Here is a 461,373-nt window from a genome sequence, read left to right as displayed (position 1 = left end):
ACCGTTATGGGGAGGTACTGGAGGATGGAGTACGAATAACAATGCGGGACAATCAAGTGATAACTTTAGTTTTTATTTTACAGTCACGGTAAATAACGATAGTGAACTTGACCTTACCCAGCTCAAAACGAATACCAGAAGATCAAGCAGCGGACCAAACGGCTACCGCTTGTATTATTCCATCAACAATGCTGCTTTTGTACAAGTAGGAACTCAATATGCTACGCCTGCTACCGGAGCACAAGGAAGTGTAACTACAATAGATTTAGAATCTTTACCTGTACTTACTGCTAACCAGACCATTAAATTCAGAATAACTCCATACGGGTCGTCAAACGGAAATTACTTTCTGATCAATGCCGATGCTATCGTTATCGAAGGAATTCTTTCTACTACAAATACACCGTGTACAACACCTGTACCTGTAGCAACAGCTCAGACTTTTTGCAGTCCTGCTGTTGTAGGAGATTTACTGGCAACAGGAAATGACATCAAGTGGTACGCCACAGCCAGCTCTACTACCGTTTTGACCAATACTACAGCTTTGGCTACCGGAACTTACTATGTAACACAGACACAAAACAATTGTGAAAGTCCTAAAAAAGCAGTAGAGATTACTGTAAATCAAACTGCTGTTCCCGGTGGTGGTGCCAGTCAGGCATTTTGTAATCAGGCAACCATCGCAGATATTACGGTAACGGGTACAGATATTAAATGGTATGCCAGCCAGACATCAACCGATATATTAGCATCGACAGCTGCTTTGAGCAACGGAACCACTTATTATGCCACACAAACAGTAAACGGTTGTACAAGTGTTAGAAAAGCTGTAGCCGTTACCATAAATACGACTGCTGCTCCTGCAGCAGTCAATCAGACGTTCTGTAATCAGGCTACTGTTGCCAATCTTACCGCTACAGGGACTGCTTTAAAATGGTATGCAACAGCTACGGCAACGACTGCTTTGACAAGTACAACAGCATTGACGAACACTACTTATTATGTTTCTCAAACCTTGAACGGTTGTGAAAGCCCCCGAACGGCTGTTCAGGTAAACATTAACCAGACAGCACAGCCTGTGGCATATGCTCAAACCTTTTGCGGAACCACTACAGTTGCCACTTTACAGGCAACCGGAAGTTATATCAAATGGTATGCGACGAACAGTTCAACTACGGCTTTGACGAACAATACTGCTGTAACAACAGGTACTTATTATGTGACACAAACCATTAACGGTTGCGAGAGTTCAAAAAAAGCAGTCACAATCACTGTAAATCAGACAGCGCTGCCTACTGCCACAGATCAGGTATTTTGTAATGAAGCTACAATCAATAATCTGACTGCAACAGGTACTGCTGTCAAATGGTATGCATCAGAGACATCTACACAGGTTTTAGCAAGCACAACAACTTTAACAAATAATACTACTTATTACGTAACGCAAACCATCAATTCCTGCGAAAGCGGTAGAAAACCGGTATTGGTTACGATTCATCAGACGGCAATTCCTACAGCTACAGATCAGGTATTCTGTGCTCAGGCAACAATAGCTGATTTATCTGCTACGGGAACAGCATTGAAATGGTATGCGACCAATTCTTCAACGGAAGTATTACCGTCTGATACAGCATTGACAAACGCAACTACCTATTATGTTTCTCAAACACTGAACAATTGTGAGAGTGCTCGTAAAGCTGTGATGGTTACGATCAATACTACACCAATGCCTACAGCTACAGATCAGGTATTTTGCACTCAGGCAACTGTAGCTGATCTTTCTGCAACAGGAAGCACCATCAAATGGTATGCTTCTCTTACGGCAACTGAAGCATTACAATCCAATACAGCATTATCAACAGGAACTTATTACGCCACACAAACAGTTAATTCATGTGAAAGTGAGCGAAAAGCAGTAGCAGTCACTATTCATCAGACACCACAGCCAACTGCATCTTCTCAGAAATTCTGTAGCGGTGCTACCCTACAGGATCTTACAGCAACAGGAACATCCCTAAAGTGGTACGCCTCGGCAACCTCTACTGAAGTATTAGCGTTTGATACTATTTTATCAACCGGGACCTACTATGTTACCCAAACTATAGAAATGTGTGAAAGTACACGAAGAGCAGTAACAGTTACCGTTCATCAAACGCCTGCTCCTACGGCAGCTACTCAGACATTCTGTGCAAATGCAACTTTAAACAGTCTATCCGCTACAGGACAAAATATCAAATGGTATGCTTCCACAACATCGACGGAAGTATTACCCGGCACAACTGTTCTTACTACGGGAACCTATTATGCTACACAAACGCTTAACAATTGTGAAAGTATCCGAAAAGCAGTTGCTGTAGTCATCAAAGATGTGGTTACGCCTTTAGCAACACAGCATATAAACGTATGTAATGCTGCAGTGCTGAGCCAGCTCAACGCAATGGTAAACAGTACCGGAATCATTAAATGGTACGCTTCTTCTACAGCCCAGACTCCTCTTTCAGAGGCTACTGTACTGACTTCAGGTACCTATTATGCGACACGCACTATTGATCAGTGCGAATCTCAAAAAACTGCTTTTCAGATTACTGTATTACCTGCATTGAACAAACCATCAGCTGCTCTGCAAACCTTCTGTGGCAGCGCTACAGTGGCTGACCTTGTAGCACAAGGTGTAAACGGAGCTACCCTTTCATGGTATAGCAGTGCCACAGCTCAGGAAGCATTATCAAATGAAACCGCCCTGACTACCGGCGTGTATTATGTAGCACAAAACCTCAATACTTGTTCTTCTGAAAGACGTGCAGTTACTGTAAAAATTATTAATATGACTGCACCGCAGGTCAATAATTTTCAGTTTTGCGGAAACGCAACGGTAGCAGACTTATATATTATTGCCCCTACAGGTATTACGTACCGATGGTATACAACTGCCACAGCAAGTACAGCTCTGACTCAAAATACCCAATTGAGTACTACTACTTACTATGTAGCAAAAGTAGAAGCAGGTTGTGAATCATTGCGCAAAGCAGTTACTGTCACTATTAACAGTATTCCGGATTCTCCTACAGGGAGTTTATCACAAACGTTTGAGGAAGGTGCTGTTATCGGAGATCTTGTTATGGATCAGCTGAATGTTGTATGGCATATCACGTATAACGATGCTGTAAATGGTTACAATCCTTTGTCTAATGGAATGCCTTTACAGAATAATAAAACGTATTACGCTGTAATCATCGGTACGAACGGATGCCCGAGTTTACCAACTCCGGTAACTGTTCAGGTAACTTTAGGTCTTGACGGTTTTGATAAAGATGCCCTGAAATTTTATCCGAATCCGGTGGAAAACAGCTTAACAATCCGTTATTCAGAAATCTTAACCGGTATAGAAATATATGATATGTCCGGAAGAAGAGTTGGAAAAGAAGTAACTTCTTCAACGGAAATCACAACAGATATGAGCCACCTTTCTGCAGGAGTTTATATGATAAAACTGACTGCTGACTCAAAAGAACAATTGATAAAAGTCATTAAAAAGTAAGTTTTAAATAAAACAAAAAAAGCTGTCGGATGCGACAGCTTTTTTTTATTCTAAGGAATAGAATTAATGCTACTATTATGTTATTTTATATCTGTTCAAAAAAATAGCAAAAGAACTGAAATACACTTTTACTCTAAAAAAGAAGTATCCCAATCCAAAGTACTGTCATACCAAAGATGTCCGTTTTGAACCACTAATGGAGATGCTATATTATTGGTATAAAGAGCACCGGTTCCCAATCCCTGAGGCATATCATTTTCTAAAGTAAACGTCCATTGCGCAATGGCATTTAAACCAATATTGCTTTCAAGAGCAGAAGTTATCCACCAACCTATACCATATTTTTCTGCCAGAGCAATCCATTCTTCGCATCCTTTGATTCCACCTACCAGACTCGGCTTTAAAATGATGTATTGTGGCCGGATTTTGAGCAATAGATTTTCTTTATCATCAAAATGTAAGACGCCAATCAGTTCTTCATCCAAAGCTATCGGAAAAGGCGTATTTTTGCATAGCTCTGCCATACTGTCATACTGTTTTGTTTTGATAGGCTGCTCTATACTATGTAATTTAAATTCAGATAATTGATTTAATTTATATAAAGCATCACTTGAATCAAAACCACCATTTGCATCTACCCTTATTTCCATTACTTCAGGTGTATACCGATTACGGATATAACGGATTAATTCCATTTCTCTGTCAAAATCTATCGCTCCTATTTTGAGTTTAACACAAGAAAAACCATGGGCCAGCTTTTCATCAATCTGCTCTTTCATAAAATCAGGATCACCCATCCAGATTAATCCATTTATAGGAATGGCTTTTTGAGAATCAGTAAATCTGCCGGGAAACAAAATATACGGATTTTTACTTTGCAGGGAAAGAAAAGCCTGCTCTATTCCAAACTGAATTGAAGGATAGGATCTCAATGCTTCCCACAATGCCTCTTTACCTAAATGGATATGATCACACACCCATTGCAATTTGTCTGAATAATCCAATACATCATCATAACTTAATCCGCGCAGAAGGCCACACTCTCCTATTCCTGTTTTTCCATTTTCACGCAATATCAGGAACCAGGTTTCCTTTTCTGTCATCACACCTCTTGAAGTGCCAGAAGGCCTTTTAAACTGAAGTATGTATTTGTTAAATGTTGCTTGTATCATGTGTTTGTTTTTTAACGTACAGATAAAAAAATTGGACAACTGAAATACATCAGCCATCCATTTTTTATCTTCTAATAGTTCGTTTTATATCTCGAGAGCATCACCAATTTCCAACAAGACCAAATCCTTTTTCTTATTGGCAAATTTTTGAATGGCTACTTCTTTTTCTATTTTAATAAATCCGAAAGTGTCAAAATGGTATCCCAACACACGATCTACTTCTAAAAATTCTGCTGCGATCGTTGCATCATCAACATCCATTGTAAAATTATTACCGATTGGAAGAATTGCTAAATCTAAAGGTGCTCTCATCGGTATCAGTTTCATATCGTATGTAAGAGCTGTATCTCCGGCAATATAGACATTCTTTTCATCGGTTTCAATCACAAACCCACCCGGATTGCCGCCATAAGTACCATCGGGAAATGAACTGGAATGAATGGCATTGACATATTTTACTTTTCCGAAATCAAAATTCCACGTTCCTCCATGGTTCATAGGATGTGTTTTATAGCCCTTAGCTTCATAGTAAGAGGCAATTTCAGCATTGGAAACAATTACTGCTTCACTGTTATTTTTTACGATAGTTTCAACATCCAACACATGATCTCCATGAGCATGCGTCAGCAATATATAATCCGCTTTTAAGGATGAAACATCAATATGTGATGCCCGTTCATTAGCTGAAATAAAAGGATCTACAATGATGTTTCTTCCGTTTACCTCAATTCCTAAAGAGGCATGTCCGTAATACGTTATTTTCATATCTTTTTAGTTTAATAGTATTGCAATTGCAAATAACAGGGTTATAAAAAAGGTACTTAAAGATACTCTTTTTAATTCAGGATCTAAATTTCTTGGATCAATAACTGTGTTAACAACTTTCATATTTTTTATTAAAGGCACAAAACCAATCAGATAAATGTATTGGTACCCTTTAAAATTCATCCATAGTGCATAGGTATTTAAAGCAATCACCGCTACCATAATGAGTGAAAAATGGTAAATACGGGCTTTATTGAATCCCATTTTTACAACAAGAGTATTTTTATTCATAACGGTATCGTTGTGAATATCCCGCATATTATTCATGTTGAGTACGGCTGTACTGAGGCATCCGATGGTAACTGCGGGTAAAAACACGCGGAAGTCTAATTGCTGAGCATACAAAAAATAAGACCCTACCGTACTTACCACACCAAAAAACAGAAAAACAAAAATATCTCCGAATCCTCTGTAGCCATACGCACTGCCACCTACTGTATATTTGATCGCTGCCGCAACACAGGCCACACCCAGTATAAAATAGAAAACGGCCATAGCAAACTGTTCTTTTCCAAAGACAGTAAAGATCACCGCTAATGCGCTTATCAGAGAAAGAGTTGCCATAACAATAATAGCTTTTTTCATTTGGCCAGCAGTAATTTCTCCACTTTGTACTGCTCTTTTCGGGCCTACACGGTTTTCATTATCGGTTCCCTTTACAGCATCACCATAATCATTGGCATAGTTAGATAAGACCTGTAAAAATAATGTTGTCAGAAGGCATAAAATAAATATGCTCCAAAAATTCTGTTGCTCGTGATAGCTTTGATACGCACAAGCCGTACCGGCTATAATACCTGAAACAGATAAGGGCAGTGTACGCAATCGCGCTGCTTTAATCCACTTTTTCATAAAAATTATTAATTCCCAAAGGTACTCACTTTATTACATCCACGGCTTATTTTTACTTTCAATTTCATACAACCAGTAATTTACTCTTTCATTTATTTCTTTGTAATCGCTTACTGTAAAATGCAGCGTACCGCCAGCTGTATAAATCGTAAGACTCCCTATATTATTTTTCCGATGCCACTGGTATTGATATGTTCTGATTTGTTGTATTTTATGAATTTCAAGAATAGAATATTCAACATCCCAAAACCCTCTTTTAAATATGATAAATTCTTTATCCGCATACAGAAATGCATTTTTATAGGTAATGATCTGATAGAACAACAAAAAAACGAAAACCGGAGGCAGTATCCACAAATATGTAGGATCATAATATTGATAAATGACAACAAAAGCTACCATAACAGGCAATAAAACAAACCAGATAATGTGCAGGATGCATTTTCTGATATGAGGTGCTATACCGTTGCGCTTTTCAAACATTTTGTTGAAAATCTGTTGTAATACAACTTCTTTTTCAGCGGGAGAAACTCCCGGAATATCAATACCTATCCCCTTTTTCTTATCTCCTTTATCAGAATCTGACTGTAAAATTTTTAACTCCAGAACTTTTAGCAGTTTCTGAAAATAATTCTGTGAAATTTTAACAAACTGTACGCGCGGTGGTCTTACAATGATGTTTTTTGTTTCTAATAATCCATAAGAAATGAGTAAAGAATCATTTTCTAATGAAATCTTATAATTGTAATATTTCAGAATGGTTCTTGTAAGGTTTACCAATATCACTATAACAATACTCATTACAACCCCGATAACTATTAGAAATCCTGTCATATTGGCTGCTGTATAATCCATCACCTCGCTGTATATGGATTGATCATCTTTTTTATAATAGTCATCAATCTTCTCTATAAGCTGAAACAGCAACAGAATGATAAGCAGAAAAGTTTGTATATAATGCCTTGTAAGCCCTATTTTTATAAGACTGCCTAAAGAAATGGCTACTTTTTTATAGGCTTCATCAGCAATGTTTTTTTCGGGAACATCTTCTTCAACAGAGGCTTCATCTGATGCGGTCCTTTTTTGGACCAGGCGTTCTTTAAGCGCCTGAGCAACTTCGGCTGAAACCGCTTTTATCGTAACTTCTGTTTGAGCCGATCCCGCAGTATCAATTTCAGTCTGATACACATTGAGAAGGCGGTGTAACAGTTTCTGATTTAGATTTACCTGTTGTATTTTATCAAGCTTGATGACAGTTTTGTTTTTATTGAGCCAGCCGCTTTCAAGAATAAATTCTTCCGTATCCTCATTGATATAAAATTTAAAGTAACGAAAACGAATATAGTTGTTCAGGATAATAAACAGCAGGATGATGACAAAACCAATTATATAATATCCTATTTTATCTTCCCTGCCGCTCTCTCTGAGTAAAATAACGAATAAAAGAGGAATAAATGCTTTTAGATTTTTCCCCAAAGAATACCCAATCAGCACAATCAAGCCAATTTTTGATTGTCGTTGGGGGACAGAAAGGTTCAGTGTGCTACGCTCCATTAGACGGATCTTTTGACTCTTGATGTATATCCTGAACGGTTTCATCGTTTTCGATCTCCTGGATTTTATTGAGCAGCAGGTCTTTTATGTTTTCTGCCTTTTGCCGTTCAATTCCGGGAATCGCTACCTGTTTATTGGTACTTGACGCTGTAAACATTTCTATGGTTGCCAATCCAAGCATTCTGGATAAAAAACCTTGTTTGAGCACCACATGCTGAAGCCTGTTGTAAGGAATGATTTCATTGATTTCAGACAATATCCCTGAACGGTAAATCACATCATGCGTACGGAAAGCAAAACTTTTTCTCTTAAAAGAAACTATAGAAAATACCGTGTTGAGTATGATGAGAACGATTGTTGCAACCGCAATCAGTATATGGTATTGGTCTATTTCTTCTTTGTCTAAAAAATAAACAGCTATTGCCGCTAAACCAATAAATATAAGATTGGCAAGTACAATATTAAAATAAACAACCTTGATGTATTTTTGCGAAACAGGTGTTAAATTTGTTTGCTGATATTGCGGCAATTGTCCTATATCAATAATCTCATTAGAGAATGAAGTCATATTTTGGGTTTTCTTCAAAAATAATGCATTTGAAAGTATAAACAAAAAATCCCGGAAAAAACCGGGACTTAATTTTTATAATTTATTGTCGATTATATGCTGTACAACTTCAGGATTGATCATGGTAGAAGTGTCTCCAAAATTATCCATCTCGTTGGTAGCAATTGAGCGCAGAATACGGCGCAAAATTTTCCCTGAACGCGTTTTTGGCAAGTCATCTACAAACTGTATTTTATCCAATTTACCGATAGGACCGAAATGGCTCGTAATCAGCTGATTGATTTCTTTACGAACATTCTCTCTATCACGGCTTGTTCCTTCAGCTTTAAGGGTTATGTATCCATATAAAGCATTTCCTTTTATTTCGTGCGGATAACCAACCACTGCACTCTCTGCTACTGCCGGATGCTGATTAATCGCATCCTCGATCGGAGCAGTTCCGAGATTATGCCCGGATACAATGACTACATCATCTGTTCTTCCGGTAATTCTATAGTAGCCGACTTCATCGCGTAACGCACCGTCTCCTGTGAAATAGGTACCCGGAAAATCTGAGAAATACGTTTTTATATACCGCTCATGATCCCCCCATATAGTGCGCGCCATCGATGGCCATGGAAATTTAATACAAAGACTTCCCATTACCTGATTTCCGGTAATTTCCGTGTTTTTTTCGCCCATAAGTACAGCCTGAATCCCCGGAAGAGGTAGTGTCGCATACGTGGGTTTTGCCGGCGTTACATACGCTAAAGGAGATATCATGATGCTTCCTGTTTCGGTCTGCCACCAGGTATCCACAATAGGACATCTCTTTTTACCAATGAAATCGTTAAACCAATGCCATGCTTCTTCATTAATAGGCTCACCGACAGAACCCAAAACTCTTAAGGATGATAAATCATGTTTGGTAACATGTTCATAATCTTCCGTCATAAGGGAACGTATAGCAGTCGGAGCAGTATAAAACTGTGTAACTTTATATTTATCAATTATTGACCAGAATCTTCCGGCATCAGGATAGGTAGGTATTCCTTCAAACAATACTGTTGTAGCTCCGTTTAACAAGGCACCATATAACAGATAAGAATGCCCTGTAATCCAGCCTAAATCAGCTGTACACCAAAAAACATCATCATCATTGTTGTGAAAAACATTGTTAAAGGTATAAGCCGTCTGAACCATATATCCTGCCGTAGTATGAACCATTCCTTTAGGTTTTCCGGTTGAACCCGAAGTATAAAGAATGAATAACGGATCTTCAGAATCCATTATTTCAGCGATATTTGTTTCTTCTGCTTCTTCATAAAGAGGTGCCAGCCAGATATCTCTGCCCTCTTTCATGCTCACTTCCTCACCCGTTCTTTTAACTACTAATACTTTTTCTACAGAAGTTTCTTCTTTTATCGCTTCATCAATGATGGTTTTTAATTGAAGTGTTTTAGCACCCCTGTAACTTCCATCAGCTGTGATGATCATTTTAGCACCGCAATCTTTTACGCGTGCATTGACCGCCGCCGCAGAAAAACCTGCAAAAATTACAGAATGTATGGCTCCGATACGGGCACATGCCAGCATAGCAACTGCCAGTTCAGGTATCATAGGAAGATAGATACATACTCTGTCGCCTTTTTTTACCCCCTGACTTCTCAGCACGTTTGCCATTTTCGCTACACGTGTGTATAATTCATTGTAAGTAATGATCTGTTCTTTTTCTTCAATACTGTTCGGTTCAAAAATAATAGCGGGCTTATCGCCTCTTTTAGAAAGATGTCTGTCGATACAGTTTTTAACAATATTTACCTTACCTCCTAAAAACCATTTAATCTCTCCTTTGATCATTTCAAACTCAAAAACCTTTTCCCATCCCTGATACCAAAGAAAGTTTTCTTCTGCTATTTTCCCCCAGAATTTCCTCGGTTCTCTAACTGATTTTTTATAATGTTTAAAATATTGTTCTAAATCACTAATTTTATAGTAACTCATAAGATTACGGTATTAAGTATATGGTTATTTTATGTCTTTTTTTGAAAAAAACTAATTTACAAAAGAAATCTTACAAAATGTAAAATCGCTTTGATTTTTATATGTTATTTATAAATACCTTTGGTAAAAATTATCACATGATTACAAATAATGATATCTTAAAAAAATTACGCGTAGCCTTACAGTTGCGTGACGATCAGATTGTAGAAATTTTAGAATTGGTTGATTTCAGAGTTTCAAAAGGAGAAATAGGTAATTTCTTCAGAGCAGAAGATCATCCAAAATATATGGAATGCCAGGATCAGATTCTGAGAAATTTTTTGAACGGTCTTGTTATTTATTTAAGAGGAACTAAAGAAAATCCTAAAAATCCTCAGGAGGTTTTAAAAAAGAATAAAGAGCAGATGCACGCCGGTAAGGAAAACAACAGTAAACCAAAACCTGTGATTAAAGCATCAAAAGAAACACCTAAAAAAGAAGAATTTAAACCTAAGAAAAAAACATTTAGTGCTAAACCCAATGTTTTAGGAAATATTAAATTTAATAACGGCAAAAAGAAAAAGGATTAGTTTTCACTAATCCTTTTTTATGTTTTACTGTACTTCAGCCAATAACTCTTTGGCGTGGTTGATAGCAGAATCCGTTATGTTTTTTCCAGACAGCATCTGTGCTATTTCTAAAATGCGCTCTTCTTTTGTCAATTGTTTGATTTCTGAAACCGTTTGTTCCATATCGTTGTCTTTACGAACTTTATAATGCTGGTTTCCTTTGGCTGCTACCTGAGGTAAATGGGTAATGGCAAAAACCTGCATTTTATGCCCCATCTGTTTCATAATATTTCCCATTTTATCAGCCACATCTCCTGATACTCCGGTATCAATTTCATCAAATATAATGGTTGGCAGATGAAGATAGTTAGCCAAAATTGCTTTAATGGCAAGCATAATACGTGACATTTCTCCGCCTGAGGCTGTCTTTTTCATAGAACCAAGCATCATGCCCTTATTGGCAGAAAACAGCAATTCTATTTCATCCATACCGTTTGATAAAAAAGTATCGGATAGTTTAAGATCAAACTGAAAATGGGCATTTGGCATGCCCAAAGGACTGATTATTGCTTTGATTTCTTCCGTCAACGCAGGAATGATCTTTAACCTGCTTTCATGAATCTGTTTTCCAAGGTTTCTTAAGCTTATTTCCGCTTCAGAAATCTGATGCTGCAACGCTGTAATTTCTTCTGAAATGCCTTCTGCCTGAAAAACCTTTGCATTCAGTTCGTTTTGAATGTCCAATAAAGCTTCTACGGTCTGCACCTGATGCTTTTTTTGCAGGTTATAGATGTTCTGCAATTTACTGTTGATCAATTCTAACTGATACGGATCTTTTATAAGTCGTTCATTTGCCAGTTCGGCCTCATGTTTGATATCATTGAGCTCAATTTCTACACTCATCAATCTATCTGTCAGTTCCTGATAGTCTGATGCAATTGGTGCTACTTTCAGCAAACTACTTTTTATTTCTCTCAGCAGATGCAGTACACCGTATTGTTCATCATTGAGAACCGCAATGGCTTTTTCTAAATGTTCGTTTACAAATTCTACATTGTTGAGTTTCTCAAATTCAGATTCGAGCTCTTCCTGTTCACCGGATTTTAGTTCTGCACTAATAAGTTCCTCAAGTAAAAAAGTATTGTAATCCTGTTCCTTCAACAAAGCCGCCTGTTGGTTTTCGAGTGTGTTGAGTTGTTTTTTTGCTTTTTTATAAGCCTGTAGCTGATATTGGTATTCTGAAATTAAGGGTCGTGTTTGTGCAATGGCATCAATGATTTCTATCTGATAAACTTCATTTGTAAGTTCCTGAGTCTGATGCTGAGAATGGATATCGAGCAACTTATCTCCCAAGGCCTGCAAAACATTCAGATTTACCGGACTGTCATTTACAAAAGCTCTTGATTTTCCGGAAGGTAAAATTTCCCTACGCACAATTGTCTGCTCCTCATAATCAATATCATTTGTTTCAAAAAAAGGTTGCAAAGTATAATTGCCAATCTGAAATTGTGCTTCTATAATGCATTTTCCATCTTTATCTCTGAGTACACTCAAATCAGCACGTTTTCCTAATACCAAACCTAAAGCATCGAGTAAAATAGATTTACCAGCCCCGGTTTCACCAGTTATGATTGAAAACTGATCAGAAAAAGCAATAGAAGAATACGCTATAAGCGCGTAATTTTTAATAGATAAGTTTATTAACATACTGTTTTCAGAGTTACATTCTGTTCCATTTACCTCCGTTGAGAGGTGATATTTTTGTCAGAACTTCTACAACACTTTGTTTATTGAACTCAGGTCCGGCAGAAAAAATAGAAACGATTTCATCTGCTTTAGCATCAAAAAACATACGTGTTGGCAGTGCATTTGGTCGGTTTCTATGTACGTTAGAAAGGATATCCAAAGCTGTTTTCACTCCTTTTTTACCCTCTAAAGGATTATCTGCCATAAGATCCATACCGTGTATGTGATATTGATAAATAGCTTCTCTGTATGAAGCATTGGCTCCTGAAAGAATTTCATTTGCAACCGCAAAACGATTGTTTTTATTTCCTTCCTGTTTCCAGCCTTTGGCATTCATCTGTTGTGCCATATTTACAATATTCTGTGCTTTCTGTAAATTTGGAGTCCCTCCGTTTAGGGAGAAGGAATCGGCATCAATACCTACAATAATATTGGCATAAAAAGATAAAACGGCTACAAGATTGGAAGAAATATTATTTTCGCTATAGGTCAGCGCTTCAAATTCTATATATTGAAAATCAAAATCTTCATCTCTGAAATTAAAAACCGGTGACGAATAGTTAGAATTGTAAACAGGTCTTGAAGATTGCACCTGTATGCTTCCCGAAAAATTATTTACATCCAGTGTTTTAATGATAATAAGAATATTACAGTCTATTTTTTCGCTTCTGTTTACATTTTTAGTTGACCATTGCGTATTGTCCATAAATTCTTTTACAGCTGTTTTCAGCGTCTTAAACACCTGTTTATTGGATTGTGAAACCGCATCAGAATTTATTTCTACCGTAGTATTCAGTTCCTGTGCCTGAACAAAAAAACCAAATAGTACAAAGACAATAACAAGCCATCTATATTTCATAATGTTCTTTTATTTTATTTACAATATCCTCAGCTACTGCTTCTTTTGATTTCAACTCTTGCGGAAAGATATTAAAATCTTTATCAATAAAGGTAACCTTATTTGTTGGTTTACCAAAACCTGCTCCTTCATCATTTAAGGAGTTTAAAACAATAAGATCTAAATTCTTTTTCTTGATTTTAGCTTTTGCGTGTTCAATTTCATTCTCTGTTTCCAAAGCAAACCCTACGAGATACTGCTGCTTTTTTCTTTCTCCTAAAGAAGCAAGTATGTCCGGATTTTTCTCTAACTCTATTGTAAACGTACTTTCGTTCTTTTTTATTTTCTGTGCCGCCACAACTTTTGGTTTGTAATCTGCTACTGCTGCTGCAGCTACGACAACATCAACAGAATCAAAATATTGATGACAGACATCATACATCTGCTGGGCAGACTCAACTTTAATATTCTTTATGGTGGTGTTTCTGTTTTTCATATGGGTGGGTCCTGTGACTAAAATCACTTCGGCTCCTTTATCAGCCATTGCTTCTGCAATGTCAAATCCCATTTTTCCAGTAGAATGGTTTCCGATAAAGCGGACAGGATCAATGGATTCATAAGTAGGACCTGCAGTAACCAATACTTTTTTACCTTTTAAAGAAGTTTCTGCAACAATATGATTTTCTAAAAAGCGAAGTATATTTTCAGGTTCCGCCATTCGTCCTTCACCGGACAGACCGGATGCCAATTCACCGGATTCTGCGGGAATCATTATATTTCCATAAGAAGCTAAAAGGGAAAAATTATGCACTGTGGAAGGATGTTTGTACATATCCAAATCCATTGCCGGGGCAAAATATACGGGGCATTTTGCAGAAAGGTACGTTGCCAGTAACAGGTTGTCACAAGCTCCGGTAACCATTTTTGAAAGGGTATTTGCTGTAGCCGGCGCAATAAGCATGATGTCAGCCCAAAGTGCCAGTTCTACATGGTTGTTCCATGAAGCACCATTCTGATCTTCATAAAAAGTAGAATATACAGGACGTTTAGACAAAGTTGATAATGTTAACGGGGTAACAAAATCACGAGAAGCAGGTGTCATGATTACCTGAACCTGAGCACCTGCTTTTATGAATAATCTAACTAATATTGCTGTTTTATATGCAGCAATACCGCCGGAAATGCCCAGCACTATTTTTTTACCGCTTAAAACAGACATCGGTATATTATTTAGAAGGTTCTTTGTAAGTTACTTCACCATCTAACCACTCTTCTACTGCCAAAGCATGAGCTTTTGGTAGTTTTTCATAATATTTAGATACTTCAATTTGTTCTTTATTTTCAAATACCTCATCTAAACTATCATTATACGTAGCGAACTCATCCAATTTATCAATAAGCTCCTTTTTAATTTCGCTATTGATTTGGTTGGCTCTTTTAGCAATGATGGTGATTGCTTTATAAATATTACCAGTAGATGCTTCTATTTCATCTTTATTATACGTAACCGTATTTACCGGTGCATTCGTTTTTTTTAAGTCCATTTAAATAATTAATTTGTAAATTGTTGTAATTCCTTTTCAACACGTGCCAACATCTGATCAGCATCTGCCTTGTATTTTGTATTTTCATTGAATGAAATCAAGCTTTTATATGCTACCTGAGCATTTTTTAAGCGTTCTTCCATTTTGCTGTACACACTGTTTATTGCTAATTTATAAGCAGAATCGAATTTATAAAACAGTGCATCTTCTTTGAAAACGGAGCCCGGATAATCAAGCATAAAGTTATCCAAAGAAATCATTGCCGCATTATAATCACGTGTATATTCCCCTATCTTATTGTACAGTTTTGCATTTTCAAAAGCTTTACGCTCTATTTTCTCCACCAGCTCTTTGCTGTATTTTTTAGCTAAATCAGCTTTTTCTGATTGCGGATAAGCAGCGAGAAATTCCTGAAATTTTGCAATACCATCATGTGTAACCAACTGATCCAATTTATAATCTTCTGATCTCAGATATAAGGTATAAGCTTCTAAATACATCATCTCTTCTCTGAATACACTCGCAGGATATTTTAAGTTAAACTCCTTGATAATAGGTGTTGCCAATTCATAATTCTTTAAAGCCATTTGCGATTTAGCATAGTTGATGTACAGCATCTGTGCTTCAGGAGCAATGCCTATTTTCGGCTTTGCCTGCTCATATAAACGCGTCGCTTTTCGGTACTTCCCCTTTTCATACAAATCATGAGCTGCAGCTATTTTATAAGCCACATCTTCTGATTTCATAGCTTTCTGATACGTAGACTTACAGCCTGTCAATGCAAGCATTAATAATAAAGCACAGGAAATTTTCTTCATAAATCGGTTTTTATACACCATCAAACCATGTTTAACAGCAAATGCAAATTTAATATTTATAATTGACTCTACAATTCTTTTTTTAGACATAAAAAAAGATGTCCAAATAAAAACATCTTTTTTTAATAATCCACTTAATTTTTCGTTAATATTATTACGCCAGATTGGTCTGTATGGAAGGGAAATTTTTAATATCGTTATCAAACAGATACAAGCCTCCTTTATCATCACCGATCAGGTTGATTTTATCTAAAATAGTACGTGCCGTAGCTTCTTCCTCTATCTGTTCTGATACATACCATTGCAAGAAATTATGAGTAGCATAATCTCTTTCTTCCAGAGAAACATGAACCAACTCATTAATACTTGCAGAAACATACACCTCATGTTCAAACAATTGGGTAAATAATGTTTTGAAAGAGGTATGATCTAATTCTGGCTGTATAACCGCCGGTATAATTGCTTCGCCACCGCGCTGATTGATATATTTTACCAGTTTCAGCATATGTACACGCTCTTCATCTGACTGCGCATACATGAAAGTGGCAATTCCTTCAAAACCCTGGTTTTCTGCCCATGAAGCCATAGCCAGATATATTTGCGATGAATCTCCTTCTATTTTTATCTGCTTGTTTAAAGCGGATTCAATTTTTTTTGATAGCATACTGTTTCTTTTTTGATTATTTAGTTTTTAAATTCTTTGACAAACTGAGTAATACGATTTGATAGATCGCTGTTTACAGGAACCAAAGGAAGTCTTAACGTATTTTCCGATAGGTTCAACGCCTTGAAAACCTCTTTGATACCAGCCGGATTTCCCTGTTCAAATATCATATTGATACTATCACTCAACTGGTAGTGTATCTGATAAGCCTCATCTGCTTTTCTTTCTAATCCCAACTGTACCATTTTTGAAAACGCATGAGGAAAACCTTCTCCAATCACAGAAATAACACCATCTCCTCCTGCAAGTACCATAGGTAGCGTAATCATATCGTCTCCGGAAATTACTAAAAAGCCTTCTGGTCTGTCTTTTATCAGTTGCATTGCCTGAACAATGTCTCCGGCCGCTTCTTTAATTCCTATGATAGAATCACAATCATTTGCAAGTCGTATTACGGTAGCCGGCAACATATTGCTTGAAGTTCTGCCCGGAACATTATAAATTATAACCGGTAAAGGCGAATGCGCTGCAATCATTTTGAAGTGCTGATAAATTCCTTCCTGAGTTGGCTTGTTATAATAAGGAGAAACAGACAAAATTGCATCAAACCCCGATAAATCTTCAGTTTGTAGCTGATGTACTATTTCCATTGTATTATTACCACCTACTCCCAATACCAATGGCAATGTATTATTGTTTGCTTTTTTTACGGTACTTTTTACTAATTCTTTTTCTTCTTTGGTGAGAGTGGCTGCTTCAGCAGTGGTTCCCAATACAACCAAGTAATTTATTCCGCCTTCAATATTGAATTTTACAATTCTCTCGAGGGCTTCCACATCTACAGAAAAATCACTTTTAAAAGGAGTTACAAGTGCTACTCCGGTACCGATAAACTTTTGCATTGAATTTTATATTTAAATTTAGTTGAAGGTATTTTAACATCGTGATGCTTTACAATGAATAAAATCGTTGTAATTTTACCACTACACAAAGTTAAATAATTTAAGGAAGATTTAATGATACGATTTTCTAAAAAAAAGACTTCATTTATTAGTTTATTTTTATTCTTAATCTCAATAAATGCATTTTTCGCATGCAGCCCGCATCTGTATCGGAATACAGAAATAAAAGGCAAAAACATCTCTGTCTCCGACACCCTTGCTCCCGACCTTTCTATAGATAAGTTTGTAGCCCCTTATAAAAAACATATCGATGAAGATCTGAGCAAAGTCATTTCTCACAGTCCTATAACTATGGACAAATCAAAAGGAAAATGGGAAACCATCATCGGAAATCTATTTGCAGAAGCTACTGTAGAAATTGTAAATCCTGTGTTTCAGAAAAGATATCAAAAAAATATTGATGGCTGTATGCTTAACCACGGTGGCATCCGCTCTGTAATTTCTGAGGGAGATGTAACTACCCGTGCTGCATTTGAAGTAATGCCTTTTGAAAACGAAGCAGTGGTACTTGAATTAAAAGGCGAACAAATCATAGAATTGGCAAACTATATGCTTGCTAATAAAAAGCCCCATCCGTTAGCAGGTATTTTCATTCATATTGATGCTAAAACGCAACAGCTGAAAAATGTATATATCAACGGCAAAATTGTTTCACCTGAAAAGACATACCTTATTGTTACTAACGATTATCTTGCACAAGGAGGTGACAGTATGGTATTTTTTACCAAAGCTGTACGCACCTATACTATGGATTACAAACTGCGCAATGTGCTTATTGAATATTTTAAAAAACATCCTGAACTCCCGGTTATTACAACCCAACATATAATTGAAGAAGGCAATGAATAGAAGAGATTTTTTACAGAAAACTGCCTCAGGAACTGCCTTTGTTGCCCTTGGAGGTTTATCCTTATCCAGTTTTACAGGAAATGATTTAAAGCGTTTAACCATTCTACATACCAACGACACCCACAGTCATATAGATCCTTTTCCTTCTGATCACGGAAAATATCCAAATCAGGGAGGCGTTGCCAAACGTAAAACTTTGATAGACAAAATCCGAAAGGAGAGTAAAAATGTTCTCTTGCTCGATGCCGGTGATATGTTTCAGGGAACCCCTTATTTTAATTATTTTGGTGGTGAACTGGAAATAAAACTGATGAATATGCTGCAATATGACGCTACTACCATCGGTAATCACGAATTTGATAATGGTGTAGGCGGACTGGCTTCCCAGGTTGTAAATGCTAATTTTGATATTCTGAACGCCAATTACGATTTTAAAAATACGGTAATGGACGGCTTAACAAAACCGTATCGGGTTTTTATCAAAGATGGTATCAGAATTGGTGTTTTTGGTCTTGGCGTAAAACTGGCAGGACTTGTCAATAAAAGAGAATATGGAGAAACTGTTTTTATCAATCCCGTTGAAGTTGCCCAGGATATGAGCCGTATTCTCAAAGAACAGGAAAAATGTGATTTGATCATCTGTCTTTCCCATTTAGGCTATAAATATGACATAGCGAGTGATAATGTGAGCGATTTGATGCTGGCTTCACAAACTAAAAATATTGACTTAATCATCGGAGGACATACCCATACGTTTCTCGACAAACCTACTATTGTAAAAAACAGTGAAGATAAGGATGTAATAATTAATCAGGTAGGCTGCTTTGGTCTTGTACTGGGACAAATAGATTTCTTCTTCGATACATCCAAAAACAGTTCTACACTTACTAAAAATATTATAGTGTAGTTGCTTTTTACGATTATAAAGCTAAAAAATCCACTTTTCAGTGGATTTTTTTATGACAAATAGTCTTAAAGTTAATTTGATACAAACTTTAATCCGACGATAGACGCAATCAATGTAAAAATAAAAAACAACCTCCAAAAATCTACGGGCTCTTTAAAAAACAATATTCCCATCAATACGGTTCCTACAGCACCAATTCCGGTCCAAACTGCATAGGCAGTTCCCAAAGGTAAGGTTTGAGTAGCTTTCATCAATAAAGCCATACTGACAATAAGGCTTATTAAAAATCCCAGAAACCATAAATAGGAAGTTGTTCCTGCAGTTTCTCTGAATTTTCCAAGACAGGTCGTAAATCCGATCTCAAAAAGTCCGGCTATAATCAATAATATCCAATTCATTTTCATTTTTATTTTGTGCAAAGATACTCATAAAACCAAGGTTTATCTGGTAGAAAAATAATCTTTTACAATCATCCTATAATTCATTATCTTTGCGGGTATTTTAAAAATACGTTATTTTTCAAAATTATAATATACACGGAAATGAGACACACCAAAGTAATTGATCTTTTAAATGGATCGAGTCTTTTACAAGAAATTACCGCAAAAGGTTGGGTAAAAACGTTTAGAAACAATCAATTTATTGCATTGAATGACGGTTCTACTATACATAATATACAATGTGTTGTTGATTTTGAAAATTTCCCGGCAGAATTATTAAAGAAAGTTACTACCGGAGCAGCAATAGCGGTAAAAGGTACTTTGATTGAAAGCCAGGGAGCAGGTCAGAAATTCGAAATTCAGGTAAAATCCTTAGAAATATTAGGAGAATCAGATCCTGAAAAATTCCCAATCCAGCCTAAAAAACACTCCTTGGAATTTCTCCGCGAAAATGCACATTTAAGAGTAAGAACGAATGTATTCGGAGCTATTATGCGTGTGAGAAGCGTATTGTCTTATGCGGTACATAAATATTTTCAGGAAAGTGGATTTGTATATGTAAATACGCCTATTATTACCGGATCAGATGCTGAAGGTGCCGGAGAAATGTTTCAGGTAACATCGCTTTCTCTTGATGGTAATGCTCCGAAAAATGAAGATGGCACCATTAACTATAAAGAAGATTTCTTCGGAAAACATACGAATTTGACTGTTTCCGGGCAATTAGAAGCTGAAACGTATGCGATGGCTTTAGGTCAGGTATATACGTTTGGTCCTACTTTCCGTGCAGAAAACTCAAATACATCTCGCCATTTAGCTGAATTCTGGATGATTGAGCCCGAAGTAGCTTTTAATGATCTCGATGCAAATATGGATCTTGCAGAAGATTTTATCAAGTCAATCATTCGTCATGTCATGGAAAAATGTGAAGATGATTTAAAGTTTTTGGAACAACGACTGAAAGACGAAGAAAAAAGCAAACCACAGGCAGAACGCAGTGAAATGAGTTTAATTGAGAAATTACAATTCGTTTTAGAAAACAACTTTAAACGCGTTTCTTATACAGAAGCAATTGATATATTAAAAGCTTCCAAACCAAATAAAAATAAAAAATTCCAATATATCATTGAAGAATGGGGAGCTGATTTACAAAGTGAACATGAGCGTTTTCTTGTAGAGAAACACTTCAAATGCCCTGTTATCTTATTTGATTATCCGGCAAACATAAAAGCGTTCTATATGCGCTTGAATGAAGATGGAAAGACAGTTCGTGCCATGGACATTTTATTCCCGGGTATCGGAGAGATTGTCGGCGGCTCTCAGAGAGAAGAGCGCTACGATGTATTGGTAGAAAAAATGAAAGCGCTGGATATTTCTGAAGAGGAATTGTGGTGGTATCTTGATACCCGCAGATTTGGTTCTGCAGTACACTCCGGTTTTGGTTTAGGTTTTGAAAGAATGGTACTCTTTGTAACGGGTATGACCAACATCCGTGATGTAATACCATTCCCAAGAACACCGCAAAACGCAGAATTTTAATTTACAATTCGTTAATCCTATAATAATAGTTTAACTTATCAACGTTTTTTCATAAATTTGATGAAACAGATATAGGTTAAACTATTTTTTGTACACCAACTTAGCAGCATTATTCAATATATGTTAAAACAAAACTTACAATTAAAGTTATCTCAAAAACTATCGCCTCAGCAAATACAATTGATGAAGCTGATACAATTGCCCACGCTGGCTTTTGAACAACGATTAAAAGAAGAACTGGTAGAGAATCCGGCTCTTGAATCGGGTAAAGAAGACAATGTGGAAGCAGATGAATTTGGGGAGCAGGATGATTTCGATGACTATGACAATGAACGGATTGATACTGATGAAATCAATATTGACGAGTATTTGAGTGATGACGAAACCCCTGACTATAAATTACAAACCAATAACTATAGCGATGATGATGATGATAAATTCAGCCCTATAGTAGCTCAGATAAGCTTCCATCAGGATTTAATCAATCAGCTGAATACTTTTATGCTGAATGATGAAGATCGTGTAATTGCAGAGTTTTTAGTCGGGAGTATAGATGATATGGGATACATCCGACGAAGCATTCAGGATATAGTAGATGATATGGCCTTTACTCAGGGGATTTATACGGATGAAGAAAAGGTTACCGATATCCTTCTGAATATTATCCACGAACTGGAGCCTTCCGGGGTTGGTGCAAGAGATTTACAGGAGTGTCTTTTACTGCAGTTACGTCATAAAACACCAAGTGATGCTGTAGAATTGGCAACGGATATTATTGAGAACCAATTTGATGCTTTTACAAAAAAACATTATGAAAAATTATTACAGAAATATGGTGTAAGTCAGGATCAGCTTAGAAAAGCCATTGACGAGATTGAAAAGTTAAACCCTAAACCGGGTGGCGCTTTTGCAGGAAATTCAAAGGCTGTTGAGCATGTGATTCCTGATTTTACGATAAAAATAAATGATGGTGAGCTTGAATTGTCTTTAAACGGAAGAAATGCACCTGAATTGCACGTATCAAAAGATTATCAGGAAATGCTTGAAACGTATAAGGCATCTGCAGATAAATCAAATGCACAAAAAGATGCAGTACAATTTATCAAGCAAAAACTCGATGGTGCAAAGTGGTTTATCGATGCTATCAAACAACGGCAGGAAACACTATTTGTAACCATGAGTGCAATTATACAATATCAGCAGGAATATTTTCTTGACGGAGATGAAACGAAACTAAAACCAATGATTCTGAAAGATATTGCTGATATGGTGGGCTTAGACATCTCTACTATTTCCAGAGTAGCCAATAGTAAATATGTAGAAACACCATACGGTACAAAACTTATTAAGGAGTTCTTCTCTGAAGCAATGATTAATGATCAGGGAGAAGAAGTCTCTACTATCGAAATTAAAAAAATATTACAGAACATCATTGCTGATGAAGATAAACAAAAACCTTATCCGGATGATCGTCTCGCAGAATTATTAAAAGAAAAAGGGTATCCTATTGCCCGAAGAACTGTTGCAAAATATCGTGAACAACTTGATATACCCGTAGCAAGAATGCGTAAAAAAATATAACCGCCTTTTGAGAAAATTTTTAGGCATATTTTCCTATATATTTCATCCTGTATTTATCCCGCTGATAGCTACAGGATGTTTTTATTATCTGTCTCAAAACTTTTATAATACAACCGAAATTTACGTCACTGTTATACAGGTTGCTATTATGACCTTTCTATTACCAGTCATCCTCTTTTTATTTCTTAAATCGTTTAAGATGCTTACATCTTCTATCATGGTAAAAGATACAGGTGAAAGAAAGGCTCCGGTTTTTTTGAATATTGTATTGATGTATATTCTGGTTTTTCAGATATTATTCCTGAACAGGAGTAACGAACTCAAGCTTTTTCTCACTGCTTACGCAGTTTCGTACAGTATTGTTTTTCTAAGTCTCTTTTTTAAAAAGAAGTATAGTTTACACATGCTTAGTTTCAGTGCCTTTGTTATGTTTATGATGCATACAGCACAGAGTTATTATCTTCCCTTTATATTTCCACTATGCATTTTAATTCTTTTGCTTGGCCTATTAGCATCCTCAAGATTAGCTCTTCAGGCACATACTACCCGTGAAATTCTTATCGGTTGCCTGATAGGAATTATTCCTCAGTTAGTATTCCACACTTTTTCTATATCGTTTTTATAAAATATAAAAGGCAAGACCTACATTAAAATAATTGAGTCCTTTGTTGTTAGGTATGATATTTTGTTTGAAAACAGGTTGAAAGCCATAATACGCATAGAGATTCCATGTATTAAATCCTGCTGAAATATACATACCAATCATTGATTTATTCAGATCAGGATTATTCTTATAAGTAAAATTACCATGTTTTCCTTCATAAATTGATTTGCTGCTCAACAGATAACTATATTTAATTCCGGCATACACTCTCCAGAATTTATGAGATTCCATTGTAGAGTTTCTCCATCGGAATTCTAAAGGAATTTCCAGATACCAAAAATGCTGATTGTTTTTTTCATAATCAGAGTTCACCTCATAAGGAACGATATCCGAATTGATGGTCAGGAGATTATGACGAAGGTTATGATAAGCCAAACCAAGTCCTGGTGCAATAGCAATCCTTCGGGCTTTGTTTAAAGGAATATCTCTTAAGAAACCAAAAGTCACACCTGGAGACAATGAGTTTTGCTTAAATCCGTGTGGTTTATTTTGTAAAATACTATGCGTGATGGTCACGTACATCTGATCTTCTCGATAGTACGGATCGTCAATAGAAATGGTTCTTTCAACTTTTCCGATGGTATCATTCGACTGACTGAAAGCCGCCATACTGCACAAACAAAAAAATACTATTTTCTTCATAATCTTAGAATGCAAACATCAACCCTACTCCTAATAACTGCTTGAACTGTACACGAGGCCCTTCAGTTATCTGAACGCCTCCAACATCTCTTTTATTCTTTATGTCATCATCATATATCAAATACGCTCCCACAGTTGCTTTTATATAATTATTTACTGACATCTCTAATTGAATCTGCCAATCGATATCTATATTTCCAAAGTTATTCAAATAGTCTGTATAAATATTTATTTTATGATCAAGAACTACATTTTTGATTAATTGTTTTCGGTACTGATTGGTAATTAAAAAACCTAATTCATGCCGTGCACGTTTTCCTGCTTTCAACAGGTTTCCGTCCTCGTCAAAAGTTCCTCCGTTAAGTCCAAATTCTCCCAAATTTGCCAATCGGCTGTCAGCAACAACTGTTGCTTTCCATGTAGCAGGTGAAATATATACTTTGAGCCCGTTATCGGGAATTGAGAATTCCGCACCAATACCGGTGAATATATAAGCCGGTGCAAAAGCTCTCGAAATAGGTTTCTCTATATTCGGATAGGAAAAACCATCAGCCATCTGAGTATTCAATGTGAATTTTCCTGTATAATACCAATTCGATTTCACAGAAGTTTTATAACCAAATGTAGAGTTTACAGACAGTACATCATCGGTTTTTCTGACCTCTTGTCCTTCCTGACTGTTCAATCCGTATCGTAGTTTTAATTCACTTACCCATACCAGACGTCCTTTTTCATATTTGCGGTAAAAATCACCTTTCGCTATTCCGGATACCGAATTGAAACCTCCGGCATTCCAGTTTGAAAATGTTCCTTGGTTTACATCAATTCCAATAGCATTTTTTTTAGTCCAGAAACTTTGTTTGGTTTTTTCTGATGATATTTCATCAAAAGGAATCTGATAATTGGCTATGGGCTTGTTATTGTAAATTAATGGTATGTTTTCAGAAACTAAAAAATAGCTGATATCCCGATTTTTATTTCTGCGACTGACTTCAAAAGTAGACAAGGTTACCTTTTGCAGCGTACTGTTAGTGGTTTTTACAAGAATAGAATCCTGTAAAATAATTTTCTGCTCCACTAATACAGGAGGTAAATAAACGGTATCATTTACAATTCTGAGACTGTCCAGTATACTAAATTCTTTTCTATAAAACGTTTCTACATCTGCCGCCCTTTTTCTTATGATGCTGTCATTTTCTTTCACAATTTGAGAAAATGCATTTGCGCTGAAAAAGGCTGGTAAAATGTATAAAATATATTTAATAAATTTCATTATCTGTAAATTGTGAAAAATATTTTTTTAAACTTAATATGTCCAAACCACATTCTTCCATTTGTTCCTGAACCGTTGCATGTTCAATAAATTGGTCTTTTACTCCTATATTTTTAACCCTTATATCTGGGAAATTTTGTGCTGTGTATTGTGCTATTAAACTTCCAAAACCTCCATTTACAGTTCCTTCTTCCACGGTAATAACGTTATCATAATTTACTAAAATTTCCTGTAAAAATGCTTCGTTTAGTGGTTTTATTTGAACAAAATGATAATATGATAACTGATGATTATCTATTAAGTTGAGAGCATCAACAACATTTTTATAAATGGTTCCGGTACTTAGTATTACTGTTCTGGTACCCAGAAAAACCGGCTCAACTTCATTGAAGTTAATTTCCTCAAAGGGCTGTTTCCAGTCTTTTATATAACATCTGCCTCTTGGATATCTTATTGCAACCGGTTTATCATTATGCAACTGAAGCGTATAAAGACTGTTTCTCAGTTCCAGTACATTTTTCGGAGCCAGTATCTGTATATTGGGAATGGCGTTTAAATATGCAATATCATATACCCCTTGATGGGTCGCTCCATCTTCTCCAACGAGTCCTGCACGATCTACACAAAAAATCACCGGCAGATTCTGAAGGGCAATATCATGAACTACCTGATCATATGCGCGTTGTAAAAAAGTGGAATATATAGCACAAAAAACGGTAAAACCTTCTGTCGCCATACCACCTGCCAATGTTACCGCATGCTGTTCTGCTATACCCACATCTATTCCTCTTTCCGGAAATTTTTCCATCAGATAACGCAATGAACTTCCGGTAGGCATGGCAGGCGTAATCCCGATTATTTTTTTGTTTTGCTCTGCCAGTTCTACTAATGTCCATCCGAATACATCCTGAAATTTAGGAAATAAGTTTTCCTGCGGCGGATATAATTCACCGGTATCCTTATCAAATTTGCCCGGTGCATGATACGTAATCTGATTTTCTTCTGCCTGTTTAAGTCCTTTGCCTTTCGTGGTAATAATGTGCAGAAACTGAGGTGTTTTTTTATCTTTAAGTTTTTGGAATTCAGCAATAAGTTTCGGCAAATCATGCCCGTCTACAGGTCCCGTATAATCAAAATTTAATGATTTAATCATGTTATTTGATTTAGGGTTCTTCCCCATCTTCACATTGGTCAGATAGCTTTTTAAAGCGCCTACACTTGGATCTATTCCGATAGCATTATCATTGAGGATGATCAACAGATTGGAATTGGTCACTCCCGCATGATTCAATCCTTCAAAAGCCATTCCTGAAGCAATGGAAGCATCTCCTACTACCGCTATATTTTTACGGTCTGTATCTCCATTTAAACCGGCAGCTATTGCCATACCTAAAACAGCTGAAATGGCTGTAGATGAATGCCCTGTTCCAAACGCATCATAAATACTCTCTGATCTTTTCGGAAAACCGCTGATTCCGTTTTTCTGACGGTTGGTAGTAAACAAATCTTTTCTGCCTGTAAGAATCTTATGTCCGTATGCCTGATGACCCACATCCCAAACCAGTTTATCATGTGGAGTATCAAACACATAATGCAATGCAATTGTAAGCTCTACAACCCCAAGACTTGCTCCTAAGTGTCCTTCTTTTGTAGCAACAGCGTCAATAATAAAATGTCTCATTTCTCTGGCCAGTTGTTCTAACTGAGCCAAAGTCATATTTTTTATATCTGACGGGCTTTGTATTTGCGACAAAATAGTTTGCATATCACTTAAATTAACTGCAAATTTACAATATTTAGTTTTATATCTATTTTTAATATGTACGAGATTTTTTCGGATGAATATTTTATGCAGATAGCACTTAATGAAGCCAGAAATGCTTTTGATCGTGATGAAATCCCTATTGGAGCTGTTGTGGTTGCCAATAATCGTATTCTCGCAAAATCTTACAATCTTACGGAAGCACTGATTGATGTAACTGCTCATGCAGAAATGCAGGCCATTTCAGCCGCTTCTGATGCAATTGGTGGCAAATATCTAAAAAATTGTACGATGTATATTACTGTAGAACCCTGCCAGATGTGTGCAGGAGCTCTGTATTGGAGTCAGATTTCAAGAATTGTATATGGAGCAAGTGATAATAAAAGAGGATTTACTCAAATGGGGGGGAAAATACATCCGAAAACAGAAATTGTATCCGGCGTTTTAGAAAAAGAATGCAGTGATCTGATGAAATTGTTTTTTGAAAATAAAAGATAAAAAAAGACTTCTATGTAATATAGAAGTCTTTTGTTTATACATTTTACAAAATATTAGAATCTGTAACCTACTGAAACCTGAATAACTCCATTCTTTCCATCCGGTTTTACATTTCCTACTTCTTCAGCCACTTTAGTTAAACCAAAATTGTAACGTGCACCAAATAAGATTCCGTTTTCAAGTTGATATTCTGCTCCTACAGCAATTCCTATATCAACCGATTTAAATCCATCTTTTGCATCAAGTGAAACATCTCCCGTTTCTGCTTCTGATTTTGCTAAAAATCCAATTTGTGGACCTAATACAATACCTAAATTTTCAACTGCATAGTATTTTGCTAAAATAGGCACATTTACATAATCTAAAGAGAGCGTATAATCCTGTCCAAGGATTTTACCTTTTTGTCCCTGTGTTGAATACAATACCTCCGGTTGAAGAGAAAACTGATCAGAAAGTGGAATTTCTACAAAACCACCTACATGAAAACCTGTTTTCATTTTTGCATTGTCAACATCAGAACCCGGTAAGTTAGCGAAGTTAACCCCTCCTTTAACACCAAATTGTACATCCTGAGCATTAGCTGCTAATGAAACAGCTAAAATAGCTCCAACTGATAATAAAATTTTTTTCATAATTACTTTCTTTTTATTTGATATTCTATAAAATGATATAGTTTATTTTTTATTAGCAAATTCTATTCCCTTTTTTGTAATCGCTGCACTAATTTTGAAGAACGGTAACCGAAATCGGCTCCGTAAGCATTAATTACCAATCCTTTAATACCTAATTTTGGAGATGATATGGCATAGACTATACTTTCGTCTCCGGGATCAGTCATTCCCTCAAAACGATAGAATTCATCAATATAGAACTCTTGCGGGGATAATTCCAGCGTACCCTGCTCACATAAAAAACAATCTTTTTCTTCATGAACTAAAAAGTCGGTTGTATAGCCCCTTTTTATTAAATCGTTAACTGCTTCGCTTAAAGTATCATACTGATAATTATTATTTTCCATACTACATTGTTTTAATCTAATATTATGATTTGTTGTATTTAAAGATACATTTTTTTTATTAATTTTGGCTTGAATATAAGAGAAATCAACTGTCATGAAAATAAAAAAAACAGCAGTCTTACTTTTTGCAGCAGGACTTATTTTTGCAGGATGTAAACAATCATCTAATAAACAGGAAGAGAATGGTATACCTAATGATACAGTTACACTTCCAAATGAAACAGCTTCTACAGAAAAAGTATCCGGAAGCATGGAAAAAGCTACTTTTCAAATTGAGGGTATGAGTTGTGCCGTAGGTTGTGCCAGTGTTATTCAGGGAAAACTTGCAAAATTGGATGGTGTTAAATCAGCAACAGTAGATTTTGAATCTAAAACAGCTACTGTTGAGTTTGATAATGCCAAGCAAACTACTACAACCATCCAGACTACGGTAGAAAAAATTGCCAATGGTGCGTATAAGGTAGAAAATATGTCTTCTTCTAAAGAAACGGCAATGCTTTATCAGGAACCGAAAAAAGAAGAGAAAAAAGCCTGTTGTTCAAAAGGAGCTAAATCTTGTTCTTCTAAAGAAAAAACAACCGAAGGAAAAGAAAAAGAAAAAGCTTCAAAGGATAAAGAAAAGAAAGCAACTAAAAATGCTTAAAACTAAAAAAGGTTGCTCGGCAACCTTTTTTTTATTATTTTAATCCTCTCTTGATCAGAAGAGGTTCTATTTTAGGATCAGCTCCTCTAAAGTTTTTGTATAAAACCTGTGGATCTTCTGTACCTCCTTTTTGTAAAATATTCATTCTGAAGGACTGTGCAACTTCAGGATTGAATAGTGAAGTAGATTTAAAAGCTTCAAAAGCATCTGAATCTAAAACTTCTGACCAGATATAACTGTAGTACCCTGCCGAGTAACCACCTGAAAAAATATGGCTGAAGTAAGTACTTCTGTATCTCGGGATAATGGCATCAATCATTCCTACATTTTTCATCGTATTTACTTCAAAACTATTGATGTCTTCTGTTATCGGCTTTTCAATAGTATGATATTTCATGTCTAAAAGTGAAGCTGCCAAATATTCTGTAGTAGCAAATCCCTGATCAAAAGTTCCCGCTTTCTTCATTTTTTGAATTAAGGCATCCGGAATTACTTCTCCTGTCTGGTAATGTTTGGCAAATAATTTTAATACTTCTGGTTCTGCTGCCCAGTTTTCCATAATCTGAGAAGGTAATTCCACAAAATCCCGGGGAACATTGGTTCCTGCCAGACTCTGATAATGTACATTGGACAGTAATCCATGCAAGGCATGCCCAAACTCATGAAAATACGTAGATACCTCATCAAAAGTTAATAATGCAGGTGCATTGGCAGTTGGCTTGCTAAAATTGCACACAATGGAAATTACAGGCGATTTACGTTTATTATTCTCAAAGCTTTGCTCCCGGTAAGATGTCATCCATGCTCCTCCTCTTTTAGAAGCTCTCGGATACATATCCATATACAAAATTCCTAAATGGGTACCATCTTTTTCCAAAACTTCCCAAACTGTTACATCTTCATGATACTTCGGAACATCTTTCAGCTCTTTATATTGAAGACCATATAAACGCGCCGTAACATCAAAAATTCCATCTCTGACTTTGTCAATACTAAAATAAGGCTTAAGCTCCTGTTCGTCTAAGTTATAACGCTCTTTTCGAATTTTTTCAGCATAAAAACGCCAATCAGCCGGCGTTACATCTTCATCGATACCATCGCGCTTCATCATATCATAGATATCAGCAGCTTCAGCTTTTGCTTTTGCCAATGCTGGAATCCAGAGTTGATTCAAAAGCTTGTTTACCGTTTCGGGATTTTTGGCCATACTTTCTTCCAATACATAAGCCGCATGGTTTTTATATCCGAGAAGTTGTGCTTTTTGCATTCTCAAATTCGCAAGACGGGCAACAATTTCTTTATTGTCTTTGTCATTATTATTATTACCTCTGAGTTGGTAAGCATTCCATAAAGTCTGCCGTAAGTTTCTGTTTTCAGCATATTGTAAAAATGGCATGACTGATGAATTGCTTAAAGTGAAAATCCATTTTCCATCTTTATTTTTTGCTTTGGCTTCATTGGCTGCTGTTTCTATTAATTCTTGCGGTAATCCTGCAAGATCAGCCTTGTTGTCCACAACAAGTTCATAAGAGTTCGTTTCGCTTAACAGATTATCTCCATATTTTAAAGATAATACAGAAAGCTCACTATTGAGTTTTCGCAGCTTTTCTTTATTTTCTGCAGAAAGGTTGGCTCCACTGCGAACAAAACTTTTGTACGTTTTTTCCAAGAGTTCTTTTTGTTCGGGAGACAGTTGTATTTTTTCTGCATTGGCAATCAGATGGTCGTTGTACACTTTTTTTACTTTGGCAAAAAGCTTTTCATTCAATTTAATATTATCTGAATGTTCTGATAACTTTGGTGCCAGATCCTGAGCCAGTTTCTGTAAACTATCATTTGTATCTGCACTTGTGAGGTTATAAAACACCGTAGTAACTCTGTTTAAAAGTTTTCCCGATTTTTCTATTGCTTCAATAGTATTTTCAAAAGTTGGTGCCTGTTTAGATGCAACAATAGCTTCAATTTCTGATTGATGTTCTTTAATTCCTTCTAAAATTGCCGGTTCAAAATGTTTCGTTTGAATCAGTTCAAATGGAGGCAGCTCATAAGGTGTATTCCATTCTGCAATTAAAGGATTATCTTCTCCTGATATCATCGCTTTATTTTGTTTTTTTTCACAAGATACAGCAAAACCTACAACGGCAGTTAATAAAATAGCAGTTCTTTTTCTCATAATTTGTTATGTTTCCCTGTAAAAATACAAAAATGAAATGAATATTTATAATCGCAAAAAAGGCTGTCTTAGTAAAGACAGCCTTTTTATTTTATTTTAAACTATTTTAGAGAATAAGCATGGCATCTCCATAAGAGTAAAATTTGTATTTTTCTTTTACCGCTTCTTCATACGCTTTTTCCATGAGATCATGACCACAAAAAGCGGAGATCATCATCAACAAAGTTGATTTTGGCATATGAAAATTTGTAATCATAGCATCTGCGATACTAAAATCATACGGTGGGAAAATGAATTTGTTGGTCCAGCCGATAAACGGATTCAAGGTTTTATTGGAAGATACTGAACTCTCCATTGCACGCATAGTAGTAGTTCCTACACAACAAACTTTTTTGCGGTTTGCCTTTGCCTTATTCACAATATCACATGCTTCCTGAGTAATGATAAGTTCTTCTGAATCCATCTTATGTTTGGACAAATCTTCTACCTCAACCGGATTAAAAGTCCCTAACCCAATGTGAAGCGTTACTTTTGCAAAATCGACACCTTTGATTTCTAAACGCTTCAATAAGTGTTTTGAGAAATGCAGTCCGGCAGTAGGTGCTGCTACAGCTCCTTCTTCGGTTGCATATATGGTCTGATAACGTTCTTCATCTTCAGGAGTTACTTCTCTGCTGATGTACTTAGGGATAGGGGTTTCACCAAGTTCTGTCAATTTATTTCTGAATTCTTCATAAGAACCGTCATAAAGAAAACGCAAGGTTCTACCACGAGAAGTGGTATTGTCAATAACTTCTGCCACTAATGAATCATCTTCTCCGAAATATAATTTATTTCCAATACGGATTTTACGGGCAGGATCTACCAATACATCCCATAAACGTTGCTCTGCATTTAATTCTCTTAATAAGAAAACTTCAATCCGGGCTCCGGTTTTTTCTTTATTTCCGTAAAGACGAGCAGGAAAAACTTTTGTATTGTTTAATACCATTACATCGCCTTCTTCAAAATATTCAATAACATCTTTAAATAATCGGTGTTCAATTTCTCCAGTTTTACGATGTACCACCATAAGGCGTGCTTCATCTCTGTTTTCTGCAGGAAACTCAGCTAATAGCTCAGCTGGTAAATCAAAATTGAAATTAGATAATTTCATACTATGTACCTCTTTTTTAGTTAAATCAAAGCGAATAAAAAGCTTTGAGCCTGCAAATATACGACCTCAAAACAGGCGTTGTCAAGTAAAAGCCCATTTATTTTACAAAACCTTTATAATTCCTGCATTTTAAAACCTATCTTTTTTAAATCTTTCCAAAAATCAGGATATGATTTAGAGACTACTTCTGCTTCCTGAATATCTAACGTTGTTTTTAAAGCCAAAGGGGCAAAAGCCATCGCCATACGATGATCCTGGTATGTTTTGATTAATACCGGTTTTGTATCCCGGTTGATATTTATTTTTGATGTGAGCTGTAAAGAGTTTTCTGTTATACAAACAGTACCTCCCCATTTTTCTATTTCATTTTTTAATGCTTGTAAACGATCTGTTTCCTTGATTCTCAGCGTATGGAGTCCTGTAAGATTACACAATATATTGAGACCAAGACATGTAACTGCTATGGTTTGAGCAATATCCGGAGCATTTGTTAAATCAGCTTCTAAATACTCTTTTGCCGGAGAAGCCACTTTTTCCAATCGGATGCTTTTACCTTTGAAATGTGTGGTAACGCCAAAATTTTCATAGATTCTGATAATACAGGCATCACCCTGAAGGCTTTCTTTTTCAAAGTCTCTAAGTTCTAAGAATGTTCCTACAGGAGATAGAGCAATTATAGCATAATAGTAGGAAGCAGAAGACCAGTCACTTTCTATCGATAATGTAGTATCTGCTAATTCAGAAGCAGGATAAACGGTTATCACATCATCTGTCCAGTCTGTTTTTACTCCTATTCTATTAAGCATCTGTAACGTCATTTTTATGTAAGGTACAGAAGTGACTTTTCCTATGAGTTGTAACCGGAGTCCGTTTTCTAACCTGAAAGCTATCAGTAATAGAGCGGATATATACTGACTGCTTACTGTTGCCTGGATGGAAATTCTATTTTGAATTAATTTTTTTCCTATGATTTTTAACGGAGGATAGCCCTGTTTTTCCAGATAATGGATCTCCGCTCCCAATTGTTTTAATGCCTCTACTAAAATTCCGATGGGACGCTCATGCATACGATCAGAACCTTTTATTATTACGGAACAATCGGGCTGAATCGCAAAATAGGCTGTTAAAAAGCGCATTGCTGTTCCGGCATGCCCTATATCAATCACTTCTTTTTTTTCTGATATAGCCTGGAGCATGAGATATGAATCATCTGAATCAGACCCATTTTCTATTTGTATCGAATGCTGTAATGCTTTTAGTAACAAAGCACGATTTGTTTCTGATTTTGAACCTGATATTTTTATGATTCTGCTTTCAGGTTTTTCTATTTTATGTAAGCGAATGTTCATTTATAAAAAAGAATGGATAGCGTATTTATACAACAAACCAAAGATGATTCCGAATCCGAAACTCAGAAAGGTACCGATCAGTATGTATTCTGTCAAAGCGACATCTTTGGAGCGTCTTAAGTCCCCGAATCTGAATATTGATTTAGCTGCCAACAAAAAGCCTATTCCTGACCAGAAGTTCATCACTACAAATAAAAAGATAAACAGTCTTTCGAGAATTCCGATGTACTTTCCGGCATAGTTGGTATTCACATTGCCTTCTATATGATTCTGTTTTGTCCATTTAGACAATAATAGTTTTTGTACAATTGCCGTCACATATGTAACTAATAATAAAGAGACAAGCAACGCTAAGTTCTGTGGTTCGTATAGGATATCTATTCCTTGTTTTAAGGAGAACGGATAAAAATAGTTTACAGCACAAAAAAGCGTAATTAAATGTAAGAACTGATCCAGAAAAAAACATTCTTTTACATATTTTGGTTTTTCAAAATAGAGTTTCATCAGGTCAATCAGATAATGAAAAAGGGCTATGAATAGAATTGTAATAAAATAGGTGCTGTCAAACCGGGTTAAAATACATAAGAGCAAAAAATGAATTCCTATGTGATAATAAAGGTATTTGGAGCGGATTTTATACTTCTTTTTATCCTTTACCCAAGCAGTTGGCTGTAAAAGAAAATCTCCGATCAAATGTGCTAATAGCAATTGTAAAAAAAAGGTCATCATATCTTTTCTATTTTATCTTTATAAAAAGCCATTACATTTTTTATTTCATCATATCCGCTTCTTTTTAAAGCGGCATTAATAGTACTTTGGCTCTTCGATAATTTTTCACCTAACTGATATTGATTTAATCCCGGTTGCTCAAGGGCTGTAGCAACAATTGCCGCAGAAGCAGGTGTCCAGTCATTGGTAAATTTTGTGACAAGCTGAAAAATCAGGTTAAATGTTTCGTCAAAATCTACATTATGCGATTTTATGGCCAAAGTATTTTTTTTAAGTTCATCAAAGCATACTCCGGAGTTTACAAATGCCGATCCGTTTGATGTAGTGACCTTATCTGAAAAATAAGTGACATCACCAATACCAATTGCCATACGCACGTCTAAACCTTTTATTGTTTTGACATGGGCTTTTAATTGAAAACCAGCATGTAAAGCTATGGAAGCTTCTGTGAGTAACTGAAAACTGTCTCCTCTGAAAATTTCCCATTCTTTATTTTTTTTGCCTATTTCTGACAACGATGTTTTTAAGATCTCTAACCACTCTGCTGTATCTGATTCTTGCGAATTGATAATATCACCTGTAATAACCGCTTTCATTTTTTTTAGGAAAGATACAAAAAAATCGCTTATATAAGCGATAATCGAAAAAATCGCCTAAAAAGACGATAATCAAAAAAATCGCCTGAAAAGACGATTTTAAACTACTTTAATTTTTCATTACTATGATGGCGGTTGTGATCACGTTTGGTCTTCATTTCCATTTTTTTATCAAATGCTGCCTGTAAGTCAATTCCGGTTTGATTGGCCAAACAAAGAACTACAAAAACAACATCAGCAAGTTCTTCCCCTAAATCTTTGTCTTTATCACTTTCTTTTTCAGATTGTTCTCCGTATCGACGGGCAATGATTCTTGCTACCTCACCTACTTCTTCTGTAAGTTGTGCCATATTGGTCAATTCGTTAAAATAACGGACTCCATGTTCTTTTATCCAGCTATCAACAGCAGCCTGTGCATCTTGTATATTCATCTATTTTTAAATATAAACTGTATTATTTTATTTTTATATCTTTTTTGAGTTTTTTCCAGTATTACTTCTGAATATAATCTTTTTTATAACAAAATCGAAAATCAACATGGCTAATAAAAAGAACAGATATTTTCCTATTGCATTTACCAAAGAAAACTGCTCCCCATTACTCATCTGTTCAAAATCATCTGAAAAAACAAAGGTAATCAGTGCATATATAAGGGTATACAATCCTATTTTTACAAAAAAATCCTTCATCATTCTTTATTTTTTGTATCTATAATGATAGTTACCGGACCATCATTTAAAAGCTGCACTTTCATATCGGCTCCAAAACTTCCGGTTTGTATAAGTTTACCCAAATCATACTGTAACTGTTTAATCAATTTTTCATACACCGGAATAGCCATATCGGGTTTTGAAGCTTTGATGTAAGAAGGTCTGTTTCCCTTTTTAACCGCAGCATGTAAAGTAAACTGGCTCACCAGAATAATATCTCCTCCCGCTTCCTTGACGGATACATTCATAATACCTTGTTCATCATTAAAAATACGTAAATTAATGATTTTTGAAGACAACCATTTAATATCTTCTTCCGAATCTGCATCTTCAATACCCACCAGAATAAGAAGTCCGGTTTTAATATCCGCTACTTTTTGATGTTCAATCGTAACCGAAGCTTCCGAAACTCTTTGAATAACTGCTTTCAATTATATCTTTTTTAATATTATTTTTTCTGTATTTTTTAAAATTACAGAATCGAAAAAAGTTTTTACCTGTGCATAATTTGTATTAGAAATTAAAGAATTTCGTTTTTCTAATTTATAAATTATACCCAACATATTATTTTCTTTTTGTACTATTTTATATTCAAAATTTAAACCTATCATTTCATCACTAATAATGGTCTTATTTTCTGGTATTTTTTCAACTATATAACCTTCGGGAATTTCCATATTAATCAATATATTTTGTGAACTCGGATAAATAAAATCAATTGGAAAGTCTCGTGTAGGCGATTTGAATTCATGTTCTGTTTCTGTAAAAAAGAGCATTGGATCGACGAATAATTTTTCACCAATAACATCAATACTATTTGAATCTGTAAAAGAATAGGAATACGTTAACGGTTTGTTTAAATCATTAAACCGTTGAATAAACAAATTATCTACTTTTAAACCTGCATAATTTGCACTTAGTCTTTTTTGGAAATCATCATTTGTAATCTTACCGTAGATTTCTCTTTTAACATAAGCATTGTACAAGTAATAATCTTCTTTTATTTTACCCACTACCTTATTCTCATCATTAATTGTTGCATTAATTTCAATTTTTAGGGGAGAAATAAAAGATGGATATAAATCCACTGTTTGAATCTTTTGATTTAAAAGATAAGCTCCCTTCCAGTTCAATGTATTTACAGGCAAAATATTCGGTGTCAGATTTTTATTTGTTGCATCTAACAAATATAGATTTCCTTCTATTTCTACTCCCGCAATTACATAGTTATACGATTGTAGTGTATTGTAGAGTTTAATACCATTTGATCGAGTGCTCAATAATATCGGATTTGCTTTAAAACCAGCTTTTTCAAACATGGCAATAAGAATTAAATTGATGTCAGCGGCACTACCTTCATTATTTTTATAAGCAGTACTTAAAGATGAAGTAGCATAAAAGGAATTTTTTTTGTTCCAGTTCATTTTATTTTTAACAAAATTGTAAATAAGCTCCATTTTAAGAATCTGATTGCCTTCAAAATCTTTTAATAATCCATTTAGGTCCGCATCAAAATAGTTTGTCTTTTTTAATTCTGTACCAAATGAATCAGACTTATAAATATGTTTTACCAAATCTTCATCTGTCATAGAAAATGATTTAACATTACCATTCCCATAATTAATGGAAACGAGAGAATGTTCTATAGTTGAGATATAATTTTCTATATTATTTACATAGTTTTCTTTTTTTATGGAAGGAATATCTGACAAAGAATACGTAATTTCATTTTCCATCAAGTTTACCAAAGCTGAATTAGATCCCTGCTTATACAATACATTTGCAAACCCCTTAGATTTATACATAGCATCACCGTTTTTCAGGTCAATTTGGATATCCTTTATATTCGTTTTTATTTTTGGTTGTAAAGAACCTCTAAAATAAGGCATGTAAGCAAAAAATTGAGGAACTAAAGTAGTTAACTCTGAATAATCTGTGGGAATATAGGTCTGGAAATTCCAATCAGGAAGCGTCATTAACAAAGGTGAATCTACTGTATAATCAAGTTCAATAATAGAGCCTTCACTTACATTTGGAAATGCTATTTTTTTTATAGACCAGTACTCATTGACTTTTTCTACAAATTCGCCATCACTTTTTAATTTAGTCTTAACAATCTTACCATCAACTAAATTATAAGTATTCGCTTCATTGATTTTAATAATCTCTCTTGTATTATTATTCTGTGAATAAAAGGAAATTGTTTTATTAGCCCAATCTAAACCTTCTTTTTTATATATTTTAAGTTTAAGTTTAACATTGTGTTTTATTTTATGATCTGATCCTGTGTAATAAAGTTCAGAATGACCTATTGAAAATAGTATAGCTGCCGGAGCATCCGATTCTTTGGAATGTTGAGTTTCCTTTAATTGTTCAACAGTTACTTTACCTATTTTTCTTTCCTGAGAATAGAATAAAAAGGTAAATAAAAACAAAAGAAGTGTAAGTAATGTTTTTTTCATGATTATAAGTTAGAGGTAAGTAAAATTTTTTGATTAATAACAGAAAAATACTGATTGAAAAAACTTCTTAAATCCGTTTGTTCTTCTTTAGTATATTGACCGGATTTCAATTCAAATGTATAATTCGCTTTTATCTGATTTGCTTCAATTAAAAAATCCGCTGCTATTTTTCCGAACTTATTATCTATAAGCAATTTTCGAGGCAAACTTTCAACTTTATAGCCTTCAGGTATATTTAATATAACTTCATTGATATCTACAAATCCTCTTTGGATGATAATATCCATCTTACGATTAGAGTCTCCGAGCGTAGAATACGTTTTTATTAAAGGATTTAAAGTAATCATCAAATAGGTATCTGCTTTTTTAGCAAATCCTGAAGAAGAAAATGCTAATTTTTCATCCATAGCATTTTCATTTTCTTGGAGTTGCAAAAACTGTTCTGAAAATGATAAATCGATAAGTTGACTAAATTCTTCTCTGTAATATTTTTGTTTATCAGTATCATCCAATTTACTGACTGACAGAATATCATCAAGTTTGCTTCCCAAATAACTTCGGTTTATTTTCGCCTTTAGGTTTCCTTTATTATCTATTGACGCTGCTACTGAGTTAAGATATTGATTGTCTTTGTCCTGATATTTTTTTGTTTTTATAATCTGCCCCTTATTCTCATCAATAATAAGTGCATATCTATTATCTGTAAAATTTGCTATATAACCAAAGGGATTGGTCTGGCTGGTGCATTCTAACCAAATGTAGTCATCTTTATAAGGAACAGCTAAAATAGCATGATTACCTTCCAAAGCAGTAAAATCAGGATCAATATCTCTTTGGGAGCTACCTCCATAAATGACAGTATAATAGGACTCAATGTTTATTGCTTTTAACAAAGCACGGGTATAATTCGTCAATGCTTTACAATCTCCATAACCTAACCGGTCTACATCTTTTGCTAACATTGGCTTCCATCCGCCAATACCTAATTGTACGCTTATATATCTGGTTTTATTTTGCACAAATTTGTATACAATTTTTATTTTATCCAAATCGCTGGAGAAATCTTTGGTCAAACTTTCTATTCTTGATACTGTTTCGGAGGAGAGTGACTCAGTCCCTTTCAAAAGATCATTATACATCCATGCACTAAATTCCTGCCATGAATTTGCTTTGCCGTCGTAACCCTCTAAATGAAAAACAGGCAACGAAAATCTCACATTCGGTAAGACTTGATATAAACTCGGGGACAAATATTCACGTTCAATTGCCTCAATATTACTTACTTCATATACCTTACTTCCGTTACTACTTTTATCATTAATACTGAAAACATTTGACTTTGTATTTTTCACTTTTAAATCGATTGATTCAGGATAATCCAATTGATATGTTGAATGAACAATGCTCTGATTGTAATTCTTCAATGGAAAATAATTAGGTACAAAAGCTGTATTGGTTGTTTCTATTACAGATTCAAAGTTTACAATAAAAGGAAAGTTACTATAATTTATGTCTAAAAATAAAATTCTGTCATCTGAAACCTCAAATCCCTGAGAAGTAGATTGTTCTTTAAAATCTTTCTTTTTATATTTTTTAATACTTTTTCCGGATATATCTAATAACTCTGCTTGGACATCTTTTACTTTAGTTGATTTTGAAAAGTAAACATAAGCATTTATATCTTCTATTCCCTTCTTATTCATAATCATAATACTCTTTTTCTGTGAAATATGCATATTTCTTACTGAAGAAATCTTGACATTTACATGTTCATCAAGTATAACAGAATTTACTTTTTTTAATAATTCCGGATTGATATCTTTATTTTGAGAAAATACCGCAAGCGGAAAAACCATTAAAAATAATAGTACTTTTAAATTCATAGTGTATTTTTGTTTTATAATTTACGGACTCTATCTATACATCCTGATTTTTACCATCAGCATACATATCTGTACGATAGTTTTCATCATCTCCTTCTAAAATCTGAAGATAACTTTTGTATCGTGACCAAAAAATTTCGTCATTATCCAATGCTTCTTTTACAGCACATTGAGGTTCTTCTTTGTGTAAGCAGTTATTGAACTTGCATTGGTCTTTTAAAGCGAAAAATTCAGGAAAATAGTCTCCTACTTCCTGTTTTTCCATTTCTACCATACCAAATCCGCGAATACCCGGTGTATCAATAATCCGGGCTCCAAAGCTTAAATCATACATTTCTGCAAAAGTTGTGGTATGTTGCCCTTGTTGATGCTGATCAGAAATCTCTTTTGTTTTTATGTTTAAATCAGGTTGTAATGCATTTACCAATGTTGATTTCCCTACTCCTGAATGACCGGTAAACATAGAGACTTTATCTCTCATCAAATCTTTTAATACTTCAAGCCCTTTGCGCTCTACAGCAGAAATACGGATACACTTATAGCCTACTTCGGTGTATATATGCTGCAGATAAAGTTGTTCATCTAATGTTGCTTCATCAAAAGTATCTACTTTATTAAATACCAGAACAGCTTCTATTCCGTAAGCTTCAGCCGTAGCCAGCAAACGATCGATAAAACTCGTCGTCGTCACAGGATTGTTAATGGTAACCAAAATAAAGAGCAGATCTATATTAGAAGCGATGATATGAACCTGTTTAGAAAGATTTACAGATTTTCTTACAATATAGTTTTTGCGCTCATGAATCGTATGAATCAACCCTGTGGTGGTATCTGCAGAAAGTTCTAACTCAAAATCGACTACATCTCCTACAGCAATCGGGTTGGTACTTTTAATTCCCTTGATACGAAACTTACCTTTAATTCTGCATTCATAGAAAGTTCCGTCAGTTGCCTTAACGGTATACCAGCTGCCGGTAGATTTATAAACGATTCCTGTCATATTTGATGCTAAAACTTATTTTTTATTTATAATTTTATCTTGTCTGTCAATACTTTCCTGATGAATGGCTTTGTACAAAGACGTTACAAAATCTTCTCCCAACTTGAATTGACTGCCTTCTGTTTTCATTTTATTCAATACTTCGCGCCATCTTTCTATTTGAAGGACCAAAGCATTTTGCTCTCTTTTAATATGCCCTATTTCATCGACAATAAGCATACGTTCCCCTAATATTTTCAGCATTGAAGTGTCGAGCTTATCAATACGTTCCCTATAGGTTTGCAATTTAATATTAAATTCATGATCCGTTTGGTTTACATCCCGAATTTGTAACCGTCCCATAATATCCAACAATTGTTCAGGCGTTACCTGCTGTGCCGCATCACTCCATGCTTCATCAGGATGAGTATGAGTTTCTATCATAAGCCCGTCAAAATGCAAATCTAATGCCTGTTGTGCTACTTCCTCAACTTTATTCCGGTTTCCGGTTATATGAGAAGGATCACATATCAAAGGTATATGTGGAAATTTTTCTTTGATATCTATTGCAATCTGCCATTCAGGCACATTTCGGTAATTGGTTTTTTCATAGGTTGAAAAGCCTCTGTGCACCAATCCCAATTTTTTAATCCCGGCATTTTGTAAACGCTCTACACCTCCTATCCATAAACTCAAATCAGGATTGACAGGATTTTTAATAAGAACAACTTTGTGGGTATTCTGAAGTGCATCAGCTATTTCCTGAACTGCAAAAGGATTAACCGTAGTACGTGCTCCAATCCATAATACATCTATATCATACTCTAAAGCCAGGCGCACATGTTCTGCGGTAGCTACCTCAATTGCCAGCAACATTCCTGTTTCTTTTTTGACCTGTTGCAACCATTTCAAACCGATGGCTCCTACTCCTTCAAAACCTCCCGGTCTTGTTCTTGGTTTCCAGATACCGGCTCTGAAAACAGATACGTTGCCTTTTATCGCATGAGCAATCTCCAATACCTGTTCCGGAGTTTCTGCACTGCATGGACCTGCAATCACAAACGGTTGTTCAGCGTTCAGATCTGTAAGCCAATTATTGAACGAGACTTTATTATTCATAGTACAAATTTACATCTTATTATTAAAAAACATACAGGCTTTTATTATTCTTACAGAATCGTTCTCCAAAACTTTAAAATAAATGATTTTATACCTACATTTGTTGAAAACCAAGCAGTATAAGTATGTCAATATACGTTAATAATATTTCTAAATTTTACGGAACTCAAAAAGCTTTAGATGCTATTTCTTTTACAGTAAATAAAGGGGAAATTGTGGGGTTTTTAGGTCCTAACGGTGCCGGAAAATCTACACTTATGAAGATTCTGACTACCTATATAAATGCTGATGAAGGAATTGCTAAAATAAATGAATTTGATGTTTCTAAAGAACTGAAAAAAGTTCAGAAATGTGTAGGCTATCTCCCGGAACACAATCCTTTGTATCTTGATTTATATGTCAGAGAATATTTAGCATTTAATACTGATGTGTATAAAGTTTCTTATTCAAGAATTGAGGAAGTGATACAACTGACAGGATTAACGCCTGAAGCCGGAAAAAAAATAGGAGAACTTTCTAAAGGGTATCGTCAGCGCGTTGGTTTGGCAACGGCATTGTTACACGACCCTGAAGTGTTGATTTTGGACGAGCCAACAACGGGATTAGATCCTAATCAATTGGTAGAAATCCGGGAATTAATTAAAAATATCGGTAAAAATAAAACGGTTTTTTTATCTACTCACATCATGCAGGAAGTAGAGGCTATCTGTGATCGCGTTATCATCATCAACAAAGGAAGAATCGTTGAAGACAAGAAACTGCAAAATGTATTTACTGCTGAAAACGAACAAATAATTGAAGTCGAATTTGATTATAAAGTGGAAGAAGAATTTATTAAAAGAATTCCGCATATAAAATCTTATACCAATACCCATGACAATCAATGGGAGCTTGTTTTTTTAGCCGATAAAGACATGCGTCCTGCTATTTTTGATTTTGCACAGGAAATGGGTTTAAAGACTCTGGCACTGAATACAAAGAACAAGAATCTGGAAACGTTGTTCAGGGAAAAAACGCAATAAAAGACTGTTGTCTTTAAAGTTATCGATAATATGAAATTACTTTTAATAGAAGATAATGAAGAACTCCTAAAAAGTATTTCCGATTACCTGACACATGAGAAAAACATTTGTGAAGTAGCGGGAACTTTTGATTCTGCAAGAGAAAAACTGGCACTCTATACTTACGACTGTATCATTCTTGATTTAATGCTTCCTGATGGAAACGGATTGAATCTACTCAAACTGATACGCAAAGAAGGTATCGAAAGTAGTGTTATCATTATTTCAGCTAAAGACTCACTGGACTTCAAACTGGCCGGATTAGACGAAGGAGCTGATGACTATATCATCAAACCCTTTCACCTGCCCGAACTTTATTCCAGGATCAAAGCTGTCATGAGAAGAAAGAACCACAATACCTCTTCTCTTTTGGAATTCAGAGAAATCACGGTTGATTTGCTTTCTATGGAGGTGACAGTTAATACAACCAAACTGAATCTTACAAAAAAAGAAACCTATCTTATTATTTATTTTATTAATAATGAAAACCGTGTAGTTACCAGACAGGCAATAGCTTCTCACCTTTGGGGTGATTATACAGACAATCTCGATAACTTTGATTTTGTGTACCAACACGTAAAAAATCTGAGAAAAAAAATTACGGATGCGGGAGGAGAAGATTATATCAGCACTGTATATGGATTAGGCTATAAATTTAATTCTTAAATGCGGCTCATTAATAAATATACCATAAGCTATGTACTTACTTCCTTTTTAGTATTAAGCATTGGTTTTACGATTATTTATGTAGCGGTAAAAAGAAGTCCGATACAGTCCACCATCGGAAAACTCCGAAACCTGAATACCTATGTTACATCAGAACTGCAAAAAGGTCAATCTATTGAAGACTTAAAAACATTCAATTATGTTTCTATATATAAACTGGGAACAGATTCCCTAAAAATTGATGAAATTATTTCGGAGCAACATCAGTGGAACGATCAGTTGCGTGATTCCATAAATCTGATTAAAGTAACTTCCTTTCCTTATATCAATCATCAATTATACAAAATTGAAAGCAGAGCTTCTCTTATTGAAGCAGATAATGAATACCTTACCGGTATTTTTATGGTATTTGCCTGGACCTTTATTTTTCTTCTCTCTCTGGTGGTACTCATCAGTCAGTTGATCTCTTCCCGTATCTTAGCCCCTTTTTACAGAACCCTAAGCGCCATTACTTCATTTAATATTGAAGATAAAGAACGTTTTAAACTCGAAAAAACCACTACCTACGAATTTAACCGACTCAACGCCTTTCTGGAAAAAATGGTAAAAAAATCTAAGAGCGATTATTTATCACTCAAAGAACTTACAGAAAATACCTCTCACGAATTGCAGACGCCCATTGCTGTTATTAAAGCAAAAATTGAATTATTAATGCAGACCGATCTCAATGAATACCAATTGTCAGAGCTATCAGTAATGTACAACGAGTTGAACCGTGTATCCCGTCTGCATCATGCTTTAAATCTGTTAACCAAACTTGAGCATTTTGAAATTACGGAGACACCATTGAATCTTTCTGAAGTAATCGAAAACAGTCTGTATTCCATACACGATCTGATTGAAATGCGGGAAATTAGACTATACACCGCAATAGAACCACATGTCTATATCAACTTTGATAAAAACCTCGCAGAAATTCTTTTTTCCAATCTCATCAATAACGCACTTAAGCATAATCAGGCTGACGGCAGTATTGAAGTTTCTTTAAATAGTGAAAAACTTGTCATCAAGAATACGGGTAAAAAACCTCCTTTTGCACCTCATCTGCTGTTCAAACGTTTTAAAAAAGATAATCAAAACACTTCTTCTATCGGAATAGGACTCGCAATTGTTAAAAAGATTGCAGATTTATATTCTTATAAAGTCAATTATGAATATATAGAAGGCAAACATATACTAACATTACAATTTTAAGACAAAAAACATCCTTTTGTTTAAAATATCAAAGAAAACACAAATTCTCTTCAAAATTTCTTCAAAATTAAATTGTTTGTTTGTAGTGTGAGTAATTAATCACTAATGCTCCGTTAACAACAATTCTACTTTAAAATGAAAAATCATATAATAAGAGATATTTGTTTCTGTTGGTTTGCATTATTCGCAACGCCTGTTTTTTCGCAGTCAGATTCACTAAAAAAAAACAGTGATGATATTGGCAGCCTGAAAATCAATTTTGATCCAAGCGGTCAAAAGTACATGCAAATCGGTATCTGGAATCAAACCTGGCTCCGATACATAGACAACAATCCCGGAACTCTGGTAAACGGAGAACCGGAACGCGGTACTTACGATGCCGGAATCCGTAGAATGCGGATATCTACATTAGCACAACTCTCTCCTAAGTTTCTTATGTTTTACCAAATCGGTTTTAATAATCAGACTTTTATTTCCGGCGGAGGATCGGGTACCGGAGCACAGGGAAACGGAAAGAAGGCTACTGTTTTTTTTCATGATGCCTATGGTGAATATACGCTGATACCGGAATTGGATACCGAAACAAAAAAGAAAAATAATTTCAGTCTGTATCTGGGTGCCGGATTGCACAGTTGGAACGGGGTCAGCAGGTTAACAAATGCCAGTTCCAGTAAAATGCTCACTGCTGATCTGCCGGTTTACAATTTTCCTACTATCGAAATTTCTGATCAGATGTCCCGTCAGTTTGGTGTATTTGTTCATGGTTCGTATAAAAAATTTACGTACCGCATGAATGTTAACAAGCCTTTTGCGACAAATAATGAACCTAAAATCGGAAATACAGCTGTTGATAATAATAAAGGTGATGTCTCTTTTGCCGGTTATTATTCGTATCAGTTTTTTGAAACAGAATCTCAAAAAACGCCTTTTCTTGCCGGAACATATCTGGGTTCAAAAAAAATATTGAATATTGGTGCCGGATTTTACTCTACTAAAAACGGAACAAAGACTCAGCCATCTGAAGGAGTTTATGAGAACCATGATATCCGCGTACTCGGTATAGATATTTTCAGTGAGCTTCCCCTTACTGATGACACTTATCTTTCTATTTACAGTGTGTATTATAATTATCAGTTCGGACCAAATTACTTGCGTACCACCGCATTGCTCAATCCCGGAACTGCTGATCCCGCGTATACCGGACAGACCGCACTGGAAGGAGCAGGAAACGGAAGAGTGCTGTTGGGAACTGGTTCTATCTGGCATACACAGTTTGCCTATATGCTGCCAAGATTCAGCAAGTCGGTACAAATTCAGCCCTATGTAACGTATGCGAGAAAAAGCATGGAAGCCTTGAATGAGACCGGCAATTACTATGATTTTGGAACAAACTTTTATTTTGTAGGTCACAATGCAAAAGTATCATTACAATATTCCAGCAGACCTCTTTACGATACAGAGACAAAAACCGTATTTAAACACGCAGGCGAAGTATTGATTGCCATGCAGTTCTTTTTATAATTAAACAACCTAAATAATCTATTATGAGTACTACCACAGTTTCAGGAAATGAAATGACCATGGCCCGAAGAATAAAGGCTATTATCAGCGGATCGGTCGGAAATTTAGTTGAATGGTATGACTGGTATGCCTATTCAGCATTTGCCATCTATTTTGCTCCGGTATTTTTTCCTTCAAGTAATAAAACCGCTCAATTATTAAATACAGCCGGGATATTTGCTGTAGGTTTTTTAATGCGCCCTATAGGGGGATGGATTTTCGGAAGTATAGCCGATAAAGCAGGAAGAAAATTTTCCATGACGTTATCCGTTTTACTGATGTCACTCGGATCCCTTTTGATCGCTTTGACACCTTCATTTGACACGATTGGTGTATTGGCTCCTATTTTACTGCTTATTGCACGATTGCTTCAGGGATTGAGTGTAGGTGGTGAGTACGGAACTTCAGCTACTTATTTAAGTGAAATGGCAACCTCTGACAAGAGAGGTTTTTATTCGAGTTTTCAATACGTTACATTAATCGGTGGTCAGTTGATTGCTTTGGGAATACAGTTGATTCTGCAACACTTGTTTTTATCAGATGAACAGATGCATGAGTGGGGATGGCGAATTCCGTTTTTCATAGGTGCTATTTTATCTTTAGTTGCTCTTTATCTTCGGTCGCATATGGAAGAAACAGAGGCTTTTAAACAATCCAAAAATGAGGTCGTAACAGAAGAGAAAAAACAAAAAAGTGAAGGTTCTATACGGGAATTACTAAAGCATCCGAAATCGTTAGCTATCGTAGTGGGTCTTACTTTAGGAGGTACGGTTGCTTTTTATACTTACAGCACCTATATGCAGAAGTTTTTATACAATACAGCAGGTTTCAGCAAAAATGAATCTACACTTATTACCTTTCTTTCTTTAGCTATTTTTGCAGGATTACAACCGATATTTGGTATATTGTCAGATAAAATCGGAAGAAAACCGCTGTTATTGGGTTTTGGTATTTTAGGAACATTAGCGACTGTACCCTTGTTGACAAGTCTGCAAAATGTATCTCCGGCAAACGGTATCTGGCAGGCATTTCTTATCATTATGATTGCGCTGATTATTGTTAGCGGTTATACATCTATTAACGCAGTTGTAAAGGCAGAGCTTTTTCCAACAGAAATCAGAGCTTTAGGAGTCGGATTTCCCTACTCTATTACAGTAGCTGTCTTTGGGGGTACAGCTGAGTATGTAGCGCTGTGGTTTAAGGAAATCGGTCACGAAGATTATTTTTACTGGTACGTAACAGCCTGTATTTTTGCCTCTTTACTCGTGTATTTCTTTATGAAAGATACCCGAAAAAACTCTACTTTTAATTCTTAATTTTTGGGAAAAAGATAAAAAAAATGCTAATCGTTTGATTAGCATTTTTTATCTCCAATTTATATTAGCTTTCCATATAAGCTTCAATCGGTGCACATGAGCAAACGAGATTTCTATCTCCAAACGCATCATCTACACGTCGTACTGAAGGCCAGAATTTATTTTCAGCAATATATTCTAAAGGATAAGCCGCCTGTTGACGGGAATAAGGTTGTTCCCAGTTTTCTGCCGTTAACATTGCCAATGTATGTGGTGCATTTTTCAATACATTGTTGGTATCCTCTGCTGTAACGCTTTCAATTTCTTTTCTGATTGAAATAAGGGCATCACAAAAGCGATCAATCTCTGCCACATCTTCAGATTCTGTAGGCTCAATCATCAAAGTTCCTGCTACCGGGAACGATACCGTTGGTGCATGGAAACCATAATCCATTAAACGCTTAGCTATATCCGTAACTTCAATTCCGTTTTGTTTGAACATACGACAGTCAACAATCATTTCGTGTGCTGCTCTGCCACATTCACCTGTATAAAGGATGGTAAAATGTTGCTCTAAACGTGCTTTCATATAGTTAGCATTCAAAATTGCCGTCTGTGTTGATTTCTTCAAACCTTCAGCTCCCAACATGGAAATGTATCCGTAAGAAATCAAACATACTAAAGCGGATCCGTATGGAGCGGCAGAAATTGCTGTAATAGCATTCTCTCCTCCTACTTTAACAACAGGATTAGTAGGTAAAAACTCTACCAGATGTTTTGCAACACAGATAGGTCCAACACCAGGTCCACCACCACCGTGTGGAATCGCAAATGTTTTATGTAAATTTAAGTGACAAACGTCTGCTCCAATCTTAGCCGGATTAGTTAATCCAACCTGAGCATTCATATTCGCACCATCCATATATACCTGCCCCCCATTTTCGTGGATAAGACTTGTAATTTCAATAATAGATGATTCGTACACACCATGTGTAGAAGGATAAGTAATCATCACACATGATAAATTATCTTTGTGTAAAAGTGCTTTCGCTCTTAAATCTTCCACATCAATGTTTCCTTCTTCAGTCGTTTTTGTTACCACTACTTTCATTCCTGCCATAGCAGCTGAAGCTGGATTTGTACCATGCGCAGAAGCTGGAATCAAAGCGATATTACGATGTCCTTCTCCTCTTGATTCATGGTAAGCTCTGATGACCATCAATCCGGCATATTCACCCTGAGCACCTGAATTAGGCTGTAATGTAGTTCCTGCAAAACCGGTAATTACATTTAATTGTGCTTCCAGTTTTTTCAACATTGTTAAGTATCCTTCTGTCTGCGATGCAGGAGCAAAAGGGTGTATATTGTTCCATGATGGTAAACTAAGGGGCAACATTTCTGCTGCTGCATTTAGTTTCATAGTACATGAACCTAAAGAAATCATGGAATGATTTAAAGCTAAATCTTTGCGCTCTAATTTCTTGATATAACGCATTAATTGAGACTCTGAGTGATATGTATTGAATACTTCATGTTGTAAAAACGGTGAAGTTCTTTCTAATTTTACAGGGATCAAAGCTTCTTGTGACAATTCCGTTACGGCTTCAAAAGGCTTTCCAGTTACTTCAGCAAAAATACTGATTACTGTATTTACATCTTTTAATGAAATCGTTTCATTGACAGATATTGATACGGTGTTGTTATCAGGATAGTAGAAATTCACTTGATTTCTCTCAGCGATTTCTTTTACTTTTGCCGCATCTGCTTTTATCAGAATAGTATCAAAATAGGCATCGTTTAATTGCTCAAAACCTAATTTCGTCAATTCATTTTCTATTGTTACCGCTTTTGAATGCACATCAGTTGCGATAAAACGAAGTCCCTGAGGACCGTGATATACTGCATACATACCAGCCATAACAGCCAGTAACACTTGTGCCGTACAAATATTTGAAGTCGCTTTTTCACGTTTGATGTGTTGCTCACGGGTTTGCAATGCCATTCGCAAAGCACGGTTACCATTCGCATCCTGAGATACTCCTATGATACGTCCAGGCATGGATCTTTTGTATTCTTCTTTAGTAGTGAAGAATCCTGCATGCGGACCTCCATATCCCAGAGGAATACCAAAACGCTGTGTAGTTCCTACAACAACATCAGCCCCCATTTCTCCCGGAGATTTTAAGCGTACCAAAGATAAAATATCTGCAGCCACAGCTACTTTGATATCTTTTGTTTTGGCTGTATTGATGAAATCAGAATAATCATATACCTGACCGTATTTACCCGGATATTGCAAGATGGCTCCGAAGAAATCTTCAGAAAAATCAAACTGTTCGTGATTTCCTACCACCAACTCAATACCAATTGGAGTAGAACGTGTTTGTAATACAGATAATGTCTGAGGTAAAATTTCTTCCGAAACGAAGAATTTATTAGCATTATTTTTCTTTTGGTCTCTTGTTCTTACATCAAATAGAAGAGCCATAGCTTCTGCTGCTGCTGTACTTTCATCTAATAGAGAAGCATTGGCAATTTCCATTCCGCTCAATTCAATAACGGTTGTTTGGAAATTCAATAATGCTTCCAATCTTCCTTGTGCAATTTCTGCCTGATAAGGTGTGTAAGCTGTGTACCAACCCGGATTTTCAAAAATATTTCTTTGAATAGCCGCCGGAACAATTGCTTCATTATATCCTAAACCAATCATGGATTTGAATACTTTATTTTTAGCACCCAAAGCTACAATATGCGACATATAGTCGTACTCCGTCATAGCAGGATCCAGCTCTAAATCTTTTTCTAAACGAATTTTATCAGGAAAAGTTTCAAATAATAATTGTTCAATATCTTTAACACCGATAGTGTTAAGCATATGCTGCATATCAGATGGTCTTGGACCGATATGTCTCAAAGCAAAAGCATTTGTTTTCATCTACGTAAAAAAAATAAAAAAAATTTAGTTGTGTTTTAATTTTTAAACAACAAAAATAAAGATAAATTCTTTTATTTTGCTTATAATAAGTATCAATTTTAATAAAGCAGAGAGAAATCAAGAATCAATTTTAGAGATATGTCAGCGCGTCCTTTATACGTTAAAGTTTTTGATCTTTATTTGAATTCCAGTATTCACGTAGGCATTGCTACCTCAGCTTTGGTACAGATGACGTACTATTTTGCAGCCATTCCTTCCGATCTGACTGTATTGTTGTTTATTTTTTCCGGAACCGTTTTCAGTTATAACGTTATAAAATATGCTCCTTATATTTCAAAAAAAGGGCTACCTACTCTGAGCTTAAAGATTATTTCTATTCTTACAGTATTCGCTGCTCTATCTGCTTCATATACTTTTGTTTTTCTTAATACAGCAGCAAAAACAGGTATTGCAGTTATCGGACTACTCTGTCTTTTTTATCTGATTCCGATTGCAAAAAACAAAAGCAACCTGAGAAATCTGGCAGGTATAAAAATTTATATTGTGTCTTTCTGTTGGGCAGCGGTTACATTAATTATTCCATTACTCAATGCCGATATTGCCATCAGTAATGATATTTTTTATAAGTTTCTACAACGTTTTATCCTGACACTGATATTGATTTTAATCTTTGAGATTAATGATTTGAAATATGATGATATCCGTTTAAGAACAGTGCCTCAAACCATCGGCGTACCCAAAACCAAATCGCTGATCTATTTCTTACTTCTTGCTTTCTACGGGCTTGAATTTCTTAAAATTGGTTATTATGAATACCAATGGTTTATCAATCTTATTTTAATAAGCATTACCGGAGTTTTCACCTTTTTTGCGAATGCACAACAATCAAAATATTATACGCTTTTTTGGGTAGAGAGTTTACCTATTGTATGGTATCTGCTGGTTTTATTATTGGGAAATAAATAATAACAAGCTTTTATTTTTTGAGGATGACAATACTCCTTAAAAAATGACATTAATTTTCGATGATCTTTATGGAGTATTTAGTTTCCGGAGGGATGAGTATTGCATCATACTTTTGAATGTAACTATTGATATTTTTACTCAAAGTAATATTATACCGGATACTTAATGTTTTCAATTTATTTAAATCTATGACACTCCATTGGTTTGAATCAACACAACCCAATAGTTCTTTACTTTCCTCATCCGCTACATCTTCTGTTTTTCCGGTTATTGGATTTTGAATGTATCTTGGAAATGTGATTATTGAAAATGATTTTGCACGATTGATGTTTGCCAACTCATAAATCATATTTCCTATTTCAGTATCACCGCTGAAACTTGTTCCTCTTGCTGTATGCACAGCACCCAACTTTACAATTACCTTGACTGTATCTTCTTTTGCTTTTTCAGAGTGATAGTATTCAGCGAAATTTTTTTTCATATTTTCAACTCTCCTATGCCAATACCCTAAGGTCAATTGATGGTTTATTTCCAAAGACAATTTGAATTGTTTTATTATAAAATTGTTCATTTCATTATCTGTAAGATCCAAAAAAACATTCATCTCCTTTGAATGCAACAAATTGTTCATCAGAGCAGGATTAAAATTATTTTCCCCTTTTTTATATTCAGACGCAACATACGAATACAGACTCTGGTATAGCTGTTTGGAGATTTTATTCTTATCCGAATTTTCATAGAGCATATCAATAATAGAAAGATAAGAACCATAGTTTTCAAAATCAATTCCCCATATCGCTATATCATATTTCATTAATTTTTCAAGCGTTTTTTCTTCTTCTATCGTACTAAAAAAACCAAATGGAGTCATATTTATTTGAGGCATATATTTTTCATAATATGATTTTAAAGAAACAGATTGCAACTTTAATTCCATAAGTTTCCGAGAGGCTACAGGTCCAATTTCAGCAGCATAATGGTTATATCCATTTTCTTTTAAATAAGGAATTAATCTCTCTGCAAATAGCTCTATGGCATGGATTTCATGTTGTTCACCAAGGAGTAAAAACTGCGATTCTACTATTTTCTTTTTTATAAATAAAGCGCCCTCTCCGTTAAAATTGCCTGAGGAATCCAAATAAAAATAAGAAGTCGATTCTTTGATTATCTCTTTATTAGTCTGAGCAAACAAAGTAACATTAATCAAAAGAAAACTAAACAAAACATACTTTTTCATCTGCCAATTATTAAAAAATCATAACCAACTTAATTACAAATAAATACGATCAAATTTATAGAAAAAATTTTATCCCATAGACATGTTTTTTTAAATAAAAAAATATTATTTATCCTATGTTAAATAAATTCTACTGTTTCCAAAAGAAATTTGCAGATCTAAATTATTAACAATATTATGAATTGGATTATTTTAATTATTGCCGGCTTATTTGAGGTTTTATTTACTTCATGTCTGGGAAAGGCCAAAGAAACAACCGGAACTGAAAGTTATATGTGGTATGGAGGTTTTGCTGTTGCCTGTATCATAAGTATGACATTGCTGATCAAAGCTACACAGTCATTGCCTTTAGGAACAGCTTATGCTGTATGGACGGGTATCGGAGCTGTCGGTACCGTTTTGGTAGGCATCTTTTTCTTTAAAGATCCGGCAAATTTTTGGAGGCTCTTCTTTATTACTACTTTAATCGGATCTATTATAGGATTAAAAGCAGTTTCACATTAATAACGTTAATTATTAACAGTTAAGAGTGCTTTAGGTTAAAATTACTCAAAACACTCTTTGTTTCATTTTGTAGCCATAACTTTGTATTTCTTTTGCAATTATCTTAAACTCATTGCAGCCATAATTTTATGACTACAAAACAAAAATATACCATCCTTTTAGTATTAGGAGGGCTTTCTGCTTTAGGACCATTTAGTATTGACATGTATTTACCTGCTTTTAAAGCTATTGCCCAAAGCCTGAAAACCGACTTATCTCATGTAGGATTTACACTGACCGGTTATTTTATCGGTATCAGCTTCGGACAACTATTTTATGGCCCTGTAACCGATAGATTCGGAAGAAAAAAACCTCTTATTTTCGGACTTTCCTTATATATTCTTGCAAGTATAGGGTGTGCACTTTCACCTACTATCGAATGGCTGATTGCTATGAGAGTATTACTTGCATTGGGAGGTTGTGTAGGAATGGTAGTCGGACGCGCTATTGTCAGAGACTTATTTCCCGTAAGTGAAATAGCAAAAATTTTTTCTATTCTGATGCTCATCGTAGGAATTGCCCCTATCATTGCTCCTACTATCGGCAGCTGGGTATTAACCGTTTCTGAATGGCGTACTATCTTTTATATTATGACCTCACTGGGAATGATATTACTGTTTTCAGTATTATTCTTTTTACCTGAAAGCCAGCCCAGAGAAGCATCTCATTCTCTGAGCATACCTACTATAATGAAAAACTATAAAGAAGTACTGTCTGATAAAACGTTTATTTTCTATGCCTTGATTGGAAGTCTTGCCATGTCAGGTATGTTTGCCTATATCAGCGGTTCCCCTTTTGTGTTTATGGAATATTTTGGTATTTCACAAAAAACATACGGTTTGATTTTTGGATTTAATGCTTTCGGATATATCTTAGGAAGTCAGGTAAACCGAGTAATGTTGAATAAATTTTCATCTAAAAAAATAGTTGTTTTTTCAGCCGTCGCACTGTGTACTATTGGTGTCAGTGGTATTGTTCTGCAAAATACTCAGTTGCTTACAGTAGAAATACTCGTTGCTCATTTGGTATGTTTTCTCTTTTGTCTGGGGCATCTGGTACCCAATGCAACTGCATTGGCTTTGACGCCATTTACAAAAAATGCAGGAAGTGCTTCTGCCCTTATTGGTTTTATACAAATGGTATTTGGTGCTTCTATGTCAAGTCTTGTGAGCTTTTTAGCTGATGACAGCTTATTTCCTATGATGATATGCCTTTTTATATGTGGAAGTGGGGTGTTTATGCTCATCGGTTTTGTACAGGTCAAAAACAGAAAAAAAAGATCTGGAGTTATCATAAACAAATAATACAGTTTGGATCTATATCCGAGGAATTAAACAGAATTTACTACATTTGATAGTTCAATTAAAATTTAGCATATGTTACAATTTTCAAAAATAATAAATTACGATTTTTCTTTTGTTTTTCTTATCAGCCCAACATCAGTTTTGGAAGGTAATTTTCCCGATTTTGTAAAAAAACAATATACGGATTTTCAAACATCTGAGACAAAAGAAGATTATCTAAAGATAGGAAAACAGTACTTTTTCTTTGTAAAAGAACAGTCTGATTTAGAAAAAATGCGTGTTTCGGGTTTTAATATCCGTCAGAAACTGGATAGAAAAGAAACAACCCTTACCATTCTTGGAAACGGAGAATCTGCACTGGCAGTTGCTGAAGGTCTGGCTTTGTCTAATTACCAGTTTTTAAAATATTTTAAAGATGCCGAAGATAAAAGAAATCATCTTGAACATATTTATTTAAACGGAAATATGGATACTGCCCGTATCAGTGAGCTTAATAATATCATCAAAGCGGTTTGCTGGGCAAGAGATATGGTAAATGAGCCTACTTCATTTTTAACAGCAGAACAGTTATCTAAAGAAATTGTAGCCATCGGAGAAGCTTCTGATTTTAAAGTAGAAATACTTGAGAAAGATGAAATAGAACAATTAAAAATGGGTGGTTTATTAGCTGTAAATAAAGGTTCTGTACAACCGCCGACATTTACAATTCTCGAATATAAACCTGAAAACCCTGTTAACAGCAAACCTGTTGTTTTAGTAGGTAAAGGAGTGGTATATGACACAGGAGGTCTTTCATTGAAACCAACTGCGGGTTCTATGGATTCTATGAAATCGGATATGGGTGGCGCTGCCTGTATGGCAGGTACTATATATGCTGCTGCATTGAACAAGCTGAATGTACATCTTATTGGATTGATTCCGGCAACTGACAACAGACCCGGTGGAGATGCGTATGCACCAGGCGATATCATTACGATGTTTGACGGTACTACTGTAGAAGTGCTCAATACTGACGCTGAAGGAAGACTTATTTTAGGAGATGCTATTGCGTATAGTAATCAATATGAACCGGAACTGATAATTGATGCCGCAACTCTTACCGGAGCAGCATTGGTAGCAGCTGGGACACGAGCAGCCTGCATGATGAGTAATGCATCTGATGCTGTAAATAATTCTTTATTGAATGCAGGTAATCATGTATACGAACGTATGGTACACCTACCTTTGTGGGACGATTATAAAGAGCAGATCAAATCTTCAGTTGCTGATTTAAAGAATATTGGTGGCCGATATGCAGGTACCATCACAGCAGGGAAATTTTTAGAGCATTTTGCACAATATCCTTTTGTGCATTTAGATATTGCAGGACCAGCTTTTACTGAAAGTCCTGAAAATTACAAAGGATTGGGCGGTACAGGAACTGGTATCCGTGCACTCTCCCATTTTCTTGCACATTATAATAAATAAATTCTTGTTTTTGAAAGATTATATAAAAAAAGAAGCTTTAAAGCTTCTTTTTTTATTGTTTGGTTAATACATAATGTTCTTTCAGAGCACCATCAATTTCATTTCCTTCCTGATCTAATTGTATCAGTTTATTCTCCCCTACTTTTAATTTAACATCAGTATCTTTACCTTTAAGATGTACTACCGAACCATCGTGCCACATAATAGTCCCCTTATCTTCAAAAGTTGTTCTTTCAGTACCTGCTTTTGCTCCCATATAGGTTGCTTTATGCGTAAATGTTTCATCCTTATTAAGAGTAATCACCGTTTCTATTCCTTCACAATCAGCACATGGAAGCGTTCCTTTATAAGTTCCAGCCCAGTCCAGTGAATTTTCGGAAGTATGAGAATGTCCGTCATGATTCATGGTAGTGGTGTCTTTGTTAACACCATCCATACCATCGGTTGTTGTTTCTTTCTTTTTACAGGATACTAAAGCGATTCCTACAAAGGCGATTGCTAATAAACTTTTTTTCATATTCATATCTTTTTAATTTTGTGTTCTAAACTGCTATTATTACTATTATAACGTAAAGTATATTACTTAAAGATACTATTTTTTCTGTAGAAAAATCAAAAAACAGTATCTTTAATAAAAAAAGAATGAATTCGTTTTATCCCCTGCTGCATAAGCAACGTACTTTCTTTAACGCAAACCATACACTTGTTTTAGAGAATAGAAAGCAACTTCTTACGGCTTTAAAAACAAATATCGAAAAGAAGGAAGCAAAGATACTCTCTGCATTGCAGCAAGACTTTAAAAAGTCTCCCTTTGAAGGATTTGTTACAGAAATTTCGATTTTGTATCTTGAAATTGATCATCATCTGAAAAATCTGAACAGATGGAGCCGTCCGAAAAGGGTACGTTCTTCTTTACTTAATTTTCCTTCTTCAGAATATATTTATAAACAGCCTTACGGATCCGTACTGATTATCGCACCCTGGAATTATCCTTTTTTATTAGCGATCAGACCTTTGATAGCTGCCATAGCAGCAGGAAATACGGTAGTGCTAAAACCCTCTGAACTCACTCCTTATACTGCATTAATTCTGGAAGAACTTATAAGGGAAACATTTCAAAGTGAATGGGTAACAACTGTTCTTGGTGATGCAGATGTGACAACGAAGCTACTCGAAAATAAATTCGATAAAATTTTTTTTACCGGCAGCACGCAGGTAGGTAAAATAATTTATCAGTCGGCAGCAAAACACCTGACCCCGGTTGTATTGGAACTTGGAGGAAAAAGCCCCTGTGTGATTACAGAATCTGCAAATCTGGAATTGGCGGCTAAGAGAATTGTCTTCGGTAAATTTGTAAATGCCGGACAAACCTGTATCGCACCCGATTTTATATGGATTGCAAAAAAAAGTAAACCAAAATTTATCGCGTTGCTACAACAATATATTCTTGATTTCTATGGTTCGGATATTCAAAACAATACAGATTATCCGAGAATCATCAATGCAAAAAATTTCAACCGCTTGATTCGTTATCTGCAACCCGAACAGATCATTTTTGGAGGTGTACACGATGTAAAGGAACTTTATATAGCACCTACAATACTTGACAATGTAAACTGGCAGGATCCTGTGATGCAGGAAGAAATTTTCGGACCTGTTTTACCAATAGTTACGTATGATGACTTGGAAGAAGTGATATTATACAATCAGCAAAATGCGAAACCTCTTGCTTTCTACATGTTTTCAGGCGAAATTGAAAAAGCAAAAAAGTTTATGGACAAATTACAATTTGGAGGCGGTTGTATCAACGATGTCCTTTCTCATATCATCAATCTCAGAGTTCCTTTCGGAGGTTTTGGAGAAAGTGGTATGGGTAATTATAATGGCAAATTTTCTTTTGATGCCTTTAGTCATTCTAAAACGATAGTCCATAGAAAAAACTGGCTGGATTTAAAGATGAAATATCCTCCCTACCAAAATAAATTGACATTTATAAAAAAAATACTTTCATTGTTAAAATGATGCATTAATTTTGCAGAAAATTTATCTCCCATGGAATTATACTATACCTTTTCAGTTTTAATTGTACTTGCCTCATTATTTGCTTATCTCAATTTACGGTTTTTAAAATTACCCGCTACGATCGGTATTATGATCATAGCTGTGTTGGTTTCTTTAGGAATCCGTCTGGTAGGAGATCAGTTTTTTCCTCAGACTACTAAAGAGTTTTTTGAACTTATACAGCAATTTGATTTCAATGAAATCCTCATGGGCGCTATGCTTAACTTTCTGCTTTTTGCGGGTGCTCTCCATGTGAATATTGCCGATCTCAAAGATCAGAAAAGCTCAATAGCCACGTATGCTACCATAAGTGTAGTACTCTCAGCCTTTATCATTGCAGGTCTGTTATTTTATGTAGCTCCTTTGTTTGGTATTGAAATACCTTTTATCTTCTGTCTGTTGTTCGGAACGCTCATTTCACCTACCGATCCTATTGTGGTATTGGGAATTCTTAAACAGGCAAAAGTACCGAAGCACATTGAAACCAAGATTACAGGGGAGTCTTTATTTAATGACGGAGTAGCTGTAGTCATGTTTGCCGTAGTTTTAAAAATGGCTACTGATGCCAGCTTTGAAGTGACCTTTGCCTCTGTTTCGAGCCTGTTTTTAATTGAAGCCGGCGGAGGTGTTATATTAGGAACTTTACTCGGTTTTACAGCCTCTAACGTTATGAAAAAAATAGATGATTATAAAGTCTCTGTTCTGATTACTTTATCCATTGTAATGGGTGGTTTCCTCGTAGCCAAACAACTGCATGTGTCTTCTCCTTTAGCAATGGTAATCGCAGGTCTTATTATCGGAAATTATGGAAAAACACATTCAATGAATGAGACAACCAGAGATTATTTAGGTAAATTCTGGGAGCTGATTGATGAGATTATGAATGCCATCTTATTCCTGTTTATCGGTTTTGAGCTCTTGTTGTTGCCTGATCTGGAAGAACAGCTGGTTTTAGGATTCGTAGCCATCTTCATTGTTTTGTTTTCGCGAATGATGTCGATACTAATACCACTGAAATCAATTTTGCGCAGAAATACTTATACACGAGGTTCTTTAATAACCATGGTTTGGGGCGGTATCAGAGGAGGTGTTTCTATAGCATTGGTTTTATCAATGCCTAATGGCGAATATAAAGATACGCTACTGGAGATTACTTATATTGTTGTTTTATTTTCAATTGTAGTACAGGGGCTCACCGTTGGTAAAGTAGCTAAAAAAGTTTTAAAAGAAGAATAAAAAAGAGGCATAAGCCTCTTTTTTATTTATATAATGATTCTCCGTTTAAATCGGTAGTCAGCACTTCTGACATATAATCAAAAAAAGGACGCATTGCTGTAAAAACAGCTACTGCTTTTTCTGTAAAATCAGGAGCAAGTACTTCTTTGTCTGTAAATGATTTAGAAACCAGAAATTGCTTCTTTCGGATCAGATCAATTGCCGGATGATTTTTATCAAAACCTTTAGGAGCGCTTATCAATTCGTCACCTGTGAGGTTTCCAAATGTATCTTTAAAGGTCTTATCTTCAATAATCGCACGCAATTCACGGTCGTCAAGTTCGATTTCTTTGCGAATCCGGAATAAATCTTCTTTATTGGGTTCCCAGAAACCTCCTCCGGCAAAACTCTTTCCGGGTTCGATATGCAAATAGTAGCCGCCCCTTAAAAAGGGTTTGGTACGTGCCATAAACATAGAAAAATGATTTTTATAAGGTGTTTTATCTTTTGAGAATCGAACATCCCTATAAATTCTGTATATTTTCATGGCTTCCAGATGATCGCGTTTTGCATACTCATCATATATTTTGGTAAAATATATTTTAGCCTCTGCAGCCGCTTTATCATATCTATTTTTGTTTTCAGAAAACCATTCGCGATTATTATTTTTTTCGATTTGCTTTAAAAAATCAAAGATACTTTTGTCCATATTATTTGAAATTTTGCATAAGAATATTTGTAGCATTTCTGCCGATGTTTTCAGCTATTTTATTGGTTGGCAGATCATCTGTACCGCCATTGAAAGGGTCTTCAATTTCTTCAGCAATAAGCTCAAGACTCAACAATACATAAAACACGACCATAGCCAAAGGTACAATATAATATCCGGTTGTAAAAACATATCCGATGGGTAGTGTTATTACATATACAAAGATAAACTTCTTAATAAACAGTGCATAAGCAAACGGAATGGGAGTATTTTTAATCCGTTCACAGGTTCCTGCAACATCAATCAAACCATTTAAAAGCTGATCAATAGTCCATTTATCCTCTGGCATAATTACGCCATCTTTAGATAGTTTCTGAGTCATCTTCCGCATCTTTCCGGCAATGGATGATGGCGGGTGCTGTGATTTGAGATAATCATCAAATTCAGGATGCTCACTTTCATCCAGCATGTATTTTGTAGATTCGTTCGTAAGATGGGTATGCAGAATACGGGCATACATCTTTAATTTATTAGCGTAGAAACTTCGATTGGCTTTATCATCTTCCGGCAATACACTGTCGAGTTTAATAGCAATATTCCGTACATCGTTAATGAGTTTTCCCCATGCTTTCCGGCCTTCCCACCAGCGATCATAAGCTGTATTAGTTCTAAAAACCAATAGAAGAGATAACACAAAACCAATTACCCCGTGCAGCATGGCAATATTTTTCAAACCTGAATTCTGAGGAAGTTCCAAATAGTCGATTTCAATATACGCCACCAACCATGAAAGCAAGCCCATTAACAAAATTGTAGGCCATAATTTTTGAATCGTATCGGATTTGTGTATTTTAAAAATAAATACCAGCCAGCCTTTTGTATCGTATATCTTCATTTTATCTTTTACCTAATTCTATTACTTCTAATTGTTGAATCTTTCCTTTATCAATTTCAAACCGCAGCATTGTGCGTATTTGATGAAAACCATATATACCTGCTGCTCCAGGATTCATATGTAGACAATTCAACGCTTTATCAAACTGAACTTTTAATATATGGGAATGACCACAGATAAATAACTGGGGTGGATTTTCTTTTAGTTCTTCCCGGATAGCTATGTTATATTTTCCGGGATAACCGCCAATATGGGTAATCCAAACATCCATTCCCTCGCACATAAAGCGGTTATTGAGTGGAAACTCTAAACGGGCTTCATGATCATCAATATTACCATAGACGGCACGTAAGGGTTTGAGCTTTTTTAAAGTATCGGTCACTTTCAAATCACCGATATCACCGGCATGCCAAACTTCATCTGCCTGATGTACATAATTGAGAATACGATCATCTATATGACTGTGCGTATCCGAAAGTAAAAGAATTTTTTTCACTATTCTTCTGTATAAAATAAAATAAGTTGCTCTATTGCATGGCTGCAAACTGTACAAAAATCTTTTGCACCGTTGGTTTTCATACGGCATACCTGACCCGGTATGTAAATTCCGTTTCCTTTTAATCCTTCATAGACACCTAAAGGTCTGTTTTTTTCTGTATAAGTAGTGGGAATTGGAGTGTCTTTTTTCAAAAAACGTTTCCACTTTGTCTCAAAATTAGCCAGACTGGTAATATTTTGTTCCCAGGGTTCAAAATTGTTTTTTGTAGTTTGCTGTAAGTGATCAGACGGGTAAAAATATTCATCTGCCAATCCTGCAAAACTATGTCCGAATTCATGTACTGTAACCCTGGCAAACTTTTTAATTTGTGCAGACATAACAGCATAACTGTTGTAAATACCTCCCCCACCATATACTTCGGAATTTGCCAGTACTACAATATGATGATAAGGTATTCCTTCGAGTACATTATGCATCTCTCTTACGTGTTGAATGGTAAGATATCGATCCATATCAAACGTATCAAAGCTGGCTTGTAAAGCTGTATTTTTCCATTCCTGTTTGCGCGGAGTTGTGATGCCACTGTCTATTGAAACCGGCATCACGGCAATAACCTGAAATCGTTCCTGATATTTTTTGAAAGCCGAATGTTTGAAGAGCTGTCTGACAAATGCATTGGCTTTTCTTTTAAACGTTTTCATTTCTTTCTTCGAATATCCTTCTGCAACAACGGCAATTTTTATAGGATTAGGATGTGAACTCTTATGTATTATTATGGTCTCTATTTCATTTTTCTTTGGCTCTTTTTGAATATTAGTGTCTTTAGGATCAACAGTATGATTGAGTAAAACATGCGCAGTATTGGCTTTATCAAAGAAGACTATCTTTATGTTCACTTTTTGTTTGGGAAAAGGAACCAGAAATACATTTTCAAACTTCTTCTGTGTCTTTTTAGCCACCTCAAGAGTAGTCCATTCCTGAAATAAGGTGCTGTAACTTTCTACATAAATGAGCCGATTTGTAGCTGCATCATACATCTGTATCTGGCCGTTTCCCTGCAGCAATACTTGTTCAGGATTTACCTTCCTTCCGTTCCATTCCGGAATCATTTTCATAGCCTCCAAAGCAGCTGTTTGATGGATATGATCTCCTTCGAAAGTATAATCTAAACGAAGTGTTTTATTTTCAAAATAATCAGCAAACGATTGAGAAAAAGCACCAAGACTACCAATAAATGCTACTAAAATGAATAGGAATCTCATTATTTCAAGTTTAATTACAAAAATAGAAAACAAAAACCAATGTTTTTTAACCTGAAGGTATTTATATTTATAAAAATGCTCTCGTGAAATTGCCGTATATTTGCATTGATTTTAGAAAATTCAAATTGAGATATTTTATAGAATTTGCTTATAAAGGTACCCATTATCACGGTTGGCAATCGCAACCCAATGCTATTTCTGTACAGGAAGTACTTACAAAAGCATTGAATCTCTTGCTGCATGATACGTTTGAGATTGTTGGTGCCGGAAGAACAGATGCCGGAGTTCATGCTGCTCAGATGTATGCCCATTTTGACACTGAGACATCATTTGATGATACACTGCTTGTCAAAAAACTAAATTCCTTTCTGCCGGAAGACATTGCTGTTTTTTCTGTCAAAAGAATGCATGATGAAGCGCATGCACGCTTTGATGCCTCTGCCCGAACCTATGAGTATCTTATACACACTCAAAAAGATGTGTTTAGCAAAGATCTGAGCTGGTATCATTTTAGGGATCTCGACATTGCTAAAATGAATCAGGCAGCTAAAATTTTATTGGAATATGAAGATTTTGAATGCTTTTCAAAAGTCCACACCGATGTTTTTACTTTTAACTGTTCGATTACTGAAGCCTACTGGACTCAGGAGGGTAATAAAATAATGTTTACCATCTCTGCCAACCGTTTTTTGAGAAATATGGTAAGAGCAATTGTAGGTACTCTGATTAATATCGGCACAGGAAAAATTGAAGTAGACGAATTAAGAAATATTATTGAAAGTAAAAACCGCAGCAAGGCTGGATTTTCAGTCCCGGCACACGGCTTATATTTAACTAAAGTCAAGTATCCGTATATAAATGAGTAAACTTAAAACAAGTACATTAAAAAAAGTAATGCATTATGCACAACCCTACAAAACCAAAATGTATTGGGTGGTGATCAGTGTGATTACTTTATCGGTTTTTGCTGCCGTTCGCCCCTATATGCTCAAAGAAGTTGTAGACAAATACATTGAGACTAAAGACAATCAGGGTTTGCTGTTTTATATACTGTTGATGTTTCTTGTATTGGTTTTAGAGGTCGGTTCGCAGTTTTCCTTTACTTATATCGCCAATTGGCTGGGACAAAATATTATTAAAGACATACGGGAAGAATTGTTTGACAAAATGACCCGTTTCAAATTGAAATATTTCGATAATGAACCCGTAGGAAAGCTGATTACGCGAAATGTCTCCGATATCGAATCTATCGCCAGCATTTTTAGTCAGGGATTGTTTATGATCATTGGTGATGTACTTAAAATGGTTGTTGTTTTGGGCATTATGGCCTATATGAACTGGAAACTTACGATTATTGTGTTGGCTGCTATGCCCATACTGCTATATGCTACGCGTGTTTTTCAAAAACACATGAAAGTGGCCTTTGAAGAAGTACGCGCCCAGATTGCCAACCTCAATACTTTTGTACAGGAACGCATTACAGGTATTAAGATTCTACAACTGTTCACAAGAGAAGAATTGGAATATAAAAAATTTGAAGAAATCAATAAAAAGCATAATGATGCGTGGCAGAAAAATATTCTCTATAACTCTATTTTCTTTCCAATAGCTGATATTGTATCTTCAGTTACGTTGGGTTGCGTTATTATCTATGGAGGTTTTAGCATCATTGGCGGAGATAATATTACCACGACAGGAGACTTATTTGCTTATACCATGATGATCTCTATGCTTTTTAACCCTTTGCGTCAGATTGCGGATAAATTCAATGTTATGCAAATGGGTATTGTAGCTGCTGACAGGGTTTTCGAAATTATGGATCGGAATGATCTTATACAGGAAAACGGTCAGATAACCGCTCCAAAATTTGAAGGCAATATTTCACTGCAGAATGTACATTTTAGCTATATTGACGGGGTTGAAGTTTTGAAAGGGATTGATTTAGAAGTAAAATCAGGGCAGACCGTCGCTATTGTAGGCTCTTCAGGTGCCGGAAAATCTACTATCATTAATCTTTTGAGTCGATTTTATGAAATATCGGAAGGTACTATTACCATTGACGGCACCAATATTAATGATTTTACTTTAGAAAGTCTGCGCAAACAAATAGCTGTAGTTTTGCAGGATGTTTTCTTATTCAGCGATACCATTCTTAACAATATTACACTTAATGACCCTGAATTGACAAAAGAACAGGTAATTGAAGCCGCTAAAAAAATTGGTATTAACTCCTTTATAGAAAGCCTCCCTAACGGATATGATTATAATGTAAAAGAGCGTGGTATTATGCTTTCTTCTGGTCAACGGCAGTTAATTGCTTTCCTACGTGCGTATATGAGCAATCCGAGTATTCTTATTTTAGACGAGGCAACTTCTTCAGTGGATACCTACTCGGAAGAACTTATTCAGCAGGCAACTGAAATTCTTACAAAAGACAGAACTTCTATTGTTATTGCCCATCGTCTGGCTACGATAGTAAATGCTGATGTTATCATTGTAATGGATAAAGGTAAAATTGTAGAAAAAGGTTCGCACCAAGAGTTGTTGACCATTGAAAACGGATATTATAAAAATCTGTATGATTCTCAATATGCCGTAGAATAATGAATAAAAATAATTTTACAGCAATTAAAAATAAAAAAAACAAGTTTTAATTATCAATCTTTCAGCAAACAAAATAATTGCTTATTTTAGTCGACTGAAAATATTATCAGAAAAATAGATATATGAAATTCGATATTATAGTATTAGGTAGTGGTCCCGGAGGTTATGTAACAGCTATTCGTGCGTCACAATTAGGCTTTAAAGTTGCCGTTATAGAAAAAGAAAATTTAGGTGGGATTTGCTTAAACTGGGGATGTATTCCTACAAAAGCCTTACTAAAATCTGCTCAGGTTTTTGATTATCTGAAGCATGCATCGGATTACGGACTAACCATAAACGGAGAAGTAGATAAGGATTTTAATGCCGTAATTTCACGTTCAAGAGGCGTAGCAGAAGGTATGAGCAAAGGGGTTCAATTTCTGATGAAAAAAAATAAAATCGAAGTTATCGACGGTTTTGGAAAAATTAAACCAGGTAAAAAGATTGATGTTACAGACAAAGATGGTAAAGTAACTGAATATAGCGCAGATCACATTATTATTGCTACCGGAGCACGTTCACGTGAATTGCCAAACTTACCTCAAGATGGTAAAAAAGTAATCGGATACCGCCAGGCAATGACATTACCGGTACAACCTAAAAAAATGATTGTCGTTGGTTCCGGTGCGATTGGAGTTGAGTTTGCTCATTTTTATAATTCAATGGGAACTGAAGTTACTATCGTTGAATTCATGCCGAATATAGTACCTGTAGAAGATGAAGACATCTCAAAACAGTTCGAACGCTCTTTGAAAAAAGCAGGAATTAAGATCATGACTAATTCTTCAGTTGAAAAAGTTGATACTACCGGAGACGGTGTAAAAGCAACTGTAAAAACAGCTAAAGGAGAAGAAGTACTTGAAGCAGACATCGTACTTTCTGCTGTTGGAATTAAATCTAACATCGAAAATATCGGATTGGAAGAAGTAGGAATTGCTACTGATAAAGATAAGATTTTAGTAAATGATTTTTACCAAACCAATATTCCGGGTTATTATGCAATAGGTGATGTTTCTCCTGGTCAGGCATTAGCTCACGTAGCTTCTGCAGAAGGAATATTATGTGTTGAAAAATTGGCAGGATTACATGTTGAACCTTTAGATTATGGAAATATTCCAGGATGTACTTATGCAACTCCTGAAATCGCATCTGTAGGATTAACAGAGAAAAAAGCAAAAGAGGCAGGTTATGAAATTAAAGTTGGTAAATTTCCTTTTTCTGCTTCAGGAAAAGCGAAAGCAGCCGGTACTCCTGATGGTTTTGTAAAAGTAATTTTTGATGCAAAATATGGCGAATGGCTGGGTTGTCATATGATTGGCGCAGGTGTTACGGATATGATTGCAGAAGCAGTAGTTGCCCGTAAACTCGAAACGACTGGTCATGAGATTCTTAAAGCAGTGCATCCACACCCTACTATGAGTGAGGCTGTAATGGAAGCTGTAGCTGATGCTTATGGTGAAGTAATCCACTTATAACAAGAAAAATATAAAAGAATAAGGCAGAACAATAAGTTCTGCCTTTTTTATTATAGGTAAATAAAAAAGTCCACTTAAAGCGGACTTTTTAAACAACAAATAAAATTCATAGAGAATTAATTAAAATTAACTTTTCTTTTCTTTCAAAAAAATATTAATCTTACTCAACAAATATATTGCAATTTAATTTTTTTTGTTCTAAAGTCAGAACATTTTTTTCTCAATTTAGCGAAAATGGGTTTTTCGGGGGTGAAACCCTACTTTTGTTTAGTGAATGCTATTTCTATGGGTAAAATCAAAGTGATTACGGTTCCCTTTTCAGATGACTCCGCTGTATAATAAGTGCCCTTTTCATTGTGAAGAAGATTAAGACGTTCTTTAACCATAGCAATTCCTTTTGATTCATGGTAATTTTCTTTTTTCTGGTTTACATATCCAATACCATTATCTTTAATACGAATGACAAGTTTTGAGAAAAGCATTTCCACTGAAATTTCGATAACGGGTTGTGTAATTTGTCTGGTAAATGCATGCTTTATACAGTTTTCAACAATAGGCTGCATAATCATAGGGGGTACCATCAAATCGTTTTCATTAAAGTCAAGATTCTTCTTTATATGCAGAGAAACCGGATAATCCAGACGCATATTTTCTACATCTATATACAGTTTAATGAAATCCAGATCTTCTTTAAGCGTAATGAATTGAAGGGTAGAAAAATTCAGTGTCTCTCGTGTTAATTTCGAGAATTTGCTCAAGAAATATAAAGCGTTATCTACATCATTATCAATAATATAATTTTGAAGAGAATTGAGCACATTAAAAATAAAATGCGGATTCATCTGACTTCTCAATGCTTCGAGTTTCGTGTTTGTAATACGTCTTTCTAACTGTATCGTTTTCAGCTTCTGTGCATTATTATACTCTTGCAGTTCCTGTTCTTTTCTATGTTTCTTTTTTAGTACAGAAATTCTATAACGAAGCAATAAAAAGACCAGCAAAGAAGAAAATACAAATACCGCGAATAAGAATTTCCATGTCTTATAAAAAGGCGGATTGATGATAATGGTTAAGGGCTGTACAATTTCTATATATCCTGTATCCAGATTATTTACTTCAATCTCTACCTGATATTCATCCGGCTCAATATAACTTAGTTTTATAGAAGGATCTGTAAAATAAGGACTCCACTCTTCATTTGGTTTTAAACGATAGCGGAAACTTAGTTTCTCAGGATATTCTACTTTACCGATTAAAAATCCTAAATCGATTGAGTTTTCCTGATAGGAAAGCTGTAATGTTTTTTCTTTAAATACTCCCCAGCAAAAATCTTTTGTATAAGGTTTTCCCTGGATAGTGATGCCAGAAATCCTGAGGTTATCGCTGAAATGATTTTGTGTTGCTACATCTGTCAAATCTATCGCAAAAAAACCTTCTGTAGTACCTACAATTATATAGTTGCTTTCGAGGTAATAAGAAGTAATTATACTGTTAAAAAATCCCTGATCCTTATCGATCAAACGGGTAGTTTTGTCATTAAAAATATTCAGTCCGTAATTGGTTCCTACTAATACTTTACCCTGATAATATGCCAATAGATCTATGGAATTTCCTTTAATCTTTTCAGAAAATCTGCTTTTTACCACTTTATATACTTCTCCTTTTTTTTCTATAAAAAAGAGTTTATTAAATTCAGTTGCTACCAAAAATCGGTTTTCGTCTATATATACAATTTTTTTAAGTCGCTGTTCTGTAAAAGCTGTATGCTTATAAAAGGAATAAAATACTCCGTTTTCATATTTAAATAAACCGTCTGTAGCAGAAGCAAAAAGAACTGTATTTTCATTCTGGACAATATTTACAACATTTTTTGGAACATCTGAATTCCTTTTACATGAAAAATTTTTATAGGTGAGTGTTTCAATATCAGTAAAAATCTGTATACCACCATCAGAAGTTGTTGCAATAAACTGCCCTTGAAACAGGGTAAACTGATTGGTGAGAATCGGGTAGTAATTTTCTAAAAGTCCGCTGTTATCCAATTGAAACACACCGATATTTGAACTGATCCACAGCTGATTGTTAACCAGCATAGATTTATAAAACAAGATATTTTTTGCCTGAATATCCGTGTCAATCTTCTGAAAGCATGTATTAGATTTTAATAAAGGCAGCCATTTTCTGTATTTTTTTTGTTGAAAGCGTTTAAAATCTTCCAGTTTCAGATCACCAAAATCATCATTATACCCCATAACAGATAATCCTTCTGAATGCATGATGTACATACGTCCTTTTACATGGTGGAAATCAATAATATTTCGTTTTTTATAAGGATAATATTCTGCTTTGTTGTTTAAATATACCTGATACAAACCGTTGTTCTGTGAGCCAATCATAAGAACTTTATTTGTCTCATCAAACTCAAGAGCAAAAACCTTAAAGTCAGCCATATCAAAATGGCTGGTTTTATCCGTAATTTTTTTTCCTTCAATAACTTTTATGCCGCCATCATTTTGTGAAACTGCATTTGAAGCCGCATAGATAATATGATCTTTCTTGGTCTTATAAAAGTCCCATACCTGTTTCGAAGGCAAAGAATATAAGGGCAATTGTTTATTCAGAAAAGATATTGTTTTATATACTTCAATATTGTTTTCTCTGGAAACATAAATAGTATCATTAGTGATAAATGTTCTGTAAATATCTTTTAAATTATTTACTTCAATAATTCTGTCATTGATAAATGAATATACTCCGTTTCTCTTAGTAGTAAAATAAAGGTTGCCTTTATGAGTGAAAAAATCCGTAATGACTAAATCTTCTTCCGAAGAATGGTCCACCCTGAAATTTTGAATTTTAAATGTTTTGGTATGAATACGTGAAAAGCCTTTTTTTGAACCGGCATATATATATTCACCAAAAGAAAACAAAGCGGTTGTGTAATTGGATAATAAACCGTCTTTTTTAGTATAGCGTACGGCTTTTGTACCGTCATAAAATAATATTCCCTGACCATAACTGGCAAACCATATATTCTTAGCAGAATCGCTCGTAATATCTAATACGTTACTGAATTCGAGATCAACAGCTGGTTGAAATAAGGTTATTTTACCAAAATATTTAGTAGAAATCCCGGATTTGGTACCTATCCACAGGATTCCTCTTGTATCCCGAAAGAGAGATCGGACTTCATTAGAAGGAAGTCCGTCTAAAGCAGTATAATTTTTAGTTAGGTATTTTTTCTCAAACGTTTCCTGAGAAAATCCATATATACTGAGTAAAAAAACACACAGAAATTTAAGAAGAAATTTCACTTATAATTTTTTTATGTCCGGTATCTGCAACGGGAATTTTATTTTCTCCTGTTTGAGGATGAACCAACAATTTTAAAACGGATAATTTCTTATCATAAGAGCTTACATAATTCATATTGACAAGATAGGATCTATGTACGCGAAAAAAAATATCATCATTGATTATTTTTTCAATCTCTTTTAAGGGTTTACTGACAGTGAAATTTTTATTCATGGTATAAAACTCGCAATAACTGTCACTGGCACGGCAATAAATAATATCTGAAATTTTCACAATATTGACCTCATGTTGACCCGAAAAAAATAGCAGATCATTTTTTTTGGCTATTTCAGAACGCTCGTTAGCATCTTCTACCAAAACTTCATTTCCTTTTACAGCATTATCCGTCAGAACTGTAGCCTGTTTTTGCAGCATTTTGTTTTCAAACCGATCTATAATTACTCTAAGATCGTCCTGATCAATAGGTTTCATCAGATAGCCGAGACAGCCATACGTATTTACAGCTTCCATAATAAAGTTTTGATGCGCAGTAGTAAACACTACCTCAAAGTTTACACTATTAAACTTTTTGAACAGCTCAAATCCATTTTCATCGGGCATGTCTATATCAAGAAAAACAATATCAGGTCTGCATTCGTTTATGAGCACTACCCCATTTTGTACAGAATCCGTAATTACAATTTTTTGAAAATGATCCGGAAAAACCCTTAAAATGATTTTATTCAGAAATTCTCTTGCATGACGCTCATCATCAATAATAACTGCGGTTAACTTTTGGTTTATTTTCATGCCGTTTTATTTTAGAACGGTACGTCATTATCATCTTGAAATGAACTACCGAAAATAGCATCTCCGGATGGGAGATTTCGGGTAATGTTTTGGTCTTCTACATTCATTCGGGATGGTAACTCATCAAAAGACATAAATCCGTCTTCAAGATTATCAAACTTACCAAACTTACCTAAGAATTTAAGGCGGATATTATCCAATCCACCATTTCTGTGCTTGGCAATGATGAACTCTGCCTGTCCTTCAGTAGGTCCTGCTTCTTCATCATCCCACTGATCAATTTTATAATATTCAGGGCGATAAATAAACGATACAATATCCGCATCCTGCTCAATAGCTCCTGATTCACGTAAATCAGATAAAAGCGGACGTTTAGACGTTCCACGCGTTTCAACGGCACGGGACAACTGTGAAAGCGCAATAACAGGTACTTCAAGCTCTTTTGCCAATGCCTTTAGGTTACGTGAAATTGTCGAGATTTCCTGCTCCCGGTTACCGCCTCCTTTTCCGCTTCCCCCTGCTGTCATCAACTGTAAGTAGTCAATAATAATCAGCTGGATGTTGTACTGTGATTTTAAACGACGGGCTTTTGCACGTAAGTCAAAAATAGAGAGCGACGGGGTATCATCAATAAATAATGGAGCCTTTTCAAGATCTTTTACTTTCACATTGAGCTGTTCCCATTCATGCTGTTCTAATTTTCCTGTTCGTAGTTTTTCTGAGCTCAAAGCTGTTTCAGATGAAATCAAACGGGTTATTAGCTGTACTGACGACATCTCTAAAGAAAACAAAGCAACTCCCTGATTTGCATCAATTGCAATATTTCTGGCCATAGAAAGGACAAAAGCGGTTTTACCCATACCAGGACGTGCAGCAATAATAATCAAATCTGATGGTTGCCATCCTGATGTAAGAGTATCCAGTTTATGAAATCCGGTAGGCAATCCTGATAATCCTTCTTTACTTCCAATATCCTGAATCCGTTTTTTTGCCTGAGCAACTAAAGACTGAGCGGTTTCAGAACTCTTTTTAATGTTTCCCTGAGTTACTTCATATAGTTTTGACTCTGCTTTATCCAACAGATCAAAAACATCTGTTGTTTCATCATACGAGTCTTCAATAATTTCATTTGATATTTTTATCAGGCTTCGCTGTATGAATTTCTGTAGAATAATGCGTGAGTGAAACTCAATGTGGGCTGAAGAAGAAATCTTCTGCGTAAGGCTGATCAGATAAAAATCACCTCCAACAAGATCCAGTTTTCCGTTTTTTCTTAACTGTGTAGAAACTGTTAATAAGTCAATTGGTTGATTTCCAACAAATAATTGATCAATAGCCTCAAATATATGACGGTGTGCTTCCTTATAAAAAGCATCCGGAGACAATATGTCAATTACCTCATCAATTCCCTTTTTATCAATCATCATTGCACCCAACACCGCTTCTTCCAGGTCTACAGCTTGTGGAGGGAGTTTTCCTTTCTCTAACGAAATAATGTTATTTACGTTATTTTTATTTGAAGTTAATGTTACGTGTTGCTTTTCCATATTGCGAATTTACTCCATTTTTATGAAGTTGGGCTGTTAAGTTATGCACTAATTTTTGTTAATAAAACTTGCCTTATTGTTAATAAGTAGTGAAAATGAACGCATTATAGAAACCGATCGGTTCCATAAAAAAATCCGCTTGAAAAGCGGATTTAAGTTTTCTGAAGTTTAACAGAATTATTCTTTAAACTCACCCATTGAGGTATATTTTTCAATACGTTCTTCTATGAGTTTGTCAATATCTTTTTTACTTAATTCGCTATATGCTTTAACAATAGTTTTGCGAACCGATTCAAACGTTTTTTCACGATCATAATGTGCTCCGCCTAATGGTTCCTGAATAATATCGTCTATGAGTTTATTTTTCTTCATATCGATAGAAGTTAGTTTTAAAGCTTCTGCTGCTGTTTCTTTATATTCCCAACTTCTCCATAAGATAGAAGAACAGGATTCAGGTGAAATTACAGAATACCAGGTATTTTCTAACATAAATACACGGTCCCCCACTCCTATTCCCAAAGCACCTCCAGAAGCACCTTCTCCAACAATTACAGTGATAATCGGCACCTGTAGGTTAAACATTTCAAGAATATTACGGGCAATTGCCTCACCTTGTCCTCTTTCTTCAGCTTCAAGTCCAGGATAAGCACCTGGAGTATCAACAAGCGTAACCACCGGAATTCCGAATTTTTCTGCCATGCGCATCAAACGTAAAGCTTTTCTGTATCCTTCCGGGTTGGCCATACCAAAATTTCTGTACTGGCGCGTTTTGGTATTAAATCCTTTTTGCTGACCAATAAACATAAACGACTGATCTCCGATTTTCCCCAATCCACCTACCATTGCTTTGTCGTCTTTTACTCCTCTGTCACCAAAAAGCTCTAAAAATGTATCTCCGCATAGTGCTTTGATGTAATCCATGGTGTACGGACGGTTTGGATGACGTGATAATTGCACGCGCTGCCATGCCGTTAAATTTCCGTATATGTCTTTTTTAGTTTGTTCAAGCTTTTTTTCGATATTCTTACAAGTATCAGACACATCGACATCAGATTCCTGTCCGATTAGCGAACATTTATCTAACTGTTCTGTCAACTCTTTGATTGGAAGTTCAAAATCTAAATATTCCATTTTTGTATCGTTTAATTTTATTTGCAGGGTACAAATATAAAGGTTTCATTAAATAATCTGTACTTTTTTGCGATTTTTAAAATATGCATTCAGTAAAACAGTGGATAATATTATCATAGCACCTAAGTAAAATGCAGGTGTCATCTTTTCCTGATCTTTAAAAATAATTACTGCGAGAATGATGCCGTATATCGGCTCAAGATTGATGCTCAGCATGACGGTATAGGGAGAAAGATATCGCATGATGTTTATAGTAGCGATAAATGGATAGGCCGTACAAACAGATCCTAACAAGAGAAGCCATAGCCAGTCATACCCTTGAAAACTGAAATTCTGCTCAGAAAAACCTCCGATAAAAAACATACACCCTGTCAGAAAAACCAATCCCCCCAATAATTCATAAAAACTAAGTGGTAGTGAATCGTATTTTTTAGCCAATTTTCCGTTGATAATGGAAAAAGAAGCGGATAAAGCAGCTGATGTAAGCGCTACAATAATACCTTCTACGTATTGGGTTTCAAAGCTAAAAATCAGTAATAACCCCGTAACTACCATACAACCCAAAAATACTTCATACCAGATCACTTTTCTTTTATAAAAAATAGGCTCCAAAATCGATGTAAAAAAAGCTCCGGTAGAAATACATGCCAGAGTTATGGATATATTGGATATTTTAATAGCATAAAAAAAAGTGAACCAATGTATGGCAATCACAAACCCACACACCATAAATAAGGCTATGGTTTTAACAGAGTATTTTAGAGATCTGCCCGTTATCTTTAGAAAAAGCAGTACACATGTAACAGCAATAAGTATCCGTGTCCATACCAGTGGCAATGCGCTCAGAGAAATTAATTCTCCCAAAATAGCCGTAAATCCCCAGATTAAAACAATAAAATGGAGATGTAGTTGATTTTTAAAATTATCTTTTGGCATTATTCAATAAATAAACGGCTAAAATTCCGAAAGCGACATTGGGTATCCATACTGCCAGCAACGGATTCATACTCGAAGCTTCTGCAAGTGTTCCGAAAATTTTATCAAAAAAGATATAGATAAACGCAAGTGCAATCCCCAATGCAAGATTGATTCCCATTCCTCCTCTTCGTTTCATAGAAGATACTGCAACAGCGATAATGGTGAGGATAAATGCCGATACCGGAATACTGTATTTACGGTATTTAACAACCAGGTACGCATTGATATTTGAAGATCCCCGAAGGGTTTCCTTTTCAATAAATTTATTTAATTCTTTCAACGACATGGTCTCTGCCGCGTATATAGTAGGCGTCAAATCATCAATTTCAAAATCAAAATCAATTACTTTCCGATCTGCCTTTTCTATCTTATCATCCAGAGCTCCGACGGTACGTTTCTCATAGTTCATCAAAGTATAATCTTTCGTGTCTTCATTATAAATGATACGCGTAGCTTTAATTTTGTATTGTAAAACCGTTTTATCAAACTTTTCCAGAGTAAAATTAAACCCTGTTTTGTCATTATAATTGAAATTGCTTACATAAATGTATTCGTTTTCACTAATCTGTTTATATACATTTTGTGTTGCCCGTATCTCGGTTCTTTTTAAATATTTATACCGAAAATCATTATATCCGAGACTGGCTTTTGGCACTACAAAAACTCCCATTATTAAAGCAAAAATCGAGATAATAGTAGCACCAACTATATACGGCCGCAAAAAACGAAAATACGAAATACCTGAACTTAATATTGCAACGATTTCTGTATTGTTTGCCAGCTTGGATGTAAACCAGATGACAGAAATAAACAGAAATATCGGAAACAGCATATTGGCAAAATAGATGGTAAAATCCAGATAATAGTTTAGTACATGTTTTAGTGCAATGTTATTTTCTAAGATTTTATTAATCTTCTCAGAAATATCAATCACAATACCAATAGGTATAAACAGTAAGATCATTACTGTAAAAGTGCCCAAATAGCGCTTTAATATGTACCAATCAATGATTTTCATCCGGAATTATAAACGTGTTGCCATTTGTTTAACCATTTTTTCTTTCCATGCATAAAATGTTCCGGCTAAAATCTGTGTTCTTGCTTCTCTTACAAGCCACATATAAAAACCTAAATTATGTATGGTTGCAATTTGTTTACCCAAATATTCATCTGCAACAAATAAATGGCGTAAATAGGCTTTGGAATAATCCAAATCTACCCATGTATGTCCCATTTCGTCAATAGGTGAGAAATCATCTTCCCATTTTTTATTCTTGATATTAATGGTACCGTTCGCAGTAAACAGCATTCCGTTACGTGCGTTTCTTGTAGGCATTACACAATCAAACATATCAATTCCAAGAGCAATATTTTCTAAAATGTTTATAGGTGTTCCTACTCCCATTAAATATCTCGGTTTATCTTCCGGTAAAATTGCCGTTACTACTTCTGTCATTGCATACATTTCCTCTGCAGGTTCTCCTACAGACAAACCTCCGATGGCATTACCTGCCGCACCTACACCGGCAATGTATTCAGCCGATTGTGCTCTGAGGTCTTTGTATGTTGACCCCTGAACAATAGGAAACAAAGTTTGCTCAAAACCATATTTAGCAGGCACTTTTTCCAGATGGCTAACACATCTGTCTAACCAGCGGTGGGTCATGTGCATGGAACGTTTTGCATAACGGTAATCACAAGGATAAGGAGTACATTCATCAAATGCCATGATAATATCGGCTCCGATAGTACGCTGGATTTCCATTACATTTTCAGGAGAAAAGAAATGGTAGGATCCATCAATATGTGATTTAAATTTCACGCCTTCTTCCTTAATCTTACGACGTCCTGAAAGCGAATATACCTGAAAACCTCCTGAATCGGTAAGAATATTTCTATCCCAATTCATAAATTTATGCAGACCTCCGGCCTTTTCAAGGATTTCTGTTTTAGGTCTTAAATATAAATGGTAGGTATTTCCAAGAATAATATCAGGATTGATATCATCTTTTAATTCTCTTTGATGAACTCCTTTTACCGATGCCACTGTTCCCACCGGCATAAAAATAGGAGTTTCAATAATTCCGTGATCTGTAGTAATAGATCCGGCACGCGCTTTTGATAAGGGATCTTTCTTTAAAAGGTCGAATTTCATAGATGTAAATTACAATTTGCAAATATAATTCAATATACATTCTGTGCCTATTTTTTATACAATATTTATACGCGTATGCTTTTTCTATTGATAAGAAGCCAGATAACTACAGGAGCTCCAGCCATTGATGTCACAGCGTTAATAGGCAATAAGAAAGCTTCACCCGGAAGCTGACACAGACTGTCACATATCAGCAATACCAAAGCACCTAAAAAACAGTTCGCAAAAAACAATATAAAATGATTACTGGTTTTAAAAAGCATACGACTGATATGAGGAACTGCCAATCCTACAAAAGCAACAGGACCAACAAAAGCAGTACATGCACCCGATAGTATTCCTGTAGCAATAATGATGATATATCTTGATTTTTTAATATTGATTCCCATACTACGTGCATAATTTTCACCCAGCAATAAGGCATTAAGTGTCTTTAAACTCAGAAAGCTCAGTATAGCTCCGGTTAAAATACTACCGAAAAGAATGGCGATGTTGCTCCATGACTGATTGCCTAAACTACCCAATGCCCAAAAGGTATACTTCTGAAGCTCTTCTGCTGTAGAAAAATAGGATAATACACCAACAATTGCTCCGGTAAAACTGGCAAACATAAGACCTATGATAAGCAACGTCATACTGTCTTTTACTTTTCTTGAAACCAACAACACAACAATAAGTACAATAAGACTTCCCATTACGGAAGCAATGACTACTGCATAGGCAGAAACAAGATATTGTTTTATAAATAAAGGTAAAAAACCGGCTCCTAAAATAATTATGGCTACTCCGAGACTGGCTCCGGAACTAAGTCCTAATACATACGATTCTGCCATTGGATTGCGAAAAAGTGTCTGCATAAGCATACCGCAAACCGACAAAGAAAGCCCTACCATTATGGCAGTTAATGCTTTAGGAAGTCTGTAATTGAGTATAATATATTCCCAACTTACTTTTTCAGCTCCTTTACCCAAAAGAATATCAATAATTTGAGCAAAGGGAATATGAAGGGAGCCAATACTGAGATTCACTACAAAAGCCACCACCAGCATTGCGCCGAGTACACAAAAAAGAAATTTATGCTGGTTTATCAGTCTCATTTATTGTAATGCCTCTATAAAATAAGGTGTATATTCAGATAATTTCTCCGGATGCAGAATAAAAATCAGGTCTTTAAGAATCAGATCAGGACGGTTTGGAGCTTCTTCATAAAAAATCACACCACCTGTTGGTCCTTTTTTAGCACTATAAGTAAACACTTTTCTGTTTTTATAGGCACTAAATTCCGTATAGTGTTTATTATTATTCTTTAACTCCTCATAAGAAGTAAACTGCCCCGGACCGATCCATATCTCGGCATTTTGTGCTTTGTCTAAAACGGTTTCAAATGACAGTGACAAACTTCCGGTTCCTTTGGTATCTGACCACAAATAATGTCCTTTGGCATCTTTAATAAAATAGGCCATCCAGCTTTCTCCCTGTGGAGCATACCATACATCCTGATACATGGATCCGCTGAAAACAACAGGTAATTCTTTCACATCTTTTACAAGTTCTTTTGCCTGATTGTAATCGGTAACAATGGAATTAAAATAAACAGCAGCTTCCTGATTCTTATCAAACAAAACTCCGAAGAATTTTATCCATTCTGCTTTGCCTAAAGGAGTGGTTTCTATCCAGTCTCCGTTTAAAAGTACTTTCAGACCTGCGTTTTCCAGACTTTTGATTTTTTGATTGTTGGCTTCCATACTGTGCGCTACTATTACCTCGGGATTCAAATCAATTGTCAACTCCAGATTAACACTCTCATTATCATTCAATTCCTTTATTTTACCAGCATTAATATTTTTGCGTATGACTTCAGATGAAATGTATTCCAAATGAGGAAAACCAACCAATGCTTCACTTTCACCCAAAGCAACGAGTGAAGGAATATGTGTAGTGGAGGTGACTACAGCTGTTTTTACCGGAATCTGAATACTGACCTCTTTTTTTAAACTGTCCGGAATTTTTGAGAGATCATTTGCCAATACGTAAGTAAACGTTTCTTTTGCATCTTGCCATGGCTGCGTTACTTTTAAAACCGTAAAATCAGGGTATTCATAAAGTTGAAACCCTTTGGCATACTCAACTGAATTTGTTACTGCTGAAACAGTAGTCTTTTCAGTTTCTTTCTTACAAGAGACGAAAACGAATAGAGATAGAAATACCGTTAATTTTAAAATTCTTGAAGTCATTCCGTAGTATTTTTTTTACAAATGTAGCTTATTTTACCATTTACTGCCAAAGATCATTTTTTAATTATTATTTGTCGGTGAGTAATTATGCCTTACATTTGCATCAACTTTTAGGTCAAAAAACGCATTTTTGATAATAGGGAAACAGGTGAGATCATATTCAAATCCTGTGCTGTACCCGCAACTGTAAGCATTTTCTTATATATGTAAGATACTTGTCTGATAACGCCACTAAGCAATTGGGAAGGCAAACAAGTAGCAAAGCCAGGAGACCTGCCTAAAATATAACCATTAAAAAAGACCTTCGGGAAAAAAGGTAATATCGATGAATAAAAAATGGTCCGTTTCATTATTGTTTTCCATTTTGGCATGCCATACTTATGCACAGGAAAACAATCAGCATACAGAACTTGAAGAACTTATCATTACAGATGATAAATTAAGAACGCATAACCTGTCACAGACAATACGTAAAATAAATGACACGGTAGTAAAGACAAGTAATGGCTCTCTTACAGATTTATTGCTTTTTAACTCCTCTATTTATTTTAAAGAAAATGGTTTTGGAATGGTTTCATCTCCCTCTTTCAGGGGAACAACAGCACAGCAAACATCCGTTGTATGGAACGGGTTGCGCATAAATTCTCTTTTATTAGGGCAAACCGACTTCAATTCTATTTCCTATAAAGAATATAATGATATCAGCATAAAGCCAGGAGGAGGAAGCGTTTTATACGGCTCTGGTGCCATCGGAGGAACGATTCATCTCAATAATGAACTTAAATTCAGTAATCATTTTGATAATGAATTGCAACTAACCTACGGAAGTTACAATACTTATCGCGTCAATTATAATCTTTCTGCAGGAAATGATAAATGGAGTACTCAAATCAACATCAACAGAAACGAAAGTGATAATGATTTTGATATTGAGAAACAAAAACGTAAAAACCTGAACGGCCAATATTGGAATAATAGTATTAACACTTCAATCGGCTACCGTATCAATCGTACCCATGACATACGTTTTTTCTCTCATATCTACGATGATGAACGCCATTTTTCTCTGATTTCGGTCAATCAGATAAAGACAAAATATCAAAATCAATCTGCACGAAATCTGTTGCAGTGGAAAGCAACTACACAAAAAACAAACAGTATTGTAAGGCTGGCCTATATCAATGAAAACTACCGTTACTTTGACTATCTGCCTTCTGATCGTCATTCAGGTGGAGAGGTAAACAGCTACATCATAAAATATGATCTGGACTACAAGCTCACTGAAAAAATCGTTGTTTCCCTATTGATGGATTATCAACACAATAAAGGTAAAGGTAATGGATCCGGATTTGCTCAGGCGCAACAGGAAATTTTATCTTCAGGTCTGCTGTTAAAACATACATTGAGTACGAAAAGCGGATATGAACTCGGAATTAAAAAAGAGTTTACAAAAGCCTATGAAAACCCTCTGCTCTACTCTGCCGGTTTTTATATATCCCCCATAGAAAATTACACGATCAAACTAAACGGTTCCAAAAATTACAGAATTCCTACATTCAACGATATTTACTGGGAACCCGGAGGAAATAAAAATCTGAAACCTGAAAGCAGTTATCAGGCTGATCTTTCTCAGGAAATAAACTGGAAAAACTGGCAGTTTTCTGCAAATGTATATGCCATCTTCATTAATGATATGATTCGCTGGCTGCCCACTAATGAAGGATACTGGCAAGCTTCCAATACGAATAAAGTAACTGTAAAAGGAGTGGAATTATTTTCAGCATATCGCCTTCATTTTGGCAGCCATCATATTAATGTTCAGGGTACATATGCTTACACAGATTCAAGAGACAATGAAACTGAAAAACAATTGATCTATGTGCCTTTTCATAAAATAACGGGTAGTATACAGTATCGCTATAAAAATCTAAGCTTACAACTACAGGGGCTTATGAACGGTAAAGTATATACCACCACCAGTAATGATGAAAACTCTGCAATAGACCCTTATACCCTTTTTAATACACAAGTCAGTTACCGTTTCGGAAAAAAGAATGAGCAAATGTTTGCTTTTGAAATAAAAAATGCATCTGATAAAATGTATGAAAATACATTGAACAGACCAATGCCCGGAAGAAATTATACAATTCAATACATCTTAAAATTTTAAAAAAAATGAAAAAAGTTTTATTATCAATTAGTTTAGTAGCACTTCTATATTCTTGTAGCAGTGATGATAATGTAAATACCGGTATTCCTACGGGAGATAAACCGTATTCCAATGGAGTGATTATTCTGAACGAAGGGAATTTCCAGTCCAGCAATGCTAATGCTTCTTATATTTCAAATGATTTAAGCGTACAGCACAACAGCATTTTCTCTACAGCAAACAATAGTGAATTCATAGGAGATGTTGCTCAGTCATTGGCTTTTTATAAAGACTTTGCTTTTATCGTAGTTAATAATTCGAACACGATAGAAGTAGTAAATCGCTATACATTCCAAAAAGTAGCTCAGATCACTCAGGAGCTATCCTTACCAAGACGCATTGTTGTAAAAAACAGCAAGATATATGTTACCAACAGTGCTTCAAAAAAAGTAACAATTTACAATGCAGACAATTATCAGTTTATCACTTCAGTAGAGTTAGATGCTGATCCGGAATACATTGTAGCAAACAATAATTATGTATATGTACAAAGCAACAGCTATGCTTCGCAAAAAGTTGTAGAAGTGATTTCTTTAAGTGACAATGTGAATGTTACGGATCTTACTTTTGAATATGCTTCGAACGGACTTGCTGTTGATAATGCTTCAGGCAATGTATATGCGGTAACTTCTGATGCTACCAAGTCTGAAATTCACATGATCTCCGGATTAACAGTTTCTAAAACAGTTTCTTCTAATGCGGTTACTTCAGCGAGATATGCGGTTATAGACAATAACAACTTCTATTTTGTAAGTGCTAATAATGTTTATAAAACGAGTTTGCAACTGACAAGTTTTCCTGAAACAAAAGTGTTATCGGTTGAAGAAAATGGTTTCTCTACCTTCTACGGATTTAATGTTATTGATAATAAGGTTTACAGTGCAGATGCCAAAGGTTTTACAGATAACGGTGTTGTAAGCATTTATGACCTAAACGGTGCTTTGTTAAAGCAGTTTTCAACAGGAGCAATAGGACCAAATGGTTTCTATAAAAACTAAAACGATTTATTTCAGATCATAAAAGGCAATGTGTATACATTGCCTTTTATTATTATGGATCCTGAAACAATAATTTTATTAACAGTTTCCTTCATTCTGATTATAATTCATTACTCAAAAAGCATTAGTCAGGAATAATCTGCTGAGGCATTTTCTTTCCTTCAGCAATTGCAATTAAATTTTCTGCAGCCATGATTGCCATAGCTTCTCTGGTTTCTGTAGTAGCAGATCCTATATGGGGTAATACGGCTACATTTCTCATTTTTAGTAAAGGATTATCAGACTGCATGGGCTCCGGATCTGTAACATCTAATCCTGCTCCCCATATCTGTTGTTGCTTTAAGGCAGTTATCAGATCTTTTTCATTGTGAATGCCACCTCTTGCTGTATTGATAAAAATAGCCGAATTTTTCATTTTCCGGAATACTTCACTGTCAAAAATACCTTCTGTCTCTTCAGAAAGATTACTGTGTACTGATATAACATCACTTTCACATACCAATTTATCAAAATCTACATACATAGCGTGGAGTTCTTTTTCTAATTCCGGCTTTTGACTTCTGCTGTGATAAATAATATTCATATCATAAACTCCTTTGGCTTTTTTCGCCAGTTCATACCCAATTCTGCCCATTCCGAAAATACCCAAAGTTTTTCCGTATAATTCTATTCCCAGATTTTCAGACCTGTTAGCCAAGCTCCATTGATCATCGGCAATAAAACGATGCATCATAAAAGCATTTCGCGATACAGCAAGCATGAGCAGGAAAGCAATATCAGATGTTGCTTTACTCAATACACCGGGCGTATTACTTACTGGAATAGTATAAGTTGCTGCTATATCTACCCCTACATTGTCATATCCCACGCTCATAAGAGCAATTGCCTTTAGATGACTACAGGATTTAAAAAAATCAGCATCCAATTTATTTTTGCCGGAGAATAATAACGCTTCATTTTTTTGACATTGGTCAATAAGGTCCTGCACAGAGATTTCATCTTCTTTATCATACATGCTAACAATGTGTCCGTGATGTTTCAATAGATCTGTTGCAGCTTTTGGAATTTTCTTACTGATGAATATTTTCATAACTTCATTTTAGGGTTATACAATGGGTGAAAGTCCGTTATCTCTGAAATAAGTTATCTTAGAAAGGAACATAATGGCCATTTTATCAGCTCTCCTTTTAGCTTCTTCCGCAACAGGTCCTTCAAAAAGACTGTCCACTACTTTGTAAAACAGTTGCTTCCAGCGTGCAAAATGCTTTTCCTCTACTGGTAAATGGGCATGTGGAGAAAAAGGTCTTCCGGAATATGTATGTTCATCCAGTAATATTGTTTGCCAGAATTGATACATCTTTTCAAGGTGCTCCGGCCATCTGTCTTCCAGCTTCTCATTAAAAATGGTTCCGATTAAATCATCATGCTGAACTTTTTCATAAAAAGTATTCACTAATAATTTTACATCTTCTATATTTTGAATGTCTTTTTTCATTTTTTTTAATTATATTTAACACAAATAATAAATTTTAGCCATTATATTAAATAGTGTTGTAGTTATTTGACAAATAAAGTAATTTTGACTTTATGAAAGATATTACAATCTTAGGGTCTGGAAATGTAGCACATCACCTCATACGATATGTGCAAAACTCCCATTCTTTAAATTTACAACAAATTTATGCCAGAAGCCCGGAAAAAATTATCCTTTCGGGATTAGATGTTTCTAAGATCATAACAGATTTGAATCAATTGCAAGAGGCTGATCTGTATATTATCGCTGTTTCTGATGATGCTATCGGTGAACTTTCTGACCGGCTTCCTTTTGAAAACCGATTGGTAGTTCACACTTCCGGTACAGCTCCAATAGAGGTACTGAATGCAAAAAACAGAAGAGGTGTATTTTATCCGTTACAAACGTTTTCAAAAAACAAGGAAGTTGATTTTAAAACAATTCCCATGTGCTTGGAAGCTGATACGGATGATGATTTTGAAACCATTAAATACATTGCTGAACAGTTTTCTGATCATGTCTATCAGATTTCATCAGTACAGCGTAAAAGCATTCATATATCTGCCGTTTTTGTCAATAATTTTGTCAATCATATGTATGTCTTAGGAAATAAAATCTGTGATGAACATAACATTCCTTTCCAGATTCTACAACCTTTGATTAAAGAAACAGCTGACAAAATAGTAAGCGTGAAGCCTATCGATGCACAAACAGGACCTGCTGTGAGAAAAGACAGCAAAACAATTGAAAAACATCTGGCTTTTCTGGATGGAAACATTGACTTAAAAAACTTATATTTAACACTCACAGAATCTATTCAAAATTATAATGTCTAAAAGCTATAAAGAATTAATGAACGACATCACTACTTTTATTTTTGATGTTGATGGCGTTCTTACCGACGGAACTATTCATGTAACCGAAACGGGAGAATTATTAAGAAACATGAATATTAGAGATGGCTATGCCATGAAAGCAGCCGTAGAAAACGGATACCAGGTGTGCATCATTTCAGGAGGAAATAATGACGGAGTACGAACCCGGTTGAGAAATTTAGGAATTACAGACATTCATTTAGGAGTGCACAATAAAGTAGACGTTTATAAAGAATACATTGATATCTATAACATTTCGCCGCATCAGGTTTTATACATGGGAGATGATATACCCGATTTTTGGGTAATGCAGGAAGTAGGATTACCTACATGCCCGCAAGACGCTTCCCCTGAAATTAAAAAAATCTGTAAGTATATTTCTCATATCAACGGTGGTAAAGGCTCGGTTAGAGATGTTATAGAACAAGTGATGAAAGTTCAGGGCAAATGGCTTGAACATTTCGACGCGAAGTTTGACTAACATAAAACCGAAACATATGAAAGTATTAAGAAAAGACCAGCTACAAATTGTTCTACAAATCGTCGTAACGGTACTCTTACTCAGATTTGGCCTGTTTAAACAAATAGCAAGTGAAATTGCTCTGACAGATGTTCAATTTTTACTTTATTTACTTTCTATCGGATTCATCGCTTCAGGAGGTTTGATCTTGTATGGAATTATTATACAGGAAGAACAACCTTGGCGAAAAATACACAAAAACATAGATAAAGCTTATTATCTGTACCTTGGAGTCAACATCCTTGGAATAGGAATAAGCTTTTTTGTTTCAAGTGCTATAGATAAAACTGCTTACTTTGGCTTTTTTATGGGAGGTGCAGCCATTATTTATCTCTACACTACCCAATGGAGAAAAATCATTCTGCTGAACAACATCATTTTTTCCTTACTGATTACATTTGCCAGTTTTATAGAAATTATTACCGATCTCATGCCAACCCTAAATCCGTTGCAGACAAGTGCTGAAAACACAAATAATTTATTGTTTGAAATTACAACACGGTTTGGCATACTGTTATTCTTTCTCTATTTTATCAAAACCATTCTGCTGGATCTCAAATTTATGAATCTGGATCTTAGAAATAATAAGAAGACACTGGCCACCCTGCACGGACGTAAAAAAGGCTCTGTAAGAACTACTTTATTAGGTCTGATTCCATTGGTTTTACTCATCGCTTTTGCTTTATACTATTACCCGCAATTGCCGCTGTTGAGCATCTATATAGCAATTGCAATCATACTGCCATACCTCTTTTTACTCGTAAAACTGTGGAATGCAAAAACAGCAAAAGATTACAGTCTTACGAATAATATTCTAACAATAATAATTTGGTTAACGATATTTTCTATTGTAGTTTTATTGTTTAATTTAAAATAGAAATGTTATTAAACGAATTACTGGTCCACAAAAAAATCATATTAGCTTCTAATTCTCCAAGGCGAAAACAGTTCTTATCGGATTTAAACATAGCGTTTGAAGTAAAACCTTCAAACGTAGACGAATCATATCCCGACAGTTTTCAAAAGGAAGCGATTACGGACCACATTGCAAAAATGAAAGCCGATTTTTTCACTGAACTGCATAAAAACGAAATTATTATAGCCTGTGATACAATTGTCTGGAATGATGACAAAGCTTTAGGAAAACCTGAAAACTTTGAAGAAGCTTTTGAAATGCTTAAAAGTCTGAGTGGGAAAACCCATTTGGTAATCAGTTCGGTATGTCTTAAAGATGCGGTAAAAACCAAAATCTTCAACGATACTACACGGGTTACCTTCTCAAACCTTAACGATGAAGAAATCACGTATTATATTGACAACTACAAACCTTATGATAAAGCAGGAGCTTATGGCATACAGGAGTGGATTGGTCTCGTGGCAATTCAAAAAATTGAAGGTTCTTATACCAATGTGGTAGGAATGCCGATGGAAAAATTATACACAAATTTATCAGATTTTATTCAATAATGTTTTACGAAATGAACTTTGATCTTTCAGACTATTACAAACAGATTATTTTTAGTGTCCTTACAATATTGTTAGGCACACTGGTAAAATTTATTGCGCAGAAGATTGTAAATAGTTTTTCTCATATTTCTCATAAAGCTGATAAGAGAAAAAATATGATTATCAAATATATTGACATTCTTATTTACATCATTTTTGGAACTATAATCCTTCTTATATGGGGTGTAGACACAGGTCGTGTAATGACATCACTGACCTCAATACTTGCATTTATCGGAGTAGCGCTATTTGCTCAGTGGTCCATACTCAGCAATATAACCGCAGGTATTATCATGTTCTTTTCTTTTCCCTACAAAATCGGTGACAGAATCAAAATACAGGATAAAGATTTTCCGACAGAAGCAGAAATAATTGATATAAAAGCTTTTCACACCATCCTCGTCACGGAAGAAGGAGAAAAAATATCTTTCCCAAACAATTTGTTTTTACAGAAATCAATTGTAATTCTTGAAGAAGTATAAAAACAGTACTATGCCCAAAATCTCTTTATCCCTACTTTGCCTTATTTGTTTTTCAAACCTTATTCAGGCGCAAAAAAGCAAAACGTATAGCGCATCAGAAATATACCAGGAAGTAGAAAAAATAAATGTTTTAGCTTCTGCTTTATATATTGCAGCACATCCTGATGACGAAAACACCAGACTTATTACGTATCTGTCAAATGAAGTGAAAGCAGAAACAGCCTATCTATCGCTTACCCGTGGTAACGGTGGTCAAAACCTCATAAGCAATGAACTGGGAAATGTCTTAGGTGTAATACGTACTCAGGAACTTTTAAATGCACGCAAAATAGATGGAGGGGTACAGTATTTTTCCTCAGCCAATGACTTTGGTTTCTCAAAATTACCTAAAGAAGCCTATGAAAAATGGAATAAAAACCAAATTACGGAAGAAATGATTTATCTGGTTCGCAAATTGCAACCGGATATTATTATTAATCGTTTTGACCACAGAACTGAAGGGACTACCCATGGGCACCATACAGCATCAGCACAACTTTCAGAACAGATTTTCGAAAAAGCAAACGATAAAAATGTATTTCCGGATCAACTGAAAAAACTCTCACTCTGGCAGCCTAAACGACTTTTTTTTAATGCCTCCTGGTGGTTTTTCGGAGGAAAGGAACAATTCAAAAAAGCTGATAAATCTTCTTATATTCCATTACAAACAGGCTTTTACTATCCTAATCTTGGAAGATCTAATCAGGAAATAGCCGCTCTGAGCAGAAGCCAGCATCAATCTCAGGGGTTTGGAGATATGTCTGCGAGAGGGGAAGACATTGAATATCTTGAACTGATAAAAGGTCCTAAATTGCAAAATCAGCAAAATCTATTTGAAGGAATCGATATCACCTGGAAGCGGGTAAAAAACGGAGAACCAATTGGTAAAAAAGTTTCCCAGCTATTGTCAAACTTTAATTTTAAAGCCCCCTCTAAAAATATTGATGCCCTTGTAGAAATCTATAAAATGATCAATGCATTGGATAACAGCATGTGGAAAACGCAGAAGATGGCAGAAGTACAGAAATGTATTGCACTTTGTGCAGGACTTTTTTTAGAAATCTCAAGTGAAGACCAGATTATCACTCCTGGTTTTGATGCTGTTTTCAAATATGAGGTCATCAATAGAAGTAAATATCCCATGGAAATTAAGGAAATAAGCATTTTAAACAACAGCTTTAAAAAAGAAATGCATACTCCACTGCTACCAAACCAGCTTCTGTTAGATTACTTTACAACGAAAATACCTTCAACTATACCGTATTCTAATGCTGAATGGCTTATTGATGCTAAAAAATCCTTTTACAACCAATTTGATAGTCATAACGAACTCTCGGCTTCATTTCAGATTAAAGTAAAAGATATTATTCTCAGCTACAACTATCCTTTGGTTTATAAATATAAGGATGAAGTTAAAGGAGAAATATATGACAATGTGTTGGTACTGCCTGATGTATCTTTACGTTTTGAAAAAGAAATATACCTCTCCAGAAACAAGGATGAAATCGAGATTACAGCTCTACTCAAATCATTTCGTAAAAATATAAAAGGAACTTTGGAACTTGTCTATGAGAATGCTGCTGACGGAAAAATAAAATCGATACCGGTTCATATCCCGGAAGCTTTGAAGACGGAGAGAGTCAGCTTTAAAATTAAACCATCAGAACAAAATTCTGAAACCCCTCTGAAGTTGATTTTCAGAACGGAAACAGATACTTTTACTGAAGAGGTAACCCTTGTAGCTCATAATCATATCCCTACTCAGGTCATTTTATCACAAGCTAAAACAGTCGTCAAAAATATCAAAGTAGCAACAAAAGGAAAAAAAGTAGGTTATATAATGGGAGCCGGAGATAAAATACCGGAAGGTTTAGTCAATCTGGGATACGAAGTAACATTACTAAACATTTCTGAAATTACCGCTAAAAACTTAGCCGGATATGATGCTGTACTACTGGGGATCAGAGCTTTTAATACCTTGAATGAATTAAAATTTAAAAACAAGGAATTATTTCAATATGCTGAAAACGGAGGAAATGTTATTGTACAATACAATACCAATCACAGTTTGGTAACAGATGAAATTGCACCGTATAAACTGATACTTTCCAAAGACCGTATCACGGATGAAGACGCAGAAATACATTTTCTGAAACCCGATCATAAAGTATTGCATTATCCCAATGAAATCAGTAAAGAAGATTTTAAAGGCTGGATTCAGGAACAGGGATTGTATTATGCAAATGATTTTGACCGTAACCATTTTGTACCGGTCTTTGAATCACATGATTTTGATGAGCCTACTACGAATGGTGGGCTTCTGATCGCAAAATATGGAAAAGGATACTATACCTACACAGGTTTAAGCCTTTTCAGACAAATACCGGAAGGAGTACCCGGAGCCTATAAAATATTAGCTAATCTAATTGCGTTAAATAAGGATGAAAAATAATCTCAAAAAATATCAATGGCGTAAAAGCTATAGCATTGTATTGCTCGTAAATGTATTTTATATCGTGTTCTTTTATTTTTTAATGCAATTATACGCATCATAGTATGGGACTTATCGATTGGATCATTTTAGGTTGTACAATATTGTTTATAGTCATCTATGGAACAATAAAAACAAGAGGGAGTAAAAATGTAGAAGAATATATTCTTGCCAACCAGCAGACCAACTGGTGGACAGTGGGCTTATCTGTTATGGCTACTCAGGCAAGTGCCATTACTTTTTTATCTACTCCGGGACAGGCTTACCATGATGGAATGGGATTCGTTCAATTCTATTTCGGACTTCCAATAGCAATGGTAGTCATCTGTATTGCTTTTATTCCCGTCTATCACAGATTGAAAGTATATACTGCATATGAATTTCTGGAGTCCCGTTTTGATTTAAAAACGAGAACCTTGGCCTCTGTTATTTTCCTTATTCAAAGAAGTGTAGGAACAGGATTAACAATATATGCCCCGGCCATCATCTTATCGTCAATTCTGAACTGGAATTTAACCTTTATAACCATTTCAATTGGGATAACCATTATTTTTTACACCTATTTCGGTGGAACAAAGGCTCTTAATATCACACAAAAACAGCAGGCTTTCATCATTATGCTGGGAATGTTTTTAACCTTTTTTCTTATTTTATACCGTTTTCCAACGGAAATGACGTTCAATAATGCTTTGGGAGTAGCCGCAGCCAACGGAAAAATGAATTTGTTGAATTTTTCATTTGATCCTGCCGAACGTTATACTATATGGAATGGTCTTACAGGAGGATTCTTTCTGATGCTTGCCTATTTCGGTACCGATCAATCACAGGTAGGTCGTTATTTATCAGGAAAATCAGTAAAAGAAACACAGATGGGAATGATTATGAACGGACTTCTGAAAGTACCCATGCAATTCTTCATCCTCTTGGTAGGTGTCATGGTTTTTATATTTTTCCAATTCAATAAGGCTCCGCTCCACTTCAATCCAATCAATGTTCAAAATGTCAAACACAGTGCCTACAAACAAGACTATGAAAAATTAGAAACCGAAATGGATCAGCTATTTGCAGAAAAAGAGGAAATAACACTGCTCTATACGGGGCAACTCAATCTTGGATATAACAATCCTATTTTAGAAGAAAAAATGGTCTCTATCAATGAACATGAAAAGGAGTTAAGAAAAGAGGCACGCACGCTGATTTCAAAATCTCAGAAAGGAGCGGAAACCAACGATAAAGATTATGTTTTTATTTATTTCATACTAAACTACCTTCCACAGGGATTGATCGGTTTGCTTTTAGCCGTTATATTTTCAGCAGCCATGTCTTCATCAGCATCAGGTTTATATGCTGTAGCTTCAACTTCTGCCATTGATTTATATAAAGCTAATTTTAAAAACAAATCAGAAGCACACTATTTAAAAGTAACCAAATTACTGGTAATCTTTTGGGGGATTGTCTGTATTGTCACAGCTTGCTTCATCAGCTTATTTGACAACCTCATCCAATTGGTTAACATTATAGGTTCCATATTTTACGGTACTGTTTTAGGTCTTTTTCTTATTGCTTTTTTTATAAAATACAGCAAAGCTCAGGCAACATTTTGGGCGGGTGTGATTACACAGCTAACGGTTATCGTTATTTACTTTTTAAACGTAGTGAGCTATTTATGGCTCAATCTGATCGGTACCTTACTTGTAATTATTCTTTCTGTTGTCTTTCAGTTCATGATCAATAAACTGAAAAAGTAATGGTAATCCATAAAAAGCTATATGCATCTTTTTCTTTAATTGTTTATCAATAAAAACATATAAAAAAGCCCCTGAAATTATTCTCAGGGGCTTTTTTAATAACTTATTTATATTATTTCACTTCTCGTGTCAGTTGAATATATCCGGTATAAATAAATCCTCCGTCTACAATGATATGGTAGAAATAAGTTCCGTCAGGTAATGGATCTCCATTACTATTCTGACCATTCCATTCCTGGCTATATGGAGAACGGGAATATACTTCTTTTCCGTATCGGTTGTGAATCGTTATTTTGGCTACGTGGAACGCTTTTAAGTCAAGGAAATCATTCAGACCATCGCCATTAGGAGAAATTCCTTTTGGTATTACTACGGTTTGTCGGTCAATATCCACACAAGCAGTACAGTTTGGTACTGGATCTTCATTAGATTCTGAACTGATGTCAACAATATTGACCAAATCCCCTTTAAAAGATTTTGGAACGGTTAATTTTACATTATAGGTAACCGTTTCTCCAACTTTCATAATTGGGATCACATCATACAGATTACCAGTGCCGCTGGTACTTCTGCTACTTTGCCAACTCATTTCAGTAATTCCTGCCGGCATTGGATCGCTCACTACCACATCAACAGCAGAACTTGGTCCGTTGTTCTTAACAACAATCACATAATTTAAATCTTTTTCATTTTCATAATACAAAACACCATCATCCTTATTTCCATCCAGATCAGCTGTTCTCTCAATTTTTACTATCGTAGGGTCATTTATAAAAGGAGTGTCAGGATCATCAGAAACCGTTCCTACATCACCTACCGGAGTTGAAGAATTCGCCAAAGCCTGATTACTCACCTCTCCTGCCAGAAAATCGGTTACTGTAATAGTATGTTTTGCAGAAGCAGTTATCGATTGATTAGGCATTAGTAAAGCCACATAATCAGGAATTATAGAACCCGGATCAGCATTAGGATCTGTAATATTGATGTTCTGAACGGCAGCTGTACCAGTATTCGTAAGAGTCAATTCATAATTAATAACGTCCCCTACTTGATAGTATATTGGTTTTTCAGCTCTTTTGGTCAATTTGAGACGGCCTAACTCTATGATGGCGGTATCAGTATTATTATCAGGATTTTTATCGATATTTTCTCCGGTTACGTTTGCTGTATTTAAATAAACACCGTTTTCATTGATATTTACCAGTATTTCTATCGTTGCGCTATCACCCGGAGCTAACGTTCCTACAGACCAGTTTCCAGATACATTATCATAAGTTCCCTGAGTAGCTGTATAACTTACATACGTATAACCGCTTGGCAATACATCATTTACTACTACAGCATTATCTGTAAAATTCAAATCATTGTTTTTAACAGTAATCACAAAAGTAACCTGATTTAATGTCTGATCTTTAATTGTTTTTTCTATTGAAAGATCGCTACAAGGTTCTACTTCAACAAAAGTCGGTAATGACTGATTAGACCATCCGCAATTTTTACGGATACTCACAGTGTAATTTCCTGATGCCAAAGCCTCATAAACATTATCATCAGTTACAGCTACTGAAACCCCGTCTTTAAACCATTCATATTCTAAGATATCATCTCCGCTTTCTGCTTCAATGGTCACTGTACAATCATCATTTGTTGTAACAAGTACGGGAGCAATTGCAGCCTGCCCAAATGCAGAAAAGAAAGCTGCCATTGAAAAACCATCACCAGACTGTACAATACTCGTAGTCAAAGGCATATCTGAAGTAAGAATCAAATCAGCCGGATTGCCCACATTGGTATTTTGAAACGTTAGCATATAAAAAGGCGTTGTTCCTAACTGAATACGTGGTGTTCCTGTAAGAGTTTCCAGATTGGCACCGTTTAGAAGAACCGGTTCTGTCGGATGCTCAATTACAGTAAAACCAAAATACGGAAGGTTGGTATTGTTGTAACTGATAAATTTTTTAGTTTGTATGTTTGTAATCCCCGAACAACCTCCGATCGGAAGTACAGTAGAAATATCTGTCTCGGCTCCTACAGCAGTTCCGGAATAAACAATAACCCTCTTGTCAGAAACAATCAATGAAGAAGAGTATTGATTGATGGCATTTCCATGGTAGAAAGTATAATTTCCTCCTGCCAATGGTACCACTTGAGTTGTAGTATTTACAAAAGCACCTGTTTGTGTAAAATTAGTAATAACAATAGAAGTGTTGTCTTCTGTGGTAACAATTGTAGTTTGTTCACCACCATAATTTAGACTTTGTTGTGTAGCCGTGGTCACATCTCCTGAACCTCTTACTACAAGGTACTGAGTTCCCAAAACATGCACAGGAGCTATCTGATCAAAAGTACCATCCTGACCGTTAGAAGGCGGAGTCGCTGTCCACGGAGTATCTCCCCAGTTTCCGGTATTCATCACCACTGGTTTATCTGCAGTAACCAAATAACCTATGTTCGCAAAAAACAACCGGCTCTGTCCTTCATTCAAAGTTACCGGTCCAGCTGGTAAATTTACAGTTGTTCCATTTTCAGTAGCCATAACAGAATAAACCGGTGCCGTATTGGTTAATCCCATCGTACTGATTCTATAATACCCTACTCTGAACTCCAAGCCTTTTCCTTCATCACCAAAACTCACTAAAGAAGCATTTCCTTTGATATAAGTAACGGAATTCGCACCCGTGTCCGAATCAATATTACGTAAATTTACCAGTACAGGAGCTGTTGCTTCCACAATAAGCCCTCTGTCATTATACAACTGATTGACTTCATTTCTCTGAATAAAAGAAGAACCTACAAATCGATATGATATAGGTGCATTCACAACCACTGTTAATGCATCTGTAATCAGTGTTCCGTCACTTTTTCTTAAGGTAACCTGTACCGGAGTGGTACTAAGCGTTCCTATGACAATTTCATTCGAATTACTCCAGTATTGCCAGGGAGCAGGTGCAATATAATGCTTGGTAGTATATTGTGCGCTTGCCGCGTAACAGAAAAGAAAAATAATACAGCAAAATAGTTGGTAGAATAGTTTTTTTAGCATTTGTGTTATTTTATTGATAATAGTTAAATAAAATTTTGTTCTAAAATAGTAAATTATTCCACAACTAAATACGTATTTTAATAAAAAAAAATTAAAACATCAAGAAACCAAAGAGGATATATCAATTTTTATCGCTTTTTAAGCATTACAATTAATAATATGATAGGAATGAATAATAATAAAGTTATCATAACATTCGCGACAATTAATTGATAATCGTACAATATTGTAACAAAAAGTCCTGCCAGAGCACCTCCTAAATGGGCTGTATGTCCAATCAGATCATTTTGTCTTTTCATTCCGTAAATAGAATACAACAAATAGCCTACTCCAACAATATAAGCGGGAATCGGAATGGGAATAAAAAACAGGTATAAACTCATTGTCGGATTGATAAGAATAGCAGCATATAAAACCCCCATAATGGCTCCGGAAGCACCGATAGCGGAGTAATATGGTTGACTCTCATGGATTTTGAGTGTAAACAGATTTCCGGCAAGTAAACTCACCATATAAATAAGTATAAATATACCGTCACCAAAATAATTGATGACAACAGGAGCAAAAAAGTAAAGCGTAAGGAGGTTAAAAAATAAATGTGCAATATCAGCATGTAAAAATCCGGAAGTCAACAACCGGTATTTTTCTCCGTTTTGAATACGGGCAATGTTGAATTTATATTTATCAAAAAAGGCAGGATCATTAAAGCCTTTAAAACTTACGATACCTACGGCTGCAAAAATAGCGATTAACAGTAAATTCATTTTTCAGTTTTGATGAGCAATATAATAAATATCCTGCAAAGCACTACCATAGGTAGTCTTTAATAAATTATATTTGCATAAAAAAATAATGGGTTATATAGCTTATGTATTCGTATATATTTTTTTATGGATGATCTCCATCCTGCCTTTCTCTATTCTCTATTTATTATCGGATATTATTTGTTTTATCCTTTACAGAATCATCAGATACCGTGTAAAAGCTGTTCGATATAACCTGGCATTGGCATTACCCTACTTAACAGACAAAGAACGTAAACAAATAGAAAAAAAATTCTACAGTCATATGTGCGATATGTTTCTTGAAATGGTAAAAACCCTGACCATTTCTGAAAATGAAATTAAGAAGCGCTATAAATTCACCAATATTGAGGTGGTAAAAGAATTTGAAAAAAAAGGGAAAAGTATTGTATTGATGTTGCCACATTATGCTAATTGGGAATGGATGGTTATTTTAGGAAAATACATTTCTTTCAAAGGATTTGGAATTTATAAAAAACTGGCAAATAAACATTTTGATAAACTGACACACGATATTCGTGCCCGGTTTGATGCAGCTTTAATCAGTACACGCGAAACAACACTTGCTATAAAAACTAATCAGGGAAAGGGTCTTCAGGGTACTTATCTTTTCCTTAGCGATCAGACTCCAAACTTAAGAAAAGGACTTCATTGGGAACCTTTTATGGGAGTAGAGGTTCCGGTACATATGGGTGCTGAAGCCATAGCAAAAAAACTCGATCTGAATATTCTTTACATAAAAGTACAAAAGATTAAAAGAGGATATTATGAAGCAACTTTCATTCCCATAACAGATAATCCGAAAGGAGAAGAAAAGTATAAAATTACCCGGACGTTTTTAGATCTTGTAGAAGCGCAGATTAAAGAGCAACCCGAATATTATTTCTGGACGCATAAAAGATGGAAACACCAAAACAAAAAAGAAGCGTTTGATTAAACGCTTCTTTTTTTATTTAATAATTTCTTTTATTTCTTCTATAATCCGCAACGCGAGATCATCTGCTTTTTTCTGAGATTTAGCCTCAGTATATATCCGTATGATCGGCTCCGTATTAGATTTTCTTAAATGTGCCCATTCTTCTGCAAAATCAATTTTAACACCATCAATAGTTGAAATTTCTTCCTGCGCATAGTGGGCTGTCATTTTCTCTAAAATCAGATCAACGTCAATTTCAGGAGTGAGTTCAATCTTATTTTTACTCATATAATACTGCGGATAAGATGCTCTTAAAGAAGCAACCGACTGATCCTGCTGAGACAGATGCGTCAAAAAGAGCGCCACTCCAACAAGGGCATCTCTACCATAATGCGTTTCCGGATAAATAATTCCTCCGTTACCTTCCCCTCCAATGATAGCATTGTTTTTTTTCATAAGCTCAACCACATTCACTTCTCCAACAGCAGAAGCTTCATATATCCCATTATATTTTTGAGTAATATCTCTTAATGCTCTTGATGAAGACATATTAGAAACAGTGTTACCGGGTGTTTTGCTTAATACATAATCAGCAACTGCCACAAGCGTATATTCTTCACCAAACATTTCTCCGTCTTCAGAAATGAAAGCCAGACGATCTACATCCGGATCTACAACAATTCCAAAATCAGCTTTTTCTTTCACAACCAACGCACAGATATCCTTTAAATGCTCTTTCAAGGGTTCCGGGTTATGAGGAAAATGCCCTGTTGGCTCACAGTACAGCTCTACTACCTCTACTCCCATTCTTTTCAACAGCGAAGGAATAACAATTCCACCACTGGAGTTGACACCGTCAACAACCACTTTAAAGTTTCTTTTCTTAACCGATTCTACATCTACAAGTTTTAAATTTAAAACTTCATTAATGTGTCGGTCCATATAATCCGTATTGTACGTAATGGTTCCCAGATCATCCACTTCAGCAAAAACAAAAGACTCCTCTTCAGCAATCTTTAAAATCTCAGCTCCGTCAGCTCCGCTCAAAAACTCCCCTTTTGCATTTAATAACTTTAGAGCATTCCATTGTTTTGGATTGTGAGAAGCAGTAAGAATAATACCGCCATCAGCTTTTTCCATAGCAACCGCTACTTCAACTGTAGGAGTTGTTGACAATCCAAGATCCAATACATCAATTCCCAATCCGATAAGGGTATTGACAACCAGATTATGTATCATAGGCCCTGAAATACGGGCATCTCTTCCAATCACTACTTTTAGGCGATCTTTAGTAAACTGTTGTTTTAAAAAAGTTCCGTATGCCGATGCAAATTTCACGGCATCAACCGGTGTAAGATTATCTCCGGTCTGCCCGCCAATCGTTCCTCTTATTCCTGATATAGATTTTATTAACGTCATATTATTTTTAGGTTATATGCAAATATATCAAACCTTCGTTTAATTAAACAGTCTGAGTAAAAAAAGCTTTAAAAAATCAGTATATTCGTATTATGAACTTTTTAGCACACATCTTTTTATCAGGGGATAATGATCGGATAAAAATCGGAAATTTTATGGGAGACGGAATCCGTGGCAAAGATTATCAAAAATTCCACGCTGATATTCAGATCGGTGTGCTCCTTCATCGCGAAATTGATAGTTTTACAGATTTCCATGAAATTTTCAGAACTTCTAAACATCGTCTGGTTCCAAAATTCAATCACTTTTCAGGAATCATAGTAGATATGTTTTACGATTATTTTTTGGCAAAAAACTGGCAGCTGTTCAGCGACATTCCTCTGAAAGAGTTCTCTCACAATTTTTATGAAATACTAAAAAAACATGAAAATGAACTCAACGATAAAACCCGCAATATGATGCCCTATATGATAAAATATGACTGGCTTTATAATTATCAGGATATAGAGGAGCTGGAGCGTATTTTAGGACAGATGGATCAACGTTTCGGCAAGAACGCCAACATGAAAGCGGCTGTTGCAGATTTAAAAAAGCATCATACCCTTTTTGAAGATGAGTTCTTTATTTTTTTTAATGAACTTCGCCAGTTTACAAAAGATAAAAAACAACAAATCATTACTGATTTTTCTATTGAAGAGTAGTGCCATTGTAAAGTAAACTCAATACTTTTGCTGTATGAAAAAAACAGATAAAAAAGGAATAAAATATTATGCCAAACGAACCTTCCGGTATATGGAGGGTATTTTATACCTGCTTAAATCTGTATTATCTGACAGGCAATTCATTTATTTATCCTGTGTAATTGTAGGTATTTCTTCTGCCGTAGCTGTAATCATTCTAAAAACTTTTGCACATAGTGTATTTAAACTCGTACACTATATTGACGGTTTTTTAAAACTTCCCTATCTCAACAGTATTTTACCTATTATAGGTATTCTCTTAACAGTGCTGGTAATACGGAAGTTTTTAGATGGAAGTATCGAAAAGGGAACTTCACAGATTATGATTGCCGTAGCAAAAAAATCGGGTATTATGCCCCGAAAGCAAATGTATGCGCAAATCATTACTAGCTCACTCACCGTTGGTATGGGAGGATCTGCAGGATTAGAGTCCCCAATTACCATTACCGGAGCTGCATTTGGTTCTAATTACGCACAGAATTACCGCTTAAATTATAAAGATCGTACGTTACTACTTGCCTGTGGTGTAGCAGCAGGTATTTCCACTGCATTTAATGCACCGATAGCGGGTGTATTGTTTGCAATTGAAGTTATTCTTGCCGATATGAGCGTTTCTGCCTTTATACCCATTATGATTTCTTCTGCTACCGGAACTATTTTTGCAAATGCCACTTTAAAAGAAGAAGTATTAATGTCTTTTAAACAACAGTTGAGTTTTGACTATTCCAATACTATATATTATGTGCTCTTAGGAATTCTGGCAGGTTTTTTCTCTATATATCACGCCCGGATGTTCCGAAAAACGGAGCACGTAATCAGCAATGTAAATAATAATCCTTATAAAAAAGCGCTCATCGGTGCCGGACTTCTTGCCATTCTTATCTTCCTCTTCCCTACTCTTTTCGGAGAAGGATATGAGGGAATAAAAGCACTGGCCAATGATAAAGCAGGACATATCCTGGATAATTCTCTCTTAGACAAGTTTAAAAAAAATCAATGGATTATTTTAGGCTTTGTTACTATGACCATGCTCATCAAATCCATTGCTACAGGATTGACATTGGGTAGTGGAGGAAACGGAGGAAATTTTGCTCCATCCCTATTTGTAGGATCTTATCTTGGCTATATCATATCCAAACTTATCACACTCAGCGGACTGAAAGAACTCTCTATCAGCAATTTTACCGTGGTGGGTATGGCAGGCGTACTCAGTGGCTTGTTTCATGCTCCTCTGACAGCTATCTTTCTTATTGCAGAGATTACTGGAGGTTATGGACTTATCGTTCCGTTGATGATTGTATCTTCCATTAGTTTTGCTATTTCCAAACGCTATGAAAAATATTCGATGGATATATTTACCATTGCAGATAAAGGAATCGTTTTTACATCGGATAAAGATAAAAACCTGCTCAACAGAATTGAATTGCACAATGTATATTCTAAAGAGATAAAAACGGTAGATACTACGGCTTCCCTTATGGATATAAAAGCCATTTTTTCTGCAACGGAACAGACGTTTATACCGGTTATCGACCATGAACAACAGATAGTAGGTGTTATTGACTTTAACAAGATCAGAAATATCATATTCAGTGATTTTCAATTGAAATATACCACGTTATCTGAAATAATGCAGCCTGCTGTAACCGCTTCTCTTTCTGACAATACAGGAAATGTTATCGCACTGATGGATGAACAGCACTTAGAATATATACTGCTTACACAAGACAATAAACTGGTGGGATATATTGAAAAAGCACATATTCTGGAAGTTTACAGAGAAAACCTGAAAAACCTGCGTATCGAATAATCCTTATTGCCATTTTCGAAAAGATACTCTATGAAGTTGGCACCAATCGGATTACTCCATTCATACAAATTCTAAAAGTTTAAAAAACATTTAGCTATCTAAGATTTTTGAAAATCGTATATTTGCGTTTTACATTTTTGTATGCAAAATTCAGAGGATAAAATTGAAGTTTTAGGAGCTCGTGTTCACAACTTAAAAAATATTGACGTAACTATTCCCCGTGAGAAACTCGTAGTGATTACCGGACTTTCGGGTTCAGGAAAATCATCGCTGGCATTTGACACCATCTACGCTGAAGGTCAGCGTCGCTATATTGAAACATTTGCATCTTATGCACGACAGTTTTTAGGTGGTCTGGAGCGTCCTGATGTAGATAAGATAGATGGTTTATCACCTGTTATAGCAATTGAACAAAAAACGACCAACAAAAGTCCGCGTTCAACAGTTGGAACTGTAACCGAGATTTATGACTTTATCCGTTTATTATATGCCAGAGCATCGGATGCTTTCAGTTATGAAACAGGAGAAAAAATGGTCAGCTATTCCGATGAGCAGATTCAGAAACGCATCAAGGAACAATTTCTGGAAAAACGCATCAACATACTATCCCCTGTTATCCGTTCCAGAAAAGGGCATTATCGTGAACTGTTTGAGCAAATAGCAAAACAGGGATTTGTAAAAGTACGTGTAGACGGAGAAATAAGAGATTTGGTTTCAGGTATGAAACTGGACCGCTATAAAACACATGATATAGAAATAGTCATTGACCGTATGGCTATTGATGAATCAGAAGCAACGGATCAACGTTTATCAGAAAGCATACGAACCGCAATGCATCACGGTGACGGCATTATGATGGTTCTTGAAAACGAAACTGAAGATGTACGCTTTTTCAGCCGTAATCTCATGTGCCCGAGTTCAGGAATTTCATACCCAAATCCGGAACCCAACAATTTTTCATTTAATTCGCCAAAAGGCGCCTGCCCCGTTTGTAACGGATTGGGAACCATCAATGAAATAAACATTGATAAAATAATACCTAACCGGGACTTATCAATAAAATCGGGAGGTATTGCTCCTATCGGAGAACAGAAAAGCAGCTGGATTTTCAAACAGCTTGAAATAATTGCACAAAAATTTGACTTTAAGCTCAGTGATCCGATCCGCAATATTCCGGCAGAAGCCTTTGATATGATCATCAATGGCGGTAAAGAAAGTTTCTCTGTGGCATCCAAAGTATTAGGAATAACAAAAGAATATAAAATTGATTTTGAGGGCATAGCCAACTTTATAAAAAATCAGTTTGAAGAGAGCGAATCTACAAGCATCAAAAGATGGGCGAAAGATTTTATGGACGAAATTACCTGTCCTTCCTGTAATGGCAGTCGTTTGAGAAAAGAATCACTTTATTTCAAAATAAATGAGAGCAATATTGCTGATCTGGTAAGTATGGATATAGATCAGCTACACAACTGGTTTAAAAATATTGAAGAAGACTTATCCGAAAAACAAAAAACAATCGGTAGAGAAATTATTAAAGAAATTACAACAAGATTATCTTTTCTACTCGATGTAGGTCTGAATTACCTAAGCTTGAACAGAAGTTCAAAATCCCTGTCCGGAGGAGAAGCACAGCGTATCCGTCTCGCGACACAAATCGGTTCCCAGTTAGTGGGCGTTTTATACATTCTGGACGAGCCAAGTATTGGTTTACATCAGCGTGATAATGAAAAACTTATCCATTCGCTGGAACAATTACGCGATTTAGGAAATTCTGTTTTGGTGGTAGAGCATGATAAAGACATGATTGAAAGAGCAGATTATGTGATTGATATCGGTCCTAAAGCGGGTATTAATGGTGGACAGATCATCAGTGCCGGCACACCTGCTGAATTATTAAAAGAGAAGACGATTACTGCTCAATATCTCAACGGTACATTAGAAATAGCCATTCCTTCCGAAAGAAGAAAAGGCAATGGGAAAAAGATAGAATTAACAGGAGCTACCGGAAATAACCTTAAAAATGTGAACGTTTCGTTTCCTTTAGGTACTTTGATTTGTGTTACAGGAGTATCCGGAAGCGGAAAATCCACACTTATCAATGAAACCCTATATCCAATTCTAAATGAACACTTTTTCAATGCGGTAAAAAAACCACAGCCGTTTAAAAAAATTACCGGACTTGAACATATAGACAAAGTAATCGGTATCGATCAGAGTCCGATTGGGCGTACACCCCGTTCCAATCCGGCAACGTACACCGAGGTATTTTCAGAGATAAGAAATCTGTTTACAAAAACACCTGAGGCAGCTATCCGCGGATACAAACCCGGACGCTTTAGTTTTAATGTAAAAGGAGGACGTTGTGAAACCTGTGAAGGATCTGGTCTGAGAACCATTGAAATGGGCTTTTTACCTGATGTATACGTAGAGTGTGAAACATGTCAGGGCAAAAGATTCAATCGTGAAACACTTGAAATTCGATACAAAGGAAAATCAATTGCCGATGTTTTGGACATGACAATTGACGAAGCAGTTGTTTTTTTCGAAAATATTCCTAAAATTTACAGAAAAATAAAAACCATACAGGATGTTGGTTTGGGTTATATCACTTTAGGACAACAAAGCACAACCCTCTCAGGAGGTGAAGCGCAAAGAATAAAGTTATCTTCTGAACTTTCCAAAAAAGATACGGGAAATACCTTTTACATTTTAGATGAACCAACCACCGGTCTGCACTTTGAAGATATACGCGTATTGATGGATGTCATTCAAAGACTGGTAGACAAAGGCAATACGGTTCTCATCATCGAGCACAATATGGACGTCATCAAAATTGCGGATTACATTATTGACATCGGCTATGAAGGCGGTAAAAACGGCGGGCAGGTCGTAGCAAAAGGTACACCTGAAGAAGTAGCAAAAAACAAGAAAAGTTATACAGCAAAATTTTTGCTGAAAGAATTAAAATAGAAAAGAAATGAGTGAAAATTTTAACGAAGACGATATTAAAATTAAAAAAAGCTTAGAACAAAAATCGTGGAATGAAATAAAATCAAACGATTCATGGGCTATTTTCAAAATCATGTCAGAATTCGTAAACGGATATGAAAAAATGGGACGTATTGGTCCTTGTGTATCTATTTTCGGATCAGCGAGAACCAAACATGATGATAAGTATTATCTGTTAGCTGAAGAGATTGCATTTAAAGTAAGTAAAGCAGGATATGGTGTTATTACAGGTGGTGGACCAGGAATCATGGAAGCCGGTAACAAAGGAGCTCATTTAGGAAAAGGAACGTCTGTGGGTCTTAATATTGATCTGCCATTCGAACAGCATTTTAACCCTTATATAGATCATGACAAAAACCTGCAATTCGATTACTTTTTCGTGCGAAAAGTGATGTTTGTAAAATACTCTCAGGGATTTATCGTAATGCCCGGAGGTTTTGGTACACTCGATGAATTGTTTGAAGCGATAACGCTTATCCAAACTAAAAAAATAGGAAAATTCCCGATTATTTTAGTAGGATCTGAATTTTGGAGTGGTTTGTTTGAATGGGTACAAAAAGTATTACTGGAAAAATATAGTAATATCTCAGAACACGATATGAACCTGATAAAAATTGTAGATTCATCAGATGAAGTTGTAAATGTATTGGATAACTTCTACAAGAAGTATAACTTAAGTCCGAACTTTTAATCCAAAACAATATTTCTACTATAAAACAGTCCTGAAAAGTATATTCAGGACTGTTTTTTTATTTAATTATCTTCTATCAAGCATAATGCTCTTATTATAAATAATCGTACAGATAGCCAGAAATAAAAAACCCCGGAAAATGAAATTCCGGGGTTTTGTTATAATATATAAAAGATATTATTTACTTTCTTCAGCATCAACGATACCACCGTTGGCTTCTAAATGCAATCTTTCAATTTCTAATTTATCTTTTTTAGGCATTGTATCTACCAGAATTGGTGTTGCCAGGAATAAAGATGAATATGTACCTACGATGATACCGATTAACATGGCAAATATAAATCCTCGGATAGAGTCTCCACCGAAAATAAACATAATCAATAATACCAAAATCAATGTCAAAGAAGTATTGATCGTTCTTGATAAGGTAGTATTAACCGAATCATTTACAATCTGATTAAAATCTCCTTTTGTTTTACCTAATAAAAATTCTCTTACACGGTCAAATACAATTACGGTATCATTCATGGAATAACCAATAACAGTAAGAATCGCCGCAATAAAGTGTTGATCCATTTCCATGTGGAATGGCATAAATTTATACAACAGGGAATAAGTACCCAATACAAATATTACGTCGTGAGCAACTGAAGCAATCGCTCCTAATGAATACTGCCATTTTCTGAATGAAATAAACAGGTAAAGGAATACTACTGCCATAGATCCGATAACCGCCCAGAATGAATCTGTTTTAATGTCATTAGATACAGTAGGGTTAACTTTTGATGCCTGTACTACCCCTAACATTTCTGAAGTAGATGAAGGTTTTATAAAATCTTCGTATGAGATATTATTTGTATAAAACCCTTTCAATCCTTCATAAAGCATTTTGTTTACTTCTTCATCAACTTTTGAACTTTCGCTGTCAATTTTATATTTTGTAACAATTCTCATTTGTTTATTGTTACCAAACTGTTTGGTTTCAACATTTACACCAAATGTATTTCCTAATTTTTCTGAAATTTCAGATGGATTTACAGGTTTATCGAAACGCACCTGGAATGTTCTACCACCAACAAAATCTACTCCTTCATCTAATCCATTTACTGCAAATGAAGCAAAAGATCCGATTACGATGATAGCAGAAATAAAGTAAGTAACCTTTTTCATTTTGATAAAGTCAAAATGGAAATTGGTAAACCAGTTTTTGGTAATGCTGGTACAGAAATTAACGATTTTGTTATTTTTAAGATCTCGGTCTAAGAAAATACGTGCAATAAAGATCGCTGTAAATAAAGAGGTAAAAATACCGAATAACAAAGTAGTTGCGAAACCTTTGATCGGTCCTGTTCCAAAGATAAATAAAATAATACCTGTAAGGATGTGTGTTACGTTAGCATCAACAATAGCACGCATAGCTCCATGCCAGCTGTAAGAAGATGAAATGGCATGAGAGAGTGTATTTCCTGCTCTGAGTTCTTCTTTAGCTCTTTCATAGATAATGATATTGGCATCTACTGCCGTACCCATTGTCAGTACAATACCTGCAATACCCGGTAATGTTAATACAGAACCGAAACTTACAAGAATACCAAACAAAAATAGTAAGTTGATTACCAAAGCGATATTAGCATACCATCCTGCTCTACCATAGTAAAATACCATCCACAAACCAACAATCAATAAACCTGCAATAGCAGAAATAATACCATTGTCAATTGCTTGTTGCCCTAATGAAGGTCCAACAATTTCTGAAGAAACAATATCTGCTGAAGCCGGTAATTTACCTGCCTTTAAGATGTTTGCTAAATCTTTGGTTTCTGCTACAGTAAAATCTCCTGTAATAGAAGAGTTACCTCCTGAAATAGGTCCTGTAGAAACTCCTGGAGCTGAATAAACAATATTATCTAAAACAATTGCAATATTAGTTTTTTGTGTAAAAGCTCTTCCAGTAAGCTCTTCCCAATCTTTTGCTCCTTTCGTATTCATAGACATTGACACAGCCGGTTTTCCCATCTGATCAAATTCATCTCTTGCCCCAGTTACTACATTTCCTGATAACGGAGCAATATTTTGAGCATTTCCTCTTAAAGCATATAGCTCAGTAAGATTAGAACCTTTTTTCAATTTACCCCAAGCAAAACGAGTATATCTCAATTGTCCACTTAATAAATTGCGGATTTCAGGTCGCTTTAAATAAGAATTTACTTTTGCAGTATCCGATACATTAAAATATCCCAATACAGGTGATCCCTGCATTCCAGGAGCCTGAATCAAACTTAATAATGGACCTGCGTCTTCTTTTTTCTGATTAGTAGAATCTTTAGAAACACCGGTCAATAATTTATCTACATCAGAGGTTTCTGCCTTTTTAACGGTATCATTTGTTGCTGTAGTTTCTGTCTTTGCAGCTTTCTCAGAATTTTTTAAAGATTCGTTAGCCGCCAAAAGAAAGTTTCCGATCTCATCAAGTTTATAGGTTTCCCAAAATTCAAGCTGAGCTGTACTTTGTAATAAACTTTTTACGCGATCAATATCTTTTGCTCCCGGTAATTCTACCAAAATACGTCCGGATTCACCCACCATCTGAATAGTAGGAGATACAACTCCAAACTTATCGATACGTTTACCCAATACACGATAAGCACTTTCGATTGATTCTTTTACTTTAGCATTTAAAACTTTCTTTACATCAGAATCAGACATTCCTGTAGTAACTTCCGGTAAGTTTCTGTTAGCAAAAATTTCTGCAGATGCTAATTTTACTTTTCCGTTTGATAATTTGTCAAATGTTACATAAAACGCATCCAGATACGTTTGATTTCCTAATCTGTTTTTTTCTGTTTCTGCTAAAGCCTGGTTAAAGACAGCATTGGTAGAGTTGTTTGACAATCCCTTTAAAACGTCTTTAACGGAGATTTGCAACATTACGTTTACTCCTCCTTCAAGATCCAGACCTTTTTGAAGTTGTTTTTCTCTAACTTCATGAAAAGTATGTCCTAAATAAACTTCTTCATTTGCTATAGAATCAAGAAAATGAGCCTCTTTTGTAAGGTCTCCCTGAGCAAATTCCTTTGCTTTTTTCTCATAATGATTCGTAACAAAGGTGAATGAAAGTTGATAAATACATACCAGCGCAAAAATAATTGCAATAAACTTTACGAGTCCTTTATTCTGCATTATTACTAAAAATTAATTAATTTATTTATTTGCTTATTAGACCAATAGCGAGAGGCTTTTTTCTAATAAACGGACAAATATAAAACTTCAATAAAGATTAACCAATAAAATAAATCATTATATTTTTGATTTTATTAAGAAATATAACATCTTTTGAGGCATTAAAATAACATAAGCCATAATCGGGGAACAGAAAAAAAAGAAAATTGAGTAATATAGTATGAATTTTCTGTTGTTGATTACAACTTTTTCAAGCAGTTGAATATAATAAAAGGACAAAATATAACAGTAAAATGTGCCTATAAAAAAAGTCCCATGAGAAAAACTCATGGGACTTTTTTATCTTGATTCACGATTAGGCATCTATTCGCGCGTATGTTGCATTTTTCTCGATAAAATCTCTACGTGGCGGAACTTCATCTCCCATTAACATGGAGAATACACGATCTGCTTCAGGTAAACTGTCAATAGTAATCTGACGCATTGTTCTGTGCTCCGGATTCATGGTTGTTTCCCATAACTGTTCAGCATTCATCTCTCCTAAACCTTTATAACGCTGTACGTTTGCTCCTCCTCCCATCTGTTCCAATAAGGCCAAACGCTCTTCTTCATTCCAAGCATATTCTTTTTTGGTTCCTTTTTTAACAAGGTATAATGGCGGTGTAGCAATGTACACATATCCTTTTTCTATTAATTCACGCATATAACGGAAAAAGAACGTAAGGATTAAAGTAGCGATATGGCTACCATCGACATCGGCATCACACATGATGACTACTTTGTGATAACGTAATTTTTCAAGATTAAGAGCTTTACTGTCTTCTTCGGTTCCGATCGTTACTCCCAAAGCGGTAAAGATATTTTTGATTTCTTCGTTTTCAAAAACTTTGTGGTGCATCGCTTTCTCAACGTTAAGTATCTTACCTCTAAGTGGCATAATTGCCTGAAAATTTCTATCGCGACCTTGTTTTGCAGTTCCACCTGCAGAATCTCCCTCGACAAAGAAAATCTCACATTTTTCAGGATTCTGTTCAGAGCAATCCGACAGTTTACCAGGTAAACCTCCTCCCGTCATAACGGTTTTGCGTTGAACCATTTCCCGTGCTTTCTTAGCTGCGTGGCGTGCCTGAGCGGCTAAGATTACTTTTTGCACTATGGTTTTTGCGTCATTTGGATTTTCTTCCAGATAATTTTCCAACATTTCAGAAACTGCCTGTGATACAGGAGAAACAACTTCTCTGTTTCCTAATTTGGTTTTGGTTTGTCCCTCAAACTGAGGCTCCATTACTTTGACAGAAACAATAGCTGTAAGCCCTTCACGGAAGTCATCTCCGCTGATTTCGAACTTTAATTTATCTAATAATCCGGAAGCATCTGCATATTTTTTCAGGGTACGGGTCAATCCCATACGGAATCCCTGAAGATGCGTTCCTCCTTCATGTGTATTGATATTATTTACATAAGAAAAAATATTTTCTGAATAACTGTCGTTGTAGATCAGGGCTACTTCAACCGGAATTTCTCCTTTTTCATTTTCCATACTGATGACGTGGCTGATGATTGGCACACGGTTTCCGTCCAGAAATTTCACATATTCTTTCAATCCTTCTTTTGAATGAAAAGTCTCTGCTTTTGCCTGTCCGTTTTCATCAATTACCCTAAGATCTGTAAGGGTAATGGTAATTCCTTTATTCAAATAAGACAGTTCTCGTAATCGAGCTGCCAACGTATCATAAGAATACTCTAATGTTTGGGTAAAAATAGTACCATCCGGCTTGAAAGTGACTTTAGTTCCGGTTATCGCCGTTTCACCGATAGGTCTTGCAGGGTATTCTGCTTTACCTCTCGCATATTCCTGCTCCCAGATTTTACCATCACGGTGTACTTCAGCTCTTAAATGGTCTGAAAGAGCATTTACAACAGAAACACCAACACCGTGAAGTCCACCCGAAACTTTATACGAGTCTTTATCAAACTTACCTCCGGCTCCGATTTTGGTCATGACTACTTCAAGAGCAGAAACACCTTCTTTTTTGTGTAAATCTACTGGAATACCACGTCCGTTATCCTGAACCGTTACAGAATTATCTTGATTAATGATTACCTGAATAGAATCACAATATCCTGCTAATGCTTCATCAATTGAGTTATCAACTACCTCATAAACCAAATGGTGTAAACCTCTGACACCAACGTCTCCAATATACATCGACGGACGCATTCTTACGTGCTCCATCCCTTCTAATGCCTGTATACTGTCGGCAGAATAAGTATTCTTTTTTACTTCTTCACTCATAATTTATAATAAAACTATATTTTTCTTGCTTTAACAAGCAAATATACAAAAAATAAGCTTCTTCTGCAACTCTTAAAACGCATTAAACAACGTATTTAAGCGTTTTTAAAGAATATTTTCTATTGTATAGATTACCTCATTAACCGAAACCTTGTCGTGCAGTTTTTTACCCATCAACTGGCTTCCTAAAGGAGAGTGTACTGAGACGGCAAAAACGTTTGAGCCGTCAATCACAACTTTGGGTAATGCTTCACTGATAAAAATCAACAAGCCGTTTGTCTGCACAAGACTTCCCAAAACAACTGTTTCAGAAAGCATATTAATATCAATCTTCTGAAGTTTTTGTTTCTGTAGGTTATATTCTGCCAGTTTATGATTGAGCTTTTCCTGTTCTAAATGCATCATAGAAAGAGCGGTTTCGTGTTTATCTCCGGCAGAACTTTTAGCATCATTTTGTGCATCAGAGGCCAAACCGGCAATCATATCCTGAAACGCATCTATTTTGTCCTGAAGTAATTGCTGATGCAAAGAAACCAATCGTTGTTTGAATGTATCCATTGTTACAATAATTAAAAAAAAAGACCCTATAATTGGGTCTTTTATTATGATATATATTGTTTTTTAGAAATCAAATTTATACATAGCCCCCAGCATTACCTGTATTCCCTGTACCTGATAACTTTTCCACTGTTGGTATTTCTGGTCAAATAAATTATTTCCTTTGATAAAAGCGGTCCATTTGTCTGTAGGTCTGTATCCTACATACGCATTTACATCTGCATAGCTTTTGAGTTCTATAGTACTGTTTACGAAATCAACTCCATTGTTGCTGAATCCGGACAGATCAAAGCGTTGACCTACATAATAAATCTGCGTTCCGGCAAACCATTGTTTATTGAAGTCGATATGTATTTTACCACCAATGCGGGCATCCGGAAGGTTATATGCTTCTCCCAAAACATCCATCTTATATTTGTTATACTCCCCTGAAAAAGCAATGGTTACATTTTCAGAAAAATCAAGATTTATTTCTCCAAAAGCACTGAAAGTATTTACCAGATCATAGGTTGTCTTAAAAGAATTTCCATACTGGTATCCTTCTCTGTTTGACAGAGCATAATTCATAGGATTAGAAACAAACATCATTTTATCTTCTTCAGATTTGTATGATAAACGGATATTATAAGAAGCATTATGGTATAACTTACCTTTCAGACCGGCATACAAATCATATAACTGGCGCGTAGGGCGAATTTCAAAAACAGGAGCGATAAACGGATTGACTTCCGAAATATCTGCATATGAATTCTGTGTAAAACCACCGTCAGCTCCGGCATAAGCAATAACAATATCTTTGACCAGATCTATATTAGCCTTTACCTTCGGATAAATTAATACGGTATTTTCACTGTCTCCGTTAGATTTACCGATAATAGATCCGACACCAGCTCCCAACTGTATATTATAGTTATCTCCGTCAAAACGAATGCTTGGCTCAACAGATAATCCCAGAAAAGAATATTTGTCAGCATTACCGTTTACAGCACTAGTTCCAAATGTGGTATTCAGATAATCTGCATTTAATACGACATTAATGGTTTGATTTTCGAGTTCAATATTGAATTTAGGCTTAATATAGAATCTGTTTTCCTTGGCATCAAACTTGTCCCAGAAGTACTTATACAGCACATCAACCGATTCAAAAACCCCGACATTATTCTCAAATTTACCGGCAGCATGTATATTGGTATATTCGTTTTTCACATCAATATCCGCAAGATTAATACCTGAAAAATTATATTCATCTTTTGCCAATCCATACCAGTTGAACTGGTTGCGATTTACTCCAAAATTCAAATTCCAGTTATTATCTGTATTTTTACTCCCAAGTGTTAAATCTAAACCTGTTTTAGCATATTTATCATCCAGATCAATGTTTTTGATACCGCCCGATGAGGATAGATGGCTTAAAATTCCACCTACATACATATTGTTATCCAGTTTTTCTACAATACCGAGTTCTCCGTTAAAAGTACCGTAATTTCCATAACTCAGCATGGCATAATTGTTATAAAAACGGTTTAGAGTATCATTATCTACAGTAGCAGCTTCTCCCTTGTCAGGAGCAAAAGTTGAGGCTACCGGAAATGAAAAAATGGTATATTTTATTGGTTTTTTCTGATTGTTATCTTCATCATCTAACGAAGGAAGATCTTTTATTTTAAAGGCGTCATTTACTGAAGCCTGATACGGAGACACGAGAGTTACTCTTTCGGTTCCGATATTTTCTTTATTTTTTTCCTGAGCATTTGCAATTCCGGAAAATAACATCACAAATGCAGCGCTTGTATATAGAGACTTTTTCATTCTACGATCTTTATTATTTTACGGAGGAATTACGTTTTGATTCTTCGGATTTAATTTTTGCCAGTTCTGCTTTTGCCTCAGCTACAACATCTGAATAAGAAGTAAAATTCGAAATTACATTTTCTAACACATAAGTAGCCTGATAGCTATCCTTTAATCCGTAAAAGTTTTTTGCCATTACAATCAGTCCTTTTGCTCCGAAATATTTATAGCCGGAATAATCTTTTGCCAGTTTTTGTATCACTGCGTTTGATTCACTGTATTTTTTATCTGAATTTTTGAAATAAGCATCATAATAAATTGCCTCAGCTGCCAATTCTCCACTCGAAGATTTTTGTAAATCAGCGTAGGCTTTTCTCGCTTTGGTTACATCACCTGCAGCAAAAGCAGCTCTGGCAACGATTACCTGAGCATCTCCTTTCATGCGTTTGTCTGATTTACTGTTTGCCAATACTTTATCAGCATAGGCTACTGCTGATGTGTAATCATCACTATCGTAATAGATACGCATCAGATTAGACTGCGCAAATAATTTATTCTGATCATAACTGGCTCCTTTTTCTAATTGTTTTAATAAAGAAGTTGCTTTCTCATTATTCTTTTCAGAAAGATAGATGGTAGCTAATCGCATCAGCGATGCTTCTGTATATTCACTTTGCGATTTACTCAATACAAATTCATAATGCGGGATCGCATTCTTATTCTGGCCATCAGAAACGTATAATTCTCCGAGATTGAAATGCGCTTTTAAAGCATTTAATCCTGTAGGATACGTTTTAAGATACTCGTTGAATCCTGAAATTGCCTGCTTATTATTATTCTGTACAAACTGTTTTTCTGCAGCTTCGAAAGAATCATTGTCGAGATCCGTATTGGAAATATCAACAAAATCAAGGTTTTTAACCCAGGCAGCAAATTCGGCTGTATTACCTGAATCAACATAAATCAGACGCGCACTTTGCACTGCTTCGACTGCATCAGGCGAACCCGGATATTCTGCAACAACTTTTTTATAACGCTCTAACGCTTTTGTATTGTCTTTGCCATTGTAATAAATCAATCCCTGACGTAACATTGCTTTTGAAACATATGAACTGGAAGGATAGGTAGCAATCAGTTTATTAAAAGCTGTGATCGCTTCACTGTTTTTATTTTCGTTGGCATAGGTATTTCCTAATTCATAAAGGGCATCATCTGCATACGATGACTGCGGATAGGAAGTGATGAATTTATTTAAATCCTGAATCTTGGTGTCTGTACGACCTACAAATCCGTAAGAAATAGCTTTTTGATATAAGGCATAATCAACATCTGCGGTCTTTGAGTCAATTACTTTGTTATATGCTTCCATAGCCGGCCAGTATTTACCATCTACAAAATAGCTGTCAGCCATTCTCAGATAGGCATCATTCTTTTTAGCTCCGTCAGAAGCTGTTTTTGTATAAGCATCAAAATGTTGAGCGGCATTGGTGTAATTTTTTAGTTTAAAAGCTGCGTACCCTAAACTATAATTAAGTGTTTTCGCCTCCGGTGTTTTTTCAGCCTGTGGTAACCCTGAAAAAGTTTTGAAAGTATTATACGCATCGGAAAAACGATTAAGTGCATATTCAGCTTCGCCTCTCCAATAAGTAGCTCGTGATACGAATCGATTGTCCTGACGTTCAGCTATAGATTTATTAAAGAAATCAAGTGCCTGGCTGTATTTACCTTCTCCGTATAATTCTACTCCGCGATAAAAAGTTACTTTCTGATAGGCGAGTTTATTAGAAGGCGTTCTGTTTTTTTCCAGTAATGCCAATGCTTCTTTATAATTTTTCGAAGTTATATAAGAATCAATAAGCAGGTCATTAATTTCTTCTTTATAAGCGGTATTCGGATATTTTGCGAGAAATGAAGTCAGAATCTCAGGAACACTCACATATGGGTTTCCGATTTCATAACTCAATTTAGCATAGTTTACATAAGCATCTTCCTGAATTTTAGTATTAAAACTCATCTCAGAAGCATTTTTGAAAGCATTTAATGCCTCGGTCTTCATATCAGACTTGAGATAACTCTCTCCCAAATGGTAATAGGCATTCTGTGCTACTGCATCTGAGCCTCCGATGATTTTATTAAATTCAGCTATGGCTTTGTTATATTGTTTTTGTTGGTAATACGTATACCCCAACTGATAGAAATCAGTATTGTTCCAACGGCCGTTTTTTCCTTTATAAGCTAAGAGATACGGTAAAGCTTCATCATATTGCTGTAGATTGAAATAACTCTCCCCTATTATTTTAGAAAGCTCTGACTGCTCTTCTTCCGTTGCTTTTGGTAATTGTGATTTTGCATCTTTGATGGCTTGTTCAAAATTTCCGGATTTAAAATTCATATCCGATTTGAAATAGCCCATCTTTTCATTATACTTTTCCTTATCTGCTACTTCACCAAAGTATTCTTTTGCCTGAGAGTATTCATCTTTAGAATAAGAAATATATCCAAGATAGTATTTTGCCTGATGTCCGTATTCTTCGGAGTCTTTGATTTCAGTAAATAAAGCTTTTGCTTTATTATAATTTTTAGCATCAAAAGTAGCATAAGCCGTTTGAAATTTGACTCTTTCTCTTACTGCAGGAGCCAAAATATTTTCATTGATCTTACTGGAATATTGCAAGGACTCTGCATACATTCCTTTTTTGAAATAGTAATCGCTAATATCTACATATGCCTGTGCCTGCTTGGAGCTTGTCGGATAATTGTAGACAAATTGATTTATTTTTTCTTCTGCTCCGTCCTGCCCGAGACGAATGGCACAATTGGCAATATAATAAGCACATTCTGCCTGAATCTCATCATTTGTATTTTTGATGCGTACTTCATCAAAGAGAATTTGTGCAATACCGTATTGTTGTTCGTTATATAAAGCCACGGCTCTTTCAAACTTTGCATTTGCATCTGTATAAATCGCAGATTGTTGTGCATTTGCGTGCAAGGAACCCAAAGCAAGGGATAAATAAAATAAATTATTTAATTTACGCATTGTCAATTTTTTTTAACTTCAAATATATCAAATATATGTAGGTAATAACGTGGTTTGTGAAATATTATTACTTTTTTTTATTCGAAAAAATCCATTTTAAAACTCAACCTATTGCTTATTCCTATTCAAATCCTCATCATGAAAAATGTTTTTATCGTATTGTTTTCAAAAAAAGAAAATAACTTGCTATTTTTACATAAAATTTCTACAAAATGTCAAATACAATTTTAGCATTACAAGGCGTTACTATCTATCAGGAAAATAATCCGGTTTTATCTAATGTTTCATTAGAAGTCAAAAAAGGAGAATTCATCTACCTTATCGGAAAAACAGGTTCAGGAAAAAGTAGCTTTATGAAAACCTTGTATGCCGATTTATATCTGACTAACGGAGAAGGACATATTGTAGATTTTGATCTTAGAACCTTAAAAGAACATCAGATTCCTTTTTTAAGAAGAAAAATAGGTATTGTATTTCAGGATTTCAAATTATTACCCGATCGTAATATCTATAACAATCTGCGCTTTGTACTCAAAGCAACGGGTTGGAAAAATGAAGCAGAAATCAGAACCCGAATTGAAGAGGTTCTGGAACGTGTAGGTATGCTAAACCATAGCCAAAAAATGCCACATCAGATATCAGGTGGTGAGCAACAGCGTGTAGCCATTGCCAGAGCATTATTGAATGATCCTGAGCTGATTCTTGCAGATGAGCCTACAGGAAATCTCGATCCGCAAACAAGTGTAGAGGTAATGGAAGTACTTCAAAAAATTAATCAAAACGGAAGAACCATTTTAATGGCGACTCATGACTATGCTTTATTGCTCAAATATCCTGCTAAAACACTCAAATGTGAAAGCGGAAAAATATTTGAAGTAGTACAAAAAACGGTGTAAGTGTATATATTTTTAAAAAAAATAACTAAAAAGTTAATTCCAAAAAACATTTTATACAGGAATGAATTTTTATTTAGAAAACTTATTTATTTAAAATATAAAGGAAACAATTATCATTGTAACGCTTGTAATGCCCGGTTAAAAAAATTCATTCCGATTACTGATGACCTTCTATGCCCGGCTTGTGGAAGTAGAAGCAGGACAAGACTATTGTGGCAAATACTAAAAGAAAAGCACCTGATAAAAGGTACCGTACTTGATTTCTCACCCCCTCGTATTATTTATAGAAATTTAAAAAAGCATACAGGGATTGAATATTACTCTTCAGATTTCGAAAACGAATTTATAGCAGACTACCATTTTGATATTACTAAAATTGAAAAAGAAGCCAATAGCTTCGATTTGATTATGTGTTTCCATATTCTTGAACATATTTCTAATGATGAAAAAGCCATCAATGAATTATATAGAGTGCTTAAAAAAGAGGGAATTGGGCTCATACAAACCCCTTTTAAAGAAGGTGATATCTATGAAGATTATACTATAGTCTCTGAAGAAGAAAGATTAAAAGCTTTTGGTCAGGAAGATCATGTACGCGTATATTCTGTCAAAGGTCTGACGGAACGTCTGGAAAAATCCGGTTTTAAAGTTACATCTATCGAACAACAACCCATACCCCATTTAGGTATCAATACAGAAACAATTCTCCTTGTAAAAAAATGATCTCTATTTTAATCCCAACCTATAATTATAATGTTTACGCTCTGGTTTCTGAAATTCATGAGCAATGTACAAAAGAAGGTGTCGTATTTGAAATCATTGTATATGATGACGCATCAGATACGTTTCAGGATGAAAATAATGCTATAAATACTCTGGATTATTGTTCCTATAAAATTCTCAATAAAAATATCGGGAGAAGTGCTATAAGAAACCTGTTAGCGGAGAATGCCTCTTTTCCATGGCTTCTTTTCTTAGATGCTGATGTTTTTCCGGATAAAAAAGATTTTATAAAAAATTATCTGACAGAATTAAGCAAGAATAAAGCTGAAGTGATTTATGGTGGAATTATATATCAGAAAAACAAACCGGAAGCAAAAAAACTATTGCGCTGGATATACGGAAATGAACGCGAAGCTTTGTCATTGAAAGACAGAGAAAAAAACATCTATCTAAGTTTTTTAACCTTGAATTTTTTGATTCAAAAACAAGTATTCAAAAGAGTGCATTTTAATGAAGAAATACCAAATTTAAGATATGAAGATATGCTTTTTTCTTATGATCTGATGGTCAATAAAATTACGGTCATGCACATTGATAACGTAGTTATTCACTATGGAATTGAAAACAGTGAACTTTTCTTAAAGAAAACGGAAGAATCATTGATCGGCTTGTCATTTTTATTGAATCATGATTACATACCGGTCAACTATGCTTTAATTACCCGGGTTTATGCTTCATTAAAGAAAAAAAGACTGCTATGTATACCTAACTTTTTTTATACATTGTTTGAGAATAGATTTAGAAAAAACTTGAAAGGGAAACACCCTAAATTATGGGTTTATGATTTATATCGCTTAGGCTATTTTATTTCTCTGAATAAAGCATCCCAATAAGACATAATAATTTCTAATTTATAGAGATCTGAAGTCTGCTTAGCATTCTGCCCCATTTCTTTTCTCAGAATGCTATTTTTTATTAGAGTATCAACAGCTTCCACAAACTCAGCTTCGTTTGTAACTCCGAAGCTATTTCTTTTATTTAAAAAATCACCATTACCAATATCGTTATAGTATACTATTGGCAGGCAACATTGCATAGCTTCTAAAAAAACCATTCCGAAAGATTCTGAAAAAGAGCCATGTAATAAAAAATTTGCCTCTAAGTATTTTTCTTTGATTTGTGCTGTAGGTGGAAAAACATATACGTTTTTTTGCAGATTATAGGATGCTATTACTTCATGTATATCATATTCTTCCGACGCTTCTCCAAATATATCTAATACATACTCAGGATGTTTATCTGTAATTTTCTTCCAGCCACTTAACAAGCGATTATAGCCCTTTAAGGATATCAGACGTCCAACTGCTATTGCTTTTTTATGATTTAATGCATTATCATTTTCCACATAAAACGATAACGGATTTGGAATAACTAATTGCTTAGAAAGATTTATATCCGGCAAAACAAATTCATCTCTTAAAACTACTACCCTCTGATACTTCGACAAATATTTATCAATAAAAAAATTATTCATATATTTTTTTATTCCTTGATATCCTGTTTTATAAAAATGTTTGGGACTTGCATGAAGCTCATATATACAAGGAATCGAATCGGGTACCCATTCCCTTATAAAGAGTCCTTTTATCCCATTGTCAGTTACCAAGACAATATCAGGCTGAATCTCATTTATCTTCTTTTTACTTTCTTTTTTTAATTCTAACAAGCTCATAAATCCATTTACCTTTATTTCAGAAAAATGAATCTTTACTTTGTCTGAAAAACAAAAAAAAGGAAGTTGCCGGGTATCATTAGTAGATATGATGTGTACTTTATAGCCCAAAACATCTGCAAGAAAGTTTACTTTCAAAGATAAAACCCGTGATACCCCTCCGGAATCCGTTATTTTTGAAACAAAATACAGTAATGTTTTCATGACATATTCATTAATTCTATCCATTGTTTTCCAATAGCTTGTAAATCGAATTTTTGTACAGATGTCTTGGCATTTTTTTTACAATATGCTAAGAGTTTTTCTTCTGTCATCATACGATCCATCGCTTGGGTAAGAGCCGTTATATTCTGATTTTCAACAAGCAAACCATTGTATTCATGTTGGATAATTTCGTCAGGGCCAGACAAACAATTATAAGATATAACAGGTGTTTCACAAGCCAGACATTCTATGAGTACATTAGGCAGCCCTTCAAATGCACTACATAATACTAAAAATTTTGCCTGTCGCATATACGCATATGGGTTGGATTGAAACCCTGTAAAATACACCTTATTATCACATCCCAGTTGCTGTGCCAATTCTTTATATTCATCCATCAAAACGCCTTCTCCGCAAATAACTACAGGCCATTTCTTACAGGAAGCGGAATATGCCTTTACTAAATGATCAATTTGTTTGATCCGATTTTCCATTTGTGCAACAACAAGAATAAAAGGATTTCTTATATCAATTGGTTGCTCCATATAGTGAAATACTTTTTCGAAATCAACCGGATTATAGATGAGCCGCAGATTATTAAAATTATATTCTTTCTGTAGTTTTCGATGAATGAATTCCGTTATCGTGATAATTGAAAAAGCTTTTTTATAAATAGCATCCGCCCATCTTCTATTTATGGGGATATAGTGATCAATAGCAGAACTGTGGATCGTTAGAATCACAGGTGCATTATACACCCATCTTGCTATTAGCAATTCCTGAAACCTTTTGGTACGAAATCTAAAATCTATTATATAATCAAATTTGTTTTTTCTAAAATAAACAAACAAAGCTTTTAAGCGTGTAAAACGGCCAAACCAGCCCTCATTAGACTTGTATTGCTGTGTAGAGAAAACAGTCCCTTTAAAATCGTATCCGACCTCATCAATTACTGTCACAATATGTACATCTATACCACAGGCATCAAAATATTTAGACAGATTAGCCATTACCCGCTCTGAACCACCACCACCTAACCTGTACGCTACCAAAGCAATCTTGTATTTTTTTTGTAACTTAGTCATTGATTGAATACATTTGAGCAAAATATTTTCTATATGGAATCAGATCCATTGGTTACCGTTATCTGTCTTTGCTATAATCATGAAGCTTTTGTCATTAAAACAATTGACTCTGTTCTTAATCAGACCTATAAAAATATTGAAATCATACTTATCGATGATTTTAGTACTGATATGTCTGTAAATGTAATTGAAAAATATCTTTTAGAGAAATCGGTTTCTATTAATTTTATAAAAAACACCACCAACTTAGGGCTTACTAAAACGTTTAATAAAGCAGTTACATATGCAAAAGGAAGTTTTTTGATTGACCTTGCCTGTGACGATGTATTGCTTCCCGACTGTGTTGAAAGACAAATTCAAACTTATAATGAAAATGATATTTCAGAAACAGCCATTGTTTTTGGAAATGCTCTCAATATAAATGAAGAAGGAAATTTTCTCTCTTATTTCTTTGAAGTAGATGAAAATAAATTTGTAAAAGATAAGGTTTTACATCACACAAGCTATACAACTATTCTTAATTCCGGAAAAACTTTTTGTTCTGTTAGTGCCATGCTGAATCGACAAATTTTTGATATACTGGGCGGCTATGACGAGAATCTTGCTTTTGAAGATTTGGATTACTGGCTACGGGCTTCAAGAGCGTATAATATAGTCTTTATTGACCGTCCTCTGATTTGCAAAAGAAGAGTTATTAATTCTCAAGGCTCACAATTTCATATCAAATCCTCTTTTTCCGATAAAATGGACCATTCAAACCTTTTAATTTTAAAAAAAGCATTGCAGATGAACAGAAACTCAGAAGAACATAAAAATCTTTTGAAACGAGTCAATTATTCACTTGATAGAAGTTTACACGCATACAAATGGGGTATTGCTTTTCAGTATGCGCTGCTAAAATTAAAATGTCATTACAAAATCTGGAATGCTTGAATCACTATAAGCTCTTTTTAAACAAGTCAAAATCCCGGATATAATCATTTTCATCAAATTCTCCGGAAGAAACAACCAGGCAAACAGCTCCTGATGAAAAATTTCTTAATTCTCTCCAGGTATTATTGGCAACATATAATCCGCGGTTGGGCTTATTCAATGAAAACACTTCTTCTTTTCCATTTTCATTGAGAATAACGTCAAAACTACCCGATACCGGAATAATAAATTCTTCCTGAATTTTGTGTGAATGTCCTCCTCTTTCAGCACCACTGGGAACATCATACAGAAAATAAACTCTTTTGACACTAAAAGGAATAACCTCCTTTTCAATAACAGATAAGTTTCCGCGTGGATCTTCTATTTTAGGTAAATCGATTAATTTACTTCTCATTAAAATGTAAGGGTTAAATAGGTTACCAATTCTTTTTCTTCCGTATGCCAGTCTCTGGTAACGTGTTCTTTAAGTAATTTTGCCGGAATACCTCCGATAATAATATGACTGCCAAATTTACAATAATTTTTATTACACAACGAGTGAGATGCTACCATACAATAATCAGGGGTTATCGTTTTTCCGGATAAAGTACTACGGGCTCCAATAAAATTATAATTTCCCACCACTATATCACTCTCTCTATCATACACTTCATTAGTGTCTATATTTTTTATATAATGAAAATTAGTATCTATGATCTGGCATTCTGATCCGAACTGAACAAAATTTCCAAATCGTATTTTTTTATAAGCAATAATTCTTGTATCCGTAGCAAATGAATTGATATTTCCGAAAATCACTTTTGCCTGCCGGTGTACAAATAACTTAAAATCAATTCCCAATTGTACACGTCCATGAAATTCCAGATCTCCTAACAAATGTAATTCGGCAGTACCTTTACTTTTGGTGAATATTTCGTATTTCTGCCCTAAACCGACAAGTCCGAATCGAACAGGTGTCTTAAAGATAAAGTTGCCTTCCAGACTGGTTATTTTCAAACGTCCAAATACGATTACAGGTAATTTTAAAGCCTCTTTAAAGGGTAATTTTTTAAAATTGATATAAAGCGTCTTGTACCAATTGACTGATAAAATAAAACGTATTTTTGAGTTGATCTTTGAATATAATTTACTCACCTTTTGATTTTTTTATCCAATGTAAAACATTTGTCACTTTTATCAGCCTATACAGGCAATAAATAATTCCCATAGCAGCAACAATATACTGCAAAACTTTTGATACTGCATTCTCAGTAAACTGGCAGATAACAACTGAAGAAGTAAATAAAACGCTGATTACTATTATCGTTTTTGATGCCTTATCCAATACAAAACCATACTTCTTTTTTACAAAGTAATAAATATAAAAAGAAAAAAACATGTATTGTAAAAATACAGCCATGCCAATACCTATAAGTTGAAACTCTTTAAATAAAAAATAGGTAAACCCTAAAATCAAAGAATCACTTACAATATTTTGTATAAAATAATGCCGTGTATCTCCTTTACCCAATACCATATATCCCATAGGATAATTTATTGTTTTACAGATAATGGATAATAAACCAAAAAGAAGAATATCCTGAACCGGTAAAAAAGCTTCTGAAGATAATAAAATAATGATATAGGGAGCCATACAATACATGATCAAAACCAAAGGAGTTGCCACAAGCAATCCCAACTGTATCTGAGCATTTACCAATTCATTCACATCTTCCGAAACAGCCATCTTTGAAGAAAGTCTCGGAAAAAAATCAGCTGCCAGTGAAGTAAAAATGACTCCGAAATAAGACAGCAGATAAATATTTGCTGTTTCATAGTAGCCTAAAATGGCTTTGTCATCACTTGTATACAACAGATACTGTCGTAAGATATAGAAACATACCAGTCCAAATACTCCGTTTAACGCTAACAAGATTCCAGAAGAAATGAGTTTTTTTCCATAATCACTTATCTGTGCTTTAGATAATTTCACATTGGTCAATCCTAACTTTCTAAGAAAGGACAGATGAACAACAAGCGAAATAAACGAGCTCAATAAAAAAGACGGAACAATACCTTCAATACCTAAAAAATAGTAACAACTTATCGTACTGAGTGTAATAAACCCTAAACTCATCAACTGATAGTTTATAAGTTTTTTTATTTCATTCAATCCTTGCATGATTACTGTAGCAGCATTTACTATTGCATGGAAGATAAAATAAAGAGAAAGCAATCTGAAGTACTTCGTATAAGAATAATCTCCAAAGGTTAACATGCTGAGTTTTTCTGCAAATACAATACTTATAAGAGCAGCCAAAATACCAGCTGCCATCATCCAGATGAGCTGTAGCTTTGCAATTTGAGCCGTTTTAGAAGCATCTTCTTTATGCTGCGCAATGGCTTTTGTACCTATTACTGACATCCCAAAAGAAGAGCCTTGTGTTATAAGACCTAATGTATTCTCTATAAGTCCGATAATTCCAATACCCACAGGTCCCAAAAACACAGAAGCGCATTTCACAGCAACCACCTTACAAATCATGCGCAATACCTGAGTGGTACCAAACAGGCTCATGGATTTGAATAATATGTTATGGGATTTGTTATTTATCATTTATTATACTGCAACCAATTTCTTCATAGGTTTGTTTAAATTTTTTATACCATTCTTTCCACAAAAAATATAAATGCTGATCTGAAGTATAATGCAGCAAAACTTTTTCAATCCATGCATCCGGTATATCATTCTGAAAGTCTTTTAATTCATACATTTCATCCGCATACCATGCTTTATTTAATAACGCATTGAGTTGATACACATCAAATTCATCTTTCAAATGTTCTTTATTCTGTGAAGAAGCTGTTGTTTTATAAGACGCTTTTATGATTTCTTTGAACGAATGTCCTACCTTCAACTCTATTTTTTTACGTGCTTTCAGTAATTGATGTATCTGAGAGAGTTCATTAACCGTTTTTTGTTTTTGATTCCAACACGCATTATAATAGTCTTTTGAAAACGCTCCCCCTGCAACGATGTATATCTGGTAATAAGCCAATAGCAAATCATCACAGTTAATCCCCAAACGTTTTGCTATGGAGTATACTTTATACTTGTTTTCAATAAAAAACCTTTTAAAATGTACCGCTTTATAAGTAGTGAGTTTGGGTGCCGTGATCAGAAAAGAGGATTCCTGTTGAACAACAAACGGTGAAATAAGCTTTTTATTATTAAGCCACATAAATTTCACCATCGACATATGTTCATCAGAAAGATTTTGATGTACTATTTTCAGATCAATAAAATCTGTAAACCACATATCATCTTCCAACAAAACAAAGTAAGGAGTTCCTTTTTCAATACAGCCTTTCCAGAGAGAAGCAGGTATTTCTTTTTTTGGATATCTGCCTGCCAGAATATCAGCAGATTTTTCAGCATAATTTACTGAAAATTCAAAACATATATCAGGATATTTATTTTTAAGCTTCTCAACATAGATTTGCGGAGTTCCGTCATCCATAACCACAATACGGCTAAAGTTGACAGCATAGTGATAAATACTTGCAATACATCTGTCAAGTAAAAAAGGGCGGTTAAATGATTTTATAAAAACATCCATAAAAATCAATATTCATTCACTACAGCTATGACTTTTTCAATCTGTTCGTTGGTCATCATCGGATATAGCGGTAAGCTCACGACCTGCTCATGAATCAATTCGGTAACCGGGAGTTCTAAAGAAGCATATTCTGAAAAGGCTTGTTGCTTATGTGGTGCTATAGGATAATGAACCAATGTCTGAATGCCCCTTTCGAGCAAAAACAACTGAAAAGCTTCCCGATCTTCCGTACGAACCACAAATAAATGAAATACATGATTTTCAGTACCATCATATGCAGGAAGCATCACTTTTGGGTTTATAATTTCTTTAAGGTACTTCTTGGCAATACCCCTTCTTTTTTCATTATCAAAATCAAGATCCGGAAGTTTTAAAGAGAGAAATATAGCCTGAATATCATCTAACCGGGAGTTGATTCCTTTGTAAATATTGTGATATTTCATTTCTGATCCATAATTTCTCAGCGCAGAAATACAATTTGCCAAATCATGATCATCCGTTGTAACCGCTCCGCCATCACCCAGACAACCTAAATTTTTACCAGGATAAAAACTAAATCCGGCAGCATTGCCAATCGCTCCTGCTTTTTTGTTTCCAAAAACAGCTCCATGCGCCTGAGCTGCATCTTCGATAAGTAAAAGACCATATTCTTTTGCGAAATTAACGATACGCTCTGCATCTGTTACCTGCCCATAAAGATGCACCATCAGAATCGCTTTTACAGATTGTGTCATGGCTCCCTGAACAGCATCAAATGTGAGATTATAATTACTGAAATTAGTTTCCACCAAAACCGGTTTCAGTCCCGCATTAATAATCGATAAAATACTGGCAATATACGTATTAGCCGGTACAAGAACTTCATCTCCATCTTTGAGTTTACCAAGAATTTTATACGCATTAAATATTAGTGTAAGCGCTTCAAGCCCGTTTCCTACCCCCAAGCAATGATTTACACCGCAATATGCAGCAAATTTCTTTTCAAAAGAACTGAGTTCTTCACCGAGTATATAACGAGACTTTTTGAAAAAGCCTTCAAGTCTGTTGAGAAATGGTTCCTGATAAGGATCATTTATCTTATGAAGATCTAAGTAGGGAATCATATAAAAATAGTATCTAAGAGAGGATAATTATTACAATCAAACTTAATAAATTCCTGAACAACAATTTGTGCTCCGAATTTTTCTTTCCAAAACAACAATCCCTGATTGATGTTACGCCCTTCGTTTTCATTTGAAATTCCAAAATCAAAGTATTCTTTATCATCTGAATATTCTTCCATAAGAGCCGAATAAAGAAAATCAAGTACTCCGGTTTTTTCCACTTCATGATCAATACTGATGTACTGAGCATGAACTACCCGATTTGTTACAAAAACAGTAGTTCCTGCAATTACTTTTTGATCTTCGAGCACATTAAACTGAAAAATATTATTTGGGAACCGTTTTTTTAAAAGTTGTATTTCTTCCACAGAATGCACAGGTTTCTTTCCGAACTTACTCATCAGATTGGGTTCCAGAATATTTTCCCAAAAAACGTCCACATCTCCTTCCCTTTCAATCTCCAACCCTCTTCTCTGAGCATTATTTACATCTCTCTTTACAGATTTAGACACAGTAAAAGGCCTGTCGAGTCTGATCACTGAACATATATCTTTCCGGATAACTTCTGCCTTCATTATAAAAGCAAGATATTTCATTTCATCCGAAAACTGCTCCGTATAAAATAAAGGTATTTCTTTTATCACAAGCTCCTGAATACCAAATGAATTAAGATAAATAAGAATGGCTCTGAAAGCAGCTGTAAAATCTGGCATTCGAATACCATTTTTAACCACAATGCCACCATATGTAAGTCCCTGATGCGAATAAACACCAACTTCATTTTTGTTTGCAGGCAAAACAGCAATCAGCACTTCCTCTTTATATACCATCAAAGAAAAATCATCAAACCGATCATTATGATATTCCATAAAATCACGGTGAAATAAAAAAGTAGCATTTTTAGCTTTTGCAACAAATTCATTCCATAAAGAATGGTAAGATGATTGGTATGGAACTACTTTAAAATTCAAGGTAAATAATATTTATGACGAAATAACGTAAAATCTATTAAAAAACATATAAAAGCCAGAACAATTTTTGCTCCTGAAATGTGAAACTTCTATATTTGCAAACATATTTTAATTTTTAAGATGATAAAAATAACTCTACCAGACGGTTCCGTAAAAGAGTTTGCTTCAGGAGCAACTCCACACGATGTCGCTTTAAGTATAAGCGAAGGTTTAGCGAGAAATGTAATTTCAGCAAGTTTTAATGGTACTACCATTGAAACGACGACACCTTTGACAACCGATGGAAGCTTGGTATTATACACGTGGAATGATGCGGAAGGAAAAAAAGCATTCTGGCATTCAACCTCTCACGTTATGGCACAAGCTTTGGAAGAGTTATATCCGGGAATTAATTTAACGATTGGTCCTGCTATAGACAATGGATTTTACTATGATGTAGATTTCGGAGACCGCAAAATCAGTGATGCTGATTTTAAAGAAATTGAAGACCGTGTTCTGGCAATTTCCAAAGAAAAACATGATTTCAAAATGCGTTCAGCTACAAAAGCGGAAGCATTGGCTTTATATAAAAACAATCCGTACAAAACAGAGCTGATTGAAAATTTAGAAGACGGTACCATCACTTTTTGTGACCATGCTACTTTCACTGATTTGTGCCGCGGAGGACATATTCCTAATACAGGAATCATTAAAGCAATGAAAATATTAAACATAGCCGGAGCTTATTGGCGCGGAGATGAAAAAAACAAACAACTGACACGCGTTTACGGTATTTCTTTCCCAAAACAGAAAGATCTTACAGAATATCTGGCTCTTTTGGAAGAAGCTAAAAAACGCGATCACAGAAAATTGGGAAAAGAGCTTGATCTCTTCCATTTTTCACAACGTGTAGGTCAGGGATTGCCTTTGTGGTTACCAAAAGGAGCTGCATTGCGCGACCGTTTGGAACAATTTTTAAGAAAAGCGCAGAAAAAGGCGGGATATGAACAAGTAGTAACACCTCATATTGGGCATAAAGAATTATATGTTACTTCCGGCCACTATGCAAAATATGGTGCTGATAGCTTTCAACCGATACATACACCGGTTGAAGGAGAGGAATTTCTTTTAAAACCTATGAACTGCCCTCACCATTGTGAGATATATAATGCACGTCCGTGGTCTTATAAAGATTTACCAAAACGTTACGCAGAATTCGGTACTGTTTACCGCTATGAACAATCAGGTGAATTACACGGGTTAACACGCGTTCGCGGATTTACACAGGATGATGCACATATATTCTGTACACCGGAGCAATTAGATGAGGAATTCAAAAAAGTAATCGATTTGGTACTATATGTTTTTGGTTCTTTAGGATTCGAAAACTTCACCGCACAGGTATCTGTAAGAGATTTAAACAATCCGGATAAATACATTGGCTCTGTTGAAAACTGGGAAAAAGCAGAGAATGCTATCATCAGTGCAGCAAAAGACAAAGGTCTTAACTATGTAATTGAGAGCGGAGAAGCTGCTTTTTACGGACCTAAGTTAGACTTTATGGTAAAAGATGCCTTGGGAAGAAGCTGGCAGCTGGGAACTATACAGGTAGATTATAACTTACCGGAACGATTTGATTTGACTTACAAAGGTTCTGACGATAAATTGCACCGTCCGGTTATGATCCACAGAGCACCATTTGGTTCCATGGAGCGTTTTATCGCTATTTTACTGGAACATACAGGTGGTAATTTCCCGCTTTGGCTGATGCCGGAACAAGCTATTGTATTGTCTTTGAGTGAGAAATATGAAAATTATGCAAAAAAAGTTTTAACTTTGCTGGAAAATAACGAAATTCGCGCTGTGATTGACAATCGAAATGAGACGATTGGTAAAAAAATCAGAGAGGCAGAAGTTCAAAAATACCCGTTTATGCTGATCATTGGAGAAGATGAGGAGAAAAACGGAACTGTTTCTGTACGAAAACATGGTGACTCGGGAAAATCAAATACAACTATGAAAATAGAAGATTTTGTTACCGTTATCCAGGAAGAGATTAACAAAACAATAAAGTCATTTTAGTTTAACCGCTTGGAAACAAGCATAATACTTTAACACCATAGCATTAAATAATAAAAGAAGAGGATATACACCTCGGGTTGAAAAAAAAGATTTGCACAAAATTAATAATGCAATTCGAGTTCCAGAAGTACGTCTTGTAGGCGATAATGTAGAAACTGGAGTATATAAACTTGCTCAGGCACTTCAAATGGCTGATGAGTTAGGTTTAGATTTGGTTGAAATTTCACCGAATGCAGAACCGCCTGTTTGTAAGATTATCGACTATAAGAAATTCCTTTACGAGCAAAAAAAGCGTGAAAAAGAATTAAAATCGAAATCAACTCAGGTAACTGTTAAAGAAATTCGCTTCGGCCCGCAAACTGATGAACACGATTACGAATTCAAAAAGAAAAATGCTGTAAAGTTTTTGTCTGATGGTTCAAAATTGAAAGCATTTGTATTTTTTAAAGGCCGCTCGATTATTTATAAAGAGCAAGGACAAATTTTGCTTTTACGTTTGGCACAAGACCTGGAAGAATACGGAAAAGTAGAATCCATGCCTGTACTGGAAGGTAAAAGAATGACCATGTATATAGCTCCGAAAAAGAAAAAATAGTAAATAATATTGTTAAGTAAGATAACATAAATACCTAGGAACAAATGCCTAAAATGAAAACAAAATCTAGTGCTAAGAAACGCTTTCAAGTGACTGGCTCTGGAAAAATTAAAAGAAAACACGCTTTTAAAAGTCACATTTTGACGAAAAAAACGAAAAAGCGTAAGTTAGCTTTAACTCACTCTACTTTAGTACATAAAGCAGATGAGAGAAGCGTTAAAGAACAATTAAGATTAATGTAATCGTTCTTTCGGTTAAAACAATTTAATAACCCTGGAGTGGGCTGATAAAAAATTTAAATCACAAGTAATGCCTCGCATTCGCCCTACTACAAAAATTCAACAATTATGCCAAAATCAGTAAATTCAGTTGCTTCAAGAGCAAGAAGAAAAAGAATTTTGAAGCAAGCCAAAGGTTTCTTCGGAAGACGTAAAAACGTTTGGACAGTAGCTAAAAACGCGGTAGAAAAAGCAATGTCTTATGCTTACCGTGACAGAAAACAAAAGAAAAGAAACTTCCGTTCATTATGGATCATGCGTATCAACGCTGGAGCACGTTTACACGGAATGTCATATTCTCAATTCATGGGAAAAATTAAAGCAAACAATATCGAATTAAACCGTAAAGTTTTAGCCGATTTAGCTTTAAACCACCCTGAAGCTTTCACAGCTATCGTTAACAAAATTAAATAAACGTTTGTAAAACCAGTTTATCTTACTTAATAACATAAAAACCTACCTATTCGGTAGGTTTTTTTTATGAAACCCTTTGTTCAAAACACATCCAAGCAAAACATAATTAATATATTTGTAAAAAACCTTTTTAATGAACGATTTAAAAGCAATTATAGAAAAAGCATGGGAAGACAGAAGCTTGCTTCAAGACACCCAGACACAAAAAGCAATCAGAGAAATCATTGATCTAATAGATGCCGGACAACTACGCGTAGCAGAACCAAACGGAAGTGACTGGCAAATAAATGAATGGGTAAAAAAAGCAGTTGTACTCTATTTTCCTATTCAAAGAATGGAAACTTTAGAAGCCGGTATTTTTGAATACCATGATAAGATGCCTTTAAAGAGAGATTTTGCTGCAAAAGGAATCCGTGTAGTACCCAATGCTGTTGCCAGACATGGTGCTTATATCTCATCTGGAGTAATCCTTATGCCTTCTTATGTAAACATTGGAGCTTATGTAGACGAAGGGACGATGGTAGATACCTGGGCAACGGTAGGTAGCTGTGCACAAATCGGTAAAAACGTACACCTTTCCGGAGGTGTAGGCATTGGCGGTGTTCTTGAACCGTTACAGGCAGCTCCAGTCATTATAGAAGATAATGCTTTTATCGGTTCACGTTGTATTGTAGTTGAAGGAGTTCGCGTTGGTAAAGAAGCTGTTTTAGGAGCAAATGTAGTATTGACCGCTTCTACTAAAATCATTGATGTATCTGGAGAAAAACCCGTAGAAATTAAAGGGTATGTTCCGGAACGTTCCGTAGTAATTCCCGGTTCTTATACAAAAAAATTTCCGGCAGGTGAATATCAGGTACCTTGTGCCCTTATTATTGGTCAAAGAAAAGCCTCAACAGACTTAAAAACATCTCTAAATGATGCATTGAGAGATTATAATGTAGCTGTATAGAACACACTATTAAAAGCATATTCTGAATTCAGAATATGCTTTTTTCAACAAATCAGGTCATCTGTAAAAACGCAACGGCAGCAATTTTATTTTTTCAAATAATAAGTCGTATTTTTTTTATAGGTTTGTATCCATAACTAAGGATATTTTTTTCAATGAAAATTTTAGTGATCCAGCAAAAAATGATTGGAGACGTTTTATTGAGCAGTCTGATCTGCGAAAATCTGAGAAAAGCATATCCTGATGCACAGATTGACTATCTTGTAAATGAAAGTACCTGTTTGGTATTACAGGGAAATCCTGCTATAAGTAATCTTATCTTATTTACTCGAAAACAGGAGAAAAGTCTGTTTGAATTGATTAAGTTAGCGATAAAACTCCGAAAAGAACAATATGATCTGGTTATAGACGCTTATTCCAAACTGCAAAGCTGGATTCTTGTAGGACTCAACAACTCTAAACGAAAAATTTCCTATAAAAAAACAGGACGTACTTTTCTTTATACAGATAATGTTATAAAAGCCGCTTTACCACAAACGAATTTAGGATTGGCTATTGAACATCGTTTATCCCTTTTAGATCCGTTAAACTTATCCATTGAAAAAGAAGTTTTCCCAAAAATATACCTTTCTTCAACAGAAAAGACAAATGCAATTGAATTATTTGATTCATTTGGTATCAACCGGAACAAAAAAACACTGATGATAAGCCTTCTGGGGAGCGATATAACCAAAACCTATCCGCTCGAATATATGGCTGAACTGATTAATTATATCGGAGAAAACTATGATGTAAATATTTTATTCAACTATTTTCCAAAACAACTCCCGGATGCAAAGAAGATATGGGATATGTGTACTGAAACAGCACAAAGTAAAATCTACTTTGATTTGTTGGGAAATGACCTCAGAAACTTTATTGCCATCATGGATCAATGCGATGCTATTATCGGTAATGACGGAGGAGCAATAAATATGGCAAAAGCGCTTGGAAAAAAATCATTTATCATTTTCTCTCCATGGATTGAGAAAAAGGTATGGGCAACATTCGAAGATGGTAAAAACCACACATCTGTACACCTCAGCGATGAAAAACCGGAACTATTTGACAATAAAAAAACCAAAGAATTAAAACGTGAATTTGCAGATTATTATCTTAAATTTACACCGAATTTGATTCTGCCAAAACTAAAAGTCTTCTTAGACGCATTATAAACGTAAATAGTATCCCTTTACTATAAAAACATTAACTCTGAAACAAGAAATGAATAAAACACTCACTCATAAATTAATCGGGTTGATCATAACGCGTAATGAAGAGAAAAATATTCCGGCTCTTGTAGAGAATCTCTCGTTTCTCGATGAAATAGTTATTGTAGATTCTTGCAGTACAGACAATAGTAAAGAAATTGTACAGCAATATCCACAAATAAGATTCTATGAAAATCAGTTTGAAAATTACAGCGCACAAAGAAACAAGGCACTGGAATATGTTGAAGATAACTGGATCCTGTTTTTAGATGCAGATGAGCGAATTTCGGAAGCCCTTAAAGAAGAAATTATTGATACCGTCAATAACAATGACCGTACTAAAGCTTACTATTTTAAACGCAGGTTTTACTTTAACAACAAACCGGTATTTTTCTGTGGTCTACAAAGCGATAAAAATATCCGCCTTTTTTACAAGAATGATCAGGTACATTATCAGGGGTTTGTACATGAAAAAATTCAATTCAGAGGTACTTTTAACGTTTTACAAAACCATCTGACACATTATTCCTATGAAAATTATACTTCTTATAAAAAGAAAATGTACCGTTATGGTACATTAAAAGCTCTCGAAAAAATTGAAAAAGGGGAAAAACCTAACTTATTCTTAAAATACTCCCACCCTGTCTATACCTTTTTAAGTAAATATTTACTAAGATTGGGAATATTGGATGGTTATAAAGGATTTATTCTATGCTACCTCATGTCCTATAGTGTATATGTACGCTACGCAGAGATAGAAAAACAATCTAAAAAAAGACACGACACTATCTCTTCCAGAATTTAAGCTTTTTCTTTAAGCCCTGTTTACGGTGGAACTTGTATTGAAATTGCTCTGTTTCCGCCCACATTTTCTCAAAAATCTCTGTTTCGGATTTATCCTTATAAAATTTAGCATACTCATTAGCCATAATCTCTACCATTCCCTTTTTAGGAGTCAATCGTGAAAGATTTTTCATACGAAGTTCAAACGGCATTAAGTCGTGAAAATTCATTCTGTTCAGATCTACCAGAAAAAAACGATAGCTCTCATTATCCGGCACTTTCTTAATCAGCGTGTTACCCGGAGAATGGTCTTTAAACTCTACTCCATTTTCATGTAATGAAAATGAAAACCGGGTAAATTGTCTTAGAATGTTTTCATGATCTGGAAAATCGGGGATTTCCACTAACTCTCTGAATGTAAGATCTGCATATATATGTTCACATAAATAATAACTTTTATCTAAACCTGAAAAAGAGTTGTATTCTACAAAAGCAAGTGGCTTGGGAGTTCCAATATTCTTTTCGATCAGATAATTAGCATACTCATAGGAACGTCTCGCTTTAGATTTTCTAAAATAGGCATATACAATACTGTTGAACCAGTGTGGCTTCTTAAAACTCTTTACATTGACTTCAATGTCCTCCAAACGAAATATTTTAATAGTATTCCGTTTACCTTTTACCAGTAATGTTCCTGTTTCATCAAAATGGGTAACTATATTTTTGACCTGAGCTTCAGTAATTGCAGCGTTTGGCGCTATTATTAATTTCATAGAGTTCCTTTTGGACAAAGATACTGATTATCATTGCCGGATATATTTGTTTTAATTATTTAAATATTGATGCACTCCCTGCTCACAACGGGTCATTTTTTGATGAATACTATTGTCTTGTAACTGATTGTTTTTATCTACATGCCCTTTAGAACTTACTTTGTGATAAATATGAAATACAATGCCTGCAAATTTGAGCCTTTTTGCAAAAACGCCTGCATTGCCCAAACGTATTGCGAAATCAGAATCTTCCCTGCCCCAGCCTTCGAATGCTTCATTATAACCATTAATTTTCATAAAATCCTTTTTCCAGTATGACGTATTACAGCCACGGTATTTTCGGGATATACCTTTGTGCTTTTTATAAAACTTTGCAAAAAATGGTATGTGCAGTGTACGGCTTCTATTCTTTATTTCACTGGAAAAGAAATGAAAACCGATGAGCTTGCCACCTAAAATGCGAGCCACTGCCTGAGGCAGTATATTTACACGCGAACCATATAAATAACAATTTTCTTCTGCCCTATTTTTATGGTCTTCAATAAAATAGGGATGTAAGATAACGTCACCGTCAATCTGGATAATATAATCAGCCGTACTTCTTGAAACCGCTTTATTTAAAATCTTCGCTTTTCTGAATCCCTCATCTTCCTGCCATATGTGGAGTACAGGTACTTTTGAACGAATGACAAATTTTTCGATTACCTCTTTTGTATAGTTATCAGACCCGTCATCAGCAATCAGAATTTCATCTGGTAAAACACTTTGTTTTTCCACACTGTTCAAAACTAATTCCAAAGCCTCCGGCCAATTATATGTCGATATTAATAATGCTGTTTTCATTAACAAAGTGATTTATATATTTTTATTAATTCTTCTGTAATTTTCTCAGAGTTGAACTCTTGTATAATCATTTCATAATTTTTCTCTCCGAACGAATGCCCTGCTTCTTTATTTTCCATAAAATATTCAACTCCATCCGCAAGTTGCTGTACTCCTTTTACGGGCGCTAAATAACCATTTTCACCGGACTGAATGATTTCATCCATCAGCCCTACCTGAGTAGAAACAACAGGAACTTTAAAAAGCATTGCCTCCAAAGCAGACGAGGGACCACCTTCTCTTTCTGATGTCACAAGAAAAACATTCATTTCATCACAAAAAACCGAAGCATTGGCAATACTATCTGTAAAAATGATCGCATCAGACACTCCTTTCTTTTCTGCATACGCTCTAATCTCGGGAGTTAGTTTGGTAAAGCCTCCTATCTGAATACACCGGATATGTGTTTTAGCACGGTTTACAATCAATTCATGCACAACATCAACCATAGTAAACAAATCTTTTGCCTTTGTATGATTGGCAATAGAACCTATCAGAAATTCATCAGCAGCAATCTGGTATTTTTCCTTCAGCAAAAACGGTTTTGTTTGATGTATGATAGCACTGTTGACATTATCAGGTAAAACCAGTAATTTATGTCTGTTCTTCGGTTGTATCATTTTTTCAAAATCTTTTTTAACCAAAGAAGAAACACAGATAATCTTGCAAATAGATGAAAGATTATATTTTATCCTGCTCAAAAAACTGCTGCTTGCTCCGATACCTTTTTTACTAAAAAACACTTTGGCTGTTGTTTTATGTAAAAAAGAAAAATACGCAAATAATGTCAAAGCATCACTCGTATGTAAATGAACGACATCAAAATTGTGTTTTTTCAGCAACCCCTGTAAAAAAGATACATTTTTGAAATCTGATATTTTTTTTAATTGACTATCGATAAAATGCAAACCGATTTCTTTACACCTCTGTTCCAAAATACTGTCTCTCATTCCGAAAATGTAATTTACGGTATCTTGCTTATTCAGCTCTACCACCGTATTCAGCAATTGTTGTTCATTACCTCCCCATGATTTTGCTCCCGAAATGTGCAGTATTTTCATTAAATCGACATCAATTAAATTTATAATATTATTTTTACAAACAAATATATCAAAAATAGAAATGAAAATTACGCTTATTTCACACGATTTATGGGGATATGGGAAACATATAGAGAAAGCATTAATTGAAAAAGGACATGATATAACGTTTATTAATTGTATAGAAATCAATTATAAATACACTTCTTTTCTGGATCGTATTCATAACTTTTTACGCAAAACAATTGGTGGTAAAAACATAAAAAAAGAATACAGAACAGAACAAATTATCAAAAAAATTCAAAATCTGTCACTACAGGATACTATACTCGTTATCAATCCGGGAGAGTTCAATGATCAGGTTTTCGATTTTATGAAAGAAAAAACTCAAAAGCTTATCGGTCATAACTATGACTCCCTAAAAAGAGTTCCACTGCCAAAAGATTATAAAAATATTTTCAACAAAACCTTCTCTTTTGACGATAAGGATGTAAAAGAACATACTGATCTTATTCATCTGCCAAATTTTATTTACCTGGATTTTGAAGAAAATAAAAATCCAAATAACAAAGCCTTTGTAATCATCTCTAAATCCAGACAAAGAGAGCTTATTTTACAAAAAATTGCTTTACAGATGGAAAGCTATGGTATTCACAATTTCGAATTCATTGTAGTTACCAAAAAAGATTTAAAATTACATAGAAAAATTTTGTGCTTTAAAAAGAATCTGTGTCTTAATACTGTAAAAGAAAAGATGGCTGATGCTGAAATTCTTATTGATCTATTGAGAAAAGATCAGGACGGATTAAGTTTTAGAGTATTTGATGCACTTGCCCTAAATAAAAAACTCATTACCAATAATATAAACATCAAAGAATATGATTTTTACAATCCAAATAATATCTTTGTAATTGAAAACACCGATGTGTTTACCATCCCTAAAAAGTTTTTGGAACATCCACATGAAAAGGTGCCTCAACAAATATTGAACAATTATACCTTAAATCATTGGGTAGATAAAATTTTATCCTGATTTTTTCGTTTATAACAAAAGTATTTTCATCAACTCATACGCGTAAAAAATGAAATCATTTCCAATCAGTCTGTTTTTTATTATTCTCATAGGAATTTTGTTTACATCTTGTAGAAAAGATTTCGAATTTGAACCTTCTAACGGAAGTGAACTCCGGTTTTCCAAAGACACAGTATACCTTGATACGGTATTCAGTAATATCGGTTCCAGCACCTATACGCTAAAGGTATATAATACGTCCAATAAAGACATCAAAATCCCTTCTTTACAATTAGGGAAAGGAGAAAATTCTAATTACCGTCTGATGGTTGACGGAATTCCCGGTAAAGTATTTAACAATATCGAACTGCTTGCCAAAGACAGCATGTATATTTTTGTGGAAACTACTGTAAATATTCAGCAACAAACCAATTTAAATGAATATCTGTATACAGATCAGATTCTGTTTCAGGCAGGAACTAAACAACAAAAAGTTGAACTGGTTACTTTGGTAAAAGATGCCGTTTTTCTATATCCGCAAAAATTTGATAACGGAACTACAGAAACGCTTCCTATCAATGACAGTGAGGTGTATGGTTTTTATCTTGATGAAAATGATCCTGTAAACGGCAATGAACTAATATGGACTTCTAACAAGCCCTATGTGATTTATGGCTATGCAGCTGTAGCACCAAATAAGACCTTACAGATACAACCCGGAACTCAAGTACATTTTCATGCAGATTCAGGACTTATCATCTCTAATACTGCTACTATTAATTCAATGGGAACTCTTGATAATCCGATTGTATTTCAAGGAGATCGTCTGGAGCCATCATTTGAAAACATCACAGGACAATGGGATATGATATGGCTTTCCGTAGGGAGTAAAGGACAATTTGAAAATACTACGATTAAAAATGCCAACAGAGGTTTATTCATCAATAAAAATAACGGAACGGTAAATCTGCATAATGTACAGATTTATAATTGTGCCGAGTTTGGAATTTTAGGAGTTGCAGCAAATATCAAAGGGACGAATGTGGTAACAAACAACTGTGGTTCTGCTGCATTGAATTTATCGTATGGAGGTAGTTATCACTTTATCCATTCTACTTTTGCTAATTATTGGAATCGTCCGAACCAAACAACCGTTGCCATTGACAATTATGATGGCTCTTCAGAATTCGCAATTCAAAAAGCATTATTTCAAAACTGTATCATATATGGTTCTACTAATGAATCTTTGATTATGAAAAGCAATGGAACCAACAATTTTAATATCAAATTTGAAAATACTCTTATCAAATTCATTGATTATAATAATACCGTTTTTGGTCAGTTTCCGTATGCTTTTAACAATACTACTTATTTCAACAATTGTCTGATTGCGCGAAATAACCAGGAATACAGACCTTATTTTTACAATACTACAAAGAATCAAATGATGATTACAGACCTGGCAACAGCGCTGATTGGTGTTGGAAATACAATTTACGCACAACAGGTTCCTGCAGATATCGTGGGTAATTCAAGAATCAACGCTCCGGATCTGGGTGCTTATCAACATGTAGCACAACCGGAAGAATAATTTTTAATTTGAAAAAAATGCGTTATTTTTGCATATTGAAACACAACACACAACTAACACATACACAAAAATGATCCATTTCTTCGTGAACCAGGCGAACCTTACCTATGGGGTTCAATCGGAAACAGAATTATCTAATGAAGACATTTCAAAATTAAACTGGCTCTTTGGAAATGCTGTAAAAATCGAACAACTAACCCTGAATGATTATTATATTGGTCCGAGAGCAGCCATGATAACACCATGGAGTACTAATGCAGTAGAGATTACTCAGAATATGGGTATTGAAGGCATTATCCGCATAGAAGAATTTGAGAAGGTTACAGCTGATTTTATTGAGTTTGACCCGATGATTTCTCAAAAATATGAGGCGCTAACACAAGAAATGTACACCATTGATATCAAACCGGAACCTGTTTTGGAAATTGATGATATCGCTGCATACAATAAACAGGAAGGACTTTCCCTAAATGATGAAGAAGTTGACTATCTGAATAATTTAGCTGTTAAACTTAATCGCAAATTAACTGATTCTGAAGTATTTGCTTTCTCACAAGCCAATTCAGAACATTGTCGCCATAAAATATTTAATGGTACGTTTATCATTGATGGAGAAACAAAACCAAGTTCTTTATTCAAACTTATCAAAAAAACATCTGAAACGCATCCTAACGGAATCGTTTCTGCTTATAAAGACAATGTAGCTTTTGTTAAAGGACCTAAAGTTACTCAATTTGCTCCCAAATCTGCTGATAAACCAGACTTCTATCAAGAAACCTTATTTGATTCTGTAATTTCATTAAAAGCAGAGACCCATAACTTCCCTACTACAGTAGAACCTTTTGCAGGAGCTGCTACGGGATCAGGTGGAGAAATTCGCGATCGTCTTGCAGGTGGTCAGGGGTCATTGCCTTTAGCAGGTACTGCTATCTATATGACATCTTACTCCCGTTTAAACGAAGAGCGTCCATGGGAAAAGGCGATGGAAGAACGCGAATGGCTTTATCAGACTCCTATGGATATTCTGATCAAAGCTTCGAACGGTGCTTCGGATTTTGGAAATAAATTCGGTCAGCCGCTCATTACAGGATCGGTTCTGACATTTGAACATGAAGAATCAGACCGAAAAATCGGATATGACAAAGTGATCATGCAGGCAGGCGGTATCGGATACGGAAAATTAGAACAGGCTAAAAAACAAACACCTACATCAGGGGATAAAGTAGTAATTCTTGGAGGTGAAAATTATCGTATCGGTATGGGTGGTGCTGCGGTTTCCTCAGCTGAGACCGGTGCATTCCGTTCAGGAATTGAATTGAATGCCATTCAGCGTTCCAATCCTGAAATGCAGAAAAGAGTCGCTAATGCAATACGTGGTTTGGTGGAATCAGAACACAATCCTATTGTGTCTATTCACGATCACGGAGCCGGAGGGCATTTAAACTGTCTATCTGAATTGGTAGAAGAAACAGGCGGACTAATTGATTTAGACAAGCTGCCTGTAGGAGATCCTACCCTATCAGCCAAAGAAATAATCGGAAACGAATCTCAGGAACGTATGGGATTGGTAATCGGAGAAAAAGATATTGCTACTTTACAGAAAGTTGCAGATCGTGAGCGTTCCCCTATGTATACCGTAGGTGATGTCACAGCAGATCACTGTTTTACTTTTGAATCAAAAACTACAGGATTGAAACCTATGGATTTTGCTTTGGAAGATTTCTTCGGATCATCTCCGAAGACGATCATGAAAGATGTAACAGTTAAAAGAAGTTATAGTGACTTACATTATACTACTGCTTCTATACCTGATTATCTGAATCAGGTACTACAATTAGAAGCAGTAGCGTCAAAAGACTGGCTTACCAATAAAGTTGACCGATGTGTGGGAGGACGTGTAGCGAAACAGCAGTGTGCCGGCCCACTACAATTGCCATTAAACAATGTTGGAGTAATGGCGTTAGATTATACTTCAACAGAAGGTATTGCTACTACTGTAGGCCATGCTCCAATAGCAGCACTTATTGATCCTGCTGCAGGATCGCGAAATGCAATTGCAGAAGCCTTGTCTAATATTGTATTTGCTCCGATAAAAGATGGCCTTACTGGAGTTTCCTTATCAGCCAACTGGATGTGGGCCTGTAATAATGAGGGAGAAGATGCCCGTTTGTATGAAGCTGTAAAAGCATGTTCAGATTTTGCCATATCCCTTGGTATCAATATACCTACCGGAAAAGATTCTCTTTCTATGAAACAGAAATATCCGAATGGGGATGTGATTGCTCCGGGTACAGTAATTATTTCTGCTGCCGGAAATTGTACTGATATTAATAAAGTGGTTGAACCGGTATTGAAGAAAAATGCAGGATCTGTTTATTATATCAATTTATCTAAAGATTCTTTTAAATTAGGAGGTTCTTCTTTTGCACAAATTCTTAATAAAATAGGAAATGAAGTGCCAACTATTACAGATGCCGAATATTTTAAAAATGCTTTTAATGCTATTCAACAGTTAATAATGGCTGATGAGATCGCTGCAGGGCATGATATCGGATCAGGGGGACTCATAACTACACTATTAGAGCTTTGTTTTGCTGATGTGAATCTTGCAGCCAATTATGATGTGTCAGGATTAAAAGAAAGCGATACGGTAAAAGCACTTTTTAACGAAAATATAGCAGTTGTTTTACAGGCAAAAAATGATGCAGCCTTTGAAAACATACTTGCAGAAAAAGGAATTGAAGCTGTAAAAATAGGAAATATCACAGAAGGCTCTGATGTCACTATTAAAAATAATGAGGATCATTTTAGTTTCCCAATCGTTGAAACAAGAGATATCTGGTATAAAACCTCTTTCCTTTTAGATGCAAAACAATCTAAAAACGGAATGGCTCAAGAACGTTATACCAATTATAAAAATCAACCTTTAGATTTCGTTTTCCCTTCTCATTTCAACGGAAAAAAACCTGCATTGAATGTCCATAACAAACGTCCGAAAGCAGCTATCATCCGTGAAAAAGGATCCAATTCAGAACGTGAAATGGCCAATGCTATGTATCTGGCTGGTTTTGATGTTAAAGACGTTCACATGACGGATTTGATTTCGGGAAGAGAAACTCTGGAAGATATCCAATTCATTGGAGCAGTAGGCGGATTCTCCAATTCTGATGTTCTGGGTTCTGCAAAAGGTTGGGCAGGAGCATTTTTATACAACGAAAAAGCAAAAAAAGCATTGGAAAACTTCTTTTCCCGACCGGATACGCTTTCAGTTGGAATCTGTAACGGTTGCCAATTATTTATGGAATTGGAACTGATCAATCCTGATCATGAGGTTCATGGAAAAATGCTACATAACACAAGTCAGAAGCATGAATCTAATTTTGTGTCTGTAAAGATTCAAGAAAACAATTCTATCATGCTTTCTACTTTAGCAGGCAGTACTCTTGGAGTATGGATTTCTCATGGTGAAGGAAAATTCAATTTACCTAATGCAGAAAAAGAATACCATATTGTTGCCAAGTATGCATATGAAGGCTATCCGGCTAACCCGAATGGCTCTAAATATAATACCGCTATGATGTGTGACAAAACCGGAAGACATTTAGTAACAATGCCGCATATTGAACGTTCAACTTTTCAATGGAACTGGGCTAATTATCCGGAAGGCAGACAAGATGAAGTTACTCCATGGCTGGAAGCTTTTGTCAATGCAAGAAAATGGATTGAAAATCAGAAATAAGATCATAAAAAACCTCCGGTGATGCATCGGAGGTTTTTTTTATAGTATCCTTTTGGATTTTACTTATTGTTTTGAAATACGAAACAGTTTCCCGCTATCTGTAATAGCATACAATGATTGGTTTGGATGCGTTCCCAAAACATCTCTGAAACGTTCTCCCTTATCTGCCAATAGACGTTCTTCTCCAACTACTTTGTTATTCTGAATCACGATACGGATAATATGAGTACCGCTTAATGCTCCTAAAAATAAATTATTTTTCCATTCGGCTATTTGTGTACCTGTATAGAAATCTATCCCGCTTGGTGATACTGAAGGATCCCAGTAATACACCGGCTGTTCCATTCCTTCCATCTGAGTGATTCCTTCTCCGATTTTTTCACCGCTATATTCAAGCCCATAACTGATAACCGGCCATCCATAATTTTTACCGATAGCAATTCTGTTTATTTCATCGCCTCCTTTTGCTCCGAATTCAGCTTCCCATAAATCTTTGGTTACCGGGTGTATGGCTAACCCCTGTACATTTCTATGCCCGTAAGAATATATTTCCGGTCTTGCACCGGATTGATTTGCAAATGGATTTCCTGCCGCTGCATTACCCTCTTTTGTAATTCGTACAATTTTTCCTAAAGCAGAATTGAGATCTTGGGCCTGAGGTCGTGTTACCAAATCTGATCGCTCTCCTGTGCTCACAAACAAATGTCCTGTTTCATCAAAAAGTAATCTTCCTCCATAGTGTAAACTTCCGTTATAGGATGGTTCAGCACGATAAATTACCTGTGGGTTTTCAATATTTTGCTCATCAGCAGAAAGTCTTCCTTTGGCTACTGACGTTAGATTTCCCTCTCCGAATGGCTCAGAAAAAGTCCAGTATATCATTTTGTTGGAATTGAAATCAGGATCAATTGCTACATCCAGCAAACCTCCCTGACCTCCGTCATCAACTGCAGGTAATCCTTCAATCTTATGAATACGTTCTCCGTCAGCAGTATATAAAAGCAAATACCCCGATTTCTCGGTAATTAATAAACGTCCGTCGGGTAAATTGATAATACCCCATGGTTTTCCAAGATCTGAAGCGAGTTCTTCTATCTGCAGAGCAGTAGTCGTTTTTACACTTCCTATGCGGGTCTGACCGGGAAATGCAGGACTATATGCAGTATTGGGAGGTTGTGTTTCTACAGGGTCTCCAACGGGTATTTGTTCACTGCCATTGTCATTGTTATTACATGACATACAGGAAAAAAACATAAAGCAGCTCACGGACAATGAGCCCATCATCATTAACTTTTTCATAGCATTGATTTTTAAAAATGATTAATTTCTAAGTTACCATTTTTATCTAAAAAAAAAGATAGAAAAAGTGTTAATAATATAAACAAAAAGCACGAAAAAGGCTGCTGAAAAATGTTTTAATTCAAAAAATATGATTATTTATTTAATTTACAGTCAGATTTTTATGTTGATGTTTTCGTTTATAATGGGTCTGTTTTAATTCTTTATTGCCTGAGATAATACTGATATTACCATCTATTTCTAACATCGCTAGTTTAACTTCTTTAAAACGTTCGACTCCATGCTCGCGCATAGCTTCCAATAGTTCATCTTGAGTAATATCTAAACGTGCTACAGTTTTAAAATCAATTTTTCCATTGTGAATAAGAATTTCAGGCTTCTGATTAAGTAACAGTCTAAGATGCTCATTTTTAAATAAGATTTTTTTTAATATAAAATTCAAGAGAAATAAAACTGCCGCAGCAACAATGCCTCCCAGTAAAGAAGTATCAGGACCAACCATCGCATTCTGTACAGCATTACTTATCAAAAGAATAAGAACAACATCTGATGTATTGAGCTGGGATAATTCTTTCTTTCCGCTCAGTCTTATGGCAATGAGCATAAAAATATATACAGCAACGGAACGAAATATAATATTGAACAGGCTTTCCATAAATCATATCTTTCGTTAAATGTATAAAATTTTAAATAAAAAAATCCTCATCAAATAGATGAGGAAATAAAATAAGGTATTATTTTAATGAATATACTTTCTCTAATCAAGAACCACTTCAACTTTTAAAAGAGAACTATTTTCTAACTGTTCTTCTGTTTCTAATTTGACAAAATACTTATTAGTAGAATAGTCTAATCCTATGGGATTATATTTGAGTTTAGCAGATTTACTACTGATAACCCCATGTCCTTTAACAGTAAAATCTACATGTACTAATATTTCATTTTTTCCATGAGCACCAACCATTGCATAAAGCTCACTTTCATATTTTCCATTTTCATTTGGAAATGGTTTTATATATAAATGCTGTTCCATTAGTTTTGCTTCTCCTTTTATATTATTTTCCGGTTCATCTGTACAACTAAAAATAAAAGGTATAAAAAATAAAAGTAATAGTTTTTTCATAATTGCTTTTGTTAATGTATTTTATTATTAAATATAAGGCATTCATACATATGATATTAATCACAAAGATATGATATTTTAATTAACAAACATACAAAAAGAAATCATTAACTAAAAAACAATCTTTTTCAATATACCATACTAATCCAATCACTTCTACTCAATCAATTAATAATACATAAAAAAACCTTCTTAAATAAGAAGGTTTTTTTATGTATCATCTGCAACTATTCAATTTCTGCACTTAGCCCTGCATCCAGCAAAGCGGAACAAATGGGCTCCAATTCTTTCATAGAACCGGATTTTACCCCACATTTTCCCTTGTAGTGTACTAATAAGGCGCATTGTTCGGCCTGCAATGCTTCATGATCACAAACACGCATCAAAGTATCAATTACATGATCAAAAGTATTAACATCATCATTGTATAATATGATTTCATTATTATTATTCAATAACTCTTCAATTGATACCTCTTCTAATACTTTTTCTTTAGTACTCATTATTTTAATGCTTTTTAAATTTTAATGAAACCCAATTATTTCGTTCTAACTGATCCACAAAAACCAGTCCATTCTTTTCTGCTTCTTCGGTGATGGAAGGTATATCTTCTGTGTAAAAACCGCTAAATAAAATGATAGCTTCATCTTTCATCGTTTTTACATAAGCAGCCATATCGTTTAACAGAATATTTCTATTGATATTTGCGATAACCAAATCATATATCTTCTCTTTCGTAAGTAAACCCGCATCTCCTTCATACACGTCAATATTGCCGATGTTATTCCGTTGTGCATTCTCAATTGAGTTCAGATAACACCAGTTGTCAATATCAATCGCATCAGCATGTTTCGCTCCTTTCATCAATGCCAAAATAGCCAATATAGCCGTTCCGCATCCCATATCGAGGACTTCCATATCCTTTACCTCCATGTTGAGCAAATGCTTCATCATCATATAAGTTGTTTCATGATGTCCGGTACCAAAACTCATTTTAGGCTCTATCACAATCTCATACTTAGCATTTTGAGTTGGGTGAAAGGGTGCTCTGATATAGCATATACCATCTACATCAATAGGCTCAAAATTTTTCTCCCATTCTTCATTCCAATTTACCTGCTCAATATTTTCTTTTGTATAAGAAATTGTAAATTCTTCAGAACCCAAAATATAAATATCATCTAAAATATCAGCTGTCCACAAAGCTTCCTGAACAAATGCTGACACTCCTTTTTCTGTTTCCACAAAGCTCTCAAAGGTCTTTTCTCCTAATTCGGCAATCAATATTTCAGTACCTGGTTCTTTGGGTTCAACTGTAAAATGATAGGCTATATAATTAGATTCCATAATCTTTTGTTAATGATTTATTAATATAGTAACTTTAATGTGGTACAAAAATAAGATTAGTTTTGCGTAAAATTATTAAATCTACATGAAAAGATTATTATTATCCTCGTTACTGTTATTAACATCAGGATTACTATACTCCCAGGATGATATTCACAAATCGCAAGAATTCAAATTAGCCGCCTTACCTTATTACAGTTACGGAAAAGGATTAGGAATGACATCTGCTGATAGTCTTTTTCAATTAAATATACGGTTCCGTATGCAAAACAGGGTTACCTATTTTGATTATGAAGAAGGTGAATCCAATTATGAAGCACAAATCAGACGTCTTCGTTTGCGCTTAGACGGATATGTAGGAGATCCGAGATTTCAATATGCATTACAATTGTCTTTTGCTCCGGGTGATGTGGGAGCTATAGAAGAAGGAGAAAATCTGAATATCATAAGAGATGCGGCAGTGAGTTACCGCGCTAACAGACATTGGAATATTATTTTTGGGCAGACAAAAATACCGGGAAACAGACAACGTGTCAATTCATCCGGTTCACTTCAATTGACTGACAGATCTATCAATAATGCCAAATTTAATATTGACCGTGATTTTGGTTTTCAGGTATATTATCTTAACGAATTAAAAGACAAATTTTCATGGAATGTAAAAACAGCCATTACTACCGGAAATGGGAGAAACTGGGATGGTAAAGATACGAATGTGGCACTGACCGGAAAGTTAGAGCTATTACCACTCGGTGTTTTTACAAAGGGCGGAGATTATTTTGAAGGGGATATCGCAAGGGAAAAAACACCTAAATTTATGATTTCAGGGGTATTTCATCAAAATAATGATAGCCAGTATGACCGTGGACAGCAGGGAAATCTTCTGTTTGAACAAAAAGATTTACAATCTACTTTTATCGATGCTGTATTCAAATATAACGGTTGGGCAGCGATGTATTCTTATATGAACAGAATGACAAAGAAACCTATTACGTACGGATTCGATGCTGATGGAAAGGAAGCCATGTCTTATGTTTTTGCCGGACACGGAATGGATTATCAGGTAAGTTATACTTTCCCTTCCAACTATGAGATTATTGGTCGTGTTTCTACTCAAAATGTACATGACGATTTGTATAAGATACAGGTACCAGATGCAAAACAATACAGCATTGGTCTTACCAAATACATCTGGGAACATGCCTTTAAGCTACAAACCGAATTCACTATTGATGATTTAAATTATTTTGACGGCTCCCATGAACGAAACTGGTACATCCGCTTTCAAATAGAAATAGGGATATAAAAAAACGGATTCAAATTGAATCCGTTTTTTTATATAATATATTAACTGTTCTTTACAATAATTCAAAAGAAATAGATACAGAAGCTGTAATTTCAATTTCTCCGATAGCTAATGTTTGCTGCATAGACTCTGCTGAATCGCTCATCATTTGTGCTTTCATCGCATACATTCTCGGATATACCGTTTGAGAGTTATCAGAAATCATTACTGCTTTTCCTACTTTTTGGTTTAAAGCTACCGCGAAATCGCCTGCTTTTTTCTTTGCGTTATCTACAGCTTTTTTTCGGATTTCTGTTTCATAATCGGCAACTTTAGACGATTTGAACTCTACTCCGTTGATATTATTGGCACCTGCATCAATCATAGAAAGCATCAAACTTTCATATTTTGATAAATCTTTTAAATTGATTTGAATAGACTGACTCGCTACGAAATAATCCTGTTTAGAATTATAATCTCTGGTTTTATATAAAGACACCTGTTGTGTTTTATAATCTTTTTCGTTTACACCAGATTTTTTAAGAACACTTATTACTTTCGCAATAATATCATCATTTGTTTTTTTGGCCTTTGCAGAATCTTTGTCTTTTGTTTCTGCTCCAATAGTTATTATAGCCTGATCAGGAACTACTGACATTTTTCCTTCTCCGACAACATTGATTGTGTTAGGTTGATTTTGCATCTGAGCACTGATTGTTTGAGTTGCTACTATGGTTAAACATAGCATGATTAATTTTTTCATATTCTTTTTATTTTTATTTCTAACGTTTAGTCAAAAACGATACCAATCTATATTTTTTAATCCATTTTATATTTAAAATTTTTCTCTATTGCCTTAATCATCTCACCTGCAATGTCTTTTCCGGTAGCGCCCTCTATTCCTTCTAATCCGGGTGACGAATTAACTTCAAGTAATAAAGGCCCTTTAACCGATCGGATAATATCTACCCCGGCAACTTTCAGATTCATTGCTTTTGCAGCTCTGATAGCAATTCTCTTTTCTTCCGCAGTTACTTTTACTACTGAAGCTGTACCGCCAAGATGAATATTAGCTCTGAATTCTCCCGGTAAAGCTTCCCGCTGCATCGCAGCAACTACTTTTCCGTCAACCACAAAAAGACGCAGATCTTTTCCATTAGCTTCTTTGATGAATTCCTGTACCAAAATATTAGCATTCAAACTTTTAAATGCATTGATAACCGACTCAGCAGCTTTTTTTGTTTCTGCCAGTACCACTCCTTTTCCTTGTGTACCTTCAAGAAGCTTTATGATTAAAGGCGAGCCACCAACCATATTGATAAGATCATTGGTATCAAGAGGAGAGTTCGCAAAGCCAGTGGTAGGAATTTCTACTCCGTTGTTAAGCAATAATTGCAGTGAGAACAATTTATCTCTGGACTGTGTAATTGCTGCTGAATTATTTAAGCTGAATATTTTTAAGGATTCGAAGTGACGTGTCAGTGCACAACCATAATACGTCATACTCGGGCGTATTCTTGGAATTACTGCATCAAAATCATTAAGAACCCTGCCACCGCGATAATGGATTTCCGGCTGTGTAGCATCCAGTTTCATATAGCAGTGTTTTATATTGAGAAAATGCATTTCATGTCCTCTCAATTCTCCTGCTTCCAAAATACGCTTGTTGGAATACAATTCCGGATTACTTGCCAGTAAACCTATTCGCAATCCTTGTTTTCCGTGATTGGTTAGCTGGTAATACTCTTTAATCATTTCATTACTGACTTCGCCCAGCTTATATCGCTCTTCCGGATCAACAATGATCTTTCCGCTCATTGCCTCACGTCCTAAAAGCATACGAAATCCCATAGAATCCCGATTGGTAAGTGTTACTTCAATCTCCCAGTCAAAGGACCCTAAAGAAATATTAGTTTTAATTACAAAGCGTGACTCTCTATATCCACTGGAGCTTTTAACAACTCTGCGATCAATAATTTTTGCTTCGCATTTTATTACCGATTTCTGATTATTCTGAATAGGATTGACAATAAAGCGTACCCATTTTTCACCCTCTTTTTCAAAAGGTGTAATCTGCTCGGCATGTAAAGCGGAAGTCTTTGCTCCGGAATCAACACGTACTTTTATCGCTGGAATTTTTAGGTCAGGGAAAGAACACCATTCTTCACTTCCAACTATTACTTTTTGAGTCATTATAAAATAGTCTTTTTTATCTTATATCTAAAATAGTCATTTTTTTCAAACAAAAATAAAAGTGGCTGAATAATCATCAACCACTTATATTATGATATTTCTTATTGTAAGAAAATTATTAATTAAAGGCTTCTTTAAGAAGAGCTACTTTGTCTAATTTTTCCCAGGTAAAGAGTTCTACTTCTACCTCTTTTACTTCTCCTGAAGGACTTACGAATGTTTTCTTTACAATTTCATTTTTACGTCCCATATGTCCATATGCTGCTGTTTCCGTGTAGATTGGCTGGCGCAATTTTAGATTCTCTTCTATGAAATAAGGTCGTAAATCAAACAGTTTCTGAATCTTTTCAGCAATCTCTGCATCAGAGAAATTTACTTTTGCCGTTCCGTAAGTGTTTACATAAACTCCCATTGGTTCAGCAATTCCGATCGCATAAGATACCTGTACCAGTACTTCTTCTGCAATACCTGCCGCTACAATATTTTTAGCAATATGACGTGTTGCATAGGCTGCCGAACGATCTACTTTACTCGGATCTTTTCCGGAAAAAGCTCCACCACCATGCGCTCCTTTACCACCATAGGTATCTACAATAATTTTTCTACCTGTAAGCCCTGTATCTCCGTGCGGACCTCCAATGATGAAAACACCGGTTGGATTGATATGGTAGGTAATCGGCTGTTCAAAGTATTGCTTATACTGCGGATATTTTTCTAATAATCGTGGAATCAGAATGACCTTGATATCTTCTTTGATTTTATTCTGCATTAACTTTTCAACACGTTTTTTCTCTTCAACAGTACTGTTTTCCGGTCTAATAAAATCATCATGTTGTGTAGAAAGTACAATGGTAACTACACGTTTTGGTTTATTATCATCACCGTACTCTAAAGTTACCTGTGATTTCGCATCCGGTCTCAAATAAGTTATTTCAGAATTTTCTCTTCTTATTTCAGCGAGTTCCTGTAATAATTTGTGAGATAAATCTAATGCTAAAGGCATAAAATCATCGGTTTCTGAAGTAGCATATCCAAACATAATCCCCTGATCTCCTGCTCCCTGTTCTTCTTTATTGGATTTGTCAACTCCCTGGTTAATGTCCTGAGATTGTTCATGAATCGCAGACAATATACCACATGAGTTCGCATCAAACATGTATTCACTTTTCGTATATCCGATTTTTTTGATCACATTTCTTGTAATCTGCTGTACATCTAAATATGTTTTAGAGTTCACTTCTCCTGCCAATACTACCTGACCGGTTGTTACCAATGTTTCACAAGCAACTTTTGAATCAGGATCAAATGCCATAAAATTATCGATTAATGCATCAGAAATCTGATCTGCAATTTTGTCGGGATGTCCTTCACTAACTGACTCTGAAGTAAAATAATAGGCCATAATTTATTTAATTTTTAAGACCGTCACAAGCGCATTAAAAAGAAAACAACCTAAATTGAAGTAAGCTGCTTTAGCATTTTTTAATGAGGTTGCAATCAGTCAAATTTTTCCTCTTTTGTTTTATACAATGCAAATTTAAAAAGAATATTTATAAGTCGTCTTAATTTATACTTAATAAAACTTCTGTAACCTATAATTATTAAAATAACACGATATGCAGTTGTTTAATAGCAATACAAAAATTACAAAAAAGCTTCCGTTTATATATAAAAATAATTTAACAAAAAAACAAATGATTCCTTTTTTTTATTAAATTTATAATCCAATCATTAAAATTAAAAAACTATGAAAATTTCTAAACGTCTATTTTCCATATGTATAGGCACTATGAGCTTAGTCATTGGTTTTTCTTCTTGTAAAAAGAGAGATACTCCCCCACCGAGAGAAGTTACAGAAAATGATATCAGTTTATTGAGTCCGGATGAACAAAAACTCATCGCTTCCAATCTGGACCACATGATGGATTATTATTTATACGATGTAGAATCTTTTATAATCGCTAATGAAAAAACCAGAAGTGATGTACTTAAAAAATTTGCACAGGAAGAAGTTGTTTCCGGACAAAAAATGATTAATGCTATAAAAGAATATGCAGAAAAATATAATTATAAATTAGATACCGTTATTTCTACCGGAAAAAACAACAATCTCTTCAAGCTTACAACTTCTGATGTAGCAAATTTTGATAAGATTTTTATCAATACTTATATCGAATCCAATAACAAATTTACAGATTCCATTTCTAATAAAATTAACCAGATTAACCGCGTTGATTTAAAAGAATTGATGGAAAATGTAAAAAATGAAAATGTACTTCGTATCAGTCAGGTATATAAACTGAGAGATAGTATGAATTAGACTTTATGCAGTACCCAGTTTCTGAGTATTTCTTTTCCCGATGGAGTAAGAATGGATTCCGGATGAAACTGAACCCCGCGAACATCATATTCTCGATGTTTTAATGCCATTATATTACCCGCTTGATCATAAGCTAATACTTTTAACTGGTCATTATTCTCAAATCTGGCAACCCAGGAGTGATAATGACCAATTTCTATTTTTTGTGGCAGTCTATCAAAGAGATAATCTTCTTTTACAATCTGCATTGTTGTCGCAACCCCATGTAGTGGCTCTTCAAGATTAAAAAGTTCTGCCTTAAAATTTTGGGCAATTGCCTGATGTCCTAAACATACACCGAGAATACTTTTTGAAGGGGCATATTTTTGCAGAAGCTGTGGCATGATTCCTGCCTGTTCAGGCAATCCTGGTCCCGGAGAAAGTAATATTTTATCAAAAAAACGTACTTCTTCCAGCTCGATTTCATCATTTTTTGCTACTGTAATTTCTGCATCAGAGAGTTCTTCCAGTGCGTGTACAAGATTATAGACAAAAGAGTCATAATTATCCAATACTAAAATTTTCATAGGCAAGTTGTTAAAAAGTACTGTTTTTATTTGCCTGTAAAAATAACTATATTTCTCAAGATAAACTGCACAGTGAGGAGAATTCAAATCGATTTCATTTACCAGCCTCTGACTGCTCCATCTTTAAAAACCAAACGTGCAGTTTTTACCACTTCTTCAGATTGGTACGCTTTTACAAATCTTTTGACCTTGTCTTCTTCTTTATTATCTTTTCTGGAAACAATTACATTCACATAAGGAGAATCTTTATCTTCTGTAAACAATCCAAATTCTTTGGTATCTAATCCGGCTTGCGCTGCAAAATTGTTATTGATAACAGCGATCACAACCTCTTTGTCGTCTAAAACTCGCGGAAGCTGTGGAGCTTCAATTTCTACAATTCTGAGTTGCTTTGGATTTTCTATAATATCTGTAACACGTGGCAGTATTTCACCTGTTGGACGCAATTTCAATAGTTTATATTTTTCCAACAGCAACAAAGCACGGGCTCCGTTTGTAGGATCATTCGGAATGGCTACCGTATTTCCCTGCTGTAGTTCAGCTATATTTTTTATCTTTTTTGAATACCCTACTATGGGGTATACAAAAGTGTTGCCTACTACACTCAATTGATATCCGCGTTGTTTAGACTGTTCTTTTAAATAAGGAACATGCTGAAAAACATTGACATCAATGTCTCCTTTTTCTAAAGCTTCGTTCGGTATCACATAATCATTAAATGCTACCAACTCTACTTCTAAATGATATTTTTCTTTTGCAACTTTTTTTGCTGCTTCAGCAATATCTTTTTCAGGACCGGATGTAATCCCTACCCTTATAAAATCAGGATCAGATTTATCATTTTTGGTCGTACATCCTGTTAAAAGCAAGGCTGCTATGAGCAGTCCTGATAAATAATGTGTTTTCATAGTATCTGTATTTAGCGATGATTGTATTTTTTTGATAAGTAGTCACCTGTCCATTGTATGATAAAAACCAACAAAACAAGCAGCAATAAAACGGCATTCATGATAAAAGTATCATAACCTATGTATCCATATTGATAACCGATTTGTCCCAATCCACCGGCTCCGACAGCACCCCCCATAGCAGAATATCCTACGAGTGTAATAAGAGTAATAGAAATTGTATTGATGATTGAGGGTAAAGCCTCGGGTAGTAATACTTTAGTGATGATCTGCATTGGATTTGCTCCCATCGAACGCACCGCTTCGATAAGACCTTCCGGTATTTCTAAAAGACTGTTTTCAATCAGACGGGCAATAAAAGGAGCAGCTCCTATGCTTAATGGCACCAAAGCGGCTGTCATTCCAATAGAAGTGCCTACGAGTAAACGTGTAAAGGGAATCATCCAAACAATGAGTATAATAAAAGGTATGGAGCGAAAAACATTAACAAAAATTGCTAATATCTGATGGTACCACTTGTTTTCGAGCAATTGTCCTTCTCGGGTTAAAAAAAGAAAAAGCCCAAGAGGAAGTCCTAATAAAAAACCGAAAAAGCCTGAAACAAAAGTCATGATTATCGTTTCCAGCAAACCATTAAACAATAATAAAAAATTACCTTGAAGCATATCCTTTTAGTTTTATATTAATCTTTTTTTCATTTAAGTAGTGTAATGCCTGTTCAATCTGAAGATTATCTCCCTCAAACAAAGCAATCAAATAGCCCGTTGTAAGAGTTCCAAAAGACTCAATGGCAGATTTAATAATCCGTACTTTTACATTAAATAAAGAAGCTACATCTGCTATCCAGGTTATTGTACCATTCTCTGGCATTTTTATTTCTACAACAGCAGATCCCTCTTCTGTATAGGTTGCTTTTATTGTTTTTGCAATGTCCGTTGGCAGTTGTATGTCTTTTTCTTCCGGTAAAAAAGCAGCTACTACCGGATGATTCTGATCAGAAAGGATTTCCTGTACAGTACCTTTTACCATTAATTTTCCCTTATCAATAATGGCTACTGAATGACAGATTGATTTAACCACCTCCATTTCATGTGTGATGATGAGAATTGTAATTTTTAAACGTTCATTAATCCGTTGTAATAACTCCAAAATAGATTTTGTAGTTGCCGGATCCAGAGCACTCGTTGCTTCATCACATAGCAACAAATGAGGATCATTTGCCAAAGCACGTGCTATAGCCACCCGTTGTTTTTGTCCTCCGGAAAGATTTGCAGGGTATTGTCGGGCCTTATCAGCAATTCCTACCAGTTCGAGTAATTCTTCCACTTTCTCACGTATCTCTTTTTTTGATTTTCCCGCCAGTTCCATCGGCAAGGCTATGTTATCAAAAATAGTTCTGGAAGTCAGCAGATTAAAATGTTGAAAAATCATACCTATTTTCTTACGTTGCTCTTCAAGTTTTTTTCCTTTTAAGCCCGTTATATCCGTATTATTTATGATTACCTGCCCCTGATCAGGTATTTCCAAAAGGTTTACACAACGGATAAGAGTACTTTTACCCGCACCCGATCTCCCAATAATTCCTAGAATTTCTCCCTTCTGTAATTGAAAGCTGATATCTGATAAAGCTTGTAGCCGCAGCTGACCTTTACCATACGTTTTTGATACATTCTTTAATTCAATCATTCTTTTTTATATTAAAAATGCTTCTGAAATATCAGAAGCATCTTATACGATTTCACAAGATTCCTTCCCTTATATCCATAGAGCCATAGAACTGCACATTAATACAGTCATCATTACCTCATCAAGAAACAACTGAAACAAAATCATGATTATTTTATATTTAAATGCAAATTTAGTAAATAAATAATCTAAAAAACAAATTTAAATTTACAAAAAATAGAATATTTATCTAAACACAAAAAGATGATAGAAAAAAACAAAGAGATATAATTTAAAAGCAAAAAAAAGCCACTGCAAAAAGTGGCTTTAATAAACGTATTTATAGATTAAAATAAAAAAGGCTGAAAAAAAATTTTCAGCCTTTTTGTATTAAAAATCTCTGTTAGCATCAAATGCTTCGAGATAGTTAGCTACGCGTTGTACAAATTGTCCTCCCAAAGAACCGTCAACTACACGATGATCATAAGAATGTGACAAGAACATTTTCTGACGTATTCCGATGAAATCTCCTTCAGGTGTTTCTATTACCGCAGGTACTTTTCTTATAGCTCCTAAAGCTAAAATACCTACCTGAGGCTGATTGATTATCGGAGTTCCAAATACAGAACCAAAAGTTCCCACATTAGTTACCGTATACGTTCCTCCTTGTGTATCATCTGGTTTTAATTTACCATTTCTCGCTCTGTTTGCCAAATCGTTTACTGCTTTTGCCATACCTACCAGATTGAGTTGGTCTGCATTTCGGATAACCGGTACAATAAGATTTCCGTTAGGCAATGCTGCAGCCATTCCTAAATTGATGTTTTTTCGTTTTATAATGGTATCTCCATCAACTGAAATGTTCATCATAGGGAAATCTTTTAAGGCTTTTGCAACTGCTTCCATAAAGATTGGTGTAAAAGTAAGTTTCTCACCTTCTCTTTTTTCAAAGGCTCCTTTTACTTTATCTCTCCATTTCACAATATTGGTTACATCTACTTCAATAAAAGACTGAACATGGGCAGAAGTCTGAACTGATTGCACCATATGATGTGCTATCATTTTTCTCATACGGTCCATTTCTACGATCTCATCCTGTCCGTTTACAGATACAGGTGCCGCTTTAGCAGCAACCGGAGCTTCTTTAACAGCCGGTGTTGAAGGCGCTGCTGGCATTGCTTTTGCAGCTGCCGGTTGTGTACCTCTATTTTTTACGTATTCCAAAATATCGGTTTTCGTAACCCGTCCATCTTTTCCTGTTCCGTTTATGTTGTCTAATTCTTCCACTGAAACACCTTCTTCTTTAGCGATATTTTTCACCAAAGGAGAGAAGAATTTTTCTGAAGCTGAAAAATCAGTATTTACTGTTTCTTTTGCAACCTCAACAGATTTTTCAATCTGTGCAACGGATGCTGTTGTATCTTGTGTTGCAATCGGTGTAGAAACTGCATCACCACCTTCTGTTTCAATAATTGCAATAACCTGACCTACCTGAACAACATCATCTGTGTTAAAAAGAATTTCTACAATGGTTCCTGAAACTTCAGAAGGAACTTCACTGTCTACTTTATCAGTTGCTATTTCAACAACTGTTTCATCTTGTTCAACAGTATCGCCTACATTTTTTACCCAATTTGTAATTGTTGCTTCAGCAACAGACTCTCCCATCTTAGGTAATTTCAATTCAAACTTTGCCATATATTTAATCTGAGGTTGTGTTTTACGATTTTTTTTACAAAAATAATACTATTTCTGATTTTCACTAATTATTTTTTAATCAAGGTACTAAAATTAATTATCTCTCCCCTTCCATTTTTATCATCACTTCCTATGAAAAAGGAAGCATTATGAGGCTTTATTTTAAAACTTATCCCGTTATTTTGATATGTTTCTAATAAATTAATATATTCCTCATAACTATAATGATCCGCATCATATAGAATTTCAACGGATTGATTCCGATATTTCTCCAGAATTTGAGCTACGTCTCTTACAAAGTTAATTCTTTCCAACTTTATCAAAAGTTTTTTTTCTAAAATAATCTCCAGTTCCTGATTCTGAGACACCAGTACATAATGTTGCGGCTTTTTCTTTTTGATTCCTTTTTCCGTTTTTTTCTTGAAAGCAAATAGTAGAATTCCAGCTTCCATCATCATATTAAAAAGAAAAGAGGCTGAGAAGTGTTTGCTGTAGAAAAAATGCATGGCATCTTTGAAACGCCTCATGTAAGTATTATCTTTTAAGGTACTCTCACCTTTGAAATGGATAATGGAAACATCCGAAAAATAAAAATTTTCCTTTTGCTGCTTTAAAACCGTGTATGATAAATCGATATCATCAGAATACATAAAGCACTGTTCGTCAAAACCGCCAACTTTGATGTAAAGTTCCCGTTCCATAAACATAAAGGCTCCGGCAAGTATATCCACTTTACCGGATTCATTTTCTTTCAGATGCTGTGCATAGTAACGATTAAAAGCGCCTGAATGCGGAAATATTTTATATAAACCCGTAACTTTTGTAAAAGCTACCCACGGAGTGGGTACGCTTCTCTTTGATTCCGGTAAAAAATGTCCTGAACCATCTATCATTTTACATCCGATAATACCTGCTTGTTTTTTTGAGCCAGCGAAAGCTATCATATGAGTAAAAGTATGCTCTCCAACTATAGTATCGGGATTAAGAATACAAATATATTTCCCACGGGCAAGGTCTACCCCCATATTATTCCCTTTTGGAAACCCCGCATTTTCTTTATTGGCAATAAAAGTGATTTCAGGAAAAACAGCATGCATCATTTCTACAGAGTCATCTGAAGAAGCATTATCTACTACTATAATTTCTGCCTCTATAGCACTAATGGCTCTTTGAACACTTTTAATACAGGTTTGTAAAAAATGAGAAACATTATAGTTTAGAATAATAACTGATAATTGCATGCTTTATTATTGATTGATGCTTTTGACTTCCTCTATATAATCAGTCAGTATTTTACCGTATAAACTTTTTTTCACTTCCGGAGTCAATGCATTGGAAATGGTATCGAGATATACATGGCTCAGAGGCGCTACTTCAGTCAATGCAATATAAGCAGCTACAGCCTTGTCTTTGTTTTTAACGGAGAAGTTTACGGCATTCAGATACATGCGTTTATCCGTTTTTCCAATGAGCGTCAGTAAACTGTCAGAGGCAGCTTCCTGATTGTTTTTATCAGCCAGAACCTGTGCCCGTATCAAGTCATTTTTTGCCGTAAGGATTTTCTTTTTGGTATCCAGATAATTTTGATATAATTTCTGATTTTCTGAACCTTCTATTTTAGCATCTGCAAAAAAGTGAGATAAGGTAGAGTTGATTTTTAACTCTCCGGGTTCTGCAAAAAACAGTATGTAATTATCTTCTGACAAAGAAGTTCCTCTGTCAAGAGAAAGATACATTACCTGAGGTTCTTCTATGTGTAAAGAAGTTTCAAAATGAGAATTTCCCTTAATAATCATACTGTCAAGTGTGACCAAAGCACTGTCTTTAACCGTTTGCAGATAGAGTTTTCCCTGACTCAATCCTTCGATATTACCTACAATTTTAAGGTTATCATCTCCTGATTTTTTATTACAGGCTATAATAAAAGATGTGGTAAGCAGTAATATAAAAATTTTTTTCATCTATTATTTGAATAAATCCATTCCCGGAATGTTAGGCATTCCGTCTTTCGCAGCAACTGCTAATTCTGTTTCATTGATTTTAGCTGCCTTTTCCAAGGCTTTGTTTAGAGTAAGAATAAGATAATCTTCCAATTGCTCTTTATCTTCAAGCAAGCGATCGTCAATATTGATTGTTCTTATTTTGCTGTTTGCCGTTACCGTAACCTGCAGAAGATTGTCGGAACTGTTTTCATCTATCAAAACCGTATCTAAACGTTTTTTAGTTTCTTCTACTTTTTTCTGAGCTTCCTGTAATTTGCCCATCATACCCATTAAATCGCCAAACATTCTATTATGTATTAAATTGTTAATGGTTACAAAAATATCAAATTGAAATGATTTTCAAACTCTTTTAAATTGAAAATGCACCTTCCTATCTTATGGAATTGTACTATTTTTGCATGTTACTATATTTTTTTGAAAAATGAAACCAGATATATATGAAATAAATGAGCCTATTGCGGCTATTAAACCTGTGCGTTTAGAAAAACACGGAGACATCCGGACTGATAATTATTTTTGGATGAACGAGAGAGAGAATCCGGAAGTAATCGATTACCTGAATGCAGAAAATGCCTATTATGAAAAATGTACTGCACATACCAAACAATTGCAGCAGGCATTATTTGAAGAAATGAAATCGCGCATCAAAGAAGACGATGCTTCGGTGCCGTATCTCTACAACGGATATTATTATATTACGCGTTTTGAAACGGGTAAAGATTACCCTATTTATTCGCGCAAAAAAGGATCTCTTGATGCTCCTGAAGAAATCATGTTTGATTGTAATGTAATGGCGGAAGGTTTTGCTTATTTTCATCTATCGGGTATTAACATCAGTGATGATAACCGATATGCCGCTTTTGGAGTCGATACTGTTTCCAGAAGAGAATATACCCTACAGATAAAAGATCTGGAAACCGGAATTATTTTACCGGTAAAAATTGAAAAAACAACCGGAAGTTCTACCTGGGCAGCAGATAATAAATCCCTTTTTTATTCCAGAAAAGACGAACAAACATTACGGCCTGATCAGATCTTGAAACATTGTCTGGGGACCGCTACTCAAGAGGATGTTCTTATTTACAACGAAAAAGATGAAACGTTCAGTACTTATATCTATCGTTCCAAATCAAAAAAATATCTGATTATCGGCTCTGACAGTACGCTTACAACGGAATATAGAATTCTCGAAGCTACCAATCCTACTGGTAAGTTTAGTGTTTTTCAGAAGAGAACAAGAGGTCTGGAGTATAGTATTTCTCATTATGGCAATAGCTTTTATATTCTCACAAATAAAGATAAAGCGACGAACTTTCAACTGATGCACACAACGGAAGATGCTACCGGTAAAGAAAACTGGAAGACTGTCATTGCACACAGAGAAGAAACACTTTTGGAAGGTATTGATATTTTTAAAGACTATTTAGTAATTTCTGAACGGACAAATGGTTTAACACACATAAAAATACAACCATGGCAACAGCCGGAAAATGCGTATTACTTACCTTTTGATAGTGAAACGTATACCGCATACACCACTACGAATGTAGATTTTGATACTGATATATTGCGTTATAGTTATCAATCCATGAAAACCCCGGCCTCAGTAATCGATTTCAATATGGATACACGTACAAAGGAGGTTAAAAAAGAACAACCTGTTTTAGGTGATTTTGATAAAGATAATTATACTGAAGAACGCCTTTGGGCTACAGCTGCTGACGGAACGAAAATACCCATGTCTGTTGTATACAAAAAGGGAATAGAAAAAAACGGAGAAAATCCGCTGCTTTTATATGCTTACGGATCATACGGTTCTACGATGGATCCTTATTTTTCAAGCATACGGCTTAGTTTATTAAACAGGGGCTTTATCTATGTCATTGCACATATTCGCGGAGGAGAAGAATTGGGAAGATATTGGTATGAAGAAGGAAAACTACTTCAAAAGAAAAATACCTTTACTGACTTTATCGATTGTTCAAAATTTTTAATTGAACAGAAATACACCTCTGCAAAACATCTGTACGCAGAAGGTGGTTCTGCAGGAGGTTTACTGATGGGAGCGATTATGAATATGCAACCTGAGCTTTATAACGGTATTATTGCTCAGGTACCTTTTGTTGATGTGGTTACTACTATGCTCGATGATTCTATCCCGCTGACCACAGGTGAATATGATGAATGGGGAAATCCGAATGATCCGGTGTATTATGATTATATGAAATCCTATTCTCCTTATGATAATGTAACCGCTAAAGAATATCCAAACCTCTATATATCAACCGGTTTACATGATTCCCAGGTTCAATATTGGGAACCCGCTAAATGGATTGCTAAATTAAGGGCTTTGCGGACAAATAAAAATTTATTATTTCTCGACACTAACATGGAAGCAGGACACGGTGGGGCATCCGGACGTTTTGAGGCCTTAAAGGAAGTAGCAAAAGAATATAGCTTTTTGTTAGATTTAGAAGGAATAAACGAATAGTAAAAAAAAAATTTATTAATTTTGTCAAGTTGTAAGGGAATGAAAAAACTTCTCTTTTAAAATAATAATTATGAAAGAAGAGATTCAAGCTCATGATATTTTAGACCTGATCGGAAACACTCCATTAGTTAAAATTAACAAAGTATCAGAAGGTTTAAAAGGTAATTTTTACGCGAAAGTAGAAGCTTTTAATCCGGGGCACTCATCAAAAGACAGAATTGCTTATCATATTATTGAAGAAGCTGAAAGACAAGGCATTCTGAAACCCGGAAATGTCATTGTTGAAACAACATCTGGTAATACAGGATTCAGCATTGCAATGGTCAGCATTATTAAAGGATATGAATGTGTTTTAGCAGTTACTTCTAAATCATCCTCAGACAAAATTGATATGCTGAGAGCTATGGGAGCTAAGGTATATGTTTGTCCGGCAAATGTATCAGCAGATGACCCAAGATCCTATTATTCTGTTGCGAAACGTCTTCACGAAGAAACCGCCGGATCAGTTTACATCAATCAATATTTCAACGATTTAAACATTGATGCACACTATAAAACCACCGGTCCTGAAATATGGAATCAGACCAATGGCAAGATTACCCATCTGATTGCCTGTTCCGGAACAGGAGGTACCATCTCAGGTACTGCACGCTATCTTAAAGAACAAAATCCGAATATCAAAATACTGGGAGTTGATGCATTTGGCTCTGTATTAAAAAAATTTCACGAAACCCACGAACTGGATCCTTCTGAAATTTATCCTTACAGAATTGAAGGAATGGGTAAAAACCTCATCCCTACTGCAACCGACTTTGATGTGATTGATAAGTTTATAAAAGTATCTGATGAAGATGCCGCTCATATGGCACGAAAGATATCTAAAACAGAAGGTTTATTTGTAGGATACACCTCCGGAGCTGCTTTTCAGGCTGCCAAACAGTTTGCTGAAGAAGGCGAATTTGATGAAAACAGTAATGTCATCATTATATTTCCGGATCACGGATCACGTTATATGAATAAAATATACAGTGATGAGTGGATGAATGAACAAGGCTTTTTTGATAATGTTAACCGCGAAGAAGAAAAACAGATTGAGTTTATTAAATAACACTTGATTTTCATTAATAATAAAACAGTTGTAATTAAAATATTACAACTGTTTTTTTTTGAGAACTAAAAAACCATAAAACGATCTCTTAATCAATCCTCAAAAACAAAAAAGAGAGGGTAAGCCCCTCTCTTTTTATTTAAACCACTCGTTTTTCAATATATTTGGAATTCATGATTCTCACAATTCCCATATAGTCCATGGTAAATTCTACAACGCTTCCTACCTGATACTCATGATTGTTTTCACCAAGATCAAGTACAATCATATCTGATGTTGCTCCAGCAATTTTGATGGTCTCATCTGTAGTTTCAAGATGATTGACATCGATATCCAGTATTCCGATATCAATAAGTGCCCGGTTAGAGGTTTTTCCGATATCATCCTGATCAAAAGTAATGGTTTCACCTTCCAGATTGGTTCCCATTTCACCTGAAGGTACAATGGGTTTCTCATACAACTCAATAATTTCTGCATAGAGTTTAAAAACACGCTGTTTTAACGTAGCGTAACTGGTATTATTATACACATTGGTTCCCATGAATAAGGTTTCACCGATTCGGAAATGGTTGATTCCTTTCGGCAAAATATTCTGTTCAATCAAGGGTATGGTTACAGAAGAGCCTCCGGAAATAAATGCTATTTTTTTATTGAATTTTTCTTCTACAAGCTGCTTATACAGACTCAATTGAATGAGTTTATCAGCATTGGGCAATATTCCGTATAAACAGGATAAATTAGTTCCCAAACCGATCACTTCAATATGATCGAGTTCAAAAATATCTTCATAAAACTGGATAAAGTCTTCTCTCATAACCCCCTCACGTAATTCTCCCAAATCAATCATGATAATCACCTGATGGATTTTTTGCTGTTTCTTCGCTTCCTCCGACAGCATTTTTATGGTAGTGATATCAGAGTTAAGACTTACATCTGCATATTGTACAACTTCTTCTATCACGCCTTTTGCCGGTGGTTTTATATAAAGTGTACGGGCATTGGGATTAATGCTTTTGATGATCTTTAAGTTAGAAGTTCTTGAATCGGAACAGTTCGTAACGCCCAAATCCAGTAACACTTCAAGATACTTTTTATTTCCGCACAAGATTTTGGTCACAATAGACCAGTGAATACCCTGCTTATCAAAAAAATCATTTAATACTTCAAAATTGTTCTTTAGTTTTTGTTTATCTAATGTGATATATGCCATAACTTTATTTTATATATCTCATTTCAAGATACTTATTGGTAAATCCTAATTTTTCATATAATTTTCTTGCCGGATTGTCAGGTTCTACATGCAAGGCAATATTGCCTTCACTTGATTCAATAGCATTCTGCATGAGACTCATACCGATTCCTTTCCCTCTATAGTCCTGATGCGTAGCAATATATACTAAGATATTTTCCGGAATATAATCTTTCATTCCCGTTTCATTCACCACTGTAACACCGACTATTTCTTCATCGATAGTGGCTACCAATACAAATCCGGAAGTCTCTCTTTCAGTCTGATTCAAAGCATACATTACTGCTTTTTCAATATCTTGTTTAGGATCTCCGTACTGCTGCAGGTTTTCATAAAGAAAGTTGACTGCATTGGCTTGGGCTGTTTTCGACAGGGACGTTTGTGCATCCCATTTTTTAATAATAATCATTTTGTTACTTTTTAAATTCGTAATATCCCAAATTTAAAAGAATATATCACAAATCAAAATTTAACTGTTTTTTTTAGGAAAACTTTGAGAAAATCAGGGATTTTGAAAATAAAAACAGCTTTGCTGTAACGTTTATTAAAAATTAGCTACCTATAATAAAAAATCATAATTATGAAACTAAAAATAAGCGGGTTGACAAAAACCTATAAGAATGGAGTGATGGCACTTGACAATGTTGATTTAGAAATCGGAGCTGGGATGTTTGGTCTATTGGGACCTAACGGAGCCGGTAAATCATCTTTGATGAGAACGATTTCTACGCTTCAGTCACCTGACTCCGGAGAAATTCATTTCGGGGATATTAATGTATTAAATAATCCGATGGCTTTGAGAAAGGTATTAGGATATCTGCCACAGGAATTCGGAGTATATCCAAATATGTCGGCAGAACGACTGCTAAACTATTTTGCTCAGTTAAAAGGAATCTCCTCTAAAGAAGACCGTAAAAAAATCATCAAAGAAGTATTGGAAGTAACCAATCTTTGGGATGTAAGAAATAAAAGTGTAAGCGGTTATTCCGGCGGTATGAAACAGCGTTTCGGGATTGCGCAATTGCTACTAAACAATCCTAAACTGATTATTGTGGATGAACCTACAGCAGGACTGGATCCGGCAGAACGTCACCGTTTCCTGAATGTATTACGTGAAATAGGAGCCAATCATACGGTTATTTTTTCTACACACATTGTTGATGATGTAAGAGAATTATGTAGAGAAATCGGAATTCTGAATGGCGGAAAAATTTTGTACAGAGGTACGCCAACTGACGCTGAAGCACAACTGGACGGTAAAATATGGATGCGCATCATCGAAAGAAGTGAGCTTGATGATTTTGCCAGAGATTTTAATATCATCTCTTCAAACTTTAATCAGGATAATACACTTAATATCCGTGTGTACAGTGAAACACAGCCTAATGAAACATTTGTGATGGCAAAACCACAGTTGGAAGATGTTTATTTTGTTACACTTAAAAACGATCGTCTGTAATGTTAGGAACCATTTTTTCTTTTGAATTTAAAAGATGGTTCAGGAACCTATCTTTTTACCTGTATATGGCAATATTCTTCGCCATCTCTTTTGCGATCATGGCAAGTGCGCTCGGATATTTTGACAGTTTATCGACTACTACCGCATCTAATACAGTTATGAACTCTCCTTTGAGTATCAATGGTTTTATCGGTGCTATATCGCAACTGGTGTATTTTATTGTGCCTACGATTATCGGTGCTACCGTGTACCGGGATTTTAAATACAATGTGCATACCGTTTTATATTCTTATCCTTACACCAAGTTTGATTATCTGATTGGTAAGTTTCTGAGTGGGTTATTTATTACCATACTCATTACATTTTCAGTAGGATTAGGATTTCTGTTAGCTTCTGTTTTGCCTTTTGCAAATCAAAATCTTTTAGGACCTGTCAATTTATGGGCTTATTTTCAAACGTACATTCTGTTTGTGGTACCCAACATTCTTTTGGTAGGAAGTATCATATTTGCACTGGTTACGCTGACACGAAATGTGTATATCGGGTTTATTTTTGTGATTGTTGTCTTTATCATCAAAGGGCTTATTTCCAATGTAACGAAAGATTACGATGACAAATACATAACAGCACTGATTGAACCTTTTGGTAGTGAAGCTCTGATGTATGTAACCAAATACTGGACTATTGAAGAACAAAACACGAAAAGCATTCCTCTCAGCGGTGTGATTCTCTATAACCGACTGATCTGGATGGGTGTATCGTTATTAGTTCTTACAGCGCTTTATTTTTCATTTAGTTTCTCCCATTCTCCGCTTACGATTAAACGTAAGAAAAAAGGAAGCCGATTGGTGAAGAACAATTTCGGCAGTATCATAAAAATCAATTTATCAAAAGTAACTCATAATTATTCCTTTGGACAGAATCTGAAGAATGCATGGAGTCTTTCCAATTTTGATTTTCTTGTCATTACTAAAAACTGGGTATTTATTACCATCATGATTATTTTAGCTATTTTCATTGTGATTTCAGGCTTTACATTAGGACTGATTTATGGAACAAATACCTATCCGGTTACCTGGAAGATCATTGAAGCATTCGGAGGAAATGCCATATTTTTTAACTCCTTACTTATCTATCTGTTTGCAGGCGTACTGATTCAAAACGGAGTTACAAGCAGGATGAATCTTCTTATAGATTCTACACCGATTCCTAACTGGACGCTGTTATTATCCAAATTTCTGGCATTGGTTAAAATGACAGTAGTCGTATTTTTCATTACAATTCTGGCCAGTATTGCTATACAGATTTATTACGGATACTATAATTTTGAATTATTGCATTACTTACAGGAGTTTTACATCTTTATGATGGTTGATATGATTATTGTCATTATTTACTCGCTGTTTATTCAGTCTTTTTTCAAAAACTATTTGATCGGATTCTTCGTTATTCTTGTTTCTCTGTTTATTTTAAGCAGTTTGAGCAAGATCGGAATTGAACAGGCAATTTTCCACTTCAATTCAGATCCCGGATACTATTACTCCGATATGAACGGATATGGAGTAGTCAGAGACTATTTTATCTATAAACTGTACTGGTTATTGTTTGCAGGTGTTTTATATGCCATCACTCTTTTATTATGGAGAAGAGGTATTCTTGCCGGAGCAAAAGAGCGTATAAAAATAGCTTTTAAAAGAATGAAAGCACCTATCATGGTTCCTGCATTTATCAGTCTGATTGGTTTCATTGGTCTGGGATATGCTATCTATTATAATGATAACATTTTACAGCCTCATTATTCAAGTCAGGATTATGAATTACAGCAGGTGGACTGGGAAAGAAAATACAAGAAATATGAAACATATCCGCAACCGCGTATTGTGGATGTAAAAGTGGATATGAATTTATTTCCAAAAGAAAGAAATTACAATGCAGAAGTACAGTATATCATGGTTAACAAATCTGACAAACCTATCGATACACTGCTGGTAAATTACCAGAAAAACTTACGCTCTATTACTTTTGATATACCAAACAAACTGGTATCAAAAGATACAGTTCTTAATTTTGATATTTATAAGTTAGAGAAAACGCTTTTGCCGGGTGATAGTATAGCTGTTCATTTCAAAGTACAGAATTTGCCAAATACATTCCTGAACGACCGCTCGCCGGTTATTGAAAACGGAACCTTTATCAATAATAGTATGTTCCCTTCTTTCGGTTATTCTGAAAACGGTGAATTGAGTGACAATGATGTGCGTAAAAAATACAATCTCAAGCCTAAAGAACGCATGGCAGCAACAGATGATATGAATGCCCGTAAAAATACGTATATCTCTGAAGAAGCTGACTGGATTACTTTTGAAACAACAGTGAGTACTGATGAAGACCAGATTGCTATTGCACCTGGATATCTTCAGAAAGAATGGGTTAAGGATGGAAGAAAGTATTACCATTATAAAATGGATTCAAAAATGTTGAATTTCTATGCCTTTAATTCTGCCCGTTATGAGGTAAAAAGAGATAAATGGAAAGATATTAATCTTGAGATTTATTATCTGAAAGGACATGAATATAATCTGGACAGAATGATGGAAGCGATGAAACGTTCTTTGGCTTATTACTCTGAAAATTTCAGTCCTTACCAGCACAAACAGGTACGTATTATTGAGTTTCCAAATACAATGGGATCATTTGCACAATCTTTTGCCAATACTATTCCATTTTCTGAAGCCATCGGTTTTATTGCACAGGTAGATGAAGACAATCCGGATGCGGTAGATTATCCTTTCTCCGTTATTTCTCATGAGGTGGCACATCAATGGTGGGCACATCAGGTAATCGGAGCAAATGTTAAAGGAGCTACCTTAATGTCTGAATCGCTTTCAGAGTACAGTTCTTTAAAAGTGTTGGAACATAAATACGGAAAATTCCAGATGAGAAAATTCCTTAAAGATGCATTAAACGATTATCTGACCGGAAGAACCAGAGAATGGAAAGAAGAAAATCCGTTGATGTATAATGAAAATCAGCAGTATATACATTACAACAAAGGTTCACTTGTATTGTATGCAATGAGTGATTATTTAGGAGAGAAAAACTTTAATAACATTCTGAAAGGATATGTGAATGAAGTGGCTTTTCAGGAAGCTCCTTATACGAACTCTATCGAATTTGTTGACCATATCAGACGTGCAACACCTGATTCTCTGCAATATTTAATTAAGGATATGTTTGAAACCATTACACTGTATGACAATAAGATTAAAAGTGTTTCTACTAAAAAATTATCTAACGGAAAATATCAGGTAGATATTGAATTTTTAGTTTCGAAATATCGTTCTACTCCTAAAGGTGAATCCATTTATAAAGATGAACAGGGAAATACGCTGACGTATAAAAATGACAGGGAAACCATACATTCTTATCCGATGAATGACTATATTGAAGTTGGTGTCTTCGGAGAAAAGAAAAGACAAGGGGCTTTTGAAATTGATGATGAATTGTATAACAAGAAATATAAAATCAATAAAATTGATAATAAAGTTTCTATCATCGTAGATAAAAAACCGGTTGAAGTGGGTGTAGATCCTTACAACAAATTGATTGATCGGGATTCTAACGACAATCGAATGAAAGTAAAATAATCAATTTTTAATTGAAGAAATAAAAAAGGCTGCATAATAATGCAGCCTTTTTGTTTTTATATTATTTTCTGGAAGATTTAGACATCCGTATTTCAAGTACTCCTTCCGTTTTGTCACTGTTATAAGTAGTAATAGAGGTATCTACATCAAATATACTTATTTTAAGTGCCTCCTGTTTGGTTACTTCTTTGCCATCAACAATCACTTTTTTTACTTTCTCATTACGGATGGAACGTAAAAAATCTTGTTGAAGTTCGTTTCTGAAGTTGATGCTCATATCCATATCCAGATTTGCTTTATTCTTTTGTGCTTCAGCTTCTTTTTTAGCCTTTTCCAATGCTTCCTGACTGGCTTTTCTCGCTTCCTCTTCTTTTTGCTTTTGTTGCTCAGCTTTTGCTTTTATTTCCGCCTTTAACTTTGTTTCTTCATCTTTCTTAGCCTGCTCTGCTTTTAGCCTTGCTTCTTCGTCTTTTTTAGCCTGTTCTGCTTTTAGCCTTGCTTCCTCTTCTTTCTTGGCCTGCTCTGCTTTTAATCTCGCTTCCTCATCTTTCTTAGCCTGCTCTGCTTTTAATCTCGCTTCTTCGTCTTTTTTAGCCTGTTCTGCTTTTAGCCTTGCTTCCTCGTCTTTTTTAGCCTGTTCTGCTTTTCGTCTCGCTTCCTCGTCTTTCTTGGCTTGCTCTGCTTTTAATCTCGCTTCCTCGTCTTTTTTAGCTTGCTCTGCTTTTAGCCTTGCTTCCTCTTCTTTTTTAGCCTGTTCTGCTTTTCGTCTCGCTTCCTCGTCTTTCTTGGCTTGCTCTGCTTTTAATCTCGCTTCCTCGTCTTTTTTAGCTTGCTCTGCTTTTAGCCTTGCTTCCTCTTCTTTTTTAGCCTGTTCTGCTTTTAGTCGGGCTTCTTCTTCTTTCTTAGCCTGTTCTGCTTTCAATCTCGCTTCTTCGTCTTTCTTTGCCTGCTCTGCTTTCAATCTCGCTTCTTCGTCTTTTTTAGCCTGCTCTGCTTTCAATCTCGCTTCTTCTTCTTTTTTAGCCTGTTCTGCTTTTAGCCTTGCCTCTTCGTCTTTCTTAGCCTGTTCTGCTCTTAACCTCGCTTCTTCTTCTTTTTTAGCCTGTTCTGCTTTTAGTCTGGCTTCTTCTTTCTTAGCCTGCTCTGCTTTTAACCTCGCTTCTTCGTCTTTCTTAGCCTGCTCTGCTTTTAATCTCGCTTCTTCGTCTTTCTTAGCCTGCTCTGCTTTCAATCTCGCTTCTTCTTCTTTCTTAGCCTGCTCTGCTTTTAACCGCGCTTCTTCATCTTTTTTAGCCTGTTCTGCTTTTAGTCGGGCTTCTTCTTCTTTCTTAGCCTGTTCTGCTTTCAATCTCGCTTCTTCGTCTTTCTTTGCCTGCTCTGCTTTTAATCTCGCTTCTTCTTCTTTCTTTGCCTGCTCTGCTTTTAACCTCGCTTCTTCTTCTTTCTTAGCCTGTTCTGCTTTCAATCTCGCTTCTTCTTCTTTCTTAGCCTGTTCTGCTTTCAATCTCGCTTCTTCTTCCTGCTTTTTTTTACTGATGTTTTCAGCCAAAGCTATTTTTTCAGCATCTGCCTTATCTTGTGAAGAAATGGCGCCTCTGTATTTACTGACTAACGTCACTACAATAGCTCCGTCTTTTGCTTTTTCTCCAAATAAAGCGATAGCCTCTTCCCCTTCAAGGGTAATGATTTTTTCTATGTATTCCGGTCTTAATTTTAAGTATTCTGAATACTTTACATAGTAACCATTGATAATGATGAGAGGGGTTTTATCTTCTCTAAAAATAGCAATAGGATCTTTGGCATTCAGTATCTGAAAGGGATTTAGAACTATTGTAAAGAGTAATAGAATACTGATTAAACGCATACGTAATGATTTAGTGCAATGAAGGAACAAAAATATTTATTATATTGTATTAATGTTCTAAATTATTCTTTATTTTTTTATTGATTCATGATGCTGATAAAGAATTCCTTTGTCAAAAGCTACCCATCTGCTTGATTTTAATCCACCTATTTTCATGGCTTTATTTGTCCAGGTATTACAGGTATAAAAGATACTATAGGAACCTTTCGCTTCGTAGAAAGCATCATTTTTCCCATACTGTGCATCTGTTTTTATATAAATTGGTTGTCCCGAAGCATCCATATCAATCGAACTCATGATAAACTCAATCATCTTCTTGTATTGCGTTTCGGTAATCAATACTTTTTTTGTCAATTCGTCTTCGTGTATGTTTTTTTGATACGTTACATGTAATGCTGTTTCTCCCATACCGGTTGCCGCTACCAAAGCAGTAGAAATGGTAAGATCAGCCCATTCCGGTGTATTTAAATAAAAGCCTTTGTCGCCCCAGCCGATGCCTACATATCTGAAATCCGTTTGTTTGCCTACTGTATTTTCATAAGAAAAAACAGTACTCCAGTTTATTTGTGGATGGTGTACCGGAAATACTAAATCAGTATGTACGCCATTGGACTGCAAGTACATGGTTATGGTTTTTTCTTCTGCTGACGGTATCTCATTCACTGTACTTCTTGATAAGAGAAATTCACAAAAAATATAGATAAGCAGTAAGGCAACAAACCCCAGTATAAGATACGCTGTATATTTTAGTGCAATGAGAAGTCTCTTCATAATTTTCTATTTTATTTACATAAAATAACGCAACTTTACAGTTACTTATTTTGTTATATTATTTTTACTGTAAAGTAAGTGTAAATTATATTCATCTGTAGTAAACTGTTTTATTTTTTCATTTATGACGAAAAAAAAAGTTGTGGTCAGCTGGAGCGGCGGAAAAGATGCTGCATTAAGTTTGAAACTTATTTTAGAAAATCCTCTTTATGAAGTGGTTTGTTTATTGACTACCCTTTACGAAGAAACGCAAGCTTCGAGTGTGCATTTTATTCCTAAATCAATTCTGAAAAAACAGGCAGATGCTTTAGAAATTCCTATTCACTTTGTAATGCTTACACAAAATGATCTCACAGATTATAACAGTAACATGCAAAAAACAATTGTTTTTTTTCAAAAACAGGGTGTTACAGCTTTTGTATTTGGTGATCTTAATGTGGAGGAAGTACTGCCGTATAGAAAAGTACTTTTTGATCCGCTGGGTATGGAACTTATTTTTCCTTTAGGCGGTTTAACATCTGAAAACGTTATGAAACTTTTTTTTAATTCAGAACTCGAAACAGTCATTATTGTAACTAACGAATCCGTATTGCCCTGCTCTTATGTCGGCAAAAAACTTACTAAAAATTTAATAGATACATTATCTCCTTCATGTGATGTGTGTGGTGAAAACGGTGAATACCATACTTTAATAACCGGAGGATCTATTTTCAAAAAATCTTTTTCTATTGAAATAGCAGCTATCAAAAAACACACTCAGCAAATCAGGCTTTCTGATTTTAGTCTGAAGAAATTTACATACTGCTATGCAGAATATAAATAAAATGGCAATAATGTATTTATTGCCATTTTGCTTATTATATTTTGATATGTCCCCAGTTTTCTCCGTTTTTAATACGGTAAACCTGCATCTCGGAAATTCCGAATTGTTTGGCCAGCATTTTCATTCTGGTTTTTCGGTTCGGATCCGCCAACCGCTTCTTTAAACGGATAACCTCCGTAATGGTTAGTTTTTTACCATCTTTGGTCAAGCGGTCAATTTTATTATACTGTCTTAATTTTTCAATGTTTTCTATAAATTTTGGATTGCTTTGCTGGTGTTTATAATAAACTTCCTTTGTTACCCATTCCAAATTTTCGTAGTGATCATTTTGTATATTATGATCTTTGTGAATCAGATGAACTTCATCTTCTTTTGGTTTTTCTAAAAAATACTCCGCCACTAACTTATAAAAAAAGCGATTGTGGTATTTTATTTTTTCTCCTTCCTTTGAGCGGTATTTGAACACCCTAAACCCTTCTGTAAAGCTTCCTTTTAAAACTTTTCCGTTTTCAATTTTATCACGATAGCTTACCATTCTTCCGTAGTTAGAAATCGCATATTTGAGACGAAAATCATGTTCAAAATGGATTTCTTTAAATACTTCGGATGCAAAATATTTAAACATACTATTACTAATTATTTGTTGCTAATTTGTTGTTGTAGTATTCTAAAGTGTTTTTATAAGGAAAACAAATATAACATTATAAATCTAAAATTGTTATTACTGCAAAATATATTAACATTTTGTAAAGTTTTTTAATCACAAATGTTAAAAAACAAACAACTTAAAAGGACTTGCTTTTATAATTCTATTTTGCTAATTGTACTTGTTTTTTCCATGAAAAATAGCCAAAACAGGCTACAATGAAAAGAAATATTGTTAATAAGGCATAAATAAATATTTCTTTGTGAAATAATAATGGAACAGCAATAAAATTGGAAATATTTAGTAATATCCAGTTTTCAACTTTGCGTTTGGCCATGAGCCACATACCTGCCCAGGCAAATGAAGATACGATTGCATCCCAAACCGGTACATCAGATGTTGTAAAACGGCTTAAAATGAGATATAGAACCAGCCAACCCACTACAACTATGCAACCCGTATATAACCAATCCTGTTTTCCAGCATGTGTGACAGGAAGTGAAAATCCTGTTTTGTTTTTACTCCAGTTCAACCATCCGTATATGCTCATGATAAAATAATAGAGATTTAAGAAAGACTCAGCATATAATGCTACTTCAAATAGAAGGAAAATACTGAGTAAAGTACCGAGAATACCAAACGGATAGGTAAGGATGCTGTTTTTTTGGGCAAAAACGACCTGCAATGAACTGAAAAGCACGGCAAACCATTCTAAATAAGAGGTATTTCTAAGTTGTTCTGAAAAAAGGGTGATCCAGTCTGTTATCATAATTTTTGTTTTTTCCCTACGCAGGCATTATCCTGATCAGGTGTTTGAACCCATTAAAATCCAAAGGGTCTGTTCTCAGCCACTGATAACCAGATCATGGCACCCCTTAAAACATGTCGTCAAAAATAAGGAATATATATGAAATATTTTCATAAACGCAGTTTTACAGCTCAGTTTTCATCTTTAATGTATAAATTTATGAAATGATAAAATAGACACCATGAGATTAAATGCAGTAACGACATTCATATGCTTTATAGGTACTTTTATGATGAAATCTCAAAATAATATAAAAAACACAGAAGGTCTCATTACAGTAGCAGAAACGGGAGCTCATCAGCCTATAGGTGTGAGTGTTTCCGGTGATAACAGGCTATTTGTCTCATTTCCTAACAAAGAGCCGTATAAATACGGACTGGCGGAAATCACTTCGGGCAGACAGATCGCTTATCCGGATATGAAGTGGAATAGTACAGAAGGAAATGAAACAGAGCATTTTGTAAATGTTCAGGATATTTATGTTGATACCGATGACTATTTATGGATATTGGACTCTAAGCCTGCTTCTAAAAATTCTGTTTTCGGAGAAGACAAAAAGGAGGATAAGGAGGGTAAATTCAAGCTTTTACAAATTGAGCTTAAGACCAATAGGGTTAAAAAAGTATATCTTTTTGAAGATTTAGACCGCTCAAAATCAGCTTTAAATGATGTCCGGGTTGATACCGAAAAAGCATTGGCTTACTTATCGGATCCCGGTCAAAGTGCTATCGTTATTCTCGATCTAAAAACAGGAAAAACAAGAACAGTATTGCAAAATGATCCCTCAACAGTAGCGGAAAAAGATTTTGTACTCTCTTATGAAGGTAAAGAGATGAGGGATAAAAATGGTAACCCATTTCAGTCCAATGTCAATGGTATTGCTCTTACAAAAGACAATAAATATTTTTATTACCGCCCGATAAATACGCTTTATTTGTATCGGATTGAGACCCGCTATCTGGCAGATCATAACTTATCTGCTGAAAAATTGTCTGGTTATGTGGAAAATATGGGAAAAACCTCTGTATGCCACGGAATGGTTGCAGATAAAAAAGGGAATATTTATCTGACTTCTTCTATGGACTATTCTATAAAATATCTTACGCCTGAAGGTGAGTTACATACGCTCATACAGGATGAAGAATTGATATGGCCCGATTCGTTAGGCATCGGTAGTGACGGATATTTATATTTTTCGTGTGCGCAGGTAAACCGTTTGCCTCAATGGAATGAAGGCAAAGACAAAGCAAGTCTGCCCTATAAAATTTTCAAAGTAAAACTTCCGTAAAAAGAGGAAGTGTTGTAAAATACAACGGGCAGATGTTAGTAACAAATGTCCGCTGTACAAGATGTGAAAAAATATTTTAAAATTCTATTGTCCTGTAAATTTCAAATCACTTAGTGTTTTCATAAAGGAAATAAGAGCTTCTTTTTCTTCTTCAGTAAGTGGAATTCTATTGTTGTTATTTTTTAATATAGGATCTAAATTATCCGCTGCTATAACTCCGTTATCGAAATAATCGAGGACTTCTCTTAGTGTGGCAAACTGTCCGAAGCTACCATAAGGTGCGGTAAATTCTACATTGCGTAAAGACGGTACTCTAAAACTCATATACTCTTCGGGATTACCGGTAACCCGTGCTCTTCCTGCTTCATTAGAATTTGTATTTACAGGAAAACCAATGTTTCTAAAAGTCTGATCGGTAAATAATTCTGTACTGTGGCAGCTTATACATTTTTGCTGAAAAACCTCATATCCTTTCGCTTCACTTTGCGTAAAGAAGAAACCTTCATTTCTTTTTATTTTATCATATTTACTCTCAGCAGAAATTAAGGTGTATTCGTATTGAGCAATGCTTTTATAAATGCGTTCAGGAGTAATCTGGTCGTCTCCGAATGCTTTTTGAAAAAGAACTCTATAGGTAAGGTCGGTTTGAAGCTTACCGATGACTTCGAGAATAGATGAATCCATTTCTTCATGTGTAATAATAGGCACAATCGACTGATTTTCTAAACTTAGTTTACTGCCATCCCAATTATAAAACTGCATAAAAGCAAGATTTTGAATAGAAGGTGTATTCCGAAGCCCAATTCTGTTTTGGATACCAACAGCCTGTGCGTGATGGTCTGCAAAAGCAGATGCCTGAATATGGCAACTGGCACAGGAAATAGTATTGTCTGCACTAAAACGTTTTTCATGAAACAGTTTTTCTCCCAATATCACACCATATTTTGTAGGTTTGTTTGTATATACTGAAGCATTCAGCTGTGGGAAACCTGCAGGAACCGTAAATATCAATTCAGGGTTTTCATAAGAGACTTGCTCATAATCATCACTGGTACAAGATATTAACATTAATAAAAGAGGCAATATTTTAAAAAAAACATTCATTAGTATGTATATAGAATAGCTTTTAACAGAGCCGCCCATGATGGACGGCTCATTCACTGAATTAATTTTCGACGTTAAGAATTGAAAACATACCTTTACTATCAGTTGTACCGTTTCCTCCCAAATTATCTACAAATTTTATCATTTGAACAGCTGTGTGAATATTAGGCGTTGCATTATCATCCATCCCCTCTCCTGTTGATAAGGTAATGGAATTGGCTTTACCGCTCAACAATTGATGGAAATCTGCTTTTATTGCAATTCTTGGTGCTTTGCTTCCTACTATTGCATTTTGTGGCAGGTCTAATACAATATTTCTGTAAGCATCTACACCTTGCGTATAGGTTGACGGATCCCCGTTGGTACCCTCAACCGTACTTCCGGTATGAATCGACATTGGCTTATGATCTCCATCATAAAACCCTTCTATTTTAGTAAATCGGTAGCCTGTTCCCCACTCCCACATCATTTCTGTATCATTGGCTCCGGCTGCTGCATAGAATTTCGGAAACCGTACCTGATCCAACGTATTGATGTCGCTTCTAACCCCTAATCCGAATTTGATTTGTCGATATTCTCCGGATGGTATATTACGCATTATATACTGTAAAGAAGCCGCTTGTGACTGGTCAATAATCATGGCTCCTTTGTCTAAATCATTTACATGATAAGGTACTTCGGTACCATCGGCTTTTACAAGGCGAATGTTACTGATTACGTATTTTAATTCTGAGAAATGATGCACTTGTCCCGCATCAGAAGTGTTTACAGTTGCTGAAGCAGATGCCGCTCCTCCCAAAATGATTTCGGTATTACCAAAGGTGTTTTTAAATGACAAAGTCACATTATTGGCTACGGGAGCATCATCACTGTTACACGATATAAAAATGAAGCAAACAAGAGCTGACAAAAGGTATTTTTTTAGATTTTTCATGGTTTTAAAATTTAATGTATTTGTATTTATTTTTTAGTTAAAATTGATTTTTAAGGACATAAAAACATTACGTCCCATTCTTGGAATATTGCCCCAATCGGCATAAGTACTGTAATATCGGTTCAGTAAATTTTCTGCACCTGCCTGAAATACAGTCCTGAAATTCTGGACATAAAACGTATAATCGGCTGATAAATTCCAAATGATATAAGAAGCTGTTGAATCTTCTCCGTATTCAGGACTGTAATTAATTTGTTTCCCATCACCGTTCACAGAGGTCTGAAAACTAAAATCTCTGTAATGGTATTGAAGAGAAGCCTGATAACTCAACGGACGAATAAAAGGCAGATTTCCTCCTTTATGGTCTTTACCACGCGCATAAGTCAATGTTCCCTTCCAATGCAGATGTTCCAAAATATCATAGGTTGCCTGGAGTGAAAAATTAAAAAGTGTCGCATATTCCAGTGAAGTATAGCCTTTCACACCAACCGACTGATAATTCATTGGACTTCCCATGCTTAAAATTCTTCCGATGATATAGTCTTTGATATAAAAGTAATTGGCTTTTGTCTCAACACTCCATCTGTCATTTTTAAAGCCTGCACTCGCATTAATTTCATAGGAAATTTCATTTTTTAAATCCGGATTTCCGATATAATCGTATCGGTCAAAACTATTGTAGATGTAATAACCATACCCTTCAGAAACTGAGGGTGCACGATGACCATATCCGCCTCCGACAGAGAAATGAAACAAATGAACCTCAGCATTGTAACCTGCATACAAACTCGGCAGAAACCGGGTTTTCTCCTGAGGAGCTCCCGGATGAAAAATCCAGTTAAAGTCTGCATATCTGGAACGGTTATAATTGACTCCTAAAGAACCACCGAAATTTAGATGGCTTTTTTCAGAAATTTCTAATGAATTATTCATGGAAAGTCCTGCATAACGGGTAGTAACCCATGGCCAGCTATATGCAAACATGGTACGTTTGCTTCTGTCCTGCGGATACATACGCATTTCTGCTATCGACAGGTTGTCGTAAGCATTAAGTTGAATTTCAGAACCATAATTATCTTTTTTCAGGTCAATTTTTGAGATTAGTCCATAGGTAGTACTCCATCCCGGCATATCCATATGTACCAGATTTTCGGACCGTTTGGTATCATCCATATAATGCTCTACTGTATTAAAATAGACTTTGGTATCCCAGGCTCTGACGAGCCCCTTTTCAAATAATTGTTTATAAGAAACAGAAGTTATGAGCGCTCTTGACAACCAAAGATCCATTGGAAGTGCCGGATAACCAACATTCTTTGCCACATCAAAAATAGCATCAACCCGCACAGCGGACAGCGGACCTGTCTTATAGGACATTGCTAATGAGGTATTGAATTTTTCAAATTGAGAATGGTTGACTTCCACATTATTACCATCTGAATAATTCTCCGCTTTTCGATGACCAATACTTGCGTCAGCCACAAATCTATTGCTCGTGTATGATGCATTTCCGAGGTTGAAAAACTGCTTGTTGTTAAATTCAAACCCGGATTGATAGCCACCATTCCATTGTTTGTCTTCACTGAATGCCGTTGTTTTTCTTTTCATGTCAATGCTGCCGGCTACAGTTGCCCCATGCATTCCTCCTTCCTGCCCGGACTTGATGTCTATTGCTGATAAATTATTACTTTCAACATACGAGGTAACCGGATCCATTTTATCTGTACATGCTCCAAAAATATGCATTCCGTCAATAGTAACAGTTGAGCGTTCCGTACTCATGTTATTAAGTAATGGTTCCCATGCATAAGCACCGCGTTTGATGAAACTGATCTGATCGGAAGAAGCAAGAAATTCATCTACAGAAACCGCCATTTTCATCTCGGTTTCTATTTTCTTTTTGGTTACTGTATGTATTTCTATTTCTTCCAACACAGTCGATAAACTATCATTCTCTGTATTTTGAGCATGTACATACACTCCTAAAAAAAACATCAACAGGGTAAAAAATCTCATTATGTCAGAATAAAATATCTATAAAAAGTTCACTTTTAGCCCCTTCAATACCCGGTGTAAAATCTGAAGGAACCTGAGTACCTTTTATTACCTGTCCGTTAGGGTCCATCATAATAAAATTCAATGTCCAGTTCCCTGTCATGGTATAATTGACTACCCCATGGTATAATCCGTCATTGTGCTGGGTTAAGTTTACATTATTAGGCGATGAGTGATTTCCCATTGAGGGTTCTGGCATTCTCGGATCTATAAGCAGGGTATAATCACTTGCTTCAGCATACGAAAATTGTGAAGGGTCAGGATAGTTTTCTATAGTTGTAACTGACTGGTTGTATTTATAAATACCTGCTATCAATTCATTTTCTGCCACTTTAGGTTTTTGAGGAGCCACTAATGCAATACAGTATTCTACTCCATCATTGCCTGTAAATGTTGTCATATTCAAATTCATATTCGTTTGGTTTTTGACAGTTACAAACTGTTTTTCGTTATGCGTTTGATACTGATCTGTAAAAGTGATGTATACATTCCAGTTTTCCATCGCATTACTGACACTTGTAAATACTACATATCCGGAATAATACTTACCCTCTTCTTCATAAATCAGTTGGCGTCGGTGAGGACATGATGTGGCAATGTTATCGGAACCGGTATGTAAAGGAAGAAAAGTTACCTCCGAAGTATTCAGCATCTGAGACTGATTGTCAAAAATTCTTACACGAATCTCATTATACCCTTTATATAAAGTTCCATTGAGTGCTTCAATACTTATTTTGTAGGGACCACTGTTAAAGGAAGTAACTTCTTTAAATTCAAAAAACTCTGTGACATCTTTATTGATTTCGGCTTCAAAATCCGTTTTATCAAGTGTGCACGAAGTTGTGACAGCCAAACCTATTGCTGCTACAAAAAGATGAAATATTTTCATTTTTAATTAAATAAATGTTGATAAACAACAGATCAACATGATACGAGTAAATATCAATTGCAAAACATTTGGTAATACGATAGCCTGTATTTGACTGCGTAGCTTATCGCAATGTTATTATTACATTGATATTCATCGCTGTAAATCGATCTGTAGAAAAATTCTGTCTTCTATTCATCAGGAATAACATATTGCATTCTGCGCTATAAATAAAGCATAGCAATGCATATCGGGTACATACTACCTGATTATGATAAAAAAATAAAAGAATAAGATGAGTAAACAACAGGAGGTCTGAAGATTAATTCAGAAAAAGAAAACGTGTAGATACTATTATATCCAAAAAGTATTTTTTTGGATAGTTCCTGTAAAAAGAATATCGGATTAGGGTAGTACATAATTTGGTGATAAACAGCAATCTGGTTTTCAGCTGAAGAAAATCGGTGTTTTTCTTTACTATTCTCCGAATCAGATGCCTTAGCCATTTCTTTTTTCAGATGGCATTTACCATTACACTTCAGTTCAGGTCTGTCTTTATTTACACAGAGTTCGTTTCTTATATAATCATAGAGTACCACATATTCCGCAACCGGAAGTATGGGCTTGAAAAGCATGAATAATGATAATATAAGGGTAGCGAATTTCACTTTGCAAAAGTCTTACATTTTTTTTCCTCTGGCAAATTTTGGATTGTTTGTATAAACTATCGGATTGATTAAATAAATGACAGACTGAAAAGAGTATAAAAGTAGAATATGATTGTAAATAAACAAGAAGAAACTATAGGCTATATAATTTTTCACCAATCCAATAAAGTGTTTATATTCATTTTATACCCCTCCGCTCTGAAGTTCTTTTCAGAATTTTAAATGGAGTTGATGCTATAAATCATACACTTTACGATACAAAATTTGCCTGAATTTAACTCAAATTGACGATTTGGATTTATAAAAAAGACCTGTCGGTTTCGACAGGTCTTTGAAATGAGAATAGAAAAAGGTTATTTTTTAACTACTTTAATAAACTGTGTTTGTTTTTTAGAACGTATCTCAATCATATAACTTCCGTTAGCCAGTGCGCTCATGTTTAACTGAACGTCTTTGCTGTTGGCTTCCTGAGTCAGTACTTTCTGACCTAACAGGTTGTATACCGTTACCCGATCAATACTGTTTTTGTATTCAATAATGAGAATATCGCTGGTTGGGTTAGGATAATACTTCAAACCTGATTTATCAAATTCATCTGTAGATAATGTAATATCAACTGTTACTGCTGTAGGTAAACTCGGACATCCGTTTGTACCCAAAATCACCGCATAATAAGTTTGTCCATCTACTAAAGGCATTATCGCCACCAGTGGATTAGTACCTGTCATGGCATCTTCATAAGTAATATACCATACAATATTGTTCTGATCCATTACCAAATCGGCAACCGTTGCTTCTCCGATACTCTCAACTGTAAAGCTTTGAATGGTTGATCCTGTAGGTGATGCGGGTCTGTCCAGAATGCTCACTGCTACTGCTGCCCGTTGTGAAACACATCCCTGCTGTATTTTTTCTACATAATAGGTTCCGGTTGTAAGAACTGTATCTTGTGTAAGTGCAGTACCTCCGGTTGGTGTTGTGTACCATGTATAGGATACGCCGGTTGGTGTTACAAGATGTAAATCGGCTACTGTTGCAGATTCACATAGCGTAAACGGATTTACTACCGGGGCATTTGTAGAATTCAGCACTACGGTTACTGCTTTTCGTTGTGAACTTTCACAACCGTTGATGGTTTGCGAAGCATAATAAGTAGTTCCCGTTACTAAAATAGTTGTATGAGGAAGTTCTGTCAGGGCATTTGCGCTTGCATACCATTTTACCTGAGTACCCTGTACCTGAAGATCACTAATGGTAAGATTTCCGGAAACACAGAACTTCTGAAGCGTATCTGCTGTCGGTGGCGACACTATCGGTGGTGCTGTAAGTGTAAAATCTTTTGTGATTACTGCACCATTTGCATCGGTAATGGTTACGGTATAGTTCCCTGCTGTTAAACCGGTTGCTATAGCAGCCGTACCTCCCGAAGGTGTCCATAAATAGGTGTATGGCTGAGCTCCTCCGATTACTGTTACAGAAGCAGATCCGTCGTTACCTCCATGGCAGGTAATATCAGATTGTGTAAATGCACTTACCATGAATACATCAATGATAATAAGATCAGCTCCGGTATAATTAATGGCATAATTGGCAGCGTCTAATGTTCCCTGTAGAATCGCATAGGTCCCCACTGCTTCACCTACTGCTCTTGTAAGATTACCTGTGATGATGGCGTTAGTATCTCCATTTACTAAACCGGTTACGGTATACGTCAATGCCGGATCGGCTGTACCATATGCTTTTGTTTGAGCATCGGCAACGATGTTCAATGTTGCTTTGGTAATGGTAAGGTCGGCTCCCGTATACGTGATGGTATAATTGGCAGCATCTAATGTTCCCTGACCTATTGCATAGGTACCAACTGCTTCACCTGTTGCTCTTGTAAGATTACCTGTAATGATAGCGTTTGTATCTCCATTTGCTAAACCGGTTACGGTATACGTCAATGCCGGATCTACCGTTCCGTATGCTTTGGTTTTTGCATCGGCAACGATGTTCAGCGTTGCTTTAGTGATTATTAAATCAGCTCCTGTATACGTGATCGTATAATTGGCAGCGTCTAATGTTCCCTGACCTATTGCATAGGTACCCACTGCTTCACCTGCGGCTCTTGTAAGATTACCTGAAATGATGGCGTTAGTATCTCCATTTGCTAAACCGGTTACGGTATACGTCAATGCCGGATCTACCGTTCCGTATACTTTTGTTTGAGCATCTGCCACGATGTTCAGCGTTGCTTTAGTGATAATAAGATCAGCTCCGGTATAGACCACGTTATAGTTCCCGTTTACAACTAAAGTCCCCTGAGCAATGGCATAGCTACCCACTGCTTCACCTGCGGCTCTTGTAAGATTACCTGTAATGATGGCGTTAGTATCTCCATTTGCTAAACCGGTTACAGTATAGGTCAATGCCGGATCTACCGTTCCGTATGTTTTGGTTTTTGCATCGGCAACAATATTCAGCGTTGCTTTAGTGATAATAAGATCAGCTCCCGTATACGTGATGGTATAGTTGACAGCGTCTAATGTTCCCTGACCTATTGCATAAGTACCAACCGCTTCACCTACTGCTCTTGTAAGATTACCTGTGATAATTGTGTCCGTATCTCCATTTACTAAACCGGTTACGGTATACGTCAATGCCGGATCAGCTGTACCATATGCTTTTGTTTGAGCATCGGCAACGATGTTCAATGTTGCTTTGGTAATGGTAAGGTCGGCTCCCGTATACGTGATGGTATAGTTGACAGCGTCTAATGTTCCCTGACCTATTGCATAGGTACCAACTGCTTCACCTGTTGCTCTTGTAAGATTACCTGTGATGATGGCGTTAGTATCTCCATTTACTAAACCGGTTATGGTATACGTTAATGCCGGATCTACCATTCCGTATGCTTTTGTTTGAGCATCAGCCACAATGTTTAGTGTTGCTTTAGTAATCGTAAGATCAGCTCCGGTATACGTGATGGTATAATTGACAGCGTCTAATGTTCCCTGACCTATTGCATAAGTACCTACTGCTTCACCTGCGGCTCTTGTAAGATTACCTGTGATGATGGCGTTAGTATCTCCATTTACTAAACCGGTTACGATATACGTCAATGCCGGATCTGTTGTTCCATAGACTTTTGTTTTTGCATCGGCAACGATGTTTAGTGTTGCTTTGGTGATGGTAAGATCAGCTCCGGTATAGATCACATTATAGTTCCCGTTTACAACTAATGTCCCCTGAGCAATAGCATAGGTACCTACCGCTTCACCTGCGGCTCTTGTAAGATTACCTGTGATGATGGCGTTAGTATCTCCATTTACTAAACCGGTTACGGTATAGGTCAATGCCGGATCTACGGTTCCGTATGCCTTTGTTTTTGCATCAGCAACAATGTTTAGTGTTGCTTTAGTAATGGTAAGGTCAGCTCCCGTATACGTGATGGTATAGTTGGCAGCGTCTAATGTTCCCTGACCTATTGCATAGGTACCAACCGCTTCACCTACTGCTCTTGTAAGATTACCTGTGATGATAGCGTTAGTATCTCCATTTACTAAACCGGTTACGGTATACGTCAATACCGGATCTACCGTTCCGTATGCTTTGGTTTTTGCATCGGCAACAATGTGCAGCGTAGCTTTGGTAATGGTAAGGTCGGCTCCCGTATACGTGATGGTATAGTTGGCAGCGTCTAATGTTCCCTGACCTATTGCATAGGTACCCACTGCTTCACCTGTTACCCTTGTCAATGCTCCTGTGAGAATTGTTACATCATCCCCGTTTTCAAATCCGGTTATCGTATAGGTCAGTGTCGGATCTAAGGTTCCATAAACCTTTGTTTTTGCATCGGCAACAATGTGCAGCGTTGCTTTAGTAATCGTAAGGTCAGCTCCCGTATAGTTGATGGTATAGTTTGGAGCGTCTAATGTTCCCTGCTCAATCGCATAGGTACCCACTGCTTCACCTGCTACCCTTGTCAATGCTCCTGTGAGAATTGTTACATCATCCCCGTTTTCAAATCCGGTTACCGTATAGGTCAGTGCCGGATCTAAGGTTCCATAAACCTTTGTTTTTGCATCGGCAACAATGTGCAGCGTTGCTTTAGTAATCGTAAGGTCAGCTCCCGTATAGTTGATGGTATAGTTTGGAGCGTCTAATGTTCCCTGATCTATAGGATACGTTCCCGCCGCTTCACCTGCCGTTCTGGAAAGTGAACCTGTGATGATATTGATATCATCTCCGTTTTCAAATCCGGTTACGGTATAAGTCAGTGCAGGATCTGCCGTTCCGTATGCCTTTGTTTTTGCATCAGCAACAATGTTTAGTGTTGCTTTAGTAATGGTAAGGTCAGCTCCCGTATAGTTGATGGTATAGTTGGCAGCATCTAATGTTCCCTGATCTATTGCATAGGTACCCACAGCTTCACCTGCGGCTCTTGTAAGATTACCTGTGATGATTGCGGTGGTATCACCATTTTCTAAACCGGTTACCGTATACGTCAATGTCGGATCGGCTGTACCATATACTTTGGTTTTTGCATCTGCCACAATATCCAGTCTTGCTTTGGTAATGGTAAGATCAGCTCCGGTATAGGTGATGGTATAGTTATCAGCAGTTAGAGAGCCCTGATTGATGGCATAAGTTCCTACAGCTTCTCCGGCTACTCTGGAAAGTGTACCGTTTAGCACTGCCTGTGTATCGTTATTTACCAATCCGTTTGTCTGATAAGTAAGTACCGGATCCGCCATCCCATATACTTTGGTCTGGGCATCTGCTGTAACGCTTAATGCTGCTTTATTGATGGTCAGTATAAAAGTTACATCCTGAGCAGGTTCGTAAAGACTGTTTCCTGCCTGTTTTGCTATGATATTTACAATGCCTGCCTTATGTATTTTGAGTTTCCATTTGTTGGCATCTGTACTGTCCTGAAAAGCTTCGGCTATGCTATTATCTGTAGATTCGTAGCTGACTTCCAGTCCCGAACTTGCCGTTGCGTTAGGTACAAAAGGGGCATCACCATAGGTTTTGGTCATATCTGTTACGGTAATGGCTTGGGTAAGTTTACAGCTGCTTCCGCTGTTGCTGTCACCTGTTATGGTCCAACCTTTGGTACTGGTGAGTGTGGTTCTTGCTGTTACAGCATTGGCCCCGTATTGTAAACCTGCAGCTCCGAGAACACGTGTAGCAGGTATTCCAGGATTCGCTGCCCAGTTTATAAGAACCGCAGAATAGTTGGTACAATCAATACCACTGTTGTTGAGCATACCACTCATGTCTACATTATTATGAAGCTGCCAGTTGCTCAGGTTTTGGTTAAAAGCAGTAGCTCCATCAAACATACTGATCATATTCGTTACGTTTGCTGTATTCCAATTTTCAATGTTTTGATTAAAAGTGGCAGCTCCATCAAACATACTTCCCATATCTGTCACCTGAGAGGTATCCCAACTACCAATGTCGTTATTAAAAACGGCAGCACCAAAAAACATCCCGCCCATATTGAGTGTTTTAGAGGTATCCCAGCTACCGATATTCCCGTCAAAAGCGGTGGCATTCCGAAACATACTATTCATATAGCGTACATTTGCCGTATCCCAGCTGCCAATGTTCTGGTTAAATATCGTAGCTCCTTCAAACATACTTCCCATATCTGTCACCTGAGAGGTATCCCAATTTTCAAGAGGTTGATTAAAGGCGATTGCATAATTAAACATACCATTCATACTGACTACCTTAGAAGTGTCCCAATTGCCGACAGGCTGATTAAAGGCAAAAGCAGCATCAAACAGACTATTCATACTGGTTACGTGAGAGGTATCCCAGCTGTTGATATTAGCAGGACCATTCAGCAAACTGCACCACTTAAACATATTAGACATATCGGTTACCCCACTTAAATCAGGCACATCTGTAGCAGTAATATTGAGATTAGAACAGTTGCTGAAAGCAGAGTTCATACTGCTCCATGCCACGGTACCCCATTGAGCGATGTTTACCAAATCAATTGAATTGCTTTTAAAAGTTTTGAGATAAGCAGGATCCATACTCAGCCTGATGATTTCACCTGCTGGTAATCCTGTAATAATACCTATTGTGGTAGTACCGCTACCACTACCGCCACCTGATGCTGTCCAGGTATAGGCTATCGGAGCAGTACCCGTTATCTGAAAATTAAGCGTATTTGCAGTAGCCGAAGTTTTCGATAAATTCCATACGGTAATAAACGGCTTTGGCAGAATACAGGCTGCACCACTGTTGCTATCACCTGTGATAGTCCAGCCTTTAGCAGTTGTAAGTGTGGTTCTTTCCGAAACGGCATTGGTACCATAAGATCTGCCCAAAGCACCTAAAGAAATGGCATTTGGTGTATTCGGGTTTACTGCCCACCCCATCAGTGTAGCGGAATAATTGATACAATCCATGCCCGAATTGTTTAACATAAACTGCATATCTGTACAATTGCTAAGATCCCAGTTGCCAATATTCTGGTTAAAACCGGCAGCATTTTGAAACATCTGCGACATACTGGTTACATTGGAGGTATTCCAGCTGCTGATATCCTGATTAAATACAGCAGTATTTTCAAACATATTCTTCATATCGGTTATGTTTGCCGTATTCCAGCTGCTGATGTTAAGAGGACCATCAAGTAATAAACATCCTTTAAACATACTTGCTGTACTGGTTGCCTGACTCAGATCGGGCATATCGGTAGCAGAGATGGTAAGATTGATACATTGGTTAAACATATTCTGCATACTGCTCCATTTTGCATTTCCCCATTGTATTACATCAATCAGACGTTGGTTGTCAGTACTGTTGCCTATAGAAAAGGTTTTAAGGTTGTCTGATGACAGGCTTAGGGTAATAAGCTCACCAGCAGGAAGCCCGGTTACAAATATGAGATTACCCAGAGAAGATAAGTAGCCGTTACCGGTGCTACCGTTGGTTGCCGTCCATGAATAAGAAATATTTTTGCTTACAGGAGTTGTAAGGTAGAAACTGATGGTATTCGTGCCACTCCCCGGTTTACTCATATCCCATACCGAAATAAACGGCAGAGGACAGTCTCCTATATTGGTGTCATCAAGAATAGTCCAACCTTTGGTAGCAATAAGCAGAGTATGTGCATTTGCTGCTGTATTTCCATAGGACAAAGAGGTCGATCCTAAATTACGATTGTTGGGAGTGTTTGGGTTGGCTGCCCAGCCCATAAGGGTAGCGGAATAATTGTCACAGTCTAAACGTGACCCCAGCAGCATACTATTCATGTTTACAGCAGAGTTGAGCTGCCAGCTGCCGATGTTTTGATTAAAAGCAGCAGCACTTCTGAACATCGCATACATATCAGTTACGTTTGCTGTATTCCAGCTATTGATATTTTGGTTAAAGGCAGCAGCATTTCTAAACATATTGCTCATAGTGGTTACGTTTGCCGTATTCCAGCTGCTGATATCTTTGTTAAAATCACTTGCCTCCGAAAACATATAACTCATATCGGTTACCATAGAAACATCCCAGTTACCGATAGGCTGATTAAAAGCATAGGCACGCTCAAACATACTGGTCATATTGGTTACTTTGGATGTATCCCAGCTGCTGATGTCCTGATTAAAGGCATAAGCACTGCTAAACATATAGTTCATTCTTGCAACCTTGGAAGTGTCCCAGTTGTTGATATCCTGATTAAAGGAATAAGCATTGCTAAACATGGAAAACATACTGCTTACGTTTGAAGTATTCCAGTTACCGATGTCCTGATTAAAGGCATAGGCATTATTAAACATACCGGTCATATTGGTTACTTTAGAAGTATCCCAATTGCCGATGTTTTGATTAAAACCATTAGCAGAGGAAAACATATTGCTCATGTCTTTCACCAGAGAGGTATTCCAGCTGCCGATATTTCGGTTAAAATTAGAGGCAAAAGAAAACATGCTTCCCATATTGTTTACCTTAGCGGTATTCCAGCTGCCGATGTTTTGATTAAAAAGCGTAGCTCCGGAAAACATAGATGACATAGTGGTTACGTTAGATGTATTCCAGGTACCGATATTCTGGTTGAATTGAGAGGCATTACTAAACATATTGCTCATGTCTGTTACCTTAGTCGTATTCCAGCTGCCGATGTTTTGGTTAAATTTTGAGGCATTGGAAAACACTCTGCTCATATTGGTTATGGCAGAAGTGTTCCAGTTGTTTATATTGGCTGGGTTATTAAGATTTTTACAACCAAAAAACATCCCTTCCATAGTAGTAGTAGCGCTAAGATCGGGTAAGTCAGTAGCGGAAATATCGAGATTTTCACAGCCTGTAAACATATAGCTCATACTTTCCCATTTGTTAGAGCCCCATTGCAGTACATCTGTAAGGCGCGTAGCATCTGCTAATGGTGTACTTGTATTAGCTGTTACCGCCATACGAAACGTCTTCAGATTGATCGGATCCAGACTTAGTGTGATGATCTCGCCGGCAGGCAGACCTGTAATAGTGCCTGTTGTGGTACCGCTGCCGGTACTACCACCAGAGGCGGTCCAGCTATACGCAACCGGAGCGCTATAAGAAATGCCAAAGGTAAGTTGATCATTAAAGCTGCTGCCGGGTTTTGACATATCCCATACGGTGATAAACGGCAGTGGCGGCGTACAGATTGTACCGCTATTGCTATCGCCTGTTATCGTCCAGTTTTTGGTGGCTGTGAGTGTGTTTCTTGCCGCCTGAGCATTGGTACCGTATTGTCTGCCAATAGCACCTAAACTACTTGAGACTGGCGTATTCGGGTTTGCCGCCCAGCCCATCAGCGTAGCCGAATAACTGGCACAATCCATACCTGAGTTGTCTAACATAGACAGCATATTTACACTACCATTACTAAGATTCCAACTGCCCAGATTTTGGTTAAAGGCTGTAGCATTGTTAAACATATTGCGCATAGTGGTTACCTTAGCGGTATTCCAGCTGCTGATGTCTTGGTTAAAGGCAGTAGCGCCCTCAAACATGCTATACATACTGGTTACCTCTACAGTATTCCATGTACCAATGCTCTTATTAAAAGAAATAGCATTCTGAAACATATAACTCATGTCAATTACCTTTGAAGTATCCCAGTTGCCAATGTTTTGGTTAAAATTGGTAGCTCCTCCGAACAACATAGTCATTAAAGTTACGTTAGCCGTATTCCAGTTGCTGATGTCCTGGTTAAATGCTTTGGCATTGTAAAACAGCTGAGCCATATTGGTAACACTTGCTGTATTCCAGTTGCCAATGTTTTGATTAAAAGCATGAGTGTTGCTAAACAAAGTGCTCATGTTGGTCACGTTAGAAGTATCCCAACTACTGATATTTTGGTTAAAATTGGTAGCTGTTCCAAACATACCATACATGTTGGTTATATTGGAAGTATCCCAACTGTTGATATTGGCAGGGCCATTCAGTAAACTGCAACCCGCAAACATATTGCTCATATCGGTTACCCCACTCAGATCAGGTACATCTGTAGCCGTGATGTTGAGATTAACCGCTTTTGTAAAAGCATTTTTCATACTGCTCCACGCCACGGTACCCCATTGGGTTATATTTATGAGGCGTGCTTCAGTGGTGGTTGAGGGATTTGCATTACTAAACGAGAAGGTTTTGAGATGAGCAGGATCCATACGCAGGGTAATAATCTGATTGGCCGGCAATCCTGTGATGATACCCGTTGTGGTACTGCCGCTGCCGATGCTGCCACCCGATGCTGTCCAGGTATAGGCTACCGGTGCGGTAGCCGTCATATTGAATCGGATCCTATCTGCGTTTATGGGTTGACTAACGAGTATGCTCATGTCCCACACAGTGATAAAATCTGCCTGCGCAACACTGCTAAAGGATGAAATAAAGATCAATAATAAAAGGAGTATTCTTTTCATAAGGCAATAAAATAAAGTTATTTATGGAGGCGAAAATGAATAAATGGTATTAAATAAAACGATGCTGAAGTCTTTTTTTGCTTTTTCAGCAGATTGCGTACACCACAGCAGATAAAGTCAACTCTCTTAAAGAAAGATTAATTTGGATGTAGGTATATGTTATGAATGTATTTTTGCATCATGCTGTTTATCTGATTTCTATTAATATAAAGGCAGTACGTATGATAGAATACGAAACTCTAATACCCTGCGCAACCTCTTTAATAGCTACGCTCTATGGCTTGGTATCATATAAATAATCCAACCATTATGGGTGTTTTGTTCTGATAATTATAAATTTTCAGTCAAACAATACCTATTTTATAAGTGGATATACAATATATATCTCCTTATCTATTTTATCTTAGATTGCGATTTGTATAAACAAATCTTTTTGGTAGAATATGTATTTAATAGTACCGGATAAAAAAGTAAGCAGGTAGTACATACAAACTTTGTGTAACACAAATACAGCCGTTTTATTTTTGGTAGATGTAAATAAAAAACCGACTTTTTTACTATGTATTTGATTGGTAATTAAATACAGTTGTAAATTTAGGGGTAATAAAAAAAACTCACAAGTTTTTTTTTACTTTTTTTAAAATTGCTGTAAAAAAGAAAATAATAGTTACGTTTACCTTTTAAGAGAAAAGATTGTGATTTCAAGAATGGATTAAATAGTTTTCAATACAAAAATTTCAGAAAAATTTTATCCGATGTACCAAAAGTATGATCGGTATACAGGTAATGGCGCTCTGCTACGAGAACTTAAAATTTCACATCAGAGAAAAGCAAATGCATAAAAATCTGTATAAAAGTTGTGTGAACTATTACATAAGAGAGATTGGTAAAAACTGGAAAAAATCAATTAAACCGTGACACATACGATTCCAATAGCTTTTTTATCAGATCACCCTTACAACACGATTTATTTGTTTTGTCAGCTGCTTTTAAAAATAAAAAACTTCCGCAATACAATAGATATTACGGAAGTATTTCAGTTTTTATACTGTTTATCCTATTTTCAGACCGTTGGTCACGCTTTTATCCACGCTGAGCAAGGTTACTTCTTTGTTTTCACCAACAGCTCCAAGCACCAGACATTCGCTTTTAATATTGGCAATCTGCTTGGGTGGAAAATTTACGACACATACTACCTGTTTTCCGATAAGTTCTTCAACCTCATAAAGAACTGTAATCTGTGCAGAAGATTTTTTGACACCTAAATCTCCAAAATCAATCATGAGTTTATAAGCCGGATTACGTACTTCACTGAATATCTCAGCCTCTATAATAGTTCCTATTCTTATATCAATTTTAGTAAAATCATCCCATGTGATGTATTTTTGCTGTTCTGTCATTTTGTATTTTTTTGAATTCCGATATATTTTAAATAATTTCCTTTTAAACTATACACCAAAAACGAATTACTCACCGTTCCGGCTTCATTTACTACAGGAATATATAAACACTTCTTTTTATCATTGTATTGTATCAATTGTATGGGTCTTTCTTTCCTATCCACTACTGAAAAGAAATCAAAGTAAAAATGGATGGTATTTAATAATTCTTTTGAGGTTTTAAAAATTTTTACCTGATTATTAAGTTTCCCCTTATCAATTGTATAGGCCTGAACAGATTGTGCATGGTCTTTTGTAGAACCGATAGCATAATCCACCACGAGGTAATATTTTTTATTTTGGATTTCTATACTGTGTATCGCAATGGTAAAGGCTCCGGAATCTCCCTCTTGAGGTACTTCATTATAGGTATATACATTATCTCCTGCTTTGTATTGAATAATTCTATCGAAAAACTTCATGGTTCCGCCCTCCTGAGTATCCCAGCTATATATTCTAAGCATTTTATCTTCAGAAGTAACGATGTGAATGTCTTTGGAAAGATTTTTAAAATCTGCATCTATCGTTTCTGCATGTTCTGTGATAAATTGCTTAAACTCCTCAGAAAAACGGCTGGAAACGTTACTTTTTTCTTCCCAGTTATTTCCCTGAGATAGGGTATTGATCTGGTGGTACAGTTCCGAAAAATAAACATCTTTCGCATCAATGTTTTGTGCTGATACATGAAAAATGCCAGCTACTAAAACCATAAAAAAAACACAAATTTTCTTCTCCATTTTGAAATATTTACTTTAAAATAGCAAGGCTTGTTTATATAAACAAGCCCTGATGTTAATTTGCCATTTCACTGATAAATCGGATACGCATGAGTCGCAGTTCACCCGTATCGTAATCTCCGTCAAATTCCTGCATAGCCAGTTTGATGGCGTCGCTCTCCGATTCCATGAAATAATCAAAAATTTCTTCTTGTTGTTCTTCATCTAATACCTCGTCAATCCAATAGTTGATATTAAGACGTGTTCCGGAATAAACAATTTGTTCCATTTCCTTTATCAATGCCTCCATATCAAGACCTTTTGCTGAAGCAATGTCATCAAAGGACAACTTACGGTCTACACTTTGGATGATATATAATTTTAAAGCTGAATTTACTCCCGTAGATTTTACCACTAAATCATCCGGACGTATGATATCATTTTCATCAACATATTTGGCGATGAGACTAACGAATTCTTTTCCGTACTTTTTAGCTTTACCCTCGCTCACCCCGTGTACAGAAGATAATTCTTCCAGGCTTACAGGATATTTGAGTGCCATATCTTCCAGTGAAGGATCCTGAAACACAACAAATGGAGGAATTTCAAGTTTCTTCGCTACCCGTTTACGCAAATCTTTAAGCATAGCGATGAGTACTTCATCTGCTACACTTGACGATCTTGAATTAACAACAACAGCATCATCATTATTTTCCGTGTATTTATGATCCTCTGAAGCCATAAAAGAAACCGGATTTTTTAGAAAATCTTCTCCTTTTGGAGTTAATTTAAGTACTCCGTATGTTTCAATATCTTTAGAGATAAGTCCCGCTACCATAACCTGTCTGATAACAGCCATCCAAAAATGATCATCAAAATCTTTTCCGGATCCGAAAAACGACTGGCTGTCTGTTTTATATGACTTGATAATAGCGTTAACTTTACCCACCAATGTATTGATAATTTCTTTTGTTTTATATATCTGTCGGGTATCCTTAATCACCTGTAATAATTGCTGCACTTGATCTTTTACCTCAATTTTAGTCTTAGGATTTCTGGTGTTATCATCCATATCCCATCCGTCACCACTGAGTTCATCAAAGTTTTCACCGAAATAATGCAGCAAAAATTTACGCCGTGAAATAGATGTCTCAGCATAAGCAACTACTTCCTGTAGCAGGGCATAGCCGATTTCCTGTTCAGCAACAGGCTTTCCGGACATAAATTTTTCTAATTTTTCAATATCTTTATACGAATAATACGCCAGACAGTATCCTTCTCCTCCATCACGCCCGGCACGTCCTGTTTCCTGATAATAACTTTCAAGTGATTTAGGTATGTCATGATGAATTACAAAGCGAACATCAGGTTTGTCAATTCCCATACCGAAAGCAATAGTTGCGACCACCACATCTACATCTTCCATCAGAAACATATCCTGATGCTTTGCCCGTGTTTTTGCATCTAATCCGGCATGGTACGCTACTGCACTAATACCGTTTACCTGTAATACCTGGGTTATTTCTTCTACTTTTTTTCTGCTGAGACAGTAAATAACGCCTGATTTACCTTTAAATTGTTTAATAAATCGGATAATATCAGATTCTACGTTCTTTGTTTTAGGACGTATTTCATAATATAAATTAGGTCTGTTAAAAGAGGCCTTAAAAACCTTTGCATCCGGTATTTCGAGATTTTTAAGAATATCTTCCTGAACTTTTGGTGTAGCCGTAGCGGTAAGACCAATGATCGGAATATCGCCCAACTGACGGATTATATTTCTAAGATTGCGGTATTCAGGTCTGAAATCATGCCCCCATTCTGAAATACAATGCGCTTCATCAATTGCAATAAAAGATAATGGAACAGTATTCAAAAAAGAAACATATTCTTCCTTTGTAAGAGATTCCGGGGCTACATAAAGTAATTTGGTAATACCACTTTTTATATCTTCTTTTACTTTTGCTACTTCTGTTTTATTGAGAGAAGAGTTTAAAACGTGTGCAATGCCTATATCGCTTGACAAGCTTCGTATAGCATCGACCTGATTTTTCATTAATGCAATCAGTGGTGAAACAACAATTGCTGTACCTTCAAGAACTAAAGCAGGTAATTGGTAACATAATGATTTGCCCCCCCCTGTAGGCATAATCACAAATGTATTATTGCCATAAATAATATTTTCAACGACACCTTCCTGCAAGCCTTTAAACTGATTGAATCCAAAATACTTTTTTAATTCTTTGTGTAAGTCAATTTCAAGTGATTTCATTTATTATATAATGCTATTTTATCTAAATTTGCAAAACATAAAGATACACCAATCTTTAATAGTAAACAATATTTAACATTATTTAGGTTTTGAACACGATCTCATTAATCATACAAAATGCCGGCAATACTTTAAGATCTGAAAGTGAAAGCATTGCAAAATCAATTGATTTGCTTACAGAAGAGTTTGCTCAGGCCGTAATAAAAATTTTTGAAACCAAAGGAAGACTGATCATTACAGGAATCGGTAAAAGTGCGCATATTGCCACAAAAATTGCAGCCACATTAAATTCTACAGGAACACCATCTGCTTTTATGCATGCAGCAGAGGCAGTTCACGGGGATTTAGGTATGGTGACACCCGCAGATATCATTCTGTGTATTTCTAACAGTGGCAATAGTCCGGAGATAAAAGTTTTAGTACCTTTACTCAAAAGAGATGGAAATATCTTAATAGCAATGACTGCTAATAAAGATTCTTTCCTCGGAAAAAATGCAGACTATGTGATTAATTCCTATATCGAACGTGAATCGTGCCCGAATAATCTGGCTCCGACCAACAGTACAACGGTTCAGCTGGCTCTTGGAGATGCTATAGCCACTTCATTAATGGAACTGAGAGGGTTTAAAGCTGAGGATTTTGCCAAATTTCATCCGGGCGGTGCTTTGGGTAAAAAATTACTGCTGAAAGTAGAAAACATTTTAGACAGTAACAATAAACCACAGGTGGGTATTGAAACGCCTATAAAAGATGTCATCGTAGAAATATCTGGTAAACGTTTGGGGGTTACGGCTGTTCTGGAAAATGAAAAAATCGTCGGTATCATTACAGACGGAGATATCCGGAGAATGCTTCAAAATCAAAGTGATTTCATGGCATTGAAGGCAAAAGATATCATGTCTTCTACTCCTAAAACAATTGAAAAAACAGCTTTGGTATCAGAGGCATTAGGTATACTGGAAAACTATTCCATTACCCAGCTTGTAGTTACAGATTGTGGAAAATATGCCGGAATCATACATCTGCATGATATTTTAAAAGAAGGAATCGTTTAATAATGAAAAATAAAAATACAAACAAAGAGATGTCTTTTCTTGACCATCTCGAAGAATTGAGATGGTTACTCGTACGAAGTTCTATTGCGATTATCATAGGAGGAATCATTGCTTTCACCTTTAACAGTTTCATTTTTGATACGATCATTTTTGGACCTAAAGACGGAAATTTTATCACGTATCAGTTCTTTTGTGATCTGGCACAACAGTTTGATCTTGACAAAAGTTTCTGCAATCAGGAATTACCGTTCGAAATACAAAACAGAACTATGGACGGGCAGCTATCCGTTTTGATCTGGACGTGTATTACAGCAGGCTTCATCATATCATTTCCCTATATCCTATGGGAAGTATGGAAGTTTATTCGCCCGGCTTTATACAAAACCGAAAGAAAATATGCAAAAGCATTTATCGGAGTTTCTTCACTACTCTTCTTTTTGGGTGTAGCATTCGGATACTTTGTATTAGTGCCGTTGTCTATCAACTTTTTAGCCAATATGAAAATCAGTGATATTGTTGAAAACCAAATTGACATCAATTCGTATATAAGTCTCGTAAAAACCACTTCTCTCGCAACTGGCTTGATTTTTGAGTTACCTATCATTATATTCTTTTTAGCACACCTCGGTTTAATCACCGATGCGTTTCTGAAAGAATACAGAAAATATGCGTATGTATTAATATTAATAATTGCTGCTGTTGTCACTCCACCCGATGTGGTAAGTCAGATCATTGTTTCAATACCGATGGTGATATTATATGAAGGTAGTATTATTGTGGCAAAAGTTATTACTAAAAGAAATTTAAAAAAATCTACCGCATTAGCTATAAAAGATGAAACTGAGAGCCGATAATTTAATAAAAACCTATAAAGGCAGAAAAGTAGTAAAAGGAATTTCTGTTGAAGTGAATCAGGGAGAGATCGTAGGATTACTCGGACCCAACGGAGCCGGAAAAACAACTTCTTTCTATATGATTGTAGGATTGGTAAAACCCAATAGTGGTAAGATATATCTTGACAAAACAGATATTACAGATTTTCCTATGTATCAACGGGCACAGCATGGCATTGGTTATCTGGCACAGGAAGCTTCTGTATTCAGAAAACTAAGTATTGAAGATAATATTTTAAGTGTTCTGCAGCTTACAAAGCTTACGAAAAAGGAACAAGTAGCTAAAATGGAATCTCTAATTGAAGAATTCAGTTTAGGACATATACGAACCAACAGAGGAGACCTTCTTTCAGGTGGTGAGCGCAGGAGAACGGAAATTGCCCGTGCTCTGGCTACCGATCCTAAATTTATTTTACTTGATGAGCCATTTGCAGGAGTAGATCCTGTGGCTGTTGAAGATATTCAAAGGATTGTAGCCCAACTTAAAAATAAAAATATCGGAATTCTGATTACCGATCACAATGTTCAGGAAACACTTGCCATTACAGACAAAACGTACCTGATGTTTGAAGGAGGAATTCTAAAAGCGGGAGTACCTGAAGAATTAGCAGAAGACGAAATGGTAAGAAAAGTATATTTAGGACAAAATTTTGAATTAAGAAAGAAAAAACTAGAATTTTAATCCTATTTTTATTGTCTTTTTTGTTATAGATTTGCGACAAATACTTTTATCTCTTAATAACCAAAACTCTTGAAAACGAAATTAACAAACCCATTCAATACCTTATCAAAAGATAAGATTAAAAATATTGGATATTTACCTCGTTGGATAATCTTATTCATCGATTTTTTTATAGTTTCAATTTCAGCGGTCATCGGAAGTTATATTTTAGATGGAATAGGTCTGAATTTTTTCCCTGATAAAAATTCGTATTGGACCATATTATTGTATTTGATTACCCATCTTTTCTTTTTCTGGAAATACAAAACTTTTGCCGGAATCATTCGTCATACCACTTTAGTAGATGCTATTCAGCTTTTCTGGTCTGAGTTCTCGGTTTTGATTACGTTATACATTATCAATGTTATTTCCTCAACTGCCTTTGACTATAAGATTTTCCTGAATACCCATTTGCTTATTTGCTGTATTCTTTCTTATTGTCTTTTACTGGCATTTCGTATTTTGGTAAAATCCATGTTCGAAACATATCTCACCACATCCAACAACAATGATTTAATAAACACCATTATATACGGTTCTGACAACAGAGCACTGACTATCGCAAATGCCATAATCACAGAATCTCCAAAGCGTTTTCATTTGGTTGGTTTTGTAGATAAAAAACCCGGCATATCTACCAATAGAATATTAAATCTCCCTCTGCTGAATGTAAACAGAAAGATTTCTGTTTTAGCGAGAAAATTGGGTGCTCAGTCTATTATCATTGCAGATAATACACTCAATAACGAAGAAAAAATTTCAATCATTGACGACTGCCTGCAATACAATATTAAAGTTTTCAATCTGCCTTATCTGAATGATATGAGTAATCAGAAAACCATTGCAGCCAACATACGTAATATAAAAATACAGGATTTGCTGGAACGCAAACCAATTGAATTGGACAATTGCAACATCAGTAAGCAACTGAATGACAAAGTAGTCTTAGTATCCGGTGGCGCAGGATCTATTGGAAGTGAAATTGTATGGCAGGTAAGCAAATTTAACCCTAAAAAGATTCTGATTGTAGATCAGGCAGAAACACCTTTGCATCAAGTCAGCCTTGAAATGCAGAAAAATGATACCAGTTGCGAAATAATTCCCATTATTCTCAATATTAAAAATAAGGAATTACTGGAAGCTGTATTTCAGAAATATCAGCCAGATGTTGTATACCATGCGGCAGCCTACAAACACGTTCCGCTAATGGAAAACCATCCAGAACAGGCAATACAAACCAATGTCTTCGGAACAAAAGTCTTAGCTGATTTATCCGTAAAATATAATGTAGACCGTTTTGTAATGGTATCTACAGATAAAGCGGTAAATCCAAGTAATATAATGGGTGCCAGCAAACGAATTGCAGAAAAATATGTACAATCTTTAGACAGTTATCTCAAAGATTCGCATAAAAGCCGTACAAAATTCATTACTACGCGTTTTGGAAATGTATTGGGATCTAACGGTTCTGTGGTTCCCTTGTTTACCAAACAAATAGAAATGGGCGGTCCAATCACCATTACCCATCCGGACATCATTCGTTATTTCATGACCATACCCGAAGCATGTCAGCTTGTTCTGGAAGCAGGGTCTATGGGAAATGGAGGCGAAGTGTATATTTTTGATATGGGCAAACCCGTCAAAATAATCGACCTGGCACACAAAATGATCCGTTTGGCAGGTCTTATACCTGATCAGGATATAGAAATAAGAATTGTTGGTTTACGTCCAGGAGAAAAGCTATATGAAGAATTATTAAACGATTCCTCTAAAACCCTCCCTACACATCATGAGAAGATTATGATTGCTGTAGATGACAAAGAACACTATATCTCTATTGATTCCGAAATCAATGCACTACATGATTTATCCTATACCAACATCACAGAAATGGTAATACAGATGAAAAAGATTGTACCGGAATTCAAAAGCTTGAATTCAGATTTCCAAAAATTGGATGTTTAAAAATTATGCGATACGGTGTATTATAACTGAAATACATCTGATAGAAGCCGTTTATTCAAATAATATTTAAAAAGCATAATCACACAACCTATAAAATAATAGCTGCTTGGCTTTGTTTAAAGACTAATTGGCTGTATTTTTACATAAAAAAAACCTAATGGCACAAACAGCATCCAATATGGTAGCATTAGGAACAACTGCTCCAGACTTTTATTTAAAAGACACCAATTCAAATGATTGGTTATCTTACAAGGATACAAAAGGAGAATTGGGTACTCTGGTTATTTTCATGTGTAACCATTGTCCGTATGTACTACATGTATTAGAAGAACTTCTGATGATTGCGAATGATTACCGCATACAGGGAATCGGAATTGTTGCAATTTCTTCCAATGATGCCTTGACCTACCCTCAGGATGGTCCGGTACAGATGGCAGAGTTTGCTTTTACTCATAATTTCAATTTCCCTTATCTGTATGATGAAACGCAGGAAGTAGCCCAAAAATATCAGGCTGCCTGCACACCTGACTTCTATCTGTTTGACAAAAGAGATCGTTTGGTATACAGAGGTCAACTCGACGATTCGCGTCCAGGAAACGGTATCCCATTGAGCGGAACAGATCTGAGAAATGCCATTGACGGAGTTATATATAACAGAAGAATTTCAAATGATCAAAAGCCCAGTATCGGGTGCAATATTAAATGGAAAAAATAATTGCAATTTGAAAATCTTTTATAAATTTGCCAATTCAATAAATTAGGATTTAAACAGCCAAAAATTACAGAATTAATAAAAAGTCAGTTTAATAATTCGCAATTCTAAAACTGAATAAATCAAAAAAGGAAACAACAACAAATTAGTGCAAAAAAATCCATGTTACATCAAAAGTTTTTCAATCGATTTGTAATAAGACAAATTATTTGGGCAGCGGTAATAATCTATTTAGCTATCTCCCTATTCCTTGTCTTATTTGATAATTATAATTTCTTAATACTGATTGTTCCGGTAATTTTATTTTTGCTGGCAGTTTCTGACGGTTTTCAATCAAAACATACCCTGAGAAAAAACTATCCGATTATTGGACGTTTGAGATATGTTCTGGAGTCTGTACGTCCGGAATTAAGACAATACTTTTTTGAAGGAGAATTGGATGGTAAACCTTTTAACCGACGTGAAAGATCAATTGTATATCAGCGTGCAAAAAACCAAAAGCAAACAGTATCTTTCGGTATGCAGGATGATCCGAATCGTATCGGATACGAATGGGCTTCTCATTCTGTTTACCCTAAACATGTTACCGATACAGATTTCCGGGTATTGATTGGAAACGATCAATGTTCACAACCATATAGCGCAAGTATCTATAACATCAGTGCCATGAGTTACGGTGCATTGAGCAAAAAAGCCATTACATCTCTCAATAAAGGGGCTCAAATCGGCAAATTTGCTCACAATACCGGAGAAGGTGGTATTTCTTCTTACCACAGATCAGGTGGTGATCTGATCTGGCAGATAGGAACAGGATATTTTGGATGTAGAGATGAAAACGGTTTCTTCTCTGATGAATTATTCAAAGAAAGATCAGCTTATCCTGAAGTGAAAATGATAGAATTAAAACTTTCACAAGGAGCTAAACCAGGTCACGGAGGATTATTACCGGCAGAAAAAAACACCGAAGAGGTTGCTAAGATCAGAAGTATCAAACCTTTTACAACAGTACATTCACCGTCATCACACTCAGCTTTTTCAAATGCAATAGGATTAACCCATTTTATTCAGCGTCTGAGAACACTGTCTAATGGTAAACCTGTTGGTTTTAAAATATGTATCGGACGTAAAGATGAATTTACCGACATTGTAAAAGCAATGAAAGAAACGGGAATTTATCCTGATTTCATCACAGTAGATGGTGCTGAAGGTGGTACAGGAGCAGCTCCGTTAGAGTTTATTGACTATATGGGTATGGCATTGTCTGATGCATTGGTATTTGTAAATAATACTTTAAAAGAATATGATTTAAGACAACATGTCAAAATATTAGCTGCAGGAAAGGTAATTTCAGCCTTTGACCTTGCTAAAAACATGGCATTAGGGGCAGATGCATGCTATAGTGCACGCGGAATGATGTTTGCTCTTGGATGTATTCAGGCATTACAATGTGACAGCGGTCATTGCCCGGTAGGTATTGCCACTCAGGACAAACTATTGTATCAGGGAATGGACATTACAGACAAATCAGTTCGTGTAGCTACTTTCCATAAAAATACTATGAAAGCATTTGCAGAGTTTATTTCAGCATGTGGTTTTGAAAAACCAAGCGAAATCAAACCTGAAACCTTTCATAAACGTATTGAACACGGTAAAAATTTATCGTTTGCAGAGATGTATTTTGGAAATACAAAACAACAATAGATTAAAAAAAAGGAACTCAAATGAGTTCCTTTTTTTATTCTATATTTAATCATTCTTTCTCCATCACCACCTGTATCGGCTTGTTCATTTTTCTTCCGAACTGAACTACCTTATCCCTTTCTTCAGCAGAACATAATACATACATATTATAAGCCGCCAAAGGTATTATCTGCGTTTTATATGTACCTCCGTTTTCATCCCCGTCAACATCCTCTATTTTCACAAAGAAATCATCTGCTTTAAAAGTATTGGATATGGAAAGTAAGTAGTGATCCTGAGCAAAATAATAAAACCATTTTCCGGAAGTTGTTCCTTCAGGTAATTTCTTATTATCCGCGTCTATTCTGTAATTACGAAAAAAAATAAGAGGTTTATTGGCATTCTTCCAGCTCAAAGCATTATTTATATTAATAACATCCACCCCTTCACTATTACAAACAGAAATTTTTAATCCGCTGATTGTTTTTTCATTGCCGCTTTCATGGGGATGTACTACAAGATAAGAGGTAAAATCATATCCGCAGTGCATATTTACCCCTCCTAACTGTGAATATCCGCATAAAGGAGAAAAACACAGTACCATCAGCCATTTTTTCATGAAATTATAATTTAAAAAATCCTCATAAAGAGGATTTTTGTTATTTTACATCAACTAATTCTACATCAAAAATCAATGTAGCGTTTGGAGGAATTACGCCTCCTGCTCCACGTGATCCGTATCCTAAGTGAGAAGGAATTACAAAACGGGCTTTATCCCCTACCTGTAATAATTGAATTCCTTCATCCCATCCTTCAATCACCTGACCAATACCTAAATTAAAATCAATTGGCTGTTTTCTTTTATATGAATTATCAAATTCCTGACCGTTTACTAATTGTCCTTTATAGTGAACAGAAACTTTTTTTCCTTTTTCTGCTTTTTTTCCGTCTCCTTTCTGGATGAACTGATAACGAAGACCACTGGCTGTTTTTTCAAACCCTGCGGCAATTTTATCTAATTCATCTTCCATGCGTTTTTTTTCTTCTGCAATTCTTTTTTCGCGTGCTCCTTCAAACGTTCTGAAAGCCTCGACAGCATTCCATTTTTTCGCTTCTTCACCTACGCGTATAATCTCTAAAGTATTAAGAACATCTGCCTGCTCGATTGCATCTACTACATCCTGCCCTTCTACTACATGACCAAACACAGTATGGTTATTATCCAGCCACGGTGTAGCAATGTGCGTAATGAAAAACTGAGAACCGTTTGTTCCCGGTCCGGCATTTGCCATAGATAATATTCCCGGAGCATCATGCTTTAATTCAGGATGAAATTCATCATCAAATTTATATCCCGGATCACCTGTTCCTGTTCCAAGAGGACAACCTCCCTGAATCATAAAATCTGAAATTACTCTGTGAAATTTCAATCCGTCATAATACGGTTTTCCCTGTGGACGAGCCGTATTTTCTAAATTTCCTTCTGCCAGTGCAACAAAATTACCAACTGTTCCAGGTGTTTTATCGTAAGTGAGTTTAACTAATATTTCGCCTTTTTCAGTATTGAATTTAGCGTAAATCCCGTCTTGCATTTGTTTTCGTTTTATGTTAAAATGAAACACAAATATACGTTTTTATAGCCTGTTTTTAAATACAAATATTTAAAGCTGTTGTTAAATATAACCAAAAGCAATTATCCGTTTCAGTACAGCATCTGATCTTCTTGCATTTTACAATTCATATTTTTGCCTTACTTTTGCTGAAATTTGATGTTATGCGTATTGATATTATTACTGTTTTGCCTGAATTAATACAAAGTCCTTTTCAAGCTTCTATACTAAAAAGAGCAATTGCAAAGGGACTTGTAGAAGTTCATTTTCATAATCTGAGAGATTACAGCACCAATAAACACAAAAATGTAGATGATTATCAGTTCGGGGGTGGTGCAGGTATGGTAATGAGTATAGAACCCATTGATAAATGCATAACACAACTCAAAAGTGAACGCACATACGATGAAATTATATACATGACACCTGATGGCGATACACTGAACCAGCAAATGGCCAACAGCATGTCTCTTCTTAAAAATATCATCATCTTATGCGGACATTATAAAGGGGTTGATCAAAGAGTACGCGATCATTTTATTACAAAAGAAATTTCTATTGGTGATTATGTCTTATCCGGTGGTGAACTCGGAGCTGCGATACTCTGCGACACCATTATCCGATTGATACCCGGAGTACTGAGTAATGAAACATCTGCCCTGACAGATAGTTTTCAGGACAATTTACTCGCACCGCCCATTTATACGCGACCAGCCGAATATAAGGGATGGAAAGTTCCTGATATTCTCTTAAGCGGTAATTTTCCTGAAATAGAAAAATGGAGAGAGCAAAAAGCGTATGACCATACCAAAACAAGACGTCCTGATTTACTGGATGAGTAAAAGTTTATCCTTAGATAAGCTTTTATTTTTTTACAATTTCTGACATTAATTAAAGCGATTAAATCAATTTAAGTCCTCGTTTATCATTTATTTTTTTTAGTATCTTTATGACCATTACTATTATTAAACCATCAAACTTATGACTCTGATTAAAAAAGCATCCTTTGGTATTCTATTATTTTTAGTACAACTACTGAGCTATAATGCAAAAGCTCAGGAAGGGCAAAACAGCCTTTTATGGAAAATTTCCGGAAATGGTCTTGAACAACCATCTTATCTATTCGGAACCATTCATATGATTTGCAAGTCAGATTATTTTATGCTGCCTCAGGTACAAAAAGCATTGAAAGAATCAAAAGCATTCTACGGAGAATTAAATTTTGCGGATATACAGGAAATGAAAAAAATGCAGGAAATGATCAAAAGTGAAACACCCCTTTCACAGAGAATTTCTTCTGATCAATATCAAATAGCAGCCAAACTTCTTAAAAGCAATCTTAATATCGACATTGAAGAGTTTGAAAACATGTCTGATTTGGGAATTCTAAGTACCATTACATACAAATCATTTCCATGCAAGGATATAAAAATGTATGAAATAGAATTACTTCAAATGGCAGCTGGTAAAAAAACAGGCGGGTTGGAAACTGTTGCTGAGCAGGCAGAAATTATGTCTTCAATGGCAGGTATAGACACGATCATACAAATGCTGCAAGATCTGAATGATAAAGACCAAAATTTGACGGCTAAAATGGTGGAAGTATATAAAAAACAGGATATTCAGGAAATGATTAAAATCATGAATGAAACGTCTTATATGGATACGGATAACTACGACCTGTTATTAAGCAACAGAAACCACAGATGGATTGAAAAAATGCCAGCTATAATGAAAAAACAATCTACATTTTTTGCCGTTGGAGCCGGTCACTTAGCTGGCGAAACAGGTGTATTAAATTTATTGAAATTACAGGGTTATACCATAGAACCTGTTACCAAATAATATCAACAGTACCGATAAATATAAAATTTCTGGAATATTATTTCTATAAAAACAAAAAAAACTTTATATTTGCCCCACTTTTAGACTAACCTCTGGCGATAACCGTGAACGTTGCTCTAAATATAACATAAAAATAGTTACAAAATGTCTTTAGATTTAGTAAAATTCGTTCAGGACGAACTCGTTACAAAAAAAGATTTTCCAGATTTCAAAGCCGGAGATACAATTACGGTTTATTATGAAATTAAAGAGGGTGAAAAAACAAGAACACAGTTTTTCAAAGGAGTTGTAATCCAAAGAAGAGGTGCTGGAGCAACTGAAACTTTCACTATTCGTAAAATGTCAGGAAACGTTGGTGTAGAGCGTATCTTCCCAATCAATATGCCTGCTTTACAAAAAGTAGAACTTAACCAAAGAGGTAAAGTTCGCAGAGCTCGTATTTTCTACTTCAGAGAACTTACTGGTAAAAAAGCTAAAATCAAAGAATTACGTAGAAAATAAACTACTCTGTTCTATAATACAAAAACACCTTCTATACAGAAGGTGTTTTTTTGTTTAACAAAGGTTTAAAAATTATCTGAAGAATATTTAATAATTTTGCACTTCATTTGATCTATATGCAAAAAGAAAGTTTCGGAGAAAAAGAAAAATACCTTCCATGGATAGCTGCAATGGCAATTTTTATGCAATCATTAGACGGTACTATTCTGAATACATCATTACCCAGCATTGCTAAGGATATGAATTATTCTCCGTTAGAAATGCAATCGATCATTGTAAGTTACACACTTACTCTTGCCATATTGATACCCCTCAGCGGATGGCTTTCTGACAAATTCGGAACCAAAAGAACGTTTACATTTGCTCTGGCTGTTTTTACTCTGGGCTCACTATTCTGCGCTATATCACCAAGCTTATCCACTCTTATCATTTCGAGAATAATTCAGGCCATAGGAGGTTCCATGATGGTGCCGGTAGCACGGCTTGCTATTCTATACAAGTATCCGAAAAATGAATTGCTGAGAGTCATTAATTTTATGACCATCCCCGGCTTAATCGGACCAGTTATAGGTCCCAGCTTAGGCGGGTGGTTGTCAGACAACCTTTCATGGCACTGGGTTTTCCTTGTTAATTTACCCATCGGTATCGCAGGAATTTATCTTACACAAAAAGTAATGCCTAATTTCAAAAATACGGTAAGCAAATTTGACACTACCGGATTGATTTATTTCAGTTTAACCATTGTTTTAATTACCCTTGTAATGGAACTTACCAGTGTAGGAATAACAAGCTTTACTATGATTCTGATATTTGTAGCTCTGGCAATGATCTGTTTTTTATTATACGTAAGACATTCGAAACGCACCAAAGCTCCTATTATTGATCTGAAACTCTTGGAGATACGAACCCTTCGCATAGGACTTTCAGGCAGTTTATTTACCCGACTTGGTATCGGTGGTATTCCCTTTTTATTGCCATTGATGCTTCAGGTAGGATTTGGCTATTCTGCCTCTACAGCAGGTCTTATGTTACTCCCATCAGCTGTTACTACAGTTCTGATTAAACCCTGGGTAGTACCTCTGGTTAAAAGACTTGGTTATAAAAAAGTACTCGTAAGTAATACCCTTATTCTGGCCACTATCATTGGTATGTTTAGTCTCGCAACGTCACAAACACCACTGCTGTATATGATTATACTGATGATTTTTTACGGAGCTTTCAATTCGATACAAATGGCTTCTATGAATACGATCTCTCTTTCTGATCTCGACAATGATAATGCAAGTGCAGGAAACAGTCTCTTAGCCATTATGCAGCAATTATCCATAAGTTTTGGTATCTCAGTAGCAGCGTTAATCCTGTCTTACTTTAAAGATGCCGGTAATTTCTTCCATGGAGAAACAGCTAATGCCTTTAAATACACTTTTATTTCGCTCGGAGCTATCACTGCGCTGTCTTCTCTAATCTTTTTCAGATTAAAGAATAATGACGGTCACCTTCTATCCGGAAATGAACAAAAAAGGTCAGCATAAAGCTGACCTGTTATAGCAAAGGATGACATTTTTATTTTTTAAAAAATCCTCCTAATAAATCTCCAAAACCGCCTTTTTTTATAGCGTCCATTGCATCATCCATTCCAAGTTTACCATCGCCGTTCTGATCTAAAGCTGCAGTAAGTCCGCCTGATCCCATAAGTTCACCAATATTGAAATTTCCGTTTTTCACACTTTCAACAACAGTGGTAAGAATCTGCGGAATTACAGATCCTGCAAAACCTGAAGCTGTGCCCGCATCCAAACCTACATTTGTACTCAGTTTACTGCTTAACGAATCAATGATATTTTTCACAACAGGATTAGAAGTAAGCGAACTAACATCTAAATTACCTGCCATTCCCATTAAATCAGAGATATTGCCTCCTGAGACAGCTGATTTTAGTCCTTCAACCAAAGAATTTCCTGTTTCTTTTGCTACAGAACCTGCCAGATTATTATCAATCTGAGCATTTGCAGCCACTTCTTTTTGTGTAAATTGTTCAACAATTTTAGTCAGTTGGTCCAGCATACTTTACTTATTTATAATGTTCTATTAAAGGTACACAATTATTTTACAAGTTCAGTAAAAATTTCAGAGTGTCAACATCATCTGCATAATCCCATAAAGCTGGCTTCTGTGTAGTACCAAACGGAATACTTTTTTCTTTAAGCTGATCTGAAACCACACACTGTATATGCTCCTTATCGGCATTCAGCCGCTGTTCAACTTCTTTAATATCCGTATAGTATTCATAAAATACAGATGAAATCGGCGAAGCATGATTTTTATCTTCCCGGATGGTCAGAAAACCATTATCAAGAATCGAATAGTTACTCATGAGAAAAACAGCTTTATTATAATCATAGTTGTTGGCATATTTTTCATACTCAATTACTTCTCTATAAGCATACATAGCTTCAAAAAATGAAGTAAAATCATAACCTTGCGGTACAAAAAGTTTTGAAACATTTCTGCAGCCCAAACCATAATATCTAAAGATATCTTCTCCTAATGCTTCTAACTGCTGTTGTGATTCTTCTCCGGTTAAGACAGCAACAGAATTTCTGTTTTTTCGGATGATATTGGGCACTTTATTAAAATAATATTCAAAATATCTCGATGTATTATTACTGCCTGTAGCTATCACGGCATCAAAGGAGTCGAATTTTTCTTCTGTAATCGTAATTCTCTCTTTAAAATCCGGAGCAACTTCTGTCAAATAGCGCAATAAAAGAGGTAGTAATTTTTGATCGTTGGAAGAGAGTTTAATAAGGGCTTTATTCCCGGAAACCAAAACCGCAATCACATCATGAAATCCTACCAAAGGAATATTTCCTGCTAAAATAAGACCAATCGTTTTGAGTGATTCATTGCTCAAATCATACGCAGAAAGCCATTTTTCTATGTTTTCCTTTACAAGGGCTTCACTCCATGAACCAAAAGAAAAAAGCACCTGATCTTTCGTAAACCAGCCATTATGACTGACAGACTGATCAATAAGTGTTTTACAGGTGTCAAAATACAGATCATTAAAAGGCAGATTTTCATTTTTTTTGTATTCATTTGATGAAAACTGTTTCATAAATTCCCCTAAAAGAACAAAGGCATTTATTTTCTCTTCTAAAACCATATCTATATTGTTTCTAATTTTATTATACCGTATTTTTGCAACAACAAAGTTACTATATATTTAAATACAAATTAGCCATGGCTATCATAATAACAGACGAATGTATCAACTGCGGTGCTTGCGAGCCAGAATGTCCGAATACCGCTATTTATGAAGGTGCTGATGACTGGCGTTATAAAGACGGAACCAGTCTTACAGGAAAGATCACGTTACCTGACGGAACTACTGCTGATGCAGAGACACCAAATGAACCTATTTCTGATGACTACTATTACATTGTACCGAGCAAATGTACAGAATGTAAAGGCTTTCATGAAGAGCCTCAATGTGCTGCTGTTTGCCCTGTAGATTGCTGTGTTCCGGATGACAACCATGTGGAATCGGAAGCAATATTATTAGAAAGACAAGCCTTTTTACACAACCAATAATTTCATAGCCTTGCCATTGCAAGGCTTTTTTTTTACCTTTATGAAAAAAAATTAATCCCATGAAGAACAAAATTTTCAAATCGTTGGCTGTTATCGGGGTTGTTATCGGGCTTACCGGTTGCGCCGCTAAAAAAGACAGTGCCCAAAGTCAGGAACTCATAAACGGAACCTGGCAATTGGTAGAACAAAGTGATGTGAAGGATATTAACAAAGCATTCCCACAAGGTGTACCTACTTTGACTTTCGAATCTGGAAAAGAAGTCAAAATATATGGAAAAGACGGATGTAACGGTATTAATACTACTGCAAAATTAAAGAAAAACAATTCGATTGAAGTAAATCCGAATTATGTTTCAACCCTGATGTATTGTGATAAAGTAAAAGATACTGAATTCAAAATGCTTTTTACCACAGCATCTTCCTATAAAGTAACAGAGAATGTCCTTATCCTGAAAAGCGACAAGGGTTCGCTTAAATTTCACAAGGTTTCTCTTAATGGAAAGTGGGTTTTAGATAAAATATTTACGGTAAAAGAAAAAGTAAGTACTCTTTACCCTTACAAAAAACCTTTTATCAATATTGACATCAACTCCACTCAGATTTCAGGTAACACAGCTTGTAACAGTATCAATGGTAAAATGTTGATTCATCAAAACACCATTAAATTTAACCATCTCGCAATGACAAAAATGTTTTGCGAAGGAATCAATGAACAAGCCTTTACCAATGCTCTATCAAAAACCTCACATTATAAACTCGACGGTACCCGTTTGACACTACTGGAAAACGATAAACCTCTTTTAGAATTTGTAAGAGAATTTGAAAAATAAAAAATCCGGCAATCGCCGGATTTTTTATTGATATCGCAACGCCTTAACCGGGGTTATCTTCGTAATAATATAAGATGGAATAATCATGATCAGATAACAAATAACAATCAAAGCAAGATTAAGTCCAACGATATAGAAAACATTGAGGTATACAGGAGCTTCGGTCACATAATACTGTGTCGGATCCAGCTTTACAATTCCAAAATAGTGTTGTAGAAGTAGCACACCTATACCGATTATATTTCCCCAGATCAGTCCGTTAAATACAATATGAGATGCCTGCAATAAAAATATTTTTCGGATCGTCCAGTTTCCGGCTCCGAGAGATTTCAACAGACCTATCATCTTGGTACGCTCTAAAATCAATACCAGCAAAGCTACAATCATATTGATCGTTGCCACAAGAATCATAATACCCAGAATAACATAAATATTGAAATCGAATAATGATAACCAATCAAAAATGTTGAAAAATTTATCTACAATTGAAACGCTGTTCAGAGAGGCAGGAATTTTGGTATATAAGCTATCATTAACTGCATTGATGTTGGAAAAATTTTCCACATACACTTCAAAAGCCCCCACTTCATCTTTTGACCATTTATTAAGTCTCTGAATCTGTTTCAAATCTCCGATCACGTACGTTTCATCAAATGATTTAAATCCCGAATTATAAATTCCGACAACCTCAAAAGCCCGGATGTTCGGCATACCGTTTCCAGAATCTTTCATAAAAAAAGTCTCTATTTTATCATTCAGTTTAATAGCAAGCCTTTTGGCCAAATATTCTGATATGAGCACTTCATTAGTCATCCCTTCTTTCTTAATTTCCGGTGACCTGCCCTCAACAATATAATCTTCTAAATAACTCCAGTTATAATCATCACCTACCCCTTTATAAATGACTCCTTCAAAGGTTTCCAGTGTTCGGATAACACCTGCTTTTGAAGCATAAGGATGAATTTCTTTAACACCTGAAAAGGAAGTATAGTCAGGATAAAAATCCTGCTTTATGTTTATGGGCTCTAAAGTAATATCGGACTGGTTATTATCGTAATTAGAAATGATGATATGTCCGTTAAAGGACGTTATTTTATCCCTAATTTTGTTTTGTAATCCCAAACCTGTTGCTATGGAAACCAACATCATAATAGTACTGATCGCTACTGCTATGACAGCAATTTTCATAATTGGCGCAGAAACACTATTTTTATACTCTTTAGAAGTAACTAATCGTTTTGATATAAAATATTCTAATTTCAACAGCTATGATAAATAAAATGAAATTCAAAAATACATTATTATTTGCTGCAATAACATTAATTTCATTCGGAATTTGGAATTGCCACGCGAAAAAAAGTGAAATTAAAGGTATATATACCTTTGTGTCACAATCCAAAAACGGCGGTATCAAAACAGGTGCTGATGACTATGCGACGTATCTGCCGATGCTGAAAGATAAAAAAGTAGGTGTTTTAACCAATCAGACAGGTATTGTTACTACGGATAAAGAAACGGTACATTTAGTAGACTTTTTAGTTTCACAAAAAATAAAGATTCAAAAGATATTTGCTCCGGAACACGGTTTCAGAGGTACTGCAGATGCAGGAGAACTGATTAAAGACGGAAAAGACACTAAAACAGGTTTACCTATTATTTCATTATACGGAAACAATAAAAAACCTTCAAAAGAACAACTCAAAAATATTGATATCATTGTTTTTGATTTGCAGGATGTAGGTGCCCGCTTTTATACCTATATATCTTCCCTGCACTATCTTATGGAAGCCTGTGCGGAGCAAAACATTCCGGTAATCATATTAGACCGCCCGAACCCTAACGGAAGCACTGTAGACGGACCTGTTCTGGAAATGGAATATAAAAGTTTTGTAGGCATGCATCCGATCCCTGTTTTGCATGGAATGACAATTGGAGAGTATGCTCAGATGATCAATGGAGAAAAATGGCTTGCCAAAGGAGTTCAATGTGATATTACAGTCATTAAATGTCTTAATTATCAAAAATCCATGCCCTATAATCTTCCTGTAAAGCCATCACCCAACTTACCCAACGACCAGTCTATTAATCTGTATGCGAGTCTGTGCTTTTTTGAAGGAACAAATGTAAGTTGCGGACGCGGTACAGATAAGCAATTTCAGATATACGGTTCTCCATTTCTTAAAAACATGCCTTACAGTTTCACGCCAAAACCGAATGAAGGAGCTAAAGACCCTATGCATAACGGAAAAAAATGCTTTGGAGAAGATCTCTCAAAAATTGAAAAAATTGACGGCATTCAATTAAAATGGCTTTTAAAAGCGTATAAAGAAAGTTCCGGTAAGGAAAAGTTCTTTATTAATTTCTTTACTACTCTTGCCGGAACAAAACAATTACAGCAACAAATTGAAAAGGGAATGACTGAAGCGGAAATAAAAAAGACCTGGCAAAACGGAATAGAAAAATTCAAACAGACAAGAAGTCCTTATCTGCTTTATAAAAGTTAGTTTTGCTGTGTTAGATTTTTCTTAAAAAAGCTTTGAAAATCCCCGTGTTTTGTTATATTTGGTTACAAATGTAAATTGATATGGATTACACAGAAATCATCATTGGAATTATAGATCGTGTGCAGATCGCATACGAATGGTTAGTAAAATTATTTGGTCAGATTGTTGGTTTATTCGAACGATTCAGAGATTATATTCTCGATTTGGTTTATACCATTAAGCACAAGTTTTTTTCTCAGGATGAAATCGATAATTTTATTAAGAATTATATAGACAACGAACATTATTTTATATAAAAAAATGCCTTTACTATAAAGGCATTTTCTTTTTCATCTCTTCAACTGCCTGAAAAGCTGCAGGACAGATTTCTGTGTTTTTCAGAGTCAATGCTGTGATCTGATTGAATTTTTTCCGGTCAAGATGCGGATATTCTCTACAGGCTTTGGGCCTGACATCGTAAATCATACAATAGTTTTCATGATCCAAAAAAGTACAGGGAACCTGCTGAAGTACATAATCTTTGTCTTCATCTATTTTGAGATACTTATCAATAAACTGTTGTGGTTTTAACTTTAAAAATTTAGAAATCCTTTCAATATCTGCAGCCGTAAATAAAGGTCCGGTTGTCTTACAACAATTGGCACAGGATAAACAGTCAATTTTCTTAAAAACAACATTGTGTATTTCCTGCATCTGGTAATCTAGATTCTTAGGCGGCTTCTTTTTCAGCTTATCAAAATACTTTTTATTTTCATTATGTTTATCTTTGGCAAGCTTTGGAAGCTGTTTTAAATAGTTTTCCATAGGATCGATATCAGGTAACAAAAATACAAAATACTATATCAAGAATGAAAGACCTTTTTGGCAAAGCCATTTTAGATTATCAGACACAGCATAAAGCAGCACCTATCATTACAGAAACAAATATTTCGGAAGCAGATGAAATGGAAGTTGCCTATCTGTTTCGGAAGTTTGACAAAATGCCTGACATTGAGCAGCAGGCCTTGAAACTTGCTAAAGGAAGAATATTGGATGTCGGTTGTGGAGCCGGAAGCCATTCGCTATATTTAAAAGAAAAAAATTATGAAGTTTTCCCTATAGACATCTCTGAAAATGCTGTTAAAGCATGCCACATGAGAGGGTTAGGCGAGGCTAAAGTAATGAACATTTTAGACGTGAAAGATGAAAAATTTGATACCATCTATTTACTGATGAATGGTACTGGTATTTTCGGAAAGCTAAAAAATTGTACTACTTACCTTTCACACCTTAAAACATTGCTAAATGATAATGGACAAATTCTGATTGACAGTTCGGATCTTATTTATATGTTTGAAGAAGATGAAGACGGTGGTAAATGGATTCCGATGGAAAACGATTATTATGGAGAATTACAGTTCATAATTACTTATGAAAATGAACAGGAAGAACCTTTTGACTGGCTTTTTTTAGATTATAATACACTACAAAATGCCTGTCACGCAAATGGTTTGCAATGTGAACTATTGCTGGAAGGGGATAATTATGATTATTTAGCCCGTATTACACTATAAAAAAAACACTCTTAAAGAGTGTTTTTTTACATCATATATTTCATTATTATTCCCTGTAATTCTAAATTAATCGCTTCATCCTGTTCCATATTATTCAAATCAATTTGTGCTTTTTTCTTTACAAAAGAAGCTCCAAGTGATGATTTAAAAAATTCAGTCAATCGAACTACTTCATCCTGAGTTAGTACTTTCGAATAATCATCAATCTGCTTATTTCTTACTCTGGTAAGCAATCCCTGCATATCTTTTTTAAAAGCTGCCCGTTTATCTTCAGAAATCTGCTCTTCTATCTGATTGACAATATTCTGATATGGATTGATAATACCGCTCACTTCTAAAAGCACTCTCACATCTTCTTTATTTGCCTGTGCAGCAGCATGATATGAAGTCACCATCAAAGCAAAAAATAGTAAATATTTTTTCATAAGACCTTATTATTTTTATATCAAATATATAATTTTTTATGGAATATCCAAATATTTATGTGTTTGTGTTGAAATACGCCATTTAGGATTATTTTTAACATATTCCACTACCAATGGAAGCATTTCATCACGTTTGCTCCATTCTACCTGCAAAAACAATAGTGCTTTATCATTTACCATAGCGGCTTGTTCTTCTGCAAACTTAAAATCGTTTTTATTGTATATAATGCATTTCAGTTCATGAGCAGCATCAAATACACTTTGTGTAGGAAGTTTTGTTTTTTTGGGAGAAAGACAAATCCAATCCCATTCACCCGATAATTCGTAAGCCCCTGAAGTTTCCATATTGGTTTGTATTCCTTTTTTATGGAGTTCTGCTGTAAGCACATCAAGATTCCACATCAAAGGTTCTCCCCCCGTTATAACTGCTAATTTTCCATGCTGCTGTGCATGACTTACAATATGGTCAACAGGAGTAAGCGGATGAAGATTTTCGTCCCAGCTTTCTTTTACATCACACCAGTGACATCCTACATCACATCCTCCCAAACGAATAAAATATGCTGCCGAACCGGTATAATATCCCTCGCCCTGAATGGTATAAAATTGTTCCATCAGCGGTAAAACTAAACCAGTCTTTAATTCTGGATTTTGCATTACGTTATTCATCATATTTACTATTAAGGTACAAAGATACTACACAAAACTCTATTAATACAATAAAAAAAGGCTGGCAAAGCCAACCTCTTTTGATTATAGTATAAACCTTTCTTATAGTTGAGCGGCTTTATCTAAATTTACTTTTGCTTTTTCCACATTCTTATCTTTATTAAAAACTCCGATATATGTGTACGATTCTTTCACAGCTTCCTGCAATTCTTTATCATTGATCAACTTTTTAGTTTTCAAAAGATTAATAAAGTTTTCATATGCTTTTTCTGCCTGCATTTTACTCGCATCAGTATTGATCAATAAGTTGATTCTTGCCTGTAGTAAATACGCTTCATGTGTAGATGGCGATACTTTTATCAATTCATCTAATGTACTTAAGGCAGTTTGCAGCTGATTATTGAATAATGGTTTATTATGTGTCAGATAGAGCGCGTTTGCCTTATAGTATAAATCATACACATAATTTTCATTTTCTTTATTTGTAGTTCCTAAATTGAATAAGTGATACGACTGTGCATATTTTTCATCTTTGAACAATTTAAGCCCATGCTCGTATAATTCGGAAGCTAAATCTTTATCAAGATCAAGTCCTTTCTTGATATTGGCTACTGCCAACTGATATTTGGCATCATCAAGGGTACCATCCTGCTTTTTAGCTTTTTCAATTTCTGCAAGTCCCAAATAAAGGTAATCTACTCCTACAATCTGCTGTGGTTTGTCTTGTACGTCAAAATATTTTGTGATAAAGGTATAAGCATCATCATATTTTCCGTTATTATAAGCAGAAATTGCAGCATATTTATACACTTTAAAATTATCTCCTCTGCTCAACCATTTATCTTTCATCAAAGTTTCAAGACCTTTGAAATCTCTTACTTTAACAAGAAAATCGGCATAAGCATTGTCAGAGTCCACTGATTCTCCGATCATGGAATGGAATTTAGCATAATTGCTTACTGCCTGTATATTTTTTGTCTTATCAAAAGAGAAACGTGCGTAAGCTGCATAAGTTTGCGCCAGTTCTTTGTATACCAACTCATAATCAGGATGCTCATTTACCACTTCATTCAGGGTTTTGAGAGCATCTTCATAATTATTGTTAAAACGGAATACGTTTGCAATCTTAATTTTTGCCAGCGGATTTGTTTTATCAATTTCCAACGCTTCTCTGTAAGCAGAAGTCGCCAGTTTTGAACTTCTGTCTGCCATATATGCATCTCCAAGCGCAATATAACCTTCAACGCGTTTTGGATTTACTTTTATTGCTTTTTTCGCTGCCTCCATTGCCTTTTCAGGATCTGGTTTTGTTGATTCAATATACGCTTTCGAAACCAACAGATAGGTTTCTATATCGTTTTTTGGTAATCGGATCTGAGCAGCGTTAAATTTTGAGCGTGCTTCTTTATCTTTACCTTCGTTCAAGGACAATTGTCCTATTCCGATATTATTGATATTAAAGTTTTTAGTAGCTTTTAGACCCTGCTTAAAATAAATCATTGCTGAATCACTCTGATTTTCTTTAAGATGAATACTACCTAAATTAAAAAAATGTTTTCCCTGATTAGGTTCCACTTTTATCAACTGATATAAATCATGCTTGGCTACATCATATTGTTCAAACTTCATAGCTGTTTCTACCTCTTCAATGCTTTGTGCTTGAATAGAGGAAACGGTTATGACAGAAAACAATAAGCTAAAAGTAATAGTTTTATTCATATGGATACTATAAAATATTATTATTGGTTATTTACAATCACTTCTCTTGGAGGCAACGTAACAGGCAATAAACCTGATTTTAAGACAATGCGCTGTCCTTTATCTCCAGCAGCAAAGGAAGCAATTCCTCTTCCAAGTCCCATTTTACCCTGCAAATCTAAAATATAGATTTCACGTACTAATGGATAAGTACCATCTGCAATTGTTGATTGGGAAGCTTTAAAATACTTATTTTCTTTTTTATTAAAAACGCTTAATGTTTTGATGTCTTTTTTCAAGGCATCGATATTTTTATCAGGCTGCATCAACCAATTGATTCCCACTACTCCAACAGCATTCTTATTTTTAGCCACATAAGCAATTACTTCAGCTGTTGTAGGAAAAAAATACACATTGGTACTCATATCTGTAACTCCGGCATCGTTGCGAAACTGACGAACCAAACTTGAATTGATGTTATCAAATACAAATACTTTTTCTTTATCTTTTTTCTGCTCTTTAATAAAAGCAACTACATCTTCATATTTGATAAGAGAATCCGCAGCTGTTTTATTAGCAATAAAAATAATGGCATCTTTTGCAAACGGCGTTTCAACCGGCGCTACTTTTCCTTTAAAATGATTTACTTCCTTTTCATCAAGCTTCTTTGGTAAAACAGCCAAACGTGTAGAATCTTCATAAATCATTTTAAGAATTTTATTTTCCGTAGCAGGAATAATCTCAATTTCCGCCTCAGTATAGACCGATTTAAAAACCGTAACAATATCTTCAAAAATAGGAACTACTGATTCTTCTACCAAAACAGAAACTTTTCCACTGGAATATGTCTCTTTTGTTTCTTTATCTTCTTCCTTAGTTTTATCACAGGAAATAACTGTTACAAAAGAAAGCATCAAAACGATAAAAGCTGCAATTTTTTTCATATTCATATCAGAGATGGCGTAAGTATCTTATTAATTTCGATAAAGCTATAAAAAATATTTAAAAAAATGATATTATTCCTTGTTAATTGTAAAATAGTTCTGCATTTTTATTCTCATAATTATAAAGATCACGACGCTTCAGATCAATTATTGAATAACGAAAAAAGAAAATGTTTCTTTAAAGTGAAAGAATAAGAATAATTACTGTTTATCTAAAAATTATTTGCTGGTAATTAGACAAAAAAGGATTATTTAAAAAACGCAAAAAAATCGCCATCAAAGCGATTTTTATAATTGTTTAATTAGCTACCTTAAGTGTTATGGGCAAAGTAAAAGTTGACCGGACAGCCTTTCCGTTTTGTTCCGCAGGTTTCCATTTCGGCATCGTTTTTAAAACTCTGACAGCTTCCTGTCCTACTCCGTTTTGGTCATTTATTACCTGAATATTGGAAAAAGAACCATCTTTCTCTACAACGAATTTCAGTGTTACTTTGATCTGTGTTGCCGAACCTGTAACGTCAGTTGCTTTAAATTTGTTTATATAACGGGCATAAAAAGCTTCTTTTCCTTCGATTGGTTCTGCTTTAACCTGTACAAAATTATGAATTTTATTTGCACTTGTATCTGTAGTTCCAGGTCCAACCTCAGTACCAGAACCAGTACCGCCTTGGTTTACTTCAGCATCACCAGTCTGAGTACCATCTGTATGTAGCTGTCCATTACTATTAGCTTGTCTGTCTTTAACACCAGAAGTGATCCTGTCGTTAAAATCATCTTGAGCAGTTGTCACTTGTTTGCTAACATTTACATCTTCTTTTACGATAACATCTGTCAGTGATTTTTCCTGTACTACAGATTCAGCTGCACTACCCCCCAATGTTTTGTCTTTATTATCTTCTGTCAATGCAGTCTCAGGTGCTTTTTTAGGCTGAAAAACAACATCAGTTACTATAGTTCCAGTATTATCCGGTACCTCCGTTGTAAAAGGTATAGAGCTATAATTATTATAAAAAGTACTTATTACTAAGACAGATCCTATCATACCCAAACCAATAATCAACGCTAAAAAAGTATTTTTATCACTATCCTGACGAAGTTTGTAAGCACCGTAACTTTTGTTGCGATTCTCAAAGACTATATTCGTCCAGTCTTTCCCAAGGATGTTTATGTTTGCCATCTTCTACAATTTTTATTAGGTTTTACATTTTCTATCACTATTAATATAACACTTTTATACAAAAAAAGCTATTACACAACAGTATTTAAAATAAAAACGTTTAATTACCTTGAAAATTACAGGTCAAAATGTTAAATTAAAAAATAATCCGAATAAACAATTATAATACACCAACTACACAACCTAAAACCATTCTAAAAATAACAAAAGGCAATCCGTATCAATAATGCTATACAATAAAAAAAGGTATTGAACGTCATACGATCAACACCTTTAAATATTTTATTATACAGGCTTCTTCTCTTTCAAAAAAACCGTATTGCTTTCTCATTTAATAATCCGAAAGAATCGGATAATACTGTATACAATAAGAATAACGCCGAAAGCGAGTCTATTGGTATAAGGAATTGTAAAAGGAAGATCTTTCTTCACAATAAAAAGCAGTCCCAATGTGAAATATAAGATGAGAAAGACCAATCCAATAATGAAGAAAAATCGCTGTAAAAGCGATTTTTCTTTAAACTTATTAATAAAATTACTCATTATTAATTTGCTACTTTAATTGTAATCGGTAAAGTGAAGCTTGAACGTACGGTTTTTCCGTTTTGTTCTGCAGGTTTCCATTTAGGCATTGTTTTCAATACACGGATTGCTTCTTTCCCCATTCCATTCTGATCGTTTACAACCTGAATGTCTGTAAAAGAACCGTCTCTCTCTACAACGAACTTCAATGTTACCTTTATCTGATTCACTCCTGAACCTAAATCCGGTGCATTAAATTTCCCGCTGTATCGTGTATAGAACGCTTTAATACCTTCTACCGGAGCTGCTTTTACCTGAACAAAAGTGTGTACTTTATTGTCATCATCGGTAAATTTATTTCCGGTACCTGTACCTTGTGAGCCTTTTTCAGCTCCTCCGGTTTGTTTACCATCAGATTTAAAATCACCGCTTTTATCAGCTTCTCTGTCCTGACGACCTGAAGTTGTATTGTCCGTAAATTCTTCCTGAGCTGTTTTTACTTCTTTTTTAACTTCATTATCTTTTTTAACTTTTACTTCTGTAAGCTCTTTTTCTTCCTGAACGGATTTTGAAGCATCTTTTGGTGGTTCCGGAACCGGTTCCTCCTTTTTGATTTCTTCGATCGGCGGCTCTTCTTCGATCGGCGGAGGTAAAACAATTTCTGTTATTTTTTCTCCTTCATCGTTCAGTTCTTTTGCCTTGCGATCTTTATAATTTCCGTATAAGGAACTTGCTCCAAAAACAATTCCTATAAAAGCAATACCCAGAATCAAAGCTAAAAAAGTATTTTTACCGTTATCTTGACGAAGTTTATAAGCGCCATAACTTTTGTTACGCCCCTCAAAGACAATATTCGTCCAGTCTTTTCCGAAAATGTTTATGTTTGCCATTTCGTTACTTTTTTTTATGCTATTGCATAATTGCTTTTTCTGCGTCCGTAATATCACTAATCATGTATACTTTTACTCCTGTGATAGACATTTCATCTAAAATATCAATCATATTCGTATAAGTTGCATCTTCTGTAGCTTTGATCAAAACTACAAGACCTTCTTTTCCTTCAAGTCCTTTTGACTTAAGATTGGAAACTTTTTGTAAAATAATTTTACGGATTCCGTCTTTACCATAGGTTTGGTCAATAGGACCTTCTCCTTCGTATGGTTCTTCAAAACGTCCCATATAGTATTTCATTTTTCCATCTTTCCCGAGTAAAATTGTCATTGTTTTAGACTCTTTAGACTCTACTTTATCAGTATCCTGAACGTCTTTTTTATCGGGCATAGTCAAATCCATTGACTGAGGTTTGGATAAAGAGGTGGTCAACATAAAGAAAGTAATCAATAAGAATGCCAGATCCACCATTGCAGTTAAATCTACTCCGGAATTCTGTTTTTTACTTCTTACTTTTTTGCCTTTCTTGCCTGAGTCGCCACCACCAGTATTTAATTCTGCCATGTACTTTTCTTAATTTGAATTAGAAATTTGCATCTCTTAATCCTGTTACTAAATAAAAACGGTTTTGACGTTGCTCCTGCATAATATCGATAATCTTTTTAACCGTACCAAACTGTTCATTTGCGTCACCTTTAATAGCCACCTTTAAGAAGGATTCTTTACGTTGCCATGATGATTCACGCGCATTGCGCACCCATGAAGCCAACTGATTGTTCAAAGAATCTTTATAAGGTATACCAGTCTGGTGATTATCTACCTTCATCAATTCACTTGCCGGTTTTGCCAACAGTTGTTTTAATTCTCGTATGTCAACACCAAAGTTTTCCATACCAGCAAATTTTTCTGTCTCTTGCGGGGTAAATTCAATTTTATATTCATTACCCATACGTTGAAGTATATCTTTTTTGTCTTCTCTTCCTGCAATTCCAAAATATACTTTTTCTTCATCTACAGAAATCGTTACGATATCATCTGTAGGAATTTTAGTCTCTTTTGTAGAATTTGGTAAGTCAACCGGATGTACTTCTGGAGTTTTAGCTGTAGAGGTTAAAACGAAGAATGTTAGCAGTAAGAACGACACGTCACACATTGCGGTCATGTCAATTCTTGTACTCGATTTTTTCATTTTTGCCATATTCTTTCCTTTTTAACCAGAAATTAATCTGGAATTATTAATCTTACTTCTTATCTGTTGTTTCTTCTGTAAGATTGAGTAATAGCAAATCCAGCTTCATCAATAAAATGTGTTAACTTATCGATTTTTGTTGTAAACAGGTTATAAAATACAATCGCTAATGTAGAAGTACCAATACCTGTCGCTGTATTCATCAATGCCTCAGAAATACCTGTTGCCAATGCTGAAGAGTCAGGTGAACCTGAAGTTGATAAAGCCGAGAATGCTTTGATCATCCCTGTTACTGTACCTAATAAACCTACTAATGTACCGATAGATACTAATGTTGCCAAAATGATCATGTTTTTTTCCAACATTGGCATTTCTAATACAGTAGCTTCTTCAATTTCGTTTTGAATAACTTCTGTTGCTTTGTCTGTATCAAATCCTTCTCTTTTTACTTCCTGAAATTTGATTAAAGCAGCTTTTACTACATTTGCAACAGAACCTTTTTGAGTATCACATGCAGCAATAGCTTCATCAATTTGGTTTGCATTTACCAAAGATTGAACTTTAGCAACAAATTCTTTGATATTACCAGTTCCTGATGCTTTGCTAATTACGATAAATCTTTCGATACCGAATACAATTGTAGTTGTTAATAATCCGATCAAAACTGCAATTACATAACCACCTTTATACATCATCCCCCATAAATTTCCTGGAAGTGGTTCTCCGTTCGGATCTCCGTTTTGAAAGTTGGAAGCACTACCTAAAACAAAATTCCAGATAATATAACCAAAAATTAAACATATAGCTACTGTAATCCCAGCCATAATGTTAGATAATCCTGAACTAGATGTGTTTTTTTCAACCGATTCATTAGATACGTTTGTCATCTTTTTACTTTTTTTTAAAATGTTTACTCAATTATTATTATTCAATTTTTTTGCTTGGTCGTTTATTCAAGCATCGCAAATTTATGTTTTTAGATTAAATAAAAAAATAAATTTTCGTTTTTAGAATGTGTGAAGTTACAAAATTAACAGTAAATAAATGTTGTTTTTACATTTATTTAGCATTCACAACAGTAGCTATACTTGCAATAACGCTGGGATTATTTCGTTTATTGTTATTGTAATTAAATTTATTTAATATTATTAATTGTTCGCAATTGCAGGATTTTATCTTCATTTAATTCATTATATTTACTTTAAAATAGCCAAAAAAATGAGTTCTGAAAATTTTGAAAAAAGTATAAAAGAAGGGTATACTTTTAAAGGGGATTATATTACCATTGGTAGCTGTATCTATGACAATCAGGTAGTTGCCGACTGCCCCATAAACATTCCTTTAAAAACACTCAACCGCCACGGTCTGATTGCCGGAGCTACGGGTACCGGAAAAACCAAAACCATTCAGGTTCTTTCTGAGCAGTTATCCGGCAAAGGAATTCCGGTTCTGATGATGGATATTAAAGGTGATTTTAGTGGAATTGCAGAGTCAGGTGCTATCAATGATTTTATTAAAGAACGGCATGATAAGATGAATCTGCCATTTGACCCTAAAGGTTTTCCCGTAGAATTGTTAACCATTTCGAAACAAAACGGTATTCGCCTGCGTGCAACGGTTTCTGAATTCGGACCTGTATTATTGTCCCGTATTCTGGACCTTAACGACACTCAGGGAGGTGTATTAGCCGTTGCTTTCAAATATTGCGATGACCACAAAATCCCATTACTCGACATAAAAGATCTAAAAAAGGTTCTTAATTATCTTACTAATGAAGGGAAAAATGAAATTGAAGCTGATTATGGACGCTTATCTACTTCGACTACAGGAGCAATTCTCAGAAAAATTGTAGAACTGGAACAACAGGATGCCAATCTGTTTTTTGGAGAAGTTTCTTTCGACATTCATGACCTTATCCGTATTGATGAAAACGGCAATGGTTATGTCAATATTTTACGTCTGACCGACATACAGGACAAGCCTAAACTGTTTTCTACCTTTATGCTTTGCCTGCTTGCTGAAATTTATAATCAGATGCCGGAACTGGGAGACAGTGGTCAACCGGAATTGGTTATTTTTATCGATGAAGCACATCTTATATTTAAAGAAGCCAGCAAAGCGCTTTTGGATCAGATTGAAACTATTGTAAAACTGATTCGCTCAAAAGGTATTGGTATCTATTTTATTACTCAAAATCCTACAGATGTACCCAACGGTGTTCTGGCACAGTTAGGACTTAAAATTCAGCATGCTTTAAGGGCTTTCACAGAGAAAGACCGTAAAGCTATAAAAACCGCTTCTGAAAACTTTCCTGCAACAGCGTTTTATAAAACTGATGAAATCATTACACAGCTTGGAACCGGAGAAGCCCTTATCACGGTTTTGAATGAAAAAGGCATACCTACTCCACTGGTGGTTGGTATGATGCGCGCACCAGTCAGCAGAATGGATGTTTTATCACCATCTGAGATTGATACCATTATCAGCCATTCTTCTCTGAAAGATAAATACAATGAGGTGGTGGATCGCGACAGTGCTTACGAAATTCTGAACCGCAAACTGGCTGAATCTGCGACAGTATCCGATAATGATAAAAAAACAAGTCCTTCCAAGCCTGCTACGCCTACTAAAGAAACCGATTATATGAAACCTATTATCAAAGTACTTACAAGTGCTACTTTTATCAGGGGAGCATTTGGTGTTTTGACCAAACTATTTAAAAACACAAAATCTGTCAAATGACAGATTTTGTTTTATACAATGCTACAATTGTCTTAATACAATTATTGTTTTGCTATAATGAAACGGCGATAACAATACTAAAACGAACCGTGGAAGCAACTTGCCCATATCTATTTTTTACGCTTTTTGTACCATAATTTCAAAACGATATACCTTCCTAAAACGCCTCCGATGACGCCTATTATAATTGCTTGAATATATGTTCCAATATCAGTCATAAAGCTTATAATCTACTTATCCATTTCCCTAAGCGTCCTACTAATCCTGTCGAACCAACCACAGCTCCGACAACAGCGCCTGTCACTACAGCTCCACCGGTTATCTTTCCATTATTATTGATATATTGATTTAGAGCCACTCCAGCAGCACCAACAATGGCACCGGCAATATCAGTAGCAACGACAGCTGGAATTGCATAAGTAGTATATTGATTATCCGGATAACTGATTATGCCCACAGGTTCTGGAAAATATATTTCCGGTAAATTACTATTCCACCATTCATTAGAATATGATGCAATGCTAGAAACAGGAGTCAAGATCAGATATTCATTATTATTAACATCTTCTGATAAATTCTCAATATATACATTGAATTCATCATACGAGACCGTACCTTCATAAACTTTATGGAGTGTATACTGTAGGTTAGTCATTTTTACAAACTCATTTTCACTAATTATCTCTTTATCCTTCAAAGTGATCAACACCTCGCTCAACGTTGTCACTGTTTCACTCAACGGATTACTTATGAGTATTTCATTTTTAACGATTCCAACAACATTGTCGTAATGAATTAAATTCAGATTTTCTTTAAAAGTTTCAAGGAAAAATAATTTATCTTCACTTTTTATTTTCGAATAAGAATCTGTATACTCTTTTATAAAATCATAATAAAAGTTATATTTTCCATCTAAAGTTGTAATGGATTCATTTGCAATAAAAGAATTGTTTACCAAATCCATATAATCATTATGGATTTCACCCGGATTGACAATACTACTTAACTTTAATTTTGAGTCATCGGAATTTTCAGAAAAATCAGAACTCAAATCTTCTTTTGAACAAGAAAAGATACTAAAGGCGAATAAAAACAGTAAGATACGTTTCATAATTTAATTGATTTTTAGTTAAAACATTTATTTATTTATAATTATATCTTAATTAAAGAACAATAAACATACAACCTAAAAACCAATAAAACAAATATTAACTTAAAATTAACATAAAAAAATGGGAATTAAAAAACAAATAAACAATATACACTCTATTATTAAAAGGAAATTATAATAAACTACCTATTCGATGCTGTGTTTTTTCATAATTTTGAAAGGATCAGTTGCTCAATCTCTTCTGAATCCCATTTCTCTTCGATATCCGGTTGCAACATCACTTCATCCATAATGCTTTTTTGCAAATCACCAATGGCCAGTGCATCTACGTATGGATTTAAACTGAATGTGACCCGATCATATAAGGGAAGCCATTTTCCAGGATATTTTTCCGTAAAACGGGCTTCAATCTTTTTTTGAAGGTGAAATTGTTTGTCTGCCGTTTTGGTACTCATTTCCATGAAATTCCGAAAAGACAATTCTGCAATTGCATCAGCATTTGGTTTTCTTTTTTCCTGATAATTTTTAAAAACTTCGATCCAATTGTCTCCCCAATTCATCATTTGATTATACAATTCCGTAATATCTTCGAAGCCTGCATTCATTCCCTGTCCATAAAACGGTACAATAGCATGAGCAGCATCACCGATAAGAGCTACTTTATCTTTGTATGTCCACGGATAGCACTGAGTTGTAACCAATGAACTTGTTGGGTTGCTAAAATAATCTTTCAGAAGTTCTGGTATTAACTCCTTTGTATCAGGGAAATTTTTCTCAAAAAAAGCAGTTACTTTTTCTTCTGTATCGATTTGTTCAAATGAATTTTCTCCTTCAAAAGGCATGAACAAGGTACAGGTAAAACTTCCGTCTTCATTAGCAAGCGCTATGAGCATATATTCTCCCCGTGGCCAGATGTGAAAAGAATTTTTATCAATTTTATGCGTATGATCTGCGTTTGCAAGAATTTTGAGTTCTTTATAACCGATCGGTAAGAAATTCTGGGAATAATTAAACCTGTTTTGTCTCTGCATACGATGTCTTACACGCGAAAATGCTCCATCTGCACCAAATATGATGTCGTATGTATGAGCCTGCCAATCTCCTTTTTCGGTTTCACCTATATAAATAGTCGCATCTTCTAATGAGACGTCCCATATCTTTTGATTAAAGAAGAACTGTACGCCTCTCTCTTCCGCAATATCAATAATTTTTCTATTAAGTCCACCTCTTGAAATGGAGTAAATGCTCTCCCCTTTCATACCGTATTTCTGATAATTGAGTTCACCGTTTATGGTGTGAATTGCCCGTTTATCCATTGGTATTGCGATAGCTCTGATTTCATCACCTATAGATACATCATCAAGTGTTTTCCAACCCCGTGTAGAAATTGCCAGGTTGATGGAACGTCCTGAAAATTCTATAGTGCGTATATCATCACTTCTGTCAAATACATGAACGGTATGACCGGCCTTTTTTAAATATATCGCTAATAGTGTGCCTACCAATCCGGCTCCTATGATCCCTATCTTCTTTTGTGCGTGTTGCATTATGTTGTTTTTTTGTAGAGAACTACAATCTTTTGGTAAAAATAACGAATTAAAATGGTTTTACTTATAATCCCTCTGATAATAAGATTTTTTGGGGTTACATAACGCCTTTATTTTTATTCTCTGAGATTAGTTTACCTTTTATTATTTATTTTATTTTTTAGATAAAAGTTTTATAATCTATTTTTTTCACAGTCAGATTATTAAGTTAAAAAGATGTATAAATCATTTTCTTTTTATTTTTTTTAACATTTTTAATTAGACCTTTTTTTTATTAATTACTATTTTTAAATAAATATTAAAATCTAAAAGGCTATGAGAGATTTAATTTGGTTAATCGCTGTTATTTTACTTGTTTTATGGGCTGTCGGCTACTTTGGTTTTGGACAGGCCGTTGGACAATTTATTCACATTTTATTAGTGTTGGCTATTATTGCCATACTTTACCGACTCATTACAGGTAGAAAACCTTAATAAAAAAATCCCGTTTTTCAACGGGATTTTTTTATTAGAAAATTATCTTTTCACCTACAGTGAGGCCGTTGTTTTTTGCAAACACACCGCACATATGAAACAACAATCTCGCGCCGACATTTCCATCCCAATCATCCTCTCCGGGTGCTACTTCAACCAAATCCATTCCTATGATGTTTTTATCTGATGCTGCGAGTCTGCTCAATAAATAAGCAGCCTGTTCATACGATAAACCTCCGGGAACCGGAGTTCCTGTATTTGGGCAATACCATCTGTATAAAGCATCAATATCAAAACTTACACATACATTTTGAGGCAATTCATTAAGAATTTCATCACATTGCTGCTTCCATGTTTTTCCTTCAAAAGCGGCTGCTTTCAAATCAGTATCCGTGTGAACAATTACCTTTTTTGAACTTTGAACAACCTCAACTTCACCTTCTGAAAAATCACGTATTCCTACCTGAACAATTTTCTCTATCTGAGGTATTTGTAAAGCATTGTACATGATAGACGCATGAGAATAGGTAAATCCTTCATAGGCTTTTCTCAAATCCATATGAGCATCAAAATGTAAAATGCCAAAAGAATTATTTTTTTCAGCCAATGCCTGATAATACCCTAAAGGAGTGGAATGATCTCCTCCTAACAGAATGACTTTTTTACCTTGATTCTGCCAAAACAAGGTACGCTCTTTTACTTCACTGTTTAATTGCTTGCAGGCTTTGTTTATTTTATCTAAATCTGATTGCAATACAGGAAACGTTTCAATATCTTCTCCGTTTTCCAGAGCTTCAATAATAGGTTGTGCAAGACCTTTGAATTTTTCACTGTTTGCCGACCATTGCTCAGGAGCTTCATCAAAATGGATTCCAAGTTTCCATAGTTCCGGAAATTCCTGATGTAATAAATCTACCTGAAAGGAAGCTTCTAATATTGCTTCAGGTCCTTCAGACGCTCCTGCTCCATAACTTACGGTAACTTCCCAGGGAATCGGTAAAATTACAATATCACTCTCTTCCGCATTAAAAGGTAATCCGTAAATATTAGCATCTGCTAATCCCGGTTGTGACGGGTCAAAATTGTCTATTTTTTTTTGCTTTGTTGACATTCTGGTTTATTTTACACAAATTTAGAATTTATTCTTTTGTTTGTAATCGGTTTTGAAAGATATTAATCATTTTTTAATAGAAGAAATTTCAGAGGTTTTATATGGTATTCTTTTTAAAAGGCAGTCATAAAGGAGCCACAAAACGGATTATAATTTATCCAAAGGTATCACCACATTTTATTTGAAAGTCCATATAATAAAAAAACCATCTTTTCTAAGATGGTTTTTTTTTAGCTTTATTGTATTTCCCGGATAAGATATACCCAACCCGTTTTTTGGGTACCATCTTTCATATCTATTACATAAAAGTATGTAGCACTCGGTAAAAGATTTCCGTTTTGAGATTGACCTGACCATTCATATTTATAATTAGCCTTACTATAGACTTCACGTCCATCTCTGTTAAAAATTGTCAGACGCAATACATGAAGCCCTACCAAGTCAAAATTGTCGTTCAATCCGTCTCCGTTGGGAGAAATTCCTTTTGGGATATCACAAATAACAGATTCAACTACAAATTTTACTGAGGTTTCACATCCGTTGGCAGTTTGCAAGGTAACCTCAAATTCTAAAGGATAATCAAACACTGAGATAGATCGCTCACTAACATATTCGCTTACATTAAAACTTGGCTTATTCTCTCCGACAATAGTTCCCGCACTATTGGTCCAGATATAAGTTACCCCGGAAAGATTATCAGTACCATTTACCGCAATGGCTTCTAACATATATATTTTGCCTGAAGGTGTTTCAATACAACCCTGACTGCCTATTATCGCTATTTGCTGATCAGAAGGAATAATTATAACTGAATCGCTTTCAGCAATACAACCATCATTGTTTTTTACATATACTCTGTAGGTACCGGGAATTACATTCTCAAAGTTCTTTGAATTCTGATAATTTGTTCCGTCAATACTATAGGTTAACCCGTTTCCTGATGGTGTCAGTACAACAATTGTTGCTGTAGGATGCGTGCAATCAGGCTGTGTAATCTGTACTGTAGGCTTAGGAGGAAAATTACTTATCTGATTAACTACAAAGGTATGTGTAGAAATACATCCTCCTGCATTCTTTACAGTCATTGTGTACGTACCCGGCTGTAGATTGTTGAAAACGGGCTGACTCTGAAAAGTAACGCCATCTATACTGTATTGATATCCGTTTACTAAAGGAGAAAGTACCTGAACAGTAGCATTCGGAACCGCACAGGTAGGCTGAGTGATTTTAACAACAGCTTCTAACGGATACTCTGTTATTTCGTTTACTACAATAACTTTTGTAGTAATACAACCTGCTGTATTTTTCACTGACAAAGTATAAGTTCCCGGTTGAATATTAGTAAATGTATTCTGGTTTTGAAAAGTAACTCCGTCAAGACTATACGTCAACCCATTTCCAACAGGTGTCGTTATTTGCAGGGCGCCCAGAGGTGCATTACATGTCGGTTGTGTTATCACAACGACAGGTACATCCGGAGAACCGGGTGCATTTTGTATTACAATATTTACTTCTGAGATACATACTGCTGCATTTTTTACCTGAAGGGTATGATTGCCGGCAGCAATACCTGAAAAAACAGGAGAAGTCTGAAAAGTTCCTCCATCAATACTGTAACTGAATCCACTTCCTAAAGGTGCTGTGACCTGAATAGCAGCTGTAGGATTGGTACACGTAGGCTGGGTTATAGTCGTTGCTGCCTGAGCTGGTGTAGCCGGCTGATTTTGTATAGTAACATTTATTTCTGAAGTACACCCTTCTGCGTTTTTCACTTTTATGATATGTGCTCCGGGAGTTACATTAGAAAATGTAGTTGATGACTGATAAGTACCGTTATCCAGACTATAAGTAAGTCCGGCACCAACTGGTGCTGTCACAACAACTGTAGCCGTAGATATTGAACACGTAGGTTGGGTCACCGTTACTACTGGTGTAGCCGGAGCTGCTGGTGGATTCTGTATTGTAAAAGAAATTTCAGCAATACAGCCTTCGCTATTTTTTACTCGAATCTGATGAACGCCAGGATTAATGTTAGAAAAAACAGCTGCACTCTGAAATGTACCTCCATCTATACTATAGGTAAGTCCATTTCCGGAAACCGGGGTAACCGTCAGTGTTCCTGTAAGAATTGTACAGGTAGGCTGAGTTATTTGCAAAGTTACTTCCGGTAGAGCGCTCACAGTTATCTGAACCGTATTAGAAATTAAAAAACACGATGCGTAAGAAATCTGACAGTAAAACTGTGTATTGTTTAATGCTATATCCGATGTCACTGTCAATGAATTTGTCTGAGCTCCTGAAAAGCCGCTACCGCTTACGTTTATCCAGTTGCCGGAGCTATCAAGCATTTTCCATTGAAAAGTGGCCTGAGAAGCATTGGTAACCGCAACTGTAAAAACAGTCTCACTGCCTGTACATACCTGAGCATTTGAAGGCTGACTTGTAATAACTTCACCAGAAACTACTGTTGATGTGTGACTTCCTAAATCAGCACACGACTGAGTGGCAAACGACCAGTCTGCCTGAGCATAAGTTGCTGCAGGTGCTATTGCACTGGCGACTCTTTTTACGGTATACCCTACATGATTAGGAGCTCTCGCAATATCAATCTGAGTACCGTTCTTTAAAAGCCGGAATTCATCGTTTTCATTGATACCACTTGTAAGAGCCATATTCGCTGTTATAGGACAAGAATTAACACCTGTTGCTACTGCAAGAAAAGTACTGTTCGCAGGAATAGATCCGGTTAAAGGAAGCGTCCATGAAATGGTATTGTTTCCAATCTCGCCATAGCGCACCAATTCATAAGTTCCGTTTAGAACAATTGCTGCATTGGTTGGATTATAAAACTCTACTACTCCATACGCACCAGTAGGGGCATCGTATAATTCCGATATAAAAATGTCACCTCCCTGATTGGCACAAGTGGAATTTAATACATTGAATACAGTTACAGAAGTTGCTGTACAGGAGCTTGTGCTCACCGTAATCGTTCCCGAAACTGCTGTAACAGGCACTGTTGCTTTAATAAGTGTAGTGGAAACAACTGAAAAAGTGGCATTGACACCGTTGAATTTTACAGAAGTGATCGCATTGCTAAATCCGTTTCCAGTGATCGAAATTACGGCATTGGCAGAACCTGAAGCAGGACTTATTGCACTGATCTGATGTGAAGCACAGTCCATAACATTATTGGTACTCAGTAAGGTGTTCTGCGAAGATTGGGCAATGAGAGAAGTAGAAAAAAACAATGTCATCAAAAGGATGAATGTCTGATTCAGTTTGTTTTTTAGATGTTTTTGTACTATCATTTGTCTTATAAAAATGGAAATGCAAAGTTATATGGTAACAGTTTAACAAATCATTATCTTTTCACATGGAATGTTAGATGAACATTAACAACCAATAAAAAGCATTCTATTTATTAACCGCTTCAATAAAAACAGCTGTGTTTTTACCGGCGCCAAATATAGTAAGAAAAACAAGTTTATTACAGAAAAAAGATACAGAGATATAAATAGCGTAAATGCCGCATTATTCCTTTATAAATTCATGAAGCCTACAAGACATTCCGCATTAAATTCAAATTGTATTGCTTCTTTTTTATTATTTTCTACCACCAACAGGTCATGTAATTCTATAATATGTTCAATACCCATGACCTTAACAGTTGTTGCAGATAAAGCAAATAATATAATTATTGAATCGGAGATGTTTTGTTGTTCCTTCGTTATTTTCATCCCATGATTTTTAATTTTGTCAGAAATCATCCAATTAAAATCAGTGCCTTTGCTATAAGAAATAACGGTATCACATGAAGCAAACTGCATTATTTCATCTTTTTGATACACTCGCTGTTCCCCATTTATCGTAACTGTTAACGTATTGTCCAACATTACCAGATAACGATGAAATCCTTTAAAAGCCGTAAACTCTGACGGTATCTGGTCTATAGTAGCACTGCTTATGCGGAATATAAAATTTCTGGTGTTGTATTCTGCATTCAAAGGAGAAATTACATACTCATACGTTAATCCTCCACTCCATACAGCGGGTATCAATTCTTTTTTAGAAAAAGTTCGTAGATGCATTTTTAGTTATAATAAAAAACAAATGTAGCTTTTTTAGCTTTTGTACTATATAAAATATTGCTGATAGAATAAAAAAAAAAACAGCTTACTATGAAGCTGCTTCTTTACCTATCAGGGGTCAGTAGTCTGTTGTTTACTTGATTTTATGGCATTAATACTTTATTAATTACATGAATTACACCATTTGACTGATTGACATCTGATATCGTAATTTTTGAATCATTTCCTTTGGCATCCTTAACATATAAATCATCTCCTTTTACCCAGAAAGTAAGTTCTTCTCCCTGTAAAGTTTTCATTTTTGCCATACCTTTATTTTTTTTAACCGCTGCAAGAATATCTTTTGCATTATATTTACCTGAAAGCACATGATATTTTAGTATTCCTGTAAGCATAGCTTTATTCTCCGGTAATAATAATTTATCAACAGTCCCTTTAGGAAGCATATTAAACGCTTCATTTGTTGGAGCTAAAACCGTAAAAGGCCCTTTTCCAGACAATGCATCTACTAAACCAGCCGCTTTGACTGCAGCAACCAAAGTGGTATGATCTTTAGAGTTGACTGCATTTTCAATAATGTTTTTACTTGGGTACATAGGGGCCCCTCCAACCATTACTGTTTTCTCTTTTTTAGACATGCTTTGAGCATTCATCGGATTTGTTCCCATAGTGAAAAGAAGTAATCCGGCAACTAAAACTTTTAAAGTCATTTTCATAATTTGTTTATTTTTAGATTTATAAATTGTTTATAGTATGATATACGATAAGAAATGATATTCTGGATTTATTATTTTTTATTTTTTATTTCATCGGTACAAAATCAAGACAAACTGAATTCATACAAAATCGTTTGCCTGTAGGTTCAGGTCCGTCATCAAAAATGTGCCCGAGATGCGAATCACAGCGTCCGCAAAGCACTTCTGTACGTTCCATATTGTATGACAAATCCTTTTTATAGATCACACTCGTTTTGCTCAGTGGCTGATAAAAGGATGGCCAACCGCATGAAGAAGCAAATTTTGCTGTTGACTGAAATAGTTTGTTTCCACATACAGCACAATAGTAGGTTCCTTTAATATCGAATTCATAGTACTTACCGGTAAAAGCTCGTTCTGTTTTAGCTTCCCGGGCAACCGCATATAATTCTGGACTCAGAATTTTTTTCCATTCTTTATTGCTTACCTGTAATTTTTCTGTATCGGTTCTTGAATAATAAGGATTGCTGTGCTTTTGAGCCTGCATGAGCCCTGCAAAGAGCAATAGAACGTATAGAAAAAATTTATTTGTTAAAAAAGTTTTCATATTGATGATTTTATAATGATTTACGATAAAAATTAAAAATTGGATTTAATTATTTTTACATTTGTAAAAAAAATAACCATTGAAAATTCCATCAAACACACTTACTGAAGAAGAATTAATTGTCTTACTGAAAAAGAAAGATGAGAAAAGTTATCATTACCTATATGATCACTATTCGCCTGCTCTGTATGGAGTAGCTTTGCGTGTTTTAGGCTCAAAAGAATACGCAGAAGAAGTTTTACAGGATGCTTTTATAAAAATCTGGAAAAATATTGAACATTATGATTCGGAAAAAGGTAGACTGTATACCTGGATGATCAACATTGTCAGAAATACGGCAATCGATTATTTAAAATCAAAAGGATATAAAAGGGATCAAATGAACCAACCGCTTCCAAAATTCGTACATAATAGTAAAGAATTTTCAGAAAGTGAAAAAGAAGAAAATATGGGATTGGATACAATCGTTTCCCGATTAAAAACAGAATGGAGAGAACTTATTGAACTGGCCTATTACAAAGGTTACACTCAAAAAGAAATTGCTGAACAGTTGAATATTCCTTTGGGAACTGTTAAGACAAGGACAAAGAGTGCTTTATTACAATTAAAAAGTTTTCTCAAAGATTTTAGATAATGAATATTAAAGAATACATATCATCCGGAATTATTGAAAGCTATATTCTTGGTCTTGCTACACCAGAAGAAGCAAGTATTCTCGAATGTATACAGAAAAATAATGAAGAAGTAAGGCTTCTTATTGCGGAAACACAAAAGAGTCTCGAAGAACTGGCGACAAGACAAGCTGAAGTACCTGCCACAGGCTTAAAATCAGCTATCTGGGACGCTATACAAAAAAGTGAATCAACCCAAGATACCTCATCATCTTTTACAACGAATAGTAAACCTATACAGATTTCAGATACAGTAACAGCACAGGCAGTTTCTGAACAGAAAAACAATTCGTCATTATTTATGAAAATAGCTGCTTCCTTACTATTGGTTGCCAGTATCGGATATAATTTTGTTCAGATGAACGACCGGGCAGCAAGTAAATCAGTTCAATTGGCAATGGAAGAAGAAAATGCTGTTTTATTACGTGACAAGAATGCACTGGAAGAAAAATGGAATATGATGAATGATCCGAATATGACTATGATTGCTCTAAAAGGTGTAGAAAAACATCCGGAAATGAAAGCGCATGTTTTCTGGAAAAAAGATACAAAAGAAACCTATCTTTCTCTCGAAAACCTACCAAAACCACCTGAAAATATGCAGTATCAGCTTTGGGCAATTGTGGACGGAAAACCAGTTGACATCGGAACGTATGCATTGAACAGTACCCATGTTGAAAAGATGAAAAAGGTAGAAAATGCTCAGGCTTTTGCAATTACACTGGAAAAAGAAGGTGGAAATGCAACTCCTACAATGGAAAACATGTATGTAATGGGAGGCGTATAATTACTCATTCTATGAAAAAAAATAAGGGCGCAAATTAGTATTTTGCGCCCTTATTATAAACTCCGGTTATTTCTTTATGAAACTTGTATACAACTATTTCTGAATCGATCAGAACCGTATACTAACGTCTCTTATTTAGTTACATTAAAAAAAGTGTATTCCAGTTTTAAAAACACTCCGTCAGCTACCGGACGATGCATCGAAGCATATAGCTGTTTCCGATAAGCGAGATCAATACGTGCCTGACTGTTAATGATAAATTGTATAGAAGGAACAATATCCATATACGAACGTCCGTTTTCCGTAATGGTCTGCCCCAGCAGTTCAATCATAGCATTAATATTCGTTTGCTTATAGCTTACATAACGCTTTGGATGCATAAGCCTTCCCACAGAAAAGGTATAATTCAAAGCACTTTTGCCTTGGAATTCAGGAAAATCATTTCCGTCATTATCCCATGCCTGTCCATAGCTTACACTGGAACTGATCGCTACTTTTTTTAGAAGCTGTGTCGCTACCAACCCGGCCTCAAAACCAGAATTTCTTCCCATGAGGTCTATAGGTTCCTGCTTGATAGGTGTTTTATTCCAGCTGTATCTTCCAAAAGCAGCCATTCTGAAATGACTTTGCAAATCATCTACTGAGAAAAAACGATATTTTACATAAGCTCCAGCTCCGGCTATATCAAGAGAATTTACGGAATTGTCAAGATAAGCCGATGCGCGCACCATGAAATTTTTACTGATTCCCCACGTTACTTCCGGAGAAAGACTATACATATTACTATCGGTAAGGTCATTTTTCATTAAAGACTGTCCAACACGTACACTGAGCGATCCGGCCGGAGCATTACTGGCGGGTTCCGTTACTACAAATAATTCCTGCGCATATATCCCAAAAGAGGTGAACATGCAAAACACTATTAATATATGTTTCATTTTATAGTGCTATTAAATGGTACATCTGGCTGTTTTCTGAAGAATAGCTTCCATGTTTTGCATACGTTTTTGATAGTTTTTTATATTCTTTTTGAGTTACAAATCCCTTGTCAACTACTTTATATTGAACTTGGGCAGAATTCATCTTTTTTTCATCCATAAAAACAAAAGACGTATCTCCTATTTTCGCTTTATAATTATCTACTTTTAGATTTTCAGGTTCCAAAGTTAGTACCATTGAACCAACGAAAAAACCTGCTTTTTCCACAGCATCTTTTAGAACTTTAGGACTCACCATCTGGTTATTATTAAAGGAAACCGTAAAAGTATTGGTATTTAGATCTGTAGTAATATCGGATACCTGTGACAGTGATTTTAATTGTTTATTGATGGCATTGGAACACATCGAACATGTAAGCCCTGTAGCAATTATGTCGACTTTTGAAATTTGTGAATAACCTGTAAGGCCTGTCATTAATAATAACAAGCTTGTAACTATTGTATATATATTGAACGTTTTCATGTTTATCTTTTTTATTTTTTAATATTTGAAATAATCTGTGCTTCAGTAGGATTGATTGCTATTAATTTTCCCGAACTATCGAACAAATAGGATGCAGGTAAAGCATCTGCTCCGAAAAGAACAGCAGATCTGGCATCAAATCCTTTAGGATCTATTAATTGCGGGTTTTTTAATCCATCTTTTTTTATGGCTTTGAGCCATTTATCTTTATCTGTATCTATGGATATTCCTACAATCTCAAAATTTTTGCTTTTGTATTTATCGTATAATTTTACAAGGCTTTTATTAGCCTTACGACATGGTAAACACCACGATGCCCAAAAATCTACCAAGACAACTTTTCCTTTAAAAGACTGAAGCTTTACACTCACATTTTTATCATTCTGAAGCGTTATATCTGGAAGAGTACTTCCTTTTTTTAATTGTGCATAAGCACCATTCATAGTCAGTAACAAAATTGTTACTACCCATAATTTATATATAGATTTCATTTTTTAGGTATTAGGTATCAAAAGTCTGATAAGAAAAACCTACTGCATGTCAGGTTTATTTCTTAAAAGACCTTTGATGTTTAATAGGATAATTTATACCTGAAACGGTATTTAAAAAGACAGACCTGTGGCTGTCAGGAGAATGGTTTTAGCTTATTTTAGGAGGAAGCCATATTGCACGAGAATCATTGGAATGACTGATTTCTACGTAAAAGTAATTTTGCTTTGTTTCTGAAAAATCAAAAAGAGTACTGTTATCTACCGCGTAAGTAACAAAAGATACCGTTACGTAAGCCGTAGGACAAGCACAGGAAACGCTTTTACAGCTTCCTTCACAATCGTGTTTCTTTTGCTTCGCTTGCTTTTTCTCTTTACAACATGACATTTCAGAAGGCATATTTTTACAACAAATCTTGGTTGCTTCTGCATTATGAGCCATAGCTGACTGTGGACCTATTAGAAGTCCTATCACAACCAATATCAGTATGTAAACTTTTTTTGCCATAGTAAAGTACAAATATAATTTTTTTATTAATATAATCTTTAAATTAAATGTTATAAGCAGTGTTAAACAATTCACAATATCGTTAATACATGCTGTTTAGCTATATATAATCTGTTTCAGTTTACAATATTAGTTATCTATTTAAATGTTCATTTATCTTTTATATTTCTTTACATATTTTACTTTTACCTTTGTTACTATAAAAGAATAAATGCTTATGTATTTACCGAATGATAATTCCAAAATTTTTTGCATGGAAAGTGTTGCTGATATAAATAATGAAGAAGACAGCAAAATGTTTCCTTACCTGGAACACATTGCGATGCGTTATTGAATTACCAATGTTTACAAAGCGTGTGACAGCATTGAAAGCTTTGAAGAAAGCATGAATGTATTATTATATGAAGACCGTAATTTTAAAGATTATGAAATTCTGTATTTTGTATTTTCAGGAACAGATGAAGCCATTCAGATTGATCAGTATTTTTATTCTCTAGAAGAAATTGCGGAGTTGTTTGAAGGTAAATTAACGGATAAAATTATTCATTTTGCCAATACCAAATCTCTGAATCTTGATTCAGAAACTGCTCAGTTTTTTCTTAGTATTACAGGAGCAAAAGCAATTTCCGGCTATACCCACCCCCATGCTCCTTTTAGCGGTGTGCTGGACTCAACCTTTTTCGGGTTTTATCAGGAAATTGACGATGTTACGGAACTCGTAGAAACACTGTTTGAAGAACACTACGAATTATGCCAACGCTTGGGGTTCCGATTGTATTATTAATATTCACAAAAATAGCTTTTATTAGTTTTTCAGAATATCATCGACAATCTTTAAATGATGATTGGTATGAATTTTTAAAAATTTTAAGGTTTTTGATTTATTCAAATGCCCAAGAAAGGGATGAGCGATATAAGCATTTTTTGATAAATGTGCTATTTGACTTAATTGATGTCTTGCTTTACTCATGAGTTGTATTATACTTTCCTGTGTTGGAATTTCAACAGGGATAAAAGGCTTTGGCGCCTCTATTTTTCCTTTTGGTACATATTCAAAAGTTAAAAACAGCCACTTCTTAATACTAAATACCGGTTGATAAGCAGATGGATCAGTAGTGGTAAGTCCTTTCAAACTACTGTTTATAATGAGTAATGAATGTTCAAGATGCCAGCCAACAGATGCTTTAGACACTTTGAGATTAGTATGATCAATTTCAGGTAGTCGTTTTTCTATTCGTTCCAAAATGCGCTCTATCTTCTCTACTGTATTCATATTTACTGAGTATCGTTTTTAATATCTATAGTAAAGATATTAAATTACCGTAAGTAATTTGCTATTGGTTTGAATAAACAATAGATAAGAAAGCCTGTTAATTGCTTAAAATTTTAATGAGATGATATATAATATTGTTGGAGAAGAGATATTCTACCGGCATAACTTCCAATCTCGATAAAGAATTGAAGAACATATGTCCGGTAAATTTTTGAATTTCTATACGTATCTGAGTGATTTTTGTGAAAGTAAAATTATATTGATAAAATATAAACCTAATACTTCCAGGCGAGAATGCGGCTTATTTTATTTCCCTGTTGCATATCAATCACACGTACTTCAGCCACACCAACTTTCTTTAACAACCGTTTTAAAGGATGTAAATGATCTTTATTTGCAATCAAAGAAGTAAACCAGTTCACCTGATTTTTATATTCCTTACTTTCTTTGATATAATTAGATATAAATTCCAGTTCACCACCCTCATACCAAAGCTCATTGCTCAGTCCTCCAAAATTATGCAGGGTTTGCTCTGGTTTTTTACCTTGTAAATTTTTGAGCTTGCGAAACGTTTGTTTGTAAGCCTCTTCTTTTGATTTAAAAAAAGGAGGATTGCATAATACTACGTGAAATTTTTCCGTGTCAGAGATGATATTTTTTAGTATATTTTTTTTGTTTGGTTGTAAACGTAAACTAATATTCGAAATTAAATTCGGATTATTGTTAATAATATAAGAGGCTGCCTCCAGTGAAACCGGATTTACATCAGAACCCACAAATTGCCAACCATATTCCGAAACTCCAATGAGAGGGTAAATTATATTGGCTCCAACTCCGATATCCAATATCCGTACATTACTACCTGTAGGAATGCTATTATGATTTGATTCTGCTAATAGATCCGCTATATAATGAATATAGTCAGCTCTTCCCGGAATAGGCGGGCATAAATTATCTTTAGGCAATTCCCAATACGTAAGTTTGTAAACACTCATCAGCAGGGCCTTGTTCAATAGCCTTACCGCTTTCGGATCAGAGAAATCAATTGTAGTATACCCAGAAGGATTTTTAATAATATAAAAAGACAAATCAGGAACATATATTTTCAGTTCATCAAAATCATATAATGTATTATGTTTATTACGCGGATGTAATTTCTTTTTTGATTCTTCCGTTTTTTTCATCCCTTAACTCTTTTTTACAAAATTAGCTTTTTTGCTCTTATCTTGCTTATTTATTGGATTTATCGATTTCATTAATTTCACCTCTGCTAAAATTCTCACTATCCAATTAAAAAATTAGGTTATTAAAATATTAATAATATATTTGCCACATCATTAACTAATAATATCTTATTATTCATTAAATTTTTACATAAACAATTATGAAAAAAGCATTATTTATTTTATCCTTCATTGCTGTAGGATTTGTTTCTTGTGATAAGAGCGACGATAACACCACCGATTCACAATCTAAACTGGTAGGTAAATGGAAAGTTACTTCTCATACTTATTCTGCTACTGTCAACAATCAGCCCATTCCTGATGAAGATATTGATTTAGGTAACATCAACGGAACTATATTTGAGTTTAAAGCCAATAATCAAATGTCTGTGACCCTATTAGATGAAGATACGAATCAATGGGTTACCACACAAGGTACTTACGTGTACAATCCAAGCGAAAATAAAATTACGACAACCCAAACTGAACCAGGTACGACCAATACATATACTGAAGTAATGTATATCAGAGATCTGAATGCAACTGTTTTTAATTTCAGAATGACACAAGAGGAAACCGAAGGAACAAATGTATATAAATTGGTTTTAGATGCTAATTGTACCAAACAATAAGTAGATAGAATCACTTAAACAATTTAAAGGATCAGATTTTCATCTGGTCCTTTTTTATGTGGTATATTCTTTATTTTTGTAAACCTAAAGATGAATATAACCCTATTTTTAAATTGCTGATTCAGATGAAAAATACGATTAGCTTACTCCTCATTCTCTCTTTGATTATGATTTCTTGTGGTAAAGAAGACGAAACAACCGATTCGGAAGGAATTTACAAACAGAGAATGCGTGAATTTGTAATAAATATCAGTCAATATTCAAAAACTCTAAAGCCTGATTTTAATGTTATTCCACAAAACGGTTTAGAACTTATATCTGATAACGGAAACGAGTCCGGTCAGCCACATATAGCCTATCTCAATGCCATTGATGCCAACGGTCAGGAAGATTTATTTTTTGGATATAATGCAGATGATCAGATCACACTATATCAGGATAACACTTATCTCAGAACATTTTTAGATATGTCAAAAAAAGTGGGCAATGTAATATTGGTGATTGATTATTGTTTTACACCAGAAAAAGTTCTGACTTCATATAATCAAAATACCAATGCTGGCTATATTTCATTTGCTGCCAACAAACGTGAATTAAATACCATTCCTACTTTTCCTACTCCTATTCCAATGGAAAATGCAAATGTTATTACCAAAATGTCAGAAGTAAAGAATTTTCTATATCTGCTGAATTTATCTTCCTATAATAGCAAAATTGATTTCATCAATGCCGTCACAGCTACCAATTATGATTTATTAGTGACAGACTTGTTTTTTAATGATGGTAGCAGTTTTACTACTGATGAAATTAATCAATTGAGAAATAAAGCAAATGGCGGTAAAAGACTGGTGATTTCGTATATGTCTATTGGAGAAGCAGAGGATTACAGATATTACTGGAAAAGCACTTGGAGCACACTACCTCCGGAATGGTTAGCCGCTGAAAACCCTAACTGGAAAGGAAACTATAAAGTAAAATACTGGAACAGGGAATGGCAGAACATCATTTATGGCAATGATACTTCGTATACAAAAAGAATTATCGATGCCGGTTTTGACGGTGTTTATCTGGATATTATCGATGCCTTTGAGTTTTTTGAAGAATAAAATCCTTTTTCTGTCTTTATTGTAAAAAACAATTATTCTCTTTTTTGGATTTTATAAAATGTTGTTTTTATTCAATATTACTAACAACAAATGCCCATTTCTACTATTATGCGAATGGACATTTGTTATTTTATATTCTCTCAATACAAACTATTGAGAAAATAAATCAGGAAACATACTAATTCATTTTTACAATGCTCAGATAAGTACTTCCATCTACAGTAAAGCTGATGGCACAAGTCGCACAGTTAGAGTTAGAGCCTGTACGGTAGAAAACTTTGATTTTATCACCTTCCTGTAATGGAATCATAAAGTTTCCTGAGCCTCTGGCATAAGATATTGGAGCTCCGGGTGTACCTACTGCAGGGCTATCTGTAGAATTACCTTGCAACAGAACACTTGCGGCACTTCCGGTACCATAATAATAAGTTGTATTGTTACCAGATATAACATGAACTTCCGGAAAAACCAATACCGGAGACGAAAATGCTCCAAAATCGTTTTCTACCATTGACAGACTGATATTATACAATCCTCCTTTTCCGGTTGGAACAGTAAAGGTATTGTTTGCTGTCCATGCAGAAGCACTAACTCCGGTTATCACAGTGTTAAAAGCAAATGTATAACGGCCATATGCAAATGGTCTGTTTGTTTGTGGAATTGTACTCGTCGCGAATAATTCTAAAATTGCACCTCCACCAGCATTCATCACTGGCGTTGTCCATTGTGTGTTATAGTTAGTTCCATCAACTTTTGTCAATATTTGTCCTGTTGTTCCCCCTTGAGGAACTCCAAATCCTTGCATTCCCTGTGGACCAGATGGACCTGTTAATCCCTGTTCACCTGTTTGTCCCTGTATCCCCTGTGGACCAGCCGGACCTGTCAAACCAATTGGTCCCTGTTCACCTGTCTCTCCCTGTATTCCCTGTGGACCAACTGGACCTGTCAAACCAATTGGTCCCTGTTCACCTGTCTCTCCCTGTATCCCCTGTGGACCAGATGGACCTGTTAAACCAATTGAACCTTGTGCACCTGTCTCTCCCTGAATTCCCTGTGGACCAGCTGGACCTGTCAAACCAATTGGTCCCTGTTCACCTCTTTCTCCCTGTATTCCCTGTGGACCAACTGGACCTGTTAATCCCTGTTCACCTGTCTCTCCCTGTATTCCTTGTGGACCAGCTGGACCTGTTAACCCGTTTGGTCCCTGTATACCTGTCTCTCCCTGTATTCCCTGTGGACCAACTGGACCTGTTAACCCGATTGGTCCCTGTATACCTGTTTCTCCCTGTATTCCCTGTGGACCAACTGGACCTGTTAACCCGATTGGTCCCTGTGCACCTGTTTCTCCTTGTATTCCCTGTGGACCTTCAGGACCTGTCAATCCTATCGGACCTTGTGCTCCTGTTTCTCCTTGTATTCCCTGTGAGCCTTCAGGACCTGTTAATCCCATCTCACCAGCTGGTCCGGCCGGACCTTGAGGACCAGGAACTGAGCTACCGGAAGTCTTAGCATACAGAGCGTAAGGCACGGTAAGCATCTGACTGGTACCCGTAATGGTATAGTTAGTTCCACCTGATACGTCTGTTTCTGATTTTATAAAATAGGGGCCGTTAGCCCAATCTATTTGTTCAAAAGTTCCGGATACAGGTGTCCCCCCACCAAATTGAAGTGTAATTAAACCATTTCCGTTGGATAAAAGTGTATGGGTTTCGCTGTAAACAGTGTTTCCTTCCGGATTTCCCTGCAAAACGCTAAGGCGAACACCAACCTGCTGATTGACAATCAAATGGTTGGCAGAATTCCTGATAACAGCCTGATAACTCATCATTTCAGGAGATTGGGAGTAAGCAGCTGAAAAACTGAACGCTAAAAATGCACTAAGTAAAATTTTTTTCATGTTTAATGTTTATTTTTTTATGAGTTTGAAGACTTTAACACTCACTGAATTATTCTTCAGTAAAAGAAAATACATAGCGGCTGGTAGATCATCCATATTTAAAGTGGACAACTGTTCTGAGAATATTCCTTTACGAACTGTTCTACCCAGAGCATCATAAAGTGTATAAGAGAGCTTTTTGTTTTCTGCCCCCATATTCACATACAATACATCAACTACGGGATTCGGATAGATTTCAAGTTTATGATCTATATTTTCCTCTTTAACTGACAGTACTTCCGATACCTCAAAGGGCTGTTGCACTCCTGCCCAAACGGTATTATCTGTATCGTTGATATCAGTGTATAAGACCTGACCAATACTGTAATTTACTACTCCGTCCTGTGATGCCATATCAGCACCAGATGCAACAATTGTTTGCTGGGCATGCATGGATAGTGTTCCTAATAGAACGCTTAAATACCTTTTTTTTATCATAGTATAGACTGTGTGTTTTACAAATTGAACTTCTATTTACAAAACTGTTGATAATAGTTGAAAAGATAAAAGCACAGTTAGGTAGTTATAGGGTAGTAGTTCCTTTATTAATTACTACTCTAAAGGGTAGTCAACAAGAAAAAAAATGATTATCAACTATTTACGATTTTATTAAAAACATCTTAAAAAACATCTCACATTACTAATATGATTGTTTAAAAAAAACAGATTTTATTGTTTATAAGTGCAAATGGATTTTTATTTTTGCAAGAAACAACACCTGATGAAAAACGTACTGCTCCTATTTGCCCTGTTGATTAGCGGTTTTATATATGCCAATAACATCACCATAGATTCTTTAAAAAAACAGATTGCAGCTGCTAACAATTCTGAGAATTATGATTTTTCAATACAATTGTTATCTACCTTTCTATCAGATAAAAATGTTTCTGCTTCTGATAAGTATCAGGCCTATCTCATCAAAGCCAATATTTACAGAAAATTATTCAAATATGAGCATGCTCTCCATCATCTGGATCTGGCATTAGAAGAAGGCATCAAAGGAAGTAATATTTTTACGGTACAACAGGAAATCAAAGCAGAAAGATCATTTATTTATTTTGATAAACAGGAGTTTGACAAGGCTGAGAAACTGTTGAAAGAACTGGAAAAAACAGCTTATCATTCGCTAAATCCAAAATACCTTTTGTTTCTATATACTCAAAAAGGCTACTTCTTGCTCAAAGATCAAAAATATGAGGCTTCAGAAAAAATATTAAATGAAGCATTGAAAATTGCAATGCTTCACTTTCCAACAGAATCGCCTATTGTTTATGGAAAACAAATTGAGCTATACAATCTTATAAACGATCCCATTAAAAGAGATCAAGCGTATCATTCAGGTATTGAAGCAGCTCAAAAAGCAAATAATCTAAAGTATGAATTCTATGTGCATGAAATCATGAAAAATGTTTTCAGCAGTAACAATGATTATAAAAATGCTTTTTATCATCAGAAAAAATGTGACTCCGTATTCTCGCTCTACAATTCAAATATCAAAAGCAGCAGAATAGAATTGCTGGAACAACAGTTAAAAGAACAGCAATATGAATATGAACTGAATCATAAACAAAATTTTCTCTTTTGGCTTATTTTATTCTCTGTTGTACTCATGCTTGTCGTTTTTTTACTAATCAAGCTGTATATGAATTCCAAAGAAAAGCAACTGCTTATGGAAGAAGAAAACCAGCGCATACATGAAGAAATAAGATATCATGTAAAGCTCGCAAAAACCGCCGGAGAACGTAAAACGAACCTTTCCTCTTTTAACCTTACCGAACGTCAATTAGCCATTATTGAACTCGTACAAAAAGGTAAAAGCAATAAAGAAATTGCTGCTGAACTTTTTATTTCCAGCAATACAGTAAAGTATCATTTGAAGACAATTTACACGCTGCTGAATATAAAGCAGAGAAACGAATTATTGATTTTATACTCTTCCTAAAGTTGAAGAGTTTATGTTTACCACTAAAGCACTTACAGTTTTACTGTTTTATCCTAAATCTTTATTTCTTAAAAACTTTTACTGTAGAAGTTGTACCCTGTGCTGTCGCCAGTTTTATAAGATAGATACCTGAAGATGCTCCACGCAAGTCTATCTGTGGAGGATTATTGAATACGCCTTTTTGTATTTGTTGTCCAAGTAGATTATACACCTCATAATTATACAAGGTTTCCTGTGTTTTTATATTGAGAATATCGTTGGTTGGGTTAGGATACACATTTACGTTAAGCTTATTAAACTTATCAATATCTGCAGATGTACCGCAAAGGCTGGCTGCCAGCTTGGCTACAAAAAAATCTTCATTTCCGGCACTTACCAAAGGTATAATACCCAATGTGTTGTTCATAAACAAATTAGCATTAAAAATACCACCGGTTATGTAGTTACCATCGTTATCTACAGCTACAGCACTCATCTGCTTAGTACTTACTGCTTGTCCCAGTATATCATGTACATTTATTACAGATCCGGTTTGCTTATTAAAACGTACTACTACAGGATCTGGTTGAAAATTTGCTCCTAATGGACGTACTATATTTATTGCGTCCCATGAATCAGCTCCGCCTTGAACACCAAAAGCAACTTCATTTCCATTAAGGGCAATACCTTTTCCTATGCGATTTGCAGTTGCTGAAACAGTTGAATCGTGTGCCGATGTTGACTGTACCCATTGTACGGTACCACTACTGTTAAGCTTGGCAATCATAGGCAACGTCCCATAATCGGCACCGGGTGTAAATAAATAAGGCTGGACAGAAGCATCAGTAGGATCGTATATTTTTAGATTGGTTTCATTTTGATTTTTTCTTACATTACCTCCGATATAAATATCTGAATTCGTATCAATCTTTAAAGAAGTTATACGATTGGTTGATATAGGCTGTCCATTTGTAGGTTGTGAATAAATTTCTCTAAGCCATTCCATACTACCATCTGTACCGCTGAATGCAATTATATACGAGCGGTTTACAACTGTTTTATTATCATAAGTAAACGGAGCTAAATTTGATCCGTCTTCTCTGGAATTAGCGATATAATAATGATTTAAAATATCATCATAAGCAAATGGGGTTGGCTTGCCAGGAGGAAAAAAACTATCTGCTGAAATAGGTAATACCATACTGCTTATATAATCTAAATCGGTATCATACTTTACTAAATGATATTGTCTGCTATAAGTCATAGTTGCCGAATCATAGGCATATTGGTCAGGCACAGTAACATTCCCGTCTAAATGCGTTCCCTTTACTAAACCAACAATAAAATGTAGGGTATCATTTTTTATTACGATATCAGAAATCTTTGCTTCGCTATCTACTACTGAACTGATAGTACCCTGCAAGGCTTTCTTTCCCTGATATTGCCCGTTACTATTATATTTCACCAAATAAATACGATTATAGGCTTGTGGATTAGGAAGCGGAGCTATCGAATGGTTAGCGTCCGGACTAAAAGAAACAGTAGTACTGAGAGCGTTTATCTGGACTCCTACATATACATTATCATTACTGTCTAATTCAAGGTTATAGGCAAAATCCCCGGAACTGCTCCCTCCAATTGCCTGGCTCCATCTTATTTGTCCGTCGCAGGTGGTAGAAAAAAGGAAAATATCGTCACCGCCTAACGAGCTGTTATAAACATCAACAGGATTTCCGTTGAGCTGTACCCCGATATTACCATACAGGCTACCTATAAAATAATAGTTATTGTCACTTCCTACTTTTACATCATAAATGAGATCGGCACCTTGTACTCCACCTGCGCTTACTGCCCAGCTCCACTCATATTGTTGTGCTGTGGCAGATATTGAGAATAGAACAAAAAGATTGGTTAACAGAAAGATTTGAAAATGAGATGTTAATATCCCGACATACTTTGCTACTCGAAGCGATGCTTTGAAATGGATTGTGGGTAGTTTGTTTTGCATAGACTATATTGTTTATTGTTTTCGGAAATAATGCTTTTTATATCTTTAGCGCTGTATAAGCTTCTTATTTTCTCTGAATTGGATAATATATTTTATTAAAAAAACACATGTTTTTATAAAAATAACAAAAAATATGTTAAAAAAAACAATTTAAACACCTTTTAGTCATATTCGAAATTTGTACCACAGGCATTGGCTAACAAAACCTATCTAAAAAAAAACGTTGTAGCATTTACTATAACGTTTCCTATTCTATATATGAACTATATTATTTACCGATACAATATCTTACCTCTCTTTGTTTACAAGGGGTTATAAGTAATGTGTTGTACAATAGTGGTACAGAAATAAATAAAATACTTTATTTAATATTTTTTTGATAATTGTATCATTGCTTATGATTTTGAAATTACCTTCTGAATTAGTTCTCTGTTAGGCTTACTGATTCCAAAATCTTTTGATAAAAGCATCCATTTAGCAAGTGCAGAACGAGTTTGTTCAATAACATTTTCTACGAATTCTTTTGACAACTTCGCTTCTAATCCTAATTTAGTAAGATGTTTGATACTTATATTTCGCCCTTCTCCCATAACCATTGTACTTTGTTCTCCTCCTGGGCCGCTAGAAAAAGTGAGGTCATATGCAGGTGATAATTTCCATTCGCCAAATTCATTCATCAGAAATGTGAAATTTTTTGAGTGATCGTCTCGATTGTGTGCCATCACATTAAAGACGGCTAAACGAAACATTTTTTCTACTTCTCTAATATCTTTTGTTAATACACCAGTTAATGATAGTAAGTCTTCATAATCAAGAGACGGAAATCTAAAATTGTTATGAATCAAACCGCTAACTGTATGCATGTGTAAACGTTTGTTTCCATTCCTATCAAAACGTTTTACAGCAAAATAGCCATTCCCTTTTTGTGATGGAAACAAATGAATCGTTGGCATTTCAATTCCAGCATCCAAAGCCATTAATGCGTAAACATATTCTATTGCACCGGCATCCATTCCATCTTGCGAATTCGGGAATTTTACCATCCAATGTTCAAAACCATTGCTTAACTGATCTGTGCCGTGTATTATGTTTTTTCTTTCAGAATCAACACCAATCAATGCTTTTGGTCGAGCTCCGGCAGAAGATCCATTCAAAGCTAAAAGTTCTGTAATGACTTCTTCTGATTCACCTTCTAAAACTTCTTCGGTGTGTGTAGCCAAAACATCCAAATCAATTATTTCATCGTTTATATTTAGGCTTTGATCGGGTTCATAAACTAAAGCACCCAAACCATTTAATCCAACATACGCTAAACGATCAAGCGGAGATATATCTGCCGGAGAAACACCTTCCGAACTCAGTAAACGATCAAAAAGTAACCTTCCCCAACCATCGGGTAAACTATCGTTGAAAACTCCCGCTAGACCTTCAAAAGGATTTTTAGGAAGCTCGATCACTCCACGTTTTAAAGATAATTTTATGGGAGAAATTTCTAAATTACTTTGCAAAAAAGCTTCATCATATTCAAAATAGATAATGCTATTACGAATTGCTAAACGCCCCACAGATTGAATTCCAGAACCGAAATTTAAACCTACTTTTATTTCTTTAACAGCTGTTTTCATTTTCTGTTTCCTCGCTTTCTAGTTGTTTTTTCCTCTGATTTTAGCACTTCATCAATAGATTTAAAATATTGCTCTTTGGGTTTTAAAGCATCAACTATCTCTTCTAATCCACCAACAACTGAAAGTATTTTTAAAAATGAATCCAAAGAAATTACTCCCTTTTGTTCAAATTTTCTCAATGTTGATAATGGGACACCAGCTCTTTCCGACAAACCTTCTTGAGTCAGTTCCATTTGTAATCGTCGAGCACGGATACTTTCAACGATTTTTTTTTGTATTTTTGATAAAGATATAAATAACATTATGGTAGCATTTAAGTAGCTTTAATCAAAACAACTACTACTATTGTAGTACAAATATACAAAAAAACTAATATTTTATTACAGCAATTTGTTTAGTTGTCTGTTTATACTTTTTATATAATCAGCTTGTAATTCTTTTGTAAGAAACGATTCTTGAATTAGTTTTTCTGCTTTTGGTATCCATTCTGAAATACGGTTAAAAGCAGAGTTCATTTGCTTTTCGTTAAGTTGTAATGCAGAAGCAAATCTTTCGAAATATTTTCGGTTGTGATTATTCTTCTCTCATTTAGCCAAACGCAGAGGACTAATTTCTTGTACTAGTTCAGATTCTTAAAAAAACATACAATGCATCCAATATTCTTAATATTTTATCAAGTTAATTAAAGTTTTCTAAATGCTTATATTTTAACTTTATAGAGGTACATTTAACTTCCATTTAGGTGGAAAAAGATAATCAATTTTATTCTTTTCAGGTTTATAGATTTGTTTGATTCTTGTTCTATTCGAAATTCCAGAAATCTCAGGATGTATAGCTCTTGAATATTTATCTACCTCACAAAATAAATTTTGACAGTCTATTAACTGAAGTTTTCTACCCCATAAATCCTTAAAATCTAGGTCTAATGCTTCAAATTGACTTTCTTGAATATCACACATAAATTTTATAACGTCTTCATCTGAAAAATCGCCACGGTCAATAAAGCATTTTTTTATTCCATCTTTAGCTCCGGGACCTGCTTTAACAAAATCCATTTCACTAAAATTTGTTAGTGTACTATAATTAATATCAATTGTGTATTGATATGCTAAAAAACTACCAAACGTAGGTACATTTAGAAGAATTTTATAAACCTCCTCCATGCTTTTAGCATTTTCAATACGTCTTAATAATTTACCACTTTGTACATACTGCTTTAATAATTCAATGTGGTTTTCATGTTTAAAATCGTATCCAAATATGCTTTTTCCTGATGTCATGATGTAAGCTCCTGAATAGATTACTTCTCTCGCTTTTTTAGCTTCTGAAAGTAATGTGCTGTATAGTTTAGAATCAAAATTTTCAACTGTGATAGTTTTAATCTCTGATTCTAAATATTTCCAAGTTGAAATCTTATTAAAAATTTTGAATAAAAGTATACGAAACAATAAATCATTTTTAGTGAAAGAAACTCCGTCTCTATAAATAACATTACGTATTAAATATTGGCTTACTCTATCGGAAGCTCTATATACATTAGTGAAACGATGACGTTCGAGTATTGGATCAGAAGTTAATGGGGTTATATGATTAATTTTATTAAAAAAGATATCCTGTCTTTTAGCCGCAAATTTCCAATATGTATCAAATACAATACTCTTTTTAGGTTTGCTTAACTTTTTAATTATTTCCATAAAAAAATTAAGCTGGAAATAATCCAGCTTATATATAAATTTAAAAGTAAATTAATTTATTTCTTCAAATTTAACTATTTTATTAGTTGTATCAAACAAAACGTTTCCACCTTTATTTTTCATAAGTAAAGAAAACATTTTATAAGCCTCAAATATAGCACTACGCCAATCTTCTGTGGTTTTTGTAGCAACTTCAAAAGGCGATGTCATTTCTTTTATAGTTAAAAGTAAATCAGAGTCTATATCATTTATATTTTGAAAAAAGTTTTTGTGTTTTGCTCTACTAAAAATCATTAGCGAAATACACTCTTCAGTAATTGTAGCTCTAGCTCCATCTTCAATTCGGTCTATTTCAATGTCACTTTTTCTTTTCCTTTTTAGCATTGATCTTGTACAAGGAGACCAACCAAGTAAAGCCGCAAAAGTAAGGTGAAAAATATCGTGGTATCTGTAACCATCGTTGTTATAAGAGTTATCATCAATAGTATCTCCAACAGGATTCCCATCAATAGTGACACGAACTTGTGGATAAGCTAAATAATCATACTCCTCAAATCTTACTTTAAAGTTTTGAGGTAAGTTTTCGTTATCAAAATGAAGACTATTTATTATTGAGCTTTTCATTTTTAATTTTCCTATTTATCAGACTATCAATCTTTGACAAAGATAATGAATCATTTAGATATAAATTACTTTTAGCCTTAATTTCTTCTTTGATAGATTTTTCTTTCAATCCCATTTCATATCCTTTTTTAAAAGTATCAGAGTCGCTCCATATTTTAATAGTAATTCCGATGGAAATAGTAGTTATTATTCCTGCAATCCATAATAATCTATTTATGAAGTCTTTTTGGCTATTAATTTTTTTCAAAAGTACGTGCGGTGAAGCCATTTCTCCATTAATTAATGGAGTTATATATTTTGATTCTATTGTATTTTGTCCTTGATGATTTTTGGAACTATATAAGTCTTCCTTTTCTAAAGGGGTTCTAATTTCGCTAAACCAAATTAAAAAGTAAGGACTACCTTTTGTTAATTGAATTTTTGAAGGACTAGCGTTATAAACAGAAAACAATAACTTCCCTTTAAAACCTGGATCTACATGAAAACCCGATACATTTATAAGCCCCTTTAATTTTTCAGAAGCCTTAATCGAAATAAATCCTAGTAAATTACCTGGCATATTGACTGTTTCTTCTGTTAACAATAAAGCAAATTGTCCTGGATTGATAGTTATTACATCTTTTTTATCTGTCAAAATTGTTTTAACTTGTTTTTTATTATCGGTGAGATAAACCTCTTTACCAAGCTTTAGTTCATAAGAAGCTTGTTTTAAATTATCTTTTTCATAACAACATGTGTCATTGTCATCTAATATAATATTCTCTTTACACAGAATATCTTTTAGATCTTCTTTTCCTAAAAATGCCATAATTTATAAAGTGTGTTTTAAAATTTGTTAAATTCAAATAGTTTCCTTATTATAAACTAATAATTCCTTATGAGTTTTGAGTAAAATTAACGCCGAAAGAAAAAAACCAATCCCCAAACCAATAAACAAACCTACCCAAAAATGTTCAAAAATACACCCTATTGCTCCTCCTATAAATAAAGCACCGAGTATTATGCAAATAATACTTAAATTAAATATTTTTTCTCTTTTTATTTTCCAACTCATTATATAATTTTTATGTCCAATTGTTTTAATTTCTAAAAAAGCTTAGTTTGTATATGGTTCATCCAATCAATTGGGTCTCCTGTAATTCCTTTTGTTTGTGTTTTTTTAATCCAGTCAATAAGTTCTATAGCTAGTGGAGTCTGGTTTTTCTTTTCACCAACACCATACTTGAATAATTCAAAAAATTTTGTTGGTACCTCTATTAAATTGTCACCAAAATAATAGAAGTTATCACTAATTATAACATTTTTGCCGCTTAAATCTTTTTTATGATGATTAATATTCATTGAACCATCAGAGTTTGAATGTGCTGAATCTAATTGTCCCCAATTGTTATTAATAGGATAATAAATATTATCACCATATTTGCGAGCTAATGAACCATTTACATTTGGTCTTTTAACAAAAAATCTTGGGTCATTCCAATACTCTTCCAAAGTTAGAATTTCACTTACCTCCATGGCACATATAATCTTATTAATGTAATGTCCAGAAGGTCTTTTCAACCTTTTCTCCAGTGCCACAGATCCAGTACCAACAATCCAATCTCCAATTTTTAATAATTTACTTTTGCGAATTTTTGGTTTACAGACAGCTAAGGTACAGTAACCCCAAAAAGGATTAGGTGCGAGACCTAGATCATGGTCAATTACATAGGTATATACACTTAACATTTTACTCTTTGTATTGCGTAATTTGGGCTGTTTGAATTATGGTTGTTATCGTTACTCTCTTCAATTAAATCTCCTATTCTATCAACAGAATTCCAACCTATTATATTCACATTATTTTCCTTTAAAGCCTTTGGAATTTCTACCTTATCTTTATCACCGTGGTTATAAATTCCTATAATTTTTTTTCCTTGTTTAATAGCTTCTTTTATTTCAAAATCCACCCAAGGACGTGTATGTGTCTTATCACCAATAACACAAACAAATGTACTAGAAGCTGCTATCCTAGCTTTTAAATATCGCTCAATAACCGCTTTTGAAGGAGTACGTCCATCTTTATGCTTTGTACTATCTACCGAATAATTACGTACATCGTATCCTGAATCAATTAACCTTTTTTTTAGGTCTTGTACTTTATCATCATCTTTATAATAATGACTAATAAAAATGTTATGTTTTTTACCCATATTGTTTTATGTTAAAGATTTTAATACTATCAAATAAATTTATTTTACTTGACTAAATTCTTTCAACTCATATAAATAATCTAGTGCTCTTTTGTCAGTGAGAGCGTTATTCATATAAGTAAGTAAGGATTTAAATTTTGTAAAATTATTTTTCCAATTATTCAAATCATTAATTGATAATTTAGTTAGGTGATCAGTATCTAAATTGTATTCTATATTCAACTTATCTGAAAAAGTTCGATCACTTTCAAAAATTGGTTGCACTCTATATTCCTTTAATTCCTTTTTTCTTGTCAATTTAGTCATTCCTATTTTTGAATAAATCCAAGGAGACACTACTTTATTCACAACGTCTCTTGGTTTGACAGAGTATGGAGTATTAACAAAAATGATACACTCACAAGCATCTATCATTTGCATCAATGCTGCATTAAGCATCATATGAACATGACTTGAAGCATATAAAACTTTATCATAAATGTACTTCTCATCAAGGTTTTTACTATATTTTTCGTCTATAATTTTTTGTAGATTTTTAGAATTCCCCAAAATACAGGAATCAATAAAAACATTTAAATCAAATGTATGTTTTAACCATCCGGCAAATGCTATTACTAAATCTTTATCTGCATGAGAATGGGATAAAAAACATCAGCCTTAATTTTTGGAAACCAAGCTGATTGCATTTTATCGCCATTAAGACTTCCATTTGCATTTATGAAGCTTTCAAGCGTCTTTGTTACTGTTCTTTTATACTTATTAAAACTTCTTCTTCCAATTTCATAAAAAGCTTCAAAAGCTTCAAAATCTAAATTCTTTAATTCAAAACCTATGTACATAACTAATTTTTTGAAGAATTAATTTCATATTTGCATATTGTTGTAGAGACTATTTTTTTTGAGTAGCTATTAAACATCGAATGATTAACTAATAATAACAAAATAATCATTGTACCATAAATTGAAACTATTGTACGACCTATAAAACAAGTCCAATATTTACATAATTGATTTTTAGGCATAACATAAGTAACAAAGAAAATAGATAGAAATACTAGTGCAACTGAAAAAATAATTTTGAAAATCATTTCATCTATAAATGTAACAGAAAATATAAATCCTAAAAAGCATAAAAATGAACTTATCCAATATATTCGTTTATTTGAATTTGAAGGAAAGTAATTCTCAAAGTTCATATCTAAAATTAAGCTATTGTTGCTATTGAATTGCTCAATAGTTTTCGTATAAATTGAAATATACCTTCTTTCTTGCTGTAAAAAATAAGCGTTAAATGACCAAAATAATACTATTACTAACAATAGTATTACCATCTCGATAGGGAAGTTATAAGTGGAATTATAAAATAAATATTTCCCCTCAATTTCTGTAAAACTTATAATTACCCCAATCAATGTAATTGCCCAACCTTTTATGATAAATGAATTTGTACTCATACGGTTAATTGTATTCTGTATAAACTCTAAATGCTTTAATACTTTGTCATCCATATTATTTTGATTTTAGCCAATCTTTTAATGAAACAACTCTGTTATCGGGGAATACAACATAAGCACCTGCATGTCTATAGCTAGATTTAAAATAAGTCATTGCTTCAAAATTTACTATATATGGATAGATTTGTAAATATTCATTTCCACTAAAATCTGAGTAATCCTTTTTAATAGGAAGGATCGCAATATTATTTATATACTTAGCTGCATCACCTAGTCCAAGTTCCCAATTACACCATTTTGAATTAATAGCGTTTTCTGTTGCTAATAATATGAATTTATCATTTTCTTTAATTTTTTCTTTAATTCTTGAGGCTGTAATTCCAGATGTGGTTTTCGGCATTCCATCATCCAACCAATCAACATAAACATCAACACCGTGTTTTTTTAGAAAAAAAATTGCACCTTCTAACTGCTCTAACTCATCGTGTTTGTGTGAAAGAAAAATTTTTGTTTTTAAAAATTTTGATTCTGCTTTAAACTCACGTAGAGATTCATTTAAAGTCTTATATGATAGATGAACAGATTTTCTGTATGATTTTAATTTTGATTCTGTAATAAAACTCATAATTAGTCTAAGTTTATATGCACATCGTATGCATCTTTATTGTTCTTTATTTCAATTGCTTTCTCTAAATAATTATTGTAATTATTTCCGTTCATAAAATCATTCCATTTTACGGTTTTAAAAAAAGAAGGTTCATCATTAATGTAGATCTGTCTACCACCACACTTTCTAAATTTTTTATCAATAATATTAAAAGTATTATCTTTTAATATTTTGAAAAGTTTCCCTGTGTAATTCGTTGTACAATTACAGTCGGCTTTATAATCAAAATACCAATCATAGGAACCCGTTTCGTCTGGTAAAACAATACCTAATATTGCATTCATTTGTTTGGTATTTCCACCAGTTGGAATAGTGCGTAATGAATAAGATACTTCCCAAGGAACCCACTGTTCATTCTCTGGATCCGATGTTTTCATCCCTTTTGAGATTAATACTATCGTTATTGAGCATTGTCTAATCTTTCTTTTAAGAGATGTTTCAATATGACCATCAGAAAAATCTACTAAACTTTCTCCATCTTTTTCTCCAAGATTTATATTGTCTTTTCCAATTTTTAATTGAAGTTTATCTACATAATCACGTGCTATAGTTTTTCTTGAAACTAATTCTAGTTCACCATTTACAATGACAATCTTAGTTTTTCTTAAATCTGCAACCAAATCATCTTTATACTTATACGAGACAAAAACTTTTCTTGCCATAATTTATATTTTATCTATTAAATATTTCTGAAACAAAGACATATATCCATAATCTTTAAGATATCTTTCGTGTTTTACTTCATCATCTTCAGGTAAATTATCATATACAATTTTAGTTGCAGCACCTGTACTTGCTATCGGTAATAATAACGCTTGAGGATGTAATTCTTTAAACATTTTGTATTCAACTTCAATACCATCCATTCCACCAATAAAGACAGCAGCAGCAAATTCATTTTCAGACAACATTTTTTGCCTCATTTCTTGAATACTACTATGAATATCTCCTTTATTATCCGTAAAAATTATATTCTCAAATTTCTCATTGTCTTCGGGAAATTTTTCTCTAAAAAACTCTGATTGGTAAATTGTTACATGCTTCTGAATTTCGTTTTTTATGTTTTGGAATAGGTGTTTTTTTTGTTCTTCTGAAGGTATTTCATTAATAGATTTATCTAATCTATATTGTATAGTTCTTTCAATAACAAAATTTATTAATGGAGTTATCGAAGGATGACCTCCCCAAATAATTCTATGTTTATCAATAACAATACTAGCTAAAGCAATAACAGCATCTCTAATTGCAATAATATCTGCCGTATCATAATATTTTGGGTGTCTTTCCGGCAAAGGAATACTTGCTGATAAAAATATATTTTTCATAACTTATATTATTTTGAGAATACTGTATTAAACTGTGATTTCTTTAATGTTTTTATTTCTAAATATTCATTTAACCAATCTAAATGTTCTAACCAATAATTACGAATTGATAATTCATCAAAAATCAAAGTAATTGATTCGATCTCTTTATCTTCTATTTGCTTGATAAGCTTTTGTGAATTGTGACAATTTATAGATTGAGGAATTCCTACTGTGGGAATAAATACTTTCAATTTTCCATTATCTAATTTTTGAGTGATATATCTGCTATATTGAAGATTAACCTCTATATTATTATCGTTAGCAGCTTGTGTAAAATCTGTAATCAACCAATCTTGTCTTGATGCTAAATTTCTTGCTCTTGAACTTTCAACAAGATTAAGTATTTCAGATAAAGCACTTTCTTTCAATCTACCTTTAGTAAGATCTGAAAATAGAGGTTTATCAAAATCTTTATCATTTAATTTTTTTGAATAACCTAAATGAGAGAAATCTTCAAAATCACAATCAGGCCATAGTAGATGAACAATTCCAATTCTTTTTAGATGAGCTTTATCTAATTCTTGTTTACACCAATCACTTTTCAGAAATTCTTTAGTATTTAGCATTAAAATCAAATCACAATCAGTCATACGATGCCATAATTCTTCTTGAAATTCTTCACCTTTATTAATCGAATGCGTATCTATAAAAACATCAAAATTATTCCTTTCTAAAAACTCATATAATTGTATAGCTATATTACTAGATTCTGAACGTTTATAGGAAATGAATAACTTTCTATTTTTTCGTAATAATTCAAAACCTTCAAGAACAATATTTTTTATTTTTATAAGATTATCATTGTAAGTAACCCCATTTTGATTTGATAAGAAATCAGGAATTTCTTCTGTAAAACTTTTATTATATACGGGTAGAATTATATTGGCATCTAGTTTTTGTTTTTCTAAAATTTCTAATTGACGACCTGTAATATTATTTTTATGTCCAGCATAAATTACAAACGCAGCTTGACCACCAGAATATTCATTATCAACATCCTGCTCTCTAATAATTTTTAAAGCATCAGATATAATTTTTAAATCATCGAATCCTTTCTTTAATTCAATTTCTAGAGCTTTAAAGAATTCTTCATTTTCACCAATTAAAATAAGTTGGTATTTGTATTTCATACTAAAGTTGGTTTTTTATTTGAATATCAATTTAAAATATTTTATAAACAAAATGTACTAATTAATCAAAGTAAATATTTGTGATAAGCATTCATTGCCTCTCAATTTATTTTGTTTTATATGTTTCAAGATTAAATTAAAGGCTTCTGTATCTATAGAAATAAAATTATCAAAGTCAGATATAGTATGTTTAAATGTAAAACTTTCATTCAGATTTGAATATCGTTTATCAATTGCTTTATTCAAATAAAAAGGAGTTCTCCGTTGAATTGTTTTAACCGTTTGAATTTCTGAATAAATCCATGGAGAAAGTGTTTTCCACTCATCGCTTCCTTTCTTAATTGAATTTTCAGAATCAAGAAATAGAAATAAATCTGTATTATTAATCATTTCTCTTAATGAATTCATCAACATTAAATATACATTGGAATAATAAATACCTCGTGTTTTTTCAGTAACGTTTTGTGTTTTATTTAATAGTAATTCCACTAAATCATCTGAAAAACTCCATGCATCAGAATCAATAAAGCTTCTTATATTAAATTCTTTTAATAAATAATTAGCAAGAGAAATAGCATAGTCTTTATCCTTGTGTGAATGAGATATAAAAATATCAGCATCTATTTTTGGAAACCAAGTATCTTCTATTAATTTACCGTCGATTACTAAAACATCTGCTAAATATTTTTCAAAACTTAATAATAAATTATGTTTATCATCCATATAAGGCTTGTCATACTTATTTAATAAAGTTTGAATATTTTCAAATATAAAATCAACATTTCTTAATCTATTATTCAATTTTATAGCTTTATACATATTTAATTTAATCATTAATTACCTCACAAATCCACTTATAAACGTATTCACAAAATCGTAGATTTTATGGGTAACACGTTCAATTTTGGTACTGCGTTCTTTTAAACTTGGTTTTTGAATCATTAAGCCCGCAATATCTTCACGTAACGGTTGTTTATCCGTAAATAAATTCACCAATTATATGTTCTAATCTATCTTGACCTAACGCTTCTTCTTTACTTATCTTCTGAATAACTTTTTTACATTCTTTTTCTACAAAATCTTCGAAAGCTCCCATTACATCATCTAGATTTAGCTTGTTCCATCAATTAATCTTCTAAATATCCATAAAACATGGTTTAGTTGGTTTTGAATTTTACTTTTTTTGATAATACATTAGGAGATCCTCCGTTATAATTCCCTTTTGTATTTACAAATTGATAAAAGTTAGGGAAGTATTTATCATCTTTCCAAAAATCACCTCCGCCAGATGCTATATAATAATTAGACTCTAACCACATTTTCTCTTTAAGATGATAGTTATACCATTGAATGGCCTCTACCCAATCCTCAGTTTCCTTATCATATGGTATTTCTACTATAACTTTCTCAAATAAATCATCCAAACTATCTGAGTTTATAAAATCTTTAAAAAACTTATTGAAGCATTTATCCTCTTCAGAGTCAATATCTCGAACAATTCGTCTTTCATTATCAAAATCTAAATTATCGTAATCATTTGTAACTTTAGCATTCCAGAATGATCCATAGGTAATTAAACAATTTAACAACAATGGATAATTATCCCAAACCTCACCTCCTTCATCACTGATTGGTATCAATTCAAAGAATTTATATTGTATTATTTTTAATTTATTCAAATCTAATGATGATTTATAATCAATTAAATGAGAACTATTTATATTGCGAACATCTCTTCCATTCAAATTAGTAGGATGATCCTCTAATTCCCAAATTGTAGAGATTTTTTCATAAAAATCTTTCGATTTTGATTCCGAAACTAAATAATTATATTTCAATAATTCTTCATTTATCGACTCATCATCAACATCTAATTTAGTTTGTAAAATTTTCCCAAAACCTTCTCTTGAAAAAACATCAGATTCTATAATGTTTTTTTCTACACTTCTAACAAAATTATGGTATCTATTATAGAAAATTCTTAGCGTAATAATTAAATTATCATCGATCTTTTTACCAACGTATTGTGTTAGAATATTTAATGCTGACCAAACACCAACCATTCTATTTCTTTCAGTGTTTCTATTTTGATCTTTTGTATTTGTAAACCAATTAGTGTGATCTGAATTTAAAAAACTTATAATCAATCTCCTATAATTTAATAGCCATTGATAATATATACCTTTTTCAGTACAATAAGATTCTATTTCTTTGGATTTTAAAAGCTCTAAAGCTTTAACATAGTTTTCAATAGTTATCAGCCCTTCTGATTCGAAACATCTCAAAAGATCTAAATGATTAGGCGATTCAAAATATTTATCCTTAACTTCTTTTATAATTTTTAAATCACGTTTATGATTTTCTAAACCCGCTATACAATATATAAATTCATTAAAAACATTATCTGCGTTTTCGTGTTCACCTCTAATTAACCAAAAAAAGTCTTGCCATTTTTCCCATTTCGTTCCCCAATCATCTTTCTGTTTTAAATTAGGTATGGAAGCTAATAATTCGGCTTTTAAATTCTCATTAGATTGCATTTTTTCACCTCTAGCATTCATATAAATGTAAAGCTCTTCGCCTTGTTCACTTATATTGGTATCGAAATACCAAAACTGAACATGATTCAATACATATTCTTTAAATAAACCTATATCAGCAATTTTATCATTTAAAAATTGAACTATGGTTTTTAAATTATGAACTATTGATTGAATGGTTTTATCATTTTCATAAAAATTATAAAACCAATATTGTTCGCTTAAATCTCCTACTTCATTATTTATACTATGTGAAATGGAATGATTTAAAAATTGTAAACTTGCTTCTCTAACTCTATATTCAATAAATGATTGACTATTTTTAAAATACAATTTATCGAATTGAGTTTTAAAGTTTTCATCAAGTGATGCTAAAGCACATAATAACAAATAAATAGTTGTAAGTCGTTGTTGACCATCTATTAAGAAATATTTATCCGGATATTCGTAATCACTGTAAGCATATATAAACCCGATACTTGTATTAAATTTTATAGATTTATAATACTCTAATATTGTTTTTTCAAAAGACTTGTCATCAATTAAATTAACTGAAATTTGATTATTAGATTCTTCAAAATTTTTAAAATCTTCATATATCGAAAATAACAATCCCTCTACTTGATCCTTACCCCATACATAATCACGTTGAATTTCAGGTACAATAATTGACTCAATATTTTTATTAGAGAAAAGTTCTTTAATACTGTATTTACCTGCTTTCATTTTTAGATTCTTCTTTTTTTAATAGGGTTGCTAATTCTAAAATTCTATTTTCAATGATTCTTTTATGTTCATCGATATTCGTTTTATTCCAACGCGTAAAATCTCCTGGATTTTCATCAAAAATAGATTTAGTAAATACTTCGATTGTATGTGAAGGAATAAAACCTCCGTTTTTAATGCGCTTTAATATCTTAGTTCTCTTTTCATCATAAAACCCACAACCATTCAAAATATTATCTACATTTGAAAGCAAGCACATATTACCTAAATGATGGATATATCCCGAGCGTTTTAAGGCATCTGTGTATAACTCTTTTTCCTCTGGCTTGCGTTCTTTTTTATTTAATACCTGTTTTACTTTTGCCTTATCTTCTTCATTAACCATTTCATTTATATTGGCTTTATCTGATTCCGTAAGCACATTTTTTTTGCCTTCAGGTTTTTGTGGGAAAATATGTTCTAAAGTCCATTTTTCTTTTACGTAACTATAAAAATTAAATTTTGTATCCGTTTGTAGTGCGTTGATTGCTAAAAGAATTTGATGTATTTCTGTTGGATTACTTTCGTAATTATAATCTGTTCCTACTGGTATATACTCAATTACTTTTTTCAATAATTCATTATTAAAATTTTCTTTTGAATCGTACTTAAATGATTCTACAAAATCAAGAATGTCAATTTTTGAACCTTTATGGAAAAATAGATAACCTAATCGATTGTAAACAGTTGTATCTTTAAACCAATCTTTTAGAATCCAAAATGTGTTGTATATTTCTTCTTGTATCTTTTGAATATCCTGTTGGTTAAAGAAATTAAACAATTCGTGATGACTCATATTCTCTTTAAAAGAAATATTTTTAATATTCTTTGCTGCTAAAGATAGAAAACCAAACATAGGATCATTGAATGAACTGAAATAAAACATTCTAATTTCTTTATCATTTACCCAGTTTTCAATTTCGTCCCAACGTCTACCTAATATTAGTCGTTGTTCTTGAATTTCTCTAAATGATTTTGTTCGATCGTTTTCAGCTATACGAGCATATTTTGTAATAAATAGCGCTTTAATTAATTCAGCTTCAGTTAAAGGAATTTTGTTACTATTTAAGTTTGCAAACACTTTTTCACTGCTTACATGTTCTACAACATTTACAATTATTTGTACTTGATTACAAAAGAAATTATAAAACTGCTGAAGTTTAGTTTCCTCAAAATCCTTAAAATAAGCAAAACAACGTTTTAATGCACCAAACAAATAAAAAGTATCTTGATTATTAAAAGTACTATCCTCTATTACTAAACCATTTTCACGATTCCATTCACTTTTCAATAATAATAATTCTAATTTTTCTGGATTGTAAATGTACTTTTCAAAGAAATTAGATCTCACTGCATAGTCTAATCTATTCTTAGCTATATTATCTTTTTTAGTAAGAAATGACAATACCGAAAGCATAATAGAAAGCGTTGTTAATCTTTGTTGACCATCAATCACTTCTAAATAATTGGTATCATTTACTTTTTTTAAAGTAATGTATTGCAAATAATAATCAAGTTGCTTCTTGGCTGTTACTGATTTAGTATATGCATCGTGTAAATCATTCAATAAAATAATTACAGCTCCATTTTCATCGGATCCCCATTTGTATCCTCTTTGATACGAAGCTATATGAAAGTATTGTGCGTCATAATCTAATAAGCAGCCATCTATATTATCTGAAAAAATATTTTTTACATTATATATCAATTCCGCCATAATAGTTCGTTTTCATAATTAATAATGTTCTCTAATTAGTTTTTATAAAATTTTCAATTAAGGCTCTTTAGGCTTAACCTAACACTTTTTCAAAAACACCTATAACTTTAAAATTCATAGTCTCTTCATCCCTAAGTACTATGGGGGCATAATCTAAAGTAGACAATGGTTTAAGAATTATTTCTTCATGCTTCCCCCCATCTTCATCAGTCGTTTTTTTACTCCTGTATTCTTTGATTGTATAGTTAGCGCCAATTTCATTGTCCCAAATCTCACTTCCTTCAACAAGCGTAATTACCCCATTTCGACTTCCTCCGAAATATTTACGGAATAAGCATATACTGCCATTTGGAATAACCTTATTCATCGATTCACCAACTACTTTACAGGCAAAATAATCATCAGGATTAGACAAATCGGGTATATTAATGTATATAATATCCTCTACAAGTTGGAAATCAGAAAAATTTCCAGCTGCTACAGATATATCATAATAAGGAATTGTATTTTCACCTTGAGAATTCAAGAACTCAAGTGTAGAGTACCTCTCATTCTCTCCACATAATAGAATATATTGGCTGAGATATTTTCTAAGGTTTGGATTGCATACATAAACATAAGTACCTTCTATTCCTCTCAAAAATATAGTCTTGTAGATATTGATTATATAATCTAACAAAACTTTATCATCCTTTATCGAATTTTTCCCATTTTTATCTTTATAAAGATGCTTGTGGACGATAAATTCTTGTGCTGAAAAATCATAATCTAATTCAGGCCCTATAATTACTCCTGTATAATTTAAATCATAACCTTGAGTTGTGTGAATACAACCTACTTCGTTAATTGCATTAGGTGAATTTACCCAATCTACTGCAGTGCTATTCCATTTTAGCTTTGTCTCACCAATTTCAATATCAAATGCTTCGGGATTATTTTTAGAAATCCATTCCCAAGCAAAACCAGCTACCATTCTTGATAATCCCAGAGTTGTTTCCTTTTTATGAATTTCTTTTAGCATTTGATCTAAATTATCAAACAACTTAAAATCATAAAAACCAATATCTTTATTTGTTATATTATGATCGGTTTCATTAAATAATTTATGTATTAATCCCACATAATTGTTACCTCCTTTTACCCGAAACTGTGTTGTTAATTTCTCATTTCGAGTGGTGGTTTTATTTTTTAATTGGTTAAACTCTTCTTTAAGGATGTCGGAAGGTTTTATAGACTGAAACTGGTCATAAAAAATAATAGATTTTTTACTTTGTAATTGTACCCAGTCTAATTCAGTAGCCGTCATTTTATCTAAATTAAGAGCTTCGTTATTTTTATCAAAAGTTCCAAAATAAGATCCTAGGTTAATTCTTCGTCTTAAACGATGACCTTCGTCCACAATTAACAGATCATATCGTTGTTTCACTATTTCAGAAGGTCCAATAACCATTTTACCTGAGAGTCCTTTTACATTTTTGAACACATTAGTGATTGTTTTACGAAAAGAAGCCATTGGAATTACCAAGGCCATATTTAAATCTCCATATTTTTCCCTTATTTGTTTAACTAATGTGAATAGGCTTTCATCTTCTTCATCAAAATCTGAAAAATTAAATTCATCGAATTTTGTTTTCAATAATTTAAAGAGAAAAATAGCTAAAATAGATTTTCCTGTTCCAGCTCCGCCTTGAATTAAACTTACTTTAGCATTGTCATCTAGTAAACATTGCAATATCGTTTTTAAACTAGAAATCTGTTCTTTGGATAAAGATTTATAGGGAGAGTATTTAAATAAATCGGAATTATCGATATGCTCTAAGGAATGACGGGCGATTCCTAGAGTTCGCAATTCACTCCAAATATCATTAAAGAGTTGCCAATAGACTTCCTTTTGGTTATAATACGTGTGATTTGAGATTCCAAGATTACCATTTTGAAGTGAATAATGACCGTCTGCTGCTATATATCGTATTAAGTTGGATTCAATATCTAATGTTGCGGACTTATTAAATAACTCACTCGTTATAAGGTTTACACTATCAAGATTTTGTTTCTTCTCCGTTTTAATATGAGTTTTTAATCGTTGAATAACATCAGTAGTTTCGCCTACATAGGCTTCTTTTGCTCCTTGCTCTTCCAAGAAATAAACTAGGGGCCAATTTAAGAACTCACGGTTATTAGAAATTAATCTATTTTCAATCTGGTTATCTAAAGGATATTGTTGAATGCTAAATTTCATAACTAATGATGCAGATGGTTATTATAATTCATTGTATTTTTTTGCTGTACCTTTAGCCTTCTCTACAGGATACTTTTCATTATTTTTCTTAATCTTATCAAAAATAATTTCTTTAATGTCTAACTGATTTTTTTCAGCTAGTAACAAAGCATACATAAACACATCTGCTAATTCTTCCTTTAATCTATCTCGATTAAAATCATCATTTCCTTTCCAAAGAAATAACTCAAGTAATTCCGAAGACTCAATAGATAAAGCGACTGCTAAATCTTTAGAATTATGAAATTGACTCCAATCGCGATCATCGCTAAATTTGATGATTTCTGCTGTAATTTCTTTTAATGAATCCATAATCTACTCGTTTTATAAAAAGGGAAAGGATATTTCTTTAAGTTTATTGGCTATCCCAAAGCTTTTGCTCTAGTATCTTTTTATTGTTATCTGACATTTTGTTTAATTATGTTTTGCGTAAATATAATAATTGTTAAAATGTAAAGAAAACGAAAATAAAGAAAATTATAATGTGGAAACCCGTAAATATTCCTGATATAATCTTTATTTACAATAAATTATTGCACTTCAAATAAAGGACTTTTAAAAGACGAATTTTGTCGTTTTGAACAAAAAAGTAAAATAAAGCTAAAAAAAGAAAAAAGCTTAGAGTAGTATCTAAGCTTTTTGATGTTGTTTTCCTTTCTCTGTTAAATAATATTTTTGATTTCGGCTTGTAGGTTTATCAGGAATGATTAAAGCTACTAAACCCGCTTCTATGGCTGGTTGTAAATAATTTTGTCTAAAATTTTCTCTATCAGATAAACCTAACATTTCTTGTAATTCACTGCGACTATGTACTCCCGTAAAAACTTTTAAAAGCTCTTTAACTTGCTGGGTATCTTGCTGGGTATCTTGCTGGGTATCTTGCTGGGTATAAGTTACAGATTCTGTTGTAGGCAACGTAACTCTTAAAAAGTTTTCGGAAAAATGAAAACTATCTTGTGCATAAGCCTGTAAAATTCTTGGGATTCCTGATCCTAATTGCTCTACCAAATCTAAATCCTTGAAAATACGCATTAATTCTTTATTTCTGATGATGGAATATCCTTCAAAAAACTCTTCTTTTGAAAGCCCTTCGGGTAAACTGCCATAAGAAGTAATCTCCAATCGATCGTCGAAAATTTCAAATTTTGGAGCAACTTCTTTTGTATAATCGTTATGTACAAAAGCATTGATTACCGCTTCACGCAAGGCAATGGCGTTCCACAACCGTTGTTCTTTACGTTCCTTCGGAGTGATTTTAGTTAACGTTCGGTTTTCTAAATTCAATTTGTCTAAAACCTGATGCGTAGCTTTAACTAATGATTCGTATCCATACTCATTACTTTCCGCTAATTCTACCCGATTTAAACCTTGATAACGAGCTACTTTTACAGAAATGTTATTGATATCGTTCATTAAATATGCGACATAATTGTAATTTCCTTCTTCTGTAAACAACTCCAAATTTCGGGCAAATTGCTCATTTAAAGCCTTTCCTATGGATTGATAATAGATATGTAATTGCTGAAACTGTAAAGTTTGTTTGGGCGATTTCATGTTTACGATAGAGTTGCGGATGCGCTTGCTAAAAAGTTGTTCTATTTGTCGGGTTGGCATTGGTTCAGCTGAACTTCCTATTCGGATAAAAGCTCCTTTTTCAGAAAGTCCGTATTTCTTTATATAATAAGGTTTTTCATAACCACCAGCCACAAACCTTCGTCAAAAGCAGCTCTTAAAGCAGCTTTAAATTTATTGAAATAAGAGTATTTAGAATTTTCTGAAAGCAAGGTTTCACTTTTTGTCTTCGCTTCTATAACAAAATATTTACGGACACGTTTTACAAAAACTTCATCCACTTCTTCAAACGTTAAGGTAGGTGAGATACACCTTTTTAAATGTACTAATGTTGCTGTCCAGTTTGCATAATTTTTTAGGAGAATTAATTTTCTCCTCTGCTTTTTCCTGAAAGAAATCTAGAAACCGTCTTTTAGATTTAATGTTATTTTTTAAATCAAACCTACCTTGATAGAATTCAGCTTTTCTGATAGCTAAAATCTTTTTAGCTAAATCAAGGTTCTCCTTATTCTTCTTCTTTTCATTAGCTGTCTTAGCATTTGGATCAAGATAAAGCTGTAAATTCTCAAATTCACGGATATGTCTACGCTTTCCTTCAGGTGAAATTTCAGAACCTTTATAGTACTCAATCAACAGACTAATTTTGCCACTTGGCAATTTTCTTTCTTTTAAAGTAATTTTCATAATGCTGTACGTTTGTACTACATAATTTTAATAAAAAAAGATTTACTTTCCGATACAAAAATTCGCAAAAATATTTCCGAGCAATTCATCATTGGTTACCTGTCCTGTAATTTCACCAAAATAATACAACGCCTGACGGATATCAATCGCCATAAGATCGGCCGGTAAGTTGGATTGTAAACCGTAATTTACTTTTTGAATTTCTTCAAGTGCTTTAAGCAAAGAATCATAATGTCGGGTATTGGTGACAATCGTCTCATTATTGCGCAGAGCTCCCGTATTGACAAAAGAATACAGGCGTTCTTTCAGCTCCTCTACTCCGGCTTTATTTTTAGCAGCAATAAAAAGTGTTGACAACTGTAAATCAGCAGAAGACAAACGCTGTTTGATTTCCTCTAAAGCAGTTTCCGACAGTAAATCCATTTTATTGATGACAATGACCAAAGGTTTTAACGGAAACCTATTTTTTATTTTTTCAATCTCACTGAGATATTCATATCCGAGTTCCTGAAACTTGGTTCCTTCAAACAGATACAGCACCACCTGAGCCTGTTCCATCTTTTCAAACGTTTTCTGAATACCGATGCTTTCCACTACATCTTTTGTTTCGCGGATCCCTGCTGTATCAATAAAACGAAATCCCACGCCATTGATGACCAGTTCATCTTCAATTGTATCTCTCGTAGTTCCGGCAATATCTGATACAATGGCCCGTTCTTCATTGAGCAATGCATTTAATAAAGTCGATTTTCCTACATTGGGTTCCCCTACAATAGCAACCGGAATTCCGTTTTTAATAACATTTCCTACGGCAAACGAATCGATAAGGCGTTTCAAAACAAATTCAATACGGTTCAACAACTCTTTGAATTGTGTACGGTCTGCAAACTCCACATCTTCTTCCGAAAAGTCGAGTTCCAGCTCAATCAGTGAAGCAAAATTCAAAAGTTCCTCGCGCAGTTTGGCAATCTCATTGCTGAATCCGCCGCGCATCTGTTGCATGGCAATCTGATGAGAAGCTTCGTTATCTGAATTGATCAGATCGGCTACAGCTTCTGCCTGTGACAGATCCATTTTGCCGTTTAAAAAAGAACGCAGTGTAAACTCTCCGGCAGTCGCCATACGGGCTCCTTTACGCAACAGCAGCTGGATAATCTGTTGCTGAATAAACGTTGAACCGTGACAGGAAATTTCTACTACATCCTCCCCTGTATAGGAATTCGGATTTTTGAATAGAGAAACCAATACCTGATCGAGTACCTTATCGCCATCTACGATGTGCCCCAGATGAATGGTATGCGTCTTCAGGCGGTTCAGATCTTTGCTGCGAACCGAACGAAACACGTCATTGGCAATGGGAATTGCTTCATTGCCTGAAAGTCTGATTATGGCAACCGCTCCGGCTCCTGATGGAGTTGCCAAAGCCACGATGGTATCCTGTAATATCATATCCAAATTATTTAAAGCAAAAATACGATATGTTTTCGCGAGAAAAAAATCTTAAAAACCACGGTTTTATTTGCCTAATCTCTTTTTCTTCGTAACTTTAGTGAAGACTATAAGAGTTATCATTATGAAAAAAATATTATTTCCAACCGATTTTTCAGAAACGGCAGACAATGCGTTCATTTATGCGTTGCACTTTGCCAAATCGGTAAATGCTGATTTATACGTTTTACATACGTATGACATGCCGGTCATATCAAGTACCAGTGCCGGACAACCCGATCTTATCCAGGAAGTATACAACACTATTGAATTCGGACATTTTGATGCCTATAAGGAAAAAGTGCCTCAGATGCGTGAAATTGCTGAACAGCATCAGTTAGGTGATGTAAACATGACCTTTATTTTTGAAGAAGGATCTTTACTATACACCATACAACGCATCATCAAAGATGAGAATATAGAGCTTGTAGTCATGGGTACCAACGGTAAAAGTGGTTGGGATAAAAAAATTCTGGGGTCCAATACAAGCAATGTAATACGCAATGTGGACATCCCTATCCTGAGTGTGCCGTTTAAGGCAAAATTTAAACGTCTGGAACGTTTCGGATTTGCAACGTTACTAAAACCTTCTGACCGAAAAGGATTGCGCCAGATTTTCAATTTTACCAAAGGTCTGAATGCCGAAGTAAAATGCCTGCACATTTTAAGAAAGGAAAATCCTGAAGTTGAAATGCTTGTAAAAGAATGGCAAAACTTCTTTATTGATGATAAATTGGAAATTACTACAGTATTAAACAGAGATCTGGAACAAAGTGTTTACTACTTTATTGACGAGCATCTGATCGATGTAATGTGTATTGTAAAAAGACAAATGGGCTTCTTTGAGCGATTGTTCAGCTCCAGTCTGAGTCAGAAATTATCGTATCACGCAGATGTACCTGTTTTGGTACTGCAGGAAGGCGAAAAAATTGATGACTAATGATATAATATAAAAACAAAAAAGCAACTCAAAAGAGTTGCTTTTTTTATGACTATATAAAATCTTAGTTATTAAGCATAACCGGCATTACAAGCATGGTTACGGTTTCACCTTCGTCAAGACCGTCAACAGGCGTCAGGATACCTGCTCTGTTTGGTAAAGACATTTCTAAAAGAATCTCGTCTGACTGCAGGTTATTCAGCATTTCAATAAGGAAACGCGAATTGAATCCGATCTGCATATCATCTCCCTGATAATCACAGGTAAGGCGTTCGTCTGCTTTATTTGAATAATCGATATCTTCTGCAGAAATATTCAATTCCGTTCCGGCAACCTTTAAACGGATCTGATGTGTCGTTTTATTGGCATAAATAGCTACACGTCTTACCGAACTTAAGAATTGAGTTCTGGCAATAATCAGCTTATTCGGATTCTCTTTTGGAATTACCGCCTCATAGTTCGGATATTTTCCGTCAATAAGTCGACATACCAATATATAATTATCAAATGAGAACATTGCATTTGAATCATTGTACTCAATTTTCACTTCAGCATCAGAAGTCCCCAAAATATTTTTTAAAATATTCAAAGGTTTTTTAGGCATGATAAAATTAGCTTCTGCGCTCGAAGTGATATCCGTGCGGGAATATTTTACTAATTTATGAGCATCTGTTGCCACGAAAATAATTCCTGAAGGAGAAAACTGAAAATAAACGCCTGACATTACAGGGCGTAAATCATCGTTTCCGGCAGCAAATATCGTTTTACTTACAGCGGTAGCCAATACTTCAGCAGGAATATGTGCTGTAGAAGGGTCTTCCAGTAATTCTGCTTTTGGAAATTCATCTCCTGGTAAATAGGCCAATACATACTTTCCTAAATCAGAGCTGATTTCAATGGTATTGTTTTCCTTAACCGTAAAAGTCAACGGCTGTTCCGGAAATGTTTTCAGGGTTTCTAACAACAAACGGGCAGGAACTGCAATGCTGCCAGTATCAGTAGATTCTATTTCTAACGTTGCAGACATCGTAGTCTCTAAATCTGAAGCGGATACTTTTAATTGATTGTTATCCAGTTCAAATAAAAAGTTATCAAGAATATGTAAGGTGTTACTACTATTGATTACACTTCCTAATACTTGTAATTGTTTTAATAAATACGAGCTCGATACGATAAATTTCATATATCTTTTTTTATTATCCGTAAATTAACGGAAGTTTTTACAAATATATCTTTTTAGTAGCAATAAAAAAAGGATTTTTTAGCTATTATCTTCTATATTTTTTCTTTCTCAAAAAGGTGAATATCCAACCAAATAAAATAATCACTGCAACGGGTAATACTACAATGAGAATCTGTATCTGAGTATAATCATTATGTACTTTCTCTTTATCCAGCAATGCCAGCTTTACATCTTTTGTGCGTAACTGAATCAATCCTGTGTCGTCTAACAGATAGTTAACCGTATTCAGCAAGAATTCTTTATTGCCAAATAGATTATTGGTCCATTTGTCATACCCCAGTTCCATCGGAGCTCCGTTTTGGTCCAGTTGGTTTCTGATCAGATCTCCATCAGAAATCACTACCATCTTATTGGCTACGCCCGAATCCTTGTAATCCGGTTCTTTAAACGGCAGTATTCTGTTTTTATAAGCTGAAGTAAAAGTTCCTTCCAGCAATACCGCCAAAGGTATATTCCCCTTTCCCTGATAGCTTTCAAGAGGTGTTTTGTCGATTCCTTTTTTCAGATCAATCTCCAGCGGAGTTCCCAACGGTTTAGAGTATTCAGACGAACGCAGCAAAACAGTTTTACGAATGTTGTTCTTCAGCGTATCAATTCCATTAGCGAAATCAAATTTTACTCCTTCAATGTTTTTTGTAATCGGATGTCCCGGATTTCCTAAGGCATAAGGTGCGAATTTCCACATGTACTCCTGATAGGTGGTTTCTGAACCCTGCTGTCCTGTGGCAAGCTTAATCGGTGTAGCCACCTCATCCATAATCAAGGTAGGATTTACCCGAACCCCGTATTTGAACAGCAGTTCGCTAAGGCTAAAATCTTTTGGATATGCCAGCATACCTCCTGTTTTAGTTAAGCTATCCATATCAGCCTGCACCTGATCAATAAGCCATATTGTTTTACCACCATTCATTACAAACTGGTCTAACACCTGTATTTTATCTTCTGTAATCGACTTAGTTGGCTTGGCAATGATGGCCAGATCATATTCTTTTAATTGTTGCAGCGTTTTATTCGGATTTTGTGCAACACTGTCCAGTGTAAAAGGTGCGATATAATAATTTTCACGAACTGATTTTAAGAAATCAGCCATATACACATCTTCAAGTTCACCGATACCTTTGATGACAGCTATTTTTTTCGTTTTTTCATGAATAACAGTATTTACGGCATCTGCAATAGCATATTCTAAATGCTGCACAGAGCTTAGTACCTTATCTTCAGTACTGATACCCATAATGTTTTTAAGCAAAGGAATTTTTGCATGGCGATCACCATACGTTGCTACAGCCCATGGAAAAACCATTTCCTGAGATTGCTTTCCTTTATCGTTCAAAGTCATCGAAATCGGCTTCATCCCATTCGCATACAGTTGTTCAGCAATCTGCATCTGATCGGCCTGATTTTCCAGCGGATTTACAAACTGAAAACTGATATTGGAATTATAAGCCATAAATTCTTCCAGCAATTGACGGGTTTCTTCCTGCAATCTTCTCAAATCTGCCGGAAACTGTCCTTCTAAATACACATCAATAAACAAAGGCTCTTTTACTTGCTCCACAATCGAAAGTGTGGTAGAAGAAAGCGTATAACGGCGATCCTGCGTAAGATCAAATCGCTTGAAAACAAACTGTCCTGCCAGATTGATAAAAATCAATGCCAGAAGTATTCCGGTAAACGATACTAAATATTTGCGTTTCATTGCTGCCATTATTTTTTCATGGATTTTAGATTAAACACTGTAGCACTTACAAAAAGGAAGGCAACACTGATAAAATAAAGCACATCACGTGTATCTAAAACGCCTCTGCTCATACTCTTAAAATGAAAATCCATACCAATGCGTTCCAAAAAAGGTAGTTTCAGCATACCTCCCAACTGATCAAATCCCATATAAAAAATAAGAGATAAGACAATGGCATAGATAAACGCCACAATCTGATTATCGGATAAGGTTGATGAAAAAATTCCGATCGCCGTATAACCTGCAATCAGGAAAAGCAATCCGATATAAGATCCGATTGTACTTCCGATATCCATATTATTCATCGGATTACCGTACGGATTCAGAATAATTACATATAAAACCGTAGGTATAATTGCAATAAAAATCAGTACAAAAGCCCCTAAAAATTTCCCTGAGACAATTTCGTAAATACTCAGAGGCTTGGTCAGCAACAATTCAATAGTTCCCTGTTTGCGCTCATCAGAAAAGCTGCGCATGGTTACTGCCGGAATAAGCAATAACAAAATCCACGGAGCCAGTTTAAAAAAAGGCGTCAGATCATTATATCCGCTTTGCAATATGTTGTAAGAACCGTCAAACACCCATAAAAACAAACCGTTTAAAACCAAAAACACCACAATCACCAGATAACCGATGATAGAGCCGAAAAAGGATTTAATTTCACGTAGTAAAATAGCTTTCATACAAATAGATTAAGGGAGAGATTCCAGTTTATCAACACTCCATGCCTGTGGTTTATCATTGAAAAAAGGTTTGGTATTGGCCCAGACACTTTTAAAAAGTTCAGATTGTCTATAGTTTTCCAAATCAGTTTCTTCATTCCATACAGAATACGTAAAAAATATGTTGGGCTGCTGTTTATCGCGATACAGCTCCAGAAAATTATTTCCGGGATAATGTCTTATTTTTTCTTTTACTGTCTGAAAATGTTCCAAAAAGACCGGTATTTTATCTTCCTGAAAACTCATCTTAACAATTCTTATAAACATTTTTATTCGTTTTTTGATTCAAATTCAATGATAATCGGATCGTGATATCCCAATCCCAGTAATGATTTCACACTGCCACTGGTTGCGGGATTGGTTTTATAAAGAGAAACCTGCAACATTTCCAGATCATTAAAGATAAGCAAGGAACTGCCATGGTATTCACTCAAAGCTCTGGTCTCTGTATTGAAATCTGCATAGTATTTATTGATGCGCGTCATCTTATATTTACTGCCGGTAAATAAAAACGGACGGCCTTTACCCACTTCTTCAAACAGTTTTTTGCTCACATTGCTTACTGCATTTCCATAATGGTCTTCATACACAATATTCGCAAAAATCACATTTCCGTCCTCAGATATACGAGGTCTTAATTCGGTCATTCCCACATAATCTTCACTGCCAATAAGCTCACCCAGACTTTCCGCATCTGCCCCTCCATTGATTGCGGCACACACATCGGCAAACAAATCCATACACGAAAGATGTTCGGGTTTATTTTGCAGAAGGACTACTTTTTCTACAGCATATTCCCTTTCCTGAGTCAGCAGACTGCATATACCATTATCTGCTGCGAGAAAAAAATGACCGTCAAAGCGCATCAAAAGAAAGCGACTGTTTTCATGCAGTTCTGCATCTACACAAATGATATGAATCGTGTTTTTCGGAAATGAAGCATACGCACCGGAAACGACATAACTGGCATTGCCTACATTATATAAATCAATGCAATGGGAAACATCTACAAGCTGACAATGCGGAATTTTAGACAACAGTTTACCTTTAGCTATTGCTACAAAATGGTCTTTGATTCCGAAATCAGTTGTTAGTGTAATTATTGACATTAATTAATCAAATTGTTATTGCGTTTTTACTTAATTTTTTTTAGATTTGATTGAATACAAAACTAATTTATTTTAATTAAATCTAATAGCTTTTGAACGAAAGAATCATTGAATTGGAACATATCACTCCTAAAGATTTTTGGGGAGCTCAGGATATTCATTTGGAAATCATCAAAAAACTCTATCCTAAACTAAAAATCGTTGCACGCGATACTATTGTAAAAGTGTTTGGAGAAAACGAAGTATTAGACTTATTTGAAGATCGGTTTGACCGTATTATCAAGTACTACCAAAAGTACAATACCTTAAACGAAAATATCATTGAACGCCTGATCATCGATGATCAGCCCCAGCAACACATGAAGTCCAGTGACGAAATTCTGGTACATGGTCTCGGTGGCAAACTCATAAAAGCCATGACACCAAACCAGCAAAAACTGGTCGATAATGTCAATAAAAATGATATGGTTTTTGCCATAGGACCTGCAGGAACCGGAAAAACATATACGGGAGTGGCACTCGCTGTAAAAGCGCTGAAAGAAAAACAGGTGAAACGTATCATTCTAACGCGTCCTGCTGTTGAAGCAGGAGAAAATTTGGGTTTTTTACCCGGAGATATGAAAGAAAAGCTCGATCCTTATATGCAGCCTTTATATGATGCCTTACGGGATATGTTGCCTCCAACTACACTGGAAGATTATTTACTTAAAGGCATTATACAGATTGCGCCTCTTGCGTTTATGAGAGGACGAACACTCGATCATGCGTTTGTAATTCTGGATGAGGCACAGAACACAACTCATTCCCAAATGAAGATGTTTTTGACCCGTATGGGTAAAAATGCCAAATTTATCATCACCGGAGACCCTGGTCAGGTAGATTTACCGCGTAAAGTAACTTCAGGTTTAAAAGAAGCTCTTAATATTCTTTCCGGTATTGAAGGCATAGGCATTATCTATCTCGATGACAAAGACATTGTAAGACACCGTTTGGTTAAACGAATTGTAGATGCCTACAAAATCGTTGAAACATCTAATGAGTTCTCTACAAAACAATTTAATTATAACAGAGACCATCATACGAATGAGCCACCAAATGTATAAATATAACGCATAAAAAAGTCCCGGAAATCCGGGACTTTTTTTATTTCTTAAATAACATTTTCAATTGCTGACCTGCATAAAGGCGCAATTCATTTCCTTCGATTTCATACCTCGTGACCTGTTCTATAACTTCGAGAAACTCCTGTTCTACATTTTCATTGACACACATCATCAGAGTGGTTGCCATATGGGGAAATTTGATAAGAGAACCTTCAGTGATAACTGAACCGCTGATACCATTACAACTGGTATTGCCGGACACTCTGTTTTCCGTCGTATCAAACTCCAGATAAGGAGTTGCATAACTTCCGTCCTCGCTGATTTTTTTATGATTCAATTGCTTTAAAATCCATTTACCTTCCAATTCAGGATGTAACAAATAATGTGCACACCCCTTGTGTTCCCAAACTATCTTACCGTTTTCTTTTAACTGCATATCCGCCTTGTAAGCAGAATCTTTGTCAGACATTCCGTCTGTACAATACCCCTCAACAATATGAATGGTTAAATCATAGCCACCACTCAAAAGATGGTAGGTTTTAGTCATGTTTTCTTTATCTTCAGAAGGAACTGCATATTTAAAAGTTACCACCTTTCCCTCAACATCCTTAAAAACTACTATATCTTCCGCTATATCAATATTCCAAAACGGCTCTACACCAAAAATTTTCAGAAAAACTTCTTCCTCAGAGGCGGTGTTTTGCTCTATTTGCATTTTATCAACCGAAGGTTGCCGGGTAGATTTACAACTACTCAAAAAAACGGCTCCGATAGCTGCTGTTAACAATACAATCTTTTTCATCTTATCTATTTAATTATTAATTTTCCCTAATGCTTGTTCCTCTTTACTATTCAACAAAATAACATTTTGATCATTCCAGTACTTTGTTGTATAGTTTTTTCCCAACGGTTGTAAAGTCGGATGATAATAAATAAGATCTGGCTTAGGCTTTTCAGAACTTACAGCAGAATTTACTGTAATCAGCTCGTGAATACCACCGATCAGATACTGGTGCCTCTCTCCTACTTTAACCATTGCCTGAACTCTGCGCGTGTCATACACCAAAAAATATTTTCCATCCACAGCATTGAATATTTGTTTGTAACGGATCTCTGAAAATTTAATGCGGTACAGCACTCTATCTTCAAATTTAATGTTTTTTAAATGTTTGCGGGATAGTTGTATGTTGATTTCCAGAATAAGTTTGGCTTCATCATCAAATACTACAGTTCCTTCAAAAATCTCATCCTTAGCTGTTTCAGAAGGCTCAAAATACAACGTAGTCAGTTCTTTACCTTCAGCATTCTTTTTAAGGGTAAGATACATTTCATAGTTTTTATTTTTTACTATTTTAGACAATCGTTCAAACTGAAAAGCATTGGTGACGATTTCCTGTAAATTCAACAAATAAAAATTAACAGGATTATTTTCATAGCTTTCAAATTCTTTCGACTGAAATTTTATTGCACGACTTTCATTTACGGTAATATTACTGGTTGATTTATTCTTATAAAAATAATCAAGCATACCGTCTGCGTACGAGTAAACTTCATTGTTGATGTTCATCATTTCCCGGTAGTAGGTACTCAGTTTAATATCTTTTGAAAATTTAGATTTGGAGTTTTTAATAATCTCATTCATCACCTCTCTCAGAGAACGGTTCAGAATAACCATTTCTTCCATTTCATAAGCAGAAGAATTTAAATAAACAACCATTTCCTTGCGTTCAGGAACGAGTACATATTCTAAAACATCGTAGTTTAAGTGGCTGAATTTTATTTTTTTTATCTCTTGTGGTACAGTAAGACGAAAACGCCCATCGGCATTGGTCATGGTACTGATATTAGAATTCACTCCGGTAATACTTACATATTCAACCGGCAGATTGGTGTTTCTGTCTTTTATAATACCGGAGTAAGTGGCTGTTTGTGCCTGAATACCAAAACTGATGAAAAGAAAGACTAACCCAATGTACAACTGTTTCATAATAGTGTCTGTTTTTTTTTAAATAAAAATAAAATACATATTGCGCCACTTCAACCGGAATAGTTTTAAAATTTTATCCTGAGAAGGGAATTTACTATAACAAAAAAAGTGATTACAAAAACCTAACCACTTTTTTATTTCTTCTATTTTCATTTTTTTATTTATAATCTGTCAAATGCTGAACATTTGGCTTTTTCCAGAATTCCGTCGTATAATTTTTTCCTAATTTATACAAAGCAGTCTCTTTTATAAGTTTATTTTTGGGAGGAAAAACACTCACTGGAGTAAAGCTAAACACATACATCTGAGCGTTTCCGGTAAAGCGATCATCCAACTTAGCCATTTTGGAGGTGGCTGAAATATCATAAGCGTACTCAAAATAGGTAATATAATATACTCCGTTTACATAAGCATAACGGGCTTTTCTTTTAAAATCGTTGATTTTTATTTTAGCCACAATTACATTCATCATTTTATTGTTTCCTTTATATTTCTCAGCGAATTGTAAGTCTATATCCAGAATCAGTTTCTTCTCTTCATTAAAAACCACTTTTCCTTCAATAAGATTTTCCGCTTTTGAATTTTCTACCGGCTCAATATACAATGTATGTAGAATCTCTCCATTAGCCGACTGCTGCATGGTAATATAAAATTCCTGATCCTTGTTTTTTATGAGTTTTTTTAAAAATTTAAACTGAAGAGCATTTTCAATGGCATCTTCCATATTCATATTTACTGTACTCAATGATTTTGCCTGTTCATCCACCATTCCGGTATCTACACTACGGCTTTCATTGACTACAATATCAATCTTAGACGTCTTATTTTTGATATAAAAGTCAACAAGACCGTCCGCATAAAAAGATTTCCATGTATTGCTTTTGTAATTCTCTTTGTAAAAAGTACTCAGTTGAATATTGGTTTTAAATGATTTTTCAGAGTTTTTAATTACCTCATCAAACACATCCCTTATAGGCCGGTCATATAAGACCATTTCTTCCATCTGAAAAGAAATAGCTTCTAAACCAACAGTGAATGGCTTGGTATCATTTACTTTATAGCGCAATTCCTCATAATGCACATTAGAAAAAATGAGTTGTTTTCCTATTACATCGGATACATTGAGATAAAACTCCCCTTTTTCATTAGTAGAAGCTGTCAGCTGCCCTCCTTCTAAAATTACAGAAACAAATTCAAGTGGTGCATTTGTTTCTTTATCCACAACCACTCCCTGAATACCCTGAGCCTGCATAACCATGCCTGTGATTAATAGCAGCAGTGTAACGTATTTTTTCATATTTACCTTTTTAGTTTTAGGTAAAAATAAAAAAAGTAGATGAAATTCATCTACTTTTTTATGATACTCAGCTATTTACTAAAAAACAAACATTGCTCTTTCTCCCATCATCTCATTCACCTCAGTTGCTACTTCTTCTATAATATCTTCATCAGTATGATGCATAAGTACCTTATCAATCATTTCGACTATTTTATCCATATCACTTTCAACAAGACCACGGGTAGTAATAGCAGGTGTACCGATACGGATTCCAGAAGTTACAAATGGTGATTTATCATCAAAAGGAACCATATTTTTGTTAACCGTTATTTCTGCTTTTACCAAAGCATTTTCAGCTTCTTTCCCTGAAATATTTTTATTGCGCAAATCAATAAGCATCATATGATTATCCGTTCCTCCGGAAATAATATTATAGCCTCTGTCCATAAACGCTTTCGCCATGGCCTGTGCATTTTTCTGCACCTGTAATGCATAACGGAAAAATTCATCCGTAAGCGCTTCTCCAAATGCTACTGCTTTTGCCGCAATGATATGCATCAATGGTCCTCCCTGATTTCCAGGAAATACAGCGCTATCCAACAGAGAAGACATCATTCTGGTTTCTCCTTTCGGCGTTTTTAATCCGAACGGATTTTCGAAATCTTTACCCATTAATATTATACCTCCTCTTGGACCTCTGAGGGTTTTATGAGTAGTTGTAGTAATGATATGGCAATAAGGCACCGGATCAGACAACAGCCCTTTTACAATAAGCCCTGCAGGATGTGAAATATCTCCCATCAAAATAGCTCCTACACTATCCGCAATTTCTCTGAATCGTTTAAAATCCATATCACGTGAATACGCTGAAGCCCCAGCAATAATGAGTTTTGGCTGTTCTTTGGTTGCTATTTCCTGAATCTTATCATAATTTAAACGTCCCGTTTCCTGATCTACTCCATAAAAAACCGGATTGTATAATTTTCCTGAAAAATTCACCGGAGATCCGTGTGTAAGGTGTCCTCCGTGAGACAGATCAAAACCTAATATTTTATCTCCGGGCTGTAAGCAAGCTGCAAAAACGGCTGTATTGGCCTGCGAGCCGGAATGAGGCTGCACATTTACATAAGCCGCATTAAACAGTGCTTTGGCTCTGTCAATAGCAATCTGCTCTACAACATCCACTACTTCACATCCGCCATAATATCTTTTATTAGGATACCCTTCTGCATATTTATTTGTTAAAACTGAACCTGCAGCTTCCATTACCTGGTCGCTTACAAAATTTTCAGAAGCAATCAGTTCAAGTCCGTGAACCTGTCTGTCCTGCTCATCTAAAATCAAATCAAAAATTTGTTCGTCTCGTTGCATTTTCTAATATTTCGTTAAAATGAATCCAAATTTACAAAAATGGTTTGTTAAATAATAGGTAAATGATATATTTGATTAAATTTTATAGTACAAACAGCTAACAACAATAGTTATGATAATTACAGCTAATAATCCTTCTTTAAAATCATGGATTACAGTTTCTGAAAATAATGATTTCCCCATTCAAAATATTCCTTTCGGTGTTTTTTTAACTAAAGAAAATGTGATTACGATCGGTTCCCGCATCGGTGATTACGCCATTGATTTGAGTGCTTTACAACAGCTTGGCTATTTTAAAGGTATTGATCTGCACGAAGATATTTTTCTTCAGGATACACTTAACGAATTCATCACTTTAGGAAAACCGGTATGGAGAATGGTAAGAAACCGTATTGCAGATATTTTTGAAGAGAATAACAGCGAATTACGCGATAATGAAGACCATAGAAAAAATGTATTATTTCCGGTAGACGAAGTTGAAATGCAGCTTCCGGTTTTTATCGGAGACTATACCGATTTCTATTCGAGTAAAGAGCATGCTACCAATGTTGGTACCATGTTCCGCGATCCTGCCAATGCATTATTTCCAAACTGGCTTCATTTACCTGTTGGTTATCACGGAAGAAGCTCTACTATCGTTCCCTCAGGTGTAGCAGTCCACCGTCCGCTTGGACAAACCTTGCCTAAAGGAGAAACGCAACCTGTTTTTGGACCATCTCAGCGTGTTGATTTTGAATTGGAAACCGCTTTTATAACTACTGATGCCAATAAAATGGGAGAACGTATTGCGGTTGAAAATGCAGAAGATCACATTTTCGGTATGGTGTTATTAAACGACTGGAGTGCACGTGATGTACAGACATGGGAATATGTACCATTAGGACCATTTCTGGCAAAAAACTTTGCTTCGTCAATTTCATGCTGGATTGTAACCATGGATGCACTGGAACCTTTCCGTTGTGAAAGTCCAAAGCAGGAAGATCCAAAACCGCTTCCGTACTTACAGCAAAACGGAAAACATGCTTTTGATATCAATTTACAGGTAGCTATTACACCGGATAACGGAACTGAGAATATCATTTGTAATTCCAACCTGAAGTATATGTACTGGACCATGAGCCAACAACTGGCGCACCACGCTGTAAACGGATGTCAGATAAATGCAGGTGATTTATTAGGATCGGGAACTATTTCGGGACCAACTAAGGACAGTTTTGGTTCCATGCTTGAGCTTACCTGGGCAGGACAAAACCCGTTAGAAATGAACGACGGTACAAAACGCACTTTTATACAGGACAATGATACCGTAATCATGAGAGGTTATTGTAAAAACGATCAGGTACGCATCGGTTTTGGAGAAGTTTCTTCAAAATTATTGCCAGCGATTCCTTTTGAAAAATAAATATCACAGTTAAAAAAATCCACTCATTTAGAGTGGATTTTTTATATATATTCTTTTAAAATGGAGGCATCTATACCTTCATGCGATTCGTGATAGACGACTTCTGCATTCTTTATTACCAATAATTGCGGAGATTGGTGCTGAACATTAAAATCATCCGCAATAGCATTAGAAAGAGCTCTGTTTGCTATTAAATCGAGAAAATAAGGAATAATTTTTCCTTCCAAATCAAATTCTGACTCAAAATTTTTCAACGCCATTTTACTGATAATACATCGCGTACTGTGCTTAAAAATAAGTACAGGCTGTGTTTTTGACATGGCTGTAAGCTCCTCAAGTTGTTCTTGCCGGGTTAGTTCAATCCATTTCATAGTTTATTTTTTTTTATGAAAAAGATTAATATAGCCAAAATTGGCTAATAAAGAGCAGTTTACAAAAGTTGAAAACCTTATCGGTAACGATTTAGTAATGGTGCACACTGCGCTTACTTTCATTGAATTACCTTGTAAATCATCTTTGCAAATTTAATAAATAAAAGGGTAAAGTCTATAAGGCTTTACCCTTTTTGCACACAATATTCAAAAAAATCTTTCCCAATATGGGGGAACCTGTGGTGTTGGTTTCAATATTATTTCCAAATTTTGGCATACCAAGAACTAGATGAGTTCTGAATAAAATTCTGTAAACTTTAAAAACATCTATGCTATGGAAATTATATTGAGTAAAATATTATCAGAAATTCGGCATAAGGAGGACAAAATTTCTTCTCAAATGATAAGGTCATCTGATGAAGCATATCAAATGACTTTGTTTCTAAATGAAATGTTGTGTGCTATTAAAACTGAAGTATTGCAAGTTGGATTTTTAAATGAAGATCAAGAGGTTGATTTCTTTAAGAATGTTAAACCGCAAATCCTTGGAAAACTTATTTATTACAATAAAGTATTTCGGATAGAAACTACCTGTCCCGTGAGTAATGGTAAAATACATCAAAGTTATTATGAAAATGTTTTAAAAAATCTCAAGTTAGAATATAAAGAAAGTATTTGCAATGAAGATTTCTACAGATATTACCGTGCTGGCAGAACCGACCGTGATCACAATTATTTCAGGCTCGGAAAGATTAACTATCACGATGGATTAAAGAGTGGCGTATTTGAAATTGACCTTAGCTTCTCCACATATTACGACAACAAAATAGCACATATTATTGCCAATGAACTACTTTATACTTACACTCTTACTAAAATAAATCCTGAAGAAAATCCCGATACAATATTACAAAATTTAGATACAAACAAGGATATTTCGTGGACAAATTCTCAAAATGCACTTATCGAACTAATATACGCCCTGTATGCTTCAAATTCCATTGCATACGGAAAAATAGGCATCCGAAAATTAGCATTGATTTTTCAGGTGCTATTCCGAACACCCTTAAACGATATACATCACTCTTTCCACCGAATGAAAACAAGGGCAGGCTCCAGAACGGCATTTTTAGACCAGCTCAAAATATCCCTCGAAGAATATATGGATAAAGACCTTTAACTGTTTCAATACAGTGATTTCAAAGCAGTACACAATATGTACTGTTTTTTTTGCCCATATCTGCCAATTGGCAAATGTTGGCAAACCCCTGTTACAAAATACTCAAAATGCCCTGAACCCCTTATTAAACAAGGGGTTTCCCTAAGTGTAAAAATTTTCAAAAAACAGCCAAACCAATTGGCAAGGATTGGCAGACAAACACTGCCACCTTTAGGAGTTTTGCATAGTGAACATTTAAAAGCTGTGCAATGAAAATTATAACTATCGAAGAAGAAGCGTGGCAACAGCTAAACAGCCGTATTAATGCCATTGCCGACTACCTGAAAAGATTGGACGAAACCAGCTATGATGACCTGTGGCTCAATAACCACGAGGTTTGCCAATACCTGCACATCAGCGAAAAGACCTTATGGCGTATGCGAACCAAAGGCGAGATTGCTTATTCAAAAATCTACGGTCAGTATTTCTACACCATAGGAGCAATTAAGGATATGCTCAATGCCAATGCCATACAGAGCAGTGATGAATTTGTGCAGGAGCTTATGGCAAAAGGCAAAAGCTATATCGAAAAAGGCAGAAAGCTAAAGACAGATAAAAAATAGGTATGAACCCTTAAAAGTATATCCCTATGAATATTGACAGAATGGAATTTTTGGCGTGGATGGAACGCTTAATGGGTCGCTTGGATATGCTGGGCGACAATATAGATGAACTGCAAAAAAAGCGTAACAGCATAGATGGCGAGGAATTATTGGACAATCAGGATTTGCTTCAAATGCTTAAAATCAGTAATCGTTCTCTGCAGCGGTATCGTTCGAATGGGAAGTTGCCTTATTATACGATTAGTGGAAAATTGTACTATAAACTTTCCGATGTACATCAATTTATTCGTGAAAGTTTTAATCCTCCTACTAAATAAATGAACGCCAATAAATGACAAATACTGCCTTTTAATGCCATTTCCACCAATCCAGTAAATGCTTGTTTTACATTCGATAGTGAATTTTAAATTTTTCAAATTATGAGCGAAGAAACAGCAAATACGCAGGAAATGCCCGAACAGTTATCGGACATATTGCTGGTGCTGGATAAAGAAAAAATGAAAATCCAAGCCGTAAAGAGTATAGACGAAAACGGGAAAATGGAAACTGTTGATCCCACGAAGAAAAACCAAAACCAGTTTATGCGTGTGGACAAAAGTGGTGATTTCTTTTCGAACTTCTTCTCCAATTTTTTCAGCCAGCTAAAGAACCCTACCAATTTTTCATTCTTTAAAGTGCCTGCACCTGTCGCTGTTGAAAAAGCACAGGAAATGCAAAAGCAGGTTGACAAGCCAACTCCTGAAGGCGAAAAAATAATGAAAGAGCACGAAGTAAAAATAGAACAGCAATCGGATAAAAAACAAGTAAATCAAAATAATATGGCAACAACAGAAACAACACAGCAAGCAAGCGAATACCGCTACAAACCGGAGCAGATTGATTGGGATACTATGACCAATCTCGGATTAAGCAAGGAATACCTTGAAAAGAGAAACCTACTTGAACCTTTATTGAAAGGTTACAAAACGAATGAACTCTTACCGATTGGTGTCAACCTCGGTGGTACAATTCTTCGTACAGATGCCCGCTTGTCTTTACAGCAAGCCGAAGACGGAAAAGTTGTGGTAGGAATACACGGCATCAAAAAAGAACCCAATTTGCATTTTGAATTTTTCGGGCACAAGTTTACGGTTGAAGACAAAAAGAACCTGCTCGAAACTGGTAATATGGGGCGTGTGGTAGATTTGAAAAATTCCAAAACTGGCGAACTGATGCCTTCCATTATCAGTATAGACAGACTAACGAATGATGTAATTGCATTGAGGACGGATTTTATAAAAGTTCCAGATGAAATTAAAGGCGTGAAATTGGACGATGCCCAGAAACAAACCTTAATGGAGGGTAAACCGCTAAAGTTAGAGGGTATGATTTCTACCAAAGGAACAGAATTTTCGGCAACAGTACAATTCAATGCAGACAAGCGATATGTGGAGTTTCTGTTTGACCGCAACAATTCTAACAGGCAAACCCAAAGCAATGGACAAACTCAAAACAATCAGCAAAACCAATCTCAGGAAGCTCCAAAAACATTCAGAGGTAAAGAATTGACCGATGATCAACATAAGGATTTTAAAGCCGGTCAAACCATCTACATTGATGGATTGAAAGATAAAAAAGGGCAACCATATCAAGGTTATATCACTTTCAATAAAGAAAATGGAAAAACCAATTTTGAATTTCCAAATCAATACAAGGAAAGAGTAAAACCAACCGAAGCCCATAAAACGCAAACTGCTGTCAATTCGGAGGGCAAGACCAATGAAGCGACCAAAAATATCAAAGAGCCTTTGAAGTATGGTCAACAAACACCGAAAAACAAACAACAGCAGGAACAACAGGAAAAGCCCAAAGCTCCAGCAAAAACCAGAGGCAAAAAAATATCTTAAAGTATGAAAACAATCATTGCAGAAAAACCAAGCGTAGCAAGGGAAATAGCCGGACTTTTGGGAGCATCTGATAAAAAGGAGGGCTACCTTACAGGCAACGGCTATTTTGTTACCTGGGCATTCGGACATTTAATAGGGTTGGGAATGCCCGAAGATTATGGAATTTCGGGATTTGATAAAACAGCGTTACCAATTTTACCCAATTCTTTTTTATTAACTGTTCGCAAAGTAAAAAAAGATAAAGGCTATACAGCCGATACAGGAGCGTTAAAGCAACTAAAAATTATTGAACAGCTTTTCAATAAAAGCGAGAGCATTATTGTGGCTACCGATGCAGGCCGTGAAGGCGAATTGATATTTCGTTACATCTACGAATACCTGAAATGCAACAAACCGTTTGAACGGCTTTGGATAAGTTCGTTGACCGAAAAAGCCATCAAGCAAGGATTTGAAAACCTAAAACAAGGAAAAGAATTTGACGGATTGTACCAGGCGGCACAAGGCAGAAGCCGTGCCGATTGGCTCGTGGGCATCAATGCTACACAGGCGTTGAGCATAGCCGCAGGAAATGGCATTTATTCGCTCGGAAGAGTGCAAACGCCTACACTGGCTTTGATATGCAAACGCTATTTGGAAAACAAAAATTTCTCGGTAAAGAAATACTGGCAGATACAGCTATCGCATAATAAAGAGTTGATAGATTTTAAAAGTATTTCCAAAACAAAATGGGAAGACCAAAAACTTGCCGTTGATACGCTGAAAGCCATTCAGCGAAGTAAAACGGCAACGGTTACATCGGTGGAAACCAAAAGCATTACAGAGCAACCGCCTCTATTGTTCGACCTTACTGGCTTGCAAAAAGAAGCCAACAAAAAGCTGAACCTTTCTGCGGAAGAAACGCTCAATATTGCCCAAAGCCTTTACGAAAGGAAGTTTATCACATACCCACGCACCGGAAGCAAGTACATTCCTGAAGATATGTGGGCAGAAATCCCCAACCTCGTAAGGGCTTTGCAGGACCGCGAAACCTGCAAGCAAGCCGTAGGGAAATTGAAATGGGGACGGTTCAATAAACGTATTGTAAACGATTTGCGTGTTACCGACCACCACGGATTATTGATTACTGATAAAATCCCATCAGCCCTGAACGCAAAGGAAAACTCCGTTTATGATATGATTGCCTTTCGATTGCTCGAAGCCCTTTCACAAGCCTGTATCAAAGAGATAACCGATGTAGGTTTACAAGCGTTGCATTATGATTTTACAGTAAAGGGTTGTAAGGTTATAGAAGCAGGCTGGCGTTCCATCAAAGGTAGTTTTTCAGATGATAATACCGAACCTGTACAGGATTTGCCCGAACTGAAAAAAGGCGATGAACTAAAAATAAAAGAAGCCTCCGTTTTGGAAAAGAAAACCAAACCACCAGGGCTTTATACCGAAGCAGGACTTTTGTCGGCTATGGAAACTGCCGGAAAGGAAATCGAAAATGAAGATGAACGCAAGGTTTTACAAAACATCGGTATTGGTACTCCGGCTACCAGATCCGCAATAATAGAAACCCTGTTTACCCGCAACTATATCCAACGAGAAAAAAAATCCCTAATCCCTACCGAAAAGGGATTGCAGGTGTACGAATTGGTCAAAGATCGTAAAATTGCGGATGTGGCAATGACCGCCGAATGGGAATTGGCTTTGCAAAAAATCGAAAATAACGAAGCCGATGCAGGGGCATTTCAAAAAGAAATGGAAACTTACGCCTCATCTATTACCAATGAATTGCTACAAACTTCCATTGCCCAAAACAACCTGCCTAAATTGGTTTGCCCGAAATGCAAAAGCCAACAACTCATTATCCGTGATAAAATAGTGAAGTGTCCTGATGAAGTTTGTAATTGGGTACAGTTCCGCAATGTGTGTGGTATACAAATCGGCATAACCGATATTGAAAATCTTGTCAATAAAAAGAAAACTTCACTTATCAAAGGAATGAAAAGCAAAGCAGGAAAAAAATTCGATGCTTATATCGTGTTGAATGAAAATGCCGAAAGTTCCTTTGAGTTTGATAAAAATAAAAGCTACAAAAAGTGATGGAAAATAAACTTATCATTACCAGCAAGGAAATAGAAAATCAAATCTATACTGTAAGAGGGCAACAAGTGATGCTCGACAGCGACCTTGCAAGTATTTATCAGGTAGAAACAAAAGTCTTCAATCAGGCAGTAAAACGTAATGCAAATCGTTTCCCTGAAAGCTTTCGTTTCCAATTGGCACAGCAGGAATTTGATACCATCAACTTGAGGTCACAAATTGTGACCTCAAGTTTGAATTATGGTGGCAGGCGTTATCTGCCCTACGTTTTCACTGAACAAGGTATTGCAATGCTGGCTTCGGTACTCCGTTCAACGGTAGCTATAAAGGTCAGCATTGAGATTATGAATGCTTTTGTAGAAATGCGGAGAATGCTAATGAGCAATGCTTCGCTTTTTCATCGTCTGGATAAAATTGAACTGAAACAATTAGAAGCTGACCAAAAATTTGAAGAGATTTTTAAGGCTTTGGAAAGCGACAAGCTCCAAAGCGACAAAGGTATCTTTTGCAACGGACAGATTTTCGATGCTTATACCTTTGTTTCCGATATTATCCGAAGTGCCAAAATTTCCATTATACTCATTGATAATTATGTTGACGATACAGTCCTCACATTGCTCGGAAAGCGTGAGCAGTCAGTAACTGCCAAGATTTACACCAAAAATATCAATAACCAATTACAACTTGATCTGCAACGATACAGCAGCCAATATCCAGCTATTGAAATTGAGCTTTTCTCTGATGCTCACGACCGTTTTTTGATTATTGACGACACGGAACTTTACCATATCGGAGCATCCCTGAAAGACTTGGGCAAAAAATGGTTTGCCTTTTCGAGGATGGATGTTGAGGTTGTAAGAATGTTAAGTTTGTTACATAATTCGAATTAAAAAACTATTTTATGTAAATAGCTTATCAAAAAATGGATTATGTCTTTGCTTGGAAGCATCAAGAAGTTGCCTGAAAGTCATTACTTCCAAATGTAAATTAAGTTCAGCCTCTATCTTGAAATAAGTCCCAAAAGGAGTAGCTTTCCAACCTTTGTTCTTATTGTATCTTGCTAGAGGTTCTGGAATAAAATCTAGGATTATGTAACCAAATTTTGGAGTTGTTTCTTTTAAAATGATTTGATTTCCCTTATAGTTTTTTTTAATTGGCTGATAAATAAACTCCTCGAAGTAAGGTTCTACAAGTTCTGAAAACTCCCATCTATAATCCGTTTTGTTCTTTTGATGTGCAACATCTCCAGGTCTTTTAAACTCGAAAATAACCATAGAATTTACCTCACCACTAGCTTTATCGCCAAAACTGATTGGATTATTAAACATTTGTGGATTATCAATCAATATTAAATCTGTTTCTTTTCTACTTTTTGTTTGTGAGAATGAAGTGATAGATTTATCAGAAGCAATAAACTTATATGAAATAAATCGTTCATCTAAAATCCATAAATTATGGTTTTCATATTCTAAATCATTGTTTGTTAACCCTAAAGGAAATATCAAATTATGGACATCTTCTTCAAGTTTATAATCTCCGTTTTCATCAGCATCCAAAAATTTGTCAAATAAATTGATAATAGCTTTTCTTCTCATCATATAATCAGCTAAACTATCTACATCATAAGCTGTCTTTGCTTTAATATCATTTATTATTTGACCAATAGCATCTTCGTTTACTTCTTTTGTTTTTATAAATCTTTCTATGTTATTTTCAACCTTTCTTCTAGCATTAAAGGAAATTTTATACAGGTGCTCTTCCAGTTTATCTTCGCTTAGATTTGGTGGTATTGAGTTTAGGATTTCTGGATTTTTTAGAAAACTATTAAATCTTGGTGCTTTATGAGAAATATAGTATTTAACATTTTCGATATTTTTATGTCTAGCCGTCTTCACAAAATTATCATATTCGACTTCCAAGATTGAAGATATATATTCTTCAATATCTTGAAATGTAATTGTATTATCATCGTCAAACAAAAGATTTTCTCTTTCTTTCGGGATATTAAATCCATTTCTTGTTTTAAAGACTTTTTTATTTAAATACTCAGAAACAACATAAATATCAAAAAAATAATACTCATTATCTATTAAGACAGGGTAAGAGAAAATAGAATTGATGTTCTTAATATTTTTAGGATTTCCAACTGTCCTGTTGTTTGCACAGTAATATAGGTAATTATTTTTTCGATTACCTTCTTTCAATGTTTTTGTAATATAGAACTTAAAATCCTCTTCTTTTAAAGAGAAGTCTCTCTCTTTTTCTTTTGATACTTTTTGAAATAATTCGTTGATAACCTCTACCTCATTGTTTTCTAAATCAATAACTTCAATTCTTGGCAAAGAATTATTCAAATAGTATATAAAGCAATGCTGCATAATACTTTCACTTATTTGAAGTAATGAAATAGCAGATTTTTCAATTAGAATATGATTAGTGCAATTCTGAATTTCGACAACAGTTTTCGCTTGTTCAGCTTGAGAGTTACCAAACTCAATTATTTCCAACTCTTTTTCAGTAGAAAACCGAAATTTTCTAATATACCAAGTAGTATCTTCTAAATAATTGCTGTCTACAAGAAAATCTTTGTACGCAGCAAGAACTGTAAATCTACCTATTCCTTTACAGCCAAAGTCCTTGTTAATTTGTGAAAATGGAGTTTGAAATGATTTGTAATTGTTATTATTAAAACCTACTCCGTTATCAATAACTTTAAATCCTGAAATTGTTTTGACATTGTCAAAGTTAAGTTTCTCCGGCAAATCACCTCTGGTAATTTGAATTTGAATTTTCTTTTCGTTTGCTGGTAATTGAGACTTTTGGAGACTAATTATAGAATTAACAACACATTCTAACATAGGAAGAAGAACATCTTCCGCTGTCAAATCTACTGTTTCAACTAAATTTTTTACTGGTACCTCCATAGTGCAAATAAGATTTTTAATAGAGGTTAAATATAAGCAAACTAAATTTTATGATTATCTGTAAGGTCATAATTATTTTTATTAAATTTTGCGTCAAACTCATCCTCTCAAAGCCAAACCCTGCCACATTTTTAAAGGCTCTTATCTACTGCTATAATTTTGAGTTTCAAGTAAAATTCAAAACAAAATTATAGTATGAATACACAACAAAAAGACCTATCGTATTTCAGATTACGACTGCAAGAATTATTAAACACCAGCTTCCCCGAAAAAGCAAACGACCAAAAATTTATTGAGCAACGTTCCTCGTGGGCTACCAACGCTTACGAAGGTGCTTTTCAATCAGGAAATAGCATTGAAAAATGTAATGAAATAGCCAACTATATTCTGTTTGAGGGCTTGCACTTCTCCAAATTTGACACTGTGTTTCAAGTGGTATGCAATGAGTTTGATACCATAATGGCAGATGAGGAACTGCGATCGTTCGCCCTGAAAATGTTCCCGGTTTGTGAGCCTGTTTTCTCTGGCTACCAACTAACCGATGATTTCGCTTATAAGACAGAGTACGACCTGCTCTATACCGAAATAACCGGAACCATCGCAATATGGATAGCCGAAAATGGGCTTCAGTAAACGCCAACATCTCCAACAGAACATTGATGCCCTACGAATTGCTTTTAAACTTGAAAAGGAGAAACGACAAGCCACCGTAGGCGAAAGACTGCTAATGATGCAATACAGCGGATTTGGCGGTCTTAAATTCGTTCTGAACCCAATAGCGAATGAAATAGACATCAATCATTGGAGAAAAACGGAACACGAATTTTTCCCAATTACGCAGGAACTACACCGACTACTCAAAGAAAATTCCGAAGACGAAAAGCAATACCGCAGGTATGTAGATAGTATGAAAATTTCTGTGCTTACGGCTTTCTATACACCGCCACAGGTCATAGATGAGATTTCAGCAAGCTTAAATGAAAGCGGTCTGAAAATCGATAAATTTCTTGAACCATCAGCAGGGATTGGCTCATTCATACAGTCCTTTTCGGAAAATCAATTGGTAAATGTTACCGCTTATGAAAAGGATTTGCTCACAGGCAAGATTTTAAAACAGCTTTATCCGAAAAGTAATATCCGAATAAGTGGTTTTGAGGAAATCCCAGAAAAGGAACAAAACAGCTATGATGTGGTTGCGAGTAACATACCGTTCGGCGATACATCTGTATTTGACCTTTCTTATTCCAGAAGCAAAGACACAACTAAAGTACAGGCTGCTAGAAGCATACACAATTACTTTTTCCTGAAAGGTACTGATATGCTCCGTGAAGGCGGTTTGTTAGTTTACATTACTTCACAAGGAATTTTAAACAGCCCAAAGAACGAACCGATACGCAGAGCATTAATGCAGGATAACAATTTGGTTTCGTTGGTCAGATTGTCCAACAATTTGTTTACTGAATATGCAGGAACGGAAGTTGGCAGTGATTTGATTATCCTTCAAAAAAATACGGCAAAACAAAATTTGACAGTAGCGGAAGAACTCTTTTGTCAGAGCAAGCAAACAGAATACAATACGCCTGGCAATGCTTTTTTTCAGGACAGCACAAGAATTGTACATACAGACCGCAAATTAGATACCGACCCTTATGGAAAACCAGCATTAATTTATACGCACAAAGACGGCGTTGAGGGAATTGCTAAAGACCTCAAACAAATGCTTACGGATGATTTTGGAAAGCACCTGAATTTGAGTTTATATAAAGGCGAACGAAACGATGAGCCTGTAATACAAATTCCGATTGAACCAACGGTTACACCTCCGGTTATCGAACCTGTAACCATTCAACCGGAAATACAATCTTTATCTGTTCCTATAATCAATCGGGAAAGTCCCCAGGAACTAAAGCAACTAAGCATTTTCGACTTGTTTGAAAATGTGGACGAGCCTGTAATGGTTGCTGCTCCACCCAAAAAAACGACACAAGTTAAAAGGCAAAGCACCAACAAAAGAAGAGGTGCAATAGGTCGCCAACCTGACCTGTTCAGCAGTGCGATGCAGCAACCTTATACGCCTCCGATTACCAATAGAACTGCCAACGGAAGCACATCAACCAACGGTAAAAAACAAGAAGCCATCGGCGACCTGTTTTCGGGAATAAACGGGAATGGCCAAGCTGATAAGCCAGCCGTTCCCAATACCATTCCCGAACCTGCTCCTTATAGTGGCGAACTGCAATCGTACCACCGTAACGATTGTCTTGTTGTGGATAATGGTTGGGTCGGTCATCTGCAAGATGTAGATACATCAGACGGTACGGCAGTTTTCCACCCTTTGCAGTTACCGACCTTACAGAAAGCAAGAGCCGAAGCGTACATTGCTGTACGTGATGTTTACCAAGACCTTTATAATAAAGAGGCAAAGTTTCAGACCGAATACAAGGAAGAAAGGGAAACGCTTAACCGCCTTTACGATGCCTTTGTCAAAAGGCACGGAAACCTCAACAGTGCCGATAATATCAAGCTCATCAAAACGGATAGTTCCGGAAAGGAAATACCTTATCTGGAACGTGTGGTTGGTGGCGTGGTACACAAGGCCGATATATTCAGTCGCCCTGTAAGTTTTTCTACCTTAACCATAACAACGGACAATCCCGAAGAAGCATTAGCGGCCTCGCTCAATAAGTACGGAAACGTGGATTTGGATTATATGTCCGAAATCAGCGGTATGACTGATGACGCTTTGAAAGAAGCCTTACACGGTCGTATTTATTACAATCCTTTACAAAAGAAATACGAGATATCCGAACGCTGGATTGCAGGTAACGTTGTGGAAAAAGCCCAGGAAGTCAAAGCGTATCTCGAAAGTAATCCCGATGATGCACAGGCTAAAGCAAGCCTTACCGTTTTGGAAGAAGCCCGACCAAGACGAATTGAGTTTGAAGAATTGGATTTTAACCTCGGCGAGCGTTGGATACCCACTGGTATTTATGGCCGGTTTGCTTCACATCTTTTTGATACGGAGGTGAACATTCATTACTCGGAGAGTTCTGATGATTTTTCTGTAAGCTGTAAACAAAAGAATGTTCATATATGGGATAAATACGCCGTAAAAGCTGAAAGCCGGACGTTTGACGGGATTGCTCTGCTCAAACACGCCCTTGTCAATACTACGCCTGATATTACTAAAAAAGTGATGGTTGGCGATCAAGAAGTCAAGGTACGGGATATGGAAGCCATACAAATCGCGAATACCAAGATTGATGAAATCCGAACCGCTTTTACAGACTGGCTTCATGCCCAAAATGATGAATTTAAAACAAGGCTTACCGACAAATACAACGACACGTTTAACTGCTTTGTCCGTCCGAATTACGACGGAACTCACCAGAACTTTCCTGGGTTAGACCGCAAAGCACTCGGAATTGAAGATTTGTATTCCAGCCAAAAGGACACGGTTTGGATGATAAAGCTGAACAACGGTGCAATCTGCGACCACGAAGTAGGTGCAGGAAAGACGCTCGTAATGTGTACGGCAGCACAGGAAATGAAGCGTTTAGGGTTGGCTCATAAACCTATGATTATCGGGCTAAAAAGCAATGTCCACGAAATTGCCGAAGCTTACCGCACCGCTTATCCACACGCAAAAATATTGTTTCCGGGCAAAGAAGATTTTACACCCCAAAAACGCCAACGTATTTTTGGCGACATTAAAAACAACGATTGGGATTGTGTTATTCTCACACACGACCAATTTGGAATGATACCGCAATCTCCCGAAATTCAGAAGGAAATCTTAGAAATTGAATTGGACAGCGTAGAGCGTAACCTTGATGCCCTGCAATCGCAAGGCAAGGAAGTGACCAGAGGAATGCTTGCCGGTGTAATCAAGCGAAAAGAAAACCTCGAAGTCAAACTCAAAACCCTGCAACACGATATTGAAAATCGTAAAGATGATGTGGTAGATTTTAAGATGATGGGTATAGACCATTTATTTGTGGATGAAAGTCATCAATTCAAAAACCTGATGTTCAATACAAGGCATTCAAGAGTAGCAGGATTGGGTAATGTGGACGGAAGCCAAAAGGCAATCAACCTACTATTTGCTATTCGTACCATTCAGGAACGTATCAATGCGGATATGGGAGCAACCTTTCTTTCGGGAACGACCATCAGTAATTCGTTAACCGAACTGTACCTATTATTCAAATACCTCAGACCAAGAGCAATGGAAAAACAGGGCATTCATTCTTTTGATGCCTGGGCTGCTATTTACGCAAGGAAAACAACCGATTATGAATTTTCGGTTGCCAATAATATTGTTGCAAAAGAACGTTTCCGCTATTTTATCAAAGTGCCGGAGTTGGCGCAATTCTATTCAGAAATAACGGATTACCGAACGGCTAAGGATATAGGCATTGACCGCCCTAACAAGAATGAGGTATTATATAACATACCACCTACACCCGATCAGGAAGTGTTTATTCAAAAACTAATGGAATTTGCCAAATCGGGAAATGCTTCTTTATTAGGAAGAGCTCCTTTATCTCCATCTGAAGAAAAGGCAAAAATGCTCATCGCTACTGATTATGCCCGTAAGATGTCTTTGGATATGCGGATGGTAAGCGGTGCGTATGATGACCACCCCGACAATAAGGCTTCGCATTGTGCGGACAACATTGCTAAATATTACAACCAATATAATGCACAAAAAGGAACGCAGTTTGTTTTCTCCGATTTGGGAACCTACAAGCCAGGCGAATGGAATGTGTATTCCGAAATCAAACGCAAGCTTGTGGAAGACCACGGTATCCCTGCGAACGAAGTACGTTTTATTCAGGAAGCAAAAAATGACAAGCAACGCAAAGAGCTTATCAAAGGAATGAATGAAGGTAAAATCCGCATACTTTTCGGTTCTACAAGTATGTTGGGCACAGGAGTTAACGCACAAAAAAGAGCCGTTGCTGTTCACCATTTGGATACACCGTGGCGACCAAGTGACCTTGCCCAAAGGGACGGCAGAGCTGTTCGCAAAGGCAATGAAATTGCCAAGTTCTTCGCAGGTAATAAAGTAGATGTGATTATCTATGCCGTAGAAAAATCATTGGACAGCTATAAGTTTAACCTACTATACAATAAACAACTATTCATAGACCAATTGAAAAACAACAATCTCGGCAAACGAACCATTGACGAGGGCAGTATGGACGAAAAATCGGGAATGAATTTTTCGGAATATGTGGCTATCCTATCAGGAAATACCGACCTGTTGGATAAAGCTAAATTAGAAAAACAGATTGCGGGGTTAGAAAGCGAAAAACAGGCGTTCAACCGTTCAAAGTATAGTGCGAAGTACAAATTGGAAGACTATACGGCTGAACTTGATAAAGCCCAATCCCGTTTTGACCGTATGAGCCTTGATTGGAATAATCTGCAAGAGCGTATTCAAAAACGTTCGGACGGTACAATCGCAAATCCTGTGCAATTGGACGGCTTGCCACCCAATGCGGATATTAAACAAATTGGTGCAAAGCTCAACCAGCTTTCGGACAAAGCCCGCACCGGAGGTCAGTATGAAGAAATCGGTGCATTGTATGGATTTATGCTGTTGGTAAAAACCGAAATATCCGAAAAAGAGGGTATGGATATACGGGTAAACCGCTTTTTGGTTCAGGGCGAGGGCAATATCAAATATACCTATAATAACGGTATCATCGCTAAAGATGAAAAGCTGGCTACTGTGAACTTCCTTAGTGCTCTGGAGAAGTTGCCAGGCTATATAGAGCAGGAACAAAAGAAAATTGCAGAAATACAAAAGGATTTACCTGTTCTTCTGGAAGTGGTAAACGGTACGTGGTCTAAGGAAAACCGATTGAGTGAACTCAAAACGGAACTGTCTGCCGTTGAACGGAAAATACAGTTGTCTATAACGCCTGAACCCAAAGAGGAACCTGCGGAACAAACCGAAAAACAAAAAGAAACTCCAAATATTTTGGAGAGTATTGTACGGACGAAAGGTATTCACTTACCCCGTGGGGTATTATAATATGTAAAAGTATCCGCTACATTTCTTCCTGTTCATCCATTTTCCTAATCAAAGCATCCCGTAAGCTGTCAAGAAATTTTGTTCGGTTTATTTTTCGGGATTTAAGTTCCATAAATGTATGATAAAAGTCGCCCAAATCAACATTAAAAGCACGTTCAAATGTTTTGGCAATAACTTTAATATCTGCATTTCCATTGTCAAGCACAGCTCGCGAATGCAGTGCATAAATCAATTCTATGAGTGCTGTTTTGCTCCCTGTCCAATTTAAATTCGGTAGGTCTGTTGATTTCTCTCTATACGTAGTGTTGTGAAGCTGGTCTTCAAGATAGACTTGTATCAGGTCATTAGCTATAATCTTTGCTACTTTGTAATCGTGGGATGTGGAAAAGTTGCGGTCTGCCTCAAAATAATACGTGTCTAAACTTAACTTAATATCGTACTTGCCTCGTACAAAGAGCTTATCGTCAATGAAAGAATTATTGGTTCGGTAATATTTATAAAATTCAAGGTTGTTATCGAAATACCTTTTGAGTTTTTTCAACTCATCATTAAGGTATTTCTTAATAGGTTTTGCACCGTAAGGCTTTTTTGTTTCGATTTTATAAATGGCATTATAGTAAATTAGTTTTGAAACGATGGCAGGCTTCTGATGTTTGAAAAAATGGATTTCCTCATCAATATTCTTAAATCCCCTATTTAAAACATACTCCTTTACTTCGGACAAGCATTTAAGGATGATATCTATAACGGCTTCTATCCTTTGTATAGAGTAGTCTGTTTCTATCTCCAATTCATCTATTGTTGTTTCCAGTCTAAGCAGTGTTTTATTATAAAATTTATCCATACGGTTGGTCTGTTTAATTTGGCTTTCGAAAAAGCACTATCCGTAATAAATATCAAACATTGTACAAACGACTATTCCAAATGATAGTTGTTTGTACAATATTTGATGAACAAGGTATCTTACTTGATGATTTTAGATAAACAAAGTAATTTGACGAAGTTGTTTAAATATGATTTCTTCTATTACTCTAATCTAAACCTAATACCAACATAAATTTCCCGTCCCCGTGTCGGACCCCAAACAGAAGATGTGTCAAAGTATGGACTGAATGGGTCTTGCCAACTGATAATTGGTTGTAATTGTCGGAAGTCAAAAATATTCTCACAACCTGCATACATTTCAAACTTTTTAAAGTTGTAAGTAAACTGTGCATTTACAATTGTATATGGCTCTGAAAAGTCAGGTCGTTGAAATTCTATTGGGTTTGATTTTGTGTCGGGCAAACGCTGTCTGCCATACCAATGCACATTCATATCAAAGTGAAATTTGTTTGTCAATGGCTTGTAGCTAAAAGTCGTAATTACCTTGTGCTTTGGATTGAATGGCAAAAGTTGTTTTGTTTCTCCGATTTCCCGATAAACGTCTAAATAGTTATATCCTGTTTTAAACTCAAACCGCCTGTAAATTTTTAAATACAATTCTGCCTGAAAACCGTTGCTTACACTTGTCCCTGTAAAATTCTGAATAATAGCCTTTGTCGGGTCGCTGTCATAATCGGGGAAAATCTGATTTTGAAAATCGGTTCTGTAATAATCGGCACTGAAATAACCTGATAAATTATTGTCTTCCGTATCAAACTTTTGTGTAAGGTTAAACCCAAAGTTTACTGCTTTTTCGGGTTGTAATTGCTCGGCAAAAATGATGTCCCTTGAACTTACAAGCAATCCGATATTTTCGCTGAATAAATTTACTGTTCTCCAACCTGTTCCAATATTTGCACGAACAATAGTTTTTGGCGTTATGTCATATTTCAGCAATGTTCTTGGTGTAAACTGAAAACCAAATTGGTTATGGTGGTCGCCCCGAACTCCTGCAATCCAAGTGAGTTTGTCGTTAAAAAACCGCATTGTGTTTTCGGCAAAAAGTCCTGGGATGTTTTCTAATCGCTGATAATTGCCTGCATAAGTTCTTTGCAAAAATGTATCTGTAAATGCAATGTCTTCATTCAGGTTCAAATGACGATAACTAATACCTGTTTTCAAATCGTGTTTGGCATAGTTTAATTCATATTGAATGTTGCCGTAAAAATTGGTTTGCTGTGCGTTGTATTTTACGGTTCCGAAAAATGAATTTTGCTGTTGATGAAAAGCCGAAGCAAACAACACAACATTGTGTTTATCATTAAAACGATACCCTGTTTTAGTCCACATTTCAGGCTGATTGATATTTACCGATTGCCCATAAACATTGGTGCTTCCTTTGTCGCTTTCTGCATTGAAAGAAGTTTGTCCCCCAATTCGTTGTTCATTGAAAAAACGTAAACCAATTCTGCTGTTCCAACCCCAATCTTTTTCATTACCATACTTCCACTTATTAAAAATCATATATCTGGTAAGCAATGGTAAGTCTAAAAAATTATCGTTGTCCCTGTCAATTTTGTTGGCAGGTTGCACCGTATGAAACGCAGTTAAGTTGCTCCATTTACCTTGCTTAAAAGCATAGTTGGCGTTAAAATGCTTTTCCATAAAATTGTTCATATACAGATTGAGCAATAATTTATCTGTTTTGTCAGGTTCTTTTGTTTCTACATTGATTTGTCCGCTAATGCTTTCATACCCTTGAATAACGCTGTTTGCTCCTTTGGAAACATAAATATTATCAACCAATGTCCCCGGAATACTGCTTATACCATAGGTGTATGCTAAACCTTGTATCATCGGGAAACCGTCAATTAAAATTTGATTGTAAACTCCCGATAAGCCTAAAATGCGAAGTTCTTTTGAGTTTGTTATTACATTGGTTGTTTGCGGTTGTACGGTTGTTTGTGTTTCAAAGCAACCTGCCAAATCACAACAAGCAGCTTTTGCAAGTTCCGTTTGTGTAATCTGTTCGGTTTTAATCGGCTTAATGTCCGAAATAATTACTCCGTCACGTTGTCTTGAAATTATAATTTCATCAAGAGTATGGTTTTCCTCTAACGTAAACTCAACAAATGTTTGGTTACTGATTTCAATTGTATCGGACGAATGTCCTACATAACTTGCAATCAGTTTCTTATCGGAAATGTCTTTGATTGATATTTCAAATTGTCCTTTGTTACCTGTTAATGTGCTTGTGGTTGTGCCAAGCCAATAGACATTAGCACCTACTAACGGCTCTTTTTTGTTGTTGGTTACTTTTCCTAAAATGGTTTGTGCCGAAATACTAAAAGGAAACAGTAAACCAACAATGAAGATGTATTTTTTCATTGTCTGATTTTTTAATAAAGGGCAAAGCAAGTTTGCTTTGCCCTGCCTTGTTTACTGTTTTACTTTATATGGTCTTTCGTCAGGATTTTCGCAACTTCCTGTGCTTTCAACGGCTGTAAAAATTTCTTTTTCATTTACCAACGCAGGATTGTATTTTACTTCAAAGGTTGTGGTTGTTCCTTGTTTTCCTGATTTGCAACTGCTCACGCCATTTAGCTTTTCAACATTGGCTGAAATCATTTTTAAATCCATAGAACAGGATATGCCCTTAACTTTGACCGAAGTGGTTTTGATGCTATCAGTTGTACACTGACTTTTATCAGAGCCTTTACAACAAGATGTTTGTGCAAATGCAACGTGTGTTGTGGCAGTTAATAATAATGCCACAACGAATAATTTTATGAAATTCATTGTTCTGATTTTAAATTGTTTAACGATAAAAATTTATGCTCCGATTTCTCGGTGCAAAACTCAAAAGGGTTGTTAAACAATTTTAGGCGGTTGCCAAAAGTCAGAAGCGAATTGAGAAGAAAATACTGATTTATAGAAGAAATATCGTTTTGTTGATATTTTGTGCTTGGGTAGAATTTTATAAAAAGGAATAGAAGCGACTTGTAAAAGACAAGAATTACATACTTGAAAAGGATTACAGTTTTTCTCACTATTATCTTTCTTCTGATTGTGGTCGTTTGATTGAATTGGGGCACATTGCCCACCACAACAGCTTTGTTCGGTGTCTGTCTGCAATGAAATAGCTACTATTCCCGGCTTAATCACAAGGAATAAAATATATGTTGTTAATATGTATGCTAAAAATTTCATTACTCTGCGAAGATACACTTAATTCTTGATTTTTTTTTCAATTGTATTACAAAATTCGACAATACAACTTTTGACGAAAATCTTCTTCTGGAAATTTATTAAAATTTCCCATCTTGTTCTGCTTCTTTTTTTAAGTATTATTTACTTAGAAATTATTTCTTCTTTAACAGCAATCTTGGATAAACATAATATTAATACCAAAACTTCTACCAGCGGTGCGATTACCCCTCTTGCACCAAATGCTGTAAATCGGGGTCGCTTTTGATACGCTCCAATTCCGTTTCTATAATCTGTACAATGTCTTGTTTTATCTGACGGTAATTGCTGTCAATATCCTGCTTCATTTTATCTTCTCCGTGTTCATCAACAAAGGATAGGATTTCCGGTATCTTCTGATATACTTTAGTTTCTGCGGCAACCTTTTCATTGTCCACAACAATTTCAGCGTGGAAAATCTTTTGCTCGATGCGTTCATCAAAGTTGTCCGAAACTGAACCTACAAACATACCCTGCGTAAGCGTTGAAATTTTCGATGCAGGAATAAGGCTGTCTAACTGTGTGGATATAGAGGTAGATTTATCATTCCTGTTAATCGTCATACTTTGGCGTTTCTGTAATACTTTCCCGAAGCGTTCCGAAAGACTTTTTGCCGTTTCTCCTACAACCTGCCCACTGAAAATATTACCTACTGTATTTTGGATAACTTTGCTCTCTTTGTCGCCGTAATCCCTTGTTAATTGCGAAAAATCCTGAAATCCTAAACATACTGCCACTTTATTACTTCTGGCAGTTGCAATAAGGTTATCCAGTCCTCTAAAATAAATGGTTGGCAGCTCATCTATGATTACGGAACTCTTTAATTGCCCTTTTTTGTTGATGAGCTTCACAATTCTTGAATTGTATAAGCCCAAAGCTGCGGAGTAGATATTTTGACGGTCGGGATTGTTACCCACGCATAAAATTTTAGGCTCTTTCGGATTGTTGATGTCAAGTGTGAAATCATCCCCAGTCATTACCCAATAGAGTTGCGGGCTAATCATTCTTGATAACGGGATTTTTGCCGATGCAATCTGCCCCTGTAATTGGTCTTGCGCTCCGGATTGCCACGCATCCATAAAAGGTGACAAATAATTTTCCAAATCGGAATATGAGGTTAAAATAGTAAACACGTCTGAATACTTTTTGTTAAGCAATTCAATAGCGTGTGGAAAGGTACAATATTTACCATCCTCATAGATTTTCAGATACCAAATAATGGCAGCTAATAGGATAATTGGGCTTTCCACGAAAAAATCCCCTTGCTTCTGTATCCAGCTTCGATTGAGGTTCAGCATTATGGTATAAGCCGCTTCATAAGCATCAGATATATCCGTCATAAAATCGGGATTAAGTGGATTGCAACGGTGGCTCTTGCGTGGGTCGTCAAAGTTGATGACGTAAAATTTGGGTTGGACTTTGTACTTATCCCGATGCTTCAGTAAGTGATTGTAGGCAATGGTAGAAAGGTCATCAAATTTAAAATCATATATATACATACTAAAGCCTTTCTCAATTTGTTGCTTGATGTAGTTGTTTACGATTGCATAGCTCTTGCCGGAACCCGGTGTGCCTAACACAATCGAGGCTCGAAAAGGATTGACGATATTTATCCAGCCGTTGTTCCATTTTCCTTTGTAATAAAACTTTGTGGGAAGATTGACAGAATATTCGTTTTCCATCAACTTTGTTTCCTGTTGAAAACTCTCGTTCTCATTATTGAAAACATCATCCATCAAATTGGTACGTAGCAATCGGCTCATCCAAACTCCGGCTACCATAAAAGCGATATAGCCTAAACCTGTGGTAAGGATATAAAGGATTGTAGCGGTTAATAACGGTAGCTTTAGTAAAGGGAAATTCAGAAAAAACAGGATAGTACCAATCGCTAAAGCCACATAGATTTTAGACCAAGTTATCTTTTCATTTTTTACTCCTTTAGAACCCAAACAGCTTAATGCCAACAATACCAAAGCAAATAGCTTGGTATATATGGTATGCGAAAACAGCCCTGCCGTTCGCTGAAAATTGCCCAATACTTTGTTGATGATTTCTAAAGTCCAGCCACGTTCTATAAAGAAACCGTAGCAGAACCAATAAAGGTGCATCAGTACCAAAAGGATACTCACTGCCCTCATAAAAGCCATTATTTTGGCTAAACCTGTTAAATCGTCTTCTCCCTGCATTATTTTAATTTTTAATGTTCGGGCGTGAATTTAAAGGCTCTACATAGTGGCTATAAGAATGTGGCAGTCAATGGCGGTGCGTGGCTGTGTTTGGCTGAATACTATTGCTGACCTCTTTTGCGTTTACGTTTCTTCTTCATTTTGTTGGCAAAATCCTGTTCCTCGTAATCTTCGCCCTGTGCTTCGGGCAGTAAACCTCCCAATGCTTCAATCAAACCGTCTTCGTGTTTTTCAGTAGTATTCAGGAAGTCGAACAAATGATGTGGTTCTTCCGCAGGAAGATCTGCATCATTTGATGTGGATATTTTTGGTGGATGTACGGCAGGTTCTTTAATCTCCGATTTGATATTATTGTTCCAATAATCATTAAAGGTATTGGCAGAAAGTTCCTTTGCTAAGCGTGAACCGTTCCAAACCGTTTTAGAATTGTGGTCTATAAAAGTTATCCCGTAAATACGTCCTGTGTCATTTCTACGCACTACTACATTTATACCCTGTTCGGCTAACTGCTTTTTAAAAGCCTGCTCATTACTTGTTGATTTCAGGGCAATAGTAACGGCAGCTTTAATGGTTGGTTTTGTCGGGTGGTCTTTTAAAACCTCTTTGCATTTTGCAAAATGCAATTCCAAAGTCGGTAGCCCTGCGTTTTTTCCGAAAAGCGAAGCCTTGAATGGATGTCCGGCTCTTTCTCCTTTGTCATTTAACGGAATGTATAATAAACCCTGCCGTAGCTGCCCCTGCAATTCGCCCTCCACTTTTTCGGTAGTAACATTGAATAGGGAAAGCAAAGCGTTATATTCTCCCAAAGTTTGGTATTGATAATAATTCGGCAGGTGTCGGACTACTGAAGCTATCTGACTTTTCACATCGCCTGCCCGATAATCTATCGGACGGAAAACCTTGTCGTTCTGCTTGTGTTCCTTATCAGTTGCAGGTATCAACCCGTGTTTACTTTCGAGTTCACGGCACACATTCATAGACCGCATTTTCTCGAACTTGTCCGAAATCTTTTTGCCCTCTTCGTCCACGCAAACTGAAACGATATGGATATGGCTACGGTCAATATCGGTATGTTTGAATACCACAAATGGCTGTTCGCCGTAACCCATTTCCCTCATATACTGCTCTGCCATTTCCCTGTACCTGTCATCGTTTACCTTATCATTCGGGTCGGGATTGAGCGAAATATGCAACGTATGTTTTTCGGTATTGCGGTTGGCTATCAGATAAGGTGCAAAGGATTGGGTTAATTGTGCAACTGAATAATGCCCGTTAGCGGTTTCAATCATCTTGTTGGCAAACAAAATTTTTCCGTTTTCATTCTCCACTTTGAGCTGATTGTATGCTAATGCTCCGTATAAATTTCCGCTTCTGCCGATTTTCGCTATCATTTCTAAGACTGTTTTTTTAGATGTTTTGCTTCAAATTCTTCGGTTATCTGAATGATTTTTTGGCATAGCATCGCCATTTCAGCCGTCTGTTTTTCTAATTTATAAAGGAATGCTGCGGCTTTTTTCTCGGAAAAATTCTTGTATAAAAGCTTTACAATTTGGTTGTAATTGACACCCACAGAACGAAACTGACTGTGAAACGAGGTCAATCGCATATAAAAATCAACCGTTCCCTTGTCAATTTTAACCGATTTCATTTCCTTACTGAACAGCAGGGAAATGATAAACTTTGCTTTATTGGGCATTCCCGATGCTTCAAAAAGCGATAAAAGTTTGGCATTTTCTTCGTCTGTAAGACGGAAAACGTGGCGGTGGATACTTGGGTCGGTTTTTGCCTTCCGTCCGCCTTTATTTTGTTTTCTGTTATTATTCTCATTCATCACTAATCCATTTTAAATTCACACAAAACCTCGACTTCGGAGTGGTTTTTTAAGCTCCCGGCAGGGCAAGTTGTTTTGAGGCACTAACTCGGTTTCGAGTGCCTCAAAACACAACTTGCCGTGTTCCGTTGAACACAAAAATCCGCCCTGCGGGACGGATTAAATGTAACAGGGAAAAACGGCTCGATGCCGTTCCCGTTACCCTCCGATTTGTCAAAAGAATTTTGCATAAATCCATTAATAAAAATCATTGTACAAAGTAAAGCCCTGTTTACGAAAGCATTGTATTGTATAGCAGTGCCAAACACTGCCTTTGAACGCCAAACACTGCCACACCGCAATCAGCGGGCAAATCAATCGCTTTATTTGCCGTATAATTTTAGTGCAGGTAGTAAAAAATGTATCTAAACAGAGAAGAAAATCAAGTTTGCAAACAAGCGGTTTGGAATAAAAGCATAGGGTTTTAAAAGCATAAAACAATAAAAGTGTAAAAGCATAAAAGCGGTAAAGCAATTTACCTGTTGCAAGGTTTGCCACTTACCAAAGAATGTACCTGACAAGGCAAAAATGAAAGCAGATACCTGTGCAGGAAAGTACCCAAAAGGGAATGCAGGAATATAGGAATGAGGTAATAATCAGATAAACCAATATTCAATCCTGCAAAACAAATAAAGTGTGTAACAATAAATTTTTAAATAATGGAAACAACAAAGAAAACTTTAAAAATCAGCTTCTCCACCCAAAAAGGCGGTGTGGGAAAATCTACAATGACCACTTTGCTGGCAAGTGTGCTTCACTACCGTTTAGGTTTTAATGTGCTGGTGATGGACTGTGACTTTCCGCAGCACAGCCTGACCAATATGCGTGAACGGGATAAGAGAACCATAATGCAGAACGACTACCATAAAAAGGCGGCAATGAAGCAGTTTCAAGCCATCAACAAAAAAGCGTACCCGATTATTAAATGCAAAGCTGAAACAGCTTTGGAGAAAGCATCGGAATACAGAAGCCAGTCGGTGGTTGTACCGGATGTTATTTTCTTCGACCTGCCGGGAACAGCCAATACCAAAGGCGTACTGACTACCTTAAAAAAAATGGACTTCATCTTTTCGCCCATTACTGCCGACCGTTTGGTAGTGGAAAGTACATTGAGCTTTACCAAAGCCTTTCTCGGACTTCCAAAAACGGACGAGGGCAATCCCGAACAAGAGATGTGGCTGTTTTGGAACCAAGTGGACGGCAGGGAAAAAACAGGTTTGTATGATGCGTATCAAAGTGTCATCAAAGAACTCAACCTGCCTATAATGGAAACAAGAATAATGGATAGCAAGCGTTTCCGAAAGGAAACAGACGATACAGGTAGTTATGTATTCCGGTCAAGTTTGCTGCCTGCCGAACCACAGTTAATGAAAACAACTAAAATGGATTTGTTTGTCGAGGAATTTTTAAAAATCACTCATCTATAAAAATAGTAAAGTATGGCTTCAGATAACAAAAACAACGATTTTGAAAAGCCCAATGTTGATGAGGAATACCTTATGAACATCATAAGCGGCGATGAGCCTGTTGCTCCACCGAGCAATAACAAAAAGCAGGATGTACCAAAGGAAACAAAGCCCAGGGAAAAAGTCCGTAACAGTTCATCAAAGAAAGCGGACTATGAGGAAACGTTTTTGGTCAATCGGTTTCCATCGGGGCGTAACGGCAAGGTCGTTTACATACGTCCCGAATACCACGAAAGGTTAATCCGCATTGTGCAATTAACAAGAGAAGAAAAGACTACACTCTATTCTTATATCGACAACATCCTTGAACACCACTTTAGGGAGTTTGGGGATGATATTACTGATTATTTCAACGAACGTTTTAAACCCATTTTATAGTTATGGAAATAGTAATTGTGATATGCCTGCTGATTGTGATTGCCCTGCTTGTGCAGGACAAGATTGTAATCAAAAAAAGTTCAGAAAGAAAACCGATACAGGAAAAAAGCAACCCTAAACTGCCCGATATTATGGGGCAACCTAGACCTAAGAGAAGCCTTTCGGTGCCAAACAATGCCACCGAAAGCCAAGTTGAAAAACCAGAAATAAATCCTGATAATTTTGACATAGAATACGACGAAAATGAAAACGTCGGCATTCAAATTCCGCAGGAAGAGCTGGACGAAGTTTTCAGTAATATGCCTGATTTTGGGGAAGAGGAGGAAGAATGGAATAGGTACGAATTATCCGATGGCGATAACGGTTTCGCCCAAGGGGTTACCTTTGAAGAACTAAGCTCCGTGGGGATACTGCTTCAAAAAGAAAAACTGGAGCAATCTCAAAAGGAAACAGCGATAGCTATAGTTCAGAAAATACAGGGAACCGAATTATTCAGCCTTTTGGAAAATTCTATGGAAGGCACTTCTCGTAAAATAGCAGAGCTATTGGATAGTAGCCTTTCTTCTGAAACGGAAACCAGTTCTTCCACTTTGCGGAAAAATGATTTGGAAAATTTCGACATTGGGGAGTTTGTATAGACTTCCCTTTGTCTTTTAAAACAACGAAGTATGGAAAGAGAATTGCCCAGTATAAATATCGAGGGAACAGATTTCTTGATCGATATAAATAAGGTCGAGTTAAGGGAAAAAAACAATCCAGTCAATACCATTTCAATTTACGTAATGAGCGATGTAGAAGATGGCTACGCTTTTAACTATAGTCTACAGGAGAAGAACATTCCGAACCTTATAAGTAACGGAGAAGACACTTCAGTAAAGATACCGGAACTCGTTGTGCTTGATCCAGCAGGAATGGCAGAAAAGTATAAGCTAACACCCCAAGAATTAGAAAATAAAACAGACTTCGACTTGATGGTGGATCAGACGGCATTCAATGACAGAACCCAAAAGGGAATGCTTCCTACAATCAATATTGAAGGTCATACATTTTATGTTGATATACGCATGGATATGCTTCGCCCCAAAGATGATTTCTTGTCAAAAGGAATTGTCTTTGATGAAATAGATCATTATTTCTCCGAGGAAGCGAATGCTTACATCATTCCCTACAACCCTAAAACACGCGAATTTCAAGAGTTAGATTATGATAGTATTCTGGTATTTCCAAAAGACCTTATCGCCGTTCAATTTCCTTTTCAAAGAGATCTTGATCCAATTGGTTGGAACCGAAACGGAGGTTGGAATATCAAAGAAGATTTAAAGCGTATAGGTCTAAAATCTCATTTTGAAGCAAAGACAATTCCCTGGAAGGAAACATTCCTACCACAAATAATAACAGAAAATCTGATGGTGCTGAAAGAAAAAACGATCAAGAAAAAACTCCAAAACAAGTCTGTTTCCTTTTCAAAAAAAGAGCAAGGAAGCAAAGGGCGAAAAATGTAACCTCTTTAAAAGAGGATTAGTAAGAAGCACGTCGAACATCATTTTGTTCGATGTGCTTCTTACTAATAGCTACCAATTAAAATGGCACTCACTGCCAAGTAATTCCTCTCACTATCAATTTTGGAAAACGGTGGAAATTAGGGGCTAAAAGCACAAACCTATTCATCAACTCGCACAACAACTCAACTTTGAGACGTCCTTTCCAAATGTTATGGCTGCTAATTTTATGCCTTCTCCTAATGTCAAATAAGGATAGAAACTCTCAGCCAATTCCCTTACTGTAATACCGTATTTGATAGCCATACTTAATAGTTGAATAAGTTCCCCGCCTTCGGGTGCAACTACTCTTGCACCTATCAGTTTGTCAGTTTCGGTATTGCGAATGAGTTTGATAAAACCCCTTGTGTCGTTTGCTGCAATGGCTCTCGGTACGTCTTTAAGTTCCAGTTTTGAAACTTCAAATGGAATGCCTTTTGATTCTGCCTGTGCTTCATCTAAACCTGCCCCTGCAATTTGTGGGTCAGTAAACACCACCCAAGGTAAAGAAGAATAATCGGCTTTATTATCTGTTCCTGAGAACGCATTTTCAACGGCAATTTTACCTTCAAAAGCGGCTGTATAAACAAATGCAGGGGTGTTGGTTACGTCACCTGCTGCGTAAATGTTAGGTAGATTGGTTTCCATTTTTTCATTTACAGCGATATGTCCGCTTTTGGTGAGTTCCAAACCAATGTTATCTAACCCTAATTGGCTTGTATTGGCTTTTGTGCCTGTGGCAATTACTACCTTACCTTTTTCTATAATTTGCGTAAATGAACCGTCAGCACATTTACAGTGAATGATGGTTTCATTCCCTTGTTTCTCGAATTTCACGGCTCTGAAATTAGGTAAGATTTCAATGCCTTCTTTTCGCATTTGGGTTTCCAATGCTTCACTGATGTCTGGGGTTTGTGTCCGTAGAACACGGTCGGTAAATTCAATGATTCGGACTTTAACGCCTAAACGATTGTACGCCATTGCAATTTCCAAACCTATGTAACCTGCTCCCATAATGGTCAAGCTTTCGGGTTTTTCTTCCAAGTCGAAAAGGGAAACGTTGGTCAAGTAGTCAATTTTGTCCAATCCTTCAATAGTCGGAATGTTGGTCGTAGCTCCCGCAGCAATTAAAAATTTGAAGGCTTTGTATTCCTTGCCATCAACCAAAATGGTTTTGTTGTCTTTGAATTTTGCCCAACCTTTTAGCATAGTCAGGTTTTCAAAATCGCTTACCACATCCATATATTTTTTCTCTTGAAGTGTGGCTACTAATTTTTTCTTGTCTTTGATGATTTGAGCGAAATCAATATCAACTCCTTTTGGCTTGATGCCTTCAAAGTTGGAATGTGTAGCGTGATAAGCCGACTCGCCTGCACGAATAAGATTTTTAGAAGGCACACAACCCACGTTGACACAAGTACCGCCAAAGTCCAAACCACCGTTTACCATTAAGGTCGATAAACCTAAACTTTCGGCTTTGATAGCTGCCGAAAATGCAGCCGAACCACCACCGATAATTATTAAATCAAATTGATTATTCCTACTATTTCCATTTTCAGAAATTTCACTTTTTACACGATAGTTTTTTGTGCCGTTAATGGTATTGATGATTTCTTCTTTACTTGTTTTGGTAGGGTCAAAAGAACATTCACAAGTAGCTTTTGGGTAGCTCACATTGGCTTCTTTAACACCCTCATTTTGTGAAAGCATTTTTTTTATTCCTGTGGCACAATGGTCGCAGGTCATACCTGCAATTTCCAATTTTATTTTTTCTTCTTTCATCTTATTTTTTTAATTTATTTAGGACTATACTTAACAACATTTCATTCCTATGTTTTTAGGCTCAAAGAAATCCTCAAGCGTCAATATTTTTCCATCAGGATTATTTTTTAACCATTGTTTTGCTGTTCTTTCGCTTGCAAAAAATGAAACGTGATTACATAGCGACCCTTTAATATTGCAGGTGTCAACAGATTCTACCCAAGAAATAAATAAAGGATAAGGAGTTGTCCATAATAGCTGACCTCCGTTTATTTGTAATTCTATGAGAGAACTATCAATTGGGTCGGACGAATGAACATTGACTTCCACATCTAACCATTCAGCAAACAGAATGGCATCTACTACACACCATGTGTATAACATCTTACCATTTACAATAAAGCGATGTTTGGTAGGAACTGTAGATAGACCAGAAAATGCAATAATATTTCCTTGTACATCGGTTTCGCCCAGTTTATTCAAAATAGCGTCCGCTTTATCTTTGGACACTTTTATTAGTTTATAAAATCTGTTTTTAGATATAGAACTGCCTTGCATCAATTCTTGAAATATTCGTAAAATAAAATCGCTATTCTTTATCTTAAATTCAGAAAAAAGAATGTCGTTTAATTGACCGTCAATATATTTTCGTTGATTTTTCATAAGTTTTCTATTTTGGGTTTTACTGCAAACATGCTTTACTTCCTATAATATCGCCATCTGATGCACTCCAGATATAAGAAAGACCATCTCCTGTTGCTGTAGCTGTTACTTTTGTGGTTGCCCCAATCGCAATGGTGCTTTGTTCCGCACTCAAATCTGTGTAAGAAATGGTCGAAGTACCTGTTGGGGTGGAAGAATTAGTACCGGGAGTTGAAGAATTTGTTGGTTTTACTTCCGGTTCCTGTACTTCTTTATTACAACTAGCTACTATCATCCCGATAGTAACAATGCCTAAAATTAATTTTACAGTTTTCATATTATTTAGAATTTTCTTTAATGATTTCGGCTTTATAACCTGTTTTTTCAATTACTTTTATGATAGCTTCAGGATTTGTTTTGCTTGGGTCGTACTGGATAGTTGCCAAATCGCCCGGATATTCCACTTTGTGTTCAATAATGCCGTCCACTTCTTTGAGGGCATTTGAAATATGGTTGGAACAACCTGCACAAGTCATTCCCGTGATTTTCAGTTGCAGGGTCTTACCTTCTTGCTGGTTTGTATTTGCTGTTTGTGCTTTACTGTCAGTCGGTTTGCAACATTGAGCATTAAGCTGAGCAATTCCAATTAGGAACAAAGCACTCAATAGAATTAAATTCTTTTTCATAGTATAATTATTTAATTAAGTTCTTAAATACGAGGGGCAAAAAAATACTATTTCTTGCCAACCACTTTGTAACCTGTACCGTTGATGGCTTCTTCAATTTGAGCAAGACTCACTTTGGTTTGGTCAAATTCTACTTTGGCAGTCGCTTCTTCATAAATCGCATCTACCTTAACAATGCCTGGCAATTTGTTCACATCATTTTCTACGTGTGAAGCACAACCATTGCAAGTCATTCCTTTTACATCAAAAGTTACCGTTTGGATGTCAGAAGCATTGACGATTACAACTTCCTTGTTGTCGTTTGAAGGATAGAAAATGTGTGCGTAGTTCGGAAAAGCGAGCATCAAGGCTGCAAATACGGTTACAATTCCCAAGAATGTTTTGGTCTGCATAAAGGGTTTCTTTTCGTCTTCTTCGCAATCACATTGAATTTCTTCGGCTGTTCGTGGTTTAAGTTTCTGATACCAAGCAAAACCCAACACCAAAACAGTGATACCGATTAGATAAGGTCTTGCTGGTTCCATCCACGAAAATGTAGATGCCACTCCTGACGCTCCTGAAATAAGAGCCAATACAGGTGTAATGCAGCAAAGTGATGCTGCTACTGCCGAAAGCACTCCCGCTCCGACAAATCTGTTGTTTTTCTTGTTCATACTGTTTCCTTTTTTGAATTGTTTATGATGTGTTTAAAAAATGGACGAAGTAAAGTCAGTTGCTCTTGTTTCAAAGAGTAGAAAATGGTTTGTCCTTCTCTTCTCCCTTCAATGACGTTTCCGTCTTTTAGTTTTCTGAGGTGTTGCGAAACGGCAGGAATGCTCATTCCGAGAATGTCTGAAAGGTCGCAAGGGCAGAGTTCGTTTTCTTCTTCTAAGAGAAATAAGATTTTCAACCTTACTTCGTTTCCTGCCAATGCTAAAAGTCCACTCAGTTGGCTGAATGCCTTGTCGTTGGTTTGAAGTATTACTCTACAATTGTCTATTTGAACCTTGTCGGCAAACACACGGATACACGATTGATTGTTTTCCATAATTTCCTTGTTTAGGATTTAATAACGCAGCAAAAATACAAATAGTTTTCTTATTTAAGCAAATACTTAAATGATAATTTTAATAAATCTTTTTTTTAAGCGGTGGGTCTCTTGGGACTTTGTTAAGGGGATAAATAAATACCCAGTGTCTTTTTAGGATAATGGAAAACTTATAAAATCATAAGGGAGAAATTTTATCAGCTATTCTGTATCGAAATGTTTGGCATTTTTTCATGCTCCATTATCAACTATAACGCCACTCACTGCCAAATCATTCCTTTGACTGTCACTTTATTATAACGCCTTGATTTCTGAAACACCTTTGTTCAGAAAGCCCGCGAGAAGTGGGAATACAATAACAAATTAATGTGTTTAATCATGAAAAAACAAAGAAAAAAAGTTTTGCTGGCAGCTACATTGATGCTCTCAGGAATCGGTGCATTCGCCCAGGGAAATGGTACAGCAGGTATCACAGAAGCTACCCAAATGGTCACCTCTTATTTCGATCCCGCCACACAGCTTATCTACGCTATTGGTGCCGTAGTAGGACTCATCGGAGGTGTTAAAGTGTACAACAAGTTCAGTAGCGGAGATCCCGATACCAGTAAAACGGCGGCATCGTGGTTCGGTGCCTGTATCTTCCTTATTGTAGCTGCTACCATTCTTCGTTCATTTTTCCTTTAATCCTTTGCCCTATGAGTAATTACAACATCAACAAAGGCATTGGAAGAACAGTAGAATTTAAGGGACTGAAAGCGCAGTACCTATTCATCTTCGCCGGCGGATTACTTGGGACATTGATCCTGGTCATGATACTTTACATGGCTGGGGTTAATTCTTACATCTGTCTGTCTTTAGGAATTGGTGGTGCTTCGCTAATTGTATGGCAGACCTTTTCACTCAATCAAAAGTATGGTGAACACGGATTGATGAAAATCGGCGCAATAAAAAGGCATCCCCATTACATCATCTGTCGCAAGCCTGTGCATCGTTATTTAAAGTCCACCTCTAAATCAACTGCCGTATGAGAAATGTAGCAAAAGTCACTACGTTGGAAAATAAGTTTCCTTTGTTGGCAGTAGAAAATAATTGTATCCTGTCCAAGGATGCAGATATTACCGCTTGTTTTGAAGTACGCTTACCAGAACTATTCACAGTAGCTTCTGCGGAATACGAAGCGATTCATTCCGCTTGGCATAAAGCTATCAAGACCTTGCCCGATTATACGGTCATCCATAAACAAGACTGGTACATTAAGGAAAACTATGCACCAGATATTGCTGGTGAGAATTTAAGTTTTTTAGGCAAATCCTACCAACAACATTTCAACGAACGCCCTTTCTTGAACCATTATTGCTATTTATTCCTGACCAAAACTACCAAAGATCGGATGCGGATGCAAAGCAATTTCTCTTCGCTCTGCAAAGGTACGCTGATACCAAAGGAAATCAGAGATAAGGAAGCAATCCACCGTTTTATGGAAGCCGTTGCGCAGTTTGAACGTATCGTGAATGATAGTGGTTTCATAAGCCTACGACGCCTGAGTGAAAACGATATCATCGGTAAAGATGAAAAACAGGGGTTATTAGAACAGTACCTCACCTTGTCAAGAGATGCAGGGACACCCATGCAGGACATCGCATTAGGAGCCGAAGAAGTTCGTATCGGGAACAAAAGGTTATGCTTGCACACCTTATCCGATACGGACGACCTGCCCGGAACGGTATCAGCGGATACTCGTTACGAAAAACTATCTACTGATCGAAGTGATTGTCGTTTGTCATTCGCCGCACCTGTGGGCTTGTTGTTAAACTGCAACCACATTTACAACCAATATTTGTTTTTGGATAACAGCGAAGCCAGTCTACAAAAGTTTGAGAAGTCCGCAAGGAATATGCACTCACTGGCTCGTTACAGTCGTGCCAACCAAATCAACAAAGAGTGGATAGAAAAGTACCTAAACGAAGCCCACAGTTTTGGGCTATCTTCTGTTCGTGCTCACTTCAACATTATGGCGTGGTCGGATGATCCGGCAGAACTGAAACAGCTAAAAAATGATTGTGGAAGTGCTTTAGCATTGATGGAATGTAAACCCAGACACAACACTACGGATGTAGCAACATTGTACTGGGCAGGAATGCCGGGTAATGCAGGTGATTTTCCGAGTGAGGAAAGCTTTTACACGTTCATAGAGCCAGCTTTGTGCTTTTTTACAGAAGAAACCAATTACCATAATTCACCATCGCCATTCGGGATAAAAATGGCTGACCGATTAACGGGGAAGCCTATCCATTTGGATATTTCAGATTTGCCGATGAAACGTGGAATTATTACCAATCGTAATAAGTTCATACTCGGCCCATCAGGTTCTGGTAAATCTTTCTTCACAAACCATATGGTACGACAGTATTACGAACAAGGCGCTCACGTTTTGCTTGTTGACACTGGTAATTCTTATCAAGGATTATGCGAACTCATTAAAGGTAAAACCAAAGGCGAAGACGGTGTTTACTTCACCTATACCGAAGATAATCCGATTGCTTTTAATCCTTTCTATACCGATGATGGCGTGTTCGATATTGAGAAGCGTGAAAGCGTCAAGACTTTGATATTGACCCTTTGGAAACGTGATGATGAACCACCAACTCGCTCAGAAGAAGTAGCATTATCAAATGCTGTATCAGGCTATATCGAACGCATCAAACAAGAAGATGTTTACCCATCATTCAACGGCTTCTATGAGTATGTAAAAGGCGATTACCGAAAGGTACTCGAAGAAAAACAGGTAAGGGAGAAAGACTTTGACATTGCCAATTTCCTGAACGTACTCGAACCCTACTACAAAGGTGGTGAGTATGATTATCTGTTAAACTCTGATAAGCAGTTAGACTTGTTGAGTAAGCGTTTTATCGTATTTGAAATTGATGCGATTAAAGACCACAAAATCCTCTTTCCCATAGTTACCATTATCATTATGGAAGTCTTCATTAACAAGATGCGTAGGCTGAAAGGCATCCGAAAGCTGATACTAATTGAAGAAGCGTGGAAAGCGATTGCGAAGGAAGGTATGGCAGAATATATAAAGTATTTGTTTAAAACGGTTAGGAAGTTTTTCGGTGAAGCCATCGTGGTAACGCAGGAGGTGGATGACATCATCCAGTCGCCCATTGTTAAGGAAAGTATCATTAACAACAGTGATTGTAAAATCCTTTTAGACCAACGCAAGTATATGAACAAGTTTGATGATATACAGGCGATGTTGGGGCTTACAGATAAGGAAAAAGGGCAGGTACTTTCTATCAATATGAACAACGATGCAAGCCGACTTTACAAAGAGGTTTGGATAGGCTTAGGTGGTACGCACTCGGCAGTCTATGCCACCGAAGTTAGTTTGGAGGAATACCTTGCTTACACCACCGAAGAAACCGAAAAAATGGAAGTGATGCAGCTTGCTGCTGAACTGGACGGCAATGTAGAACTCGCCATCAAGCATATCGCAATGCAAAGGCGTGACAAAATAAATCAATAATCAATTAACATTTTAAAATTTAGAAGCAATGAAAAAAATCTTTTTTACAGTGTGTACGGCATTAATGCTCGCCGTAGCACCGTCAGCTAAAGCCCAATTTGTAGTAACTGACCCTGCAAATCTGGCATCAGGAATTATCAACAGTGCGAACGAAATCATACAGACTTCTTCCACCGTGAGCAATGTGGTAAAGAACTTCAACGAAGTGAAGAAAGTGTACGACCAGGGCAAGGAATATTACGATAAGCTGAAAGCTATCAACAACCTTGTGAAAGATGCCCGTAAAGTACAGCAAACCGTATTGTTGGTAGGCGATGTGTCCGAAATATATGTTCAGAACTTTGGAAAAATGATGAACGACCCCAATTTTACACCACAGGAATTGGTTGCAATCGGCAACGGTTATTCGGCACTGCTCAATGAAAGTACCGAACTGCTGAAAGAATTGAAGCAGATTATAACCTCGTCAAGTCTTTCCCTGAACGATAAAGAACGTATGGATGTAATTGACCGTGTGTACAAAGAAGTTAAGGATTACCACAGCCTTGTTCGCTACTACACGAATAAGAACATTTCTGTAAGCTATCTAAGAGCGAAAAAGAAAAACGACGCACAGAGAGTGCTTGAACTCTACGGAACTTCTAACCAAAAATACTGGTAAAAATGGAATGGGATAATCTTCACGAACTCCTTCGTTCACTTTACGATGATATGATGCCACTTGCTGGTGATATGGCGGCTGTGGCTAAAGGATTGGCTGGATTGGGTGCGTTGTTCTATGTAGCATTAAAGGTTTGGCAGGCTTTAAGCCGAGCCGAGCCTATCGATGTGTTTCCGTTACTGCGTCCATTCGCTCTGGGTCTTTGTATAATGTTCTTTCCAACCATCGTGTTGGGAACCATTAATGCAGTATTAAGCCCGGTAGTTACAGGAACTCACGCCATACTCGAAGACCAGGTGCTTGACCTCAACCAACTCCAGCAACAGAAAGACCAATTGGAATACGAAGCAATGGTACGAAATCCCGAAACCGCCTATATGGCATCAGACGAAGAGTTTGATAAAAAACTGGATGAATTAGGATGGTCGCCTTCCGATGTTGGTACAATGGCAGGAATGTATATGGACAGGCAAGCCTACAAGATAGAGAAAGCAATAAAGGATTGGTTTCGCAATTTATTGGAAATACTCTTTCAGGCGGCGGCTTTAGTTATTGATACCATACGAACATTTTTCCTGATAGTCCTTTCGATACTGGGGCCAATAGCTTTTGCTATTTCCGTTTGGGACGGATTTCAGTCAACGCTCACGCAATGGATCACGAGGTATGTAAGTGTTTACCTGTGGCTTCCTGTTTCCGATTTGTTCAGTTCGATGTTGGCAAGAATACAATCCCTCATTTTAGAACGGGATATAGCAATGCTTGCCGATCCAACTTACATACCCGATACGAGCAATACGGTGTACATCATCTTTATGATTATCGGTATCGTTGGCTACTTCACAATTCCAACAGTAACAGGTTGGGTAATCCAAGCCGGAGGTGCAGGAAACTTTACTCGTAATGTAAATCAAACAGCGATGAAGGCAGGAAACCTTGCAGGTGCTGGTGCAGGATCTACAGTAGGAAACATCGGCGGTAAACTGATGAATAAATAACAATAAATCATTAAAAAAAATGGAATTTAAAACGCTAAGAAATATCGAAAACAGCTTTAGGCAGATAAGACTATATGCCATTGTGTTTGCGGTTCTCTGCATTGGCGTGGTAGGATATGCCGTATGGCAGTCCTACCGCTTTGCAGAAGAACAACGCCAAAAAATCTATGTATTGGATAACGGCAAATCTTTGATGCTTGCCTTATCGCAGGATGCGAGCATCAACCGACCTGTGGAAGCAAGAGAACACGTTAGAAGGTTTCACGAACTGTTCTTTACACTTGCTCCCGACAAAAACGCTATAGAAAGCAATATGAGCAGGGCATTCAATCTTGCTGACAAAAGTGCCTTCGACTACTATAAAGACTTGTCGGAAAAAGGCTATTACAGTCGTATTATATCAGGAAATGTACAGCAACGCATCGAAGTAGATAGTGTGGTCTGCAATTTCGATACCCATCCTTATGCGGTACGAACCTATGCAAAACAATTCATCATTCGGTCAAGCAATGTAACCAGACGTAACTTGATTACTTCCTGCTACCTAGTCAACTCCGTTCGCTCTGACAACAACCCACAAGGCTTCAATATCGAAAAATTTGCAGTCGTGGAAAACAGGGATATAGAAGTCATCGAACGCTAAAAAATAATCTTATGGAAGTATTATCAGATTTAAACACGTTCGCAAAAATCCTTACAGAAAAAGGATATAACGGCTATTTCCATACGCAGGGTGCGTATGCCGGAAAGCTGAAAGAAAGCATCAGCGATTACCTTGAAAGTTACCAAAAAGGTACAGACAGTTTACCCAAACAGGATTTATTGTTGACAGGCTATCTGCAATGGTTGGGAGAAGACAAGCCCCGTGTAGAATGCAGTATGTGGGTAAAGTACCTGAACGGCAAATTCTCATTGAGCCGAATGGAAATAGCCAAGAAAGACAGCTTTGGGCAACTGCTTAAAAAATCGGAATTGACAAACCTTTCAATCATATCTGCACCCAAATTAACTGAAGCGATCGCACTGGTCAATGATGAACAGAAACAAAATCTGGGCTCAAGTTCAAAACGGTTCAAGCTCTAACATCAGAAATAATAAGAATATGAAAAAACTAAGAGCAAATATGGACACGTATTTTGACAAGCTTGATGAACGTTGGCAGACGTTACCAGTACGCAAACAGCACCAATATACCCTGTGCTTTTTTGTGGGATATCTACTGCTTACCGCAGGTGTAATTTTCAAAGTCTGGTACGATACAAAGTCTGGAAACGATATGATCATAGAGCATATCGAAAACCCTGTCCTCAAAAAAAATGGAAGTCCTGCAAGATTGCAGGATAGTGTATCAACAATTTTAAAAAATAAAATTTATGAAAGAAAATGAGAACAAAAAGTCAGTTGTTCGGGTAACGGAGGGGAACTCGACAGCAACTGCTGATGTGTTGCAAGACGGCACACAGAATAATAAGGAGAAGCTCAAAAAGCCCTTAATCTTTGGTTTAATGTCGATTGTTTTCGTGGGTTGTATGTACCTCATATTTAAACCATCCGAAGACAAAAAGACAATTGAAAATGTAGGGCTGAACGATGCGGTACCAGAGGCTACTGGAACTGGAATGCCTGCCGACAAAGGCAAGGCGTATGAACAGGAAATGCTCGAACGCAAAGAGCAGGAAAAACGCAATGCATTGGCTACACTTTCAGACTACTGGAATACAGAAGACAAAGAAGAGCCAACCGACGAACCGTTTAATGAAGAAGAGGAAAACAACAGCTTTGGCGGTAGTGGGAGAAATTCGGAAAGAAGCAGTAATCCTGCTTTGAACAGCTATCGAAATAGCCAAAGCGCATTGAGTTCCTTTTATCAAGATGATAACGCTGAAACAATGGAACTGCGTAAGCAGGTGGACGAATTGAAAGAAAAATTATCAGAAAAGGATGTGCCACCTGTGGCCACAGTTGATGACCAATTGAAGCTAATGGAGAAATCCTATGAAATGGCAGCAAAGTATCTGCCAAAAAATGCGAATACCGAAAATTCAACACCTGCTAATGGTGCTGTTCCGGGTGCTGTTGGTGTTGCGGGTGCTAACCAAAAAGAGCATTTTGTATCGTTTACGCCTGCAAGAAAGAATGCTGTATCAGCCCTGTACCGTGAACCTACGGACAGTGCTTTTTTAGCCGATTGGAGCGAAACAAAGAACCGTGGTTTTTATACCGCTGGTTCTGTTGAGCAGGTGATACAGCCTAAAAACAGTATCAAAGCCTGTGTACACGATGCCCAAACAGTAGTTGGCGAAACAGGTGTGCGTTTACGATTATTAGAGCCTGCAAAAACACCGAGCCGTACCATTCCAAAAGGAACGATTTTAACGGCTAATGCGAAATTTCAGGGAGGGCGTTTACAACTAAAAGTTACCTCGATAGAACTGGAGGGCAATATCATCCCGGTAGATATAACCATTTACGATTTGGACGGACAGCAAGGCTTGTACGTTCCGTATTCGCCGGAAATGAATGCCCTTACCGAAATGGCAGGCAATATGAGCCAAACTGGTGGAACGAGCGTAATGCTCACGCAGAATGCCGGACAGCAGGTTGCAGCAGATCTTAGTCGTGGCGTGGTACAGGGAATTTCGGGCTATTTTGCTAAAAAGGTAAGAACCCCAAAAGTTACGCTGAAAGCAGGACATCAGGTCTTCTTGGTATCTAAAAAATAATGTTGAACTCAAATAAATAAAACAATGAAAAATCATTTAAAAACCTTTTGGGCAATTGCCCTGATACTCGGCTTTGCCGTACAATCTTTTGCACAAGACAGCATCAGAACTCCGCTTGCATTAGGCAAGATAGAACCGTATAAAATGGAAGTTACCTACGATAAAACTTCGCACTTGATTTTTCCGACCGCTATCCGTTATGTGGATTTGGGAAGCGAATATCTGATTGCAGGAAAAGCAGAAGATGCAGAAAATGTGTTACGTGTTAAAGCAACGGTAAGGGATTTTGAACCTGAAACCAATTTTTCAGTCATTACGAATGACGGACGTTTTTACAGCTTTAATGTGTATTACAGTTCTTACCCGGAGGCAATGAGCTACGACCTACTTACAATGCAAAAGGCAGTGGATAAAGCCAATGGAAACGATGTGCTTTTTGAAGAATTGGGCAATAATTCGCCTTCACTAGCAGGCTTGCTATTAGAAACAATTTACAAAAATGATAATCGGATTGTAAAGCACATTGGGGCTAAAAGTTTCGGCATTCAGTTTGTTCTCAAAGGCATTTATATCCACAACGGCAAATACTATTTCCATACGGAATTGAGAAATAAAACCAATGTGCCTTTCCAGATTGATTTTATCAATTTCAAAGTAGTAGATAAAAAGGTAGCCAAACGTACAGTTGTACAGGAACGCCCGATGATACCATTACGCACTTACAAACCTTTGGACGAGATTGGCGGGAAACTAACCGAACAAAACGTGTTCCTGTTAGACCAATTTACCATTGCCGATGACAAGGTACTGTTGATTGAGATTTTCGAGAAGAACGGTGGCAGACATCAAACTTTGCAGGTAGAAAATTCGGATTTGATAAAAGCTCGTTTAATAAACGATATGCACCTAAAATTTTAATAACATTTTAATCCAATAATATGAAAAAGTATATCTATACCGTGATGCTCATCTTGATGGCCATCACGGTTACACAGGCACAAAGAATGCTCCCAAAACAGAAAGGACTGGAAGTAAGTACAGGTGTAGTATCCAACGATAAAATTGGTAATGATTATTACCTCAATATTGGAATGACCGTGAACGGTAAAAACGGGAACTATCAGCTTTGGGCATTGGAATACACCCACCAATACCACGACTACAAAGACCTCCGCATACCGCAGGAAACCTACACTTCCGAAGGCGGCTACAGTTTCTTCCTTTTGGGCGATGCTCGTAAAAACATTACGCTGAACTTCGGAATAACAGGTGTTGTCGGTTATGAAAGCATCAATCGTGGCGAAGCGATGTTGTATGACGGAGCAAAGATTTTGAGCGAGGATAACTTCATCTACGGAGCTGGTGGACGGCTCACTCTTGAAACATATCTATCAGACCGTTTTGTGTTAATCCTGCAAGGACGCACAAAAGTATTTTGGGGTACGGACTTAGAGCAATTCCGACCATCCGCAGGTGTAGGATTAAGGTTTAATTTTTAAAACATAAAACGATGATAGCAATATTAAATAAATTCAGAATAGGATTACTGCCGATATATGTAATGCTGGCAATCCTCACAGCTTCGGTTACGTTGGTATCTTGTAGCAAAGATGATGAACTCGAAATACAGAACGATTTTCCTTTCGAGGTAAATGTAATGCCAGTACCTAAAGATGTTGCCAACGGGCAGACGGTAGAAATACGCATTACCATACAGCGTACAGGCAATTACAGCAACACGCAGTATTTTCTCCGCTACTTTCAGTTTGACGGACAGGGAACGTTACAATACTACGATGAACCACCATACCTGCCGAACGATTTATACCCGTTACCGACAGAGCAGTTTCGATTGTACTATACTTCAACATCTACCGTATCACAATCCTTTGAGGTTTGGATTTCGGACAGCTTCGGGAACGAAAAGCAATTGAGCTTTCAGTTTAACAGTAGTGATTAAAAGCAGTATTTCATTTCATAAAAACGGCTTATCTGATTGGTAAGTCGTTTTCTATTTACAGCGCATTGGCTTATGTGCATTTTACTGGCTCATCAATATTTCTTAAATTTATACTTGTGAAATTAAAAATGTGAGGATATGGTTGCATCATTGGTTATAGGGGTAATATTTTTGGTTGCAGGCTTGGGACTTCGTTACTGGATTAACCGAAGAAAGTTTTACAGGCGCAGACCTATGGGAGCAGAGGGTTTTTCATCTTATGAAAGTTCGGTTTTCATTAAATTGATTGAAAAGGTTGGCAAATGGGTAGCCTATGCACTGATTATATTCGGGCTATTGTCGTTATGGGTTTATTCCCGTGAGAAAAAAGAAATTAAAACAGAGCAGCCAATCCCGACAATAAATCATAACTAAACTTATCATTTAACTATTTTTGTAGGATAATAAATGTGTTAGCTGTAAATGTAGAGTACAACCTTACAACCTAAACTAAATACTATAAACAATGTCTATATATCAGGATATTTTAAATTGGTCGCAAGGCAGACCAGCGTTTGTTCAAGATGCTTTACGAAGACTTGTCGCATCAACAACACTTACACAAAACGACATTGACGAACTTGTTCAATTGGTAAAAAAAGAATGTGGTGACAATACAATTACTATAAACCCTATTCCGCTTAATAGCACACACATTCCAACAACAATTGCGATAAGTGGCAATTATCCCAAATTAATCAGCTTAAACAATCCTATTAATATTTGTGCCTTACACAATCAAGGAGGGTTACAATTTTCCAATACAGGTTTGACAATAGTTTATGGTGGAAATGGTTCGGGAAAATCAAGCTACTCACGTATTTTGAGAAAACTTTGCTGGAGCAGAAATCCAAGTGTTACACTAAAAAAGAATGTTTTTAATCCATCTTCTAATCAACAACAAGTTGATTTTATTGTAGAAGACAATGGTTCAAATATTAACTTTTCTTGGACAGAAAATAGTCCGAGCAATCCTATCCTTAATTCATTTTTTGTTTTTGATAACGACTGCGGAGATATTTACATCAACAATGAAAATCCCACAGAATATAAACCTGTAGGAATTGATGTTTTAGAAAAATTGGTTTCGACCTTTGGAAGTATTTCGCAAGCCTTTAGTTCGTCTGTTGCTTCTTACAACACACAAAAACCAGGGTTGCCACAAAATTTACTTCAAACCTCCACAGCACAATGGTATGGAACAATAGAAAATCTACAACGAACAAACGTTGATTCATACATCCAATTTAGCCAAGCAAACATCAATAGAAAGCAAGAACTTACAACCTTAACCACAGCACAAAATCCTCAACAAAACATTACAAACTTAACCAATCAGCGAACACGGATTAACGGCTACATACAACAATTTTCACAAATTGAAACATTATTTGACGAACAAAACTTAAACGAACTAATAGCAAATAGAAATACTTTTGAAAGCGTTAATCAAGCGTATCAAATTGCGACAACTCAACTACAAAACGTAAACACGTTAGAAGGATTTGGCACAAATCCTTGGCGAACTTTGTGGGAAGCTGCAAGAAATTATGCACATAGTTCAAATCTTTCAGACGGTCAAAATTTCCCATCCTTAACTTCATTAGAAAAATGTGTGTTGTGCCAACAAGAACTTGACGAAACTGCACAACAAAGATTGACAACTTTCAATCAATTTGTATTAAATGACGTTTCTACACAGCTAAATTTAATTAACTCAACAGTTCAGGGAAAGCTAAACTTATACAATTCATTGGTCATTCCACCAATTGAAAACCTTGCAGAGTTAGAGCAGTTGATACCAAATTTTCGAGATAGCTATAACCAGTTTGCTAATTCAGTTGCTACATTCAGAAATTCAATCATTACTTTTTTGCAAAATGGTGGCGAACTAAACATAAGTTTACAAACTCTGACACCAAGCATAACAAGCATAATTCCAAGAATTGATACCGAGATTGCACAGAACAATCAGCTTCTACAAAATAGAAACACCTTAGTTTCTGAACTTAATGAACTATCAGTAAAAGAATTTTTGTTTAACAACAAAACGGCTATTCTTCAATACTTTGACGAATATAAATACAGGTCTTGGATAAACACTTGTCAATCCCAACTCGCCACCAATGGTATTTCACGCAAAATTGGCGAACTAATGGAAAACCAAGCCGTAAGTTTGCAGCACCAAGAATTTGTTTCCCATCTCAATTTCTTCAATCGTGATTTAGCAAGTAAAGTTTTGATTTCAAGAACGAGAACAAGTCAAGGAAATACATATCAAAGATGTGGCTTAAACGGAATTAATGATTCAATCAACTCAATTTTAAGTGAGGGCGAACAAAAAATTATTGCCTTATCAAACTTTTTAGCTGAATGTACGATTGACAATCGTCTAAATACGATAATATTTGATGACCCTGTTACGTCTTTGGATATGGATAATAGGGATAAAATTTCGGATAAAATTGTTCAACTATCACAAAACCGACAAATAGTTGTCTTTACTCACGACCTGTCATTTTTACGTTTGCTTATAGATACACATAAAGCAATAACATCAACGGACTGCACAGTAATAGGAATTGACAAATACAATGGAATAAGTGGTATCGTTACAGACGAGATTCCATATTTAGCTAAAAATGTGCAAGAAAGAGTCGATTCTATCAGAAGAATACTAACAGAACACGATGCTCTTATATTAACTGATGCACACGGACGAGAAACTAAACTTGATTCTGCAAGAAAAAGATTTAGAATGTTGTTAGAACGTTCTGTTGAAGAAGTTTTATCAAATAAAACTTACGAACGATTTTCTAAAAACATTCATCTAAAAAAAGGTAATTTATCAAGTTATATTGTTACAGAGCAAACAGATGTTGATTTTCTTCTAAACCTATTCGGAAAGTATTCCGTAACAGAACACGATGGAGGGACTTCAACAATTCCATTGTTACCAAATAAACCAGAAATTGACCAAGACATTACAGACTATTCTAATTGGAAAAACGGCTTTAAAATTAAACTAAGGACATTCCAGTCAACATACAATTAATATTTCAAAATAGCAGTAAAAAATCGGATAGCTCAAAAGGCTATCCGATTTTTGTTTACGGAGGTAGTAAACTGCCAAACACTTCCTTTTAGTGCCAATGGATACAACATTGTGCAGTCGCTTAGAAAGCCTTTATAAATTCGACTTCCACAGAAAAATTGAGAGAAAAATGGAAGTTATCGCAATACCAAAATCCGCACTGGATGGAATGAAGAATAAGCTAAGGGAACTTTTGGAAATGACCGAAAATGCCACACGGAAATATACCCCGATTTTCAAAGAGGAGAAGTGGCTCGATAACCAGGAAGTCTGTTTGATGATGAAAATTACCAAACGGACGTTGCAGACTTACAAGGATAAAGGGTTATTGCCATATTCCAAACTGAACCGCAAGAATTATTACAAACTATCGGACGTACAGGCTTTGCTCGAAGCTGGACAGCCGTACAATACCAATGATAATGGATTTACTGACGAATGATAATGAAGAAATCATTTCCCATCAAGAAATGATTTTGATATTGAGAGACCGTATTGAAAATATATTAAAAAACTATCGTCCCGTAATGAATGGAGAAATTTATTTGTCGGGCGAAGATGTATGCAAACTGTTACACATTAGCAAACGCACTTTACAGCAATATCGTGATGATAATATCCTGCCGTATATTCAGATTGGTGGCAAAATTATTTATAAGGAAACAGATTTGATGACAATATTGGAGCAGAATTATATCAATCACAAAACTAATTCAGACTAAGCTTTTTTATTGCATTAATACATCTAATAGCAAGAGTTTAGTATCTTTGCTATGTAAAATATAGAAATACTTAAAGTGTTTTTGCTTTAAGTCCCACATTGAAAACTGGTAATTTTTAGACAACGGGACGATAAGGAAGAACGCTCATGCCATAGGCGTGGGCGCTCGCTTATTCGTTGTCGGGTATACCAGTGCCTCAATGTGCGGTAAGTGTAGTGGCCTGCGCTTTCTTTTTGTGCAGGGCTACATCAACTTTAAAAAAGTATGATGATATGAAAACTGGTACATCCCAACAAAAAATTACACTCGCCTTTATCAATGATAAAAGCCCAATTTTAGATTTCATTTGTAAAGACCTCATTGCTTCAGGAACTGAAGTCTTATTTCGTTCGGAAAGCATTGAAGATGGACTATCACAATTATCTTCATTAAATGAACTCCCAAAAATTTGTATTATCGACCTTGATTTTTACAACAAGAATGTTTTTGTTGAACTTCAAGAATTAAGAACAAAATATCCAACTATAAAACTTATTGCACATAGTGATATTGATGATGAGAAAGTGGGTAAATATCTTTTAGATATTGGTTTTTCAAGTTACTTGCTGATTGGTAATGATGCGGAATATTTTAGAAAAGTAATAGAAGCCGTTATCAATTAGGATAAAATTCACTAATTCTCATACAAAATACTAGCGATTTTTTTATCATTTAGTACAAACCTTATCTGCTCATATTTTTGAGTAGGGTGCATATCCTTTTCTGTAACTGGCGGAAAATATTTTACTCCAATAGTCACGTTTGGTAAACTAAAACTCCAAGATGACCTGATTTTAAAATTCTTACCACACAATTGTTGATCGGATGAGTTCAGATATTCTTTGAATTTTGAAAGCCCTTCGATTTCAAATATTGTTTTCCAGTTTTTACGAACTTCAAAAACGATATTTTCGTCAAGATTTTTCAGGATACTACTTTCATCGGAGGTTTTATCTGCTAATGACAGTTCACTTCCAATTAAAACCCTGTTTCCATCAATTGTTCCACCTGTTCTGAAAGCACCAAATGAAAAATAAATTGTGGCAGGTTTTAAATCAGGATATACTTTTTTAAGCTTCTGAATATTTGCATTTATTTTCGGGTAAAGACTTTTTACTTTTAAGGTATTGGGTTTTAATGAAGACCAGAATTTTGGATATTGTGTCATCCAGCTAATAAATTCTTTTTCTGAATAGTTGCGAACTTTAATCAGACTTTTTAGTCCGGGAGTTCCTTTATCAAGATAAAAATCTTTTAATAGCTTATATTGCTGAGCACTGTCTTTGGTAGCATTTATTTTGTCATAAGCATTCCAAAAATTATCAATGTCTGCTGATACAAAAATCTGTTTAGTTTTTTGTGCAAATGTAGCCGTTGCTAAACATAAAATGATTATCAAACTAAGCAGTTTCTTCATATTGTATTTAATAATTTTTCAGGTTGCTTCAACCCAACTAAATTAAACAAAAATGTGAAATAAGAAAAAGTTCTCAGAAAAAAGTAGGGAAGCTTAACTTGCCGATTAATTTTAAAAACAATTCTATTTCATTTGTAGCTCGTTTAAATATTTCCGGATATCTTTTTCTAATTTAAAAGGATATTCATAATCTAACTTTTCCGACAATTCAGTTCCGATTTCTGAAACTAAATCAGCCATTGCCAATAAAGCTGTCCAATTATCTTTTATATTACTTCCTGAAAATGTTTGCTCTGTTTTCAGCCACATTTCATGGTTTAGATATTTTTTAAAAAGCCTTCCATATTTATTGGTTGTTATATTCCAGTTGTGTTTACTTCCGATATACCATTCGATGAGAGGAATTAGATATTCAGTTCGGATATTGGTTTCCGACATAAATTTTGCATAAAACATTTCATCTCTCGCTAGACATTTTGCGACGTAAGTGGTGTCCCACCAAAAGTCATTGAGAATACGTTGGAACTCTTCTTCTGATGGTTTTTTGATGATGGAAAACTGAAAGCTAGGTTTCTGCATTTCCTTTGTTATTCCTTCTTTGTCAATCAAAACTTTATAGCCAATATCCCAATCTTCGGGTAATTCTTTGAGTTTTACTTCTTGCAGAAACTTGTCTTTGCTGAATAGTTTAAAATCAACTTTTACATGATCATCATACAAAATCATTTTCATTGCATGTTTTCCATCGAAGCTACTTTCATCCTCTTCAATCATCGCAATTGGATTCCCAAAATGATGTGTCCAATTATTGTCTGAAATATATTGAGTGTTATTTTCAAAAATAAGTTCAATATCTAAATCGCTAAATTCATCAACAGGCGCAAGAGGATTTACGAGCGAACTTGTGAGTAAAACCACTCTTACATCTTCGTTATTTTCTGACCAATTAATGATTGATTTTAATTTTTCTTCTCTGGCTTTCATTTTAAGTGAAATGATTTAGTGCAATTTTTTTACGTTAGTTTTTTCGATAGAAACTTCTTTTCTATGCGTCTTGATTAATCTGAAGTCATTTTTATTGTTTTAAGCCATCTTTCAACTGTATGTCTTCAAAAGAAAGTGTACTTTTTCTTAGAGAGTGTTTTCTGTTTCAAATATAGAATTTAAAGTTTAGTTTTTTGCTTTTAAAAAGAAAAAAAATTAGGTTTCGATTAATTTTCTTTTGTAATATTCCTTTTTTCTTCTTTTTAGAGTTTCAGATTTTATCTGCTGTCTTATTTTCAACACTTCATCGGCTCTTCCAAAGTACACATCCGCTGGAGTTAGATTCTTCAAAGATTCGTGATAACGCTCATTGTTATAGCGGTTTACAAATACTTCCAAAGCCGCTTCCAATTCCTCTGGACTGTAATAATGATGCAGTTTCACCACATTTTTCATCGTCCTGTGGTAGCGTTCAATCTTGCCTTGCGTCTGTGGATGAGCGGGCTTTCCATGGATTTGCTTCATGCCGTGATTATCGTGTAAATACTCCTTTAATTCCTCGGTAATATAGCAAGAACCGTTGTCCGACAGAAGTTTCGGAACTTGTCCTTTTCTTAAACCTGCTTTCTTCACAGCTCGGTCAATGGTTCTTTGAACATCATTCACCTTCATATTTCGGCACAATTCCCAATGAACGATATAGCGGCTAAAATCGTCAATCACCGTGCTTAGATAGTACCAGCCCCAACCCAGAATTTTAAAGTAAGTAAAATCTGTCTGCCACATTTCGTGAACAAAATTGGTTTTATCCTTAAATTCATTCGAGGCAGAAATCAGGATGTGCGATGGAGCCGTTATCAGTCCTCTTTTCTTTAAAATACGGTAAACACTGGATTCTGAGATAAATACACCCTTCTCATCGGTGATTTTATGAGCCAGTTCTCTGCTGGAGAGTTCAGGATAATTCAAAGCGATTTCTACCACCAGATTTTTCTCTTCTTCAGGAATGTTGTTCCACTGCCTTCTGCCAGAAGAAGGGGAAGAATGAAATCCCGCTTCACCTTTCTCAAGGTACAGATTATACCACTTGTAGAAGGTGCTTTTGTGAATGCCAAGTTCCCTGAGTGTCCTGTTCACGCCGATTTCACTACGGGTAACCATTTGGATGATTTCCAGTTTTTCTTCAGGTAACAACCTCATATACTTTCTGTATTTTTCGGTTATTCCAGAATTTCCAAACTTTTTTTTACAATGTCGTAGCGGATAACGAGGTCGGCGACCGTCTCCTTGAGTTTTCGGTTCTCTTCCCGAAGCTGAGAGACTTCTTCGGAGGTTGCCTGGCGAAGAGTATCTCCTGAGAGTTGCTTTTTACCGGCTTCAATGAACTCCTTATTCCATTTGTAGAAGGTAGATTCCTGAATAGCGTGCTTGCGACAGAGTTCGGCTATGGAGGTTTCAGCCCGAAGGGCTTCCATCACAATTAGGATCTTTTGTTCCGCGGTGAAAATCCTTCTGGTTTTTCTGCGGATGTCTTTTAAATAATTTTCAGGATTACTGATTGGTTTTTTGGCTGTCATAATAAATCAAATTTAATGGTTTTTTTTGTTCTGTTTATTATGAAAACACTATCTTAGTTCTGAACTAAATCGGTACACTTTTTGCTGACGATTTACAGAAAGGGTTTTTCAAGCCTTGTGTCATGGGTAAATAAGCAGACATCAATTACAACAGAAGTACGGTACGTAATGGAAGCAACAGGCGTTTATCATGAATCCTTAGCCTATTACCTATGCAGTATTAAAAAACAAGTCAGTATCGTTCTGCCAAACAAGATTAGTAATTATGCGAGAACACTTGACATAAAAACCATAACTGACAAGAGCGCTTCACAAGCCATTTCGAGATTCGGTTTGGAAAGGCAATTGGAAGTTTGGCAACCTCCTTTAAAAATATTCAATGATTTGAGACAGCTTTGTCGGGAACGAGAGCAGTTGGTACATGAGCGTACAATGTTAAAAAATCAACTGCATGCAGAACGTACTTCTGAAACATCAAGTGAAAGCTCAGTGAAACGAACAAAAAAAAGAATAGCTCTTATTGATTCGCAGGAAAAAGAGATAAGAGAAGAAATTGCTATACTTATCAAAGGAGACGAAGTTCTACTAGAAAAGATGAATATGGTATCTTCTATTCCTGGAATTGGAAACTTAACCGCTGTAACCATTATAGCCGAAACTAACGGATTCGAGTTAATAAAGAATAAAAGACAATTGGTCAGTTATGCAGGATTAGATGTAAGAGAAAAAACATCTGGAACCTCAGTGAAATCCAAACCCCGAATATCCAAGCGGGGTAATCGGAATTTAAGGAAAGTAATGCACTTTCCGGCACTGGCTGCAATCAGGACTGATGAAAGATTCAGAGATATTTTCTTAAGAATAGTTTCAAGGCATGGGATTAAAATGAAGGCTATAGTTGCCATCCAAAGGAAATTATTGGAATTGACATACATATTATGGAAAAGTAATGCCTATTATGATTCAGAATATGAACGCAAAATAATCTCATCAGAAGTTATAACATTACCATAATTAAGGAAATAGCCCCAACACAGTTCCTTACAATTTTAAAGTGTATTAGCTTACTAGCTATTATGTCAGGATTTTACATGCATAATTTTAATAGATCTTCACTACAAAGTGACACGGATTTATTACCCAAATTAAGCTTATTTCATAGATTTAGAACCCATCTATGAGGCAGAGTAAGTTAATATTGGTAAATTGCGATATTTAACTTTTACATTTAAAACATGAAGGATAAGATCAATCTAAATATTTTCAAAGACTTTGTTCAATCAAGTAATTTTGGAGGTTTCCTCCTTTTTTTATGCGTAGTGATTTCAATGATAGTGGCAAATACATCAATGGCCGTTCCGCTACAAAATTTATTGGACACAAAGCTGGGGTATGAAAATGAAGCCATACACCTCAATTATTCCGTAAGTATGTGGATCAACGACGGATTGATGGCAATCTTTTTTCTGTTGGTAGGTCTGGAAATTAAGAGAGAAATTGTTGAAGGAGAACTCTCTTCTCCTAAAAAAGCAATCTTGCCTATCCTTGCTGCTATCGGTGGAGCAGTTGTCCCCGCATTGATTTATTTATATTTTAATTCAGGAACCCCGACAGCTTCCGGCTGGGGTATTCCCATGGCTACCGATATTGCTTTTGCATTGGCCGTAATTTCGCTGTTAGACAAAAGAGTACCAACCAGTTTAAAAATATTTTTAGCGGCTTTGGCGATAGTGGATGACCTCATAGCTATTTTAGTAATTGCCATTTTCTATTCATCCGGAATTGAGTTAGGCTATCTAGGCTATGCCGGAATTGGAATACTAGTACTGATTTTGATGAACCGATTCAATATTAAGAATCCCTATCTATATCTAATACCAGGAGTGTTTATATGGTATTTTGTGCATCATTCTGGCATTCATGCCACTATAGCAGGTGTACTGGTAGCGATGACCTTGCCAACCAATGATACAGAAGTTGAATCTCCGTTAGAGAAACTAGAACATGCACTTGTAAAACCTGTTAACTTTCTAATTATTCCCATTTTTGCATTCGCCAATACAAATATTACAATTCATCAGGAAATGATAGAAGGACTGACTTCCCCTTTAGGTTTAGGTATTTCACTGGGATTGATTTTTGGTAAGCCCATTGGCATTGTTGTAACCTCTTTGATATGCTCTAAATTAGGGATAGGTCAACTTCCTGCAAACAGTAACTTTATTCACATTATTGGCTTAGGATTATTAGCTGGAATAGGTTTTACAATGTCCATATTTATATCTATGCTTTCATTTGACAATCAGGTTTTCATTGAAGAGGCCAAGCTATCTGTTTTAATAACATCACTCATTGCGGGTATAATAGGATATGTGATTTTGAATTTATCAAGTAGAAGAAAGAGTAAGAAGACTGAAATTTAAATTCAGTCTTTTTTACTATAATATTTCTCCTTTAGCCATAAACTTGCCTTTACCAATAATATCAGTACCGGAACTTCTACCAGTGGGCCGATAACACCCACAAATGCCTGTGGCGAATGAATGCCGAAAATCGATATTGCTACGGCTATTGCTAATTCAAAATTGTTTCCTGTGGCTGTAAATGCGATGGATGCGTTTTTGTCGTAAGGAACTTTAAGAGATTTATTGATAAAGAAGCTCACGAAAAACATCAACACAAAATAGATGATTAGCGGTATGGCTACTTTTACTACATCCATTGGTAATTCCAATATTTTATCGCCTTTCAAGCTGAACATTAATACTATCGTAAACAGTAAAGCGTACAAGGTAATTGGCGATATTGCGGGGACGAATTTTCGGTTATACCATTCTATACCTTTTGATTTTATAAGGAAGTAACGGCTTAAAAAACCTGCTAGGAATGGAATACCTAAATATATCAATACGCTTTCGGTAACATCTTTCATGGATACGCTTACATTGAAATTGGCTAATCCTAATTTTGCAGGTAATACGTTGATGAATAACCAAACTAAAAAGCTGTAAGTAAATATCTGGAAGATGCTGTTTAATGCAACTAACATAGCTGTATATTCTCTGTTTGCTTTAGCTAAGTCACTCCAGACGATGACCATGGCAATACATCTTGCCAAACCGATAAGAATTAAGCCTGTCATATAATCGGGTTCGTTACGTAAAAACAAAACCGCTAATCCAAACATCAATAGCGTGCCGATTACCCAATTGAGCAATAAGGATATGCCAATTACTTTTTTATCTCTAAATGCTTTGGGCAATAAGGAATAATCAACCTTTGCCAAGGGGGGGTACATCATTAATATCAATCCTATTGCCAATGGAATATTGGTAGTGCCAACAGATAAGCTGTTGGTAACATTAGAAATATTGGGAAAGAAATGACCCAAACCCACGCCAATTGCCATTGCAAGGAATATCCATAAAGTAAGGTATCTGTCTAAGAATTTTAATTTTGGTTGCATTGCTAATTTGTAAGTTCTTTATATTGGTTTGATGTCAATAAGTCTTCTAATTCTGTAATGTCTTTTATTTCAATTTTAATCAACCAACCGTCTTTATAAGGATGGTCGTTTATGAGTGTTGGTGCTTTCAAAAGTAGTTCGTTCGTTTCAGTGATTTTACCCGATACAGGCATAAATAAATCACTGACCGTTTTAACTGCTTCAACAGAGCCGAATACTTCGTCCTGCTGAAAACTATATCCAACGTTTGGTAAATCCGCATATACGATTTCGCCCAATTCACTTTGCGCAAATTCTGTAATGCCTATTGTACCTGTGTTGTCCTGTATGCTTATCCAGGTATGTTCTTTTGAATACTTTCTTTCGGTTGGAAATTCCATTTTTATAAATTTTAGATTAGTAACCTCTTCTTAAATTTTCTGCGTATTCGTTTGGTAAAATGCTTTCTTCAACTGCTTTTGCAGCCCTTTCAATATCATAATCAAAGCGTATAAATTCTACACTGATACTATCTTTGTCCAACACAGAACTGTTTTCATTAATCGTAAACATTACATAACCGCCTCTTACATCGCTGTCCTTCGGTTTACCAACCGAACCGATATTAATGGCGTGTCTGAAATGATTTTGACCGTCAATACCCGAATTTAAAACTCTGTGATAAGGTTTGTGTGTGTGTCCGAAGCACATAATGTCTGCATCGGCTTGCTCCATAATGCGAAGCATACTTTTTTCCTCACGGTCTTCAAAAAGATATTCGTTTATTTTTCTCGGACTTCCGTGTACCAAAAGCAAATTCAATTTATCTTCATTCAGTTGAAATTCTACTTTGATATGGGCTGGAAGTGTACGCAAATACGCTCTTTCTTCATCTTTCATCAAAGAATTTGTGAATGAAATAGAAATATTTCCGTTATCTTTTTCACTGTCTGTTTTGTAGGCACAACCGCATTCGTTGCTCATTCTGCCAATGCCAAAATCGTAATTTCCGGCAATGGTTGGTATTCTCCTTTTACGGATTTCGTTTACCACTTCGTTTGGCCAAATATTATAGCCCACCAAATCGCCCAAACAATAAATACTGTCTGGTTTTCTTTTTTCAACATCTTCAAAAAATGCTTCTAATGCAGGTAAATTGGCGTGAATATCACTGAATAATGCTATTTTCATTTTGTCTAATTTTTATTGTTTAAATATTTTGTTTAAGATAACTTTAGATAAGATTAAATAAATACCCTAATAATGCTCCTCCAATAACCACAAAGGCACTATTTATTTTTTTGAATTTGAAAACTACGATCGCACTTATCATTGCAATTAATATCGTCCGCCAATCAGTAATAGTTTCTTTGCCCATTGTAAGACAAATAGCGGCTATGATTGCAACAGATGCCACATTGACCGCATCGAGAAAAATGGACAGTCCTTTAGATTGGCGCATTTTTTTCATCAAGGGATTTAGCAATGCTACTAAAATAAACGACGGCAGAAAAATAGCAATCGTAGAAATAACTGCTCCGGATAGTCCGTTGATTTGATAGCCAATAAACGTAACTGAAGAAAAAACAGGACCTGGGGTAAACTGTCCAACAGCAATAGCATCCATTAATTGCTGCCGGGTGAGTAAGCCCGTTGCAACTAATTCCGTATCTAAAAAGGCGAAAAGAACATAACCGCTTCCGTAGAGGATAGCACCAATTTTCAGGAATATCCAAAATAATTTGGTATTTGTTTCAGACAGTAAGGGGCTTTGTGCGATTTGTAAGAATGCGAGCGGGATAAAACTTTGGAGCGTATTTTTTGTATCCTGAAGGTAATACAAGGCCATTGCCAGCAATCCCGCTCCAAACATCAAATAGATTTCACTAATGCCGAATAATGACAGTACCAAAACAAGAATACCTACAACCGCCAAGAATGTGGACTTTACTGATTTCTTTGCTAATGGAAAAACAGCTCCTATGATAATAGCGATGATTGCAGGTTTGATACCGTAAATAAAGGGCTGTACTTCGGGCAATTGTCCGTATTGCTGATACAACCATGCAAATATCCCGGTAATGAAAACCGCAGGTAAAATAAAGCATAACCCTGCAAAGATTAATCCTTTCCAACCGCCTTTGTCATAGCCGATGTGTATCGCCATTTCTGTACTGTTGGGGCCAGGAATGAGATTAGTAGCTCCCAACAAATCCAAAAAATGCTGTTCGCTCATCCATTTTCTTTTCACTACTACCTCCTGCTGCATCATAGCAATATGAACCGCGGGACCTCCAAAACCAATAAAACCGAGCTTGAGAAAGAGCTTGGCAATTTCCTTTATTTGAATATCACGCTCCATTTCTCATTACGATTTTATCAATAGACCAATTACCTCCACCTTTGATTAACAAAAACATACTTCCCAAAAGCATCGCCCAATCCGTACGGCTGCCGTGCAGCAATTCCCAAATACCCTCATTAGCCAAAATAGATGTTTTGGTCGTGGCAATGGCAACAAGCATAATGATGATGAGCGGAATACTTGCTAACCTTGTAAGCAACCCGAGCAAAATAAGTGCTCCGCAAAGGATTTCAAATATGCCTACAAAACTTCCAAGAAATTCAGGAGATGGCAAGCCAATTTTTTCAAACCGCCCGGCTCCCCGAAAAGCAGGAAACAGCAATTTTTGAATGCCCTCCGATAAAAAAACACCTCCAACAATCAGTCGGATTATGATTGTTGTCTTTGAATTATCTGTATGAATGATTTTTGAAAACATAAAAATTCAATTTTAACAACATCCGCCACCTGGAGTACAAGCATTAGCATTATTTACAGGCAGTTCCGCCAAATTTTTCTTTACTTTTTCGGAAGGAATACCGCAGGCATCTTGAGCCAAACAAGCTGTTGTTTTATTTTTCAGTACAAATGTCTCTCCGTTGAAATCCAAATCATACTTACCAATCGTTTCGCTTTGGTATTCCACTTCAATTTCCGCATCTTCTATGCCCAATTTTTCTTCGGATAGCTTGATGATGTTTAATAGCTTAGCTGGCTTTAATTTGTGCTCGAAATCGTCTGCATTCCATAATTGGAAGTTTACAACTTTTTCCGAACGGATTACGCCACCACAGTCTATAAAGTTTTTAGTAATTTGTCCCACTTCGGTAACGTGGAAATGTTCTGGAACTAAGGTTCCGTTTTCTAATTGAAATCCAACATTTACTAATGTTGGCAGGATTTCTTTAATTTTTGATAGCTTCATATTTCTGATATTAACTCAATAAATGTTATATTGCAATGTTACGATGATTTGGTGTTAAAAAAAGCTTAACAGCATTCTTTACTATTTACATTCTCGACAAAAAAGCTATTGAGTTCCTTCTTAATCTCATTCCAGACTGTTTCATTAATACAGTAACATACACTAGTTCCTTCTATATTTCCTTTAATGATACCAATATTTTTCAGCTCTTTCAAGTGTTGTGAAATTGTCGCTTGTGCCAATCCCAATTCTTCTACAAGATCATTACAGATGCAGGCATTTTGTTTAATGATATGTTGCAGTATAGCTATACGGGCAGGATGAGCCAGTGCCTTTAAAATACTAGCTAAATGGTTCTGCTGTTCTGTAAAAATTTCGGTTTTTGTGACACCCATCAGTTTTATAAAAATAAATATATCGCAATATTACGATAATAAATTTAAACAGCAATAATTTTTTTAAAAATTATTGCTGTAGTTGTAATATTAAACTTGGGTATTCCGATGCTATTTATTAGTCATTACTTTGTAGGTAGGATCTTCAATAATATTCACATCAATAACTGTTTCTGCATTTTTAAGTAATTGCCTGCAATCTTGGCTTAAATGACGTAAATGTAGTTTTTTACCTTCCTTGTGATACTTCTCCGTAATTTTATTTAAAGCTTCAATAGCAGACATATCAACTACTTTACTTTCCTTAAAATCAATTACAACTTCATTCGGGTCATTTAGTAAGTCAAATTTTTCAATAAATGCGGCAGTAGAACCAAAGAAGAGCGGCCCAAAAATTTCGTAATGCTTTACACCATCTTCATCTACATATTTTCTTGCACGTATTCTTTTAGCACTCTCCCAGGCAAATACTAGAGCCGAAATGACTACACCAATCAAAACCGCTAAAGCTAAGTTGTGCAATACTATGGTTATAACTGCTACCAACATACCAATAAAAATATCGTGACGAGGCATTTTATTAATAATTCGAAAGCTGACCCACTCAAATGTGCCTATAGCTACCATCATCATCACCCCGACTAATGCCGCCATTGGAATTTGCTCGATTACAGGACCTGCAACCAGAATGATTAATAAAATTGCTATAGCTGCAACTATTGCAGAAAGTCTGGCTCTTCCTCCAGCTCCGATATTCACTAAAGTCTGGGCAACCATTGCACATCCACCCATTCCGCCGAAGAAACCGTTGGTGATATTGGCTATACCTTGCGCCGCAGTCTCACGGTTAGATTGTCCTTTTGTGCTGGTTATTTCATCAACCATATTAAGCGTTAACAGACTTTCAATCAATCCAACCCCTGCCATTACCAAGGCATAAGGGAAAATAATTTCCAATGTTTCCAGAGTAAAAGGAATAGAAGGGATGTGAAATGAAGGTAAAGAACCTCCTACAGAGGCGATATCAATTACTTTTTTAGTATCGATGCCGAAAAAATATACAATACCAAAGACAACTATTATTGCTACTAAAGATGCAGGAACTGCCTTTGTAAATTTTGGCAATATAAATACGATGGCTATAGTTAGTAATGTCAGTCCAGCCATTAGATAAAGCGCCGGCCCCTGCATCCAACCTTCTATCCCGTTTTCTACAACTTTAAATTGAGCTACCTGTGCCATGAAAATGATTACTGCAAGGCCGTTTAAAAAACCATACATTACTGGTTGTGGGATCAGGCGGACAAATTTACCCAGTTTAAAAATTCCTACTGAAAATTGCAGTACACCTGCTAATATAACCGCAGCAAAAAGATATTCCACACCGTGTGATGCTGCCAATGCGATAAGTACTACTACCGTTGCTCCGGCTCCCCCAGAAACCATTCCGGGTCTGCCTCCCAAAATTGCAGTAACAATACCCATTAAAAAAGCTGCATAAAGCCCTGTCAAAGGCGAAAGCCCTGCCAGAATAGCAAAGGATAAAGACTCAGGTATCATGGTCATAGCCACCGCAAGACCCGCAAGAATTTCGTTTTTGTAATTAATTTTCTGTTTGAAATCAAACAAATTGATAATTTTCTGCATAAAAATTTATGTTTAAAGTGGTAAAAATGTAAATAGAAAAGTATGTACACGAAAGCAAAACCTTCGGGTACGACAGAGAAGCCAATAAATTAAAATTGGGAAATATAACAGTTAGCCTAAGATCAAGGCGGAGTAACTTGGGATGATATTTGTACTGTTCTTTTCATTGAGTGATGCAAAAGTACAATTTATAGTTATTGTAGACAATTTAACACCAAAAAAAACTAAAAAAAATTGTTTCACAACACAGAATCTTTTCTTTGGTCGCAGTCTGGAAAGAAAAGAAGTCAGTGGTAAATACAACAAATGGGATAATGAATATCCCACGCAAAAAACTCGCAACCTGTTTGGTAAAATGTGAAGAAAGGGAATTGTGAAGTGGTGCATTTTGGCAAAGTGGTTGCATCCGCTTTAAACCGCAAAAATGCGTTTCCGACCAAAGTGAGGAATTGCATTTTTGCCCACCGATTTCGGCGTTTAGGCGACTTTTATCGGGTGGGTGCGGAAATCTTTCAGATTGTGAAAAAACCCCTTGTATTCGGTCATTCCTCTACGAAATAAGTTCCACAGCAAAGAACAACCCATTTGTGTTAATGAGGAATTGATAAACAAATCTTGGTGTTCCAACGCTTCAGCAAGTGAGCAACTTGGCGTATTGTCCTCTTGCTCGGATTGCTTCAGCAATTCGCCAAATTCATCGGTAACAAATGGCAGGCTTGCCACCGTTTCGTACTTTTCAGAATTGGGTTGTTTTATCTCTCCGATAGTGGATAATATCACTTGTCCTGTATCTTGGCTGTTGCCAAAATCCAACCAATATTTTGGCTCATCTTGGTAGTGTTTGCGATAGCTTATTTCATTAAGAATTTCAGCAACGCCAAACCTCGCCTGCACATTGTCCACACACGTAATGGTAATGATTGCCCTTGCTTTTTCGGGAAGTCTGCCAAAATTGTCTTTTTCAAATTTTACCGTTTTGGCTTTCCAATTTGTTCCTGCCCAACGGTTGCAACGATTGATTAAAGCAACGGATTTATATAATCCTGTTTCACTTTCTGCAAATCGTTGTCTGCCCAAATTGGCACTCGTGATAACATCATCGTCCCAAAGGCGGACTTGTAACCCTGCGTGTCCCAACGCAATCAAACTTTCGTTTATTTCCATTAAAGCAGTCAATACTTTTGAGCCTGTGCCACCTGCCCCGATAAGGTTTACCGAAATCGGATTGGTAGGATTGAGCAGGTAATTATCTGTAAAATGTACTGCGGTTTTTGCTGTATTCATTACAATAGATTTTTAAGGGTTTTGTTGTTCTTTTTTAATACTTCTTTCGGAAAAGGTTTATCCGTATTGATAAGGTCTTTCCAAAGGTTTACAATGTTTTTTTTCGTCAGGTTTTCACATAATGAATGACTGAAATAAGAATTGAAAAAATAATGTTCCCACGCCTGTATAAATTCCTCAACCGAAGCCGAATTTTTAATATCAACACTCACCGTACCCATACATACATTGCCCTTTTCGTAGATATTGAAGAAAGGTGCATAATGCAATGGCGTTTTCTCGGTGGGTCTTCTGTCATTTGCCAAAGCAAATACGGTAAGACTGCTTTTGCTCGCTAACCATAGCATTGGCGGTACTTGTGATATTCCGCTGGGTATGCCCAAACTATCCACAAAATACAGTTTCCGTTGTTGTGTTTTAGTGTACCAAAGTACCGTACCTTTTTCCGCATTTGGATTGATATGCAGAATATTGGTAGGCAAAATTCCCTTTGGTTTTAAAAAGGCTTGGTTCTTTTCTTCATCGGTCTGTAAGGACTTTGCTAAAATATTGGCTTCCTTTACGGTTAATGGATGGGCATTGATAGGCATTCCGTTGCTGTCCATATCAAAATGCTCCACGTACATATCGTTTTCTGTTCCTTTGGTTTCATAGAAAACCAAAGCGGATTTTGCATAGTACAATGTTCCAAAATGGTCTTTTATATCTGTTGTTGTATTCATTTTTCTATCGTTTTGTATTCGTATAATATTCCACTCAAATCATTCAATAAACCAAATAAACGGTTCTCAAAATCAAGGTTTGCTGTTGGTATTTCACTTCCGTCAAATCGCTTGGAAATAGTAGGTTCTGCCATTGCTCCGTACTCGTTAAATTCATTGTTGATGGTATCTGAAAGACTTTCGTACAACCAGCCTTTAGTATCTGCAATAAATGAAATGTATTTTTCCATTCCGATTATTTCATTCTCGTCATTATCATAAGGGTCTTTTTCGGGCAATGTTGCGTTGCTAAAAATAGTGGTGTTCGGATATTCTGTGCAAAGGGCAAACGCATTACAAGCCACTTGCCAACATTCCTTGTCGAACATATCAACACTTTTAAATCGGTTCAAACGCTGTTCAAATACCTTTAGATTAGTTCGATTAAATAGCTTTTGTTCTATTCTATCGCCAATGTATTCGGCATTTCTCAATTCACTTTTATAGCTTTCAGTTTCTTCCGTTTCCTCGTCCTGTTCCACCCAATCGTTCATCATTTCGTAAAGCCAATACAAGTAACTTTCTTCCTGCCTGTAATACGGAATTTGAGCGATATGATACAGATAACTACATACCGATAGTAAAAGCTGTGCGGTCTTTTTACGCTTTGGGTCTTTGAGCATTTTAAAGAGTGGCACAACGGGAATGTAATACAAGGTTGTTCCTGTGTTGTATCGTTCCTCGCCTATAAAATAGGTTTTCCTGCTATCCTTTACCAATCTGAAACCATCCCAATTGCTGTTGGTACGCTTTACTTTGTTTTCCATATCCCACATAGCCAATGTTATATTGTAGGGAAACTTAAAACTGTTGGTCTGCATTGGTTCAATCCTGTAATGCTCGGCAAGTTTGGAAAGGGACTTGTAAAAATCCCTCTCCGTTTTCTGACAAGCCTGTACGGATGGTGCCGTTTTTAGTTTGGGCAGAAACGTACACTTTAGAATACCATTGGTAGCATTGCTATTGGTACGGATTTCTGCTTGTCTTTCTGCACTTGGTTTGCGTCCTTTGGTCTTTGTAGCCAATTGGCGAACTCGCCCAACTGTCGGTGCAATTGCCGTTGTCGTTTCTGTTCGGGTATGCTGATAGTTCCCGATATGATGTTGCGTTGCATAATTCATCGCTTTAATATTTGGTTAACCTTTCGTACCCATTACACTCTCAAACTTGTACTCGACTGCATCGTCTTTTATTTGTGGTGCAGATACTTTTGCCGTTGTCAAAATCGGGTACATATTGGCGTAAAAATTCATTACGGCTTCCACGCTCCAACGTGGTTCGGGGTCGGTCAGTCTGATGTCCTGTCCTTTATCTTTGAGTATAAAAACTCTTTCTAATTGCGTTGCTAATAACATAATGTTCTGTTTTAATGATTAATATTCGTTTTCATCTTCGTGTGTTTCATCAATAGGATAATCGGCAGTAACTTCTTCCGCTTGTAGAAGTTTGGGGTTTGTTTCGTCAATTGCTCCGAAAAGGCTCGGTGTTGCGAATTTGTCGGATAATGCTGTTTTGCGTTTGCGTATCTCGTCTGCTTTTTCGGGAAACTCCGTTATATCGGGAACTTTTATCCACGCTTCACGGAACTTACCCTCTTTTTCCAACTCGTCCGCCTTTGCTATAGCATCTTTAAACTTCTTGTCTTTGGTTTCCTTGTCCTTTTTCGCTTTCTCGGTTTTTTCCTTTTCTATTGCCGATTGTGCTTTGGCTTCGTCCAATTGCTTTTGGAATTTTTCCATATCCACCATTAAGCCCGATACCTTTTGTATGGGTGTAGTTATCTGCTCAAAAAATCCCTCGTCAAACTCTTGGGGCGTGGCGTTAAAGGTCAATGGGGGAATTAGATTTTTTGCACTATCTCCGCATTGTTCGTTGTTGAGCAATACTGTTACAATTAGGTTGCTTTCTATCCCTTTTGAAATGTTCAGTTGCAATACTCCTGTAAAGTCCAACTGCTGTATCTGATTGAAAAAATTGGTGTTCATCGTTCTGAAATTTTAATTGTTAATACTTTTTTCTTTTTTAAGTTTCTCGTGCATATCTGCCCAATATTTCTGTCTTTCCTTGTCTGTTTCTGTTGGTGGGTCGTGCAGATATTCTTTATACCAACCAGTTTGCTGGATAGCTTTTATGAGGTCGGTAACTTCAACCCAATTCCCATTTTTATCTATGATTTTCATTGTACTTGGCTTTAAATGTTATTTGCTGATTTCCGCTATTTGGTCAATCCTGCCATATATGATACTTCGAAGACTTGTTTTGTCGGGAGCGTTGTATTCTAACCAACTGCCGTACTGCTTTACGATATAGGATTTTAAAACATCCTCAAAACCAAAACGATAACCCATAAGCGGTACAGCTCTTTTGAAATAGGCGTTTCGGTTTACTGCTTCTGCAAGCCAATTTTTTTCGGCTCGGTTCAATTTTTCGCCTTTGTTCAGTTTTTCCCTTAATAAGTAAACCTTTGCATTTTGCAGGGTTGCCAATTCGGGTACATCTTGGCGTACAAACTTTGTAGCTATTGTTCTTGTTTCCATTGCCTTTGGTTTTAAGTTTTTTGAATTTTAATTTTCCGCTCCAACAAGTTTTCTAATATCTCGTAATCGCTTTCGTAATCATTACCCTCAAAATGGTAGGTTTCGTTTTCTTCATCAAATTCGTATTGCTCAAAATCCACGTCTTCCAAATAAACATCTGTGAGTAGCTTGTCATAAAATGTTGCCCTGCCATATACAAGATTGCCCATTTCTTCATAGTCGTGTGTGAAATTCACTTCGTAATGCTCCGCTATCTTTTGAATGATTTCCATATTGGGCGACCACTTTGTTTCATATTGAAATTGTCCTTCATCGCCTTCATTCCAATAGATATTGAAGAAATAACCACCATTATCTTTAGAAATAAATTCGGGTAATTGTCCTTCTTCGATTTTTTCTTCCTTTTCCTTCATTGATTGAAAAAGTTCCTGTATTGCTGTGATTGTTTCGGGTTTCCCCTCGAATACAACTGTATTACTGCACCAATTTGCCATAACTTTTGTTTTTAGTAGGCTACCACCGATTAAAGCGGTAGCCTGTTGTTATTTAATTAAGGTTTAGGGTTTCTGCACCATCTAAAGCAAAACCATTACACAATTCAAATGCTTTCTGTGATTTGAGTTGAGCAGTGCCACCCAATACAATGCTCTGCAACTTGGCTTCATCATTCTTGTAATTTCTTACGTTCTGATAGTAACCTGTAACCGCATTATAAGCTCCGAACAATGTTCCTTTTGTAGTATCCATTTGTTGGGTGTCGCTTATCATTGCGTATGCAAAAGCATCTTCAACGGTGTTTTTGAACACGGTTGAAATTTCATCTTCCGCACCTTTTTTGATTAAATCAAAGGTTTCCTTATTCGGGCAAAGTGCCAATTGAATTAGCTTTTTAACCTCTCGGTCTGTTACCTTTACTTTTGCCCATTCATTGAAAATTCCCTCTAATTGGTTGCTCAATGTGTTGGCAAGTCCCATAATCTTGTGAGCGTTCTCGATACGTCCTTTTGCTCCCGAAGTGTGTTTGATACGGACAACATTGGTCATATTGCGTAATGAAGCGTTTAAGGTATTTTGGCAAACGATACGGATTGGTGTAAATGCGGCTGTGATACTTCCGCTACCATCATGCGAAGTGGTTAGGAAAATGTATTTTTCCGTAACATCATCGCCATTGCCTACACGGATATAGTCAGGCAGTTTGGCTGTGATAAAAATACGTTCTCCGTTGCCTAATGCTCCTGCGGTTTCGTACAGAATGCCCTCTCCACCACCTACAATAGCATCAAAGAAATTAAAGGCTTCACGGTTTTGTACGATATGGTAATCCTTGCCGACTACTCCCAATACCTTATTGTTATCGGTGCGAATGTTGGCGAAATAGTTAGGAACTTCTAATTCTCTACTGCCTATCTCTATACCGTTAGCCGTTTCGATAATGCCCGAACCTTTGGTAAAAAGTGGGGATTTTACGACTTCGTAATCTAACCCTGCGTGTTTGATAGCTTCCTCGCTTGTCGGGTATTGCTCCACGATTTGCCCCAAGTTGTGCCATGCTTTTTGTTGTACGCTAAAAAATGAATAACGTCCTGTTCTCTCGTTAAAATTGATATTATGTGCCATAATGTTAGAAATTTTGATGTTAAAAATGATTGAATGTTCTTGATTAAAATGGGAGGTCGTCTTCTGCCTTGCTATTGTTTGTGCTTGTGGTAGCTTGTGCCGTTTCCGATTTTTTGCCACCTCCGTGCAATTTGATTTGAGAGGTATGGAAATTCAGTCCTGCTCTTGGTTCTCCATCATTACCTGTCCACGCTCTTGTGCTTACTCGTCCCGATAGTTCTACCAAAGTACCTTTTGTGAGTAGCTTGGCTACATTCGGGGTTATCCAATAGGAGCAATCGAAATAGGTTGTTTGCTCTATGCGTTCGCCCTGTTTGTTACGGTAGCTGTCGTTGGTCGCTACTGAAAAGTTTACTACTTGTTTGTCCTGTGACGTTATGCGTACTTCCGCATCCCTTGTCAATCTTCCTGTGATGTTCATATTCTTTAATTTTTAGTTATTGATTTTGATTTTTTTTTGATTTATTCGGCAATGAGAGGAGGTGCTGTTTCGTTTCATTACCATTTCCAATGTTTTTAATCTTCATATCTGACATTTTTTTTTATTCGTTTAAAGAGCCGGAGTATGCTATGTTTCGTTTCACGAGCATAAAAGGTTCGTGTTTAGCATCACCAAGGTTTTGGAAAAAAATACTACCCAACGGGTGGAGATTATTTTCCAAACTTGCTTGACCTTTGTGATGCGTTAAGAACACGGAAATACCTTTGCTCTTGAAATGGGACAAAAAAGCATACGGGTCTTTGGATAAAATGAATGTGGAAGCCAAGAAGATGGCATTGAGAAATGGTTTTCAGTGAATTGAAATAACACTTCCAATTCGCTGAATTTTTAAAACACTTTTTTAAAGCGGTGGGTTATCAAAGCCACACTAGCAGAGGATTAGAAAATGTATTTGTGTGGGAGGCGTAGATGGCAACATTTTTTAATCTTCTGTTCCAGAAGTAGCCGAAAAGCTCTTTTACAGAAAGGGAATAGCAGAGCGAAGTAAATGTGCTTTGGCTATAAAATATGGGCATAAAAAAAGCAGAACCGTTAAGTTCTGCTAGTAATTATCAAATTGTGATTAACTATATAACCTGTAAAAACGCTTCTTCAATCTCCTTAAATTTAGGAGCTACTAAATCCATATCCTTACTAATCTTTTGGCTGGTAATTTTAGCATAAATCTGTGTAGTTGAAATGTTTTTATGTCCCATCATTTTGCTAAGGCTTTCAAGAGGTACGCCTTCGGTCAAAAACATCGTTCCAAATGTGTGTCTTGCGGTGTGAAAAGTTACTTTTTGTTCTGTAATAATTTCAGCTTTTTCAATTAATTTGCCAATGTGAGTATTGCAGGTTACATTAGTTGGAACTGGAAAGATAAACTCATTACGAGTGCTACCGAGGTATTTTTCTATAATACGTTTTGGGATTTCCATTAATCGAACATTAGAAGCAATATCTGATTTTTTTCTTCTGCTGATGATCCATTGATGGCCATCGAAGAAAGACTGAATATTGTTCCTTGTTAGTTTTTTAATATCCGCATAAGCAAGTCCGGTAAAACAACTGAAAATAAAAAGATCTTTCACAAGCTCATACCGTGGGTGGGGCGGTGCACACATCATCAGTTTTTCTACATCTTCTTTAAGAATATAACCCCTGTCGGTTTCTTCCATATTAATTTCATAATCTTGAAACGGATTATCACGTATCAAACCTTTTTTTATAGCCAATTCTACCAGACTTAGTACGGGCATCGTGTAAACCCAAACCGTATTATGTGTAGATTGTAAATCGTACCGAAGATAAAAATCGAATTCCCTAATAAAATCTCCAGTCAATTCCCGAAAGGCCATATCATCACGATGATAGCGTTCTTTGATAAAAGTGGTAAGATGATTATAAACCGTGATGTACTTGTTGTAGGTGCTTTGTGAACGTTCTTCCTTGTCAACTAATTTTTTAAAATCCTCATTTTTATCGTTAAAGACTTTTAGAATTGCATCATCCATTACACCAACACCCAAGAATGAGAGCTTTACTTTTTGGGAAGTAGCAAAGCCCTCGTGTTTCAGCATATCTTCATAAATTTTGTCGATACGCCCACGTATGTTATCCAACTTTTTATTAATATTTAAAGCTGTTGCGCTTTTGCCCTCAACTCTTCCATATTTTAGATCCCAATTGCTAGGGTCAATTTCTAACTTTGTCCCAAAAGTTTTAGGTGTTCCGTCAATGGTAATACGTGCCATAATTGGAGCATTACCATTTTTTTTCAGTTCGTTCTTTTTCAAGTAGAAAAGCAGTTTGAACGTTGATTTTTTTGTCTGCGTCATAACTCAAATGTTTAATGTTTAAAATTAATTTACATTGAGTTACAAGGAAATATAAAAATAAGTGCAAAACACTGAAATATAACCGTTTAAGCTAATAAGGAACCTCTATTAATCGGTAACGAATTAGTAACTTAACTTTGTCATTTCAAGCCCAAAACCTATCAGACACCGAGTTCCAAATAAAGACTACTTCTTTATAAAACATTGTATAGCAACGGATTTAATCGTTTTGCTTAACTTTGCTTTTTACTAATCTTTTTTTACAAAAATACTCTTTTTTGCCTGTCAAAAAAGCAAAAAACAATCATAACAACAATAAAACAAGACAAAAAGTCAGCTTTTGTAATTTTTAAAAACCTATAAAGAGACATTTTGTCTGTTTTTAATATATGGAATATATATTGTAAATTAACATATCGTAAAAATCTAATAAAAATAAACCCATATATACTATGAATCCAAACAATTTCACCATCAAATCTCAGGAAGCTTTGCAACAGGCACAGGTTTTAGTGCAAATGCATGGGCAACAGCAAATTGAGAATGAACACATTTTCAAGGCGATCTTGGAAGTGGATGAAAATGTAACACCTTTTATTTTAAAAAAGGTAAACGTAAATATTGATCTGTTCAAACAGTTGCTCGATGCTACTATTGAAAACTTTCCTAAAGTACAGGGAGCACAAATAGGGCTTTCGCGTGAGGCGAGTACATCTATCAATGAAGCACAGGCAATTGCTAAAAAAATGAACGATGAATACGTTTCTGTAGAGCATTTGCTACTGGCCATTTTTAAATCAAAAAGCAAAGTAGCACAAATATTAAAAGACCAGGGCGTTAATGAAAAAGATCTGGAAGCAGCTATAAAAGAAATACGCAAAGGAGAACGCGTAACCTCTGCATCAGCAGAAGAGAATTACAATGCTTTGAACAAATATGCAAAGAACTTAAATCAGCTTGCCAACGACGGTAAACTTGACCCTGTAATTGGCCGAGATGAAGAAATCAGACGTGTATTGCAGATTTTATCGAGAAGAACAAAAAACAACCCGATGTTGGTCGGAGAACCCGGAGTCGGAAAAACAGCTATTGCAGAAGGACTTGCTCACCGTATTGTTCAAGGTGATGTACCTGAAAATCTGAAAGACAAACTTGTTTTCTCTTTAGACATGGGAGCCTTGATTGCCGGAGCAAAATACAAAGGAGAGTTTGAAGAACGACTCAAATCTGTAGTCAAAGAAGTAACATCTTCTGATGGCAGTATCATATTATTCATTGATGAAATCCATACGCTTGTCGGAGCCGGAGGCGGTGAAGGTGCCATGGACGCTGCCAACATTCTCAAACCTGCATTGGCAAGAGGCGAGCTCAGAGCAATAGGAGCAACAACTCTGGATGAATATCAAAAATACTTTGAAAAAGATAAAGCACTGGAGCGTCGTTTTCAAAAAATTATGGTCGACGAACCCGATACAGAAAGTGCCATATCGATTCTGAGAGGTATTAAAGAAAAATACGAAACACACCATAAAGTACGCATCAAAGATGAGGCGATTATAGGTGCAGTAGAGTTATCACAGCGTTATATTACCAATCGTTTCTTACCGGATAAGGCTATTGATTTAATGGATGAGGCAGCTTCTAAACTGCGTATGGAAATCAATTCCAAACCTGAAGAACTCGATGTACTGGATCGTAAAATAATGCAACTGGAAATTGAGATTGAAGCCATCAAACGTGAAAATGATGAAAATAAGCTCAAAATATTAGGCATTGATCTGGCGAACTTAAAAGAAGAGCGCAACGCCATTTTTACCAAATGGAAATCAGAAAAAGAAGTAGTCGATAATATTCAGAACATCAAGCTGGATATAGAAAATTTTAAACTGGAAGCCGAACGCGCGGAACGCAACGGAGATTACGGAAAAGTAGCCGAAATACGTTACGGCAAAATTCAGGAAGCTGAAGCAGCATTAGCAGCTTTACAGAAAGAAGTAGATGAAAACCAGAAAGGTCACTCTCTTATAAAAGAGGAGGTAACCTATGACGACATCGCAGAAGTGGTAGCCAAATGGACCGGAGTTCCTGTTACAAAAATGATTCAGTCTGAGCGCGAAAAACTATTAAAACTCGAAGATGAATTACACAAAAGAGTGGTAGGTCAGGAAGAAGCGATTCACGCTATAAGCGATGCCGTAAGAAGAAGTCGTGCCGGCTTACAGGATCCGAAAAAACCTATCGGTTCTTTCCTTTTCCTCGGAACTACCGGAGTCGGAAAAACAGAACTTGCCAAAGCTCTGGCAGAATATCTTTTTGATGATGAAAATGCCATGACACGTATTGACATGAGTGAATATTCTGAAAGACACAGCGTAAGCCGACTTGTGGGAGCACCTCCGGGATATGTCGGATATGATGAAGGCGGACAGCTTACCGAAGCCGTGAGAAGACGCCCGTATTCGGTTATTCTTCTGGATGAAATTGAAAAAGCCCATCCGGATACTTTCAATATTTTATTGCAGGTACTTGATGAAGGAAGGCTCACAGATAACAAAGGACGCCTTGCCGATTTTAAAAATACCATCATCATCATGACTTCTAATATGGGAAGTCATATCATACAGGAAGCTTTTGACAATAACACATCAGAAGAAGCTGCAGAAAAGGCAAAAACAGCCGTTTTAAATGTTCTGAAAGAATCTGTTCGTCCGGAATTTTTAAACCGTATTGATGAAATAGTAATGTTTACTCCTTTAACACAGGACAATATAAAACAAATTGTTTCGTTACAATTAAACAGCGTGTTCAAAATGCTGGCAGCACAACATATCACAATGGATGCTACTCCGGAAGCAATTTCTTATCTGGCAGACAAAGGATATGATGCGCATTTTGGAGCAAGACCTGTAAAACGGGTAGTACAAAGAGAGGTTCTTAACGAATTGTCTAAACAAATATTAGCAGGTGAAGTAAAAACGGACAGTATCATCCTTTTAGACAGCTTTGAAGGGAAACTTGTCTTTAGAAATCAATAAGTCTTCATAATTATTTTTTTTACTGAATGAGGGTATTCCATTTACATGGAATACCCTCATTTTTTTAACTATATTTTATTCATCTCCGAGTCTGTCGTGTAATATCTTAAAATATTCAAAGGCTTTAAAAAGGCGTACTCCATGCCATGAAAACATTTCGCCATCTACAAAAACCGTTTTGGCATGATGCGTACTTCTTCCGATTTCAAAAGCATGTTCTTCTTTAAAAGGATAGGGTTCAGAAGACAAAAAAACGATATCCGGGTCACCCTGAATACGCATTTTACGAATTTCTACTTCGGGATATCTTCCGGGTCTGTTGGCATAAATATTCTGAAATTTATTCAACGTCAGCATTTCATCTATAAAAGTATCTTTACCTGCTGCCATATAAGGCTCTCTCCAGATCAGATAAGCAGCTTTTCGCTCCGGTCTGTTTGCCACAAAACGAATAAAATCTTTATAAGCATACTGGAGTTTCTGAACCCATTTATCTGCATCTGTTCGTTTATTAAAGAGTTCACCAAAATCCTTTATCATCCGTAACGCGTCATCAAAAGAGCGTACATCGGTCACCCATACCGGACATATCCCCTGCAGACTTTCTACAATCTCAAGGGTATTTTCCTCTTTATTGGCTATGATAATATCCGGATTTAGTGCTTTAATTTTTTCGACATGAACGTTTTTTGTTCCTCCTATTTTTATTTTGGTAGGACGCAGATGATAAGGATGTACACAAAATTTTGTAATTCCCATCAACTGTTCTTCAAGTCCTAACTCAAACAAGGTTTCTGTTTGTGAAGGAACCAGTGAAATGATTCGCTTAGGTGTGGATGCGAATTGGTGTACCTGCCCTATTTGATCAGTGAGTTCGAACATATCAATTTACAGAAAGGATGACTTCCATTTCTTTTTGTAATTTATGAGCTTCTTTTCTTGCCGCTTCTGCAAAATCCAATCCGTCAGAAGCGTATATAACACCTCTGGAAGAATTGATAAGCAAACCTATATTTTTATTCAAACCAAATTTGCATACCTCTGAAAGACTTCCGCCCTGCGCTCCAACACCAGGAACCAACAGAAAACTATCCGGCACTATATCTCTTATTTCTTTAAAATATTCTGCTTTGGTTGCGCCTGCCACATACATAAGATTCTTGGCATTCTGCCATTTTTTAGAAGTCTCTAATACTTTTTTATAAACCTCATCTTCACCTGTTTTCAACGTTTGAAAATCAAAAGCTCCCGGATTTGAGGTCAGTGCCAACAGAATGGTTATTTTGTCTTTATAAGCCAGAAAAGGTTCCACCGAATCTTTTCCCATATAAGGAGCCACCGTTACAGAATCAAAAGCCAGGTCTTCAAAAAAAGCTTTTGCGTACATACCGGAAGTATTTCCGATATCGCCTCTTTTAGCATCGGCAATGGTAAATATTTCAGGATGGTTGGTGTTGAGATATGCAATGGTTTTTGCCAGCGCCTGCCATCCTTTTATACCCTGAGCTTCATAAAAAGCGGTATTGGGTTTATAAGAAACCACATAATCATGTGTGGCATCAATAATTGCTTTATTAAATTCGAAAATCGGATCTTCGGTCTGTAATAAATGAGCAGGTATTTTATCCATATCTACATCTAATCCTACGCATAAAAACGATTTCTTTTTGCGTATTTGCGCTACCAATTCACTTATTTTCACGGGTTATCTAATTTAATATTATTTTACAATTTCATTATATACACTGTCCCAAAGAAGTTTTCGCTGTTTCAGCGCTTCTATCGCAGCGTTTTCCGCTTCTTTCCAGAACACAGGATTATCTCCACAGAGGGTTGCCGTCATATCGAGTGCCAAATGGCTGTGATGATCGCCATCTACTTCAATATGTCGCTCCAGATAGTATTTAAACACTGCAATTTCTTCGGGATTGGTTTTGTATAAATCGGCTACCATGACATGAAACATATCCGGAATCAGATCTTCTCTACCAAATGTAAAGACAGCCGCTTGTACATGAGGTTTATTGCTGTAAATAACAGAAAATGTAAAATTGAGAAAATGAATAACTTCTATCGGCAGACTGGCTTTTTTGTAAGCTGTTTCTAACTCCCCACAGCTTTTTAATGTTTCAATGAACAGATCAATCTGTGCAGTGCTTGCCCCACTTTGATGCATTGCTTCGAGATACAGCTGATAATGGCTTTTTCTGTTTCCATAAGCATCGACATCGGATTCTTCTCCTGTTACAATTTCATTGATCAGATACACAGCATCAGCATCTTCTTTGGGAAACCATGGCACCGTAGTGCAGGTCAAAGAATTTTGAAGTGCTTTTAGTAATGACATAAAATCCCAGACAGCATATACATGATGCTGCATGAACACTTGTACATCAGTTAAACTTTTTAATGCATGGTAGACCTTATGCTTTACAATTTCCTGACGATAAGGCTCTATGGCATTTTTTAGATTTTCTAAATTTGGATTCATTGGTTGTACTGATAAATGATTATTTAGAATACATCGCTTTCTTTTAGCTTTTCAGTATTGGCTACCAATTGTAATTCATCAATTACTTTTTGTATATTTCCATTCATCACACCATCCAAATCATAGATGGTAAGACCTATTCTATGATCTGTCACACGACCTTGCGGATAATTGTAGGTACGGATTTTAGCAGAACGGTCTCCCGAGCTTACCTGTGAATTACGTTTTTTTGCATCTTCTTCCTGTTTCTTTGCTAATTCCATTTCATATAAACGGGAACGAAGTACTGTAAGTGCTTTATCTTTATTTTTGTGCTGAGATTTCTCATCCTGACACTGAGCGACCAATCCCGTTGGAATGTGTGTCATACGAACTGCTGATTTTGTTGTATTTACAGACTGTCCACCCGGACCCGATGAACAGAAAAAGTCAATACGCACATCGTTCATATCAATCTGTACATCAAATTCCTCCGCTTCCGGCAACACCATTACAGTAGCAGCCGATGTATGTACACGGCCCTGTGTTTCTGTTTGTGGCACACGCTGTACCCGGTGTACACCTGCTTCATATTTTAACGTTCCGTACACATCCTCTCCAGTAACTTCAAAAATAACCTCTTTGAATCCGCCTGAGGTTCCGTCGTTCATATCTACCACAGATGTTCTCCATCCTTTAGCTTCACAGTATTTTGTATACATTCTGAAAAGATCTCCTGCAAAAATTGACGCTTCATCACCTCCGGTTCCTGCACGGATTTCCACCATAACATTTTTAGCATCTTCCGGATCTTTAGGAATCAGCATAAATTTTATTTCGTCTTCCAGTTCCGGTAAACGTTCTTTTGCTTCCTCCAATTGCATTTTTGCCATTTCTACCATTTCCGCATCACTCCCATCATTGATGATTTCGTTTGCTTCTTCGATATTTCCAACAACATTGATATATTCTTCGCGTTTGTCTACCAACGCTTTCAAATCTTTATATTCCTTGTTTAACTGTACATAACGCTTTTGATCGGCGATGACATCCGGCTGAATGATCAGGTCCGAAATTTCATCAAAACGCTGTTTTACATATTGCAATCTATCTAGCATCATAATCTTTAGATTTTTCGAGTTGCAAATGTACAAAAAAAGAGGAACTTTTTCATTAAAGTTCCTCTTTTATAAAGCATTAATCGTCAATCACTTTTTACTGACTACCGCTTTTATTTCAACATCTGTCCATGTTTTTCCCATGTGCAGTTCTTTGCATAATTCATGCAAACTGTTAAAGGCTTTTGTCCCCTGAAAATCAGCAATGATGTCTACAGATCCTGAAATGGTAATCATATCATCTGTTGCAGTATAACCAAATTCTTTTTCCTTGGTCACATTATTCATTGTGATTTCAACTGTAACTTTTCCATCCTTAAAATCAATGAATTTTCCATGAATATTGCCTGACATAACAGCAAAAAAAGCCGTTCTCAGCTTTTCGTCTCTTAAGCCGTCTGTTGTATTTACAGTAGATGTTTCTATCTGGAACGTTGCTTCTTTTAAATCGGAGAGTAAATTACCTGAGTCTTTTACATTATTCAGTTTAATGTCATTAAAAGTACCTTTAACACCTATTTTTTCAGGTGTCTTAAAAGCCGTCCATTCTAATGTCTGTGTATAAGCTACCTTTTCTTCTAAAGGCACTTCTTCTAATTTGTTATGTTCTGATGGTTTTACTTCTTCTTTTTTACAGCCTGTAAAAGCAAGAGCTAAAAAGGAAAGAACAATAATCGATTTTTTCATTTGTAATTGATTTAACGTTCAAATGTATCATTTTTAACAAGTGTAAAGGCTTAAATAAGTGTTAAGATTATAAAAAGAAATAGCTATCCTACGGCAGTAAATGATATATAAAAAAACGTACAGTTACTAAATTTACACTTCCACATAAAAATATTAAACACAACAATTGTTAATTTTTAACATTTTAAAGCAAATAATAATTCGTTTAATGATATATATTAAATATATTTGTTCTTATATTTATTGAAAAATTCACTGAAAAATAACCTTTTTTCCCTTAAGAAAATATTGAGAAGTTATCATGAGGTGAGTTTTATTATTTTTTGAAACAAATATTCAGATATATGGAGGCAAACGAATCTAATGAAAAACCTAAAAAAGTACGTAAAGTTTCACAGGGACCAATCCGTGAAAAAGCACGTACAATGAGAAAACTCATTGATGCAGTAGGAAAAGTTTTAGAAGAAAAAGGATATTCCGGGTTAAACATTGCAAACATTTCTAAAGAAGCAAAAGTAGATCGCAAGTTGGTATATGTATATTTTGGGGGAATTGATCCTTTAGTAGAAACCTACATAAGGGATAAAGACTTTTGGAAGAGCGACTCCAAGGAATATATAACAAATCTGATGGAAAATCCGGATCAGATCAACAAAGAGGTCGTGAACGAACTCTTACAGATGCAATTTGATACCTTATTGGATAATGTAGAACTTCAAAAAATAATTCATTGGGAAATTGGCGAGAAAAATGATGTATTGCGAAAAATAATTGATGAGCGCGAAGAAATCGGTAAAACATTATTTGAGCATGCAGAAAAAGATTTTGCCAATTCAGATATTGATCTTCGGGCAATCATGGCACTTCAGATAGGAGGTATTTATTATTTATCTTTGCATGCAAAAAGCAATGGTAACAAATTTTGTGGTATCGACCTCAATACTCCGGAAGGAGAAAAACGAATTGAAAAAGCGATAAAGCAGGTTATTGATCTAACCTATAGCTTAAAGCCTAAAAAGGCATGGAAATAAAAAAAGGTTCGTTTCACGAACCTTTTTTATTTTATTTCTGCGGGATGTTTTCCAAAATTTCCAACACAAATTTCCAGTATTTCTGTACAGAACTAATAGAAACCCTCTCAACTGGAGAGTGCGCTCCGCGAATGGTCGGACCAAAAGAAATCATATCCATATCCGGATAGTTAGTTCCTAAAATTCCACATTCCAATCCGGCGTGACAAGCTACAACATTTGCCTGATGTCCATTTTGTTTTTCGTAAATAGATGTCAGTACATCCAGAATTTCAGATTTCGGATTTGGAGTCCAGCCCGGATAAGATCCAGAAAATGTAACTTCACATCCCATCAGTTCAAATGTAGCACGCAATGCATTTGCCAAATCCATTTTCGAACTTTCAATAGAAGAACGCGTCAGACACTGAATACTCAGTTTACCATTACCAACTTCTACTTTTGCTATGTTGTTTGAAGTTTCTACCAAATCATCGAAATCAGCGCTCATTCTATACACACCGTTATGCGCTGCATACATTGCTCTTACAAAATAAAACTGTGCTACAGGCGGCATTACTTTAGCGGGTAGTTTTTCCTGTTTCTCAAAGACAATTTCCAAAGCCGGCTCTGTTGTAGCAAGTTCAGTTTTTATTTCATTGACAATTTGCTGCATATCATATACAAAAGCATCATCATATACCTGAGCAATGATGACCTGCGCAACACTCTCTCTCGGAATAGCGTTTCTCAGACTTCCCCCTTTTATTTGAGAGATCTGCAATCCAAAATTGTCAAATCCTTCAAATAAAAGACGGTTCATTATTTTATTGGCATTTCCTAACCCTTTGTGAATATCCATACCTGAATGTCCTCCGTTCAATCCCTTCACGGTTATGGTATACGCAACAGAACTTTCGGGTACTTCTTCTTCATCATACTCCGCTTCAGCAGTCACATCTATTCCACCAGCACAACCGATATCAATTTCATCATCCTCTTCTGTATCAAGATTCAACAGTATTTCACCTTCCAGCATACCGCCTTCTAATCCCATGGCTCCTGTCATACCTGTTTCTTCATCTATTGTAAACAATGCTTCAATAGCCGGATGCTTGATTTCTGTACTTTCAAGAATAGCCATAATTGTTGCTACTCCAATTCCATTATCTGCCCCTAAAGTTGTTCCTTTTGCGCGTACCCAGTCTTCATCCACATACATCTCAATTCCCTGAGTGTCAAAATCAAAATCGGTATCATTGTTTTTTTGATGTACCATATCAAGATGAGATTGCAAAACAACTGTTTTTCTGTTCTCCATTCCTGAAGAAGCAGGTTTTTTAATAATTACATTCCCTACTTTATCCTGAATAGTATCCAACCCGAGTTTTTTTCCGAATTCCATCATAAATGCAATAACCCTTTCTTCCTTTTTTGAAGGGCGTGGTACCGCATTTAAATCTGAAAATTTATTCCATAAAGCTTTAGGCTCTAAATTTCTTATTTCATGACTCATACGTATCGTTGTTTATTGATGTCCAAATTTACAAATTACTCTATAAAAAAAGTACAACTTCAGATATTAAATCCAAAATCGTACTTTATTACAAAATAAAACAATAATTAATTAACAGCTATGGCGATGTATTTTTCAAAAATCTTCATCGCTTTCTTTTTGGTCACTTCTTTTTTATATTTCTTTTTAGAATCTAAATAAAAAACCGGAGCTTTTTTACACATCCCCTGACATTTCATTTTTTCCAAAGAAACAAGCGACTCCATACCGGCATCCGCTACTAAAGCCTTAAAACAGGATTTTGGTTCTTCATTATAGCGGCAACATTTTTTTCCGTCACAGAAATATACTATCTCTGCAGCTGATTTTCCCATTTTGTATGCTTTAAATTTCAGAAACAAATATAATAAGTTATTTTTATTAATTCTAAATAAATATTCATTTTTTATTCAAAAAAATTTTAGTACTTTGAAAATAAAAAATGCGCCTTGTTCTAAAGTATCTGTTTTCTTTACTTTTTTTATATCTCATTTTATACCTGCTAAAGTCAAAAGCAACATGGGTAGATACAATCTATGTAAAATTGTTTTACAACCCTTACAATGCTTTTCTGACAAAACTATTTGGATGGATTTCTTTCTCAGCGGGAGATATCATATACTTTGTTGTTATTTGTTATTTATTGTACCGATTCATCAGAATAATGAGATTAAAAGAAAAAAAAGGTATTAAAATCATACAGTTCATTATAGCAGGCATCTGTATTTTTCTTATGACTTTTAATATTTCGTGGGCCATAAACAATTATCGCACACCATTAGACAAAGAACTAAGAATAGAGCTGGTGTATACACAAGACGAACTACTTGCTACAACCCAAAAGCTCATCGGCCTTACCAATGCCTACCAATATGAAATTACCCATGACAGTCTTCAAAAAGTTATTATCGAAAAAGATTTAGATTATTTTAATGAAATCTCCCGAAACGGCTATCATAAAATGGCTACAGAAACAGATCTTCCCATACAGAATATTGCTTCTGCGAAGCCTTCGCTGTTTAGTTATGTATTGACAAAGATGGGATTCAGTGGTTATTTTAATCCGTTTACACATGAAGCTCAGGTAAACGACCTGATTCCGGCAATCGGTCTTCCCGTTACAACCGCCCACGAAATAGCACATCAACTGGGTATTGCCAAAGAGAGCGAAGCCAATATGCTGGCCTTTTTGGTCATGACAAGGCAGGACAATAATACGTTTCGGTATGCCGGTTACTTATATGCTTTAAAATATTGTTTAAAAGAAGTAAGCAATATAAACGAAGAAAAGTTTTTACATTTTCACCAGCAGCTGCATCCCGGAGTTAAAGAGAACATCCTGGAAACAGAGTTATTTTGGGAAAAACATAAAAACTACTCTTCAAAATTCTTTAAAGTCTTTTATGGAAATTTCTTAAAAATTAATAACCAAAAAGACGGTATGTATTCCTACAATCGCTTTGTAGATTTAATAGTCAACTATGATAAAAAATATCACAATCTGGATCAATCCTGAGCCATAGAATTTTTTTTATACATTCTGAACGGTCTGATAATAACACGTGATTCTCTGTCAAATACAAAATAGTTATACACCCAGCTCCAGAATACCAACGCTTTATTTTTGAATCCGATCAGCGACAATAAATGTACAAACATCCAAACAAACCAGGCAAATACGCCATTAAAATGGAATTTTGGTAAGTCCACTACCGCTTTATTTCTACCGATAGTTGCCATAGATCCTTTATCATTATACGTAAATGCTTTTAAGGCCATCTTGTTTTGAATGCGTTCAAGATTTTCAGCCAGTAATTCTCCTTGCTGTATAGCAGGCTGAGCCATCATGGGATGTCCGAATTTATATTTGTCTCCATACATTGCCGCAACATCACCAATAGCAAACACATCTTTAATTCCCTCAACTTCATTAAAACTATTGACACGAATACGTGAAGCCTTATCTACAGCAGTTTCCACTCCGTTTACTGCAGCTCCTTTTACACCAGCAGACCATATCACAGCCTGTGAATGAAACTGAAGATCAGTTGCCGTTTCAATAACTTTACCATCATAATTGGTCACTCTGACATTCGTATGTATTTTGACACCGAGGTCTTTTAAGTATTTTTCTGCTGCCCTGGATGATTTTACTGACATGGCATCAAGCACACGATCTACTCCCTGAACCAGATTGATCTGCATACGATTCGCAATATCGAGATCCGGATAATCTTTAGGCAAGACAGCTTTTTTTAATTCTGCCAATGCTCCCGCCAATTCAACTCCCGTTGGTCCGGCACCTACAATGACAAAATTCATCAGTTCTCTCTGAGCAGCTTCATCATTGGTCTGTAATGCCAGTTCTAAATTCTCAATCAGCAGACTGCGTATGTTTAAAGCTTCTGGTATGGTTTTCATTACCATACTATGCTTCTCAATTTCTTTATTTCCGAAAAAATTATTGGTAGAACCGGTCGCTATTACCAGATAGTGATAATAGATGGTTCCGATATTGGTAACGACTTTTTTATTTTCAGTATCAACTTTTTCCACAACAGCCATCCTAAAAAAAGTTTCCTTGTGATCCTGTACCACTTTACGTATCGGATAAGCAATAGATCCTGCTTCTAATCCTCCTGTAGCTACCTGATACATCAACGGCTGAAAATTATGGTAGTTGTGCTTGTCTAACAATACTACTTGAAAATTTTTACCTTTCAGTTTCCGAGCCAGTGATAAACCGCCAAAACCGCCACCGATTATTACAACTCTGGGATGAGCAGAGTCTGGAATATTCATCATTTTTTTGTACTTTTTGTGTTATACAAAATTACGAACTTAATAATAATAACAGTTATAATTTTGCCTTAACTTACATTTAATATTTTTTAAAAAATTTGCAGAGGTGTAACAATTTCATCTTATGTACTACTTATAGCATATGAATAAAGATTTAGAGCAGCATTTTATCGTTCAGTTAGAAGAACATCAGAATATAATCCACAAAATATGCAGGATTTATACATCTGATGCTGATGCGCATAAAGATCTTTTTCAGGAGATTTCTATTCAGTTATGGAAAGCATTTCCCAATTTCAGAGGCGATTCCAAATTTACTACCTGGGCATATCGTGTAGCGCTTAATACAGCTATTTCATTATACCGAAAATCAACGAAGAGTATTGCTACTTCTGACATCGAAATTACTTCCTATAAAATAAAATATGAGGAGTATAATGATGAGGAAGAACAACAGTTGAAATTGTTGTACGATGCCGTTCGACAGCTCAATGATATTGAAAAAGCGTTGGTATATATGTATCTGGAGGATAAAGATTATACCGAAATTGCAGAAACGCTGGGAATCAGTGAAGTAAATGCCCGTGTAAAAATGAATAGAATAAAAACCAAATTAAAGAAAATTGTAAATCCTTAATATAGTGGGAAAAGAGAATGGAAGAATTAGATTTACTTAAAAAACACTGGAAGAAAAATGAAAATTTTCCTAAATTTTCAAAAGATGAAATCCAGCATATCATACACAAAAGGTCCTCTTCAATTGTAAAATGGATTTTTTATATAAGTGTAATTGAATTTGCTTTGGGTATTGTCGGCAGTTTCTTTATCACCAGTTTTATCAGCAAAGAGGAAATGATTCCCAACAAAATATATGAAAAAATGGACACCTATAGTCCGATAATCACTATTTTGTTTTATATGGTACTGGTCTATTTTATCTTTAACTTTTATAAAATGTACCGTAAAATAGCCGTTGATTCGTCGACACGCGAACTCATGAAGAATATTCTTAAAACACGTAAAATAGTAAATAAGTATATTGTATTTAATGTGGTGGTAGTCATGATAAGTTTTATGGTTGGCGGTATTATCGGTATGCTCTCTATTGATCACAGCGACGATCTCAAAGTCAATGCACTTTTATTTAATGGTATTTTATCCGCAATACTATTAGTAATGAGTTGTGTACTGGCTTTGTTTATCTGGCTATTTTACAGAATAATTTACGGATTGCTGTTGAAAAAGCTCGACAAAAACTATCAGGAATTGAAAAAAATAGATTTATAAAAAAAGTGAGGCGCTGCCTCACTTTTTTCATTCATACAAATTAACCTAAAAAAGCTTTCATCATCCAGATATCCTTTTCCTGTTCCGTGATGAGATCACTCATCATGGAATTCGTTCCTTCATCATTGATATCTCCTGTTTTTATTAATAAATCTCTTTCTAAAACCAATAATTTTGTGAGAGAATCAATAATTAATTCTACCGCAGATTCGTCCTGCGAAATATTTTTACCTACTTTGAGTTTGTTGTGAGCCATGTAGTCTTCAAAGCAATGAAGAGGCGTTCCACCCAAAGTGAGTACGCGTTCTGCAATTTCGTCTATACGTAGCTGAGCATTGTTATACAACTCTTCAAATTTTACATGCAGATCAAAAAAGCGTTTCCCACGTATGTTCCAGTGCAGTCCTCTTAAATTTTGATAATACACTTGAAAATTAGCCAATAATACGTTTAATGATTCAATGTTTTGCTTCGTTTCCTTTTCTGGCAATCCAAAATAATTCATATCTCTATTTGTTTTTATATTAATAACTATTACTATAAAGTTACGATTAAAAACCCGATATTTGAATCAATAAAATTGATAATTTCAATTTAGCAATAGATAAAACCTTTTGTTATGACCATTACACAACTTCAATATGTACTTGCTGTAGCTGAATATAAAAACTTTACCCTTGCTGCAGAAAAATGTTTTGTTACCCAGCCCACGCTCAGTATGCAGATTCAAAAACTCGAAGAAGAACTGGATATAAAGATTTTTGACAGAAACAGCAAACCCATTAAGCTTACTGAAGTTGGAGAACAGATTGTACATCAGGCAAAAAACATCATTAACGAATCGGACCGTATCAAAGATATTGTAGATCAACAGAAAGGATTTATCGGCGGTAATTTCAAATTGGGTATCATTCCAACCATTACCCCTACTCTGTTACCGATGTTTCTTACCAATTTTATCAATAAATATCCAAAAGTCAATCTTATTATTGAAGAATATAATACTGAGGATATGATGGCACGACTCCGCAACGGATTACTGGATGCGGGTATTGCTGCCACTCCACTTCTGGAGCCGGATATTAAGGAATACACGTTATATTATGAACCTTTTGTGGGTTATTTTCCGGATTCTTTCCGCAAAAATAAAGAAGAGCTTACACCTGAAGATCTGGAAATTAACCAGATTTTATTGCTTAAAGACGGTCATTGTTTTAAAAACGGCATTCTCAATATCTGTAAAAATTTTAAAACAGCCAATGATAAAAATTTTGAGTTCAGCAGCGGTAGCTTTGAAACCCTTATAAAACTATCTAATGAAGGTCTCGGAGTAACGCTTTTACCCTACTTACACACACTGGACCTGAATGAAAAAAATAAAAAAAATATCCTACACTTCAAAGATCCGAAACCTTCGCGAGAAGTAAGTCTGATTTTTGCCAAGAGTGAATTAAAGCTTCATATTATTGAAGCCCTCAGAGCCACCATTCTCGGAGTTGTCAAAGGCGCTATTACTTTTCAGGATGTAGAAATCATCAGTCCTAAGATTCATAAAAAAGGGATTGTTTAAAAACAATCCCTTTTTATTATATACTTATTTCAAGTGCCAGAGTATCCAGTTCCGGTTTTGTCTTAACAAAATCCTTTACCCAATAATACAATTGCTCTAAATCATAAGGCAGTAAATATTTACTGGCTTTCTGAAATTCTTTGTAAAACAAATTCTTATCAAAACATACATTTTCTAATACACGTTTTGCAAAACTCAATGTATTCGACATAGCTAATTTTTTATACTTTTTATTTAATTAATTTGTATACCTAAAAATAAGAAATTAACATTTATACGAATGTTAAAGAAATCCAAAATATTATTTTTTAACTAAAATTGCCCTCGTCATTTCTCTTTTTCCAGGTGGTCCTTTCAATTTATGCACTTCAAATCCCAAATTCTTTAATATTTTATTAACAGCTGCTTTACAGGCATAGGTTACAAGTATACCACCGGGGTATAGTAAATCTTTCATTTGCTCAAAAATAGCTTCCGTCCATAATTCCGGTTGGTATTTATACCCAAAAACATCAAAATAGATTAAATCAAAGGTTCCTTCCACACACAAAGTCTCAAACCGCTGCTGGGTTTTCGTAAGTGTAAAAAAGGGTGTCAGTGGTATTGCTTTTTCCCAGACAGCTTCATGTACTTTATATAACAGTGTCTCCTGAGTCGGCAGATGGTCTGTATAGTTCAGTGTTTTCCATTCTCTTTCTGTCAACGGAAAAGCTTCTATACCGGTATAATTTACCTTTTTTAAGGCGTCCGCTGCATTTAGAGCTGTAAGCAAAGCTGTGAGTCCGGTTCCGAATCCCATTTCGAGTACAGCATATTCCTCTTTTTTATTTTGAGAAAAAAGAAAACGCAACCCGTTTTCAATATAAACATGTTGCGTTTCCTGTACAGCACCGTGAACGGAATGATAGGTTTCTCCCCAATCCTGCATCAGAAGGGAAGACGATCCGTCTTCTGTGATAATGACTTTTCTATTCACTCTGTGGTGCTATTAATAGTTTTTTAATTCTTGGAATTGGTCCCCCGCATTTTTTTGCATGGCATGCCAGACACGATTGCACCATTGCATCAAAATTTTTCTCCGCATTTTCAGGATCTGTATAAATACGTTTCTGGGCTTTTAAAAACTCTTGGGCGTGTTCTTCAAAAAATAAATCCCTGTCATCGACATCCGTTGTCATAGCCACCGTTATTTTTTCAAAATGCTCCGGAAATTCCCCGAGCTCCTCCCCCGATAATATCCGATTTCTCAAATGCACGTTGTAGGAAAACATCTGTTCCATTAACATTGCCATTTCAGACATCTCATACATTTTAAATTCAGCTTCACCGGTTGCAGATTTCTCCGGCTTTACCTCAGCTTTTTTTTCATTACATCCCACACAAAAAAGTGCCAAGAAAAAAAATCCAAAAAAATAATTCATATTACTGTTTCGCAATTAATACTCCGTCAGCCATAAACTGCAAAGTACGCTTAGGTTCTGTTATTTTTTCAATTTCTTCGGCTGATTTCCCTTCATCTTTTGCATAGTGCTTTAATTCATCTACAGAAATTTCAGAAACAAATGCTTTTCCGGAAACAACAGCTTTATGCTTTTGAGCATTCATCGGTACGAAAAACTTATAATCTTTAAATTTTACAAAACTCTCTTTACCATCTGCCAAATCCATACTCATCCAACATCCTTTTTTCTGACATATTTCTTTAATATCAGATGCAAATTTCACGTTCAGGGTATCACCCGGCTTTAATGTTTCATATTTTGCAAGCATTGCTTCTTTAGTCAATGCCCCTTCAGCAGACAAACTGTCTCCAAACGTTTCATACGTGATTTGTTCTGTTGTTTCAGTAGTTGGTTCTGTGGCTTTCTCCTTTTTATCACAACTTACTAATGCTAAAAAGCTTAGGGAAATTATCAAATATTTTTTCATAAATAACGTATATAAATTTGTGACAAAGATACACTATTTAGGTATTTTATAATCGTTCTATATAATATACTTCTAATTTTTAATCGTTTAGCTGATCTGTTCCTTTTATAAAAATACAAATAATATACTCCAAAAGCCTTTATGAGGGATTTTTTTGCTAATTTTACAGCCTATTGACAAAAAAACTATTATTACAACAAAATAACTTATAATGGAAGTAGATGTTATGAGCAATATATCAATTACCACTGTTGATAAATCTAAAATTGATTCATTCGATTTTGAAAACGTAAAGTTCGGAGCCAAGTTCACAGATCATATGCTGGTGTGCGAATATAAAAATAACGCATGGCAACAAATGGAAATCAAACCTTACAGCGCTATTGAGCTTGATCCTTCAGCGCGCGTATTTCATTACGGACAAGCGATATTTGAGGGAATGAAAGCCTATAAAGATGATAATGATGATGTATGGTTATTCAGACCTGATCAGAATTTTGAACGCTTTAATAAATCAGCTGTCCGATTGGCTATGCCTGAAATCGATGAAGAACGTTTTATCGGAGGTTTAAAAGCTTTGATTGATCTGGAAAGAGCATGGGTTCGAAAAGGTCAGGGTAATTCTCTATACATCCGTCCGTTTATGATTGCTACAGAAAGCGGTGTTATTGCAAGTCCGTCTAATGAATTCCTGTTCTGTATTTTATTATCTCCGGCAAAATCTTATTATTCCGGAAAGATAAAAGTTCAGATTGCTGAGCATTTCAGCCGTGCAGCCAATGGCGGTATCGGAGCTGCAAAAGCTGCAGGTAATTATTCGGCTCAGTTTTATCCGACCAAACTGGCTCAGGAAGCAGGTTTTAATCAGGTCATCTGGACTGACTCTGCCACTCATACCAAACTGGAAGAAGCAGGAACCATGAATGTGTTTTTCAGAATTAAGGATACGTTATATACGGCTCCTACCTCTGAAAGAATTCTGGATGGTGTAACGCGAAAAAGTTTGATCGAACTCGCAAAAAGCGAAGGCTATCAGGTAGAAGTACGCCCGGTATTGGTCGAAGAGATTACCAAAGCAGCAGCAGATGGAACTCTGAAAGAGATTTTTGGTGCCGGTACTGCCGCAGTGATTAACCAGATTGAAGGTTTTTCTTATAAGGAACAATACTACCAGCTACCTGAATTGAAAGATGAAGAGTGTTTTGCTCTTGATTTGAAAAACAAGCTGACCAGAATTCAGAATAAGTTAGCTAATGATCCTTTTGAATGGACAGTAAAAATATAAAGCACAAAAAGCCGTTACATTGAGTAACGGCTTTTTTATTTAAGATCAGATGCTTAAGCAACCAGTGTTGTGACAATACTGTTATTCTTTAGAGAGTCGCTGCATCATTTTGCTCATCACTCGTTTGTAATACACTTCTTTAAAATTTTCCGCTCCATATTGTTCTGCGAAAAAATTTTCTGCTTTTTCAATAGCTGCTTTTCCATCCGCTATTTTTTTATATAACATTTCACGTTCCACGAATAAAGTCATTGCTTCTTGTTTATTGACAAAAGTGGTTTTCTCAAGATTGGTTTCCAGCCACTTTGCAAATGCTTCTGTATCGCGGTCTGTATAAGCTGTCTGTACTTTTTGCTGAAAGAGGCGTTCACATTTACTGTAGGCAGCATATTCTTCAGAGGAATAATAGGCTAAAACTTTTTCTTCAAAAGCCTGATATTGTTCATCAGCGAGCAGGACTTGTTCTGTAAACTTTTCCTCATCTGTTTCTTCTCTCTTATTGTTATACTCTTCCGGCAGCATATCAGCTATCTTCATGTCTGAAAAATATCCGCCAAAATAAAGCGCATCGGGTTTTTCTAAAATTCCAAAAGCATTGATCTGCAAACATTCATCCGTAAAATACAAAAGCGATTGTTTCTCAGTTTTTTTATTCATGACTACAAAAGGCACTTCTTCCATTGTATATTCTTTAACCGAAGACGGATCAAATGTACCGTTAATAAAGTTTTTTTGGGTGACCACTGGTTTTCTACTCCTTGCTTTTTTGAGAACACAAAGCGTATAAACTCCTTCTTCCTTTTTTTCTATTTTAAAATAATCTTCAGATTTTATTTGTACACCATTGGCCATCAGGTAAAAAGGATTCTGATGCTTATTGGGTAAAATGAGATTTTTCAGAAACCATCCCGATGAATTTTCGTAAGTCTGTAAACGGTTTTTTAAAATCTGCTCATTCTGGTTACCCGTATCTTCGTATTGCGTATAGCCCAATATAAGGCTATTTTCATATTTTTTTGGATCTAATGTACGCTCCCTGAACCGTACTGAAAAACGCTCCATATGAAACAGCACTGTATATCCCAGGTTGGTATTCAATACTTTTACCGGTTTGTCTGCATACGCAATTAACGTATTGGCATCGGTATCAAAAACAAGGATCAGGTCTTTTTCATTCTGTATTTTAGCATTTTTAGCATTGTTGGTGTTGCCTAAAAAGAAATAGCGAAAGGCTTTTAAAAGCTGTTCTCTTGAAAATACTTTCTTATGAACAACCAGTTCTTCCATACGATTCTCTTCCAGTTGTAAAGCAACTTTTAGCTGTGTTTGTGCGACAGGCTCACGCATTACGTAATACTCATATCCAAAAGCACTGACGATAAGACTATTTTTATTGTTTTGAGGAAGTCGTATTGTAAAACTCCCGTCAGATTTTGTATAAACAGCGGTTGTTGAATTATCAAAAAAAACCGAAGCATCTTCAATCGGGTGTCCAGTGCTTTTATCCGTTACAATACCCGAAATGGTCTGGGCGTTTACCGTTACCATTGTCAGAAGAAAAAGAAAAAGGTATAAATACTTCATATCGTACAGGTTATATGACGTAATATACAAAAAAAGAAATAACTGTTTTATTTTACATTAAAAACAGCTCTCCTTATTTTGTCAGCAATTTTATTTATTCTGATTTGTCTTAAAAACGGGAAAGGTTACCAAACCATCTGATCTGCAGAAAAAATTGATTAAGTATTGATCTTGTAAGTCGGGTTATTTCATAAAGTTAATTTAGTTATTCTTAGAATAATCTGATGTAAGGTTCATACATAAACACTTGCCCTCTTTTGCCGCCTGTTACTTCTTTTAGAATTCCATATTGTTGTAGCTCATCTAATATTTTGTAAGCTGTAGGATTAGAAACTCCTGTAATTTCAACAACTTGTATAGCATTGATAATTGGTTTTTGATACAGTTTTTCTAATATGTTCAATAAATGATGACTACGTGTACTATTTTTTTGAATAATTTCTTCTTTCTCTTTCTTTAATTTCAAAATAGCATCGAATGTCTCGATACCATTTTTAGCTGTTTCAATTACCCCTACCAAGAAAAACTTAAGCCATTGTGTTATATCGTTATGTGTACGTACACGCATTAAGTTATCATAATATAATGTTCTATTACGTTCAAAAAAATCTGACAAATACAATATTGGTTTTTTAAGAATTTGTTTATCGACTAAGTATAGTGTGATTAATAATCTACCTACACGACCATTACCATCTAAGAACGGGTGTATTGTCTCAAATTGATAATGTATTAATGCTATTTTTAATATATCAGGAAAGTATATTTCATCATTATGTGCAAATTTTTCTATATCAGCCATCATTTCGGGTACAGAAGTATGAATCGGAGGTACAAAAGTTGCGTCATTTATACTTGCACCACCTATCCAATTTTGACTACTTCTATACTCACCTGGAAGCTTATGTTGACCACGAACACTTTGTAAAAGTATGCGGTGTGTGTCCCTAATTAAACGAGAAGAAAATGGCAATTCGTTTAATTGTTGAATAGCCTGATTCATCGCTAAGATATAATTATGAACTTCTTCCCAATCATCTCGACGTTCTTCTCTTAAATCTTCCTTATCAAAAAAGGCATCTTCTATATTGGTTCGTGCACCTTCTATCTTACTACTTTGGGTTGCTTCTTTGGCCACATGCATACTAATAAACAGATCAATATTAGGAATATATTCTGAATACATATCTAATCTACCTATTTGTCGATCTGCTTTCGATAAGAGTTGTTGTATTTCCATATCGTCTAACAACCATTGCTTATTAAGCTCCGTTGGTTGAAAGCTTTTGTAATAGCCTTGGTTGATATAGGTTCCTGATTTGAAATTTTTCATATTTTTTTCTGACTTAAAATAGCGCTTTTCTTAATTAAAAATTGAAAGACTAATTTAAATAAAAAAATTATTATTTAAAATTTAGATTGATTTTTTAAATAAGGATCTTGCTTTTAAAAAGAAGAGTAGATTTTTATTTATATATTACTACTGTACACTTCACTTTCTATTGTAACATTGAGCCAAGCGTTTCTACGTATTTGTATTTCGGACTTATGTTTTCAATGCCGTATGTTAATTCAATATTCTTGGGTTTTATATCTTGTATAGGTCTATAAGTGAATTGAAAACTACAATGAACCCTTGCATATATAAAAATCAAATAATGAAAATAATTAATAACTAATTTTTATATTTTTAACTTGTCCGAAAAAGGGGAAACCTACAAAAATGGGGAAGTTTACCTTTTGTATAAAGAAATAAACCTATTGATATACAGATAGACCTTTTTTCTCATACTCAATTTAAATCAGAATGAAACAGACTTATATCAGTTGGTATTTTTATTAGCGGAGAAAAATCTGTTTTCCAAATATCTAATTCAAATAAATTTCCATTGGTATCTATATTTAATGACACTATAACTTTGACTCCATCAGAATCAAAGAAAGAGCATTCAGAAATCTGTTTACCAAAAAATCTATATTCATCAAAATCATCATTGACAAATAATTCCAAACTTCCCATATTACCATCATTTAGAAATTTAACTCTTATTTTTTCTTTCCAATTTTGATCTATTGAATAATTCGATATATTAATTAAGTGATTTAGTAATATTTCTTCTTGAATTGTTATCTGTCTTAATTTATTTAACTCCATAAATCCTTCATGCGTTTAAAATTTTCCCCTTACTCAAAGATGATGAAGGGGAATATTTGGATTAGTCTATTACCACTACTTTTTTAAATATTTGTTGCCTTTTTCTATCGAAATATACGGAATCACGCACACCTTTTTTATTATAATGGTTATACATAATTTGATCAAAAATCAACCCACAAAAGACAAACTCTCCTGTTTCTTTAAATAAAATATTTTCAATTACAAATTTTTTATTAAGCACAAAAGTTGAATCCTTTATAATTAAATTACCTTGAGATTCCATTGGAGATTTTACTGGAAAAAAATTATAGAAAGTTATTAATCTTGTTTTGGTAGTATCATTTAATGCCTTACCAACTTGAATTGGGTCAATAATAGTATCAAAATCGCTCTCGAACTCAATTATTGCTTTATAAGTTTTATTGACAAAAATAGTTTCAGGTAATATCATCTTGTATTTAAGTTGTTTATAAGATGTATTTGAGGTTTTTGATGAGAAACTAATATCATCATTATTTGCTTTTATTTTTACCTCTTTTGTACAAGAAAATAATAGTACTAAAATTAGAAAAGCTAAAATCTTATTTTTCATACCTGTTTTACCTTAGTTATTTCTATACCTTTTTTGTATATATGATTCTATTTTTGCTACCACTCTCTCTCCGGAATCACAAAAAATTATGAATAAAAATTTTCATCTACTTTACGACTACAATTCTTTTTGAAACACGCGTTTCTTCTATCTTCATAGGTAAAGGTTCTGAATCTTTTCTACCTTTTATCGTATCAAAAATCACCATATCTTTTATGAGCCAATTTAACTGATATTTACCGGGTTCCTTAAATTGGACATTTCTAATAGGTACTTCAGGTAGCTTATATGTAAATGTTGTATCTGTAATTATTTCTGTAAATTGATTTTTATCCTTATCTAAATTATAAGGTTCATAGTAGATTAACATAATATATCTTGTTATTTCTCCATCAGCATTCAGCTTAGTGGTTATGCTATCAAATGCTGATGTATAGATTATATTTCCTTCATATATTTTATTTATATGTATCGTATCAGGAAAATTCACATTTGCTATTTGTGTTTCAATTTCATTTGAAACATTTGCTTCCAATAATTTAGTTTCTTTCTTATTACAGGATAAAAAGGAAATAAAAATGAGAGTAATTATTTTTTTCATTATTTAACATATTTTAAAGAATCCTTCATGTCTTCTTCTCCTACATACTATTACATAGTATCTATGCATCTGGAATAATAAATACTGAAGGATAGTTACATTTTCTAATTACATTTTTTTTGAAATTTATCTCATATATAACTTCATTACCACCAGATTCATTATTTTCTGTTCCTATTCGAACTAATTCATCACATGATTCATTATTAAATAATTCATAGATATATTTATAATATTCTTCATCAAAAACATTTAATTCATTAATTGAAATAATTTTTTTTGAGAAGAAACTTTTATTTTGTAAATAATAATACTTTTTATGATCTACATCAAAGACGATTATGTTTATTCTATTAAAATCATTGTGAATATAAGTAGGCTGTATAAAATAATAAATATGAGAAGTATTCTTCAATTCTTTTTTTAAGAATGAAAAAACATATTTATCAATATCAATTTTTTTATTTTTAATATAGTGTATTGCTATTTCTTCCTTAGAACTTGCCTCATTTATTTTATCCATCTCTTTTATTTTTTCATAAAATAAAGAAGATGAACATCCTGTAAAAAAGGTGCTTAATAAAATAATGAGTCGTAAATTTAATCTTTTCATTGTATTCCTTTATTTTGATTTTTTTATCATCAGCATTAACCCAACGCCTGATCATACTGTCGGAAATCCATGGCGGTCATATTCAGCCCCCAATCGTCCTGAAACTCCTGACCTACATAAGCGTATTATTAGAATCGTATATTGTTTTGTTAGATTATTTATTTAAAAAGCCCCATTAAATCATATTTGGAGCTTTTATTTTTAATTCATATTAGATACTAATCACCATTGTATTCAATCTTCCAATTTAGACTATCTAATACATCCACATTTAATAGATACTTTTTATTATAGATATTTTTTTTTATGGATAGCTTTCCAGCCATATTTATCTACGCTATCCTTTTTTATTATATAAAGCCTAAATTTATGTCCCATAGATGTACTCACATACGTCTTCCAATCTATTGGTCTATTAATTTCTTTAACTTTATGATTGTAAATTGAATCTGTAAAATCTCCTATGAATCCATAATTATTAATTGTGTCATCTTCTATATCATTTTTGTGTATTACAGTGTAAATATTAGAACTAGAGTTATTACTTACTTCAAAATTTCTTAAATCTATTCTATCCATACACGAAGAAAAAAATAGCATTAATATAAGTGGAAAATAAATTTTCATTTTATTGAATTTTTAGGGTTTATAATCTGGATGATTTATATATTGATTATTTATCAAATTTATAACCTTGTAAGGTATAGAAGCCGGTGCATAAGGTGAAATAGAATTATACTGTATAATATTTTCTCTATCAAAATCTTTAGGTTTATTAAAATAAATCCATGCTAATGTACTAGCCTGAATTTCTGTCCAATTTCTATCATGATTTCCTCCTTGAAATGATTCCAAACTAGCAGGTACTACTTTATTATAATAATCTATACTTCCTGCATATTTTTCTTGTAAATAATGTCCATATTCATGCATTAAGTGTCTACCAATATAAGAATCTAATCCTTTTTCTAAATATTCGTTCCAAGTACCTACATAAACATTTAAAGCTCCACCAAAATAAGATGATGCTCCAAAATCATAAGGAATCAATCTCACAGGAGCCCCAAAAAAAGTATAACTGCTCATTCCTAATATTCCTATATGGGCATAGTTTCTTCCGACCCCTCTTGAATTTGCATTTTTATTCTTTCCATCTCCACCGCCACCATTACCATTATTCTCTTCAGATGTAGTAAATTCATACATCTTTTGAACTTCTTCTTCACTCTTTTTAGAACTGCTATTTACATACTGATTAAAAAGATTTTGAGCATCTTGTCCATCAAAACTACCCGCAACAACATTACCGTTTTTATCTTTATACAACTGCGAATCAGCACCACTTGGATCACTCCAATATACCGGATTGTTGTCAAAAGCACTATAAGGCGAGTAATCATGATGGATTACAGGATCCTGAACCACCCATCTGCCCATAGCAGGATCATACTGACGAAGATCCATTTCATAGACGTTTAATCCAAAATGGTCATCATATTCTTTACCATTGTATTTGTACTTTTGCGCCTGTTCATTTCTATAACCATAACTTATGATTATTAGTAGAGCATTTTACAAAATGGTTATAAAAATCTTCCCCTTACTCAAAGATTGATTAAGGGGAAGATAAGATTAGTCTATTACCACTACATTTTTAAATATCTGTTGTTTTCTTCTGGTAAAGTGGATTGAATCCCGTTTCCCTTTATTGTCATAATAATTATACATAACTTCGTCAAATATTAAACCGCAAAAAGTAAACGTCCCTTTTTCTTTAAAGACAATATTCTTTACACTAAATTTTTTGTTAAGAACAAACATAGAATCTTTTAATATTAAATCATTTTCATCTTTCATGGGCGATTTAATAGGTTCAAATTGATAAAAAGTAATTAACCTTGTTTTAGTCGAATCACTAATAGCATCTATTTGAACTGGTGGTAATATTGTATCAAAATCACTCTCAAATACAATAGTTGCTTCATAAGGTCTATTAAGTTGAATGGTATCAGGAAATATCATCTTATATTTAAGTTGATTGTATGGAGGTTGTGGATTCTCCGACGTAATTTTTAGATTTTCATCTATGTCTTCATTATCCTTTTTACACGAACAAAGTAAAATCATTAATACAAAAATTATAATCTTATGTGTCATATTATTCTAAATTAAGTTCTTTATTTAGTTGCTTTGCTTTTTCTGTGGCCTTAATAGAATCCTGAATTCCTTTTCGGTTTAAATCTATCTTTTTAATATCACTTTTAAGTAGCATAGTATCTTTCATCATTTTCATTGCTCTATGCTTAGCCGGATAATAAGGAGTTACACCCAATATAAATGTCTCATATTCTACTGTTACATAATTATTCTGTATTTTATCATTATAATCTGTTTCATATCCAATTTTTGTTTGAGGACCTACAAAGGCGTTGACAAGAAAATAAATTAAACTTACATCCCATATTTTACCATTTCTACTTCCTTTATCTGGTTTTAGAGGACCGTTTTCTCCTGTATTGGTAGCAAAAACAATCCCGTCTTCATTTTTACCGCGTTTGTCCGATTTTCCTCCTCCTTTCCCTTTTTCTGTTTTATCCATAACCAAATCAGGCATCAGTATTGTATTATCATAAAACTTATCCCCTTTAAATTCACCGCTTGTTATCGTCAATACATAACCTCCAAGACCTGCATTATATTCTATTTTATAATCATCTTTTATACCTTCTGTTGCTGCAAAAACATAAGCTTTCCAAGCACTTGGAAACAACCCTGTTCTATCTTCCCATAAAATCGGGTTATTAAACCCGTATTGATACGGTGTTTGATTATAAGCCAATTCACCTAACATATCCATTCAATAGAAACCTACCCAACGCCTGATCATATTGTCGGAAATCCATAGCGGTCATATTTATCCCCCAATCATCCTGAAACTCCTGACCTACATAAGCGTATTATAGAATCGTGTATTGTTTTGTTAGATTATTTATTTAAAAAGCCCCAAAATGATTTAATGGGGCTTATTATTATCCGATTTAAAAGCATTATAAATTTTCAATGATAATATATACTTTAAATCGTTTGCTCAAAATCAATTGTACTAAATAAATTACTTTAAATAAAAACATTTTTTATGAAATTATTTCAAACGTCAATATTTTAGAAATAATCTTAAAATTAGAATCATTATTTTCTTCGAGAGAATCAAAATTATCTATTGGATCAAAATCAAAAAGAATAGTATTATTATCATAATTAATATATACTTCTTTGGGCGATAAATTAATAGTTGTATCATCTTTGAAAGTAAAACACAAGACTTCTTCAAAAATTAAGCAAATCTTTTCATATTTATAACCTTTGATAATATTAGCAGAATTAATTTCAACACTAATCACTACCTTTTCTATTGAATTTTTCATTATCTTCTTAATTGAAATTTCATCAATCCAAGAATCACACAAACTGCCATAATTTTTAATTAATTTCTCTATCATAAAAATTTCTTTGGAATTAACATAAATGGAATGTGATTTTGTGATAAATGTCCTGAAGAAATTGATCCAGGAATACTTAAATTGTGTCCATGTACACCTCCCATATTATGTGGTTTATAATTTATTTCAAATATCATTTTTCCTTGATCATTATAAAAATGCTTAGATATTGGCTTTCCATTTTTAGCTGTATAAGTATAAGCTGAATTTGGTATACTCTCAGCGGCATACTTAACAACTCCTGAAGTTTCTCTATAAGCAGTAGAAAATTTATTTAAATATTTTCCACCTGTTATAACATTACCTCCTACAGGTATCATTGCAGCAAGACTTAATGCAGCAGCCCCATAATTTCCTCTTAGAGCTGATATAGCCGCATTTATCATATCAATAGGCTCTCCAAGTACTGGTATGGCTCCCGCATAATCTAAACCTCCCTGAAAACGATCCCACTGAGCACTTCGTAAACCATCTCGATATCCCTGGTATGATTTACCATATCTGTAGGTATGATCCTGAATTCTTTTTCCTATATCAAATCCTCCTTCTGAAGAATAATTCAGAGCTCCCCCTCCTCCTTTAGTAGCATCCACATACATCATTGGTAATGTCTCTCCAATTGTACCATCATACAATGTTGCAATTGAATTTCCAAAAGCATTCACATGATTACTTACAAAATATCCTCCCATATTCTCCCAATACGTTCTGGATTTATCTGGTGAATTGTTCCAGATCGAACCAATAAATGAATCCGATAGTAAACCGGAAGAATCACTCCAATAAACTGGATTGTTATAACCATAATGATAAGGAGTGCTATAAACGGATGCCTCTGCTAATACATCCATTCCATAAAACCTACCCAATGCCTGATCATATTGTCTGAAATCCATAGCGGTCATATTCAGCCCCCAATCGTCCTGAAACTCCTGACCTACATACGTGTATTTATAGAACGGATGCGGACTCGACAGATCATTATACCCTTCTTGTTTTAATCCAAAAGGGTAATAGTTGTTTTCTTCGAGGATTTCGGTAGGCTGGATGCTACCGTCTCCATTGATGTCCTGATAGCTTAACCGCACATTGCCCAGATGGTCTTTGTACTGAAATACGTAAAGATACTCTTTTTTGTCTTTAGGATAAACATAGCCTTCTTCCGTTGGAAAAAACTGCAGTTCGTTTTCATAGTACTGAAAGCCTCCAAGGTAGTCCGTGGTTTTCTCTCCTTCATCTGTTTTTATGATTTTGGCTACTTTGGTACCGTTTGCATCGTAGAGATAACGGATACCGTGGTCTTTGATGTTGATCTCCAAAGGCAGGTTCAGATGGTTGTAACGGATATGGCGGATGTCTTTATTACGGTCGATGATCATATTGCCCAGATGGTCGTATTCATAGTCTCTGCCATCGGTATGTCCGTCATGGAATCCGTCAGGATTGTTGGTCTGATCGGTGACTTCCGTAAGCTGGTTGCCGTGGTAACGGTAGCGCAGATCGTCCAGATCTAAGGTCTGTCCGTTGACTTCCTGTCCGGTGCGTAGCAGTCGCTGGATGTTGCCGTTTTTATCGTAAGAGAGGCGTTCCCCATACGCATCTATAGGCTCAAAATAGCCCGCACGCGGACTTTCATTGTAGTTGTAGCGCAACATGGTTGATTCACCCAGGCGGTTGAGTTTGTCGTAACGGAATTCCGTTCCCCGCGTCTGGTTGTCGGTAGCCGTGCGCCAGCGTACACTGTTGATATTCCCGTTGTACTGATACGGTGCACCTATCATATACTCCGAGGTGTTGTAGTTGAGCTCATAGCCAAAAAGGGTGTTGCTTCCTTCATCGGCAAAGTGCAGATACGACGGGTTGATTTGTTTGAGCCAGCCCCGGATGTTGTAGGTATGTGTAACGTGTTGCAAAGGAGTGGAAGCTGAGAGCAGTCCGCCTACTTTTTTCACGGATAAGGCTCCGAGTTCGTCATAGCTGTTTTCTGCGATACGCTGTGCTGCTGCTCCGTTGACCGACTGGCTGTGGCTCAGCAGTCGGTCTCTGTTGTCATAGGTATAGGTATCTGCTATGGTGAGCGGTTCTGCTGATGCTGTGCGTTGATGCGTGGTGATGGTGCTCAGTACCTGGCCTGTAAAGCTGTAGGTATGGTCGTTTTGGGTAAAGCCTCCCAAATAGTTCTGCGTAACGACACGCAATGGACGGTAGCGTACATCATACAGGGTGTAGCTGCGGTCGGCAGCATAGTCGTTGGAACTTTGCAGGATGCGCGTCCAGCTGCCTGTTGCTAGTCCTTTTACTGCCGTTTGTGTTGCCGTGCCCTGAACTATGGGAAATTGTGTCGGAGCATCCGGAAACGCATAGTCGTCATAATAGTTGACCGTAAGCAGTCTCAGATCATTTGGATACAGGTCGTTGCTGTACCATACCGTCTGGTTGTCGATACTGCCCGAGGTGGTTTTATGTTCGTTGATCGGATCCTGACTGTTGATGATGTCCTGAAGGTCTTTACGGCTTTCAAAAGAAATTTTGGCTATGTGAAATCCGGTATAGACCACACGGTTAAATATGTCGTATTTGCTGACCAGCCAGCCCGATTCTTCTTCTCCGAACGGGTTGTGTACCGGTCCGGTCATTACAATGCGGTCTGCCCTGTCATACACAATGTATTCCCACTCTTTTCCCGGTAGTTTTTTTGCGGCCAGACGGTTTTTATGGTCGTACAGGTACTGGTAGCCCAACAGATCAATTTTTTCCTGATTCAGCAGGCTTTCTCCCTCAGGAGACAAGACATACACCAGATTGCCAAAGCGGTCATACAGATAGTAGGTATCGTGCGGATCTTGTCTGTTGTAGATGCGTTTGAGCACGACTTTGCCATCTACGCGTTTGAATTCTTCGGTGGTGTTGTCCGGACCGTCTTCGGGTTTCCAGTTTTCGTTTTTGATAATGGTTTTGTGCAGGCTGTTGTGCGCATACGTATCACGAATTCCTATTTTATTGCGGTATAAGCCATAATCCTCATCCCAATAGGTATCCATCTCAAGTTTATATACCGCTTCTTTGTCTCTGTGGTTAAAGTCATAGCTATATTTGATGGTGTGCTCTCCGAGTTCCATATGCCAGTCTCGTCCCGGTGCGGAGCTTTCTAATACCCGCTGTGCAGGAGCCCGTTCCAGACGGTTTTCACTGTACGGATTCGGGGTGTATTCGTATTTCTGGCTGCTGTAAAACGTATGCGTTTTTTGTTTCGCATCTTCTACGTAGTCGGAGTTATATAAGGTAAACGGAAGTTCAACAGTACCTATTTCGATTTTACCTGTTTCAGTAAACGGCAGGTATTGGCGCGTTTGTCCGATGTTTTTTTCATATTCGATATGCGTGACAATCTTTTTGCTTTCATCCGGTGACATCCCTTCCTGTATCCGTTGTATCGGACGTCCCAGACCATCGGTATAGGTGGTGGTGATATAATGCTGATTACTATTAAGAACATATATACCATTGATATCGGCTGGTCTTCGGTAGATGGTTTCTTTGACGTAGTTCTGATTTTCGCTTTGCGCATACAGATTGCCAAGGCCGCTCAAAAGCAGCAGGCTGTAGATAAGTGTTTTTAGCTGTTGCATGGCCTTTAGTTTTTATAATGGTATTCATACGCTTTTAACCGGTTTCCGTCATGGTCTTTGACAACAGAGAGGCGGTTAAATTTATCGTATTCGTAATATTCGGTGCGTCCGTTGGTATCGGTCAGACTGCTCATGCCGATCATCGGACGGTAGGTATAGGACGTTATCATGCTCTGCGGATGTGCCTGACGCAGGATCTGATATTGTGTACGGATGTAGTTTTCGTTATAACTGTTGTCGGTAAGGTTGGTCTGATAGTGAATGCCCGCTATTATACCCGCATCGATGTCCTGATAACGGATGTTTTTAAGTTCGCATACGATTTTGGTGTTGCCGTATCCCCAGATCTGTGAAACGTAAAGACCTTCTTTGGTACGGTATTCCAGTACGTTGCCATACGCATCATAACGCGTGATTTCCTGTTCGGTTTCCAACGGACGGTCGTCTTTGGCTACTTCGCTTTTGCGCAGCTGATACAGTTGCGGATTCCCGTTTTCAGGTGTATAGGTAAACGCACTGCGGTTCAGCAAGTCCCCATTTTTGTATTTTAATACTTCTTTGGTACGGTACGTTTTATGGTATTTTTCATAGCTATAGCGCTCATCAAAATTTTCCTCCTGCTGCAGGTCGGTGATGCGATTTTCTACCATCTGACGGTGGTCGATATCCCAGGCAGTGGTATTTCTTAGTTGCAGTTTATTTGATCCGCTTGTATTGTATTCTATGATGTGCTTGGTGAGTCTTTCCAATACGGGTGTCGTATAGTACGGGATATCAATTGGTGACGTATAACTGCTGAATTCTGCGGTTTCACTGCTGATAAGTTGTTCGGAGGTGTTGTATTTAAGGATCCGTTTAGGGATGCTGATATGCGCCGGAAGCAGATTGAAATAGAAATTTCCGGAAATGTCTTCAAAATTCATTTCATAAACCGTTTTACCCACACCCTCTTTTTCTACGGTGATGTAGCGGTAAATACAGTCTGCAAGCGGTAAGGCATAGATGCTGGCAATCTGATCAGACTGCATATGCATTAAAGGAATTGCACCTGAGCTTCTCAGCGGGTCATCTGGCATGGTGTAGCGGTAGTTTTCTTCCGATACGACCGTCTGGTCCGCATCAAGCTGGGTGATTTTTTTGATGCGGTATCCGTTTCGTCTGATGGCACGTGTCCAAAGAGAAGGGTCTTTATATACTTTTTTGCGCAGCTGTATGTCTCCGACTTTGCTGATGTCATTCGGAGCAACTGCCAGATAGAAGGTGTTGTTGGTAAAAGAAGGTAAATACTGCAGCAACGAGGAACGGATGTCTACTTCTTCGGTAGCACTGTAGATGGTCAGAGTGTTGTTGGCTGCATCTACGAGCCTTAATCGGTAGTATACCGGATTGCCATTGCCCGGATCCATACCCGGTAAAAGAGCACTACTGTACTTGAGATAAATGGAGCGCTCCAGATCCTGCGCAGTGCACGTAAATCGGTAGCGTTCGTTTTGCGGCTCTAAGGTGTAGGGAATCGGTACCAGGTCAAAGTTGAGCGGATCATCTGTAAAATCCTGTCCTGAAGCTTCTATAAGTTGGGCTCCAAAATTGTAATAGGAATAGCGGTTGGGTTCATACTCAAACAAGGTGCTGCCCCCTGTAGGGTATTTGATTCGCAAAGAGGTAAAATTTGATGAAAATTCATACCGGTAAGTCTTTGTAGCATCTGTATTGTTAAAAATAACCTGGTTGTTGGTCAGACTTATGTTGTGAATGATCTGGTTAAATGTATTTTTTACCTGAATGCCTGTGTATTGGCGATAACGGTTGATTCCCGGGTTCAGATTCATTTGCAGATGGACAGATCCGACCCGTATGATTTCTATTTCACTAAGGTATTTCTGGTCAAATGTAAAGGTTTTTCCAGACTGTGTTATCGTATCCGCATACGAACCGTAATGGTATTGCAGCAGTATATTTCCGTAACGGTCTTTTACCTGACTGATCAAAAAAGATTTTTTGTACGGATGGTATTTACTCTGCATCTGGAAGTAAAAATTATTATTATCGGAAAAAAATAAGCCCGATTGCTGCTGTTCTGAAAACACATATACAAAACCGTTTTTGTCGGTAATTTCAAAAGAATGTACCGAAAACTGATAATTATAGCTCGCATTAAGGTCCTGAAAAGTAAAATCAGCGGTGATGTCTGCATAATCAGAGGTGTATATTTTTCGGATCTGTAGGGTTCCGTTTACGTATTCAAAATAAAACTTGCCACTCAGTCCAAAAGCGTCAAAACTGTATATGTTCGGATATTCACGAGTAGGACGTTCTGAAGGATCGTTATACGGATTGGGAGCATTGAAATAGAGTTCGTCGTCAATGGCTCTTTTTTGAGTATCTAAAATGCTTTTATTGATGGCAGGGATGATGTTTAAATCCCAACCCGGATTAAAAAAGCTTTTAAAACTGTATATATTGCTCATGCCCATCACGGTAGAGCTGTAATTGAGTTGGGTATTGAGCCGTAAATCTGCATTTGCCGTTTCCAGATCAAACAGCGGAATGCTGATGTTCTGGCTTCCGGTGATCATAGAGGTCTGGTATTCGGACGAATAGTTAGAGGATGGCAATACGATTTCCTGAGCAAAAAACGGCGAAGGTAGTACCAGCAGCAATAAAATGAGTAAGTAGTTCTGTTTCATATTGTTTTATTTTTTAATGACTTTAACCGAACGATTGATGACGTTGGTTTTGATGTTGATGATGTAAACTCCCTGAGGATAGGCGCTCAGATCTACTGCAATCATATCGTATTGCAAAGGCGCCGTATGCAGTACTTTGCCACTCAGATCTGATAAAATCATCTGCCCTTCTTCGTATTCATGGTTGATCACCACATTGGTAAACCCTTCAGTTGGGTTCGGAAAGGCTTCGATCTGTATCTCCGGAGTTTTGTTTTTTTCTTTGGTGTTGAGCTTTACAATCCAGTAGTCGTTTCTGCCCTGATAGCCCTTTTTAAGCGCAGAGGTTTTCCCCGTGGAGTTTCCAGCAAAGACATAACCGCCATCGCGCGTGATGATCGCTTTACGCAGCAGATCGTCTCCGTCTGTAGAGAGTTCTTTTTCCCATATCTTTTCGCCTTGGGCATTGATATGGATCGAAACATAGCTCTTTTTATGGGTTTTGGGATGTATCGTATAACCCGAAAGCAACAGGTTTTGATCACTGTCTAATAGTACGGAGGTCAGTACATCATCGCCTTTAAAGTCATAGGTTTTCTGGTCTGTCGGCTGCATTTTCGCATCGAGTTGTACCGTCCAGAAATCGTTTTGTGTTTCTGCCGATACAGTTTTAGTACCGCTGCTTTCGGAACTGCTCGTTCCTGCCAGAAGATACCCGTTTTCTACAGGCAGCAGATCGGTCAGAAAATCGTCTGCCGTTCCGCCATAGCTGTGTTGCTGCAACAGGTTGCCGTTGTGATCCAAAGTCAACAGCCAGATGTCATAACCACCGTTGGTGTCCACGGCTTTGTTGGCGCCGATCGGGGAGTTGGATTGTGCACCGATGATAAAACCGTCTTTTGTCGGTACTATGGTTTTGACTTCATCGTTATAGATACCACCAAAGGTTTTTTCCCAAAGCAGCTTGCCTTTTTTGTCTAATCGCAGTATCCATAAATCAAGTCCGCCAAGGTGCTGCTGGCTTTTTTCTCCGGATACCGGGGAGTTGGTGTTGGCTCCGATGATATAACCACCGTCTGACAGGCGTTTGATCGTCACCAGTCGGTCATCTCCCGAGCCTCCCAGGGTCTTTTGCCATTCTTCTGCTCCGGCTGCATTAATCTTTATGAGCCACAGGTCGTTTTTACCACGGGAAGCTTCTGTTTTATGGCCGTCTTTTGGGGAGTTGGAAGTACCGCCAAGCAGGTAACCCGCATCTCCCGTAGGAATCAGGCATTGCAACAGGTCCATACCCGAAGCACCAAAGCTTTTTTGCCATTCTTCTTCTCCGTCTTTGTCCATCTTCCAGAGCCAGTAGTCCAGATTGCCCTGGCCATCGCTGGTTTTAGAGCCTGTTTTGTCCGAAAAGGAACTCCCCGCTAAGAGAAAACCATAATCTACGGTAGGCACCATATCAAATAAATACTCGGAGTGTTTGCCGCCAAGGGTTTTTTCCCATACGACTTTTTGCGCATGAGCAGAGAGCAGCGCAAAGCCTGTAAACAGGCATAGCAGTGTTTTTTTCATCGTGTTTCGTAAAAAACTAAGGCAGCGGTAGAAGGAAACTGCCTTTACGTTAATATTTTGTAAAAATGATTAATTTATATTAAAAAACAAAATATAAAACACTATTTTTTTAAATTGTTACAGCATTGTAACGGCTTTTTATGACAAAAACGCAAGGTTTTAAAGGCGTGGAAGGAGATAAAAAAAAACCGTTACTGAGTAACGGTTTTTTTATTTTAGAATTTCTTCGAGAAACAGCAGGGTATGCTTCCACGCTCTTTGCGACATCAACTTATTATAATCTGCCGAAGCAGGATTGGTAAAGGTATGTTTGCTGTTGGCATAGTATATCATTTGCCAGTCGGCTTTAGAATGGTTGACTTCCTGAGTAAAATTACGAATGTCCGTTTCCGATACCGAAGCATCATCAGCTCCGTGCAGTACCAGAATACGCGTACTGAATTTTTCATCCGGTCGCGTGCCTTTCGCAAGCCCTCCATGTATCGAAACCACTCCCTGAACCGGCAATTGGGCACGCGCAGCTTCAAGCGCTCCTGTTCCACCGAAACAATAACCGATTACTGCCAGACGGTCTGTCTGCGCACCTGCTTTTTTCAATTGTTCCAATGCCAGTGCAATACGGTGTTGATATGCCTTAAAATCCGTTTTGTAGTGCGTGGCTATTTTAGAAGCCTGCTCACTGTTTTGAGGTACGTTGCCTTCTCCGTAAATATCTGCGATAAAAGCGATATATCCCTGTTTTTCCAAATCGGAAGCTGCCTGTCTGGCTTCATCATCTGCTCCCATCCATGCGGGAAGAATGAGTACTCCGGGTTTTGCCATTCCCTTATTGGCGGTAACCCAGCCATTGAGCTGCTGAGAACCGTCTGTATAGACTACTTTTTGTAACGATTGTGCGTGCATTGCTGAATTCATAAATAGGGATGCTATAAGTATTAAAAAATTTATTTTCATATTTTTTAAGGTATTTAAGACGAAAAATAAGCCGTTTTTCTGATTTATTAAGATACAAAAAAAATTTAAAGCTGCTTTTTTTTGTTTACCAAATACAAGAGACAGCCAGTGGCTGCCTCTGTCAGATTACTTACTTGCGCGATCTAAAAGCGAAAGATCTTCGGCATCAAGAGTGAGTAAAGGAGCTTCAAATAGTGCCGCGAGTTGCTGTTTATTTGTAGCACTTACAATAGGAGCGGTTACAAGCGGCTGTGCCAGCAACCACGCCAAAGATACCGTTGCCGGATTGCTCATATGTTTGGCGGCAACCCGATCTAATGCTGCCAGTACGGCTCTGCCTTTTTCATTTAAATACTGCTGAGCTCCTGCTCCTCTCGGACTTTTGCCAAAATCATCTTCCGAGCGGTATTTTCCGGTTAAAAAACCAGAGGCCAGTGACCAGTATGTAAACACACTGAGTCCGTATTGTTCTGCAAGCGCAGCATACTGCGTTTCAAATTTTGTACGTTCTACCAGATTGTAATGCGGCTGTAGTGCCTGATATTTTGGAAGTCCGTATTGTTCTGCCGCCTCAAATGATGCTATCAGGCGCTGCGGAGCAACATTGGAAGCCGCAATATAGCGTACTTTACCAGCCTTGATGATTTGATCATAGGCTTCAAGAGTTTCCTCTACCGGCGTTTTTTCATCATCAAAATGCGTATAATACAAATCGATATGATCCGTTTTTAAACGCTGCAGCGATTCGTCAACGGATTTTAAAATATGCTTTTTACTGATATCAAATCCGTGTTCTTTGGTTTCAGATCCTACTTTGGTCGCCAAAACAATTTCATGGCGGTTGTTACGCGCTTTGAGCCAGTTGCCGATTATTTCTTCCGACTGTCCTCCTTTTCCGTTTACCCACCAGGAATATGTATCTGCCGTATCAATAAAATTGTATCCGGCTGCAGTAAAGGCGTCCAGTATATCAAAAGATTGCTTTTCATCAAGGGTCCACCCAAAGACGTTTCCTCCAAAATTCAAAGGAGCAACTTCAAGCTCAGTTGTACCTATTTTCTTTTTTTTCATGATTTGTTGGTTTTATAGTTGTTGTTTTATTCTATTATATCCTTTTTCGGGTTGACAGCCAATGTATAAGCAAAATGCAGACGGAGAAAAATATTCCGGCAATGCACACGCCTGTCCATCTGAAATGCTCCCAGAATATACCGCCTACAAATGTTCCGAATGAGCCACCGATGAAATAAAACACCATATATACGGTATTGATTCTGTTTCTGGCAGAAGGATTTCCTTCAAAAATAACAGTCTGATTGGTAATATGAACAGACTGTATTCCTAAATCGAGAAACAGAGCTCCGATGATGAGTCCGATAAGGCTGCTGTGTGCAAAACCGATGAGTACCCAGGACAGCATGATGACTGCAATACTTCCGATGATGATTTTATTTTTATCCATACGGTCGCTGAGTTTCCCAACTACAGTAGCCATCAAAGCCCCGGCAATACCCACCAACCCGAAAGAACCCGCCACATCGCTTCCGAGATTAAAGGCAGGAGACTCTAATAAGAACACCAGAGTAGTCCAGAAAACGCTGAAACTCGCAAAATCAAATGCACCGCGCAGACTTGCCCATCTCAGTGACGGACGGGTTCTGAACTGTTCTACAATAGATCGGATGAGCTGGTTATAGGTTCCTTTGAAATCCGGTTTTATTTCGGGTAAAAATGCCAGCAGTAATAATGCGAGCAGTAGCATGATTGCCGCAGCTGCCCAATACATGGTCTGCCAGCTGAAATGAGCCCCTACAAGACCGCTTACAGTACGGGATCCCAGAATACCGATAAACATTCCGGTCATCACTGTGCCTATAGCCGCTCCGCGTTTTTCATCGGAGGCAAGTTGCGCTGCCATAGGTACCATAATCTGTGGAACCACAGAAGTAAGTCCCACAAAAAAACTTGCGATTTTGAGTTGCAATGGAGAAGTAGCTGAAGCTACCGCTAATAACGCTGCTATGATGAAAACAAAGTCAATAAGGATCATCTTTTTTCTGCGCAGCATATCTCCCAATGGCACAATTAGAAATAAACCTACAGCATATCCGATTTGTGTAAGCATGGGAATGCTGCTGATTTCCATTTCAGATACCTGAAGTGAACGCGCCATAATACCCAGTAAAGGCTGATTGTAATAATTATTGGCCACAACGAGTCCCGTTGTCAAAGCCATCAAAAAAAGTAATTTTTTGTTTAATTCCTGTGTTTGCAATGTAGTTGATTTATCGTTAAAAAAATGTCGTTACCTATCTGTTTAAAATAGGTATTATCGTGAATCTTTTTTCTAAACGATGCCTCTATTGGTAATGAAATAATCCGAAGAAAAATAACTGCCAGTGATCGATTCCGTAAAACGAATGTACAGTAAGGCTTTGCTGTACGGCAATAGTGTACAAAACAGCAGCAGCTGACAAAATACCCGGATATGCGGAATGGTTCATAGTAAGTATCAGGACAAATGAATAGTAAATTTACAGCTTATGCATTAAAACACCCTGAGGTTATTACGTTATTTTTTTGCTAAAATTAATGAGCAGTGTGCAGTAAGAGCTGTAAAACACTCTGTTTCTTGGTATAAAAGAAAACCTATATCCATAAAAAAACCTGAACGTTTCCGCCCAGGTTTTAATTATATATAAATAAGATTAAATACGATACTTATGACAAGGCAGCTTTTACCTGATCAGCAGCTTCCTGGAATTGAACAGCTGACAATATAGGCATACCTGATGCATCGATTAATTCTTTTGCAATTTCTGCATTGGTTCCCTGTAAACGAACAATGATAGGCACTTTAATTTCATCACCCATATTTTTGTACGCATCAACGATTCCCTGAGCAACACGGTCACAACGAACGATTCCTCCGAAAATATTGATTAGAATCGCTTTTACGTTTGGATCTTTTAAGATGATACGGAAAGCCGTTTCTACACGTTTTGCATCTGCTGTACCTCCTACGTCAAGGAAGTTCGCAGGCTCAAAACCAGCATACTTAATCAAATCCATAGTAGCCATTGCCAATCCGGCACCGTTTACCATACATCCTACCGTTCCGTCTAAATCTACATAGTTTAGACCTACTGCTTTTGCTTCTACTTCAATCGGATTTTCTTCAGAGATATCTCTCATTTCAAGATAATCTGCATGACGGTATAAGGCATTCTCATCTAAAGTTACTTTTGCATCTACTGCAATGATTTTATCATCAGATGTTTTTAATACCGGGTTGATTTCAAACATTGAAGAATCTGATCCAACATACGCTTTGTATAATGCATCTACAAATTTCACCATTTCTTTAAAAGCATTTCCTGACAATCCTAAGTTGAAAGCAATTGCTCTTGCCTGGAAACCTTGTAACCCTACAGCAGGATCTATTTCTTCTGTAAAGATAAGATGAGGCGTTTTTTCTGCTACTTCTTCAATGTCCATACCTCCTTCAGTAGAATACATGATCATGTTTCTACCTTTTGAACGGTCTAATAATACAGACATATAAAATTCTGAAGTTTCACTGTCACCAGGATAATATACATCTTCAGCAACTAAAACTTTATGAACTCTTTTTCCCTGAGGAGGAGTCTGAGGGGTAATCAAATCCATACCGATGATTTGTCCTGCAATTTCTTTTACCTGATCTAAGTTTTTAGCCAACTTAACACCTCCACCTTTACCTCTTCCACCTGCGTGAATCTGAGCTTTGATCACATGCCAGCCGGTTCCGGTTTCTTCAGTTAATTTTTTTGCAGCTTCTACAGCTTCATCGGCAGTATTAGCCACATGACCGCGTTGAATACGTACGCCATAGCTCGCTAATATTTGTTTACCTTGATATTCGTGTAAATTCATGATGTTTATCTTTTGCTTTTAAATATAGTCACACAAAAATAGAAAAATGTTTTTAAATAACTAACAAAAAAAGTATTTACCCGCTTTTGAACCGTTTTGCTCTCACTGCCACTATTATTTATCAGGATGCGTTCTCAACAGGAAACCATGATTTCTTTTTTTTCAATAAAATGGAAATTAATTACTCAAAAATCAAGAATCGTTTCGATATTTTACTGAAATAATGATAACTTTACCTCTTAATTTTCTTTTTAACAAAAAAATGGAACAGACTATTTTATTACAGATTTCCGAACAATACGGTTGTCCGACCTATGTGTATGACGGAAATAAAATTGAAGCACAATTTGCGAAACTGTCAAATGCTTTTTCAGGAGTCAAACAGCTTAAGATTAATTATGCGGTGAAGGCTTTGTCTAATATTTCTATTTTAAAGTTACTGAAGAAGAAGGGAAGCGGCCTGGACACCGTTTCCATACAAGAAGTATTACTGGGACTGGAAGCCGGTTTTGAACCTTCGGAAATTATGTACACCCCTAACGGTGTTTCTATGGAAGAAATTGAAGAAGCTGCACGTCTTGGTGTACATATTAATATTGACAATTTATCCATTCTGGAACAATTCGGAGCAAAACATCCGAATACACCCGTGTGTATCCGCATTAATCCGCATGTAATGGCAGGCGGAAACAGTAATATTTCAGTGGGACATATCGACAGTAAATTCGGTATTTCAATTCACCAGACCCCACACATTCTGCGCATTATTGAAAACACAAAAATGCATGTAAACGGTATTCACATGCACACGGGCTCAGATATTCTGGATATCGAAGTGTTTTTATATGCTTCAGAAATCCTTTTTGAGACTGCAAAACAATTCAAAAACCTTGATTTTATTGATTTCGGAAGCGGTTTTAAAGTACCGTATAAAGCTGGTGACCTTGAAACGGATATCGATGAACTCGGTGAAAAACTCACCGTAAGATTCAATGCTTTTTGTGAAGAGTACGGAAAAGATCTGACACTGGTTTTTGAACCCGGAAAGTTTTTGGTCAGTGAAGCCGGTTATTTTCTGACTAAGGTAAATGTTGTCAAACAAACTACCTCAACGGTATTTGCACAGATCGATTCAGGATTTAACCACCTGATCCGCCCTATGCTCTACAATTCCTATCACCATATCATCAACCTTTCCAACAGCAGCGGTAAAGAACGGTTTTACTCTGTTGTGGGCTATATCTGCGAAACGGATACCTTTGCCAATAACCGTAAAATTGCCGAAATCAAAGAAGGTGATATTTTATGTTTTAAAAATGCGGGAGCCTATTGCTTCTCCATGGCTTCTAATTATAATTCCAGATACAAGCCCGCTGAAGTTCTGGTGTACAATAATGAAACGCATCTGATCCGAAAACGCGAAACGTTTAAAGACATTCTGCATAACCAAAAAATAGTGGAAGTATAATTCCACTATTTTTTTAACAATGAGTTAATTTTGAAAAAAGAGAATTTTCGGATCATAACCCGTAAGTTTGATAAATTTTATTGGAATGGACAGACGTAAATTTTTTAGAGCGGGTACCTTGGCCACTATCGGAGGTGCTCTGATACATCCTTTGAATGGTATTGCAGCTCCTTTAACTTCTACAGAGGAGTTTAAGGGTAAAAAAGCCAAAAACATTATCATGATGGTGAGTGATGGTATGAGCAGCGGTACGCTCAATTTAGCGAACCTCTACAGTGACCGTATTCTCGGAAAAACTTCTAACTGGCTGCAGTTATATCTTGACAATAGTGTCTCAAGAGGACTTATGGATATGGCTTCTGCCTCCTCTATAGTAACTGATTCTTCTGCTGCGAGCTCTTCATGGGGTGGCGGTCACCGTGTAAAAAACGGTTCTATTAATATAGGAGAAAACGGAGAGGAATATATGCCGATATGGCAAAAATTTAAAAAAGCAGGCAAGAAAGCCGGATGTGTTACTACGGTCCCTATTACACATGCGACTCCAGCTGGATTTACAGTAAGCCTGAAAAGCAGAAACGATCAGGCAAAAATTGCAGAAGAGTATCTGCGTATCGGATATGATGTATTACTCGGAGGCGGCAATCAGTACTTTGATGCATCGCTTCGCAAAGACGGAGCAGATATGTACGGAAAATTTGCGCAAAAAGGATACCGTATCGCCAAGACGAAAAAGGAATTATTACAACAAAAAGACAATAAGCCTTTATTGGGTGTTTTTTATGATGATGCGCTACCGTATGCTATTGACCGCAAAAACGATGCAGTTTTATCAGAAACAATTCCTACACTGGCAGAAATGACCGCTGTAGCTATTGAACAAATGAAAAAACATCCGCAGGGTTTTGTTTTACAGGTAGAATCCGGAAAGGTAGACTGGGCCGCTCATGCCAATGATGTAGCCGGACTGATTCACGAACAGCTGCAGTTTGACGACGCTATCAAAACGGCTATCGAATTTGCCAAGCAAGATAAAGAAACGCTCGTTATCATTACTACAGACCACGGAAATGCCAATCCGGGACTTATTTATGGCAAATATGCCAATGATCATTTTGACAGTTTGGCTCACTATTCGCAAACCAACGAGAAGCTCCTGAATGCCTTCAGCAGCCAAACTTCTGAAAAGGAGGTTATAGATTATATTAAAGCCAGTATCGGAATCACTATTGATGCTGTTGAAGCCCAAAAGATACAATCGTATTACAGCAGTATAGAAAAAGAGGAAAACGGGTTGTATAATTATAAAAAACTGCCTTACCATACATTTGCAGAGATTCAGAAAAAATATAATTCTATCGGATGGATCTCTATGGATCACTCTGCCGATTATGTGGAAATAGCCATGTACGGTCCGGGACAGGAGATGCATAAACCCTTTATAAAAAATACCGATCTGCACTATTTTATGCTTCAGGCAGCCGAAGTGGAAAATAAATTTTAATTTTTTTTTATTTTTTTTAAGACTTTAAATAATTGTTCTAAAACAAGTTATAAAATCAACGGTAAAATATTAGCATACGATTTAAAAAAAGTATTTGCAGATACGGAAAAACGTTCTATATTTGCACTCGCAATACGGAAGTAAACACAACGATTGCGAGACCAATTGGAGAAATGGCAGAGTGGTCGAATGCGGCAGTCTTGAAAACTGTTGACTGTAACAGGTCCGGGGGTTCGAATCCCTCTTTCTCCGCCACCGCACGGTAAGGGAAGATACTCAAGCGGCCAACGAGGACGGACTGTAAATCCGTTGGGAAACCTTCGCAGGTTCGAATCCTGCTCTTCCCACAAAAGCAATCTGAAAAGATTGCTTTTTTTTGCTCTATTTTTAAATGTGCCTATTTTTTCCTATTTTTAGGCAAAAACATTATGTCAGAGTACATTATCAGAACCAATAATCTTAATTTTCAATTCAACAGGCAAAGAAAGATTATTGAAAACCTTTCCCTAAACGTACCCAAAGGCAGTATATACGGCTTTTTAGGTCCCAATGGTGCCGGAAAATCCACTACCATGCGCCTCATCACAGGACTTATCAATGAACAGCAGCCATCTATTGAGTTGTTTGGAAAACCGCTGCACCAGCAATTGCCTTCTGTTTTTTCCAAAATAGGTTCTATTATTGAAACCCCTACCCTTTACCTACACCTGTCCGGAGCAGATAATCTGAGAATCATAGCGGCCATTCAAAAAATCGATGAAGCTAAAATTCAGGAAATTCTGGAATTAGTAGATCTCAAAAAATTTCAGAAGCAAAAAGCAAAGCAATATTCGCTGGGTATGAAACAGCGTCTGGCGATTGGAATGGCACTGCTTAACGAACCTGAATTGCTGATTCTGGATGAACCGGTAAATGGTCTGGATCCGCAAGGAATTGTTGAGATTCGGGAATTGCTGAAGCGTATTAATACAACCAAAGGCATAACTATTTTTATTTCCAGTCATTTGCTCGCAGAAGTAGAAAAAACCTGTACACATGTTGGTATTATTCATCAGGGTAAACTTCGTTTTGAAGGTGCCATACAGGAACTTTCAAGCGTCAATTCGCAAATACTTTTACACATTTCGGTAAAAGATGCGTCAGCCTACTTATCAGTCGTTTCGCAGCTGTATCCACAAGTACGTATGGCAGATGCTAAAACGCTGGAAATAGCGTTGAACAACACTGAAGAAATTCCACTATTGGTGAAGAATTTTACAGAAAACAACATCCCCATTTACGCGTTGATCAAAAAAGGAGGTCTTGAAGACTGGTTTATGAATATAACACAAAAGACAAATGAATAGAATATCTAATTTTTTTAATGCGTATCGCACAGAAGGTATTAAGTTAAAGAATACGAATATTCTTACCACTGCCTTAATCTTATCTGTCTTTTTGCCTTTGATTTTGTTTATTACAGGTATTTTTTCAGAAGACGTGTACCAAACTACTGCAAAAGAAGTCAATATTGTAACGGAAAATTTTTCGAATCTGAAAAAATCTTTTATACAGTTTTTTTACTGTATCATTATGATCCTTTCTGCCAGCAGAATCTCTCAGATAGAATTCAAAAACAATACCTGGCAACTGATTGAAACACAGCCTTTATACAAAACCTCTATCTATTTTGCAAAATTTACGAAGCTGTATGTTATCTGCCTGCTGTCTATTGTGTGTTTTGTTGCTTCTGTATATTTATTCTCTTACTTACAACATTTGTTTTATCTGGATAAAGACCACTACATTTTCAGCTGGGAGCTTATGAATATGCTGAAATTTTCTTCACGAGTGCTTGTAGCGAGTTTCTTACCCCTGGCACTTATGTATGTCATAAGCGTGCGTTTTTCTAATTTCTTTTTAACCATACTTGTAGGTTTCGGACTTTTGATTGCCCAACCCATCCTGACCTATCTTCAGTTATTACCTAAATGGTATCCTTTTAAATTGACAAGCAATGTACTTCTCGGAGACAGCGACCTCGGTTACTGGTTTGTGTATTCTGAAGGGCTCAGTGTGGTAATTGGGCTGCTGTTGCTTTTTATCGGCTATCAATGGTATGCAGGAAAAAGTTTCCGGTTTGCGTTTCTAAAAGATGTAAAAAGAGTACTCGTTAGTATTTTCGTTATCGGCATCGGTTCTGCTCTGGCCTACTGGATCTGTGTTCCGAATCAGATGCAGCGTTCCAACACTACTCTGATCAAAGGTTCTGTTATTACAGAACAGCCTTTAAGCAAAGTCTATTTACTCGATCCGGTGATCAAAGACACACTCGAAACTATTACCCTACAAAACAATACTTTTGAGAAGACCATTACACAGCCTCTGCCTTTTGGCAAATACATTCTGGTACTTGACAATAGTTACAATACAGAAGTGTATATGAGTTCGGATGACATTGTAAACATAGAACTTAAACTGACACCTGATGAAAATACCACAAAAATAACGGGCACCCGTCTGGCAGAAAATTCAGTAATGGAGCTGAACAGACTTTATAGTGATACCGAATACTATATCAATTCGGATATGATGCTGAATAAACCTGATTTTATTTCTGACCAGATGGTAAAAGAATATCAGAAAGAGCTTAAAAAAATAAACAAAAGCTACACAAAAGACAATTATATTCTCAGAGAGGATGCTACAGCTATTCTTAAAAAACAGGTAGGAGTGTATTTTTTAAATACCTGGTACCGCTATTATCAGAAAGCATTAAATGAAAACCCGGCCATCAGCAATACTTCTTTTTCAATTGTTACACTGTTGGAAAAAGAAGTAGCACTTAATGATGCAAGCCTGCTGTTTGATCCGAATTATATACAGTATGTCAAAAACACCCTTATTAAAAAGGACAACTCCGGTTTGGATGAAAACACAAAATTTTTGAATGCCGCAGCTCAATTACCGGATGATCTGTTTAAACAAAAATTGCTTACAGCCACTTTACTGCAGTCCCTGTCAGAAAGCAAAAGTAAACAGGAAGCCGACGAATTGTATGCAATGTACCACAGTAAAATTTCTAACACTAAATATGCACAACTGGTAACACATACCTACCGAAATATTGTTCGTCTGAGCAAGGGAGCACCTGCTCCGGTATTTACGGCATCAACCGCTGACGGAAAAACAATTTCTTTAGAAGATTATAAAGGAAAGTTTGTTGTGATTGATGTATGGGCTACATGGTGTGGTCCGTGCCGCTACCAGTCGCCTAAATTTGAAAAAGTAGCCAATAGGTATATGAACAATAAGAATATTGTATTTATGGCGGTAAGCATGGATCAGAAAAAAGAAAACTGGTCTATTGCAGTAAAAGATAAAAAATCATCTGTGCTGCAAGTTCATGCCAACCAGATTAATGCTTTTTCTGAAGATTACTACCTCTCAAGTATACCAAAGTTCATCCTTATTGATCCACAGGGAAATCTGCTCAATGCGGATATGCCATTCCCGGATTCTAACGGATTTGACGATGCTATTGAAAATGCCTTAAAACAACCATAAAAAAAGCCACCTGCGAGGTGGCTTTTTTTTTGGAATCTCCATCACTTCAATATTATTTTACAAAGAAGAAACAACTGTACCGAGTAGCAGTATTATTTCTTTTTGTAAAACAACTGTTGCTGTTCTTCTGCCCTTTGATACACATGTGCAGCTTCTTCTTCTATACGGTCTATGTACAGCACTCCATCCAGATGATCATATTCATGCTGAAAAATAACAGCCGTAAAACCTTCTATCAGCTCTTTCTGACTTCTACCTTTTTCATCGATATAACTGACTTCGATTACGAGACTTCGCAAGACCTCGCCATAACGGTCGGGTATGGACAAGCATCCTTCTCTACCTTTTCTGAGAATTTCAGAATACCAGGTAATCTGTGGATTTATAAATAATTGAAAAGCCTTGTCTTCTTTATCCAGACGCTGCACAAGAAACAGTCTTTTATTGATACCGACCTGAGGAGCAGCAATACCTACTCCTTTGGTTGCTTCATCATTTACGGTTGCCAACAACCGCTCTTTCAGAAGCTTTATGGCTTTATCCTGTGGATTGATTTCAATAGATTTTGTTCTTAAGACCACTTCATCCTGCTCAGAAGTGGTGAGCAATACCCGCATAGGAACCGTCGCAGAAGCATCCTTAATCAAACCCAGTTCTTCTTTGGAAAAGCTCTGCGGCTTCTGTGCATTCATTGTAATATTTAGTACTATCAAACTCATTATCATCAATAGTTGGTGGACCTTTTTTTCCATCGGTTTATTTTTAACGGAAATGTACAACAGTATCCTGAAATAAAAAAATTAGCCACCCTGCCGTAGCAGAAGTGACTAATCCGTCCTAAACTTACTCTTCTCTATTTTTCGGGACACAACGCTTCTTTGAGCTGTTGTTCTTTTTTACTTTTTACTTTATTTTTTTTATAATAGTTGGTAACAATTAACTGTCGTTTGTACACATATTTCATCATGCTTAATTTGTAGTAATCATATAAGATAATGACTCCTAACACTGCACACACTACATAGAATGTATAATAATGTATGCTGTAATAAAACAAACCTGTTATAATACCTCCGGCTACATAGAAAAACATAATGGATCCTAAAAGCTGGGCTTTTTTCTGTAACGTAACATCCCTTCTATATCTCTTTTTGGTAAACATAGAGAGTAATATTGCCAGATCCGTTGTGAGACCGGTAAGGTGGGTGGTCTTGATTGCTGAATTGGAGATGCTGGCGGTAAGACCGTTTTGCAATCCCATCGCAAAAAGCAATAATCCAACCAGAAATTCTGTTTCCTGTAACGATTCTCCATAAAAATTCTGCAGATAGATACCCACAAATAGCAGACACAGTGTTTCCAGTATTAAGGGCACTGCGTGTGACAGGTATCTGCCAATATAACGGTTTCCATGAATGATGAGCATATTGGAAGTAAAGCTTCCAAAAAAGAACAACATAATCCATAATAATACTACGGCAGCCTGAAACCAGTTTCCTTTGGACATTTCCTGAGAAAAAATAGCAAAAAAACCGGTTACGTTTGAGGTAAAGGAAAAGAAGATCACCAAGGAAATTACATTGACCATACCTGCCGAAAAGGCTGTCAAAGCTCCCAACTTTAAATTGTCGGAATGGGTTCTGTGATTACTGTATTTTCTGAGCATACGTATTGTCTTCTACTTTTTTAAACGTCATTTTTACGATTCCGCGAATCTGCAGATCAAAATTGAAATAAATAACCAATCTATCTTTGGTAAGTTCATGTACCTGAAAATCTTCTATTTTCTTATCGGAATGTTTTAATTCAAGAATATGTCCACGGCCTTTTACATTCCATTTCAACTTTTCTACAGAGTCATCCTGTTTGATAAGGGTCAGCTGCTTTTTTGCATCAAACTCCCATATTTCTGCGTCATGGATGATCATATCACCACAGATTTCCTGTTTTTGCCATCCTATAGATTCAGCATTTGTTTTTACATCTTCTGAATTCACTCGCTCTAATTCCCATGATACTTCCTGCCATTTGCCCACAAGCATCTGTTCAGGACTTTCTTCCCGAATCAGAATTACGCAAGAGCAAAAAAGCAAAAATGCGATCACACCATATGCAAAAGATAGTTTCATAATTTAATTATTCTGCTTTAGATAAAAATAAATTAGCCAGTTGTTCTGTATTTTCTAATTCTAACACCAGTTTGTGTGCATAATCCAGCGATAAGACTGAACATTTCGAATGAGAAATCAGATGGTTTAAATGAAAACTCTGACTTCCTTTAAGCCTCATTTTATTTCCTACAGGCAGTACCACCTCATCAACAGCATTGATTTCTATATAATTATTAAAGTAGCGTCTGCAATCTCCGGTGATAAGATCTACCTTAAAACTGTTGATACGCGACTGGTAGGTATTCTGAATAAGTTTACAGGATTTTTTAAATTCTGAAGTCTGTAGCTTTTCCAATACTTTTCCTTTTGAAAAAAAAAGCAGATCGGAAATGGAATTAGATGTTTCATACCCGTGTACCAAAACAATGTCTAACACAGATGACGGATATTTTTTGATCACATCTACTACCAGATTCAGAGATTTAACGGAAAAATCCGTTGGAATTACTATTTTCTTTACTGTTTCCATATCTGTAATTATTTATTACAAAGCTACTACCGCAGCCATTAGAAACTTTTTAGAATGAAATTATAAAGTGATTAGAAAATAGCAGAATTATTAGAAAGTGATTAGAATTATAATTTATAATCTCCGATTGGTAGGTTTATTTGCACGGTCGTGCCTACACCTTCAATTGAACGGACAATAAGTTCACCTTTATGCATGAGTATAATGTTACGGCTCAAAGGCAATCCGATTCCGTAACCTTCATAGTTGGATGTATTGGATGCTCTGAAATACGGATCATAAATATATTGTATTTCGCGCTCAGGGATTCCGATTCCATGGTCTTTAATGATTATAACAACCGAATTGTCTGAAGCTCCTAATGCCAGATATACCTGCTGATGATTGGAGTATTTACAGGCATTGGAAACGATATTGGATATTGCCAGATGCAGCAAAGGTCCGTTTCCTTTTATCTTAAGCTTTTCAGGGTTTTCCGGCAACAGACTGAAATCCATCTTTATTTTGAAATTAGAATTGACGCTTTGAAGATTGTCTTTTACCTCCAACAGGATTTCATCTACACGTACTTTTGAAAACTTTTGAGATTTACCATCAAAGCCTGTTCTCGCAAGATATAGTAATGCTTTGGTTTTCTGTTCCAACTTGTCTGCTTCTTCAAGGATTTTTGCCAAAGCAGTTTCATATTCTTCAGAAGTTCTCTTTTTTGACAAGGCAAGTTCCGCCTCTGCCATAATAGAGGTTAAGGGCGTATTGAGCTCGTGAGAAGCATTGCTGATGAAATTTTTCTGCGTTTCAAAAGAAGTTTCCAAACGGTTGAGCATATCATTGAAGGTGTTTGTAAGCTCACTGATGGGATCTCCATTATTACTCGTAGGAGAAACCAAACGCAAATGTAAATTTTCGGAACCTATTTTATTTACTTCATTGATAATATTTCTAACTGGGCGAATCAGGGTTCGGAATACAAAATGAGAAACAATCACAATCAGTAATACTGAAAATGCGAGTGAAGTAATAAGCAGATTGCGCAGATACGTAATATGATGATTGTAAAAATAATTTTCTGCAGAAACTACTACCATATATTCCTGCTGCTGTTTGTCTTTATACAGCAATGCCGAATAAAAAAGTTTACCTTGATTAAAATTTGCTTTGCCGTTGTTCAGCGCATCCTGAAGGAGTTGTTTTGGAATACCTTTTGTGCGCACTGTATCCTTTCCGGCTTTAGTCAAAGGAATGATATACTCTTTTTGATGGGGTAATTTCTCCAGATAATCTTTATAAACTTCCTCCACATTTACGGATTCCTGTGCATCCCCCAATTGCATTACAGCGGTTGTTGAAACCCTTAATTCCAGTCTTTTGTAGAAGTCTGTAAAAGCAAAATTAGAAAAGGAATAATAAATATAACCGCTGAAAAGCAAGGTATATACCACAAATACGGTAATGATGACTAAAACGGTTTTACTATACGTTTTCATTAGTTTTCTTTTAATACATATCCCATACCGGTAATGGTATGTATGAGTTTTTGATTGCCGTGTTTGTCCAGTTTTTTTCGCAGATAGTTTACATATACATCTACTACATTGGTTCCGATATCGAAATTAATGCCCCATACATCATCCAAAAGATCCGTACGGCTCAATACTTTGGTCGGATTTTTCATAAATTTCAGCAACAGCCTGTATTCTGTAGAGGTAAGGGATATTTCCTGCCCGCCTCTGGTAAGTTTTTTAGTATAATCGTTTAATTCGAGATCGGCAAATTTATAAAGATCGTGTCCCTTTGCAGAAGTGTTTTCAAACAGCTCACTTCTTCGCAACAAAGTCCGGATACGAGCCTTGAGTTCAATAAGCTTGAAAGGTTTTGCCAGATAATCATCTGCTCCGGTGTCTAACCCCAATACAATGTTCTCAGCACTACCCAAAGCCGTTAGAATCAGAATAGGCAGATCAAGATAGCCTTCACTCCGTATCTGCCGGCATACTTCAAGACCGTTCATTTTGGGCAATAAAATATCTAAAATCAACAGATGAACCGTTTGTTTTTTAAGAATATTCATTCCGTCAATTCCGTCAAAAGCATGGATGACCTGGTATCCTTCTTCTTCAAGACTCTGCTTGATTAGGTCGGCTACATGAGGTTCGTCTTCAACAAGTAATATCGTATTCATAAAATCAGCATTAGGCATTTTACAAAAATACCAAGAGTTACACAAATTATCATGTTTTTCGAGATTAGAATGCGATTAGATTTTAATCTGAAATAAATTAGTATCTTTAAAGATATAAAAAATATATCATGAACATTGAACAGATCAACGAAGGACATAAGGGGTATTTCAAGGCTTCAGAAAATGACGCTGAAGCAGGTCGTATGACCTATACCTGGGTAGGTGACACTAAATTTATCATTGATCATACGGAAGTAAACCCGGAATTTAACGGACAGGGAGTTGGAAAGAAAATGGTTCTTGCAGCAGTTGACTATGCGAGAAAAAACAATCTCAAAATCATTCCGCTGTGCCCGTTTGCCAAAGCTACCTTTGATAAGAATCAAGATCTTCAGGACGTACTCTAAACAGTACGTCTTTTATTTTTAGAAATTTTATAAACCATTAATCGATTAAAATCGGTTAATAAGGTCTATATTTGCTGAAATTTTTAAGGAAAAACTCCGGTTTTTTAATTAGGGAATCATGTGAGAATCATGAACTGTCGCGCAACTGTAAATATTTTTTTAAATATAAGTCAGATTACTATCCTTAAAAAACATAAAGGCAATACTTTCGCGATTGAAGTAGCTGTCTGAGAGCCTGAAATACCTTTGTAAAAAGGTATGTTCTCAGTATGCGTTCTGTTTCGGATATTGCTGTAATTAATTTTATAAACTATATCTTACAAAATGACTTTAGAAGAACGAATTCAGAATTCAGAAACCCACATTTTCAAAGCGGTATTCCCTAACACTACCAATCATTATGATACTCTTTTCGGAGGTACAGCCATGCACATGATGGACGAAGTAGCTTTTATTACTGCTACCCGATTTTCAAGACAAAAAATGGTAACGATCAGCAGTGAGAAAATCGATTTCACCAAACCGATTCCCGCAGGAACTTTTGTAGAACTTATTGGTCGTGTTACAAGAGTAGGTAATACCAGTCTCGTAGTTTATGTAGAGATATACATTGAAGAAATGTATTCTGAAAAACGTGAAAAAGCAATTACAGGACAGTTTACTTTCGTGGCAATCGACGAAAATAAGAAACCAACTCCTATCCATTTCAAACAATAGATAAATTAAAAAAGGTATCATAAAATTGCGATATGATACCTTTTTTATTACCGTTTGTTAATCCAAAGAGGCATTATGCTTCTTCTTCAAAAAGCAGCTTGATATTTTCATATGAATTTTTCAGTGCTTCTTTTATTTCTTCTTTATCCAGCCATACAACTTTTTCAATACCTTCTTCAGCTTGTCCCATCAGATGTCCCGTATAATCGGTTTTCATTTCAAACCAACGGGTGATTTTAAGTCTGTATTCCCCGTTTCGTTTAAATACGTGATAGGTTTTCTGCAATTTTTCAACTATAGATAATCCCTGTACTCCTGTTTCTTCTTCTACTTCCCGAATAGCGGTTTGCTCAATCGTTTCCCCTTTCTCAGTTCCTCCCTTTGGCAAATCCCACTTTCCATTTCTGAGGATAAAGAGGACTTTACCTTCCGAGTTGCGAACCAGTCCGCCTCCGGCTTTGTTTACCGTGATCTTTTCTTTGAGCTTTTTAAGAATCTTTTCTTCATCAGGATGGTATAAAATGGCTTTCTGAATTTTATTCTGATAAAATTTTACAATGATTTTATTTATATCGGCACTTTCAAGTAAAAAAAGCTGAAAATCGGTTTCTTTTTCTAATTTATTTGTCAGTAAAAGAGGTTTGTCGTTGATAAAAACTTTATACATTTGTAGTATGATTTTTAATGACAACACAGCACAGAAAACGGCCGAATTGCTTTTACAAATTAACGCAATTAAATTAAATCCTAAAAATCCTTTTACATGGGCTTCGGGATGGAAATCGCCAATTTATTGCGACAACCGCATAACTCTTTCATTTCCAGAGATAAGAACTTTTTTAAAAAATGAATTTGCCGCCAATATAGAGCAAAAGTATGGTAAACCGGATGTGATTGCCGGAGTAGCAACCGGAGCTATCGGTATTGGTTTACTGGTAGCAGAAGCCCTAAATTTACCTTTTGTTTATGTACGCCCGGAACCGAAAAAACACGGAAGACAAAACCAGATTGAAGGCGCTTTCACAAAAGGGCAATCCGTAGTGGTTATAGAGGATCTGATCAGCACCGGAAAGAGCAGCTTACAGGCTGTAGAAGCTTTAAAAGAAAACGGAGCTGAAATTCTGGGAATGGTAGCTATTTTTACGTATGGATTTGACGTAGCTGCAGAAAATTTCAAAAATGCAGGAGTGGCACTTACCACGTTGAGCAACTATCCTACTTTACTAAAAACAGCCGTATTAAAAAATTATATTTCCGAAGAAGAACACGAAACACTCAAAGTATGGAGTTCTGATCCTGCAGGGTGGAATAATTAAACAAGAAGATATGAATTTAGAAAGTCCAAAAGTTAGTGTAGAGAAATCAGCAGCTTATATTTTTAATGCGCTGAATGATATCAAAAATTTTGAAAAATTGATGCCGGAGAATACTTCTAAATTTGAAGTAGTAGATGAAAACTGCTTTATCTTCGGATTGAAAGGGATGCCGGAAATCAAACTGGTAAAAAAACAACAGACTCCGAATACTCAAATCATTTTAGGCGCAGCAAGTGATAAAATTCCTTTTACACTTACAGCTAACATAGAGGAAAAAGGAACAGAATCAACGGAGATTCAGCTCTTATTTGAAGGCACCTTTAATGCCATGATGGCCATGATGATTAAAGGTCCTATCAGTAAATTTATTGAAACACTGGCTAACAATATGTCTAAACTATAATAAAAAAAGAACCTTAAAGGTTCTTTTTTTATTTCAGTGTTTTAATGATTCCGGCATTTATATGTTTGAAATCATGGACAAAATATCCCGCTCCATCAAGACTTTGAAGCTTGGAATTTTCACTGTTATACCCAATACAGAAAATATCAGCGGCTACAGCCGCTTTTACACCGTTGGTGCTGTCTTCAATGATAACACACTCGTCTTTTATACAGGTAGCCAAAGAAGCAGCATGTAAAAAAATCGCAGGATCCGGTTTTGACTTTGGAAAATCTTCTCCACTTACTTTATGAGAAAAATAAGGATGTAATCCAAAACGGTTAAATACCCTTTCAATAGTTCCTTTGGATGCCGATGAAGCCAGTATCAATTCAATATCATGGGCGTGTAAATCTTTAATCAGATCAAAAACCCCCGGAATGAGCTCTAAATCAGGTTTTGTATCAAATGCATCATTGAAAAGACTGCGTTTTCTTAGAATAAGATTTTCTACTTCTTCCTGAAGATCAAACGTATTTTTTAATTTTTGGAAAACATTTCTAGTAGAATTTCCGGTAAAAGTGGCATACATAGCCTCTGATACATCGATATTCAATTCCTCAAAATGTCTGAAATAGGCGTATTTATGAACAGGCTCAGTGTCTACTATTACGCCATCCATATCAAATATAACCGTTTTAACCATGTTGTTGTTGTTTTATGCAAATTTACGACACAAAGCCCAATAAAAAAATGCCTGAGAAAATCTATTGGATTATTAACACTATTTAAATTTTTCCTTTTCAAAATTACGTATCTTTGTAGGCTTATTTAAAAAATAATGAGATTACACAGAAATTTAGTTTTTACGGTTATTGATTCTTTATTAGCGATCTTTAATGAAGGTGAATACGCTGATAAGGTTGTAGCCAGAGCTTTGAAAAAGGACAAACGCTGGGGAAGCAGTGATCGCAAGTTCGTTGCAGAAACCATCTATGAAGTGGTACGCTGGAAACGTTTATATACCGAAATTGCAGAGGTTAAAGAACCTTTTACACGAGATGATATATGGCGCATATTTGCCGTTTGGGCGGTATTGAGAGGCATCACTTTACCCGATTGGAAATATTTTGAAAATACACCGGCACGAAAAATAAAAGGCCGTTTTGACGAGTTATCTAAAACGCGTAAATACAGAGAATCTATTCCGGACTGGATGGATGAGCTTGGAGTAAAAGAATTGGGAGAAGAACTCTGGACCAAAGAACTGGCAGCCCAAAACCAACAGGCAAAAGTTGTTTTACGGGTAAACACTCTTAAAACCACTAAAGAAAAACTCAGAGCACAGCTCATGGATCTGGAAATTGAAACGGAATTTCATGACGGATATGATGACGCACTGATTCTGAAAGAAAGAGCTAATGTATTCATGACAGATCTATTTAAAGAAGGTCTTTTTGAAGTACAGGACGGTTCTTCACAGCTGGTAGCTCCGTTTCTGGATGTGAAACCGGGAATGCGTGTTGTGGATGCCTGTGCAGGTGCAGGCGGTAAAACACTTCATATTGCTTCTATCATGGAAAACAAAGGGCAGATCATTGCAATGGATCTGTATGAGAGCAAACAGAAACAATTAAAACTGCGCGCCAGAAGAAACGGTGCCTTTAATATTGAATACCGCATTATTGATTCTACTAAAGTAATCAAGAAACTACATGATAAAGCAGATCGTGTTCTCATCGATGCTCCTTGTTCAGGTTTAGGCGTACTAAAAAGAAATCCGGACAGTAAATGGAAACTTCAGCCTGAATTTATCGACCAGATTAAGCAAACGCAACGCGAGGTTTTACAGGATTATTCCAAAATGGTAAAAGTAGGCGGAAAGTTGGTATATGCTACCTGCTCTGTACTGCCATCTGAAAATCAGGAACAGGTAAACCATTTCTTAACGACAGAAACAGGGAAAAACTTCCAGCTGATAAAAGATCACAAAGTATTGGCAAGCGAATCCGGATTTGACGGATTTTATATGGCCTTAATGGAAAGAATAAAATAAACAAACATTAAAATCATAGAAGATGAAAAATTTCTATACTTCAGCTTTGCTGTTATTGGTTTCATCCCTAACTTTTGCACAGCAACCTTATTACAACAATATTGATTTTACCCAAAACGGTGCTGCACTAAAACAGGCATTGGCAACCAAAATCACCAATACGCACACGAAAAATCTATCGTACGAACAAATATGGAGTGCTTTAAAAGTGGTAGATGAAAATCCGGACAATTCAAGTCAGGTACTACTTATCTACGGACATCCGGGTGTTACAACCGGACAATATTCCCGAACAAGAGCTAAAAACAGTAACGGGGGTAACAATGGACAGTGGAACAGAGAACATACGTATGCAAAATCTCTGGGAACTCCTGATTTGGGACAATCCGGTCCGGGTGCTGATGCTCACCATTTAAGAGCTTCAGATGTACAATGGAATAACAGCCGCGGAAATCAGAAATATGCAGCAGGTTCCGGAAACTCAGGAAATGTATCGGGTGGCTGGTATCCGGGTGATGAATGGAAAGGAGATATTGCGCGTATGATGATGTATATGTATCTACGCTACGGAGACCGCTGTAAACCAACCAATATTGGTCCGGGTCCGGCAAGCAACGCCATCAACGATGATATGATTGCTCTGTTTCTTCAGTGGAATGCTGAAGATCCGGTATCTGAAGTAGAAGATCAAAGAAATGCCTATTTAGGAAATGCTGCTAACAGTTATGGTCAGGGAAACAGAAATCCTTTTATTGATAATCCGTATTTAGCAACAAAAATCTGGGGCGGGCAACCGGCAGAAGATCGTTGGGGGACACTTTCTAATGAAAACATAGAAAAATTGGACTTTAGTATTTATCCCAATCCATCAAACAACGGATCGTTTACAATCAGTTCTGAAGAAGAAATGCTTTCATTAGCTGTTTATGCTATTGACGGACGCCTGATTACATCAAAAAACGAAACAATTGCACCCAATACTGCTATTACTTTCAACAATCTATCCAGCGGTGTTTACCTGGTAGAAGTAAAAGGCAATGATAAAAAAGCCGTAAAGAAATTACTGGTTAAATAACATAAAAAATCCCGAACAGCTGTTCGGGATTTTTTTTATGTCTTACTTTTATTTTTCAAATTCTTTGAGTGTCTTAACAATGATGCTTACACAATCTAAAATTTCTTCTCTGTTCATTACTAAAGGCGGCGCGAAACGGATGATGTTTCCATGAGTAGGTTTTGCCAGTAAACCGTTATCTCTCAGTTTAAGGCATATATTCCATGCGGTATCACTTTCTTCCGTATCGTTAATCAGAATAGCATTTAACAATCCTTTTCCTCTTACAAGATTACAAATTGTAGAATTTTGAATGTATTTATTTAATTCTGAACGAAAAAGAGTTCCTAATGCCTCCGCATTTTCTGCTAATTTCTCATTCAATACTACATCAAGAGCAGCGATAGCTACATTTGCCGCAATCGGATTACCTCCAAAAGTAGAACCATGTTGTCCCGGTTTTATCACATTCATAACTACATCATTAGCCAATACAGCCGAAACCGGATACATACCGCCTGACAGTGCTTTTCCTAATACCAAAACATCTGGCTGCACATTTTCATGGTCAACTGCCAGCATTTTTCCTGTACGGGCAATTCCTGTCTGTACTTCATCAGCAATAAACAATACATTATTCGCTTCACATAAAGCTTTTGCTTTTGCCAGATATCCTTCAGCAGGAACATACACTCCTGCCTCTCCCTGAATAGGCTCTACTAAAAAGCCCGCTACATTTTTATTGGTAATGACATCTTCCAATGCAGCGATATTATCATAAGGAATTCTCACAAAACCATCTGTATAAGGTCCGTAATTTTTTCTTGCCTCCTGATCATTGGAAAATGAAATAATGGTAGTGGTACGTCCGTGAAAATTGTTTTCACATACAATAATTACTGCTTCATCTTCTTCAATTCCTTTTACTTCATACGCCCATTTTCTGGTAAGCTTAATAGCGGTTTCTACGGCTTCAGCTCCGGAATTCATAGGCAATACTTTATCAAAGCCAAAAAGTTCTGTTATCTTTTTCTCGTATAAACCTAATTTATCATTATAAAAAGCACGCGAGGTAAGCGCTAAAGTACTCGCCTGCTCCGTAATTGCTTTAACTATTTGAGGGTGACAGTGTCCTTGATTTACTGCAGAATAAGCCGATAAAAAATCATAATATTTTTTTCCTTCCACATCCCATACATAGACTCCTTCTCCTTTTGATAAAACCACCGGAAGCGGATGATAGTTGTGCGCTCCGTGCTTTTCTTCTAAACCGATTAATTCTTTTGAAGTTAACTGACTATTTGACATTTGTCTTCAGATTTTTAAATTTTTCCTTAAATATTCCTTCTTCAGAGGAGAGAAATCATCCTTGATGCAAGGTACAAATTGTTTAAAATCTATCCTACTTTTTTTATAATTCTTATAAACATTCTAAATTACATAAATCAGATTCTTCCATTAAAACAATTAGTATTTTTGTCGCATGGGAAGAAAAAGAACAGAAAGAATCGTATTCGAAAACGTAGAAGTCCTTGATGCAGGTGCAAAAGGCGTTTCAGTAGCAAAAGCTCCGGATGGAAAGGTAATTTTTTTACCAAATGTAGTTCCGGGAGATGTAGTTGATGTACAAACCGTAAAAAAACGCAAAGCGTACTACGAAGGTAAAGCCATCAAAATACACAGCTACTCCACTCACAGAATAGACCCTGTTTGCCAGCACTTTGGCGCTTGTGGCGGTTGTAAATGGCAAAATATGGCCTACCCGCAACAATTATTTTACAAGAATCAGGAGGTGTATAACAATTTAAAGAGAATCGGCAAAATTGAATTACCGGAATTTGAACCGATATTGGGGTCTGAAAAGCAATTCTTTTACAGAAATAAAATGGAGTTTTCTTTTTCTAATGCACGCTGGCTGACAGAAGAAGAAATCAAATCGGGAGAAGAACTGGGACGTGAAAATGCATTAGGCTTTCACATTCCTAAAATGTGGGATAAAATTCTTGATATTAAAAAATGTCATTTACAACAGGACCCGTCCAATGCTTTGCGAAACGAAATCCGCGATTTTGCCAATAATCACGCAATGGAGTTTTACAATCCAAGAGAAAACAGCGGCTTTTTGCGTACTCTGATGATTCGTACAGCATCAACCGGAGAGATAATGGTGTTGATTCAATTTTTCAAGGAAGATAAAAAAAACCGTGAATTATTACTGGATTTTCTAAAAGAACGTTTTCCGGAAATTACCTCTTTACAGTATGTAATCAATTCAAAGGCCAATGATACCATTTACGATCAGGAGGTTATCTGTTATCATGGCAGAGACTATATTCTGGAAGAAATGGAAGGGTTGAAATTCAGTATCAATGCCAAATCATTTTACCAGACCAATTCAGAGCAGGCTTACGAGTTATATGCTATTACAAGAGATTTTGCAGGACTTACCGGAGAGGAACTTGTGTATGATCTCTATACCGGTACCGGAACTATTGCACAGTTTGTCTCTAAAAAAGCGAAAAAGGTAATCGGCGTAGAAGCAGTTCCCGAAGCTATTGCGGATGCAAAATTAAATGCAGAGCGCAACCAGATTACCAACTGCGAATTCTTTGTCGGAGATATGAAAAATGTATTCAACGATGAATTTATCAGTACACACGGACAGCCAGATGTGATTATTACTGATCCGCCAAGAGACGGAATGCACAAAGATGTAGTAGAGCAAATCCTGAAAATTGCTCCTCAACGCGTGGTGTATGTAAGTTGCAATTCTGCTACTCAGGCCAGAGATCTTGCCTTGATGGACGAAGTATATAAAGTAGTAAGAGTACGTCCGGTAGATATGTTTCCGCAAACGCATCACGTAGAAAACGTAGTGCTTTTAGAGAAAAAGTAGTTGTTTTGTTTATTTAAATCCATTTAATATTACCTATAATTAACCCTTCTTTGACGTTTTTATAGCATTAAATTATGTAACTTTAAGAGTACTTAATTAAATAAAATAGATATGAAAACAGAAAGATTATCAAAGAGCTTGTCAAAGGCGTTAAATGATCAGGTAACTATGGAAGCTCATTCAGCTCAAATATATCTCATGCTGGCTTGCTGGGCAGACGACAATCTTTTGGATGGTGTCAAGAATTTTATGATGAAACATTCTCAGGAAGAAAGAGTGCATATGGCTAAAATAATGGAGTATATCCAGGAACGAGGAGGCAAAGTAACCATAGAGGCTATCGCCAAACCGGGACCTGAACCAAAAAATGTACTGGAGTGCTTTGAGATGGTACTACAACAGGAAATAGCCAATACAGAAGCCATTTATAAGATTGTGAATATGAGTATGCAGGAGGGTGATTGGGCAACATGGAATTTCCTACAATGGCTAGTTAACGAGCAACGCGAAGAAGAGAAATTGGCTCTTGATCTGCTTGACAAAGTAAAACTTGCCGGAGGTCACAATATGACGGACACAGGACGTTTTGAGTTTAATAAGCTCATCGGAAATACACCGCAGGAATTTCCTGTAGCAGATGATGTAAATCCGTTAGAATAAATGATACAAAGCCAATAGATCTTTTTTCTATTGGCTTTTTTTACAAATATGCTTATGAAGAAGATTTTTTTTATTTCCGCTGCCCTTATTTCTCTTTGGTCATGTACCAAAAAGGAGAATGAAGTCTTAAAACCGCGTTCAGAAGAACAGGAATTGTCTGAAATACATAAAGACACGATGTTGACGTTACATGATAATGACACGCTTAAAATTGATTTAAATTCCGCCTTACACACGATTACGTTTAACAAGGAAGCAAGGGCAAGCTATATTCTTCAGGTTACCAATACCGTTCCCACAACAGCGCTTTTGCATTTAAAAACCCAAGATACACTTGCCAATATCCGTTTCAGTCAGATCACCACTCCTTCAAATATTTCTGACGGTCCTTTTGGCGCTGCTCTGGATTATGATTTTAAAGAAAAAGGTGTTTACTACATTCGCATAAATGAAAACAGTATGGCGGGAGATCCATGGTCTGGCAAGGTTGTTTTATCCATTGGAAAAAAATAAAAAAACCATCATTAAAGATGGTTTTTTTATTATAAAAGATTATGATACTACATGTTTCTACGGTACTGCCCTCCTACTTCAAAAAGCGCAGCTGTAATTTGTCCTAAAGTACATACTTTAGACGCTTCCATTAAAGCATCAAAGATATTACCGTTATTAATAGCGATGTCCTGAATTTTTGCCAGTTCCTGTTCAACCAGCTTCTCATTCGCTTTGTTAAGGTTTTCTTTTGTCTGAATCTGGAATTGCTTTTCTTCTTCTGTTGCACGGATTACTTCCAATGGAACCACAGTTGGAGAACCTTTAGAACTCAAAAATGTATTCACTCCGATGATAGGGTATTCACCATTGTGTTTCAAGGTTTCATAATATAGAGATTCTTCCTGTATTTTAGAACGCTGATACATGGTTTCCATTGCTCCAAGAACACCTCCTCTTTCGGTAATTTTATCAAACTCCTGTAATACGGCATCTTCTACCAGATCGGTTAATTCTTCTATTATAAATGATCCCTGAATCGGATTTTCATTTTTAGCCAATCCTAACTCTTTATTGATGATGAGCTGTATTGCCATTGCTCTGCGTACAGATTCTTCTGTAGGAGTGGTAATAGCTTCATCATAAGCATTCGTATGCAAAGAATTACAGTTATCATAGATCGCATATAACGCCTGAAGAGTGGTGCGGATATCATTAAAGTCAATTTCCTGAGCATGTAAGGAGCGACCGGATGTCTGAATATGATACTTCAGCATTTGTGCGCGTTCATTTGCTCCGTATTTATTTTTTAATGCCTTTGCCCAGATACGACGTGCTACCCTACCGATAACAGAATATTCGGGATCAATTCCATTGGAAAAGAAAAACGATAAATTAGGCCCAAAGGCATTGATATCCATTCCACGACTCAGATAATACTCTACATACGTAAATCCATTGGCTAATGTGAAAGCCAGCTGTGTAATAGGATTGGCTCCTGCCTCAGCGATATGATAACCTGAGATAGAAACTGAATAGAAGTTACGCACGTTTTTCTGTATGAAATATTCCTGTACATCGCCCATAAGTCGCAAAGCAAATTCTGTTGAAAAAATACAGGTATTCTGTGCCTGATCTTCTTTTAGAATATCTGCCTGAACAGTTCCCCTAACCTGAGCCAGTGTTTTAATTTTTATTTCCTGATATACTTCTGCCGGCAATACCTGATCTCCGGTTACCCCTAACAACATCAGTCCAAGTCCGTCATTACCTTCAGGAAGTGCTCCGTTGTATCGCGGACGCTCTACTCCTTTTTCTTTGTATATCTGGTTAATTTTCTCTTCTATCTCTTGCTCCAATCCGTTTTCTTTGATATACAGCTCGCATTGCTGATCAATTGCAGCATTCATAAAAAAGCCTAATAACATCGGTGCCGGTCCGTTGATGGTCATGGAAACGGATGTCAGCGGATGAGCCAGATTGAATCCTGAATATAATTTTTTAGCATCATCCAAACAACAGATAGAAACTCCTGCATTTCCGATTTTACCATATATATCCGGACGGTGTCCCGGGTCGTTTCCATACAAAGTTACAGAATCAAACGCTGTAGAAAGTCGCTTGGCAGGCATCCCTAATGAAACGTAGTGAAAACGTCTGTTGGTACGTTCAGGTCCTCCTTCTCCGGCAAACATACGGGTTGGATCTTCTCCCTCGCGTTTAAAAGGATAAAGTCCTGAAGTAAACGGGAATTCTCCCGGTACATTTTCCTGTAATACCCAGCGCAGGATATCTCCCCATGCTTCGTATTTCGGAAGGGCTATTTTTGGTATTTGTAAATGTGATAAGCTTTCGGTATGTGTCGCTATTTTGATTTCTTTGTCACGTACTTTAAAAGAATATACCGGATTTTTATACTTGTTTACCTTTTCATCCCAGGTAAGAATTACTTCCCAGTTATAAGGATCAAGGTTCATTTTTACTTTGTCAAATTCTTTTACCAGTAAACTCAAAAAGTCTTTGGTAGCTGCGTCATTTGTAACTATTGAATCTTCTGTAATCCCTGCCTTGTCAATAGATACTTTTTTACCGGCAACAGTTTCAATGGTTTTAAAAATTCCAAAGAGCTTTTGAGCCACTTCTTTTTGAGTCATTGCCGTTTCATCATATTTTCTGTTGTTTTCAGAGATTTCAGATAAGTAACGGGTTCTGTTAGGTGGAATGACAAATATTTTTTCACTCATTTCCCGGGTAATCTCAAAAGTAGATTGCAAATCAGCTCCTGTTTTTTCTTTTACTTTATCAATTACAGCCTTGTACAAAGAGTTGGTTCCCGGATCGTTGAATTGTGAAGCAATGGTACCAAAAATAGGCATTTCATCTACATTTGAATCCCAAAGATTATGGTTGCGCTGATATTGTTTTTTTACATCACGTAATGCATCCAATGCTCCGCGTTTGTCAAATTTATTAATGGCTACCAGATCCGCAAAATCAAGCATATCAATTTTTTCTAACTGCGTTGCTGCTCCAAATTCCGGCGTCATGATATATAAAGAAGCATCTGAATGTTCCAGAATTTCCGTATCAGATTGTCCGATTCCTGACGTTTCTAAAATAATTAAATCATATTTTGCTGCTTTTAATATCTGTACTGCTTCCTCTACATATTTAGACAAAGCCAGATTGGACTGACGCGTTGCGAGTGAACGCATATAAACTCTGGAATTGTTGATGGAGTTCATACGGATACGATCCCCAAGTAAAGCTCCTCCTGTTTTTCTTTTAGAAGGATCTACAGAAATTAGAGCGATTGTTTTTTCCGGGAAATCGATAAGAAAACGGCGCACCAATTCATCAACCATAGAAGACTTACCGGAACCACCTGTTCCTGTAATTCCCAATACAGGAGTTGATTTATCTGCTACTTTTTCGAAATCAAATACCTTTAAAAAATCTTCTTCTCTGTTTTCTGCCAGTGAAATAAGACGGGAAATGGTAGTAACATCTTTGTCTGCCAAAGACTGATATACATCTTTTCCGTCAGGTAGTACTAAGTCTCCCGTAGGAAAGTCAGCTTTTTCCACCATATCATTGATCATACCCTGTAACCCCAATTCTCTTCCATCATCCGGAGAATAGATACGGGTAATCCCATAATTCATTAAATCTTCAATTTCAGTAGGAAGTATAACACCTCCACCACCGCCTACGATACGGATATGTCCTGCTCCTTTTTCCTGAAGCAGATCATACATATATTTGAAATATTCATTGTGTCCTCCCTGATAAGAAGTCATTGCAATAGCATTTGCATCTTCCTGAATAGCGGTATTCACTACATCTTCTACACTCTTGTCATGACCTAAATGAATGACTTCACACCCTGTTGCCTGAATAATACGGCGCATGATGTTAATGGCAGCATCATGCCCGTCAAATAAGGCTGCTGCAGTTACAATTCTGACTTTATTTTTTGGATGATACGGTGTATGCTCCATAACTTGATTTTAATTATTGTTTTTTCGCTCACAAGATACGACTTTTAATAATTATTAAAAATACGTGCTGCGATTTTTAAATAAGATGCCATATATGCAAAAAAGGGAATCAATTACTTGATTCCCTTTTTCTATGGTTAAGCATCTGCCCTTATCGTTTGAGCGAGAAGTGACCTGTTGCTTCTTTTTGTAATCCGGTGTTTGGTTCTATGTATTCTACTTTGAACCAGTAATCAGTCGATGGCAGTGGTTTCCCGTTTAACGTTCCATCCCACCCTGCTCCTGCAGGACTGATCTGTTTTAATAATTTTCCTTGACGGTCAAAGATATAAATTTTTGACTTTGGTTGGTTCTTTAACGCAGGAATATTCCATGTATCGTTATAACCATCTCCGTTTGGTGTAAAATATTTAGGGTAATTCAAAACTGTTACTACTAAACTCGCAGGACAAGCCTCGTTTCCAGCCTGATTTTTAACACGTACCCAAACTGTGTGATCTCCTGGTGAAACATTCATAAAGATGTTTTCTTCCTGGTAAGGTCCTTCATCCAAAGCATATTCGTATTGGTAACCCGCAGGGCCACTTACGATCACTTCGATGGCATTGGTATCACTGAATCCGTCTGTAAGGTTTACAACATCAATAGTCAATGCAGGTGCATCCTGTACAATGATGGTTTGTATCGCTTTACAACCTGTAGCGTTTACTGTTACTTCTACTGTATAAGTACCAGCTTCTGTTGCCGTGAAAGTTGGAGTATTACCTCCTACTACCGTACCGTTTCTTGTCCATACAAAAGTATGACCCGCTGCCGGTAACCCCGTATCCATTAAGTAACCCGTACGCTCCTGTGTACGGTAATCAATACAGATGAATCCGTCCGGAATATCTTTCATGATTGGACCGTCGATAACATTGATATCGAATTGGATGGTTGCAGTACACAGTTCATCCGAATCATTGTTGTATACTTCTGCAATAATCGTCTGTGGATTGCTCACCGTCTGGTAAGCTGTTGGCGTACCGATCACAATACCCATCTGATAGTTTTGTACAGAGGCATAGTAACGTACCTGTAACCCTGTTACCGGTTGAGTACCGATGATATCTGCACTCATAACGGTTAGATCCACTACCGTTAATCCGTCGTTTACACCGTCAACATCACAGAAAGTAACATCGCTTGGAGTAAAGGCTTTTACAGCTTCTTCAATTTTAAGGTTGAAGGAAGCGATAGCAAAACATCCGTGTTCTATATTCTCTACTCGTACCCAAATTGTTTGTTCAGTTGGGGTAACGTTCGTATACAGATAAGGCAATGGATTGATCGCATCCGTAGCATCTTCTTCAGTAAGGTAATAACGTACACTGAATAAGGAAGCATCCTGTCCCGCCAACGCCTGAGCGTCTTTGTCATGCAGATTGAATTTATAGTATTCAGGGGCATTCTCGATACAAACAAACAGAGGCGTCATAGGTCCTACTGCAGGAGTAGGGATTACGATCAAGTCTAATGGTACTACTACTGAACAGCTTTCACTTGGAATTCCTGTTTTGGTAGAAACACGTACATAAACTGTTGTACTCGCACTGGTAAAGGCTTCCGCTTCTTCCAATGTTAATGCTGCAGCTGTGTTACCCAATTGGGCATCTCCAAAGGTTAAATAGTATTCGTAGCTTAGGTTGTTATCAAAGTTACTGATATCTGCTTCTGCATCTCTAAGGTTAAATTCTGCTTCTCCGTCTTCTATCTCACACTCTGTTAAAGGTGCAGGCGTCATGTTCGGCTCCGGTAAAGGAAGCACACGAAGGGTAAGTGGTACTACACTTCTACATCCGTATTGGTTGATGACAGAAACCCAGATCGTTTGTGTAGCAGAGGTATTGGTATACGCTGTTGGAGTACCAATAGCATTGGAACCGGAACGCGCTTCTGCTTCTGTTAAGTGATAGGTAACTACTGCTTCAAAAACCTCTCCCTGTAAGATCTGTAATTCACGGATGGTAAGGTCAAATACTGTTTGGAAATCGTTTGGCAAGGCTTCATTACACAATACAATTGGTGTAGGTGTACCTAATGGCAATGCTGTTTTTCCTTCTATGGTAAAGCTCCCTAATGCAAAACAACCTCCTGATAAGACATTAGCATTGTCGATACGAACCCAGATCGTTTGTGGATTAGCGGTATTGACAAAGGCAGTAGGATCTGCAATCCATCCGGTACCGGCTGTTGCGGATGCAAGGCTGGTATAATAACGAACCGTATAGTTACCCGCTTGTGGCTGGAAAGCGATGATCGCTGCACTTTGCTGGGTAAGATCAAAACTCGTTAAGCCATCAAATAAATCCCCTACCGTATCACACGATACATAGTTTGGAAGTGTCAATGGCATGATAGGCGCTATCTCTAATTTGAACGCAAGAGCATATACCGAGAAACAGTTTGTTACAGGGTTTGTAGCACGTACCCATATCACAGGATTGTTCGCCTGAAGGTTATTGTACTGGGCTGGGTTCTGAATAGGTGCCTGATTGTTCAAAGCGTTGCTCTCTGTTTCAAAGAAGGTAAGCGTATAGTTTTCTCCCTGCAGCAATAAAGCAGCATAAGAGGTTAAATCAATAGTTCCGAATCCACCTTGTCCTGAAGCACACACTGCGATAGGATCCGCAGGAATATGAAGAACAGGAGCCGGACTTACACGGATGTCCATCGTAGTAAGGGTGAAACATCCCGTAGTAATGTTCTCTACACGAACATGTAATGTCTGTACGTTTTGTACGGCATTCTGATAGTTCATTGGCAGAGGCGAAACATCATTCTGTGCATCTGCTGCTGTGTAGTGGAACGTAACCAAAAGGTTGCTCTGGTTGTTGGTAATTGCTGGTATTCTGCTCGCCAGATTGAAGATCATGAAACCATCATGGTTGTCATCACACAACTGGTAAGTAGGTACCGGATTAGGGACAACAGGTTTGGCATTCACTATTAAGTGAAGGGTCACTACACGGAAACATCCCGTTGTATTGTTTTCTACACGTACATAAACAGTTTCTGAAGTAAGGTTAGAGAAAGCCGTTGGGTTACTTATCGGAAATACGTCAAAAGTCGCATTGTCGAAAGTGGTATGGTAGCTCAGGGTATAATCTGCCGGATTCAATCCGTTTAAAATAGCTCCTGCCTGACTCGTAAGATCAAAAACAGCCAATCCATCATTGTTATCATCACAAACTGAATAGTCCAAAGTAGAAGGAACATCCGGTGTTTTATTTACTACCAATACTACCGGAACAATACTCGAACAGGAAGAGTTGATATACCCCACTCTTGCATAGATGGTTTGGGTATTTGGTGTGATGTTTATATAATTCACCACCTGATTGATTGGCAATACATTATTTTGAGCATCGGTAAGCGTTTCATGGAAACTTACCTGAATTCCCGCAGGAATAGGATTACCTGCTATCTGAATTTTTAACGCTTCAAGGTTGAAGATACCATGTCCGTCATTATTAGGATCACAGTAAGAAACCGGACCTATGTTATTAGCTATAGGAGTATCTTTTACTTCTAAAACCAAAGGTAAAATAGAATAACATGTAGTATTAGGATTATATACTCTTACATAAACAGTACCACCCGGTCCTGTATAATTGTAAGGAAAAGCATCTGCTATATTACCGTTTTCTGCTTCTGCTGATGTCGCATAAAAACTAACCTCTAATGAAGTTGCTCCGCCAGTAGCTGCAGTTATACGTTGAGTAAGATCAAAATTAGCCCAACCTGTACCCGGCACTTCACAACCTGCTAAAGGTGTAAGAGTGAAAATTTCAGGTACCGGATAAATGAATAATTTGAATGAAGTGATTTCAAATACGGCCGGAAATTCAATATTCTCAACACGTACCCAAATGGTTTCTCCACTGGTTGCTACATAATTAGATAGTTCTGGCTCTTCAATAGGATTATCTCCTGTATTCGCATCGTCTTCTGAATTGTGATAAGATACAGCATATGATAAATTTCCATGATATACTACATCTGTATATTGGGATAAATCAAATGAATTAACTTCTCCTTCACATATAGATAAATCAGGTAGTCGTACTAATACGAAATCACATGCCTGAACAATAAGATCAAAATCTTGTGTCCAGAAACACTCTGTATTAGGATTTTTTACGTTTACCCATATTGTTTTAGGGCTATCGTTAAAATCAACAAAGTATTCTTCTATTTGATCTGCAGGAATGGCATTTTCTTCTGCTTCTGCATCTTCTTCACTTGTATAATACTGGAATTGATAAAGAGGATTTGTTGTTAAATCCGGCTGAACAATTGTTAAATCAAAATTAGCTCCATTGTTTATTACCAAACATTCTTCCAAATCTCTTGGAATACCCAGAATAGGTGGCTCTTCAAATTTGATAACCTGAGTAGCAGTATCTACAATATCCGGTCCACCACATTGCGTATAGGTTACTGTAGTAGTTATAGTAGTCGTTTGCGTAGGACACACTTCAATAGCATCCACGCCTTCAGCAATCAGTTCTCCATCCTGAAACCACTTAATATTATAATTAGGATCACCAGCTGGTGTAAAACGCCATGCTTCATCATGTGCCTCCCATGGTCCCGTATTTCTATCAGGTGGTGTAAAACCAACTGTACCGTCTTCATTTTGAATACCGATCACACCTGCTCCTGGCAAAGCTGTAGGACTGGTATTAGTTGGCCATGTAGGACAAACAAAACGATCTTTTATATAGATATCGATAACATTTGTACCTTCATATAAAACAATCTGCATTGTATTTACACCTATGTTTTGATGACAGTTGAAATGTGCTGCTTTATATACATTAAAAACAAGCGTACGACAAGGATAGCTTCCCACAACTTCATAATTCACACTATAATCTGCCGGTGAGGCGCTCGGCAATAAATCTTGCATAGCTCCGAATATCGCACTTCTGTATAGAGGGCTAAAAGTATTAGCAGGAGCTGTTGGCACCAATGCATTCCATGAATAACCTGTTCCTGCGCCAGGGTTATAGACCCCACCCTGACCATTTATACTAAATGTTAATGCTCCATTGTCGTTTATTAATACCTTATTTCTGGTTTGATCAAAAAAACAGAAATCAAAACCTAAATCAATAATTTGTGACCATTGATCATCAACGGTAAGATTTACCGCATTCGGACTTCCTGTAAAAGGAAAAGGCGGATCATAAGGAATGGAAGATACGGCATAGGTATCTGTTTTTCCTGTCTTTAAATAATTTGCTGTTAATGTAACACAGTCTCCTGTTTTACAAACAGAAATACTACCATCCGTATTTAGCTCTACATCTCCGGGATCAATATCAACGGACGGACATCCTGTTAACTGAGCCGAAACCGTCGAACAAAACGACAGGAATATAAGCAATAATAAACAATAATTTTTCTTCATTTGAAAAGAGTTATTTTGAAAAGCGAAATTTACATAAAATTAAGAAACTATTAAGTATTTTTTTTCCTAAAAAACAAAATGACGTATTTTTAACACTTGAGACTGTTTTAAAAATCAAGGGTTTTTATGTTTAATAAGTCAGATAGACTTAAAATAACTATATTTGCAGTCTCAAATAAACGATCATAAATATATATATAATGTGTAAGTCAAACTCACTTCATGATGAAATTGGAGATGACCACATCGGAACATCCGATCATACTCCTTTAAGAGCTGATGCTTTTGAAAAATCTGATGAAGAAAAAATAGAATCTATTAAGAAGAATGTGGAAGACATTTTGCTTACTCTCGGAATGGATCTTACAGACGACAGTCTGAAAGGCACTCCAAACCGGGTAGCTAAGATGTTTGTCAAAGAAATTTTCGGCGGTTTGAATCCCGCTAAAAAACCTTCTTCTTCAACTTTTGACAACAAGTATAAATATGGTGAAATGCTTGTAGAAAAGAACATCGTTGTTTATTCTACCTGTGAACATCATTTATTACCTATCGTAGGAAGAGCTCACGTTGCGTATATCTCTAAAGGTGCCGTTGTAGGATTATCTAAAATGAACCGCATTGTAGATTATTATGCAAAACGCCCTCAGGTGCAGGAACGTCTTACAATTCAGATCGTAGAAGAATTAAAACGTGTATTAGGAACAGATGACGTTGCATGTGTTATTGATGCCAAACATTTATGTGTGAATTCAAGAGGTATCCGTGATATTGAAAGCAGTACTGTGACTGCCGAATTCAGCGGAGCCTTTAAAAATGACATAACAAGAAGAGAATTTTTAGATTATATCAAGTTAGAAACTAAATTTTAATAACGTTATTTATGGCGCTTTACAAGACCAATACTTTAAAAGTATACAATTCACTTTCAGGAGAAAAAGAAGTTTTCACCCCTATTCACGAAGGAAAAATTGGAATGTACGTATGTGGACCTACCGTTTACAATTATGTACATTTGGGAAATTGTAGAACGTTTATTTCTTTTGATTTAATTTTCAGATACCTGAAACATTTGGGATATCAGGTACGATATGTACGGAACATCACGGATGTGGGTCATATTGTTGATGATGCGGACAGCGGAGAAGATAAAATTGCTAAAAAAGCAAGACTTGAACAGATAGAGCCAATGGAAGTAGCACAGAAATATACTGTAAACTTCCATAACATTCTAAAACAGTTCAACAATTTACCGCCAAGCATCGAGCCTACTGCAACAGGTCATATCATTGAACAGATTCATATTATTGAGGAGATCATAGCCAACGGCTATGCCTATGAAATCAACGGGTCAGTATATTTTGACATAGAGCGATTCAACAAAGATTATCAATACGGAGAACTGAGTGGCAGAAAGATAGAAGATATGCTGGCGAATACCAGAGAACTCGACGGTCAGTCTGATAAAAGAAATCCATTGGATTTTGCACTTTGGAAAAAAGCAGAGCCGGAACATATTATGCGCTGGCCTTCTCCATGGGGAGATGGTTTTCCGGGATGGCATCTTGAATGTACAGCAATGAGTACCAAATACCTTGGAAAACAATTTGATATTCACGGAGGAGGAATGGATCTGAAATTCCCCCATCACGAATGTGAAATCGCACAAAATGAAGCCTGCACAGGAAACAAACCCGTTAATTACTGGATGCATGCCAATATGCTTACCTTAAACGGTAAGAAGATGGCAAAATCAACCGGAAACAATATTTTACCGGAAGAGTTATTTTCCGGTCAAAATGATATTTTAAGCAAGGCATTTTCACCAGCAGTAGTACGATTTTTTATCTTACAGGCGCATTACCGCAGTATTCTTGATTTTTCAGATGACGCTATATTAGCTTCTGAAAAGGGTTTTAACAGACTCATGGAAGCAATACACACATTGGATGAACTACCACTATCTGATACATCAAGTATTGAGGTGAATGAATGGCGACAAAAATGTTATGATGCAATGAACGACGATTTTAACAGTCCGATCTTAATCGCTCATCTTTTTGAAGCCGTAAAAAACATCAATACAATTAAGGAAGGTAAAGCCAGTATTACAAAGGCGGATTTAGAGACACTCAAAAACACCTTACACGAATTCACTTTTGATGTATTAGGCCTGTCACAACAAACTGAACAGCAAAACAACAATGAAAAGCTTGAAAATGTAGTAGATCTTCTCATTAATATGCGAAATGAAGCGAGAGCGAACAAGAATTTTTCGTTATCTGACGAAATACGCGACAAACTTCTGGCAATCGGTATTCAGCTAAAAGACGGAAAAGAAGGTACCACCTTTCAATTATAAAATAAAAGCTACATATATTGTAGCTTTTTTTATACATTTGAAACTATGAAAATAATAAAACAAGTAGTAATTTTCCCTTTTATATTTCTTATCCGGTTTTACCAGATATGCATCTCTCCCTTTACACCGGCAAGTTGCAGATATACCCCTACTTGTTCGCAATACACATTAGAAGCCTTAAAAAAACACGGTTTACTAAAAGGCGGTTGGCTTGGAATTAAAAGAATAACGAGCTGCCATCCATGGGGGAAATCAGGATACGATCCTGTTCCTTAATCTTATTTTACTATTAATCATTACATTTATAAAAAAAACAAAAGATGTCATACGCACTAAATTTCGTTTGGAACCCTACAGAAGGATTTGATTTAGGATTTTTTAAATTAAGATACTATAGTCTTATGTTTGTTGTAGCTTTCGGACTGGGCTGGTATATTATGAAAAAAATATACGATCGTGAAGGAGAAACACAGGAAAATCTGGATAAACTTTTTATCTATACTATTTTTGCCACTCTCTTAGGCGCGAGACTTGGACATGTCTTTTTTTATGACTGGGATTACTACAAAGATCATCTGGCAGAAATTATTTTACCGGTTCGGTTTACACCTACATTCGAAATTGTTGGCTTTTCAGGATTAGCAAGCCATGGTGCTGCTGTTGCTATCATCCTTGTAATGATTTATTACAGTAGAAAAATTGTAAAGAAACCTATTCTATGGGTATTGGACCGAATTGTTTTACCCATTACCATCGGAGGAATGTTTGTACGTTTCGGAAATTTTTTCAATTCGGAAATTATTGGTCATGAAACCACTTCTTCATTTGGTGTCAAATTTGTTCGTGATAAATTTACCGCAGCCGAAGCTGTTGAAAAAACAGGAATAAACAATGTGAATGACGCTTACCATGCCATTGCAACCAATCCACAATATGCAGAATTACTAAACAGTGTAACTCCAAAACATCCTACACAATTATATGAAGCAGCAGGATATTTACTATTGTTCGGATTGCTCTATTTCTTATACTGGAAAACAGATTCCAGAAAGTATTTGGGTAAAATATTCGGAATCTTTTTAGTGTTGCTTTGGACCATACGTTTTATTGTAGAATTTGTAAAAGAAAGTCAGGGGGGTATCGAGAGCTCATTAGGACTATTTTCTACTGGACAATGGCTCAGCATTCCGTTTATCATTGCAGGTGTTTATCTGTGGTTGACAGCTAAAAACAGACCTTACGAAATCTAAAAAAGTATATAAATAAAAAAGCATTCAAAAATTTGAATGCTTTTTTTATGATGGTTTCTTTCTGAAAGAAAGTATTCTCTTATCTTGAATAATTAGGAGCTTCTTTCGTAATTGTTACATTATGCGGATGGCTCTCACCAATCCCTGAAGCAGTTAATTGAACAAAACGTGACGTATCCTGTAAGGTTTGAATATCTTTCGCACCACAATACCCCATTCCTGCTCTGAGTCCTCCGATGAATTGCAGCATACTTTCATTCAATTCACCTTTATATGGTACTCTTCCTTCAATACCTTCTGGCACCAGTTTTTTCACATCATCCTCTACGTCCTGAAAGTATCGGTCTTTAGATCCTTGCTTCATCGCTTCAACTGACCCCATACCTCTGTAAGATTTAAATTTACGTCCTTCGAATATAATGGTTTCACCCGGAGATTCTTTTGTTCCTGCCAGCATAGAACCTAACATTACACTATTAGCACCTGCTGCCAATGCTTTAGGAATATCTCCTGTATAGCGTACTCCTCCGTCAGCAATTACTGGAACTCCCGAACCTTTTAAAGCTGCTGCAACTTCCAATACCGCTGAGAATTGAGGAAAACCGACCCCTGCTACTACACGTGTCGTACATATAGAACCAGGACCAATACCTACTTTAACCGCATCTGCTCCGTTTTGAGCCAGATACAAAGCTGCTTCTGCTGTAGCAATATTCCCTACTACCACATCAATATCAGGAAAACTTCCTTTTACTTCTTTTAAAACACTTACTACACCTTTTGTATGTCCGTGAGCCGTATCAATGATCAAAGCATCAACACCGGCAGCTACCAAAGCCGCAGCTCTCTCTACCGCATCAGCAGTAACACCTAGGGCAGCAGCAACGCGTAAACGTCCGAATTTATCTTTGTTTGCATTTGGTTTTAAGGTAAGCTTAGTGATATCACGAAAAGTAATAAGCCCTATCAGTTTATTAACTTTATCGACAACCGGTAGTTTTTCAATTTTATTTTCCTGAAGAATTTGTTCTGCATCTATCAAAGTAGTACCTTCTATCGCGGTAACAATATGATCCTTTGTCATTACTTCAGTAATCGACCGTTTTGGATCTTTTTCAAAACGTAAGTCTCTGTTGGTAACAATACCTTTTAATATATGAGACTCATCTACAATAGGAATTCCCCCGATACCATGCTCTTTCATAGCTGCTTTTGCGTCACCTACCGTAGCAGATAATCCCAAAACAACAGGATCAATAATCATTCCTGATTCTGCTCTTTTTACTTTTCTTACCTGCAGCGCCTGCTGCTCAATAGTCATATTTTTATGCAAAACTCCTATTCCTCCCTCACGAGCCATAGCAATAGCCATATCGCTCTCTGTAACGGTATCCATAGCTGCCGATACAATAGGAACATTTAGAGTAATGTTTTTGGAAAATTTTGATTGGATGCTTACTTCTCGCGGTAATACTTCTGAATAATTTGGGATAAGAAGTACATCATCGTAAGTCAGTCCCTGACCTACTATTTTAGTTGTGTGTGCGTTCATGTGCAATTGAAGTTGAATTGCACGCAAATTTAGTGTTTTTTATTCTAAAATAAAAATTTAATGATAAAAATTAAAAATTTTCAATGCTTCATTATAAGCACTTTCAAATGAAGTGGGATTAATATTTGTTGTTACTTTATTAGCCGTAAAATACGAAAGCATTTTTTCAGTAGGCATATTTCCTGTCAGATCATCTTTAGCCATTGGGCAACCACCGAAACCTTTGATAGCCCCATCAAAACGAACACAACCTGCTTTATAGGCTGCATCAATTTTTTCAAACCATGAATCCGGTGTCGTATGAAGGTGAGCACCGAACTCTATTTCCGGATATTTAGGGATCAGATTCGAATATAAATAATCGATTACTTCCGGAGTTGAACTCCCAACTGTATCGGATAAGGAAAGAATAGTAACTCCCATATTAGCCAATTTTTCGGTCCATTCTCCCACTATATCAACATCCCAGGGATCACCATACGGATTTCCAAATCCCATCGAAAGATAGGCCACAACTTCCTTATTCGTTTTGTCAGCAATTTCCAAAATCTCCTGTAAGGTAACAATTGATTCAGCAATTGTTTTATGAGTATTACGCATCTGAAAGTTTTCCGAAATGGAAAAAGGATATCCTAAATACTTTATTTCATTATGTACCGCAGAATTTTCCGCACCTTTTGTATTCGCAATGATGGCCAGAAGCTTGCTTCTTGTCTGGGATAGATCTAACTGGCTTAATACTTCAGCCGTATCCTGCATTTGAGGAATTGCTTTCGGCGAAACAAAACTGCCAAAATCAAGCGTATCAAACCCTACTCTTAACAAAGACTGGATATAGGTAACTTTTTTTTCTGTAGGGATAAATGCTTTAATGCCCTGCATCGCATCTCGCGGACATTCTATTATTTTTACTGGTTCCATAATTATCCAAAGATAAGGGATTATTAAAAATCCGCAAAAGAAATAAGCAGACGATCAGTGATTTTTAATTATAAAAAAAGAAAAATAGCCAAAAAAAGAAAAACAATAATCTGCATCCATTTTAAAAACAAATGTGCTTTACTGTTATTCAGCAGGTAAGAAGACAATCTGGAAGATGCAAGCGCAACTATAACAAAAACAATAAGTGCCTGAATCATGCAAATACTTCCCAAAGTATATATCTGTATTTTTACATTCCCTAAAGAAGTATCGATAAAACCTGGAAACAGAGCAAGAAAGAACAACATTACTTTCGGATTCATGATGTTCATAAGTAATCCCTGCTGTACATTCTGGAGAACATCACCACTGTCAGAATTTTTTTCAATACGAATGCCGTCGGTGGATTTCCATACTTTGTATGCCAGCCATATCAGATACAAAGCCCCAAAACATTTAAGCACCATAAACATCCAGGGCGTTCCGGTAATAAGTGTTGAAATACCAAAAGCCAGCAGTGTGGTATGAAATAACAAACCGGTAGATAAACCTATTGCTGAAGCAATACCATATTGTTTACCTCTGCTAATGCTTTGAGATAATACGTAAAGAATATCCGGTCCGGGTGATAAGGTGAGAACAAGACTTGTAATAAAAAAGGACAAAAGGGTATCTAAGTTCATATTACCCTTTTAAAAGTGCCTTATTAATTTTTTTAACCAATTCCGGGCCTTCATATATAAATCCCGTATAAATCTGAATGAGGCTTGCTCCTGCAGCTAATTTTTCCAATGCATCTTCCGGAGAATGTATCCCTCCTACACCGATAATCGGAAATGCTTGATTGCTTTTTTCTGACAAAAACCGAATCACTTCAGTACTTCTCTTTGTCAATGGTTTTCCGGATAATCCTCCCGTTTCTTTTTTATTTTCAGAAATAAGATTTTCCCTTGAAATGGTCGTATTTGTTGCTATTACCCCTGCAATATGCGATGATTGTACAATCTCAATAATGTCAAGCAATTGAGTATCCGTAAGGTCTGGAGCAATTTTTAACAAAATAGGTTTTGGCTTATCTTTTTGCAAATTGAGCTGCTGCAAAGTAGTCAGCAACTGAGTCAAAGGCTCTTTGTCCTGAAGCTCTCTCAAATTCGGAGTATTCGGAGAACTGACATTTACTACAAAATAATCAACATAAGGATACAATGCCTCAAAACAAACCGTATAGTCTTCAACAGCCTCTTCATTAGGAGTCATTTTATTTTTTCCGATATTACCTCCTATAAGAGTTCCTTTATTTTTTTTCAATCGGTCAATAGCGGCTTCAATACCGCCATTATTGAACCCCATTCTGTTGATAATACCTTTATCTTCTTTTAGGCGAAACAATCTTTTCTTGGGGTTTCCGTCCTGAGGTTTAGGAGTAATAGTTCCTATTTCAATAAAGCCGAATCCGAAATTTTCTAATTCGCTGTATATTTTAGCATCTTTATCAAGTCCGGCTGCCAATCCGACCGGATTTTTAAATTTTAATCCAAAAACTTCACGTTCCAGTCTTTTATCTTCTATTCTATATTTCTTTTTGATAAGCGTGGGTAGACCTGGAATCTGATGAAGAAATTTTATCATGGAAAAGGTAAAATGGTGTACGGATTCCGGATCGAACTTAAATAAAATCGGTCGAATAATAGATTTATACATAAAAAATACTGGTTTTTGTGTTGCGGTACAAAAATAGTATTTCTTATTCTATTTCACCGAGCAATAGCAACATTATTAAAAATAAAAAGCCGCATTGCAGCGACCTTTTATTATGAACTTAATGGCAACCGCCGTCTACTGAACAGCAACTACCTGAATCACGTGAATTTGATATTGCTTGCGTTTCATTATAGGTTTGAAACAAAGCTTCTTCAAAAACTTCAGAGGGTTGTGCTCCGGAAACAGCATATTTATTATTCAACACAAAAAACGGTACTCCGGATATTCCCATATTTTTAGCATCCATGATATCCTGATTCACTTCGTAATCATAAGCCTCAGAATGCAATACTTCCTCTGCTTTTACCTTATCCAAGCCAACTGATGCAGCCAAATTTGCTAATTCTGTTACATCTGCAACATTTTTTTCATCTGTAAAATGTGCTTTAAACAAAGCTTCTTCCATTTCACTTCCTTTTCCATTTTCCTGAGCAAAATGTATCAGTCTGTGAGCTGTATTGGTATTAACAACAACTGCATTTTCCTGGTTGAACTGAATACCGGCTTTGTTTCCTATCTCAACAATGTTTTGTTGCATTTCTTTGATCTTATCAACAGGAAGTCCTTTCTTTTGTGAAAGATAGGTATTGATAGAAATACCTGCTGTATTTTTATCCAATGTCGGATCAAGCTGATAGCTCTTCCACTCGATCTCTATTTCATCTTTAAAAGGAAGTTTTGCTACCGCAGCTTCCATATTTTTCTTTCCTATATAACAAAACGGACACATTACATCGGACCAAACCTGAATTTTCATCGTTCGTTGATTTTAAAATTATACTTACAAAGTAACTAAAAAATCCCCTTTTACAGCTTACATAATTTCACCAAAAAATTGCAAAACAAGACAATGCTGATTCCTGTCGTTTCTCGTATTTACTACAATATCAGTACCTTTGTTTACATTTTACAGAAAGAGTTTACATACTGTGCCTATCAACCAAAAGAAAACAGAGATTTCATCTTTAAAGGTTAAACTTCACAAAAGAAGGTACTGCACTACATCCTTGTTCTATATATACGCTCCATTTATTTTTTATTTCAAAGGCGTTTTGGTATATTTGGAGAAAATGATTAATATTTTTTACTCTATGAAGACATTACGCATTAAAAATATGGTATGCCCAAGATGTATTATGGTTGTTGAAAAAACCTTAGAAGATATGGGTTTCGAAATTAATGATGTAGAACTTGGCTTAGTAGAATTTCATGAACCGATTACATTAGAAGATAAAGCAGCAATCGAAAAAAAAATGATCCCACTGGGATTTGAGATTTTAGAAGATAAAAAAAGTATGCTGGTAGAGCGCATCAAAAATGCAATTATTGAATTGGTTTCCAAAGATGTAAACGACTTAAAAATCACTTTATCAGAATATCTTTCCAGTAAACTCCAAATGGAATACAAAGCGTTGAGCAAGTTGTTTTCAACCCAGGAATCACAGACTATTGAACAGTATTATATTCTTCAAAAGATTGAAAAAGTTAAAGAACTTCTTGTATATGATGAACTGAATCTCAGCGAAATTGCCTACAAAATGAATTACAGTTCAGTTGCCCATTTGAGTAATCAATTCAAAAAAGTAACCGGCTTATCTCCTTCACATTTCAAAGAAATTAAGGCAAATAAAGATGAGATTATTAATCAGTTTTAATTTCATGGTACTATAAAAAGGCTAAGAAAACATAACAGTATTTTTTAGCCTTTCTTTTTTTCTTTCTTCCAGCGACCAATAGTATTTCTGCTTATTTTAAACTTTTTAGCGACATCTGCAATCGTCATTTTATGCAGCTCCTGATAATTTAAAATATAGTCAATGGATTCTTTATCATAAGAACGCAGTTGTGTATTTCTGTTTTTACGATCACAAAGCGGCTGTTTTGTTACTACTTTCTGATTCAAAAAGATTACATCAAGACTGTTAAGCTGCTTTTTCTTTAATACTTTCTGGATATCCGCATCTGCTTTTATCCCATACTTTTTAAGCATTTCTTTGTATATATGCTTGTAATTAGGAGCATTCATTGATCAGCATATTTCATTAGCCATCTGGATAATGTTGTTTTTGGAATTCCGTACTCTTCTATTATTTGTTTTCTGGTTTTTGTTTCAGATCGTATCTGCTCAACAATAAAAGCAATAATCTCATGTGTATATACGTGTTTTTTGAAATGAGGTAAAGAAGAAGTATCTCTTTTCTCCTTTAAGATTTTATTATCAAACGGAGCATATATAATCAAATGTCCGCTATACAATCTAAAAAAATCATATTCCAGCAATTTCGACCATTTCAGTAAGCTTTCAGTATCAATAGATTTACTGCGATATACCTCATCTATATAATGTTCAGTACATTTAAAAAACTTGCAAATACGTAGAACTGATATTTCTGATTCATTTACTTTATTTTTAATCAGTTCTCCGATATTAATATTTTTTAAGTTCATTATTGGCTGATGAAAGAAGAATGAATCATTAAAAATATCTTAACTTTTTATCGCAAAAGAAATTTTTAATTATTGTTAATTTTGATGATATTAGCAAATATATTTATCAAAATCAAATTTGATTATTAAGAATCAAATTACCTTATCAATATCTTAATAAATGATCGGACCAAAAATTAGAAAATTACGGAATCAATACGGATTTTCGCAAGAATACTTAGCTTCTGAATTAAGTGTTTCACAAGCCACATTATCGAATATTGAATCAGGAAGAACTGTTCCCGATATTGATCTCATCAAAAAAATATGTACCGTATTTAATATTGACATCTATGATCTCGTTACTCTTGAGAAAAGAATTTATCAGGAAAATAAAGACAATACACGCAATCCGATAGGTTACATAGAAAAAAACATCATCAACCACTTTCCTGAAAAACTCATTGAACAGTATGAAATCCGTATAAAAGATTTACAGGAACGCATTGAGGAACTCAAAATTGAAAACAAGATGTTTAAAGAAAAATTATTGAAACAAATCATTTAGTACATACTTTTATTTGAGCAATAAGCTCCGCTAATTCAAAAATTCACACTTTGTAAGAAATAACTGAACAAATGAAAACCAGATACAAAATAAATGGTATGAGTTGTGACGGTTGCCGTACCAAAGTTGAGGGAGCCCTTAACTCATCTGATAACGTTAGTGCATACGTAACTTTATTTCCTCCAGAAGCCATTATAGAGTCCAACAAAAAGCCTAATACTGCAACTTTACAAAAACAACTCTCAAAAGTTGGGAACTATACTCTTCAGGAAATATACAGAGATGCTGACGGAAATGAACAGTTACGTGGAATTGAACATCACGCCGTTTCAGCATATACTAATGAAACAACAGATGTGAGCCATCTTGGCGGAAAATATATATGCCCCATGCGATGCGAGGGAGAGAAAGTGTATGACTCCAATATCGGATGTCCGGTCTGTGGTATGGATCTTGTACAAATCGGTGCCTCAACTGAAGATAGTGAAGAAGAACACCGGAAAATGCGACAAAAATTAATTTTGGCAACCGCATCTACGATACCTGTTTTTGCATTGTCAATGCTGGGGATGAAACACGATAGTTTTATCTACACCATTATTCCTCATGAGATTTCCAACTATCTGCAATTGGCACTAACTCTGCCTGTTGTATACATTACACGAACCTATTTTCAAAGAGCATATACATCTTTTAAAACATGGAAGTTAAATATGTTCAGCCTCATAGGTCTTGGAGCCGGAGCAGCGCTTGTATATTCTATTATTGCCTTATTCTTTCCTAATATTATCCCTGAGGAAATGAAAGGGGAACACGGCATGATGCATCTGTATTTTGAATCCGTAACCGTCATACTCACATTGGTATTACTGGGACAATTTCTCGAAGCCAGAGCACACAGTAAAACCAATAAAGCCATCCAGTCATTGCTTGAACTGGCCCCTACGGAAGCTATTCTTGTTACAGAAAAGGGAGATGAAAAAATTGCCATCGAACAAATTGAAAAAGGCAATTTGTTACGCGTAAAACCAGGTGAAAAAATTCCCATTGACGGTATCGTAACAGAAGGGAATTCTTCTGTTAATGAGTCTATGATTACCGGAGAACCAATACCAGTTTCAAAAAAAGAAAACGATACTGTAATCGCCGGAACTGTCAATGGAAATCATTCCTTTGTAATAAAAGCAGAAAAAATAGGTTCCGAAACCCTGCTGTCACAAATAATAGAAATGGTAAATAAAGCAAGCCATTCCAGAGCTCCGATACAAAAAGTAGCTGATAAAATAGCTTCTTATTTCGTTCCTGTTGTCATCGGTATCTCGGTTCTCACTTTTATTATTTGGAAATTTGCAGGACCTCAGCCCGGTTATTCTTATGCTTTTGCCAATGCGTTGGCTGTATTAATTATTGCGTGTCCATGCGCTTTAGGACTTGCAACTCCTGTATCCGTACTCGTTGGCATAGGTAAAGGCGCACAAAACGGAATTTTGATAAAAAATGCTGAAGCATTGGAGAACCTTCATAAAACTGATATTGTTGTTACTGATAAAACCGGTACATTGACTGAAGGAAAACCTTCACTTGAAAAAATTATTGCTACTGACAGCATTTCCGAGAGAGAACTTTTACAGTTAACAGCTTCATTGAATCAACACAGTGAACATCCGTTGGGACAATCGTTTATTACAAAAGCAAAAGATGAAAACCTGAATCTTATTCCTGTAAAGCTATTCTCAAATATTACAGGCAAAGGGATACAAGGTATAGTCGATGGTAAAAAAGTCAGTCTGGGCAATATCGCCTTAATGAACAGTAATAAAGTGTCTGTTTCTGAAGAAATCAAGACAGAAGTAGAAACCCAACAGGCTATGGGAAAAACAATTTCCTATATAGCTCAGGATCAAAAAATAGTTGGCTATTCTATTATATATGATCCGGTTAAAGAAAGCAGCATAGCTGCTATTTCTGCATTGGATGCCAAAGGTATACGCATTATAATGCTCACAGGCGATAATACAAAAACAGCACATACTGTAGCAAAGCAGCTTAAAATAGATGATATAATAGCCGAAGCTGTGCCACAAGACAAATTAAAAATTATTGAAAATTTGCAAAGAGAAGGCAAAAAGGTGACCATGATCGGGGATGGTATTAATGATGCACCTGCACTCGCTCAGGCAACTGTAGGAATTGCTATGGGTACAGGAACCGATGTCGCTATTGAAAGTGCGCAGATTTCTTTACTCAAAGGGGATATGACCGGTTTGATAAGAGCTATAAAACTAAGTGAAGGAGTGATGAAAAACATCCGGCAGAATTTATTTTTTGCCTTTATATACAATATTGTAGGCATTCCTATTGCTGCAGGTATCTTATATCCTTTTTTGGGCATTCTGCTCTCCCCGATGATCGCAGCAGTTGCCATGAGTTTTAGTTCAGTATCGGTAATAAGCAATGCTTTAAGGCTCAGAAGGCTTAAAATATAAGGAATTTGGGATTTAATTTTCCGTTAAACAGCACTGTACAAAAGGTATTTTTAGTATATTTACCTTTACTAAATTGCATTTAAATCCATAAATAGAAAACGAATATGAGAAAATTAGCCCTATTATGTTCAGTAGCCGGTTTATTAGTATTGTCATCCTGTGGAGCAAAAAAGAAAATTGCTGCTTTGGAAAATAAAAACAATCAAATACAATCGCAATTAAACAACACGCAAAACGAATTGCACGATACGAAAACCAAGCTAAGCAACTGTCTGACTGAAAAGGATGGTCTGAATCAGCAAATGGGTCTTTTAAGACAAGCCAATGCAGATTTGAAACAAAACAACAGCGATCTGATCAGTAATATTCAGGGAATGACTACTCTTACTGCAAAAGGAGCAGCCAATCTTGAAAAATCATTAGAGAGTATGCGAGAAAAAGATCTTCGCATCAATCGACTTCAGGATGCTTTATCCCGCAAAGATTCGGTAACTTTAGCACTGGTAACGAGCCTGAAAAGAGAAGTCGGTATCAATGATCCGGATATTGAAGTAAATGTAGAAAAAGGCGTTGTTTACATCTCTATTGCAGATAAATTACTGTTTAAGACAGGAAGTTATGAAGTAAGCTCAAGAGCGAGAGATATTCTTAAAAAAGTAGCTACCGTTGTAAATGCAAAACCTGATTTTGAGTGTATGGTAGAGGGGCACACAGATAATGTTCCTTATCGTGCGAGCAATGGTGTATTACTGGACAACTGGGATTTGAGTGTAAAACGTTCAACTTCTGTAATCCGTGTATTACAGGAATTAGGTGTAAATCCGTCCCAACTGGTAGCAGCAGGTCGCGGAGAATATAATCCGTTAGTGGTGAACGATTCAGATGCTAATAAAGCACGAAACAGAAGAACCCGTATTTTGGTACTTCCAAGAATCGATCAGTTTTATGATATGATTGAAAGAGAAATGAAAACTCTTGGCAAGCAATAATTATTCTTTAATAAAGAAATCCCGTTACTTCAGTTTCGGGATTTTTTTATTGAAATCCGTTTTTTTGCAAATGCCTAAAAAATAACTTACATTCGCTCAACGAAAAAAAATTAAATTAAAATATAATGAAACAAGTTCCTTTAAACAACGTACACATAGCTTTAGGCGCAAAAATGGTTCCTTTTGCAGGGTTTAATATGCCGGTACAATACGAGGGTGTAAATATTGAACATGAAACGGTTAGAAACGGTGTAGGTGTATTTGATGTTTCTCATATGGGATTATTCAAAATAACAGGTTCGGATGCCTTGGCTTTTGCTCAAAAAGTAACCTCAAATGATGTGGCTGTACTTATTGACGGTAAAGCACAATATGGTTATTTTCCAAATGATAAAGGAGGTGTTGTAGATGATATCATTACGTATCGCGTAAATGAAAATGAATATCTGATGGTTGTAAATGCTTCTAATATTGAAAAAGACTTTGAATGGATTTCTCAGTTTAAGACAGGAAATGTAACATTGGAAAATTTATCAGATGCTTACTCCCTTTTAGCAGTTCAGGGACCAAAAGCCAATGAAGCGATGCAAAGTCTTACAGATGTAAATCTTTCAGAATTGAAGTTCTATCATTTTACAGTAGGTAATTTTGCAGGTTGTAATGATGTCATCATTTCTGCAACTGGTTACACGGGTTCAGGTGGATTTGAGATTTACGCTAAAAATGAAAATATAGTTACTATCTGGAATAAAATCATGGAAGCCGGAGCAGCTTTCGGAATAAAACCAATCGGATTAGCGGCACGTGATACCCTGCGATTAGAAATGGGGTATTGTTTATATGGCAATGAGATTACAGATGAAACGTCTCCTTTGGAAGCTGGTTTGGGATGGGTAACAAAATTCACAAAAGATTTTGTAAATGCAGAAAATCTCAAAGCTGAAAAAGAAGCCGGAATTAAAAATAAATTAATCGGGTTTGAATTGATTGAAAGAGGAATTCCGCGTCATGATTATGAAATTGTGGATAAAGACGGAAATATTATTGGAAAAGTAACCTCAGGAACCCAATCGCCTTCTTTAGGAAAAGGAATCGGAATGGGATATGTTCCTGTAGCTTTTTCGAAAGAAGACAGTGAAATTTTCATTAGAATACGTAAAAATGATGTAAAAGCAAAAGTTGTAAAAACACCTTTTTATAAAAAATAAATATTTTTTACTTTTGTATCCTCAAAAATATATCTAATTATGGGAAGAGCGTTTGAATTTAGAAAAGCCAGAAAAATGAAGCGTTGGTCTGCAATGGCAAAAACGTTTACAAGAATAGGAAAAGAAATTGTAATTGCTGTAAAGGAAGGCGGTCCACACCCAGAAAACAATGCGCGTTTACGTGCTGTTATTCAGAATGCCAAAGCAGCCAACATGCCGAAAGACAATGTTGAACGCGCTATCAAAAAGGCATCTGATAAAGATACTGCCAATTATAAAGAAGTCTTATTTGAAGGATATGCTCCGCATGGAATTGCACTTCTGATAGAAACTGCCACTGATAATAACAACCGAACGGTAGCCAACATCAGAAGTTATTTTAATAAATGTAACGGTACGATGGGTACTCAGGGTTCTGTTGAATTTATGTTTGACCATACCTGTAATTTCAGAATTCCAAAAATCGAAGGTATTGATCTCGAAGAATTTGAATTGGAATTAATTGATCTGGGTGTCGATGAAGTTTTTGAAGATGAAGATGGTATTATGATATATGCCCCATTTAACAGCTTTGGTGCTATTCAGAAAGAACTTGAAAGCCGTGGTCTTGAAATTTTATCTTCAGGATTTGACCGTATACCACAAGTAACAAAAGAACTTACAGAAGAGCAGATTGCAGATGTTGAAAAATTATTAGAAAAGATAGAAGAAGACGATGATGTGCAGAATGTATTTCATACAATGGCTTAAAAGAATAAAAAAAACCGACTAACGTCGGTTTTTTTATGGATTTATTTTTATCGATGATAAAACCTCATCAATCGCCTTTTCATAACGTATGCGTAACACATCTAAAAAGTTTACTGTAAAGATGATGAGTTCATCATTAACCGTTGTAAAGAAAAAGTAATTAAAAATAAGATGTTCACCACTTTTAAAATTTAATTTCATAAAGCCTACAGGAACTCCTGAAGCAGAAGTTATGATTCCTTTTTCCAGGACAATAAGATCGGGTACTTCTTTCTTATAAGAATCCAATTGAAAATCAAGATAACTGTTGAATTGTTCTCTGGTACATAACGCTTTTGTATTTTCTACAATAAGATTGAGCTGCTGTCTTTCATCCGTCAATATAAGAATAGGCTTTTTGCTCATCCGATAACGAAGGCTAAAGTCACGATCACTCATCTCTTTAAAATCTGCAGGAACATTTATAGACAATTTTCCTTGTAAAAGAGTTATCTCTTTCACACTGGTCTGAGCTATACCTGTTATGCAAAACAACAGGAAAAACAAACAAATACTATATGTTCTACGCTCCATAACAATTCTGATATTAGAAATTACGTTCTTTCTCTGTATAGTCAACAGCTTGCTTCTTTACAAAATAAGCCAGACTGTCTGATCTCAGAAAAAGGGTATCTTTCGTTGCATTTAATTTATACAAAAAAGAATATTCATCTATTCTTTCTACTCCAGCCGATTCGTTTTTATAGAAAGATGCAAACGTAATTCTGTTGGATGTATGGTACCAATATCGTTGATCACTTTTAAGATTATAATACTCTCCTCTTTGTTCATAAAGTGTTCGTATAAAAACCGGATCGAAAACCACATAAGCAGCATCCTTCATATCAAATCCATCCCCCAAATATACCGGAGCATCAGTTTTTACTTCATATTTCCAAAACCCCTGTAAATCAACAGATTTTGGTTGTTGAATATAAAAATCAACCTTGCTGTCCATTATATCATCGTCAGAGCAGGAAAACAGAGAAATCAATACTCCCAGTAAAACTATTTTTTTCATGTGTAGTATTTTTACTACTGCAATTTACTATTATTTCTTAAGAAACTTCTTTGTTGTGTTTCCTATTTTAATAAAATACATACCGCTATTTACATCTGTAACATCCACTGTGTTTTCCAAATCTGTAAATTTGCCTTTTCGGATGATTTTACCTGTGAGATCTGTGATAACATAGTCTGTTGAATCCATATTTTCCAACGAAATACGTAATGATTCCGTTACTGGATTAGGATATATACGGAATTGAATTTTATTGAATTCTTCTGTAGCTGCAGATGTTGAAGGAGTAAATTTATAAACTCTTCCATTTGTCGGGTAGGTTGTCATTACATAGTCAATGTTCGGATCCACTTGTTGTCCGTTAAAGAATTCTGCAACAGTAGGTGATGCCGGATTTCCATAAAGTGCACAACCGTATACCTCATTCATACTTACAATACCCATCTGAATACCATCTTCAATGACAGACATATTTGATGCTGTAATGTTTGTATTACCGTAACGATACTCAATCACATTGGTTCCTTCATAAATCCAAACCTGAAAATTCAGGAACAGATTGTTCGTTTGCAGTGTCAGTGCTTCATCTTCAGAACCTGCATTTTTAACCTGCATTTTTAGAATTCTGCTCCCTGCATTCCCTTCTACCTTATAGCCGATTGGAGATTGCGAAACGCCTTCATTAAAATTCTTATCCTGAATATAAATCCCGGAAGCTAATAGATAATAGAAATCATCGGTATCTTCATTTAATCCGGTAAGAAATATAAAATTATCATCCTGAAACGCAAAATGAGTAATCACCTGTCCGGCAACTTTAAAGCTGAAAGGTACCTGATAAGGTCCAAAATCATCGAAATCCCACACCTGTCCATTATTTACTGAAATAGGAGATGTCAAATCTGCGTAGGTTGCAGTAGAAGTCGTAATAGTGTATAACGTCTGTGCCTGTGCTTGAATTATCATGAAAAACAAGCAGAATAGAAAATAATTTTTTTTCATATATTTTAGTAATTTTATAGCGCAATATACTATTATTTCTTAACACAATTATGTATTACAGTCCTTATCTTCATAAAATATATTCCTAAATCTAAATTAGTTAGGATCAACTTATTTTCTAATGCTTTAAAGACACCTTCCATTACAACTGTATCAGCTCTATCTGTGATAACAAATTCTATCGCATCCGATTTTTCAGAAGCAACTTCATCTGTATGGGCAATAAAATCTGCTATTCCTAATTCTTCCTCTTTAACTGACACAGCCGGAATAAACTGATAAACATTGCTGTTCAAAGAATGAGAACTTTTAATAGTTGTAATTTTCTCTGCATCTATTATGCTCTTGACGTCTATACAAACAGGTGATACCGGTTTATTGTAGCTAAAAAAAAGATAATTTAGCATGTGAGGTGTAATGCCTACAGGAATCACATAATACTCTTCTCTGACTATTTTTACACCTTCAATAGTTTTGTTTACACTACCATTACGGTATTCAATCATATTGTTATCTTCATAAATCCAGATTTGGAAATTTTCAGAAAGATTGTTACTCTCATTGAGATCAAATTCTGTTTCTGAACCAGAATTTTTTACCTCGAGCTTCAAAATTTGACTACCTTTAATCCCTTCCACACTAACAATGTAATAGCTGTACTCTAAATCAGTGCCATCCCCTGATTCTTCTCTACTTAAAACTTCTTCTTTCTCTACTCTTGCACAAATATCTTGAATGTAACTATCGGAAGTAGCTGTTAAATAATATTTTGTACCGCTTACTTTATCTAACCCTGTCAGGAAAACAAAATTATTGTCTTCAAAATCAAAATGCGTAATTGTCTGTCCTGCTATTTTAAAAGTAAACGGTATATCATAGGGCCCCATTCCATCTATATCTTCTATTTTACTGTTGTTTAGCGAAATCGCTTCAACCAAATTTTTATAGGTATCGATAATGGTTTTATACGTATAGACAGTCTGGGCATTTAGAGATACAGCAATTAGTAACAAAGTGAATAAAATAAAAGATTTGCGCATAAGAAAGTTATTTTAAAGCAAAATCCTACTGTAAATAGTACAGTAGGATTATTAGTTATCTTTTTATTTTATGAAAGACATCATTTTTTAAGAAATTTTTGTGTCGTATTTCCTATTTTGATACCATACATACCTGATGAAAGATCTCCGACCTCAATTGTATTTTCTAACGTTTTAAAAGTACCTTTCTGGATGGTTTTACCCGTCATATCGGTGATGATATAATCTGTTACATCCATTTTTTCTAAAGAGATATTCAGCATAGATGTAACCGGATTCGGATATATACTAAATTGGGTTTTATTAAATTGTTCTGTTCCTGCTGTAGTACTTGGAGTAAAACGGTATACAGTGCCGTTTGCCGGAAAAGAACTCATGACATAAGAATCTATTTCACTCTCGGTTCCGGCACCATCAAAAAGTTGAGTAAAATCAGGTGTTAACGGATTTCCATGTAAATAACAATCATAGTCATCATTTTTGTCAATTATAGCAATCAAAATAGCATCATCTTCTTGAAAAAGTGGTAAATCTTGTGCAGTAATATTAGTATTTCCGTAGCGATACTCAATGATATTACTTGTTTCATAAATCCAAATCTGAAAATTTATAAAAAGATTATTAGTACCTTTTTCAGTAAGCTCATCTTCTGAACCAGCATTTTTCACTTCTATTTTAAGTATTCTGCTCCCCTCTGTACCTTCTACTTTATAACTAACAGGTGAATGAGAAAGTCCTCCTACAGCAAAATTTTTATCTAAGGCAACAATTCCAGAAACCTCCAAATCATACTTATTATCTGATTGTTCTGAAGAAAAAGTAAAATTATCCTGCTCAAATGCAAATGTTGAAATAGTTTCTTCTGCAATCTTGAAACTAAATGGGACTTGGATAGGGTTAAAATCATTGTTACCCCATATTTGTCCATTATTAATGGAAATCGCATTTTCCAAATCCGTGTACGTAGCTGTTGAAGTCGTTAATGTGTACAAAGATTGTTCCTGTGCATTAGTCTTTACAATTATTAAAAATATAACTAACAAAAAAAAACTTTTCTTCATAGTTTATAAATATTATGTGTTTACTATATATTATTATTTTTTAAGAAATTTTTGTGTCGTATTTCCTATTTTGATACCATACATACCTGATGAAAGATCTCCGACCTCGATTGTATTTTCCAATGCTTTGAAAGTACCTTTCTGAATGGTTTTACCTGTCATATCGGTGATGATATAATCTGTTACATCCATTTTTTCTAAAGAGATATTCAGCATAGATGTAACAGGATTCGGATATATACTAAATTGGGTTTTATTAAATTGTTCTGTTCCTGCTGTAGTACTTGGAGTAAAACGGTATACAGTACCGTTTGAAGGGTAAGAAGCCATTTTATACTCATCTAAAGCATCTTCATTTGTGTTAAGTAGTTGTGCAAAACTAACAGAAGCCGGATTACCGTATACGAAACAACCGTAGCTCAGAGTTTTTTCAGCAATTCCTATGAGCCAAGGGTCATCTTCTAAAGTGGTCATATTATCTGCAGTAATATTAGTGTCTCCATAATGGTATTCAATTATATTTGATCCTTCATAGATCCATACCTGAAAATTCACAAACAGAGTATTTGTTTCTAACTCATCTACCTCGCTTGTAGAACCGGCATTTTTTACTTCCATTTTTAAAATTCTGTTTCCTGAAGTTCCTTCAACTTTATAGCTGATTGGTGATTCGGAATAGTTGACCGGTGATTGAGAAACTTCAGCATCTGAGTAATTTTTATCCTCAATAAAAATACCTGACGCTATTAGAAGATAGGTTTTAGCTGTTTCTTCCAGTCCCGTAATAAAAGCAAAATTATCATCCCGAAAAGTAAAATGTGTAATTGTCTGATTTGTTATTTTAAAACTAAAGGGCACTTCAATAGGATCATATTCATTGTTGTACCATACCAGATTGTTGTTGATTGATACGGCATCTGACAAATCTGTATAATTTGCTGAAGCAGTCGTTTGTGCATAAAATGTCTGGGCATTAGTTTGGATGCACATTAAAAATAGTGGCAATAGAATGAGACTTTTTTTCATGGTTAATATTTATATGTTACTATTTGTGATTATATCTTATTTACTAACTACACTTTAGAAAAAACACTTAGCGTATTTTTATTTAATCACTGATCGTGATCAATCTCATCCGTCAGTAGGTAGTCAAACATATGGAAATGGCTTTCCTACTTTAATCCTTTCTTTTAGAAAACTGAGAAGTAAGTTTTCGATACGCTTACTACCTAAATTGACGAAAGAGAAATATTTTCAATTTCTATCTTTATTTTTTAACGAATTTCTGAGTGGTATCTCCTATTCTGATAAAATACATACCAGATGTAAGATCTGCCACCTCAATTGTATTTTCTAACGCTTTAAAAGTACCTTTTTGAATGGTTTTACCTGTCATATCGGTGATGATAAAATCTGTCACATCCATTTTTTCTAAAGAGATACTTAGTATAGATGTAACCGGATTCGGATACATACGAAACTGTGTTTTATTAAAATTCTCTGTACTTACAGTACTGTTATTTGGTGCAAATCTATACACAGTCTTCTCTGCAGGATATGTTGTTATTCTATAGGGATTCCAGTACTCGTCTCCAAAAAGTTCAGCAAAAGTTGGTGCTGTAAGATCATTATAGACAAAACAGTTATAAATATCATAGCCCTTAACTCCAATCAAAAAATCACTTAATATTAAAAATATATCATAGGTTACCAAATCTTCCGGAGTAATATTCGAGGTACCGTAACGATATTCAATAACATCCGTTCCTTCATAAATCCATATTTGAAAATTCATAAAAATGTTAGTTGTTGAACTCACCGCTGGCTCAGCCTTTAAGCCCGCATTTCTAACTTCAATTTTCAAAATTCGGCTGCCCTCTGCTCCTTCAACTTTATAAGACATTAAAGATTGTGGTACTCCAATTTCAACCGGTCTTGACTTCAGAGCCAAACCGGCAGTTAGTAATTCATATACATTTTCGTCATCTTCTGATTCTGCCTGTGTAAAAAAAGTAAAAGAAGACCCTGTCCAGACAAAAAAGCTAATGGACTCTCCTGCTATTTTAAAAGGAAAAGGTGACTGAATTTCTGAACCATAGTCCGTAATCCAATCTTCACTCATAATCATTGGCACTCCATTCTCAAGATTTGTATAATTTTCAATAAAAGTAGTTTGCGTATACAGAGACTGTGGTTGTGCCTTTACCTGTATAAACATTAATAACAGACCTAATAAGAATAATTTTCTCTTCATGATTTTAAATTCAAATGTTATAATTAATTATTATTTTTTAATAAACTTCTGAGTGGTATCTCCTATTCTGATACAATACATACCTGATGAAAGATTTCCGACCTCAATTGTATTTTCTAAGGCTTTAAAAATACCTTTCTGAAGGGTTTTACCTGTCATATCGGTGATGATATAATCTGTCACATCCATTTTCTCTAAAGAAATTTTCAATATAGATGTTACCGGATTCGGATACATACGAAATTGGGTTTTATTAAACTGCTCAGTTCCTACTGTTGTAGTACTTGGAATAAAACGGTATAGTGTTCCATTAACAGGATAAGACGTTATTTTATAAGATCCCAATTCATTCTCTTCTACATTAGCTACTTCTGCAAAAGAAAGCGATGCAGGATCTCCGTAAACAAATCCACCATAATTTAAAAATTTCTCTCCCAATCCTATCAAAAAAGGATCTTGATTTTCCTGTACAAGCATCTCCATTGCTGTACTGTTAATATTTGAATCACCATAATGGTATTCAATTATATTGGTTGCTTCATAAATCCAAACCTGAAAATTCAGAAAAAGACTATTGGTTTCATTTGCATTTGATTCGGTTGTAGAACCGGCATTTTTTACTTCCATCTTTAAAACTCTGCTTCCCGCACTTCCTATCACCTTATAACTAATCGGGGATTGAGAAATTTCTTCATCGTAGTTCTTATCCTGAATAAAAATACCGGAAGCAATCATAAGATAAGTGGTGTCACTGTCATCGTTCAATCCTGTAAGAAATTCAAAATTATTACTTCGAAAACTAAAATGGGTGATGGTCTGACCGGCAATTTTAAAACTAAATGGTACCTCAAATGGTCCGTACTGATTATTATACCATACCTGATTATCGTTCAGCGAAATCGGATCTTCCAAATCTGTATAAGTTGTAGTAGAAGCAGTATGAGTATAATGAGTCTGCGCTTTTGTTTGTATAAACATCAACAACAGACCTAATAAAAATAATTTTCTCTTCATGATTTTAAATTCAAATGTTATAATCATTATTATTTTTTAATAAACTTCTGAGTGGTATCTCCTATTCTGATACAATACATACCTGATGAAAGATTTCCGACCTCAATTGTATTTTCTAAGGCTTTAAAAATACCTTTCTGAAGGGTTTTACCTGTCATATCGGTGATGATATAAGCCATTACATCCATTTTTTCCAGTGAAATATTAAGTACTTCTGTTACCGGATTCGGATAGACACTGAATCGTGTTTTATCAAATTTATCATTAGCTACTGTAGTGCTTGGGGTAAAACGATATACAGTTCCACTTGCCGGATATGAGTTTAATGCATATTCTGTAAGGTCTATTTCATTAATATTACCATTATTTATCTCATTAAATGTTGGTGATACCGGATTTCCGGATACAAACCCACTATAAGTAAAAGATGGCTCTCCTATAGCTACGAGCAATGGATCTTCTTCTTCTTTAAAGTCTTCTATATCTGTCTGAGTAATATTTGAGTTGCCATAGTGGTATTCTATAACATCAGTTCCTTCATAGATCCAGATCTGTACATTTAAAAAAAGATTGTTGGTCTGATTTACTAATAACTCTGTTTCTGAACCGGCATTTTTGATTTCAATTTTTAAAATTCTGTTCCCAACAATTCCATCCACTTTATAACTAAGGGGTGATTCGGAAATACCAGTTTCGTAATTCTTATCCAGAACATAAATACCCGGAGCAGATAAAATATATTGAGAAGCATTTATTTCCATTGCTGTAAAAAAAACGAAATAATCATTTTCAAAACCAAAATTAGTAATAGGCTGATTGGCTATTTTAAAGGAAAACGGAACTTCAAAAGGACCATAAGGAATTCCGTTCCAAGCCTCTCCGTTATTGATAGAAATTGGATTTACCAAATCGGAATATGCTGCGTTATGCGTTGCAAGTACATAAAGAGATTGTGCTTTTGTTTGTAATATCATTAAAAACAGCACCAATAAAATGTAGTTTTTCTTCATACTTTGTATTGTATTAAATTAAACGTAAGTAGAACCTTTCACACCTTTGAATAGCGTATGAGAATTAATTAAAAAAATAACAAATCATATAATATCTTGCTTTGGTATAAGACTGTATGGTATATCAAATCAATCCGAACAACAATATGATAAGAGCAATTTAAACTTGTCTTTAAGTAGTAACAGGATAATAAACCTGCTTTTTCGGTAGTTATATTTGTTGACACATTATTATCAACTCCTTTTCAGTTTTCAATTGGTATAATTGAATTTTTTTTTCCTTAAGCTTTGGCTGAAAAAAGAATTATAATGTACCAACACTCTGATTGTCTATTTTAAGTACGCATCTTTACACTTTATATACACTATCTTTTATGCTGATACTTTACAGTGTAAACATTTGGCAAGAATTCATATTCGTATATAGAAGTAGAAATAAGTATAAGGATCAAGGCAATTACATATACTTATTATTATACGATACTACAAATATAGTAAAAATTTAATATAAACCTATTTCTTATTAATATTTTAACAAAAAAATCGTAACATATATATTCTTTGGACAAACATTTAAAAAGGGAATCAAAGGTAATTTTTGTTCTATATTGATTGTCTTACAAAATTCAATATAGTATTGTCAAACAAAGAATGATCATTGATAAAAGTAGTTTCAATAGGTAAATAATACAACTGATCAGGATGTATTTTACCTTTCAAGCGCATAAAATCTTTTTCGGTAGTGATAATTTTTTTTCCGTTCGCTTTCAATATTATCTTCTGAATATCCGTTTCAGAAAAATGATGATGATCCGGAAAAGTTATGGTTTTCGTTCTGCCAATTTTCAGATGATCATAAAAGTAATGAGGTTTTGCAATTCCGGCTACGGCGATAAAAGCTTCTCTATCTATTTCTTGCAATTCAATTGGTTCAATTCCATTATATATGTACTTGTCGTACGATATTGAAGTAAAAAACAATTGCTGATGTTTAAGAATAGAAAGTTTATTGGCAATTTTTTCCTGAGCATCAGAAGAGAGATTCGGAGGGCATTTTGTTACAATAATAACATCAGCCCTGCTGGCTCCTTTTTTAGATTCCCTTAAATTACCTGCCGGTAATAATAGGTCATCCATATATAAATCATTATACTTGGTTAGTAGAATAGTAAACCCCGCTTTAATGTGACGATGCTGGTAGGCATCATCCAAAAGAACTACCTCTGTTTGTGGTAATTTTTTCATTATCTGACGCACACCGTTTACTCTGTCCGTATCTACAGCTACATATATATCTTTAAATTTGGTAAAATATTGATACGGTTCGTCTCCTATGTCTTCCATTCTTGAGGTTTTATCTGCCAGATAAAATCCTGTCGTTTTTCGTTTGTAGCCACGGCTGAGAGTTACTACACGGAATTGTGGCTCTAATAAACGGATCAAATACTCTATCTGTGGCGTTTTGCCTGTACCTCCTACACTAAGGTTACCAACACAAATAATAGGAATATCAAAAGAAATCTGCTCTTTCCAGGATTGATCAAATGCTATATTACGCAATTGTGTTACTGCATCATATACAACAGAAAACGGAAATAGTAATTTTCTAAACGATATCATAACACGAAAGTAGCTATTTTTTTTATCTTTGAAGGTCGGAGCGTATTATAAAATCTCCTGTTTAATATGAAAATAAAAGAAATAATCCCGATTTTAGAAGAAATGGCTCCTTTGGGGTACGCCGAAGATTTTGATAATGTGGGTTTACTGATAGGTGATGCTGAAACAGAAATAACAGCAGTACTTGTATGTCATGATGCGATTGAAAGCATTGTTGAAGAGGCCATAGAGAAGAAATGTAATCTTATTATATGTTTCCATCCTATTCTTTTTTCGGGTTTAAAAAAAATTACCGGTAAAAATTATGTGGAAAGAGCTGTGTTGAAAGCCATCAGAAATGACATTTCTATTTATGCGGTTCATACCGCTCTGGATAACCACCAAAATGGTGTCAATAAAATTTTCTCTGACACTTTAGGGCTGATGTCTCCTAAAATACTCATCCCAAAACAGTCTTATATATATAAACTTTGCACATATGTACCGGCAAATGCAGCAGCTTCCCTAAAAGATGCTTTGTTCAGAGCCGGAGCCGGAGCTATCGGAAATTATGATATGTGTAGTTTTACTTCGGAAGGTACAGGTTCTTTCAGAGGAAATGATGCCAGTAATCCTGTATATGGTACAAAAGGAACAATAACTTATGCTGAAGAAACCAAAATTGAGCTTATTTTTGAAAACCATCTGCAATCAAAAATACTTAAGGCATTGTTCCAAAACCATCCGTATGAAGAAGTTGCTTATGAGATCAGTAAATTAGAAAATGTACATCAGTCTATTGGAATGGGAATGATTGGGGAGTTGCCGGAAGCTATGCACGAAAAAGAATTTCTGCTAATGGTAAAAGAAAAAACAGGTACCGGAGGTATCAGGCATAGTGCTTTTCTCAACAAACCTATAAAAAAAGTAGCCGTTTTAGGAGGATCAGGAAGTTTTGCCATCAAAAATGCTTTGCAGCAGGGAGCAGATGCTTTTATCACAGCGGACCTCAAATACCATCAGTTTTATGAGGCTGAAAATCAATTATTATTAGCTGACATAGGCCATTTTGAAAGCGAAAGATATATAAAAAATTATATTGTTGATTATCTTACAAAAAAAATTACTACTTTTGCGATTATTTTATGTGAGAGAAACACAAATCCAGTAAACTACCTATAGATATGACAAAGAAAGCAGAACTTACTGTCGAGGAAAAATTAAGAGCATTATATGATTTGCAATTGATTGACTCCAGAATTGATGAAATTAGAAACATGAGAGGAGAATTGCCTCTTGAAGTGGAAGATTTAAAAGACGAAGTTGCTGGACTAACTACTCGTTTGCAAAAATTAAACTCTGAATTAGAAACAGTAGAGGAGCAGATTAAGGTAAAGAAAAATGACATCGATACCTTTAAAGAATCCATCAAAAAGTATACAGAACAACAAAAAGATGTTCGTAACAACAGAGAGTTCAACTCTTTGACAAAAGAGATTGAATTTCAGAATTTAGAAATTGAATTAGCTGAAAAGCACATTAAAGAATTCAAAGCTACTATTGAGCACAAGAAAAACATTATTGCTCAGACCTCAGAAAAATTAGAGTCAAAGTCTACACATTTACAGCATAAAGAATCTGAATTAAACAGTATTTTATCTGAAACTGAAAAAGAAGAATCGTTATTAGCTGAAAAATCAAAAGAATTTGCAGACTTGATTGAAGAGCGTTTATTAAATGCATACACACGTATCAGAAACGGAGTAAAAAATCGTTTGGCGGTGGTATCTATAGAGCGAGGAGCATCTGCAGGATCTTTCTTTACCATCCCACCTCAGGTACAGGTAGAAATTGCAGCACGTAAAAAAATCATGACAGATGAGCATAGCGGAAGAATTTTGATTGACAGTGCTCTAGCTGAAGAAGAAAAAGAAAAAATTGATGCGATTATCGCAAAATTAAAATAAATTTGAAGCCTCTCTTAAAGAGGCTTTTTTTTATGAACTACTGGAAAAATTTAAAATATCGGTTACTTACCAAAGGTGCAGGGTTTTACATCAATGTTCTGGCTCTTTTTAAAGCTCAGCGGGCTGCTTCTTTAGCATATACCTTATTTTCTGTACCACGCGAAGGTAAACTCCTTGCCTTCACTCCTTTTCTGGAGAAGTCTCAAAAAAAGATATTATCGTTTCAGGAATATAAAATCCAGACGTATCAATGGCCAAATGATGGAGAAACAATTCTGCTCATACACGGATGGGAAAGTAACTCTAACCGCTGGCAGGGTCTTATACAATATTTTAAAAAGAAAAAAAATTACAATATCATTTCTTTAGATGCCCCTGGTCAGGGCATGAGTTCGGGCAAAGAACTGAATCCGATTCTATATAGTCAATTCATCCATGAAGTATGCAAGGAATTTAACCCTGATTACCTGATAGGACATTCTCTGGGCGGACTTACCATGTTTTACTATCAATCTCTGTATAAATTCCCTTCAGTAAAAAAAGTAGTGGGGTTGGGAAGTCCAAACCGGTTTTCACGTATTACAAATAATTACCAGAAATTACTTTCCCTGAGCCAAACCTCATTTCATCACTATATTTCAATTTTTAAAAATCGATTTGAAATTGACATTAAACAATTCAATACAGAACATTTTATTAAACATATCGATCAGCCTATCCTTATTATTCATGATAAAAGCGATCTGATAGTGCCTTATGAAGATGCTTTGGAAATCACAGAAAAAAATCCGGAAGTTACTTTTATTCCAACAGAAAATTTAGGTCACAGTCTTTATAATCAGAATGTGTATAAAAATATCATCGGATTTCTCGAAAGAAAAGATGTTTAGTTTAATGATCGCTGAACCTGATCCATAATCTGATCATAACTCATTTTTCGTGTATCTATTCCAATCTTGTCTGGGCCGTAAGGTGTATACATGTTTAGATCCGTAACAGAAAAAAGACCAATAAGCGGAGAGGTAACCGCACTTCCCAAATGCATCATTCCACTGTCTGCACATATAAAAAGATCCAGATTTTGTAAAAAACCTGCAATTTCACGAATGTCTTTACTATAATAAGAAGGTGCTTTAAATGCTATCTGAGAAACATTTTCTACCGGTAAAACTTCTATGATATTGTACTCAGTACCAAAACGCTGCATCAATCTCTCATAAACATTTGCCCACCATTCTTCTGAATAACATTTTTCACCAGTGGCAAAGGTATAAATACCGATTGTTTTCTTATCATTCTTAACCAATTTATCCAACAAATCCTTACCCTGAGCCAGTTCTTTATCATTTACTTTGATATCCAGCACCGGAATAGCCGTTTTTTTATCCTCGATTCCCAACATATTCAGATAGTAACGAAGATTATAAATGGCATTTTTGGCCATGTGATTATAATCACTATATTGTTTTTCCAATAGTTCAATCTTTTCACCGAAAAATTTATAACGGGCACGTGCTACTTTTGTAGACAACCTTCCGGACGATGAGTTTTGAACTACATTGATGACCATATCATATTTCTTTCTCTTCAATTTAAACCAGACACCAAAGTAGTCCAGCAAATGTTTAAAAGGTTTTTTAGGCAAATTATAAATAGTCTCTACCTCTTTATAGTTTTCAAAAATTATCGGTGAAAGCGTACCCCTTACAAATAAATCAATAGTACAATTTGGAAAAGTATCGATCACTTCATGAACCAAAGGTGTCATCATCAGCTGATTCCCCAGTCTGTTGTTTGGCCTGCTGATCAACACACGTTTTACCGTCAACGGATCGATAGGATCATATTTTGTATAATCAATGGTTTTTCCGATATTTTTGGTCAATCCTTTGGTTACTCTTCTTCTGATAACATTGACTTCCTTTAGTAAGCTCATTTTAAATCAAGGGGTTCGTTCATATTTAGATGCTACAAACATACTAATAAACCTATTATTTTTTATATCACATGATTATTTTTTTATATCGGAGACCATAATATATTTAGTAATTTTGCATTATGGAAGAATTGACAAGACTGAACAAATTTTTATCAGAAGCAGGTTATTGTTCACGCAGAGAAGCTGACAAACTTATTGAACAGGAAAGAGTAACCGTCAACGGGCAGCTTCCTGAAATGGGTACTAAAGTGAGTAAGAATGACGAAATAAGAGTGGATGGCACCCTCATAGGAGAAAATAACGAAGCTTCCGTTTATCTCGCATTTAATAAACCGGCCGGTATTGAATGTACAACCAATCATTCAGTAAGAAACAATATTGTTGATTACATCAACTATCCCAAGCGTATTTTTCCGGTTGGCAGATTAGACAAAGATTCTGAAGGTTTGATCATTATGACGAATGACGGAGACATTGTCAATAAAATTTTGCGCGCCAGAAACAATCATGAAAAAGAATATATCGTTACGGTTGACAAGCCTATAACAGATCGCTTTATAAGTCGTATGGGAAGCGGAGTTCCGATACTGGATACCATAACCAAAAACTGCCGCGTTGAAAAAATAAGCAGAACGGTTTTCAGAATTTTTCTTACACAGGGTCTCAACCGGCAGATACGCAGAATGTGCGAGCATTTTGATTACCAGGTTGTAGCTTTAAAAAGAGTACGCATCATGAACATTTCTTTGGATGTGCCTTTAGGAAAATACCGTGAGATATCGGCTAAAGAAATGAAAGAACTCAATAGCCTTTTAGAAGAATCTACCAAAACGGAAGAAGGCAGTCTGCCTAAAAATACCAATACGGTATCGAGAAAAGTAACGCCGCCTCCAACAAAAGACAAATCTTTTAATCGCAGTAAAAGGAGCATTGAAGAGCGTCCGCTTAAAAACGAACGTAGAAATCCTCGTAATACCAAATAAAAAAAGAGCTTTACAGCTCTTTTTTCTCATTAACAAATCAATATTTAGTTTGATAAACTGAATATTTGCCAGCACCCAAAAAAAAGATGGCTACAGAAACGAATAAATAAAAAATATTCAACTCCGCATTCCATGCACCAAATTCATTAATCTGAAAAGCAGTTCCTGAAAAAGCCAGATAGATAGACATTGCCATTGTAAAAGCAATAACCAAAGAAGCTGTTCGTGTAAACAATCCCAAGATCAGAAATACAGGAAACAATACTTCGCCAATAGGAACTCCCAACCAGAGAAATTCGGGTAATCCTTTATTTTTCAACGAACTGATTATAAAATCATGTCCGTGGGTTAATTTATGTATACCATGAAACAACATAAGACCTCCTACTGTAATCCGAAGAAGTAATTTTCCGATGTCATGATTTATATGTGACATTTGTGTTGACATATCCGTCATTATTTTAATGTAATATAATCAAAACTATTCATAAAAAATGTATCAGAAGATAATCCAGATTAAGAAATAGCCAATATGAGGTATAAACAATAATGATTCTCTTATATGATGCCCATTTTTTGCATGATAAACGTCGCATTTCTGTTTTCACAGATGCCATCCTGCATCTTATAATCAAAGCAAAGTTCATCATTAATAATAGCGACTTCAAATCGTTTGTTTGCCAGAATCTCCGGATACTTATAAGTGGTTTTACAAACTTCAAGATCATGTGTGGCAATCATTCCAGTTGCCTGTGTACATATGATTTTTTCTACTACTCCGATGGTACCCGAAGTTTTATCATCTGAATTAGTTCCTTTCAGAATTTCATCCAAAAGTATAAAAACCGGTTTTTCAGCTGCGTGTTCTACAATTGTTTTCAAGCGTTTTACCTCTGCATAAAAAAAGGATTCACTATCGTTGAGTGAATCGGTCAAACGCATAGATACCCATAACTCCATTGGTGCCACTGTTGCAAACTCAGCACAAACTGTAGCTCCCGCATTTGCCAAAACAAGATTAACACCAACAGTTCTCAGAAATGTACTTTTCCCTGACATATTAGACCCTGTGAGAATAACAAATCTGTTTTGGGTAAAATCAATGTCATTGCAAACTCTTTTCTCTGCTCTTATTAACGGATGTCCTAAAGCAGTAAATTTAAATTCGTTATTATGATTGATGTGCGGAAAGGCAAAATTGGGATTATTATAAGCACAATTTGCGAGACTGTTAAGCGCTTCTACTTCTCCTGCTATTTCAAACCATCGGATCAGTTGCAGGGCGTGTTGTTTTTTCCACCTGATAACTTGTTGAAGTACGTGATTATGGTATTGAAAAAATCCATTAAAAACAATCATCACAAATATATTCGCAATGGTCTGTAGTTTTTCAAAATGAGCTGACAACCGAAGTATGGCATCACTGGCTTTCTGGTTGTCCTTTATCAATTCTCTTTGAAGAGCTGTTAACTGGACTGAAGAAAAATTCTTCTGTTCAATTTCACGAAGAATACCACCATAGTTGGAGAGTGTATGGGAAATTTTATCCGAGCTTACTATTTCCTGCTGCATGCGTTTGCTATTAATAGAAAACAACATTAAATTCAATACAAAAAGAAATGAGGTAAGTTTTCCCACGAGCAGATCTGAAGTAATCAGATAAGCAACAGCACTAAACAGAAATACAACCGGAACCAGATAACTCAATAAGATTTTAATTTTTGAAAACGAAGCCGGCTCCTGCGTACACCATTGTTTTAATTTTTCAAAATCAACTTTTGAGTCATTGGATATTTTTGTCAAAGCATTAATTTTCTGCCTCCAATCTATCTCACCACTAAGCTCTTTTACAGCTTCCTGTCGTTTAACAATGACTTTTTCAGAAGAAGGATGCAACAATATACGGGCTAAAAAATCTTTTCCTACATAGGAAGCCGTTCTGTTGATGTACTGAAAAATAGAGGAAGTACCGAAAATATCCAGATCATAAGAATATGGGTGTTGAGAATCTGTATATTCCGCTCCGTCATCAAAAGAATTAGTCCCCTTTTCCAAAAAGTTCAGTTCGTCTTCATTAATTTGCATAAGAGCCTTATGATATGCCAGCTTTTTTGAAACCGACTGATATCTGTTGATCAATATCACAAATAAAACCACCATTCCAAAACTGATATAGCCGTACAAAGCATTTTCTGTTCTCAAAAAAAGATAGAACAAATAAATAATCCCCAAAATCGTTACTACTCGTAAATAACTCAGAACATTAGAAGTTTTCTTAAGATCGTGATGGATAGATTGATATTTTTTGAAAAGTGTCTGATAGGTGTGCATATATTTTTATAATCTATAATGTAAACATAAAAAAACCATCTGAATTTTCCAGATGGTCTTTGATTTTTTAGATAAAAACTATTCTTTTGCTTTTGCACGTCTTTCACGTGCAAGTAATGTGTTTTTTAATAACATGGCAATCGTCATGGGTCCGACACCTCCTGGCACCGGAGTAATAAAAGATGCTTTTTTACTTACATTTTCAAAATCAACATCTCCTTGTATCACATATCCTTTTGGATGACTATCATCAGCAACGCGCGTGATTCCGACATCGATAACCACCACATCATCCTTAACCATTTCCGCCTTCAGATAGTTAGGCACTCCCAATGCTGTAATAATGATATCTGCCTGTGTAGTAATCTGGCTGATGTTTTTTGTATGACTGTGTGTCAACGTTACTGTTGAGTTGCCCGGAAAGCCTTTTCTACCCATCAATATACTCATCGGCCTTCCTACAATGTGTGATCTTCCAATTACAACAGTATGTTTTCCCTGTGTCTGTACATTATAACGTTCTAATAATTCTAAAATACCGAAAGGTGTAGCAGGAATAAAAGTACTCATATCCAAGGCCATTCTTCCGAAATTCTCAGGATGAAAGCCATCAACATCTTTACTCGGGTCAACCGCCATTAAGACCTTTTGCTCATTGATCTGAGGAGGTAATGGCAACTGTATAATGAACCCGTCAATATCATCGTTTTCATTCAGTTCCTTGATTTTTGCCAAAAGTTCCACTTCAGAAGTAGTTGCAGACATCTTTACAAGGGTAGATTCAAAACCTACACGCTCACAGGCTTTTACTTTACTGCCTACATACGTAAGGCTGGCTCCGTCGTTACCTAAAATCACGGCTGCCAAGTGAGGTACTTTCTGACCTTTAGCTTTGATTTTACTTACTTCTTCTGCGATTTCGTTTTTTATATCATCTGATATTTTTTTACCGTCTAGTAGTTGCATTTTATGTGTGTTGTGTTGTTTTAAAGTTATTTGAGCCCCATTCCTTTCATCTGCCCCATCATACGCATCAGGTTTTTACCTTTTGTACCCTGCATCATCTTCATCATTTTACTCATCTGATCAAATTGTTTCAGCAACTGATTTACCTGTTGGATATCAGTTCCCGAACCTTTTGCGATACGCATTTTTCTCTTTGCATCCAAAACAGCCGGTCTGCTTCTTTCTGCCGGAGTCATAGAGTGAATAATTGCTTCTATATGTTTGAAGGCATCGTCTTCAATTTCCACATCTTTTAAGGCTTTACCAACCCCCGGGATCATTCCAACAAGATCTTTCATGCTTCCCATCTTCTTCACTTGCTGAATCTGAGAAAGGAAATCGTCAAAACCAAATTCATTTTTAGCAATTTTCTTCTGAAGTTTTCTTGCCTCTTCTTCGTCATACTGTTCCTGGGCGCGCTCTACCAAAGAGATCACGTCTCCCATTCCCAAAATACGGTCGGCCATACGATCCGGATAGAATACATCAATTGCATCCATTTTTTCACCGGTACCTATAAACTTAATTGGTTTGTTTACTACTGATTTAATTGTAATGGCAGCACCACCTCTGGTATCTCCATCTAATTTTGTAAGTACTACACCATCAAAATTCAAACGATCATTAAAGGCTTTTGCTGTATTTACAGCATCCTGTCCCGTCATCGAATCTACTACAAATAACGTTTCCTGAGGCTGAATCGCTTTGTGTACCTCAGCAATCTCATTCATCATCTGTTCATCAATTGCCAGACGACCCGCTGTATCGACAATAACGACATTGAAGCCATTCTGTTTGGCATGAGCGATGGCATTCTGAGCAATCTGAACAGGATTTTTATTTTCAGGTTCAGAATACACCTCTACTCCTATCTGATCTCCCACCACATGTAACTGATTGATAGCAGCAGGACGATAAATATCACAAGCCACCAAAAGAGGTTTCTTATTCTTTTTAGTTTTTAGAAAATTGGCGAGTTTTCCTGAAAAAGTCGTTTTTCCCGAACCTTGTAAACCGGACATTAAAATAACAGACGGATTTCCTGAAAGGTTGATACCTGCAGCATCACCTCCCATTAATTCGACTAATTCGTCTTTTACAATCTTCACCATCAATTGCCCCGGTTGTAACGTAGTAAGTACGTTCTGACCAAGTGCATTCTCTTTTACCCGATTGGTAAAATCTTTTGCAATCTTAAAGTTAACATCGGCATCAAGCAAAGCACGACGCACTTCTTTTAAGGTTTCTGCAACGTTTACTTCTGTGATTTTTCCGTGCCCTTTTAATATATGAAAGGCTTTATCAAGTTTATCGCTTAAATTATCGAACATACATGTCTGTTTTAACTAAACAACAAAGATACTATAAAGTATTTTAAGTGTCAAAAAAAGGATTATTATAAACGCATAAAAGCTATTTTCCTGAAGAAAAACAGCTTGGAAAAAAGGAATAAAATAAAAAAACGCTGCTTTATCATAAAACAGCGTTTGCAATTTACATGCGTTCCGGAACATTGATGCCCAATAACCGGAAAGCGTTCTTTATTGTTTTTCCGACTTTATCAGACAACTGAACTCTGAATATTTTTTTAACCTCATCTTCTTCTCCGAGAATTGGCACCGACTGATAAAAGGAATTGTATTCTTTAACAAGGTCATAGGTGTAGTTGGCAATCAATGCCGGACTGTGACTTACTGCTGCATTTTGTATCACATCCGGAAATAAAGCCAATGCCTTGATGATTTCTTTTTCTTTCTCATGCATGGCATCCATTACTACCGGCTTAGAATAATCAAAAGCTGATTTTCGAAGAATGGACTGGATTCTCGCGTACGTATACTGAATGAAAGGACCTGTATTTCCAGCAAAATCAACTGACTCTTCCGGATTGAAAAGAATTCGTTTTTTCGGATCTACTTTCAAAATATAATATTTTAAGGCTCCTGAACCAATTGTTTGATATAATGTCGATTTTTCTTCTTCTGAATATCCTTCAAGTTTACCCAGCTCTTCTGAAATATTTTTAGCCGTTACCGTCATATCATGCATCAAATCATCCGCATCGACAACAGTTCCTTCCCGTGATTTCATTTTCCCTGATGGTAAATCGACCATCCCGTAAGATAAATGGTACAGTTGTGATGCCCACTCAAATCCCAGTTTTTTGAGAATTAAGAATAAAACTTTAAAATGATAATCCTGTTCGTTTCCTACCGTATATACCATTCCTCCTACATCAGGAAAATCTTTTACACGCTGTATGGCTGTTCCGATATCCTGAGTAATATAAACCGAAGTTCCGTCAGCACGCAATACCAGCTTTTCATCCAATCCGTCATCAGTAAGATCAATCCAGACAGACCCGTCTTCTTTTTTAAAGAAAACGCCTTGTTTAAGACCTTCTTCCACAACATCTTTTCCTAAAAGATACGTATTGCTCTCATAATAATAGCTGTCAAAATCTACTCCGAGATTTTTATAGGTCGTTGCAAATCCATCATACACCCATTGATTCATCTTCTTCCAAAGTTCTACTACTTCTTTATCACCTGCTTCCCATTTCAGCAACATATTTTGTGCTTCCATCATTAGCGGTGCCTGCTTTTTAGCTTCTTCTTCGGTTTTTCCCTGAGCCATCAACTCATTTATTTCCGATTTGTACGCTTTATCAAAAGCAACATAGAAGTTACCTACCAATTTATCTCCTTTAAGACCGGTAGATTCAGGTGTTTGCCCCTCTCCGAATTTTTGCCATGCCAGCATCGATTTACAGATATGGATTCCACGGTCATTGATGATCTGGGTTTTATATACTTTCTTACCGGAAGCTTTAATAATTTCCGCTACTGAATATCCCAATAAGTTATTTCTGATATGCCCCAAATGCAAAGGCTTATTCGTGTTTGGAGAAGAGTATTCTACCATAATTGCTTTTTGATCCGCTTCGGGTTGCACATATCCATACATATCATCTCCTTTTATATCTTTAAAGAATTGAAGATAATAGGCATCTGCTACCACCAGATTCAGAAAGCCCGCGACTACATTAAATTTAGAAATTTCGGCAGTATGCTCAACAAGGTAGTTTCCGATTTTTGTACCAATCTCTAACGGATTGCCTTTGATCATTTTCAATAGAGGGAATACAACCATTGTAATGTCTCCTTCAAATTCCCTGCGCGTTGCCTGAAATTCTACTTTCTCAATAGAAATATCAAACAATGATTGTACAGCCTGCTGTATCTGCGATGTAAGAATTTGTTGTAAACTCATGATTTCTGCTAATTTTAAATTTTAATAAGCAAAGATACATTTATCCTATTACATGCTCAAATTTTTTATTTAAGCCCGTAAAATAAGGCGTTCAGAAACTTTTTCAAAAAATACTTACTTTTTATTTCATAGAATCTGTAACAATTATACCGATTCTTGTACTAATCAATTATAACAATAAATCCGGAGGTTCCCTTGTTTGTATAGTATGCTAAACAAAGTACCTTATAATACAAAATATAATAAACAATAATCTATGAAAATGAAACTTTTACTTTTAGGAATATTCCTCTACAGCAGCGCCTCTTTTTCTCAAAATTCAGGAAGTGTGACAGGTAATATTAAAGATATGGCAACAAAAGAAGCCATTCCTTACGCTACAATTACCATCAAATCCGGAGAAGAAATTCTCACAGGTGACATGACCAATGAAGAAGGAAAATTTACCATCAAAAACATTCCTTACCAAACACTGACATTAGAGGTTGAATATATAGGGTTCAAAAATTACTCTACCACTATAACAGTTAATAATGACAAGAAAGATATTAACTTAGGTGATATATTACTTACGCAGGATTCAGAGGTTCTGGAAGGACTGGAAATTATTGCCGAAAGGTCAACCATTGAACAGCTGGTGGACAGAAAAGTAATCAATGTAGGAAAAGATCTTACTACAGCAGGTGCAACTGCCGCTGAAATAATGAACAACATTCCTTCTGTAAATGTAGACCAGGACGGTAATATATCGTTGAGAGGTAATGAAAATGTACGCGTACTCGTAGATGGAAAGCCTACGAATATGGATGCTAAAACCTTATTGAAACAGATCCCATCGACTTCTATCAAAAAAATTGAGCTTATTACCAATCCATCAGCAAAATACAATCCTGAAGGAATGTCGGGAATCATCAACATCGAATTGAAGAAAAATACCAATGATGGTTTTAACGGAAGCTATGACGGGGGAATTACTTTTGCAAAAGAGCCAAAGTATAACCAGACAATAGATCTCAACTACAGAAAAGGTAAGTTCAATTTTTTTGGGAATTACGGTTATATGAATAGTGTCACGTTCAACGATGGTACTATCGAACAGATTGAAAATAATGCCACTCAGTTATTCCATATCAAAAATGATTCAAAAATGAATAATTTTAAGGTAGGATTTGATTTTTATCTGAACGATAAAAACACCCTATCTTTTTATACCAATCAGAACTATTCAGATGGTTTCGGTATTGTAGATAATAACATCATCGGAAATAATACCAGCCCCATCAGACAATATGACCGTTATGATATTGATACAAAAAACCAGAATTATAATATAGCGTATAAGCATCTTTTTGCAAAAGAAGGACATACACTGGACATAGAAGGAAATTATAACACTACCAGCAGCGATCAGTTTGCTTCCTTTAATCTGATGGGGAATAGTATTGACCCATATAACGACAAGATAAAGGATGAAATGAACAGTAAAATTGTAAATATTGATTATGTAAATCCGCTTTCTGAAAACAGTAAATTAGAAATTGGAGCAGAAATGCGCTTGACCGGTACAGACAATACTTATGATACTACCCATGCAACCATACAGGATGCAAACTTTGAGTACAATCAGGATATTTATTCGTTTTATGCTACTTTCGGACAAAAAATAAATAAATTCAGCTATCAGTTAGGAGCACGTCTTGAGAGTTATAAGGTTGAAGCAGCATACAGATTAGGAACAGAAGACGCACCTTTTAAAGATGACTATTTTACAGTATATCCTTCAGCGTTTCTTTCCTATCAGGCCAATGATCGAAATATGTTTCAGATCAGCCTGAGCCGCCGTGTAGACAGACCAAGCATCGGACAAACAAAACCAATTCGTGAATTCAGTACGCCAAGAGTAATCTCAGTGGGTAATCCGGAATTAAGACCTCAGTTTACCAATTCTGTAGAATTTAATTATACCCATATTCTTGGAGTAAAAGGATCCATCACAGCAGGTACTTATTACCGCGCTATTTCAGATGCTATTCAGAGAACTTTTGAGCCGGACTTATCAAGCGAATCTGCTATTGCTGATGACCGTATGATAATGAGTTATGGTAATTTTGATAAGTCAAATGCGTATGGTTTTGAATTATCTGCCAATTACAAAATTGCCAAATGGTGGGACATACAACCAAGTTTTGAATTCTATAACATTACCCAAAAAGGAATTGTAACCCTCAAAAATCAACAGACAGGAGAGTTTGAAATGATCAACAGAGAAGTAGAAGCAAATGCGATTAATGCCCGGTTGAATAACAACATTAAGATTACACAAAATCTTAGAGCATCATTATTCGGATTCTATCGCGGACCTGTAGATGCCGTAAATGCTAAAAGTAAAGAGATGTATAAAATTGATGCAGGCCTTCGTTATGCATTCAACAACAACCGTGCAAGTGTAAGCCTTCGATTCAATGATATCTTTAACACCATGAAATACGGTTATTCGAGTGATACTCCTTTCATCACAAAAGGGGAATTTACCTGGGAGAGCCAGTCACTTTATGTAGGGTTTAATTATATGTTCGGAGGCAAATCCAACAGAGCCATCCAGAGAAAATACAGAGAAAACAATGAAGTTCAAAAATCAGGAAGTTTCTTTTAATTTAGAATTAGTTAGAAAAAAAATCCAGCCATATGGCTGGATTTTTTATTTTTTCTTTTTATCAAACATCAATTCCTTTACTTTGTTTTTATCTTCTTTTTCTTTTGAGAGATCAAACATAGTACCGAATATGCGATCCCAGAATGTATTACTGACACCAAATCCCATTTCCTCATCTTTATAATGATGCAGATGATGATTGCGCCACAAAGGTTTCATAAACTTAAAAGGAGGAGCAATCGAATGAATCAAATAATGCATCGATGCATATAATAAATAACCGATCATAAAGCCCGGAAAAAAAGCATACGCATATTCTTGCAGAATTAAATACTGGATTCCGAAAATAATCGAAGCCAATATAATACTTGGCAAGGGCGGCATGAACAATCGTTGCCGGTCTCTTGGGTAATGATGATGATTGCCATGCATGATATAGGATATTCTTTGGAGCTTTGGATGATCACTTACTAAATGAAAAATATACCGGTGCGCAATATATTCAAACAAAGTCCAAAACAACAGAGCTCCAAAAAAGATAACAACAATATTGGCCGTGGTGAGGCCTTCATATACATGACCTCTGTAAATGAGGTAACTTAAAACAGGCAGGTACATCCCCCAGATAATAGCAGGATGTCCTTTGGTTAACATTTCTAAATATTTATTTTCAAATAAACGTGCCTGACCTTTATTTTCAATTTTATCAAATTTCATACTTACATTTTTTATTTCACATATTACCAGCGAATGATAGCACTGGCCCAGGTAAATCCGCTTCCGAAAGCTGCCAGTACCACAAGATCTCCCTCTTTAATTTTTCCTTGCTCCCATGCTTCAGTTAAGGCAATAGGAATAGATGCTGCCGTAGTATTTCCATACTTCATAATGTTATTGTACACCTGATCATCTGTCAACTGAAATTTCTGTTGGATAAACTGAGAGATACGCAAATTTGCCTGATGAGGAATAAGCATATCAATATCCGAAACCTGAAGATTATTGGTTTGCAATCCTTCATTAATGACTTCACTAAACCGCACAACAGCATTTTTAAATACAAACTGTCCGTTCATATGTGGGTAATATGATTCATCTTCAGGATCATTGTCTCTTATAATATCAGTGACCCATCTTTTTCCCATCCCAGGTGCCACAAGCGCAAGCTCTTCTGCATGCTCCCCTTCTGAATGCAAATGAGTGGAAAGAATTCCTTTATCGGTATTTTCCTCTCTTGAGAGAACAGCAGCACCTGCACCATCTCCAAAAATAACAGAAACACCTCGTCCACGGGTAGTCATATCAAGTCCTTTCGAATGAATTTCAGAACCTATTACCAGAATATTCTTATACATACCTGTTTTTATGAACTGATCTGCTACGGAAAGAGCGTAAATAAATCCGGAGCACTGATTGCGTACATCTAAAGCCCCAACAGTGCGCATTCCCAAGGCCTTTTGTACTGCAACGCCTGGACCCGGAAAATAATAATCGGGACTCAGAGTAGCAAATATAACAAAATCAATATCTTCTGCCTTGATTCCGGCACGATCAATTGCTATCCTGGCGGCTTTCACCCCCATTCCCGAAGTCGTGTCTTCTTCTAAAACTACATGCCTTCTTTCCTTAATTCCGGTACGTTCCTGAATCCATTCATCATTAGTATCCATT

General features: G+C 35.7%; 434 protein-coding genes, 2 tRNA genes, 2 pseudogenes and 2 riboswitches (2 of these 440 only partly in view). Of the genes and pseudogenes, 160 read left to right on the top strand and 278 right to left on the bottom strand.

Annotated elements, in window-relative coordinates; all coding sequences use genetic code 11:
- Positions 1-3,538: the 3' portion of a T9SS type A sorting domain-containing protein gene (locus tag QW060_RS05135; RefSeq protein WP_290362580.1), read on the top strand. It extends 254 nt beyond the left edge of the window; the window shows 3,538 of its 3,792 coding nt (coding positions 255-3,792); its start codon lies beyond the left edge, outside the window; the stop codon is at positions 3,536-3,538.
- A 128-nt stretch (positions 3,539-3,666) separates the two neighbouring features.
- Here QW060_RS05135 and menC read toward each other — a convergent pair whose 3' ends face one another.
- From menC to acs, 6 genes are all read right to left on the bottom strand, one after another.
- Positions 3,667-4,707, bottom strand: coding sequence for an o-succinylbenzoate synthase (gene menC / locus QW060_RS05130; protein ID WP_290364695.1), 1,041 nt, complete (start codon positions 4,705-4,707; stop codon positions 3,667-3,669).
- Positions 4,708-4,794: 87 nt separating this feature from the next.
- Entirely contained in the window at positions 4,795-5,475 is a 681-nt protein-coding gene (locus QW060_RS05125; RefSeq protein ID WP_290362579.1) for a metal-dependent hydrolase, read from the bottom strand.
- 6 nt (positions 5,476-5,481) lie between these two features.
- Entirely contained in the window at positions 5,482-6,387 is a 906-nt protein-coding gene (gene menA / locus QW060_RS05120; RefSeq protein ID WP_290362578.1) for a 1,4-dihydroxy-2-naphthoate octaprenyltransferase, read from the bottom strand.
- Positions 6,388-6,420: 33 nt separating this feature from the next.
- A complete protein-coding gene (locus QW060_RS05115; protein WP_290362577.1) occupies positions 6,421-7,941 on the bottom strand; it encodes a PH domain-containing protein in 1,521 nt (506 codons plus the stop codon).
- Entirely contained in the window at positions 7,931-8,509 is a 579-nt protein-coding gene (locus tag QW060_RS05110; protein WP_290362576.1) for a PH domain-containing protein, read from the bottom strand. The genes QW060_RS05115 and QW060_RS05110 overlap by 11 nt, the downstream gene beginning before the upstream one ends.
- Positions 8,510-8,584: 75 nt before the next feature.
- Positions 8,585-10,492: an acetate--CoA ligase gene (gene acs, locus QW060_RS05105; protein WP_290362575.1), complete on the bottom strand. Its 1,908-nt coding sequence runs from the start codon at positions 10,490-10,492 to the stop codon at positions 8,585-8,587.
- Between the two features lie 140 nt (positions 10,493-10,632).
- Here acs and QW060_RS05100 point away from each other — a divergent pair, with 140 nt between their 5' ends.
- Positions 10,633-11,061 carry a DUF1456 family protein gene (locus QW060_RS05100; protein WP_290364694.1) on the top strand — a complete coding sequence of 143 codons (429 nt, stop codon included), beginning with the start codon at positions 10,633-10,635 and terminating at the stop codon, positions 11,059-11,061.
- A gap of 24 nt (positions 11,062-11,085) precedes the next feature.
- Here QW060_RS05100 and recN read toward each other — a convergent pair whose 3' ends face one another.
- The 7 genes from recN to dapA are packed head-to-tail and all read right to left on the bottom strand — an operon-like array spanning position 11,086 to position 17,552.
- Complete coding sequence (gene recN / locus QW060_RS05095) at positions 11,086-12,747, bottom strand: DNA repair protein RecN (protein WP_290362574.1); 1,662 nt, start codon at positions 12,745-12,747, stop codon at positions 11,086-11,088.
- Between the two features lie 13 nt (positions 12,748-12,760).
- Positions 12,761-13,645: a type IX secretion system protein PorD gene (gene porD / locus QW060_RS05090; RefSeq protein WP_290362573.1), complete on the bottom strand. Its 885-nt coding sequence runs from the start codon at positions 13,643-13,645 to the stop codon at positions 12,761-12,763.
- The gene (gene coaBC / locus QW060_RS05085; RefSeq protein WP_290362572.1) at positions 13,635-14,843 is read right to left on the bottom strand and encodes a bifunctional phosphopantothenoylcysteine decarboxylase/phosphopantothenate--cysteine ligase CoaBC; all 1,209 of its coding nucleotides are present in this window, start codon (positions 14,841-14,843) and stop codon (positions 13,635-13,637) included. The genes porD and coaBC overlap by 11 nt, the downstream gene beginning before the upstream one ends.
- Before the next feature lie 7 nt (positions 14,844-14,850).
- Positions 14,851-15,168 carry a DNA-directed RNA polymerase subunit omega gene (locus QW060_RS05080; protein WP_290362571.1) on the bottom strand — a complete coding sequence of 106 codons (318 nt, stop codon included), beginning with the start codon at positions 15,166-15,168 and terminating at the stop codon, positions 14,851-14,853.
- An 8-nt stretch (positions 15,169-15,176) separates the two neighbouring features.
- Positions 15,177-16,214: an outer membrane protein assembly factor BamD gene (locus tag QW060_RS05075; RefSeq protein WP_290362570.1), complete on the bottom strand. Its 1,038-nt coding sequence runs from the start codon at positions 16,212-16,214 to the stop codon at positions 15,177-15,179.
- Entirely contained in the window at positions 16,141-16,650 is a 510-nt protein-coding gene (locus tag QW060_RS05070) for a ferritin (RefSeq protein WP_290362569.1), read from the bottom strand. Before QW060_RS05070 ends, QW060_RS05075 begins: the two co-directional genes overlap by 74 nt.
- A 20-nt stretch (positions 16,651-16,670) precedes the next feature.
- Entirely contained in the window at positions 16,671-17,552 is an 882-nt protein-coding gene (gene dapA / locus QW060_RS05065; RefSeq protein WP_290362568.1) for a 4-hydroxy-tetrahydrodipicolinate synthase, read from the bottom strand.
- A 114-nt stretch (positions 17,553-17,666) separates the two neighbouring features.
- Here dapA and QW060_RS05060 point away from each other — a divergent pair, with 114 nt between their 5' ends.
- Both QW060_RS05060 and QW060_RS05055 read left to right on the top strand, forming a co-directional pair.
- Positions 17,667-18,461: a 5'-nucleotidase C-terminal domain-containing protein gene (locus QW060_RS05060; protein WP_290362567.1), complete on the top strand. Its 795-nt coding sequence runs from the start codon at positions 17,667-17,669 to the stop codon at positions 18,459-18,461.
- Complete coding sequence (locus tag QW060_RS05055) at positions 18,454-19,368, top strand: metallophosphoesterase (protein ID WP_290364693.1); 915 nt, start codon at positions 18,454-18,456, stop codon at positions 19,366-19,368. The genes QW060_RS05060 and QW060_RS05055 overlap by 8 nt, the downstream gene beginning before the upstream one ends.
- A gap of 71 nt (positions 19,369-19,439) precedes the next feature.
- Here the strand turns inward: QW060_RS05055 and QW060_RS05050 are convergent, their stop codons facing one another.
- On the bottom strand, positions 19,440-19,766 hold the full coding sequence (locus tag QW060_RS05050) for a DMT family transporter (RefSeq protein ID WP_290362566.1): 327 nt from the start codon (positions 19,764-19,766) through the stop codon (positions 19,440-19,442).
- A gap of 144 nt (positions 19,767-19,910) precedes the next feature.
- Here QW060_RS05050 and asnS point away from each other — a divergent pair, with 144 nt between their 5' ends.
- From asnS to QW060_RS05035, 3 genes are all read left to right on the top strand, one after another.
- Positions 19,911-21,347 carry an asparagine--tRNA ligase gene (asnS, locus tag QW060_RS05045; RefSeq protein ID WP_290362565.1) on the top strand — a complete coding sequence of 479 codons (1,437 nt, stop codon included), beginning with the start codon at positions 19,911-19,913 and terminating at the stop codon, positions 21,345-21,347.
- A 120-nt stretch (positions 21,348-21,467) separates the two neighbouring features.
- Positions 21,468-22,928, top strand: coding sequence for an RNA polymerase factor sigma-54 (gene rpoN / locus QW060_RS05040; protein WP_290362564.1), 1,461 nt, complete (start codon positions 21,468-21,470; stop codon positions 22,926-22,928).
- Positions 22,929-22,935: 7 nt separating this feature from the next.
- Complete coding sequence (locus tag QW060_RS05035; protein ID WP_290362563.1) at positions 22,936-23,553, top strand: hypothetical protein; 618 nt, start codon at positions 22,936-22,938, stop codon at positions 23,551-23,553.
- Here QW060_RS05035 and QW060_RS05030 read toward each other — a convergent pair.
- The 3 genes from QW060_RS05030 to QW060_RS05020 are packed head-to-tail and all read right to left on the bottom strand — an operon-like array spanning position 23,548 to position 27,272.
- A complete protein-coding gene (locus QW060_RS05030) occupies positions 23,548-24,234 on the bottom strand; it encodes a porin family protein (protein ID WP_290362562.1) in 687 nt (228 codons plus the stop codon). The two genes, QW060_RS05035 and QW060_RS05030, sit on opposite strands and share 6 nt — an antisense overlap.
- 4 nt (positions 24,235-24,238) lie before the next feature.
- Positions 24,239-25,507: a DUF3078 domain-containing protein gene (locus tag QW060_RS05025; protein WP_290362561.1), complete on the bottom strand. Its 1,269-nt coding sequence runs from the start codon at positions 25,505-25,507 to the stop codon at positions 24,239-24,241.
- The gene (locus QW060_RS05020) at positions 25,494-27,272 is read right to left on the bottom strand and encodes a 1-deoxy-D-xylulose-5-phosphate synthase (RefSeq protein ID WP_290362560.1); all 1,779 of its coding nucleotides are present in this window, start codon (positions 27,270-27,272) and stop codon (positions 25,494-25,496) included. The genes QW060_RS05025 and QW060_RS05020 overlap by 14 nt, the downstream gene beginning before the upstream one ends.
- A gap of 54 nt (positions 27,273-27,326) precedes the next feature.
- On the opposite strand from QW060_RS05020, the gene QW060_RS05015 reads away from it, so the two are divergent.
- Positions 27,327-27,767 (top strand): nucleoside deaminase, encoded by a 441-nt coding sequence (locus QW060_RS05015; protein WP_290362559.1) that lies wholly within the window; start codon positions 27,327-27,329, stop codon positions 27,765-27,767.
- Between the two features lie 53 nt (positions 27,768-27,820).
- Here the strand turns inward: QW060_RS05015 and QW060_RS05010 are convergent, their stop codons facing one another.
- Positions 27,821-28,399 (bottom strand): porin family protein, encoded by a 579-nt coding sequence (locus QW060_RS05010; protein ID WP_290362558.1) that lies wholly within the window; start codon positions 28,397-28,399, stop codon positions 27,821-27,823.
- Positions 28,400-28,461: 62 nt separating this feature from the next.
- The gene (locus tag QW060_RS05005) at positions 28,462-28,785 is read right to left on the bottom strand and encodes a phosphoribosylpyrophosphate synthetase (protein ID WP_290362557.1); all 324 of its coding nucleotides are present in this window, start codon (positions 28,783-28,785) and stop codon (positions 28,462-28,464) included.
- Positions 28,786-28,879: 94 nt separating this feature from the next.
- Here QW060_RS05005 and QW060_RS05000 point away from each other — a divergent pair, with 94 nt between their 5' ends.
- Complete coding sequence (locus QW060_RS05000; RefSeq protein ID WP_290362556.1) at positions 28,880-29,428, top strand: heavy-metal-associated domain-containing protein; 549 nt, start codon at positions 28,880-28,882, stop codon at positions 29,426-29,428.
- A 34-nt stretch (positions 29,429-29,462) separates the two neighbouring features.
- On the opposite strand, the gene QW060_RS04995 is transcribed toward QW060_RS05000, so the two are convergent.
- The 12 genes from QW060_RS04995 to QW060_RS04940 all read right to left on the bottom strand — a co-directional run bounded on the left by QW060_RS04995 (position 29,463) and on the right by QW060_RS04940 (position 42,584).
- The gene (locus QW060_RS04995; protein WP_290362555.1) at positions 29,463-31,601 is read right to left on the bottom strand and encodes a M3 family metallopeptidase; all 2,139 of its coding nucleotides are present in this window, start codon (positions 31,599-31,601) and stop codon (positions 29,463-29,465) included.
- A gap of 106 nt (positions 31,602-31,707) precedes the next feature.
- On the bottom strand, positions 31,708-32,757 hold the full coding sequence (gene queA / locus QW060_RS04990; RefSeq protein ID WP_290362554.1) for a tRNA preQ1(34) S-adenosylmethionine ribosyltransferase-isomerase QueA: 1,050 nt from the start codon (positions 32,755-32,757) through the stop codon (positions 31,708-31,710).
- Positions 32,758-32,870: 113 nt separating this feature from the next.
- Positions 32,871-34,106 carry a 3-phosphoshikimate 1-carboxyvinyltransferase gene (locus tag QW060_RS04985; RefSeq protein ID WP_290362553.1) on the bottom strand — a complete coding sequence of 412 codons (1,236 nt, stop codon included), beginning with the start codon at positions 34,104-34,106 and terminating at the stop codon, positions 32,871-32,873.
- Positions 34,107-34,835 (bottom strand): DUF3307 domain-containing protein, encoded by a 729-nt coding sequence (locus QW060_RS04980; protein WP_290362552.1) that lies wholly within the window; start codon positions 34,833-34,835, stop codon positions 34,107-34,109.
- The gene (locus tag QW060_RS04975) at positions 34,832-35,431 is read right to left on the bottom strand and encodes a SatD family protein (protein WP_290362551.1); all 600 of its coding nucleotides are present in this window, start codon (positions 35,429-35,431) and stop codon (positions 34,832-34,834) included. Before QW060_RS04975 ends, QW060_RS04980 begins: the two co-directional genes overlap by 4 nt.
- Before the next feature lie 104 nt (positions 35,432-35,535).
- Positions 35,536-35,862, bottom strand: a complete 327-nt coding sequence (locus QW060_RS04970) for a nucleotide pyrophosphohydrolase (RefSeq protein WP_290362550.1) — start codon at positions 35,860-35,862, stop codon at positions 35,536-35,538.
- A gap of 33 nt (positions 35,863-35,895) precedes the next feature.
- The gene (locus tag QW060_RS04965; RefSeq protein ID WP_290362549.1) at positions 35,896-36,123 is read right to left on the bottom strand and encodes a hypothetical protein; all 228 of its coding nucleotides are present in this window, start codon (positions 36,121-36,123) and stop codon (positions 35,896-35,898) included.
- On the bottom strand, positions 36,120-36,572 hold the full coding sequence (gene dtd, locus QW060_RS04960) for a D-aminoacyl-tRNA deacylase (RefSeq protein WP_290362548.1): 453 nt from the start codon (positions 36,570-36,572) through the stop codon (positions 36,120-36,122). Before dtd ends, QW060_RS04965 begins: the two co-directional genes overlap by 4 nt.
- Entirely contained in the window at positions 36,573-38,603 is a 2,031-nt protein-coding gene (locus tag QW060_RS04955; RefSeq protein WP_290362547.1) for a DUF3857 domain-containing protein, read from the bottom strand.
- A gap of 2 nt (positions 38,604-38,605) precedes the next feature.
- On the bottom strand, positions 38,606-40,486 hold the full coding sequence (locus QW060_RS04950) for a DUF3857 domain-containing protein (RefSeq protein WP_290362546.1): 1,881 nt from the start codon (positions 40,484-40,486) through the stop codon (positions 38,606-38,608).
- A gap of 34 nt (positions 40,487-40,520) precedes the next feature.
- Positions 40,521-41,486: a ribosome small subunit-dependent GTPase A gene (gene rsgA / locus QW060_RS04945; protein WP_290362545.1), complete on the bottom strand. Its 966-nt coding sequence runs from the start codon at positions 41,484-41,486 to the stop codon at positions 40,521-40,523.
- A 15-nt stretch (positions 41,487-41,501) separates the two neighbouring features.
- Entirely contained in the window at positions 41,502-42,584 is a 1,083-nt protein-coding gene (locus tag QW060_RS04940) for a chorismate mutase (RefSeq protein ID WP_290362544.1), read from the bottom strand.
- Between the two features lie 125 nt (positions 42,585-42,709).
- Between QW060_RS04940 and gldA the strand changes: the two genes are divergently transcribed.
- The 5 genes from gldA (at position 42,710) to QW060_RS04915 (ending at position 48,441) form a co-directional block, all read left to right on the top strand.
- Complete coding sequence (gldA, locus tag QW060_RS04935) at positions 42,710-43,606, top strand: gliding motility-associated ABC transporter ATP-binding subunit GldA (RefSeq protein WP_290362543.1); 897 nt, start codon at positions 42,710-42,712, stop codon at positions 43,604-43,606.
- Positions 43,607-43,636: 30 nt separating this feature from the next.
- Positions 43,637-44,311 (top strand): response regulator transcription factor, encoded by a 675-nt coding sequence (locus tag QW060_RS04930; RefSeq protein ID WP_290362542.1) that lies wholly within the window; start codon positions 43,637-43,639, stop codon positions 44,309-44,311.
- Positions 44,312-45,565 (top strand): sensor histidine kinase, encoded by a 1,254-nt coding sequence (locus tag QW060_RS04925; protein ID WP_290362541.1) that lies wholly within the window; start codon positions 44,312-44,314, stop codon positions 45,563-45,565.
- A 135-nt stretch (positions 45,566-45,700) separates the two neighbouring features.
- Entirely contained in the window at positions 45,701-47,086 is a 1,386-nt protein-coding gene (locus QW060_RS04920) for a porin (RefSeq protein ID WP_290362540.1), read from the top strand.
- Between the two features lie 23 nt (positions 47,087-47,109).
- Positions 47,110-48,441, top strand: coding sequence for an MFS transporter (locus QW060_RS04915; RefSeq protein ID WP_290362539.1), 1,332 nt, complete (start codon positions 47,110-47,112; stop codon positions 48,439-48,441).
- Between the two features lie 64 nt (positions 48,442-48,505).
- Here the strand turns inward: QW060_RS04915 and gcvP are convergent, their stop codons facing one another.
- Positions 48,506-51,355, bottom strand: a complete 2,850-nt coding sequence (gene gcvP, locus QW060_RS04910) for an aminomethyl-transferring glycine dehydrogenase (protein WP_290362538.1) — start codon at positions 51,353-51,355, stop codon at positions 48,506-48,508.
- 138 nt (positions 51,356-51,493) lie between these two features.
- Between gcvP and QW060_RS04905 the strand changes: the two genes are divergently transcribed.
- Positions 51,494-52,321, top strand: a complete 828-nt coding sequence (locus QW060_RS04905; RefSeq protein ID WP_290362537.1) for a UbiA prenyltransferase family protein — start codon at positions 51,494-51,496, stop codon at positions 52,319-52,321.
- 49 nt (positions 52,322-52,370) lie between these two features.
- On the opposite strand, the gene QW060_RS04900 is transcribed toward QW060_RS04905, so the two are convergent.
- Positions 52,371-53,558, bottom strand: a complete 1,188-nt coding sequence (locus QW060_RS04900) for a hypothetical protein (protein ID WP_290362536.1) — start codon at positions 53,556-53,558, stop codon at positions 52,371-52,373.
- A gap of 177 nt (positions 53,559-53,735) precedes the next feature.
- Here QW060_RS04900 and QW060_RS04895 point away from each other — a divergent pair, with 177 nt between their 5' ends.
- From QW060_RS04895 to QW060_RS04885, 3 genes are all read left to right on the top strand, one after another.
- Entirely contained in the window at positions 53,736-54,062 is a 327-nt protein-coding gene (locus tag QW060_RS04895; protein WP_290362535.1) for a DMT family transporter, read from the top strand.
- A 128-nt stretch (positions 54,063-54,190) separates the two neighbouring features.
- A complete protein-coding gene (locus tag QW060_RS04890) occupies positions 54,191-55,405 on the top strand; it encodes a multidrug effflux MFS transporter (protein ID WP_290362534.1) in 1,215 nt (404 codons plus the stop codon).
- Between the two features lie 72 nt (positions 55,406-55,477).
- The gene (locus tag QW060_RS04885; RefSeq protein WP_290362533.1) at positions 55,478-56,872 is read left to right on the top strand and encodes a leucyl aminopeptidase family protein; all 1,395 of its coding nucleotides are present in this window, start codon (positions 55,478-55,480) and stop codon (positions 56,870-56,872) included.
- A gap of 52 nt (positions 56,873-56,924) precedes the next feature.
- Here the strand turns inward: QW060_RS04885 and QW060_RS04880 are convergent, their stop codons facing one another.
- Positions 56,925-57,389 (bottom strand): copper resistance protein NlpE, encoded by a 465-nt coding sequence (locus QW060_RS04880; protein WP_290362532.1) that lies wholly within the window; start codon positions 57,387-57,389, stop codon positions 56,925-56,927.
- 125 nt (positions 57,390-57,514) lie between these two features.
- Between QW060_RS04880 and QW060_RS04875 the strand changes: the two genes are divergently transcribed.
- Entirely contained in the window at positions 57,515-58,894 is a 1,380-nt protein-coding gene (locus QW060_RS04875) for an aldehyde dehydrogenase (protein ID WP_290362531.1), read from the top strand.
- Between the two features lie 30 nt (positions 58,895-58,924).
- Positions 58,925-60,169 carry a cation:proton antiporter gene (locus QW060_RS04870; protein WP_290362530.1) on the top strand — a complete coding sequence of 415 codons (1,245 nt, stop codon included), beginning with the start codon at positions 58,925-58,927 and terminating at the stop codon, positions 60,167-60,169.
- A 22-nt stretch (positions 60,170-60,191) separates the two neighbouring features.
- Here QW060_RS04870 and QW060_RS04865 read toward each other — a convergent pair whose 3' ends face one another.
- Genes QW060_RS04865 through QW060_RS04850 form a run of 4 tightly spaced genes read right to left on the bottom strand, consistent with a single transcriptional unit; the run spans position 60,192 to position 63,513 of the window.
- Positions 60,192-60,857, bottom strand: a complete 666-nt coding sequence (locus QW060_RS04865) for a DUF2461 domain-containing protein (RefSeq protein ID WP_290362529.1) — start codon at positions 60,855-60,857, stop codon at positions 60,192-60,194.
- Position 60,858: 1 nt separating this feature from the next.
- Positions 60,859-61,752, bottom strand: a complete 894-nt coding sequence (locus tag QW060_RS04860) for a bestrophin family protein (protein WP_290362528.1) — start codon at positions 61,750-61,752, stop codon at positions 60,859-60,861.
- Position 61,753: 1 nt separating this feature from the next.
- Positions 61,754-62,248, bottom strand: a complete 495-nt coding sequence (locus QW060_RS04855; protein ID WP_290362527.1) for a metallophosphoesterase family protein — start codon at positions 62,246-62,248, stop codon at positions 61,754-61,756.
- Positions 62,248-63,513 carry a M64 family metallopeptidase gene (locus QW060_RS04850; RefSeq protein ID WP_290362526.1) on the bottom strand — a complete coding sequence of 422 codons (1,266 nt, stop codon included), beginning with the start codon at positions 63,511-63,513 and terminating at the stop codon, positions 62,248-62,250. The genes QW060_RS04855 and QW060_RS04850 overlap by 1 nt, the downstream gene beginning before the upstream one ends.
- Before the next feature lie 125 nt (positions 63,514-63,638).
- On the opposite strand from QW060_RS04850, the gene truA reads away from it, so the two are divergent.
- The 3 genes from truA to lpdA all read left to right on the top strand — a co-directional run bounded on the left by truA (position 63,639) and on the right by lpdA (position 67,631).
- Positions 63,639-64,379, top strand: a complete 741-nt coding sequence (gene truA / locus QW060_RS04845) for a tRNA pseudouridine(38-40) synthase TruA (RefSeq protein ID WP_290364692.1) — start codon at positions 63,639-63,641, stop codon at positions 64,377-64,379.
- Positions 64,372-66,117: an ABC transporter ATP-binding protein gene (locus QW060_RS04840; RefSeq protein ID WP_290362525.1), complete on the top strand. Its 1,746-nt coding sequence runs from the start codon at positions 64,372-64,374 to the stop codon at positions 66,115-66,117. Before truA ends, QW060_RS04840 begins: the two co-directional genes overlap by 8 nt.
- A gap of 122 nt (positions 66,118-66,239) precedes the next feature.
- The gene (lpdA, locus tag QW060_RS04835; RefSeq protein WP_290362524.1) at positions 66,240-67,631 is read left to right on the top strand and encodes a dihydrolipoyl dehydrogenase; all 1,392 of its coding nucleotides are present in this window, start codon (positions 66,240-66,242) and stop codon (positions 67,629-67,631) included.
- Between the two features lie 257 nt (positions 67,632-67,888).
- Here lpdA and QW060_RS04830 read toward each other — a convergent pair whose 3' ends face one another.
- From QW060_RS04830 to QW060_RS04790, 9 genes are all read right to left on the bottom strand, one after another.
- Positions 67,889-70,945, bottom strand: coding sequence for a sensor histidine kinase (locus tag QW060_RS04830; RefSeq protein ID WP_290362523.1), 3,057 nt, complete (start codon positions 70,943-70,945; stop codon positions 67,889-67,891).
- Positions 70,929-71,735: a LytR/AlgR family response regulator transcription factor gene (locus tag QW060_RS04825; RefSeq protein WP_290362522.1), complete on the bottom strand. Its 807-nt coding sequence runs from the start codon at positions 71,733-71,735 to the stop codon at positions 70,929-70,931. The genes QW060_RS04830 and QW060_RS04825 overlap by 17 nt, the downstream gene beginning before the upstream one ends.
- Positions 71,736-71,746: 11 nt before the next feature.
- Entirely contained in the window at positions 71,747-73,282 is a 1,536-nt protein-coding gene (gene dnaB / locus QW060_RS04820; RefSeq protein WP_290362521.1) for a replicative DNA helicase, read from the bottom strand.
- Positions 73,283-73,459: 177 nt separating this feature from the next.
- Complete coding sequence (locus QW060_RS04815; RefSeq protein ID WP_290362520.1) at positions 73,460-74,413, bottom strand: acetyl-CoA carboxylase carboxyltransferase subunit alpha; 954 nt, start codon at positions 74,411-74,413, stop codon at positions 73,460-73,462.
- Between the two features lie 48 nt (positions 74,414-74,461).
- The gene (locus QW060_RS04810) at positions 74,462-75,349 is read right to left on the bottom strand and encodes a DMT family transporter (protein ID WP_290362519.1); all 888 of its coding nucleotides are present in this window, start codon (positions 75,347-75,349) and stop codon (positions 74,462-74,464) included.
- Positions 75,336-76,409, bottom strand: a complete 1,074-nt coding sequence (locus tag QW060_RS04805) for an LptF/LptG family permease (RefSeq protein WP_290362518.1) — start codon at positions 76,407-76,409, stop codon at positions 75,336-75,338. The genes QW060_RS04810 and QW060_RS04805 overlap by 14 nt, the downstream gene beginning before the upstream one ends.
- A 6-nt stretch (positions 76,410-76,415) precedes the next feature.
- Positions 76,416-77,546 (bottom strand): tRNA guanosine(34) transglycosylase Tgt, encoded by a 1,131-nt coding sequence (gene tgt, locus QW060_RS04800; RefSeq protein WP_290362517.1) that lies wholly within the window; start codon positions 77,544-77,546, stop codon positions 76,416-76,418.
- A gap of 65 nt (positions 77,547-77,611) precedes the next feature.
- The gene (locus tag QW060_RS04795; RefSeq protein ID WP_290362516.1) at positions 77,612-78,643 is read right to left on the bottom strand and encodes an iron ABC transporter permease; all 1,032 of its coding nucleotides are present in this window, start codon (positions 78,641-78,643) and stop codon (positions 77,612-77,614) included.
- Positions 78,644-79,780, bottom strand: coding sequence for an ABC transporter substrate-binding protein (locus tag QW060_RS04790; protein WP_290362515.1), 1,137 nt, complete (start codon positions 79,778-79,780; stop codon positions 78,644-78,646).
- Between the two features lie 95 nt (positions 79,781-79,875).
- Positions 79,876-80,075: riboswitch (cobalamin riboswitch) on the top strand.
- A 30-nt stretch (positions 80,076-80,105) separates the two neighbouring features.
- Between QW060_RS04790 and QW060_RS04785 the strand changes: the two genes are divergently transcribed.
- Together QW060_RS04785 and QW060_RS04780 are read left to right on the top strand one after the other, a co-directional pair.
- Entirely contained in the window at positions 80,106-81,950 is a 1,845-nt protein-coding gene (locus QW060_RS04785) for a TonB-dependent receptor plug domain-containing protein (protein ID WP_290362514.1), read from the top strand.
- A gap of 5 nt (positions 81,951-81,955) precedes the next feature.
- Positions 81,956-82,987, top strand: a complete 1,032-nt coding sequence (locus tag QW060_RS04780) for a YncE family protein (RefSeq protein ID WP_290362513.1) — start codon at positions 81,956-81,958, stop codon at positions 82,985-82,987.
- Between the two features lie 124 nt (positions 82,988-83,111).
- On the opposite strand, the gene QW060_RS04775 is transcribed toward QW060_RS04780, so the two are convergent.
- Complete coding sequence (locus tag QW060_RS04775) at positions 83,112-84,077, bottom strand: 2-hydroxyacid dehydrogenase (protein WP_290362512.1); 966 nt, start codon at positions 84,075-84,077, stop codon at positions 83,112-83,114.
- A 15-nt stretch (positions 84,078-84,092) separates the two neighbouring features.
- The gene (locus QW060_RS04770; protein WP_290362511.1) at positions 84,093-84,482 is read right to left on the bottom strand and encodes a group III truncated hemoglobin; all 390 of its coding nucleotides are present in this window, start codon (positions 84,480-84,482) and stop codon (positions 84,093-84,095) included.
- Between the two features lie 92 nt (positions 84,483-84,574).
- On the opposite strand from QW060_RS04770, the gene QW060_RS04765 reads away from it, so the two are divergent.
- The 7 genes from QW060_RS04765 to QW060_RS04735 all read left to right on the top strand — a co-directional run bounded on the left by QW060_RS04765 (position 84,575) and on the right by QW060_RS04735 (position 92,161).
- Positions 84,575-85,336, top strand: coding sequence for a Rossmann-like and DUF2520 domain-containing protein (locus QW060_RS04765; protein WP_290362510.1), 762 nt, complete (start codon positions 84,575-84,577; stop codon positions 85,334-85,336).
- Positions 85,329-85,856 carry a KdsC family phosphatase gene (locus QW060_RS04760; protein ID WP_290362509.1) on the top strand — a complete coding sequence of 176 codons (528 nt, stop codon included), beginning with the start codon at positions 85,329-85,331 and terminating at the stop codon, positions 85,854-85,856. The genes QW060_RS04765 and QW060_RS04760 overlap by 8 nt, the downstream gene beginning before the upstream one ends.
- A gap of 16 nt (positions 85,857-85,872) precedes the next feature.
- The gene (locus QW060_RS04755) at positions 85,873-86,772 is read left to right on the top strand and encodes a UbiA prenyltransferase family protein (RefSeq protein ID WP_290362508.1); all 900 of its coding nucleotides are present in this window, start codon (positions 85,873-85,875) and stop codon (positions 86,770-86,772) included.
- 2 nt (positions 86,773-86,774) lie between these two features.
- Positions 86,775-87,362 carry a Maf-like protein gene (locus QW060_RS04750; RefSeq protein WP_290362507.1) on the top strand — a complete coding sequence of 196 codons (588 nt, stop codon included), beginning with the start codon at positions 86,775-86,777 and terminating at the stop codon, positions 87,360-87,362.
- 11 nt (positions 87,363-87,373) lie between these two features.
- Positions 87,374-87,883 (top strand): mechanosensitive ion channel domain-containing protein, encoded by a 510-nt coding sequence (locus tag QW060_RS04745; protein WP_290362506.1) that lies wholly within the window; start codon positions 87,374-87,376, stop codon positions 87,881-87,883.
- A 10-nt stretch (positions 87,884-87,893) separates the two neighbouring features.
- Positions 87,894-90,374, top strand: coding sequence for a PIG-L family deacetylase (locus QW060_RS04740; protein WP_290362505.1), 2,481 nt, complete (start codon positions 87,894-87,896; stop codon positions 90,372-90,374).
- A gap of 104 nt (positions 90,375-90,478) precedes the next feature.
- Positions 90,479-92,161 carry a sodium:solute symporter gene (locus QW060_RS04735; protein ID WP_290362504.1) on the top strand — a complete coding sequence of 561 codons (1,683 nt, stop codon included), beginning with the start codon at positions 90,479-90,481 and terminating at the stop codon, positions 92,159-92,161.
- Between the two features lie 112 nt (positions 92,162-92,273).
- On the opposite strand, the gene QW060_RS04730 is transcribed toward QW060_RS04735, so the two are convergent.
- Together QW060_RS04730 and QW060_RS04725 are read right to left on the bottom strand one after the other, a co-directional pair.
- Positions 92,274-95,204: a DUF7507 domain-containing protein gene (locus QW060_RS04730; protein WP_290362503.1), complete on the bottom strand. Its 2,931-nt coding sequence runs from the start codon at positions 95,202-95,204 to the stop codon at positions 92,274-92,276.
- 128 nt (positions 95,205-95,332) lie between these two features.
- Positions 95,333-95,968 (bottom strand): rhomboid family intramembrane serine protease, encoded by a 636-nt coding sequence (locus tag QW060_RS04725; protein ID WP_290362502.1) that lies wholly within the window; start codon positions 95,966-95,968, stop codon positions 95,333-95,335.
- 88 nt (positions 95,969-96,056) lie between these two features.
- Here QW060_RS04725 and QW060_RS04720 point away from each other — a divergent pair, with 88 nt between their 5' ends.
- Complete coding sequence (locus tag QW060_RS04720) at positions 96,057-96,944, top strand: lysophospholipid acyltransferase family protein (protein ID WP_290362501.1); 888 nt, start codon at positions 96,057-96,059, stop codon at positions 96,942-96,944.
- Positions 96,945-96,956: 12 nt separating this feature from the next.
- On the opposite strand, the gene glmM is transcribed toward QW060_RS04720, so the two are convergent.
- A complete protein-coding gene (gene glmM, locus QW060_RS04715; protein WP_290362500.1) occupies positions 96,957-98,342 on the bottom strand; it encodes a phosphoglucosamine mutase in 1,386 nt (461 codons plus the stop codon).
- Between the two features lie 92 nt (positions 98,343-98,434).
- On the opposite strand from glmM, the gene QW060_RS04710 reads away from it, so the two are divergent.
- The 4 genes from QW060_RS04710 (at position 98,435) to QW060_RS04695 (ending at position 104,595) form a co-directional block, all read left to right on the top strand.
- A complete protein-coding gene (locus QW060_RS04710; RefSeq protein WP_290362499.1) occupies positions 98,435-99,043 on the top strand; it encodes an acyl carrier protein phosphodiesterase in 609 nt (202 codons plus the stop codon).
- Between the two features lie 34 nt (positions 99,044-99,077).
- Complete coding sequence (locus QW060_RS04705; RefSeq protein ID WP_290362498.1) at positions 99,078-100,892, top strand: chloride channel protein; 1,815 nt, start codon at positions 99,078-99,080, stop codon at positions 100,890-100,892.
- 141 nt (positions 100,893-101,033) lie between these two features.
- Entirely contained in the window at positions 101,034-103,865 is a 2,832-nt protein-coding gene (uvrA, locus tag QW060_RS04700; protein WP_290362497.1) for an excinuclease ABC subunit UvrA, read from the top strand.
- Positions 103,866-103,872: 7 nt separating this feature from the next.
- The gene (locus QW060_RS04695; RefSeq protein ID WP_290362496.1) at positions 103,873-104,595 is read left to right on the top strand and encodes an LOG family protein; all 723 of its coding nucleotides are present in this window, start codon (positions 103,873-103,875) and stop codon (positions 104,593-104,595) included.
- A gap of 177 nt (positions 104,596-104,772) precedes the next feature.
- On the opposite strand, the gene secDF is transcribed toward QW060_RS04695, so the two are convergent.
- The 5 genes from secDF to QW060_RS04670 all read right to left on the bottom strand — a co-directional run bounded on the left by secDF (position 104,773) and on the right by QW060_RS04670 (position 115,460).
- Positions 104,773-107,775 carry a protein translocase subunit SecDF gene (gene secDF / locus QW060_RS04690; protein WP_290362495.1) on the bottom strand — a complete coding sequence of 1,001 codons (3,003 nt, stop codon included), beginning with the start codon at positions 107,773-107,775 and terminating at the stop codon, positions 104,773-104,775.
- Between the two features lie 355 nt (positions 107,776-108,130).
- Entirely contained in the window at positions 108,131-110,071 is a 1,941-nt protein-coding gene (gyrB, locus tag QW060_RS04685) for a DNA topoisomerase (ATP-hydrolyzing) subunit B (protein ID WP_290362494.1), read from the bottom strand.
- A 105-nt stretch (positions 110,072-110,176) separates the two neighbouring features.
- Positions 110,177-110,629, bottom strand: coding sequence for a hypothetical protein (locus QW060_RS04680; protein WP_290362493.1), 453 nt, complete (start codon positions 110,627-110,629; stop codon positions 110,177-110,179).
- A gap of 63 nt (positions 110,630-110,692) precedes the next feature.
- Complete coding sequence (locus QW060_RS04675) at positions 110,693-112,438, bottom strand: TonB-dependent receptor (protein WP_290362492.1); 1,746 nt, start codon at positions 112,436-112,438, stop codon at positions 110,693-110,695.
- Between the two features lie 13 nt (positions 112,439-112,451).
- On the bottom strand, positions 112,452-115,460 hold the full coding sequence (locus QW060_RS04670; protein WP_290362491.1) for a tetratricopeptide repeat protein: 3,009 nt from the start codon (positions 115,458-115,460) through the stop codon (positions 112,452-112,454).
- Between the two features lie 212 nt (positions 115,461-115,672).
- Between QW060_RS04670 and QW060_RS04665 the strand changes: the two genes are divergently transcribed.
- The 3 genes from QW060_RS04665 to QW060_RS04655 are packed head-to-tail and all read left to right on the top strand — an operon-like array spanning position 115,673 to position 117,972.
- A complete protein-coding gene (locus QW060_RS04665; protein ID WP_290362490.1) occupies positions 115,673-116,356 on the top strand; it encodes a cell division ATP-binding protein FtsE in 684 nt (227 codons plus the stop codon).
- Positions 116,357-117,079 carry a methyltransferase domain-containing protein gene (locus tag QW060_RS04660; RefSeq protein WP_290362489.1) on the top strand — a complete coding sequence of 241 codons (723 nt, stop codon included), beginning with the start codon at positions 116,357-116,359 and terminating at the stop codon, positions 117,077-117,079. It begins immediately after the preceding gene.
- On the top strand, positions 117,076-117,972 hold the full coding sequence (locus QW060_RS04655) for a glycosyltransferase family 2 protein (protein ID WP_290362488.1): 897 nt from the start codon (positions 117,076-117,078) through the stop codon (positions 117,970-117,972). Before QW060_RS04660 ends, QW060_RS04655 begins: the two co-directional genes overlap by 4 nt.
- On the opposite strand, the gene QW060_RS04650 is transcribed toward QW060_RS04655, so the two are convergent.
- Complete coding sequence (locus QW060_RS04650; RefSeq protein ID WP_290362487.1) at positions 117,939-119,039, bottom strand: glycosyltransferase; 1,101 nt, start codon at positions 119,037-119,039, stop codon at positions 117,939-117,941. The genes QW060_RS04655 and QW060_RS04650 overlap by 34 nt on opposite strands.
- The gene (locus QW060_RS04645; protein ID WP_290362486.1) at positions 119,012-120,100 is read right to left on the bottom strand and encodes a glycosyltransferase; all 1,089 of its coding nucleotides are present in this window, start codon (positions 120,098-120,100) and stop codon (positions 119,012-119,014) included. The genes QW060_RS04650 and QW060_RS04645 overlap by 28 nt, the downstream gene beginning before the upstream one ends.
- A 33-nt stretch (positions 120,101-120,133) precedes the next feature.
- Here QW060_RS04645 and QW060_RS04640 point away from each other — a divergent pair, with 33 nt between their 5' ends.
- Positions 120,134-121,033, top strand: coding sequence for a glycosyltransferase family 2 protein (locus QW060_RS04640; protein ID WP_290362485.1), 900 nt, complete (start codon positions 120,134-120,136; stop codon positions 121,031-121,033).
- Between the two features lie 4 nt (positions 121,034-121,037).
- On the opposite strand, the gene QW060_RS04635 is transcribed toward QW060_RS04640, so the two are convergent.
- The 6 genes from QW060_RS04635 to QW060_RS04610 are packed head-to-tail and all read right to left on the bottom strand — an operon-like array spanning position 121,038 to position 126,706.
- Complete coding sequence (locus QW060_RS04635) at positions 121,038-121,427, bottom strand: sugar 3,4-ketoisomerase (protein ID WP_290362484.1); 390 nt, start codon at positions 121,425-121,427, stop codon at positions 121,038-121,040.
- Complete coding sequence (locus QW060_RS04630; RefSeq protein ID WP_290362483.1) at positions 121,427-122,167, bottom strand: LbetaH domain-containing protein; 741 nt, start codon at positions 122,165-122,167, stop codon at positions 121,427-121,429. The genes QW060_RS04635 and QW060_RS04630 overlap by 1 nt, the downstream gene beginning before the upstream one ends.
- Complete coding sequence (locus QW060_RS04625; RefSeq protein WP_290362482.1) at positions 122,160-123,629, bottom strand: oligosaccharide flippase family protein; 1,470 nt, start codon at positions 123,627-123,629, stop codon at positions 122,160-122,162. Before QW060_RS04625 ends, QW060_RS04630 begins: the two co-directional genes overlap by 8 nt.
- Positions 123,619-124,632 (bottom strand): glycosyltransferase family 2 protein, encoded by a 1,014-nt coding sequence (locus QW060_RS04620; protein WP_290362481.1) that lies wholly within the window; start codon positions 124,630-124,632, stop codon positions 123,619-123,621. The genes QW060_RS04625 and QW060_RS04620 overlap by 11 nt, the downstream gene beginning before the upstream one ends.
- A 5-nt stretch (positions 124,633-124,637) precedes the next feature.
- Positions 124,638-125,735: a DegT/DnrJ/EryC1/StrS family aminotransferase gene (locus QW060_RS04615; protein WP_290362480.1), complete on the bottom strand. Its 1,098-nt coding sequence runs from the start codon at positions 125,733-125,735 to the stop codon at positions 124,638-124,640.
- On the bottom strand, positions 125,732-126,706 hold the full coding sequence (locus QW060_RS04610; protein ID WP_290362479.1) for a GNAT family N-acetyltransferase: 975 nt from the start codon (positions 126,704-126,706) through the stop codon (positions 125,732-125,734). The genes QW060_RS04615 and QW060_RS04610 overlap by 4 nt, the downstream gene beginning before the upstream one ends.
- 120 nt (positions 126,707-126,826) lie before the next feature.
- Here QW060_RS04610 and thrS point away from each other — a divergent pair, with 120 nt between their 5' ends.
- From thrS to QW060_RS04575, 7 genes are all read left to right on the top strand, one after another.
- Complete coding sequence (thrS, locus tag QW060_RS04605) at positions 126,827-128,767, top strand: threonine--tRNA ligase (RefSeq protein ID WP_290362478.1); 1,941 nt, start codon at positions 126,827-126,829, stop codon at positions 128,765-128,767.
- Between the two features lie 91 nt (positions 128,768-128,858).
- On the top strand, positions 128,859-129,362 hold the full coding sequence (gene infC / locus QW060_RS04600; protein ID WP_290362477.1) for a translation initiation factor IF-3: 504 nt from the start codon (positions 128,859-128,861) through the stop codon (positions 129,360-129,362).
- Positions 129,363-129,406: 44 nt separating this feature from the next.
- Entirely contained in the window at positions 129,407-129,604 is a 198-nt protein-coding gene (rpmI, locus tag QW060_RS04595) for a 50S ribosomal protein L35 (RefSeq protein ID WP_290362476.1), read from the top strand.
- 105 nt (positions 129,605-129,709) lie between these two features.
- Complete coding sequence (rplT, locus tag QW060_RS04590) at positions 129,710-130,054, top strand: 50S ribosomal protein L20 (RefSeq protein ID WP_290362475.1); 345 nt, start codon at positions 129,710-129,712, stop codon at positions 130,052-130,054.
- Between the two features lie 133 nt (positions 130,055-130,187).
- A complete protein-coding gene (locus QW060_RS04585) occupies positions 130,188-131,003 on the top strand; it encodes a 2,3,4,5-tetrahydropyridine-2,6-dicarboxylate N-succinyltransferase (RefSeq protein WP_290362474.1) in 816 nt (271 codons plus the stop codon).
- A gap of 182 nt (positions 131,004-131,185) precedes the next feature.
- Positions 131,186-132,217 (top strand): glycosyltransferase family 9 protein, encoded by a 1,032-nt coding sequence (locus QW060_RS04580; protein WP_290362473.1) that lies wholly within the window; start codon positions 131,186-131,188, stop codon positions 132,215-132,217.
- A gap of 49 nt (positions 132,218-132,266) precedes the next feature.
- Positions 132,267-133,058 (top strand): glycosyltransferase family 2 protein, encoded by a 792-nt coding sequence (locus QW060_RS04575; RefSeq protein ID WP_290362472.1) that lies wholly within the window; start codon positions 132,267-132,269, stop codon positions 133,056-133,058.
- On the opposite strand, the gene QW060_RS04570 is transcribed toward QW060_RS04575, so the two are convergent.
- The 3 genes from QW060_RS04570 to QW060_RS04560 are packed head-to-tail and all read right to left on the bottom strand — an operon-like array spanning position 133,039 to position 135,752.
- Positions 133,039-133,809, bottom strand: coding sequence for a Kdo domain containing protein (locus QW060_RS04570; RefSeq protein WP_290362471.1), 771 nt, complete (start codon positions 133,807-133,809; stop codon positions 133,039-133,041). The genes QW060_RS04575 and QW060_RS04570 overlap by 20 nt on opposite strands.
- A gap of 51 nt (positions 133,810-133,860) precedes the next feature.
- Positions 133,861-134,652, bottom strand: coding sequence for a glycosyltransferase family 2 protein (locus QW060_RS04565; RefSeq protein ID WP_290362470.1), 792 nt, complete (start codon positions 134,650-134,652; stop codon positions 133,861-133,863).
- Entirely contained in the window at positions 134,652-135,752 is a 1,101-nt protein-coding gene (locus QW060_RS04560) for a glycosyltransferase family 4 protein (RefSeq protein ID WP_290362469.1), read from the bottom strand. The genes QW060_RS04565 and QW060_RS04560 overlap by 1 nt, the downstream gene beginning before the upstream one ends.
- A 61-nt stretch (positions 135,753-135,813) precedes the next feature.
- Here QW060_RS04560 and QW060_RS04555 point away from each other — a divergent pair, with 61 nt between their 5' ends.
- The 3 genes from QW060_RS04555 to purL all read left to right on the top strand — a co-directional run bounded on the left by QW060_RS04555 (position 135,814) and on the right by purL (position 142,073).
- Positions 135,814-136,764 carry a hypothetical protein gene (locus tag QW060_RS04555; protein ID WP_290362468.1) on the top strand — a complete coding sequence of 317 codons (951 nt, stop codon included), beginning with the start codon at positions 135,814-135,816 and terminating at the stop codon, positions 136,762-136,764.
- Between the two features lie 49 nt (positions 136,765-136,813).
- Positions 136,814-138,334 (top strand): hypothetical protein, encoded by a 1,521-nt coding sequence (locus QW060_RS04550; protein ID WP_290362467.1) that lies wholly within the window; start codon positions 136,814-136,816, stop codon positions 138,332-138,334.
- Positions 138,335-138,404: 70 nt separating this feature from the next.
- Entirely contained in the window at positions 138,405-142,073 is a 3,669-nt protein-coding gene (purL, locus tag QW060_RS04545; RefSeq protein WP_290362466.1) for a phosphoribosylformylglycinamidine synthase, read from the top strand.
- A 63-nt stretch (positions 142,074-142,136) separates the two neighbouring features.
- Here the strand turns inward: purL and QW060_RS04540 are convergent, their stop codons facing one another.
- The 5 genes from QW060_RS04540 to prmA all read right to left on the bottom strand — a co-directional run bounded on the left by QW060_RS04540 (position 142,137) and on the right by prmA (position 145,842).
- On the bottom strand, positions 142,137-143,372 hold the full coding sequence (locus tag QW060_RS04540) for a PQQ-dependent sugar dehydrogenase (protein WP_290362465.1): 1,236 nt from the start codon (positions 143,370-143,372) through the stop codon (positions 142,137-142,139).
- 142 nt (positions 143,373-143,514) lie between these two features.
- A complete protein-coding gene (locus tag QW060_RS04535) occupies positions 143,515-144,027 on the bottom strand; it encodes a DUF421 domain-containing protein (protein WP_290362464.1) in 513 nt (170 codons plus the stop codon).
- 102 nt (positions 144,028-144,129) lie between these two features.
- The gene (locus QW060_RS04530; protein WP_290362463.1) at positions 144,130-144,495 is read right to left on the bottom strand and encodes a hypothetical protein; all 366 of its coding nucleotides are present in this window, start codon (positions 144,493-144,495) and stop codon (positions 144,130-144,132) included.
- Between the two features lie 227 nt (positions 144,496-144,722).
- Positions 144,723-144,998: an ATP-dependent Clp protease adaptor ClpS gene (locus tag QW060_RS04525; protein WP_290362462.1), complete on the bottom strand. Its 276-nt coding sequence runs from the start codon at positions 144,996-144,998 to the stop codon at positions 144,723-144,725.
- 4 nt (positions 144,999-145,002) lie between these two features.
- The gene (prmA, locus tag QW060_RS04520; protein WP_290362461.1) at positions 145,003-145,842 is read right to left on the bottom strand and encodes a 50S ribosomal protein L11 methyltransferase; all 840 of its coding nucleotides are present in this window, start codon (positions 145,840-145,842) and stop codon (positions 145,003-145,005) included.
- Positions 145,843-145,927: 85 nt separating this feature from the next.
- On the opposite strand from prmA, the gene QW060_RS04515 reads away from it, so the two are divergent.
- Positions 145,928-147,148: a porin gene (locus QW060_RS04515; RefSeq protein ID WP_290362460.1), complete on the top strand. Its 1,221-nt coding sequence runs from the start codon at positions 145,928-145,930 to the stop codon at positions 147,146-147,148.
- Positions 147,149-147,200: 52 nt separating this feature from the next.
- Here QW060_RS04515 and QW060_RS04510 read toward each other — a convergent pair whose 3' ends face one another.
- The 3 genes from QW060_RS04510 to metK all read right to left on the bottom strand — a co-directional run bounded on the left by QW060_RS04510 (position 147,201) and on the right by metK (position 150,722).
- A complete protein-coding gene (locus tag QW060_RS04510) occupies positions 147,201-147,890 on the bottom strand; it encodes an SIMPL domain-containing protein (protein WP_290362459.1) in 690 nt (229 codons plus the stop codon).
- Between the two features lie 56 nt (positions 147,891-147,946).
- On the bottom strand, positions 147,947-149,320 hold the full coding sequence (gene rimK, locus QW060_RS04505) for a 30S ribosomal protein S6--L-glutamate ligase (protein ID WP_290362458.1): 1,374 nt from the start codon (positions 149,318-149,320) through the stop codon (positions 147,947-147,949).
- A gap of 118 nt (positions 149,321-149,438) precedes the next feature.
- Positions 149,439-150,722: a methionine adenosyltransferase gene (gene metK, locus QW060_RS04500; protein WP_290362457.1), complete on the bottom strand. Its 1,284-nt coding sequence runs from the start codon at positions 150,720-150,722 to the stop codon at positions 149,439-149,441.
- Positions 150,723-151,067: 345 nt separating this feature from the next.
- Between metK and QW060_RS04495 the strand changes: the two genes are divergently transcribed.
- Positions 151,068-151,640, top strand: a complete 573-nt coding sequence (locus QW060_RS04495; RefSeq protein WP_290362456.1) for a DUF4142 domain-containing protein — start codon at positions 151,068-151,070, stop codon at positions 151,638-151,640.
- On the opposite strand, the gene QW060_RS04490 is transcribed toward QW060_RS04495, so the two are convergent.
- The 8 genes from QW060_RS04490 to QW060_RS04455 form a co-directional block, all read right to left on the bottom strand.
- Positions 151,637-152,293, bottom strand: a complete 657-nt coding sequence (locus QW060_RS04490) for an anthranilate synthase component II (protein ID WP_290362455.1) — start codon at positions 152,291-152,293, stop codon at positions 151,637-151,639. The two genes, QW060_RS04495 and QW060_RS04490, sit on opposite strands and share 4 nt — an antisense overlap.
- Before the next feature lie 11 nt (positions 152,294-152,304).
- Positions 152,305-153,114, bottom strand: coding sequence for a MetQ/NlpA family lipoprotein (locus QW060_RS04485; RefSeq protein ID WP_290362454.1), 810 nt, complete (start codon positions 153,112-153,114; stop codon positions 152,305-152,307).
- An 11-nt stretch (positions 153,115-153,125) separates the two neighbouring features.
- Positions 153,126-153,779 (bottom strand): methionine ABC transporter permease MetI, encoded by a 654-nt coding sequence (gene metI, locus QW060_RS04480; protein WP_290362453.1) that lies wholly within the window; start codon positions 153,777-153,779, stop codon positions 153,126-153,128.
- A complete protein-coding gene (locus tag QW060_RS04475; protein WP_290362452.1) occupies positions 153,766-154,800 on the bottom strand; it encodes a methionine ABC transporter ATP-binding protein in 1,035 nt (344 codons plus the stop codon). Before QW060_RS04475 ends, metI begins: the two co-directional genes overlap by 14 nt.
- Before the next feature lie 369 nt (positions 154,801-155,169).
- Positions 155,170-156,477, bottom strand: coding sequence for a dihydrolipoamide acetyltransferase family protein (locus tag QW060_RS04470; protein WP_290362451.1), 1,308 nt, complete (start codon positions 156,475-156,477; stop codon positions 155,170-155,172).
- A gap of 68 nt (positions 156,478-156,545) precedes the next feature.
- Positions 156,546-157,718 carry a glycosyltransferase gene (locus QW060_RS04465; protein ID WP_290362450.1) on the bottom strand — a complete coding sequence of 391 codons (1,173 nt, stop codon included), beginning with the start codon at positions 157,716-157,718 and terminating at the stop codon, positions 156,546-156,548.
- Positions 157,719-157,724: 6 nt separating this feature from the next.
- Positions 157,725-158,438, bottom strand: a complete 714-nt coding sequence (locus QW060_RS04460) for a DUF4369 domain-containing protein (protein WP_290362449.1) — start codon at positions 158,436-158,438, stop codon at positions 157,725-157,727.
- 3 nt (positions 158,439-158,441) lie between these two features.
- Positions 158,442-158,765 (bottom strand): YbaB/EbfC family nucleoid-associated protein, encoded by a 324-nt coding sequence (locus QW060_RS04455; protein ID WP_290362448.1) that lies wholly within the window; start codon positions 158,763-158,765, stop codon positions 158,442-158,444.
- A 136-nt stretch (positions 158,766-158,901) separates the two neighbouring features.
- On the opposite strand from QW060_RS04455, the gene QW060_RS04450 reads away from it, so the two are divergent.
- Positions 158,902-160,971 (top strand): S9 family peptidase, encoded by a 2,070-nt coding sequence (locus QW060_RS04450; protein WP_290362447.1) that lies wholly within the window; start codon positions 158,902-158,904, stop codon positions 160,969-160,971.
- Positions 160,972-161,041: 70 nt separating this feature from the next.
- A complete protein-coding gene (locus tag QW060_RS04445; protein ID WP_290362446.1) occupies positions 161,042-162,079 on the top strand; it encodes a PLP-dependent cysteine synthase family protein in 1,038 nt (345 codons plus the stop codon).
- A 139-nt stretch (positions 162,080-162,218) separates the two neighbouring features.
- Here the strand turns inward: QW060_RS04445 and QW060_RS04440 are convergent, their stop codons facing one another.
- A complete protein-coding gene (locus QW060_RS04440) occupies positions 162,219-163,289 on the bottom strand; it encodes an alanine racemase (protein WP_290362445.1) in 1,071 nt (356 codons plus the stop codon).
- Between the two features lie 4 nt (positions 163,290-163,293).
- Positions 163,294-163,737 carry a GNAT family N-acetyltransferase gene (locus QW060_RS04435; RefSeq protein ID WP_290362444.1) on the bottom strand — a complete coding sequence of 148 codons (444 nt, stop codon included), beginning with the start codon at positions 163,735-163,737 and terminating at the stop codon, positions 163,294-163,296.
- 171 nt (positions 163,738-163,908) lie between these two features.
- Between QW060_RS04435 and QW060_RS04430 the strand changes: the two genes are divergently transcribed.
- Complete coding sequence (locus QW060_RS04430) at positions 163,909-164,787, top strand: ABC transporter ATP-binding protein (RefSeq protein WP_290362443.1); 879 nt, start codon at positions 163,909-163,911, stop codon at positions 164,785-164,787.
- Positions 164,787-168,434 carry an ABC transporter permease/M1 family aminopeptidase gene (locus tag QW060_RS04425; RefSeq protein ID WP_290362442.1) on the top strand — a complete coding sequence of 1,216 codons (3,648 nt, stop codon included), beginning with the start codon at positions 164,787-164,789 and terminating at the stop codon, positions 168,432-168,434. Before QW060_RS04430 ends, QW060_RS04425 begins: the two co-directional genes overlap by 1 nt.
- Before the next feature lie 61 nt (positions 168,435-168,495).
- Here QW060_RS04425 and QW060_RS04420 read toward each other — a convergent pair whose 3' ends face one another.
- Positions 168,496-170,328 (bottom strand): hypothetical protein, encoded by a 1,833-nt coding sequence (locus QW060_RS04420; RefSeq protein WP_290362441.1) that lies wholly within the window; start codon positions 170,326-170,328, stop codon positions 168,496-168,498.
- A 39-nt stretch (positions 170,329-170,367) separates the two neighbouring features.
- Entirely contained in the window at positions 170,368-171,069 is a 702-nt protein-coding gene (locus QW060_RS04415; RefSeq protein WP_290362440.1) for a TIGR02117 family protein, read from the bottom strand.
- A gap of 124 nt (positions 171,070-171,193) precedes the next feature.
- Here QW060_RS04415 and QW060_RS04410 point away from each other — a divergent pair, with 124 nt between their 5' ends.
- A complete protein-coding gene (locus tag QW060_RS04410) occupies positions 171,194-171,892 on the top strand; it encodes a Dph6-related ATP pyrophosphatase (RefSeq protein ID WP_290362439.1) in 699 nt (232 codons plus the stop codon).
- A gap of 34 nt (positions 171,893-171,926) precedes the next feature.
- Here the strand turns inward: QW060_RS04410 and QW060_RS04405 are convergent, their stop codons facing one another.
- Both QW060_RS04405 and pnuC read right to left on the bottom strand, forming a co-directional pair.
- Complete coding sequence (locus QW060_RS04405; RefSeq protein WP_290362438.1) at positions 171,927-172,517, bottom strand: NUMOD4 domain-containing protein; 591 nt, start codon at positions 172,515-172,517, stop codon at positions 171,927-171,929.
- A 184-nt stretch (positions 172,518-172,701) separates the two neighbouring features.
- A complete protein-coding gene (pnuC, locus tag QW060_RS04400) occupies positions 172,702-173,307 on the bottom strand; it encodes a nicotinamide riboside transporter PnuC (protein WP_290362437.1) in 606 nt (201 codons plus the stop codon).
- Positions 173,308-173,527: 220 nt separating this feature from the next.
- Between pnuC and QW060_RS04395 the strand changes: the two genes are divergently transcribed.
- Positions 173,528-174,634 (top strand): SMP-30/gluconolactonase/LRE family protein, encoded by a 1,107-nt coding sequence (locus QW060_RS04395; RefSeq protein ID WP_290362436.1) that lies wholly within the window; start codon positions 173,528-173,530, stop codon positions 174,632-174,634.
- Between the two features lie 84 nt (positions 174,635-174,718).
- On the opposite strand, the gene QW060_RS04390 is transcribed toward QW060_RS04395, so the two are convergent.
- From QW060_RS04390 to QW060_RS04360, 7 genes are all read right to left on the bottom strand, one after another.
- Positions 174,719-175,738 (bottom strand): cytochrome-c peroxidase, encoded by a 1,020-nt coding sequence (locus tag QW060_RS04390; RefSeq protein WP_290364691.1) that lies wholly within the window; start codon positions 175,736-175,738, stop codon positions 174,719-174,721.
- A 61-nt stretch (positions 175,739-175,799) separates the two neighbouring features.
- Positions 175,800-176,672: an MbnP family protein gene (locus tag QW060_RS04385; protein WP_290362435.1), complete on the bottom strand. Its 873-nt coding sequence runs from the start codon at positions 176,670-176,672 to the stop codon at positions 175,800-175,802.
- A 33-nt stretch (positions 176,673-176,705) separates the two neighbouring features.
- The gene (locus QW060_RS04380) at positions 176,706-178,667 is read right to left on the bottom strand and encodes a TonB-dependent receptor domain-containing protein (RefSeq protein WP_397386087.1); all 1,962 of its coding nucleotides are present in this window, start codon (positions 178,665-178,667) and stop codon (positions 176,706-176,708) included.
- A 25-nt stretch (positions 178,668-178,692) separates the two neighbouring features.
- Positions 178,693-179,616: a hypothetical protein gene (locus QW060_RS04375; RefSeq protein ID WP_290362433.1), complete on the bottom strand. Its 924-nt coding sequence runs from the start codon at positions 179,614-179,616 to the stop codon at positions 178,693-178,695.
- A 248-nt stretch (positions 179,617-179,864) separates the two neighbouring features.
- Positions 179,865-180,230, bottom strand: a complete 366-nt coding sequence (locus QW060_RS04370; RefSeq protein ID WP_397386086.1) for a hypothetical protein — start codon at positions 180,228-180,230, stop codon at positions 179,865-179,867.
- 45 nt (positions 180,231-180,275) lie between these two features.
- Positions 180,276-180,422, bottom strand: coding sequence for a hypothetical protein (locus QW060_RS04365; protein WP_290362431.1), 147 nt, complete (start codon positions 180,420-180,422; stop codon positions 180,276-180,278).
- A 194-nt stretch (positions 180,423-180,616) separates the two neighbouring features.
- Positions 180,617-190,162: a BspA family leucine-rich repeat surface protein gene (locus QW060_RS04360; RefSeq protein ID WP_290362430.1), complete on the bottom strand. Its 9,546-nt coding sequence runs from the start codon at positions 190,160-190,162 to the stop codon at positions 180,617-180,619.
- 768 nt (positions 190,163-190,930) lie between these two features.
- On the opposite strand from QW060_RS04360, the gene QW060_RS04355 reads away from it, so the two are divergent.
- Positions 190,931-191,080 carry a hypothetical protein gene (locus QW060_RS04355; RefSeq protein WP_290362429.1) on the top strand — a complete coding sequence of 50 codons (150 nt, stop codon included), beginning with the start codon at positions 190,931-190,933 and terminating at the stop codon, positions 191,078-191,080.
- Positions 191,081-191,214: 134 nt separating this feature from the next.
- Here QW060_RS04355 and QW060_RS04350 read toward each other — a convergent pair whose 3' ends face one another.
- From QW060_RS04350 to QW060_RS04340, 3 genes are read right to left on the bottom strand one after another with little or no spacing between them, the layout of a single operon-like run.
- The gene (locus tag QW060_RS04350) at positions 191,215-191,562 is read right to left on the bottom strand and encodes a tRNA-binding protein (protein ID WP_290362428.1); all 348 of its coding nucleotides are present in this window, start codon (positions 191,560-191,562) and stop codon (positions 191,215-191,217) included.
- On the bottom strand, positions 191,559-192,338 hold the full coding sequence (locus QW060_RS04345; RefSeq protein WP_290362427.1) for a P-loop NTPase family protein: 780 nt from the start codon (positions 192,336-192,338) through the stop codon (positions 191,559-191,561). Before QW060_RS04345 ends, QW060_RS04350 begins: the two co-directional genes overlap by 4 nt.
- Positions 192,339-192,393: 55 nt before the next feature.
- Positions 192,394-194,589, bottom strand: a complete 2,196-nt coding sequence (locus QW060_RS04340; RefSeq protein ID WP_290362426.1) for an ATP-dependent DNA helicase RecQ — start codon at positions 194,587-194,589, stop codon at positions 192,394-192,396.
- Between the two features lie 89 nt (positions 194,590-194,678).
- Between QW060_RS04340 and QW060_RS04335 the strand changes: the two genes are divergently transcribed.
- The 6 genes from QW060_RS04335 (at position 194,679) to QW060_RS04310 (ending at position 201,636) form a co-directional block, all read left to right on the top strand.
- Positions 194,679-195,644, top strand: a complete 966-nt coding sequence (locus QW060_RS04335) for a KpsF/GutQ family sugar-phosphate isomerase (RefSeq protein ID WP_290362425.1) — start codon at positions 194,679-194,681, stop codon at positions 195,642-195,644.
- A gap of 2 nt (positions 195,645-195,646) precedes the next feature.
- On the top strand, positions 195,647-196,498 hold the full coding sequence (gene tatC / locus QW060_RS04330) for a twin-arginine translocase subunit TatC (RefSeq protein WP_290362424.1): 852 nt from the start codon (positions 195,647-195,649) through the stop codon (positions 196,496-196,498).
- Positions 196,479-197,219: an LPS export ABC transporter ATP-binding protein gene (lptB, locus tag QW060_RS04325; protein WP_290362423.1), complete on the top strand. Its 741-nt coding sequence runs from the start codon at positions 196,479-196,481 to the stop codon at positions 197,217-197,219. Before tatC ends, lptB begins: the two co-directional genes overlap by 20 nt.
- 69 nt (positions 197,220-197,288) lie before the next feature.
- Positions 197,289-199,223 (top strand): polysaccharide biosynthesis protein, encoded by a 1,935-nt coding sequence (locus QW060_RS04320; protein WP_317623163.1) that lies wholly within the window; start codon positions 197,289-197,291, stop codon positions 199,221-199,223.
- A gap of 157 nt (positions 199,224-199,380) precedes the next feature.
- On the top strand, positions 199,381-199,938 hold the full coding sequence (locus QW060_RS04315) for a thioredoxin family protein (RefSeq protein WP_290362422.1): 558 nt from the start codon (positions 199,381-199,383) through the stop codon (positions 199,936-199,938).
- Between the two features lie 159 nt (positions 199,939-200,097).
- Positions 200,098-201,636 (top strand): FMN-binding glutamate synthase family protein, encoded by a 1,539-nt coding sequence (locus tag QW060_RS04310; RefSeq protein WP_290362421.1) that lies wholly within the window; start codon positions 200,098-200,100, stop codon positions 201,634-201,636.
- A 49-nt stretch (positions 201,637-201,685) separates the two neighbouring features.
- Here QW060_RS04310 and QW060_RS04305 read toward each other — a convergent pair whose 3' ends face one another.
- Positions 201,686-202,234 (bottom strand): hypothetical protein, encoded by a 549-nt coding sequence (locus QW060_RS04305; protein ID WP_290362420.1) that lies wholly within the window; start codon positions 202,232-202,234, stop codon positions 201,686-201,688.
- Between the two features lie 40 nt (positions 202,235-202,274).
- On the bottom strand, positions 202,275-203,207 hold the full coding sequence (locus QW060_RS04300) for a peptidylprolyl isomerase (RefSeq protein WP_290362419.1): 933 nt from the start codon (positions 203,205-203,207) through the stop codon (positions 202,275-202,277).
- 182 nt (positions 203,208-203,389) lie between these two features.
- On the opposite strand from QW060_RS04300, the gene trmD reads away from it, so the two are divergent.
- The 4 genes from trmD (at position 203,390) to QW060_RS04280 (ending at position 207,103) form a co-directional block, all read left to right on the top strand.
- Positions 203,390-204,067 (top strand): tRNA (guanosine(37)-N1)-methyltransferase TrmD, encoded by a 678-nt coding sequence (gene trmD, locus QW060_RS04295; RefSeq protein ID WP_290364689.1) that lies wholly within the window; start codon positions 203,390-203,392, stop codon positions 204,065-204,067.
- A gap of 139 nt (positions 204,068-204,206) precedes the next feature.
- A complete protein-coding gene (locus QW060_RS04290) occupies positions 204,207-205,070 on the top strand; it encodes a TraB/GumN family protein (RefSeq protein WP_290362418.1) in 864 nt (287 codons plus the stop codon).
- A 144-nt stretch (positions 205,071-205,214) separates the two neighbouring features.
- Positions 205,215-205,571 (top strand): 50S ribosomal protein L19, encoded by a 357-nt coding sequence (gene rplS, locus QW060_RS04285; protein WP_290362417.1) that lies wholly within the window; start codon positions 205,215-205,217, stop codon positions 205,569-205,571.
- Between the two features lie 116 nt (positions 205,572-205,687).
- Positions 205,688-207,103 (top strand): DHA2 family efflux MFS transporter permease subunit, encoded by a 1,416-nt coding sequence (locus tag QW060_RS04280; RefSeq protein ID WP_290362416.1) that lies wholly within the window; start codon positions 205,688-205,690, stop codon positions 207,101-207,103.
- Positions 207,104-207,134: 31 nt separating this feature from the next.
- Here QW060_RS04280 and QW060_RS04275 read toward each other — a convergent pair whose 3' ends face one another.
- Positions 207,135-207,635, bottom strand: coding sequence for a hypothetical protein (locus QW060_RS04275; protein ID WP_290362415.1), 501 nt, complete (start codon positions 207,633-207,635; stop codon positions 207,135-207,137).
- Positions 207,636-207,678: 43 nt separating this feature from the next.
- Positions 207,679-208,737 carry an acyl-CoA reductase gene (locus QW060_RS04270; RefSeq protein ID WP_290362414.1) on the bottom strand — a complete coding sequence of 353 codons (1,059 nt, stop codon included), beginning with the start codon at positions 208,735-208,737 and terminating at the stop codon, positions 207,679-207,681.
- A 77-nt stretch (positions 208,738-208,814) separates the two neighbouring features.
- Between QW060_RS04270 and QW060_RS04265 the strand changes: the two genes are divergently transcribed.
- Entirely contained in the window at positions 208,815-209,165 is a 351-nt protein-coding gene (locus QW060_RS04265; RefSeq protein ID WP_290362413.1) for a 4Fe-4S dicluster domain-containing protein, read from the top strand.
- Between the two features lie 59 nt (positions 209,166-209,224).
- Positions 209,225-209,995 carry an META domain-containing protein gene (locus tag QW060_RS04260; protein ID WP_290362412.1) on the top strand — a complete coding sequence of 257 codons (771 nt, stop codon included), beginning with the start codon at positions 209,225-209,227 and terminating at the stop codon, positions 209,993-209,995.
- A 24-nt stretch (positions 209,996-210,019) separates the two neighbouring features.
- Here the strand turns inward: QW060_RS04260 and QW060_RS04255 are convergent, their stop codons facing one another.
- Positions 210,020-211,258 (bottom strand): ABC transporter permease, encoded by a 1,239-nt coding sequence (locus QW060_RS04255; protein ID WP_290362411.1) that lies wholly within the window; start codon positions 211,256-211,258, stop codon positions 210,020-210,022.
- Positions 211,259-211,263: 5 nt separating this feature from the next.
- On the opposite strand from QW060_RS04255, the gene QW060_RS04250 reads away from it, so the two are divergent.
- On the top strand, positions 211,264-212,499 hold the full coding sequence (locus QW060_RS04250; RefSeq protein ID WP_290362410.1) for an exo-beta-N-acetylmuramidase NamZ family protein: 1,236 nt from the start codon (positions 211,264-211,266) through the stop codon (positions 212,497-212,499).
- 80 nt (positions 212,500-212,579) lie between these two features.
- The gene (locus tag QW060_RS04245) at positions 212,580-212,795 is read left to right on the top strand and encodes a hypothetical protein (RefSeq protein WP_290362409.1); all 216 of its coding nucleotides are present in this window, start codon (positions 212,580-212,582) and stop codon (positions 212,793-212,795) included.
- A gap of 13 nt (positions 212,796-212,808) precedes the next feature.
- Here QW060_RS04245 and QW060_RS04240 read toward each other — a convergent pair whose 3' ends face one another.
- Positions 212,809-213,303 carry a YkgJ family cysteine cluster protein gene (locus QW060_RS04240; RefSeq protein ID WP_290364688.1) on the bottom strand — a complete coding sequence of 165 codons (495 nt, stop codon included), beginning with the start codon at positions 213,301-213,303 and terminating at the stop codon, positions 212,809-212,811.
- A gap of 44 nt (positions 213,304-213,347) precedes the next feature.
- Here QW060_RS04240 and QW060_RS04235 point away from each other — a divergent pair, with 44 nt between their 5' ends.
- On the top strand, positions 213,348-214,052 hold the full coding sequence (locus QW060_RS04235; RefSeq protein WP_290362408.1) for a class I SAM-dependent methyltransferase: 705 nt from the start codon (positions 213,348-213,350) through the stop codon (positions 214,050-214,052).
- Between the two features lie 26 nt (positions 214,053-214,078).
- Here QW060_RS04235 and QW060_RS04230 read toward each other — a convergent pair whose 3' ends face one another.
- The 4 genes from QW060_RS04230 to QW060_RS04215 form a co-directional block, all read right to left on the bottom strand.
- A complete protein-coding gene (locus QW060_RS04230) occupies positions 214,079-214,477 on the bottom strand; it encodes a DUF2059 domain-containing protein (protein WP_290362407.1) in 399 nt (132 codons plus the stop codon).
- Between the two features lie 36 nt (positions 214,478-214,513).
- Positions 214,514-215,146 (bottom strand): 7-carboxy-7-deazaguanine synthase QueE, encoded by a 633-nt coding sequence (locus QW060_RS04225; protein WP_290364687.1) that lies wholly within the window; start codon positions 215,144-215,146, stop codon positions 214,514-214,516.
- Between the two features lie 102 nt (positions 215,147-215,248).
- Positions 215,249-216,865, bottom strand: coding sequence for a tetratricopeptide repeat protein (locus QW060_RS04220; protein ID WP_290362406.1), 1,617 nt, complete (start codon positions 216,863-216,865; stop codon positions 215,249-215,251).
- A gap of 20 nt (positions 216,866-216,885) precedes the next feature.
- Positions 216,886-217,788, bottom strand: coding sequence for a PstS family phosphate ABC transporter substrate-binding protein (locus QW060_RS04215; protein WP_290362405.1), 903 nt, complete (start codon positions 217,786-217,788; stop codon positions 216,886-216,888).
- 66 nt (positions 217,789-217,854) lie between these two features.
- Between QW060_RS04215 and QW060_RS04210 the strand changes: the two genes are divergently transcribed.
- Complete coding sequence (locus QW060_RS04210; RefSeq protein WP_290362404.1) at positions 217,855-217,983, top strand: hypothetical protein; 129 nt, start codon at positions 217,855-217,857, stop codon at positions 217,981-217,983.
- A 103-nt stretch (positions 217,984-218,086) separates the two neighbouring features.
- On the opposite strand, the gene QW060_RS04205 is transcribed toward QW060_RS04210, so the two are convergent.
- From QW060_RS04205 to QW060_RS04180, 6 genes are all read right to left on the bottom strand, one after another.
- Complete coding sequence (locus QW060_RS04205) at positions 218,087-218,965, bottom strand: energy transducer TonB (protein ID WP_290362403.1); 879 nt, start codon at positions 218,963-218,965, stop codon at positions 218,087-218,089.
- 327 nt (positions 218,966-219,292) lie between these two features.
- Positions 219,293-219,508, bottom strand: coding sequence for a hypothetical protein (locus tag QW060_RS04200; protein WP_290362402.1), 216 nt, complete (start codon positions 219,506-219,508; stop codon positions 219,293-219,295).
- A 2-nt stretch (positions 219,509-219,510) separates the two neighbouring features.
- On the bottom strand, positions 219,511-220,377 hold the full coding sequence (locus QW060_RS04195; protein ID WP_290362401.1) for an energy transducer TonB: 867 nt from the start codon (positions 220,375-220,377) through the stop codon (positions 219,511-219,513).
- Positions 220,378-220,396: 19 nt separating this feature from the next.
- On the bottom strand, positions 220,397-220,942 hold the full coding sequence (locus tag QW060_RS04190; RefSeq protein WP_290362400.1) for an ExbD/TolR family protein: 546 nt from the start codon (positions 220,940-220,942) through the stop codon (positions 220,397-220,399).
- A gap of 19 nt (positions 220,943-220,961) precedes the next feature.
- Positions 220,962-221,567, bottom strand: a complete 606-nt coding sequence (locus QW060_RS04185; protein ID WP_317623182.1) for an ExbD/TolR family protein — start codon at positions 221,565-221,567, stop codon at positions 220,962-220,964.
- A gap of 59 nt (positions 221,568-221,626) precedes the next feature.
- On the bottom strand, positions 221,627-222,454 hold the full coding sequence (locus tag QW060_RS04180; protein ID WP_290362398.1) for a MotA/TolQ/ExbB proton channel family protein: 828 nt from the start codon (positions 222,452-222,454) through the stop codon (positions 221,627-221,629).
- Between the two features lie 331 nt (positions 222,455-222,785).
- On the opposite strand from QW060_RS04180, the gene QW060_RS04175 reads away from it, so the two are divergent.
- Positions 222,786-224,309 carry a helicase HerA-like domain-containing protein gene (locus tag QW060_RS04175; RefSeq protein WP_290362397.1) on the top strand — a complete coding sequence of 508 codons (1,524 nt, stop codon included), beginning with the start codon at positions 222,786-222,788 and terminating at the stop codon, positions 224,307-224,309.
- A 223-nt stretch (positions 224,310-224,532) separates the two neighbouring features.
- Here QW060_RS04175 and QW060_RS04170 read toward each other — a convergent pair whose 3' ends face one another.
- Both QW060_RS04170 and QW060_RS04165 read right to left on the bottom strand, forming a co-directional pair.
- A complete protein-coding gene (locus QW060_RS04170; protein ID WP_290362396.1) occupies positions 224,533-225,420 on the bottom strand; it encodes a hypothetical protein in 888 nt (295 codons plus the stop codon).
- A gap of 206 nt (positions 225,421-225,626) precedes the next feature.
- Positions 225,627-226,967: an FAD-dependent oxidoreductase gene (locus QW060_RS04165; RefSeq protein WP_290362395.1), complete on the bottom strand. Its 1,341-nt coding sequence runs from the start codon at positions 226,965-226,967 to the stop codon at positions 225,627-225,629.
- Between the two features lie 315 nt (positions 226,968-227,282).
- Between QW060_RS04165 and QW060_RS04160 the strand changes: the two genes are divergently transcribed.
- Entirely contained in the window at positions 227,283-227,441 is a 159-nt protein-coding gene (locus QW060_RS04160; protein WP_290362394.1) for a lmo0937 family membrane protein, read from the top strand.
- A gap of 34 nt (positions 227,442-227,475) precedes the next feature.
- Here the strand turns inward: QW060_RS04160 and QW060_RS04155 are convergent, their stop codons facing one another.
- From QW060_RS04155 to msrB, 5 genes are all read right to left on the bottom strand, one after another.
- On the bottom strand, positions 227,476-228,552 hold the full coding sequence (locus QW060_RS04155) for an agmatinase family protein (RefSeq protein WP_290362393.1): 1,077 nt from the start codon (positions 228,550-228,552) through the stop codon (positions 227,476-227,478).
- A 236-nt stretch (positions 228,553-228,788) separates the two neighbouring features.
- On the bottom strand, positions 228,789-231,863 hold the full coding sequence (locus QW060_RS04150) for a T9SS type B sorting domain-containing protein (RefSeq protein WP_290362392.1): 3,075 nt from the start codon (positions 231,861-231,863) through the stop codon (positions 228,789-228,791).
- Between the two features lie 231 nt (positions 231,864-232,094).
- Positions 232,095-232,643, bottom strand: coding sequence for a HutD family protein (locus tag QW060_RS04145; protein WP_290362391.1), 549 nt, complete (start codon positions 232,641-232,643; stop codon positions 232,095-232,097).
- Positions 232,644-232,786: 143 nt separating this feature from the next.
- Positions 232,787-233,311, bottom strand: coding sequence for a fasciclin domain-containing protein (locus tag QW060_RS04140; protein WP_290364686.1), 525 nt, complete (start codon positions 233,309-233,311; stop codon positions 232,787-232,789).
- Between the two features lie 133 nt (positions 233,312-233,444).
- Positions 233,445-233,885 (bottom strand): peptide-methionine (R)-S-oxide reductase MsrB, encoded by a 441-nt coding sequence (msrB, locus tag QW060_RS04135; protein ID WP_290364685.1) that lies wholly within the window; start codon positions 233,883-233,885, stop codon positions 233,445-233,447.
- A 139-nt stretch (positions 233,886-234,024) separates the two neighbouring features.
- Between msrB and QW060_RS04130 the strand changes: the two genes are divergently transcribed.
- Both QW060_RS04130 and QW060_RS04125 read left to right on the top strand, forming a co-directional pair.
- On the top strand, positions 234,025-234,579 hold the full coding sequence (locus tag QW060_RS04130; protein WP_290362390.1) for an RNA polymerase sigma factor: 555 nt from the start codon (positions 234,025-234,027) through the stop codon (positions 234,577-234,579).
- The gene (locus QW060_RS04125; RefSeq protein ID WP_290362389.1) at positions 234,579-235,403 is read left to right on the top strand and encodes an anti-sigma factor; all 825 of its coding nucleotides are present in this window, start codon (positions 234,579-234,581) and stop codon (positions 235,401-235,403) included. The genes QW060_RS04130 and QW060_RS04125 overlap by 1 nt, the downstream gene beginning before the upstream one ends.
- 131 nt (positions 235,404-235,534) lie before the next feature.
- Here QW060_RS04125 and QW060_RS04120 read toward each other — a convergent pair whose 3' ends face one another.
- The 4 genes from QW060_RS04120 to QW060_RS04105 all read right to left on the bottom strand — a co-directional run bounded on the left by QW060_RS04120 (position 235,535) and on the right by QW060_RS04105 (position 237,860).
- Entirely contained in the window at positions 235,535-236,341 is an 807-nt protein-coding gene (locus QW060_RS04120; RefSeq protein WP_290362388.1) for a hypothetical protein, read from the bottom strand.
- A gap of 1 nt (position 236,342) precedes the next feature.
- Entirely contained in the window at positions 236,343-236,864 is a 522-nt protein-coding gene (locus tag QW060_RS04115) for a heavy-metal-associated domain-containing protein (protein WP_290362387.1), read from the bottom strand.
- Positions 236,865-236,875: 11 nt separating this feature from the next.
- On the bottom strand, positions 236,876-237,355 hold the full coding sequence (locus QW060_RS04110; protein ID WP_290362386.1) for a TlpA family protein disulfide reductase: 480 nt from the start codon (positions 237,353-237,355) through the stop codon (positions 236,876-236,878).
- Positions 237,356-237,503: 148 nt separating this feature from the next.
- The gene (locus QW060_RS04105; protein ID WP_290362385.1) at positions 237,504-237,860 is read right to left on the bottom strand and encodes a hypothetical protein; all 357 of its coding nucleotides are present in this window, start codon (positions 237,858-237,860) and stop codon (positions 237,504-237,506) included.
- A gap of 385 nt (positions 237,861-238,245) precedes the next feature.
- Here QW060_RS04105 and QW060_RS04100 point away from each other — a divergent pair, with 385 nt between their 5' ends.
- Positions 238,246-238,644 (top strand): DUF6642 family protein, encoded by a 399-nt coding sequence (locus tag QW060_RS04100; RefSeq protein WP_397385720.1) that lies wholly within the window; start codon positions 238,246-238,248, stop codon positions 238,642-238,644.
- Between the two features lie 21 nt (positions 238,645-238,665).
- Here QW060_RS04100 and QW060_RS04095 read toward each other — a convergent pair whose 3' ends face one another.
- Both QW060_RS04095 and rlmF read right to left on the bottom strand, forming a co-directional pair.
- Positions 238,666-239,133 carry a DUF1569 domain-containing protein gene (locus QW060_RS04095; RefSeq protein ID WP_290362384.1) on the bottom strand — a complete coding sequence of 156 codons (468 nt, stop codon included), beginning with the start codon at positions 239,131-239,133 and terminating at the stop codon, positions 238,666-238,668.
- 275 nt (positions 239,134-239,408) lie between these two features.
- The gene (rlmF, locus tag QW060_RS04090; protein WP_290362383.1) at positions 239,409-240,317 is read right to left on the bottom strand and encodes a 23S rRNA (adenine(1618)-N(6))-methyltransferase RlmF; all 909 of its coding nucleotides are present in this window, start codon (positions 240,315-240,317) and stop codon (positions 239,409-239,411) included.
- A gap of 200 nt (positions 240,318-240,517) precedes the next feature.
- Here rlmF and QW060_RS04085 point away from each other — a divergent pair, with 200 nt between their 5' ends.
- Both QW060_RS04085 and QW060_RS04080 read left to right on the top strand, forming a co-directional pair.
- The gene (locus tag QW060_RS04085; RefSeq protein ID WP_290362382.1) at positions 240,518-240,988 is read left to right on the top strand and encodes a hypothetical protein; all 471 of its coding nucleotides are present in this window, start codon (positions 240,518-240,520) and stop codon (positions 240,986-240,988) included.
- Between the two features lie 125 nt (positions 240,989-241,113).
- Positions 241,114-242,094 carry an endo alpha-1,4 polygalactosaminidase gene (locus QW060_RS04080; protein WP_290362381.1) on the top strand — a complete coding sequence of 327 codons (981 nt, stop codon included), beginning with the start codon at positions 241,114-241,116 and terminating at the stop codon, positions 242,092-242,094.
- Between the two features lie 178 nt (positions 242,095-242,272).
- On the opposite strand, the gene QW060_RS04075 is transcribed toward QW060_RS04080, so the two are convergent.
- Positions 242,273-243,991, bottom strand: a complete 1,719-nt coding sequence (locus tag QW060_RS04075) for a collagen-like domain-containing protein (RefSeq protein WP_290362380.1) — start codon at positions 243,989-243,991, stop codon at positions 242,273-242,275.
- Between the two features lie 9 nt (positions 243,992-244,000).
- Positions 244,001-244,468, bottom strand: coding sequence for a T9SS type A sorting domain-containing protein (locus tag QW060_RS04070; RefSeq protein WP_290362379.1), 468 nt, complete (start codon positions 244,466-244,468; stop codon positions 244,001-244,003).
- A gap of 283 nt (positions 244,469-244,751) precedes the next feature.
- Here QW060_RS04070 and QW060_RS04065 point away from each other — a divergent pair, with 283 nt between their 5' ends.
- Positions 244,752-245,972 (top strand): LuxR C-terminal-related transcriptional regulator, encoded by a 1,221-nt coding sequence (locus QW060_RS04065; protein WP_290362378.1) that lies wholly within the window; start codon positions 244,752-244,754, stop codon positions 245,970-245,972.
- Positions 245,973-246,033: 61 nt separating this feature from the next.
- On the opposite strand, the gene QW060_RS04060 is transcribed toward QW060_RS04065, so the two are convergent.
- From QW060_RS04060 to mnmE, 28 genes and pseudogenes are all read right to left on the bottom strand, one after another.
- Positions 246,034-247,959, bottom strand: a complete 1,926-nt coding sequence (locus tag QW060_RS04060) for a T9SS type A sorting domain-containing protein (protein ID WP_290362377.1) — start codon at positions 247,957-247,959, stop codon at positions 246,034-246,036.
- 395 nt (positions 247,960-248,354) lie between these two features.
- Positions 248,355-249,179, bottom strand: coding sequence for a type II toxin-antitoxin system HipA family toxin (locus QW060_RS04055; protein ID WP_290364645.1), 825 nt, complete (start codon positions 249,177-249,179; stop codon positions 248,355-248,357).
- Between the two features lie 63 nt (positions 249,180-249,242).
- Positions 249,243-249,584 (bottom strand): annotated as a pseudogene (locus QW060_RS04050) (HipA N-terminal domain-containing protein); the annotation flags it as partial.
- Positions 249,581-249,886 (bottom strand): helix-turn-helix domain-containing protein, encoded by a 306-nt coding sequence (locus tag QW060_RS04045; RefSeq protein ID WP_290362376.1) that lies wholly within the window; start codon positions 249,884-249,886, stop codon positions 249,581-249,583. The pseudogene QW060_RS04050 and the gene QW060_RS04045, both read right to left, overlap by 4 nt.
- A gap of 78 nt (positions 249,887-249,964) precedes the next feature.
- Complete coding sequence (locus QW060_RS04040; RefSeq protein ID WP_290362375.1) at positions 249,965-250,099, bottom strand: hypothetical protein; 135 nt, start codon at positions 250,097-250,099, stop codon at positions 249,965-249,967.
- Between the two features lie 198 nt (positions 250,100-250,297).
- Positions 250,298-251,278, bottom strand: a complete 981-nt coding sequence (locus QW060_RS04035) for a nucleotide kinase domain-containing protein (protein ID WP_290362374.1) — start codon at positions 251,276-251,278, stop codon at positions 250,298-250,300.
- 51 nt (positions 251,279-251,329) lie between these two features.
- On the bottom strand, positions 251,330-251,902 hold the full coding sequence (locus QW060_RS04030; protein WP_290362373.1) for a nucleotide pyrophosphohydrolase: 573 nt from the start codon (positions 251,900-251,902) through the stop codon (positions 251,330-251,332).
- Positions 251,880-252,710 carry a dCTP deaminase domain-containing protein gene (locus QW060_RS04025; protein ID WP_290362372.1) on the bottom strand — a complete coding sequence of 277 codons (831 nt, stop codon included), beginning with the start codon at positions 252,708-252,710 and terminating at the stop codon, positions 251,880-251,882. The genes QW060_RS04030 and QW060_RS04025 overlap by 23 nt, the downstream gene beginning before the upstream one ends.
- A gap of 33 nt (positions 252,711-252,743) precedes the next feature.
- Complete coding sequence (locus QW060_RS04020; protein WP_290362371.1) at positions 252,744-252,956, bottom strand: hypothetical protein; 213 nt, start codon at positions 252,954-252,956, stop codon at positions 252,744-252,746.
- A gap of 32 nt (positions 252,957-252,988) precedes the next feature.
- Positions 252,989-253,630, bottom strand: coding sequence for an Nmad2 family putative nucleotide modification protein (locus tag QW060_RS04015; protein WP_290362370.1), 642 nt, complete (start codon positions 253,628-253,630; stop codon positions 252,989-252,991).
- Positions 253,624-254,094, bottom strand: a complete 471-nt coding sequence (locus QW060_RS04010; protein ID WP_290362369.1) for a TIR domain-containing protein — start codon at positions 254,092-254,094, stop codon at positions 253,624-253,626. The genes QW060_RS04015 and QW060_RS04010 overlap by 7 nt, the downstream gene beginning before the upstream one ends.
- A gap of 39 nt (positions 254,095-254,133) precedes the next feature.
- Positions 254,134-254,643: a hypothetical protein gene (locus QW060_RS04005; protein ID WP_290362368.1), complete on the bottom strand. Its 510-nt coding sequence runs from the start codon at positions 254,641-254,643 to the stop codon at positions 254,134-254,136.
- Between the two features lie 65 nt (positions 254,644-254,708).
- Entirely contained in the window at positions 254,709-254,933 is a 225-nt protein-coding gene (locus QW060_RS04000; protein ID WP_290362367.1) for a hypothetical protein, read from the bottom strand.
- A gap of 2 nt (positions 254,934-254,935) precedes the next feature.
- Positions 254,936-255,601, bottom strand: a complete 666-nt coding sequence (locus QW060_RS03995) for a hypothetical protein (protein WP_290362366.1) — start codon at positions 255,599-255,601, stop codon at positions 254,936-254,938.
- Position 255,602: 1 nt separating this feature from the next.
- Entirely contained in the window at positions 255,603-256,172 is a 570-nt protein-coding gene (locus QW060_RS03990; protein ID WP_290362365.1) for a toll/interleukin-1 receptor domain-containing protein, read from the bottom strand.
- A gap of 2 nt (positions 256,173-256,174) precedes the next feature.
- Positions 256,175-256,876, bottom strand: coding sequence for a TIR domain-containing protein (locus QW060_RS03985; protein ID WP_290362364.1), 702 nt, complete (start codon positions 256,874-256,876; stop codon positions 256,175-256,177).
- A 3-nt stretch (positions 256,877-256,879) separates the two neighbouring features.
- On the bottom strand, positions 256,880-257,539 hold the full coding sequence (locus QW060_RS03980) for an SLOG domain-containing protein (protein WP_290362363.1): 660 nt from the start codon (positions 257,537-257,539) through the stop codon (positions 256,880-256,882).
- 8 nt (positions 257,540-257,547) lie between these two features.
- The gene (locus tag QW060_RS03975; RefSeq protein WP_290362362.1) at positions 257,548-258,711 is read right to left on the bottom strand and encodes a toll/interleukin-1 receptor domain-containing protein; all 1,164 of its coding nucleotides are present in this window, start codon (positions 258,709-258,711) and stop codon (positions 257,548-257,550) included.
- A gap of 57 nt (positions 258,712-258,768) precedes the next feature.
- Positions 258,769-259,512 (bottom strand): TIR domain-containing protein, encoded by a 744-nt coding sequence (locus QW060_RS03970; RefSeq protein ID WP_163431082.1) that lies wholly within the window; start codon positions 259,510-259,512, stop codon positions 258,769-258,771.
- Between the two features lie 36 nt (positions 259,513-259,548).
- Positions 259,549-259,704 (bottom strand): hypothetical protein, encoded by a 156-nt coding sequence (locus QW060_RS03965; RefSeq protein ID WP_290362361.1) that lies wholly within the window; start codon positions 259,702-259,704, stop codon positions 259,549-259,551.
- A 164-nt stretch (positions 259,705-259,868) separates the two neighbouring features.
- A complete protein-coding gene (locus QW060_RS03960) occupies positions 259,869-261,977 on the bottom strand; it encodes a DUF262 domain-containing protein (protein WP_290362360.1) in 2,109 nt (702 codons plus the stop codon).
- Positions 261,964-263,733, bottom strand: coding sequence for a DUF262 domain-containing protein (locus QW060_RS03955; RefSeq protein ID WP_290362359.1), 1,770 nt, complete (start codon positions 263,731-263,733; stop codon positions 261,964-261,966). Before QW060_RS03955 ends, QW060_RS03960 begins: the two co-directional genes overlap by 14 nt.
- Positions 263,734-263,806: 73 nt before the next feature.
- Entirely contained in the window at positions 263,807-265,972 is a 2,166-nt protein-coding gene (locus QW060_RS03950; RefSeq protein ID WP_290362358.1) for a DNA/RNA helicase domain-containing protein, read from the bottom strand.
- A gap of 21 nt (positions 265,973-265,993) precedes the next feature.
- Entirely contained in the window at positions 265,994-266,323 is a 330-nt protein-coding gene (locus QW060_RS03945; protein ID WP_290362357.1) for a nucleotide pyrophosphohydrolase, read from the bottom strand.
- A 318-nt stretch (positions 266,324-266,641) separates the two neighbouring features.
- Entirely contained in the window at positions 266,642-267,718 is a 1,077-nt protein-coding gene (locus QW060_RS03940) for a Fic family protein (protein WP_290362356.1), read from the bottom strand.
- Entirely contained in the window at positions 267,685-267,891 is a 207-nt protein-coding gene (locus QW060_RS03935; protein ID WP_290364684.1) for a phage integrase SAM-like domain-containing protein, read from the bottom strand. Before QW060_RS03935 ends, QW060_RS03940 begins: the two co-directional genes overlap by 34 nt.
- Complete coding sequence (locus QW060_RS03930) at positions 267,869-268,267, bottom strand: hypothetical protein (RefSeq protein WP_290362355.1); 399 nt, start codon at positions 268,265-268,267, stop codon at positions 267,869-267,871. Before QW060_RS03930 ends, QW060_RS03935 begins: the two co-directional genes overlap by 23 nt.
- A gap of 42 nt (positions 268,268-268,309) precedes the next feature.
- On the bottom strand, positions 268,310-269,716 hold the full coding sequence (gene mnmE / locus QW060_RS03925; protein ID WP_290362354.1) for a tRNA uridine-5-carboxymethylaminomethyl(34) synthesis GTPase MnmE: 1,407 nt from the start codon (positions 269,714-269,716) through the stop codon (positions 268,310-268,312).
- Between the two features lie 124 nt (positions 269,717-269,840).
- Between mnmE and QW060_RS03920 the strand changes: the two genes are divergently transcribed.
- The gene (locus QW060_RS03920) at positions 269,841-270,695 is read left to right on the top strand and encodes a universal stress protein (protein WP_290362353.1); all 855 of its coding nucleotides are present in this window, start codon (positions 269,841-269,843) and stop codon (positions 270,693-270,695) included.
- A gap of 64 nt (positions 270,696-270,759) precedes the next feature.
- Here QW060_RS03920 and dnaN read toward each other — a convergent pair whose 3' ends face one another.
- From dnaN to QW060_RS03895, 5 genes are all read right to left on the bottom strand, one after another.
- The gene (dnaN, locus tag QW060_RS03915; RefSeq protein ID WP_290362352.1) at positions 270,760-271,878 is read right to left on the bottom strand and encodes a DNA polymerase III subunit beta; all 1,119 of its coding nucleotides are present in this window, start codon (positions 271,876-271,878) and stop codon (positions 270,760-270,762) included.
- Between the two features lie 85 nt (positions 271,879-271,963).
- On the bottom strand, positions 271,964-273,646 hold the full coding sequence (gene gldG / locus QW060_RS03910) for a gliding motility-associated ABC transporter substrate-binding protein GldG (protein ID WP_290362351.1): 1,683 nt from the start codon (positions 273,644-273,646) through the stop codon (positions 271,964-271,966).
- Positions 273,646-274,365: a gliding motility-associated ABC transporter permease subunit GldF gene (gldF, locus tag QW060_RS03905; protein WP_290362350.1), complete on the bottom strand. Its 720-nt coding sequence runs from the start codon at positions 274,363-274,365 to the stop codon at positions 273,646-273,648. Before gldF ends, gldG begins: the two co-directional genes overlap by 1 nt.
- A 9-nt stretch (positions 274,366-274,374) precedes the next feature.
- Positions 274,375-274,671: a putative quinol monooxygenase gene (locus tag QW060_RS03900; protein ID WP_290362349.1), complete on the bottom strand. Its 297-nt coding sequence runs from the start codon at positions 274,669-274,671 to the stop codon at positions 274,375-274,377.
- Positions 274,672-274,673: 2 nt separating this feature from the next.
- Positions 274,674-275,513, bottom strand: a complete 840-nt coding sequence (locus QW060_RS03895) for an SAM hydrolase/SAM-dependent halogenase family protein (RefSeq protein ID WP_290362348.1) — start codon at positions 275,511-275,513, stop codon at positions 274,674-274,676.
- A gap of 92 nt (positions 275,514-275,605) precedes the next feature.
- On the opposite strand from QW060_RS03895, the gene QW060_RS03890 reads away from it, so the two are divergent.
- The gene (locus tag QW060_RS03890; protein WP_290362347.1) at positions 275,606-276,616 is read left to right on the top strand and encodes a PhoH family protein; all 1,011 of its coding nucleotides are present in this window, start codon (positions 275,606-275,608) and stop codon (positions 276,614-276,616) included.
- Positions 276,617-276,656: 40 nt separating this feature from the next.
- Here QW060_RS03890 and QW060_RS03885 read toward each other — a convergent pair whose 3' ends face one another.
- The 4 genes from QW060_RS03885 to glyA form a co-directional block, all read right to left on the bottom strand.
- Entirely contained in the window at positions 276,657-277,418 is a 762-nt protein-coding gene (locus tag QW060_RS03885; RefSeq protein ID WP_290362346.1) for an META domain-containing protein, read from the bottom strand.
- 9 nt (positions 277,419-277,427) lie between these two features.
- Positions 277,428-278,603: a carboxypeptidase-like regulatory domain-containing protein gene (locus QW060_RS03880; protein ID WP_290362345.1), complete on the bottom strand. Its 1,176-nt coding sequence runs from the start codon at positions 278,601-278,603 to the stop codon at positions 277,428-277,430.
- A gap of 157 nt (positions 278,604-278,760) precedes the next feature.
- On the bottom strand, positions 278,761-279,900 hold the full coding sequence (locus QW060_RS03875) for a carboxypeptidase-like regulatory domain-containing protein (protein WP_290362344.1): 1,140 nt from the start codon (positions 279,898-279,900) through the stop codon (positions 278,761-278,763).
- A gap of 78 nt (positions 279,901-279,978) precedes the next feature.
- A complete protein-coding gene (gene glyA, locus QW060_RS03870; protein ID WP_290362343.1) occupies positions 279,979-281,253 on the bottom strand; it encodes a serine hydroxymethyltransferase in 1,275 nt (424 codons plus the stop codon).
- Between the two features lie 112 nt (positions 281,254-281,365).
- On the opposite strand from glyA, the gene fahA reads away from it, so the two are divergent.
- Positions 281,366-282,655 carry a fumarylacetoacetase gene (gene fahA / locus QW060_RS03865; RefSeq protein ID WP_290362342.1) on the top strand — a complete coding sequence of 430 codons (1,290 nt, stop codon included), beginning with the start codon at positions 281,366-281,368 and terminating at the stop codon, positions 282,653-282,655.
- Between the two features lie 41 nt (positions 282,656-282,696).
- On the opposite strand, the gene ytxJ is transcribed toward fahA, so the two are convergent.
- Entirely contained in the window at positions 282,697-283,026 is a 330-nt protein-coding gene (gene ytxJ / locus QW060_RS03860; RefSeq protein WP_290362341.1) for a bacillithiol system redox-active protein YtxJ, read from the bottom strand.
- Between the two features lie 334 nt (positions 283,027-283,360).
- Between ytxJ and QW060_RS03855 the strand changes: the two genes are divergently transcribed.
- The 7 genes from QW060_RS03855 (at position 283,361) to QW060_RS03825 (ending at position 289,672) form a co-directional block, all read left to right on the top strand.
- The gene (locus QW060_RS03855; protein ID WP_290362340.1) at positions 283,361-284,206 is read left to right on the top strand and encodes an RteC domain-containing protein; all 846 of its coding nucleotides are present in this window, start codon (positions 283,361-283,363) and stop codon (positions 284,204-284,206) included.
- Between the two features lie 36 nt (positions 284,207-284,242).
- Positions 284,243-284,458, top strand: a complete 216-nt coding sequence (locus QW060_RS03850; protein ID WP_290362339.1) for a hypothetical protein — start codon at positions 284,243-284,245, stop codon at positions 284,456-284,458.
- A complete protein-coding gene (locus QW060_RS03845; protein WP_290362338.1) occupies positions 284,455-284,808 on the top strand; it encodes a helix-turn-helix domain-containing protein in 354 nt (117 codons plus the stop codon). The genes QW060_RS03850 and QW060_RS03845 overlap by 4 nt, the downstream gene beginning before the upstream one ends.
- A 26-nt stretch (positions 284,809-284,834) precedes the next feature.
- The gene (locus QW060_RS03840; protein ID WP_290362337.1) at positions 284,835-285,125 is read left to right on the top strand and encodes a helix-turn-helix domain-containing protein; all 291 of its coding nucleotides are present in this window, start codon (positions 284,835-284,837) and stop codon (positions 285,123-285,125) included.
- Positions 285,126-285,227: 102 nt separating this feature from the next.
- A complete protein-coding gene (locus QW060_RS03835; RefSeq protein WP_290362336.1) occupies positions 285,228-286,694 on the top strand; it encodes a DUF3945 domain-containing protein in 1,467 nt (488 codons plus the stop codon).
- Positions 286,695-286,697: 3 nt separating this feature from the next.
- On the top strand, positions 286,698-288,782 hold the full coding sequence (locus tag QW060_RS03830) for a type IA DNA topoisomerase (protein WP_290362335.1): 2,085 nt from the start codon (positions 286,698-286,700) through the stop codon (positions 288,780-288,782).
- A complete protein-coding gene (locus tag QW060_RS03825) occupies positions 288,782-289,672 on the top strand; it encodes an ORF6N domain-containing protein (protein WP_037441081.1) in 891 nt (296 codons plus the stop codon). The genes QW060_RS03830 and QW060_RS03825 overlap by 1 nt, the downstream gene beginning before the upstream one ends.
- Before the next feature lie 9 nt (positions 289,673-289,681).
- Here the strand turns inward: QW060_RS03825 and QW060_RS03820 are convergent, their stop codons facing one another.
- The gene (locus QW060_RS03820; RefSeq protein WP_074964054.1) at positions 289,682-291,706 is read right to left on the bottom strand and encodes a hypothetical protein; all 2,025 of its coding nucleotides are present in this window, start codon (positions 291,704-291,706) and stop codon (positions 289,682-289,684) included.
- 195 nt (positions 291,707-291,901) lie between these two features.
- Here QW060_RS03820 and QW060_RS03815 point away from each other — a divergent pair, with 195 nt between their 5' ends.
- A complete protein-coding gene (locus tag QW060_RS03815; protein WP_037438527.1) occupies positions 291,902-292,339 on the top strand; it encodes a DUF1896 domain-containing protein in 438 nt (145 codons plus the stop codon).
- Positions 292,326-297,752, top strand: coding sequence for an N-6 DNA methylase (locus QW060_RS03810; protein WP_290362334.1), 5,427 nt, complete (start codon positions 292,326-292,328; stop codon positions 297,750-297,752). The genes QW060_RS03815 and QW060_RS03810 overlap by 14 nt, the downstream gene beginning before the upstream one ends.
- A 16-nt stretch (positions 297,753-297,768) precedes the next feature.
- On the opposite strand, the gene QW060_RS03805 is transcribed toward QW060_RS03810, so the two are convergent.
- From QW060_RS03805 to mobA, 7 genes are all read right to left on the bottom strand, one after another.
- Positions 297,769-298,596 carry an RteC domain-containing protein gene (locus QW060_RS03805; RefSeq protein WP_072938715.1) on the bottom strand — a complete coding sequence of 276 codons (828 nt, stop codon included), beginning with the start codon at positions 298,594-298,596 and terminating at the stop codon, positions 297,769-297,771.
- A gap of 182 nt (positions 298,597-298,778) precedes the next feature.
- Positions 298,779-301,004: a TonB-dependent receptor gene (locus QW060_RS03800; protein ID WP_072938719.1), complete on the bottom strand. Its 2,226-nt coding sequence runs from the start codon at positions 301,002-301,004 to the stop codon at positions 298,779-298,781.
- Positions 301,005-301,055: 51 nt separating this feature from the next.
- Positions 301,056-301,415, bottom strand: a complete 360-nt coding sequence (locus QW060_RS03795) for a hypothetical protein (RefSeq protein ID WP_072938723.1) — start codon at positions 301,413-301,415, stop codon at positions 301,056-301,058.
- A gap of 72 nt (positions 301,416-301,487) precedes the next feature.
- On the bottom strand, positions 301,488-301,844 hold the full coding sequence (locus tag QW060_RS03790) for a hypothetical protein (RefSeq protein WP_290362333.1): 357 nt from the start codon (positions 301,842-301,844) through the stop codon (positions 301,488-301,490).
- 203 nt (positions 301,845-302,047) lie between these two features.
- Positions 302,048-304,048, bottom strand: coding sequence for a conjugal transfer protein MobC (mobC, locus tag QW060_RS03785; protein ID WP_072938729.1), 2,001 nt, complete (start codon positions 304,046-304,048; stop codon positions 302,048-302,050).
- A 101-nt stretch (positions 304,049-304,149) separates the two neighbouring features.
- The gene (gene mobB, locus QW060_RS03780) at positions 304,150-305,439 is read right to left on the bottom strand and encodes a conjugal transfer protein MobB (RefSeq protein WP_072938732.1); all 1,290 of its coding nucleotides are present in this window, start codon (positions 305,437-305,439) and stop codon (positions 304,150-304,152) included.
- A 2-nt stretch (positions 305,440-305,441) separates the two neighbouring features.
- On the bottom strand, positions 305,442-305,879 hold the full coding sequence (gene mobA, locus QW060_RS03775; protein ID WP_290362332.1) for a conjugal transfer protein MobA: 438 nt from the start codon (positions 305,877-305,879) through the stop codon (positions 305,442-305,444).
- A 186-nt stretch (positions 305,880-306,065) separates the two neighbouring features.
- On the opposite strand from mobA, the gene QW060_RS03770 reads away from it, so the two are divergent.
- Complete coding sequence (locus QW060_RS03770) at positions 306,066-306,287, top strand: hypothetical protein (RefSeq protein WP_290362331.1); 222 nt, start codon at positions 306,066-306,068, stop codon at positions 306,285-306,287.
- Between the two features lie 106 nt (positions 306,288-306,393).
- Here the strand turns inward: QW060_RS03770 and QW060_RS03765 are convergent, their stop codons facing one another.
- Positions 306,394-306,534: a hypothetical protein gene (locus tag QW060_RS03765; RefSeq protein WP_290362330.1), complete on the bottom strand. Its 141-nt coding sequence runs from the start codon at positions 306,532-306,534 to the stop codon at positions 306,394-306,396.
- A gap of 43 nt (positions 306,535-306,577) precedes the next feature.
- On the opposite strand from QW060_RS03765, the gene QW060_RS03760 reads away from it, so the two are divergent.
- Genes QW060_RS03760 through QW060_RS03745 form a run of 4 tightly spaced genes read left to right on the top strand, consistent with a single transcriptional unit; the run spans position 306,578 to position 309,264 of the window.
- Positions 306,578-307,345, top strand: coding sequence for a ParA family protein (locus tag QW060_RS03760; protein ID WP_003002404.1), 768 nt, complete (start codon positions 306,578-306,580; stop codon positions 307,343-307,345).
- Between the two features lie 12 nt (positions 307,346-307,357).
- Positions 307,358-307,762 (top strand): DUF3408 domain-containing protein, encoded by a 405-nt coding sequence (locus QW060_RS03755; RefSeq protein ID WP_002978223.1) that lies wholly within the window; start codon positions 307,358-307,360, stop codon positions 307,760-307,762.
- A gap of 2 nt (positions 307,763-307,764) precedes the next feature.
- Positions 307,765-308,400, top strand: coding sequence for a hypothetical protein (locus QW060_RS03750; RefSeq protein ID WP_002978226.1), 636 nt, complete (start codon positions 307,765-307,767; stop codon positions 308,398-308,400).
- A 30-nt stretch (positions 308,401-308,430) separates the two neighbouring features.
- Positions 308,431-309,264: a hypothetical protein gene (locus tag QW060_RS03745; RefSeq protein ID WP_115050585.1), complete on the top strand. Its 834-nt coding sequence runs from the start codon at positions 308,431-308,433 to the stop codon at positions 309,262-309,264.
- Positions 309,265-309,429: 165 nt separating this feature from the next.
- Here the strand turns inward: QW060_RS03745 and merA are convergent, their stop codons facing one another.
- Genes merA through QW060_RS03715 form a run of 6 tightly spaced genes read right to left on the bottom strand, consistent with a single transcriptional unit; the run spans position 309,430 to position 313,416 of the window.
- Positions 309,430-311,082: a mercury(II) reductase gene (gene merA / locus QW060_RS03740; protein WP_115050584.1), complete on the bottom strand. Its 1,653-nt coding sequence runs from the start codon at positions 311,080-311,082 to the stop codon at positions 309,430-309,432.
- Between the two features lie 30 nt (positions 311,083-311,112).
- Positions 311,113-311,724 (bottom strand): organomercurial lyase, encoded by a 612-nt coding sequence (merB, locus tag QW060_RS03735; RefSeq protein ID WP_002978232.1) that lies wholly within the window; start codon positions 311,722-311,724, stop codon positions 311,113-311,115.
- Between the two features lie 19 nt (positions 311,725-311,743).
- A complete protein-coding gene (locus QW060_RS03730) occupies positions 311,744-312,040 on the bottom strand; it encodes a hypothetical protein (protein ID WP_002978236.1) in 297 nt (98 codons plus the stop codon).
- Position 312,041: 1 nt separating this feature from the next.
- Positions 312,042-312,389 carry a heavy-metal-associated domain-containing protein gene (locus QW060_RS03725; protein WP_002978237.1) on the bottom strand — a complete coding sequence of 116 codons (348 nt, stop codon included), beginning with the start codon at positions 312,387-312,389 and terminating at the stop codon, positions 312,042-312,044.
- Between the two features lie 47 nt (positions 312,390-312,436).
- Positions 312,437-313,042 carry a mercuric transport protein MerTP gene (gene merTP / locus QW060_RS03720; RefSeq protein WP_002978239.1) on the bottom strand — a complete coding sequence of 202 codons (606 nt, stop codon included), beginning with the start codon at positions 313,040-313,042 and terminating at the stop codon, positions 312,437-312,439.
- Positions 313,039-313,416, bottom strand: coding sequence for an ArsR/SmtB family transcription factor (locus QW060_RS03715; protein ID WP_002978241.1), 378 nt, complete (start codon positions 313,414-313,416; stop codon positions 313,039-313,041). Before QW060_RS03715 ends, merTP begins: the two co-directional genes overlap by 4 nt.
- Positions 313,417-313,794: 378 nt before the next feature.
- On the opposite strand from QW060_RS03715, the gene QW060_RS03710 reads away from it, so the two are divergent.
- From QW060_RS03710 to QW060_RS03630, 17 genes are all read left to right on the top strand, one after another.
- Positions 313,795-314,100 (top strand): DUF4134 domain-containing protein, encoded by a 306-nt coding sequence (locus QW060_RS03710; RefSeq protein ID WP_034871415.1) that lies wholly within the window; start codon positions 313,795-313,797, stop codon positions 314,098-314,100.
- A gap of 11 nt (positions 314,101-314,111) precedes the next feature.
- On the top strand, positions 314,112-314,444 hold the full coding sequence (locus QW060_RS03705) for a DUF4133 domain-containing protein (RefSeq protein ID WP_003002417.1): 333 nt from the start codon (positions 314,112-314,114) through the stop codon (positions 314,442-314,444).
- The gene (locus QW060_RS03700) at positions 314,441-316,945 is read left to right on the top strand and encodes a TraG family conjugative transposon ATPase (RefSeq protein WP_290362329.1); all 2,505 of its coding nucleotides are present in this window, start codon (positions 314,441-314,443) and stop codon (positions 316,943-316,945) included. The genes QW060_RS03705 and QW060_RS03700 overlap by 4 nt, the downstream gene beginning before the upstream one ends.
- 28 nt (positions 316,946-316,973) lie before the next feature.
- Positions 316,974-317,606 carry a DUF4141 domain-containing protein gene (locus tag QW060_RS03695; RefSeq protein ID WP_037438479.1) on the top strand — a complete coding sequence of 211 codons (633 nt, stop codon included), beginning with the start codon at positions 316,974-316,976 and terminating at the stop codon, positions 317,604-317,606.
- A 2-nt stretch (positions 317,607-317,608) separates the two neighbouring features.
- Entirely contained in the window at positions 317,609-318,604 is a 996-nt protein-coding gene (gene traJ / locus QW060_RS03690) for a conjugative transposon protein TraJ (protein ID WP_002978255.1), read from the top strand.
- Between the two features lie 19 nt (positions 318,605-318,623).
- Positions 318,624-319,247: a conjugative transposon protein TraK gene (gene traK / locus QW060_RS03685; protein ID WP_002978256.1), complete on the top strand. Its 624-nt coding sequence runs from the start codon at positions 318,624-318,626 to the stop codon at positions 319,245-319,247.
- Positions 319,248-319,258: 11 nt separating this feature from the next.
- Positions 319,259-319,687 (top strand): hypothetical protein, encoded by a 429-nt coding sequence (locus QW060_RS03680; protein ID WP_156309101.1) that lies wholly within the window; start codon positions 319,259-319,261, stop codon positions 319,685-319,687.
- Between the two features lie 19 nt (positions 319,688-319,706).
- Positions 319,707-319,991, top strand: coding sequence for a nitrogen regulatory IIA protein (locus QW060_RS03675; RefSeq protein WP_156309102.1), 285 nt, complete (start codon positions 319,707-319,709; stop codon positions 319,989-319,991).
- Positions 319,978-321,327, top strand: coding sequence for a conjugative transposon protein TraM (traM, locus tag QW060_RS03670; RefSeq protein ID WP_290362328.1), 1,350 nt, complete (start codon positions 319,978-319,980; stop codon positions 321,325-321,327). The genes QW060_RS03675 and traM overlap by 14 nt, the downstream gene beginning before the upstream one ends.
- Before the next feature lie 24 nt (positions 321,328-321,351).
- Positions 321,352-322,245: a conjugative transposon protein TraN gene (traN, locus tag QW060_RS03665; RefSeq protein WP_290362327.1), complete on the top strand. Its 894-nt coding sequence runs from the start codon at positions 321,352-321,354 to the stop codon at positions 322,243-322,245.
- A gap of 20 nt (positions 322,246-322,265) precedes the next feature.
- Positions 322,266-322,826: a conjugal transfer protein TraO gene (locus tag QW060_RS03660; protein WP_115050578.1), complete on the top strand. Its 561-nt coding sequence runs from the start codon at positions 322,266-322,268 to the stop codon at positions 322,824-322,826.
- Between the two features lie 11 nt (positions 322,827-322,837).
- Positions 322,838-323,287 (top strand): DUF3872 domain-containing protein, encoded by a 450-nt coding sequence (locus QW060_RS03655; RefSeq protein ID WP_290362326.1) that lies wholly within the window; start codon positions 322,838-322,840, stop codon positions 323,285-323,287.
- Between the two features lie 138 nt (positions 323,288-323,425).
- A complete protein-coding gene (locus QW060_RS03650; protein WP_290362325.1) occupies positions 323,426-323,701 on the top strand; it encodes a molybdenum ABC transporter permease in 276 nt (91 codons plus the stop codon).
- 91 nt (positions 323,702-323,792) lie between these two features.
- Complete coding sequence (locus QW060_RS03645) at positions 323,793-326,381, top strand: AAA family ATPase (RefSeq protein WP_078781155.1); 2,589 nt, start codon at positions 323,793-323,795, stop codon at positions 326,379-326,381.
- A gap of 97 nt (positions 326,382-326,478) precedes the next feature.
- On the top strand, positions 326,479-326,862 hold the full coding sequence (locus QW060_RS03640) for a helix-turn-helix domain-containing protein (RefSeq protein WP_450091477.1): 384 nt from the start codon (positions 326,479-326,481) through the stop codon (positions 326,860-326,862).
- Entirely contained in the window at positions 326,843-327,142 is a 300-nt protein-coding gene (locus QW060_RS03635; protein ID WP_049038341.1) for a helix-turn-helix domain-containing protein, read from the top strand. The genes QW060_RS03640 and QW060_RS03635 overlap by 20 nt, the downstream gene beginning before the upstream one ends.
- A 191-nt stretch (positions 327,143-327,333) precedes the next feature.
- Positions 327,334-327,804 (top strand): DNA-binding response regulator, encoded by a 471-nt coding sequence (locus QW060_RS03630; protein WP_450091471.1) that lies wholly within the window; start codon positions 327,334-327,336, stop codon positions 327,802-327,804.
- Positions 327,805-327,815: 11 nt separating this feature from the next.
- Here QW060_RS03630 and QW060_RS03625 read toward each other — a convergent pair whose 3' ends face one another.
- The 3 genes and pseudogenes from QW060_RS03625 to QW060_RS03615 all read right to left on the bottom strand — a co-directional run bounded on the left by QW060_RS03625 (position 327,816) and on the right by QW060_RS03615 (position 331,159).
- Positions 327,816-328,598, bottom strand: coding sequence for a hypothetical protein (locus tag QW060_RS03625; RefSeq protein ID WP_290362324.1), 783 nt, complete (start codon positions 328,596-328,598; stop codon positions 327,816-327,818).
- A 123-nt stretch (positions 328,599-328,721) separates the two neighbouring features.
- The gene (locus tag QW060_RS03620) at positions 328,722-329,582 is read right to left on the bottom strand and encodes an AadS family aminoglycoside 6-adenylyltransferase (protein ID WP_139420103.1); all 861 of its coding nucleotides are present in this window, start codon (positions 329,580-329,582) and stop codon (positions 328,722-328,724) included.
- A gap of 216 nt (positions 329,583-329,798) precedes the next feature.
- Positions 329,799-331,159: pseudogene (locus tag QW060_RS03615) on the bottom strand (IS3 family transposase).
- A gap of 81 nt (positions 331,160-331,240) precedes the next feature.
- On the opposite strand from QW060_RS03615, the gene QW060_RS03610 reads away from it, so the two are divergent.
- Together QW060_RS03610 and nhaA are read left to right on the top strand one after the other, a co-directional pair.
- Complete coding sequence (locus QW060_RS03610; RefSeq protein ID WP_290362323.1) at positions 331,241-332,173, top strand: IS110 family RNA-guided transposase; 933 nt, start codon at positions 331,241-331,243, stop codon at positions 332,171-332,173.
- A 221-nt stretch (positions 332,174-332,394) separates the two neighbouring features.
- Positions 332,395-333,582 (top strand): Na+/H+ antiporter NhaA, encoded by a 1,188-nt coding sequence (gene nhaA, locus QW060_RS03605; protein ID WP_002978293.1) that lies wholly within the window; start codon positions 332,395-332,397, stop codon positions 333,580-333,582.
- Between the two features lie 2 nt (positions 333,583-333,584).
- On the opposite strand, the gene arsB is transcribed toward nhaA, so the two are convergent.
- The 22 genes from arsB to QW060_RS03495 all read right to left on the bottom strand — a co-directional run bounded on the left by arsB (position 333,585) and on the right by QW060_RS03495 (position 348,436).
- Positions 333,585-334,625, bottom strand: a complete 1,041-nt coding sequence (arsB, locus tag QW060_RS03600) for an ACR3 family arsenite efflux transporter (RefSeq protein WP_002978295.1) — start codon at positions 334,623-334,625, stop codon at positions 333,585-333,587.
- 2 nt (positions 334,626-334,627) lie between these two features.
- Positions 334,628-335,005, bottom strand: a complete 378-nt coding sequence (gene gcvH / locus QW060_RS03595) for a glycine cleavage system protein GcvH (protein WP_002978297.1) — start codon at positions 335,003-335,005, stop codon at positions 334,628-334,630.
- A 16-nt stretch (positions 335,006-335,021) separates the two neighbouring features.
- Positions 335,022-335,795, bottom strand: coding sequence for a metallophosphoesterase family protein (locus QW060_RS03590; RefSeq protein ID WP_002978299.1), 774 nt, complete (start codon positions 335,793-335,795; stop codon positions 335,022-335,024).
- A gap of 43 nt (positions 335,796-335,838) precedes the next feature.
- Positions 335,839-336,966 carry a chromate efflux transporter gene (chrA, locus tag QW060_RS03585; protein ID WP_290362322.1) on the bottom strand — a complete coding sequence of 376 codons (1,128 nt, stop codon included), beginning with the start codon at positions 336,964-336,966 and terminating at the stop codon, positions 335,839-335,841.
- Positions 336,956-337,387, bottom strand: a complete 432-nt coding sequence (locus QW060_RS03580; RefSeq protein ID WP_034727255.1) for a DoxX family protein — start codon at positions 337,385-337,387, stop codon at positions 336,956-336,958. Before QW060_RS03580 ends, chrA begins: the two co-directional genes overlap by 11 nt.
- Before the next feature lie 12 nt (positions 337,388-337,399).
- Positions 337,400-337,873 carry a DUF6428 family protein gene (locus QW060_RS03575; protein WP_034727258.1) on the bottom strand — a complete coding sequence of 158 codons (474 nt, stop codon included), beginning with the start codon at positions 337,871-337,873 and terminating at the stop codon, positions 337,400-337,402.
- 65 nt (positions 337,874-337,938) lie between these two features.
- A complete protein-coding gene (locus tag QW060_RS03570) occupies positions 337,939-338,268 on the bottom strand; it encodes an ArsR/SmtB family transcription factor (protein WP_002978307.1) in 330 nt (109 codons plus the stop codon).
- A 111-nt stretch (positions 338,269-338,379) separates the two neighbouring features.
- Positions 338,380-339,915, bottom strand: a complete 1,536-nt coding sequence (locus QW060_RS03565) for a SulP family inorganic anion transporter (protein WP_290362321.1) — start codon at positions 339,913-339,915, stop codon at positions 338,380-338,382.
- A 111-nt stretch (positions 339,916-340,026) separates the two neighbouring features.
- The gene (locus QW060_RS03560; protein WP_290362320.1) at positions 340,027-340,302 is read right to left on the bottom strand and encodes a hypothetical protein; all 276 of its coding nucleotides are present in this window, start codon (positions 340,300-340,302) and stop codon (positions 340,027-340,029) included.
- A 90-nt stretch (positions 340,303-340,392) separates the two neighbouring features.
- Complete coding sequence (locus tag QW060_RS03555) at positions 340,393-341,199, bottom strand: PRTRC system ThiF family protein (RefSeq protein WP_290362319.1); 807 nt, start codon at positions 341,197-341,199, stop codon at positions 340,393-340,395.
- Positions 341,199-341,921 carry a PRTRC system protein B gene (locus QW060_RS03550; RefSeq protein ID WP_156309113.1) on the bottom strand — a complete coding sequence of 241 codons (723 nt, stop codon included), beginning with the start codon at positions 341,919-341,921 and terminating at the stop codon, positions 341,199-341,201. Before QW060_RS03550 ends, QW060_RS03555 begins: the two co-directional genes overlap by 1 nt.
- A complete protein-coding gene (locus QW060_RS03545; protein ID WP_156309114.1) occupies positions 341,918-343,081 on the bottom strand; it encodes a hypothetical protein in 1,164 nt (387 codons plus the stop codon). The genes QW060_RS03550 and QW060_RS03545 overlap by 4 nt, the downstream gene beginning before the upstream one ends.
- A 15-nt stretch (positions 343,082-343,096) precedes the next feature.
- Positions 343,097-343,315, bottom strand: coding sequence for a PRTRC system protein C (locus QW060_RS03540; protein ID WP_037438461.1), 219 nt, complete (start codon positions 343,313-343,315; stop codon positions 343,097-343,099).
- Between the two features lie 18 nt (positions 343,316-343,333).
- Positions 343,334-343,945, bottom strand: coding sequence for a PRTRC system protein E (locus QW060_RS03535; RefSeq protein WP_156309115.1), 612 nt, complete (start codon positions 343,943-343,945; stop codon positions 343,334-343,336).
- Positions 343,946-343,957: 12 nt separating this feature from the next.
- Positions 343,958-344,140 (bottom strand): 3-isopropylmalate dehydratase, encoded by a 183-nt coding sequence (locus tag QW060_RS03530; RefSeq protein WP_156309116.1) that lies wholly within the window; start codon positions 344,138-344,140, stop codon positions 343,958-343,960.
- A gap of 18 nt (positions 344,141-344,158) precedes the next feature.
- Positions 344,159-344,497, bottom strand: coding sequence for a molybdenum ABC transporter ATP-binding protein (locus QW060_RS03525; RefSeq protein ID WP_156309117.1), 339 nt, complete (start codon positions 344,495-344,497; stop codon positions 344,159-344,161).
- Between the two features lie 11 nt (positions 344,498-344,508).
- Positions 344,509-344,991 (bottom strand): DUF1281 family ferredoxin-like fold protein, encoded by a 483-nt coding sequence (locus tag QW060_RS03520; protein WP_290362318.1) that lies wholly within the window; start codon positions 344,989-344,991, stop codon positions 344,509-344,511.
- A gap of 52 nt (positions 344,992-345,043) precedes the next feature.
- Complete coding sequence (locus QW060_RS03515) at positions 345,044-346,117, bottom strand: DUF932 domain-containing protein (protein ID WP_290364682.1); 1,074 nt, start codon at positions 346,115-346,117, stop codon at positions 345,044-345,046.
- A gap of 43 nt (positions 346,118-346,160) precedes the next feature.
- Positions 346,161-346,538: a single-stranded DNA-binding protein gene (locus QW060_RS03510; RefSeq protein ID WP_037438456.1), complete on the bottom strand. Its 378-nt coding sequence runs from the start codon at positions 346,536-346,538 to the stop codon at positions 346,161-346,163.
- Between the two features lie 121 nt (positions 346,539-346,659).
- Entirely contained in the window at positions 346,660-346,884 is a 225-nt protein-coding gene (locus QW060_RS03505) for a hypothetical protein (RefSeq protein WP_290362317.1), read from the bottom strand.
- 91 nt (positions 346,885-346,975) lie between these two features.
- On the bottom strand, positions 346,976-347,134 hold the full coding sequence (locus tag QW060_RS03500; RefSeq protein ID WP_290362316.1) for a hypothetical protein: 159 nt from the start codon (positions 347,132-347,134) through the stop codon (positions 346,976-346,978).
- 51 nt (positions 347,135-347,185) lie between these two features.
- Positions 347,186-348,436, bottom strand: a complete 1,251-nt coding sequence (locus QW060_RS03495; RefSeq protein WP_037438455.1) for a site-specific integrase — start codon at positions 348,434-348,436, stop codon at positions 347,186-347,188.
- A 452-nt stretch (positions 348,437-348,888) separates the two neighbouring features.
- Between QW060_RS03495 and clpB the strand changes: the two genes are divergently transcribed.
- On the top strand, positions 348,889-351,471 hold the full coding sequence (clpB, locus tag QW060_RS03490; RefSeq protein ID WP_290362315.1) for an ATP-dependent chaperone ClpB: 2,583 nt from the start codon (positions 348,889-348,891) through the stop codon (positions 351,469-351,471).
- 75 nt (positions 351,472-351,546) lie between these two features.
- On the opposite strand, the gene QW060_RS03485 is transcribed toward clpB, so the two are convergent.
- The 5 genes from QW060_RS03485 to QW060_RS03465 all read right to left on the bottom strand — a co-directional run bounded on the left by QW060_RS03485 (position 351,547) and on the right by QW060_RS03465 (position 355,746).
- Positions 351,547-352,353: an ABC transporter substrate-binding protein gene (locus QW060_RS03485; RefSeq protein ID WP_290362314.1), complete on the bottom strand. Its 807-nt coding sequence runs from the start codon at positions 352,351-352,353 to the stop codon at positions 351,547-351,549.
- Position 352,354: 1 nt separating this feature from the next.
- Positions 352,355-353,173 (bottom strand): orotidine-5'-phosphate decarboxylase, encoded by an 819-nt coding sequence (pyrF, locus tag QW060_RS03480; protein WP_290362313.1) that lies wholly within the window; start codon positions 353,171-353,173, stop codon positions 352,355-352,357.
- 18 nt (positions 353,174-353,191) lie between these two features.
- Positions 353,192-353,962, bottom strand: coding sequence for a DUF3050 domain-containing protein (locus tag QW060_RS03475; protein ID WP_290362312.1), 771 nt, complete (start codon positions 353,960-353,962; stop codon positions 353,192-353,194).
- Positions 353,963-353,985: 23 nt separating this feature from the next.
- Entirely contained in the window at positions 353,986-355,059 is a 1,074-nt protein-coding gene (gene prfA, locus QW060_RS03470) for a peptide chain release factor 1 (protein ID WP_290364681.1), read from the bottom strand.
- Positions 355,060-355,149: 90 nt separating this feature from the next.
- Entirely contained in the window at positions 355,150-355,746 is a 597-nt protein-coding gene (locus QW060_RS03465) for a YceI family protein (RefSeq protein WP_290362311.1), read from the bottom strand.
- A 344-nt stretch (positions 355,747-356,090) separates the two neighbouring features.
- Between QW060_RS03465 and QW060_RS03460 the strand changes: the two genes are divergently transcribed.
- A complete protein-coding gene (locus QW060_RS03460; protein ID WP_290362310.1) occupies positions 356,091-356,777 on the top strand; it encodes a TetR/AcrR family transcriptional regulator in 687 nt (228 codons plus the stop codon).
- Positions 356,778-356,808: 31 nt separating this feature from the next.
- Here the strand turns inward: QW060_RS03460 and QW060_RS03455 are convergent, their stop codons facing one another.
- Together QW060_RS03455 and QW060_RS03450 are read right to left on the bottom strand one after the other, a co-directional pair.
- Positions 356,809-358,272 (bottom strand): aminoacyl-histidine dipeptidase, encoded by a 1,464-nt coding sequence (locus QW060_RS03455; protein ID WP_290362309.1) that lies wholly within the window; start codon positions 358,270-358,272, stop codon positions 356,809-356,811.
- Between the two features lie 107 nt (positions 358,273-358,379).
- Positions 358,380-358,646 carry a (2Fe-2S) ferredoxin domain-containing protein gene (locus QW060_RS03450; RefSeq protein ID WP_290362308.1) on the bottom strand — a complete coding sequence of 89 codons (267 nt, stop codon included), beginning with the start codon at positions 358,644-358,646 and terminating at the stop codon, positions 358,380-358,382.
- A 107-nt stretch (positions 358,647-358,753) separates the two neighbouring features.
- On the opposite strand from QW060_RS03450, the gene QW060_RS03445 reads away from it, so the two are divergent.
- On the top strand, positions 358,754-359,827 hold the full coding sequence (locus tag QW060_RS03445; protein WP_290362307.1) for a DUF3810 domain-containing protein: 1,074 nt from the start codon (positions 358,754-358,756) through the stop codon (positions 359,825-359,827).
- On the opposite strand, the gene QW060_RS03440 is transcribed toward QW060_RS03445, so the two are convergent.
- Complete coding sequence (locus tag QW060_RS03440) at positions 359,818-361,116, bottom strand: NAD(P)/FAD-dependent oxidoreductase (RefSeq protein WP_290362306.1); 1,299 nt, start codon at positions 361,114-361,116, stop codon at positions 359,818-359,820. The two genes, QW060_RS03445 and QW060_RS03440, sit on opposite strands and share 10 nt — an antisense overlap.
- Positions 361,117-361,255: 139 nt before the next feature.
- Between QW060_RS03440 and QW060_RS03435 the strand changes: the two genes are divergently transcribed.
- Together QW060_RS03435 and QW060_RS03430 are read left to right on the top strand one after the other, a co-directional pair.
- Positions 361,256-361,750 (top strand): RNA polymerase sigma factor, encoded by a 495-nt coding sequence (locus tag QW060_RS03435; RefSeq protein ID WP_290362305.1) that lies wholly within the window; start codon positions 361,256-361,258, stop codon positions 361,748-361,750.
- Positions 361,751-361,767: 17 nt separating this feature from the next.
- The gene (locus tag QW060_RS03430; RefSeq protein WP_290362304.1) at positions 361,768-362,400 is read left to right on the top strand and encodes a hypothetical protein; all 633 of its coding nucleotides are present in this window, start codon (positions 361,768-361,770) and stop codon (positions 362,398-362,400) included.
- A gap of 40 nt (positions 362,401-362,440) precedes the next feature.
- Here QW060_RS03430 and QW060_RS03425 read toward each other — a convergent pair whose 3' ends face one another.
- Entirely contained in the window at positions 362,441-362,905 is a 465-nt protein-coding gene (locus QW060_RS03425; RefSeq protein ID WP_290362303.1) for a Dps family protein, read from the bottom strand.
- Between the two features lie 114 nt (positions 362,906-363,019).
- Here QW060_RS03425 and QW060_RS03420 point away from each other — a divergent pair, with 114 nt between their 5' ends.
- Complete coding sequence (locus QW060_RS03420; protein WP_290362302.1) at positions 363,020-363,970, top strand: LysR substrate-binding domain-containing protein; 951 nt, start codon at positions 363,020-363,022, stop codon at positions 363,968-363,970.
- Between the two features lie 16 nt (positions 363,971-363,986).
- Here the strand turns inward: QW060_RS03420 and QW060_RS03415 are convergent, their stop codons facing one another.
- The 4 genes from QW060_RS03415 to QW060_RS03400 all read right to left on the bottom strand — a co-directional run bounded on the left by QW060_RS03415 (position 363,987) and on the right by QW060_RS03400 (position 365,899).
- On the bottom strand, positions 363,987-364,181 hold the full coding sequence (locus QW060_RS03415) for a hypothetical protein (protein WP_290362301.1): 195 nt from the start codon (positions 364,179-364,181) through the stop codon (positions 363,987-363,989).
- 90 nt (positions 364,182-364,271) lie between these two features.
- Positions 364,272-364,946, bottom strand: a complete 675-nt coding sequence (gene mnmD, locus QW060_RS03410) for a tRNA (5-methylaminomethyl-2-thiouridine)(34)-methyltransferase MnmD (RefSeq protein ID WP_290362300.1) — start codon at positions 364,944-364,946, stop codon at positions 364,272-364,274.
- Positions 364,939-365,364: a hypothetical protein gene (locus QW060_RS03405; protein ID WP_290362299.1), complete on the bottom strand. Its 426-nt coding sequence runs from the start codon at positions 365,362-365,364 to the stop codon at positions 364,939-364,941. The genes mnmD and QW060_RS03405 overlap by 8 nt, the downstream gene beginning before the upstream one ends.
- Positions 365,365-365,392: 28 nt before the next feature.
- On the bottom strand, positions 365,393-365,899 hold the full coding sequence (locus QW060_RS03400) for a DUF4920 domain-containing protein (protein WP_290362298.1): 507 nt from the start codon (positions 365,897-365,899) through the stop codon (positions 365,393-365,395).
- 211 nt (positions 365,900-366,110) lie between these two features.
- Between QW060_RS03400 and QW060_RS03395 the strand changes: the two genes are divergently transcribed.
- Positions 366,111-367,184, top strand: coding sequence for a branched-chain amino acid aminotransferase (locus QW060_RS03395; protein WP_290362297.1), 1,074 nt, complete (start codon positions 366,111-366,113; stop codon positions 367,182-367,184).
- 81 nt (positions 367,185-367,265) lie between these two features.
- Here the strand turns inward: QW060_RS03395 and QW060_RS03390 are convergent, their stop codons facing one another.
- The 6 genes from QW060_RS03390 to QW060_RS03365 all read right to left on the bottom strand — a co-directional run bounded on the left by QW060_RS03390 (position 367,266) and on the right by QW060_RS03365 (position 372,732).
- The gene (locus QW060_RS03390; protein WP_290362296.1) at positions 367,266-368,768 is read right to left on the bottom strand and encodes a carboxypeptidase-like regulatory domain-containing protein; all 1,503 of its coding nucleotides are present in this window, start codon (positions 368,766-368,768) and stop codon (positions 367,266-367,268) included.
- 211 nt (positions 368,769-368,979) lie between these two features.
- Positions 368,980-370,101: a Fic family protein gene (locus tag QW060_RS03385; protein ID WP_290362295.1), complete on the bottom strand. Its 1,122-nt coding sequence runs from the start codon at positions 370,099-370,101 to the stop codon at positions 368,980-368,982.
- Between the two features lie 459 nt (positions 370,102-370,560).
- Positions 370,561-370,923, bottom strand: a complete 363-nt coding sequence (locus QW060_RS03380) for a DUF6984 family protein (RefSeq protein WP_290362294.1) — start codon at positions 370,921-370,923, stop codon at positions 370,561-370,563.
- Between the two features lie 61 nt (positions 370,924-370,984).
- Positions 370,985-371,518 carry a hypothetical protein gene (locus tag QW060_RS03375; RefSeq protein WP_290362293.1) on the bottom strand — a complete coding sequence of 178 codons (534 nt, stop codon included), beginning with the start codon at positions 371,516-371,518 and terminating at the stop codon, positions 370,985-370,987.
- Positions 371,519-371,624: 106 nt separating this feature from the next.
- On the bottom strand, positions 371,625-371,888 hold the full coding sequence (locus QW060_RS03370) for a hypothetical protein (protein WP_290362292.1): 264 nt from the start codon (positions 371,886-371,888) through the stop codon (positions 371,625-371,627).
- Positions 371,889-372,180: 292 nt separating this feature from the next.
- The gene (locus tag QW060_RS03365; RefSeq protein ID WP_290362291.1) at positions 372,181-372,732 is read right to left on the bottom strand and encodes a hypothetical protein; all 552 of its coding nucleotides are present in this window, start codon (positions 372,730-372,732) and stop codon (positions 372,181-372,183) included.
- Here QW060_RS03365 and QW060_RS03360 point away from each other — a divergent pair.
- Positions 372,732-372,911 carry a hypothetical protein gene (locus QW060_RS03360; RefSeq protein WP_290362290.1) on the top strand — a complete coding sequence of 60 codons (180 nt, stop codon included), beginning with the start codon at positions 372,732-372,734 and terminating at the stop codon, positions 372,909-372,911. The two genes, QW060_RS03365 and QW060_RS03360, sit on opposite strands and share 1 nt — an antisense overlap.
- A 109-nt stretch (positions 372,912-373,020) precedes the next feature.
- Here the strand turns inward: QW060_RS03360 and QW060_RS03355 are convergent, their stop codons facing one another.
- From QW060_RS03355 to sucC, 13 genes are all read right to left on the bottom strand, one after another.
- A complete protein-coding gene (locus tag QW060_RS03355; protein WP_290362289.1) occupies positions 373,021-373,311 on the bottom strand; it encodes a hypothetical protein in 291 nt (96 codons plus the stop codon).
- Between the two features lie 60 nt (positions 373,312-373,371).
- Entirely contained in the window at positions 373,372-374,286 is a 915-nt protein-coding gene (locus QW060_RS03350; RefSeq protein ID WP_290364680.1) for an RHS repeat-associated core domain-containing protein, read from the bottom strand.
- A gap of 78 nt (positions 374,287-374,364) precedes the next feature.
- Positions 374,365-374,889, bottom strand: a complete 525-nt coding sequence (locus tag QW060_RS03345; RefSeq protein WP_290362288.1) for a hypothetical protein — start codon at positions 374,887-374,889, stop codon at positions 374,365-374,367.
- Between the two features lies 1 nt (position 374,890).
- Positions 374,891-375,589: a hypothetical protein gene (locus tag QW060_RS03340; protein ID WP_290362287.1), complete on the bottom strand. Its 699-nt coding sequence runs from the start codon at positions 375,587-375,589 to the stop codon at positions 374,891-374,893.
- A 277-nt stretch (positions 375,590-375,866) separates the two neighbouring features.
- Entirely contained in the window at positions 375,867-376,232 is a 366-nt protein-coding gene (locus QW060_RS03335) for a hypothetical protein (RefSeq protein ID WP_290362286.1), read from the bottom strand.
- Entirely contained in the window at positions 376,229-379,861 is a 3,633-nt protein-coding gene (locus QW060_RS03330) for a DUF6443 domain-containing protein (protein WP_290362285.1), read from the bottom strand. The genes QW060_RS03335 and QW060_RS03330 overlap by 4 nt, the downstream gene beginning before the upstream one ends.
- A gap of 5 nt (positions 379,862-379,866) precedes the next feature.
- Positions 379,867-382,548, bottom strand: coding sequence for a hypothetical protein (locus QW060_RS03325; RefSeq protein WP_290362284.1), 2,682 nt, complete (start codon positions 382,546-382,548; stop codon positions 379,867-379,869).
- 6 nt (positions 382,549-382,554) lie between these two features.
- On the bottom strand, positions 382,555-384,093 hold the full coding sequence (locus QW060_RS03320; RefSeq protein WP_290362283.1) for a T9SS type A sorting domain-containing protein: 1,539 nt from the start codon (positions 384,091-384,093) through the stop codon (positions 382,555-382,557).
- A 210-nt stretch (positions 384,094-384,303) separates the two neighbouring features.
- Positions 384,304-385,047 carry a dienelactone hydrolase family protein gene (locus QW060_RS03315; RefSeq protein WP_290362282.1) on the bottom strand — a complete coding sequence of 248 codons (744 nt, stop codon included), beginning with the start codon at positions 385,045-385,047 and terminating at the stop codon, positions 384,304-384,306.
- A gap of 126 nt (positions 385,048-385,173) precedes the next feature.
- Positions 385,174-386,118 (bottom strand): aldo/keto reductase, encoded by a 945-nt coding sequence (locus QW060_RS03310; RefSeq protein WP_290362281.1) that lies wholly within the window; start codon positions 386,116-386,118, stop codon positions 385,174-385,176.
- A 34-nt stretch (positions 386,119-386,152) separates the two neighbouring features.
- Positions 386,153-387,283 (bottom strand): MFS transporter, encoded by a 1,131-nt coding sequence (locus QW060_RS03305; protein WP_290364679.1) that lies wholly within the window; start codon positions 387,281-387,283, stop codon positions 386,153-386,155.
- A 124-nt stretch (positions 387,284-387,407) separates the two neighbouring features.
- Positions 387,408-387,551: a hypothetical protein gene (locus QW060_RS03300; RefSeq protein ID WP_290362280.1), complete on the bottom strand. Its 144-nt coding sequence runs from the start codon at positions 387,549-387,551 to the stop codon at positions 387,408-387,410.
- 217 nt (positions 387,552-387,768) lie between these two features.
- Positions 387,769-388,962: an ADP-forming succinate--CoA ligase subunit beta gene (gene sucC / locus QW060_RS03295; RefSeq protein WP_290362279.1), complete on the bottom strand. Its 1,194-nt coding sequence runs from the start codon at positions 388,960-388,962 to the stop codon at positions 387,769-387,771.
- Positions 388,963-389,048: 86 nt separating this feature from the next.
- On the opposite strand from sucC, the gene QW060_RS03290 reads away from it, so the two are divergent.
- The 7 genes from QW060_RS03290 (at position 389,049) to QW060_RS03260 (ending at position 395,480) form a co-directional block, all read left to right on the top strand.
- Positions 389,049-389,186 (top strand): hypothetical protein, encoded by a 138-nt coding sequence (locus QW060_RS03290; protein ID WP_290362278.1) that lies wholly within the window; start codon positions 389,049-389,051, stop codon positions 389,184-389,186.
- Positions 389,187-389,224: 38 nt separating this feature from the next.
- Complete coding sequence (gene lysA, locus QW060_RS03285; protein WP_290362277.1) at positions 389,225-390,430, top strand: diaminopimelate decarboxylase; 1,206 nt, start codon at positions 389,225-389,227, stop codon at positions 390,428-390,430.
- 85 nt (positions 390,431-390,515) lie between these two features.
- Positions 390,516-391,934 (top strand): alkaline phosphatase, encoded by a 1,419-nt coding sequence (locus tag QW060_RS03280; RefSeq protein WP_290362276.1) that lies wholly within the window; start codon positions 390,516-390,518, stop codon positions 391,932-391,934.
- 167 nt (positions 391,935-392,101) lie between these two features.
- A tRNA-Ser gene (locus QW060_RS03275) sits at positions 392,102-392,189 on the top strand.
- 11 nt (positions 392,190-392,200) lie between these two features.
- A tRNA-Tyr gene (locus QW060_RS03270) sits at positions 392,201-392,281 on the top strand.
- Positions 392,282-392,362: 81 nt separating this feature from the next.
- Positions 392,363-393,280 carry an ABC transporter ATP-binding protein gene (locus tag QW060_RS03265; protein WP_290362275.1) on the top strand — a complete coding sequence of 306 codons (918 nt, stop codon included), beginning with the start codon at positions 392,363-392,365 and terminating at the stop codon, positions 393,278-393,280.
- Positions 393,273-395,480, top strand: coding sequence for a redoxin domain-containing protein (locus QW060_RS03260; RefSeq protein WP_290362274.1), 2,208 nt, complete (start codon positions 393,273-393,275; stop codon positions 395,478-395,480). Before QW060_RS03265 ends, QW060_RS03260 begins: the two co-directional genes overlap by 8 nt.
- A 92-nt stretch (positions 395,481-395,572) precedes the next feature.
- Here QW060_RS03260 and def read toward each other — a convergent pair whose 3' ends face one another.
- From def to QW060_RS03230, 6 genes are all read right to left on the bottom strand, one after another.
- Complete coding sequence (def, locus tag QW060_RS03255; protein ID WP_290362273.1) at positions 395,573-396,232, bottom strand: peptide deformylase; 660 nt, start codon at positions 396,230-396,232, stop codon at positions 395,573-395,575.
- A gap of 101 nt (positions 396,233-396,333) precedes the next feature.
- Positions 396,334-397,146, bottom strand: coding sequence for a YoaK family protein (locus tag QW060_RS03250; protein ID WP_290362272.1), 813 nt, complete (start codon positions 397,144-397,146; stop codon positions 396,334-396,336).
- Positions 397,127-397,609 carry a hypothetical protein gene (locus QW060_RS03245; RefSeq protein ID WP_290362271.1) on the bottom strand — a complete coding sequence of 161 codons (483 nt, stop codon included), beginning with the start codon at positions 397,607-397,609 and terminating at the stop codon, positions 397,127-397,129. Before QW060_RS03245 ends, QW060_RS03250 begins: the two co-directional genes overlap by 20 nt.
- 7 nt (positions 397,610-397,616) lie before the next feature.
- Positions 397,617-398,120 carry a hypothetical protein gene (locus QW060_RS03240; RefSeq protein WP_290362270.1) on the bottom strand — a complete coding sequence of 168 codons (504 nt, stop codon included), beginning with the start codon at positions 398,118-398,120 and terminating at the stop codon, positions 397,617-397,619.
- A 107-nt stretch (positions 398,121-398,227) separates the two neighbouring features.
- On the bottom strand, positions 398,228-399,604 hold the full coding sequence (locus QW060_RS03235; RefSeq protein WP_290362269.1) for a sensor histidine kinase: 1,377 nt from the start codon (positions 399,602-399,604) through the stop codon (positions 398,228-398,230).
- Positions 399,604-400,299 carry a response regulator transcription factor gene (locus tag QW060_RS03230; RefSeq protein ID WP_290364678.1) on the bottom strand — a complete coding sequence of 232 codons (696 nt, stop codon included), beginning with the start codon at positions 400,297-400,299 and terminating at the stop codon, positions 399,604-399,606. Before QW060_RS03230 ends, QW060_RS03235 begins: the two co-directional genes overlap by 1 nt.
- A 128-nt stretch (positions 400,300-400,427) precedes the next feature.
- On the opposite strand from QW060_RS03230, the gene QW060_RS03225 reads away from it, so the two are divergent.
- On the top strand, positions 400,428-400,706 hold the full coding sequence (locus QW060_RS03225) for a GNAT family N-acetyltransferase (protein ID WP_290362268.1): 279 nt from the start codon (positions 400,428-400,430) through the stop codon (positions 400,704-400,706).
- A 69-nt stretch (positions 400,707-400,775) separates the two neighbouring features.
- A riboswitch (cobalamin riboswitch) is annotated at positions 400,776-400,907 on the top strand.
- Between the two features lie 123 nt (positions 400,908-401,030).
- The gene (locus QW060_RS03220; protein ID WP_290362267.1) at positions 401,031-401,423 is read left to right on the top strand and encodes an acyl-CoA thioesterase; all 393 of its coding nucleotides are present in this window, start codon (positions 401,031-401,033) and stop codon (positions 401,421-401,423) included.
- Positions 401,424-401,496: 73 nt separating this feature from the next.
- On the opposite strand, the gene QW060_RS03215 is transcribed toward QW060_RS03220, so the two are convergent.
- The gene (locus QW060_RS03215; RefSeq protein WP_290362266.1) at positions 401,497-402,090 is read right to left on the bottom strand and encodes an NUDIX hydrolase; all 594 of its coding nucleotides are present in this window, start codon (positions 402,088-402,090) and stop codon (positions 401,497-401,499) included.
- Positions 402,091-402,097: 7 nt separating this feature from the next.
- Between QW060_RS03215 and pyrE the strand changes: the two genes are divergently transcribed.
- Positions 402,098-402,739, top strand: coding sequence for an orotate phosphoribosyltransferase (pyrE, locus tag QW060_RS03210; protein ID WP_290362265.1), 642 nt, complete (start codon positions 402,098-402,100; stop codon positions 402,737-402,739).
- Positions 402,740-402,749: 10 nt separating this feature from the next.
- On the top strand, positions 402,750-403,142 hold the full coding sequence (locus tag QW060_RS03205; RefSeq protein ID WP_290362264.1) for an SRPBCC family protein: 393 nt from the start codon (positions 402,750-402,752) through the stop codon (positions 403,140-403,142).
- A 28-nt stretch (positions 403,143-403,170) separates the two neighbouring features.
- On the opposite strand, the gene QW060_RS03200 is transcribed toward QW060_RS03205, so the two are convergent.
- Positions 403,171-403,827, bottom strand: coding sequence for an HAD family hydrolase (locus QW060_RS03200; RefSeq protein WP_290362263.1), 657 nt, complete (start codon positions 403,825-403,827; stop codon positions 403,171-403,173).
- Positions 403,828-403,962: 135 nt separating this feature from the next.
- Here QW060_RS03200 and QW060_RS03195 point away from each other — a divergent pair, with 135 nt between their 5' ends.
- Together QW060_RS03195 and QW060_RS03190 are read left to right on the top strand one after the other, a co-directional pair.
- Complete coding sequence (locus QW060_RS03195) at positions 403,963-405,177, top strand: RsmB/NOP family class I SAM-dependent RNA methyltransferase (RefSeq protein WP_290362262.1); 1,215 nt, start codon at positions 403,963-403,965, stop codon at positions 405,175-405,177.
- Positions 405,178-405,199: 22 nt separating this feature from the next.
- Positions 405,200-406,252, top strand: a complete 1,053-nt coding sequence (locus QW060_RS03190; RefSeq protein WP_290362261.1) for an endonuclease — start codon at positions 405,200-405,202, stop codon at positions 406,250-406,252.
- 48 nt (positions 406,253-406,300) lie between these two features.
- Here QW060_RS03190 and rocD read toward each other — a convergent pair whose 3' ends face one another.
- Complete coding sequence (gene rocD, locus QW060_RS03185) at positions 406,301-407,539, bottom strand: ornithine--oxo-acid transaminase (protein WP_290362260.1); 1,239 nt, start codon at positions 407,537-407,539, stop codon at positions 406,301-406,303.
- A gap of 175 nt (positions 407,540-407,714) precedes the next feature.
- Here rocD and rlmD point away from each other — a divergent pair, with 175 nt between their 5' ends.
- The 3 genes from rlmD to QW060_RS03170 all read left to right on the top strand — a co-directional run bounded on the left by rlmD (position 407,715) and on the right by QW060_RS03170 (position 410,300).
- A complete protein-coding gene (gene rlmD / locus QW060_RS03180) occupies positions 407,715-409,127 on the top strand; it encodes a 23S rRNA (uracil(1939)-C(5))-methyltransferase RlmD (RefSeq protein WP_290362259.1) in 1,413 nt (470 codons plus the stop codon).
- Positions 409,128-409,238: 111 nt separating this feature from the next.
- On the top strand, positions 409,239-409,787 hold the full coding sequence (locus tag QW060_RS03175; protein WP_290362258.1) for a ferritin: 549 nt from the start codon (positions 409,239-409,241) through the stop codon (positions 409,785-409,787).
- Positions 409,788-409,841: 54 nt separating this feature from the next.
- Entirely contained in the window at positions 409,842-410,300 is a 459-nt protein-coding gene (locus QW060_RS03170) for a hypothetical protein (RefSeq protein ID WP_290362257.1), read from the top strand.
- 47 nt (positions 410,301-410,347) lie between these two features.
- Here the strand turns inward: QW060_RS03170 and QW060_RS03165 are convergent, their stop codons facing one another.
- Positions 410,348-413,779 (bottom strand): methylmalonyl-CoA mutase family protein, encoded by a 3,432-nt coding sequence (locus QW060_RS03165; protein WP_290362256.1) that lies wholly within the window; start codon positions 413,777-413,779, stop codon positions 410,348-410,350.
- A gap of 151 nt (positions 413,780-413,930) precedes the next feature.
- A complete protein-coding gene (locus tag QW060_RS03160; RefSeq protein WP_290362255.1) occupies positions 413,931-419,237 on the bottom strand; it encodes a T9SS type B sorting domain-containing protein in 5,307 nt (1,768 codons plus the stop codon).
- Between the two features lie 200 nt (positions 419,238-419,437).
- Between QW060_RS03160 and folE the strand changes: the two genes are divergently transcribed.
- From folE to lgt, 4 genes are read left to right on the top strand one after another with little or no spacing between them, the layout of a single operon-like run.
- Positions 419,438-420,109, top strand: a complete 672-nt coding sequence (folE, locus tag QW060_RS03155) for a GTP cyclohydrolase I FolE (RefSeq protein WP_290362254.1) — start codon at positions 419,438-419,440, stop codon at positions 420,107-420,109.
- An 11-nt stretch (positions 420,110-420,120) separates the two neighbouring features.
- On the top strand, positions 420,121-421,599 hold the full coding sequence (gene cysS / locus QW060_RS03150; RefSeq protein WP_290362253.1) for a cysteine--tRNA ligase: 1,479 nt from the start codon (positions 420,121-420,123) through the stop codon (positions 421,597-421,599).
- Between the two features lie 45 nt (positions 421,600-421,644).
- Positions 421,645-421,875: a membrane protein insertion efficiency factor YidD gene (gene yidD / locus QW060_RS03145; RefSeq protein WP_397385660.1), complete on the top strand. Its 231-nt coding sequence runs from the start codon at positions 421,645-421,647 to the stop codon at positions 421,873-421,875.
- A 44-nt stretch (positions 421,876-421,919) separates the two neighbouring features.
- A complete protein-coding gene (gene lgt / locus QW060_RS03140; RefSeq protein ID WP_290362252.1) occupies positions 421,920-422,849 on the top strand; it encodes a prolipoprotein diacylglyceryl transferase in 930 nt (309 codons plus the stop codon).
- Between the two features lie 79 nt (positions 422,850-422,928).
- Here the strand turns inward: lgt and guaB are convergent, their stop codons facing one another.
- The 5 genes from guaB to QW060_RS03115 all read right to left on the bottom strand — a co-directional run bounded on the left by guaB (position 422,929) and on the right by QW060_RS03115 (position 427,840).
- A complete protein-coding gene (guaB, locus tag QW060_RS03135; RefSeq protein ID WP_290364676.1) occupies positions 422,929-424,401 on the bottom strand; it encodes an IMP dehydrogenase in 1,473 nt (490 codons plus the stop codon).
- Positions 424,402-424,458: 57 nt separating this feature from the next.
- Positions 424,459-425,322 (bottom strand): hydroxymethylglutaryl-CoA lyase, encoded by an 864-nt coding sequence (locus tag QW060_RS03130; protein ID WP_290362251.1) that lies wholly within the window; start codon positions 425,320-425,322, stop codon positions 424,459-424,461.
- 68 nt (positions 425,323-425,390) lie between these two features.
- Complete coding sequence (locus QW060_RS03125; RefSeq protein WP_290362250.1) at positions 425,391-426,005, bottom strand: LysE family translocator; 615 nt, start codon at positions 426,003-426,005, stop codon at positions 425,391-425,393.
- Position 426,006: 1 nt separating this feature from the next.
- Positions 426,007-427,023 carry a quinone-dependent dihydroorotate dehydrogenase gene (locus tag QW060_RS03120; RefSeq protein WP_290362249.1) on the bottom strand — a complete coding sequence of 339 codons (1,017 nt, stop codon included), beginning with the start codon at positions 427,021-427,023 and terminating at the stop codon, positions 426,007-426,009.
- A 118-nt stretch (positions 427,024-427,141) separates the two neighbouring features.
- On the bottom strand, positions 427,142-427,840 hold the full coding sequence (locus QW060_RS03115; RefSeq protein ID WP_290362248.1) for a DsbA family oxidoreductase: 699 nt from the start codon (positions 427,838-427,840) through the stop codon (positions 427,142-427,144).
- Between the two features lie 78 nt (positions 427,841-427,918).
- On the opposite strand from QW060_RS03115, the gene QW060_RS03110 reads away from it, so the two are divergent.
- Positions 427,919-428,059, top strand: coding sequence for a hypothetical protein (locus QW060_RS03110; RefSeq protein ID WP_290362247.1), 141 nt, complete (start codon positions 427,919-427,921; stop codon positions 428,057-428,059).
- A gap of 115 nt (positions 428,060-428,174) precedes the next feature.
- Positions 428,175-428,738, top strand: a complete 564-nt coding sequence (locus tag QW060_RS03105; protein ID WP_290364675.1) for a helix-turn-helix domain-containing protein — start codon at positions 428,175-428,177, stop codon at positions 428,736-428,738.
- A gap of 44 nt (positions 428,739-428,782) precedes the next feature.
- On the opposite strand, the gene QW060_RS03100 is transcribed toward QW060_RS03105, so the two are convergent.
- Together QW060_RS03100 and QW060_RS03095 are read right to left on the bottom strand one after the other, a co-directional pair.
- Positions 428,783-429,109 (bottom strand): helix-turn-helix domain-containing protein, encoded by a 327-nt coding sequence (locus tag QW060_RS03100; protein WP_290362246.1) that lies wholly within the window; start codon positions 429,107-429,109, stop codon positions 428,783-428,785.
- Complete coding sequence (locus tag QW060_RS03095) at positions 429,106-429,531, bottom strand: transposase (RefSeq protein ID WP_290362245.1); 426 nt, start codon at positions 429,529-429,531, stop codon at positions 429,106-429,108. Before QW060_RS03095 ends, QW060_RS03100 begins: the two co-directional genes overlap by 4 nt.
- A 160-nt stretch (positions 429,532-429,691) precedes the next feature.
- Here QW060_RS03095 and QW060_RS03090 point away from each other — a divergent pair, with 160 nt between their 5' ends.
- From QW060_RS03090 to QW060_RS03070, 5 genes are all read left to right on the top strand, one after another.
- Positions 429,692-430,078, top strand: coding sequence for a helix-turn-helix domain-containing protein (locus QW060_RS03090; protein WP_290362244.1), 387 nt, complete (start codon positions 429,692-429,694; stop codon positions 430,076-430,078).
- A gap of 71 nt (positions 430,079-430,149) precedes the next feature.
- Positions 430,150-432,564: a heavy metal translocating P-type ATPase gene (locus QW060_RS03085; protein WP_290362243.1), complete on the top strand. Its 2,415-nt coding sequence runs from the start codon at positions 430,150-430,152 to the stop codon at positions 432,562-432,564.
- A 104-nt stretch (positions 432,565-432,668) separates the two neighbouring features.
- Positions 432,669-433,553 (top strand): OmpA/MotB family protein, encoded by an 885-nt coding sequence (locus QW060_RS03080; protein WP_290362242.1) that lies wholly within the window; start codon positions 432,669-432,671, stop codon positions 433,551-433,553.
- A 125-nt stretch (positions 433,554-433,678) separates the two neighbouring features.
- Positions 433,679-434,761 carry a glycine cleavage system aminomethyltransferase GcvT gene (gene gcvT / locus QW060_RS03075; RefSeq protein ID WP_290362241.1) on the top strand — a complete coding sequence of 361 codons (1,083 nt, stop codon included), beginning with the start codon at positions 433,679-433,681 and terminating at the stop codon, positions 434,759-434,761.
- 39 nt (positions 434,762-434,800) lie between these two features.
- Entirely contained in the window at positions 434,801-435,511 is a 711-nt protein-coding gene (locus tag QW060_RS03070) for a YebC/PmpR family DNA-binding transcriptional regulator (RefSeq protein ID WP_290362240.1), read from the top strand.
- 33 nt (positions 435,512-435,544) lie between these two features.
- Here QW060_RS03070 and QW060_RS03065 read toward each other — a convergent pair whose 3' ends face one another.
- The 11 genes from QW060_RS03065 to lpxK form a co-directional block, all read right to left on the bottom strand.
- Positions 435,545-436,129 (bottom strand): DcrB-related protein, encoded by a 585-nt coding sequence (locus tag QW060_RS03065; RefSeq protein WP_290362239.1) that lies wholly within the window; start codon positions 436,127-436,129, stop codon positions 435,545-435,547.
- The gene (locus QW060_RS03060; protein ID WP_290362238.1) at positions 436,098-436,571 is read right to left on the bottom strand and encodes a hypothetical protein; all 474 of its coding nucleotides are present in this window, start codon (positions 436,569-436,571) and stop codon (positions 436,098-436,100) included. The genes QW060_RS03065 and QW060_RS03060 overlap by 32 nt, the downstream gene beginning before the upstream one ends.
- A gap of 30 nt (positions 436,572-436,601) precedes the next feature.
- Positions 436,602-437,537 carry a T9SS type A sorting domain-containing protein gene (locus QW060_RS03055; RefSeq protein ID WP_290362237.1) on the bottom strand — a complete coding sequence of 312 codons (936 nt, stop codon included), beginning with the start codon at positions 437,535-437,537 and terminating at the stop codon, positions 436,602-436,604.
- 68 nt (positions 437,538-437,605) lie between these two features.
- The gene (locus QW060_RS03050; protein ID WP_290362236.1) at positions 437,606-438,184 is read right to left on the bottom strand and encodes a hypothetical protein; all 579 of its coding nucleotides are present in this window, start codon (positions 438,182-438,184) and stop codon (positions 437,606-437,608) included.
- A 509-nt stretch (positions 438,185-438,693) separates the two neighbouring features.
- On the bottom strand, positions 438,694-439,656 hold the full coding sequence (locus tag QW060_RS03045) for a T9SS type A sorting domain-containing protein (RefSeq protein ID WP_290362235.1): 963 nt from the start codon (positions 439,654-439,656) through the stop codon (positions 438,694-438,696).
- 51 nt (positions 439,657-439,707) lie between these two features.
- Positions 439,708-440,700: a T9SS type A sorting domain-containing protein gene (locus tag QW060_RS03040; protein ID WP_290362234.1), complete on the bottom strand. Its 993-nt coding sequence runs from the start codon at positions 440,698-440,700 to the stop codon at positions 439,708-439,710.
- A gap of 241 nt (positions 440,701-440,941) precedes the next feature.
- Positions 440,942-441,928: a T9SS type A sorting domain-containing protein gene (locus tag QW060_RS03035; protein WP_290362233.1), complete on the bottom strand. Its 987-nt coding sequence runs from the start codon at positions 441,926-441,928 to the stop codon at positions 440,942-440,944.
- Positions 441,929-441,958: 30 nt separating this feature from the next.
- Positions 441,959-442,969, bottom strand: a complete 1,011-nt coding sequence (locus tag QW060_RS03030; RefSeq protein WP_290362232.1) for a T9SS type A sorting domain-containing protein — start codon at positions 442,967-442,969, stop codon at positions 441,959-441,961.
- A gap of 2 nt (positions 442,970-442,971) precedes the next feature.
- Entirely contained in the window at positions 442,972-443,952 is a 981-nt protein-coding gene (locus QW060_RS03025; protein WP_290362231.1) for a T9SS type A sorting domain-containing protein, read from the bottom strand.
- A 68-nt stretch (positions 443,953-444,020) separates the two neighbouring features.
- Complete coding sequence (locus QW060_RS03020) at positions 444,021-444,179, bottom strand: hypothetical protein (RefSeq protein ID WP_290362230.1); 159 nt, start codon at positions 444,177-444,179, stop codon at positions 444,021-444,023.
- A gap of 376 nt (positions 444,180-444,555) precedes the next feature.
- A complete protein-coding gene (lpxK, locus tag QW060_RS03015; RefSeq protein ID WP_290362229.1) occupies positions 444,556-445,572 on the bottom strand; it encodes a tetraacyldisaccharide 4'-kinase in 1,017 nt (338 codons plus the stop codon).
- Positions 445,573-445,638: 66 nt separating this feature from the next.
- On the opposite strand from lpxK, the gene QW060_RS03010 reads away from it, so the two are divergent.
- Genes QW060_RS03010 through QW060_RS03000 form a run of 3 tightly spaced genes read left to right on the top strand, consistent with a single transcriptional unit; the run spans position 445,639 to position 448,408 of the window.
- Positions 445,639-446,733, top strand: a complete 1,095-nt coding sequence (locus QW060_RS03010) for a Nif3-like dinuclear metal center hexameric protein (RefSeq protein WP_290362228.1) — start codon at positions 445,639-445,641, stop codon at positions 446,731-446,733.
- Positions 446,734-446,735: 2 nt separating this feature from the next.
- Entirely contained in the window at positions 446,736-447,518 is a 783-nt protein-coding gene (locus QW060_RS03005; protein WP_290362227.1) for a zinc ribbon domain-containing protein, read from the top strand.
- A 2-nt stretch (positions 447,519-447,520) separates the two neighbouring features.
- A complete protein-coding gene (locus QW060_RS03000; RefSeq protein WP_290362226.1) occupies positions 447,521-448,408 on the top strand; it encodes an alpha/beta hydrolase in 888 nt (295 codons plus the stop codon).
- On the opposite strand, the gene QW060_RS02995 is transcribed toward QW060_RS03000, so the two are convergent.
- On the bottom strand, positions 448,405-449,454 hold the full coding sequence (locus QW060_RS02995; RefSeq protein WP_290362225.1) for a glycosyltransferase family 9 protein: 1,050 nt from the start codon (positions 449,452-449,454) through the stop codon (positions 448,405-448,407). The two genes, QW060_RS03000 and QW060_RS02995, sit on opposite strands and share 4 nt — an antisense overlap.
- Before the next feature lie 122 nt (positions 449,455-449,576).
- Here QW060_RS02995 and rluF point away from each other — a divergent pair, with 122 nt between their 5' ends.
- Positions 449,577-450,440 (top strand): 23S rRNA pseudouridine(2604) synthase RluF, encoded by an 864-nt coding sequence (rluF, locus tag QW060_RS02990; RefSeq protein ID WP_290362224.1) that lies wholly within the window; start codon positions 449,577-449,579, stop codon positions 450,438-450,440.
- Between the two features lie 37 nt (positions 450,441-450,477).
- Here the strand turns inward: rluF and QW060_RS02985 are convergent, their stop codons facing one another.
- From QW060_RS02985 to argS, 5 genes are all read right to left on the bottom strand, one after another.
- Positions 450,478-450,897, bottom strand: coding sequence for a DoxX family protein (locus QW060_RS02985; protein WP_290362223.1), 420 nt, complete (start codon positions 450,895-450,897; stop codon positions 450,478-450,480).
- 101 nt (positions 450,898-450,998) lie between these two features.
- A complete protein-coding gene (locus tag QW060_RS02980) occupies positions 450,999-452,771 on the bottom strand; it encodes a MutS-related protein (protein ID WP_290362222.1) in 1,773 nt (590 codons plus the stop codon).
- Positions 452,772-452,849: 78 nt separating this feature from the next.
- Positions 452,850-453,737, bottom strand: a complete 888-nt coding sequence (locus QW060_RS02975) for a bifunctional 5,10-methylenetetrahydrofolate dehydrogenase/5,10-methenyltetrahydrofolate cyclohydrolase (RefSeq protein ID WP_290362221.1) — start codon at positions 453,735-453,737, stop codon at positions 452,850-452,852.
- A gap of 26 nt (positions 453,738-453,763) precedes the next feature.
- Positions 453,764-455,107, bottom strand: coding sequence for a signal recognition particle protein (gene ffh / locus QW060_RS02970; RefSeq protein WP_290362220.1), 1,344 nt, complete (start codon positions 455,105-455,107; stop codon positions 453,764-453,766).
- A 163-nt stretch (positions 455,108-455,270) separates the two neighbouring features.
- Positions 455,271-457,049, bottom strand: coding sequence for an arginine--tRNA ligase (gene argS / locus QW060_RS02965; RefSeq protein WP_290362219.1), 1,779 nt, complete (start codon positions 457,047-457,049; stop codon positions 455,271-455,273).
- A gap of 256 nt (positions 457,050-457,305) precedes the next feature.
- On the opposite strand from argS, the gene QW060_RS02960 reads away from it, so the two are divergent.
- The gene (locus QW060_RS02960) at positions 457,306-459,702 is read left to right on the top strand and encodes a TonB-dependent receptor domain-containing protein (protein WP_290362218.1); all 2,397 of its coding nucleotides are present in this window, start codon (positions 457,306-457,308) and stop codon (positions 459,700-459,702) included.
- A gap of 45 nt (positions 459,703-459,747) precedes the next feature.
- Here QW060_RS02960 and QW060_RS02955 read toward each other — a convergent pair whose 3' ends face one another.
- Positions 459,748-460,419, bottom strand: coding sequence for a sterol desaturase family protein (locus QW060_RS02955; protein ID WP_290362217.1), 672 nt, complete (start codon positions 460,417-460,419; stop codon positions 459,748-459,750).
- Positions 460,420-460,442: 23 nt separating this feature from the next.
- Positions 460,443-461,373 carry the 3' portion of a 3-oxoacyl-ACP synthase III family protein gene (locus QW060_RS02950; protein WP_290362216.1) on the bottom strand. Its footprint extends 77 nt past the window's final position, so only the last 931 of its 1,008 coding nucleotides appear in the window; the start codon falls outside the window, past its right edge; the stop codon is at positions 460,443-460,445.

This window comes from Paenimyroides ceti, assembly GCF_030409925.1.
The sequence above is the reverse complement of the archived record's forward strand: the minus strand, read 5'-3'. Positions and strand labels throughout refer to the sequence as shown.

What these genes read in the sequence shown, in the direction of transcription:
- QW060_RS05125 (WP_290362579.1), bottom strand. Translation starts at nt 5,475, where the DNA reads ATGAAAATAACGTATTACGGACATGCCTCTTTAGGAATTGAGGTAAAC.
- menA (WP_290362578.1), bottom strand. Translation starts at nt 6,387, where the DNA reads ATGAAAAAGTGGATTAAAGCAGCGCGATTGCGTACACTGCCCTTATCT.
- QW060_RS05115 (WP_290362577.1), bottom strand. Translation starts at nt 7,941, where the DNA reads ATGGAGCGTAGCACACTGAACCTTTCTGTCCCCCAACGACAATCAAAA.
- QW060_RS05110 (WP_290362576.1), bottom strand. Translation starts at nt 8,509, where the DNA reads ATGACTTCATTCTCTAATGAGATTATTGATATAGGACAATTGCCGCAA.
- acs (WP_290362575.1), bottom strand. Translation starts at nt 10,492, where the DNA reads ATGAGTTACTATAAAATTAGTGATTTAGAACAATATTTTAAACATTAT.
- recN (WP_290362574.1), bottom strand. Translation starts at nt 12,747, where the DNA reads ATGTTAATAAACTTATCTATTAAAAATTACGCGCTTATAGCGTATTCT.
- porD (WP_290362573.1), bottom strand. Translation starts at nt 13,645, where the DNA reads ATGAAATATAGATGGCTTGTTATTGTCTTTGTACTATTTGGTTTTTTT.
- coaBC (WP_290362572.1), bottom strand. Translation starts at nt 14,843, where the DNA reads ATGTCTGTTTTAAGCGGTAAAAAAATAGTGCTGGGCATTTCCGGCGGT.
- QW060_RS05080 (WP_290362571.1), bottom strand. Translation starts at nt 15,168, where the DNA reads ATGGACTTAAAAAAAACGAATGCACCGGTAAATACGGTTACGTATAAT.
- QW060_RS05075 (WP_290362570.1), bottom strand. Translation starts at nt 16,214, where the DNA reads ATGATAAAGGAGGCTTGTATCTGTTTGATAACGATATTAAAAATTTCC.
- QW060_RS05070 (WP_290362569.1), bottom strand. Translation starts at nt 16,650, where the DNA reads ATGCTATCAAAAAAAATTGAATCCGCTTTAAACAAGCAGATAAAAATA.
- dapA (WP_290362568.1), bottom strand. Translation starts at nt 17,552, where the DNA reads ATGCAAAAGTTTATCGGTACCGGAGTAGCACTTGTAACTCCTTTTAAA.
- QW060_RS05060 (WP_290362567.1), top strand. Translation starts at nt 17,667, where the DNA reads ATGATACGATTTTCTAAAAAAAAGACTTCATTTATTAGTTTATTTTTA.
- QW060_RS05055 (WP_290364693.1), top strand. Translation starts at nt 18,454, where the DNA reads ATGAATAGAAGAGATTTTTTACAGAAAACTGCCTCAGGAACTGCCTTT.
- QW060_RS05050 (WP_290362566.1), bottom strand. Translation starts at nt 19,766, where the DNA reads ATGAATTGGATATTATTGATTATAGCCGGACTTTTTGAGATCGGATTT.
- asnS (WP_290362565.1), top strand. Translation starts at nt 19,911, where the DNA reads ATGAGACACACCAAAGTAATTGATCTTTTAAATGGATCGAGTCTTTTA.
- rpoN (WP_290362564.1), top strand. Translation starts at nt 21,468, where the DNA reads ATGTTAAAACAAAACTTACAATTAAAGTTATCTCAAAAACTATCGCCT.
- QW060_RS05030 (WP_290362562.1), bottom strand. Translation starts at nt 24,234, where the DNA reads ATGAAGAAAATAGTATTTTTTTGTTTGTGCAGTATGGCGGCTTTCAGT.
- QW060_RS05025 (WP_290362561.1), bottom strand. Translation starts at nt 25,507, where the DNA reads ATGAAATTTATTAAATATATTTTATACATTTTACCAGCCTTTTTCAGC.
- QW060_RS05020 (WP_290362560.1), bottom strand. Translation starts at nt 27,272, where the DNA reads ATGCAAACTATTTTGTCGCAAATACAAAGCCCGTCAGATATAAAAAAT.
- QW060_RS05015 (WP_290362559.1), top strand. Translation starts at nt 27,327, where the DNA reads ATGTACGAGATTTTTTCGGATGAATATTTTATGCAGATAGCACTTAAT.
- QW060_RS05010 (WP_290362558.1), bottom strand. Translation starts at nt 28,399, where the DNA reads ATGAAAAAAATTTTATTATCAGTTGGAGCTATTTTAGCTGTTTCATTA.
- QW060_RS05005 (WP_290362557.1), bottom strand. Translation starts at nt 28,785, where the DNA reads ATGGAAAATAATAATTATCAGTATGATACTTTAAGCGAAGCAGTTAAC.
- QW060_RS05000 (WP_290362556.1), top strand. Translation starts at nt 28,880, where the DNA reads ATGAAAATAAAAAAAACAGCAGTCTTACTTTTTGCAGCAGGACTTATT.
- QW060_RS04995 (WP_290362555.1), bottom strand. Translation starts at nt 31,601, where the DNA reads ATGAGAAAAAGAACTGCTATTTTATTAACTGCCGTTGTAGGTTTTGCT.
- queA (WP_290362554.1), bottom strand. Translation starts at nt 32,757, where the DNA reads ATGAAATTATCTAATTTCAATTTTGATTTACCAGCTGAGCTATTAGCT.
- QW060_RS04985 (WP_290362553.1), bottom strand. Translation starts at nt 34,106, where the DNA reads ATGAACATTCGCTTACATAAAATAGAAAAACCTGAAAGCAGAATCATA.
- QW060_RS04980 (WP_290362552.1), bottom strand. Translation starts at nt 34,835, where the DNA reads ATGATGACCTTTTTTTTACAATTGCTATTAGCACATTTGATCGGAGAT.
- QW060_RS04975 (WP_290362551.1), bottom strand. Translation starts at nt 35,431, where the DNA reads ATGAAAGCGGTTATTACAGGTGATATTATCAATTCGCAAGAATCAGAT.
- QW060_RS04970 (WP_290362550.1), bottom strand. Translation starts at nt 35,862, where the DNA reads ATGAATATACAAGATGCACAGGCTGCTGTTGATAGCTGGATAAAAGAA.
- QW060_RS04965 (WP_290362549.1), bottom strand. Translation starts at nt 36,123, where the DNA reads ATGATGAAGGATTTTTTTGTAAAAATAGGATTGTATACCCTTATATAT.
- QW060_RS04955 (WP_290362547.1), bottom strand. Translation starts at nt 38,603, where the DNA reads ATGAAAAAAACATTACTTACACTTCTTTTGTTTTTATTTACCTTTTTA.
- QW060_RS04950 (WP_290362546.1), bottom strand. Translation starts at nt 40,486, where the DNA reads ATGAATTTAAAAGTACTATTATTTTTAATGGTTTTTCCGCTTGCGGTA.
- rsgA (WP_290362545.1), bottom strand. Translation starts at nt 41,486, where the DNA reads ATGACAGGAATCGTTTATAAATCTACCGGCAGCTGGTATACCGTTAAG.
- QW060_RS04940 (WP_290362544.1), bottom strand. Translation starts at nt 42,584, where the DNA reads ATGAATAATAAAGTCTCGTTCAATAATTGGCTTACAGATCTGAACGCT.
- gldA (WP_290362543.1), top strand. Translation starts at nt 42,710, where the DNA reads ATGTCAATATACGTTAATAATATTTCTAAATTTTACGGAACTCAAAAA.
- QW060_RS04930 (WP_290362542.1), top strand. Translation starts at nt 43,637, where the DNA reads ATGAAATTACTTTTAATAGAAGATAATGAAGAACTCCTAAAAAGTATT.
- QW060_RS04925 (WP_290362541.1), top strand. Translation starts at nt 44,312, where the DNA reads ATGCGGCTCATTAATAAATATACCATAAGCTATGTACTTACTTCCTTT.
- QW060_RS04920 (WP_290362540.1), top strand. Translation starts at nt 45,701, where the DNA reads ATGAAAAATCATATAATAAGAGATATTTGTTTCTGTTGGTTTGCATTA.
- QW060_RS04915 (WP_290362539.1), top strand. Translation starts at nt 47,110, where the DNA reads ATGAGTACTACCACAGTTTCAGGAAATGAAATGACCATGGCCCGAAGA.
- gcvP (WP_290362538.1), bottom strand. Translation starts at nt 51,355, where the DNA reads ATGAAAACAAATGCTTTTGCTTTGAGACATATCGGTCCAAGACCATCT.
- QW060_RS04905 (WP_290362537.1), top strand. Translation starts at nt 51,494, where the DNA reads ATGTCAGCGCGTCCTTTATACGTTAAAGTTTTTGATCTTTATTTGAAT.
- QW060_RS04900 (WP_290362536.1), bottom strand. Translation starts at nt 53,558, where the DNA reads ATGAAAAAGTATGTTTTGTTTAGTTTTCTTTTGATTAATGTTACTTTG.
- QW060_RS04895 (WP_290362535.1), top strand. Translation starts at nt 53,736, where the DNA reads ATGAATTGGATTATTTTAATTATTGCCGGCTTATTTGAGGTTTTATTT.
- QW060_RS04890 (WP_290362534.1), top strand. Translation starts at nt 54,191, where the DNA reads ATGACTACAAAACAAAAATATACCATCCTTTTAGTATTAGGAGGGCTT.
- QW060_RS04885 (WP_290362533.1), top strand. Translation starts at nt 55,478, where the DNA reads ATGTTACAATTTTCAAAAATAATAAATTACGATTTTTCTTTTGTTTTT.
- QW060_RS04880 (WP_290362532.1), bottom strand. Translation starts at nt 57,389, where the DNA reads ATGAAAAAAAGTTTATTAGCAATCGCCTTTGTAGGAATCGCTTTAGTA.
- QW060_RS04875 (WP_290362531.1), top strand. Translation starts at nt 57,515, where the DNA reads ATGAATTCGTTTTATCCCCTGCTGCATAAGCAACGTACTTTCTTTAAC.
- QW060_RS04870 (WP_290362530.1), top strand. Translation starts at nt 58,925, where the DNA reads ATGGAATTATACTATACCTTTTCAGTTTTAATTGTACTTGCCTCATTA.
- QW060_RS04865 (WP_290362529.1), bottom strand. Translation starts at nt 60,857, where the DNA reads ATGGACAAAAGTATCTTTGATTTTTTAAAGCAAATCGAAAAAAATAAT.
- QW060_RS04860 (WP_290362528.1), bottom strand. Translation starts at nt 61,752, where the DNA reads ATGAAGATATACGATACAAAAGGCTGGCTGGTATTTATTTTTAAAATA.
- QW060_RS04850 (WP_290362526.1), bottom strand. Translation starts at nt 63,513, where the DNA reads ATGAGATTCCTATTCATTTTAGTAGCATTTATTGGTAGTCTTGGTGCT.
- QW060_RS04840 (WP_290362525.1), top strand. Translation starts at nt 64,372, where the DNA reads ATGAGTAAACTTAAAACAAGTACATTAAAAAAAGTAATGCATTATGCA.
- lpdA (WP_290362524.1), top strand. Translation starts at nt 66,240, where the DNA reads ATGAAATTCGATATTATAGTATTAGGTAGTGGTCCCGGAGGTTATGTA.
- QW060_RS04825 (WP_290362522.1), bottom strand. Translation starts at nt 71,735, where the DNA reads ATGAAAATAAACCAAAAGTTAACCGCAGTTATTATTGATGATGAGCGT.
- dnaB (WP_290362521.1), bottom strand. Translation starts at nt 73,282, where the DNA reads ATGGAAAAGCAACACGTAACATTAACTTCAAATAAAAATAACGTAAAT.
- QW060_RS04815 (WP_290362520.1), bottom strand. Translation starts at nt 74,413, where the DNA reads ATGGAATATTTAGATTTTGAACTTCCAATCAAAGAGTTGACAGAACAG.
- QW060_RS04810 (WP_290362519.1), bottom strand. Translation starts at nt 75,349, where the DNA reads ATGCCAAAAGATAATTTTAAAAATCAACTACATCTCCATTTTATTGTT.
- QW060_RS04805 (WP_290362518.1), bottom strand. Translation starts at nt 76,409, where the DNA reads ATGAAAATCATTGATTGGTACATATTAAAGCGCTATTTGGGCACTTTT.
- tgt (WP_290362517.1), bottom strand. Translation starts at nt 77,546, where the DNA reads ATGAAATTCGACCTTTTAAAGAAAGATCCCTTATCAAAAGCGCGTGCC.
- QW060_RS04795 (WP_290362516.1), bottom strand. Translation starts at nt 78,643, where the DNA reads ATGAGACTGATAAACCAGCATAAATTTCTTTTTTGTGTACTCGGCGCA.
- QW060_RS04790 (WP_290362515.1), bottom strand. Translation starts at nt 79,780, where the DNA reads ATGACTTCAAGAATTTTAAAATTAACGGTATTTCTATCTCTATTCGTT.
- QW060_RS04785 (WP_290362514.1), top strand. Translation starts at nt 80,106, where the DNA reads ATGAATAAAAAATGGTCCGTTTCATTATTGTTTTCCATTTTGGCATGC.
- QW060_RS04780 (WP_290362513.1), top strand. Translation starts at nt 81,956, where the DNA reads ATGAAAAAAGTTTTATTATCAATTAGTTTAGTAGCACTTCTATATTCT.
- QW060_RS04775 (WP_290362512.1), bottom strand. Translation starts at nt 84,077, where the DNA reads ATGAAAATATTCATCAGTAAGAAAATTCCAAAAGCTGCAACAGATCTA.
- QW060_RS04770 (WP_290362511.1), bottom strand. Translation starts at nt 84,482, where the DNA reads ATGAAAAAAGACATTCAAAATATAGAAGATGTAAAATTATTAGTGAAT.
- QW060_RS04765 (WP_290362510.1), top strand. Translation starts at nt 84,575, where the DNA reads ATGAAAGATATTACAATCTTAGGGTCTGGAAATGTAGCACATCACCTC.
- QW060_RS04760 (WP_290362509.1), top strand. Translation starts at nt 85,329, where the DNA reads ATGTCTAAAAGCTATAAAGAATTAATGAACGACATCACTACTTTTATT.
- QW060_RS04755 (WP_290362508.1), top strand. Translation starts at nt 85,873, where the DNA reads ATGAAAGTATTAAGAAAAGACCAGCTACAAATTGTTCTACAAATCGTC.
- QW060_RS04750 (WP_290362507.1), top strand. Translation starts at nt 86,775, where the DNA reads ATGTTATTAAACGAATTACTGGTCCACAAAAAAATCATATTAGCTTCT.
- QW060_RS04745 (WP_290362506.1), top strand. Translation starts at nt 87,374, where the DNA reads ATGAACTTTGATCTTTCAGACTATTACAAACAGATTATTTTTAGTGTC.
- QW060_RS04740 (WP_290362505.1), top strand. Translation starts at nt 87,894, where the DNA reads ATGCCCAAAATCTCTTTATCCCTACTTTGCCTTATTTGTTTTTCAAAC.
- QW060_RS04735 (WP_290362504.1), top strand. Translation starts at nt 90,479, where the DNA reads ATGGGACTTATCGATTGGATCATTTTAGGTTGTACAATATTGTTTATA.
- QW060_RS04730 (WP_290362503.1), bottom strand. Translation starts at nt 95,204, where the DNA reads ATGCTAAAAAAACTATTCTACCAACTATTTTGCTGTATTATTTTTCTT.
- QW060_RS04725 (WP_290362502.1), bottom strand. Translation starts at nt 95,968, where the DNA reads ATGAATTTACTGTTAATCGCTATTTTTGCAGCCGTAGGTATCGTAAGT.
- QW060_RS04720 (WP_290362501.1), top strand. Translation starts at nt 96,057, where the DNA reads ATGGGTTATATAGCTTATGTATTCGTATATATTTTTTTATGGATGATC.
- glmM (WP_290362500.1), bottom strand. Translation starts at nt 98,342, where the DNA reads ATGACGTTAATAAAATCTATATCAGGAATAAGAGGAACGATTGGCGGG.
- QW060_RS04710 (WP_290362499.1), top strand. Translation starts at nt 98,435, where the DNA reads ATGAACTTTTTAGCACACATCTTTTTATCAGGGGATAATGATCGGATA.
- QW060_RS04705 (WP_290362498.1), top strand. Translation starts at nt 99,078, where the DNA reads ATGAAAAAAACAGATAAAAAAGGAATAAAATATTATGCCAAACGAACC.
- uvrA (WP_290362497.1), top strand. Translation starts at nt 101,034, where the DNA reads ATGCAAAATTCAGAGGATAAAATTGAAGTTTTAGGAGCTCGTGTTCAC.
- QW060_RS04695 (WP_290362496.1), top strand. Translation starts at nt 103,873, where the DNA reads ATGAGTGAAAATTTTAACGAAGACGATATTAAAATTAAAAAAAGCTTA.
- secDF (WP_290362495.1), bottom strand. Translation starts at nt 107,775, where the DNA reads ATGCAGAATAAAGGACTCGTAAAGTTTATTGCAATTATTTTTGCGCTG.
- gyrB (WP_290362494.1), bottom strand. Translation starts at nt 110,071, where the DNA reads ATGAGTGAAGAAGTAAAAAAGAATACTTATTCTGCCGACAGTATACAG.
- QW060_RS04680 (WP_290362493.1), bottom strand. Translation starts at nt 110,629, where the DNA reads ATGGATACATTCAAACAACGATTGGTTTCTTTGCATCAGCAATTACTT.
- QW060_RS04675 (WP_290362492.1), bottom strand. Translation starts at nt 112,438, where the DNA reads ATGAAAAAGTCTCTATATACAAGCGCTGCATTTGTGATGTTATTTTCC.
- QW060_RS04670 (WP_290362491.1), bottom strand. Translation starts at nt 115,460, where the DNA reads ATGCGTAAATTAAATAATTTATTTTATTTATCCCTTGCTTTGGGTTCC.
- QW060_RS04665 (WP_290362490.1), top strand. Translation starts at nt 115,673, where the DNA reads ATGTCAAATACAATTTTAGCATTACAAGGCGTTACTATCTATCAGGAA.
- QW060_RS04655 (WP_290362488.1), top strand. Translation starts at nt 117,076, where the DNA reads ATGATCTCTATTTTAATCCCAACCTATAATTATAATGTTTACGCTCTG.
- QW060_RS04650 (WP_290362487.1), bottom strand. Translation starts at nt 119,039, where the DNA reads ATGGATAGAATTAATGAATATGTCATGAAAACATTACTGTATTTTGTT.
- QW060_RS04645 (WP_290362486.1), bottom strand. Translation starts at nt 120,100, where the DNA reads ATGACTAAGTTACAAAAAAAATACAAGATTGCTTTGGTAGCGTACAGG.
- QW060_RS04640 (WP_290362485.1), top strand. Translation starts at nt 120,134, where the DNA reads ATGGAATCAGATCCATTGGTTACCGTTATCTGTCTTTGCTATAATCAT.
- QW060_RS04635 (WP_290362484.1), bottom strand. Translation starts at nt 121,427, where the DNA reads ATGAGAAGTAAATTAATCGATTTACCTAAAATAGAAGATCCACGCGGA.
- QW060_RS04625 (WP_290362482.1), bottom strand. Translation starts at nt 123,629, where the DNA reads ATGATAAATAACAAATCCCATAACATATTATTCAAATCCATGAGCCTG.
- QW060_RS04620 (WP_290362481.1), bottom strand. Translation starts at nt 124,632, where the DNA reads ATGGATGTTTTTATAAAATCATTTAACCGCCCTTTTTTACTTGACAGA.
- QW060_RS04615 (WP_290362480.1), bottom strand. Translation starts at nt 125,735, where the DNA reads ATGATTCCCTACTTAGATCTTCATAAGATAAATGATCCTTATCAGGAA.
- thrS (WP_290362478.1), top strand. Translation starts at nt 126,827, where the DNA reads ATGATAAAAATAACTCTACCAGACGGTTCCGTAAAAGAGTTTGCTTCA.
- rpmI (WP_290362476.1), top strand. Translation starts at nt 129,407, where the DNA reads ATGCCTAAAATGAAAACAAAATCTAGTGCTAAGAAACGCTTTCAAGTG.
- rplT (WP_290362475.1), top strand. Translation starts at nt 129,710, where the DNA reads ATGCCAAAATCAGTAAATTCAGTTGCTTCAAGAGCAAGAAGAAAAAGA.
- QW060_RS04585 (WP_290362474.1), top strand. Translation starts at nt 130,188, where the DNA reads ATGAACGATTTAAAAGCAATTATAGAAAAAGCATGGGAAGACAGAAGC.
- QW060_RS04580 (WP_290362473.1), top strand. Translation starts at nt 131,186, where the DNA reads ATGATTGGAGACGTTTTATTGAGCAGTCTGATCTGCGAAAATCTGAGA.
- QW060_RS04575 (WP_290362472.1), top strand. Translation starts at nt 132,267, where the DNA reads ATGAATAAAACACTCACTCATAAATTAATCGGGTTGATCATAACGCGT.
- QW060_RS04570 (WP_290362471.1), bottom strand. Translation starts at nt 133,809, where the DNA reads ATGAAATTAATAATAGCGCCAAACGCTGCAATTACTGAAGCTCAGGTC.
- QW060_RS04565 (WP_290362470.1), bottom strand. Translation starts at nt 134,652, where the DNA reads ATGAAAACAGCATTATTAATATCGACATATAATTGGCCGGAGGCTTTG.
- QW060_RS04560 (WP_290362469.1), bottom strand. Translation starts at nt 135,752, where the DNA reads ATGAAAATACTGCACATTTCGGGAGCAAAATCATGGGGAGGTAATGAA.
- QW060_RS04555 (WP_290362468.1), top strand. Translation starts at nt 135,814, where the DNA reads ATGAAAATTACGCTTATTTCACACGATTTATGGGGATATGGGAAACAT.
- QW060_RS04550 (WP_290362467.1), top strand. Translation starts at nt 136,814, where the DNA reads ATGAAATCATTTCCAATCAGTCTGTTTTTTATTATTCTCATAGGAATT.
- purL (WP_290362466.1), top strand. Translation starts at nt 138,405, where the DNA reads ATGATCCATTTCTTCGTGAACCAGGCGAACCTTACCTATGGGGTTCAA.
- QW060_RS04540 (WP_290362465.1), bottom strand. Translation starts at nt 143,372, where the DNA reads ATGAAAAAGTTAATGATGATGGGCTCATTGTCCGTGAGCTGCTTTATG.
- QW060_RS04535 (WP_290362464.1), bottom strand. Translation starts at nt 144,027, where the DNA reads ATGGAAAGCCTGTTCAATATTATATTTCGTTCCGTTGCTGTATATATT.
- QW060_RS04530 (WP_290362463.1), bottom strand. Translation starts at nt 144,495, where the DNA reads ATGAAAAAACTATTACTTTTATTTTTTATACCTTTTATTTTTAGTTGT.
- QW060_RS04525 (WP_290362462.1), bottom strand. Translation starts at nt 144,998, where the DNA reads ATGAGTACTAAAGAAAAAGTATTAGAAGAGGTATCAATTGAAGAGTTA.
- prmA (WP_290362461.1), bottom strand. Translation starts at nt 145,842, where the DNA reads ATGGAATCTAATTATATAGCCTATCATTTTACAGTTGAACCCAAAGAA.
- QW060_RS04515 (WP_290362460.1), top strand. Translation starts at nt 145,928, where the DNA reads ATGAAAAGATTATTATTATCCTCGTTACTGTTATTAACATCAGGATTA.
- QW060_RS04510 (WP_290362459.1), bottom strand. Translation starts at nt 147,890, where the DNA reads ATGAAAAAATTAATCATGCTATGTTTAACCATAGTAGCAACTCAAACA.
- rimK (WP_290362458.1), bottom strand. Translation starts at nt 149,320, where the DNA reads ATGACTCAAAAAGTAATAGTTGGAAGTGAAGAATGGTGTTCTTTCCCT.
- metK (WP_290362457.1), bottom strand. Translation starts at nt 150,722, where the DNA reads ATGGCCTATTATTTTACTTCAGAGTCAGTTAGTGAAGGACATCCCGAC.
- QW060_RS04495 (WP_290362456.1), top strand. Translation starts at nt 151,068, where the DNA reads ATGAAAATTTCTAAACGTCTATTTTCCATATGTATAGGCACTATGAGC.
- QW060_RS04485 (WP_290362454.1), bottom strand. Translation starts at nt 153,114, where the DNA reads ATGAAAACACATTATTTATCAGGACTGCTCATAGCAGCCTTGCTTTTA.
- metI (WP_290362453.1), bottom strand. Translation starts at nt 153,779, where the DNA reads ATGCTTCAAGGTAATTTTTTATTATTGTTTAATGGTTTGCTGGAAACG.
- QW060_RS04475 (WP_290362452.1), bottom strand. Translation starts at nt 154,800, where the DNA reads ATGATTGAATTAAAGAATGTATCAAAAACGTATGGTAAAGGTCAGCTG.
- QW060_RS04470 (WP_290362451.1), bottom strand. Translation starts at nt 156,477, where the DNA reads ATGGCAAAGTTTGAATTGAAATTACCTAAGATGGGAGAGTCTGTTGCT.
- QW060_RS04465 (WP_290362450.1), bottom strand. Translation starts at nt 157,718, where the DNA reads ATGCAATTATCAGTTATTATTCTAAACTATAATGTTTCTCATTTTTTA.
- QW060_RS04460 (WP_290362449.1), bottom strand. Translation starts at nt 158,438, where the DNA reads ATGAAAAAAATTTTTATATTACTGCTTACCACATCTTTTATTATAGCC.
- QW060_RS04455 (WP_290362448.1), bottom strand. Translation starts at nt 158,765, where the DNA reads ATGTTTGGCGATTTAATGGGTATGATGGGCAAATTACAGGAAGCTCAG.
- QW060_RS04450 (WP_290362447.1), top strand. Translation starts at nt 158,902, where the DNA reads ATGAAACCAGATATATATGAAATAAATGAGCCTATTGCGGCTATTAAA.
- QW060_RS04445 (WP_290362446.1), top strand. Translation starts at nt 161,042, where the DNA reads ATGAAAGAAGAGATTCAAGCTCATGATATTTTAGACCTGATCGGAAAC.
- QW060_RS04440 (WP_290362445.1), bottom strand. Translation starts at nt 163,289, where the DNA reads ATGGCATATATCACATTAGATAAACAAAAACTAAAGAACAATTTTGAA.
- QW060_RS04435 (WP_290362444.1), bottom strand. Translation starts at nt 163,737, where the DNA reads ATGATTATTATTAAAAAATGGGATGCACAAACGTCCCTGTCGAAAACA.
- QW060_RS04430 (WP_290362443.1), top strand. Translation starts at nt 163,909, where the DNA reads ATGAAACTAAAAATAAGCGGGTTGACAAAAACCTATAAGAATGGAGTG.
- QW060_RS04425 (WP_290362442.1), top strand. Translation starts at nt 164,787, where the DNA reads ATGTTAGGAACCATTTTTTCTTTTGAATTTAAAAGATGGTTCAGGAAC.
- QW060_RS04415 (WP_290362440.1), bottom strand. Translation starts at nt 171,069, where the DNA reads ATGAAGAGACTTCTCATTGCACTAAAATATACAGCGTATCTTATACTG.
- QW060_RS04410 (WP_290362439.1), top strand. Translation starts at nt 171,194, where the DNA reads ATGACGAAAAAAAAAGTTGTGGTCAGCTGGAGCGGCGGAAAAGATGCT.
- QW060_RS04405 (WP_290362438.1), bottom strand. Translation starts at nt 172,517, where the DNA reads ATGTTTAAATATTTTGCATCCGAAGTATTTAAAGAAATCCATTTTGAA.
- pnuC (WP_290362437.1), bottom strand. Translation starts at nt 173,307, where the DNA reads ATGATAACAGACTGGATCACCCTTTTTTCAGAACAACTTAGAAATACC.
- QW060_RS04395 (WP_290362436.1), top strand. Translation starts at nt 173,528, where the DNA reads ATGAGATTAAATGCAGTAACGACATTCATATGCTTTATAGGTACTTTT.
- QW060_RS04390 (WP_290364691.1), bottom strand. Translation starts at nt 175,738, where the DNA reads ATGAATGTTTTTTTTAAAATATTGCCTCTTTTATTAATGTTAATATCT.
- QW060_RS04385 (WP_290362435.1), bottom strand. Translation starts at nt 176,672, where the DNA reads ATGAAAAATCTAAAAAAATACCTTTTGTCAGCTCTTGTTTGCTTCATT.
- QW060_RS04380 (WP_397386087.1), bottom strand. Translation starts at nt 178,667, where the DNA reads ATGTTTTTTTTAGGAGTGTATGTACATGCTCAAAATACAGAGAATGAT.
- QW060_RS04375 (WP_290362433.1), bottom strand. Translation starts at nt 179,616, where the DNA reads ATGAAAATATTTCATCTTTTTGTAGCAGCAATAGGTTTGGCTGTCACA.
- QW060_RS04370 (WP_397386086.1), bottom strand. Translation starts at nt 180,230, where the DNA reads ATGCTTTTCAAGCCCATACTTCCGGTTGCGGAATATGTGGTACTCTAT.
- QW060_RS04360 (WP_290362430.1), bottom strand. Translation starts at nt 190,162, where the DNA reads ATGAAAAGAATACTCCTTTTATTATTGATCTTTATTTCATCCTTTAGC.
- QW060_RS04355 (WP_290362429.1), top strand. Translation starts at nt 190,931, where the DNA reads ATGATCGGTATACAGGTAATGGCGCTCTGCTACGAGAACTTAAAATTT.
- QW060_RS04350 (WP_290362428.1), bottom strand. Translation starts at nt 191,562, where the DNA reads ATGACAGAACAGCAAAAATACATCACATGGGATGATTTTACTAAAATT.
- QW060_RS04345 (WP_290362427.1), bottom strand. Translation starts at nt 192,338, where the DNA reads ATGGAGAAGAAAATTTGTGTTTTTTTTATGGTTTTAGTAGCTGGCATT.
- QW060_RS04340 (WP_290362426.1), bottom strand. Translation starts at nt 194,589, where the DNA reads ATGAAATCACTTGAAATTGACTTACACAAAGAATTAAAAAAGTATTTT.
- tatC (WP_290362424.1), top strand. Translation starts at nt 195,647, where the DNA reads ATGAAAAATAAAAATACAAACAAAGAGATGTCTTTTCTTGACCATCTC.
- lptB (WP_290362423.1), top strand. Translation starts at nt 196,479, where the DNA reads ATGAAACTGAGAGCCGATAATTTAATAAAAACCTATAAAGGCAGAAAA.
- QW060_RS04315 (WP_290362422.1), top strand. Translation starts at nt 199,381, where the DNA reads ATGGCACAAACAGCATCCAATATGGTAGCATTAGGAACAACTGCTCCA.
- QW060_RS04310 (WP_290362421.1), top strand. Translation starts at nt 200,098, where the DNA reads ATGTTACATCAAAAGTTTTTCAATCGATTTGTAATAAGACAAATTATT.
- QW060_RS04305 (WP_290362420.1), bottom strand. Translation starts at nt 202,234, where the DNA reads ATGAAAAAATGGCTGATGGTACTGTGTTTTTCTCCTTTATGCGGATAT.
- QW060_RS04300 (WP_290362419.1), bottom strand. Translation starts at nt 203,207, where the DNA reads ATGCAAGACGGGATTTACGCTAAATTCAATACTGAAAAAGGCGAAATA.
- trmD (WP_290364689.1), top strand. Translation starts at nt 203,390, where the DNA reads ATGCGTATTGATATTATTACTGTTTTGCCTGAATTAATACAAAGTCCT.
- QW060_RS04290 (WP_290362418.1), top strand. Translation starts at nt 204,207, where the DNA reads ATGACTCTGATTAAAAAAGCATCCTTTGGTATTCTATTATTTTTAGTA.
- rplS (WP_290362417.1), top strand. Translation starts at nt 205,215, where the DNA reads ATGTCTTTAGATTTAGTAAAATTCGTTCAGGACGAACTCGTTACAAAA.
- QW060_RS04280 (WP_290362416.1), top strand. Translation starts at nt 205,688, where the DNA reads ATGCAAAAAGAAAGTTTCGGAGAAAAAGAAAAATACCTTCCATGGATA.
- QW060_RS04275 (WP_290362415.1), bottom strand. Translation starts at nt 207,635, where the DNA reads ATGCTGGACCAACTGACTAAAATTGTTGAACAATTTACACAAAAAGAA.
- QW060_RS04270 (WP_290362414.1), bottom strand. Translation starts at nt 208,737, where the DNA reads ATGGTTTTAGAAGAGAAAATAAATGCCTTTGTTCTTTTAGGGGAATTT.
- QW060_RS04265 (WP_290362413.1), top strand. Translation starts at nt 208,815, where the DNA reads ATGGCTATCATAATAACAGACGAATGTATCAACTGCGGTGCTTGCGAG.
- QW060_RS04260 (WP_290362412.1), top strand. Translation starts at nt 209,225, where the DNA reads ATGAAGAACAAAATTTTCAAATCGTTGGCTGTTATCGGGGTTGTTATC.
- QW060_RS04250 (WP_290362410.1), top strand. Translation starts at nt 211,264, where the DNA reads ATGATAAATAAAATGAAATTCAAAAATACATTATTATTTGCTGCAATA.
- QW060_RS04245 (WP_290362409.1), top strand. Translation starts at nt 212,580, where the DNA reads ATGGATTACACAGAAATCATCATTGGAATTATAGATCGTGTGCAGATC.
- QW060_RS04240 (WP_290364688.1), bottom strand. Translation starts at nt 213,303, where the DNA reads ATGGAAAACTATTTAAAACAGCTTCCAAAGCTTGCCAAAGATAAACAT.
- QW060_RS04235 (WP_290362408.1), top strand. Translation starts at nt 213,348, where the DNA reads ATGAAAGACCTTTTTGGCAAAGCCATTTTAGATTATCAGACACAGCAT.
- QW060_RS04230 (WP_290362407.1), bottom strand. Translation starts at nt 214,477, where the DNA reads ATGAAAAAATATTTACTATTTTTTGCTTTGATGGTGACTTCATATCAT.
- QW060_RS04225 (WP_290364687.1), bottom strand. Translation starts at nt 215,146, where the DNA reads ATGAATAACGTAATGCAAAATCCAGAATTAAAGACTGGTTTAGTTTTA.
- QW060_RS04220 (WP_290362406.1), bottom strand. Translation starts at nt 216,865, where the DNA reads ATGAATAAAACTATTACTTTTAGCTTATTGTTTTCTGTCATAACCGTT.
- QW060_RS04215 (WP_290362405.1), bottom strand. Translation starts at nt 217,788, where the DNA reads ATGAAAAAAATTGCAGCTTTTATCGTTTTGATGCTTTCTTTTGTAACA.
- QW060_RS04210 (WP_290362404.1), top strand. Translation starts at nt 217,855, where the DNA reads ATGATATTATTCCTTGTTAATTGTAAAATAGTTCTGCATTTTTATTCT.
- QW060_RS04205 (WP_290362403.1), bottom strand. Translation starts at nt 218,965, where the DNA reads ATGGCAAACATAAACATCCTTGGGAAAGACTGGACGAATATAGTCTTT.
- QW060_RS04200 (WP_290362402.1), bottom strand. Translation starts at nt 219,508, where the DNA reads ATGAGTAATTTTATTAATAAGTTTAAAGAAAAATCGCTTTTACAGCGA.
- QW060_RS04195 (WP_290362401.1), bottom strand. Translation starts at nt 220,377, where the DNA reads ATGGCAAACATAAACATTTTCGGAAAAGACTGGACGAATATTGTCTTT.
- QW060_RS04190 (WP_290362400.1), bottom strand. Translation starts at nt 220,942, where the DNA reads ATGGCAGAATTAAATACTGGTGGTGGCGACTCAGGCAAGAAAGGCAAA.
- QW060_RS04185 (WP_317623182.1), bottom strand. Translation starts at nt 221,567, where the DNA reads ATGAAAAAATCGAGTACAAGAATTGACATGACCGCAATGTGTGACGTG.
- QW060_RS04180 (WP_290362398.1), bottom strand. Translation starts at nt 222,454, where the DNA reads ATGACAAACGTATCTAATGAATCGGTTGAAAAAAACACATCTAGTTCA.
- QW060_RS04175 (WP_290362397.1), top strand. Translation starts at nt 222,786, where the DNA reads ATGAGTTCTGAAAATTTTGAAAAAAGTATAAAAGAAGGGTATACTTTT.
- QW060_RS04170 (WP_290362396.1), bottom strand. Translation starts at nt 225,420, where the DNA reads ATGAAACGTATCTTACTGTTTTTATTCGCCTTTAGTATCTTTTCTTGT.
- QW060_RS04165 (WP_290362395.1), bottom strand. Translation starts at nt 226,967, where the DNA reads ATGCAACACGCACAAAAGAAGATAGGGATCATAGGAGCCGGATTGGTA.
- QW060_RS04160 (WP_290362394.1), top strand. Translation starts at nt 227,283, where the DNA reads ATGAGAGATTTAATTTGGTTAATCGCTGTTATTTTACTTGTTTTATGG.
- QW060_RS04155 (WP_290362393.1), bottom strand. Translation starts at nt 228,552, where the DNA reads ATGTCAACAAAGCAAAAAAAAATAGACAATTTTGACCCGTCACAACCG.
- QW060_RS04150 (WP_290362392.1), bottom strand. Translation starts at nt 231,863, where the DNA reads ATGATAGTACAAAAACATCTAAAAAACAAACTGAATCAGACATTCATC.
- QW060_RS04145 (WP_290362391.1), bottom strand. Translation starts at nt 232,643, where the DNA reads ATGCATCTACGAACTTTTTCTAAAAAAGAATTGATACCCGCTGTATGG.
- QW060_RS04140 (WP_290364686.1), bottom strand. Translation starts at nt 233,311, where the DNA reads ATGGGAACAAATCCGATGAATGCTCAAAGCATGTCTAAAAAAGAGAAA.
- msrB (WP_290364685.1), bottom strand. Translation starts at nt 233,885, where the DNA reads ATGCAGGCTCAAAAGCACAGCAATCCTTATTATTCAAGAACCGATACA.
- QW060_RS04125 (WP_290362389.1), top strand. Translation starts at nt 234,579, where the DNA reads ATGAATATTAAAGAATACATATCATCCGGAATTATTGAAAGCTATATT.
- QW060_RS04120 (WP_290362388.1), bottom strand. Translation starts at nt 236,341, where the DNA reads ATGAAACATATATTAATAGTGTTTTGCATGTTCACCTCTTTTGGGATA.
- QW060_RS04115 (WP_290362387.1), bottom strand. Translation starts at nt 236,864, where the DNA reads ATGAAAACGTTCAATATATATACAATAGTTACAAGCTTGTTATTATTA.
- QW060_RS04110 (WP_290362386.1), bottom strand. Translation starts at nt 237,355, where the DNA reads ATGAAATCTATATATAAATTATGGGTAGTAACAATTTTGTTACTGACT.
- QW060_RS04105 (WP_290362385.1), bottom strand. Translation starts at nt 237,860, where the DNA reads ATGGCAAAAAAAGTTTACATACTGATATTGGTTGTGATAGGACTTCTA.
- QW060_RS04100 (WP_397385720.1), top strand. Translation starts at nt 238,246, where the DNA reads ATGAATGTATTATTATATGAAGACCGTAATTTTAAAGATTATGAAATT.
- QW060_RS04095 (WP_290362384.1), bottom strand. Translation starts at nt 239,133, where the DNA reads ATGAATACAGTAGAGAAGATAGAGCGCATTTTGGAACGAATAGAAAAA.
- rlmF (WP_290362383.1), bottom strand. Translation starts at nt 240,317, where the DNA reads ATGAAAAAAACGGAAGAATCAAAAAAGAAATTACATCCGCGTAATAAA.
- QW060_RS04085 (WP_290362382.1), top strand. Translation starts at nt 240,518, where the DNA reads ATGAAAAAAGCATTATTTATTTTATCCTTCATTGCTGTAGGATTTGTT.
- QW060_RS04080 (WP_290362381.1), top strand. Translation starts at nt 241,114, where the DNA reads ATGAAAAATACGATTAGCTTACTCCTCATTCTCTCTTTGATTATGATT.
- QW060_RS04075 (WP_290362380.1), bottom strand. Translation starts at nt 243,991, where the DNA reads ATGAAAAAAATTTTACTTAGTGCATTTTTAGCGTTCAGTTTTTCAGCT.
- QW060_RS04070 (WP_290362379.1), bottom strand. Translation starts at nt 244,468, where the DNA reads ATGATAAAAAAAAGGTATTTAAGCGTTCTATTAGGAACACTATCCATG.
- QW060_RS04065 (WP_290362378.1), top strand. Translation starts at nt 244,752, where the DNA reads ATGAAAAACGTACTGCTCCTATTTGCCCTGTTGATTAGCGGTTTTATA.
- QW060_RS04060 (WP_290362377.1), bottom strand. Translation starts at nt 247,959, where the DNA reads ATGCAAAACAAACTACCCACAATCCATTTCAAAGCATCGCTTCGAGTA.
- QW060_RS04045 (WP_290362376.1), bottom strand. Translation starts at nt 249,886, where the DNA reads ATGTTATTTATATCTTTATCAAAAATACAAAAAAAAATCGTTGAAAGT.
- QW060_RS04040 (WP_290362375.1), bottom strand. Translation starts at nt 250,099, where the DNA reads ATGAACTCTGCTTTTAACCGTATTTCAGAATGGATACCAAAAGCAGAA.
- QW060_RS04035 (WP_290362374.1), bottom strand. Translation starts at nt 251,278, where the DNA reads ATGGAAATAATTAAAAAGTTAAGCAAACCTAAAAAGAGTATTGTATTT.
- QW060_RS04030 (WP_290362373.1), bottom strand. Translation starts at nt 251,902, where the DNA reads ATGAAAAGCTCAATAATAAATAGTCTTCATTTTGATAACGAAAACTTA.
- QW060_RS04025 (WP_290362372.1), bottom strand. Translation starts at nt 252,710, where the DNA reads ATGGCATTTTTAGGAAAAGAAGATCTAAAAGATATTCTGTGTAAAGAG.
- QW060_RS04020 (WP_290362371.1), bottom strand. Translation starts at nt 252,956, where the DNA reads ATGAGTTGGAAAATAAAAAGAGAAAAAATATTTAATTTAAGTATTATT.
- QW060_RS04015 (WP_290362370.1), bottom strand. Translation starts at nt 253,630, where the DNA reads ATGTTAAGTGTATATACCTATGTAATTGACCATGATCTAGGTCTCGCA.
- QW060_RS04010 (WP_290362369.1), bottom strand. Translation starts at nt 254,094, where the DNA reads ATGGGTAAAAAACATAACATTTTTATTAGTCATTATTATAAAGATGAT.
- QW060_RS04000 (WP_290362367.1), bottom strand. Translation starts at nt 254,933, where the DNA reads ATGTACATAGGTTTTGAATTAAAGAATTTAGATTTTGAAGCTTTTGAA.
- QW060_RS03995 (WP_290362366.1), bottom strand. Translation starts at nt 255,601, where the DNA reads ATGGATGACAAAGTATTAAAGCATTTAGAGTTTATACAGAATACAATT.
- QW060_RS03990 (WP_290362365.1), bottom strand. Translation starts at nt 256,172, where the DNA reads ATGAGTTTTATTACAGAATCAAAATTAAAATCATACAGAAAATCTGTT.
- QW060_RS03985 (WP_290362364.1), bottom strand. Translation starts at nt 256,876, where the DNA reads ATGGCAAGAAAAGTTTTTGTCTCGTATAAGTATAAAGATGATTTGGTT.
- QW060_RS03980 (WP_290362363.1), bottom strand. Translation starts at nt 257,539, where the DNA reads ATGAAAAATATATTTTTATCAGCAAGTATTCCTTTGCCGGAAAGACAC.
- QW060_RS03975 (WP_290362362.1), bottom strand. Translation starts at nt 258,711, where the DNA reads ATGAAATACAAATACCAACTTATTTTAATTGGTGAAAATGAAGAATTC.
- QW060_RS03960 (WP_290362360.1), bottom strand. Translation starts at nt 261,977, where the DNA reads ATGAAAGCAGGTAAATACAGTATTAAAGAACTTTTCTCTAATAAAAAT.
- QW060_RS03955 (WP_290362359.1), bottom strand. Translation starts at nt 263,733, where the DNA reads ATGGCGGAATTGATATATAATGTAAAAAATATTTTTTCAGATAATATA.
- QW060_RS03950 (WP_290362358.1), bottom strand. Translation starts at nt 265,972, where the DNA reads ATGAAATTTAGCATTCAACAATATCCTTTAGATAACCAGATTGAAAAT.
- QW060_RS03945 (WP_290362357.1), bottom strand. Translation starts at nt 266,323, where the DNA reads ATGGATTCATTAAAAGAAATTACAGCAGAAATCATCAAATTTAGCGAT.
- QW060_RS03930 (WP_290362355.1), bottom strand. Translation starts at nt 268,267, where the DNA reads ATGAAAATTACTTTAAAAGAAAGAAAATTGCCAAGTGGCAAAATTAGT.
- mnmE (WP_290362354.1), bottom strand. Translation starts at nt 269,716, where the DNA reads ATGATATTACAGGATACCATCGTGGCTTTGGCAACTCCATCAGGAGCC.
- QW060_RS03920 (WP_290362353.1), top strand. Translation starts at nt 269,841, where the DNA reads ATGAAAAAAATATTATTTCCAACCGATTTTTCAGAAACGGCAGACAAT.
- dnaN (WP_290362352.1), bottom strand. Translation starts at nt 271,878, where the DNA reads ATGAAATTTATCGTATCGAGCTCGTATTTATTAAAACAATTACAAGTA.
- gldG (WP_290362351.1), bottom strand. Translation starts at nt 273,646, where the DNA reads ATGGCAGCAATGAAACGCAAATATTTAGTATCGTTTACCGGAATACTT.
- gldF (WP_290362350.1), bottom strand. Translation starts at nt 274,365, where the DNA reads ATGAAAGCTATTTTACTACGTGAAATTAAATCCTTTTTCGGCTCTATC.
- QW060_RS03900 (WP_290362349.1), bottom strand. Translation starts at nt 274,671, where the DNA reads ATGTTTATAAGAATTGTTAAGATGAGTTTTCAGGAAGATAAAATACCG.
- QW060_RS03895 (WP_290362348.1), bottom strand. Translation starts at nt 275,513, where the DNA reads ATGTCAATAATTACACTAACAACTGATTTCGGAATCAAAGACCATTTT.
- QW060_RS03885 (WP_290362346.1), bottom strand. Translation starts at nt 277,418, where the DNA reads ATGAAAAAGATTGTATTGTTAACAGCAGCTATCGGAGCCGTTTTTTTG.
- QW060_RS03880 (WP_290362345.1), bottom strand. Translation starts at nt 278,603, where the DNA reads ATGAAACAGTTGTACATTGGGTTAGTCTTTCTTTTCATCAGTTTTGGT.
- QW060_RS03875 (WP_290362344.1), bottom strand. Translation starts at nt 279,900, where the DNA reads ATGAAAAAATACGTTACACTGCTGCTATTAATCACAGGCATGGTTATG.
- glyA (WP_290362343.1), bottom strand. Translation starts at nt 281,253, where the DNA reads ATGCAACGAGACGAACAAATTTTTGATTTGATTTTAGATGAGCAGGAC.
- fahA (WP_290362342.1), top strand. Translation starts at nt 281,366, where the DNA reads ATGATAATTACAGCTAATAATCCTTCTTTAAAATCATGGATTACAGTT.
- ytxJ (WP_290362341.1), bottom strand. Translation starts at nt 283,026, where the DNA reads ATGAAATGGATTGAACTAACCCGGCAAGAACAACTTGAGGAGCTTACA.
- QW060_RS03855 (WP_290362340.1), top strand. Translation starts at nt 283,361, where the DNA reads ATGGAAATTATATTGAGTAAAATATTATCAGAAATTCGGCATAAGGAG.
- QW060_RS03850 (WP_290362339.1), top strand. Translation starts at nt 284,243, where the DNA reads ATGTACTGTTTTTTTTGCCCATATCTGCCAATTGGCAAATGTTGGCAA.
- QW060_RS03845 (WP_290362338.1), top strand. Translation starts at nt 284,455, where the DNA reads ATGAAAATTATAACTATCGAAGAAGAAGCGTGGCAACAGCTAAACAGC.
- QW060_RS03840 (WP_290362337.1), top strand. Translation starts at nt 284,835, where the DNA reads ATGAATATTGACAGAATGGAATTTTTGGCGTGGATGGAACGCTTAATG.
- QW060_RS03835 (WP_290362336.1), top strand. Translation starts at nt 285,228, where the DNA reads ATGAGCGAAGAAACAGCAAATACGCAGGAAATGCCCGAACAGTTATCG.
- QW060_RS03830 (WP_290362335.1), top strand. Translation starts at nt 286,698, where the DNA reads ATGAAAACAATCATTGCAGAAAAACCAAGCGTAGCAAGGGAAATAGCC.
- QW060_RS03825 (WP_037441081.1), top strand. Translation starts at nt 288,782, where the DNA reads ATGGAAAATAAACTTATCATTACCAGCAAGGAAATAGAAAATCAAATC.
- QW060_RS03820 (WP_074964054.1), bottom strand. Translation starts at nt 291,706, where the DNA reads ATGGAGGTACCAGTAAAAAATTTAGTTGAAACAGTAGATTTGACAGCG.
- QW060_RS03815 (WP_037438527.1), top strand. Translation starts at nt 291,902, where the DNA reads ATGAATACACAACAAAAAGACCTATCGTATTTCAGATTACGACTGCAA.
- QW060_RS03810 (WP_290362334.1), top strand. Translation starts at nt 292,326, where the DNA reads ATGGGCTTCAGTAAACGCCAACATCTCCAACAGAACATTGATGCCCTA.
- QW060_RS03805 (WP_072938715.1), bottom strand. Translation starts at nt 298,596, where the DNA reads ATGGATAAATTTTATAATAAAACACTGCTTAGACTGGAAACAACAATA.
- QW060_RS03800 (WP_072938719.1), bottom strand. Translation starts at nt 301,004, where the DNA reads ATGAAAAAATACATCTTCATTGTTGGTTTACTGTTTCCTTTTAGTATT.
- QW060_RS03795 (WP_072938723.1), bottom strand. Translation starts at nt 301,415, where the DNA reads ATGAATTTCATAAAATTATTCGTTGTGGCATTATTATTAACTGCCACA.
- mobC (WP_072938729.1), bottom strand. Translation starts at nt 304,048, where the DNA reads ATGCAGGGAGAAGACGATTTAACAGGTTTAGCCAAAATAATGGCTTTT.
- mobB (WP_072938732.1), bottom strand. Translation starts at nt 305,439, where the DNA reads ATGATAGCGAAAATCGGCAGAAGCGGAAATTTATACGGAGCATTAGCA.
- mobA (WP_290362332.1), bottom strand. Translation starts at nt 305,879, where the DNA reads ATGAATGAGAATAATAACAGAAAACAAAATAAAGGCGGACGGAAGGCA.
- QW060_RS03770 (WP_290362331.1), top strand. Translation starts at nt 306,066, where the DNA reads ATGCCGTTCCCGTTACCCTCCGATTTGTCAAAAGAATTTTGCATAAAT.
- QW060_RS03760 (WP_003002404.1), top strand. Translation starts at nt 306,578, where the DNA reads ATGGAAACAACAAAGAAAACTTTAAAAATCAGCTTCTCCACCCAAAAA.
- QW060_RS03755 (WP_002978223.1), top strand. Translation starts at nt 307,358, where the DNA reads ATGGCTTCAGATAACAAAAACAACGATTTTGAAAAGCCCAATGTTGAT.
- QW060_RS03750 (WP_002978226.1), top strand. Translation starts at nt 307,765, where the DNA reads ATGGAAATAGTAATTGTGATATGCCTGCTGATTGTGATTGCCCTGCTT.
- QW060_RS03745 (WP_115050585.1), top strand. Translation starts at nt 308,431, where the DNA reads ATGGAAAGAGAATTGCCCAGTATAAATATCGAGGGAACAGATTTCTTG.
- merA (WP_115050584.1), bottom strand. Translation starts at nt 311,082, where the DNA reads ATGAAAGAAGAAAAAATAAAATTGGAAATTGCAGGTATGACCTGCGAC.
- merB (WP_002978232.1), bottom strand. Translation starts at nt 311,724, where the DNA reads ATGAAAAATCAACGAAAATATATTGACGGTCAATTAAACGACATTCTT.
- QW060_RS03730 (WP_002978236.1), bottom strand. Translation starts at nt 312,040, where the DNA reads ATGAAAACTGTAAAATTAATTTTAGGCATTGTTACTATCGGGATGATA.
- QW060_RS03725 (WP_002978237.1), bottom strand. Translation starts at nt 312,389, where the DNA reads ATGAAAAAGAATTTAATTCTATTGAGTGCTTTGTTCCTAATTGGAATT.
- merTP (WP_002978239.1), bottom strand. Translation starts at nt 313,042, where the DNA reads ATGAACAAGAAAAACAACAGATTTGTCGGAGCGGGAGTGCTTTCGGCA.
- QW060_RS03715 (WP_002978241.1), bottom strand. Translation starts at nt 313,416, where the DNA reads ATGGAAAACAATCAATCGTGTATCCGTGTGTTTGCCGACAAGGTTCAA.
- QW060_RS03710 (WP_034871415.1), top strand. Translation starts at nt 313,795, where the DNA reads ATGAAAAAACAAAGAAAAAAAGTTTTGCTGGCAGCTACATTGATGCTC.
- QW060_RS03705 (WP_003002417.1), top strand. Translation starts at nt 314,112, where the DNA reads ATGAGTAATTACAACATCAACAAAGGCATTGGAAGAACAGTAGAATTT.
- QW060_RS03700 (WP_290362329.1), top strand. Translation starts at nt 314,441, where the DNA reads ATGAGAAATGTAGCAAAAGTCACTACGTTGGAAAATAAGTTTCCTTTG.
- QW060_RS03695 (WP_037438479.1), top strand. Translation starts at nt 316,974, where the DNA reads ATGAAAAAAATCTTTTTTACAGTGTGTACGGCATTAATGCTCGCCGTA.
- traJ (WP_002978255.1), top strand. Translation starts at nt 317,609, where the DNA reads ATGGAATGGGATAATCTTCACGAACTCCTTCGTTCACTTTACGATGAT.
- traK (WP_002978256.1), top strand. Translation starts at nt 318,624, where the DNA reads ATGGAATTTAAAACGCTAAGAAATATCGAAAACAGCTTTAGGCAGATA.
- QW060_RS03680 (WP_156309101.1), top strand. Translation starts at nt 319,259, where the DNA reads ATGGAAGTATTATCAGATTTAAACACGTTCGCAAAAATCCTTACAGAA.
- QW060_RS03675 (WP_156309102.1), top strand. Translation starts at nt 319,707, where the DNA reads ATGAAAAAACTAAGAGCAAATATGGACACGTATTTTGACAAGCTTGAT.
- traM (WP_290362328.1), top strand. Translation starts at nt 319,978, where the DNA reads ATGAAAGAAAATGAGAACAAAAAGTCAGTTGTTCGGGTAACGGAGGGG.
- traN (WP_290362327.1), top strand. Translation starts at nt 321,352, where the DNA reads ATGAAAAATCATTTAAAAACCTTTTGGGCAATTGCCCTGATACTCGGC.
- QW060_RS03660 (WP_115050578.1), top strand. Translation starts at nt 322,266, where the DNA reads ATGAAAAAGTATATCTATACCGTGATGCTCATCTTGATGGCCATCACG.
- QW060_RS03655 (WP_290362326.1), top strand. Translation starts at nt 322,838, where the DNA reads ATGATAGCAATATTAAATAAATTCAGAATAGGATTACTGCCGATATAT.
- QW060_RS03650 (WP_290362325.1), top strand. Translation starts at nt 323,426, where the DNA reads ATGGTTGCATCATTGGTTATAGGGGTAATATTTTTGGTTGCAGGCTTG.
- QW060_RS03645 (WP_078781155.1), top strand. Translation starts at nt 323,793, where the DNA reads ATGTCTATATATCAGGATATTTTAAATTGGTCGCAAGGCAGACCAGCG.
- QW060_RS03640 (WP_450091477.1), top strand. Translation starts at nt 326,479, where the DNA reads ATGGATACAACATTGTGCAGTCGCTTAGAAAGCCTTTATAAATTCGAC.
- QW060_RS03635 (WP_049038341.1), top strand. Translation starts at nt 326,843, where the DNA reads ATGGATTTACTGACGAATGATAATGAAGAAATCATTTCCCATCAAGAA.
- QW060_RS03625 (WP_290362324.1), bottom strand. Translation starts at nt 328,598, where the DNA reads ATGAAGAAACTGCTTAGTTTGATAATCATTTTATGTTTAGCAACGGCT.
- QW060_RS03620 (WP_139420103.1), bottom strand. Translation starts at nt 329,582, where the DNA reads ATGAAAGCCAGAGAAGAAAAATTAAAATCAATCATTAATTGGTCAGAA.
- nhaA (WP_002978293.1), top strand. Translation starts at nt 332,395, where the DNA reads ATGAAGGATAAGATCAATCTAAATATTTTCAAAGACTTTGTTCAATCA.
- arsB (WP_002978295.1), bottom strand. Translation starts at nt 334,625, where the DNA reads ATGCAACCAAAATTAAAATTCTTAGACAGATACCTTACTTTATGGATA.
- gcvH (WP_002978297.1), bottom strand. Translation starts at nt 335,005, where the DNA reads ATGGAATTTCCAACCGAAAGAAAGTATTCAAAAGAACATACCTGGATA.
- QW060_RS03590 (WP_002978299.1), bottom strand. Translation starts at nt 335,795, where the DNA reads ATGAAAATAGCATTATTCAGTGATATTCACGCCAATTTACCTGCATTA.
- chrA (WP_290362322.1), bottom strand. Translation starts at nt 336,966, where the DNA reads ATGGAGCGTGATATTCAAATAAAGGAAATTGCCAAGCTCTTTCTCAAG.
- QW060_RS03580 (WP_034727255.1), bottom strand. Translation starts at nt 337,387, where the DNA reads ATGTTTTCAAAAATCATTCATACAGATAATTCAAAGACAACAATCATA.
- QW060_RS03575 (WP_034727258.1), bottom strand. Translation starts at nt 337,873, where the DNA reads ATGAAGCTATCAAAAATTAAAGAAATCCTGCCAACATTAGTAAATGTT.
- QW060_RS03570 (WP_002978307.1), bottom strand. Translation starts at nt 338,268, where the DNA reads ATGGGTGTCACAAAAACCGAAATTTTTACAGAACAGCAGAACCATTTA.
- QW060_RS03565 (WP_290362321.1), bottom strand. Translation starts at nt 339,915, where the DNA reads ATGCAGAAAATTATCAATTTGTTTGATTTCAAACAGAAAATTAATTAC.
- QW060_RS03560 (WP_290362320.1), bottom strand. Translation starts at nt 340,302, where the DNA reads ATGCACCACTTCACAATTCCCTTTCTTCACATTTTACCAAACAGGTTG.
- QW060_RS03555 (WP_290362319.1), bottom strand. Translation starts at nt 341,199, where the DNA reads ATGAATACAGCAAAAACCGCAGTACATTTTACAGATAATTACCTGCTC.
- QW060_RS03550 (WP_156309113.1), bottom strand. Translation starts at nt 341,921, where the DNA reads ATGAATACAACAACAGATATAAAAGACCATTTTGGAACATTGTACTAT.
- QW060_RS03545 (WP_156309114.1), bottom strand. Translation starts at nt 343,081, where the DNA reads ATGAATTATGCAACGCAACATCATATCGGGAACTATCAGCATACCCGA.
- QW060_RS03540 (WP_037438461.1), bottom strand. Translation starts at nt 343,315, where the DNA reads ATGTTATTAGCAACGCAATTAGAAAGAGTTTTTATACTCAAAGATAAA.
- QW060_RS03535 (WP_156309115.1), bottom strand. Translation starts at nt 343,945, where the DNA reads ATGAACACCAATTTTTTCAATCAGATACAGCAGTTGGACTTTACAGGA.
- QW060_RS03530 (WP_156309116.1), bottom strand. Translation starts at nt 344,140, where the DNA reads ATGAAAATCATAGATAAAAATGGGAATTGGGTTGAAGTTACCGACCTC.
- QW060_RS03525 (WP_156309117.1), bottom strand. Translation starts at nt 344,497, where the DNA reads ATGGAAACAAGAACAATAGCTACAAAGTTTGTACGCCAAGATGTACCC.
- QW060_RS03520 (WP_290362318.1), bottom strand. Translation starts at nt 344,991, where the DNA reads ATGGCAAATTGGTGCAGTAATACAGTTGTATTCGAGGGGAAACCCGAA.
- QW060_RS03515 (WP_290364682.1), bottom strand. Translation starts at nt 346,117, where the DNA reads ATGGCACATAATATCAATTTTAACGAGAGAACAGGACGTTATTCATTT.
- QW060_RS03510 (WP_037438456.1), bottom strand. Translation starts at nt 346,538, where the DNA reads ATGAACATCACAGGAAGATTGACAAGGGATGCGGAAGTACGCATAACG.
- QW060_RS03500 (WP_290362316.1), bottom strand. Translation starts at nt 347,134, where the DNA reads ATGCCCATATTTTATAGCCAAAGCACATTTACTTCGCTCTGCTATTCC.
- QW060_RS03495 (WP_037438455.1), bottom strand. Translation starts at nt 348,436, where the DNA reads ATGACGCAGACAAAAAAATCAACGTTCAAACTGCTTTTCTACTTGAAA.
- clpB (WP_290362315.1), top strand. Translation starts at nt 348,889, where the DNA reads ATGAATCCAAACAATTTCACCATCAAATCTCAGGAAGCTTTGCAACAG.
- QW060_RS03485 (WP_290362314.1), bottom strand. Translation starts at nt 352,353, where the DNA reads ATGTTCGAACTCACTGATCAAATAGGGCAGGTACACCAATTCGCATCC.
- QW060_RS03475 (WP_290362312.1), bottom strand. Translation starts at nt 353,962, where the DNA reads ATGAATCCAAATTTAGAAAATCTAAAAAATGCCATAGAGCCTTATCGT.
- prfA (WP_290364681.1), bottom strand. Translation starts at nt 355,059, where the DNA reads ATGCTAGATAGATTGCAATATGTAAAACAGCGTTTTGATGAAATTTCG.
- QW060_RS03465 (WP_290362311.1), bottom strand. Translation starts at nt 355,746, where the DNA reads ATGAAAAAATCGATTATTGTTCTTTCCTTTTTAGCTCTTGCTTTTACA.
- QW060_RS03460 (WP_290362310.1), top strand. Translation starts at nt 356,091, where the DNA reads ATGGAGGCAAACGAATCTAATGAAAAACCTAAAAAAGTACGTAAAGTT.
- QW060_RS03455 (WP_290362309.1), bottom strand. Translation starts at nt 358,272, where the DNA reads ATGAGTCATGAAATAAGAAATTTAGAGCCTAAAGCTTTATGGAATAAA.
- QW060_RS03450 (WP_290362308.1), bottom strand. Translation starts at nt 358,646, where the DNA reads ATGGGAAAATCAGCTGCAGAGATAGTATATTTCTGTGACGGAAAAAAA.
- QW060_RS03445 (WP_290362307.1), top strand. Translation starts at nt 358,754, where the DNA reads ATGCGCCTTGTTCTAAAGTATCTGTTTTCTTTACTTTTTTTATATCTC.
- QW060_RS03440 (WP_290362306.1), bottom strand. Translation starts at nt 361,116, where the DNA reads ATGATGAATATTCCAGACTCTGCTCATCCCAGAGTTGTAATAATCGGT.
- QW060_RS03435 (WP_290362305.1), top strand. Translation starts at nt 361,256, where the DNA reads ATGAATAAAGATTTAGAGCAGCATTTTATCGTTCAGTTAGAAGAACAT.
- QW060_RS03430 (WP_290362304.1), top strand. Translation starts at nt 361,768, where the DNA reads ATGGAAGAATTAGATTTACTTAAAAAACACTGGAAGAAAAATGAAAAT.
- QW060_RS03425 (WP_290362303.1), bottom strand. Translation starts at nt 362,905, where the DNA reads ATGAATTATTTTGGATTGCCAGAAAAGGAAACGAAGCAAAACATTGAA.
- QW060_RS03420 (WP_290362302.1), top strand. Translation starts at nt 363,020, where the DNA reads ATGACCATTACACAACTTCAATATGTACTTGCTGTAGCTGAATATAAA.
- QW060_RS03415 (WP_290362301.1), bottom strand. Translation starts at nt 364,181, where the DNA reads ATGTCGAATACATTGAGTTTTGCAAAACGTGTATTAGAAAATGTATGT.
- QW060_RS03400 (WP_290362298.1), bottom strand. Translation starts at nt 365,899, where the DNA reads ATGAAAAAATATTTGATAATTTCCCTAAGCTTTTTAGCATTAGTAAGT.
- QW060_RS03395 (WP_290362297.1), top strand. Translation starts at nt 366,111, where the DNA reads ATGGAAGTAGATGTTATGAGCAATATATCAATTACCACTGTTGATAAA.
- QW060_RS03390 (WP_290362296.1), bottom strand. Translation starts at nt 368,768, where the DNA reads ATGAAGTATTTATACCTTTTTCTTTTTCTTCTGACAATGGTAACGGTA.
- QW060_RS03385 (WP_290362295.1), bottom strand. Translation starts at nt 370,101, where the DNA reads ATGAAAAATTTCAAATCAGGAACCTATATCAACCAAGGCTATTACAAA.
- QW060_RS03380 (WP_290362294.1), bottom strand. Translation starts at nt 370,923, where the DNA reads ATGGAGTTAAATAAATTAAGACAGATAACAATTCAAGAAGAAATATTA.
- QW060_RS03375 (WP_290362293.1), bottom strand. Translation starts at nt 371,518, where the DNA reads ATGAAAAATAAGATTTTAGCTTTTCTAATTTTAGTACTATTATTTTCT.
- QW060_RS03370 (WP_290362292.1), bottom strand. Translation starts at nt 371,888, where the DNA reads ATGTTAATCTACTATGAACCTTATAATTTAGATAAGGATAAAAATCAA.
- QW060_RS03365 (WP_290362291.1), bottom strand. Translation starts at nt 372,732, where the DNA reads ATGAAAAGATTAAATTTACGACTCATTATTTTATTAAGCACCTTTTTT.
- QW060_RS03355 (WP_290362289.1), bottom strand. Translation starts at nt 373,311, where the DNA reads ATGGATAGAATAGATTTAAGAAATTTTGAAGTAAGTAATAACTCTAGT.
- QW060_RS03345 (WP_290362288.1), bottom strand. Translation starts at nt 374,889, where the DNA reads ATGACACATAAGATTATAATTTTTGTATTAATGATTTTACTTTGTTCG.
- QW060_RS03340 (WP_290362287.1), bottom strand. Translation starts at nt 375,589, where the DNA reads ATGGATATGTTAGGTGAATTGGCTTATAATCAAACACCGTATCAATAC.
- QW060_RS03335 (WP_290362286.1), bottom strand. Translation starts at nt 376,232, where the DNA reads ATGATAGAGAAATTAATTAAAAATTATGGCAGTTTGTGTGATTCTTGG.
- QW060_RS03330 (WP_290362285.1), bottom strand. Translation starts at nt 379,861, where the DNA reads ATGCAACAGCTAAAAACACTTATCTACAGCCTGCTGCTTTTGAGCGGC.
- QW060_RS03325 (WP_290362284.1), bottom strand. Translation starts at nt 382,548, where the DNA reads ATGAAACAGAACTACTTACTCATTTTATTGCTGCTGGTACTACCTTCG.
- QW060_RS03320 (WP_290362283.1), bottom strand. Translation starts at nt 384,093, where the DNA reads ATGAAAAAAACACTGCTATGCCTGTTTACAGGCTTTGCGCTGCTCTCT.
- QW060_RS03315 (WP_290362282.1), bottom strand. Translation starts at nt 385,047, where the DNA reads ATGAAAATAAATTTTTTAATACTTATAGCATCCCTATTTATGAATTCA.
- QW060_RS03310 (WP_290362281.1), bottom strand. Translation starts at nt 386,118, where the DNA reads ATGAAAAAAAAGAAAATAGGTACAACTGAGCTTGAAGTTGCTCCTTTG.
- QW060_RS03305 (WP_290364679.1), bottom strand. Translation starts at nt 387,283, where the DNA reads ATGGCTTTGACAACGGGACTCGTTGTGGCCAATAATTATTACAATCAG.
- QW060_RS03300 (WP_290362280.1), bottom strand. Translation starts at nt 387,551, where the DNA reads ATGAACCATTCCGCATATCCGGGTATTTTGTCAGCTGCTGCTGTTTTG.
- sucC (WP_290362279.1), bottom strand. Translation starts at nt 388,962, where the DNA reads ATGAATTTACACGAATATCAAGGTAAACAAATATTAGCGAGCTATGGC.
- lysA (WP_290362277.1), top strand. Translation starts at nt 389,225, where the DNA reads ATGGAACAGACTATTTTATTACAGATTTCCGAACAATACGGTTGTCCG.
- QW060_RS03280 (WP_290362276.1), top strand. Translation starts at nt 390,516, where the DNA reads ATGGACAGACGTAAATTTTTTAGAGCGGGTACCTTGGCCACTATCGGA.
- QW060_RS03265 (WP_290362275.1), top strand. Translation starts at nt 392,363, where the DNA reads ATGTCAGAGTACATTATCAGAACCAATAATCTTAATTTTCAATTCAAC.
- QW060_RS03260 (WP_290362274.1), top strand. Translation starts at nt 393,273, where the DNA reads ATGAATAGAATATCTAATTTTTTTAATGCGTATCGCACAGAAGGTATT.
- def (WP_290362273.1), bottom strand. Translation starts at nt 396,232, where the DNA reads ATGGAAAAAAAGGTCCACCAACTATTGATGATAATGAGTTTGATAGTA.
- QW060_RS03250 (WP_290362272.1), bottom strand. Translation starts at nt 397,146, where the DNA reads ATGCTCAGAAAATACAGTAATCACAGAACCCATTCCGACAATTTAAAG.
- QW060_RS03245 (WP_290362271.1), bottom strand. Translation starts at nt 397,609, where the DNA reads ATGAAACTATCTTTTGCATATGGTGTGATCGCATTTTTGCTTTTTTGC.
- QW060_RS03240 (WP_290362270.1), bottom strand. Translation starts at nt 398,120, where the DNA reads ATGGAAACAGTAAAGAAAATAGTAATTCCAACGGATTTTTCCGTTAAA.
- QW060_RS03235 (WP_290362269.1), bottom strand. Translation starts at nt 399,604, where the DNA reads ATGAAAACGTATAGTAAAACCGTTTTAGTCATCATTACCGTATTTGTG.
- QW060_RS03230 (WP_290364678.1), bottom strand. Translation starts at nt 400,299, where the DNA reads ATGAATACGATATTACTTGTTGAAGACGAACCTCATGTAGCCGACCTA.
- QW060_RS03225 (WP_290362268.1), top strand. Translation starts at nt 400,428, where the DNA reads ATGAACATTGAACAGATCAACGAAGGACATAAGGGGTATTTCAAGGCT.
- QW060_RS03220 (WP_290362267.1), top strand. Translation starts at nt 401,031, where the DNA reads ATGACTTTAGAAGAACGAATTCAGAATTCAGAAACCCACATTTTCAAA.
- QW060_RS03215 (WP_290362266.1), bottom strand. Translation starts at nt 402,090, where the DNA reads ATGTATAAAGTTTTTATCAACGACAAACCTCTTTTACTGACAAATAAA.
- pyrE (WP_290362265.1), top strand. Translation starts at nt 402,098, where the DNA reads ATGATTTTTAATGACAACACAGCACAGAAAACGGCCGAATTGCTTTTA.
- QW060_RS03205 (WP_290362264.1), top strand. Translation starts at nt 402,750, where the DNA reads ATGAATTTAGAAAGTCCAAAAGTTAGTGTAGAGAAATCAGCAGCTTAT.
- QW060_RS03200 (WP_290362263.1), bottom strand. Translation starts at nt 403,827, where the DNA reads ATGGTTAAAACGGTTATATTTGATATGGATGGCGTAATAGTAGACACT.
- QW060_RS03195 (WP_290362262.1), top strand. Translation starts at nt 403,963, where the DNA reads ATGAGATTACACAGAAATTTAGTTTTTACGGTTATTGATTCTTTATTA.
- QW060_RS03190 (WP_290362261.1), top strand. Translation starts at nt 405,200, where the DNA reads ATGAAAAATTTCTATACTTCAGCTTTGCTGTTATTGGTTTCATCCCTA.
- rocD (WP_290362260.1), bottom strand. Translation starts at nt 407,539, where the DNA reads ATGTCAAATAGTCAGTTAACTTCAAAAGAATTAATCGGTTTAGAAGAA.
- rlmD (WP_290362259.1), top strand. Translation starts at nt 407,715, where the DNA reads ATGGGAAGAAAAAGAACAGAAAGAATCGTATTCGAAAACGTAGAAGTC.
- QW060_RS03175 (WP_290362258.1), top strand. Translation starts at nt 409,239, where the DNA reads ATGAAAACAGAAAGATTATCAAAGAGCTTGTCAAAGGCGTTAAATGAT.
- QW060_RS03170 (WP_290362257.1), top strand. Translation starts at nt 409,842, where the DNA reads ATGAAGAAGATTTTTTTTATTTCCGCTGCCCTTATTTCTCTTTGGTCA.
- QW060_RS03165 (WP_290362256.1), bottom strand. Translation starts at nt 413,779, where the DNA reads ATGGAGCATACACCGTATCATCCAAAAAATAAAGTCAGAATTGTAACT.
- QW060_RS03160 (WP_290362255.1), bottom strand. Translation starts at nt 419,237, where the DNA reads ATGAAGAAAAATTATTGTTTATTATTGCTTATATTCCTGTCGTTTTGT.
- folE (WP_290362254.1), top strand. Translation starts at nt 419,438, where the DNA reads ATGTGTAAGTCAAACTCACTTCATGATGAAATTGGAGATGACCACATC.
- cysS (WP_290362253.1), top strand. Translation starts at nt 420,121, where the DNA reads ATGGCGCTTTACAAGACCAATACTTTAAAAGTATACAATTCACTTTCA.
- yidD (WP_397385660.1), top strand. Translation starts at nt 421,645, where the DNA reads ATGAAAATAATAAAACAAGTAGTAATTTTCCCTTTTATATTTCTTATC.
- lgt (WP_290362252.1), top strand. Translation starts at nt 421,920, where the DNA reads ATGTCATACGCACTAAATTTCGTTTGGAACCCTACAGAAGGATTTGAT.
- guaB (WP_290364676.1), bottom strand. Translation starts at nt 424,401, where the DNA reads ATGAACGCACACACAACTAAAATAGTAGGTCAGGGACTGACTTACGAT.
- QW060_RS03130 (WP_290362251.1), bottom strand. Translation starts at nt 425,322, where the DNA reads ATGGAACCAGTAAAAATAATAGAATGTCCGCGAGATGCGATGCAGGGC.
- QW060_RS03125 (WP_290362250.1), bottom strand. Translation starts at nt 426,005, where the DNA reads ATGAACTTAGATACCCTTTTGTCCTTTTTTATTACAAGTCTTGTTCTC.
- QW060_RS03120 (WP_290362249.1), bottom strand. Translation starts at nt 427,023, where the DNA reads ATGTATAAATCTATTATTCGACCGATTTTATTTAAGTTCGATCCGGAA.
- QW060_RS03115 (WP_290362248.1), bottom strand. Translation starts at nt 427,840, where the DNA reads ATGAAAATTCAGGTTTGGTCCGATGTAATGTGTCCGTTTTGTTATATA.
- QW060_RS03105 (WP_290364675.1), top strand. Translation starts at nt 428,175, where the DNA reads ATGAAGACATTACGCATTAAAAATATGGTATGCCCAAGATGTATTATG.
- QW060_RS03100 (WP_290362246.1), bottom strand. Translation starts at nt 429,109, where the DNA reads ATGAATGCTCCTAATTACAAGCATATATACAAAGAAATGCTTAAAAAG.
- QW060_RS03095 (WP_290362245.1), bottom strand. Translation starts at nt 429,531, where the DNA reads ATGAACTTAAAAAATATTAATATCGGAGAACTGATTAAAAATAAAGTA.
- QW060_RS03090 (WP_290362244.1), top strand. Translation starts at nt 429,692, where the DNA reads ATGATCGGACCAAAAATTAGAAAATTACGGAATCAATACGGATTTTCG.
- QW060_RS03085 (WP_290362243.1), top strand. Translation starts at nt 430,150, where the DNA reads ATGAAAACCAGATACAAAATAAATGGTATGAGTTGTGACGGTTGCCGT.
- QW060_RS03080 (WP_290362242.1), top strand. Translation starts at nt 432,669, where the DNA reads ATGAGAAAATTAGCCCTATTATGTTCAGTAGCCGGTTTATTAGTATTG.
- gcvT (WP_290362241.1), top strand. Translation starts at nt 433,679, where the DNA reads ATGAAACAAGTTCCTTTAAACAACGTACACATAGCTTTAGGCGCAAAA.
- QW060_RS03070 (WP_290362240.1), top strand. Translation starts at nt 434,801, where the DNA reads ATGGGAAGAGCGTTTGAATTTAGAAAAGCCAGAAAAATGAAGCGTTGG.
- QW060_RS03060 (WP_290362238.1), bottom strand. Translation starts at nt 436,571, where the DNA reads ATGAAAAAAATAGTTTTACTGGGAGTATTGATTTCTCTGTTTTCCTGC.
- QW060_RS03055 (WP_290362237.1), bottom strand. Translation starts at nt 437,537, where the DNA reads ATGATAATTCAAGCACAGGCACAGACGTTATACACTATTACGACTTCT.
- QW060_RS03040 (WP_290362234.1), bottom strand. Translation starts at nt 440,700, where the DNA reads ATGAAAAAAAGTCTCATTCTATTGCCACTATTTTTAATGTGCATCCAA.
- QW060_RS03035 (WP_290362233.1), bottom strand. Translation starts at nt 441,928, where the DNA reads ATGAAGAGAAAATTATTCTTATTAGGTCTGTTATTAATGTTTATACAG.
- QW060_RS03030 (WP_290362232.1), bottom strand. Translation starts at nt 442,969, where the DNA reads ATGATTATAACATTTGAATTTAAAATCATGAAGAGAAAATTATTTTTA.
- QW060_RS03025 (WP_290362231.1), bottom strand. Translation starts at nt 443,952, where the DNA reads ATGAAGAAAAACTACATTTTATTGGTGCTGTTTTTAATGATATTACAA.
- lpxK (WP_290362229.1), bottom strand. Translation starts at nt 445,572, where the DNA reads ATGATATCGTTTAGAAAATTACTATTTCCGTTTTCTGTTGTATATGAT.
- QW060_RS03010 (WP_290362228.1), top strand. Translation starts at nt 445,639, where the DNA reads ATGAAAATAAAAGAAATAATCCCGATTTTAGAAGAAATGGCTCCTTTG.
- QW060_RS03005 (WP_290362227.1), top strand. Translation starts at nt 446,736, where the DNA reads ATGACAAAGAAAGCAGAACTTACTGTCGAGGAAAAATTAAGAGCATTA.
- QW060_RS02995 (WP_290362225.1), bottom strand. Translation starts at nt 449,454, where the DNA reads ATGAGCTTACTAAAGGAAGTCAATGTTATCAGAAGAAGAGTAACCAAA.
- rluF (WP_290362224.1), top strand. Translation starts at nt 449,577, where the DNA reads ATGGAAGAATTGACAAGACTGAACAAATTTTTATCAGAAGCAGGTTAT.
- QW060_RS02985 (WP_290362223.1), bottom strand. Translation starts at nt 450,897, where the DNA reads ATGACGGATATGTCAACACAAATGTCACATATAAATCATGACATCGGA.
- QW060_RS02980 (WP_290362222.1), bottom strand. Translation starts at nt 452,771, where the DNA reads ATGCACACCTATCAGACACTTTTCAAAAAATATCAATCTATCCATCAC.
- QW060_RS02975 (WP_290362221.1), bottom strand. Translation starts at nt 453,737, where the DNA reads ATGCAACTACTAGACGGTAAAAAAATATCAGATGATATAAAAAACGAA.
- ffh (WP_290362220.1), bottom strand. Translation starts at nt 455,107, where the DNA reads ATGTTCGATAATTTAAGCGATAAACTTGATAAAGCCTTTCATATATTA.
- argS (WP_290362219.1), bottom strand. Translation starts at nt 457,049, where the DNA reads ATGAGTTTACAACAAATTCTTACATCGCAGATACAGCAGGCTGTACAA.
- QW060_RS02960 (WP_290362218.1), top strand. Translation starts at nt 457,306, where the DNA reads ATGAAAATGAAACTTTTACTTTTAGGAATATTCCTCTACAGCAGCGCC.
- QW060_RS02955 (WP_290362217.1), bottom strand. Translation starts at nt 460,419, where the DNA reads ATGAAATTTGATAAAATTGAAAATAAAGGTCAGGCACGTTTATTTGAA.